This is a genomic window from Paraburkholderia lebeckiae, from assembly GCF_050436325.1.
Classification (GTDB): Bacteria; Pseudomonadota; Gammaproteobacteria; order Burkholderiales; family Burkholderiaceae; genus Paraburkholderia; species Paraburkholderia tuberum.
Genome location: NZ_JBNDLZ010000003.1, coordinates 3,508,902 through 3,970,274 on the forward strand (window position 1 = coordinate 3,508,902; position 461,373 = coordinate 3,970,274).

Below are 461,373 nucleotides of genomic sequence, written 5' to 3' on the forward strand. Positions count from 1 at the left end.
TGTTAATTGTGTGAATAATCGAACTCGCATACGACCGCTATACTGTGATTTCTGCTTTCCGAAGCAGACTTTTTCACTGACGAAATAGATCTCCAAACCTTTTGTCAGCGCGACCTTCGAGTCGCGCTTTTTTTATCGCGGACGAGCTTCGCGAATGTCTTTAATGAGCGGGCGCGGTACCTTCCGCGTCGTCCCAGTCCGCCTGCGCGGACACGCTCCAGTCTTCCATCACATAACGGCGCGCATCCATTGGCGAGGAGAGCAGGTTCTGCCAGTGGTCTCCGTGCCACATTGGATCGAAGTCGAAAACGGTGAATGAATCCCCGGTCCGTGCGGGCTGGTCGGATACGACCTTTGCATGCGAATGAGTGAGCCAGGCGAAGAGACGGCGAATTTCCTTGGGCAGCATGGCAACCTCCTGAAGCGCATCGCTACAACTGATTTACATCATGCGAGTGAGGCGGCGCCGCAACAAGTCGGACAAACACTTACGCAAAGATGGACTTTGTTACATTCGCATTGCATATTTTCGCAAATTTTCCCGTTTTTTTCTCGGATTATTTTCGTTCAGGTAAATCTGACGCGCCGATCTGTATCCGTGGCATTTGAACTCTTATCTTTTTATACGCTAAACGCATTGAAAAGTTTACTTGACGGTCATTCTCTGTTCCCCGTATAACGGCAAAGCCAGAATTTGATTGGCTGTTTCTGTATTAATCAGATATAGGCAACTGAATCGGGGTTGGATCGATTCAAGGGCAATGCCCGCTTTGGATAAATCACAGAGGGAAACAGGAAAATGGAAACTGGTGTCGTCAAATGGTTCAACGATGCTAAGGGTTTTGGCTTCATCACGTCGGACGTGGGTGGCGAGGATCTGTTCGCACACTTTTCGGAGATCCGCAGCGAGGGCTTCAAGTCGTTGAAGGAAAATCAGCGCGTTTCTTTTGAAGTCAAGACCAGCCCGAAGGGCAAACAGGCGGCCAACATTCAGCCGCTGTAAATGCGCTGTGCGGGGCGCGTCGCCCGCGCGGTCGGGAGCGAAAAAACCCTCGCCGTCGCGCGAGGGTTTTTCATTTTTATCTAGATGCGCCCAAGTTGGATCTTCGGTAACTGCGTGGTTCAACGATACGCATTATTGTCGGAAGAAAATCCGTCGAAACCAATTGACTACGTCTGGATTAATGGTCTGGTTTAAGCGTCTGCTGGATTTCAGCGTCAAATCGACGGCCCATGCCGACGCAGTTTCCAACTGCGCACGCGCTGCGGTCTGGATGCGCAACATCCAACTGGTGCATACTTGCCGCAAATTCATGCGCCCGAATCCCTTGTCCCATGTCTGAACTGCTTTCGCCGGAACCGGCACTCGATGCACCCATCGTTTTCGTAGATCTCGAAACGACCGGCGGCTCCACTAGCGAGCACCGCATTACTGAGGTTGGCGTCGTCGAAGTCGGGCTGGCCGGCGTCTCGCGCTGGAGCAGCCTGATCGACCCGCAGCAGCCGATTCCGTCGTTCATCCAACAGCTGACCGGCATCACGAACGACATGGTGCGCGGCGCACCGAGGTTCGAGTCGATCGCGCCCGCGTTGTTCGAGCGTTTGAACGGCAAGCTGTTCGTCGCGCACAACGCGAGTTTCGATCGCGGATTTTTACGCAGCGAATTTCGTCGCGCGGGAATCGCGTTCGATCCGGACGTGCTGTGCACGGTGCGACTGTCGCGCGCGCTGTTTCCCGGCGAAAAGCGCCACGGTCTCGATGCGCTGGTCGAACGCCATGCGCTGGTGCCGTCCGACCGCCACCGCGCGCTCGCCGACGCCGATCTGATCTGGCAGTTCTGGCAGCGTCTGCCGACGCTCGTGCCGCTGGAAGCGCTGCGCGCACAGATCGAGCGCACGACGCGTCGCTACCGGCTCGCCGGCGACATAACCGAAGATTTGCTCGACACCGCGCCGGCGGGCTGTGGCGTGTATGCGTTTTACGGCGAAGACGATGCGCCGCTGTATGTCGGTCGCAGCGTGCGCGTGCGTCAGCGGCTGCGCTCGCATCTGACTGGCGAGCGGCGTTCGTCGAAGGATATGCGGCTAGCGCAGCTCGTGCGACGCGTCGAATGGCGCGCGACTGGCGGAGAACTCGGCGCGATGCTCGCGGAGGCGCAGTGGATCGCAACGCTGCGGCCGGGCCACAACCGCTTGCCGCGCGTGACGAAGAGCGATCCCGCGAACGCGCCGTGGCCATTCGAGGGGCCCATCGTGTTCGAAGAGCGTGAGGACGCGCAGCGTATCTTCCACGTGGTCGATCGCTGGCGCTACCTCGGGAACGCGCCGTCGCTCGTCGCGGCGGAGCAACTGCATGCGTCGACGCTGGCTGGGTCGTTCGAACTCTGGACGTACCGTATCCTGCAAAGCCATCTGGCGCGAGGTCTGCGCGTGATGCCGTTGAGCGTGTCGCGTGACAGCCCGGAGTCGAGCATCGTCGCGTGACGCTTATGCGACGTGCGCGCGCCGTCGCGTTACCAGAATCAGCCGGTGGCGCCGACTCCGCCCGTCTCGCACACATGACCTAGTGCGCGCGTCAACGCGCTCGAATGCGCAGAGTCATAGCGCGTCAACGCCTTCCAGTTAGCCAGCGATTGCGCGACCCGCGACGGACAATCGTCCGCCGCGCGCAGCGGCTGCACGCGCGCCAGGCTCGCCATCAACGATTGTGTCAGCTTGTCGAGCTGCGGTCGCGTACTGGTTGCGAGATCGGGTGCGGGACCTTGCGGCGGCTGGGTGCGACGCCAGTTCGCGAAGAGCGCGTTCTGCACGTCTTTGCTCGCATCGATCTGATCCTGGAAGAACGCGCGGGCGAACACCGGGTCGACGTTTGCCGCAGCGGCGCGCTTTTCCACCTCGGCGAGCAGCGCGTTTTCACGCGGCGTATCGGTGATCGGCTGGTGGTTCGCCCACTTCCAGCGCGCGACCGGCTCTGCGAGTGCAAGGCGCTGCGAAACCAGCGCGATCAGGCTCGTGAGCGCGGTGTCGCCGCCCTCGGCGAGGGCGGGGGCGGGCGAGAAGGCGAAGGCGGCGGCGATGACGAGCGCGCATGACGCGCCGAAGCGATGCAAATGATTCATGAGATGGACGTGGCCGGGCGGCCGTTGACGGAAAAAACCAGAAGAATAAATGATGCACCGCAAAGTGCGAGCACCGGGCCGACTCACACGGATTGTCGGGGGAAGTGGGCGCGAGAAGGACGCGCGCATTCGCGCGCTCGAGCCGCGTAGCCCAGCGCAACTGCTGTGATCAGGCGAGGTGATCCAGCGTCATGACGGAGGTGTCGGACGCGTAATGAGCGCGCGAGTATTCGCCGCGCGTGAATTCAACGAGCGCGTATGCTGCGTTGCGCCAGTGGTCCGTTACTTCGGATCGCACGACTTGCGTTGTTCGTCAAAGAAAGCGCGAACATGCTCGGGCAGCTCGGCTCCCAAAAACTCGACGGCCACAGGTTCCGGATCCGGGTAAAGAACTTTGTCCGGGGTCGGAATCTTCGGTGGTTTGGCATCCATGATCTTTCTCCTTTGCGAATCGATTATCGGCCTCGTTCCCTGCATCGCACCAGTGTCCGATGCGAGTCATACACACTCTGTTGCTTTAACGGCACAAGCCGACACGCCAGCCCGAGGGATTGAATAAAATTTATCGTCTGACTATCGCCTACGTTTCGCGATCTGCTGATCCACTTAACTGCCAGCGCGAAATCACCTCTTTGCCGCTCCTTCTGCCAGTCCCTGTCGACCCTTGTCCAGCATAGGTTTCAGCACGACCGATCGATATTGTCGCTGCACTGCACCTAACGTTTTCGCATGACTAAAACGTGACAAACTTGTGCATTCCCGCATCGACAGATTTTCGCTTTCCGAACTGAACGTACGTAATTTGCCGATTGCATAACTCGCGGTCTAATTCTTTGTAAACGACCCATTCCCCGTCGCGTTGACCGTGCAAGCACTATTTAAAGATTTTTGTCGTTAATCAGCTGAGTGACAGTTGGTTGGCAAACTCATTCCCGCATTGCTGTGACAAAAGGACCTCAGTTGGTGACAAGTCATGCGCAGCGCACCGGGCCACCTGTGATTGAAGCGACTACTGATGGCCCGACGTGCGTTGGCAGGCGGACACGCGAGGCGCAGCGCGGTTGATTGAGGCTGCGTGCGTTCGCGGCGTTGCCCGCGGTCGTTCATCACTTTGCCGACAACGAAGGGTGCTGCCACTCGGCATCGTGCAACTCGTCGATAACCAGGGTCTGGGGAGTCGACATCTTTTTCGTGCTGAGCGGCTTCATCCTTGCCTGGACGTATCTGCCTTCATGCGAGACCACGTTCGGCTCGGCCGCCATCGGTTTGCCTATCGTTTCTGTTTCCGTTGTGCGCGAGAGTGCTCTGGCGCGTCGCGCGATCATCGCGAAGGCGCAGGGGTGGCGCGATGGCAAAACAAAAAGCCCAGTCGCGAGGACTGGGCTTTTTGCTTGAAACTTGATGGTGCCGGAAAGAGGAATCGAACCCCCGACCTTCGCATTACGAATGCGCGAAAGTTGGCGTTTCTCTGCGTTGACTTACATTCATGTAGGCAGTGAAAATCCGGAAAATAAAGGGTCTGTGGCCTACTTGTTCGCATTGATTCGTTGACCCGGATTGATTCGTTAGGCTAGGATTTGCCTACATGGTGCCTACATGGAATCAGGGCGATGAAACGAGAGAGCTTCACGGCGGCGCGGGTTGACGGTTACAAGTGTGAGCCGGGGAAGTCGCAAAGCATCTTTTGGGACGCGAAATCGCCGGGGCTAGGCCTGCGCGTGACTGCGACAGGCTCGAAGGCATACATCTTTGAAAGCCGCCTACACGGGAAAACCATCCGGGTAACGATTGGAAGCCCTGACACATGGCCGCTTGAAAGCTATACGGCGCGCGATGAGAGCACGGGGGAGAAGGTAGAGCGCCGTGGTGCACGACAGGACGCGGGCCGCTTAAAAGCGATGACCGACCAAGGTATCGACCCGCGCGAACACAAAGCCGAGCAGCGCGCCGCCCATGAGGCACGGCAAGTCGAAGCACGCCGCCGAACCGCGACCGTTGGCGATGCATGGGCCGATTACCTGGAGTATCTGCGTACAGCTATCTCCCCTAAAACGAAAAAGCCGCGTTCGCCTCGTTACCTTCTCGACCATGCGGCGTTGGCCGCACCCGGTGGCGAGCCGTTGAAGCGCGGCAAGGGCAAGACGGTGCGCGGGCCGCTCGCGTCGCTGATGACGCTCAAGCTATCGAGCCTGACGGCCAAGGCGGTTGCAGCGTGGCTACAGGATGAGGCCCGCGAACGCCCGACCAATGCGGCACACGCGTATCGCCTCTTGAAGGCTTTTATCCGGTGGTGCGGTGGGCAAGACAAATATTCCGGGACCATCGCGCCGGACGCCTACGACTCACCAAAGGTGACGGCGGTACTGCCTCAAAGCAAAGCCAAGGAGGGCGATTGCCTTCAACGTGAGCAGTTACCGGCGTGGTTTGATGCCGTGCGCAAGATTCCAAACCCGGTTATTTCCGCTTACCTGCAAGGCTTGCTAATCACTGGTGCGCGCCGTGAGGAAATGGCCGCGCTGAAATGGGCCGATGTGGACTTTCAATGGAGAAGCCTGCATATCTCCGACAAGGTGGAGACTGAGACGGGCCGGATTATTCCCTTGACGCCTTACCTTGCGTCACTGCTGGCGGCGCTGCCGCGTCGCAATGAATGGGTATTCAGTAGCCCCGCCGCCGCCGATGGCAAGATTGCGGAGCCGCGCATTGCTCACAACCAAGCGTTGACCGCCGCTGGATTGCCTCACGTCACCTTGCACGGCCTGCGCCGGTCATTCGGTACGCTTTCCGAGTGGTGCGAAGTGCCCGTTGGCGTAGTGGCGCAAATCATGGGACACACGGCGAGCGCAATTGCCGAGAAGCATTACCGCCGCCGTCCGCTCGACCTTCTGCGTAGCTGGCACGACCGGATTGAAACGTGGGTGCTGGAGCAAGCCGGGATTCAGTTTGACGCCGCGCAGGCCACACCGGGATTGAAGGTTATCACCGCCGCCTGACCGCTCCACGCTTCCAACTTGTCCATGTGCGCCAACTCCGCCACGTTTCCAATCTTGGATAACATGGCGGAGTTGGCGTAGTTGGTCCGCTTTGCCCCTGCCTAGCTCGACGGAGCGAAAAGCCGGACACCTTCACCGGCCTGGCGGGGGCACCATTTTGAGGGTTGCGCATGAAGGGCGCGAATGGATGCTGCTGAGAAATACAAAAACCGCCACCGGGCGGTAATCGAGTACGCGAATGGTGCGATGTTCAATGTGGCCGAGCTGGATGCATGGGCAGTATCGAACAAGGTGCCGATTTCCTTTCAGAAGCTGCTCGAAGACGAAAGTTTGAAAGACAGTCACGACGCTACTCGCCACTACGTTTCGTACGAAATCCTGTCTATCAACATCGCGTGGGGCATTGTGCAGGAAGGCATGGAGCCGGACGATGCTCGGACTCAACTCATGGCAGCGCACGATACTGCCGAGCCAGATAACCCAGTGTCCCGGCTGCGTGACCTCGTGATGGTGCGGTATGACCGCCAGCTACTGAGCGCGGTTTTCGACGGCGACCTGTTACTGTACGACACGCTCACAATGTCGCGGATTGACATTGGCGCGGCCCGGATGCGTTACGACGCCGAGCCCGAAGCCTACTTGCAGGCGGCGCAAGCGCGGCTCATTGATACCGCGCAGGGGATGGTCACGGCTGCCGACATCGAGCAGGCCAAGAATACTCTCAAGCAGAAATTCGCCCGACTCGAACATCTTGCATGGGCAATCGTCATCCTGGCCGCCGATGCGCCTCCCCCTGGTGAGGACCGTTATCGGCAAATCCTAAGCATGACGCGGTGGCTTCAGTCGCTGGGCCTTCCGTTTCGGCATAGCAACGGGCTGCCCGCCAGCCAGCCAAAAGGCGTTCCAGTAGCCGGGATGGACGTGCGCGAATACCAATATCTGGCCGTCGCGGACGTTCGGGAGGCTGCCATTGACGCTCAATGCTGGCCAATCGAGGAACGAGAAACTCCACCCATGCCACCTATTTCCTATCTTGTGTCTCGTCCGGTTAGATTGCCCAATGCGTCGAAGGTAAATGTTGAATGGCTAGTACGAGAAATCGCGTTTGCATTCGTCGAAATTCCCGACGACGAAAGACTGGCGACCTTGAAAAAGGAAACGCCTGACGGTCCGGGTAAGTGGAACATCGAACCACTGACCGGCGACGATTGGCGATTGATTCGTGAGATTTGCGGAAGCAACCCACCCGCTCCGTGTTCGCCGGTTCAGTTTGAGGCATGGAGAGCCGCATTCGACGCCGCACCGAACAGGCCTGATTGGGATTTGCGCCCGGAATTTAAGCCAAGCAACGAAATGCAGGCTGCGCAGTCACGCTGGAGTCTCCTCAATGTTCAGCATCTTCAGAAAATCAGGCAGAAGGCTGAGCGGAAGGAGCTTTCGCTAATAACTCCGGCCGGTATCGAGACAAGCGACATTTATGATAACGCCGGACTTGCTGTTGGTTGTCTTCGCGTCGACGACGCAAAGGCGTATCTCGACCAATGCTGTATCGCTTGGGAAGTTGTATCGGTTGCCGGCCATGAGCCGACCGCGACGAAGTCGGCAAAAGGTATGACACACATTAAGCCGAATTGGAGCGTATGGCACCATATGCTTAAGGCGAGTCTGTCCGATGCGGTATGCCTGTCATGCAACGTCAACCCCGGCGCGGCAACCTTGAACCCAATACAGCACGGCATCGCGCACCTGTTGGGGCTAGATTTTGTCGGATGGGACGTCACCCGCGAAATCGCAGAAAGACTCTCCATTGCACGAAGCCACGCCGGAACCGGCGGCACCCTGCCGACCCTGACCGGGGATACAGATGGTGAGGTGTACCTGGCGACGTTCGCGGAATGGGCGCTAAACACGATGAAGTGGGATATGCCCGATGAACTGCGAGCTGTGGCACATGCTGCGCCGTCTGGTGCTGTCGGACCCGGCAGCTTTATCGCGCGAGCATCTACGGACGACGCGGACGACGTTGCTGCTGAAGCGAACGGCGCTCCAGGCAATAAGTCCGTTATCGGTTGGCGGATTGCCGTAGAGAAACAACTGGACAAACTGATGGCAGCGCACGGAGGAATATATCCGGGCCACAAGGTCGCGCTCAAGTGGTTCAAAACCAACGATGCCGAAGCGGCATTCGTTCCCGATAACAAAGATGATGAGTTCACATGGGTAAAAGCTGACGGCAAGCGAGTTACCTCAACCTTGAAGACGTTTCAGAACGGCGTGGCGGACATCCTGAAATCCAAGGAGATTCCCGATTAGCGCCCGCCATTCCCGGTCGGATTCCCGACCGGTTTCCCATTCCCGATGGGAATCATAAGGCTCAGAGGTAGCCGGCAAATTGCCCTCCAAGCGATTCGCGTTGAGTCGCGCAACCTTGGAGTGCATCACATGACAGCACAACAACTTACGGCGACTCAGGCGCGCCGCCCCATCACGACCGAGGAGCTGGCGGCGCTCCTCTCTATTCGCCCGCAGTCCATCCGCAAACGGTTTTGCCAGACCGGCGCGTACTTCTCGCTGCGTCCGGTGAAGATGCCGAACGGTCGCTTGATGTGGCCGGCGGATGCCCTTGATAAGCTGGCGAAGGGCGCGTAAATGAAAAACGCCCGCCAACCGAAGTCAACGAGCGCCGAGGGACACGGCAATCATACCGCAGGCACGTTGCCCGCGCGCAAGAATACCGTGACCGCGAGCGTACTGGCCGCGCTGCTGGAAGGTCAGGCTATCACGGGAATGGAAGCAGTCTTTGAACAGTCCACGACCCGCGCCGCCGCCTTCATTTACTACCTCGAAGCGAAGTACGGCTGGACCATCGAGCGTCGCGATATTGCCGCCGGCACGAACGACGGCCGCGTTACGTGGGTTTCGGTCTACTGGCTGACTGCCCAAGCACGCGAGGCGGCGTTTGTCGCTGGCGCGCGCGCATGGATTGACGACGTGAAGACTGCCGCCAGCAAGCGCCGCAAGGGTGCTGATAAAGCCAAGGAGACTGCTGCGAAGCTGAACAAAGTGCGCCGCATTGACCCGCGCCAGGGCGACATGTTCGGGGGCGCTCATGGTTAATTTCGACGCTTACGACATCGGCAACCATCGCATGAGCTGCCCTGCGTGCGGGCGTGGTCCGCGTGACAAGACGCTGGGCGTGACCATTGAGGCGGACGGCGCGGGTGTGGCGCATTGTTTCCGCTGCGCCTTCACGGAAAGCTATCGCCCGGAGCGAGGCGCGCATCTCACGACGCCGAGCAAGCCGCGCATCAAGGCCGCGCCGCCGACCGCAAAGCATGACACGCTGTCCAACTATGGCCGCGAGCTTTGGAAGGACTGCAAACCGCTTTCCGGCGTTGCTCTCGACTATCTGGCGGCGCGTCGCTGCCGCATCCCGCCCGCTGATGGCGACCTTCGCTATAACGTTTCGCTGAAGCATCCGACCGGGTATGTTGGCCCTGCGCTCGTGGCGCTGGTCACTGACGCCGTGACCAGCGAGCCGCTTTCGCTTCATCGCACGTGGATTCGCGCCGATGGTCGCAAAGCGGACGTTGACCCGCCGCGCCTGCTGCTGGGCGGCCATCGCAAACAGGGCGGCGTGATTCGCCTGTGGCCTGACGAGGCGGTAACGGTCGGACTTGGCATCGCTGAGGGTATCGAGTCTGCCTTGTCTCTCGCGTGGGCCTATGTGCCGGTGTGGGCCTGCATCGACGCCGGGAACCTCAAGGCGCTGCCCCGCCTGCCGGGTATCGAGTCGCTGACTATCGGTGCGGATAACGACCCCGCTGGAATTGATGCCGCTCACACGTGCGCGCAACGGTGGGCCGCCGATGGATGCGAGGTGTTCATGACGAAGCAGGCAGAAAACGACCTGAACGACGTACTCAAGGAGGCCGCATGAATGCACCTGTTGAAATAATGCGGAGCGTTCTTGCCAATGCTGAGCGTATCGTTAAGTCTGAGCCGGTCCGCGACGGCGTGGTGCTGGTGAATGGTTCTGACCTGAAGCCTGAGCCGGTGCGCTGGCTGTGGAACGGCTGGCTCGCTATGGGCAAGCTGCATATCCTGGCCGGTGCGCCTGGGCAGGGCAAGACGACCATTGCAATCAGCTTCGCTGCGACCGTGACGAGCGGCGACCGTTGGCCGGATGGCTCCCGGTGCGCGCCGGGTAACGTGCTCATATGGTCCGGTGAGGATGACCCCGCCGATACCCTGCTGCCGCGCCTGCTGGCCGCTGGTGCCAACGCTGGCCGGGTGTTTTTCGTGACCGGTGCCCGTGTGAAGGGCGAACTGCACTCATTCGACCCAAGCCGCGACATGCTGGCGCTTCAGGAGCAGTGCGAGCGCATCGGCAACGTCCGTCTAATTATCGTTGACCCGGTGGTATCCGCCGTCACCGGCGACAGTCACAAGAACACGGAGACGCGCCGCGCGTTGCAGCCGCTGGTTGACCTTGCCGCCAGCATGAACGCCGCACTTGTGGGCATCACGCACTTTTCGAAGGGCGGGCAAGGCGGCGACCCTACACAGCGGGTAGTTGGCTCGATTGCATTTACCGCCGTTGCTCGCGTAGTGCTGGTGGCCGCGAAGGTGAAAAGCGAGGAAGGCGAGGACCGCCGCATCCTGGCTCGCTCGAAGTCCAACATCGGGCCGGACGAGGGTGGGTTCGAATATCGTTTGGAGCAATCGGAGCCGGTGCCAGGCATTCACGCTTCATATGTGGCATGGGGCAATTCCGTGGCGGGTTCCGCGCGCGAGCTTCTGAGCGACCCGAACGAGGACGACGACAACAAGGCGAGCGCATTGGACGCCGCCGCCGACTTTATCCAACAGGTGCTTGGCTCGGACGTTGTGCCGAGTAAGTCGGTGTACGCAGAGGCGAAAGAGGCGGGCATCGCCAAACGGACATTGGAGCGCGCATCCGAAAAGGTGGCCGTTAAAAAGCGCCGGGGCGATGGTGGCAAATGGTATTGGAGCATGCCGAAGTCGGCCAACTTCGCCAACCCCGCCAACACCGCCAACACCGCCAACGTTGAAAACATGGCGGACTTGGCGAACTTGACCGAGGCGGGAGGCGCTGATGAGTGACGTTCGGAGAGTTATCGGCGGCGCGGTGGCGTCCCTTCACCTGCTGATGGTGCGCGCGGCGGTAATCGTCCGGGAGGTGATGCCGTGGGCATGAAGTCAAGAGCGAAGGGCAAGACCGGAGGGCATGACATGGCAGCGACGAAGAAGGCCGCAGCTAACGATGCGCCGAAAACCGATAGCGCGCCGCCAGCAAAACGTGACCCGAAGGCTTTGCATCTATCCCAGGTCGTGTTTAAAGACGCCGAGGAACGCGGGGCCGTAATGGCATCAAGCGCGGTGATTCGTGGCGCTGTGACAGGCCGGAAGTACGCGGAGCCGATGTTCGGGGCCGAGCTGGACCTGACCGCCTACGCTCGCGAATTACGAAAGCAGGCGGACGCCGTGAAGGCTGGCGACCTGTCCACGGTGGAAGCCATGCTGATAACGCAGGCGAACACGCTGGACATGATGTTCAACCAATTAGCGCGCAAGGCGGCGCACAGCGAGTACCTGAATCAGATGGAGGCCAATCTACGGCTCGCGCTCAAGGCGCAAGCCCAGTGCCGCTCGACGCTCGAAGCGCTGGCCGAGATAAAGAATCCGCGCCCGGTGGCGTTCGTGAAGCAGCAGAACGTGGGGCACAACGTGCAGGTGAATAACGGGACCGCGCCGCCGACCGTTGCGCGCGCGCACGAGGAAAGTGACGACCAATCGAACAAACTATTGGAGCATCAGCATGGCGAATGGCTGGACACCGGAGCGGCGGGCGAAGCAGGCCGAGGCAATCAGGCGATGGAAGCCGTGGGAGCGGTCAACCGGGCCGAAAACTGAAGAGGGCAAAACAGCCGCCGCAGGCAATGCGACCAAGCACGGCATGCGGTCGGCGGAGTGGCTGGAGGAACAGCGGCGCGTGAATGACCTGCTGCGCGCGTGCGGGGAGCGGCTGAAGCAGGTTTGACGCTTTGCCGCCATGCCGAGAATCGACGAGGTGCGCCTGACGAAGACCGTTCCGCGCGCGAGGCGCTGGCTTCACATAACCATGTCGTCCTTGCATCCGTGGACGGCGGTGGCATCTTGTTCCGTCGTCATGCCGGGAAAAATCTCCATGAAGGTAGTGGCGGCGCGCACCCTCACCATATCAGTCCGGGAAACGCGCCAAGTAATCACGGCGGGCACTCCGCGCGGCCCCGATACCTGATACTGCCGACCTGAGTCGCCATAGCACACCCGCTGTACGGTAACACCGGCCCTTTCGAGTGATTGGAGAATATCGCCGGTGCATACGCTCGAATCGGTGGACGTGCAATCGTTTGTGCTGATGCCTATTTGGGTCAAGCCGTCACTCTTAGGTGCGATATGAATATCGCCAATTGCGCCGTTCTCAAACACCAGGATGCCGTCGCGGCTAGGTATATCGCTCTGCTTGGTCCATTTCACAGGCAGACCACCGCTATTTGTCCACGCTGCCTGCATGCCTGCGGTTGATAGCAAGGCAGCGGCCAGTCTTCCGATGTTCACCACAGGCGTACCGCACTCGTATCTGTCGCGCGATGGATTACATATCATGCTGTCACTGCCATGCGCTGTCACGGCCGCAGCGACTCGCTGTTCGACAGTCAGCGGATTAGCCTGCCGCTCGGTCGCGGACGAGTTGGCAGAAGCTGTTCGACTGGGACCATAACTGCCGCCATCGCCGCCGTCCGGCTTCTCCCATGCGCTGAAGTGATAGTTCTCGTCGACGTGGCCGTCATCCCAAGAAACTGAAATCGTGCAGTCGATTCGATAGAGACCATTGCCGATTTCGCGTGCGTGGGAATTGCCGGACGGGACGATTCCCATGATTTTCGGGCCGTCCGAAGGGAGGTGGAGCAATTGCGGTATAGCTGACAGCTCCATGAAATTTGCCATCGGTGCACGGCAATTCTCTGGAATCCCTTGGGCAAACGACAGCGTTGGCACCGCCAGCAATGCAGCAATCCACAAACGATTCATCATGATCCCCTCTTGGTTTTTGTTCGCTCCCCAGATTCTATCGAAGACGACTTCGACGGGAGAAAACGCCGAATTTTTCCGCGCATTTCTTCACCCGTTTCGGGACGGTTGATTGACCGAAAAGCCCTGTGCCGCAAGGGGGTAGCGTTTCGCGCCCCCCCCCTCGTTTCTGAACGAATAACTTCGCAGATAAATCCGCACAAGTGCCGCACCGAAACCTGTCGATTACGAGCATTATTACGAATCGCCTACTTCGTAATTTGGGCGCTGTAACAGCAAAAGTGGCAGGTGGCAGTAGCAGGTGGCAAGAGCAAAAAAAAGAAGCTGCGCCGGCGAGGTACGCAGCGCGGTACGCACGGAAAACGAGGTTAGTTCGCACCTTGGTTCGCACCGAAAACGGGGTTGTCAGGGGCCAGGTTGCCACGCTGGTTGCCACGGAAAACCATGGTTACCGGCGCATGGTTACCACGGAAAACGCCTATTTCCAGTGCCACTGTTTCCACCGTGTTTCCACGAAAAGGCGGGGTAGCCAGTCGCGCGGTATCCATTGCGGTATCCACGGTTTCGGGGGGCTTCGCGGAAACGACACCGACGCAAGGCGTTGCCGCCAGGCGCATTGAGTTTTCTTGAGTCCCTAAGAGGGGCGCTCGTGCCTGGTGGGGCAGCATCGAGCGTGTACGCCCCGTACCGGATAGCGGCAAGGCCTGGCATTGCGGTACAGTCCCGCTGACCTCTCCGACGTTAGAGAAGAGTCATGTGGCGGGCCAATGCCGTCCGACCTTACGCATTGCATAGCCAGCCAAGATTCAATGACGTTCCCGCCCGCGAAAATCCCGTCACTTTTTGATTGCGCTCGCGATGATGAGCGCACCGATGACGATGGCCGCACTTGTTGGCAACGCCGAGATGCCCGCAATCGCTGCCCATGCGATGCCTCCGAACAAAGCGATGAAAAGTAGCCATATGGACAACTCGCGCGCGAGCATGGCTGCCAGCATGATAGCTGCCGCCGCACCCCAACCGCTGTGTTTGTAGCCGGAAACCGTGCCGAAGTAGTACGCGCCGTAGAGAGAGAGCGCGGCGAGCGGGTAGCGTAAGAACGGCGACTCGAAGAATACATCAGCCGATGCGGACCGCCTGGCCTGCTGGAGCGAGTCGTAGTGCGCCTTTGCCTTTGTTGCTGCCGGGGTCAACACCGCATCGCCTTTGCGCAGATACAGGCCGAGACCGACCACGACGAAAGGCAAGGCGGGCCAAGCGTACCACCAGTAGTCGGTAAACTGGGCTCCTTCGGGCTGTAGCCACCATATCAAAGAAGCCGCGGCGATTGCCCAGTACCACCACCGACGAGCCCTCTTAAAGCGCTGCAATTCCGTGTTGCGAACGTGGACAGTGGAGAATTGGCGGACGGTGCTTTTGCGATAGGCTCGGAAACCGAGGGCAAGCCCGATGGAAATGGGCACAATGCCGAACCAGCCGTGGGGCAAGTCGAGGACGCCATTCGTGTACTGGAGCAACCATAAGGCGAAAGCTACCGCGAACCCGATACCTGCTCGATACGCGAACGCCTTACGCCGGTCTGGCTCAGGTATTACGTGAAGCCATGTTCCGGGTGTACCGTCATCGTTGATGAATGTGGCCGCATTGCCGCCTCGGTTCCCCACCTCGTCTGTCGTTTGGTGTTCGAGTAGCATCGCGCCAGCCCAATATTGTTTTGATACGAGTGGAGTCTAGGTGAAATGCTGGCTCGTGGTTAGTGGTGAACCCACTCATCGTGAATTGCGGTCCCACAGAGTGGCGGCGCGTTGACGGGAAAAACCTACACTGCGCCTACATGGAATCCAGAAAGCAAAAAGCCCAGTCGCAGTGACTGGGCTAAGTGCTTGAATCTGTTGGTGCCGGAAAGAGGAATCGAACCCCCGACCTTCGCATTACGAATGCGCTGCTCTACCGTCTGAGCTATTCCGGCATCAGGAGAAGCGAGATTATAGGGACTACTTTAGTGGCTTGGCAAGCCCCTTTGAGGCATTTTTTCTTGCGAGATCACTTCTTCGCCTCGCTGTGATAGCGGGTCACCCGATCGACCTCGTTCTTCGAGCCGAGGAACACCGCGACGCGCTCGTGCAGGCTCTTCGGCTGGATGTCGAGAATGCGCTTCTCGCCGTTGGTTGCGGCGCCGCCGGCCTGCTCGACGATGAATGCCATCGGATTGGCTTCATACATCAGACGCAGCTTGCCCGGCTTGTCCGGCGTGCGCTTGTCGGCCGGGTACATGAAGATGCCGCCGCGACTCAGGATGCGATGCACGTCGGAGACCATCGACGCGATCCAGCGCATGTTGAAGTCGGCCTGACGCGAACCTTCCTTGCCCGCTTTCAGTTCGCCGATGTATTGCTGAACCGGCGGATACCAGTGGCGTTCGTTCGAGGCGTTGATCGCGTACTCGCGCGTTTCGACGGGAATGCGCATGTCGCTTTGCGTGAGCACCCACGAGCCGAGCTCGCGATCGAGCGTGAAGCAGTTCACGCCGTTACCGGTGGTCAGCACGAGCACCGTTTGCGGGCCGTACACCGCATAGCCCGCGGCGACCTGCTGCGTGCCCGGCTGCAGGAACGATTGCTCGGTGGCCTGATGGCCGTCCGGGCAGCGCAGCACCGAGAAGATCGTACCGATCGACACGTTCACGTCGATGTTCGACGAGCCGTCGAGCGGATCGAACACGAGCAGATATTCGCCCTTCGGATAGTTGGCCGGAATCGGGAAGAATTGTTCCATTTCCTCGGAGGCCATGCCCGCGAGGTTGCCGCCCCATTCGTTCGCCTCGAGCAGAATTTCGTTCGAGAGGATGTCGAGCTTCTTCTGCACTTCGCCCTGGACGTTTTCGCTGCCCGCCGAGCCGAGCGCATCGCCGAGCGCGCCCTTGCTGACGTGGTAGCTGATCGCCTTGCACGCGCGCGCGACGACTTCGATCAGCAGGCGCAGGTCGGCGGGCAGGTTGTTGGTTTCGCGCTGCTGCTCGATCAGGTACTTCGTGAGAGTGGTACGACGTTGCAAAGACATTGCTGTACTCCGGAAGGCTAGAAGAATGATGGGATTCTAACCGCTCGTTTGTGTCGGCTCCGTGCTTTTGGTCGCACGGCCGGCTTCAGGTCTTGCGGCGCGCCTTGGCGGAGACGGTGCCGCTGACGCTGGCCGCGAGGGCCGCGGCCCGGGCGTGTCCGGCCGGCACGCGGGGTAGTTTCGGGCGCTCGGCGCGCGGCATCGGTTCGATTTCCCGTTCGATCTGCTCGCCGGCGGCGGCGGTGGCGACGCGCAGGTCGTAGGCGATTTGCAGATTGAGCCAGAACTGCGCGCTGGCGCCGAAGTAGCGCTCGAGCCGCGGTGCGGTATCGGCGGAGATTGCGCGGCGGCCGCGCACGACGTCGTTGATGCGCGGCGCCGGCACCCGCAGCGCGAGCGCGAGCGCGTTGACGGACATGCCGAGCGGCTCGAGGAACTCGCTGCGCAGAATTTCGCCCGGATGGATCCCGGCAATGGCCGCGCCCGTATCGACGTCGGAGAAATCGATGCTGTTGAGCGCGGAGCGTTTGATGACCATGTTGGTCTCCCAGTAGTCATTGATAGGCGATGATCTCGACATTCAGCGCGTCCTCGTCGACGAAGTGAATACAGACGCGCCACTGCGCATTGATGCGGATGCTCCATTGCCCGCTGCGCTGGCCTTGCAAGGCTTCGAGCCGGGTTCCGGGCGGCGCGTGCAAATTCGAGACGGAGCTCGCGGCGTCGATCATCAGCAACTTGCGATGCGCTAGCGCCTGGATCGAGCGTGGAAAATTGCGGTGGCCTTGTCTGCGAATGTCGCGATCATACGAATCGTATAACGCTTGCGTTAAATGCAAACCATCAAACCTGCACGTATACTTTCTGCCCGGCGAGGTCCGATGAACACTCGGCCAAGCGGCTAACGGCGCGACACGAGCGCGTGAACGCAGCTGAAAACAACGCGAAAAAAAGCCGGCAACGCGTGCCGGCTTTCCGATGTGACTCGAGAACTCAGAGCGGCATCACGCCAACGCCTTCTCGACGATCTCGCGCACGTCGCGCGACTTGACCTGTGCGGCCACTTTCTCGAGCGCCGCGCGCATGCTGTCGCGCAGCGCCGGCGTGAAGCGTCGCCACAGTTCGAGCGAGCGCGCGAGGCGCGCGGCCACCTGTGGATTGAGCGCGTCGAGCGCGATCACCTGGTCGGCCCAGAATGCGTAGCCGGAGCCATCTGCCGCGTGGAACTGCGCGGGGTTCGCCGCGCAGAAGCTGAAAATCAGCGAACGCGCCCGGTTCGGGTTCTTCAGGTTGAAGGCCGGATGCGTCATCAGCTTGCGCACCGTATCGATCACCGGATGTCGTGCGCCGCCGCGCTGGGTGGCCTGCAACGCGAACCATTTGTCGATGACGAGCGGCTCCTTCTCGAAGCGTCGATAGAAGTCGTCGAGCGCGTGCTGCGCCTCAGGGCTGCCGCCTTGCGGTGCGGCCGCGTTGAGCAGCGCCGACAGCGCGGCCGCGCGGTCGGTCATGTTGTTCGCCGCTTCATATTGCGCGGCCGCGAGGCGCACGGCGTCCGCGGAGTCGTCGAGTTCGGTCAGATACGACAGCGCGAGATTCTTCAGCGCGCGATGACCGGCGGCCTCGGGCGTCGTTTCATAGGCGCCCGGCGTGCGATGCTGCTCGTAGACCTTCAGCCAGTCGTCACGCAGCGCATTCGCGAGGCGCTTGCGCACGAACTGCCGTGCCGCGTGCACCGCGGCCGGATTCGATTCGGCCATCTGCTCGGCGAGATACGCTTCGGACGGCAGCATCAGTGCGAGCTCGCGGAACGCCGGCGACAGCGTCTCGTCGGTCAAAACGCGCGCGAACGCGGCGACCACCGAGTCGTCGAACTGCAGCGCCGCGCCCGTGGCCGCGCGCGTGGCCAGCGCGAGCAACTCGCGCGTGGCAAGCCGCTGGCCGGCTTCCCAGCGGTTGAAGGGATCGCTGTCGTGCGCGAGCAGGAACGCGAGCTGTTCGCCCGTGTAGTCGTATTCGACGATCACCGGAGCCGAGAAATTGCGCAACAGCGACGGCAGCGGTTCCTGCCCGACGTTGACGAACGTGAAGGTCTGCTCGGTCTGCGTGAATTCGAGCACGCGCGTGGTCGACTCCGACGCCTTCGCCTCGCCGTCGAGCTGCAGCGGCAGGTCGCGGCCGTCCTTGCCGATCAGACCGATCGCGAACGGAATCAGCAGCGACCCCTTCTGCGTTTCGCGCGCGGCCGGCACGGCATCGCCGTAGCCCTGGCGCAGTGTCACGCTGTAGCGCTGCTGCGCGGCGTCGTAGCGCGTGCGCACCGACACGCGCGGCGTGCCGGCCTGGCTATACCAGCGCTCGAACTGCGCGAGGTCGCGGCCGTTCGCGTCGGCGAGCGCGTGACGGAAGTCGTCGCAGGTCACGGCCTGGCCGTCGTGACGCTTGAAGTACAGGTCCATGCCGTTGCGAAAGCCGTCGCGGCCGAACAGCGTCTGATACATCCGCACGACTTCCGAGCCTTTCTCGTAGACGGTCATCGTGTAGAAGTTGTTGATCTCGACGTAGCTTTCCGGGCGCACCGGATGCGCCATCGGGCCCGCGTCCTCGGCGAACTGCATCTGGCGCAGCACCCGCACGTCCTCGATGCGCTTGGTCGCGCGCGCGGCTTCGTCGGTGGCGCCGCCCGCCATGTCGGCCGAGAACTCCTGGTCGCGGAACACCGTCAGGCCTTCCTTCAGGCTCAGCTGGAACCAGTCGCGGCACGTCACGCGATTGCCGGTCCAGTTGTGGAAGTACTCGTGGCCGACCACCGCCTCGATGTTGGCGAAGTCGTTGTCGGTGGCCGTTTCGGGGTTCGCGAGCACGTACTTCGTGTTGAAGATGTTGAGCCCCTTGTTCTCCATCGCGCCCATGTTGAAGTCGCTGACCGCGACGATCATGAAGCGGTCCAGATCGAGCTCGAGCCCGAAGCGCTGTTCGTCCCAGCGGATCGAGTGGATCAGCGAATCCATCGCGTGACGGGTCTTGTCGAGATCGTGCGGCTCGACCCACACCTGCAGCAGCTTTTCCTTGCCCGAGCCGGTCTTCACGCGTTCTTCGAGCGCGACGAGCTTGCCCGCGACGAGGGCGAACAGATAGCTCGGCTTCCTGAACGGGTCTTCCCAGCGCGCGAAATGGCGGCCGTCGGGCAACTCGCCTTGTTCCAGAAGATTGCCGTTCGACAGCAGCACCGGATAGTCGGCCTTGCTCGCGCGCAGCGTGACCGTGAAGCTCGCCATCACGTCGGGGCGGTCGAGGAAATAGGTGATGCGACGAAAGCCCTCGGCCTCGCACTGCGTGAAGAAGTTGCCGCTCGACACGTATAGCCCCGACAGCGTGGTGTTTTCCGCGGGATTGCAGATGCTCGTGAGCGTCAGCTCGAAGCTGTCCGGCACGTCGTCGAGTAACAGGCCGTGCTCGTGCGGGTGCGCGTTCGGGAACGGCTTGCCGTCGATCGCGGCGCTGACGAACTCCAGTTGCTCGCCCATCAGTTCGAGATGCGCGGCGCGCGACGCATCCGGGTTGCGGCGAACACGCATCGTGTTCCTGACGACCGTGCGTTCGGGGACCAGATCGAACTCCAGCGCGACGGTGTCGATCAGGAAGGCGGGCGGCGCGTAATCGGCGCGGCGGATCACATTGGGCGTTGCGGTATCGGCCATGGCGTTCTTTGGTGGTGTACTCGAGCGGTCGGGCGCGCAAACGGCGCGCGAGCCGGGCTTGGTCGACTCATTGTACAAAGCCTCGGGCAATCGTGCGGAAGGGAAGGTGGCGGAGTCTCGGCGCCGGGTAGCGCTGCCGCTTTCGACGGACAGGGGAAGAACCTTTTACCGGCTGGCGAGGTCAGCGTATTATCGGGCGCCGCGCGTGGCGGAGCGCCGGGATCGTCCGCCGGGCAGCGGATCGCGCGACGGAATAATCTCGACTGAAGCAGAGTTTTAACTGAAGCAGAATAGATGCAATCAGAGGCATCACGAGGCAAACCATGAACATCGATCGATGGACCCGCCGCGTCGCGCCGCTGTTCGTCGCGCTGACGGTGCTGCTATCCGGCTGCACGACCTACGTGACCACGCAGGTCACGGCGTTCTCGGACTGGAGCGGAAGCGACGCGACGCGCACCTATGCCTTCACGCGGCACGAGGATCAGAAGAACAATCTCGAACTGAGCGCGTACGAGCGGATCGTCGCGAACGAACTCGCCTTGCACGCGTTCCGCGAAGTCGCGCACGACGACGCGCGTTATCTGGTCGAGCTCGCCTATGGCATCCGCTCGGACATCGTGACCGTCGCGCAGCCGGTCTACTACAACCCGTGGCCCGGTCCTTACTGGGGCCGGCCGTTCGATCCGTGGGGACCGTGGGGGCCTTTCCCGGCGACGTACGTGGACCAGAGCTATCCAGTGTTCACGCATCTGCTCGGCATCCGGATCACCGAGCGCGCGAGCGGCCGGGAGGTCTACAACGTCACGGCGCGCAATTTCGGCGAGGAGTCGTCGCTGGTGCGGGCAATGCCATATCTTGCGCGTAGCGCGCTGGCTGATTTCCCGCTGGCCAACGGCGCGGTGCACACCGTGAAGATTCCGCTCGGCGGCGGTGGCGGCGCGAACGCGAACGAAGTGTCGCTGCCGGCGGCGGCGCCCCCCGCGGGCGCGGCGTCGGCGCCGAAGGCCGCGCAGTAGCTCAGACCCCGACCCCGAACAAAGCCATCGCGCCCAGCACGACGAACATGACCGCGGCGATGCCGTGCACGAGCGTGGTCGGCAGACGATGCGCGAAGCGGTCGCCGAGCAGGATCGCCGGCACGTTCGCGATCATCATGCCGAGCGTCGTGCCGGCCACCACGCCGAAGAAATCGTGAAAGCGCGCGGCGAGGGCGACCGTCGCAATCTGCGTCTTGTCGCCCATCTCCGCGAGGAAGAAGGTGACGACCGTCGCGCCGAACACGCCGAAGTGCGTGCGGTTCGTGTTGGCTTCTTCGTCGTCGAGCTTGTCGGGCACGAGAATCCACAGCCCCATGCCGATAAACGACGCCGCCAGCGCCCAGCGCATGATGGTCGGCGTCAGCATCGAGCCGAGCCAGGCGCCGAGCGCGCCGGCGCCCGCGTGATTGATCAGCGTCGCCGCGAACACGCCGAGAATGATCGGCACGGGCTTGCGATAGCGCGCGGCCAGCACGAGCGACAGCAGTTGCGTCTTGTCGCCGATCTCGGCGAGCGCGACCGCTCCGGTCGAAATCAGAAAAGCTTGATTCACGTTGAATGGATTCCCCGGGCCGAAGATGAACGAGCGACGACCCACGACACGCCGGGCCCTGTTGCGGCGCGTGTGGATCATCGGTCTCGCCAGGCCAGAGGCTGCGACTGCCATGGCCGTGCAGGCCAAGTCTGTTGACAGGCGCCCCCGCGAACCACACGTGCGACGCACCGGCGAAGCGGTGCGGACGTGCCGCGGGGCGGCTACTCCCCAATGAGGGCCGGAGTATAGCAGGCGCGGACGTACCGTTGCGGCGAAGATTGCTTGCGCAGGCGCACCGGTATCGCGCCGTACCGCTCCGTAACAGATGCGCTGAAAGTCGAATGAAGGGTTTCGCCGATTGTCGGCGGCGGCGTCAAATCGCCTGACATTCCGTTGTTTCGCGGACGCGGATACAGATGGATACGTCTTTTCTGGCTGATTTAATCCAGAATATTCAGTATTATTTCGGCCACAAAAGGAGCCCGAGCCACAATCCGTGTGCAGGATTGTCAGCGGAGCCTAAATGATTGGGGCCGATTGCCGATAATCCTGTATTTCCCGCAAAGAAGACTGCTCGATCCCGGCTGAAAGTTTCCGGTCCGCGCGGCGCCGCTTGCTGTGACGGCTGCGTATTCCGTCAGGCGCCTGAGTCCTTTCCTCGTTTCTACGCGCGAACACCGATATGCCCGATCTGCACTGGACCATTCCGGTCGGTCGCTGGTCTAGCTGGCCGGCGGTCGCATCTGCCGCACCCGACATCGGCTTTATCGAGCCGATCGTGCGGCGGCGTCTCAGCACGCTGTCCAAGGTGGCGCTCAAGGTCGCGCACGACTGTGTGGCGCAGGAGCCAGCGCGCGTGGTGTTCGCCTCGCGGCATGGCGAACTGCGGCGCACCACCGACATCCTGCGCAGCATCAGCGCGGGCGAGCCGGTGTCGCCGACCGCGTTCAGCCTGTCGGTGTTGAACGCGATGACCGGCGTGTTCGGCATCGCGCGCGGCGACCGTTCGGCTGCGAGCGCGGTGTCGGCCGGTGCGCAAACGCTCGGCTATGCGCTGCTGGAAGCGTATGCGCAATATGCGACGCATGCCGATGCGCCGGTGTTGCTCGTGTATGCCGACGAACCGGCCGATCTCGCGTACGGCACGATCGAAGACGAAGTGCAGGGCGGCGCGATCGCGCTGTTGCTGGAGAAAGATGCGTCGGCCGGGCACATCGTCTGCTCGCTGAGCCGCGCTGACGAGGATGCGGGCGACCCCCGGGATGCGTCCCGGACCGCCTCGAGCGATGCCGCCAGCTTTCCGACCCAGAGCCAGGCGCTGCTGCACTGCCTCGAAACCGGCGAGCCCGCGCGCTGGCACGGCGCCGGCGCGGTATGGCATTGGAGGTGGGATGACCGGGCGGCTTGATTACGCATGGCGTCTATGCGCAACCGGCCTTGCCTTCGTCGGGTTCGGCGTGTGCGGCGTGCTGTTTTCGGTACTGGTGTTTCCGTTCGCGTGGCTCTGGCCGCATCGCGCGTCGCGGCAGCACGCGGTGAGCGCGGTGATCCACTGGTTTTTCCGCGCGCTCGTCGCGGTGCTGCGCGGTCTCGGCGTGATGGAACTCGAGGTGTCCGGTGCACAGGCGTTGCGCGCCGGGGAGCCGGCGATCGTCGTCGCGAATCACCCGACTTACCTCGACGTCATGGTCCTGCTGTCGCTGACGCCGCGCGCGTGCTGTGTCGTGAAGCACGCGCACTGGCGCAACCCGTGTTTTTGGGGCATCGTGCGAGCGGCCGAATACGTGAGCAACGCGGATGCGACCGCGCTGGTCGACGCGGGCGCGAAGCAGCTCGCGGCCGGCTATACGATGATCATTTTTCCCGAGGGCACGCGCAGCCCCGCGCCGAACCGGCTGCACGCGTTTTCGCGCGGCTTCGCGCATATGGCGCTGAAGGCCGGCGCGCCGATCGTGCCGGTGTTGATGGATTGCGATCCGCCCGCGTTCACGCGGCAGATGCGCTGGTACGACGTGCCGGCGCGCGCTTTCCGGATGCGCGTGAACGTGCTCGCGCCGCTCGGCATCGCCGAATTGGCCGCGCACGACACGAGCGCGGCCATCGCGGCGCGCAGCGTGACGAATGCCGTCGAAGCCCACATTACCCAGCACCTGTTCGATTATGGATTCTTTAAAACTGGAAATTAAAAAGCTTCTGATCGAAGCTCTCGATCTCGAAGACCTGAGCCCGGCCGATATCGACGACGATGCACCGTTGTTCGGTTCCGACGGCATCGGTCTCGACTCGATCGACGCGCTCGAGATCGGCATCGTGCTGCGCAAACAATACCAACTGACCATCGCGGCGAACGACGAACGCACGCGCGAGCACTTTCGCTCGATCAACACGCTCGCCGCGTTGGTCGAGAGTCAGCGCGAAGCGGCGCACGCTGCGAACGAAACCACAAGGAAGGGGGATTAACCGTGTCTGAGACTGAGATTCTTGAGCGCATCCGCGCGATCTTCAAGGAAAACTTCGCGATCGAGCCGGAGCGCGTGACACCCGACGCTCACCTGTTCGACGAGCTCGATCTCGACAGCATCGACGCGGTCGATCTCGCGATCAAGCTGCAGGAAATGACCGGCCGCCGCATCAAGCCGGAGGACTTCAAGTCCGTGCGCACGGTCGGCGACGTGATCGACGCGGTCGAATCGCTGCTCGCGGCGCAAGGCTGATGCCGCCCGCGCGCCCGCGCCCGCAGATGTCAAAGCCACGCCCCGCCGCAAGCGAATCCGGCACGCGCCTTCACTGGAGCAGGACCGCCGTGCAGGTGCTGCTGAGACTCGCTTACCCCGCGCTGATTTTGTGCGCATGGCACTGGGACGCGCCGCGTCTCGTCGGCTGCTTGCTGCTCGCGACTGTATGGCTGCAGCGCTGGGCCGGCGGCGGTCCGGTCGCGATGCCGCTGCGCCAGCTGTCCGCGCTCGACTGGGGCGTGGTGATGCTGCTGAGCTGCGCGTCGGTGGCGATCGTCGTCACCGATAGCGAGCTGCTGCTGCGCTTCTATCCGTCGTTCGTCAATCTCGGTTTGCTGATCGCGTTCGGCGCGACGCTCGTGCGCGGGCCGTCGATGATCGAAAAATTCGCGCGCCTCGGCAGCCCTGAACTGCCGCCGGGCGCGGTGCGCTATACGCGGCGCGTGACCCAGGTCTGGTGCGGCTTTTTCATGCTGAACGGGGTGTTTTCCGCCTATACGGCGCTCGATTGGAGCCGCGCGAGCTGGTCGCTGTACAACGGCGCCGTCGCGTACGGGCTGATCGGCGCGCTGCTTGCCGGCGAGTACGTGTGGCGGCGCCTCTTCATGCTGCCGCGCGCCGCGCGGGCGGGTTCGGAGGCGGCCTGGTGATCGCGTTGCACGATCTGTTGTCGGCCGACGCCGCGCTCGTCGCGGGTGATGCGCTTGCCGCACCGGTGTGCCGCGACGGCGCGGTGCTGCTCGATCGCGCGGCGTTTCGCGCGCGCGTCGCGGGCTTGGTCGAGCTCGTGCGCATGCACGACGCGCCACGCTGCGCGGTCTGTATCGACGATCCGTTCGAGTTCGCCTGCGCATTGTTCGCGCTGCTCGCGTGCGGCAAGGAGCCGGTGATCCCGGCCAATGCGACGCCGGGCTATCTCGCCGAGCTCGCGGGCGCGTACGACTTCATGCTGACGGATGCGGATCTGCCGCCGTTCGTCGCATCGGCGCATGCACATGCCGCCGCTAGCACCGCCTATTCGATCGACCCGCACGCGCCGCTCACGCTCTACACGTCCGGCAGCAGCGGCACGCCGAAGCCGATTCGCAAGACGCTCGCGCAATTCAACGCTGAAGTGCACACGCTGGAACTGCAGTGGGGTGGATTGCTCGGCAACGCGACGATGCTCGCGAGCGTGCCGCATCACCACATCTACGGCCTGCTGTTTCGCGTGTTGTGGCCGCTCGCGGCCGGCCGCGCGTTCGATCGCGCGATCGGCATGGAGCCGCAGCAGCTGCAGGCGCGCATCGCGCAATGCGGCGCGACGGCGATCGTGTCGACACCCGCGCAACTATCGCGCTGGCCCGCGTTGCCGGGCTTCGCCGCGCTGACGCCCGCGCCGCGCGCGTTCTTTTCGTCGGGTGGTCCGCTCGCGGCCGACGCCGCGCAGCCCTATGCGGCGAGCTTCGGCGCGGCGCCGCTCGAAATCTACGGCAGCACGGAAACCGGCGGGATCGCGTGGCGGCGCCAGGATCAGGGCGACGCGTGGCAGCCGGTCGCCGGCGCCGAGCTGCGCCGCGACGACGACGGCGCGCTGTGCGTGCGTTCACCGCATCTCGATCACGACGGCTGGCATCGCACGGGCGACCGCATCGCGTTCGATGCCGACGGGCGCTTCCGTTTGCAAGGGCGCCTCGACCGCGTGCTGAAGCTCGGCGGCAAGCGCGTATCGCTGCCGGAGCTCGAGGCGCGTCTCGCGCTGCATCCGTATGTCGCGCAAGCGGCGCTGGTGCCGCTCGAAGGCGCATCGCGCGAACGGGTCGGCGCAGTGGTCGCGCTGAGCGAAGCGGGCAGCGCGGCGTTGCGCGACGAAGGCCGCGTCGCGCTCGCGAAAACGCTGCGCCGGCATCTGGCCGACTACTTCGATGCGGTCGTGCTGCCGCGTCACTGGCGTTTTCGCATCAGTCTGCCGTTCGACGCGCGCGGCAAGCTGCCCGCCAGCGCGGTGGCCGCCGCGTTCGCGCCGCGCGCAGAGGGCATGGAAGTGCTCGCCGAAACGCGCGCCGGCGACACGCTGCACTACGTGCTGCGCGTGCCGCCGTCGCTCGTGCATTTCGCCGGCCACTTTCCGGGCCTGCCGATTCTGCCGGGCGTCGTGCAGGTCGACTGGGCGGCGCGAATCGCGGCCGGGCCTTGGCCGCGGGTGCGCGAGGTGACGTCGGTCGACCGCTTGAAGTTCATGGCGCCGGTGTCACCCGGTGCGGTGCTCGAGCTCACGCTCGCGTACGACCTCGAGCGCCGGCGCGTGCAGTTCGCGTACCGGCTCGACGGACGCGAATGCGCGTCGGGCGTGCTCGTGCATCGGGAGGACGCATGATGAAGTTCGCGCCCTGCATCGTCATTCCGATCTACAACCACAAGGACGCGATCGGCGCGACCGTCGCGCATCTCGCGGTGCACGGCCTGCCGATGTTCGTCGTCGACGACGGCAGCGACGAGCCGACCCAGCAGGTGCTTGCCCGGCTCGCGCGGCAGTACGCCGGGCAGATGACGCTGCTGCGTCTGCTCGAAAACGGCGGCAAGGGTGCGGCGGTGATGGCGGGCCTGCGCGCGGCGCGCGCCGCGGGCTACACGCACGCGCTGCAGATCGACGCCGACGGCCAGCACGACGCGGCCGACGTGCCGCGCTTCATCGACGCGGCGCGCACTGAACCCGCTGCGGTGATTCTCGGCCGTCCGATCTACGACGACAGCGTGCCGAAGGCACGTCTGTACGGCCGCTACTTGACCCACGTGTGGGTGTGGATCGAGACGCTGTCGCTGACGATCCGCGATTCCATGTGCGGCTTTCGTCTGTATCCGCTCGCGCTCGCGTGCGAGCTGATCGACAGCGTGCAGCTGCCGACGCGCATGGACTTCGACATCGAGATCCTCGTGCGTCTGTACTGGCGGCGCGCCGCGTTCCGCTCGATCGCGACGCGCGTCACCTATGCGTCCGACGGCGTGTCGCATTTCGACGTGCTGTGGGACAACGTGCGCATCAGCCGCAGCCATACGCGGCTCGTGTTCGGCATGCTGTCGCGCCTGCCGATGCTGCTCGCGCACAAGGTGATGCCGCGCCGCGGCGTGGTGGCCGACGACATCGATGAAGCCCAGCCCGAAGCATGGTGGCGTCTCGCCGAACGCGGCAGCCACCTCGGCATGAGCCTGCTCGCGCTCAGCTGCAAGCTGTTCGGGCGCCGCTTCACCGCGCTGTGGCTGCATCCGATCGTCGCGTATTTTCTGCTGACGGGCCGCGCCGCGCGCGCCGCGTCGGGCAACTACTTCACGCGTCTGAACGCGGTGGCGCCGTCGGTGGATACGCCGCGTCCGGGCTGGCTGTCCGCGTATCGCCATATGCTCGCGTTCGCGCAGTCGGGCTTCGACAAGCTCGCCGCGTGGAGCGGCCGCGTCAACGAAACCGATGTGACGTTCGACGATCCTTCGGCGTTCGAAGCACTGATCGCGAGCGGCAACGGTGCGCTCGTGATCGGCGCGCACCTCGGCAATCTGGAGATGATGCGCGCGCTCGCCGTGCGCGGTGAGCACGCGAAGGTCACGGCGGTCGTCTACACCGAGCACGCGCGCCGCTTCAATCGCGTGCTGGCGTCATCGAATCGCGACTTCGCGCGGCATCTGCTCGAGGTCGGCGACTTTGGTCCCGAGACGGCGGTGCTGATGCAACAACGTATCGATGCGGGCGAGCTGCTGGTGATCGTCGGCGATCGGGTGCCGGCGCGCGAAGCGGGACGCACCACCGACGCGCAATTTCTCGGCGCGAGCGCGCCGTTCGCGCAAGGGCCGTACGTGCTCGCGCATGCGCTCGGCTGTCCGGTCTACCTGTTTTTCTGCCTGAAGGAACGCGACGGCTATCGCATGTACTTCGAGCCGTTCGCCGAGCGCATCGAGCTGCCGCGCCGCGAACGCACGCAGCATCTGGCCGCGTGGGCGCAACGCTACGCGCTGCGCCTCGAACACTATTGTCGCAAGGCGCCTTATCAATGGTTCAACTTCTTCGATTTCTGGGCCAGCCCCAAGCGAGGCGCGAATGGCCGAACATGATCTGAACGATGTGCGGCCCGCATGCGGTGTGGCGAATGCCGACGTCGCTGCTCATGCCGATTGCACGCCGATCGTCGTCGGTGCACGCCGGCTGACGATCGAAGAGGTCGTCGCGATTGCGCGACGGCGGGCGTCTGTCGCGCTGAGTGACGATCCCGCATGGCGCGCGCGCATCGAGCGCGGCGCCGCGTTCCTGCGCCGCCAGTTGGCCGCCGGCGCGACCGTGTACGGCGTCAACACTGGGTACGGCGACGCCTGCGTGGTCGATGTGCCGATGGCGCTCGTCGAGGCGTTGCCGCTGCAACTGACGCGGTATCACGGCTGCGGCATGGGCGCCTATCTCGACGACGCGCAAACGCTCGCGGTGATCGCCGCGCGTCTCAATTCCCTCGCCTATGGCTTTTCGGGCGTGCGTACGGTGCTTCTCGAACGCCTCGCGGCCTTGATCAATCATCGTGTGTTGCCGCTGATTCCGTCCGAGGGTTCGGTCGGCGCGAGCGGCGATCTGACGCCGCTGTCGTATGTGGCGGCTGCGCTCGCGGGCGAGCGCGACGTGCAGTACGCCGGCGGGTTGTGCGCGGCGCGTGACGTGTGGACCGAGCTGGGTGTCGAGCCGCTGACGCTCGCGCCGAAGGAAGGCCTCGCGCTGATGAACGGCACGGCCGTGATGACCGGCCTCGCCTGTCTGGCGGTGGCGCGCGCTGAGCACCTGACGCGGCTTGCCGCGCGTTTGACCGCGCTGTCGACCGTCGCGCTCGACGGCCGCGCCGCGCACTTCGACGCGACGCTGTTCGAGGTGAAGCCGCACGCGGGCCAGGCCGAAGCGGCCGCATGGATCCGCGCCGATCTGGCCGGCCGCGCCGACACGCCCGGGCATCGCCTGCAGGACCGCTATTCGATTCGCTGCGCGCCGCACGTGATCGGCGTCGCGCGCGATGCGCTTGGCTGGGTGCGCCGCGACGTCGAAAACGAGCTGAACAGCGCGAACGATAATCCGCTCATCGATCCCGACAACGAACGCATTTTGCACGGCGGCAACTTCTATGGCGGCCATATCGCGTTCGCGATGGATGCGCTGAAAGTCGCCGTCGCGAATCTGGCGGATCTGATGGACCGGCAGCTCGCGTTGCTCGTCGATGTCAACTTCAACAACGGCTTGCCGCGCAATCTGTCGGGCGCAGCGCCCGAACGCGCCGCGATAAATCACGGCTTCAAGGCCGTGCAGATTTCGTCGTCCGCATGGACCGCCGAGGCGCTGAAGAACACGATGCCCGCGAGCGTGTTTTCGCGCTCGACCGAGTCGCACAATCAGGACAAGGTCAGCATGGGCACGATCGCCGCGCGCGATTGCCTGCGCGTGCTCGAATTGACGGAGCAGGTCGCCGCCGCGCACACGCTCGCGACGGTGCAGGCCGTGCATTTGCGCTTGCGCATCGACAGCGCGACACCGGTGCCCGCGCCGCTGCGCGCGTTTGTCGACGACGTCGGCGCGCGCTCGCCGTTCGTTGCCGAGGACCGCGCGCTCGAAGGCGAGTTGCGCGCGTTGACCGCGCGCATTGCCGGGTGCGAACTGCTGGACAGGGACGACTATCGCGAGGGAGCCAACGCATGAGCGACGCCGCGAAACTGAACCAGGTGCTGACTGCCAGCGCGACGCTCGAAGTGCCGTTTCACGACGTCGACGCGATGAACGTGTGCTGGCACGGCAATTATCTGAAGTACTTCGAGATGGGCCGCGCGGCGCTGCTGCGCGCGTTCGACTACGACTATCGCGAGATGCGGGCGTCCGGCTATCTGTGGCCGATCGTCGAGGCGCATCTGAAATACGTGCGGCCGGCCGTGTACGGACAGACGCTCGAAGTGCGCGCCCAACTGCTCGAATACGAAAACCGCCTGAAAATAGGCTATGAAATCGTCGATTGCGCGTCGGGCACGCGGCTCACGAAGGGCTATACGATCCAGGTCGCCGTCGATGCCGCCACCGAGGAATTGCAGTTCGTGTCGCCGCCGGTCGTATTCGACAAGCTGGAGCGTGTATGGGGACGATGAATCGCCGTGCGCTGACAGTCGTCGTGTCACGGCTCGCGGGGGTGATCGGCGTGATGGGGGCGCTCGCATTGCCAGCGGTGTCGGCCGCTGCGGCTACCGCAAGCAACCCAGCCCCGACCAACGAGTCCGCTAACCGTGCCGCCAGCAACGCCAACGCCGCGCTGGTCTCGCAGATCGCCGCGCATCTCGCGCAACCCAAGGGCGTGCGCGCGCGATTCACGCAGACGCAGACGCTCGCCGCGATGAAGCAACCGCTCGTCAGCAACGGCACGTTGCTGTTCTTCCGCGAGCGCGGCGTGATCTGGCAGATCGACACGCCCTACAAGGCCACTTACGTGATCACCGACGCTAACGTCGCGCAGCTCGACGCCAGCGGCCATCGCGTCAGCACCCATAGCGCGCAGGCCACGCGCGGCGTCGCGCAGGTGTCGAAGATGATGCGCGCGATGCTCGGCGGCGATCTGTCGGCGCTGTACTCGCAGTTCGACGTGAGTGCCGAAGGCAACGCCGCGCAATGGCGCATGCGACTCACGCCGAATCAACCGCAGCTCGCGCAGTCGATCAAGGGCCTCGACATGAGCGGCGGCGATTATCTGCAAAGCCTGCGCATCACGCTCGCGACCGGCGACGTGACGAAGCTCGAGTTCGCCAACAGCACGGCCGTCGCCGAGCCGACGCCGGACGAGCGCAGCCTGTTCGGAGCACCGTGATGGCGGTGCCGCAGCAGCGAGCCGCGAAACAAGCCGCGAAACAAGCCGCAAAGCGCGCATGGGGCGTGCGTGCCGCATGGCTCGCGCTCGCGCTGCTGGCGGCGCTCTATTGCGGTTGGCGCTTCGCGGGAGCGTCGCCGCTCGAAACCAATCTGCTCGCACTGCTGCCCGCAACCGAAGCGGACCCCGTCGCCGAAAAAGCGGTCGACACGCTCGCCGGCGCGCTCGGCGACCGCACCGTGCTGCTGGTCACGAGCCGCGACGATGCACACGCAAAAGCGGCCGCGAAGCAACTGGGCGCGTCGTTGCGAAAGAGCGGCGCATTCGCATCGGTGACGGCCGAGCTGCCGCCGTTCGACCTGTCACAGATCGCGGCACTGTATCTGCCGTACCGCTTCGGCCTGCTCGCGCCGGCCGATCGCAGCGCGCTCGCGAGCGCAAGCGCAACGACGCTGCACGACCTGCTCGCGCAACGCATCTATAGCCCGCTGCAAGGCGGCCTCAGCACCCAGCTCGCCGACGATCCGTTCGGCTGGCTCGAACGCTGGCTCGGCAATCTGCCGCTCGCGACGTCGAATCTCGAAGTCGAGGACGGCCTGCTCGTGGCGCACCGTCACGACGCGCAGGGCGACACGACCAGCGTGCTGATCGTCGCGACGCTGCCCGGCTCCGCCTACGAAACGAAGACGCAGCAGGCGGTGCGCGCGGTGCTCGCCGATGCGCAAAGCAGCTTGCGTCAGACGTTCCCCGACGTATCGCTGGCGCGCACCGGCGCCGTGTTCTATGCCGAGGCCGCGCGCAGCGCATCCGAACGCGAAGTGCACGTCATCGGTATCGCGTCGCTGTGCGGCATCGCGCTGCTGATGACGTGGGTGTTCCGCTCGCCGCGTCTATTGCTGCTTGGCTTCGTATCGACGGCGCTCGGCATCGTCTGCGCGCTCGCGGCGACGCTGCTGGTGTTCGGCAAGCTGCATCTGTTGACGCTCGTGTTCGGTGCGAGCCTGATCGGCGAGGCGGTCGACTATTCGATCCAGTATTTCGTCGTCTACCTCGGCGCGGGCCGCGACTGGGAGGCGCGGCGCGGCGCGCGCACGGTGCGGCCCGCGCTCAGCGTTGCGCTCGCGACGAGTCTGCTCGGCTACGCGATCCTGATCTGGGTGCCGTTCCCCGCGTTGAAGCAGATCGCGTGTTTCGCGATGGTGGGCATCACGACCGCGTTCCTGTCGGTGCTGTCGCTGCTGCCCGCGCTGCTCACGCGCGCACCGAAGCGCAGCCCGCAACGCGTGTTCGCGGGCGCGGCGCGGCTGCTCGCGCGCTGGCAGCAGGCGCTCGGCGGCAAACGCGCGTGGCTGGTCGCGGCGCTGCTGCTGATCGCGGCGGTGCCCGGCTGGCTGCGTCTGACGAGCGACGACGACGTTCATCTGCTGATCCAGCGCGACGCGTCGCTGGTCGCGCAGGAAGACACAGTGCGCGCAGCGGTCGGCGTCGATAACAGCGCGCAGTTTTTCGTCGTGCGCGGCGCGACGCAGGAAGCGGTGCTGCAACGCGCCGAAGCGCTCGGCGCGCAGCTCGATGCGCTGAATGGCACCGCGGATAGCGTCGGCGGCTATCAGTCGGTCGCGCAGTTCGTACCGTCCGCGCAGCGTCAGAACGACGATCGCGCGCTGCTCGCGCAGCACGCGTTCCACGACCCCGCCGCCTTGCGCGCGACGCTGCTGCAAGCCGGCTTCAAGGACGAAGTCGCCGATGCGTGGCTCGCCGCGTTCGCGAAGCCGGCAGCGCCGCTCACCGTCGAGCGCTGGCTCGCGGCGCCCTGGTCGCAGCCGTATCGGCATCTGTGGCTCGGCGCGGTGGGATCGAACCGGGCGAACCGAGCGCATGCGCCGGCAGGCTACGCCGCCGTCGTGATCCCGCAAGGCGTGACGCCGCGCAACGAGCCTGCGCTGATCGCGCTCGCGCACGGCTTACCCGGCATCGTGTTCGTCGACAAGGCCGCGAGCGTGTCGAAGCTGTTCGGCGCCTATCGCGTGGACACCGGCTGGTGGTTGGGCGGCGCGCTCGCGCTCGTGTGCGTGCTGCTGATGCTGCGCTACGGAGCCCGCGGCGGTATCGCGACGACTTTGCCCGTGCTGCTCGCGCTCGGCGTCGCGTTGGCGGTGTTCGGCTATGCGGGCGTGCCGCTCAATCTGTTCAACTGGCTCGCGCTGATGCTGGTGCTCGGCGTCGGCGCAAACTATGCGGTGTTTCTGCGCGAAGGCTGTTCGCGCGCGGATGCGAATCCCGGCGCGGTGTGGACTGGCGTGTTGCTGTCGGCGGCCACTGCGCTGTTGTCGTTCGGCATGCTCGGCATCAGCGCGATGCCCGCGCTCAGAAGCTTCGGCATGACGCTCGCGCTCGGCATCGCGGTCGCGGTGCTGCTTGCGCCTATCGGCATGCCATCGGAATCACGGAGGGCGGCATGAACGCGCCATCAGTTTATTTGCACGCGCTCGGCATGATCAACGCGCTCGGCGGCGATGTCGACGAGATCGTGCCGGCGCTCGCCGCCGCGCGCTCGCGCGGCATGGGCAACGTGCATACCGGCATCGGCGATGCGTTCGTCGGCAGTGTGCTTGCGCCGCTCGATCTCGCGCCGCGCGCCGATCTCGCGCGCTACGACTGCCGCAACAACCGGCTGCTGCTCGCGGCGCTCGCGCAGATCGCGCCCGCGATCGAAGCCGCGCGCGAGCGCTACGGCCCTGAGCGCATCGGCGTCGTGCTCGGCACCAGCACGTCAGGCATCGAGGCGGCCGAGAGCGCGTTCGTCTATCACGCGCAAGCCGGCGAATTGCCGGGCAGCTTCAACTACCGGCAGATGGAAATCGGCACCGCCGCGCCATTCGCGGCCGCCGCGCTCGACCTGCAGGGGCCGGCGTTCACGATTTCGACCGCCTGCACGTCGAGTGCCAAGGCGTTCGCGTCGGCGCGTCGGCTGCTGCAATTGCGGTTGTGCGATGCGGTTGTCGTCGGTGGCGTCGATTCGCTATGCGAGTTGACCGTGCAGGGCTTCGCGTCGCTCGAATCGACCAGCCGCGTGCGTACCAATCCGATGAGCCGCAACCGTTGCGGCATCAACGTCGGTGAGGGCGCGGCCGTGTTCCTGATGAGTCGCGATGAAGCGGCGGTGCGGCTCGCGGGTCTCGGCGAATCGAGCGACGCGCATCATATTTCGGCGCCGGACCCGCACGGCGTCGGCGGCGAAATCGCGTTGCGCGAGGCGCTGGCGGACGCGGGCATCGCGGCGTCGGCGGTGGGCTATGTGAATCTGCACGCGACCGCCACGCAGAAGAACGACGACATGGAAGCGCATCTGATGGCGCGCGTATTCCCCGACGGCGTCGCCGCGAGCGGCACCAAGCCGCTCACCGGCCACCAGCTCGGCGCGGCCGGGGCGACCGAAGTGGGCTTCGCGTGGCTCACGCTCGCGCGCGAGAACGCGACGTTGCCGCCGCATCTGTGGGACGGCGAGGCCGATCCCGCGCTGCCCGCGCTCGACCTCGTCGACGGCACGCGCTATTTGCCGCGCGGCACGGCCACGCAGTACGCAATGAGCAACTCGTTCGCATTCGGCGGCAGCAATGTCAGCCTGATTCTGGCCCGGTAACACGCATGACGACTTCTCTGCTGACCGACGCGGAACTCGCGCGGCAACCGATCGAGGCGATGATCCCGCATCGCGGCAGCATGCTGCTGCTCGATGCGATCGACAGCTTCGCCGACACCACGTTGAGCGCCTTCGCCAACGTCGACCCGCATGCATGGTATGCGGACGCCGCCGGCGCGATGCCCGCATGGATCGGCATCGAGGTGATGGCGCAAGCGATTGCCGCCCACGTCGCGCTCATCGCGATGCGCGCCGGCGGCCAGGCCCGTGCCGGCGTGCTGCTCGGCTCGCGCAGCTATCGGGCGCTGCAACCGGCGTTCCGAAGCGGCGCGCGTTTGCGCGTTCAGGTGAGCGAACTGCTTCGCAGCGAAGCAGGCCACGGCGCCTACGAATGCACGCTCGACGACGACGGCGGCGTGCGCTGCGCAGAAGCCGTGATCAAGGTGTTTCAACCGCCCGATTTTCAGTCATTCATCGAAGGGAGTGTCAGTTCATGAACCGGCGAGTTCTCGTTACCGGCGCAAGCCGCGGCATCGGCCGCGCGATTGCGTACAAGTTGGCCGCCGACGGCTTCGCCGTGACCGTGCATTGCCGCACGGGACGCAGCGAAGCCGACGCGGTCGCGACGGGCATCGCCGCGCACGGCGGCATGGCGCGGGTGCTGCAATTCGACGTGCGCGAGCGCGCCGCGTGCCGCGAGGCGCTCGAAGCGGACGTGGCCGCGCACGGTCCCTACTACGGCATCGTGTGCAGCGCGGGCGTCACGCGCGACGCCGCGTTCCCGGCACTCACCGAAGAAGACTGGGACGTCGTGATCGAAACCGGCCTCGACGCGTTCTACAACGTCGTACATCCGCTGACCATGCCGATGGTGCGCGCGCGCCAGGGCGGACGCATCGTGACGATCGCGTCGGTGTCGGGGGTGATGGGCAATCGCGGCCAGGTCAACTACAGCGCGGCGAAGGCCGGACTCATCGGCGCGAGCAAGGCACTCGCGGTCGAGCTCGCGTCGCGCAATATCACCGTCAATTGCGTCGCGCCGGGGCTGATCGAGACGGGCCTGCTCGAACAGATGACGCTCGATCACGCGCTGAAGACCGTGCCGATGAACCGCGTCGGCCAGCCGGCCGAGGTCGCGTCGGTCGTGAGCTTTCTGATGTCGGATGGCGCGTCGTACCTGACGCGCCAGGTGATCGGCGTGAACGGCGGGATGATCTGATGAAGCGCGTCGTCATTACCGGCATGGGCGGCGTGACCGCGTTCGGCGATAGCTGGGACCGCGGTCGAAACCGGCCTGAAACGCGGCGAGAACGCGGTGCGGCGCATGCCCGAATGGGACTACTTCGCGTCACTGCATACGCGGCTCGCGTGTCCGCTGCCCGAGTTCACGACCCCCGCCCATTACCCGCGCAAGAAGGTGCGCTCGATGGGCCCGGTATCGCTGTACTCGGTGCGCGCGAGCGAACTCGCGCTCGCCGACGCGGGCCTTGCCGACGACACCCGCATCGCCGACGGCCGCATGGGCGTCGCGTACGGGTCGTCGTCGGGTTCCGTGCAGCCGATCCGCGCGTTCGGCACGATGCTCGAAACCGGCTCGATGAGCAACGTCACGTCGAACAGCTACGTGCAGATGATGCCGCACACGACGGCCGTCAACGTGAGCCTGTTCTGGGATCTGAAAGGCCGCATCATCCCGACCTCGTGCGCATGCGCGTCGGGCAGCCAGGCGATCGGCTACGCGTACGAGGCGATCCAGTCCGGCAAGCAGACGCTGATGCTGGCAGGCGGCGCGGAAGAGTTATCCGGCCCGGCGGTGGCCGTGTTCGACACGCTGTACGCGACCAGCACGCGCAACGGCGAGCCGCATCTGACGCCGCGTCCGTTCGATGCCGCGCGCGACGGCCTGGTGGTCGGCGAGGGCGCGGCGACGCTGGTGCTCGAAGAATACGAGCACGCGCTGGCGCGCGGCGCACGGATTCACGCGGAGGTCGTCGGCTTCGGCTGCAACTCGGACGGCGCGCACATGACGCAACCGACCGCCGACACGATGGCGCTCGCGATGCAACTCGCGCTGCGCGACGCGCAATTGCCGCCCGAGGCGATTGCCTATGTGAACGCGCACGGCACCTCGACCGATCGCGGCGACATGGCCGAAAGCCACGCGACCGCGCAGACCTTCGGTGCGCGCATGCCGATCAGCTCGCTGAAAAGCTATATCGGTCACACGCTCGGCGCGTGCGGCGCGATCGAGGCGTGGTGGACGATCGAGATGATGAAGCGCAACTGGTACGCGCCGACGCTGAATCTCGAGAACGTCGATCCGGCCTGCGCGCCGCTCGACTACATCGTCGGCGGTGCGCGCGAGATCGACGCCGAGTACGTGATCAGCAACAACTTCGCGTTCGGCGGCATCAACACGTCGCTGATTTTCCGGCGCGTTCGATGAGCGTCAGCCTGCAACGCGTAGTCGTGACCGGTATGGGCATCGTGTCGTGCCTCGGCAATACGCTCGACGATGTCTCGACTGCCTTGCGTGCTGGGCGCTCGCGCGTCGAGCGGATCGATGCGTGGCGCGAGCGCGGGTTTGCGTCGCAGGTGGCCGGCGTCGCGTCGGTCGCGCGCGAGGCGCCATTCGAGCGCAAGCTCGAACGCTTCATGGGCGACACCGCGCGCTTCGCGTGCCACGCGGCGCAACGTGCGATCGACGATGCCGGGCTCGCCGTCGCGGCCTTGCAGTCGCCGCGCGCGGGCGTCGTGATCGGCTCGGGCGTCGGCGCGATGGCGAGCTACGACGCGGCGCTCGCGATCGCGCAAACGCGCGGCGTCGACAAGGTGCCGCCGTACACGGTGCCGCATGCGATGAGCAGCACCGCGTCGGCGAACGTCGCGCAGACATTCGGGCTCGAAGGCGTCAGCTATTCGCCATCGTCGGCATGCACGACATCGGCGCTCGCGATCGGTCAGGCGATGCAACTGATCCAGACCGGGCGGCAGCAGATCGTGCTCGCGGGCGGCAGCGAAGCGCTGCACGACAACATGACGCTGATGTTCGACGCGATGGGCGCGCTGTCGCGCCGCTTCAATGACACGCCTGACCGCGCATCGCGGCCGTACGACACGCAGCGCGACGGTTTCGTGATTGCGTCGGGCGGTGGCGTGCTGGTGCTCGAAGCGCTCGATCATGCGCTCGCGCGCGGCGCGCGCATCTACGCGGAGCTGACGGGCTTCGGCGATTGCACGGATCGCGCGGGCATGGTCGCGCCTCGCGCGGCCGGCATCGCGCGCGCGATGCGCGGTGCGCTCGGACCGGCGGGCCGCCGTCCCGACTACGTGAACACGCATGCGCCGTCGACACCGCTCGGCGATCTCGAAGAACTGCACGCGTTGCGCGACGTGTTCGGCGCATCGGGCCAAGGGGTGCCGGCGTTTTCGTCGACCAAGGGCATGACCGGGCATTCGCTTGGCGCGTGCGGCGCGCACGAAGCGATCTATACGCTGTTGATGATGCGCGACGGTTTTATCGCGGGGACGGCCGAGGTCGACGCGCCGGAGCCGCAAGTGCGCGACATGCCGCTCGCGCGCACCGCGCGCGACGCAAGCATCGACACGGCGATGTCGATTTCATTCGGGTTCGGCGGCAGTTGCGCGAGCCTGATGTTCGAAGCGTGGCGAGCGTTCGAGTCAGCTGCACCGACTCGCCACGATCACTGGCCGCGCAACGCGTGAGCGGCCGCAAGTGCGTAGACAGGGAAGAGGATAAGAATGAAAAAGTTTTCTTTGGTGGGTGCGATGTTGGTGGTGGCATTGACGCAGGCCGGCTGCGGCACGGAAGTGAAATCGTTGCCGTTCACGGCGTCGGGTGGCGAATCGCGCGGCGAGGTGCCGGTGTACTTCGGCGATCAACCTCACCAGCCGGTGAAGACGCGGCTCGGCGAAGTGTCGTACTCGGTGCGCATTGCGCGCAAGATGTCCGAGCCGAACGAAGCGTGCCACCTGGCGCTCGCCGAAGCGGTCGGCAAGCTGCGCGCCGCGGCGCGCGAGCGTCACGCGAATGCGGTGATCGACGTGTCGACGCGCTTTCATAGCACCGAAACCGACTCGTCGAGCGACTTCACCTGCGGCGTGAGCCCGAGCGCGGCCGCGATCGCGGTGCGCGGCCAACTGGTGGTGCTGGACGCGGGCTGACTTTGAGTCAGGCTTCGCCAGTTTTCACGGCCGCGACATTGACCAGCGTCTCGCGACGCTTGCCGGGTTGCGGCCGGTACAAACCGAGTCGTTCGAGCAGACCGAAGTCTGTCGCGCGGCTCCACCACAGGTACGGCAGCGAAACATGGCGAGAGCCGAAGCTGAAGCCGCCGCGGCGGATCATGTCGAGATAGCCGTCGGCGCTCTTTTGCACCTGCATTGGATGACGAAACAACAGCCGGATCACCCACGACTTGATGTACGCATCGGTCGATTCCGCGAACAGCAGCACGCCCCCGGGTTTGAGCACGCGGTGGAACTCGGCGAGCGCGCGCTCCTGCTCGACGAGGTGATGGAAGGTCTGATGGCAGAACACGATGTCGGCGCTCGCATCGGGCAGCGGCAGTTGCGCGCAGTCGCCATGCAGCAGTTCGATGTCGGCGAGCGTCTCGCGGCAGGCGTGCGCGGCCCGCGCGGCGAGCGTCAGCGACGGTGCATGAAAATCGATGCCGACGATGCGGCGCGGTCGGAACGCCTCAGCGAGCAGGCGAAACGAAATGCCTTGCCCGCAGCCCGCATCGACGATGACCGGCGCGTCGGGCAATGGCGCATCGATCAGGCGCTTCAGATCGTTGATCGCGACCCGCAACACGTGGTGCTCCCACGTGTGCGTGCGCAGGAACCAGATGCCAAAGGCCGTCTCCGGCACAAAGGGCACACTGGACAGTTCGGATGACGGCACGATGCACTCCCCGGCGAAACGTCGTTGTTGCTGTGGAGGGAGGATTGTATCGACAAGACGCTGCATTGCGCGACGTTGCGCGGTGCGCGAACCCCCCGCATGCGTTGCAGCAACGCGTGCAAACCGTTGGAGCAGTGAATTGAATAGCGATACTTCAATGCGGACCGTGGTCGATGTCGCGATCATCGGTGCCGGTCCGGCCGGCTCGGTGGCTGCCGCGCTGTTGCGTCAAGCAGGCCGCTCGGTGCTGGTGCTGGAGCGTCAGCACTTTCCGCGCTTCTCGATCGGCGAGAGCCTGTTGCCGCAAAGCATGGCGTACCTCGAAGAGGCCGGCATGTTGCAGGCCGTCGTCGAGGCGGGCTTCCAGTACAAGAACGGCGCGCATTTCGTGTATCGCGACCAGAGCTCGTCGTTCGACTTTCGCGATAAGTATTCGCCGGGCTGGGGCACCACGTATCAGGTCGAGCGCGCGCTGTTCGACGACGTGCTGATTCGCTGCGCGGCCGCGCAGGGCGCCGACGTGCGTTTCGGCCACACGGTGAGCGCGGTGTGCACCGATACGGCGCCGCTGCTCGACGTCTCCGATGAAGCGGGGCACGCGTATCAGGTCGAAGCGCGTTTCGTGCTCGATGCGAGCGGTTTCGGGCGCGTGCTGCCGCGCCTGCTGCAGCTGGAGACGCCGACGCGGATGCCGACGCGCGCCGCGCTCTTCACGCATGTGCGCGATGGTCTGGCTCCCGACGACATCGATCGCAACAAGATTTGCATCGCCACGCATCCCGAGCGTCGCGACGTATGGTTCTGGATGATTCCGCTCGCGGGTGGCCGTGCTTCGGTGGGGTGTGTCGCCGAGGCGAGCTTTCTCGATGTGCCGCGAGCGCAGCGCGAGGCGACGCTGCGCGCGCTGATCCAGCAGGAGCCGACGCTGAACCTGCTGATCGGCCAGGCGCCGTTCCTGATGCCGGTGCGGCAGATCGGCGGTTATGCGGCGAACGTCGCGAGCCTGCATGGGCCGGGCTATGCGTTGCTCGGCAACGCGGGCGAGTTTCTCGACCCGGTGTTTTCGTCGGGCGTGACGATCGCGCTGCGCTCCGCGCATCTGGCGGCGCGCACGCTGAACCGGCAGCTCGACGGCAGCACGGTCGACTGGTCAGCCGATTACGACGTGCCGTTGCGCAAGGGCATCGATACGTTCCGCGCGTTCGTCGAGCGTTGGTACACGGGCGAGCTGCAGGACATCATCTACTACCCGGAGCAGACACCGACGATTCGTCGCATGATCTGCGCGGTGCTCGCCGGTTATGCGTGGGACGAGTCGAATCCGTATGTCGCGGACCCGGTGCGGCGGCTCAACGCGTTGCACGAGGTGTGCAAGCCGGGCTGAGGCGCCGCCGGGTTCGCATCGGCGTGAAGCCAGCCTCCAGCCAACCTCAGGCCGCGACGACGCGCCCCGGCACGCGCTGGCGCGCGTCGTCGCGGCGATGCACGCACTTGCCGGCCGCATACGTTTCATACACGGCGCGATCGTCACCGAGCAGCGCGAATGCGAATAGCAGCTCCTCGAGCGATTCGCGCCGTGCGGTGCGGCGCGCGAGCAGCGGCGTCGCCCGCGGATCGAGCACGACGAAGTCCGCTTCCGAGCCGTCCCTCAGCGTGCCGATCTTGTCGCCGAGATCGAGCGCTTCGGCCGCGCCGGCGGTCGCGAGATAGAACATGCGCGTCGCCGTCAGATGATGGCCGCCGAGGCGCGCAACCTTGTGCGCTTCGTTCATCGTCTGCAGCATCGAGAACGACGTGCCGCCGCCGACGTCGGTCGCGAGCGCGATCGGCATGCCGGCCGAGTCGGCCTTGTCGAAGTCGAACAGGCCGCTGCCGAGGAACAGGTTCGACGTCGGACAGTGCGACGCGAGCGCGCCGGTTTGCGCCATGCGCTTGCGGTCCTCGTCGTCGAGGTAGATGCAATGGCCGTATACCGCGCGACGGCGCAAGAGCCCGTAGCGATCGTAGATGTCGAGATAGCTGCGGTGGCCGGGGAATAGCTCGGCGACCCATTTCACCTCGTCGGTGTTCTCCGCGACGTGGCTCTGAATGAACACGTCCGGATGCAGTTGCGCGAGCGCGCCGCACGCTTCGAGCTGCGCCTCGGTCGAGGTCGGCGCGAAGCGCGGCGTCAGCGCGTACATCTGGCGGCCGCGACCGTGCCAGCGGCCGATCAGCTCGGCGCTGTCGTCGTAGCCCGATTGCGCGGTGTCGCGCAGGAACGCGGGGCAGTGGCGGTCCATCAGCACCTTGCCCGCGACCATGCGCAGATTGCGCGCTTCGCTCTCGGCGAAGAGGGCGTCGGCGGATTCCTTGTGCACCGTGCAGTACACGAGCGCGGTCGTCGTGCCGCAGGCGAGCAGTTCGTCGAGGAAAAAGCTCGCCGTGTCGCGGGCGTGCGCGATGTCGGCGAAGCGGCGCTCGGTTGGGAACGTGTACGTGTCGAGCCACGGCAGCAGACCCGGCGCCGGCGACGCGATCATGTCGGTCTGCGGATAGTGGATGTGGGTATCGATGAAGCCCGGCACGATCAGCTTGTCGCGCCGCTCCACGACCTGCGTGCCGGGCGCGAGCCGCGACGCGAGCGCCGCATACGCGTCCGCCGCGACGACGCGGCCGTCTTCCACAATCAGGAGACCGTCCTCGTGGAACACCGCGGCGTTCGGCGCGTGCGCCGGATCGCCGTTGAAGGTCAGCAGAGGGGCGCGGAATGCCGCTTGCGCCGCTTGCGCGGTATGAGCCGATTCAGTCATGGAAAAGCTGTCTCCGAATGTTGAAAGCTGGGCGGCGCAGGCAGCGGCAGCGGCTTCCCGGTTCGGGTCGTCGCCGTTTGCCCGAACGAAGCGAAGCCGCCGGCCGCCGACCTCGGTCGAGGCCCGTCAGTTGAAATCCGTCGGCGCGCGGCTCAGTGCCGCCACTCAGTGCCGCCAATGCGCGTCGAGCTTGCCGATCAGCATGGCGCGTTCCTCGGGCGTCACGAACGACGCCTCGAAGCCGTTGCGGATGATCGTGTAGACCTCGGCGTCGTCGAGCTTCAGCGCGTCGATCGTCGCCAGATAGTTCGCGTTCACGTAGCCGCCGAAATAGGCCGGATCGTCGGAATTGACGGTCACCGCGACGCCGCGATCGAGCAGGTCTTTCAGCGTGTGTTTGGTCAGGTCGTCGAACACGCACAGCTTCAGGTTCGACAGCGGGCACACGGTCAGCGCGACGCGCGTATCGGCGAGACGCGTGACGAGCGCCGGGTCCTCGATGCTGCGCACGCCGTGATCGACGCGGTCGACCTTCAGCACGTCGAGCGCTTCGTAGATGTAGGACGGCGGGCCTTCCTCGCCCGCGTGCGCGACGAGCTTCAGACCGAGCGCGCGCGCCTTCGCGAACACGCGCTCGAACTTCGACGGCGGATGGCCGCGTTCCGACGAATCGAGCCCCACGCCGATCAGCCGATGCTCGTACTGCTCGAACAGCGGGAGCGCTTCGTCGAAGGTGGCGAGCGCATCATCCTCGGACAGATGGCGCAGGAAACACAGGATCAGCTTGCTCGACATGCCGCGCTTCTCCGCGTCGGCGAGCGCGCGTTCGATGCCGGCCACGACGGTCGCGATCCGCACGCCGCGCTCGGTATGCGTCTGCGGGTCGAAGAAGATTTCGCTATGCACGACGTTGTCGGCGAGACAGCGCTCGACGTAGGCCATCGTCATGTCGTAGAAGTCCTGCTCGTGCAGCAGCACGCTCGCGCCCGCGTAGTAGATGTCGAGGAACGATTGCAGGTCGGTGAACGCATAGGCGGCGCGCAAGGCTTCCACCGAGTCGTAGGCGAGCTTCACGCCGTTGCGTTGCGCGAGCGCGAAAATCAGCTCCGGTTCGAGCGAGCCTTCGATGTGGATATGCAGCTCGGCCTTCGGTGCGCGCGCGGTTTTGTCGGCGAGCGTAACGGGGGAAACGGGGGTAGCGGTTGTCGGGTTCATCGTGGTTTGGAATTGTGTGGTGGGTAACGAGCGGCGCCGGCCGCGTATCAAACCGCCTGCGTCGGGTGGCGCGCACCCGCGTTCGCCTCGACGGCTTGCAGCACCTGCGCGGCCGCCGAGATCGCGATGACCTCGGGCGACTTGTCGACGATGCCGTCGACGCCGAGCGGACACTTCATCCGCGTGATCCGCGCCGGATCGATGCCGCGAGCCGCGAGCCGATGCTCGAACTGCTTGCGCTTGGTATGCGAGCCGATCATGCCGAAGAACGCGAAGTCGCCGCGCCGCAGGATGCGTTCGGCCAGTTCGAGATCGCGTGCGTGGTTGTGCGTCATCACGACGAAGTACGTGTTCGGCGCGGCCTGATCGATCGCCTCGTCGGGTGCGTCGTTCGCGTCGATCGTCACGTTCACCGCGTGCAGCGCATCGAGCGACGGAAACTGCGCGTCGCGCTCGTCGACCCAGCGCACCGTGCAAGGCAGTGTCGCCAGCACGCGCACGAGCGCCGCGCCGACGTGACCGGCGCCGAACAGCACGACGGCGAATTCGCCCGGCGCGATGGTTTCGGTCAGGAGCGCGCTGCTGTCGTCGAAACCGGCGCCGTCCCACAGTAGACAGTCGGCGCCGTCGATGCCGGGCTCGGGTTCGGACAGCATCACCGCATCCGGCGCGGGGCCGAATGATACGCTACGCACCGTCGATTGCCCCGCCGCGAGGCGCTTGGCGAGCGACGTGAGCCAGCCGAGATCGCCGACGTCGAGCCGCTCGAACGCGAGGATCACGGCGCCGCCGCAGCACTGGCCGAGGCTCGGCCCCAGCGCGAAGCGTTCGAGCCGCCGCATATGCGGCGCGCGCATGCCGTCGCGCAGCACCTGGCGCGCGGTCTCGATCGCCTTCCATTCGAGGTGGCCGCCGCCAATCGTATGCTTGGCCGCCTCGCGCGTGACGATCATCTTCGTGCCGGCTTCGCGCGGCGCCGAACCTTCGACGCGCGCGACCGTCACCAGCACGGCGGCGTCGCCATGCGCGAGCAGATGTTGCAGGTCAGTGAGCCAGGCTTGCATCCGGCGATTCTCCGTAGGGGGCCGCGTCAGGCGTCGGCGCGGCGGGTGGCGTGTGGGGAACGGCGCTGTCGGGGTGCGCGGCGGGTTCGACCGGGTTTGCGTTCTGCGACGCGTCCGACGCATTCAAAGTGTCCAGCGCATCGAGTATCGCCTCGGGCGTCGCCGGCGCGCGCAACGGCGGAGCATGTCGCGCGCCCGGCACTGCGGCCGCGATCGCGTCGCGAATCGCGAGAAACACCGAAAACGGCAGCAGCAACGGCGGCTCGCCGACCGCCTTCGAGCGGAACACGGTCGGCTCGGCGTTGCTGTTGTCGTAGAGCCGAACGTGGAACGCGGCGGGCGTATCGCTGACCGCGGGAATCTTGTACGTCGACGGCGCGTGCGTCATCAGGCGGCCGTCGCGGTTCCACCATAGCTCTTCAGTGGTGAGCCAGCCCATGCCCTGAATGAAGCCGCCTTCGATCTGGCCGAGATCGATCGCCGGATTGATCGACTGGCCCGCGTCGTGCAGCACGTCCGCGCGCACGAGCTTCCACTCGCCGGTCAGCGTATCGACGACGACCTCCGACACCGCCGCACCATACGCGAAGTAATAGAACGGATGACCGGTCAGCGACTTCGCATCCCAATGCACTTTCGGCGTCGCGTAGAAGCCGTCCGACCACAACTGCACGCGCGCGAGATACGCGGCGTTGACGATCTGTTCGAACGGCAGCGCGCCGCCGTTCACCGAGACGCTGCCGCGCGCGAATTGCACGTCGTTGGCGTCGCCGCCGAGCTGGGCGCGCCGCGACTTCCGCGAGCCGCGCGCGGATCGTCCGCGCGGCGGCTTCGGCGGCCATGCCGTTCAGGTCGCTGCCGGTCGAGGCCGCGGTTGCCGACGTGTTGGCGATCTTCGAGGTATCGGTCGCGGTCACCCGGACGCGCGATAACGGCAAGCCGAACTGATTCGCGACCACCTGCGCGACTTTCGTGTTGAGCCCCTGGCCCATCTCGGTGCCGCCGTGATTGACGAGCACGGAGCCGTCCTTGTACACGTGCACAAGCGCGCCGGCCTGATTCAGGAACGGCACGTTGAACGAGATGCCGAACTTGACCGGCGAAAACGCGAGGCCGCGTTTGAGCACGGGACTCTTCGCATTGAATTCGGCGAGTGCCGCGCGACGCGCGCGGTAGTCACTCGAATCTAGCAGCGCGTCGGTCAGCGGCGCGATGATGTTGTCTTCGACGCGTTGTCCGTACGGCGTCGTATCGCGTTCGCCGACGCCGTAGTAATTCGCGAGCCGCACGTCGAGCGGATCGAGCCGCAGCTCGCGCGCGATGCCGTCGAGCAGCACCTCCATCACGAGCGCGCCCTGCGGTCCGCCGAAGCCGCGAAACGCGGTGTTCGACTGCGTATTGGTCTTGCAGCACAGCGCGACGATATCGACGTCGGACAGGTAGTACGCGTTGTCGAAGTGGCACACCGCGCGCGTCGCGACCGCGCCGGACAGATCCGCGGAATAGCCGGCGCGCAATGCGATTTCGACGCGCACGCCAAGCAGGCGGCCTTGCTCGTCAAAGCCCGCTTCGTACTCGTAGACCGCATCGTGGCGCTTGCCGGTGATCAGAAAGTCGTCGTCGCGATCGGCGCGCAGCTTGACCGGGCGACGCAGGCGTTGCGCCGCAAGCGCGGCCACGCACGCGAACAGCGCCGATTGCGATTCTTTGCCGCCGAAGCCGCCGCCCATGCGCCGGCATTCGCAGACGACGTTATGCGCGGGCCAGTCGAGCATGTGCGCGACGACCTGCTGCATTTCGCTCGGATGCTGCGTCGAGCTGTAGACGAGCATGCCGTCCATTTCCTTCGGCACCGCATAGGCGATCTGGCCTTCGAGATAGAACTGCTCCTGGCCGCCGACCTCGAACGTGCCGGCGAGCCGATGCGGCGCGGCGGCGATCTTCGCCTCGGGGTCGCCGCGCCGCAGATGCAGTGGCGGCAGCACGAACTGCTTCGCGGCTTTCGCATCGGCGGCGGTGAGGATCGCGTCGAGCGGCTCGTAGCGGATCACGTCGTCGCTTTTCGCGAGCGCGGCGGCGCGACGTGCGAGTTCGTGGCTCTCGGCGATCACCGCGAAGACCGGCTGGCCCAGATAGAGCACTTCGCCGTCGGCGAGGATCGGATCGTCGTGGAGCACCGGGCCGCAATTGTTTTCGCCGGGGATATCGTCGGCGCTCAGCACTGCGATCACGCCGGGCGCGTTTCTCACTGCGTCGAGATCCATCGACACGATGCGCGCATGTGCATGGCGCGACAGGCCGAGCGCCGCGTGCAGCGTGCCGTGCAGCTCGGAGATGTCGTCCGTGTAGGTCGCTTCGCCGCTCACGTGCAGCGCGGCGGATTCGTGCGGCAGTGGTACGCCGATCGACGCGTCCTCGCGTTGATCGGCACGCGCGTCCGCGCGTTCGATAAAGGCATCGGTCCGGTTCATCACGGCGACTCCTTCACGACGGCTGCGTCCGCCTCGAACGCGAACGCGTTCACGTCGCAGAGCGCGAGCGGCGCGTCGTCGCGCGTTTCGAGGTAGAAGCGCCACAGCAGATTGCGCGCGACCTTCAGCCGATACGCGCTCGACGCGCGCATGTCGGTGAGCGGCTGGTAGTCGGCGGCGAGCGCGTCCATCGCGCGCCGGGCCGTCGGTTCGTTCCACGCCGCGCCGTTGAGCGCGGCTTCGGCATGCGCGGCTCGCTTCGGCGTCGCCGCCATCCCGCCGAACGCGACCCGCGCCGCGCGGATCGTGCCATCTTCCGCGACGTGCAGCGCAAACGCCGCGCACACCGCCGAGATGTCCTGGTCGTAACGCTTCGCCACCTTGTAGGTGCGAAACCGCAACGCGCCGGCCGGGCGGGGCACGCGCAGCGCGCTGACGAATTCGCCTTCGGCGAGCGCGGTCTTCTGGTAGCCGAGGTAGAACGCGTCGAGCGGCAGGGTGCGGGTCGTGCGATCGCGGCGCAGCACGACCTCGGCGCCGAGCGCGAGCAGTGCCGGCATCGAATCGCCGATCGGCGAGCCGTTCGCGACGTTGCCGCCGAGCGTGCCCGCATTGCGGATCGGTAGCGATGCGAAGCGCGTCCACAGTTCGGCGAGCTCGGGGTAATCGGCGGTGAGCGCCGCGTACGCGTCTTCGAGTGTGACCGCTGCACCGATTGTCAGCGTTTGCGCATCGTGCGCGATCGCCTTCAACTCCGCGACGTTGCCGGTGTACAGCAGCTCGTCGAGATCGCGGAACTGCTTGGTGACCCAAAGCCCGACGTCGGTGCTGCCCGCAACGATGCGCGCGTCCGGATGCTGCGCGCGCAGCGTCGCGAACGCGTCGAGCGTGAGCGGGGCATGGAAGGTGGGCGAGCCGAACGCGGCGCCGCGGGTGCCGGGCGCGCTGTATTCGAACGTGTCTTCGCGTTGCAGCGTGCGCAGCGTGGCCGCGATGGCCTCGCGGTCGAGCGCGACGCGCGGATGCTGCGCGTAGTCGAACATCTTCTGCGCGGCGTCGATGATCGGCCGGTAGCCCGTGCAGCGGCACAGATTGCCGGACAGCGCGGCGTCGATTTCATGGCGGGTCGGCAGGCCGGCGGCGACGGGCTGGTTCTCGTAGAGCGCCCACATAGACATGACGAAGCCAGGCGTGCAGAAGCCGCATTGCGAACCGTGACAGTCGACCAGCGCCTGTTGCACCGGATGCAGCGCGCCGTTCGCGGCGCGCAGGTCTTCGACGGTGAAGAGGGCGCGGCCGTCGAGTGTCGGCAGGAACTGGATGCAGGCGTTGACCGCCTTCAACGTGAGATCGCCGCGCGCATCGAGTTCGCCGATCACGACCGTGCATGCGCCGCAGTCGCCTTCCGCGCAGCCTTCCTTGGTGCCGGTGCAGCGTAAGTCCTCGCGCAGGTGCTGCAGCACGGTGCGCGTCGCCGGAACGCCCGCGACCTCGCGGACGGACCCCTGGTGGTAGAAGCGGATGGTTTGCGTTGTCATGGCGAATCGGAAGACAGTGCGGACCGGGCGCGCGTTACGCATGGGGTCGCAAAAGCCGGCCTCGCGCACGTAGATCGCCATCCTTACCCAAAGATAGCACTACCCCGGCCCGAAAATATTTCCTGTGTCGCATGAAGCTCATGCGGCGGCGGTCATGATGCCGGTACGATTCGCGCCGAGGCGAGAAGTTGCGTGCGCCGGAGCGGGGACCGACAGGAACGGCGCGCGATCGCGGAACGTTGCGTAGAAAAAACGCCGGACTTCGGTGCCCAGCATGGGCAACACGAAGTCCGGCGCCATTGGCGATGCGAATCGGTAAGCGCCCTGGCGGCGAGTTCGGCGCTTCAGGCGGTGTTCGAAGCTCGCTCGACCAGGCTGCCCGCCGTCAGGACACCCGATGGCGATTGCGCACCAGGCTCAGCACCAGCGCGACGAACGCGACGATAAACGCGACGCCCGACCACATCGGCAGCGTCAGCCCGAGAATCGGCGGATATGCGGTTTCGCACAGGCCCGCGACCTTGAACACGCTCGGCAGCCAGTGCGCGGGGGGCAGGCTGTCGACCACCGGCTGCAGTGCGTCGAAGCCGCAGCTGAAGCCAGGATTCGCCTGGATGTACACGTGGCGCGCCGCGGTCGCGATGCCGGCGAGCGCCGACAGCGCCGCCATCACTTCGAGCAGGCGCACGCCGCGCCAGTGCCTGAAGAGCGCGCCGAGGAACGCGAAGATCGCGATCAGCAGGAAGAAATAGCGCTGGATGATGCACAGCGGGCACGGGTCTTCGCGCAGGCCGAACTGCAGATACAGCGCACCGCCCACGAGGGCGAGGCAGATCAGGCCGAGCAGAACCAGCAGGGTTCGCTCGCGGCGCAGCATTGCGGAGTCGTTAGTCATGGATCTTCGATTGCTCTGGAGACGAAAGGGCGGGTGCCCGCGATTCTAGCGCGAACCCCGGCCGCGCCACTTATTGCCTGAACATTGCGCGGCGGCGACCGCGCCGGGCGGCCAACCCCGGCGAGCTTTACCGGATCGCTTTCAGCACTGCCTCGGCCGCGCGGCCGATCGCGAGCAGCGCGTCGTCGGCGTGCGGTGCGCCCGCCAGCATCAGGCCGACCGGCGCGTCGCCGCGCAGATGGCACGGCATCGACAGCGCGCAGCTATCGAGGAAGTTGAACGCGCTCGGATTGCGCAGGATCAGCGCATTGGTGCGGCCGAACGCGTCGTCGTCGTTGAGCAGGTCGGCGAGGCGTGGCGGCACGACCGGCACGGTCGGCGCGACGACCGCATCGAAACGCTGCCACAGCGTGCGCGCGGCTTCGTCGAGCATCGCGTCGCGCTCGGCGACCAGGTCCAGATAGTCGACCGCGCTGGCCGGTTGCCCCTTCATGATGCGCACGAGCACGCGCGGATCGTACTGCTCGCGATGCTTGTCGAGCAGCGGACGATGCCACGCATACGCCTCGATCGACGAAAAGCCGAAGCGGTTGATCTCCGGCAGCCGGTCGAGCGGCGCGAAGCGCACCTCGCTGACGATCGCGCCGGCCGCCTCCAGATGCTTGAGCGCGGTATCGATCGCGCGCGCGACTTCGGGCTCGACGCCGTCGGTCACGAAATTGGTCAGCACACCGAGGCGCACGCCTTCCAGCGGCCGCGCGGCCGGGATGCGCGGCTCGAGCCCGGCGAGCATCCGGTCGACCAGCGCGCAGCATGCGACCGACACGCCGATCGGCCCGAACGAATCGAGCGTCGACGACAGCGGCACGCCGCCCTGCTTCGGGATGCGCGCGGCGGTCGGCTTAAAGCCGGTCAGCCCGCACAAGGCGGCCGGGATGCGGATCGAGCCGCCGGTGTCGGTGCCGAGTGCGACCGCGGCCATGCCGTCGGCGACCGATGCGGCCGCGCCCGACGACGAGCCGCCCGAAATCCGCTCGTCGCCCTTCACGCCGCGCCGGTACGGCGACAGCGGATGGCCGTAGTGCGGATTCAGGCCAAGTCCGGAAAACGCGAACTCGCTCATGTTGGTCCGCCCGACGATCACGGCGCCGGCCCGCTTCAGACGCGCGACCGCGACCGCGTCGGCCTTCGCGGCGGGCGCGTCGGCGAGCACGACGGAGCCCGCGCGGGTCGGCTGGCCTTCAATGTCGAACAGGTCCTTGACCGACACCGGAATCCCGGCGAGCGGCGACAGCACGGTGCCGGCCGCGCGCAGGCGGTCGTGCGCGTCGGCGGCGGCGCGCGCGGCGTCGGTGTCGACGTGCATGAAGACGGCGGGCGCCCTGACCGGCCGGATCGGCGATCCGGTCCAGCGCGGTTTCGACGAGCGCGCGGCTCGTCGTGCGGCCGGCGGCGAGATCGGCGGCAAGCTGGGCAAGCGGCGGGAAGGGGGCGAATTCAATGGCCATGATGTCGGTAGAAATCCGGTTGAGCGCAGCGCGGGCGCATGAGCGAGGCAGTGCGGAGCCAAAGGGAAAGCTCCGTCCGCATTGTAGAGCAAGGTTTTGCGGCCGAGCGGCCTGCTACTGGCGGCGCGGCGCGGCGCGCGAATTCGCCAAAAAGATGGCCGGTTCGTTTGCTACACTGCGCTTTCCGAGATTACTGTTTGTAAGGAAAGCGCTCATGCACCATGGCATCGGCTTCATCCAGGATCTGGCCGTCGTGATGGCGCTGGCCGGCGTCGTCACCGTGCTGTTCCATCGCATGAAGCAGCCGGTGGTGCTCGGCTATATCGCGGCCGGCGTGATCATCGGACCGTACACGCCGCCGTTCCAATTGATCCACGACGAACAGACGATCCAGACGCTCGGCGAGCTGGGCGTGGTGTTCCTGATGTTTTCGCTGGGCCTCGAATTCAGCCTGCGCAAGCTGTTCAAGGTCGGCGCGACGGCGATCGTCGCCGCGCTGTCCGAAATCGTGCTGATGCTGTGGATCGGCTACGAGATCGGCAGCGCGTTCGGCTGGACTCCGATGGACTCGCTGTTCCTCGGCGCGATCCTCGCGATCTCGTCGACGACGATCATCGTGAAGGCGCTGTCCGATCTCGGACTCAAACGCGAAAGCTTCGCGCAGCTCGTGTTCGGCATTCTGATCGTCGAGGATATTCTCGGTATCGCGATGCTCGTGCTGCTGACCGGCATCGCGCATACCGGGCAGCTGTCGGCCGGGCTCGCGGCCGTCACGCTCGGCAAGCTGCTGCTGTTCATGACGGTGTCGCTGCTGGTCGGCGTGCTGCTCGTGCCGCGCGCGCTGAACTACGTAGCGCGCACGGGCAGCGACGAGATGATGCTCGTGTCCGTGCTCGGCTTCTGCTTCGGCTTCTGTCTGCTGGTCGTCAAGCTCGATTACAGCATCGCGCTCGGCGCGTTCCTGATCGGCGCGATCATGGCCGAGTCGCGTCATCTGCATCGGATCGAGCATCTGATCGCGCCGCTGCGCGACGCGTTTTCCGCGATCTTCTTCGTGACGATCGGACTGATGCTGAACCCGGCCGTGATGCTCGACTACGGGTGGCCGATCGCCGTCATCACGCTCGCGGTGATCGTCGGCAAGATCGTGTCGTGCGGGCTCGGCACGTTTCTGTCGGGGCAAGACGCGCGCACCTCGATGCGCGTCGGCATGACCGTGTCGCAGATCGGCGAGTTCTCGTTCATCATCGCGACGCTCGGTCTGACGTTGAAGGTGACGAGCGGGTTTCTGTATCCGATCGCGGTCGCCGTGTCGGCATTGACGACGCTGACGACGCCATATCTGATCCGCGTGGCCGATCCGCTCACGCGCCGCATCGGGCAGGCGATGCCCGCCACGTTGTCCAACGTGTTCGGTATGTACGGGCAATGGCTGCGCAGTTTGATCACGGCGCGCGGCGAGCCGACACTCATGAGCATGACGCGGCGCATCGTATTGCAGATCGCGGTGAATCTCGCGCTCGTCGCGGCCATTTTCCTGGCCGTGTCGTATAGCGCGCCGCATAGCGGCCGGCTGCTCGCGCACTGGCTCGACGACGAGCCGCTGCAACGCGTCGTGCAGTGGAGCGTCGCGCTCGTCGTTTCGCTGCCGTTTCTCGTGGCCGTGTATCGCAAGACCAAGTCGCTCGCGCTGCTACTCGCCGAAGTCAGCGTGCAGCCGACCACCGCGGGGCGCTTCACGAGCGCGCTGCGTCACGCGATCGCCGATCTCGTGCCGATCGTGTCGATGATCGGCGTGTTTCTGCTGGTGGCGGCGCTGTCGAGCAGCATCCTCCCGCCGACTGGCCTGCTCGTCGCGGTGCTCGTGTGCGCCGCGCTGCTGCTCGCGCTCGTGTGGCGCTGGTGCGTGAAGATTCATGCGTCGATGCAGATCGCGTTGCGGGAAACCTTCGACGAGCAGCCAGATCCTTGACTCATCGGGGTCGGTGTAACGCTTCGCGACAATGTGAGCAATTGTGTGCGGATTTGCGGGGGCTGCAGCACTGACGGATAATCAGGGCATATTCATTCGTTCGCGTGTAAGGCGCCTGTCCGACAGTCATGAGCGAAAACAAACCCGAAAACGCCGGCACGACCGGCAGTCCGCAGCCGGCCTCACCCGCGCCGAGCAGTGCACCGGCCGAACCGGCCGCCTCGCTTCCTCCGTCGCATGAAGATGCCACCCAGTCGGCCGCCAAAGACACGAGCCCGGCGGCCGAGGAGGCGACCGCGAGGTCGTCGACCGACGATCCGCTCAGCGCATCGTCGGTCACGCCCGAAAATCCGCGCACGGCGCGGCTGCGCGACGCAGTCGAGGCACGCAGCGCCGCCGCCGAATCGACCGCGCGCCAGGAAGGCGCGGTGCACGAGCGCGAAGCGCGGCGCGCGGGTACGCACAGCGGCGGCGCGACCACGGTGAAACCCGATCCAGTCGTCAAACCGACGGCGGCCGCCGGCGAGCCGCACGCGGGCGGCGTTAGCGCCGCGGACATTGCCACCGACGACGAAATCGCCACCGAGCCCGCCGCACCCGCGGCGCGTGCGCCCGGCTCGCCGCCGCGCGGTTTCGGCGCGGCACCCGATTTCAGCGCCACCAACCCGCCGCCGCCCAACGCGCTGCCACCGTCGCCGCCGCGCTATCTGAGGCAGAGCGATTCGGCGTGGAGCGTGTTCGGCCGCATCATCGCGGCGCGCGCGCGGCAGCTGTTCGATCGTGCGGGGCAGCGGATCACGCAGCGCACGCTGCGCATCGGCGTGTCGGCGCGCATCTTCCACCCGGAACCGGGCGCGAAGGGCTTGCGCGGCAAGACGCTGCAGTATCTGGAGGAATCGATCGCGCACTGGGTGATGTCGCGCGACGTGCTGGTGTTCATGATCCCGACCGTCGGTCATCAGGGCATGCTGCACCCGAGCAACATCCGTCTGCGCGACTATGCGAAGCATCTCGATGGCCTGCTGCTGCAAGGCGGCGCCGACGTGTCGCCGCAGACCTATGCGGAAGCGGCGAACAGCCACGAATGGCCCGGCGACCGCGTGCGCGACATGTATGAACTCGAGCTGTTGCACGAGTTCATCGAGTCGGGCAAGCCGGTGCTCGGCGTGTGCCGTGGCTGCCAGCTGATCAACGTCGCGTTCGGCGGCACGCTGTATCAGGACATCGCAACGGAAGTGCCGACCGCGAACGCTCACGTCAACGAGAACTACGATCAGCACCGGCACGGCGTGCACTTTCCGGATGGCTCGACGCTGGTGAACATGTTCCCCGGGCGACGCGACGCGATCGTCAACTCGATTCACCATCAGGCTGTAAAGACGCTGGGCCGCGATCTGAATATCGAGGCGGTGTCGGCGTCGGACGGCATCATCGAGGCCGTGCGCTACCGGCGCGCGCCGTTCGTGATGGGCGTGCAGTGGCACCCGGAGTTTCATCGCGCGGGCGGGCCGGAGCTGCTCGATTGCACGCCGTTGCTCGATACGTTCCTGCGGGTGGCGCGGGAGACGCGGTTTTAAGCATCGCGGGTTTGCGTTGGCGCGGCGTGCGCGGTCGAAGTTGAGTCCGCGGCGTGGTTGCGCATCGGTCCCGCGCTTTCGCTGTTTTCCGCAGCCCGAGGGAGCCATTCCATCCATCTGACGCACTGTCATGTTATGTGGCAGTGCATTTTCTTCTCTCGAAATAATCAGGAGTGCGAGTAGCTTTGCGTCGCGATAAATCCGCGCGATAGTCCAACATTATTCTGGATCGGCGTGAAGCAGGCATATGAAGTACTCCTTGATTATCCGGCGCGCTATGTTGCTCGCCAGTGCCTACGCGTTGTGGCATACGGGTGTTGCGGTGGCGCAGCAGGACGGCGGGAGCGCGCCGCTGGTGGACACGCGGCCGGCGCCAGGCGAGTTGGCGCCGCGAGAGGCTGGCCCCCAGTCCGTCGCTGAGCCCGAGGTGTCCGCGAATACGCCCGCCGCCGCGCGCGGCGACGTTGCCGATTTGATCCAGTTGATTCACGACGCGAACCTCAGCGAACTGCGCACGACCTACAACGGCAGCTACGGTGCAGGCCTGTTCTTCCATCCGCCGCGGATGACGTACTACGTCGCGTTGTTTCAGAACAAGCATTTCTGGCGCGTGATCAGGAGCGATTCGGCAGAGCGCGCGGAAGCGATCTACGCCGGTTTCGCGCAGCAGACGCAGCAACTCGCGGACGTCGAGATTCGTCGCACGCGCTTGCAGGCGCAGAATGCGTATCTGCAGGGCAGCATCGCGATATCGCAGCAGCAGGCGCAATTGCTGCAGACCGATCTCGACGTCGCCCGCACGCAGCAGGCGAAGGTCGACGACCGGCAGCGCCAGACGCGCGACGAGGCGCTCGCGCTGCGCGCGGAGCGCGACAACGCGCAGGCGCAATTGCGTCAACTTCAGAGCGCGGTCATGCGCTTGCAGCAGCAGACGGAAGCGGGTTTGCCTGCGTCGAAGTAAAGGCGGCGCTCATTGCGCGAATTGTTCCGGGATTTCGGTGACACGACGCTGCGATATGTGGTTGATCCCCTCGGTGCCATTTGCCGGCAGATTGTTCGATACGGTGGAGCGCGGCAGCGGCGCGACGTCGCGCAAAGACATCATGGCGAACGTCGTCATATCAACGTATCCGTCTTCGCCGAACCGGGTACGAACGCGCGCTTCATGCGATGGGTCATTCGCGGCATGGCGATTTACCGGAAGCGGATGCGTTTGCATGCGAAGCGCGCGACGCGGAGGCGATGAGTAAATCGCGTCACGCGGCGTGGGCGCATGTTGCGTGGCGGTGCGCTGAGGCAAAGCCGCGATGCGCGCGGGTGCGGCGGCGGCCACGTCGACAGGTAATGGCGGAAGCACAGGAGCCGGTGTGACGGCCTCCGCAATCACCGGTGCTTCGGGACTCGCAACCAGAGGCTGCGCACGACGCTTTTCTACCGGCGCCGGCGATGGGGTAGCGCGAATGCGCCTTCGATCGGGATGAGCGGCGTGCTGGTCATCGGTTTCTTCCGGTGTCTCGGACAGTCACACCGGTGCGGCAGTGACGGAATCTGTAGGGGGCCGATGAAGCCATCGGCAACAGAAAATCATGCCTCGAAACTACGTCGTCCACCGTTCAGATGACCCCGAAAACAGGAACACCGCCGGCGCGCGCCGTCCCCGCGACGCCACGCGCATCAAGCACCCTCAACCACGGCGTTCAAGCCTTCAACCGGTACACGTAGCGCAACGCGGTGATATCCACGCCGCCCATCTGATCGGGCTCCGCGCCGACCAACTGCCAGCCGTGTCGCTCGTAAAAGCCGATCGCCGCCGTATTGCCCTCGAGCACGTACAGATACAGCTGTGCCTCGCCTTGCGCGCGCGTCCAGTCTACGGCTGCGTGCATCAGTGTTTTGCCGACGCCGATGCCCTGATAACCGGGCAGCGCATGCAGGTTGTCGAGCAGCACGCCCCACGCGGACTCGGGTTGGCGCTCGACACATACGAAGCCGGCCGGCTCGCCGGCCAGCTCGGCGATCAGCACGATGCGGCGCTCGCCGCCCGGCGCGCCGAGACGTGCTTCCCAATACGCGGCGCGTTCGCGCGTGACTTCGCCGTCGAGGAACGCGTCGGGCAACAGACCGCGATAGGTCGCCTGCCAACTGGCACTGTGGATCGACGCAATCAGCGCGGCGTCCTCGAGCGTGGCGGGGCGCAGGGAAAGAGCAGGGGTGGTTCGCATCGGCGTAATCGACTGAATGGCCTCGCGCGGACAGTCTGCGGTCGCCCGCGGGTGTCGCGCGTAAGCAAACTGTATGCGTTTCGCGTCGACCCTATCAGCAGTAACATTACGTGGCATCGGCCCGGCATCGAGATCAGCGTTTACCCTGATATCGAATGAACGCCGTGAGCAGCAGAATGCGACGCCCCCGGGCGCGCTTGCTTATATCTGTGTGTGCGCCTGCGGCATCCGCTTGCCACACGCAGCGGATCGTTCCAACTGCCCGCTCGTCACCGTCCGCGTCGATCCGTCCGACAGGGCGACGGGCCTATCCGAGAGTGTCATGTCTACAGCGACCCACGCCGCTTCCACCACCGAAGAATCCAAGGTCAAGACAGTGTTCCGCGTCGTCAGCGGCAACTTTCTTGAAATGTACGACTTCATGGTTTATGGCTACTACGCTTCCGCGATCGCCAAGACCTACTTTCCCAGCGGCAGCGATTTCGCGTCGCTGATGCTGTCGCTGTCCGTGTTCGGCGCGGGCTTCCTGATGCGTCCGCTCGGCGCGATCGTGCTCGGCGCCTACATCGACCATCACGGCCGTCGCAAAGGTCTGATCCTCACACTGAGCCTGATGGCGCTCGGCACGCTGACGGTCGCGACGATACCGGGCTACGCGACCATCGGGCTCATGGCGCCCGTGCTCGTGCTGCTCGGCCGGCTGCTTCAAGGCTTCTCCGCCGGCGCTGAGCTCGGCGGCGTGTCGGTGTATCTGTCGGAGATCGCGACGAAGGGCAACAAGGGCTTCTATTGCTCGTGGCAGTCGGGCAGCCAGCAGGTCGCGGTGGTATTCGCCGCGCTGATCGGCGTGGGGCTCAACAAGATTCTGCCCGCCGAGCAGATGTTCGCGTGGGGCTGGCGCGTGCCGTTCCTGATCGGCTGTCTGATCGTGCCGTTCCTGTTCATCATCCGCCGCTCGCTGCAGGAAACCGAGGAGTTCACGGCGCGCAAGCATCGTCCGAGCGTGGGCGAGATCCTGAAGTCGATGCTCGCGAACTACCCGATCGTGCTGGGCGGCATGGGCATGGTCGTCATGACGACCGTGTCGTTCTACATGATCACCGCTTACACGCCGACCTTCGGCAGGGAAGTGCTGAAGCTGTCGGCGATCGACGCGCTCGTCGTCACCGTCTGCGTCGGTATCTCGAATCTGATCTGGCTGCCGTTGTCCGGCGCGTTGTCGGACCGCATCGGCCGCCGTCCGGTGCTGCTCGCGTTCACGATCCTGACGATCCTCACCGCGTATCCGGCGCTGCAATGGCTCGTCGCCGAACCGTCGTTCGCGCGTCTGCTCGCCGTGCAGCTGTGGTTGTCGTTCCTGTACGGCTGCTACAACGGCGCGATGGTCGTCGCGCTGACCGAAGTGATGCCGGTCGAAGTGCGTACCGCAGGCTTCTCGCTCGCGTACAGTCTCGCGACGACGATCGGTGGCTTCACGCCGGCCATTGCCACGCTGCTGATCCACGTGACCAGCAACAAGGCGGCGCCGGGTCTGGTCCTCGGCGTGGCGGCGATCTGCGGTCTGCTCGCGACGCTGTTCCTGTATCGCACGCCGGAGGCGCGCAATCAATATCGGGCGGCCTGACGGTTCACTTCGTGTTCTGAAAACAAAAGACCCCGCGAAAGCGGGGTTTTTTGTTTGCGGCGGGCGCGTGGTCTGTGGCTACCCGTGCTGCAATTCGTTAGCGACCACCTCGACGACTTCATCCCACGCGCCCGGCCGAGGCTGACGCACGAGCGTCGCGCCGGGATACCACGGACTGCGCGAGTCGCCGTCGAACCAGCGCCAGTCGGCGGCGAACGGCAGCATCAGCCACAGCGGCTTGCGCAGCGCGCCCGCGAGGTGCGCGATCGACGTGTCGATCGACACCACCGCGTCGAGCCGCTCGACGATCGCGGCGGTATCCGCGAAGTCGCCGATGCGGTGGTCGAAACGATGGATCGCGGCCGCGCGCGGATGCGCGTCGAGCGCCGCGCGGTCGTCCTCGGACAGATCGGGCTGCAACACGATCCAGTCGATGCCATTTAGTGCGAACAGCGGCTCCAGCGCGGCGAGCGGCATCGTGCGGGTTTCGTTGCGCTGGATGCGCCCCGACCATGCGATCCCGATCTTGCGCTTCGCCTGACCGCCGAGCGAGCCGCGCCATCTGCGGCTATAGGCCGGCGGCACGCTCAGATAGGGCGTGCGCGCGTCAATCGTGTCGTAGCGCGTGCCGAGCGCTAGCGGCAGGCTCAAGAGCGGAATCTGCAGATCGGCGGCGGGGCGCGGCTGGCCCTGCGCGATCAGCGAGACGCGCCACGTCTTCGCGACGGGCGCGAAGAGCGGCATCAACTGCGGCTGCACTTCGAGCACGACGCGAGCCGCGCGTTGCGCGGCAAGCGGTACGAAGCGCGCGAACTGCAACGTGTCGCCGAAACCCTGTTCAGCATGGATCAGCAGCGTGTATTTTTCGATCGACTCGCCGTGCCAGCGCGGCAACGTCTGGATCACCGGTTGCGCGACAGTTTGCAAGCGCCATTCGTATTCGGGCAGCCCGCGCTCGAAGTCGCGCATCGCGAGCCAAGCGAGCGCACGGTTCATATGCGCAGACGCCAGATCCGGGCGCAGCCGCAGCGCCTGATCGAGCGCGCGCACCGCGGCCGCGTGCGCGCCGAGCGCCTGGTGCGCGGTGCCGAGCGCAAGCCACGCGAGCGCGAATTGCGGATCGAGCCCGACCGCGCGCTCCAGATACGGCACCGCCTGTTCGGCACGGCCGAGCGACGCGAGCGCGTTGCCCATGCCATAGATCGCGGGCGGCAGGTTCGGCTGCAGACGCAGTGCCGCTTCAAATGACGCGACTGCCTGCGCATGGCGGCCGGTCGCATCGAACGTATTCGCGAGATTGAAGTGCGCGGCGACGAAGCGCGGCTCGGCGGCGAGCGCGGCCTCGAAGCAGGGCACCGCCTCGTTCGGTCGATCGAGCGCGTTCAGCGACATGCCCATGTTGTTCAGCGCGCCCGCGTGACCGGGGCGCAGCTCGAGCGCGCGCCGGAACGACGCGATCGCGTCCGCGTGACGGCCGAGCGCGTGCAGCGCGTTGCCGAGATTGTTGTGCGACGACGCGTCGTTCGGCTGCAGGCGCAGCGAACGTTCGAACGCATCGGCGGCGTCTTCGTGACGGCCTAGCGACGCGTACGCGTTACCGAGGTTGTAGTGCGCCATCGGGAAGGTCGGCGCGAGCGTCAGCGCGTTGCGGAACTGCTCGATCGCGTCGTCGATCTGGCCGAGCGCCTTCAGCGCATTGCCGAGGTTCAGCTGCAGCGCCGCGTCTTCGGGGCGCAGATCGACCGCGCGCCGCACCAGCGCCGCGGCTTCGGCGTGCTGGCCCTGCTGGTGGCGCAGCACGCCGAGCAGATGCAGCGCGTCGACGTGGCTGGGGTCGTGGTCGAGCGTGGTGCGGTAGCCGCGTTCGGCGTCGTCGAGGCGGCCGTCACGATGCGCCGCGAACGCGCGGTCAAATACAGGTTGCATGACGGGGAGGGCATTCGGATCAATCAGACTGAGGGCGCATTTTCCCATACTTGCGCAAGTGGCCCGGATTTGCGCAGAGCGTGAGTTCATGGCAACGACGGATGGAACCCCGCGCGACCCTCTTGCCGACGCGCGATTGATGCAGCGCACCCGTGTGCGCAAGAGCGGCGGCGTACACTAGATCGCATTGTTGCCTCCGGAGTTCCGCATGGACGCTGCCGCTTACGACGCGTCGCCGGTGCTGATCGTCGGGGCCGGTCCGACCGGACTTGCCGCAGCGATGAGTCTCGCGCGCGCCCACATCCCCGTGCGCCTGATCGACAAGGCGCCGCAGCCGAACCCTTACTCGCGCGCGATCGGCATTCAGGCACGTACGCTCGAACTGCTCGAGCAGCATCGGCTGGTCGAACCGTTTATCGAGCTCGGCCATCGCGCGCGCGTGGCGAATCTGTTTTCGAACGGCATGCGGCTTGCGCAGCTCGATTTCGACCCGTTGCACACGCGCTATCCCTATCTGCTGTTTCTCGACCAGTCGGTGACTGAGCGGCTCCTGACCGAGCATCTGGCGACGCTCGGCGTGAAGGTCGAGCGCGGCGTCGAGCTCATGGCATTCATGCAAGGCTCCGCGAGCGTTCAGGCGACCTTGCGCCGCGCAGACGGCCGCACGGAAGCCATGCGCCCGTCGTATCTGATCGCGGCCGATGGCGCGCACAGTTCGATTCGCCACCGCCTCGGCCTGAACTTCGAGGGCAAGACCTTCGACCAGATCTTTCTGCTCGCCGACCTGCACGCCGAAACCGACTGGCCCGACGACGAGTTCCATATCTTCGCGTCGGGCGACGGTCTCGTCGCGCTGTTTCCGATGGGCCACGGCCGCCATCGTCTGATCGCCGATCATGCGGTCGAGCCGTCCGGCAGTGCCGCGCCGCCGACCCCCGCGGTGCTCGGCGAGCCGCCGCCGGACCGGGCGCCGGCGCCGTCGCTCGAACAATGCAAGGCGCTGATCGCGCGACGCGTGCGCGAGCGCGTCGACGTGTCGGATCTGGCGTGGTCGGCGTACTTCCACGTGAACAGCCGGATGGTCGATCGGCTGCGCGTGGGCCGCATCTTCCTCGCCGGCGATGCCGCGCACGTACACAGTCCCGCGGCCGCGCAAGGCATGAACACCGGCATCCAGGAAGCGCTCAATCTCGGCTGGAAGCTCGCGCGCGTGATCGGCGGCGCGGCGCCGGATCGCCTGCTCGACACGTATCACGCCGAGCGACATCCGATCGAGCGCGAGGTGCTGCGGCAGACCGGTTTCATCACGCAAATGGCCGAGGCCGATCACGGACCGATGAAGCTGCTGCGCGAGCGCGTGATGCCGCTGCTGGCCGCGCTCGGTCCGCTGCGCGATGCCGCACGCGCGACGATCAGCGAGCTGTCGATCCAGTACCGGCGCAGTCCGCTGACGCTCGAACGCGTGCTCGACGGCGGCCCGCGCGCGGGCGAGCGCGCACCCGATGCGCTCGTGCACGTCGTCGACGGTCCGCTCGGGCGCGCGCCGGGTGTCGGCTGCATTTTCGATCTGCACGATCCGGCGTTTTTCTCACTGTTTCTGCTGTTGCCGCCGCTGCCCGTCGATGGCACGCCGCTCGATCCCGCCGCGAAACATGCACCGCCGCCGGACCCCGAAGTAGAAAAGCTCGCCGCCGAGGTCGAGCGGCTGCTGCCGAACGCGGTGCGGATCTGGCGCGTCACCGATACGAGCGGCGACGGCGGCCCGGCGTTGTCCGAATCGTATGGGCGCACGCGGCCGTCGTTTTATCTGGTGCGGCCCGACGGCTACATCAGCGCGCGCGGACGCACCGGCTCGGACCTGCACGGTCTCGTACGGCACTGCGAAGCGTGGTTTACGGTGGGGGGAGAGATATCGGAGCAGGCGACGTTGTGATTGGCGCCGCCTGTTGCATGGCATGGGCACGCACGCGGCAGCGGATCGCGCCGCCGCGCCTGGTTGATTGGGGGAAACGGCCCGAGCCTAAGCGGCCGGCGCCTGGGCCTGCGCCGGCGTCAACTTCTCGCGATACCTGACGATCGCCTCGCGCGTGAAGTCTGATAGCGCGATGTCATACGTGTCTGGCGCTTCGTCGAGCGTCGCGAGCAGCGCGCGCCGCATGCGCGGCTCCCAGAAGCGGCGGATGTGTTCGGCGACGCCGGTCAGCGCTTCCTCGTGATCGGGCATCGACTCGAAGAAGTCGCCGATCCGGTTCGCCATGTCGATCAGATTCCGATTGTCCATGGTTCGCCTCACTTGCCCGCGGTGACGGCCGCGGCCGCATTGGCCAGCTCGCGCTGCTTCAGCAGTTCGAGCTGTTCGCTATTGAAGCGCGAATAGTCCTTCTGCCATTGCGACGGCTGCTCGACCGGCATCACCTGCACCGCGGTCACCTTGTATTCGGGGCAGTTGGTCGCCCAGTCGGAGCTGTCCGTCGTGATCACGTTCGCGCCCGATTCGGGGAAGTGGAACGTCGTATAGACGACGCCCGGCTGCATCCGCTCCGTCACCTTCGCGCGCAACACGGTCTGCCCCGCGCGCGATTCGATGCCGACCCAGTCGCCGGTTTGGATGCCGCGTTCCTCGGCATCGTGCGGATGCAGTTCGAGGCGGTCTTCGTCGTGCCAGAGCGAGTTCTCGGTGCGGCGCGTCTGCGCGCCGACGTTGTATTGCGTCAGAATGCGCCCGGTCGTCAGCAGCAACGGATACTTGCGCGTGACCTTCTCCGGCGATGCGATGAACTTCGTGATCACGAACCTGCCCTTGCCGCGCACGAAGGTGTCGACGTGCATCGTCGGCGTGCCGTCGGGCGCGTCCTCGTTGCATGGCCACTGGATGCTGCCCATTTCGTCGATCTTCTGGTACGACACGCCGTGGAAGGTCGGCGTGAGCCGCGCGATTTCGTCCATGATCTCGGACGGATGCGTGTAATCCATCTCGTAGCCGAGCGCGCGCGACAGCAACTGCGTGACCTCCCAGTCCGCGTAGCCGCCGAGCGGCGGCATCACCTTGCGCACGCGCGAGATGCGGCGCTCGGCATTGGTGAACGTGCCGTCCTTTTCGAGGAACGACGAGCCGGGCAGCAGCACGTGTGCATACTTGGCGGTCTCGTTCAGGAAGATGTCCTGCACGACGATGCATTCCATCGACGACAGCGCCGCCGCCACATGATGCGTGTTCGGGTCCGACTGCACGATGTCCTCGCCCTGGCAGTAGAGGCCCATGAAGCTACCGTGCAGCGCGGCGTCGAACATGTTCGGAATGCGCAGGCCAGGTTCCGGTTGCAGTGTGACGGCCCAGGCGTTTTCGAACTGCGTGCGCACGAGCGGATCGCCGATGTGACGATAGCCGGGCAGCTCGTGCGGGAACGAGCCCATGTCGCACGAACCCTGCACGTTGTTCTGGCCCCGCAGCGGATTCACGCCGACACCTTCGCGGCCGATGTTGCCGGTCGCCATCGCCAGGTTCGCGATGCCGATCACCATCGTCGAGCCCTGCGCGTGTTCGGTGACGCCAAGGCCGTAGTAGATCGCGGCGTTGCCGGCGCTCGCGTAGATGCGCGCGGCTTCGCGAACCTGTTGCGCGGGCACGCCGGTCGCCGCTTCGGTCGCTTCCGGCGAGTTCTCCGGCAGCGCGACGAAATCGCGCCACTGCTCGAACGCGCGGGTTTCGCAGCGCTCGGCGACGAACGCTTCGTCGAGCAGGCCTTCGGTGACGATCACATGCGCGAGCGCGTTGACGATCGCGACGTTGGTGCCGGGCCGCAATTGCAGATGGTGTGACGCTTTCACGTGCGGCGTATCGACGATATCGATCCGGCGCGGATCGACGACGATCAGCTTCGCACCCTCGCGCACGCGCCGCTTCAGACGCGAGGCGAACACCGGGTGGCCGTCGGTCGGATTCGCGCCGATCACCATGATCACGTCGGCTTTGTCGACCGATGCGAACGTCTGGGTGCCCGCCGATTCGCCGATCGTGGTCTTCAGACCGTAGCCGGTCGGCGAATGGCAGACACGCGCGCAGGTGTCCACGTTGTTGTTGCCGAACGCGGCGCGCACGAGCTTCTGCACGAGGTAAGTCTCTTCGTTCGTGCAGCGCGACGACGTGATGCCGCCGATCGAATCGCGCCCATGCTTCGCCTGGATGCGACGGAATTCCGAGGCCGCGTACGAGATCGCTTCGTCCCAGCTGACTTCGCGCCACGGGTCGGTGATCTTCGCGCGGATCATCGGTTTCGTGATGCGGTCCTTGTGCGTCGCGTAGCCCCACGCGAAGCGACCCTTCACGCACGCATGGCCTTCGTTGGCCTGGCCGTTCTTGTGCGGCACCATCCGCACGACCTGGTTGCCCTTCATCTCTGCCTTCAACGAGCAACCGACGCCGCAATAGGCACAGGTGGTGACGACCGAGTGCTCGGGCTGGCCGAGCATCACGATGGACTTTTCCTGCAAGGTCGCGGTCGGGCACGCGGCCACGCAGGCGCCGCACGACACGCATTCCGATTCCATGAACGGCTGGTTCTCGCTGGCCGCGACGCGCGATTCGAAGCCGCGTCCGGTGATCGTCAGGGCGAACGTGCCTTGGGTTTCCTCGCACGCGCGCACGCAGCGATTGCAGACGATGCACTTCGCCGGGTCGTACGTGAAGTACGGATTCGATTCGTCCTTTTTCTCCTTCAGATGATTCGCGCCGTCGAAGCCGTAGCGCACTTCGCGCAGGCCGGTGACGCCCGCCATGTCCTGCAGTTCGCAGTCGCCGTTGGCGGGGCAGGTCAGGCAATCGAGCGGATGGTCGGAGATGTACAGCTCCATCACGTTGCGACGCAGCGACTGCAGACGGTCGGTCTGCGTGCGCACCTTCATGCCGGCTTCGACCGGCGTCGTGCACGAGGCCGGATAGCCGCGCCGTCCTTCGATCTCGACTAGACAGAGGCGGCATGAGCCGAACGGTTCGAGCGAATCGGTCGCGCACAGCTTCGGCACGTTGACGCCGGCTTCAGCGGCCGCGCGCATCACCGACGTGCCCGCCGGTACGGTCACCGCCTGGCCGTCGATTTCGAGCGTCACGTCGACGTCCGAGTGGCGGGCGGGGGTGCCGTAGTCGATGTCGGCGGCGAATGGGTTGGCGGCGCGTGCCTGGGCTTGCGACTTGCACGCGCAGTTGCCTGAGCCGCAGCCGCCCCCCAGGGGGACTTCCTTCGGGGCGCCGGCAGGGGAGTTGAACTGGTCGGACATGGTGAACTCCTGGAGTCAGGCCGCGGCCGCTTTGGTGGCGTGGTCGGCAGTGGGATCGGCGGCGAGACCGAAGTCTTCAGGGAAATGATCGAGCGCGGACAGCACCGGATACGGCGTCATGCCGCCCATCGCGCACAACGAGCCGGCTACCATCGTGTCGCACAGATCGCGCAGCAATTGCACCTGACGCGTCGACGTGTCGCCGTTGCGAATCCGCGCGATCACCTCGACGCCGCGCGTCGAGCCGATCCGGCACGGTGTGCATTTGCCGCACGATTCGAGCGCGCAGAAGTGCATCGCGTATTGCGCGAGCTCGGCAAGGTTCGAGGTGTCGTCATGCACGACGAGACCGCCGTGGCCGATTACCGCGCCGACTGCCGCATACGCCTCGTAGTCCATCGGAATGTCCCACTGGCTTGGCGGCAGATAGGTGCCGAGCGGACCGCCGACCTGCACCGCGCGCGCCGGCCGGCCGCTCGCGGTGCCGCCGCCGAAGTCGTCGAGCAGTTCGCGCAAGGTCACGCCGAACGCGAGTTCCACGAGGCCGCCTCGCTTGATGTTGCCGGCCAGTTGGAACGGCAGCGTGCCACGCGAACGGCCCATGCCGAAGTCTTTATAGAACGCCGCGCCGCGAGCGAAGATAATCGGCACGGTGGCGAGCGTGATCGCGTTGTTGATCACGGTGGGTTGGCCATAGAGACCCACGAGCGCGGGCACCGGCGGCTTTGCGCGGACGATGCCGCGCTTGCCTTCGAGCGATTCCAGCATCGCGGTTTCCTCGCCGCACACATACGAGCCCGCGCCTTTCGCGACGAACAGCTCGAAACGCTGCCCGCTCGAGAGCACGCTGTCGCCGAGCCAGCCGGCTGTGCGCGCACGGGCGATGGCAGCTTCGAGCGTCGCGATCGAGTGCGGGTATTCGCTGCGCACATAGATGTAGCCGACGGTCGCGCCGGTGACGACGCCGGCGATGATCATGCCTTCGAGGAGCACGTAAGGATCGCTTTCCATCACGAGACGATCGGAGAAGGTGCCGGAATCGCCTTCGTCCGCATTGCAGACGACGTACTTCTGCGCGGCCTTCGCGCCGCGCACCGTGCGCCATTTGATGCCGGCCGGGAAGGCCGCGCCGCCGCGGCCGCGCAGACCGGATTCGATCAGCGCTTCGCAGGCGGCATCGCCGTCGGTTTGCAGGGCGTTGCGTAGGCCTTCGAGGCCGCCGTGCGCGACGTAATCGTCGATGGACAGCGGGTCGGTGATGCCGATCCGCGCGAAGGTCAGGCGCTGCTGCTTCTTCAGATACGGAATCTCGTCGACCACGCCGACGCACCGCGCATGCTCGCCGCCGTCGACGAAGCCCGCGTCGAACAACGCGGCGACGTCTTCCACGTCGACATTCGCATAGCCGATGCGGCCTTCGGGCGTCGCAACTTCGACGAGCGGTTCGAGCCACAGCAACCCGCGCGAACCGTTGCGGATCAGTTCGATCGCAATGCCGCGGCGCGCGGCTTCGCTGGTGATGGCTTCGGCCAGCGCATCGGCGCCGAGTGCGAGCGCCGACGAATCTCGCGGAACATAGATGCGCGTCATGCCGGCACCTCCACGCATTTGCGGGCAGCGGCGAACAGCGCGTCGAATTTATGCGGCGACACGCGCGCGTGCAGCGTGCCGTTGAGCATCATCGCCGGCGACAGCGCGCATTGGCCGAGGCAGTACACCGATTCGAGTTCCACCATTGCGCCGTCATGGTGACCGGCGTCGAAGCGACAACCCGTGTGCGCCTCGATGTGCTGGGCAAGCGCCTCGGTGCCCATGCTGCGGCACGCCTCGGCGCGGCAAAGCTGCACCGTGACGGGCGCGGCCGGCGAGGTGCGAAAGTGATGGTAGTAAGTGATGACGCCGTGCACTTCCGCTCGCGACAGGTTCAGCGCGCGGGCGAGCGGTCCGACCGCCGCGGGTGGCACAAAGCCGAGTTCGTCCTGGATCGCGTGCAGGATCGTGATGAGTGTGCGGCCCGGCTGCGCGTGACGTTGCACGAGCTGATCCGGCGCCGTGGCGAGAGAATCGTCCAAAGGGGGCTCCTCCAAAAGCGATATATGCACTTGTTATTCATAATGCATGCACGTATGCTTCGCTTATTCGATATGGTATAGCCGAAAGATAGGCGCGCCGACCGGCGCGCGCAATAGGAAACAGTCAAACATATATGGTCAGGATCGAATGTCAGGTCGATCTGGTGGTGAAGGGCGCGGACGGCCGCGGGGCCAGCCTGTCTGATGTGGTGCCGCTGCTCGCACTCGTCGATGAATCTGGCAGCATTGCGCAGGCCGCGGCGCTTAAGGGTTTGTCCTATCGGCACGCATGGGGTTTGCTGCGCAGCATCGAGGAGCGGCTTGGTGGTCCTCTGATCGCGAAAGAGCGTGGGCGCGGCTCGGTGTTGTCCGAGCTCGGTCACGCGGTGCTGCGCGGGCAGCGGCTCTGCGGCGAACGGCTCGACGGCAATTTGCAGGCGCTCGCGAGCGAAGTGGCGAGCGATCTGAACCGCTGGCTTGCGCCCCCCGCCGATGACGTGCGCATCCACGCGTCGCACGGTTACGCGGTGGCCGCGCTTGTTACGGCGCTGGTCGCCAACGATCTGCCGGTCGAGATCAAGTACCGCGACAGCGCCGAGGCGGTCAGTGCGCTCGCGCGCGGCGAGTGCGATCTGGCGGGCTTTCATCTGCCGCTCGGCGAGTTCCGCGCGGTGTGCGCCGATACCTACCGGCGCTGGCTCGATCCGCAACGCCATGTGCTCGTGCATCTGACCCGACGCAAGCAGGGTCTGTTCATCGGCAAGGGCAATCCAAAGCGGATCGGCGGGCTCAGCGATCTGGCGCGCGACGACATCCGTTTCGTCAACCGCCAGCCGGGTTCGGGTACGCGGATGCTGCTCGATCTCGCGCTGCGACAAGTCGGTGTGGACCCGGACCGCGTCAACGGCTATGCGTCGACCGAGCTGACGCACTCGGCGATCGCGGCGTTCGTCGCGAGCGGCATGGTGGACATAGGCTTCGGCGTCGAACCGGCCGCGCATCATTTCGGGCTCGACTTCATTCCTATCGTCGACGAGGACTACTACTTCGCGTGCGATCGCGCGCACCTCTCTCGCGCGCCGCTCGCGACGGTGATCAACCTGTTGCGCGGCAGCGCGTTTCACCAACGCGTCGAGCAGCTCGCCGGCTACGATCCGTGCGACTGCGGCAGGCTCGTCGATCTGGACGATGGGCTCGGCGGCGCGCTCGCGTAACGGCGAAGTAAGAGCCTGTAACCAGAAAAGCGGTGGCGCTCGGCATGCGCGGCTGCGCAGCGCGCCGGTTTCGGCTACTCTCTTGGCTTCGTATCCGCCTTGACCGCGCGCCAAGCCGCGCTGAACCGACATGAAAGCTCTTCTCCATGCATGTGCCGCCGCTGCCGCGGCTGGTGTACTCTGTGCCACCGTCTCCGTCGCTTACGCGCAAAATTCGCCTGGCGTGCCGGGTGGCATCCTGACCGACGAATTCCGCATTAACGAGCATCCGCAGATGCCGTTCGCCGCGTCCGCCCCGTCGGACAAGTATCAGCACGGCCGACGTTCGCAGGCGCGCAAGCGCGGCGACATGGGCGATCCGAATGGCTGCAATCTGCAGTGCCCGAAAGACGAGTAAGAATTGGCTCGGGCTTCGCTCGAGCTTCGAGGTTTGACGCAACGCCGGCCCGTGGGTCGGCGTTGTGCTTTGTGGCGAGGGCGATGGCGGCCCAGTTGCCGGCCGGAGTGGCTTCTTATGGCCTGGCGATGTGCCAGATCTCCTTGAGGCCGTCCCCCTTTGCATCGCCCGCCTGCTTGTCGGCCGCGTAGCGATACATTGGATGGCCGTTGTACGTCCATTGTTGCTTACAGTCTGCGCTTGGGATCAGCGTCCAGTCGCCCGACGGCTTGTCGGTCGGCGCCGCCGTGGCCGCCGGCCAGTTGCTCATGCAGCCGCCGGTGTAGGCGCTGACGCCGGGCGTGGTGTCCTTGTCGAGCGTGTAGAGCGTCATGCCGTCGACGGTGACGAAGCGGCCGTCGAACAGTTTGGGCGGATCGGCGAAGGCGCCGGCGTGTAGAACGGCGAGCGCAAGCGGAGAATTGTGGCCGGCCCGCAAAGCGTCGCGGACGGTGCTGAAAATGAAAAACCCCGGCAGCGTTATGCTACCGGGGTTTTTCGGGGCCGTTCATTGCGAACGTCCCAGGTGTTTGGTGGAGGCTGCGACTGCCAAATAACAAACCACGCCATTCCGCACTAATCCGCTCACCACTATATAAATCAAGGGGTCCAGCCCAATTTCATGCTGCAGCAGTTTACAATATTCCGGCGCTATCCGGCTTTCACCGATGGGCTGAATGATGGGCTGAAATGGCACTCACTGACAGGCAGGCAAGAGCACTGCAAGCCGGCGACAAACCGGTTTTTGAAGGCAAGGTAACGGGGTTGATGCTCACGCCCGGCAAGACGGGCAGCAAGTGGACGCTACGCTTTACGAGTCCGACAACGGGCAAGCGCCGCGACGCGGGCCTCGGCGTCTATCCCGAAGTCACGATTGCCGACGCGAGAGAGAAGGCGCTCGCCATGCGCCGCCAGATCGACGCAGGCAAAGACCCCATTGACGAACGCGACCGCGACCAGCACGCCGCCAGCATGGCCGCCGCCGCGCTCACGTTCGAAAAGGCGGCGCGGGAACTTCATAGCGAACTCAAACCAAGCTGGCGAAACGAGAAGCACGCCGCTGATTGGATTCGATCACTTGAGGCTTACGTGTTTCCCAAGCTCGGTGCAAAGCCGCTCGATGCGGTCACGCCGGCCGACTGCGCGGACGTGTTGCGGCCTATATGGTTAGAGAAGGCCGAAACCGCAAGCCGTACCCGCCAGCGCATGCACGCCGTCATGCAATGGGCATGGGCGCACGGCCATATCACGTCGAACCCGGTTGCAGTGGTCGATCACATTCTCCCGAAGCAGAACGCAAAAAAGGAACACCAGCCCGCAATGCCGTGGCGCGACGTGCCCGCCTTCGTGAAAACGCATGTTGCCAGATTCAAGCAGGGCGAAGCGACCCGCGCCGCCCTGCTTTTCCTGATATTGACGGCGGCGCGCAGCGGCGAAGTGCGCGGCGCGGTGTGGGATGAATTCGACCTCGAAGCAGGCATCTGGACCGTTCCCGGCGAGCGCATGAAAGCGAAAGAGCCGCACCGCGTCCCGCTATCATCGCCCGCGCTTGCGCTTGTAAAAGCGCTCAAGGAACAGAAACTACACGACACGCTGGTCTTTCCGTCGCCGCGCGGGAAGGTTGTGAGTGACATGGTGCTCACGTCGTTTCTGCGCCGCGTTGAAGCCAAGAGCGACACGCCGGGACGCGTGGCGACCGCCCACGGCTTCCGCAGCAGCTTCCGTGACTGGGCCAGCGAGCAGAGTTATGCACGCGATCTTGCCGAACGTGCGCTCGCGCATACTGTGTCGAACAAGGTTGAAGCGTCATATCACCGCACCGATTTGATGGAACAGCGCCGCCCGATGATGGAGGCATGGGCGGCGCATATCTGTTCCGTCGCGTGAAGGGCACCGAGCGCTGGCCGTCCCCCGGAGAGTGAATTACTGAGTCGGTCTCCAAGCCTCGAACGTAATCGGATGCTTTCTGTCTGCTTTCGTAACATGGGGCGGATCTGCCAGCATGGCATCGCCGCTTGAGGCGGGGTTAAGACGCCAGCTTTGCGCAATCTCGTTGTGGAACAACCAGTTATGCTGCTTCACGTCGTAATGGAACGTAATGTAATCCGTCCAGTGATTTCCACAGGCCACACTATTCTGGACCGTAAAGTAACGATCTTTAATCGCTAACCCGTTGTCACCGCTATCTGTGAAGGGATCGCACTGTCCACCTTCGTCGGCCTGCATGACAACGGCGTCATTCCGTGCCGCGAGTCTGAACGTCCCATCGATATTTTGAGTAAAGATAAGTAGAGGGCGCACAGATGCCTGTTGCATAGTGTCAACAGGATGATGTATGACTACTAGATAGTCTTGACGATTATCATCAGTTAGCTGGCCCGCTGCGTAGCTCAATACCTCAAACCCTTTCGGTAAGAGTTTGACAACGTTCGCCGGCAATTCCGCTGCGTGAACCACACCCGCCGCAAAGAGGACAAGTAAGAATGAATACTTTGCACAACCGAATCTGCGGAAAAATTCCAATTTCACATCCTTAAATAATTTGCAAATAAGTATTATTAACAAAGGCTAAACAGTCGAGGTGCCGGCTTTAATTTTTTCATATGCCTCTTTCAATTTATTGTCATAATTATATTGCTTATAACCAGATCCGTTATACAGATATGCGGCATTCACCCAGTTTTTCTGAATCAACGCGTCCCGGAGCGTTCCTAGCTTCTTGGATTGCTTGGTGCGCACGAAAGGAACAAACAAATCCAGCAAATGCTGTCGCTCCGACGTGCAAGCTGCCCTCAGAAAATCCTCGGGAGAGTGGAAGCGATCTATATAATTTTCCCCTAGTACTTGAAATTTTCCCCACGAACACGCTGCAATTGCTCCCTTTGCATCAAGCATTTACGCCTTCTCGAACCGCTCATACTGGTGATCGCCTTGAATCCCGTAACGGTCATTATCCGCAATCGCTTGTTTGTGTTTATCCAGTGTGGCGGTTGTGTACGCTTTTGTTGACGAAATATCTGCGTTCTTACTATCAAATTTGTGGTCGGTATGCCTGCTAAATACGTGTCGTTCATACAGAATGACGGGACGATGTAACTTGTCGAAACCCGCCCCATGTGATTCGACGTGTGCAAACGCTTTGATAACTTCGACCTCGCAGCCGAGTGCCTTAGCAGCCTCTTGCCAATCCGCATCTGTAATTTTTTCGCCCGTGTACAACGCGAAATATTTTTGCAGGTCGGGCCGGTCCTTGCTGTAGTGCGTATCGGTCGCGCCCTGCGGGGTCTTGCTCTGCTGACCCTTCATGCCCTTGTCCGCGCCGTGCGCTGCTGGATGATGCATGTCACCGCTGGCCTGGCGCGGCGTACCAATCGGAACAGGCTTGGGCTTGGGGGCCGATGGTGGATCACTGACCGGCAAGCCGTCCGGCGTCTGCGGATGCGGCTCCATCCTGAGGGGCAGGCGAATCTTGCCGCTCTTCAGCGTGACAAGCTTCTCGCCAATCGATGCCTTGGTTTCGTGTATGAGCTTCCACGTGCCATCGAGTTTGCGCACCAGAATACGAACAACATCGCCTTCGACCTTTGTAATGAACCGCTCACCAAGCCCATTGAGCTGGCTCACCCCTTCAAACGCCGATGCACGCCTGCTTTCGATACGGTAGCGCAGTCCCTTGATTGGATTGCGGTCCCGATCGATGAACAGTGGCACGACCGCACACACCTTCTTTTCGCTGACCACCAGCCGCTGACCAACGGTTAGCCGGTCGGGATTCTGAAGCCTGTTCATCTTTGCAAGCACGTAAGTTGTCGTGCCATAGGTCCGTGCAATCCCGCCCAGCGTATCGCCAGGCTGCACGACATAGATTTCCGGCGCATCCGTCATCGGATTGGAACTCATACGGTTTCCTCCTCATCCCCGTTGTCTCTTAGCGTTTCCTCTTCTGCATGCCATCCCGTCGTGCCAACCCATACCTGTGCATCCGTGGCTTTCCGGCTGAAGAAGCGCGGACCGGTGCCCGCTTCGTCCAGCAGGCCGGAATCCAGTTGGGTGCCTGTCTTGTTCGTCACGACGTAGGGAAGGTTCGCCCAGGGATGATCGAGACTTTCTGCAGCAGAAACTGCCCCGGAAAGGTCAACCCGGTTGCTGAAAAGGCGCTCGTCCGGAGAAAGCGGAAGCTCAGACACCGGAATGTGCAGCGACGCCTTGCCCTGCTTCTGCACGGTGATGGTCTTGAGGAACAGGTCGCCGGGACCGCCGAGCGTGATGCTGCCGTCCTTCATGTGGATGAACGCGCCGCCGCATTCGAGGATGATTTCCTTCGCGGCAGACAGATTGACCTTGCCGTTGACACTGGCGACGTTCACGTCCTTGGCCGCAATGAACGACATCGGGCCGCTCTGGGCCTGGAATTCAACCGGGCCTTTCGCCGCAAAGATCTTGATGCCCAGTTTCTGCGCAAAGAGCGACAGCTTTTCACCCGCCGCGACGGTGAAGCGTTTCAGCACGCTCCAGTCGGCGTTTTTCCGGGCGACCGTTGAAATGCTGTCCTTGGCGGCGAACTGCACGCCCTGGGCCGCCACGAGCGCCGCCGAAGCGGGCGTGCTCATCAGCAGCCCCGGCTTCTTCAGCCCGTCCAGATCGCTGTTCATCTGCTGCTGGGTGTCAGTGTCGGCGGGTTCAGCCTTGGCGCTGCTGGCCGTTGCGGCGAGCGCCTTTGCGGTCGCCAGCGCGCTTTCAAGCTGCGCGATGGTTTCCTGCATGTCGAGCTGCTTGCCGGTCGCGGCGGGGCGGTCCCAGGCCGTCAGCATCATGCCCTTGCCCGCGCGATTCACCCCGTAACCCGATGTTCTCGCCTCGTAGCCTTCACCCCGGTATTCGAGTTTGCTGTCAACCAGGTAGCCGAGATTCAGTTGCGACTTGCCCGAGTGTTCGGTGCTGAGCTTGACGCCTTCCTGGCCCGCCCAGTCTTCCATGCGCAGCTTGTTGTTCTTCTGCGTGCGGATCACGTTGCGCGACAGCCAGCGGCGGTCATTCGTCACCAGGTCGCGCGCCTGGCTGTGGTGATGAAACGCTGAAATTTCGGGCTTGTCCGGGTCGCCATCCCTGAAGGAGATGACTGCTTCGTCATTATCCAGCGCGACGAAGTGCATGCCGGTCTGCAGCTTGCCCGCGAACGGTTTCGCCAGGCGCAGCGGCACGCTCTCGCCGCCATTGGGCCAGGTGCCGAAATCGGCATCGAGCCGAACCACGTAGTAGCCTGCCGCGTTCAGGTAACCATAGGTGTATTTGTCCGGGCTGCAAATCCGCCCGCTGAGTGTGCCGCTTATCCTGGCCCATTTTTCTGGCTCCAGTTCCAGACGGAAACGGCGGTCGGCGGGAATCGCCCTGAAGGTGTTCGACCAGGCCTGGTCGCGCGCGCCGCTGTGCGTGATCTCGATAATCACCATGCCTTTGGGTGCATCGGGCAGCACGATATCCGTTTCGAGTACGCTCGCGCACTGCAATGCGAGCACGTTGCTCTCGCCTTCATAGACCACCTGGCGGGCGATGGCCGCCTCATGCCTAAGCTGCGCTTCCCACTGCGCGCCCGCCTGGTCCAGGTGGTTCGTGCCATAGAGGTACGGCTGGCCGTAGGTGGTCGGGTCTCCTGGCGCGACATTCGCCGTGTCGCGCAAACGCTCCCAGGCGGCGTCCGGGTTGTAGTCTGCCACGATGAACGATTGCGGCACCGTCACGGTATGGGTCCTGATGGCCGTGACGGCTTCCACCCCGTCCGCTTCGAGTCCCGCCGCCTCGCGGTACGCCACGATCCGTTGCGGCTCGTCGTAGCGGTAGTGGTCGATGTCATCGGCAAATACAATCTGGTCGCCGTATTCCGTTTCCACGATATAGCTGTAGATGCCGGCCTTCTGCATCAGCATCTGGACATAGGCCAGATCATTCACCTGGTACTGGAAGCGCCACGCATGAACCGGATACTGGCGGCGCAGGCGGAACGCCATCAGGTGAGCCGGGATACCGTGCCGGCCCAGGACGGCCTGGATGATCTGCGGTGTCGTGAGGTGCTGGTAAGGCTGGGTGGTCGTGACGGCCTCGAGCCGTCCGAAGTGTGACTTCAGGACCACTTCGTACTTCGTGAAATCCTTCGTTGTCTGAATGGTCGAGAAGCGCTCGATATATCCCGAGAACTTCCGCACGGTCCCATCGTCGGCCACGATGCTGAAAGCCGCATCACGGTTCAGGTAGTCGGCGCGCACAAGCTGCTGCGGATGGGTCAATTCGATGCGCACCTCGGTCGGTGCGCCCATCTTCTCGGTGGCCTCGAACGATACGACTGAGAGCGCTGCTGCGCTGTCCGAGCCGGGTACGTCGAGGTGAGACGTCTGCCGCCCTGGAATGGCTTGCAGTGCGGCTTGCAGGTCCGCCATCGGCTGGCCTCCTTGCTGGTTGTCGAGGGAGACGCGGCCCGGTACATCGGGACTGCAATAGTGGTGAAGGGCCGCGATGCGGGACTAATTTAGCCCCTGAACGCTTTTACCCTGTGAGTCGCCCCGATTCAATCCGGCAAAGTCTGAAAATGTGTCATCAATTGTCAGAAAACAATGATGGTGTTGCTGGCGGACCATCCATCCAACGCGTCGGTCGGGTCATCCCGAGCCTGCTATCAAAAGCTATCACTGTCGGGAGTCACGTCGCTTTCGAGCCGTGCAGCGCCGAGACGTGGACTTACGGCATCCACGCCGCGACACTATTTGCAGCTTCTTTGGGGGCGGTGGATTCACGTCTGACGGCCCCCGGTTGCAGAGGCCGCGCAGCAGGTCATTCACCTGAAGCGGCTGTTCTCGTCATCACGGCGCGTACGTCCGCGAGCGCATCCTCGAAAAGACCAAAAATCGAAACCTGCGCAACCGTTGAAAGAGCGGAGAACTGCTCTGCGACTTCCTCCAGACTCAGCAGCGCCGCCAGTGCGTGCAGTTGATCGACGCGGATAACGACGGTGTCAGGCATCGCGATATCCGGTTGTGCAGAGGCGTTCAGAAAGTCAGGCATGACCTAACCCCGTCGCATTGCTGTTCGCGTGGTTCAAGTCGGGCGCGGCACCGCGTAGCGTGCCGATGATACGGAATGAGATAGACGATTGTGTTTGCTCTGGAAGAGCAGGGACGTGGTGCATTGGACATGCCTCCTGTATCGGGTTGATGAACCCGACGCCCCAACGCCAATTGAGGTGGCCGGGCACAGGGCAAGGTTGGCGTACCGGCGATACAGGAAACCGGCGAGCGCAAGCGCTCCCTCACCAAGGCCCGACCATTGGGCGCTTGATGCGGGCGTAAAAAAACCGCCGGTCGGCGGTTGCCCGCCTGTATCGTTCCTGGACGCCAATCCTAGGTTCACGGTGTCTCCGTGACATTTGCAGTATAGCGCACGCGCCGCGTGGCCTCGTTGATGATCGAAGCATATGGCGTTGCTGGGTTCGTGTAGCCGGGAACCGGCTCACAGTGCCGCCTTGAATTCTTGATATCAAGTTGGCCCGCGATGCTCCGCATCAGAAGGCTCCACGGCGTCGTTTCGCGGTGGCAGGTCGGCGCTTTGAATCTTTGATAAATAATCACACCGCCCGGCTCTCATACCTCTGCGATCTCCTTCGACGCTGCGAGTTACCGTAACATCGAGGGAGACCGGCGCGGTTGCTTGCAATCGATCCACGCAGAATCTCGAAGAAAACCGCCCGTATATCAACAGCAATTAACGGACGCATCCTATCGTGCAAAAATTCATCAAGGCTTTGGCATTCGCCGCCGACCGGCACCGCAACCAGCGACGCAAGGACGCGCAGGCGTCGCCCTACATCAATCGCCCCGTTGCGTTGGCAAACGTTCTCGCGAACGAGGGGCATGTCGATGACGAAGCCGTACTAATCGCCGCCCTGCTACACGACACTATCGAAGATACCGACACGACCGGCGAGGAACTGGCGCGAGAGTTCGGGCAGGAGGTGGCCGCCATCGTGCTCGAAGTCACGGACGACCGGTCGCTCACGAAGAGTGAACGCAAACGCCAGCAGGTTAATCATGCCCGTCACATGAGCGACCGCGCGAAACTCGTCAAGCTTGCGGACAAGATATGCAACCTGCGCGATATCACCGAACGACCGCCCAGGGAATGGTCGACCGAACGCAAGCAGGCATATTTCGATTGGGCTGGCGAAGTTGTAGCAGGACTACGAGGTGTCCACCCAGGGCTTGAGCGTATCTTTGACGAAACGAGCAGACTCAAACCGGCCCTCAATTCGGGGCATGGGCAACACCCGTAACGCCCGACCTGCAAGGGCATCATGCGCCCGAAACCGGACATGCCTGTTTGTGCATTCGCCATCAAAAGTTATCAATGGCTATTAGTGCCGCGAACGATTCACCGGTCCTTTAATCGGGCACGGCACTCGCGCAGCAACGCATTCACGCGCCGCGCTTCGCCACGCCAGTACGCCGAACGCATGCCATGTTTCAGCGCGTTCGAAGCCCCGACGGTCTTGCCCGCGTCAGTCACCGGTCCCGTTGCGCTTTCCCACGGTTTCCAGCGCCGGATTGCTTCGGCCTGCTTTGCCCGCTGTTCTGCCGTCCAGTGTCGTTTCGCCATTCTCGTGAGCTAATAGTTCGTTCGTCGTCTCGCCATTTTTCCCGCGCGCGGGAGGCTCGGGCGGCGCGCTGCCGTTGTTCACCTGTTGCGGCCCGTTCGCAATGTTCGCCTGCTTCACGAATGCAAGCGGGCGCGGGTTCTTTATCTCCGCCAGCGCTTCGAGCGTCGCACGGCATTGCGCCTGGGCCTTCAACGCTAGCGACAAATGCGCCTGCATCTGGTTCAGATACTCGCTGAACGCCGCCTTGCGCGCGAACTGGTTAAAGATCATGTCGAGCGTGTTGGCCTGCGTAACGAGCATGGCTTCGACGCCGGACAGGTCGCCCGCCCGGACCGCAGCGGCCTGTCTGTTCAGTTCAGCCAGGTAAGCTGTCAGGTCAAGCTCGGCCCCGAACACCGGCTCCGCGTACTTGCGCCCGGTCACGGCTCCGCGTACGACCGGACTTGACGCGATCAGCGCGCCGCGCTTGACCGGGTCCTCATACTGCTCGCCCGACGGCCCCAAAGCCTCCGGGTTGCGCTTTGGTGGCGGCGCACTGGCCGCCTCCTTTGTCGCCTTCCTTTTCGCCGCCACGTCACACCCTCCGGCTATCGAATCCTGCTGTCATATTTCCACGACCGCGCCGCCATCACTTCGCGCGCCGTCGCCTCGGCGCGCAGTTCGCGGACCTTCGCGCTGAAGTATTCGATGTTCGGCAACAGGTCCGCCAGTGGCCCGCGCACGGCGCGCGTCATCGTGTCGGCGTGGCGCTCGCGCGTCCAGCCCTCGGCCTGCGCAAGGTCGGCAATCATCGCGAACAGTTCCGCCCGCAGACGCCGCACATTGTCCTGCGCGAGATACGGCCCCCAAGGCAGATACGCGCCGCCGTCCGGGCCGATTAGCGCGCCCGTACAATCAACCGCATCGTTAGCGGCGGCGCGCAGATGCGCGAGGACTTCCGACTTGTGCGCGGCAATCTCGGGCTTGATCGTCGCGACGGCGCTCGCCGGTCCTTCCATACTGATGCGGCCGCCCTCGATCCACAGGCGCACACGCATCGCGGCGGCACGTTCCACGATATCGGCGGCGCTCATACCGAATCCTTCACGTTGCTATCGTCGTCGCCCGGTCCGGCTTGCGTCGAAGATTTCTCCGAAGATTCCAACTCCCTGCCGCTGAAATCTTCGGCAAAACCGCCCAAAGGGGCAGACCGCAAACCCGCGCCGCTACCGAAGATTTCACGCCCCTCCGAAGATTTCACGCTAGCATGTTCGGGAATCTTCGTGAAATCTTCGCCGTCTGAAATCTTCGGCAATGCCCAGCGCCAGCCGTCCTTCATGCCCTGTTTCACTCTTTCGACGTTAAGTTCGTGCGCGGCGCGGTGCATCGTCGACCAGCTATAACCCGCTCCGTCGGCATCCCTTCTGATGCGGCTGGCGTTCATCGGACCATCCGCCAGCAGTCCCGCCAGAAACTCGCGGGCTTCGTCGCGAAGGGTTCTGCGTTCATCGCCGTCCTGCTCGACCTCGCCCAGAATATCGCGCGCATTGCCCTCGATAGCCTCACCCCACGTCACGGCGTTCGCGACGATCCCGGCTTGAACCTCCACCCGGTTCAGCACGTAGCCGAACCCGCCATCGTCCGGCGCAATGTTGGATTTCGCGCGGGCCAGAATCCGCCGCTCGGCGGTCTCGTCCTTTGCCGTAACCAGCACCATGCGGGCAAGTGCGCCAAACGCCTGGGAGCCGATCACGCGCTCGACCGGCGCATTGCCTTTCGATCCCTTGGAAAAGTGCGAAATGCCGATTACCGCGCAGCCGTGACGCGCGGCCAGGTCAACCAGCGGTTGCAGGTCGCGGCGCACGTCATTGGCGCGGTGGGCATCGCCACCAATCGCGCTGAGCACAGGATCGACAATCAGCAGGCGCGCGCCGCCCATGCTGGAAATACGTTCGCTCAAGATCGGCATGTCGCGGGCCGGATCGAATGGCACGAGTTCGCCGCCTGTCTTCGCCACGTTGCGCACGAAATGAACCTTGGGCAGATCGGCCCCTGCGGCCATCAGACGGGGCACCAGCGTATCGGCGGGATCGTCCTCGCTGCTCCACATCAGCACCTCACCGGGGTGCGCGCACGCGGTCCCATCCGGCCATGTTCCTCCGCGCGTGACGACGGCGGCCAGCGCGTGCGCCAGCGTCGTCTTGCCGGTTCCGCTCGCCCCGGCGAGTATCGTCAGCTTGCCCGCCGGTAGCCAGTCCGGCCACAGCCACGTAACGGGCTGCGGCTTCACGTCTGCCGCGCATTGCAGCAGCACCGCTTCGGACGGCGGCGCGGCACCAGTCCTGTCATTCAATGGCGCGGTATGGGCGGCCGCTTTCGCCGCCTCTGCGTTCGCCTTCGCGAGTCGTTGCCTGCCGCGCTCGATCTGTTCACGGCGGATATCGTTCAACTCGATCAGGGCGGCGGCGCGCATCACCTCCGCTTCGCTCCAGCGCTCGTTGCTCACAGCGCCCCCCTGTGTGAACGCTGCGTCATCGCATCCCAGAGCGAGCCCCGCGCATTTTCCTCGACCCATGCGCGATGCTCGCGCCATTCGTCCGCTGTCATGCATGACTCGCAGCGAATCAACTCCTTGCCGATCAGACGTTCGAAACGGGCGAGTAGCACCTCGGTCTTACGGCGGCGCGGACCTCGCACGACGGCGCAGCGTTCCTGTTCGCGGAGCTTCGGCGCTGGGGCGGCTTCGCTCCGCGCCGCCAGCGTCGCCGGACGGCTTGCTTCGACGTAGGGCAGTTCGCCGCGCCACCGCACCCAGAATTCGGCGCGCGCGGCGGCGAGCGCTTCGGCGTCACCGGGCGGCGCGTTGATGTCCGGTTCAGGCTCGGCCACGGCGGACACCCTTGGCCGTTTGCGGCGCGCGGCTCGCGTCGATCTGCTGCTGCACCCAGGCGACCACTTCGGCCTCGATCCAGCGCACCGCCGCGGTGCCGATGGTGACGGGCTTCGGGAAGTCGCCGCGTGCGATGCGTTCGTAAATTGCGCTGCGTTCCATGCCGCAAATCTGCGACACGCGGCGGCGCGAAATCAAGATGGGGGTGCTGTCAGTCATGTTGTCACCTCGGTTAAGGAAGGTGCGCGCCGGGGTGTGGCGCGGCATGGCTGCATTAAAGATGGACGGCGCGGGAAAAGCACCGCAGTTGCGGCGTGTCTTACCGCAATTGCGGCGGTCCGCGCGGCCGACGCGTCAGGAAGCGTCGATACTGCGGTTCGCTGCCGCGAATCGTTCTTGTAACGTGCGTTGCGAAATGCCGGGTTTAGCTGGGAACGCTGCCAGCAAAGCCTGTATAACGGCGGCCTGGCTGTCATAGCGCGCGCCCGCGAGGTCTTGTACCTGCGATGGCGTCAGCAGGCGTACCAGGCCCGCAATGATGTTGAGGTAGGTGGTTTCCGAACGTTCGCCTGGCGGAGCGCTCTGTAACTGCGCGCTCATACGGTCCACGATGCCTTTCAGGGAATTGCGTTCGGCTTCGACATTGGCCCTGGCATCTTCCAGTTCGCGGATACGCCCGTTAGCGCGGATCAAGGTTTGTTCCTTCGCATCGTGTGCGGCCTTGAGCGACTGATAGGCTTCCTGCGTGATGCCCGGATGGATACCGCGTTCGACTTCATCGAACAGGAATGCAGGCCGTTCGCTCGGGGCAATTGCTTTCGCCCACTCTTTCAGATCTAGCCCGTACACGTGCCGACGTTCATAAGCGACGTGCTCGCCCTTCGGGAGCCGCCGTCCGTTCTCCCTGCACGCGTCCAGTTCGCCTGCGTCAATCGCAAGGTGCATTGCGCGGATGCGCGGCTCAAGACACGGCAGATACGGATGACGCAACACTGCGCGCGACATCGCATCCGACTCACCAACCGGCACCGCCATTCGCAGTTCCTGTCTTACCTCTTCACGCGCGACGCGGCACCATAGCGCCGCTGCCTCGGGAACGGGATACACCGAATAGCACGCCTGGACGGTTTCGCAAGAATCGTCTTTTCCACCGCTTGCTCATTACGGCCTCCCTCGTCGCGCACCGCACATAGCCGGATTCTAGCGGAGTGTGGCGAACGCGCGACGGCCCTCAAACGGCAGGAAAAATCGCCGGGTAGCCGTGAAACGTTGCCCGATGATGGGCTAATTGATGGGCCAGAAAAAGCAAAACCCCGCAAGCCTTTGAATTTGCGGGGTTTTGCTTTAAAAAATGGTGGAGGCGGCGGGAATCGAACCCGCGTCCAGAAGTCCTCTACGACCAGTTCTACATGTTTAGTTCTGTCTTTTGATTTAACCGTAGCGACGCGGACGAACACGCTGCGCTACGGCGATTCACTAAATTTTCGACCCTGACGTCGTGCCGCCGCCAAGGCTTAACTGACGTATATGACCTCTGTCGGTATTGCTACCGGTCTTGCGACACTAGCCCGTCAGTGAACTAGGCAGAGGACGGCGGCCCTTAGGCTGCCAGTGCGAACGTATCGTCGTTTGCAGTTACGTTTTTCCCATTGATTAACGAGGTGACGGGTCCTCGACATGCCCTAGCCGCTTCGCAACCCCTGTCGAAACCAGGTCGCCCCCGCGGTTCGTTGCTCACATATGTGAGCCAAACGAGATTTTACAATAGATCGAGAGCCGCGTCGTGCATCCTGGGTGGCCGCTGAATGGTGCAACATGGTTAACAAGAGTGCCGGACGCGCCCTTCAGCCGATCTGTCTGACTTTGTCAGCCGATGTCGCGCAGCAGGGTTTGCAACTCGGCCGTCGATTCTACGACGTGTTGCGCGTGCCACCGTGTCGGCGGAATGTCGTTGCCGCAATAGCCGTACGCCGCGGCGACGGTCTTCATGCCGGCGGCAAAACCGGCCTGCACGTCGCGCAGATCGTCACCGATATAGACGACGCGCTCCGGCGCGATGTCCAGCTCGCGCGCCGCGTGCAGCAACGGCGCGGGGTGCGGCTTCGAATGCGGGGTCGTATCGCCGCTCACCACGCAGCCGGCGCGCTCCTCGAGCCCGAGTTGCGCGACGAGCGGCTCGGTGAGCCGCGCGACCTTGTTCGTGACGATGCCCCAGCGCACGCCGCGCGCGTCGAGTTCGTCGAGCACTTCCGCGATACCCGGAAAGAGCGTTGTCTCGATGCACAGATCTGCTTCGTAGTTCGCGAAAAACTCCTCGCGCATTGATGCGAATTCGTGATGATCGGGCCCGATGCCGAACGCGCCGCAGATCAGTCCGCGCGCTCCGGCTGAAGCCAGCGGGCGCAGCTTCTCGAGGGGCACCATCTCGAGTCCCCGGTCGTGGCGCATCTTGTTGGCGGCGGCCGCGAGGTCGGGCGCCGTGTCGGCAAGTGTGCCGTCGAGGTCGAATAGCACGGCGAGGCAAAAGCCGAGCGTGTCGTCGTTGTCTTCGCGTTGCGGCAGGGGAGTCGGGTCGCTCATTGTTCGTTTCGGATAAGGCGGATCGGGGCGGTTCGGGCAATTTAGGCGTCGCGGCGACAGGCGAGCATATAGTTGACGCTCGTGTCGGACGACAGCGCGAAACGCTTGCTGAGCGGGTTGTACACGATGCCCTTGATGTCGGCCGTGCGCAACTCGGCGGCGCGCACGAAGCCGGCGAGCTCCGACGGGCGGATGAAGCGCGCGTAGTCGTGCGTGCCCTTCGGCAGCATTCGCGCGATGTATTCGGCGCCGATCACCGCGAACAGATACGACTTGACATTGCGGTTCAGCGTGGAGAAAAACACCCAGCCGCCCGGTTTCACGAGATTCTTGCAGGCCTCGACGATCTCGGCCGGCCTGGGCACGTGCTCGAGCATTTCCATGCAGGTGACCACGTCATAGGTGCCCGGTTCGCGTGCGGCCAGCGCCTCAGCCGCGATTTCTTCGTAATCGACGGTTACACCGCTTTCAAGACTGTGAAGGTCGGCGACACCGAGCGCCTGCGTCGACAGATCGATACCCTTCACATGAGCGCCCAAACCTGCCATCGATTCCGACAGGATGCCGCCGCCGCAGCCGATATCGAGCACCTTTTTGCCGGCGAGATGGGCGTGGGCGTCGATCCAGCTTAGACGAATCGGATTCAGTTCGTGCAGCGGCTTGAATTCGGCGTTCGGGTCCCACCAACGATGCGCGAGGTCGCTGAATTTCTGTAGTTCGTGGGGATCGGCGTTGGTCATGGTGAAGGCTGCCTCGATGAAAGCGGTGAGCGGACGCTCGAGGATAAACCCTAAGTATATAGGGCGAGAGAAAGAGCGGCAAAAGCGCGTCGTTAGCGGGTGCCGATGCGAGCTGCGAGCCGCTAATAGCGGAGCGGGACGCTCCTGCGTCGCGCATCACGCCCCGTCGCGGCATCCGCGCATAAAAAAAGCCCCGCCGAAGCGGGGCTTTCGATACTGCGGTAATTTTCCAGCTTACTGCTTCGGCGTACCGACGACTTCGACTTCCACGCGGCGGTCCGGTGCGAGGCAGGCGATGAGTTGCTTGCGGTTCTTCTGATTGCAACCGGTGGTAACCGGGTTGCGCGGACCCTTGCCTTCCGTGTAGATACGGTTGGCTTCGACGCCCTTGCTGACCAGGAAGGCCTTCACAGCTTGAGCACGACGCAGCGACAGACGGTCGTTGTAGGCGACGGAACCGATACGGTCGGTGTGGCCCGTAGCAACGACGACTTCGAGGTTGATGCCCTGGATCTTCGATGCCAGTTCGCTCAGACGTTCCTTGCCGGCCGGCTTCAGGATTGCCTTGTCGAAGTCGAACAGCGCATCAGCTTGATACGTAATCTTTTCACTGGAGATAGCCGGAGCCGGAGCGACCGGTGCCGGCGGGGTCGGTGCCTGAGCAACCAGAGCGCCGTCGCACTTGGCGTTAGCCGTTGCGGGCGTCCAGAATGCATCGCGCCAGCAAAGCTCGTTCGTGCCATTCATCCACACGTATTCGCCAGTACCATTCACCCAGTTGTCGTTGGTAGCTTGTCGCGATGCCGGCACCGACTGCGCCATGGCGGATGCAGCCATAACTGCGGTAGCTGCAATGAACGCGAGCTTTGAAAGTTTATTCATATTTCTCCTCTCGAAATTGAGATTACCGCAGGTTTACTGCGAGCCTGTTGACGAAGACCAGTCATACATTGCTCGAAGTATAACATTGGTGAGGAACAAAAACCGTCTGTGTAGACTTCGAGCAGCGTCTCGACTCTTTGTGCGTTGGCATTTTGCCATATCGTTCCCTTCCGACGAAAAAAAAATCCGTCCCCGATCAAATCCCCCTCCAATTGTGGTGCATGCGCAACAAACGTTTTCGTCTGAGTGGTCCGCCGGCTCGGGCTGAGCGGCGAATCGGTCGCCTGCAGGAATCGAGCCTGACGAGGCCGAAATTGTGCGATCGGCGAAGTGTTGGCGGGTGCCCCTCTACCATGTATACGTACCTTCGTCGGGCGTGGATTCGTGGCATGTTAGAATCGCGTGATGCGTTGCGCCTGCAATGCTTACGCGAAGAAGCGGCGAAACCGCGCCTTCGCACGTAAAAGATACGGATAATGGATCAATTCGCCAAAGAGACTCTGCCAATCTCCCTTGAGGAGGAAATGCGCCGTTCGTATCTCGATTACGCGATGAGCGTGATCGTAGGGCGAGCGCTTCCCGATGTCCGCGATGGCCTGAAGCCGGTGCACCGGCGCGTGCTGTACGCGATGCACGAGCTGAACAACGACTGGAACCGCGCCTACAAGAAGTCGGCGCGTATCGTCGGCGACGTTATCGGTAAATACCATCCGCACGGCGACACCGCTGTCTACGACACGATCGTACGGATGGCGCAGGACTTCTCGCTGCGCTACATGCTCGTCGACGGCCAGGGGAACTTCGGTTCCGTCGACGGCGACAACGCCGCGGCGATGCGTTACACCGAAATCCGCATGGCGAAGATCGGCCACGAGCTGCTGGCCGACATCGACAAGGAAACGGTCGACTTCGCGCCGAACTACGACGGCAGCGAGAACGAGCCGGCTATCCTGCCCGCGCGCATCCCTAATCTGCTGATCAATGGTTCGTCCGGCATCGCGGTCGGCATGGCGACCAATATCCCGCCGCACAACCTCAATGAAGTCGTCGACGCGTGTCAGCATCTGCTGAAGAACCCGGAAGCGACGATCGACGAGCTGATCGAGATCATCCCCGCGCCCGACTTCCCGACCGCCGGCATCATCTACGGCGTGGCCGGCGTGCGCGACGGCTATCGCACCGGTCGCGGCCGCGTCGTGATGCGCGCGCTGACACACTTCGAGGAAATCGACCGTGGCCAGCGCATGGCGATCATTGTCGACGAACTGCCATATCAGGTGAACAAGCGCTCGCTGCTCGAGCGCATCGCCGAGCTCGTCAATGAGAAGAAGCTCGAAGGCATTTCCGACATCCGCGACGAATCCGACAAGAGCGGCATGCGTGTCGTGATCGAACTGAAGCGCGGCGAAGTGCCCGAGGTCGTGCTGAACAATCTGTACAAGGCGACCCAGCTTCAGGACACGTTCGGTATGAACATGGTCGCGCTCGTCGACGGCCAGCCGAAGCTCCTGAATCTGAAGGAAATGCTGACGTGCTTCCTGTCGCATCGCCGGGAAGTGCTGACGCGGCGCACCGTCTATGAACTGCGCAAGGCGCGCGAACGTGGTCACGTGCTCGAAGGTCTCGCGGTTGCGCTCGCGAACATCGACGAATTCATCGCGCTCATCAAGGCCGCGCCGACACCGCCTATCGCCAAGCAGGAGCTGATGTCGCGCGCGTGGGATTCGTCGCTCGTGCGCGAAATGCTGTCGCGCGCCGAGTCGGAAAACGCGTCGGCGGGCGGTCGCGAAGCTTATCGTCCGGAGGGACTTAACCCGTCGTTCGGCATGCAGACCGACGGCCTCTACCGTCTGTCCGATACGCAGGCGCAGGAAATCCTGCAGATGCGCCTGCAGCGACTGACCGGTCTCGAGCAGGACAAGATCATCGGCGAATACCGCGACGTGATGGCACAAATCGCTGACCTGCTGGACATTCTGGCTCGCCCGGAACGCATTTCGGCGATCATCGTCGACGAACTCACGTCCATCAAGGCCGAATTCGGCGATGCGCGTCGCTCGAAGATCGAGTTGAACGCGACCGAGCTGAACACCGAAGACCTGATCACGCCGCAGGAAATGGTCGTGACCATGTCGCACGCGGGCTACGTGAAATCGCAACCGTTGTCCGAATATCGAGCCCAGAAACGCGGTGGTCGTGGCAAGCAGGCCACTTCCATGAAGGAAGACGACTGGATCGACACGCTGTTCATTGCCAATACGCACGACCACATCCTGTGCTTCTCAAACCGCGGCCGCGTGTACTGGGTCAAGGTCTACGAAGTGCCGCAGGGTTCGCGCAATTCGCGCGGCCGGCCGATCGTCAATATGTTCCCGCTGCTAGAAGGCGAAAAGATCACGGTCGTGCTGCCGGTCAAGGAGTTCTCGGCCGACAAGTTCGTGTTCATGGCGACCGCGTTGGGAACGGTAAAAAAGACGCCGCTGGAAGCATTTAGCCGGCCGCTGCGCAAGGGTATTATTGCGGTCGGTCTCGATGAGGGCGATTACCTGATCGGCGCCGCGATCACCGACGGCCAGCACGACGTGATGCTGTTCTCGGATTCGGGCAAGGCAGTGCGCTTCGACGAAAACGACGTGCGTCCGATGGGCCGCGAGGCGCGCGGCGTGCGCGGCATGCAGCTCGAGGACGGCCAGAACGTGATCGCGTTGCTGGTGGCCGGCGACGAGCAGCAGTCGGTGCTCACCGCAACCGAGAACGGCTACGGCAAGCGCACCCCAATCACCGAGTACACGCGTCACGGCCGCGGCACGAAGGGCATGATCGCAATCCAGACGTCGGAGCGTAACGGCAAGGTCGTTGCCGCGACGCTCGTGGACCCGGAAGCGCAGATCATGCTGATTACCACGACGGGCGTGCTGATTCGCACGCGCGTGTCGGAAATTCGCGAAATGGGACGCGCAACGCAAGGTGTTACACTCATCAGCCTTGACGAAGGGACCAAGCTGTCCGGTCTGCAACAGGTAGCTGAGGCCGAGGTCGAGTCGGAAAGCGATTCCGACGGCTCCGCTGAAGGCGATAACGGCGGTGAGGGCGGCGGCGCGGCTTGATCCGTGCCAGCGGCTTTCAGTCTGCGTTAATACGTTGAAGCTGCGCTGCGGTCACCGCGTACCGGGCCGGTACGCCTTCCCGTGTGGCGTGCAGTTCAAGTTAATTTCTCTGAGGGAGTAATGATGCAAAAACGATTCAAACAACTGATGTTGCTGGCTGCCATCGTGCCGACCTTCGCCATGGCTCAAGCGCTGCAGAACCAGGCGCCTGCAGCGCCGGCTGCCGCAGCAGCACCGGTTGATCCGGCCAAGCAAGCTGCCATCAAGGAGCTGCTCGACGCCATCGATGCGCAGAAGCTGGTTGGCGCAATCGGCAACAGCGCGCAGATGCAGGCCAAGCAGCTCGTTCCGGCAATCCTGTCGGACGCGCTGACCGAGAACAAGACGATGACGGACAAGCAGAAGCAAGCCGCCGTGCCGACGCTGCAAAAGAACGCGGTGCCGAAGCTGGTGGACAGCGCGGGCCAGGTGTTCGCGACCGACTCTTTCCGTCAGGACGCGATGCAAGCTCAGTACGACGCGTACGCGAAGTACTACAGCACGTCGGAAATCAAGGATCTGACCACGTTCTACAAGAGCCCGACCGGTCGCAAGTTCATCCAGGTGCAAGACCAGGTTGGCCGCGATGTCGTGAACGGTCTGATGCAGAAGTACATGCCGGAATCGATCAAGGCAACGCGTGACCAGGCCGACAAGGAAGTCGCATCGGTCAAGCCGGCTGCCAAGTAATTCCGCTCGCAGGCTGCGCTGATCAGCGGGCCTGTCGTCGCACCCGTTGGGCCACCCGGCGTGGCGGGTTGGCGGCGACAATGCGATAATGGCCGTTTGCGCACTGGCGCAGACGGCCATTTTCTTTTTCGGCGAGCCATTTCGCGGTTCTTTTCGCCGATTCCCGCGCGACTTCGTTATTTCGCGCCCGCTTCCAGGACCTCACATGCGCGTCTTTAATTTCTCCGCCGGCCCGGCGGCCATGCCCGAAGAAGTGCTGCGCCAGGCAGCCGACGAGATGCTGAATTGGCAAGGCAGTGGTATGAGCGTGATGGAAATGAGCCATCGCGGCAAGGAATTCATGTTGATCCACGAGGAAGCGCTGACCGATCTGCGCGAGTTGCTGCAGGTGCCGGCAAGCCACCGCATCCTGTTTCTGCAGGGCGGCGGACTCGGCGAAAACGCGATCGTGCCGATGAACCTGCTCGGCTCGAAACCGCGCGCCGATTTTGTCATCACCGGCTCGTGGTCGGAGAAATCGTTCAAGGAAGCGCAGAAATACGGCAGCGTGCATCTCGCCGCGACCGGCAAGACAGCCGAGGGCTTCACTCGCGCGCCGGTGCGCTCGGAATGGCAGCTGTCGGACGATCCGGCTTACGTGCACTTGTGCACCAACGAGACCATTCACGGCGTCGAAACCTTCGAGATTCCCGACCTCGGCGATATTCCGCTCGTCGCCGACGCGTCGTCGCATATTCTGTCGCGCCCGATGGACATCGCCAAATACGGCGTGCTATTCGGCGGTGCGCAGAAGAACATCGGCATGGCCGGCGTGACGGTCGTGATCGTGCGTGAGGACATGCTCGATCGCGCGATGCCGATCTGCCCGTCGGCGTTCGAATGGAAGACCGTCGCCGAGAACAATTCGATGTACAACACGCCGCCCACCTACGCGATCTATATCGCCGGGCTCGTGTTCAAGTGGTTGAAGAAGCAGGGCGGCCTCATAGGGATGGAGGCACGCAACCTCGAAAAATCGAAGCTGCTGTACGACACGATCGACTCGAGCAGCTTCTATCTGAACAAGGTCGAACGTGGGTCGCGCTCCCGGATGAACGTACCGTTCTTCCTCGCCGACGAGTCGCGCAACGAAGATTTCCTGTCCGGCGCGAAAGCGCGGAGATTGGTGCAGCTAAAGGGCCACAAGTCCGTCGGCGGCATGCGGGCGTCGATTTATAACGCCGTCCCGCTCGAAGGCGTCAAAGCGCTTGTCGAATACATGAAGGAATTCGAACAGCGCAGTGCCTGAGTCACACTGACCGGCAGGCGTGCGCATCTTTTCCAGCAGTTACCCGGCAGAGCCGTTTTACGCATGGACGACGAACTCAATACACGACTCAAACCTCTGCGCGATCGCATCGACGCGCTCGACGCGCAGCTGATCGCGCTCCTGAACCAGCGTGCGTCGGTCGCGCTCGAAGTGGGCGAGGTCAAGAAGCATTTCAACGCGCCGGTGTTCCGGCCCGAGCGCGAGATGCAGGTGATCGCGCGCCTGCAGGAGATGAGCGCGGGGCCGCTTGCGGACGAACACATCAGCGCGATCTGGCGCGAGATCATGGCTGCGAGCCGCGCGCTGGAAAAAACCATCAAGGCCGCGTACCTCGGGCCGGTCGGCACCTATAGCGAACAGGCGATGCACGAGTACTTCGGTCAGTCGATCGAAGGGCTGCCGTGCCCGTCGATCGACGAAGTGTTCCGCTCGGTCGAGGCGGGCGCCGCCGACTACGGCGTCGTGCCGGTCGAGAATTCGACCGAAGGTGCAGTGTCGCGCACGCTGGATCTGCTGCTGCAAACGCAACTGACCATCGGCGGCGAACTCGCATTGCCGATTCATCACAACCTGCTCACGCAAAACGGGCTCGCCGGCGTCACGCGCGTGTGCGCGCACGCCCAGGCGCTCGCGCAGTGCCAGCGCTGGCTGTCGACCAACGCGCCGCATCTCGAGCGCCAGGCGGTATCGAGCAACGCGGAAGCCGCACGGATGGCAGCCGAAGATCCGACCGTCGCGGCCATCGCCGGCGATCGCGCCGCGATCCACTACGGTCTGCAGGTCACCAACGCGCTGATCCAGGACGATCCGCACAACCGCACGCGCTTCGTGATGATCGGCAAGCAGCCGACCGGTCCGAGCGGCTACGACCAGACCTCGCTGATTGTGTCCGTCGTGAACGAACCGGGCGCGATGGTCAAGCTGCTCGAGCCGCTGGCGCGCCACGGCGTGTCGATGACGCGTTTCGAATCGCGCCCGGCGCGCGTCGGCACGTGGGAGTACTACTTCTATATCGACGTCGAAGGCCATCGCGACGACCCGGCCGTGGCCGCCGCGCTCGCCGGGCTCGGCGAGAAGGCCGCGTTCCTGAAAATACTCGGCTCGTATCCGCGCGCCCGGTAAGGGCTGGCAGCGCAGTCCGGGCGGCACCAAGTGCGCTGCCCGAACGCATATTTCACTATCCATCGCCGTTCGGAGATTTTCATGACAGCGTCTTTCGGCCCTTCCTATGTACGTGCGATCGCGCCGTACATCGCCGGCAAGCCGATTTCGGAAGTGGCCCGCGAGTTTGGTCTCGACGAGGCGAGCATCGTGAAGCTGGCATCGAACGAGAATCCGCTCGGTATGCCGGAATCCGCGCAACGCGCGATGGCGCAGGCGATCGCCGACCTCGGCCGCTATCCGGACTCGAACGGTTTCGAACTGAAGGCGGCACTCGCCGCGCGCTACGGCGTGCCGGCCGAGTGGATCACGCTCGGCAATGGCAGCAATGACATCCTCGAACTCGCCGCGCACGCGTTCGTCGAGAAGGGCCACGCGGTAGTGTTCTCGCAGTATTCGTTCGCGGTCTATGCGCTCGCAACGCAAGGCGTCGGCGCGCGCGCGATCGTCGTGCCGGCCGTGCACTATGGTCACGACCTCGACGCGATGCTTGCCGCGATCGACGACGACACGCGTCTCGTGTTCGTCGCCAATCCGAACAATCCGACCGGTACGTTCGTCGACGGTCCGACGCTCGATGCGTTTCTCGGCAAAGTGCCGCGCCATGTGGTCGTCGTGCTCGACGAGGCGTACACAGAGTATCTGTCGGCGGACAAGCGCTATGACTCGATCGACTGGGTGCGCCGCTATCCGAACCTGCTGGTGTCGCGCACTTTCTCGAAGGCGTTCGGCCTGGCGGGCCTGCGTATCGGCTTCGCGATCGCGCAGCCCGGGTTGACCGATCTGCTGAATCGACTGCGTCAGCCGTTTAACGTCAATACACTCGCGCAGGCCGCGGCGATTGCGGCACTGAACGACAGCGCATTTCTGGAAAAGAGCGCGGCGCTGAACGCGCAGGGCTATAAGCTTTTGACTGGGGCGTTCGACAAGCTCGGTCTCGAATACGTGCCGTCCGAAGGTAACTTCGTGCTCGTGCGCGTCGGCGGTGACGACGAAGCCGGCGCCCGGGTGAATCTCGCGCTGCTGAAACAGGCTGTGATCGTGCGACCGGTGGGCAACTACGGTTTGCCGCAGTGGCTACGCATCACGATCGGCCTGCCGGAGGAAAACGAAGCGTTCCTCGCGGCGCTCGAAAAGACGCTTGCCGAGCCTGCCGCTGCGTAAGCATTGCTCCTTGATCCCGCGCGTCGGCCGGCAGGAGCGGCGCGCTTATTGTCCGTATTGTGTGAGCGACGTGGCCGCGTTTTCTTTTAACAAGCTGGTGATTTTCGGTGTCGGCCTGATTGGCGGATCGCTCGCGCGCGCGTTGCGTGAACGCGGCGAGGCCGGCGGGGCACGCACGGTGGTTGGGGTGGGACGGACGTCCGCGTCGAGCGAGCGCGCGTTGGCGCTCGGGGTGATCGACGGCGCTGCGGCGCTCACCGACGACGCCTCGCTGCGCGACGCGCTCGCGGGCGCGGACTTCGTGCTGCTCGCGGCGCCGGTCGCGCAGACGCAGCCGCTGCTCGAACGCATCGCGCTGCATCTCGACGCCAACACGATCGTCACCGATGCGGGCAGCACCAAGTCCGACGTGGTCGCCGCCGCGCGAGCGGCGCTCGGTGCACGGATCGGCCAGTTCGTGCCGGGCCATCCGATCGCCGGCCGCGAGTCGAGCGGCGTCGACGCCGCGTTGCCCGATCTCTACGTGAACCGCAACGTCGTGCTGTGCCCGCTGCCGGAGAACGCGCCGGAAGCGGTCGAGCGCGTCGCGGCGATGTGGCGCGCCACCGGCGCCTTGGTGCGGGACATGACGCCGCAGCAGCACGATCGCGTGTTCGCGTCGGTCAGTCATCTACCGCACGTGCTGTCGTTCGCGCTCGTCGAACAGATCCTCAATTCGCCCGACGCCGCTTTGAAGTTGTCGTTCGCGGCGGGCGGATTCCGCGACTTCACGCGCATCGCCGCGTCGAGTCCGGAGATGTGGCGCGACGTCTGCGTCGCCAATCGAGCGGCGCTGCTCGACGAGCTCGACGCGTATACCGCGGTGCTCGCGCGCCTGCGCACGGCGATCGAGGCCGGCGACGGCGCCGCGCTCGAAGCGGTGTTCGCGCGCTCGCGCGTCGCGCGCAGTCAGTGGCAGGAGCAGCGCGCGGCTGCTGGCGTGGCCGCCAGCGACGCGTCCAAATAACCGGAAACTGGACACATCATGGAATTCCTCGATCTCGGACCTTTTTCCCGTGCGTCCGGCACGGTTCGTCTGCCCGGCTCGAAGAGCATCTCGAACCGCGTGCTGCTGCTCGCCGCGCTCGCCGAAGGCGAGACGACGATCACGAACCTGCTCGATTCCGATGACACCCGCGTGATGCTCGCCGCGCTCGAAAAGCTTGGCGTACGTCTGAAGCGCGACGGGGACACCTGCGTCGTGACCGGCACGCGCGGCGCGTTCACCGCGCGCACGGCCGACCTGTTCCTCGGCAACGCGGGTACGGCGGTGCGTCCGCTGACCGCGGCCCTCTCCGTGAACGGTGGCGACTACCGGATCCACGGCGTGCCGCGCATGCACGAGCGGCCGATCGGCGATCTCGTCGACGGCCTGCGCCAGATCGGCGCGAAGATCGACTACGAACAGAACGAAGGCTATCCGCCGCTACGCATCCGTCCCGCCCAGATCACGGCCGACGCGCCGATCCGCGTGCGCGGCGACGTGTCGAGCCAGTTCTTGACCTCGCTGCTGCTGACGCTGCCGCTCTTGCGCACCGCGAGCGGCGTCACCACCGTGCAGGTCGACGGCGAGCTGATCTCGAAGCCGTACATCGAGATCACGATCAAGCTGATGGCGCGCTTCGGCATCGACGTCGAGCGTCATGGCTGGCACCGGTTCGTGGTGCCAGCGGGGCAACGTTATCAGTCGCCAGGCACGATCATGGTGGAAGGGGATGCGTCGTCGGCGTCGTATTTCCTCGCCGCGGGAGCGCTCGGCGGCGGCCCGCTGAGAGTGGAAGGGGTGGGCCGCGCGAGCATCCAGGGCGACGTCGGCTTTGCCGATGCTCTGATCAAGATGGGCGCGAACCTGCAGATGGGCGAAGACTGGATCGAAGTGCGCGGCGTCGGCAACGATCATGGCAAGCTCGATCCAATCGACATGGACTTCAACCTGATCCCCGACGCGGCGATGACGATCGCGGTCGCCGCGCTGTTCGCGGACGGCACGACCACGCTGCGCAACATCGCGAGCTGGCGCGTCAAGGAAACCGACCGCATTGCCGCGATGGCGACCGAGCTGCGCAAGGTCGGCGCGAAGGTGCAGGAGGGCGAGGATTTCCTCGTAGTCACGCCACCCGAAAAGCTGATTCCGAACGCCGCGATCGACACCTACGACGACCACCGTATGGCGATGTGCTTCTCGCTCGTGAGCTTGGGCGGTGTGCCGATCCGCATCAACGACCCGAGGTGCGTCGGCAAGACGTTCCCCGATTATTTCGAGCGCTTCACGGCGCTCGCGCAACCCTGATGCAACCCAGATTCGCGTGCGAATTGCCCGATGTGCGACATTTTTAGATGAAATCGATCCGTCCCTTTCACCAGACGCCCGTCATTACGATCGACGGCCCCAGCGCCTCCGGCAAAGGCACTGTGGCCGCGATGGTGGCCGCCAATCTCGGCTTTCACCTGCTCGACAGCGGCGCGCTCTACCGGCTCGCGGCACTCGCGAGCCTGCGCTACGAGATTGCGGCAGACGACGTCGACGCACTTGTCAAACTGATCGACGACCTTCATATCACGTTTCGCGAGGCGCTCGCGCAGCTCGACGGCGTCGATGTATCGACCGAAATTCGTGCCGAGGAAGTGGGTAGCCGCGCCTCGGCGATCGCCGTGCACGCGCCCGTGCGAACCGCGTTGGTGGCGCGTCAGCGGGCGTTTCGCAAGGAGCCGGGGCTCGTCGCCGACGGGCGTGACATGGGCACCGTGATCTTTCAGGATGCCGTGCTGAAGGTGTTCATGACGGCGAGCGTCGAGGCCCGCGCGACGCGCCGGCATAAGCAATTGATCCAAAAAGGATTTTCTGCTAATATAGATGACTTGCTCCGGGATTTGCGTGAGCGCGACGAGCGTGACAGTCAGCGCGCGGCCGCGCCGCTCAAGCCGGCGGCGGATGCAAAGCTGCTTGATACCTCCGCATTGTCGGTCGACCAGGCGGTCGAGCAGGTGGTGCAATGGTACGAAGCGCTGGTCCCGCATGCGTAACTGAAACGGTCACGCGGTAGTGGCCACACAGCGGCAGTCCTGTTGTTGGTAGGTGCTTCGCGATGGTCGCGAAGCGTTGTTTTTTTAACCCTTTAACCCCGCGTGGCGTTCGCGTATTTGCCGCAGTTGCTGACCAGTCCGGTGAGCCAGGCGTTCCGAAGACCATGCAAACTCTGATTTTTATGTCCGACCTGCAAACCTCTACCCCGAATACCGAATCTTTTGCGGCTCTGTTCGAAGAGTCGCTGACCAAGCAGGACATGCGCGCTGGCGAAGTGATCTCCGCGGAAGTCGTGCGTGTCGACCACAACTTCGTGGTCGTGAACGCTGGTCTGAAGTCCGAAGCCTACATCCCGCTCGAAGAGTTCCTGAACGACGCGGGCGAGGTAGAAGTGCAGGCGGGCGACTTCGTTTCCGTCGCGATCGACGCGCTGGAAAACGGCTATGGCGACACCATCCTGTCGCGTGACAAGGCGAAGCGTCTGGCTTCGTGGCTGTCGCTGGAAAAGGCGCTGGACAACAACGAACTCGTAACCGGCACGATCACGGGCAAAGTCAAGGGCGGTATGACCGTGATGGTCAACGGCATCCGCGCGTTCCTGCCGGGTTCGCTGGTTGATACGCGTCCGGTCAAGGACACGACCCCGTACGAAGGCAAGACGCTCGAATTCCGCGTCATCAAGCTCGACCGCAAGCGTAACAACGTCGTGCTGTCGCGCCGCGCTGTCATCGAGGCAACGCAGGGCGAAGAGCGCGCGAAGCTGCTCGAAACGCTGAAGGAAGGCGCGATCGTCGAAGGCGTGGTCAAGAACATCACCGACTACGGCGCGTTCGTGGACCTCGGCGGTATCGACGGCCTGCTGCACATCACCGACATTGCATGGCGTCGTGTGCGTCACCCGAGCGAAGTTCTGTCGGTTGGCCAGGAAGTCACCGCGAAGATCCTCAAGTTCGACCAGGAAAAGAACCGCGTTTCGCTCGGTATCAAGCAACTGGGCGACGATCCGTGGGAAGGCATCTCGCGCCGTTACCCGTCGGGCACGCGTCTGTTCGGTAAGGTCACCAACATCACCGACTACGGCGCATTCGTCGAAGTGGAATCGGGCATCGAAGGCCTCGTCCACGTGTCGGAAATGGACTGGACCAACAAGAACGTTGCTCCGTCGAAGGTTGTCCAATTGGGCGACGAAGTCGAAGTCATGGTTCTCGAAATCGACGAAGACCGCCGTCGTATCAGCCTCGGCATGAAGCAGTGCAAGCCGAACCCGTGGGACGACTTCAGCCGCAACTTCAAGAAGGGCGACAAGATCAGCGGCGCCATCAAGTCGATCACCGACTTCGGCGTGTTCATCGGTCTGCCGGGCGGCATCGACGGTCTGGTTCACCTGTCGGATCTGTCGTGGAGTGAAACCGGCGAGGAAGCCGTTCGCAAGTACAAGAAGGGCGACGAAGTGGAAGCGATCGTTCTCGGCATCGACGTCGAGAAGGAACGTATTTCGCTGGGTATCAAGCAGCTCGAAGGCGACCCGTTCAGCAACTACGTTGCAATGAACGACAAGGGTTCGGTCGTCGACGGTACGGTCAAGTCGGTGGACGCGAAGGGTGCTGTGGTCCAGCTGTCGGGTGAAGTCGAAGGCTACCTGCGTGCTTCGGAAATCGCCCAGGACCGCGTGGAAGACGCTCGCAACGTGCTGAAGGAAGGCGACAAGGTCAACGCGATGATCATCAACATCGATCGCAAGTCGCGTGGCATCAACCTGTCGATCAAGGCGAAGGATTCGGCTGAGCAGCAGGAAGCCATCCGCGGTCTCGCTGCTTCGGATTCGAGCGCAGCCGCTACCGGCACGACGAACCTGGGCGCGCTGCTGAAGGCCAAGCTCGACGGCCAGAACCAGTAAGCCTGAGAGGTCTGCTGCAGTATGACCAAATCGGAATTGGTCGCCCAGCTGGCTACGCGATTTCCGCAACTTGTTCTCAAAGATGCGGATTTCGCGGTGAAGACGATGCTCGATGCGATGTCGGAGGCGCTTGCCAAAGGTCATCGCATCGAAATTCGTGGCTTCGGCAGCTTCGGCCTCAACCGCCGTCCCTCCCGCGTCGGACGCAATCCGAAGTCGGGCGAGAAGGTGCTGGTACCCGAGAAGTACGTACCGCACTTCAAGCCGGGCAAGGAATTGCGTGAGCGGGTGGATCGTCGCGCGGGCGAGCCGCTGAAGGCCGAGGAGCCGGATGACGACCTTTAATGGCTCCGCTGTGCGTCTTGCAGCGTGGCATAGCTAGCGTCAGCGGCCAAAGCCAGTCGGCAAAAGACCAGGAAAAGCGCCTTCGGGCGCTTTTTTTTCGTCCATCGTTTGAGAAGAGGGCGCCTTCCGGTGCTGTCTTTGCATTTCGCGAATCACCCGTAAGTGCGCCATCCCGCCACTTGCTGCCCAGCCCCGAGGTCATCCATTACAATACGGGTCACTTCGGCGCGGGCAACACCGTGGCGCGACGCGTCATCGAGCCGGCGTCACCCCGCAACTGCCGTCAAGAGATCTATTCATGAAATTTATCGTCTGGCTGATCCGTGTGCTGGTGTTCGTGCTGCTGCTGGTGCTGGCGCTCTCCAACACGCAACCCGCTACGCTGAATTTCCTCGCCGGCTACGTCTGGTCGGCGCCTCTGATTCTGATCGGCCTCGCGTTTTTCGTGATCGGCTTGCTCGCGGGGCTCGTGTCGGCGATGCCGGCCGTCGTACGTCTGCGCATGGAGAATGGCCGGCTCAGGCGCGAGTTGCGCGTGGCGCGCGAAACTCCGGCCGTCGTCGAGCAGCCGCCGATGCCACCGCTGATCTGAACTCCGTTGCGCCGCGCGCTCTGAGTGCGGCTTTTCGTTTTCGCTTTCCCGCATATTTGCATTAATCGCATGGATCTAGACTTCTGGTGGCTGCTGGTCATACCCGTCGCATTCGCGTTCGGCTGGATGGCGGCGCGCTACGACCTCAAGACGCTGCTGTCCGAAAGCGCGAACCTGCCGCGGTCCTATTTTCGCGGCCTGAACTTCCTGCTGAACGAGCAGCCCGACCAGGCGATCGACGCATTCATCGAGGTCGTCAAGCTCGACCCTGAAACGGTCGAATTGCATTTCGCGCTCGGCAATCTGTTCCGCCGGCGCGGCGAAACGGATCGAGCGATCCGCGTGCATCAAAATCTGCTTAGCCGCGCGGACCTGCCGGTCAGCGAGCGCGATCACGCGCTGTACGAACTCGGCCAGGACTTCCTGAAAGCGGGTCTGCTCGACCGTGCCGAGGAAACCTTCCGCTCGCTGCAGGCGGGCGATTACGCACTGGGCGCGCAACGCGCGCTGTTGACGATCTACGAGATCGAGAAGGACTGGGTCAAGTCGATCGATACCGCGCGTCACCTCGAAACGATGGGCGCGCCGTCGCTCGACAAGGAAATCGCGCAGTTCCATTGCGAACTTGCTCAGGAAGCGCTGCAGCAGAAGAAACCGGACGAAGCGCGCCATCAGCTCCGTCTCGCGCTGAAGGCGAACCCGACCAACGTGCGCGCGACGATCCTGTTCGGCGACGTCGACGCTGTCGGCGGCGCGTCCGAAGCGGCGATCGGTCAATGGCGCCGCGTCGAGGAGCAGAACCCCGCGTATCTGCCGCTCGTCGCCGAGAAAATCATGAAGGAGTATGAAGCGCTCGGCCGCGCGCAGGAGGGCGCCGATCTGTTGACCACGTGGGTCGACCGTCATCCGAACAACGATCTGCTCGATGTCGCGTATCAGCACGTCGCGTCGCTGCGCGGCGCCGATGCCGCGCATGCGCTCGCGCGCACGCAGATGCAGAAGTCGCCGAATCTGGCCGGCATGACGCGTCTGCTCGAAGCGCAGCAGGCCGTCGCCGAAGAGCCGCGGCGCAGCGAGCTCGAACTGATGCGCACTCTGATCCGCCAGCGCACCAAGAATCTGCCACGCTATACGTGCCAGAATTGTGGTTTCCGGGCGCGGCTTTTCTACTGGCAGTGCCCGGGATGCAGCGGTTGGGAAACCTATGCGCCGCGCCGCATCGAGCCGATTACCGCTTCGAGTTGACGCCGCACGGGCGGCTTTGGCCGCGTCGGCGTTCATTGCCCCGCAACCGCTCCGCGAATTTCGCAACGAGTTTATCGCCGGCCTCATGAGCGGCATTCATTACCGGAACCTTCCACCGGAAAGCGTATGAAAATCACCATTATCGGCACCGGCTATGTGGGCCTTGTCACCGGCGCATGTCTCGCCGAAATCGGCAATGACGTCTTCTGTCTCGACGTCGATCAGCGCAAGATCGACATCCTCAACAAGGGCGGCGTGCCGATTCACGAACCGGGCTTGCAGGAGATGATCGCCCGCACGCGCGCGGCTGGCCGCATCACGTTCTCGACCGATGTCGCCGCGAGCGTCGCGCACGGCGACGTGCAGTTCATCGCGGTCGGCACGCCGCCCGACGAAGACGGCTCCGCCGATCTGCAATATGTGCTCGAGGCCGCGCGCAACATCGGCCGCACGATGAATGGTTTCAAGGTGATCGTCGACAAATCGACGGTGCCGGTCGGCACCGCGCAGCGCGTGCGCGCGGTGATCAATGAAGAGCTCGCGAAGCGCGGGCTCGCCGGCAGTGCGCAGCATCGCTTCTCGGTCGTGTCGAATCCCGAGTTCCTGAAGGAAGGTGCAGCCGTCGACGACTTCATGCGCCCCGACCGTATCGTGATCGGTATCGACGAAGACGAACCGGGCGTGCGGGCGCGCGAAATGATGAAGCGTCTGTACGCGCCGTTCAACCGCAATCACGAACGCACGTTGTACATGGACGTTCGCTCGGCCGAGTTCACCAAGTACGCGGCCAACGCGATGCTCGCGACGCGCATCTCGTTCATGAACGAGATGTCGAACCTCGCGGACAAGGTCGGCGCCGACATCGAAGCGGTGCGCCGCGGCATCGGTTCCGATCCGCGCATCGGCTATCACTTCCTGTATGCGGGCTGTGGCTATGGCGGCTCGTGCTTCCCGAAGGATGTGCAGGCGCTGATCCGCACCGCGAGCGAGAGCGGCCATAACCTGCGGATTCTCGAGGCGGTCGAGGAAGTGAACTACCAGCAGAAGGACGTGCTCGTGAACAAGATCACCGCGAAGCTCGGCGAGGATTTGAGCGGCCGCGCGTTCGCGGTGTGGGGTCTCGCGTTCAAGCCGAATACCGACGACATGCGCGAGGCGCCGAGCCGTCGCGTGATCGGCGAGTTGCTTGCGCGCGGCGCGAACGTGCGTGCGTACGATCCGGTCGCCGTGACCGAGGCGCGTCGCGTATTCGCGATGGATCTGCACGCTGCGCCAGAGCATCTGGCGCGTCTCACCTTCATGAGCACCCAGGACGAAACGCTGATCGGCGCCGACGCGCTCGTGATCGTGACCGAGTGGAAGGAGTTCAAGAGTCCTGATTTCGTGCATCTGAAATCGGTGCTGAAGACACCGCTGATTTTCGACGGCCGCAATCTGTACGAACCGGACGCGATGACCGAGCTCGGTATCGACTACCACGCCATTGGACGCCCCTATGCCCAACCCTCTGAACTTCCGGCCGATGCCTGAGGCCATGCCCGCGGCGCCCGCGTCCATGACGGCGCAGAAGCTCACGGTCGTGCCGCGCGCGCAGCTCAACGCGGCGCGCGTGCTGGTGGTCGGCGACGTGATGCTCGACCGATACTGGTTCGGCGACGTCAATCGCATTTCTCCGGAGGCGCCCGTGCCGGTCGTGCACGTGCAGCGCCAGGAAGATCGGCTGGGCGGCGCGGCGAACGTCGCGCGCAACGCGGTCGCGCTCAGCGCGCAGGCGGGTCTTCTGTGCGTGGTCGGTCATGACGAGCCCGGCGAGCGCATCGTGCAGCTGCTCGGCGAAAGCGGTGTGACGCCGCATCTGGAGCGAGATCCGGCCTTGCTGACGACGATCAAGCTGCGCGTGCTGTCGCGTCAGCAGCAATTGCTGCGCGTCGATTTCGAAAACTCGCCGGCACACGAGGTGCTGCTAGCGGGCCTCGCGCGTTTCGACGAGCTGCTGCCGTCATACGACGTGATCCTGATGTCCGACTACGCGAAGGGCGGCCTCACGCACGTCACGCAAATGATCGCGAAGGCGCACGCGGCTGGCAAACCCGTGTTGGTCGATCCGAAGGGTGACGACTGGGAGCGCTATCGCGGCGCGACGCTGATCACGCCGAATCGCGCGGAATTGCGCGAGGTCGTCGGACAGTGGAAGTCCGAGGAAGATCTGATCGCGCGCGTCACGAAGCTGCGCGCCGAGCTCCAGTTCAAGGCGCTGCTGCTGACGCGCTCGGAGGAGGGCATGACGCTGTTCTCCGACGATGGCATCCTGCACGCGTCGGCCGTTGCGCGCGAAGTGTATGATGTGTCGGGCGCGGGCGACACGGTGATTGCGACACTCGCCGCGATGCTCGGCGCAGGTCTTTCGCTCGTCGACGCGGTCGGACTCGCGAATCGCGCGGCCGGCATCGTAGTCGGCAAACTGGGCACCGCCACCGTCGACTACGACGAACTCTTTTCCTGATGCAGCCCGCGGGGCGCCGTCGTCCGACGGACCAGCGGGCCCCGCGCGGCGTTGACTGAACGAAGCTCACTACCGCAGGATCACCATGACCGTCATCGTCACCGGCGCGGCCGGTTTTATCGGCAGCAATCTCGTGAAGGCGCTCAACGAGCGCGGCGAACAGCGCATCATCGCCGTCGATAACCTCACGCGCGCGGACAAGTTCAGGAATCTGGTCGACTGCGAAATCGACGACTATCTCGACAAAACCGAATTCGTCGAGCGCTTCAGGCGCGGCGACTTCGGCAAGGTGCGCGCTATCTTCCACGAAGGCGCCTGCTCGGACACGATGGAAACCGACGGCCGCTACATGATGGACAACAACTACCGCTATAGCCGCGACGTGCTGGACATCTGCCTCGCGCAGAACGTCCAGTTCCTGTACGCGTCGTCGGCGGCGACGTATGGCGGCTCGAGCCGCTTCGTCGAGGAGCGCGAGGTCGAGCAGCCGCTGAACGTGTACGGCTATTCGAAGTTCCTGTTCGATCAGGTGATTCGCCGCGTGCTGCAGACGGCGAAGAGCCAGATTGTGGGCTTCCGTTATTTCAACGTCTACGGTCCCCGCGAAACGCACAAGGCGCGCATGGCGTCGGTCGCGTTTCATAACTTCAACCAGTTCCGCGCCGAGGGCAAGGTCAAGCTGTTCGGCGAGTACAACGGCTATGCGGCCGGCGAGCAGACGCGCGATTTCATCTCGGTCGAAGACGTCGTCAAGGTCAACCTGTTCTTCTTCGATCATCCGGAGAAGTCAGGCATTTTCAATCTCGGCACCGGCCGCGCGCAGCCGTTCAACGATATCGCGAGCACTGTGGTCAACACGCTGCGCGCGCTGAACAACGAGCCGGCGCTGTCGCTTGCGGATCAGGTGCAACGCGGCCTGATCGAATACATTCCGTTCCCCGACGCGCTGCGCGGCAAGTATCAGTGCTTCACGCAGGCCGATCAGTCGAAACTGCGCACGGCCGGCTACGACGCGCCATTTCTGAGCGTGCAGGAAGGCGTCGATCGTTACGTGCGTTGGCTGTTCGGCCAGGTGTGATTCGTACGTCATCCTCTTTAAACTGGAATCTCCTGGCCGGTGATGGTCGCCGGCCAGTGGCAACAGGGAGATTCCAATATGTTTCGAAAAGTACTGGTTACCGCGGCGATGCTCGCCGCTTTCGGCCACGCGTATGCGGCGGTCGACGTCAACACGGCTAACGAAGACGCGCTGCGCGGCATTAAGGGCATCGGTCCGGCAAAAGCCAAAGCGATTGTCGAGGAACGTAATGCGCACGGCCCGTTCAAGGACGCGGCGGATCTCGGCAAGCGCGTCAAGGGCATGGGCGCGCACACCATCGAGCGCCTGCAGGCGGAGGGTCTCGCTGTCGGACCGGCTGGCGCGGCTGCTAGCACGCAGGTTGCGGCAGCTGCGGCGGGCAAGGAGCCGGCCGCTACGGCCGCGTCCGCCGCCACGCAGAAGGGCGCCGCCGCAGTGGCGGTGAAGAAGTAAGCGGCCGCGAGCCTTGCGCGTGCCATGCCGACGAGCGGCTTGCGGCGCGCAGGGTTCGCGAACGTTCCATTGCATCGATTGGTACGCACGTTTTCCCGCGGCTCGCAGCCGCGGGGTTTTTGCGTAGCATCCGCCTGCATCCATGCGGACAGAAGGGCTGCAGGGCAGCGCCGGAGATCGTGGTTTAGAATCGATGGATTGAAGACACTCTTTCGCGCATCGATTGCTAGACCCCATATGGCATACAAAACGATTGAAGACACGGTCGGCAACACGCCGCTCGTACAACTCGTCCGGCTTCCCGACGACGAGATCCGTAGCCGCAACAATGTGATCCTCGCGAAGCTCGAGGGCAACAATCCTGCGGGGTCGGTGAAAGACCGGCCGGCGTTGTCGATGATCAAGAAGGCCGAAGCGCGCGGACGCATCAAGCCGGGCGACACGCTGATCGAATCGACGAGCGGCAACACCGGCATCGCGCTCGCGATGGCCGCCGCGGTTCGCGGCTACAAGATGGTGCTGATCATGCCGGAAGATCTGTCGGTCGAGCGCCGTCAGAGCATGGCCGCCTACGGCGCGGAAATCATTCTGACGCCGGTCAAAGGCGGCATGGAATACGCCCGCGATCTCGCCGAGCAGATGCAGCGCGAGGGGAAGGGCATCATCCTCGATCAGTTCGCGAACCCGGACAATCCGGCCTCGCACATCGAAGGCACGGGCCCGGAAATCTGGCGCGACACGGAAGGGCGCATCACGCACTTCGTGTCGTCGATGGGCACGACCGGCACGATCATGGGCGTCTCGACGTATCTGAAAACGCAGAAGCAGCAGATCGAAATCATCGGCGCGCAGCCGGAAGAGGGCTCGCGTATTCCGGGTATTCGCAAGTGGCCGGAAGCGTATCTGCCGAAAATCTTCGACCGCAGCCGCGTCGACCGCGTGGAGAACGTCAGTCAATCCGCGGCCGAGGCGATGGCGCGCCGCCTTGCGTCGGTCGAAGGCATCTTCGCGGGCATTTCGTCGGGTGGCGCGTGCGAAGTCGCGCTGCGCATCGCGCGTCAGGTCGAGAACGCGACGATCGTGTTCATCGTCTGCGATCGCGGCGACCGTTATCTGTCCACGGGGGTATTTCCCGCGTAAGCGGGTCGCCGGCGCCTTCGTGGGTGCGCGAACCAATAAAAATGCGCCGGTCGAGCCGGCGCTTTTTTACGTCCTTCAACGCGAGGCGCGCACGGCGACTCGCGGCGCGACTCACTGCGAATCTGAGTTCGACTGATCCGCCTGGCCTTGCGACGCGCCGCCGTTGTTGGCCGCTTTCGCGGCATTCGCCGCGTCGATCGCCTCCATCTGCCCCTTGATCTTCTGACCGAGCTGGTACACCGCGAGCGCATAGAAGAAGCTGCGGTTGTAGCGCGTGAGCACGTAGAAATTCTTCAGGCCGAGCACGAACTCGGTGCCGCGTCCCGGCGTCGGCAGATCGACCACCGTGACCGGCGTGCCCGCTTCGGAAGCAATGTCGAGGTTCGGCTCGTTCAGCACGAGGCCGGCACGCAGCAACTGGTCGAGCGGCCAGTGCGGCTCCGGCTGCCCATTGGCCGCGGCCTGCGCGACACCGAGGCTGCCCGCGTCCGAGCCGATTCGCCATACCACCGGCCGGCCGCTTTCCCAGCCGTTCTGGCGCAGATAATTCGCGACGCTGCCGATCGCATCCGCATCGCTCGTGCGCAGATCGATGCGCTTGTTGCCTTCGTAGTCGACCGCGTATTGGACGATGCTGCTCGGCAGGAACTGCGGAATGCCGATCGCGCCGGTGTACGAGCCGAGCACCGTGTTCGGGTCGATCTGCGCGTCGCGCGTCCACACCAGGTAGTCTTCGAGATTCTTGCGGAAGGTCGCCTGGCGGTCCGCGCGATTCGCGGTGTTCGGATAATCGAAGCTCAGCGTGGTCAGCGCATCGAGCACGCGGAAATTACCCATGTAGCGACCGTAGATGGTCTCGACGCCGATGATGCCGACGATCATCTCCGGCGGCACGCCGAACTCCTGATACGCGCGCTGCAGCGTGGCCCGGTTCTCGCGCCAGAACTGCACGCCGGCATTGACGCGAACCGGGTCGAGGAAGCGCGCCTGATACGAACGCCAGTTCTTGACCGACGGCGTCGGCGACGGCGTGACCAGCTTCACCGCGGTCGCCGAGTAGCTGACGCCGGTGAACAGCGCGTGCAGCGACGCTTCGTCGAAATCGTAGCGCGCGACCATCTCGTTGATGAACGCATCGACGTTCGCGTTGTTCGCATAGCGCTGCGGAATGATCTCTTCCTCGAACGTCTGTCCTTGCGGTACCGGCTGCTGCGGCTGGCTCTGCGCGAGTTGCACCGGCGCTTTCCTCGTGGCGCTTTGCGCGCTCGCGGGACTTGCTGCGATGAACATGCACGATGCGACGATCAGTGAGGCGGCGTGGGTGCCGAGGCGAAGCCGGTTGCGTGGGGATCCTGCGGACAGAGCAAGCTTGACGGTCATGGTGAGCAGTGAGCGCGATGCGTGAAAGGCTGGAAGCAGTCGGAAAGCGGCAGGAACGAAACGGCGAAGAACGGGTCGGGGAAGTATACCCGACGGCTCCCGCAAAACCGTGCTGAATCGGCGACAGCGGCGTCGTGTGGTAACTTGACGAATGGAGGCGCGCGGGGGCGCGCGCCGCTCGACGGAGACACGCCGCGCGCGCAGTTCATGCGCCGCGCAGAAGAGACGCACAACACGAACTATGGCAACAGGCTTCTATTCCCACCCCGACTGTCTGCTGCACGACATGGGGCAGTGGCACCCCGAGTGTCCCGCGCGCCTGCAGGCGATCGAGGATCAACTGATCGCAAGCCGCATCGACGCGCTGATCGAGCGCGAATCGCCGCCGCTCGTCGACGAGGCCGCGCTGCTGCGAGTGCACACGCAGGCGCACGTCGACTACATCCGCGGTCGCTCGCCCGTCGAGGGCATGGCCGAGATCGATCCCGACACGGCGATGAATCCGCACACGTGGCAGGCCGCGTTGCGCGCGGCGGGCGCGGCGGTCGCCGCCACCGACGCGGTGATCGAAGGCCGCTACGACAACGCGTTCTGCAGCGTGCGGCCGCCGGGCCATCACGCGGAGCCGGCGCGTGCGATGGGCTTCTGCTTTTTCAACAACATCGCGATCGCCGCGCGCCACGCGCTCGACGTGCATGGTCTCGCGCGCGTCGCCATCATCGACTTCGACGTGCATCACGGCAACGGCACCGAGGCCGCGTTCTCGGGCGACCCGCGCGTGCTGATGTGCAGCATCTTCCAGCACCCGTTCTATCCGTTCACCGGCGCCGACAACCAGGCGTCCAACATGTGCAACGTGCCGATGCCGGCGCGTTCGAACGGCATGGCTGTGCGCGAAGCGGTCGATATGCTGTGGTTGCCGCGGCTGCATGAATTCAGGCCGGAGATGCTGTTCATCTCGGCCGGCTTCGACGCGCATCGCGAGGACGACCTCGGCAACATGGGCCTCGTCGAAGACGATTACGCATGGATCACCGACCAGATGCGCGAGATCGCGCGGCGTTATGCGCGTGGGCGCATCGTCAGTTGTCTCGAGGGCGGCTACAACCTGTCGGCGCTCGGACGCAGCGTGGTCGCGCACGTGCGATCGCTGGCGGAGATCTGAGGTTTGCCCGCCTGCACGCGGCGACAGCGGCTCGAAAGCCAGCGAGCGAAAATCGACATTCACGCACCGAGGAGCGAGCCATGAACAGCAGTCCCGCCAGCACCGGCGATGCGTCGCTGGTTACGATCGAACACGATGCGTATCGCGTAGCGGGCGTCGTGCGCGTGACGATGAACCGGCCCGATGCGTTCAACGCGCTGTCCGAAGCGTTGCTCGACGGACTGCAGCAGACGCTGATCGAGATCGCGAAGACCGATGCCCGCGTGGTCGTGATCGCCGGCGCTGGCCGCGCGTTCTGCGCGGGGCACGACCTGAAGGAAATGCGCGCGGCGCCATCGCTTGCTTACTACCAGCAACTGTTCGCGCGCTGCACGAAGCTGATGCTGACGATCCAGCGCATGCCGCAGCCGGTGATCGCGCGCGTGCATGGCATTGCGACCGCCGCCGGCTGCCAGCTGGTCGCAATGTGCGATCTCGCGGTCGCCGCCGATACCGCGCGCTTCGCCGTATCGGGCGTGAACCTCGGATTATTCTGCGCGACACCGTCGGTGCCGCTGTCGCGCAACCTTTCGCGCAAGGCCGCGCTCGAAATGTTGCTGACCGGCGATTTCATCGACGCCGCCGAAGCGCGCAAGCAGGGGCTCGTGAACCGCGTCGCCCCTGCCGATGCGCTCGACGACGAAGTCGCGCGGCTCGCCGCGAGCATCTGCGCGAAGCCGGTCGAAGCTGTCAGCGCGGGCAAGGGCCTGTTCTACCGGCAGCTCGAAATGGGAATCGAAGCCGCGTACCAGCTCGCGGGGCAGACGATGGCCTGCAACATGATGGACGACTCAGCGCTCGAAGGCGTGCAGGCTTTCATCGACAAACGCGCGCCGGCGTGGAAGCGGTAATCGACGGCCGGCAAGCGCCGCGTCTTGTCAACTCGGTCCCACCGCCCGCCTTTCGATCCATTCGACCAACGCCTCGATCACCCGATCGCGATCGAGGTCGTTCATCGTCTCGTGGTAGCTACCCTCGTGCAGCGTGAGCGTCTTGTCCGGCGAGCCCGCGTGCTCGCCGAACGCGCGGCTGCCGTCGGGCTCGGTCAGTTTGTCGTCGGTGCCATGAAACACGAGCAGCGGCATGCGCAGCCTCGCGCGTCCGCGTTCGATGCGCGCCATCGCGAGCAACAGCTCGGCGCCCGTGCGCGCCGGAATCGCGTCGTGATGCACGAGCGGATCGTTGAGGTTGGCTTTGACCACCGGCTGAAGGCGCGAGAGCAGCGCAGGGTCGATCTTCATCGCCGGGAAGGTTGGGTAGACGTGGCTGATCACCTGGCTTAGCACGAGCATCCACTTCGGCACGTCGCGGCCCGGTGCGAGCGCGGGGCTCGACAGGATCAGGCCGGCGAGGCGCCGCCCGCTCGCGTCGAGGCGCTCTATCGCATACAGCGCCGCCACCGTGCCACCCATGCTGTGACCCATCAGGAATAACGGCGCACAGCTTTGCGCGGCGGCGTCGAGCAGCGCCTGCGCATCGAGCAGGTAGTCGTCGAAGCGTCTCACATAGGCGCGCTTGCCGGGCGCGTGGCCGTGGCCGCGCAGATCGATCGCGACGAGCTCGATGCCCGCCGCGTTGAGCCGGCCCGCTACGGCGGCGTAACGGCCGGCGTGCTCGGCGAGGCCGTGCAGCAGCGCGACCGTCGCGCGTATCGGCCCGTTCGGCCGCCAGCGATACAGCGGCAACTGGGTGCCATCGCCGGTAGTCACTGACGCGCGCTGCGGCGCATCTTTATTGAGACTGCCGGCGCTCGCGCGCACGGTGTGGCTCGGGGGAGTCTGCATGGCGGCGGCCTGTGCTGAAGGAGTGTGGCCCGATCATAGTCGTAGCGGCGCGAAGCGCGTGAGCTTCGTGCATAAGGCGCGGCTCTAATGCCCTTAGGTTATGAAAAGATCGAAATTGATTATTAAAGGGTATGACGCCGCTGCGGTAGAATGACGACCTCAAATCCCAATAAAAGAAACGGCGGCCGCTTGTCGGGAGCACGATGTTCGCCGGCAGCCTCCGCCGTTTTCGTTTGTCCATGATCGAAATACACAATGTTTCCCAGCGGTTTGCCGGGCCCCGGGGGTGGGTCGAGGCGCTGCACAATGTCAATCTGACGATTCCGGCGGGCGAGGTATTCGGCATCATCGGCCGCAGCGGCGCGGGCAAGAGCACGCTCGTGCGCACGATCAACCTGCTGACGCGCCCATCCGAGGGCAACATCCTCGTCAACGGCCGCGATCTGACGACGCTGCCCGCCGCGCAACTGCGCGACGCGCGTCGCGACATCGGCATGATCTTCCAGCACTTCAATCTGTTGTCGTCGCGCACCGTGTACGAGAACGTCGCGCTGCCGCTCGAACTGGCAAGCATGAAGCGCGACGAGATCGAGGCGAACGTGCTGCCGCTGCTTGAGCTCGTCGGTCTGTCGGCGCAGAAGGACCGCTATCCGGCGCAGATCAGCGGCGGGCAGAAGCAGCGCGTGGGGATCGCGCGTGCGCTCGCGAGCAAGCCGAAGGTGCTGCTGTCGGACGAGGCGACCTCCGCGCTCGACCCCGAAACCACCCGCGCGATCCTCGATCTGCTCAAGCGCATCAACCGCGAACTGAATCTGACGATCGTGATGATCACTCACCAGATGGACGTGATCAAGCAGGTCTGCGATCGCGTCGCGGTGCTCGACGCGGGCCGCGTCGTCGAAGAGGGCAAGGTCATCGACGTGTTCCTGCAGCCGCACCACGAAGTCACGCGCGCGCTGATCGGAGACGTGATCGCGCAGGAGCTGCCGCCCGCCATGAAGGCGCGCGTCGCGCAGCGGCTGAAGACCGGCAGCGGCCATCTGCTGCGCCTCGCGTTCACCGGTTCCGGCGTCGATCAGCCGATCCTGTCGGAGACGATTCGCCGCTACGAGCTCGACTTCAACATCCTGCACGGTCAGATCGACGAGATCCAGGGGCAGGCGTTCGGCTCGCTCGCGGTGCTCGCGGGCGGCGATCCGGCCAAGGTCGCGCAGGCGATCACGTTTCTGCGCGAGCAGGGTGTCGTAGTCGAGGAGCTCTCGCATGTTGAGTGAAATGTTCGATATGTTCGTCCAGTCGTTCTGGGAGACGCTCATCATGGTGGGCATCTCCGGACTGATTGGCGCCGTGGTCGGCGTGCCGCTCGGCGTGCTGCTGTATCTGACCGACCGCCAGGGCGTGCTCGAAAACGTCGCGTTGAATCGCGTGATGGGCGTGATCGTCAACGCGGTCCGCTCGACGCCGTTCATCATCCTGCTGGTCGCCGTCATCCCGTTTACGCGGCTGGTCGTCGGTTCATCGATCGGCACCGCGGCCGCGATCGTGCCGCTGACGATCGCCGCGGCGCCGTTCATCGCGCGCCTGGTCGAAACGGCGCTGCGCGAGGTCGATCGCGGGCTCATCGAGGCGGCCCAGGCGATGGGCGCGACCACCAGCCAGATCGTCCTCAAGGTGCTGTTGCCGGAATCGCTGCCGGGGGTGGTCGCCGGGTTGACGATCACGTTCGTGTCGCTGGTCGGCTATTCGGCGATGGCCGGCGCGATCGGCGGCGGCGGCCTTGGCGACCTCGGCATCCGCTACGGCTATCAGCGCTTCCTGCCGGAAGTGATGCTTGCGGTCGTGCTGATACTGATCGTGTTCGTGCAACTGGTGCAGTCGTTTGGGGATTGGCTCGTGCGTCGTCTGAGCCACAAATAAACAAGGGCGTTCGGAAGCCCGCTAAGAAAGATTCGGAAAAGGTCCATCATGCAACGTCGCTTCATTCTCAAGCTGGTCGCCGTATTCGGCGCGGCAACGCTCTTCGCCACCACCGCGGCGCATGCCGAAGACACGATCAAGGTTGGCGTCACCGGCGGCCCGCACGCGCAGATCATGGACGTCGTGAAGACGATCGCCGCGAAGAACGGCCTGAACATCAAGATCGTCGAATTCTCCGACTACGTGCAGCCGAACGCAGCGCTCGCGGGCGGCGATCTGGATGCGAACAGCTACCAGCACGACCCGTACTTGCAGGCGCAGGTGAAGGATCGCGGCTACAAGCTGATCCGTATCGCCGATACGGTCACATATCCGATGGGTATCTACTCGAAGAAGGTGAAGTCGCTCGCCGAACTGCAGCCGGGCGCGAAGATCGCCGTGCCGAACGACCCGACCAACGGCGGCCGCGCGCTGCTGTTGCTGCAGAGGCAGGGCTTGCTGAAGCTGCGCGCCGAGGCGGGTCTGAAGGCGACGCCGCTCGACATCGTCGACAATCCGAAGAAACTAAAGATCGTCGAGCTTGACGCGGCGCAGATTCCGCGTTCGCTGGGCGATGTCGATGCCGCCGCGATCAACACCAACTTCGCGATGGAAGCGGGCCTCAAGCCAACGCAGGACGCTATCGCGATCGAGGACCGGAAAGGTCCCTACGTGAACGTGATCGCGATTCGCGAAGCGGACAAGAACAAGCCGTGGGTCGCGAAGCTCGTCGCGGCGTACCACTCGCCGGAAGTGAAGCAGTTCGTCGACAGCAAATTCGGCGGCTCGGTGATCACCTCCTGGTGATGCAACGCCCGCGGACCTCGCAGAACACGACGGCAATGCGAAATTAGAGGTCTGAGTCGGAACCCGGGGTTGTCTCCGGGTTTTTTGGAGATTAAAATAGAACGATCGTTCGATATTGCCGTCACGCCGCTGAGGAGCGATATCCTCCTGCAAAGCGCCCGCGACACGGCTGTCATGAGGGCAGTCGCTATAATGTTCGTCGGGTTGACGTATTCGTAACTTTGGAGCGAGTGCATGAAAATTCTGGTGCCAGTTAAGAGAGTGGTCGACTACAACGTGAAGGTCCGCGTGAAATCGGACGGTACGGGCGTCGATATCGCGAACGTGAAAATGTCGATGAACCCGTTCGACGAAATCGCGGTTGAAGAAGCCGTGCGTCTGAAGGAAGCGGGCGTCGCGACCGAAGTGATCGCCGTGTCGGCCGGTGTGGCGCAGGCGCAGGAAACGCTGCGCACCGCGCTCGCCATCGGCGCGGATCGCGCGATCCTGATCGAATCGAACGAAGACCTGCAGCCGCTCGCAGTCGCGAAGCTGCTCAAGGCGCTCGTCGACAGGGAGCAGCCGCAACTGGTGATCCTCGGCAAGCAGGCGATCGACGACGACTCCAATCAGACCGGCCAGATGCTCGCCGCGCTCGCGAATCTGCCGCAGGCGACGTTCGCGTCGAAGGTCGTCGTGGCGGACGGCAAGGCGACGGTGTCACGTGAAGTGGACGGCGGCGCGGAAACGCTGTCGCTGACGCTGCCGGCCGTGGTCACGACCGATCTGCGCCTGAACGAGCCGCGTTACGTAACGCTGCCGAACATCATGAAGGCGAAGAAAAAGCCGCTGGAAACGGTCAAGCCCGAAGACCTCGGCGTCGATGTCACGCCGCGTCTGAAGACGCTGAAAGTCGCCGAGCCGCCGAAGCGCTCGGCCGGTGTGAAGGTGCCGGACGTGAAGACGCTGGTCGAGAAGCTGAAGACCGAAGCGAAGGTGCTTTAAGTAGAACGCGGAGACAGAGCAAATGACGAACCTGGTAATAGCAGAACACGATAACGCGTCGATCAAGGCCGCGACGCTGAACACGATCGCAGCGGCACAGAAGATCGGCGGTGATATTCACGTGCTGGTCGCGGGGCATAACGCGCGGGGCGCAGCCGATGCCGCCGCGAAGATTGCGGGTGTCAGCAAGGTGCTGCTCGCCGATGCGCCGCAACTCGCCGCAGGCCTCGCGGAAAACGTCGAAGCGACGGTGCTGACGCTTGTGCAAGATGCGGCGAAGCACTACACGCACATCCTCGCCCCGGCTACCGCCTACGGCAAGAACATCGCGCCGCGTATCGCCGCGAAGCTCGACGTCGCGCAGATCAGCGACATCACCGCAGTGGATAGCGCCGACACCTTCGAGCGGCCGATCTACGCCGGCAACGCCATTGCGATCGTGCAATCGGCTGATCCGATCAAGGTCATCACCGTGCGCTCGACCGGTTTTGATGCCGTCGCGGCCGAAGGCGGCAGCGCAGCGGTCGAGAAGATCGAAGCGGCAGCCGACGCCGGCCTCTCGCAGTTCGTGAGCCGCGAAGTGACGAAGCTCGATCGTCCGGAACTGACGAGCGCGAAGATCATCGTGTCGGGTGGCCGGGGTCTCGGCAACGGCGAGAACTACACGAAGGTTCTGGAGCCGCTGGCCGACAAGCTCGGCGCGGCACTGGGCGCCTCGCGTGCGGCGGTCGACGCGGGCTTCGTACCGAACGACTATCAGGTCGGCCAGACCGGCAAGATCGTCGCGCCGCAACTGTACGTCGCGGTCGGCATCTCGGGTGCAATTCAGCATCTGGCAGGCATGAAGGACTCGAAGGTCATCGTCGCGATCAACAAGGACGCGGAAGCGCCAATTTTCAGCGTGGCCGATTACGGCCTGGTTGGCGATCTGTTCACCCTCGTGCCGGAACTCGTGAGCGAACTCGGCTAAGCGCCGCGGCGCCTGAAAGAGGCCGCTGACAGCAAGCGAAGGGCGCCGGACCGACCAAGTCCCGCGCCCTTTTTTCATATCAAGGGAGGAGAACCGAAATGAGCTATACGGCGCCCATCAAGGACATGCTGTTCGTGATGAAAGAACTGGCCGGACTCGAAGACATCGCGAAGCTGCCCGGCTTCGAAGACGCGAACCTCGACACCGCGCAGGCCGTGCTCGACGAGTCGGCGAAACTGTGCGGCGAAGTCCTCGCGCCGCTGAACGTCGACGGCGATCGCAATCCGAGCAGCTGGAAGGATGGCGTCGTCACTGCGACGCCGGGTTTCAGGGAAGCCTTCCGCCAGTTTGCCGAAGGCGGTTGGCAGGGCGTGCAACATCCGCTCGACTACGAAGGCCAGGGCCTGCCGAAGCTGATCGCGACGCCTTGCATCGAAATGCTCAACGCGTCGAACCTCTCTTTTGCGCTGTGTCCGTTGCTGACCGACGGCGCCATCGAAGCGCTGCTAACCGCTGGCAGCGAAGCGCAAAAACAGACCTATGTGCCCAAGCTGATTTGCGGCGAATGGACCGGTACGATGAACCTGACCGAGCCGCAGGCCGGCTCCGATCTCGCGCTCGTACGCACGCGAGCCGAGCCGCAGGCCGACGGTTCGTTCAAGCTGTTCGGCACCAAGATTTTCATCACGTGGGGCGAGCACGACATGGCGACGAACATCGTGCATCTGGTGCTCGCACGCACGCCGAATGCGCCCGATGGGGTGAAAGGCATTTCGCTGTTCCTGGTGCCGAAGTTTCTCGTCAACGAAGACGGCTCGCTCGGTGAGCGCAACGACGTGCATTGCGTGTCGATCGAACACAAGCTCGGCATCAAGGCGAGCCCGACCGCGGTGCTGCAGTTCGGCGATCACGGCGGCGCGCTCGGTCAGCTGATCGGCGAAGAGAATCGCGGCCTCGAATACATGTTCATCATGATGAACGCCGCCCGTTTCGCGGTCGGGATGCAAGGCGTCGCGATCTCGGATCGCGCGTATCAGAAGGCGGTCGCGTATGCGAAGGAGCGCGTGCAGAGCCGTCCCGTGGACGGCTCCGCGAAGCAGTCAGTCGCGATCATCCAGCACCCGGACGTGCGCCGCATGCTGTCGACGATGCGCAGCCTCACCGAGGCGTCGCGCGCGCTCGCCTACGTCGCGGCCTCGCACTGCGACGTCGCGCATCGTCATCCGGACGATGCGACGCGCGCGAAGCATCAGGCGATCTACGAATATCTGGTGCCGATCGTGAAGGGCTGGAGCACGGAGCTGTCGATCGACGTGACGAGCCTCGGCGTGCAGGTGCATGGTGGCATGGGCTTCATCGAGGAAACCGGCGCTGCCCAGTACTACCGCGACTCGCGCATTCTGCCGATTTACGAAGGCACGACCGCGATCCAGGCCAACGACCTGGTCGGTCGCAAGACGCTGCGCGACGGCGGCAAGATCGCGAAGGAACTGCTCGCTGGCATTGCCGAAACGGTTGAAGCGCTTGGCGCGCAGCAGGGCGCGGCATTCGCGTCGATGCGCACCCAGCTCGCGCAGGGCCAGCGCGCGCTGGGCACGGTCGTCGATTTCGTCGTCGCGAACGCGAAGGGCGATCCGAATGCGGTGTTCGCGGGCAGCGTGCCCTATCTCAAGCTCGCGGGCATCGTGCTGGGCGGCTGGCAGATGGCGCGTGCGCAGCTTGCCGCGGCGACGAAGCGCGACGAGGACCCGGCGTTTCATGACGCGAAGATCGCGACCGCGCGGTTCTACGCCGAGCACGTGCTGCCCCAGGCGGCGGCGCTCGAAGTGGCGATCGTCAGCGCGAAGGGGGGCGAGGGCGTGCTGGCTCTGTCGGAAGACCAGTTCTGAGCATGCCTCGATGCCGGCCGCGATCGCGGCAGCACATTGAAATGCAAACGGCGCCCCGCGAGGCGCCGTTTGTATGTATGGCTGCTGTTTGTTGCGGCCTGCGCCGCGGCCAGGGCCGCGTCAGCGCACGCACTCAAACTCACGCATACGCCGGCCGATGCTCGCCCGCGGTCTCGCCGAGATAGCGGTGCACCGACAGATCGTCCGCGCGAATCGCGGGCTGCTTGCCCGACATCAAGTCGGCGAGCAGTTGGCCCGAGCCGCACGACATCGTCCAGCCAAGCGTGCCGTGGCCGGTGTTCAGGAACAGGTTCGGCACCGGCGTGCGGCCGACGATCGGCGTGCCGTCCGGCGTCATCGGCCGCAGACCGGTCCAGAACGTCGCCTTCGACGTGTCGCCGCCGCCCGGGAACAGGTCATTCACAGAAAGCTCGAGCGTCTCGCGGCGCGCCTGGCGCAGCGATTTGTCGAAGCCGACGATCTCGGCCATCCCGCCGACACGAATCCGGTCATCGAAGCGCGTGATCGCGATCTTGTAGGTCTCATCGAGCACGGTCGACACCGGCGCGGCAGCCGCGTCGACGATCGGCGCAGTGATCGAATAGCCCTTCAGCGGATAGACCGGAATCTTCACTATGCCATCGAGGAAGCGCGTCGAATACGAGCCGAGCGCGACCACGAACGAATCCGCGCGCACGAGCTCGCCGCCGCACTGCACGCCGGCGATGCGGCCGCCCGCCATCGCGAGCGCGTCGATCGACGTCTCGTAGCGGAACTTGACGCCCAGTTCTTCTGCGAGCGCCGCGAGGCGCGTCGTGAACATCTGGCAGTCGCCGGTTTCGTCGCCGGGCAGGCGCAGGCCGCCGGTGAGCTTGTGCGATACCGCGGCGAGCGCGGGTTCGGCCTTGGCGAGTTCGTCGGCCGTCAGCAGCTCGTATGGCACGTTGGCTTCCTGCAGCACAGCGATGTCTTTCGCGGCGCCGTCGAACTGCTGTTGCGTGCGAAATACCTGCAGCGTGCCGCCGGTGCGGCCTTCGTACTGGATGCCGGTGTCGGCGCGCAACGCCTGCAGGCAGTCGCGGCTGTATTCGGCCAGTCGCACCATACGGCCTTTGTTCACCGCATAGCGCGGCGCCGTGCAGTTCTGCAGCATCTGCCACATCCATTGCAGTTGGAACGCGGTGCCGTCGAGGCGAATCGCTAGCGGCGCGTGCTTCTGGAACATCCACTTGACGGCCTTCAGCGGCACGCCCGGGGCGGCCCACGGCGAAGCGTAGCCCGGCGAGATCTGGCCCGCGTTGGCGAAACTGGTTTCGAGCGCCGGGCCGGCCTCGCGATCGATGACGGTCACTTCGTGACCGGCGCGCGCGAGGTAATACGCACTCGTCACGCCGACGACGCCACTGCCCAAAACGACGACTCGCATAGCTGCTCCCGATATCCAAAAATTGAGTGAGGGCAAGGCGCTCGTCGGAGGTTCGATCTGATTCGATTCGGCGAGCTGCAATGTGAGGTGAAATGCTGTTTGCCCAGTGTTAACCGCTATACTATTAACAGTGAGGCAGGTTTTGTTATTGTATTTTCATCATTTTTAGAAAAAACACCATGCGTACCCAGCGCCAGCCCGTGCGGGCTCTCGACAAGCTCGATCACAAGATCCTGCGGCTCCTGCAGCAGGACGGCCGCATGGCGATGAAGGACCTGGCGGAGCAGGTCGGTCTGTCGGTGACGCCGTGTATCGAGCGCGTCAAGCGGATGGAGCGCGACGGCGTGATCACCGGCTACTACGCCCGCGTGAACCCGGCCGAGCTGGGCGCGGCGCTGCTCGTGTTCGTCGAGATCACGCTCGATCACAAGAGTGGCAACATGTTCGACCTGTTCCGGCGCGAGGTGCAGAAGATCCCCGAGGTGCTCGAGTGCCACCTCGTGTCGGGCGATTTCGACTATCTGATCAAGGCGCGCATTGGCGAAATGGCCGATTACCGCAAGTTGCTCGGCGATATCCTGCTGCAGCTGCCGGGCGCGGTCCAGTCGAAGAGCTATGTGGTGATGGAGGAAATCAAGGAGACGCTGACGATCGCGGTGGGCGGGTAGGTGCCGGTTCACTGACGGGGTTGGACGCGCATCAAGCGACCAACGAAGTGCTCGACAAACGGTGTAAACACTGTATATTTATACAGGTGTTTTGCGCCGTTTTCCTTTGGCGCTTCCTGTTTCCTGTTTGCGTTTGCTTTGCGTGGCCCGCCGTGGATGACCCCGACACCTCTGACATTCCCGAATTTCCGATCGCGCCGCCGGCGCCTCGCAAGGGGCGCGGCGCGGTCACGAACCTGCAAGGCCGCTACGAAGTCGACCAGCGCGAAGCCGTCCACGACGGCTGGCAGACGGCCGAGGAAGACGAGGAGCCGAAGGTCCTGCGCACGCAGGTGTTCGAGGAGCGCGCAAAAACCATCCTCACACGCAATGCGTCGCCGGATATTCCGTTCAATGTGTCGCTGAATCCTTACCGGGGCTGCGAACACGGCTGCATCTATTGCTTCGCGCGGCCCACGCACAGCTACCTGGGCTTGTCGCCCGGGCTCGATTTCGAAAGCCGCATCTACGCGAAGATCAACGCGCCCGAACTGCTCGAGCGGGAACTGTCGAAGAAGTCCTATGTACCCGAGCCGATCGCGCTCGGCGTCGCTACCGATGCATGGCAGCCGGCCGAACGTGACTTGCGTCTTACGCGTCGTGTGATCGAGGTGCTCAGCGAGCGCAACCACCCGTTCGCGGCGATCACCAAATCATCGCTGATCGAGCGCGACATCGACCTGCTTGCGGCGATGGCCGAGCGCGGGCAATTCATGGCGGCGATCACCATCACCACGCTGGACGCCGACATCGCGCGCACGCTCGAACCACGCGCGGCCGCGCCGTCGCGCCGGCTGCGCACGATCCGTACGCTAAGCGAGGCGGGCATTCCGGTCGGCGTCAGCATCGCGCCGGTGATCCCGTTCGTCACCGAACCGGATATGGAGCGCGTGCTCGAAGCATGCGCCGAAGCGGGCGCCAGCAATGCGAGCTATATCGTGCTGCGGCTGCCGTGGGAGGTCGCGCCGCTGTTCAAGGATTGGCTGAGCGCACATTTCCCGGATCGGGCCGAGCGCGTGATGAGCCGTGTGCGCGACATGCGAGGCGGCAAGGACTACGATTCTTCGTTCTCGACCCGCATGAAGGGAGAGGGCTTATGGGCGGATCTGCTCAGGCAGCGCTTTCACAAGGCCGTGCGCCGGTTAGGGTTGAACGGGCGCGACCGCGGCATTCTCGACATGTCGCACTTCCGCCGGATCGAGCCGCCGCGCGCCGAGCAGGCGACCGCACCGGCGCGCGACAATCCGCAACTGAGGCTTTTCTAGCGCGCAGGAACGTCTGCGAGTCCCGCGACGGGGGGCATTACTGCGAAATCGCTTTGGCCGCTTCGACCTGACTTTCGAAGTAGGTCTGGAACGCGAGCGCGAGACCGGTCATCAGCAGAAACGCACCGATCAGCAGCGAAAAGATCACGACGAAAATGACGGCCCAGCCGGAGCGGCTTTTGCGTTGCGTGTGGGTGTTGAATTGCGCATCCCATTTCTGATCCGGGCGCAGCCCGTAGACGAGCGCGGCCAGAAACGCGGCAAACAGCGAAACCGCGCCGATCGACGCGAGCACCCAGCCCAGGATCGACGCGCGCTCGGTCGCGACCAGCAGCATCACGCCGGGAATGCCGATCAGCGTGCCGAGTAGATGCGCCCAGCCGTAGATGTCCCGGGTGCCGTACAGATAGAAGCGGTGAGCGCCGAGGCTGCCGAACAGGAACGCCAACGCGGCGGTGAGCGTCTTGGATCTGAAGCGCGGGGAAGTCGAGGCAGCGGTGGGCATGAACGCGTGGGCAGAGTGACAGGCGGTCGAAAGGAGCGGCGCGCCGCGGGGGCGAGGACCGACGCGCATTCTACGCCTGCGGCGCGCGGGTGGTCACGTGGAGGACAATCGCCTAGGCTGAAAGCGGCGCGGCGGGATGCGCCGGACCTGGCTCAAGGTCAGTGCAGCCGTTCAGCCGGACATGCGTGCATCCGCGCGTTACGGCGCTGAATACGTGACGCGATAGATTGCGCCGGCGGTATCGTCGCTGATCAGTAGCGAACCGTCTGGCAGCGGTAACACGTCGGCGGGGCGGCCCCAGACCGATTCGCCGGGTTGCAGCCAGCCTTCGGCAAAGACCTGCTGGCGTGCGTGGCTGCCGTCAGGGTCGGTGATCACGCGCACGACGCGGTAGCCGACCTTCTTGCTGCGGTTCCACGAGCCGTGCTCGGCGATGAAGATGTTGTTGCGGTAGTCGGCTGGAAACATCGGGCCGTCGTAGAAGCGCATGCCAAGCGCCGCCACGTGCGCGCCGAGCTTGACCACTGGCGGCGTGAATTCGCTGCACGGATGATCCTTGCCGAACTCGGGGTCGGGCGTGTCACCGCCGTGACAGTACGGAAAGCCGAAGTTCATGCCGACTAGCGGCGCGCGGTTGAGCTTGTCGCTCGGAATATCGTCGCCGAGCAGGTCGCGACCGTTGTCGGTGAACCACAGTTCGTGGGTGACCGGATGCCACGCGAAGCCGACCGAATTGCGGATGCCGCGCGCGACGACCTCGTAGTGGCTGCCGTCCGGGTTCATGCGGCCAATCATCGCAAAGCGGTCCGGATCTCTCTGGCAAATGTTGCACGGCGCGCCTTGTGGCACGTACAGCTTGCCATCCGGGCCGAACGCGATGAATTTCCAGCCGTGATGCGTGTCCGTTGGCAGCTTGTCTGTGACAACGACCGGTTTCGGCGGATCGTTCAGGTGCGAGTCGATCGCATCGAAGCGCACGATTTTCGACACGGCCGACACATACAGCGCGCCGTCGCGCCACGCGACGCCGGCGGGAATCTGCAGCCCGGACGCGATCACGTGGTGACCCGTCACGCGGCCGTTCCGCAGCTCGAGCGCATACACGTGGCCATCCTCGCTGCCCACGTAGAGAATGCCCTTGGGCGACAACGTCATCGCGCGCGCGCTCGGCACCTCGTCCGACAACACTTCGATGTGAAAGCCCGGCGGCAGCTTGATTTTCTCGATGGGCAGCGCGGCGATTGCCGTCAACGCCTGCGCGGCGATAACCGCGGCCGCTACCGCACGTAGAATCCGGCTGCACGAGGTGCGCGAAAGTCCAGCAAAGCGTACGAAAAAGGCACAAAAGGCGAACGGAAACGGGAGTTTCGGCTGGCGTTGCACAGGCGCTCCTTCACGTAATTCGGGCGTTTGAACGGGTTCTCGCACCTCTTGTAGAAGGTGGGTGCAGCCCGGTTCCGCAGTTTATCCCGGTAAGTGTTTGTTATGGCGTCGGTTTCCCGCTATAATCGCGTGTTTCAGTCGTTCCGAACCCCGGTTTTCAAGGATTCTAGTATGGTCATCATCCGCTTGGCTCGTGGCGGCTCCAAGAAGCGCCCGTTCTACAACATCGTCGCCACCGACTCGCGTAGCCGTCGTGACGGCCGCTTCATCGAGCGCGTCGGTTTCTACAATCCGGTCGCTACGAAGGGCGAGTCCCTGCGTATCGCTCAGGATCGCCTGACGTACTGGCAAGGTGTTGGCGCGCAACTGTCGCCTACCGTCGAACGTCTCGTGAAGGAAGCACAAAAGGCACAGCCGGCTGCTTGATATGGCGGCCCGCAGGCGTATCGTCGTCGGTTCGGCCGGCGGCTCGCGCAACTCTCGTGAGCAGTCCGATGCGCAATTTGTTTTACTGAAGCAGACGCCAAAGCTGGCTGCGAAGTTGTTGTCGAGGTTATTCGATGTCTGAGCGTGATTCCGGCAGTTCTGGTAGCGTCAAGGCAGCTTCGCGGACAAAGGCGTCTGGTCAGGCGTCGTTCGGTGCATTCGTCCGCAAGCCGGTCGAACGAACCGACGGCAAGGCGAAAGAGGCGCAAGCCAATGCCGCGAACGCCGGTTTCGAAGCTGCAGAAATGTGCATCGAAACGGCGGCAAGTTGGCCGGCCGATGCGGTCGAAGTCGGCGCAATCGTCGACGCCTATGGTCTCAAAGGCTGGGTCAAGGTAGCCGCGCATGCGGATGCCGGGCAAGGCGGCGACGTCTTGCTGAGCGCGAAGCGCTGGTGGCTGCTGAAAGGCCAGGAGCGCAAATCGGCGCCGTCCTTGCAGGCCAAAACACATAGCGACAGCGTGGTCGCCCGTCTGGGTGGCGTCGCTGACCGCGATACGGCGTTGGCTTTGCGCGGTTCTCGCGTATACATCGGCCGTAGCGAATTTCCGGCGCTCGAAGCCGACGAATTCTACTGGGTCGATCTGATCGGCCTGGACGTGGTGAATCTCGCCGGGCTCAACCTCGGCAAAGTCGCCAGCATGATCGACAACGGCGCGCAGTCGGTGCTGCGCATCGAATATCCGGCTACCGACAAAAACGGCAAGCCGGTCGCAGGCGAGCGTTTGATCCCGTTTGTCGGCGTCTTTGTCAAAACGGTGGACCAGGCGGCAAAGCAAATCGTCGTCGACTGGGAAGCTAACTATTGAAATCTATCGTTGAGTGGGGAGAGCGATGCAGTTCGATGTCGTGACGCTCTTTCCAGAAATGTTCCGCGCCCTGACTGACTGGGGTATCACCAGCCGGGCCGCGAAGCAGCAGCGCTACGGGTTGCGTACGTGGAATCCGCGCGATTTCACGACCGACAACTACCGCACGATCGACGATCGCCCATACGGCGGCGGCCCTGGCATGGTTATGCTGGCCCGGCCGCTCGAAGACGCGATCAGTGCCGCGAAAGCGGCGCAGTCGGAGCAGGGCATCGGTGCGTCGCGCGTCGTGATGATGTCGCCGCAAGGCGACACACTGAATCACGAGCGCGTGATGAAGTTCGCGGCCGAACCCGGTCTGATCCTGTTGTGCGGGCGCTACGAAGCGATCGACCAGCGTCTGCTGGACCGTGTCGTCGACGAAGAAGTAAGCCTTGGCGACTTCGTGCTGTCGGGCGGCGAGTTGCCCGCGATGGCGTTGATGGATGCGGTCGTGCGTCAGTTGCCTGGCGTGCTGAACGACTCACAGTCGGTGGTGCAGGATAGCTTCGTCGATGTGCTGCTCGATTGTCCACACTACACGCGTCCCGAGGAATACCAGGGCGTGCGGGTACCTGATGTGCTGCTCGGCGGCCATCATGCGGAAATCGAAGTGTGGCGGCGGCGCGAAGCATTGCGCAACACGTTGAACAAGCGGCCCGATCTGATCGTGAAGGCCAGAAAGAATAGAATGCTGAGCCGTGCCGACGAGGCGTGGCTCGCGAGTCTCGCGAAGGAAGAGCCGAAGGCCTGAGGCCCCGGTCTTTCGAGCGGACACAAGGCGGTGCCGCACATGCGTGTGCGGTGCCAGATGTGAACCCATCCTCTATCGGGGCCGTAGCCCAACGCAGTAAGCGCGTGAGGCAGGTACGAACGCCGACAAGATGGATCTAGGAGTCAGTGATGAATCTGATTGCAAAACTCGAGCAGGAAGAAATCGCGCGCGTTCTCGGCGAAAAGACCATTCCGGATTTTGGTCCCGGCGATACGGTCATCGTCAGCGTGAACGTGGTTGAAGGCACGCGTAAGCGTGTGCAGGCTTACGAAGGCGTCGTGATCGCCAAGCGTAACCGTGGTCTGAATTCGTCGTTCATCGTACGTAAGATTTCGTCGGGTGAAGGCGTCGAGCGTACGTTCCAGACGTATTCGCCGCTGCTGGCTAGCATCGTCGTCAAGCGTCGCGGCGATGTGCGTCGTGCGAAGCTGTACTATCTGCGCGAGCGTTCGGGCAAGTCGGCTCGAATCAAGGAAAAGCTGGTCTCGAAAGACCGCGCTGCTTCCCAAGCGTAAATGCTGTAAGAAAAAGCACCCCTCGCGGGTGCTTTTTTGTTGGCCAGGTCAAAATAGCGGCATGTCCCCGCTCATCAGAGAGACCCGTTGATCCGCCCCGTCTTTGAACCCGAAACTCTGCCTGTCATCGCGACAGGCGCCGGTCTGCCACCGGTCGCGCGCGAGCGTCTGACGTCCGATGCACTGCGGGCGCGCTTTGATCGGCAGCTTGCCTGGACACCCGAGAAAATTGCCGATGCGCCGTGGCGCAATACCGACCTCGATCCGCGCGTGGCCGCGGTGCTGGTGCCGCTCGTCGTGCGCGCGCGTGGTCTTACCGTGTTGCTCACGCAGCGCGCGGACCATCTGAACGATCACGCCGGTCAGGTGAGTTTTCCCGGCGGCCGCCAGGAACCGTTCGACGCTGATGCGACTGCAACGGCTCTGCGCGAAGCGCGCGAAGAGGTGGGCCTCGACGCGTCGCACGTCGAAGTTCTCGGCGCGTTGCCCGACTATCTGACTGGCACCGGCTTTCGCGTGTCGCCGGTCATCGCTCTTGTGCACCCGCCGTTCTCGCTGGAGATCGATACGCTCGAAGTGGCCGAGGTCTTCGAAGTGCCGCTCGCGTTCCTGATGGACCCGTCCAACCACGAAGAGCGCCTGTTCCGCTACGAGGGCGGAGAGCGCCGCTTCTTCGCGATGCCGTATCCGCGCGGCGAATTGACGGTGGCTCCGGAGGCCGCCGAGCAGCGCGGCGCGCACCATGCGCAGACGGTCACGCCAGCAGCCGTGCAAGGCGGCCATCATTTCATCTGGGGCGCGACGGCGGCGATGCTGCGCAACCTGTATCGGTTCCTCGCCGCATAAATTACGTGACTCGCGTGGCCGCGTCGACGATGCATAGTTGCGCGAACGACGCACTTGTCGGCGCTTTGTCAGCATCCGCGTTCAGACTCATCCGACCCTGTGCTATCGTTATAAAACAATCGTAAAAACTTAAAAAGCACGGCGCATCGCATGACTTTTTTCTCCGTATTGCTGGCTCTGATCATTGAACAGGTACGCGCGCTGTCGCCGAACAATCCGGTGTCCGCGTTGCTTCAATACCATGCGGAGTCGGCGGCGCACGGATTCGATGCTGGCAAGCAACGTCACGGTCTGCTCGCGTGGCTCGTCGTGGTGGTGCCCTGGACGCTCGTGGTCGCGCTCGTCTACTACGTGCTGTATCACATTCACTTCATGCTCGCGTTCCTGTGGAACGTCGTGGTGCTGTACTTCACGCTCGGCTTCCGGCAGTTCAGCCATTACTTCACCGACATCCATCTCGCATTGAACAATGACGACGTGCCACGCGCGCGCGAAATTCTCAACGAATGGACCGGGCTCGAGACCGTCGACATGCCGGTCAGCGAGATCGTGCGTCACACGCTGATCCACGCGGTGGTCGCGTCGCATCGCCATGTGTTCGGCGTGTTCTTCTGGTTCCTGATTCCGGTCGGTCCGGCTGGCGCGGTGCTGTACCGTTGCGCGGAATATCTCGCGCGCGCATGGGCGCGGCCGGCCGACGACCGCACCGTCGCGTTTTCGAGCTTCGCGCAGCGCGCGTTCTTCGTGATCGACTGGGTTCCGGCGCGGCTGACATCGCTGGGCTTTGCGATCGTCGGCAATTTCGAGGATGCGATTTACGCGTGGCGCAATCATGCGCGGCAGTGGCCCGATACGAACGACGGCGTGTTGCTCGCCGCGGGCAGCGGGGCGCTCGGCGCGCGCCTGGCCGGGCCACTCGCGGAGCCGTCGAGCCTCGACGCGCTCGCCACCGGCGACGGCGGTCCGATGCAGGTCGGCGACGACTGCACGCCGCGCACGCTGCAATCGGCAGTGGGGCTGGTATGGCGTGCAGTCGTACTGTGGATGATTCTGCTGTTGATGCTGACGATCGCGGTGTGGCTCGCCTGAAGCGGCCAAGCCACGCGCGCAGCATAAGAAAAAGCCGGGCAATGCCCGGCTTCTTCAATTCCCGACTCCGCTTCACCCCTTCAACGAATCGCGCACAGTCCCGCATTGCCAGCACACGGTGAACTGCGCCTCGAGCACCTCGCCGCACTGCTGACATTGCCATGGAGGCGCGCCCGGCGCCGGTCCTCGCGAGGCCGCTTCGATCAGCCGCCGCGCGATCGCCTCATCGCGCTCATCGACGAGCCACAGCTCCGGCGCGCACTGGTCGGCCGGAATCTCGCCGAGCGCACCGTTCAGATAGCGGTTGTGCAGCTCGCAAGCGATGCCCGCGGTCTCCAGCACGTTGACCCAATGCTGTCCGATGATCAGGTTCGGCGCGCGCATCAGTTTCATGTCAGCGGACAATCTGGCTCGCCTCGTGCACGAGCTGCGCATAAAGCGCATGCCGTTCGCGGCGGATGCGCCCGTCGGCGACCGCTTCGAGGATCGCGCAGCCAGGCTCGTGCAAGTGATGGCAGTTGTAGAAACGGCAGTTTGGAAGCAGCGGCCGGAACTCGGGGAACGCGCGTTCGAGCCGGCCTTCGGACAGGTGATGCAGGCCGAATTCCTGAAAGCCCGGCGAGTCGATCAGTGCGCCGGCCGCGCCGTTGACGCCATTCACGCCGGTCGTGCTCTCCGACTGCGGCAGCGGATAAAGACGCGTGAACGTCGTGGTATGGCGCCCGCTGTTCAATGCGGTCGAGATCTCGCGCGTCGCAACTTCGGCATCGGGAATCAGCAGGTTCACGAGCGTCGATTTGCCCATGCCGGACTGGCCGAGCAGCAGCGTCGCGTGACCATGCAGATGTTCGGTCAGCGTGGCGCGTGCCGCCTCGGGCTGCATCCGGATCGACGCTTCGAGCACCGGATAGCCGAGCGCGCGATACGGCTCGAGCCGCTTGCGCGCGCCGTCCAGAGCATCGGTGACGTCGATCTTGTTCAGCACGATCAGCGGCTTCAATTCGTTCGCCTCGGCGGCGACGAGCGCGCGGCCGAGCAGATCCTCGCTGAAATGCGGCTCGGTGGCGAGCACGATCAGCAACTGGTCGAGGTTCGCGGCGAACAGCTTCGACTTGTACTGATCCGAGCGATACAGCAGATTGCGCCGCTCGCCGATCTCGACGATCACGCCTTGATCCGCCGAGGTCGGCTCATAGATCACGCGATCGCCGACCGCGACCTCGCTGCGCTTGCCGCGTGGGAAACATTGCAGCAACGCGCCGCCGTCTTCAGGAGCGACCAGATAGTGGCGGCCGTGCGCGGCCACCACGAGGCCACCCGTGCGCACGCCGTACATGCCGGATGCGGTGGCCGACGCGCCGCGCGACGCCTTCTTCGGAGCGCGGCCGCTCATGCGTGCTGCAGCAGTCGGTCGATCCGCTGCGAGGCCGGCGGATGCGAATAGTAGAACGCGGTGTAGATCGGATCGGGCGTCAGCGTCGACGCGTTGTCCTCGTACAGCTTGACGAGCGCGTTGACGAGATCGTGCGCGTCGGTTTGCGTCGCCGCGAACGCGTCGGCTTCGAACTCGTGCTTGCGCGAGCTGAGACTGCCAAGCGGCGTGACGAAGAACATGAACACCGGCAGCGCGAGGAAGAACAGCACGAGCGCGAGTCCGCTATTGCCGCCGACGAGCGACGGCCGCACGCCGAGCCCTTCGTAGAACCACACGCATTGCGTCAGCCAGCCGAGCAGCGCGAGCATCGCGAGGCTGATCGCGAACGTGACCAGCATGCGCTTCATCACGTGACGACGCTTGAAGTGGCCGAGCTCGTGCGCGAGCACCGCTTCGATCTCGCGGCCCGACAGGCGCGCGAGCAGCGTGTCGAAAAACACGATGCGCTTGCTCGCGCCGAAGCCGGTGAAGTACGCGTTGCCGTGCGCCGAACGGCGGCTGCCGTCCATCACGAACAGGCCCTTCGCGGCGAAGCCGCAGCGCTTCATCAGCGCCTCGATGCGGGTCACGAGCGCTTCATCCTTCAGCGGCTCGAACTTGTTGAAGAGCGGCGCGATGAAGGTCGGGAAAATCAGCAGGCCGAACATCTGGAACGCGACCCACACGACCCATGCCCACAGCCACCACAGGTTGCCCGCGCGGTTCATCAGCCACAGCACGACGAACAACAACGGCAGGCCGAACGCGATGCCGAGCAGCACGCCCTTCAGGCGGTCGAAAAAGAACAGGCTTTTGCTCATGCGATTGAAGCCGAAGCGTTGCTCGACGACGAACTGCCGGTAGTAATCGAACGGCAGGTCGATCGCGCTCGTGATCGCGATCACAGCGGCAACCAGCGCGATCTGACCGACGTAGCCGCGGCCGAGCCAGTCGGAGATCGCGAGATCGAGCATTTGCACGCCGCCGAGCAGCGTGAGCCAGATCAGCACGGCCGCGCCGACGACGATCTCGACCATCGCGAGCCGCGTGCGCTCGACCGTGTAGTCGGCCGCGCGCTGATGCGCGGTGAGCGCGATGGTGTTCGCGAACTGGCTCGGCACCTGTTCGCGATGCGCGACGACGAAGCGGATCTGCCGCGAGGCGAGCCAGAGTTTGGTGCCGACCATCGCGACGACGGCGACGACGAACAGGGCGGTGAAGTACAGGGTAGGCATCCGGGGATTCCGTGGTATCTATGCGAGAATTATATGTTTCTTCCCGCCTTGCGGCGGAATACGGTTTAACGCGACGGTTCAACGCAACAGCACCGGGTAGCAGTTCAGGGCGGCGCTTTGGCGCGGCCGGCCCGGCTCGAACCGCGCGAATCGATTTCAAACGAACACATGCCGCGCCGCGCGGGTTGCCAGCTAAGCCCGCCGCGCGGCCCTCAGGGTTGCCTTCATGACTGACATCCTCGCATCCACCGAACAGCCGCCGCTCGTGCGCAGCGACATGAATCTCGTCTGGCTGGACATGGAAATGACCGGGCTCGCGCCCGACACCGACCGCATCATCGAGATCGCGGTGGTGGTGACGAATTCGACGCTCGACAGGATGGTCGAAGGTCCGGTGCTCGCGATTCATCAGAGCGATGAAACGCTCGCGAAGATGGACGAGTGGAACCGGAACACGCATGGCCGCTCGGGGCTGATCGATCGCGTGAAGGCGTCGACTGTCAGCGAGGTCGACGCGACCGCGCAAATCCGCGAGTTCCTCGGCCAGTACGTGCCGCCCGGCAAGTCGCCGATGTGCGGCAACTCGATCTGCCAGGACCGCCGCTTCATGGCGCGCTGGATGCCGGATCTGGAGAGCTTCTTCCACTACCGCAACCTCGACGTGAGCACGCTGAAGGAGCTGTGCCGGCGCTGGCAGCCGGTCATGTACAAGGGCTTCCAGAAGCGCGCGATGCATACGGCGCTGGCCGATATCCACGAGTCGATCGACGAGCTGAAGTACTACCGCGAGCATTTCCTCGTGCCGTCGGCGCCGGACGCCGCCGCCAGCGCTCAGTAAAGCGCGGGCCTGCACGGGCAGGCCACGAACCTCGAACCTCAGTCTTGCCGCGGCGCGCGTTGCGCGCTTTTCGGCCGGAACGCCTTGACCACGTCGACGTTCGTTTCTACGTAAGGGCCGCCGATCAGGTCGATGCAGTACGGCACCGCCGCGAAAATCCCTGTCACCTTGACCATGCCGTCATCGCGCAGGCCTTCCAGCGTTTCCCTGATCGATTTCGGCTGGCCGGGCAGGTTGATGATCAGCGCGGCGTGTCGTTCGGTTTCGCGGATCACCGCGACCTGGCGCGACAGGATCGCGGTCGGCACGAAATTCAGGCTGATCTGCCGCATCTGCTCGCCGAAGCCGGGCATCTCCCTGGTTCCGACAGCGAGTGTCGCCTCGGGCGTCACGTCGCGGCGCGACGGTCCGGTGCCCCCGGTCGTCAGCACCAGATCGCAGCCCACTTCGTCGACCAGCTCGATCAGCGTCGCCGAGATGGTCGGCGCATCGTCGGCGATCAGCCGCGTGACCACCTGCCATGGCGAGCTCAAGGCCGCGCCGAGCCACTCCTGCAGCGCCGGAATGCCCTTGTCCTCGTACACGCCCGTCGACGCGCGGTCGCTGATCGACACGAGGCCGATCACGATTTCGTCGGGGTGCTGACGTTGCTTACGTTGATCAGGCGTCGCGGTCGTCATCGTCGTCTTCCGCGGCGAGGTTGGGGTCGTGCGCGTCTTCCGCTTCGTCGTCGGTGCCTGCCGCGCTCTTCACCCACTGGAACAACTCGCGGAAGTAGCGCGGCGGCTTGCTCTGCTCCGCTTCCTTGCGCGCGTTGCGGATCAGCGTGCGGCCCTGCTGCGGGTCGGCGCTCGGGTGCTGGCGGATGAATTCGGTCAGCGCGGCGTCGTCGGCAAGCAGCTTCTCGCGGGTGCGCTCGATCCAGTGGAGCTTCGCCGTTTCCGACTTGTTGATGCCCTTGTAGGTGTCGAGCGCGGTGCGCAGCGCGGCGGTTTCGGTGTCGAGCAGCGAGCGCATCACGCGGCCGACGTACTGGATCTGGCGGCGCTTGCCTTCGTGGTCGGTGATGCGGCGCGCTTCGCGCACGGCTTCGTCGAGCTTTTCGGGCATCGGCATGCGCTTGAGCGCGTCTTTCGGCAGCGCGACGAGTTCCAAGCCCAGATCCTGCAGCGCTTGCATTTCGCGCTTGACCTGAGACTTGCTCGGACGATCGTAGCCGTTTTCGTCGACTTCCGTGACGACGGATTCGATCGGTTGAATGCGGGTTTTGCGTGTCATGCCGGTATTGTAACTTGCCGCGCCGGCCCGACCCGCGGCGGCGCGTACCTTGCTATGATCGCGGGATGCATTTATCCCGAACCCGCGCGCCTGCGCCGAATACGGTGCGCATACCCACGGCCGCGCGGCCCCAACAGGACGGCAACCACAATGGCAGCAGACATGGACGTCAAGCAGCGCTTTTTTCCGCATACCCAGGATGAGCTGAAGGAAATCGCCTCGGACATCCTCCGTCACGCGAAGGCGCTCGGCGGCACCGATGCCGCGACCGAAATCTCCGAAGGCGACGGCCTGTCCGTCTCGGTACGGCGCGGCGAAGTCGAGACCATCGAGCACAACCGCGACAAGATGGTCGGCGTGACGGTGTTCATCGGCAACAAACGCGGTAACGCCAGCACCTCGGACTTCTCCCCGCAGGCATTGAAGGACACGGTCGCGGCCGCCTACAACATCGCGCGCTTCACCGCCGAAGACAATTGCGCGGGCCTCGCCGAAGCCGAGCTGCTCGAAACCGCGCCGCGCGATCTCGATCTGTACCACCCGTGGAATCTGTCCGCCGACGAAGCGGTCGAAATCGCGCGCCGCGCGGAGGACGCCGCGTTCGCGACCGATCCGCAGATCAAGAACTCGGAAGGCGCGAGCGTGTCGGCACAGCACTCGCAGTTCGTGCTGGCGACCTCGCGCGGCTTCCTCGCCGGCTATCCGTATTCGCGCCACTACGTCGCGTGCGCGCCGATCGCCGGCAGCGGCCGCAACATGCAGCGCGACGACTGGTACACGTCGACGCGCAGCGCCGACGAGCTCGCCGATCCCGAAGCGGTCGGTCGTTACGCGGCGCAGCGCGCGCTCGCGCGCATCGGCGCGCGCGGCCTCGACACGCGCAAGGTGCCGGTGCTGTTCGAGGCACCGCTCGCGGCGGGCCTCCTCGGCGCGTTCGTGCAGGCGACGAGCGGCGGCGCGCTGTATCGCAAGACCTCGTTTCTGGTCGACAGCCTCGGCAAGCCGGTGTTCGCGCCGCACGTGCAGGTGGTTGAAGACCCGCACGTCGCGCGCGCGATGGGCAGCGCGCCGTTCGACGAGGAAGGCGTGCGCACGCGCCAGCGCTCGGTCGTGAAGGACGGCGTCGTCGAGGGCTACTTCCTGTCCACCTACTCGGCGCGCAAGCTCGGCATGAAGACCACCGGCAACGCGGGCGGCTCGCACAACCTGTCGCTGCTCAGTTCGAACACGCGTCCCGAAGACGACTTCGAGGCGATGCTGAAGAAGCTCGGCACGGGCCTGCTGCTGACCGAACTGATGGGGCAGGGCGTCAACTACGTGACCGGCGACTACTCGCGCGGCGCGTCGGGTTTCTGGGTCGAGAACGGCAAGATCCAGTATCCGGTCGAGGAAATCACGGTCGCGAGCACGCTGCAGGAGATGTTCCGCCATATCGTCGCGATCGGCGCGGATACGATCACGCGCGGCACCAAGCAGACCGGCTCGGTGCTGATCGAGCGGATGACGATCGCGGGGCAGTAAGCCACACGGCTCGTTCCAGCGCAGCCCCGTATCAAACGAAAACGCCACGCAACTGAACGTTGCGTGGCGTTTTTTATCGCTTGCGTGGCGCGCGCCGTCAGACGTCTTTGCGCTGATACGTGACGAATGCGTAATCGAAGTCGTTGGGCGCATTCGAATGATGCGCTTCGCGCGCGATTTCTTCCCACACCTGCGGGTCGATCGCGGGGAAGGTCGCGTCGCCGTCGAAGTCGGCGGCGATTTCGGTGACGATCAGCTTGTCCGCATGGCGCAGCCCTTCGTCGTAGAGCTCTGCGCCGCCGATCAGAAACGCCTGCGGCGCCTGGTCCTGCGCGGCGAGCGCGAGCGCTTCGTCGAGATTGGTCGCGGTGTCGCAGCCCTGAAAGCGTCGCGAGGCATCGCGCGTGACGACTATATTGCGGCGTCCCGGCAGTGGCCGGCCGATCGATTCATGCGTTTTGCGGCCCATGATGATGGGCGCGCCCATCGTCGTGCGCTTGAAGAATTTGAGGTCTTCGGGCAGTCGCCAGGGCAACTGGTTGTCGCGGCCGATCACGCCGTTGCTGGCGCGAGCGACGATCAGGGTGAGCGTCGTCATCGAATGGAAAGAGGAGGGTAACCGGGCGATTCTACCCGAGCCGTCGATGCACACCGACGCGTACCCGCCGCTCACTTTCGCGCCGGCCCGTCCGCGGCGAACGCTCCCTTGTCGTCGGCGCTGCCCGGTTCGCGCAAGCCGTGCACGCCCATCAGCCGATACAGCGTCACGCGGGAAATGTTCAGATCCACCGCCGCCTCGTTCAACCGGTGCCGATGGCGCAGCAGCGCGGCCTCGATCGCGCGCTTCTCGGCAGCCTCGCGCGCCTGCGTGAGCGTCATGCTTTCCTGCTCGGTGTAGCCCGCGAGGTCGAGGTCGTCGGCCGAGATCAGCTTGTTCTCGGCCATCACGATCGCGCGGCGCACGCGGTTGATCAGCTCGCGCACGTTGCCGGGCCAGTTGTAGTTGTAGAGCGCCTCGATCGCCGACGGCGTGAAGCCGCGAATCTTGCGCGCGTTGTCGGTCTTGAACTTGTGCAGGATGTGGTACGCGAGAATCTCGATGTCGCGCCCCGCGCGCGCAGCGGCGGCTCATCGACGCGCAGCACGCACAGGCGATGAAACAGATCCGCACGGAACTGGCCCTCGCGCATCGCGCCGTCGAGATCGACGTGGGTCGCCGAGATGATGCGCACGTCGACCGGAATCGATTCGCGTCCGCCGAGCCGCTCGATCTTGCCTTCCTCAGAAAGCGCAGCAGGCTCGCCTGGCTTTCGAGCGGCAGATCGCCGATCTCGTCGAGAAACAGCGTGCCGCCGTCTGCAGCCTCGTCGCGCCAGCGTATTTGCCGGTCTGGGTCGCGAGCACGTCGTCGCCGACGAGTTGCACCCGCAGGGGCGCGGCGCCTGGCTCGGGCGCTATCGAAAGTTCGGGAGCCGGTGGCGAGGCGGCGCCCTCCGAAGCGTGGGCAAGGCTGCTTGCGCCGCAGGCGACGGCGCAGAGCACGAACCCAAGCTGTGTGAAGTGTGACTTCATGGCGGGATCAGAACATGTCTGCCTTGTTCAAGCCGTACTCGAAAAAGGGAGTCGCGGCGGTGCCGGCTGCCAGCGCAGCGGCGCGCAGCTTCAGCGCGAGCGACTCGTTGTCCTGCAACAGTGGTGAATCCTCCCTGAAGGGTTTGCCGAGGACCGCGAACACGAGACCGTTCCAGGTCTTCGCGAAGTCCTCTTCGAGCACGATGCGATTGCCGAGCGCCGGGTCCGCGATGAACACGCGGCCGTCCTGCGCATGTTTGACGATCACGAAATGCTCGTAGCCGTCGATGTTCATCAGGACCATCACGGGGATCTGAAGATGGTGGAGCGCTTCGACGTTGACGCGAAAGCCGCGGCCGCGCAGTCCGATGGTCTCGACGAAGTGCTTCATGTCGAGCATCGAGAAGCCGTTCTTGACGACGACTTCGGGCGTTGAAAAGACCGTCATCTGGCGAATCAGTTCGGTTTCCGGAATATCGATGCCGAAGCCGTACTTGAGGAGGGTGGCGAGCGCCGCCCCGCCGCAGCTGTAATCGAATTGCTGATTGACGATGTGGCTGTAGCGCAGGTCCTTCATCGAACGGACCGTCTTCGTCAACGGCACGCCGACGAACGTGGACGTGTCGATGCTCGACTGTGCGGCGGCGTAATCCGCGCACAGCACGCACCCTGCCAGCGCTACGGCGAACGGTAGCGCCGGGAACCCCTTGAACCCGGTCATGCTGGTCTCCTGCCCGATCCGCGCCGGCAGCTTCTATGGCTGCCGGCGCGCCCCTCCGACTGCTTTGTGCTTCTTCTGCTTGCCCGCGCTCGCCGCGTCGCGTGCTTACTTGCCGCTGTTCAGCGCCGCGATGGCGAGGCCGTTGTGCTGCAAGTTGCCCGCGCCGCCGGCGATGTTCACGCCGATGTTTCCGGAGGCGCCTTTCAGCGTATCGGCACCCAGACTCGCGGTGCCCTGGAATTGCCCGTGGACGGTCATCGTCGCGGATTGCGAGTTGTCGTCCGTCGCATCCATCGCGGTGATCAGCGCCTTGCCCGGCGAGGTCGTCGTCACGGCGCCGGCAAGCGCGTTGTCCTGCGCGTTGCCGATACCGGAAGCGATGTTCACACCGACGTTGCCCGTCACACCCGACAGCGACCCGTTGCCGACCGACGCGTTCAGATTGAAGTTGTGAATCGTTGCGCTGCCGCCCGAGGACTGCACGTTGAAGGCCTGCGCGTTGCCGAACACGTTGCCGACGTCGACCGAGGCGAGCGACACGTCGTTGCTCTGCGCGTTGTCGATGCCTTCCGCGATGTTGATGCCGAGGTTGCCCGACACGTTGCTGGCTGCGTTGGTGCCGGTGGTTGCATTCAGCGTGGCGGCAGCTTCGTTGTTGATGTGCTGCGTGATCGAGCCGCCCGTCGTCACGTCGGTCGTCGACATGCCTGCGTCGATGCCCCATGCGGCGCCATACGAGTCGCTCGACGACGAGCGGCTGCGGGAGTAGCCCGACGATTGCTCGCCGACCATCGCATAGCCGGAGCCTTCGCTCGCTTTGAAGCCCCACGAATGGCCTTGCCCGGACGCTTCGCTTGCTTCGAAGCCGCCGGCGACGCCCGACGAGTTCGCGTAGCTCGATTCGCGATAACCGGCCTGCAGGCCGCCGCGGGCGCTGAACGAGCCGCTGCCGTGCGAGAACGTGTTGTGGTCCTGATAGCTGTAGCCGCCGCCGATCGAGCCGCCGGCAGACAGATGGCCGCCAGAGTTCTGACTTGTGTGCGAGAAGCTGCCCGCGATACCGGCTGCCTGCTGGCTGGTTTCATAGCCGCCGCTCGTCACGCTCGCGCTCTGGTTGCCGTACGCATAGCCGCCGGACGCTTCGAAGCCCTGCGAGCCCGAGCTCGACGACGTATGGTTTTGTGTCGTGAACGCGAATGCCGAGCCGCCGCCTCTGACCGACGTTCTGCTGTTGTTCAGCGTCGTGGTCACGTTGCCGCTGGTGTAGGTCTGCGCCTGCGGATCGAGCGTCGCATTCACGTTGACGGTCTGATTGTTGTTGATCACCGCGTTAGCCGTGCTGGACACATGCACGCAGCCAAACAGTCCGACCAGACCTTCGACGCCGACCATCTCGCCGACGACCGTCGTATTGAACAGGTAGGCCTTCTGCGGCGCGGCAAGCACGCTGCCGGATGCGGCAACGAGAACGGCCGTGGCAATAAGAGTGCGCTTCATGATTCGCTCCGATACTTAAGTGTGGTCAGTTAAAAAAAGTGCCCGCCGGGGGACGGAGCACAAAACTGTTTGCCGTGGCATTACCGGCGCCGGCTGCCTGGTTGATTTGCACGATTCCGTTCGCGTTGCGAAAGGCATCGCTGAAAATGCTTGCCTCGCGCTGCACGCCGTGAATCGCGTTCGACCGCCCCGGACTGCCGTTTTTCGGGGCCGTCGCGGAGAGCTCCCCATCCGGGACGGTCTCGACTCCGAGCGCCGCAGTCCCGATCTGGGTACTGTTGCGCTGCAGATTCCCTACTCCGGCCGACTGGTTCATCAGCACCGCGCCGGATGTGTTCGAAAACGCACTGGCTTCGATCGACGCCTGCGCGCGCGGCACGTTCGCGGCCACCGACGCGCTTTGCACGCTCGCGTTCGCGTTGCCGACCGCGGCGCCTTTCGTCACCGTGATCTGGTTGGCCTGCGCGTTGTCGGGGCCAGCCGTTTCGTTGACCGTGAGCGCGCCCGTCGCGCCCATGCCCGCGCCGCTGCCGATCGTCGCGATGGCGCCGACGATGGGTATCGCTTGCGCCTGCGCGTGAGCCGTGCCGGCGACGAACGCAGCGACGCCCATGCACAGGCACGCGCACACGCGCAGGGCCGGGCGTGCCGCAGCGATTTGCAGCGAGCGAAGCGAGGGGCGCAGGCGTGCGCTCATTTCAGGCCTCCGAGCGCGCCGCCGAGCACGTTCGATAGCGGCGCGAGCGCGCCCGTCACCGACGAGCTGATCGCGCCGCCGACGCCCGTCGCCGGTCCGCCGATGCCGCCCGAGTTCAGCGCGGGATCGTGTTGCCGGTCGCCTTGCCAGAGAGGATCTGCGTGACGGCCCGCATGCCGGTGCCTCCGGGTACGCCGCCGGCGGCGACGCCGTTCGAGCCGTGCGCGTTCGTCAGATCGGTGTCGCCGACGAGTGTCGCGATCGTCGGATCGAACGAGTTGGCCGGGAACGTGGTGGCGCGCACGGCGACCGGGTCCTGGTCGCGCGGCACGGGGACGAACGCGTCACGCGGCGTGACGCTGCGCTCGACGACGATGTCGCCCGGATTGGCGACCTGCTCGGCATAGGCATGGCTTGCGAAGCAGGCGGTGACGAGGACGCTGGCGAGAAGGGCGGTGCCGGCCGAAGCGGGGCGCGGCAAGACGGGAGCGTTGCTGAACGACGCCGCCGGCAGCACGAGGGCGTGCGGCGTCTGCTGGTTCGTGCTCATGTCCCGGTCCCTTCTCTCTTGTTACTTGTGTCCCGCCGTCGTGGGGCGCGTCACCTCTCGCGCGGCCACCGGTCCTGCATTGCCTGGTTATTTGCCGTCTGTTCGTTGCTTCGTCCTGCTTACTTGCGCTGGTATGTCGCGACGTTGCCCTGGGCGGCGCGCGCGGCATCGATGGGCACCGGCAGCGGCGAGGGTGGCGCGATCTCGTCCCACAACGTCACCTGGTTGCCGCCGCTTTGCATCAAGCGAGGCGTCGCGGCGACCATCAACATGCCGACCGCGCCGCCGCGTTGCCGCGACAGCATCTGGTCATCGAGCGAAATATCGTTCATGGATGCAGCATCGGCAGCCGGGGTCGACGGGTTGGCGGCAATCTGGCTATCGTCCTCCGCGGCAACCGGCGTGGTGGCTTGCAGGCTGGCGCAGGCGGGGTCGGCGGCATCGCTGGAATCCGTCAGCGTGGCGAATCGCGCCGGGGCGGCTTGCGCTGTCGGGGTGCCGGCACTCGCCGGCAGGGCGCTGAACGCGAGAACTGCGCAGATCGCGAAGGATGGTGCGCGGCGGCTTATCAGATCGATGCGTAATGCGAGTCGCATGATGTGTCTCCCTGGTGCACGCCAATTAGCGAAACATGTGCCATCACTCGCAATCCATTGATACGCCCGGCGCCAACCAGCACAAACGAGACTAATGCGTTCCAAATCGGCAAAAAACGTTGCAGTGCTGAAACGGATCAGCAGAAAATACCTATAATTCGTTAATCCACGAGGTAACGAAATACTGTCGCGAGAACGCCACGAAAAGCGCTTCCACTAATGTTTTATTTGTCGGCTGAATAAATCGCGATCAGCCGCTAAGCCTTGATGGGCAACGGGTCCATCGATTAAATTCGCATAATTGTTTTCGAAGCGGCGCGCGTATAGTAAGCTCTCGAAAACAGCTTCAAATTTAAAAAAGGCCCATATCGGGCCGTCTCGAACACACACGCCGCTTTCTTGGGGATCAGCTGTCCGCACGGAATGGAATGGCCGTTCGGGTTTTGCGATTCGCGAATCCTGGACGAGTCAGCGTGTCTGAACCGCAATTTCAGGTGCATGCGTCGTCCTTAACGTTCGTTGACGAGAGGATCTGAATAATGGAACCCGCAACGCGGCAACTGATTTACGTTTCGCGTGACCCGAGCGCGGAACTGAATACGCGTTTTATGCAGCGTGGCTGGCATGTCGAAGTCGTGGGATCGGCGCGCGATGCGCGCCGGGCAGTGCGCACCGGCTCGGCTGCTGGCGGCCTGCTCGATCTGTCCAGTGATTTCCAGCCGCACGAAATCGCCGCTTTTGAATCCTGTTTGACCATGCCGAACGTCGGCTGGGTCGCTGCCACTACGCCTGGCCAACTCCAGGACGCCGCGTTGCGCCGGCTCGTGCGCGACTACTGCTTCGATTACGTGACGGTGCCGTCTTCGGGCGACCGTATCGTCGACTCGGTCGGTCATGCGTACGGCATGATCTCGCTTAGCGAAACGGCGTCGCACGACGGCTCGCAAGGCGCCGAGGGCGAGATGGTCGGCTCGTGCGACGCGATGCTCGCGCTGTTCCGCTCGATCCGCAAGGTCGCGATGACCGACGCGCCGGTGTTCATCTCCGGCGAATCGGGTACCGGCAAGGAGCTGACGGCAGTCGCCATTCATGAACGCTCGGCGCGGCGCAACGCGCCGTTCGTGCCGATCAATTGCGGTGCGATCCCGCCGCATCTTCTGCAATCGGAGCTGTTCGGCTACGAGCGCGGTGCGTTCACCGGCGCGAACCAGCGCAAGATCGGCCGGGTCGAGGCGGCCAACGGCGGCACGCTGTTTCTCGACGAAATCGGTGATCTGCCGCTCGAAAGCCAGGCGAGCCTGTTGCGCTTCCTGCAGGAGCGCAAGGTCGAGCGGCTCGGCGGCCATAGCGCGATCGACGTCGACGTGCGCATCATTTCGGCCACGCACGTGGACATGACCGCGGCGATGATCGAAGGGCGCTTCCGTTCCGACCTCTATCACCGCCTCTGCGTGCTGCAGATCGACGAGCCGCCGCTGCGCGCGCGCGGCAAGGACATCGAACTGCTCGCGCGGCACATGCTCGAACGTTTCAAGAAGGATGCGAGCCGCCGCCTGCGTGGCTTCGCGCCCGACGCGATCGCCGCGCTGCATAACTACGGCTGGCCCGGCAACGTGCGCGAGCTGATCAATCGGGTGCGGCGCGCGATCGTGATGTCGGAGGGACGCGCGATCACCGCGCGCGACCTCGAACTTGCCGAATACGTCGAGATCGTGCCGGTGTCGCTCGCGCAGGCGCGCGAAGCGGCCGAGCGTCAGGCGATCGAGCTTGCGTTGCTGCGGCATCGCGGGCGGCTCGGAGACGCGGCGCAGGAACTTGGCATCTCGCGAGTGACGCTGTACCGGCTGCTGTGCTCGCACGGCATGCGCCATATGGAAGGTGAGCCGATGTCGGCGCCGCACGGCGATTTGCCGGCGTCGGTGCAGCATCTGTAGGCGGCGCGGGCGAGCGGCGAGACTGGCGACGTGGCATGTGAAGGTCTGGCGCGTCGCCGTGGGTCTCGGGCTGTGCCGGTTCGGACGGATTGTCTGTGCCTTCCGGGCGCAGCGACGCCAGCCGGCAAGCGTCGCGTCGAAGCACTTTTGCATGCACGTGTTTGCCGCTCGTATATCGCGTACCGCGGTGTTTTCCTTTCCGTCTGATATTTCCCTCGATATTCCCCATGCGGCGCGCCATGCTCCGGCGGCGCGCGGTCGCGCTTGTTAGAATCGGGTTTTGCTCAATTCCGTGAGCGCGCCTGATCGGGTTCGCGCCGCGCCGAAGGAAACTGCATGAAACAATACCTCGACCTCGTCCGTACGATTCTCGACACCGGCACGTGGCAGGAAAACCGCACCGGCATCCGCACCATCAGCATGCCCGGCGCGATGCTACGCTTCGATCTGCAACAAGGCTTTCCAGCGGTCACGACGAAGAAGCTCGCGTTCAAGTCGGCGATCGGCGAGCTGGTCGGGTTTCTGCGTGCTTCGCGCAGCGCCGCGGATTTCCGCGAGCTCGGCTGCAAGGTGTGGGACGGGAACGCGAATCAGAACGCGCAGTGGCTCGCCAATCCGTACCGCGAGGGCCCGGATGATCTCGGTGATGTCTACGGCGTGCAATGGCGCAAGTGGCCGGCCTACAAGGTGCTCGACGCCAGCGCGAGTGCGCAACTCGCTGACGCGCAGGCGCGCGGTTTTCGCATGATCACGCAGTTCGACGAAGAAGGCCGCTCGAAGGTGCTGCTTTACAAGGCGATCGACCAGCTGCGCCAGTGTCTCGACACGATCATGCAGAACCCCGCAGATCGACGCATTCTGTTCCATGCCTGGAACCCAGCCGTGCTCGACCAGATCGCTCTACCGGCTTGCCATCTGCTGTACCAGTTTCTGCCGAACGTTACGCGTCGCGAAATTTCGTTGTGCCTGTATATCCGCAGCAACGACGTCGGGCTCGGCACGCCCTTCAATCTGACCGAGGGCGCGGCGCTGCTGCATCTGGTCGGACGGCTGACGGGCTATACGCCGCGCTGGTTCAGCTATTTCATCGGCGATGCGCATATCTACGAGAATCAGCTCGATATGCTGCACCAGCAGCTCGAGCGCGAGCCGTACGAGAGTCCGCGGCTCGCGATTTCCGATCGTGTGCCCGACTACGCGAAGACCGGCGTGTACGAGCCGGAATGGCTCGAGACGATCGAGCCTGCGGATTTCTCTTTGGTCGGCTATCGGCATCACGAGCCGCTGACGGCGCCGATGGCGATCTGATGCCGGTGGGAGCGGGGCGGTAGCGCTCGCCCTCTTCGTCGTCGAATCACAAAAGCCCCGCGATGGTTTGCATCGCGGGGGCTTTTTTATTGCCGGGACGGCAGGCGTCCTGCTCAGCTCTTGTGACGCTCGTCGCGACTGCCGCCGCCCTGGCGCTGCTCGGCATGTTGCGGTTGCGGCTGGGGTTGCGGACGTGGCTGCTGCACCTGCTGGGGCCGCGATTCGGGGCGTGGCTGCTGCATCTGCGGACGCGGCTCGGGCCGGGCTTGCGGCATCGGCTGCGGACGCGGTTCGAAATGCGGCTGCTGCGCCTGCTGGAACTGCGGTTGGGGCCGAGGCGCCTGCGGCATCGGCTGTGGACGCGGTTCGACTCGCGGCTGCTGCGCCTGCTGGAACTGTGGTTCGGGCCGAGGGGCTTGCGGCATCGGCTGCGGACGCGGCGCGAAGTGCGGCTGCTGTGCCTGCTGGAATTGCGGTTCGGGTCGAGGAGCTTGCGGCATCGGCTGCGGACGCGGTTCGACTCGCGGCTGTTGCGCCTGCTGCATTTGTGGTTCGGGATGCGGTTGCTGCGGCGGGAGGGCGCGCGGCGCCTGTTGCGTCACAGGCGGATGCCAGTTTGGCACACGCGCCTGTTGCTGCGCGGCCGGGTTGTCCGGCGGATGGGGCACACCAGAGTGTTGCGCGAAGCTCGGCTGTTGCGGGCCGCCCGGCTGCGCCATGCGCGGTGCCTGCTGCGCCATCGGGGTATGCGGCTGCGTCCATGCCGGCTGAGACCTGCCGACCGCGCCCCATTCCTGCGGCGCGCCGCGCTGCCGTGCGTACGCCGCCGCGTTGGCTGAATTCCCACCGGCTGCTTGCGGCGGCCGCGGCACACCATTCGACGGATGGCCCATATTGCCCGCGAGCCCGCTCTCGCCAGGCTGCGGCGCACGCGGATTGCCGACCATCTGCGGCGGCATGCCCGGACGCGCTTGCGGCGCTTCGCCATGCGGCCCCACGACGCCGGCTTCGCCGGACCGCTGGCCAGCCTGCTCGACGCCATGCGGCCCGTTACCGACCATTGCGCTGGGGGCGCCAGGGCGCGCCAGGCGCACCCGCCGCCATCCCCGGCGGACGTCCCGGCACGTGTGATTGCACGACCCGCACGTTCGCCATCGGCAGCGCGCTCGGTGCGCCGGTCATATGCGCCGGCACTGCGGTGCGCACGACCGGCTGGCCGCCGCCGGGTACCCGACCGCCGCTTTGCGCGAAGCGCTGCGCGAGCTCGTCGTGATAAGCGGCCGGCATGACGGGATTGCGAGTCGCGACGACCGGCCGGCCGACGACGCTCGCCGGTGGCCGGTAGTTCGCGCGCCGCAGATCCGACCCGAAGCTTTCGCGCACCGGCGCGATCCCCGGTGCGCCCGGGTTGATCCGCGCGTTGCGCCACTGCGCCGGATCGACCTTCTGCGAAAAGCGTCGGACTGGCTGACCGTGGACGAACGCTGTCGCCGGCACGGCCGTCACTCCCCCCGGCACGCGATAGTTCACGTACGCGTTGTGGATGTTCACGTTGCGGCGGTAGTCGTTGACGATCGTCGTGCGGTTCACGCGGTTGTAGTACCCAGCGCTCCAGCGGTCGTGACCGCCCCAATGCGGATGCCACCGCTCGCCCGGCCCGAGCGGAAACCACGCGACGCCCGCCGCGATGACCCCGCCGACCGCCAGGTTCACACCCCAGTCGACACCGCCGTCGTCGTCGCCGACGAATGCGACCAGCGCCGGCGCATAGACGGGCGCCGCGTCCGCTTCGAGCGGACCTGGCACCCAGGCCCACGTGCCGTCGACCTCGGCCCAGCGGCCGTAGTGGTAGGGCGCGAAGCCCCAAGGTTGGTCGTCGACCCAGGTCCAGCCCCACGGCGCCTGCCAGACCCAGTGGCCGTCGTGATACGGCGCCCAGCCGGCCGGCGTCGCGTTCGGCATCCACACTTCGCCGTACTGCGGCGTCTCGCGCCATGTGCCGTTGGCATCGAGGTCCTCGTAGCCGGGGATGTCGCGCGACACGTAGCGCGCCGACAGCGAGCGGTCTTCGGTGGCGTCGCGGCTGGCGGCCCACTGGTCGAGCTCGTCGACAGCGGGCGCGCGGTTGTCGGCGAGCTGCTGCAGGCTGGTGCCGGCAAAGCGGATCTGCTGACCCGCCGCGACCGGCACCTGGCCGCCGTCGCCGTACGCGATCGCGCTACCGCTGCGCACGGTGACGGTCGTGCTGCTGCCGTCCGGCGCGACGTCGACGCGGTAGTCGCCTGGACCATTCACGCCGAGCGCAAGATTCGGCGTGTCGATTTCATACGACGACCCCGGCGCGAGCTCGCGCACGCGCGTCGATAGCGTGCCTTGCGCGACTTTCAGTTGCGCGGTCGTGTCGTCGAGATTGAGCACGTCGAGGCTCGTGTTCTGGCCGAGGCGCACCGCGGTCGAGCCGATGTGCAACTCGGAGCGTGCGTTCTGGTCGTTCCATAGCTGGTCGCCGGTTGTCAGCGGCCGGTTGATCTGCGCGTACGACCAGTCGGTCGCGCCGGCGGGCTCGGTGGTCACGGCTCCGGCCGTGTAGTTTAGCCGCGCGATGCGCCCCGGCGGGTCGCCGCCCGACGGAGCGCCGCCCGACGGATCGCCGCCCGGCCCGACGGCCGCCGCGGCTTGTGGTGTGGGTGTCGCTTGCTGCGCCAGGACGCTCTGCGCCGCGAGTGCAACGACGGCGGTCGCAATCAGCGTATATCCGCTCATCCGGCGTCGGATCCCGGCTTGCTGCACGGGCTGCTTGGCGTGTGTCATGACTGATCTCCGACGGACGTGGCAATGGGCCGGGTCCGTTAAGTCACTGTAGCCGCCGCCTATGTTTCAAGACTCGCTCATTTGTAAGGTGGATTCGCTGGCGTGTAACAAAAGGTCTCGCGACGTCGGGCCGCCGGCAGGTGAACGGTCTACCCGGCCAGAAAGGCATCGAATTGTTGATGGCCAGCCGGCGTGACGCGCAGCACGCGCGGCCGCTCGGTCCGCTCGACCCAGCCGTGCGCCGACCACGCATCGAGCAACGCCGCGCCCGAGAGCGCCGCCCAGATGCGGTCGGCGCATGCTCCAGTCGAGGCAGGTGCACGCGAAGCGCCGCCGGCGGGTCTTCTGCGCGGCCAGGTCGATGCCCCAGTCGGCGAAGCGGGCGACGCCCTGCGCGGTCGCTTCTAGCGATGCGCCGTCTTGCGTCAGCAGTCCGCGCTCGAGCATGCGCTCGAACATGCGCACCGACAGCTCGCCTGCCATGTGGTCGTAACAGGTGCGCGCATAGCGCATTTCTAGTGGCACGGTGCGTGCCGGACGCGGCACGGAGCGCTGTGGCGCGCTGACCTGCGCGACGTTGGCGAGTGCTTCGATCGATGCGGCGATGTCCGCCGACGCGATACGGAAATAGCGATGCCGGCCGCGCACTTCGAGCGCGAGTAGCCCGCCGTCGGTGAGCCGTCCGAGATGGGCGCTCGCCGCCGATGGCGACAGCCCCGCGATCATCGTCAGTTCGCCGGCCGGGCGGGCGCTGCCGTCCATTAGCGCCCACAGCATCGCGGCGCGGCCGGGATCGGCGAGTAGCGCGCCGATGCGGCTCAGGCCGGGGAAGTGGTTCTGGTCGTCTAAGAAGGGGGCGGTCATGGCGCGTCTCCTGAATGGGCGGCAAAGGGCAGCGCGGTCCAATCGCAAAGACCGCCGCCACGATTCCTACTCTACGCGCATCGGGTATTCGATGTTTCAGCTTGGCGTGAACAATCAATGCGACGGACGTGTCCGGCTCGCCCGCGTTTGCGCGGCGTCGCGTGCCACAGGCTAGAATCGAAGCCTGTCCTTGCAGGAAATCGATGTGATGAAAACTCTTCTCGCCGTCGCCGCGGCGGTTCTGCTGTTCAGCGCCTGCGCGGGGGGCGGAGCCGGCTCGGGGTCGGCCGGCAGCGGCAGCATCAACATGTACGGCACCATCGACACAGGGATCAGCGTCCACAACTAGGCCCACCGTCGGCCCATCGGCGCGCTTCGCGCCGCGTCCCCCAATCGACGCCGCGCCGCGCGCAATATTGCGCTCGTATAATCGCCTCCTTTCAATGCATCCGATTGACCGGAGTCAAGATGAGCACTGTTCCCACCGCACCGCTGGACCGTTCGGAAACCACCTTCCGCTTTCTCGCCGAGCCGACCTCGGTCAACTTCGGCGGCAAGGTGCATGGCGGCGCGCTGATGAAGTGGATCGACGAAACCGCCTACGCATGCGCGGCGGTATGGTCTGGGCGCTATTGCGTGACGGTCAGCGTCGGCAATATCCGTTTCCGTCGGCCGATCCTCGTCGGCAATCTGGTCGAGCTGCGCGCGCGCGTCGTCGCGACGGGCCGCACCAGCATGCACATCCACGTGTCGGTGCACGCGGGCGACCCGAAGGGCGGCGAACTGCTGCAGACCACCGACTGTCTCGTCGTAATGGTCGCCGTCAACGAGAACGGCCATCCGGTGCCGGTGCCCGCCTTCCTGCCAGAGACCGAGGAGCAGAAACGCCTCGCCAGGTACGCGATGGACGTGAAGGAAGCGCTCGACGCTATCATCGAGCTGAAGCCGGAAGAAGTCGCGCAGGGAAAGATCTAGGCGCAGCGCATCATCATGCGGTGCGTCCGACCATATCCTCGGGTCGCACCCACTCGTCGAACTGCTGCTCGGTGACATAACCGAGCGCCAGCGCCGACGCCTTCAGCGTCGTGCCTTCCTTGTGCGCCTTCTTCGCGATCTGCGCGGCCTTGTCGTAGCCGATGTGCGGATTGAGCGCCGTCACCAGCATCAGCGATTCGTTGAGCAAGGTATCGATGCGCTCGTGATTCGGCTCGATGCCGGCCGCGCAGTTGTCGTTGAAACTATGCGCGCCGTCAGCGAGCAGGCGCACCGACTGCAGCACGTTGTGCGCGATCATCGGACGGAACACGTTGAGCTCGAAGTTGCCGCTCGCGCCGCCGATGTTCACGGCGACGTCGTTGCCGAACACCTGCGCGCACAGCATCGTCAACGCTTCGGACTGGGTCGGATTGACCTTGCCCGGCATGATCGAGCTGCCCGGCTCGTTTTCGGGGATCGACAGCTCGCCGAGACCGCAGCGTGGGCCGCTCGCGAGCCAGCGAATGTCGTTGGCGATCTTGTTCAGGCTCGCGGCCACCGTTTTGAGCGCGCCGTGCGCGAATACCAGCGCGTCGGCGGCCGCCATCACCTCGAACTTGTTCGGCGCCGACACGAACGGCAGACCGGTCAGCTTGCCGATCGCGGCGGCGACGCCGTCGGCGAACTTCGGGTGCGCGTTCAGTCCCGTGCCGACCGCGGTGCCGCCCTGCGCAAGCTCGTACAGATGCGGCAACGCCGACTCGACGTGCCGGATGCCGTGCTCGAGCTGCGCGACATAGCCCGAGAATTCCTGGCCGAGCGTGAGCGGCGTCGCGTCCTGCAGGTGCGTGCGGCCGATCTTGACGACGTCGGCGAACGCTTTCGCCTTGCCGTCCAGCGTGTCGCGCAACGTCTTCAGCGCGGGCAGCAGATGCTTGACGATGGCATCCGCGGCAGCCACATGCATCGCAGTCGGAAACACATCGTTCGACGACTGCCCGCGATTCACGTCATCGTTCGGATGCACCTTGCGCGCTTCGCCGCGCTCGCCGCCGAGTAGCTCGCTTGCGCGGTTGGCAATCACCTCGTTCAGGTTCATGTTGGTCTGCGTGCCCGAGCCGGTCTGCCAGACCGCCAGCGGAAATTCGTCCGGATGTTTGCCGTCGATGATCTCGTCGGCCGCCTGCATGATCGCGCGGGCCTTCTGCTCGTCGAGCACACCGAGGCCGAGGTTGACCTCGGCGGCCGCGCGCTTGATCACCGCGAGCGCGGTGATCAGCTCGGGCGACTGCTTTTCCGTCGAAATCTTGAAGTTCTGCAGCGAGCGCTGCGTCTGCGCGCCCCACAGGCGGGCATTCGGCACCGCGATTTCGCCGAACGTGTCGCGCTCCATCCGTACGTCTTCAGTCATGGTTGACTCCGCTTCTCAAAGTTCCGAGTTGACAGGCAATAACGAGAATAGACCCGTTAGCGCATTCCGGTAAAAACCGGCCTGCGGATCGAAAATGTAGGTGCGTGTCTGGCCGTTCTCGACGTCGGTCCAGACGAGCGGCGACAGTGGCGCGCCGATCGAGCGCAGATAGGCGAGCTGGGCCGCGTCGGCGAGCGTCACGTGGTAGCTGTGATCGGGCTGGATGGCACGCTCGAAGATGCTGGCGACCTGATTCGCGAGTTTGGGGCTGTGGATCACGAGTGCGAGCTCGGTGTTCAGATTGGCCGAGCGGGGGTCGAGGTTCATCGAGCCGATGACGAGAATCTGGTGGTCGATCACATAAGTCTTCGCATGCAAACTCGCGCGCGAACGCGAGCCGACCAGCCCCACGTCCGGCGTGTCCTGGTATGGCCTTAATTCGTACAGTTCGACGCCTGCCTTTAGCAGCGGCACCCGGAACGGGCTGTAGCCGGCCTGCACGGCGACCGCGTCGGTAGCCGCGAGCGAGTTGGTCAGCACTGCGATGCGGATGCCGCGGCGCGTGAGCTCGCCGGCCGCCTGCACGCCCGACGCGTGCGGCACGAAGTAGGGCGAGACGATCAGGAAGTCGTGCTGCGCGTCGCGCATCAGTTCGCGCAGCCGCGCGAGCGGCGGGCTCACGTAGTCCGGCGACGGATGCGCGATTTTCTCCGGTAGGTCCGCCCTGAATTCCGCACCCGCCCACGTGAGGCCGAGCTGCTCGCTCGTAATCTGCGCGGCGAGCGGCGTCGCGTTCAGTGGTTTCGCGTTGTACGGATCGGCATTGGTGCGCCAGTGGTGGCGCAGGTCGTCGCGCGTCTGGTCGAGTTCTTTCTGGTTGAATTTCTGCTTGTTCAGCGCGCGCAGCGGATAGGCGAGGTCGCTGTTCCAGTAGTCGTCGAAACTTGCTGAGACGTCGGCGACGATCGGGCCCGCCGCGAGCACGTCCATGTCGCGGAACTGCAGCGTTTCGCTGGCGCTGAAGTACTCGTCGCCAAGATTGCGCCCGCCGACGATCGCGAGCTGGTTGTCCGCGATCATCGCCTTGTTATGCATGCGGCGCGCGAAGTGGCCGATCTGCGTGAACACGTTCGTGGTGCGCTCGAACATGCCTTGCTGGGCGCTGCCGAACGGATTGAAGACGCGAATCTCGATGTTGTCGTGCGAGTTCAGCCCCGCCATGATGCGGTCGATGTCCTTGAAGTTCAGATCGTCGATCAGCATGCGCACGCGCACGCCGTGATCGGCCGCATACAGCGCGGCGCCGAGCAGCAGCTTGCCGGTGGTGTCCTCGTTGGCAATGTAGTACTGCATGTCGAGGGTTTTGGTCGCCGCGCGCGCGAGCGCGATGCGCATCTGCAGCGCGTCGGTGCCCTTCGCCAGCACGCGAAAGCCCGACTGCTCCGGATGCTTCGCCTCGAACGGCGCGAGCGCTTCGCGCAGCGGCGAATCCGCGGTGGCGGGAAGTGCGTGTGTGAGCTGGCGGTCGAACGCGGTGGCGGGCGGTTTCGTCGCGCAGGCGGTCAAAAATGCCGCCGCACAGCAGAGCAGGAAAAATTGCCTCGTCGTGCTGACTATCGAGTGGCGGCGCGCGGCCCGCCGATGTTGTTCGAATTGGCCCTGCACGCTGTTTTTCCCCTTGTTTTGCAAGCTTTTCGCGTGGCGACAGCGAAGGCCTGCGCACGCTGTCGAGAAAACCATTCTAAGGGAATTGGGGCGCGTGTTCGTCGTTCGTCTGCAAACGCAGCAGAGTGCCGCGCGTCGGTCGGGAGGGCGCCGCGGTTGGGTGATCCATCAACTGATGCCAACCGCGGCGCGCGGACGCTCTATCAGACGCGCTCGGCGTGCAGCGCGCGCTCGCCATCGGGATGGGTCGAGCCTTTCGCCGGGCGACCCGCCCACACTCCCGCGAGCAGCGAGCCCGACAGGTTGTGCCAGACCGAGAACAGCGCACCCGGCAGCGCGGCGAGGGGCGTGAAGTAGAGCTTGCCGAGCGTCGCGGCGAGACCGGAGTTCTGCATGCCCACTTCGATCGCGAGCGTACGGCAGACGGCTTCGTCGAAACCGAGCAGACGGCCGCCCCAGTAGCCGCCGAGCAGGCCGATGCCGTTGTGCAGGATGACGCCGACCATCACGACGAGGCCCACCGACGCGATGCTCTTCTGCGTGCCGCCCACCACCGCGCCGATGATCAGCACGATCGCGACCATCGACACGAGCGGCAGGATCGGCTCGATCTTGCGCACGAGCTTGCCGAACAGATGATTGACGACGAGACCGACGACGACCGGCAGCGCGACTATCTGCAGGATGCTCATCAGCATGCCGTGCACGTCGACGACGATCGACGCGTCGACGTAAAGGCGCGTGAGCAGCGGGGTCGCGAACACGCCGACGAGCGTCGACAGCGCGCTGATCGTCACCGACAGCGCGACGTCGCCGCGCGCGAGATAAATCATCACGTTCGACGCGGTGCCGCTCGCGACGCTGCCGACCAGCACCATGCCGGCGGTCAGGTCGGGCGGCATGCGCAGCGCCTTGGCGATGACCCATGCGGCGAGCGGCATCACGAGGTAGTGCAGCACGATGCCGGCGATCACCGGCGCGGGACGCGTGAACACGCGCAGGAAATCGCCGGCCGACAGCGTGACGCCCATCGCCAGCATGATGATTGTGAGGAGCGTGGTGACGTGCGGCGCGACGCCGGAAAACGAGGCCGGCGAGAAGTACGCGGCGACCGAGACGAGCACGGCCCAGAGCGGGAACAGGCGGGTGACGCGGGCAAGCATGGCGGGTGGTCCTTGGTTATGTTGTATCGCGGGAAAGCGGGGCTGCGGCCCGGCCGGGTGTCGGCTGGCGTTGCGGCGTTCGCCGCGCCAAAGCGGGTGAAGCGGCTACGGCAAGTGCCGTGGCGAAAGCGCGGCAAAGACGGCCGGCCAATTGAAGCCGCACGCGACGCGGGCAATGGTGAGTGCGCGCGCGATGCCAGTCCGGCGCCTGCCTTCGTGAGGCGCGCCGTGGTGCGGTTCGTGGCGCGTGAGCGCGGGATAGCGCTCACGAGCCGTGACGGCCATTTTACCTTTTGCAGGGAGTGCTTCAGGAGTGGGGCTTGCCACTACTTCGCTCAAACCGAGCGCGCGGGCGGCGTGGCCGTTGCGGCCGTCGGCGCCTGCCGCCGGCTCAGCCTGTGAAAACGCAGCGTCATCAGCAGCGCGACGCTCGCGAGGCCTGCGGCGAGCCCCCACCACAAGCCGCGCGCGCCGAGGCCGGCGTGAAACGCGAGCAGATAGCCGGTCGGAAAACCGATCACCCAGTAACCGAACGCGGCGGCGATCATCGGTACGCGCGTGTCCTTCAGCCCGCGCAGACAGCCGGAGCCCACCGCCTGCATCCCGTCGACGATCTGGAAAATCGCCGCCACGCCGAGCAGCGAACTGGCGAGCGCGATGGTCGGCGCATTCGCCGGGTCGTCGAGATGCAGATACAGGCCGACGATCCAATGCGGCGCGGTGATCAGCACGAGGCCCGACATCGACATGAAGCCGACGCCGAGCGCGAGCGCGACGAAGCCCGCGTGGCGCGCGGCGAGCGGCTGACCGGCGCCGGCCCAGTAGCCGACCCGCACGTTGGCCGCCTGGCCGATCGACAGCGGCACCATAAACGCGACCGATGCGACGTTCAGCGCGATCTGATGCGCGGCCAGTTGCGATTCGCCGAGCAGGCCCACCATCAGGCCAGTGGCGAGGAACAGCGTCGACTCGACGCCGTAGGTGATCGCGACCGGCCAGCCGATGCCGAACAATTCGCCCATCAACGGCAGCTTCGGCCGCGTCGCGACGACGAAATGGCGGAAGCGCGGCCGCAGATGCAGCAGCGCCATCAGCACGAGCGCGGTCAGCCACACCGTGATCGTGGTCGCGGCCGCCGAGCCGAGAAAACCCAGCCGCGGCAGCCCGTACGCGCCGTGGATGAGCCCGTAGTTCAGGAAGCCGTTCACGCCGACGCTCGCGATCGACACCCACAACAGGCGCCGTGCCGCGCCGATCGCCGGCAGAAACGAGCGCATCAGGCCGACGCCGATCAGGCTCGCGGGTGCGCCCCAGCGCAACACCGCCGCGTATCGGCCGATGTTGTGCGCGAGCAGGCCCGGCTCGCCGACCGCGAGCAGGATCCTCGACGCGAACGACAGCAGGATGAACGCCGGCACCGACAGCAGCACCGACAGCACGAAACCGGTCCAGTAAATATGCGGCACCCGGCCGTCGTCCTGCGCGCCGCGCGCGTGCGCGACGCTGACGCTGACCGAGGTCAGCACGCCCTGCAGCAGCGTGACGACGACGAAAAAGAGGTTCGCGCCGAGGCCGCCGGCGGCGAGCGCATCGGGGCCGAGCGAGCCGAGCAGGATCGTGTCGGTGACGCTCATCGCCATTTGCGACAGTTGCGCGATCGCGAGCGGCGCGGCGAGCCGCGCGGTGTCGGCCGCGTGGCGGGATAGGGTCGGCGGCCGGCTGGCGGCGCGGGCGAAGCTGGGTTGAGTCATCAAATGCCTGACGGCGAAAAGTGGCAACAGCGGTGGTAACAGCGAAAGGCGGGCTCAAACGGCGCCGCATTGCATCTCGGCGCGTTCCGACGGGCGTTGCAGCGGTCAGGCAGCGGGCGGGAACAACCGCGACGCGGCGGCGAGCCGGTCCGTCGTTTACCTGTCGAAACAGACAGCTTATTGCCTCCTCCGGCCGCTGTCGATGGACGACGCACAATTCTGGTGCGTGCCGTTCTGCGAATTTCCGGACTGCCGTCAGCCTTCGTGGACCGCGATTCGCGTATCGCCGAGCAGCACGACCTGGCCCGCGCGGATCTTGCAGGTCTTACGTGTCTCGACCCGGCCATCGACCATCACGGCGCCGTCGGCAACCATCATTTTCGCGGAGCCGCCGCTATCCGCGAGACCCGTGATCTTCAGCAGATTGTGGAGTTCGACGTACTCGCCGGTCAGCGTGAAATTGAGGTTTGGCATGGCGTTTGCACCTTTGGCGCGGGGTCGCGTTGGGGTTCGCATCATAAAGCAAGCGCACGCGGAGCGGCGGCGCGGCCATCCAGCGAGCCCTTCGCGCAAGCAAATGAAAGTAGATGTTATTCAGTTGTCGGAAAGTGAAACGTTCCGTAACGCTGGTCGCACCGGACGGATTTCACTCCTAGAGTGCAATTCAGCAGCAAAGCCCGCTGGCTTCCGGGATCGCTCCCCGGCCACCCATCCAGCGACGCACAGTTCGAACGAGGCGCGCGCGACGTTCCGTCATCACGACGCGAGCGAGTCCGCCCGTGTCACAACAACTCCAGAGAGGATAGCCATGACCCAGATTCGTTCGCTCCTGATCGGTACCGCCCTCACTGCTTTTGCCGCGACGGCCGCCGTCGCGCAGACCGCGCAGCCGGCAGCAGGCATCGGCGCTCAGGCGCAGATCCAGAGCCAGGGCACCGCCGACATGGCGCCGCCGTCCGCGGCTGGCGCCCAGCGCATGCAGGCGCCGCCTTCGACGCAAGGCATGCAGCAAGTCCCGGGCGCACCTGCCGCGCAAGGCGTCGAGGCGCCGCCGCCGGCCCGTTTGACGGCTTCGGGCTCCACCGACCCGCTCGTGCAGAAGCGCGACGCCGACGCGAAGGCCAACGCCGAGTATCGCGCGGCCAGGAAGTCCTCGAAAGCGGAATTGAAGGCGGAGCAGAAGGCCGCGAAGGACCAGTACAAGAAGCAGATGCGCGGCGCGAAGCTGAACCAGAAGGCGGACAAACAGACCGCCAATAACGAAATGAAGATGAACATGGAAGGGCAGGCTGCGGCGCAGGGCGACGGCGCGGACGTCAAGCACTAAGCCCTGCTGGATGCCGCGCCGCGCGGGTCTGTGAGGCTCGCGCGCCGCGGGCGTCTGTCGCTTGGCAAGAGGTACTTCAGGGAGATTTGAGATGAACATCAACCGTTCCACCCGAAACTGCATTTACGCCGCGCTGATGGCGGGTTGTCTGTCGTCGGCGGTATTCGCGCAGACGACAGACCCGGCCGCGGCGCCCCCCACGCATGCGGACAAAAAGGCCGCGAAAGAACAGGCGAAGGCCGACAAGAAAGCCGCGGTCGCCCAGGCGAAAGCGGACAAGACCAAAGCCGACGCGCAGGCCGACGCCGACAAGGCCAGCGCTACTGCCAACCTGAAGGACGCGAAGAAACAGTAGTGCGCGTCGTAGACCGGTGGATAGGCGCCCGAAAAAAGGGGCGCTTGTCGCATGAGGTTGTATGGATATACAGTATGCGTCGCATCCTGAAAATCCATCCAACCCGCGAAACCGATCAGTGTCCACCGTCGCCGAATCCACTCCGTCGTTCGATACCGCCGCCTGGCTAGCGAAGCTCAACGACGCCCAACGCGAAGCCGTCGAATACGGGACCGACACGCCGGACGCGCTGCCCGGCGCGCTGCTCGTGATCGCGGGCGCCGGCTCCGGCAAGACCAACACGCTCGCTCACCGCGTCGCCAATCTGGTGGTGAAGGGCGCCGATCCGCAGCGCATCCTGCTGTTGACCTTCTCGCGCCGCGCGGCGCTCGAAATGACCCGCCGCGTGACCCGCATCGCGGGCGCCGCGGCCGCTACCGTCGGCGCACGCGCCGCGCTCTCGCAAGGGCTCACGTGGGCGGGTACCTTCCATAGTGTCGGCGCGCGGCTGTTGCGCGAATACGCGGATCTGATCGGCCTCGCGCCCGCGTTCACGATCAACGACCGCGAAGACTCCGCCGACCTGATGAATCTCGTGCGCCACGAGCTTGGACTGTCCGCGAAGGAGCGGCGGTTTCCGGCGAAGGGCACCTGCTTCGCGATCTACTCGCGTGTCGTCAACACCGGCGCGTCGCTCGGCCAGGTATTGGACCGCGCGTTTCCGTGGTGTCGCGAGTGGGAGGACGATCTGCGCCGGCTGTTCGCCGCATACGTCGACGCCAAACAGAAGCAGAGCGTGCTCGACTACGACGATCTGCTGCTCTACTGGTCGCACATGGCCGCCGAGCCCCGCATCGCGGCCGATCTGTCGGCGCGTTTCGATCATGTTCTGGTCGACGAATACCAGGACACCAACCGCCTGCAGGCGTCGATCCTGCTCGCCATGAAGCCGGACGGTCGTGGCCTGACCGTGGTCGGCGACGACGCGCAGTCCATCTATTCGTTTCGCGGCGCGACGGTGCGCAATATCCTCGACTTCCCCACGCAGTTCGAGCCGCCCGCCAGGCAGGTCACGCTCGAGCGCAACTATCGCTCGACCGAGCCGATTCTCGCCGCGTCGAACGCGGTGATCGAACTCGCGAGCGAGCGCTACACCAAGAATCTGTGGACCGACAAGGCGTCGGCGCAGCGCCCGCGCCTCGTCACGGTCGCCGACGATGCCGCGCAAGCTCGCTACGTCGTCGAGCAGGTGCTCGAGGCGCGCGAGCAGGGCGTGAAGCTGAAGTCGCAGGCGGTATTGTTTCGCGCTGCGCATCACAGTGCCGCGCTCGAGATCGAGCTCACCCACCGCAACATTCCATTCGTCAAGTTCGGCGGGCTCAAATTTCTCGACTCGGTCCATGTGAAGGACGTGCTCGCGGTGCTGCGCTGGGCCGAGAATCCGCGCGATCGCGTCGCCGGCTTTCGCGTCGTGCAACTGCTGCCGGGCGTCGGCCCGGCCACCGCGGCGAAGGTGCTCGACGACATCGTCGCGCGCGCGGACGGCGGCGATCCGGTCTCGACCGCGGGCGGTGTGCTGGCCGCGTTTGCGGCGCCCGCGCGCACGCAGCAAGACTGGCACCCGTTCGTCAAGCTGATGTCGAGCGTGTACGACCGGCAAACGCCGTGGCCCGCCGAGTTCGAGATGGTGCGGCGCTGGTACGAGCCGCATCTGGAGCGCAACCACGAGGACGCCGCGATCCGTCACGCGGACCTATTGCAGATGGAAAGCATCGCGGGTACGTATCCGTCGCGAGAACGCTTCCTGACCGAGTTGACGCTCGATCCGCCCGACGCGACCAGCGACGAATCCGGCGTGCCACTGATCGACGAGGACTACCTGATCCTGTCGACGATCCATTCGGCGAAGGGTCAGGAGTGGCGCAACGTGTTCGTGCTGAACGGCGTCGACGGCTGCATTCCGTCCGATCTCGGCACCGGCAGCGAGGAGGAAATCGACGAGGAGCGGCGCCTGCTGTACGTGGCGATGACGCGCTCGAAGGAAGACCTGCACATCGTCGTGCCGCAGCGCTTTTACGTGCACAACCAGACGCATCTGGGCGACCGCCATGTGTGGGCGTCGCGCACGCGCTTCATCGCCACGCCGATGCTGCCGCTGTTCGACGCCTATGCATGGCCGCGCATTCCAGTGGCGAGCGCGCCGAGCGCGGCAGGGCTCGCCGCGGCCGCGCAGGCGAAGATCGAGATCGCGGCGAAGCTCAGGAAGATGTGGGATTGAGCGGCTAGCACCGCGCGTTGGGATCGACGCGCGGACAGGGGGCGCGTTGATCCGACTAAGGGACGTGCGCCGCGCGGGTCAGTGGAAGCTCAGCGCGACTGCCGCTGCTGTTGCTGCGCGACTGGAGGCGCCGGCACGAAGAAATTGCGCAGCCATGCCGCGAGCCGCGAGAACACGTCGTACGGCTCCTCGACGAAAATCTCCGGCTTCAAGAGCCGCAGATACTCCATGATCTGCTGCGCTTCCTGCTTCTGGAACGTGCCGTGCGAAATGCCTAGCCGCAGCAGCCCACGCAGTTCGCCGAGCTTCTCGCGCGCGGTGCTGCCCACGCTCGTCTCGCACGCGACCTTCGCCTCGTAGACGCGCTGGCGCAGCGACTCGACGAGCCGCCATGCCGGCGTCTGCATCACTTCCTCGAGCGCCTGAATGTCCTGCACGGTGCTCTTGATCTGCGAGGCGAGGGGGTCCACCAGCGTCGCGTCGCCTTCCGCTTCCTTGACGATTGCGGCGGCCCAGTCGCGGCATTGCTTGGTGAGTTCCTCGGGCGTCCATTCCGAGCGCGCCGCGAAACCGAAGCCGAACTCGCCCGCCTGCCGCATCAGGATCGACACGACGTCCGGGAATTCCTTGTCGAGCGTGCGTTTGGCCCACGCGTACTGGCCGCCTTGCAGCATCCGCTGTACCGCGTGCTCGGTGAGCGGCACCATATTGTCGAGCAGCTTCGCGCGCAAGAAATCCTCGAACGACGGCGTCGCGAACTGCGGATCGAGCTTCAGCGAGACCCGTAAAAAGGCCTCGAAGTCCTTGCGCAGCGACGCGACGGTCTCGTCCTTGAGCTTCAGGGTGATTTGACCCATGTGTTATCCCGTTTAATGCGGCCGCGCGCGGCGCGCCGTCGCAAGATCGCCCGGCCGCTCGCGGACCGAGGCGACGCGACGCCGGTTGCCGACGCGCTTGATTCCAGCCTGTTGCCGCGTAACCAGCGGGACGACTCCCGATGAGCGGACCTCGACTGCATATCGGCGGGGTGGCGGGAAACTTGAGGGCTGCCCGGCGACGCGCGGGCGCTTTGGAGGGAAGCTTCGGGCCCTGGCCCGCCTGGGAGTCGCTCGCAGGGGAGTGGTGCGGCCCGCGACGCGGCGAGGTGTCGACGGACCGCTGATGAGTCGATGAGCGTAGAGACAGGGCGCGCTTACTTCAGCACCACGCACTGCCAGATAAAGAACACGCTTAGACCGACTGCGATCGTCAGCAGCGGCCGGCGCGTCAGCGCGCTAACGACGATCGCGGCGAGCGCGCCGACCAGCTGCGGATTGCGCCAGGTCAGCTCGGCGTTGTTGCCGTGCGGCGACACGGCCATCGGGACGATGATCGCGGTCAGCACGGTGACCGGCACGAAGCTAAGCGCGGTGCGCAGAAGCGGCGGGAACACGAGCCGGTCGCCGAGCACGAACACGGCCGCGCGGATCAACCACGTAATCGCGGCCATGCCGACGATCAGAACGACGTAGTTCATCGCGTGGCCTCCACGGGACGGCGCGCGCCACGCAGGTTCAGACGCGACATCGACAGCAGCACGCCGACCGCGACTCCCGCGAACACCGCGCCGAGCAGGCCGAGCTTGTACGGCCACGCCTGCCAGAAAAACGCCAGCGTGCCGGCGGTGACAGCCGCCGCGATATAGCGCAGCGCGACCAGTTGCGGCACGACGATCGCAATGAACGTCGCAACCATCGCAAAGTCGAGACCGAGCGACTGCAGGCCGGGGAAGGCCGCGCCGAACAGCAGGCCGGCGACGGTCCATAGCTGCCAGTTCAGATACATCGCGACGCCGGCGCCGAAGAAGTAGTACGGGCCGACCGTTCCCGGCTCGCGATGCCGGTAGTGCTCCCACGCCACCGCGAAGACTTCGTCGGTGAGCAGCGCGCCGAGCGCCAAACGCCAGCGCCTCGGCAGATGCGCGACGTGCGGCGCGAGCGTCGCGCTATACAGCACGTGACGCAGATTGACGACGAGCGTGGTCGCCCAGATCACGGCGAAGCTCGCATGCCCGGCGATCAGCCCGAGCGCGATGAACTGCGCGGAGCCCGCGAAAACGACGAGCGACATCAACTGGCCGTGCCACAGATGCAGCGGGCTGGAGGTCACGAGCGTGCCGAAAATGACGCCGAACGGCGCGGCGCCGACCATCATCGGGATGATGTCGCGCGCGCCGGCGGCGAATTCTTTGAGATGGCCGCCCCGGGTGGGCTGGCCTTGGGTGGAATCGGTCAATCTAAGCCTCCTTGATTTCGGAAGCATAGCGACTGACCGGCGTTCGGACTTGTACGATCTTGCGGCGGATTGCTGATGGGGTGCTACGGTGTAGCGGGGGATGGCTGACGACGAGCTGACGGATTGCGGCGGCACGCTCACGGCGCGCGGTGCAGGCGCCGGCGGTGCCGCATCGCGTTACGAACCGCGCTGCGTTCCTTGCCATTGGCCCGGCGGCACGCCGAACATGCGCCGGAAATGCCGCGTGAAATGGCTCTGATCGGTGAAGCCGCTCGCGGCGGCGACGTCGGTCACTGGGACGCCGGCGCGCAACGGCGCGAGCGCGCGCTGCAGGCGCACCTGATTGCGCCATGCGTGGGGCGGCAGGCCGGTCGATCGGGTGAATAGCCGCGCCGCGTGGAACGGCGACAGACCCGCTGTCTTCGCGACCTCGGCGAGCGTCACCGGTTCGACGAGGTCGCCGGTCAGACGCTCCTGCATCAGTGCGACGCGGGTGTCGTCGGTGGCGACGCGCGCGGTGGCGGGGCGCGTCCGCGCATAGCGGACCAGCAACGTGGACAGCGCGTCGAGCATCGCGGCTTCGGCGGCGAGCGCGTCGTCGCCGGCTTCGAGCAGGCGGTGGGCGTGCGCGAGCCGCGTCGCGAGATCGGAATCGCGGATCACGCCGGGCGCGAACCACGGTAGGGCCTGCGGCTTGCCGGCGACTTCGTCGGCCAGCGCGCAGAGGAACTCGACCGGCGCATACATCACGCGATACCGCCAGCCCGCCTCGACCGCCTTCGACCCCGTATGCAACTCGCCCGGATTGATGACCGGCACGCTGCCCGCTTCGGCGACATGGTGCTCGCCGCTATATCGATAGCATTCCGCACCTGCGACGATCACCGGGATCGTGTAGGCGTCGTGCCAATGCGGCGCGAACTCGTGATCGTGATATTCGGCGGTGAGCAGATCCGCGCCGGGCAGTAGGGGCGTGCGCCAGTAGCGGGCGGAATCGCGGAAACGAGGGGTGGCGGTCATGACGAAAGTCTAGCTGGACCGGTCAGTTTAACGCGTCGTTGTCGAGGACGGCGGCGGGTGCGCAGCGCCGCGCCGCGTGCCGCTGGTGCCGCCAATTGCCGGTACTTGTCCTGACTTGCCCTTACTTGATCGGAATCGTCGTGCCAGTAGGCATTGGCACGGCGCTCACGCTGTTTTTCGCGCTGCCGCTGACGACGCGGTCGCTGTAGGTCAGATAGACCAGGGTGTTGCGCTTCGTGTCGACCACGCGCACCACGTGCAGCGACTTGAAGATCAGCGACATGCTGACCGAGAACACGTCGTCCTTCTGCTTGACGGGGCCGGTGAAATGCAACTCCCCGATCTGACGGCACGCGATCGAAGCCTCGGTCGGATCTTCGGCAATGCCGAGCGTGCCTTTGACACCGCCCGTCCGCGCCCGCGAGACGTAGCAGGTGACGCCTTGCACGATGGGATCGTCATAGGCTTCCACGACCACGCGGTCGGAGCCGGTAACGTGAAAATTCGTATTGACGCTGGCGATTTCTTCGCCGCGCGCCGAAGAAAGCAGCAGGGCGCCGATGGCCGCGAGCGCGATGCGTAGCGAGGTGGATTTCATGAGCGTGCCGGTTGAGTGTCTGGAGTGGGCCGGCGCCAGAGCGGGATGAAACTTGCGCGCCGTGAAGCCGCCATCGTATAACGGCCCGCTGCGCGCGTGAGACTGTCGATCAGGGCGCAAAAAACAAAAAGGCCCGCACGGATGCGGGCCTTTCAAATTTTGGCTCCTCGACCTGGGCTCGAACCAGGGACCTACGGATTAACAGTCCGGCGCTCTACCGACTGAGCTATCGAGGAACAGCAGTACAACTTGATCTACATAAAAAAACCCGTCTGATTAACGGGCTTTTGCAATTCTTGGCTCCTCGACCTGGGCTCGAACCAGGGACCTACGGATTAACAGTCCGGCGCTCTACCGACTGAGCTATCGAGGAACAGAACAACAACAGCAGAGAAGCGAAATTGTAGAGGCAGCTGAAACGTCTGTCAATACGTCGGCGTTCATCCTGATACTGAATCTGAACGGCCAAGGCAGGTGACAGGCGGCCGCGCTCAGCGCGCGAGCAGCGCGAGCTTTTCCTTCACATCCTTGAATTCCTCGGCTTCCGGCAGCGGTGCCTTGGTCTTCGTGATGCTCGGCCACGCTTTCGCCAGGTCGGCGTTCAGCGCAACGAAGTCCTGCTGGTCGCCCGGCACGTCTTCTTCGGCATAGATGGCGTTCACCGGGCACTCGGCCACGCACACGGCGCAGTCGATGCATTCATCGGGATCGATCGCGAGGAAGTTGGGACCTTCGCGAAAGCAGTCCACCGGGCACACATCGACGCAGTCGGTATAGCGGCACTTGATGCAGCTTTCGGTCACAACGTGAGTCATTCAGGCAGCTCCTGCATGCGGAATCGGGGAGGGCGCGGACGCCAAAAGAGTTATTGTAACGTAACGTCAACAGACGCATAAAGCATCGGGCCGTGAGTCTTATATGTTTTTGTGATTAGTTTATGGGGTGCCGCGAGCGGCCGCGCAATGGCGGCGAAGGCCCGGTGGCACGCTGGATGCGGACGCATTCGGGTAACATGCATCGGGTTGGCGCGCCGCTCGGCTCAGCGCGTCCGTGGCAAGGGTGCAATGAGCCCTTTTCGTTTTTTCAGCGGTCCAGTTCGTACCATCATGATTATTACTTCGCTGCTCGATACCGATCTGTACAAGTTCACGATGATGCAGGTGGTGTTGCATCACTTCCCCGCCGCCAACGTGGAGTACCGCTTCCGCTGCCGCACGCCGAATGTCGATCTGGTGCCGTACATCGACGAGATTCGCGACGAAGTGCGCAAGCTCTGCGAACTGCGTTTCACCGACGACGAACTCGACTACCTGCGCCGCATGCGCTTTATCAAGGGCGACTTCATCGAGTTCCTCGCGTTGTTCCATCTGAACGAGAAGTACATTTCGATCACGCCGTCGCCGAAGGGCAATGGCGAAATCGACATCGACATCAAGGGGCCGTGGCTGCATACGATCCTCTTCGAAATTCCGGTGCTCGCGATCGTCAACGAAGTCTATTTCCGCAACACCCAGCAAACGCCCGACTATCACGTAGGCCGTGGCCGTCTGCTCGACAAGATTCAACTGCTCGGCGCTCGTCCGGAGTTCGCCGACTGCAAGATCGCCGATTACGGCACGCGCCGCCGCTTCTCGAAGCAGTGGCACGAGGAAGTGACCCTCACGCTGAAGGACGGTCTCGGCGAGCAGTTCGCCGGCACGAGCAACGTCTTCTACGCGATGAAGCACAGCCTGACACCGCTCGGCACGATGGCGCACGAGTACCTGCAGGCTTGCCAGGCGCTCGGTCCGCGGCTGCGCGACTCGCAGATCTTCGGCTTCGAGATGTGGGCGAAGGAATATCGCGGCGACCTCGGGATCGCGCTCTCCGACGTGTACGGCATGCAGGCGTTCCTGCGCGATTTCGACATGTACTTTTGCAAGCTGTTCGACGGCGCTCGCCACGATTCCGGCGACCCATTCGACTGGGGCGAGCGCCTGCTCAAACACTACGAGGCGAATCGTTGCGACCCACGCACCAAGATCCTCGTGTTCTCCGACGCGCTCGACATCCCGAAGGTGCTGCAGCTATACGAGCGCTTCCGCGGCCGCTGCAAGCTCGCGTTCGGCGTGGGCACCAATCTGACCAACGACCTCGGCTACAACCCGCTGCAGATCGTGATCAAGATGGTTCGTTGCAACGGTCAGCCGGTCGCGAAATTGTCGGACTCGCCGGGCAAGAACATGTGCGAGGACAAGGCGTATCTCGCGTATCTGCGCCAGGTGTTCGGCATCGCGCAGCCGGAAGAAGATGCGGCCAGGTAGCGCGCTTCGCGGACTGCTTTTCGGTTCATCGCCTGATCATGATCTGCTCGCGTTCGGGAGGCACGGCGAACAGTGTCGCCGCGCTACCGACTGGCGGCAATATGCCGTTCGGCCAGGGTGTTCGCGCGGAGGGCGGCCGGTATAATCCTCGCCATATCGCACGGCCGTCGACACGAGGATTTCGCCCATGGACACATCGATTGCCCGCCGCAACATCCTGGCGCGCATCCGCGCCGCGCAAGGGCGCGAGCCCGAACCGAGCGCCGCCGAGCGCGAAGCCGCGGCGGACTATCTCGCGCGTCATCCGGCCGGTCCGCGTCCGGACATGCCCACCGATTTGCGCGCGCGCTTCATCGAAGAAGCGCAGAAAATGGCGAGTACTGTCGACACCGTTCAAACCTTCGCCGATGTACCCGCCGCCGCGCATCGCTATCTGACGCAACACGGTTTGCCGTTGCAGGCCATCGCGTGGCAAACGCTGCGCGATCTGCCGTGGGCCGCAGCCGGCCTCGCCGTCGAATTTCGCAAACCGCAAGACAATGACGTGGTCGGTCTCACCGGCTGTTTCTGCGCGACCGCGGAGACCGGCACGCTCGTGTTGCTGTCCGGTCCCGAGACGTATGCGTCGGCCGGGCTGCTGCCGGAGACGCACATTGCGATCGTGCCGGGCTCGCGCATCGTCGCGGGTCATGAAGAGGCGTTCGACCTGATCCGCAAGGAACGCGGCGAACTGCCGCGCGCGGTCAATTTCGTGTCGGGACCATCGCGCACCGGCGACATCGAGCAGACCATCGTGCTGGGCGCGCACGGCCCCTACCGGGTGCATGCGATCGTCGTGCAGGATGCTTGAACGCGTGGCGCGGCGGCGTGCCAGCGCATACGCGATACACGCGGTATCTGTCGTGCGTGCGGTTGCAAGCCGTCGCGCGGCCTGTATCGGCATGAATTCGCAGGCCGGCCGCGCGGGCCGGTGGCTCGCCGTTGCGTCGGTGCTTGCGCTGTGCTCGCCGTTCGCGCAGGCTGAGACGCTCGACGGCGCGCGCTTGTCGGCGTTGTGGGGCTTGCCCTTCGCGGGCGTGCTGCTGTCGATCGCGATCGTTCCGCTGATCGCGCCAGCCCTCTGGCACCACCACTTCGGCAAGATCGCCGCGGCGTGGGCGCTCGCGTTCATCGTGCCGTTTGCCGTGAGCTTTGGCGCGAGCGCGGCGTTCGGCGCGCTCGCGCATGCCATGCTCGACGAGTACATCCCGTTCATCATTCTGCTGACCGCGCTCTATACCGTCGCGGGCGGCATCTGCGTGCGCGGCAATCTGCATGGCACACCGCGTCTGAACACCGCGATTCTCGCGCTCGGCACCTTGCTCGCGAGCGTGATGGGTACGACCGGCGCGGCGATGCTGCTGATCCGCCCGTTGCTGCGCGCAAACGACAATCGCCGCCACGTGACCCACGTGGTCGTGTTCTTCATCTTCCTCGTCGCGAACGTCGGTGGCGCGCTGTCGCCGCTCGGCGACCCGCCGCTGTTCCTCGGTTTTCTCGAAGGCGTGAGCTTCTTCTGGACCACTACGCATCTCGCGCCGCCGATGCTGTTGGTGAGCGGCCTGCTGCTTGCCGTTTTCTATGCACTCGACTCGTACTACTTTCACCAGCGCGAGGAAGCGCGTTCGGCTTTCCTCGATCCGACGCCCGACGGCGCGCCGCTCGGCATCGACGGCAAGATCAATTTCGTGCTGCTCGCCGCGGTGATTGCGCTCGTGTTGATGAGCGGACTGTGGCGCCCGCAAATCACATTCGACGTGCTCGGCACGCACGTCGCGTTGCAAAACATCGTGCGCGACGCCGCGCTGATCGTCGTCACGCTGCTATCGCTCGCGTGGACACCGCGCGCGGCCCGCGCGGGCAATGACTTCAACTGGGCGCCGATCGAGGAAGTCGCCAAACTGTTCGCCGGCATCTTCGTGACTATCGTGCCGGTCATCATGATCCTGCGCGCGGGAGAAGCCGGCGCGTTCGCGGGCATCGTCCATCTGGTCAATGATCCCTCAGGCGAGCCGCGCGACATCATGTACTTCTGGGCGACCGGCCTGCTATCTTCGTTTCTCGACAACGCGCCGACCTACCTTGTGTTCTTCAACCTGGCCGGCGGCGATGCGCAGACCTTGATGACCACCGGCGCGACCACGCTCGCGGCGATTTCGGCCGGTGCCGTGTTCATGGGCGCGAACACCTACATCGGCAACGCGCCGAACTTCATGGTGAAGGCAATCGCGCAATCGCGCGGCGTGCGCATGCCGAGCTTTTTTGGGTATCTGGGCTGGTCCGGCGCGGTGCTGCTGCCGTTGTTGGCGCTGACCGGCTGGCTCTTTTTTGGACGCTGACTCTGCAACGCAGAGACAATCCCTCGACGTGCGATACGGAGACTTGCAATGCAGAAAATCCTCGTTGCCCGTTCGATCTTTCCCGACGTGATCGACCGGCTCAAGCAGTACTTCGACGTCGACTGGAATGAGGGCGACGTATTGCCCGCCGACGATCTGAAGCGCCGTCTCGCGGACAAGGACGGCGCGCTGACGGCCGGCGAGGTGATCGACGCGGGCGTGCTCGCCGCGGCGCCGCGTCTGCGCGTCGTGTCGAACATGGCGGTCGGCTACAACAACTTCGACATGGCCGCGTTCAACGCGGCGAACGTGCTCGGCACCAACACGCCGGACGTGCTGAACGAATCGACTGCCGATTTCGGCTGGGCGCTGATGATGGCCGCCGCGCGCCGCATCGCCGAATCGGAGCACTGGCTGCGCGCCGGACATTGGCAGAAGTGGAGCTACGACGGCTTCCTCGGCAGCGACCTATACGGTTCGACGCTCGGCGTGATCGGCATGGGCCGGATCGGTCAGGCGCTCGCGCGGCGCGCGCAGGGCTTCAACATGCGGGTCATCTATCACAATCGCTCGCGCGTCGCGCCGCAAATCGAGGCCGAACTGAACGCGGAGTACGTGTCGAAAGAGGATCTGCTGCGGCGCGCCGACCACGTCGTGCTGGTGTTGCCGTACAACAAAAGCAACCACCACACGATCGGCGCGGCCGAACTGGCGCTGATGAAGCCGAGCGCAACGCTCACGAACATCGCGCGCGGCGGCATCGTCGACGATGCGGCGTTGGCCGACGCGCTGCGTGACAGGCGCATCGCGGCGGCCGGTCTGGACGTGTTCGAAGGCGAGCCGCAGCTGCACCCGGCGCTGCTGAACGTGCCGAACGTCGTGCTGACACCGCACATCGCGAGCGCGACCGAAACCACCCGCCGCGCCATGGCGAATCTCGCCGCGGACAACCTGATCGCCGGCCTCGGTGCGGGACCGCGCGCCGGTCAGCCGCCGAATCCGATCAACCCCGACGTGATCGGCAAGGCGCGTTCATGACAATGATTCTGGTGGCGGCCGTCGCGGTGCTGGCGGTTGCCCTTGTGATCGCACTCGCCTTGCTGCTACGCGGTCACGACCGCACGGAGCAGCGCGAACAGTTCGAGATGCTGAACGAACGCGTCGATGCCCTCGTCGACGCGCAGGCGCATACCGCCGAGCGGCTCGAGCGGCAACTGCGCAACGACATCGCCGAGACCGCGCGCGTGTCGCGCACCGAGCAAAGCAGCGGCTTCGCGCATTTTCAGCAGACGCTCGCCGCGCAGTTCAGCAGCATGACGACGGTGCAGGGCGGCAAGATCGACGGCTTCGCGCAACAGCTCGACGCCGTGCGTCACAGCCTGCAGGCGCAGGCGCAGCAGGCGCGCGACGAGCAGGGCCGCTCGCTGAAGCAGTTCGGCGACACGCTGAGCCTGCAACTCGGGCAACTAACCGAGGCGAACGACCGGCGCTTCGCCGAAGTGCGCGCGACGATCGAGCAGCGTCTGAAGGACATCGAGGCGAACAACGCGACGCGGCTCGAGGAAATGCGCCGCACCGTGGACGAAAAACTGCACGCAACGCTTGAGCAACGTCTCGGCGAATCGTTCAAGCTCGTGTCCGACCGGCTCGAACAGGTGCATCGCGGCCTCGGTGAAATGCAGACGCTGGCGGCCGGCGTCGGCGATCTGAAGCGCGTGCTGACCAACGTGAAGACGCGCGGCACGTGGGGCGAAGTGCAGCTCGAAGCCTTGCTCGAACAACTGCTGACCGTCGATCAATACGCGAAGAACGTCGCGACGGTGCCGAAGAGCGCCGATCGCGTGGAGTTCGCGGTTCGTCTGCCGGGGCGGCCGGAGCCCGGCGGCGCGAATACGCCGGTATGGCTGCCGATCGACGCCAAATTCCCGCGCGAGGACTACGAGCGGCTGATCGAAGCGCAGGAGCGCGCCGATCCGGTCGCGGTCGAGGAAGCATCGCGCGCGCTCGAAGTGCGAATTCGCGCGGAGGCGCGCACGATCGCGGAGAAGTACGTGGCGCCGCCGCATACGACCGACTTCGCGCTGCTGTTCCTGCCGACCGAAGGCCTGTATGCGGAAGTGCTGCGCCGACCGGGACTCACGGATCTGCTGCAGCGGGACTATCGCGTGACGATTGCGGGGCCGACCACGCTGACCGCGTTGCTCAATAGTCTGCAGATGGGTTTCCGCACGCTCGCGATCGAAAAGCGTTCGAGCGAGGTGTGGCAGGTACTCGGCGCGGTGAAGACGGAGTTCGGCAAATTCGGCGACGTGCTCGCGAAGACCAAGGCGCAGCTCGAAACCGTCACGCGTTCGATCGAGGCCGCGGAAACGCGCACGCGTATGATGAACCGCAAGCTGCGCGACGTCGAGGCGTTACCGGGAGACGAGGCGAGCGGGTTGCTCGGCGATGCGCTGTCGAATGTGGAGCCTGATGAGCAATGAGGGGCGAGGCGCTGGAATTCACGCCCTTGCAGCCAGCCGCGCCAGCGCATCGCCCGTCACGCGCACGACGCGCCAGTCCGGCAACACCGTTGCCCCCATCTTCTGATAGAAGCTGATCGCCGGCTGATTCCAGTCGAGCACGGTCCACTCGAAGCGCGCGCATTGCCGCTCCACCGCCAGTGCCGCGACGTGTCGCAGAAGCGCGGTGCCGAGCCCGCTGCCCCGCTGCGCGGGCTGCACGTAGACGTCTTCGAGATAGAGCCCGCGGCGGCCTGCGAAGCTCGAAAAATTGTGGAAGAACAGTGCATAGCCCACGATGCTCCCCGCGTCTTCGGCAACCAGCGCTTCGATCGACGGCCGCGCGCCGAACAGCGCGTCGCGCAGGCTATCTTCCGTCGCGACGAAGATGTGCGTGAGGTTCTCGAACTGCGCGAGTTCGTAGGTGAGCGCGAAGATCGCGCCGGTATCCGCGGGCTTGGCGGCGCGGATCGTCGCCGGCATTACGCTTCTTCCGGTGCGTCGGCCAGATGGATTTCGATACCACCGAAGCGCGACGCGACCCAGTTGTAGGCGTGGCACGCGATCCACAACAGTACGAAGCCGAGGATCGCGTTCAGCAGCAGCGCGCTGAACACGGTGCTCAGCTCGACCGAGCCATAGCGCACGAACGCGACCACCACGCCGAGCAGCACGATCGGCACCGAGAACGTCAGATACACGAGGATCAGCGCTTTGGCCGTCTGTCCCGGTGCGATGAACGAGATCTGTTTTTTCATGTAAGTCAAACCCGTGTGTCGTAGTAGTGATCGTGGGTGAAGTGTCGATGAAGTGTCGATGAAGTGCTGCTGAGGTGCCGATGTCGTGCGATCGATGCGCCGCCTGGAACGTCAGATGAGACCGTCGAACAGCATGATCGACACGCGATCGCCGACGTCGATGTCGCCCTCGTCGTGGCCGAGCACGATGAAGCAGTTCGCTTCGCTCATCGAGCTCAGCACGCCTGAGCTTTGCGATCCGGTCGGGCTCGCGTGCCAGTGTCCGTGCGCGTCCTGTTCGGCGATGCCGCGCTGGAATTCGGTGCGGCCCGCGCGCTTGCCCACCGCCACGCGGCTCGTCGCGTGAATCACCGGCAGCGGCCGCGGCGTCGCGCCGGCCATCAGAAGCAGCGCTTCGCGCACTATCTGATAGAACGTCACCATCACGGCGACCGGGTTGCCGGGCAGGCCGAAGAATAGCGCAGGTTTGCCGAGCCCGGGCTTTTCGCCGGACCACAGGCGGCCGAACGCGAGCGGCCGGCCGGGACGCATCGCGAGACTCCAGAAGGCGACGTCGCCAAAAGTCTGTAGCAGTCGCTTCGTGAAGTCCGCTTCGCCCACCGACACGCCGCCCGAAGTCAGCACCACGTCGGCGTTGGCCGCGGCACTGCGCAGCGCGGCTTCGAGCGCGGCCGGCTCGTCGCGCACGACGCCGAGATCGAGCGCGTCGATGTTCAGGTGCCGCAGCATCGCAAACAGCGTGTAGCGGTTGCTGTCGTAGACCGAGCCCGCGTCGAGCGGCTCGCCGAGCGAGCGCAGTTCGTCGCCGGTCGAAAAGAACGCGACGCGCAGACGCCGCCGCACGCTGACTTCGCCAATGCCGAGCGACGCGAGCAGGCCGAGGTCCGAGGCGCGCACGATGCGGCCGGCATGCAGCGCGACGTGGCCGCGCGCGAGGTCTTCGCCGGCACGGCGGCGGTTCGCGCCCGCCGCCACCGCGCTGGCGGCGAAGCGGATCGACGTGGAATCCGCACCGTCGCGCTCCACCTGTTCCTGCGGCACGACGGTGTCGCAACCGGCGGGCATGCAGGCGCCCGTCATCACGCGCACGCACTGGTTCGCCGCGACGCGGCCCGTGAACGGATGACCGGCGAGCGCCTTGCCGGCGAGCGTCAGCTCGACGCTGTCCGCGCCGCCTCGCATACCGGCGGCGAGCGCTGCGTGATTGAACGCGTAGCCGTCCATCGCGGAGTTGTCGTGCGCGGGCACGTCGATCGGCGACACGATGTCGGCGGCTAGCACGCGGTCGAGTGCATCGCGCAACGCCAAGCGCTCGACGGCCGCGACCGGCGTCGCCCATTGCCGGACGATCGCCTGAGCGGCCGGGACGGGTAGCGCATGAGGATCGTACTGCGCGACGCAGCGGGAAAAGTCGTTGAGCGTGGTCATGAATGGCTGGGCGTCGCGACCGGTGACGGGCGCGGCTGTTGCCGTGCGGCCGGAGCGGATGTCAGCCGGGGCCTCGATTGCGTTCGAGGTCGGCGAGTTCTTGTAACGAGTTGGCATTGTAAAACGCGCGCTCGTCGGCAAAGACGACTTCGACCGTCTTGTGGCGCGCGTACCACGCGCGGACCTTGCGCTCGCCGGAGGCCAGAAACGCGGCCAGGTCGTCCGCGACGGCGGTGCGCATCAGTGCGAATACCGGGTGCAGGGAGGTTTCTCCACCGGTGTCGACGGTGGTGACCGCTGCGATGTCGGCGTGGTTCGCGTCGAGCGCATCCGCGAGGCGCGCGGCGAGGTCGGCCGGTAGCCACGGCGAATCGCAGGGCGCGCTCAGCAGGTACGCCGTGCCGGCGGCGCGCAGTCCGGCGAGCATGCCGGCGAGCGGGCCGGGAAAGTCGGGGAGGGTGTCGGCGACGAGCGTTGCGCGATATGGCGCGCCGAGCGCCGCATAGGTGTCGGGATGGCGGTTCGCGCTGATCATCAGCGGGCCGGTCTGCGGCGCGAGGCGCCGCAGCACGTGAGCGGCGAGCGGTTCGCCGTGCAGCGGCTGCAACCCCTTGTCGACGCCGCCCATGCGCGTGCCGCGCCCGCCCGCGAGCACGAGGCCAGTGATCTGTTCGCGGGGGATGGACATGCGTCGGCCGCTCAGCCGCCGATGTAGGACATTTCGACGCGACGCTTGGCCGGCTCGCCCTGATCGGCCGGCTGGCTGCCGCGCAGCTGCGAGTAGCGGTCGCCGCGGCCCTGCCAGATTTCGGCGATGGCGGTGGCGATCCCGGCATCGCTCGCACCGCCGCGCAACAGCGCGCGCAGGTCATGTCCGGTCGATGCGAACAGGCACAGGTATAGCTTGCCCTCGGTCGACAAACGCGCGCGCGTGCAATTGCCGCAGAACGCGCGGGTGACGCTCGAAATGACGCCGATCTCGCCGCCGCCGTCGACATAACCCCAGCGTTGCGCAGTTTCGGCGGCGCTGTGCGCTTCGAGCGGCACCAGCGGGAAATGCTCGGCGATGCGCGTGACGACGTCGGCGGAAGGCAGCACTTCGGTCATGTTCCAGCCGTTCGAGGTGCCGACGTCCATGTATTCGATGAAGCGCAGCACCGCGCCCGTGCCTTTGAAATGACGCGCCATGGGGACAATTTCGCCGTCGTTGGTACCGCGTTTGACGACCATGTTTATTTTGACCGGCGCGAGCCCGACCGCGTGCGCGGCGGCGATGCCATCGAGCACGTCGGCGACCGCGAAGTCGGCGTCGTTCATGCGGCGGAACAGCGCGTCGTCGAGCGCGTCGAGGCTGACGGTCACGCGCGTGAGGCCGGCATCCTTCAGGCTGCGCGCCTTGCGCGCGAGCAGCGAGCCGTTGGTGGTCAGCGTGAGATCGAGCGGACGGCCCGCAGGCGTCGTCAACCGGGCGAGCCGGTCGACCATGAATTCGAGGTTTTTGCGCAATAGCGGCTCGCCGCCAGTCAGGCGAATTTTCTCGACGCCATGCGCGACGAACAACTGCGCGAGCCGCTCTATCTCCTCGAAACTCAACAACGCGCTGTGCGGCAGGAAAGCATAGTCCTTGTCGAACACTGCGCGCGGCATGCAATACACGCAGCGGAAGTTGCAGCGGTCCGTCACCGAGATGCGCAGATCGTGCAGCGGACGCGCGAGCGCATCGTGCAGCACGCCGCTAGGTGTCTGCACTGGGCCGGTGATGACCGGCGCTGCGCTGAGATCGGCAACAGGGATGATGCGTCGTGACATGAAATGCTTCGTCAGGTGCTTTAACGGACTGGGATGATTGATTCTATCGGAAATGTCGGTGGCGGCAGGTGCGCGACGGACGTTGTCGGGGTATACGGGGAGCGGCGCGGCTCGCGGCGACAAATGACCGCCTAAAGAAAAAGCCCGCCGGAAAGGGCGGGCTTTTTCACGAACAACGACGCGGCTTACTGCGGATGCTTGATCGTTTCGACCTGTTGCATCGGCGTGTGGTCGTCTGGCGGCAGCGCCTTGCGCTCACGGATCACGCGCGGCGGCTTGACCGTCTGCGCCGCCGCTTCCTGCGCGGCACGCAGCTTGTCGGCGTCGGTGTTCACCCAGATCAGGCCAGCCTGCTCGAGGATCGGCTGCAAGGCGTCGGCCGATGCGGCGGCGGGGGCTGCGCTGCGGACGGTGGCCGGCTGCGGTGCCGCGGCGACGGGCGCCGGTTCGACCACGGCCGGTTCTGTTGCGACGACCGGTCGCGGTTCGACGATTTCGGCCTGCGGTGCCGGCACGGCTGCCGGCGCCTCGACGATCGTGGCCGGAGCCGCGGTGTCGAGCGCAGCCGGGACGGCTCGCGGTTCGGTCGGGACGGTCGGCTGCGCTTCCACGGCCGGCTCGACTGCCGGGGATTCGGCATGCGCGGCGGGTTCGACCGAAGCGGCCGGCGTAACCGGTTCGCTCGCGGCCGACGCGGCTTGCTCTGCCTGCGCTGGCGCTTCGATAGCCGGCTCCTCCGCCACGGGTTCGATCGACGCCGTCGGGGCCTCTTCCACCGGCACGACCTTTTCGGTCTTCGCGGCATTTTCCGCGGCGAGAGCCGGCGTTTCGGCTGCCGCATGCAGTTCGGCCACGACGGCGCTTTCCGTTGCGACGGCGGCGACCACCACTTCGACCGGGGTCACTTCCTTCGCTTCGCTGGCTGCAGGCGTGTGCTCGACCGGCTGCTGGGTGCGCACCGGCGCTTCGTCGCTGGCGGCAACGTTGTCGCCTTCTGCTTCGGCGACATCCGCCGCGAGATTGCCATTCACGTCCTCTTCACGCTCGCGACGACCACCACGACGGCCGCGGCGGCGGCGACGACGCTCTTCGCCGTCACGTGCGACTGTTTCCTGATCGACCGGCACGCCGTTTTCACCCGCTGCGGCGCGGTTGCGCGCCAGTTCGTCGGCAGCTTGCGTGTCGGTTTGCGTCAGCGCCGAGGCGGCTTCCGCCTGCGGCTTGCGACGCTCGCCACGCTCGACGCGTTCAGCGCGCTCGCCACGCTCGCGACGCTCACCGCGTGCCGTGCCTTCGACGGCTTCCGCGCGCTCGGCGCCGCGGGTGTCGCGTTCGCGAGCCTCGCGCGGTTCACGCGCTTCACGCGGCTCGCGAACCTCACGCAGTTCACGGCCTTCACGGGCCTCACGCGGTTCGCGTTGCTCACGCGGCGCGCGCGGTTCGCGGCCCTCGCGTGCCTCGCGGCCTTCGCGTTCCTCGCGACGCGGCGACGGCTGCTGACCTTGCACCTGACGGCCGCCGGTCACGCCTTCGCCACGCGCTGCCGCGTCGCGACCGCCTGCGCCGCCACGGCGATTGCGGTTGCGATCGCCGCCGCGCTCGCCCGTGCGCTCACCGCGCTCGGTGCGCTCGCCGCGTTGCGGACGAGCCTGCTTGTCGGTGGTGGCCGGCGCGGCGGGCGCCGGAGCAGCCGGCTGCATGCCGAACAGATTCTTCAGCCAGCCGATGAAGCCGCCACTGGCCGGCGTCACCGCGACCGGAGCGGGGATAGCCGCCGGGCGGGCCGGCGCGCTCGGAGCCGGCTTCTCGGGCGTGATGCCCTTGACGGCCGCTTCCTGCTTCGGCTTCACTTCCTCAGCGCGCTTGCTGTAGCCGGTTTCCGATTCGAGTTCGCGGGCCGCTTCTTCGGCCATCTTCCACGATGCGCGCGGCTCGTCGAGGCGCGTGTCGTCGTGACGCAGACGCTCGAGCTTGTAGTGCGGCGTGTCGAGATGCTTGTTCGGGATCAGCACGACGTTGACTTTGAAACGCGACTCGATCTTGTTGATTTCGGCGCGCTTCTCGTTCAACAGGAAGGCGGTCACTTCGACCGGCACCTGGCAGTGGATCGCCGCGGTGTTTTCCTTCATCGCTTCTTCCTGAATGATCCGCAGCACTTGCAGCGCGGACGATTCGGTATCGCGGATGTGGCCCGTGCCGTTACAGCGCGGACACGTCACATGGCTGCCTTCCGACAGCGCCGGACGCAGACGCTGACGCGACAGCTCCATCAGGCCGAAGCGCGAGATCTTGCCCATTTGGACGCGGGCGCGGTCGTGCTTCAGCGCGTCTTTCAGGCGCTGTTCGACTTCGCGCTGGCTCTTGGCCGATTCCATGTCGATGAAGTCGATCACGATCAGGCCGCCCAGGTCGCGCAGACGCAGCTGGCGAGCGACTTCGTCGGCGGCTTCGAGGTTCGTGCGCGCGGCCGTTTCCTCGATGTCCGCGCCTTTGGTGGCGCGCGCCGAGTTCACGTCGATCGCGACGAGCGCTTCGGTGTGATCGATGACGATCGCGCCGCCCGACGGCAGCGGCACGGTGCGTGAGTACGCGGTTTCGATCTGGTGCTCGATCTGGAAGCGCGAGAAGAGCGGCACGTCGTCGTGGTAGCGCTTTACCTTGCCGACGTTGTCCGGCATCACGATGTCCATGAAGGCGCGCGCCTGGTCATGGATTTCGGTCGTGTCGATCAGAATTTCGCCGATATCGGGCTGGAAGTAGTCGCGAATCGCGCGGATCACGAGGCTCGATTCGAGATAGATCAGCATCGGCTGGCCGGCCGTGCCGCTTTGCGACGCGGCTTCGATTGCGCGCCACAGCTGCATCAGGTAGTTCAGGTCCCACTGCAGCTCTTCGGCGCTGCGGCCGATGCCGGCCGTGCGCGCGATGATGCTCATGCCTTCCGGCAGTTGCAGCTGCGCCATGGTTTCGCGCAGTTCCTGACGGTCGTCGCCTTCGATCCGGCGCGACACGCCGCCGCCGCGCGGGTTGTTCGGCATCAGCACCAGATAGCGGCCGGCGAGCGAGATGAAGGTGGTCAGGGCTGCGCCCTTGTTGCCGCGTTCTTCCTTTTCGACCTGGACGATCAGTTCCTGACCTTCCTTCAGTGCGTCCTGGATGCGTGCGGAACGCATGTCGACGCCATCGCGGAAGTACTGGCGGGCGACTTCCTTGAACGGCAGAAAGCCGTGACGGTCTTCGCCGTAGTTGACGAAGCAGGCCTCGAGCGACGGCTCGATGCGCGTGATGATGCCCTTGTAAATATTGCCTTTGCGCTGTTCGCGGCCGGCGGTTTCGATATCGATGTCGATGAGTTTTTGCCCATCGACGATGGCGACGCGCAGCTCTTCCTGCTGCGTCGCGTTGAACAACATTCGTTTCATTGAACGGCTCCAGAGCGGCCTCGCCGGCCCAGCTGCTCGGTTGTCAGTCGCGAGAGCGGGGAGAGTAGGCGTGCCGCGCCTTATTGTGTTTTCACAAACACGCTGGAGCGGGAAAGATGGCGGGAGAATTGCCTGAGAGGGCCCAGCCCGATAAAAAACGGGCACGGTGCCGCAGGGCACATGCGAACACGGCTTCAAATCATGGCCTGACACGCCGCGTTTAGCCAGCAGACCTTCATAAGTCTTCGCCCTCTGAAGCCGGCGCGCCAAATGGGCGCGCGAGCGAAGGGCCGAAGTCCGCGGTCATGCCGCAACGGGAAGTTCGCGCAGGCGGCGCGTCTTTTCCTGCTGGGGGTGTCTCGCCTTCTTTTGACGTCGCCATGTCTTGTACTTTCTACAAGACGCCTTGGGCGCACGCCGTATTTTCGCGACTTGCAGCTTCGTCCAGCTGGGCGTCATACCACCCGGATCACGAAGCTGAAAGCTAAATTCTTTTTTACCAAAATTCCGTTACCGTCGAAGCCGACCTTGACCGAACGCGCCTGCGGGCGCCGTCCCTGCCGGGTGCTGACTTCGTGCGTGCAACTTGTTGCATCTCAATTTCAGGGCGAGCAACCAGACCCCGGCGCAAGTAAAATAACGGTTTATCGCTTGCGCTCGCGCAATCCGCCCGCATGCCGGACACTGCGCCGGCCGTCGCGGACTGCTGGGCAAATTATATTCAGAATGAAAGAGTTAGGCAAAACATCCCAGAGATCGGTTGCAGGCGCGGTCGAAGACTCGATTTCAAGCGACCAGGTTTCGCTGCTCGAAATCGACGACCGGTCGGCTGGTCAGCGCATCGATAATTTCCTGTTGCGCGTCTGCAAGGGCGTGCCGAAAAGCCATATTTATCGCATCCTGCGTAGTGGTGAAGTGCGGGTGAACAAGGGCCGGATCGACGCGCAGTACCGGCTCGAACTGGGCGATCTGGTGCGTGTGCCGCCGATCCGCGTCGCGCAGCCGAATCAGACCGCAGCCCGCGTGCCCGTGCCCGCGCCGGGCTTTCACATCCTGTTCGAAGACGAGCATCTGCTCGTGATCGACAAGCCGGCCGGCGTTGCGGTCCACGGAGGCAGCGGTGTCGCGTTCGGCGTGATCGAGCAGATGCGCGAGGCGCAGCCGCAGGCGAAATTCCTGGAACTCGTGCATCGGCTGGATCGAGAGACTTCGGGCATCCTGATGCTCGCGAAGAAGCGCGCGGCGCTCGTCCATCTGCACGAGCAGATTCGCGATAACCGGATGGACAAGCGCTACTACGCTTGCGTGCACGGCGAATGGGCGAGCGACTGGGGGCGCCGCCGCGCGGTGAAGGAGCCACTTCACAAGTACCTGACCGCCGACGGCGAGCGCCGCGTGCGCGTGCAGGCCGATGGCCTCGCTTCGCACACGATCTTCAATCTGGTCGAGCGCTGGCCGGAATATGCGCTGCTGGAGGCGGAACTGAAGACGGGGCGTACGCACCAGATTCGCGTGCATCTGCAGCATCTGGCACTACCGATCGTCGGCGACGCCAAATATGGTGATTTCGCGCTGAACAAGGCGCTTGCGCGCGCCAACGCGAAGCCCGGCATCAAACGGATGTTTCTGCACGCTTACCGGCTCAGGCTCACGCATCCTGCGACGGGCGCGCCGCTGCAGCTGGAGGCACCGCTGCCTGCCGACTGCCGCGGCTTTATAGAACAACTCAACGAACTACGCACTGGGTCCAACCCGGAGACGACCTTGCATGGCTAGAGAGCAATTCGATCTGATCGTGTTTGACTGGGATGGCACGCTGATGGATTCCACTGCGCATATCACGCGCAGTATCCAGGCGGCGTGCCGCGATCTCGGCATGCCTGTTCCCGCGGACGAAGCCGCGAGCTACGTCATCGGCCTCGGCCTGCGCGACGCGCTGCAGATTGCCGCACCGACGCTCGATCCGGCCGACTATCCGCGGCTTTCTGAGCGTTACCGCTTCCATTTTCTTGTAAAAGACCAGGCTACCGAGCTGTTCCCCGGCGTGCGCGAGATGCTCCAGGAGTTGCGCGACGTCGGCTATCTGCTCGCGGTCGCGACCGGCAAGAGCCGCGTCGGGCTCAATCGCGCGCTTGACCAGGCGCGCCTGACGAGCCTGTTCGACGGCACGCGCTGCGCTGACGAAACCTTCTCGAAACCGCATCCGGCAATGCTGCACGAGCTCACCCGCGAATTGGGGCAGGATACGGCGCGCACGGTCATGATCGGCGATACGACACACGATCTGCAGATGGCGCTCAACGCTGGCGTGGCGGGCATTGGCGTGACTTATGGCGCGCATCCGGCGAATTCGCTGAATGCGATGTCACCGAAGTTCGTTGCTTCGAGCGTCAGCGATCTGTCCGGTTGGCTGCGGGAGAACGCATGAGCGCCGACCGCGTGGATACTGCTAATCCCGCGGCTGCGCAGGCAATGCGCATTTGCGCGGCCGACGAGTTGGTCGACGGTGGCGACGGCATCCGGCGCGACGCGCGGCTCGGCGGGCAGGATGCCGTGGTGTTTTTCGTCCGCTATGATGGCTGCGCCTACGGCTATTTGAATCGTTGCGCTCATGTGCCGATGGAGCTCGACTGGCAGGAGGGGCAGTTCTTCGAATCGTCCGGCTTATACTTGATGTGCGCGACACATGGCGCGATTTACGCGCCGGATACTGGCAAATGCGTCGGTGGTCCGTGTCGCGGGGGCAGATTGCGTCCCGTGCAGGTCGAGGAACGCGATACGCTCGAGGGCCGTGCGGTATTCTGGCTGCCTGACGGCGATTTGCTGCCGGTCACGCGCTGATTTCCCCTTCCATTTTTCCACTGTCCGCATGTCCGACAACTTGACCCCCGAAAAGGACCCTGCCTCGGGAGGCGGCTCCCGTGCACTCGCCGACCAGCCCGGCTGGGAAAGGGCCGCGCTCGAGCGCATCGCGCTCGCCGCGATCAACGAGCAACGCGCCGCGCGACGGTGGCGGATTTTCTTCCGCTTCCTGTTCCTCGCATTGCTCGCACTGGCGGTATGGGGTGCGCTGAACGTCTCGGGCGAGCGGGTCGCCACGACTGGCCGTCATACGGCAATGGTTTCACTTGATGGCGAGATCGCGACGGACGCAAGTGCGAACGCCGAAGATATCAACACTGCACTCGATTCCGCGTTTGAAGATTCCGATACAGCCGGCGTGATTCTTTATTGCAACAGCCCCGGCGGCAGTCCAGTGCAAGCGGGTATTATCAACAGCGAAATTCGGCGATTGCGCGGCAAATATCCGGCTGTTCCGCTCTACGTCGTGGTCGGCGACATGTGCGCGTCGGGCGGCTACTACGCGGCCGCGGCGGCGGAGAAGATCTACGTCGACAAGGCGAGCATCGTCGGTTCGATCGGCGTGCTGATGGACAGCTTTGGTTTCACCGGCCTGATGGACAAGTTGGGGATTCAGCGCCGACTGCGCACATCGGGCGAGAACAAAGGCTTTTTTGATCCGTTTTCGCCTGAAACGCCGAAGATGGACGAACATGCGCAGACTATGCTCGATCAGATCCACGCGCAGTTCATCGACGCGGTGCGTCAGGGGCGCGGCAAGCGTTTGCATGAGACACCGGACATGTTCTCGGGTCTTTTCTGGACGGGGCAGAAGAGCGTCGAACTTGGACTCGCGGACGGTTTTGGCGATGCGGATTACGTCGCACGTGAGATCTTCAAGGCGCCGGATATCATCGATTACACGGTGAAGGAGAGCATTACGGATCGCGTCGCCCGCAAATTCGGCGCGGCCATCGGCGCCGGCGCGGTTCGGACGATGGCGCTCGGCGCGAAAATGAATCTGCGTTGAACCCGCAGTTTTAAAAAGACGCCCGCGCGGTCGGTTTTGGCCGATCGCGCGGACTTTGCGTTGTGAGTTTCGGGCCCTGGTCGCCCTCAGTTGCCTGGCCGGTGTCTACGTTCAGGCCGCCAGAATCAGAAAAATCGCCGGCCGCTTATGCAGGTCGATCTCCGCCTTCTTTTTCCAGTCGGCGACGCTCCGGCTTGCGATCACTTCGCTCGGCAGCGTCAGATCGACCGCCACGCAGACCAGCGTCGACGGCGCGCAGGTCGCGAGCAAGGTATCGAGCAGCGCGCGATTCCGGTACGGCGTTTCGATGAAGATCTGCGTTTGTCTGCTCTTGCGCGACTGTTGCTCGAGATCGCGCAGACGTTTGGCGCGCTCGGTGATGTCGACGGGCAGGTAGCCGTGAAACGCGAAGCTTTGGCCGTTCAGCCCCGATGCCATCAGCGCGAGCAGAATCGAACTCGGCCCGACCAGCGGCACGACCTTTACGCCGCGCTCGTGCGCGCGTCGCACCAGCAGCGCGCCCGGGTCCGCGACTGCCGGGCAGCCAGCCTCGGAGACGAGGCCCGCATCGGTGCCCGACAGCAGCGGCGCGAGCAGTTTGTCGATTTCGCCGGCCGGCGTATTGACGTTCAGTTCGCGAATCTCGATTTCTTGAATCGGCCGATCGGGGCCGACTTTCTTCAGGAACGCGCGCGTGCTTTTGGCGTTTTCGCCAATGTAATAGTGCAGCAACGCCGCGCGGGCGCGTACGGGCGCTGGCAGCACCAGATCGAGCGCGCTTGCGTCGCCTTCGCCGAGCGTGTTGGGAATGAGATAGAGCGTACCGGTCATGGGGCCCCCAAAAGCGGGTAGTTGGCCGCGAGCAGCATGTGCGACAGCGCGATAAGCGGCAGGCCGACGAGCGCGGTCGGGTCGTCGGAATGGATGGCCTCCAGCAGCGCGATGCCAAGCCCTTCGGATTTGGCGCTGCCGGCCACGTCGTACGGTGTTTCAGCGTGCAGGTAGGCGTCGAGCGCCGCGTCCGGCAGATCGCGAAAGCGCACGCGGGTGATCACGTCGATCGTTTGCGCGCTGTCCGTCGCGCTGTCGAACAGACACAGCGCGCTGTGGAACAACACGTCGCGGCCGCGCATCGCCTGCAATTGCGCGAGCGCCCTGTCGTGCGTGCCGGGTTTGCCGATCTGCAGGCCGTCGTAGGTTGCGACCTGATCGGAGCCGATCACGAGCGCGTGTTCGTCGGCGGCGAAGCCTTGGGCGACCGCACGCGCTTTGGCTTCGGCGAGGCGCAGCGCAGTGGCTTCGGGCGTTTCGGCGGCGAGCGGGGTTTCGTCGATCGCGGGCACGACGACGTCGAACGGCACGCGCAGGCGTTCGAGCAACTCGCGGCGATACCGCGAACTCGACGCTAGAATCAGGCGTGGCGGGCGTTTGTAGGATTCAGGCATGGTTTGCGGGCAACGGGAGAGGCGGGTCGTACGGGATCGCGCGAGGCTCCCGTACGTACGGGCTTAAGTGTTTGACTCGAAAAGACAAAACGGATATGATTTCGGGCTTTTCACGGTATGCTTGCACTTGAGAAGGGGCTCGGCGCAGATTGAAGAAAGCACGGCAGGGTTGAACGCAACGGCCGCGGACTCCACTGGCTACCTGCATACCGGATTATCTTCGCGGCGGATCTGATCATCCTTCGCGAATCACCCCCGCAAGATGCTTGCCAACGCAGGAGCGCACATGACTCAACATCCTGGCAAACCTGCAGGTCTGTCCGACCCGCATGAATTCGATCTGTTTGAATTTGCGCGGAGCGGGCGTCAGGCCGCGGGTGTCGTGCGCGTCTCGCAACTGCCGCGCATGTTAAACGAAGTCCCGGCGGAAGCGCCAGATCGCGACACCGCGTTCACATGGCAGGCCGAAGGGACGACGCAGCCGGAATTGCAGGACGATGGCACCGAAGGTTCCCAGCCTTATCTGCGGCTGGCGATTCACGGTGCCGCGTGGCTCGAATGCCAGCGGTGCTTGACGCCGTATTCGCAGGCGTTCAACGTCGATGCAACTTACCGGATCGTCAATACGGAGGCGGAAGCCGAAGAGTTTCCGCTCGACGAGGATGAAGTCGAGGTGATCGTCGGCTCGCGCCAGTTCGATCTCATCGACTTGATCGAAGAAGAGTTGCTGCTTTCCTTGCCGCTCGTGCCCAAACACGAGGTCTGTCCCGAAGTGCACGAGAGCCTTGTCTCGGGCGCGGACGGTAGCGAAGGCGAGGGCGACGAAGCCGCGCAGGAAGGAGCTGGCGATCCCAGCAAGCCGGACCAGTCCAGCGAGCGGCGCAATCCGTTCGCGGCGCTCGAAAGTCTGAAACGCGACGAACCGGGCGGCAAGAAGCACTGAACAGTTGCAGGGGGCGCGATGCGGGCGCATTGGCCATTCGGCCAGTGGTTAAGTCCGTGTCGGGCTGTGTTAGAATTCGGAAAATTTTTTGGAGTTTTAGTCATGGCAGTTCAACAAAACAAGAAGTCGCCGTCGAAGCGCGGCATGCACCGTTCGCACGATTTCCTGACGACAGCGCCGCTGGCCGTCGAGCCGAGCACGGGCGAAGTGCATCTGCGTCACCACATTAGCCCGAACGGCTACTATCGCGGCAAGAAAGTCGTCAAGACGAAGAACGACTAATCGTTGACTGCGATGCGCCCTGTGGCGTTTCGCGCAGCGATCGGCTCGCTTGACATTTTCCCGGTTCGGCAAAAAGGCGGCATTCAACTGCCGCTTTTTTGTGTCTGAAATTCGTCGCACTCCATGACAGTAAAGCTCACGATAGATTGCATGGGAGGCGACCACGGCCCGTCCGTGACCGTTCCCGCTGCCGTCAATTTCGTTCGTTCGCATCCCGATGCGCAGTTGCTGCTCGTCGGCATTGAAAGTGCGATTCGTGCGCAGCTGAAGAAGCTCAAGGCTCAGGATCTGCCGGCGCTGACCGTCGTACCTGCTACCGAGGTCGTCGCGATGGACGACCCGGTCGAGGTTGCGCTGCGCAAGAAAAAAGATTCGTCGATGCGCGTGGCGCTGAACCGCGTCAAGGAAGGCGAGGCGCAAGCCTGCATTTCCGCCGGCAATACCGGCGCGTTGATGGCGGTCTCGCGCTATGTGCTGAAAACGCTGTCGGGCATCGAACGCCCGGCCATCGCGTTTGCCCTTCCTAATCCCACCGGCTATACGATGATGCTCGACCTGGGCGCCAACGTTGACTGCGAGCCGCAGCATCTGCTGCAGTTCGCTGAGATGGGGCACGCGCTCGTGTCCGCGCTCGAAGGAACAGAGCGACCCACCATCGGTCTGCTCAACATCGGTGAAGAAGTCATCAAGGGCAACGACATCATCAAACGCGCCGGCGAACTGTTGCGTGCGAGTACACTGAACTTTCACGGCAATGTCGAAGGCGACGACATCTACAAGGGCACCGTCGACGTGATCGTCTGCGATGGCTTTGTCGGCAATGTCGCGCTGAAGACGTCGGAAGGTCTCGCGCAGATGCTGTCCAACATCATCAAGGAAGAGTTCGGCCGTTCGTGGCTGACCAAGGTGATGGCGGTGCTCGCGCTGCCGGTATTGATGCGCTTCAAGAAACGTGTCGATCATCGGCAATACAATGGCGCCGCGCTGCTCGGCTTGCGCGGTCTCGTGATCAAAAGCCACGGTTCAGCCGATGCGTACGCGTTTGAGTGGGCTATCAAACGCGGGTATGATGCCGTCAAAAACGGCGTGCTGGAGCGCCTTGCGCGAGCGATGGAAGAGAACGCGGGTTCTCTCGAACAGGCGGCGCGCGACGCAAGCGGTGCGGGTCACGCAAGCCCGATCGCAGGCCAGCCGGCCGAGCCCTACGCTGCGCAATCCTCGAAGGCATAATGGCTCAATCCACAATCTACTCCCGCGTGCTGGGCACCGGCAGCTGTCTGCCGCCCAACCGCGTCACCAATCAGGATCTGGCTGAGCGTCTCGCCAGGCAAGGCGTCGAAACGAGCGACGAATGGATTGTTGCGCGCACGGGCATCCATGCGCGTCACTTCGCCGAGCCGGACGTCATGACCAGCGACCTCGCGTTGATCGCCTCGCAGCGAGCGATCGAAGCGGCGGACATCGATCCGCAGTCCATCGACCTGATCGTCGTCGCCACCTCCACGCCGGACTTCGTGTTCCCGAGCACCGCCTGCCTGCTGCAGAACAAGCTCGGGATCAAGAATCACGGTGCCGCGTTCGACGTACAGGCGGTCTGCTCCGGCTTCGCCTATGCGGTGGCGACGGTGGACGCCCTGATTCGCAGCGGCCAGCATCGCACGGCGCTCGTGGTCGGCGCGGAAACTTTCTCGCGCATTCTCGATTTCAACGACCGCACCACCTGCGTGCTGTTCGGCGACGGGGCCGGCGCAGTGATCCTGCAAGCGTCCGACGAACCGGGCGTGCTTTCGAGCGCGCTGCACGCGGACGGCAGCCATTCGAACATTCTGTGCACGCCGGGCAACGTGAATGGCGGCGTGGTCGCCGGCAGCGCGTTCCTGCACATGGACGGTCAGGCGGTGTTCAAGCTTGCCGTCAACGTGCTCGAGAAGGTCGCGATCGAAGCATTGGAAAAAGCTGATCTGAAGCCCGAGCAGATCGACTGGCTGATTCCGCATCAGGCCAACATCCGCATCATGCAAAGCACCTGCCGCAAGCTTGGCCTGCTGCAGGAGCGCATGGTCGTCACGGTGGGCGAGCACGGCAATACGTCGGCGGCGTCCATTCCGCTTGCACTCGACGTCGCGGTGCGCGACGGCCGCATCAAGCGCGGCCATAACGTGCTGATCGAAGGCGTCGGCGGCGGCTTCACGTGGGGCGCGTCGGTCATCCGCTACTGAGCGGGACGACGCATCCGTGGTGTCGCTGGCGGCGCCCGTGCGGCCGGAATAACACCGCGCGCCATCTGGCAGCCGCGGCCGGCTGCCACATCCGATTAAACAGATTTTTGGGGACGATATGAAATTCGCGTTCGTTTTTCCTGGGCAGGGTTCGCAGGCGGTCGGCATGCTCAACGCATTCGCCGATTACGCAATCGTGCGCGAGACGGTTCAGGAAGCCTCCGACGCACTCAACCAGGACCTCGGCAAGCTGATCGCCGAAGGCCCCGCCGAAGATCTCAATCTCACCACCAATACCCAGCCGGTCATGCTGACTGCGGGCTACGCTATCTATCGTGCGTGGCAGCAGGCGGGCGGCCCGGCGCCGGCGCTCGTCGCCGGCCATAGCCTTGGCGAATACACGGCGCTCGTCGCGGCCGGCGCGCTTGCGTTCCGCGACGCGGTGCCGCTCGTGCGTTTTCGTGCGCAGGCGATGCAAACTGCGGTACCGGTAGGCGAAGGCGGCATGGCCGCAATTCTCGGCCTCGACGACGACACAGTGCGGGCGGTCTGCGCGGAAGCGTCGGCGGCGGGCGTCGTCGAAGCGGTCAATTTCAACGCGCCGGCGCAAGTCGTGATCGCGGGCCACAAAGCCGCGGTCGAGAAAGCCTGCGAAGTCGCGAAGGCGAACGGCGCGAAGCGCGCGCTGCCGCTGCCGGTGTCGGCGCCGTTCCACTCGTCGCTGCTCAAGCCGGCGTCGGATCAATTGCGCGAATACCTCGCGAGCATCGACGTGCAGGTGCCGTCGATTCCCGTCATCAACAACGTCGACGTCGCCGTGGTCAACGAGCCGACCAAAATCAAGGACGCGCTCGTGCGCCAGGCGGCTGGTGCGGTGCGCTGGGTCGAATGCGTACAGGCAATGGCAGCGCAGGGCGTCACGCACGTGATCGAATGCGGTCCGGGCAAGGTCCTTGCGGGTTTGACCAGGCGCATCGACGGCAATCTCGTCGGCGCGTCGGTGTTCGATCCGGCGTCGCTCGAAGAAACGCTGAAGCTTGTGATGGCAGACTGAGCGCGCATTCGCGAACGGGTATCGACAGAGCAATGCCGCGCTGGAGCGGCATCCCTCGACAGACGAATCAACAAGAATCAATCGGCCCTATTTGAAGGGCATCCGGACTGACCCATGGAAAAGACTCTCGACAAGCAGATCGCAATCGTGACGGGTGCGTCGCGCGGCATCGGCCGTGCGATCGCGATGGAACTCGCGCGTCAGGGCGCGACGGTCATCGGCACCGCGACGAGCGAAAGCGGCGCGACGGCGATCACCGAAGCGTTCAAGGTGGCGGGCGTGAACGGCCGCGGCGCGGTGCTCGACGTCAACGACGCGGCCGCGGCCGAAGCGCTGATCGACGGCACGCTCAAGGAATTCGGCGCGCTGAACGTGCTGGTGAACAACGCAGGCATCACGCAGGATCAACTGGCGATGCGCATGAAGGACGACGACTGGGACGCCGTGGTCGACACCAACTTGAAGTCGGTGTTCCGTCTGTCGCGTGCGGTGCTGCGTCCGATGATGAAAGCGAAGGGCGGTCGGATCATCAACATCACGTCGGTGGTCGGCTCGGCCGGCAACCCGGGGCAGATCAACTACGCGGCCGCGAAGGCCGGCGTCGCGGGCATGACGCGCGCGCTTGCGCGCGAGATCGGCAGCCGCGGCATCACGGTCAATTGCGTGGCACCTGGTTTCATCGATACCGACATGACGAAGGCGCTGCCCGAAGAGCAGCAGACCGCGCTGAAAACGCAGATTCCGCTCGGCCGTCTCGGCAGCCCGGAAGACATCGCGCACGCGGTCGCGTTCCTCGCGTCGCCGCAAGCGGGCTACATCACCGGCACGACGCTGCACGTGAACGGCGGCATGTATATGCAGTAACCAATTTCGGTTACTATCCGCGCCTTGATGCGTTTGCGGAAAGCACGAGGCGCATGCGTTGACAGGAACCCGATGCGCCGCTTTTTTGCCGGGTCAAACCTGATAAAATGCGCGCACCTGTATTTTTGAACTTCTTTTCCCTTGGAGGGGTAATGGACAATATCGAACAGCGCGTCAAGAAGATCGTCGCGGAACAACTGGGCGTTGCGGAAGCGGAAATCAAGAACGAAGCGTCGTTCGTGAACGATCTCGGCGCCGACTCGCTCGACACCGTTGAGCTCGTGATGGCCCTCGAAGACGAATTCGGCATGGAAATTCCAGATGAAGAAGCCGAGAAGATCACCACCGTTCAGCAAGCGATCGACTACGCTCGCGCGAACGTCAAGGCCTAAGGTCATTCGCGCCTGCGTTTCTGCACGGGCCGCGCATGACGCCCTGCCGTGCCGCTTGCCGGCGCCAGCACGGTCGACGCTATCGGGCGTGTCCATGGCACACCATACGTCGCGCCGCTTGCCACGCAGGAGCCAGCGATGTTGACAGCGCAACTTTCCGCGCGATTGCCGACTTAAACAGCCACAGGGCATACAGGGCGATTCCTGTGGCCGCTGTGGCTTTTGCTTTTTGTCATTTATGAAAAAGGGGTTACCGTGAGCCGCCGTCGTGTTGTTGTTACAGGCCTGGGGCTGATTTCGCCTGTTGGCAATAATGTTGCCGATGGCTGGGCCAATCTGGTCGCCGGCAAGTCTGGGATTGCCAATATCACGAAGTTCGATGCGTCGAACTTCTCGACTCGTTTCGCCGGCGAGGTGAAGGGCTTCAATATCGAGGACTACGTCCCCGGTAAGGAAGCGCGCCACATGGATACGTTCATCCATTACGGCGTGGCTGCGGGCATCCAGGCGATGCGGGACAGCGGCCTCGAAGTCACCGACGAGAATTCGGAGCGCATTGGCGTGGTGGTCGGTTCGGGCATTGGCGGTCTGCCGATGATCGAAATCACCCAAACCGAATTGCTCAATCGCGGCCCGCGTCGCATTTCGCCATTCTTCGTGCCGGCTTCGATCATCAACATGATCTCCGGCCACCTGTCGATCAAGTTCGGCATCAAGGGTCCGAATCTGTCGATCGTTACCGCGTGTACGACCGGTCTGCACTGCATCGGCGAGGCTTCGCGCCTGATCGAATATGGCGACGCCGACGTGATGATCGCGGGCGGCGCGGAATCTACCGTGTCGCCGCTCGGTGTCGGCGGCTTTGCGGCGGCGCGCGCGCTGTCGCAACGCAATGACGATCCGGCTACCGCGAGCCGTCCGTGGGACATGGACCGCGACGGCTTCGTGCTGGGCGAAGGCGCCGGCGTAATGGTGCTCGAAGAATACGAGCACGCAAAGGCGCGCGGCGCGAAGATCTACGCGGAAATCGGCGGCTACGGCATGAGCGGCGATGCGTATCACATGACCGCGCCGCTCGAAGACGGTGACGGCGCACGTCGCTGCATGCTCGCAGCGCTGAAGAACGCGGGCATCAACGGCGATCAGGTGAGCTACCTGAACGCGCACGGCACGTCCACACCCCTCGGCGATCTGGCGGAAACGACCGGCATCAAGCGGGCGTTCGGCGACCACGCGAAGAACATGGTCGTCAACTCGACCAAGTCGATGACGGGTCACCTGCTGGGCGGCGCTGGCGGTCTGGAGTCGGTGTTCACGGTGCTCGCCGTGCATCACCAGGTGTCGCCTCCGACCATCAATATTTTCAACCAGGACCCGGCCTGTGATCTCGATTACTGCGCGAACACCGCGCGGGAAATGAAGATCGACGTCGCGCTGAAGAACTCGTTCGGGTTCGGCGGCACGAACGGCACGCTGGTGTTCAAGCGCGCCTGATCGCCTGATCTCGGGTGACGCGTCAGTTCACGACGCCGGCTTCGCCGGCGCTTTCCCCCGCACCGGCAACGTTGGGTAGGGTAGCGCAGCGGATCACGCTGCGTCGCTCTATCGCAATGCGTGCCGCGGTGGGAGCGTTCGTGCTGATTGCGACGTTAGCCGTTTATACCTGTCTCGCGCCGCGAGTGGGCGCTTGGCAGGCCGCTCCGTTAACGCTCGCCGTCGCAGCACTGCTCATGCTCTGCGCGGTGAGGCATGACGCGGCACAGGCCATCGCGCTGCATGTCGCGATGAGCGAGATTTCCGCCTGGAACCACGCGGGTGAGTTGCTCGCGCGGGGCCGCGTGGTCGGTTGCGCGCAGTGGAGCGGCCGTTTGCTGGTGCTTGAGCTCGAGCCCGAGGGTGGTCGAAGGCGCGGCCTCATGCGTGCAACGACGGGTCGCAGGCGCTCCCTGCTGCTCGCCGCGGACGCGCTGCCGTCCGCTGTTTTCCGCGAACTTTCCGTGCTGGGCCGGCGTGCGGCGGGCGCTTGACTGTAACGACTGTAACCGCTGTTACCGTAGTAACGTGCCCTCACGAGGGGAACGCTACAATGGTCCCCCGCCATGCGCCCTATAGTTAACGGATTTATCAGGTGAGCGAAAAAGAAATTGATCAGGTGCTGGTCGAGCGCGTCCAGAAGGGCGACAAGGCCGCGTTCGAGCTTCTGGTCTCCAAATACCACCGCAAGATTCTCCGGCTGATCTCGCGTCTCGTGCGGGACCCCGCCGAAGTCGAAGACGTCGCGCAAGACGCTTTTATCAAGGCGTATCGCGCGTTGCCGCAGTTTCGCGGTGAATCGGCGTTTTATACGTGGTTGTACCGGATTGCGGTCAATACCGCGAAGAACTACCTTGCCACCCAAGGCCGGCGCGCGCCGACCTCGACCGAAGCGGATGCTGAAGAAGCTGAAACTTTCTCCGATGCCGACCAACTAAGGGATATCAACACGCCTGAGTCGATGTTGATGAGCAAGCAGATCGCCGAGACGGTCAATGCTGCAATGGCGGTTTTGCCGGAAGAATTGCGCACCGCCATTACTCTCCGAGAAATTGAGGGTTTGAGTTACGAGGAAATCGCCGAGATGATGGGTTGCCCGATCGGCACAGTCAGATCACGAATTTTCCGCGCTCGCGAAGCCATTGCGGCAAAATTGCGACCGTTGCTTGACACACCCGAAGGCAAGCGCTGGTAGACGTTTCCGAACGTACAGCCGGCTTGGCGGGGCAGCGGTGCAATATCTGGATTAGTGGTGTCACTACGGGGTATTTGGAAGATGGGGAGCATCATGGGGTCGGTCTCGATGCAATCGCAAGCGGGCTCGCACGGCGAGCGTCTGTCAGCTTTCGTCGACGGTGAGTTGTTCGGCGAAGAGCATCTGAATCTGGACAAGTTTCTTGCGGAGCTGGACGGCGATAATCGCGCTGCCTGGTCGAGCTACCACCTGATCGGCGACGCGCTACGTTCCGACGATCTGGCAGTCAGCCCCGCACGGAGCAGTGCCTTTCTGAGCGGCTTTGCCGCGCGTCTTGAAAGCGAGCCGCATGTGCTGGCGCCCGCCGCCGCATCCGCATCGGTCGCGCGCCGCCTGCTCGGGCTGCGCCGGCGAGTCGTGCCGGCTTTTGCCGTCGCTGCCGCGGCCGCTACGTTGACCTGGATCGTCGTGCCGCAACTGCAGGGCGTGCCGGGTGGTTCGGGTGCCCAGCTCGCTTCGGTCCAATCGCACGGCGACGCGGTGCAGCGTGTCGCCATGGCCTCGGTGCCCGGGCAGGACTCCAACATCATTCGCGACGCGAGCCTCGATCAATACCTCGAAGCTCATCAGCAATTCGCGCAACAACCGGCGATGGCAGGCTCGATGCCGGTGATTCGCGCTGCCTCAGTCTCCACGCAGGGCCAATAGTTTGATGCAGACTCCGCGGTTCAATAAAACGACTATCTGGGGGCGGTTGCCAGCATTTCTGTTCTGTGCAGCCGTGTTGTTGTCCGCAACACCGCGGGTCTTCGCACAAGACGATCCTGCCGTCGCCCGTCGCACGGCCGCGGAGCTGCTCGATCGCATCCACCAGGCCGCCCAGCAGCAGAACTACGAGGGCGCGTTCGTCTATCAGCGCGGCAGTTTCGTGCAGACGTCGCGCATCGCACATTACTCCACGCGTACGGACGGCGAGTTCGAGCAGCTCGAAAGCCTCGACGGCAAGCCGCGCAAAATGCTGCGCCACGACGACGATATGTACACGTTCTTGCCGGAGCGGCGTATCGTGGTCTTCGAAAAACGGCAGAACAAGGACTCATTCCCTGCGCTGCTGTCGGTGAACGGCGAGCAGGTGTTGTCCGTATACGAGCCGAAGATGCTTGGCGACGACCGCGTCGCGGGCGTCGACAGCCTCGTGATGGAACTCGAACCGAAAGACGCGTACCGCTTCGCGTACAAGCTGTGGGCCGACAAAAAGACCGGTCTGCTGTTGCGCGCGCAGACGCTCGACCCGAGCGGTCAGGTGCTCGAGCAGTTGTCGTTTTCGCAGGTCCGCATCGGCGTGCCGGTCGACAAGACGGGCATCGTCAACGGCATCCGCAATCTCACGGGCTGGACGCTAGTGCGTCCGCCACTCGAGCCGGTCGACATGGCCGCGCAGGGTTGGCAAATCACGCCGTCGGTACCGGGCTTCCATATGATCCGCCAGTTGCGTCGTCCGATGGCGTCGCGCGAGGCGGGGCAGCCTCCGATCCCGGTCGACCAGGCCGTGTTTTCCGACGGCCTCGCGGCGATTTCGGTGTTCGTCGAGCCCGTCGAGAAAAATACGCGTAAGGAAGGCACGGGCGATAGCGGCGCGACGCACGTACTGGTCAAGCGTCAGGGCGACTTCTGGATTACCCTGCTCGGTGAGGTGCCCCAAACCACATTGCAGCAGTTCGCGTCTGCCATAGAATACAAAGCTCCGAAGTAACCCTTCCGAATCCTGAAATCCCTCGGCTTGCTACGATATGACGACTTTCTCGGTGCGCAAATTCCTCGCGGCCGTAGTGGTGGCGGCGTGCTTGCCGCTCGTGCCGCATGTGGCATCGGCGGCTCCCGCTGCCAACTTGCCCGACTTCACCGACCTCGTCGACAAGGTCGGCCCGGCGGTCGTCAACATTCGCACGACAACGCGCGTGTCGAACGGTAGTTCCCGCGGCGGCCTGCCGCCGGGTATGGACGACGGCGACATGTCGGAGTTCTTCCGGCGCTTCTTCGGGATTCCGTTGCCGCAGTCACCGCAATCGCCGCACGGGGGTGATAACGGTGGCGCCGGTGGCGGCGGTAGTGGCGGCAGCCCGGATTCACCGGACAACTCGGACGCCGAACAGAACAGCGGGGTAGGCTCGGGCTTCATCCTGTCGGCGGACGGCTACGTGATGACCAACGCGCACGTCATCGACGACGCGGACACGATCTACGTGACGCTGACCGACAAGCGCGAATTCAAGGCGAAGCTGATCGGCGTCGACGACCGTACCGACGTCGCGGTCGTGAAGATCAACGCATCGAATCTGCCGACCATCACGATCGGCGACTCGAACAAGGTGCGCGTCGGCGAATGGGTCGTCGCGATCGGTTCGCCGTTCGGTCTCGAAAACACGGTGACTGCCGGTATCGTCAGCGCGAAGGGACGCGACACCGGCGACTACCTGCCGTTCATCCAGACTGACGTGGCCGTCAATCCGGGCAATTCGGGCGGTCCGCTGATCAACATGCAGGGCGAGGTGATCGGCATCAATTCGCAGATCTATAGCCGCACCGGCGGGTTCATGGGCATTTCGTTCGCGATTCCGATCGACGAGGCGATGCGCGTGGCCGATCAGCTGAAGAGTTCGGGCAAGGTGGTGCGCGGCCGCATCGCGGTGGCGATTGGTGAAGTGACGAAGGACGTCGCCGATTCGCTTGGTTTGCCGAAAGCGCAGGGCGCGCTTGTGAGCAGCGTGGAGCCGGGCGGACCCGCCGATAAGGCCGGCGTGCAGCCGGGCGACATCATCCTGAAGTTCAACGGTCATTCGGTCGACACGGCGACGGACCTGCCACGCATGGTCGGCGATACGAAGCCGGGCACGAAGACGTCGATCACGATCTGGCGCAAGGGTCAAACGCGCGAACTGCCGGTCACGATCGCAGAGATGCAGCCGGACAAGGTCGCGAAGGCGGATCAGAAGAAGCCGCAAGCGCCGAAGCAGCGCGCGACCAACGCGCTCGGCATCGCGGTCAGCGACATTCCCGCCGATCAGCAGAAAGCGCTGAAGATTCAGAACGGCGTGCAGATCGACGCGGTCGACGGTCCGGCAGCGCGTGTCGGGCTCCAAAAGGGCGACATCATCCTGCGGGTTGGCGATACGGATGTGACGAGCACGAAACAGTTCGACGAGCTGACCTCACACCTCGATTCGCAGAAGATGGTCGCGTTGCTGGTTCGTCGCGGCGACAACACGCAGTTCGTGCCGATTCGTCCGCGCAGCGCACAGAAATGACGAAGACGGCATCGCTCACGCTCTATGGGCGCGCGTGGTGCCATCTGTGCGAGGACATGCGCGCTGCGCTCGAGCCATTGCTGGCCGAGTTCGGAGCGCAACTGGCGGTGATCGACGTCGACAGCGATCCGTTGCTCGAAGCGCGTTACAACGAGTTGGTGCCGGTGCTGGTTTGCGATGGCGTCGAACTGTGCCACTATCATCTCGACGAAGCGCCCGTGCGGGCAGCATTGGCTGCACATGCGTCGCGTGTCGCGGCGGCATCCTGATACGCACCCGCGCGGCATCTGGTTTCGCGCGATCCATGCGCATTTGCCGCGGCTCACTGCGATGCGCGCGGTAAGTTTCTCGCATCCTCTACGCCGTCTTGAGGCCGCGCTTCGCAAGATGCGCCGGCCGATGGGCTTTTCGGCTAAAATAGATAAGATTTTCACCTACTTACAAGGCGTGCTCCGCTATTGTCCGGGGCGCGCCTTTTCGCTTGATCGGCACTGAATGGATCATATTCGTAACTTCTCGATCATCGCGCACATCGATCATGGCAAGTCGACGCTCGCCGATCGCATCATCCAGATTTGTGGCGGTTTGTCCGACCGCGAGATGGAAGCTCAGGTGCTCGACTCTATGGATCTCGAGCGCGAGCGCGGCATTACCATCAAGGCGCAAACCGCCGCGTTGTCGTATCGCGCGCGCGATGGGCAGCTCTACAACCTGAACATGATCGACACCCCAGGGCACGTCGACTTCTCGTACGAAGTCAGCCGCTCGCTGTCCGCGTGCGAAGGCGCGCTGCTCGTCGTCGACGCGAGCCAGGGTGTGGAGGCGCAAACCGTCGCCAATTGCTACACGGCCATCGAACTCGGCGTCGAAGTGGTGCCGGTGTTGAACAAGATCGATCTGCCGGCGGCGAACCCCGAAAACGCGATCGCCGAGATCGAAGACGTGATCGGCATCGACGCGACCGACGCGACGCGTTGCAGCGCGAAAACGGGCCTCGGCGTCGAAGACGTGCTCGAAGCGCTGATCGCGAAAGTGCCGCCGCCGAAGGGCGATCCGCAAGCGCCGCTGCAGGCTCTCATCATCGACTCGTGGTTCGACAACTACGTCGGCGTCGTGATGCTGGTGCGCATCGTCAACGGCACGCTGCGTCCGAAGGACAAGATCCGGCTGATGGCAACCGGCGCGCAGTATCCGGTTGAACATATCGGCGTCTTCACGCCGAAGTCGAAGGATCTCGAATCACTGTCGGCGGGGCAGGTGGGCTTCATCATCGCCGGCATCAAGGAACTCGCGGCGGCGAAGGTCGGCGACACGGTTACGCTCTTGAACCAGCCGGCGGCCGAGCCGCTGCCGGGTTTCAAGGAAGTGAAGCCGCAGGTGTTCGCGGGTCTCTATCCGGTCGAAGCGAATCAGTACGACGCGCTGCGCGATTCGCTCGAAAAGCTGAAGCTGAACGACGCGTCGCTGCAGTACGAACCGGAAGTGTCGCAGGCGCTCGGTTTCGGTTTCCGCTGCGGCTTCCTCGGATTGTTGCACATGGAAATCGTGCAGGAACGTCTCGAACGTGAGTTCGACATGGACCTGATCACGACGGCGCCGACCGTGGTCTACGAAGTCCTGCGGCGCGACGGCACGATCCTGATGGTCGAGAATCCGGCCAAGATGCCGGAGCCGTCGAAGATCGAGGAAGTGCGCGAGCCGATCGTCACCGTGAACCTGTACATGCCGCAAGACTACGTCGGCGCGGTGATCACGTTGTGTACGCAGAAGCGCGGCAACCAGATCAACATGCAGTATCACGGTCGTCAGGTTCAGCTTACGTACGAAATTCCGATGGGCGAAGTCGTGCTCGATTTCTTCGACCGTCTGAAGTCGATTTCGCGCGGTTATGCGTCGATGGATTACGAGTTCAAGGAATACCGCGCGTCGGACGTCGTGAAGGTCGACATGCTGATCAACGGCGACAAGGTCGATGCGCTGTCGGTTATCGTGCACCGTTCGCAAAGCCAGTACCGCGGCCGCGAAGTGGCGGCGAAAATGCGCGAGCTGATTCCGCGTCAGATGTACGACGTAGCGGTTCAAGCCACGATCGGTTCGAACATAATTGCGCGCGAAAACATTAAAGCGTTGCGTAAGAACGTGCTGGCAAAATGCTACGGCGGTGATATCACGCGTAAGAAGAAGCTGCTTGAAAAGCAGAAGGCGGGCAAGAAGCGAATGAAGCAGGTGGGCTCGGTTGAAATCCCGCAAGAGGCTTTCCTCGCTATTCTGCGTGTCGAAGACAAATAAGTTGAATAACGGAACCCTATGAATTTTGCGTTGATTCTTTTTGTGCTCGTCGTTTTGACGGGTGTCGCATGGGTCGCGGACAAACTGGTTTTCCTGCCGAAACGGCGCCGCGAGGCGGAAGCCGCAGTCGCCGAATTCGATCGTCAGCAGGCACGCATCGGCGAGAGTTTCGCCGATGAAAACGCCGCGCAAACGCGCGCGCGTCTGCGCGACGACAAGCTGCGTCAGCCGTGGTGGCTCGAATATACGGCGAGCTTTTTTCCGGTGATTCTGGTGGTGTTCGTCGTGCGCTCGTTCGTGGTCGAGCCGTTCAAGATCCCATCGGGCTCCATGGTGCCGACGCTGCTGGTGGGCGACTTCATCCTCGTCAATAAATTCGAATATGGTCTACGTTTGCCGATTACCAACACGAGGATCACGCAGGGCAGTCCGGTCCATCGCGGCGACGTGGTGGTGTTCCGTTATCCGAAAGACGAATCGGTCGACTACATCAAGCGCGTCATTGGCCTGCCCGGCGACGTGATCGAGTATCAGGACAAGAAACTCACGATCAACGGCAAGCCGGTGCCTGAAACGCCGCTGCCCGATTATCTCGACGAAGAGCGTCTCGGTTATGCGAAGCAGTTCCAGGAAGATATCGACGGCCGCAAGAACGCGATTCTGAATAATCCGGCGGTGCCGCCGTTCATCGTCGGTGCGGAAGATTATCCGTATCGCGACAACTGCCAGTACAACGCGCGTGGCGTGATCTGCAAAGTGCCGCCGGGCAATTTGTTCATGATGGGCGATAACCGCGACAACAGCGCGGATAGCAGGTACTGGGGTTTTGCGCCTGAACGCAATATCGTCGGCCGCGCATTTTTCATCTGGATGAACTTCAGCGATCTGCGGCGCATCGGCTCTTTCCAGTGAGTCGCGTGCATCGATCGCTTCATGAGCGCTTCTCACACGCCGCGCGAATAACCGGCACCCGGTTATCTCGGTCGCGGCGTGTTGTCATGCTACTTTAAGAACTCGCGGTAACGTCGTTTCACCACGCTTTTTCCGCTGGCGCCCCGTGTTTCCGCCGGGTCAGGCGCCCGCGTTATACTCTGCCCATGCCCCTATCTCCGTTGGAAAGCCGTTTGCGCTACGAATTTCGCAATGCGGAATTGCTGCGTCAGGCTTTAACACACCGCAGTCATAGCTCCACGCATAACGAACGGCTCGAATTTCTCGGCGACTCCGTTCTGAATTGCGCGGTGGCTGCGCTTTTGTTCCAACGTTTCGGCAAACTCGACGAAGGCGACCTGTCTCGCGTGCGCGCCAATCTGGTCAAACAGCAGTCCCTCTACGAGATTGCTCAGGCACTGAATATTTCGGAGGGCCTGCGCCTCGGCGAGGGCGAGTTGCGCAGCGGCGGTTTCCGCCGCCCGTCGATCCTTGCGGATACGCTCGAGGCCGTGCTCGGTGCGATATTTCTGGACAGCGGATTCGACGCTGCGCAGACGGTCATCAAGCGCCTTTACGTACCGATTCTCGACCATATCGACCCGCGTACGCTTGGCAAGGACGCGAAGACGCTGCTGCAGGAGTATCTGCAAGGCCACAAGATTGCATTGCCTACCTATACGGTGGTCGCCACCCATGGTGCGGCACACAATCAGCAGTTCGAAGTGGAATGTACGGTGCCGAAGCTCGACGTCAAGGTGTCTGGCTCCGGCGCGAGTCGTCGCGCTGCGGAACAGGCGGCCGCAAAGAAGGCGCTCGACGAAGTGATGGCCGCGGCGCCTGCCGTGGTCGCGAAGCCGAAGCGCTCGAAGGGCGCGCGTGCCGCGAAAAATGCCGAGCAGGAAATCGTGCCGGGCGTGACCGGCGTGCAGGCCGCACTGGATCTGCGCACACCGGATCGCAAGAGCGCGCGCGGTGAAGGGCGCGTCGCTGCCGCGCTGGAAGCCGATGCCGACCAGCCTGTCGTGGAAAAATCAGCCGCTGAAAGACCGGCGGCCGAACGTGCCGCGCCGGGTGCCGCCGGTGCGCCGTTGGCTGTAATTCGTGCCGCGCATGTGGAGTACAGCGGACAGGACAAGCCGGAGCGCGCCGAGAAGTCCGAAAAGACGGAGAGGGTTGACAAGGTTTCGATCCACGCGGGCGAGAAACCTGTCGACAAGCCGGCCGAAAAACCCGCAGCGGACAAAACCCCCGACCTCAAAGCCGACACGCCGTCACACGCTCGCAGCGCGGACCGTCAGCGCAGCCGCGAAGCCGCGCCGGGGACTGCTGCATCGAGCGTGACCGCCGCGCCCGCGTCGGTTGTCTCGGTGCCCCCGGCACCTGCCGAACACGAACCCGGCGTCGCCGACGCGGTGCAAACGCGCGTCGCCGATGCGGGCCATTGATTGTCATCGGCGTGCGCGTCGCGCGCGCCGAACTGAACCTGCCGTAGTCCGAATATGAACGCTCCCACTCCCACTGGTTTTCGCTGCGGCATGGTCGCGATCGTCGGCCGCCCGAATGTCGGCAAGTCCACGCTGATGAACGCGCTGGTCGGCCAGAAAGTCAGCATCACGTCGCGCAAGGCGCAGACCACGCGCCATCGCATTACCGGCATCAATACGCTCGAAGACGCCCAGTACATCTTCGTCGACACGCCCGGTTTTCAGACCAAACACAGCGGCGCCCTGAACCGCTCGCTGAATCGCGCCGTTACGTCGACGCTGACCTCGGTCGACGCGATCCTGTTCGTCATCGAAGCAGGCCGCTTCGGCCCTGACGACCAGAAGGTACTCGACCTGATTCCGGCGAAGGTCCCGACGCTGCTGATCGCGAACAAGCTCGATCGCGTGTCGGATAAAGACTCGTTGTTCCCGTTCATGCAGCAGATGAGTACGCTGCGCGAGTTCAACGAGATCGTGCCGCTGTCGGCGAAAAATTCCGACGACATCAAACGTCTGATGGCCACCGTCAAGCCGTTCCTGCCGGAAGGCGAGCCGATCTACGGCGAGGATGACCTGACCGATCGCAGCGAGCGCTTCCTTGCCGCCGAAATCCTGCGCGAGAAAGTCTTCCGCTGGACCGGCGACGAGCTGCCGTACACGAGCACCGTGCTGATCGAGAAGTTCGAAACCGAAGGGCGGCTGCGCCGTATTTTTGCGACGATCCTCGTCGATCGCGACATGCACAAGGCGATGATCATCGGCCAGAAGGGCGCGAAGCTGAAGCAGATCAGCACGGAGGCTCGCCTCGACATGGCAAAGCTGTTCGACGGGCCCGTGTACCTCGAAACCTTCGTCAAGGTGAAGAGCGGCTGGGCCGACAACGAAGCCGGGCTTCGTGCGTATGGGTACGAATGACGCGTGGATGACGCTCAATTCAGACGAGGCTTCGGATCAGCCGGAGCACGAACCGTCTCGGCCCGCGCGTAGCGCGAGGAAATCGTCGGCCGACGCAAAAAGCCCAAAAAGCGCGAAAAGCGCACCCGCCGACGATGGCGAGCCGCGCAAGACGCCGGCGCGTCGCGCGCCGCGCACCCCCGCATCCGAATACCGGATCACCGAACAGCCCGCGTTCGTGCTGCATAGCTACCCGTATCGCGAGACCAGCCTGATCATCGATGTGCTGTCGCGCGATCACGGCCGTCTCGCGCTCGTCGCGAAGGGCGCAAAGCGCCCGCACTCCGCGCTGCGCGGCGTGCTGCAAACGTTCCAGCCGCTGTCGCTCGCGTGGTCGGGCAAGTCCGAAATGCGCACGCTGACCGGCGCCGAATGGGTCGGCGGCATGCTGCCGCTGACCGGCGACGCGCTGCTGTGCGGTTTCTACGTCAACGAACTGCTGGTGCGCTTCTGCGCGCGCGAAGACCCGCATCCTCAGTTGTTCCATCACTACGTCGTCACGCTGACGCGGCTCGCGCACGATGAGCCGCCGGTGCAGGTGCTGCGCTCGTTCGAACGCGTGCTGCTACGCGAGACGGGTTACGCGATGGCGCTCGACCGCACGGTCGCACGCAAAGCGGTGCTCGCCGACGGCCGCTACGTGTTCGATCCCGAGCGCGGAGTACGCGAGGCATCGGACGAATGGCCCGCGCAGTGGCCGGTAGTGACGGGACAAACCTTGCTCGATATGGAAAAGGACGATTACCATCGAGCGCAGACCGTCGCGCAAAGCAAAACGCTGATGCGCTTCCTGCTCAACACCTATCTCGGCGGCGCGCCGCTTGCTACCCGCCAGATCCTGATCGACCTGCAGAACTTATGAGCTTCTTCCTGACTTCGCCGACCGCGATCGACCTCGGCGTGAATATCGACCACGTCGCCACGCTGCGCAACGCGCGTGGCACGTCCTATCCGGATCCGATCCGCGCCGCGCTGATGGCCGAAGAAGCCGGCGCCGACGCGATCACGCTGCATCTACGCGAAGACCGCCGGCATATTGTCGACGCCGACGTACACAAGCTGCGTCCGCTGCTGAAAACGCGCATGAATCTCGAATGCGCGGTCACACCGGAAATGCTCGACATCGCGTGCGAAGTGCAACCGCACGACGTGTGCCTCGTGCCGGAAAAGCGCGAGGAGCTGACGACCGAAGGCGGTCTCGACGCCGCCGGACAGTTCGAGGCGGTGCGCGCCGCATGCAAGCAACTGGCGGACGCGAACTCGCGCGTGTCGCTCTTCATCGACCCCGAGGAGACGCAGATTCGCGCCGCGCACGAAGCCGGCGCGCCGGTGATCGAGCTGCACACAGGCCGTTACGCGGAAGCTCATGATCCCGCGGAACAGCAGCGCGAATACGAGCGCATCGTGCGAGCAGTCGAATTCGGCGCGACGCTCGGCCTCAAAGTGAACGCGGGCCACGGCCTGCACTACACGAACGTGCAGCAGATCGCGGCGATCGACGGCATCGTCGAACTCAACATCGGCCATGCGATCGTCGCGCACGCGATCTTCGCCGGCTGGGACAACGCGGTACGCGAGATGAAGGCGATCATGGTCGCCGCGCGTCTCGGCGCGCGCGCGTAACGCAATCTCGCGACGGACGCACGCATGGCAATCTACGGGATCGGCACCGATATCGTTCAGGTCAGCCGCGTAGCAGCGGTGATGACTCGCACCAATGGCCGTTTCGCCGAGAAGGTGCTCGGTCCCGACGAATTACGCGTCTACCACGCGCGCCACGCCCGTTCGGCGGCGCGCGGTCTCGCGTTTCTCGCGACGCGCTTCTCGGCGAAAGAGGCGTTCTCGAAGGCAATCGGCCTCGGCATGCACTGGCCGATGAGCTGGCGCGCGCTGCAAACGCTGAACCGGCCGAGCGGCGAGCCGATGGTGGTCGCCTCCGGCGAGTTGGCCGACTGGCTCGACGCGCGCGGCATCACGGCGCGCGTGACGATCAGCGACGAGCGCGACTACGCAGTGTCGTTCGTGATCGCGGAGACGCCGCGCCCGGGCGATACGGAAGGTTCGTTGGCGGCGTCGGCGTCGCTGGCTTCGTCCGCGCGTTCCGCCACAGAATGAAAAGGTTGAGCGCGGCCGCTGGCGGTCGCGTTTGTGTTGTCTCACAGTGCTTTCCAGCGGAATTCGATGAAAACCAGACCCGGACCGGTGATGCTCGACGTGGTCGGCAAAACGCTGAACCGCGATGACAAAAGGCGTCTCGCTCACCCGATGACCGGCGGCGTGATCCTGTTCGCGCGCCACTACGAGAGCCGCGCGCAACTGGTCGGGCTGACCGATGCCATCCGCGCGATTCGCCCGGATCTGCTGATCGCCGTCGATCACGAAGGCGGCCGCGTGCAGCGTTTCCGCACCGACGGCTTCACGGTGCTGCCGTCGATGGGTAAGCTCGGCGCGCTGTGGGACCAGGACGTGCTGCACGCGACCAAAGTGACGACCGCGGTCGGCTATATCCTCGCCGCGGAACTGCGCGCGTGCGGTATCGACATGAGCTTCACGCCGGTGCTCGACCTCGACTATGGGCACTCGCAGGTGATCGGCGATCGCGCGTTCCATCGCGATGCGCGCGTGGTCGCGCTGCTCGCGAAGAGTTTGAACCACGGCCTCGCGCTCGCCGGCATGAGCAATTGCGGCAAGCATTTTCCAGGGCACGGTTTCGCGCAGGCAGATTCGCACGTCGCGATGCCCGTCGACGAACGCCCGATCGACGAAATCCTCGGCAACGACGTCGCGCCGTACGACTGGCTCGGTCTGTCGCTTGGCGCGGTGCTGCCCGCGCACGTCGTCTATCCGCGGGTCGATACGAAGCCGGCTGGCTTCTCGCGCATCTGGTTGCAAGACATCCTGCGCGGCAAGCTTGGCTTCGAAGGCGCGATCTTCAGCGACGATCTGTCGATGGAAGCCGCGCGCCAGGGCGGCACGCTGACCGAAGGTGCGCAAGCGGCCCTCGAGGCCGGCTGCGACATGGTGCTGATCTGCAACCAGCCGGACGAAGCGGAGAAGGTGCTCGACGCGCTGCGCGTCACGCCGTCGAGGGAATCGCAGCGGCGGCTGAAGCGCATGAGGCCGCGCGGTAATGCGCTCACGTGGAGCAAGCTGATGGCCGAGCCACGGTACACCGAAGCGCAGAGGCTGCTGCGCAGTACCTTTGCATAAACGGAAATGGCGCCTTGAAGCAATTCGAGGCGCCATTTTTATCAGCTTCGAACGGTGCGAGCCGCCGTCAAGCTTTGGTAGACAACCGCAGCACGCGCGATCCGATCGCTCAGTTCAAGCGCATGCGCTGCAACTTGTTGTACAGCGTCTTCGGGCTGATTCCCAGCAACGACGCCGCGCGATGCCGCGTGCCGCCGACCGCGTCGAGCGTCGCGCGAATCAGCATTTCTTCGACGTCCGCGAGCGGTGTACCGACGGTCACCTGCACGCGGCTGCCGTTCAGATCGCGGCCGTTCGCCAAGCCGGCTTCGTCGGCGCGCAACGACTCGATCACGTCGCCCGATGCCTGATAAGCGCGCCGCACGCGCTCCTGCAGTTCGCGCACGTTGCCCGGCCAGTCGTATGCGAGGCATTCGCGCAGGAAATTCGGCCCCCCCTGCTTCGCGACCTCGGCCGTACCGCGCGCGGTCGCTTCCACATTCAGTTCGTCGACGGCTGCCTGCGCAATCAGCACCGGATCTTCACCACGCTCGCGCAGCGGCGGCAGCGTGACCGCGGCGGCTTCGAGGCGCAGCGCGAGGTCCTGATGCAGCGAGCCGTCCGCGACCGCCGCGCGCGGCGGCTTGCGCGTCGACGCGATGAGCCGGAAGTCGGTCACGATCTGATTGGTACCGCCCACGCGCATGAAGGTCTGCGAATCGAGCGCGCGCAACAGCGCTTCCTGCTGCGCGCGCGGCAACTCGGTGATTTCGTCGATGAACAACGTCCCGCCGCTCGCCTGTTCGAAGAGGCCCGGCTCGCGCTGCTCGGCGCCGCCGAACGCTCCGCGTTCGTGACCGAACAGCATGCTGTCGAGCGAGCGATTGAGACCGCCCGCGGTCGCGCCGCGGCAATCGAACGTGACGAACGGGCCTTTGCGGCGGCGGCTCATGTCGTGCAGCGTGCGCGCGGCGATCTGCTTGCCGGTGCCGGCCTCGCCGGAGATCAGCACCGCGGCTTCTGTCGGCGCGAGACGCTCGATCGTGTCGTACACGTGCTGAATTGCGCCGCTGCGACCGAGCATCGAGCCGAAGCGCCCAAGCTGACGCAGCGCCGCGCGCAGCGCCTGGACCTCCTCGGTCAGTTCATAAGGCCGCGGAATGCGCGCGAGCAGGCTGCGCAGGCGCGGAATGTTGACCGGCTTCAGCAGATAGTCCCAGATACCGTGCCGCAAGCCCTCGATCGCACTCTCGACGGTCGCATTGCCGGTCATCACGATCACCGGAAGCGCGCCGCCCGGCGGATGCGCGGGCAGATGCTGCAACAGATCGAGGCCGCTGCCGTCCGGCAGATTCAGGTCGACGAGCACGACGTCGGGAATGAAGCGCGTCAATGCGCCGCGGGCCTCGGCGAGCGTGGTCGCGGTGTCGACTGAAAAGCCGTCGGCGGCGAGGATTGCCGACAGACCGGACAGGCTATTGGGATCGTCTTCAACAATCAGGGCGTGTGGCATGGCGAGCGCAATTTTATGAATGGGTCGAATGCCCGGCGCGCCGCCAACGCTGATGGCGCGCACTCCGGGCTCTGGGGGCTCGATGACAGGGCTAAACCAACGGTCCTTGGGCGGTGAAAAAACGACAGCCGCCGGCACTGCGCCTTGAGTCGCGCGGGCCGGCGCCTGTAGTTCCTTCATTGGTCCTGTCAGAAATCCCGGTTGCTATCGAAAAACCGGCGTACTTCGAGTTCCGCCTCTTCACGGGTTTTGCCATAGCGTTCCTGAATCAGACCAGCGAGCTTGTCGGCCCGACCTTCGGCCTTGGTCAACTCGTCGTCCGTCAGTTCGCCCCATGCGGTCTTCGCCTTGCCGATCATCTGTCTCCATTTACCTTCAGCGATGTCGTTGTTCATGGTGCCTCTCCCAAGAGTGGAAAATGAGCGTACTCGCGTGACTCTCTCCACCTAGCAGAGATCGTGCCAAAGGGTGCGAATGAAATCGATCAAGGGCTTGCCGCGCGCCCAACGCGAAATCCGGATGTCGCGATGGTAATTTTGAGAAATTTGCCGGTAAAGTTTTCCTAAACAATACACGGCGCGACAGAAAAGAAAAAGCGCCCAAAACTGAGCGCTTTTGTGCAGGCCGGCAGAGCGCCGGCGCTGTCGGGGTGACGCAGGCGGGCGCTTAGGCGCGGCTGCGGTACTCGTGCGTACGCGTGTCGATTTCGATCTTGTCGCCGATGTTGCAGAAGAGCGGCACTTGCAGTTCAAAGCCGGTGTTCAGCTTGGCGTTCTTGAGCACCTTGCCCGAAGACGTATCGCCCTTGACGGCCGGTTCCGTGTAGATGATTTCGCGAACGAGCGTGGTCGGCAGTTCGACCGAGATCGCCTTCTCGTTGTAGAACACGACTTCGCAAGCCATGCCGTCTTCGAGGTAGTGCATCGCGTCGCCCATCATTTCGGCTTCGACTTCGTACTGGTTGTAGTCGGCGTCCATGAACACGTACATCGGGTCGGCGAAGTACGAGTACGTCACTTCCTTGCGCTCGAGCACGACGACGTCGAACTTGTCGTCCGCCTTGTAGACGGTTTCCATGCCTGCGCCGGTCAGCAGGTTCTTGAACTTCATCTTGACGACGGCGGAGTTACGGCCCGATTTGTTGTATTCGGCCTTTTGCACGACCATTGCGTCTGCGCCGATCATCACGACGTTGCCGGTGCGGAGTTCCTGTGCGGTCTTCATAAAACTGTCCTGTACGAGATAAATAGCTTAACTGTTGCTCAACGGCATACGGCGCAAGCGGCTTCGGCGTTTCGCCCACCGCCTGCCGCGCGCCGCGTGAAGCGGCCGCGCAGCCCGGATGCGTGAAACGGGATCGGCTCGCGGCGAAAACCCGTGGGCGTGATGCCTCGGCGTTCCACCTGTCCGTTACCTGATTTTTACCCTGTTCGGGCGTGTACACGAGTGGCGCCGATCAGCAACACGCCCAAACATACGTCCCTTTTTTGACATTCGCGTGCCCGAGCGGAAGATTGGAACGCGTGCTGTGTTTTTCGAGGGGACGGTCAGACGGGCTGACCATGGGGTTGTTGGTCTAATCGGGCCGCGCTTGCGTCGTCGGCCGTTGGATAACCGCTTATTTTAACTGAGTTTTTGCGAACGAGGTCAGATTTCCGGCGAGATCGCCGACTTGCGCGAGTTCGACCGCCCAGCTGGCGGCGCGCCGTTTCAGGGGCGGATAGTGGCGCTGGAATTCCGCCCAGTCCGGCTGACCAGCGCCGTTCCACGCGTGCCAGAAGCGCTCGAGCGCGGCGCGCGCGTCAGCTGGGAGCGTGCGGGTGTAGTGCGCAAGTGCGGCGTCGAGCTTTGGCAGATGGGCGTCGTCGGCCTGCGGGTAGATGTGCCAGACGAACGGCTTGGCGGCCCACTGCGCGCGCACGAACGAGTCCTCGCCGCGTACGAAATTGACGTCGCTCGCCCAGAGCAGTGCGTCGTAGCCAGGCTGTTCGGTGAACGCGAGCGCGTGCGCGCTGAGGTTGCCGCGTGTCGCATGGGTGCCCGCTGCAAACGACGGTAGGCCGAAAAAGCGCGCCAGCGCGCCGGAAATGCGTCCTTCGGGCACCAGCAGCACGATCGGGCTTGCGTTGTCGCGCCATTGTTCGAGCAGGCTGTCGATGGCCGGGTTTTCGTAGGCGAACAGCGACACGACCGTCGCGTCGGCGGGCGGCGGCGCGTGGCCCGTGACGTTGCGCCACCAGTCGGTGCGCGCGGCGGGCGATGCTTCGAACGCGGCGCGCGCCGCGTCGAGATCGCGCTCCTTCAGGACGCCACCGGTGCCGGGGCCGAGTCCGGGGAAAAAGAAGGTCTTGCTGAGCGCGTAGCGCGGATGCGGCGACGGCCGCAGATGAAAATCTGCGATCCAGTCCTCGGCGCTCAGATATTCGAGGTTGAACCAGAGCGGCGCGCGCGCTCGCTCTGTCATCGCCGCGATATAGACGGGCGGCAGTTCGCAGGCGAACGCCTCGATCACGACGTCGGCGACTTCGAGCCTATCGCCAGCATGGGACGGCTCGTGCCAATGCTCGACGACGATGCCGTCGAGCGTCTGCCGCGCACGCTCCAGCTCGAGCGACGGGCACAGCCTCCTGAATGCATGCAGATCGTCGACGAACACGCGCACCTGCCAGCCGTGCTCGCGCGCGAGTTGGCGCGCAAGGCGCCAGCACACGCCGATGTCGCCGAAGTTGTCGATCACCGCGCAGAAGATATCGCAGGCGATCGGGTTGGTAGGGGCGGCGGGTGATCCGGAATCGGGCGCGATGGAGGACATGGCGGCTCGGCTGGCTCGATGACTCCGGCGAACGGAGCGGGTTCGAACGAACGCGGAATGTTCTAAACTGGCGATTCTAAAGCCTCGCTCGCGATCGCGCGCGCCCTTTGTCCGCCATGCGGGCCGCATCGGCGACACGCGACACGACCCCCGGCGCACGATGCCGGGCACCCGGCGGCGCAATCGGTGCAATCGGTGCAATCGGTGCAATCGGTGCAATCGGTGCAAGCGGCGAGGCAGCGCGAGACAGTCCCACCCCAATCGATCCCGCATGACCGAACCCGAAGCCAGCGACGCCCCCGACACCTTCGAGCCGAAAACAGTGCTCGCCCAACTGCCGCATCTGCCCGGCGTCTACCGCTATTACGACACGAGCGGCGCGGTGCTCTATGTCGGCAAGGCGCGCGATCTGAAGAAGCGCGTATCGAGCTACTTCACGAAGACGCAGCTGTCGCCGCGTATCGCGATGATGGTCATGCGCATCGCGCGCATCGAGACCACGGTCACGCGTTCCGAGGCCGAGGCGCTGCTGCTCGAAAACAACCTGATCAAGGCGCTCACGCCGCGTTACAACATCCTGTTTCGCGACGACAAGTCGTATCCCTATCTGAAGCTGACCGGCCACAAGTTTCCGCGCATGGCCTATTACCGCGGCTCGGTCGATCGCAAGAACCAGTACTTCGGCCCGTTCCCGAGCGCGTGGGCGGTGCGCGAGAGCATCCAGATCCTGCAGCGCGTGTTCCAGCTGCGCACCTGCGAAGACTCGGTGTTCAACAACCGCACGCGGCCGTGTCTGCTGCATCAGATCGGCCGTTGCACGGCGCCGTGCGTCGCGAACATCAGCGAGGAGGATTACGCGCGCGACGTCGCCAACGCGTCGCGCTTTCTGCTGGGCCGCCAGGGCGAGGTGATGAAGGAGCTCGAGCAGAAGATGCATGCGTTCGCGAGCGAGCTGAAGTTCGAGCAGGCCGCGGCGGTGCGCAACCAGATGAGTTCGCTGTCGACGGTGCTGCATCAGCAGGCAATCGAAGTCGGCAGCGACAGCGACGTCGACATTCTCGCGGTAGTCGCGCTGGGCGGCCGCGTGTGCGTGAATCTCGCGATGGTGCGCGGCGGACGACATCTCGGCGACAAGGCGTACTTTCCCACCCACGTGGAGAGCGCGTTGACGGCGGAGGAAGGCGGGCTCGAAGAAGACGGCGATCAGCGCGATGCATTGGCGGATGCGCGAGCGGTCGCGCCATTGGCCGCGGCGGCGAGCGCCTCGGCCGATGCGCTCGCGATCGCTCAGGACATGCCGTCGGAAGACGAGGACGCCGATGGTAGTGAGGAAGACGCGATCGACGAGGCTGCCGAAGCGACCCCGGACGTCGTCAGCGACGAAGGCGCGGACGAAGGCGCCGACGGGAACGCCGAATCCGGCCCCGCGGCGAAGCGCCGCCAAGGCCGCGCAACAGACGGCATCGAATCCGAAGTGCTCGAAGCGTTCATCGCGCAGCATTACCTCGGCAATCGCGTGCCGCCGGTGCTGGTGGTCAGCCACGCGCCGGCGCGCGAACTCGTCGACGTGCTGATCGAGCAGGCGGGCCACAAGGTGACCGTACTGCGTCAACCGCAAGGACAGCGGCGCGCGTGGCTCGCGATGGCCGAGCAGAACGCGCGGCTCGCGCTCGCGCGCCTGCTCTCCGAGCAGGGCTCGCAGCAGGCGCGCACGCGCGCGTTGACCGACACGCTCGGCATGGAGTGCGACGACCTCGCGCATCTGCGCATCGAATGCTTCGACATCAGTCACACGATGGGCGAGGCGACGCAGGCGTCATGCGTCGTCTATCACCACCACAAGATGCAGTCGTCCGAGTATCGCCGCTACAACATCGCCGGCATCACGCCCGGTGACGATTACGCGGCGATGCGCCAGGTGCTCACGCGCCGCTACGAAAAGATGGTCGCGCAGGCCGCCGCGAATGCGAGCGACGAAGCCGCCGAATCGCAAAGTGACGCGGCCGCCGATCCCGCGCTCGCCGCCGATGCCGCCGAGCCGGCCGCGACCGGCGGCGTGCTGCCGACCATCGTGCTGATCGACGGCGGCAAGGGGCAGGTGGAGATCGCGCGGCAGGTGTTCACGGAGTTGGGGCTCGATACTGGCATGCTCGTCGGCGTCGCGAAGGGCGAGGGGCGCAAGGTCGGTCTCGAGACGCTGATTTTCGCGGACGGCCGCACGCCGCTCGAACTCGGCAAGGAAAGCGCCGCGCTGATGCTGGTCGCGCAGATCCGCGACGAAGCGCACCGTTTCGCCATCACCGGCATGCGCGCCAAACGCGGCAAGACGCGCCAGACCTCGCGGCTCGAAGAACTCGAAGGCGTAGGGGCGAAGCGGCGTCAGCGCCTGCTGGCGCGCTTTGGCGGCTTGCGCGGCGTGGTGGCCGCGAGCGTCGAGGATCTCGCGAGCGTCGAAGGCATTTCGCAGGCGCTCGCCGAGCAGATCTACCGGCAACTGCATTGAATTGGCGGGCCGCGCCGCGCTGTGATCGGAACGACGGTTCGTCGGACCCGAGGCGTCGCGCTGCGGATGCGCTGGCTGCGAACCACGCGCCGACGGCGGCTCGCTTGCCGCCCCCGCGCGGCCATGCCTGGGCGCGCTTGCTTGTGGCAGGCCCTGTGACACGGCACAATTGCAACTCACTCGTCAGACGCTGCGCCTGCCCCATGCCGTTTAATTTTCCGATATTCCTGACCTGGCTGCGGATCGTGCTGATTCCGCTCGTCGTCGGTGTGTTCTATTTGCCCGACATGATGATGAGCCCCGCGCACCGCAATCTCGCGGCCGCGACGATCTTCATCCTGGCGGCGCTCACCGACTGGTTCGACGGCTTTCTGGCCCGCAAATGGAATCAGACCTCGGCATTCGGCGCGTTTCTCGATCCGGTCGCCGACAAGCTGATGGTGACCGCGGCGCTGCTCGTGCTCTTGCAACTCACGCGGATCGATTCCGCGATCGCGCTCGTGATCGTCGGACGTGAAATCGCTATATCGGCGCTGCGCGAATGGATGGCGCAGATCGGTGCGTCGAAGAGCGTCGCGGTGAACTCGCTCGGCAAGTTCAAGACCGCTTGCCAGATGGTGGCGATTCCGATGCTGCTGTTCTATGGCCCGCTGCCGCTCGGTGGCGGCGTGACGGTCGACACGCGCGTGTGGGGTCTGTGGCTGATCTATCTGGCCGCGTTCCTGACGATCTGGTCGATGTTGTACTACATGAAGCTCGCGTGGCCGCAGATTCGCGAGCGCGGCGGTATCGCGTGACGGTGTGAATAGAAGAGCGCGGTGGGCGCAAAAGTGTGTTCGAACCCCGCGCTACTACGAGCGAAATATTTTCTTTAAACAGATGGGCAAGGGGGTTGACACGTTTCAGTCGATTCTCCATAATTTCGCTTCTCCGATGCACGCAACGCGAAACACCGGAAACACCGGAAACGCCGTAAAGCAGTAAATGCAGCACAATGCGGGAATAGCTCAGTTGGTAGAGCGCAACCTTGCCAAGGTTGAGGTCGCGAGTTCGAGCCTCGTTTCCCGCTCCAGAATTCGAAGCACCGCGTTGTTTGGCGAAGTAAAAAACGCAGCGCGATGTGAAGTAGTTCAATGCGGGAGTAGCTCAGTTGGTAGAGCGCAACCTTGCCAAGGTTGAGGTCGCGAGTTCGAGCCTCGTCTCCCGCTCCATACATCAGGGGAAGCAACGCTTCCCTTTTTGTTTGGAAGGCCGCTCGTTCTGAATTTTTCAGAGCTTCGGTTCTTCTGGTAATCACCAGATAAATCTGCGAACCCGTGTCCAGGTTCCAGTCTGCTTGCGGCGCGATAGCAAAGCGGTTATGCAGCGGCCTGCAAAGCCGTTTAGGCCGGTTCGACTCCGGCTCGCGCCTCCAGTCTTTGATGTAAAGCGAAAGCCCCGACTTGTCGGGGCTTTTCTTTTTCTGTTCCTCTCTTCGCCAGCCTTGTCGACCGTCGTCATCAATGTGAGGGGACGGGTCAATCCGACCGCGTGCCGCAGACGTTCCTCCGAAGCGATCAGAAATTGAGCGCGGATTTGATTGACTGCACGGCAGCGTTGTTCAGGAAGTAGTAGTTCTCTTGCGGCGTACCGCCTCCGAGCGGTGCTATCTGCATCGTTGTGCCGCTCCTGATCATGTGACCTGCGTAGATGCCGGCGTTGTACTGGTAATACACGCGATAGTCGATCGAGCTGGCCATCGGAAAGCTGATAGGTCTTATCGTCCGTCGAGCTGGCTTTTTTGCTTTTTAAAGTCCGTCGTCGAGTATTCGCCCGGATATTCGCGGCTGCTTATTCGTTGCACATAAAACCTACATTCGACCTATGAAAAAAATAAGAACCGCCGCCCTTATGCTGAGCCTCGTTTTGCCGCTGTCGGCGATTGCGCAATCGGCGCCGGCCCCCGACGTCAAACCCGGGGACACCTGGACATATACGTCGACGAGCGAGAGAGGGCCGTCGGGCTGGAACCAGACGCACGAGCAGGTAACGGTGCTGCGGGCGACGTCATCGCACATCTATTTCGAATCGAAGATCTCGGGTTCGACGCAGGCGCCACGCGAAGTCATCGCCGGAGCGGACTGGAGCCGCGAGCGCAGCGTGAACGGCACCGATACAGTCGTGAACCGGCCGTTCGTGTTTCCGTTGTCGCCGGGCAAGAGCTGGACGGTCGAATACGCCGAGCAACATCCCAGCCGGGTATTCGCTTCGCGGAAGTGGAACTCGCAGTATCGGGTGGTCGGAACGGAAAGCGTCGAAGTGCCCGCCGTCAAATTTCAGGCGATCAAGATCGAAGCCGAAGGCGACTGGGTCGCGCAACTCGAGCCGCGGCAGACGGTCACGCAAGCCACCCAGGTCGAGCAGGGCGACACCGCGATGATCACGCATGCGCAGAAAATCGGTCCTGTTCAGGCGACGGGACGTACGTATAAAGCGTCTGGTATGTGCCGGAAGTCGGCCGTTGGGTGAAATCGGTTGAAGAGTATTACGGCAGCAATGGCGTGAGAAACGAGCGCTATACGACCGAACTCGAGTCGTTTAAAAAAGGCGGGCAATAATCGGGTTCAGGCGTTTGACGCGTTCTCGCATTCATTGGGGGATCGCAAATATCGCGTCTGATTTTTTGGCTCACGCGCGAGCGCCGCATTCCGATTAACGGCGTGTCCGCCACGCGCACGGGAAGGGCAACGCACGCCGGCGCGCCTCACCCAGGCCGGGCGATAGAATCGCACCATCGTCATCGCCCGTTTTCATTGAGGCCGCATGTATTTCCAACTCACCGGCACTCAGGTCCGCCTGCTCGGCTCGATGCATCTGTTTCCCGCGACGAGCCGTCGAACGCCGCCATGGGTCGCCGAAGCGTATGACTGGGCCGACGCGCTCGTATTCGAGTCCGACCCAGCAACGATCCTGCCGTTTCTCAAAGCCGACGCGCACCCCGACGCCGCGCAACTGCGGCCCCTGATGCGCGACGAAACCTGGACGCAACTGCGGGCGCTGTGGCCGACCGATGGCCTGCTCGCGCCGCTTGAAACACTGCGTCCGTGGGCCGCGATGATCGTCGCGCCGACACTGCTGCAGCAGGTCGTGGAGGGTGTCGAGCCGCGCATGTTGCGCTCGGCGCTCGCGCAGGCGAAGCCGTATCGCTATCTCGAGTCCGCGCGGGACGTCGCAGTCGCGCTCGAATCGAATTCCGCTCGAAGCCATTGCCGCCGCGCTCGACATGCTGATGGCCGACCGCGGCGAACCGCAGCGCACGCTCGAACGGATGCACGCGGCGTGGCTGGAGGGCGATCTGCACGCGATACAGCAAATCGCCGTCGAATCGCCGATGTTCAATCTGGCCGGCATCCGTCAGGCGATTTTCGACGTGCGCAATCGCGCGTGGTCCGCGCGGCTGAGCGAATTGCTGGACGTGCGCGAGCGTACGCTGGTGGTCGTCGGCGCGCTGCATCTGTGCGGCCCCGGTAATCTCCCCGACCGTCTCGCGCGACCCGTGCAAGCGGTGTTCTGAACGCGTGCGCGGCTTTCGCGACTGAATACAGCCGTGTCGACCGCCCGGATGCTGGGCCTGCACATGCTCGATGACGAGGCGCGCGGCATAATTGCGGATCGTTGCCCGCGCTGTCGCGCATTGACCCTGAAAGCTACCGATGACTGAACCGCAGCACACCGCCGCCGCGCGGCTCGCCCAGTTCGAATGGCGCTGGAAGCCGTTCGGGAACCTCACGCGCGTCGAAGTCTATGAGATGCTGGCCGCCCGCAGCGCGGTGTTCGTCGTCGAACAGAACTGCGTGTATGGCGACATCGATGGGCTCGACGTCGAAGCCTGGCATCTGCTCGCCTATGGCACCGGCGACGGTGCGGCGCTGCCGCCGTTGGCCGGCTATCTGCGCGTGTTGTTGCCCGATGCGGCGGATGCCGACGTGCGCATCGGCCGGGTGTTGACGACCGCGTTGTTTCGCGGCATCGGCCTCGGCAATGCGATGCTCGAACGCTCGCTCGCGCAGATCCGTGCGCAGTGGCCCGATACGCCGATCCGTCTGCACGCGCAGGCGCATCTGCAAGGCTTTTACGGTGCGTTCGGCTTCGAGCCGGTCTCGGAGGTTCACGACGAAGACGGCATCCCGCATGTGTGGATGCGCTCGCTCTGAGCGCGAGCGGGTCAGCGATGCCCGTTTGCCGTCGTCGACGCCGCATGCGTGAGCCCGCGCGCCACTTTTGCACGCCGCTCGGCGCGCAGGCGTCCGCGCGACGACAGCCGCATCCAGTGACGCAGCGCGATCAGCGCGCCGACCACGCTCATCATCGAACCCGGAATCCATAGCAGGAGCCCGCCGATCTGCTGATCGCGCATCGGGCTCAGCCACGTGAACGCGCGGCCGCAGATCGAATAGATCGGATACAGCTCGTGCGGCGTAAAGAAGATGAACGCGCCGAGGATGATCTGCGGCGGAATCGCCGCGATCACGACGAGCACGCGCTTGCCCGGAGACAGACGCGCGGGCGGCGCCGGACGCGGATCGAGTACGAGCCACCAGAACAGCAGGCCGTCGATCGCCATGCTCCAGTTCATCACGCGATAGAGCCGCCAGTCGAGCATCGCGACGAAATGGATCGGCGACAGCAGCCAGAAATAGATCAGCCCGACGAATAGCGTGACCGCGACGACCGGGTGCATGACGACATCGAGCGCCCTGCGCACGAGCGGTGTTTGCAGCGCGGGCCGCACGAAGCGCTGTCGCCAGCGCAACGGAATTCCCGCGCGCAACGCCGTGCCCGGATACGACAGCGCAATGAAGAACGGCCCGAGATGATGCAGCACCAGATGCTGCAAGCGATGCATGAAGAATTCATGCTCGAAGAAATAATCGAGCCGCGTATGCAGCACGACATACAGCGCGACCAGCCCGAACCAGAATGACAGACGCCGCGCGAACGACAGCCGCGCCTTGCGCGCGCCGCGCACGAACAGGATCGCGGGGATCAGCAACGCGATCACGACGGTCGGCGAAAACTCCCAGGGATCGAGCCAGTAGAGCAGGTTCATGGCGATGGCGCGTGCTGTGGCGGCGGCCCGTGGTGCCGCTTACTTGGTCTGGCCCGGCGACTTGACCGCGAACGGCGCACTCACTGTTTCGCCGTCCGAGAACTTCAGCGTCAGATGCACGGTGTCGCCCGGCGCGACCTTGTGCTTCGCGTCCTCGAGCATCACGTGATAGCCGCCCGGCGCGATCGCGACCTGGCCATGCGCGGGCACCGTCAGCTTATCGACCATCACCATCTTCTGCGTCGAACCGTTCGATACGGTTTGATGCAGCATCGCGTCGCCGTAGTCGTCGCTCGACACATCGACGAGATCGATCGGCTTGTCGCTCGCGTTGACGAGCGTCGCATAGCCGGCCGCGGGCAGGTTGTTCGGCAGCCAGCGCACCCACGCGTCCTTGATGCTGATCGCGTGAGCATCGGCCGCTTGCGCGGCCGATGCGGCGCCGAATGACAGCGCGAGCGCGCAGGCGAGGGAAGCGAATGGTTTGAGCTTGATCGTCATGATGGAATGGAGTGGGATCAAAGAAGAATCAGGATTGGTCATCGATGATGCGGCGCAGGTCCTGCGCGATCGCATCGGGCGTGTCGTGATCGGTGGCGAGCAGGCGCGCGCGGCCCCGGCTGTCGAACACATAGACGGCGGAGCTGTGCGTGACCTCGTAGTTGCCGTTCGGGTCGCGCTTTTCCATCTGATAAGCGACACGATAGCGCTTGGCCAGCGACTCGATCTGCCAGTCGGTGCCGGTCAGCCCTTCGGCGTGCTGTGCGTCGAACGCGCCGACATAGTCGTGCAAGGCCCGCGGCGTGTCACGCGCGGGATCGACGGTGATGAACAGGATGCGCACTTTCTGCGCATCGGGGCCGAGTTTGCCGAGCACCTGCATCAGGCGTCCCATCGTTTCGGGACAGACGTCCGGGCAATGCGTGTAGCCGAAGTAGACGAGCGACGTGTGGCCCTTGAACGAAGCAGCGTTGACGGGACGGCCGGTGTCGTCGGTCAAGGTGAAGTCCAGATCCGGCAGGTGGCCGGTCACGTTGGTCAACTGCCACGGCTCGGTGTGCTGCGTGCAACCGGTCAGTGCGGCAAGCGCGACCAGCGTGCCCAGCGCCGCTGCCGCCGCAAACCGGCGTGCCAACCCGTGCGTCAACCGGTGCGTGAGTCGCCTCGGTCGTGCGCGGGACAGGTTCGGCTGCGGGCGCTGGGGTGGAAGGATCGGGAACAAAGCAGGGTTCAATGACTCGATTGAAGAGCAGGCAACACGAATCGATGGAGCAGGCAGGCCGCACCGTCTCCCAATCATGCCGCGCAAGATTCGCGCGCCACACGCGAGATGGAGCAGGCAGGCCGCACCGTCTCCCGATCATGCCGCGCAAGATTCGCGCGCCACACGCGATTGATTGAGAGCGTGCAACGATGTCCATCACGCCGACGGTCCGCGTGGCAGCGACTGTAGCGCAAAATTGGCGCCAGCGTCGCGCGACGCGCCGGGAGCACGAATTGCGGGTCAATTTGCCGCAGCTGGCTGAAAGCTCGGCGAAACCGAATCGTTGCGCTTTTGAATCCAATCGACAGAAGCGGATGGATAGACCGCCCATCGGGCTTGAGTCCCAGCTTACTTTCTCGAAAAATTGACGGATGCGCGGTAAGATGCGCACACTTTTCCGGCCATAGATGGCTGAAAGGCGAACCCAGGCGATGCAAGCACTTCCGGCTGTTCTGTCTCCGAGCGAGACGGCATTTTTCTTCGACTTCGATGGCACGCTCGTCGAACTCGCCCCCACGCCGGACGGCGTGCTGGTGCAGCCGCGCGTGATCGACCTGCTGCGCGAACTGAGCAGTCTGACGAATGGCGCGGTCGCGGTGGTGTCGGGGCGCGGCATCGACAGCATCGACAGTTTTCTCGGCATGCCCGATCTGCCGGTCGCGGGTCTGCACGGCGCCGAGCGGCGCGATGCGAATGGCGACACGCAGCGCATCGGCTTTCACGACGAGCGCCTGTTGCGCATGGAGCAGGTGCTCGCGCAGGTCGTCAACGAACATCCAGGCATGCTGCTCGAGATCAAGGGCGCGGCGCTCGCGCTGCACTACCGCAACGCGCCGGACCGCGAGCCGGTCGCGCGCGAGGCGACCGAGCGCCTCGTCGCCGACTACCCTGCTTCTTACGTGCTGCAGCCCGGCAAGATGGTCTACGAGATCAAGCCGAAGGACGTCGATAAGGGCCGCGCGACACGCGCGTTCCTCGACGAGCTGCCGTTCACCGGCCGCACGCCGATCTTCGCCGGCGACGATCTGACCGACGAGAAGGGCTTCGCGGTCGTCAACGAGCGTGGTGGTCTGTCGATCAAGGTTGGCGCGGGCGAAACGATGGCGCGCACGCGCGTCGAGTCGGTGTCGTCACTGCTCGACTGGCTCGAAACGATTGTCGCGGCGGCGCGCGGCGCATGACGCCGACGCTCCGTTCAACGAAAACAACATACTGCATCGGGAATCGCGCTTCATGAGCCGATTGATCATTGTTTCGAACCGGGTGGCGCCTATTTCGGAGGGCGGCCCGGCGGCGGGCGGTCTTGCGGTCGGCGTGTACGACGCGCTGAAGGAGACCGGCGGCATGTGGTTCGGCTGGAGCGGCGACGTGCTTACCTCCGGCCAGCCGCAGATCAAGCTCGAGGAGCGCGGTCCGGTGACCTTCGCGACCGTTCCGCTGATGCGCCGCGATTACGACCAGTACTACCGCGGTTTCTCGAACGCGACGCTGTGGCCCGCGTTCCACTATCGAACCGACCTGCTGCATTACGACCGGCACGACTTCGAAGGCTACTGCCGCGTCAACGCGTGGCTTGCGCAGCAACTCCTGCCGCTCCTGCGCGAAGACGACGTGGTCTGGGTGCACGACTATCACCTGATTCCGTTCGCTCAGGCGCTGCGCTCGGCTGGCGTGAAGAACCGCATCGGTTTTTTTCTGCACATTCCGTTTCCGGCCGCGCAGGTGCTGCTGACGGTGCCGCCGCATCGCGAACTCGTCGAGGCGCTGTGTTCGTTCGACCTGCTCGGCTTCCAGACCGGTCCCGATCTGCGCGCGTTCTGCGACTACGTGATCAACGAGGCGGGCGGCTCGATCGACGCGTCGGCGAAAGGACCGCTGAGTGTGCATGCGTTCGGCCGCACGTTGCGCGCCTCTGCGTATCCGATCGGCGTCTATCCGGATGAGATCGCCGAGCTCGCGAAGGCAGGCGAACGCGGCAAGCCGGTGCGCACGATGAAGGCGACGCTGCATTCGCGCAAGTTGATCATGAGTGTCGACCGGCTCGATTATTCGAAGGGGCTGGTCGAGCGATTCCGCGCGTTCGAGCGCCTGCTCGAGCATACGGCCGCGCAGCGCAACAAGGTGTCGTTCCTGCAGATCGCCCCGCCGACGCGCGCCGACCTGCACGCGTATCAAGACATCCGGCTACAGCTCGAAGGCGAGTCGGGACGGATCAACGGACGTTTCGCCGAGCTGGACTGGACGCCGATCCTATACATCCACAAGCAGTACGAGCGCTCGGTGCTGGCGGCGCTGTTCCGTACCGCGCACGTCGGCTATGTGACGCCGTTGCGCGACGGCATGAACCTCGTCGCGAAGGAATACGTGTCGGCGCAGGATCCGGAGAATCCCGGCGTGCTGGTGCTGTCGCGCTTCGCGGGCGCGGCGCAGGAGCTCGACGGCGCGCTGATCGTCAATCCGGTCGATATCGACGGCATGGCCGAAGCGCTCGCGCGGGCGCTCGACATGCCGCTCGCCGAGCGGCAGGCGCGCTATCGCGACATGATGGCGCAGCTGCGCGAGAACAACGTGTCGGTGTGGCGCGATAACTTCATGCGCAATCTGCAGAGCGTCGAGGGCGCGAAGCGCGCCAGAAGCGGGAAAGCGCGCGCGGCCACGGGTGCGGCGGGCGCCGCGCGGAAGAGGGCGGCGCGCGAGAGCGTGACCGGCTAAGCCAAGCCGGGCCGCGAGCCAGACAGCAAAAAGCCGCTCCAGGGAGCGGCATTTTTTCAAGCGATGCGCAGCGCGTGGACCAGCCGTGCGTCAGGCTACGTGCTGTTCGTCGACCTTCTTGCCGCCGATGTGCAGCGTCTGTCCCTTGCCATACTGCTTCGCGAGCAGGTCGCGATAGAGGCCCGGACGCTGGCGCAGTTCTTCCGGCGTACCATCGTCGATGACCTTGCCGGCGCTCATCACGATGATCCGGTCGAAGTTGTTCAGCGTCGACAGACGGTGCGCGATCGCGATCACGGTACGGCCGACCATCAGCCGGTCGAGCGCCTTCTGGATCGCTTCCTCGGACGCGCTGTCGAGCGCGGACGTGGCTTCGTCGAGCAGCAGGATCGGCGCGTTTTTCAGAATCGCGCGCGCGATCGCGATGCGCTGGCGCTGGCCGCCCGACAGCTTCACGCCGCGGTCGCCGACGATCGTGTCGTAGCCTTCCGGCATCGCTTCGATAAACTCAGAGCAACGCGCCTCGCGCGCGGCGGCGAGCACTTCTTCACGGCTCGCGTCCGGGCGGCCATACGCGATGTTCTCGTACACCGAGCGATGGAACAGCGAGATGTCCTGGGGCACCAGCGCCATCGCGTGGCGCAGGCTGTCCTGGGTGATCGACGCGATGTCCTGACCGTCGATCTTGATCGCGCCGCCCTGGGTTTCGTAGAAACGCTGCAACAGCGCGAGTACCGTCGATTTGCCCGCGCCCGACTTGCCGATCAGTCCGACGCGCTGACCCGGTTCGATATTGAGGTCGAAGTGATCGAGAATCGCCCGGCGCCGCGGATAGGCGAACGTGACGTTGTCGAACGTGACGCGGCCGCCTTGCGGCACGAGTTCGCTCGCGTCGTCGCGATCGGGCATGCCGTGCGGCTCGAGCAGCGTGCGCACGGCTTCCGCGAGTCGCGCGACGTGCTGCGTGACGTCGACGAGCGCGACGGCCAGATCGCGCGTGCCGTGCAGGATCGTGAAGCCGAGCGAGCTGACGAGCACGATGTCGCCCGAGGTCGCGCGGCCTTGGTCCCACAGCCACAGCGCCCAGCCGAGCAGGCCGGCCGACAGCAGCGCGGTGACCACGGCGTGCAGCAGACGCAGCTTTTCCAGATACAGCAGGCTCTGCTGGCGCGCGTCCATCTCCGACTTGACCGTCGAGGCAAAGCGGCGCTGCTCGCTAAACGTCATGCCGAACGCGCGCACGAGGCCCATGTTGCTGATCACGTCGACGAGTTCGCCGTCGACCGATGCCGCCTTGGTCGCGAAGTTATGGTGGCGCGCGGAGCCGCGGCCCGCGAGCTTGTACAGCACCACCGACAGGATCGCCGAGCACAGCAACAGGCCGGCGGCCATCAACGGGTTCACCGCGATGATCATGACGATCGCGCCGAGCACCGCGATGCACGGCGGCAGCACGTTCCACGCGGTGGTGTTTTCGGCGGTGTAGACGGCGTTCGACGTCGCGGTGATCCGGCTTGCCAGCATGCCGGGCTGCTTCTCCGCATAGTAGGTCGGCGAGTGGCCGCTCAGGTACTGGAACAGGTCGCGCCGCAGATCGCCCGTCACGGCGACGAACGTGTGCGCTGCGAACCAGCCGCCGATCCGCCACAACAGGTTGTCGGCGGCGATCAGCCCGACGAGGATCGCGAACGCGCCCCACAGCGGCCCCGGATGATGCCGGCCGCCGCCGAGCACGTCGATCAGATGTTTGATCGCGTATTGCGAAGCGAGTGCACAGCCCACGGCCGCAAACACGCTGCACAACACGATCGCATGCGCGAGCGGATGACGGCGGATAAAGCGGAAGAGAAACGCCAGCGGCCGGTGCGCATAGCTCGCGAGCTTTGCGTTCTGGGCATTACGCTGGGCAATGGTCAAGTGTTCCAATTGAGCTTAGATCGATATGTTGCGGGTTGTGCATGCAATGCGCGCGGACCACACGGACAAGCATGGCTCTCCGTGAAGCCGATGCTACGCATTGTAAACATGCAAAGGCGATTGCGCCCTGTGTATCCGGGCTTTGACGCGATTGAGTTCGCGATGGACCTCCGCGATCTGCGCCGTCTCGACACCACGAGCCGACAGGCCAATCAGGCAGATTGCGGAAAATTTCGAGATATAATTACGGATTGCATTCAACCATTACAGGTGCATTCAACCGCGCTGCGGCAATTTTGCAATTCCTACCGGCAACGTTGATGGGCGAGAACACACAGACACCCGTACCGTCGTGCCTCCTGAAACCTCTGATACTGTAGAACTGTCTTTGAAAACAAGGGTTTGCAAAGTGTTTCGCGTTTGTAACAACGTAAAGACTTTGAAATGTCGTGGTGCTGCAACAATCCGGGCATTGATAATGCGTGCTCGTTAGCCCGCCAATTTTTCTGACAGTTTGTCAACGTAGGTGCAACGTGCGCGTTTACTCGCACATGCCCAGTCGCTGATCCACTTTTCTGGGCTCCTTACCAAGCGATCCATCGCAGGATTTCTCAAAAGAATCAGGCCCGCGCCGGCATTTCCGGCCAGACCGCCCTGGCGAGCAAGCGAGTCGCTTTTTCCAAATGCAGTACTTTTGCCTGATTTTTTACTAGGAGTTCGTCAATATGCGAATCGCTCAAATCGCTCCGCTGCACGAGGCGGTGCCTCCCAAGCTGTACGGTGGTACCGAACGCGTGGTGTCCTATCTGACCGAGGCGCTGGTCGAGCAGGGCCACGACGTCACGCTGTTTGCAAGCGGCGATTCGCAAACCTCGGCGAAGCTCGAAGCTTTCTGGCCGCAGGCGCTGCGCCTCGACCCGACGATCCGCGACGTGATGGCGCCGCACATGCTGCTGCTCGAAGAAGTGCGCCGCCGCGCGGACGAATTCGACGTGCTGCATTTCCACATCGACTACTACCCGTTCTCACTGTTCGCGCGTCAGCCTGTGCCGTTCGTCACGACGCTGCATGGCCGTCTCGATCTGCCTGAACTGCAGCCGATCTTCAACACGTTCAATGACGTGCCGGTCGTGTCGATCTCGGACAACCAGCGCATTCCGCTGCCGCAGGCGCACTGGCTGCAAACCGTCTATCACGGTCTGCCGGAAGACGTGCTCAAGCCGATCCCCAACGTCGAGCCCGGCTACCTCGCATTCCTCGGCCGCGTCTCGCCGGAGAAGGGGCTTGACAGGGCGATTCGCATCGCCGGGCAGGCAGGCATGAAGCTCAAGGTCGCCGCCAAGATCGACAAGGCCGACCGTGCCTACTACGAAGAAGTCATCAAGCCGCTGATGTCGTTGTCGCACGTCGAGTACATCGGCGAAATCGGCGAAGCTGAAAAGCGCGAGTTTCTCGGCAATGCGCACGCACTGGTGTTCCCGATCGACTGGCCGGAGCCCTTCGGTCTCGTGATGATCGAGGCGATGGCTTGCGGCACGCCGGTGATCGCGTTCAATCGCGGTTCGGTGCCGGAAGTGATCGAAAACGGCGTGTCGGGTTTCGTCGTCGAGGACGAAATCAGCGCGGTCGCCGCCGTCAAACGTCTGCACACGCTGCCCCGCGTTGGCGTGCGCAAGGCGTTCGAGGCACGCTTCTCGTCGAAGGTGATGGCGCAGAACTACGTCGCCACCTATGAAGAGCTGCTGCGCCGCAAGCATCGCACGGTGCTGCGCGAAGTCAACGCGAGCTGATTGCGGTCGATTCGCCGCGGTTGTTTCGCGGTAGAAAAACGCTGGCGGCAGGAACCCGTTGCACGCTTCCCTCGCTGCTCTGAACGCCCCGCCGGCACGTCGCCGGCGGGGCGTTGTTGCATGTGCGCCGCGTTTTTCATAGGCGCACAACTGAAAATACGGGATTCCGCGCGGCGCGAACGAGCCAGTCTCGGTAATATCCCTATAATTGCCGTGCCGCAAATTGGGCTGCGGTGCCGCCGACGACAGGAGGATGCCTTGGCGAGAACGAAAGAGACGCGTGCGAACGCCGCGCCCGGCGCCGGCACGATTTTTACGTTGCGCGCCATCGGACTCGTGCTCGCCGTCCGCTGGCTTTTCTCGATGTCCGAGATGAATCTGAGCACCGCGCTGACCGCGATGGCGTCTTCGCCGTGGGCATGTATCAACCTTGTCTTTCTATTCCTGCTGATCTTCCTGCCGGGAGCGCGCGCCCTCGCGGAGCGTCCGTTCCATCCGTTGCCGCAATGGCTGCGTCAGGCGCTGCGCCTGTTCGCGTTCCTCGGGTTTCTGTTTGCGCTGTGGTCGGTCGGCGCGTTCGTCGCGAGCGCAGGCTGGCGTCGCGCGATGCAGGCGGTCGCGGCCACCAACGGTTGGCTCGTCGCGGCGCCGGTGCTGTACGCGATCGTCTTGTGGATCTGCCGGCCGCTGCCGTTGTGGCGCACCAATGTGGCGGCGCGGCGCTTTGCGATCGGCCGCTATGCGGTGTCGCTCGATCCGCTGACCCGCACCGTCGTCGTGTGGGCCGAGCGGCGCAAGGTGGGGCAATACGATGCGCGCGAATTGTCGGTGCGCTGGGCGAGCGGTTCCAATGCGCGCGCGACGCCGGCGCCCGCGGTCGCGTTCGGCGCGGCGGGCGGGGCCGGCGCGTCAGCGGCGCCGATAGGGTCGGTCGCGGCGGCCTCGCTTGCGCGCAGCGCGTTCGGCGTACGTCCGAAGGTCGAGTTGCTGTGGGATTCGCCGGCCGCCGCGGGTCATAACCGGCAGACCGTTTTCCGCGCCGCGCTGACGACCGAAGGCGATCGCGTCGCCGCCCGCGCGCTCGACACGACGCTGCGCCAGGTCTGACGGTGCATGTTTTGTGCTATCGGTCACATCGCGTGGCCGATGCACGCATCCCGAAGCGAAGCTTCGTCGATAATGCAATCAAGGCGCCCGGCCTGCAGGCGGGCGAGTGGGACACTCATCGATCGTATTGCGTCTTTCGCAGGAGTCGCCATGCTGGTTCGCTGGTTGCTTGCCGCCCTTCATCTGCTCGCTTATGGTTTTGCGCTCGCGTCGATTCTCAGACGCACGTGGTCGCTGCGTCGCGCGTCGGTGCCCGCCGCGTTGCGTTCGGTGTTCCGCGCCGATTCACGCTGGGGCATCGCCGCGCTGGTGCTGATCGTGACCGGTCTGATGCGCGTGTTCGGTAGCTATGAGAAGGGCGCCGACTACTACCTGCACCAGCCGCTCTTTCACGTGAAGATGACGCTGCTGGTGCTGATCCTGATCCTCGAAGTGCCCACGATGCTCGGCCTGATGCGCTGGCGCGCGTCGATCCGCAGCGGCGCGGCGCCGAATCTGAAGAAGGCGCGATCCTACGCGCATTTCAGCGTGATCCAGACCGTGCTGCTGGTTCTGATGGTGTTTGCCGCGACCGGAATGGCGCGCGGCATCGGGTTGCCCGCCGGCGCGGTATAGCGCGGCGGGCCTTCTATTGCCAGGGGCTGGTGGCGCCAGGCGTGACATCGTTTGCCGTGAAGCCTGGTGCATGCCTGCGTCGCGCTAGCCGACCAGCAAGCCAGAATCGTCGACCCGGTCGGCTTTGACCTTTGCCGACTCGCGCACGAGCTCCGGCTCGCCGAGACCCTTGATCAGCTCCAGCGCCTGACGCTCGAACAAGCGACGGTACAAGCCGCTGTCGCGTTTGATCAGCGCGTCGTGGCTGCCTTCCTCGATCACCTTGCCCTTGTCGAGCACGAGGAGCCGGTCGAGCGCGCGCACCGTCGACAGCCGATGCGCGACCACCAGCGTCGTGCGCCCCTGCATCAGCCGGTCCATCGCGCGCTGGATCAGCACTTCGCTTTCGCTGTCGAGGCTCGACGTGGCTTCGTCGAGGATCAGGATCGGCGCGTCGGCGATAAATGCCCGCGCGATCGCGACGCGTTGACGCTCGCCGCCCGATAGCTTGATGCCGCGTTCGCCGACCAGCGTGTCGTAGCCGTTCGGCAGCGCGGCGATGAAGTCGTGCGCGCTCGCGAGCCGCGCGGCCCGCTCGATGTCGGCGCGGCTCGCGCCGGGCCGTCCATACGCGATGTTCTCGGCAAGCGAGCGGTGAAACAGTACCGGCTCCTGCTGGACGATCGCGATCTGGCTGCGCAGCGACGCTTGCTGGACCTGCGCGATGTCCTGGCTGTCGATCGTGATCCGCCCGCCCGAAATGTCGTGAAGGCGCTGGATCAGCTTGATGAAGGTCGTCTTGCCCGAGCCGGAATGACCGACCAGCCCGACGCGCTCGCCCGGCGCGATGCGGATGGAAAAGTCATCGTAGAGCGGCCGGCTGTGCGCGCCATAGTGAAACGACACGTGCTCGAAGCGGATCTCGCCGTCGCGGATCGCGATGGGGCCGGCGCCAGCACGATCCTCGACGCCGAGCGGCTGACTCTCGAGCGACACCAGCTCCTCCATGTCGTTGACCGAGCGCTGCAGGTTACGGATGTGCATGCCGATGTCACGCAGATAGCCTTGCAGCATGAAGAACATCGTCAGCGCGAACGTGATGTCGCCGACGCTCGCTTCGCCGCGTGCCCACAGCAGTACCGCCACGCCGAGAATCGCCGCCTGGATCGCGGCCAGCATGCCGCCCTGGAGGCCGCCGTTGAGCGTGCCGCGCACCCACGTGCGGCGTGTGCGTTGTCGCCATTTGCCGATCACGTGCGCGAGGCGCGCTTCCTCGCGCGCTTCCGCGCCGAATGCCTTGACGACGCCGTTGCAACTGACCGCATCGGCGAGCGCGCCGCCCATGCGTGTGTCCCACGCGTTCGCGAGACGCGCGGACGGCGCGACGAAGCCCAGCGACACCGTCACGGTCACGCCGATGTACAGCAGCGAGCCGATGCCGACGACGATGCCCATCATGGGCCAGCGCGAGCCGAGCAGCAGGGTCGCGCCGATCAGCATCGCCAGCGATGGCAGCAGCGCGATCAGCAGTGTGTCATTCAGCAGGTCGAGCGCCCACATGCCGCGCGTGATCTTGCGCACGGTGGAGCCGGCGAAGCTGTTCGCGTGCCAGTCGGTCGAAAAGCGCTGCACGCGATGAAACGCGCGCGCGGCGATCTCGCTCATCATCTTCAGCGTGAAGCGGATGATGTTGAAGTACACGCCCTGGCGCAGCAGCGTCGCGGCGAGGCCGAGCGCGGCGAGCGCGCCGAAGGCCGCGAGCGCGTGATGCCAGACGGGCGCCGACGATGCCGGACCGGCCGCGATCGCGTCGACGAGACGTCCGGCGAAGACCGGCGTCAGGATGTCCGCGCCCGCCGTGAACAGCGCGAGCGCCGCGATCACGACGATGCGCCACGGCTGTTGCGCCCAGTGACGGAAGGTGAAGCCGAGGACATCCTTGAAGGCTTGTCCGCGAAAGTCGAGTTTTCTGTTGGCCATTTGCTTTGGACCCGGCGAAGCACGAGCGCGCCGAGATTCCAGTCAGAAGCGAAAAAAGGGGTAGACAGCTAGCGGATGCCGGAACGCGCGCGGGAACGCGCGAAAAAATACGACGGCAAACAACGGCAACGGAACAACGGACTGTCTGGAATGAACGCGGCGCGCCTGTCGAGGCGGCGGCGCATCAGCGACGACGCTGCGGCTTCAAGGTCGCATCGGTCGTGGCGGACGGGCCGACGGTCGTGGAACCATGCTGGGGAGCGCGCGATGCACTGCAAACATGTGGCGCCTCCTTGAGATGGTTCAAGATGGAGAAACCGGACGGAGCCGGACTGGGCGAATGCCCATTTGCCGAATATAGCAACAGTGCGGGGCGCTCGCCAACCTACGGAACGACGTGGTTCTATAGCCAACGGTATCTCGTATGGCGCACGCGACGTATTTGCCGACAATAGAAAAAGGGCTTACGCATTGCTGCGTAAGCCCTTTTGTCTTCGGTGATCGACACACCAAGAATCTGGTGGGTAGTACTGGGATCGAACCAGTGACCCCTGCCGTGTGAAGGCAGTGCTCTACCGCTGAGCTAACCACCCGAAGAGATTGAAATTATGTCAGGGAATTTAGGGTTCGTCTAGCTTTTTTAAGCAGTTTGCTCATCAGTTGCTGGCGCGGGTTCAAGACGCCATACGCTCGCGCCTTTGAGAGCCTTGTCGAGATCGTCGAGTACGGCTTCGTGCGCGGCGCTTTCGTCGTCGCTCGCAGCGATCACGACCAGCTCCAGCGAGTCGAGCGCGACACGCGGCGCATGCGTATCGCCGCCGACCTGCGCTTCGCCGAGCATGTCAATGACGAGGCTTTCCTGACCGCGCGTCATCGCCAGATAGACCTCGGCGAGCAGTTCCGAGTCGAGCAGCGCGCCGTGCAGCGTACGGTGTGCATTGCTGATGCCGAAGCGGTCGCACAGCGCATCGAGCGAATTGCGCTTGCCGGGAAACATCTGCTTGGCTTGCGCGAGCGTGTCGATGATCTCGCCGCAGTGCGTGCTCACTGGCGGCAGACCGAGCAGCGCGAACTCGGCGTCGAGAAAACCGATGTCGAATGGCGCGTTGTGGATGATCAGGTCTGCGTCCTGGATGAAATCGCGGACCTGGTCGATGATCTCCGCGAACTTCGGCTTGTCGCTCAAAAATTCCGTGGTGAGGCCGTGCACCGCGAGCGCGCCCGGATCGCTGTCGCGCTCGGGGTTGATATAGAAGTGCAGGTTGTTGCCGGTCAGCCGGCGGTTCACGAGCTCGACGCAACCGAGTTCGAGAATCCGGTCGCCGCCGCGGGCGTTCAGGCCGGTAGTTTCGGTATCGAGGATCAGTTGGCGCATGTCGGATTAGCCTGCTTCGAAAAAATTGCGGAAAAAAAAGCGGGGAGGGCGGCGCGCGTCGTTGCCGATGCGCGCACGCACGCTCTTTACATCTCGGCGAGCGATGCCACGCCGCGATTGGCCAACTGATCGGCGCGCTCGTTTTCCGGATGGCCATTGTGGCCGCGCACCCAGCGCCATTCAATCTCGTGTTGCGCGACGAGCGTATCGAGCCGCTTCCACAGATCGGCGTTCTTGACCGGCTGCTTCGCCGCGGTGATCCAGCCTTTTTTCTTCCAGCCGTGAATCCACTCGCTGATGCCTTTCTGTACGTATTGCGAATCGGTATGCACGATCGCCTTGCAAGGGCGCTTCAACGCCTCGAGCGCGGAAATTACGCCCATCAGCTCCATGCGATTGTTGGTCGTGTTGGCCTCGCCGCCGAACAGTTCTTTTTCCTGGCTGCCGAAGCGCAGCAACGCGCCCCAGCCGCCAGGGCCGGGATTGCCCTTGCAGGCGCCGTCGGTATAGATGTCGATGTGATCTGGAGTCATTCGGTGTGGTTTCGTGTATTCGGGGTGGCGGCGGGCGCGAGGCCTGCCGCGAGCACGGGCTTTTTCACTTTGAGCGGCCCGACGAGACGCATGCCGCGCACGCGCTTGATCGCCTTGATCATGTAGGTGGCGCCGAAAATCGGCCACCAGCGGTCGCCGGCGGCTTCCATGAAGCCGTAACGCGCGAGCCATTGATCGCTCGCGAGCGGCGGACGATAGCAGCCGAAGCGCCCGCGTTCAAGGTCGAAGCCGAGGAGCTTGATCCAGTCCTTCAGGCGCGTGAACGCGATCAGATCGACGGCGGAGGGCACGAACGGGCGGCCTGTCATCTTGCCGATCGACTGCCGTACGCCCCACAGTGACAACGAGTTGAAGCCGAGGATGATCAGTTGGCCTTCAGGCACCAGCACGCGTTCGGCTTCGCGCAGCAGCCGATGCGGGTCGCTGGTGAATTCGAGCGTATGCGGCATCACGAGCAGGTCGACGCTTTGCGCTTCGAACGGCAGATCGAGCAGGTCGCACCAGACCGCGCTGCGCCCGGCCGGCGCGTGCAGACCAGGGGCGCCTGGCGCGGCGTTCGCGGGATTGTCGTCGCCAGCGTTGCCCGCGCTGGTGATGCCGCTCACGCTGCCACGACGTGCCGAGCGCGGATACGTGTACGGCGCGCTCGCGCCGCTCGCCGCGTCGAGCACGAGGCCGCGGCACGGCATGCGGTTCTCGCGCAGCGCGTCGAGCTGCGGCAGGCCGAGTTGCAGCGCATGATAGCCGAACACGTCCGACACCACGCGATCGAGCTGCGTTTGCTCCCAGTCGAGCACGTAGCGGCCTGGCGGCGAATCGGTCCAGGCGGGCCAGTCTATAATCGCTCGGTCAGTCATATTAAAAATGCGTCGCCTATGAATGCGCTCGAGTACGTACCGGTCCCGGCGTTTGAAGACAATTACATCTGGGTCGTTGCCGACGGACACCACGCGGTCGTCGTCGATCCGGGCGAAGCCGCCCCTGTGCGCGCCTGTCTGGCGCAACGAGGCTGGCGGCTGAGCGCTATTTTACTCACGCACCATCATCAAGACCACGTCGGCGGGGTGGCCGATCTGCTGAACGGCCAGGACGTCCCGGTCTACGGCCCCGCCGGCGAAGCGATCGCGCACCTGACACATCGTCTCAAAAGTGGCGATCACGTGACGATCGCCGCACCCGCACTTGAATTCAGCGTGCTGGACGTGCCCGGTCACACGAGCGGACACATCGCCTATTTCCAGGCGGCCGATACGCGCGGCACGCCGCACGTGTTTTGCGGCGACACACTGTTCGCGTGCGGTTGCGGGCGCCTCTTCGAAGGCACGCCGCAGCAGATGCTGAACTCGCTCGATTCGCTCGCCGCACTGCCCGGCGCAACCGAAGTGCACTGCGCACACGAATACACGCTGTCGAACATTCGCTTCGCGCTCGCTTGCGAGCCGCACAATGCCGAACTACAGGCGTGGCGCGACAAGGCGAACGAGTTGCGCGCCCGCCACCAGCCGACGCTGCCGACCACGATCGCGCACGAGCGCGCGGTCAATCCGTTCCTGCGCGCAGGCGAGCCGGCGATCCAGTCGAACCTCGAAGCACGATTGCACGAAACGGTGTCCGACCGGCTGAAAGCCTTCACATTGATGCGCGAATGGAAGAACCGCTTCCGTTGATCCGGAGCGCATTCGGAGGTTCTTCACGCGATGAATCGGAAAAATTCGCCAAGCCCCAGATTTGGTTGATTTTTTCTTGATTTTCCAATTGACGGAAACGTTGACGTTTCGTACTATCGGCTGCAAATTCCAGCCCTTGTGGAAACCGAGACGTTCATGCGATTTATCTTAAGTGCGTTATTGGTCCTGACACTCGCCGCGTGCGCGAGTCAGGGACCGACGACGAATACCGCCAATAACCCCGCCAGCCAGCAGGCCGTAGCCGACGCCCTTCGCAAGAACGCCACCGCTAAAGAAACCATCAATGTCGACCAGAGCTCCGTCAATCAGTTGACGAGCCAGGACGCCGATCTGTGGGGCCGCATTCGCCGTGGCTTCCAGATGCCGGACCTGCAGAGCGACCTCGTCGACATGCAGCTGAACTGGTATCTGCAGCGTCCCGATTATGTGCAGCGCATGACCGAGCGTTCGCAGAAATACCTGTATCACATCGTCGAGGAACTTGAGTCGCGCCATATGCCGACCGAGCTCGCGCTCTTGCCGTTCATCGAGTCTGCATATAGCCCGCAGGCTTTGTCGGTCGCCAAGGCTGCAGGTATGTGGCAGTTCATGCCGGGCACGGGCCGGACCTACAACCTGAAGCAGAACATGTGGCAGGACGAGCGTCGCGACGTGCTTGCGTCGACCAGTGCCGCGCTCGACTACCTGTCGAACCTGCACGACATGTTCGGCGACTGGCAACTCGCGCTCGCTGCGTATAACTGGGGCGAGGGCAACGTGCAGCGCGCGATCGCGCGCAACGAGGCGGCGGGTCTGCCGACCGACTACATGAGCCTGCGTCTGCCGAACGAAACGCGCAACTACGTGCCGAAGCTGCAAGCGGTCAAGAACCTCGTGATGAACCCGCAGATGTACGGGCTCACTCTGCCGTCTATTCCGAACCACCCGTACTTCGTGACGGTCACGACCTCGCACGACATCGACGTCGACGTCGCCGCGCGGCTCGCCAACATGTCGACGGACGAGTTCCGTTCGCTGAACCCGTCGTTCAGGAAGCCGGTGATTCTCGGCGCGACGCAGCCGCAGATTCTGTTGCCTTTCGACAACGCGTCCGCATTCGAGCGCAATCTGAAAACGTACTCGGGCTCGCTGTCGTCCTGGACCACCTACACGGTCGATGCACGCGCGACGCCCGCGGCGATCGCACAGAAGATCGGCGTCGACCCCGACACGCTGATGGAAGTGAACAAGATTCCGGTCGGTATGCGCCTGAAGCCGGGCTCGACGATCGTCGTGCCGCGCGGCTCGGACGACGATGAAGACATCAGCGCCGACGTCGCCGAAAGCGCGGTGCTCGCGATGGAACCCGACGTACCCGACACGCGCAAGATGCTGATCCGCGTGCGTCGCAATCAGTCGATGGCGGCCATCGCATTGCGCTACGGCGTTTCGGTCGGTCAGCTGAAGGCGTGGAACAGGACGCATCGTGATCAGGTTTCGCGCGGCCAGGTGATCGTGCTGCACGTGCCGGTCGGCAAGCGGGTACCCAGCGAGCCGGGTCCGGAAAAGATCGCCGCCGACGTGCAAGGCGGCAGTGTGCAGAAGATTGGCGTCCACGTTGCAGACGCACACGGCGATTCACACTACGATAAGAAGAAAGGGCGCGGCCACTCCGCCGTCGTCAAGGTCTCCGAGCCGGGCGCCAGGGGTAACAAGCCGGCGGCGCCCGTTGTCAGCAAAGGCAAGGTCGAGAAGGTCTCGGCCTCGGAGCCCGGCAAGGCGTCAAAGGCCGCAGCTGAGAGCCGCCCGAAGACCGTGGCCAACGCGAAGAAGAAGGGGTAAATAGACCAATAGCGGCTCTCACGGTAGTGACCACATGCATTGCGGGGGCAGCGCATGGATTGCGCTCCGATTACGTATCGTGTTCATCCAACGCCGTCACCTCAGGGTGACGGCGTTTTTCATTGCGCGGACGATTCCTGCGCGTTTGCGGTATTTACTTTATTGTTCGTGCTTCGGCCCGCGGGGTGCCGGTCCGTCCTGATCCGTCCGAACCTCGGGAGAGGTTCTTGAGGTCATTTCCAGGTTTACTTCCTGATTTATGTCGTCGACCCAACTGCGCGTCTTTCTGCTTTTTTCCGCCGGCTACTTCGTCTCTTACGTGTTTCGCGGCGTCAATCTTGGTTTCGCGCCGTTCATCACGCGCGATCTCGGTCTGTCAGCCGCCGATCTGGGTGTGCTGACGAGTCTGTATTTCCTCGGTTTCGCGGGCGCGCAGATCCCCGCTGGCGTGCTGCTCGATCACTTCGGCGCGCGTCGCGTGACGTCCGTCACGCTGCTTTTTGCCGCGCTCGGCATCTGGGTATTCGGCGCCGCGCACAGTCTCGCCATGATGATGGTCGGGCGGCTGCTGATCGGCGTTGGCGTGTCGGTGTGCCTCGGCGCCGCGTTCAAGGCGCTCGCGCAGCATTTTCCGGTGGCGCGTTTGCCATTGATGAACGGGCTTGTGATGGCGATCGGCGGTTTCGGCGGCGTGATGGTCGGTTCGCCGCTCACGTGGGTGCTCGGTTTTTCCAACTGGCGCCCGGTTTGCGTCGGACTCGGTGTGCTGACGGTAGCGGTTGCGCTCGCGCAATGGACGCTCGCTCCGGACGCGCGCGAAACGCATCGCCAGGCGAGCATCGTCGCGCAGTTCAAGGGTACGTGGCACATCCTGCGCAGCGCGGCGTTCTGGAAAATCGCGTCGTTCTCGGTCGTTACGCAAGGCGTCTTCTACGCGATGCAGTCGTTGTGGGTCGGAGCATGGCTGCGCGACGTACAAGGCTTCGAGCCGCACCAGGCGGCGGCGCTCGTGTCGATTCTCGGCTTCGCGATGATGGCCGGCTGCGTCGGTTTCGGCGCGGCGGCGCGTAGTCTCGAGCGGCGCGGCCTCTCGCTGTACGCGTTCTGCGGCATCGGCATGGCGCTGTATGTGCTGACGCAGATGCTCATCATGTTTAACGCGCCGTTGCCGGCGAGCCTGTTGTGGGCTGCCTACGGCATCTTCGGCGGTACCGGGATTCTGAGCTACGCGGTGATGGCGCGGCATTTCCCGCCGCAGATGATCGGCCGGGTCAACACGACGCTGACGCTAATTATTTTTCTGCTGATCTTCGGTTTCCAGATCGGCGTTGGCGCGGTGCTGTCGCACTGGCCGGCGAGCGGCGGGCATTACCCGGCGCTCGCGCATCTGAGCGCGTGGAAAATCCTCGTCGCGCTGCAGGTGCTGAGTGCGATCTGGTACGTGTTGCCGGGTCGGCAGCTTGCCCGTTCTGGCGAGATGCGCTCGGAACAGGAGGCCTGAACGGCCGCGCCAGGCCTTGCGTCGGACCCGGAGGGGCCGCGACGGCGGTTCAGTCCCGTCGGCCCGGCAAGGCTTTGAAGGTCCGCCCCGGCACGCCGCCTCAACGCCTCGTCCTATCTCAGATTTGGAGGGAACAGTGGATTCAGGCTATAATTTCAAGGTTTGAGCTTATCCACCCGCACCCTAGCGCCTACCTCCCTCATACCGTTCATCCGCCGCGCGCCATTGGCGTAGCAAGAAGGGCTCCGCCGAGTCTTCCGCACAATGGACCCATCGCGCCCCTTGCAGCGTCACCGGCAGCTCGCGAGCGAGTCTGCGCGCGCATCCACGATGTGCTTCGCTGCGGCTTGCAATCGGATAGACAGGTGGCAACAGGGTGTTCCCCCAAGGAGTCTCCCGTGTTGCCGTCATTTTCTCCCGCTCTACTCGCGCTCGCCGACGGCACGGTCTTTCGTGGTTATTCGATCGGCGCCCCAGGGCATACCATCGGTGAAGTCGTGTTCAACACCGCCATCACCGGCTATCAGGAAATCCTGACTGACCCGAGCTACGCGCGCCAGATCGTGACCCTCACGTACCCGCATATCGGCAACGTCGGCGTGAACGCCGAAGACGTCGAAGCGACGAAAGTCCATGCCGCCGGCCTGATCATCCGTGACCTGCCGGTTCTCGCGTCGAACTTCCGCATGGAGCGCACGCTCCCGCAATATCTGCAGGATGAAGGCGTGGTCGCCATCGCCGGCATCGACACCCGCAAGCTGACCCGCCTCCTGCGCGACAAGGGCGCGCAAAGCGGCGCGATCCTCGCTGGTTCCGACGACGAAGCGAAGGCAATCGAACTCGCGCGCTCGTTCCCGGGCCTCGCCGGCATGGACCTCGCGAAGGTCGTGTCGACCCAGGAAACCTACGAGTGGACCAAAACCGAATGGCGTCTGGGCACGGGCTACGGCGAGCAGAAAGCGCCGACATACCGCGTGGTCGCGTTCGACTACGGCGTCAAGCAGAACATCCTGCGCATGCTGGCCGAGCGCGGCTGCCATGTCACCGTGCTGCCGGCGCAAGCGAGCGCCGCTGACGCGCTCGCGCTCAACCCCGACGGCGTGTTCCTGTCGAACGGCCCGGGCGACCCTGAGCCGTGCGACTACGCGATCGCGGCGACCAAGGAGTTCATCGAGCGCGGCATTCCGACCTTCGGCATCTGCCTGGGCCACCAGATCATGGGCCTCGCGGTCGGCGCGAAGACGATGAAGATGAAGACCGGCCACCACGGCGCGAACCATCCGGTCAAGGATCTCGAAGACGGCCGCGTGGTGATCACGTCGCAAAACCATGGTTTCGCGGTCGATACCGATACGCTGCCCGCCAACGCTCGCGTCACCCACGTGTCGCTGTTCGACGGCACGCTGCAGGGCTTCGCGCTGACCGACAAGCCGGCGTTCTGCTTCCAGGGCCACCCGGAAGCGTCGCCCGGTCCGAACGACGTCGCATACCTGTTCGACCGCTTCACCGCGTTGATGGACGCGCACAAGAACGGCAAGAGCGCCGCGGCTTGAAGTAGTACAGGCCAGCCGCAGAGGCCAGCCGGAAACCGCTCGCGGCGGCCGCCGCAGCCCGCGGCGCTACGCGGCGGACATGCCGCGAAACAGCGCGCGCAACGTGAAAATGGCGCGCGCCGACGGAAAGAATTCAGCAATACATTAGCGAGAGCGTTATGCCCAAGCGGACAGACATCAAGAGCATCCTCATCATCGGCGCGGGTCCGATCATCATCGGTCAGGCGTGCGAGTTCGATTATTCGGGCGCGCAGGCATGCAAGGCGCTGCGTGAGGAAGGCTACAAGGTCATTCTCGTCAACAGCAATCCGGCGACGATCATGACCGACCCGAACACGGCCGACGTGACCTATATCGAGCCGATCACGTGGGAAGTGGTCGAGCGCATCATCGCGAAGGAGCGCCCGGACGCGATTCTGCCGACGATGGGCGGCCAGACCGCGCTGAACTGCGCGCTCGACCTGCACGCGCACGGCGTGCTGGCGAAGTACGAGGTCGAGCTGATCGGCGCATCGCCGGAAGCGATCGACAAGGCGGAAGACCGTCAGAAGTTCAAGGACGCGATGACGAAGATCGGCCTCGGTTCGGCCAAGTCGGGCACCGCGCATTCGATGGAAGAAGCGCTGCAGGTGCAGGCGAAGATCGGCGCGGAAACCGGCAGCGGCGGCTATCCGGTCGTGATCCGTCCGTCGTTCACGCTGGGCGGCTCGGGCGGCGGCATCGCGTACAACCGCGACGAGTTCGAAGAGATCTGCAAGCGCGGTCTCGACCTGTCGCCGACGCGCGAGCTGCTGATCGAAGAGTCGCTGCTCGGCTGGAAAGAGTACGAGATGGAAGTGGTCCGCGACAAGGCGGACAACTGCATCATCGTCTGCTCGATCGAAAACCTCGACCCGATGGGCATCCACACCGGCGACTCGATCACGGTCGCGCCGGCGCAGACGCTGACCGACAAGGAATACCAGATCCTGCGTAACGCGTCGCTCGCGGTGCTGCGCGAGATCGGCGTCGACACCGGCGGCTCGAACGTGCAGTTCTCGATCAATCCGAAAGACGGCCGCATGATCGTGATCGAAATGAACCCGCGCGTGTCGCGCTCGTCGGCGCTGGCGTCGAAGGCAACCGGCTTCCCGATCGCGAAGGTCGCGGCGAAGCTGGCGGTCGGCTACACGCTGGATGAACTCAAGAACGAAATCACCGGCGGCCAGACCCCGGCGTCGTTCGAACCGACGATCGACTACGTCGTCACGAAGATCCCGCGTTTCGCGTTCGAGAAGTTTCGCGAAGCCGATTCGCGCCTGACCACGCAGATGAAATCGGTCGGCGAAGTGATGGCGATCGGCCGCACGTTCCAGGAGTCGTTCCAGAAAGCGCTGCGCGGCCTCGAAGTCGGCGTCGATGGTCTCGACGAAAAGACCGCCAATCGCGACGAGATCATCCGCGAGATCGGCGAAGCCGGTCCGGATCGCATCTGGTATGTTGGCGACGCGTTCCGCGTGGGCATGAGCGCGCAAGAGATCTTCGAGGAGACCGCGATCGACCCGTGGTTCCTCGCGCAGATCGAACAGATCGTGCTGAAGGAAAAGGCGCTGGCAGGCCGCGCGCTGGCGAGCCTGACGAAGGAGGAGCTGAAGTATCTGAAACAGAGCGGCTTCTCGGATCGTCGTCTGGCCAGGCTGCTCGGCGCGAAGCCGGCGGACGTGCGCGCGCGTCGTATCGAGTTGAACGTGCGTCCGGTGTATAAGCGCGTCGACACCTGCGCGGCCGAGTTCGCAACCAGGACCGCGTACATGTACTCGACCTACGAGGAAGAGTGCGAAGCGAATCCGACCAGCAACAAGAAGATCATGGTGCTGGGCGGCGGCCCGAACCGGATCGGCCAGGGCATCGAGTTCGACTACTGCTGCGTGCATGCTGCGCTCGCGATGCGCGAGGACGGCTATGAAACGATCATGGTCAACTGCAACCCGGAAACCGTGTCGACCGACTACGACACCTCCGACCGTCTGTACTTCGAATCGCTGACGCTCGAAGACGTGCTCGAAATCGTCGACAAGGAAAAGCCGGTCGGCGTGATCGTGCAGTACGGCGGCCAGACGCCGCTGAAGCTCGCGCTCGACCTCGAGGCGAACGGTGTGCCGATCATCGGTACGTCGCCGGACATGATCGACGCGGCCGAAGACCGCGAGCGCTTCCAGAAGCTGCTGCAGGACCTCGGTCTGCGCCAGCCGCCGAACCGCACCGCGCGCGCCGAAGACGAAGCACTGAAGCTCGCCGATGAAATCGGCTATCCGCTCGTCGTGCGTCCGTCGTACGTGCTGGGCGGCCGCGCGATGGAAATCGTCCACGAGCCGCGAGATCTCGAGCGCTATATGCGCGAGGCGGTGAAGGTGTCGAACGACTCGCCGGTGCTGCTCGACCGCTTCCTGAACGACGCGATCGAATGCGACGTGGATTGCATTTCCGATGGTGATGCCGTGTTCATCGGCGGCGTGATGGAGCACATCGAACAGGCGGGCGTGCACTCGGGCGACTCGGCCTGCTCGCTGCCGCCGTATTCGCTATCGAAGGTCACCGTCGCCGAACTGAAGCGCCAGACCGCCGCGATGGCGAAGGCGCTGAACGTGGTCGGCCTGATGAACGTGCAGTTCGCGATCCAGCAGGTACCGCAGGCTGACGGCTCGAAGGACGACATCATCTACGTGCTCGAAGTGAACCCGCGTGCGTCGCGCACGGTGCCGTACGTGTCGAAGGCGACCAGCCTGCCGCTCGCGAAGATCGCAGCGCGCGCGATGGTCGGCCAGAAGCTCGCCGCGCAAGGCGTGACGAAGGAAGTCGAGCCGCCGTACTTCAGCGTGAAGGAAGCGGTGTTCCCGTTCGTCAAGTTCCCGGCTGTCGACCCGGTGCTCGGACCTGAAATGCGTTCGACCGGCGAAGTAATGGGCGTCGGCCAGACGTTCGGCGAGGCTCTGTTCAAGTCGCAGCTCGCGGCGGGTTCGCGTCTGCCTGAATCGGGCACGGTGCTGCTGACAGTGATGGACGCCGACAAACCGAAGGCAGTCGAAGTCGCGCGCATGCTGCACGATCTCGGCTACCCGATCGTCGCGACCAAGGGCACGGCTGCCGCGATCGAAGCGGCCGGCGTGCCAGTCAAGGTCGTCAACAAGGTGAAGGACGGCCGTCCGCACATCGTCGACATGATCAAGAACGGCGAGATCGCGCTCGTCTTCACGACCGTCGACGAAACGCGCGCGGCGATCGCCGATTCGCGTTCGATCCGCATGAGCGCGCAGGCGAACAAGGTCACCTACTACACGACGATGTCGGGCGCACGCGCGGCGGTGGAGGGTCTTCGTTATCTGAAGGACCTGGAAGTCTATGATTTACAAGGACTCCATGCTCGCCTAAACTAAGGCTTCGACTACCTGTCCAAGATGTAAGTGCCGCGGTTAAGCGGCGTTCCGCAGGTGCTGCGGCCCGGGTTTGTCCACGGGCGGCGGCTTTCGCGGAATGCACTTAACCGCGGTGATTTTTTTATGGCCGTTTTTTGCCTCCAGAGTTGTTTATGAGCACTATTCCATTGACGAAGCGCGGCGCAGACATGCTGCGCGATGAATTGCAGCGCCTGAAATCGGTTGAACGTCCGGCCGTGATCAACTCGATCGCGGAAGCGCGCGCCCAGGGCGATCTGTCGGAAAACGCGGAATACGACGCTGCGAAGGAAAAGCAGGGCTTCATCGAAGGCCGTATCGCTGAGATCGAGTCGAAGCTCGCGGGCGCGCAGGTGATCGATCCGTCGCAAGTGGAAGCGGACGGCCGCGTGGTGTTCGGCGCGACGCTCGAGCTCGAAGATCTCGAGTCGGGCGCGTCGGTTAAATACCAGATCGTCGGCGACGACGAAGCGGACATCGACCACGGCCTGATCTCGATCAGCTCGCCGATCGCGCGTGCGCTGATCGGCAAGTCGGAAGGCGATGTCGCGTCGGTGCAAGCGCCGGGCGGCGTGCGCGAATACGAAATCATCGCGGTCAGCTACATCTGAGGGTGGCGCCGGTGTCTTTGATGCCTCATCGTTTTTTCCGCCTGTTGACGGTCGTGTGGGTCGGTAGTCTGTTGACTATCGGCTATGCGGTTGCGCCCGTGCTGTTCACGACGCTCGACCGGATGACGGCGGGCGCCGTCGCTGCGCAGCTGTTTCGTATTCAGGGTGTGATTGGCGTCGTGTGCGGCATTTTGCTGCTCGGTCTCGCCAATTTGCTCGTGCGGCGCGGGAGTGGCGCATATCGCCGCTTGCGCTGGCTGCTCGCCGGTATGCTCGTATGCGTGCTGGTTGGCTATTTCGCGTTGCAGCCGTTCATGAACGCGATGCGCGTGGCGGCGCTCGAGGCGGGCAGCGACATCGGCCATTCCGTCTATGCGACGCGCTTCGGCATCCTGCATGGCGTGTCGAGTCTGTTCTACCTGATCGAGAGCCTGCTAGGGGTTGCGCTCGTTTGGCTGCTGCCGGCGCCTGTTGGTGCCGCGGCCGAGGAAGAGGGCGCGCGCGGCGTCACGGGCAAGGTGGCGGGCTGAAGCTGGCGGGTGGCTGATGGTGCGACGGTGCGCGTGCCATGGCCGCCGGGTCGATGCCGATGCCCGCGATGATTCTCACATTGCGACGAATCGTCGCGATTCCGGTGGCCAACTACGGTTCATTCGCGCTGCTTCGGGCCTCGCGCTCAAGGCCGCCAATGCGCAGTGCGGAGTCGGTCCGCACCTTGGGCGCGTATTCTCTACTTCGACTGATGCGAACGCTTCGCGCTGGTTTGACGCTTCTTTGCGCGCTTGATGTTGCCGCCCTGCGTCACGCGTTCATTGCCGCGCACCAGCACCGCTTTCGCTCGCGGCTTGCGCATCGGCACGTCGGTCGGCTTGGCGACCTTGACGATGCGGGGTGCGCGTCCCTTGGCCGGCCGGGTTTCTTCGGCTGCCGCTTCGCGGGCGCTCGGCAACGCGCCGCGCTTCGCTTTTGCCGCCGGCTGTGCCGATTCTGGCTTCCAGATCACGAGCAGCTTGCCGATATGCTGGATCGGTGCCGCGTTCAGCGCGTCGCAGATTTCTTCGTAGATAGCGATGCGCTCCTCGCGCTCATCGCCGAACACGCGAATTTTGATCAGTTGATGCGCGGCGAGGTGCACCTTGATTTCGGCGAGCACAGCGTCGGTCAAGCCTTCGGCCCCGACGAGCACGACCGGTTTGAGCGCATGTGCCTGGGAGCGCAACTCGGCGCGTTGGTCGGAAGAGACTTTAAGGGCTGGCATGGAAAGTGGGAGACTCGACTAAAATGGCGGCTCCTGCGGTTTCGTCCGATCGCCGAGCGATTCGGGCGACTCGATTCAGCAGGGCGCGCGTCAGAACAACAGAATCGCGGATCGCCGCCAGTCTGGCGGGGGGCCGCGCGAAATAACCGCGTATTATCCCCTAAAGCGCGACCCGACGCAGCAATAGTTCAATCTTTAATGGCAAAAAACAAATTCAATACCGCGTGGCTGCACGACCACATCAACGATCCGTACGTCAAAATGGCGCAGCGGGAAGGTTATCGCGCCCGCGCGGCCTACAAGCTCAAGGAAATCGACGAGCAGGACAAGCTGATCCGTCCCGGACAAGTGATCGTCGATCTCGGTTCCTCGCCGGGCAGCTGGAGCCAGTACGTGCGCAACAAACTCGCGGGCGGCTCGCAGCGCAACGCGGAGCGCGAAGGTGGCATCGACGGCACGATCATCGCTTTGGACCTTCTGCCGATGGAGCCGGTGGCCGACGTGCACTTCATCCAGGGCGATTTCCGCGAAGACTCGGTGCTGATCCAGCTCGAAGAATTGGTCGGTGCGCGCCAGGTAGACCTTGTAATTTCGGATATGGCGCCCAACCTGTCGGGCGTGGCGATCGCGGATGCGGCGCGGATCGAGCATTTATGCGATCTCGCGCTCGAATTCGCGCAAAATCACCTGAAGCCGGATGGTGCCCTTTTAGTCAAATGCTTTCACGGCAGCGGATATAGTCAGATTGTCGAAAAGTTCAAACGCCAATTCAAGGTGGTGGCGGCCCGCAAGCCGAAGGCGTCGCGGGACAAATCGTCAGAAACATTTATTTTGGGTAAGCATCTGAAGCGTCCCGCATAGGGACGCGGCGAGCCGGTTCCATCCCTGCCAATAATGAGCCCGATGCGTCCGGAGACGGGCGCCAAGTCGGCCCGCTACCCTATTTCCGTGGTAGTGAAACGTTATGGCAGGGGTCTGCGGACTGGATTAGAATGCTTTCGTGGTGCCGCAAGGCAAGTGTAGGCGCCCGTCTAAGTGAAGGAGTGGTGCTTTGAACAACAATATGTTTTCGAAAGCAGCAGTGTGGCTGGTAATCGCACTGGTGCTGTTTACGGTGTTCAAGCAGTTCGACAAGCCCCGTGTCCAGGAAGGCGTTTCCTATTCGCAGTTCATGGACGACGCGAAGAACGGCAAAGTCAAGAACGTCATCGTCCAGGGGCGGAACCTCACGGTCACTCCAGCAGACGGCCAGAAGTACCAGATCGTGTCGCCCGGCGACATCTGGATGGTCGGCGATCTGATGAAGTATGGCGTACAGGTGAGCGGCAAGGCTGACGACGAACCCAATGCACTGATGTCCGTGCTGTATTACCTCGGACCGACGATCCTGATCATCGGTTTCTGGTTTTACATGATGCGACAGATGCAGGGGGGCGGCAAAGGCGGGGCGTTCTCGTTTGGCAAGTCGCGCGCGCGGCTGATCGACGAGAACAACAACGCAATCAATTTCACCGACGTCGCCGGTTGCGACGAAGCCAAGGAAGAGGTGTCGGAACTCGTCGACTTCCTGCGCGATCCGCAGAAATTCCAGAAGCTCGGTGGTCGTATTCCGCGCGGCGTGCTGCTCGTTGGCCCGCCGGGAACCGGTAAGACCCTGCTCGCGCGCGCCATCGCCGGCGAGGCGAAGGTGCCGTTCTTCAGCATTTCAGGTTCAGATTTCGTGGAAATGTTCGTCGGCGTCGGCGCGGCTCGCGTGCGCGACATGTTCGAGCAGGCCAAGAAGCACGCCCCGTGTATCGTGTTCATCGACGAAATCGACGCGGTCGGCCGTCATCGAGGCGCCGGCATGGGCGGCGGCAACGACGAGCGCGAACAGACGCTGAACCAGATGCTCGTCGAAATGGACGGCTTCGAGGCGAACTCGGGCGTCATCGTGATCGCCGCGACGAACCGTTCAGATGTGCTCGACAAGGCGCTGTTGCGTCCGGGCCGTTTCGACCGTCAGGTGTACGTGGGTCTGCCCGATATTCGCGGCCGCGAGCACATCATGAAGGTGCACCTGCGCAAGGTGCCGATCTCGAACGACGTCGATGCGGCAGTGATCGCGCGCGGCACGCCGGGTTTCTCGGGCGCAGATCTCGCAAACCTCGTCAACGAAGCAGCACTGTTTGCGGCGCGCCGCGGCAAGCGCATCGTAGAAATGACGGACTTCGAGGACGCGAAGGACAAGATCTTCATGGGTCCAGAGCGCAAGTCGGCTGTGATCCGCGAAGAATCGAAGCGTGCTACCGCGTATCACGAATCGGGTCACGCGGTGATCGCGAAGCTGTTGCCGAAGGCCGATCCGGTGCACAAGGTCACGATCATTCCGCGCGGCCGTGCGCTGGGCGTCACATGGCAGTTGCCGGAGCACGACAACGAAACGTACTCGAAGGAATATCTGCTCGACCGTCTTGCCATCCTGTTCGGTGGCCGCGTCGCGGAAGAGCTGTTCCTGAACCTGATCAGCACCGGTGCGTCGGACGACTTCAACAAGGCGACGCAGACGGCTCGCGCAATGGTTGCCCGCTTCGGCATGACGGATGCGCTCGGACCGATGGTCTATGTCGATGACGAGAACGACGCTTCGCCGTTCGGCCGTGGCTTCACGCGGACCATTTCGGAAGCGACGCAGCAGAAGGTCGACGCGGAAATCCGTCATGTGCTGGACGAGCAGTACAATCTCGCACGGCGCCTGCTCGAAGAGAACCGCGACAAGGTCGAAGCGATGACCGCCGCACTGATGGAGTGGGAAACGATCGACGCCGATCAGATCAACGACATCATGGCAGGCCGTCCGCCGCGTTCGCCGAAGAGCTCGCCTCCGTCGGCAAGCGACGCCTCGTCGGGCGGCAGCCCGGGCACCGAAGTCAAGCCGGGCAGCGCAACCGCGCCGGCCTGATCGGCAGCCAGTAGAAATTGCGGGCCGGTGTGCTACACACCGGCCCGTTTTGCATTTATCCGTTCCAAGTGAAGCATTGCTACGTGTCGAAAGCCGATTCTTCTTCCGCACCCCTTCCAGAGCCGCTGCAGTGTGGCCGCTTCAAGCTGACGTTCGAACGCCCGTTGGTCATGGGCATCCTGAACGTCACTCCCGATTCCTTTTCCGATGGCGGCAAGTTCGCGACGCGCGGCGATGCGCTGCGCCAAGCCGAGCGCATGATGCTCGAGGGCGCGGACATCATCGATATCGGCGGGGAATCGACGCGTCCTGGCGCGCCGCCGGTGCCGCTCGACGAAGAGCTGGAGCGCGTGTTGCCGCTCGTCGAGCAACTGCGTGGCGCGAACGTGCCATTGTCGGTTGATACGTACAAGCCGGAAGTCATGCGTCATGCGTTGAACGCGGGCGCCGACCTGATCAACGACATCTGGGGCTTCCGCTTGCCTGGCGCGATCGACGCGGTGCGCGACAGCGACTGCGGCCTTTGTGTCATGCATATGCTGGGTGAGCCGCAGACCATGCAGCTGGGCGAGCCTCACTATGACGACGTCGTCGGCGAAGTGCGCCACTTCCTCGAGGAGCGTGTCGCGACGTTGCAGCAGGCGGGGATTGCGCGCGAGCGCATCAGCGTCGATCCGGGTTTCGGCTTCGGCAAGGTCGTCGTCGAGCATAACTACGCGCTGCTCGCGCATCTGCGCGACACGGCCCCGCGCGCCGCTTCGCCGTATCCGATTCTTGCGGGCATGTCGCGCAAGTCGATGGTTGGCGCGATAACGGGGCGGCCGGCGCCGGAGCGCGTGGCCGGCAGCATCGCCGCGGCGGTGTGCGCGGCCGAACGGGGCGCCGCGATTCTGCGCGTACACGACGTCGCGCAAACAGTCGATGCATTGAAAGTATGGGCAACCCTGCGCGACGCGGACAAGCACAGCCGCACGCACGATTGAACCCGCAGCCACGGACAGGGAGAACAAAGATGGCACGTCGTTACTTCGGAACGGACGGCATTCGAGGCAAGGTCGGCGAAGGCCCGATCACGCCGGAATTCGTGTTGCGGCTCGGCTATGCGGCCGGCAAGGTGCTCGCGGGCGCCGATCAATGGGCGAAAACAGGCACCCGTCCGACCGTGCTGATCGGCAAAGACACGCGAGTGTCGGGCTACATGCTCGAAGCCGCGCTCGAATCGGGCTTCTCGGCGGCCGGCGTCGACGTGATGCTGGCCGGCCCGATGCCGACGCCCGGCATCGCCTATCTCACGCGCGCACTGCGGCTTGCCGCCGGTGTCGTGATCAGCGCATCGCACAACCCGTACTACGACAACGGCATCAAGTTCTTCTCGGCCGACGGCAACAAGCTGCCGGACGACGTCGAGGCGCAGATCGAGGAGCAGCTCGAGCTGCCGCTCGCGTGCGCGGCCTCCGAGCAACTGGGCAAAGCGCGCCGTCTCGATGACGCAGCTGGCCGCTACATCGAGTTCTGCAAGAGCACGTTCCCGGCCGCGTACGACCTGCGCGGCATGAAGCTCGTCGTCGATTGCGCGCATGGTGCCGCGTACGACGTCGCGCCGCACGTGTTCCATGAGCTCGGCGCGGAAGTGATCCCGATCGGCGTCTCGCCGAACGGCTTCAATATCAACGACGGCGTCGGCGCGACCGCGCCGGATGCGCTGGTTCGCGCGGTGCGCGCGAACCACGCGGACCTCGGTATCGCGCTCGATGGCGATGCCGATCGTCTGCAGGTCGTCGACGAGTCCGGCCGCCTTTTCAACGGCGACGAGCTGTTGTACGTGCTGGTCAAGGACCGTATCGCGACCGCCGGCCACGTGGAAGGAGCGGTCGGCACGCTGATGACCAACATGGCCGTGGAGGTCGCACTGCAGAATGCCGGCGTCAAGTTCGTGCGCGCCGCGGTCGGCGACCGCTATGTGCTCGAACAGCTTCGCGAGCACGGCTGGCAGCTCGGCGCCGAAGGTTCGGGCCACATTCTGTCACTCGATCGCCATTCGACCGGCGACGGCATCGTGTCCGCTCTGCTCGTGCTGGCGGCGATGCAGCGCAGCGGCAAATCGCTCGCGGATCTGCTCGACGGTGTCACCCTGTTCCCGCAGAAGCTGATCAACGTGCGCATGAAGCCCGGTGCAGACTGGAAGGGCAGCGAGACGATCCGCAGCGCGATCAAGGTGGCCGAAGGCGCGCTCGACGGCCGCGGTCGCGTACTGATCCGCGCGTCGGGCACCGAGCCGGTACTGCGCGTGATGGTGGAGGCGCAGAACTTCGCGGACGCGCTCGAGCATTCTGAAGCGATTGCCGAAGCCGTGCGGGTAGCGACGGCCTGATCGATTCCCGAGGGCGGCGGGCGGTGGCGGCCGCTTGCCGCCTGTCTGAGCGTCGCAAGCAGAAGATTCAGCGGACTCCATAAACTGGGTGGGCGGGCTTTCACACCCGACGAAGGCTCATTCCTCACCCCATCGAATCCCAACTCCGCAGTCGCCAAAAGGACGGCACACCCCGCACAAAACCGACCTCCGCCCGAAGCGCAAACGTTCGCGCCCCATCTTTTTCGTCTACCTTGAAAAATTCGATGCAACGGGCATCGGCACAGCGGCAATTCGGCGGCTTTGGCACCTTTCACCGGGTAATATTACTGTCACATCTGATTCATTATCAGTCACGTTTTTGTCATAAAGAGACCCTAAGCTTCGCGGTGTTCGAGTTTCACGCTCACACCACACGCTCACACCCACCTGGAGGTCTCATGAAATTGATGCAAACCGTGTTCGCTGGCGTCGCTGGCGCGCTCTTCGCAATCGCAGCGCAAGCCGCAGACATCACCGGCGCGGGCAGCACGTTCGCGGCACCGATTTACACGAAGTGGGCCGACGCTTATCAGAAGACCGGCGGCGGCAAGGTTAACTACCAAGGCATCGGTTCGTCAGGCGGCATCAAGCAGATCGAGGCGAAGACCGTCGATTTCGCAGGGTCGGACGCTCCGCTGAAGGACGACGAACTCGCGAAGGCAGGCCTGTTCCAGTTCCCGACGGTGGTCGGCGGCGTGGTGCCGGCAGTCAACGTGCCGGGCGTGAAGCCGGGCGAACTGGTGCTGTCGGGTGAAGTGCTCGGCGACATCTACCTGGGCAAGATCAAGAAGTGGAACGACCCGGCAATCGTCGCGCTGAACCCGAAGGTCAAGCTGCCGGATCTGGACATCGCCGTGGTGCGCCGCGCCGACGGTTCGGGCACCAGCTTCATCTGGACGAACTACCTGTCGAAGGTCAACCCGGAATGGAAGACGAAGGTCGGTGAAGGTGCGACGGTCAGCTGGCCGACCGGCACGGGTGGCAAGGGCAACGACGGCGTCGCGGCTTTCGTGCAGCGTCTGCCGGGCGCGATCGGTTACGTCGAATGGGCGTACGCCAAGCAGAACCACATGAACTATGTCGCGATGAAGAACGAATCCGGCGCGGTGGTTCAGCCGGAGACCGACACGTTCAAGGCAGCGGCTGCTGGCGCCGACTGGTCGAAGTCGTTCTACCAGATCCTGACGAACGAGCCGGGCAAGAACGCATGGCCGATCGTCGGCGCGACGTTCGTGCTGCTGCACACGACGCAGGACAAGGCACCGCAAGGCGCGGAAACGCTGAAGTTCTTCGACTGGGCGTTCAAGAACGGCGGCCAGGCTGCGAACGATCTGGACTACATCTCGCTGCCGCAGTCGGTCGTCTCGGAAATCCGCACGCAGTGGAAGCAGAAGGTCAAGGATTCGGCAGGCAAGACGCTCGCCGAGTAACAGGGTAAGCTGGCGCGGTCGATCTGGGCCGCGCCCTGTAGCACCCCGGCCGTCCTCGTGCGAGGACGGCCGGCGACTTTCACGCGGCATGCGCCGCATGTATCACCGACCGCCCGACATGTGTCGTCCGGCAACTGGAAACAGGTCCCTCAGGCTCTCATGTCCGATATTGATTATGCGTCCGGCACGAGCCGGGCCACTCCGCCTGGCAGCGCGTCGCAGCAGAAAGCGCCTGGCCGCTCGGGCGATGTGATCTTCGGCGGCCTCGCACGCCTTTCCGCCATCGTCACGCTGCTGCTGCTCGGCGGCATCATCGTGTCGCTGATCATCGCCTCGATGCCGTCGATTCGCGAGTTCGGTCTCGCGTTCCTGTGGACGGCGGTGTGGGATCCACCCAGCAAACAATTTGGCGCGCTCGTGCCGATCTACGGCACCCTCGCGACGTCGATCATCGCTCTCCTTATCGCGGTGCCCGTCAGCTTCGGTATCGCGCTGTTTCTGACCGAATTGTCGCCCGCGTGGCTGCGCCGGCCGCTCGGCATCGCGATCGAGCTGCTCGCCGCGATTCCGTCGATCGTGTACGGCATGTGGGGTCTGCTCGTGTTCGCCCCGATCTTCGCGGTGTGGTTCCAGAAGCCGCTAGGCGCGGTGCTCGGCAGTATTCCTATCGTCGGCGCGCTGTTCGCCGGTCCGCCGATCGGGATCGGCATTCTGTGCGCGGGCGTGATCCTTGCGATCATGATCATCCCGTACATCGCAGCGGTGATGCGCGACGTGTTCGAAGTCACGCCGGTGCTGCTGAAGGAATCGGCGTACGGTATCGGCTGCACGACGTGGGAAGTGATGTGGAAGATCGTGCTGCCGTTCACGAAGAGCGGTGTGATCGGCGGCGTCATGCTCGGTCTCGGCCGCGCGCTGGGTGAGACGATGGCGGTCACGTTCGTGATCGGCAACACCAATCTGCTCGACAATATTTCGCTGTTTTCGCCGGGCAACAGCATCACGTCGGCGCTCGCCAACGAGTTCGCGGAAGCGGACCCGGGCCTGCATACGTCGGCGCTGATGGAACTCGGCCTGATCCTGTTCGTGATTACATTCATCGTGCTGGCGATTTCGAAAATCATGCTGCTGCGTCTCGAGAAAGGGGAGGGCGCGAAATGAGCGGGCCGTCCCTGAACATGCCAGGTCTGAAGGACGCCGCGACGCTCGAAAGGATGCGCGTGCGTCTGCAAGGACGCCGTCGCATGACCAACGCGCTTGCGCTGACGCTGTCGCTCGCGGCGATGGCGTTCGGCCTGCTGTGGCTCGTGTGGATTCTCTATACGACGCTGCGTCTTGGTATCGGCGGTCTGTCGGTCGACCTGTTCACGCAGTCGACGCCGCCGCCGAACACCGATGGCGGCGGTCTCGCCAACGCGATCGTCGGCAGCGTGATGCTGGTAGGGCTCGCAACGTTCGTCGGCACGCCGATCGGCATCATGGCGGGCGTCTATCTCGCCGAATACGGCCAGAAGGGCTGGCTCGCGAACCTCACGCGCTTCATCAACGACATCCTGCTGTCGGCGCCGTCGATCGTGATCGGTCTGTTCGTCTACGCGCTCGTCGTCGCGAAGATGGGCCACTTCAGCGGCTGGGCCGGCGTGCTCTCCCTCGCGTTGCTGCAGATTCCGATCGTGATCCGCACGACCGAAAACATGCTGAAACTCGTGCCGAGCGCGATGCGTGAAGCCGCGTTCGCGCTCGGCACGCCGAAGTGGAAGATGGTGCTGTCGATCACGCTGAAGGCGTCGATCGCGGGCATCGTCACCGGTGTGCTGCTCGGTGTCGCGCGGATTGCCGGCGAAACCGCGCCGCTCCTCTTCACCGCGTTGTCGAACCAGTTCTTCTCGGTCGATATGGGCCAGCCGGTCGCGAACCTGCCGGTCACGATCTACAAGTTTGCGATGAGCCCGTTCGCGCAGTGGCAATCGCTCGCGTGGGCCGGCGTCTTTCTGATCACGCTCGCGGTGCTGGGACTGAACATTCTCGCGCGCACGATCTTCTCGAACAAGTAAGGGCGGAGTGAATCCGATGAACATGGCAGAAACCCAACTCAATCCGATCGGGCACGCAGCCGCGCCCGCGGGCTCCGACCCCGAAAGCAGCGCTCACGCACAAACGCCGTCGCGTCCGAAGATCGAGGTCAAGGACCTCAACTTCTTCTACGGCAAGTATCACGCGCTGAAGAACATCAATCTGGAGATTCCCGAAGGCAAGGTGACCGCGTTCATCGGCCCGTCCGGCTGCGGCAAGTCCACGCTGCTGCGTACCTTCAACAAGATGTACGCGCTTTATCCGGAGCAGCGCGCGGAAGGCGAGATCGTGATGGACGGCGAAAACCTGCTGACCACGCGCCAGGACATTTCGCTGCTGCGCGCGCGCATCGGCATGGTGTTCCAGAAGCCGACGCCGTTCCCGATGTCGATCTACGACAACATCGCTTTCGGCGTGAAGATGTTCGAGAAGTTGTCGCGCTCGGAAATGGACGACCGCGTCGAATGGGCGCTGACCAAGGCGGCGCTGTGGAACGAGGTGAAGGACAAGCTCGGCCAGAGTGGCTACGGTTTGTCGGGCGGCCAGCAGCAGCGTCTGTGCATCGCGCGCGGCATTGCGATTCGCCCGGAAGTGCTGCTGCTCGACGAGCCGTGCTCGGCGCTCGACCCGATCTCGACGGGCCGCATCGAAGAGCTGATCGCTGAACTCAAGAGCGACTACACGGTGGTGATCGTCACGCACAACATGCAGCAGGCGGCCCGCTGTTCGGACTACACTGCCTATATGTACCTCGGTGAACTGATCGAATTCGGCGACACCGAAAAGATCTTCATCAAGCCGGTCCGCAAGGAAACCGAGGACTACATCACTGGCCGCTTCGGCTGATCCGCCGGGCAATACAACGGAGTACGACATGTCCGATAAACATCTGTCCAGCCAGTTCGACGCCGACCTCAACCTCGTTTCGTCGAAGGTGCTAGAAATGGGCGGCCTCGTCGAATCGCAGATCGTCAACGCGATGCAGGCGCTCAACGAATTCGACCTCAACATCGCGGAGCAGGTGATCGCCGCCGAAGACCGTCTGAACAAGATGGAAGTCGATATCGACGAGGAGTGCAGCAACATCATCGCGCGCCGTCAGCCGGCCGCGCGCGATCTGCGCCTGCTGATCGCGATCTCGAAGACGATCACGAACCTCGAGCGCGCCGGCGACGAAGCCGAAAAGATCGCGAAGCGTACCAAGCGTCTGATGGAAGACGGCGCGTCGCGCACCATCAACATCGCCGAGATCAAGCTGTCCGGCGAAATGGCCGTGTCGATCCTGCGCCGTGCGCTGGATGCGTTCGCGCGTCTGGACACGGTCGCCGCCGCGCAGATCGTACGCGACGACAAGGCGATCGACGAGGAATTCCGCGCGTTCGTGCGCAAGCTGATTTCGTATATGACCGAAGATCCGCGTTCGATTTCGGTGGGCCTCGACTTCCTGTTCATCGCCAAGGCGATCGAGCGGATCGGCGACCACGCGAAGAACATCGCGGAATTCATCATCTACATCGTCAAGGGTACCGACGTGCGGCACCAATCGCGCGACGCGCTCGAACGCGAAGCGCTCAGCTAATCCAGAGATAAGGAACAGAGGTGCCGATGCCCAGCAGCATTCTCGTCATTGAAGATGAGCCCGCCATTTCCGAACTGATTTCGGTCAATCTTCAACACGCCGGGCACTGCCCGATTCGCGCGTACAACGCGGAGCAGGCGCACAACCTGATCAGCGACGTGCTGCCCGATCTCGTGCTGCTCGACTGGATGTTGCCGGGCAAATCGGGTATTTCGTTCGCGCGCGATCTGCGCAACAACGAGCGCACGAAGCATATCCCGATCATCATGCTGACCGCGCGAGGCGACGAGCAGGACAAGGTGCTCGGCCTCGAGATCGGCGCCGACGACTACGTGACGAAGCCGTTCTCGCCGAAGGAGCTGATGGCGCGCATCAAGGCGGTGCTGCGCCGCCGCGCGCCGCAGCTGACCGAGGACGTGGTCGCGATCAACGGCCTGAAGCTCGATCCGGCCACGCACCGCGTCGCCGCGCATGCGGAAGGCAGCGAGATCAAGCTCGATCTCGGCCCGACCGAATTCCGTCTGCTGCACTTCTTCATGACTCACCCGGAGCGGGTGCACAGCCGCACGCAACTGCTCGATCAGGTGTGGGGCGATCACGTGTTCGTCGAAGAGCGGACCGTCGACGTGCATATCAAGCGTCTGCGCGCGGCGCTCAAGCCGGCAGGGTGCGATGCTATGATTGAAACGGTACGCGGCAGCGGTTACCGGCTGGCGAAGAGCGCCTGATAGCCATCGGCGGCGCGCTGCATTGCATGGCGCTGTGCCGCCGTACCTCCCTCCTGCGCTGTATTTTCTCTTCGATCGCTAGACCATGAACATCATCTGGGCGCGCTCCATCGTGTCGGTCGTGCTGCTTGCTGTTCTGTGCGCGGTGGTCGGCGCACTGGTGAACGTCAAGGCAGGGCTCGCTCTCGCCATCGTCCTGCTGCTCGGACAGAGCGTCTTCAGTACTTTCCACAAGCAGCGTCTGTGGCGTCTGCTCGACGCGCCGGTGTATGGCGAAGTGCCGAGCGCCCCCGGCATCTGGGGCGAAATCTACTATCGTCTGCACAAGCTCGCGAAGCGCTGGCACGCCCAGGTGCGCCAGGTCGAGCAGCAGCATTCGCGTTTCATCCAGGCGATCCAGGCGTCGCCTAACGGTGTCGCGATGCTCGACGATCATGATCAGATCGAGTGGTGCAACGCGATTTCCGAAAGCCACTTTGGGCTCGATGCGAAGCGCGATCTGCGTCAGCACATTACGCATCTGGTGCGTCATCCGGATTTCGTCCGCTATCTGAATTCGCATCGGTACGAGGAAATGCTGATCATGCGCGGCATGGGCGACAAGCGCCAGAACGTGCTGTCGGTGCAGGTGTTTCCTTACGGCGACAATCGCAAGCTCGTGCTGTCGCAGGACATCACCGAACTCGAGCGCACCGATGCGATGCGGCGTGACTTCGTCGCCAACGTGTCGCACGAATTGAAAACACCGCTCACCGTGTTGTCCGGCTTTCTCGAGACGATGCGCGAGCTGCCGTTGGGCGAAGCCGAGCGCGCGCGTTATCTCGAGCTGATGGAGCAGCAGGCGTCGCGCATGCGTCATATCGTCAGCGATCTGCTCGTGCTAGCGAGGCTCGAAGGCGACAACAAGCCGCCGAGCGATCAGATGATCGACATGCGCGCGGTGTTGCGGCATCTGCGCGACGACGCGCAGAGCCTGTCCAGCGATCATCACAAGATCGTCTTCGATGCCGACGAAGCGCTGACCGTCACCGGCGTCGAAACCGAGATTTTCAGCGCATTCGGCAATCTGGTGACGAACGCGATCCGCTACACGCCGGACGGCGGCTCGATCAAGGTTAACTGGCGTGCGCAGGGTGGCCATGCGGTGTTCTCGGTCACCGATAGCGGCCTCGGCATTCCGGCCGCCGATATCCCGCGGCTCACCGAGCGCTTCTATCGCGTCGATCGCAGCCGTTCGCGCGATACGGGCGGCACCGGGCTCGGTCTCGCGATCGTCAAGCACGTACTGCAACGGCACGATGCGCAACTCGACGTAAAGAGCGAAGAAGGGCGCGGCAGCACGTTCACGGTGCGCTTTCCGGTGTATCGGACGGCGCACGTTCAAACCGCACAGGTTTGAACGCGGCAGTCGACTGAAACGCGGGCGACTACGAACAGAACTTGCCGAGCAGGCTCATCTGCGCATTGCGCGACGCCTTGCCCGGCCGGCGCCGGCGATAGTGACCGTCGCTCTGCATCAACCAGGCCGACTGGTTGTCGCCGAGAAACGCCGACAGCCCTTCCGCGATCACGCGCCGCTTCAGCCGCCGGTTGTTGACCGGGAATGCGACTTCGACGCGCCGGAACAGATTGCGATCCATCCAGTCGGCGCTCGACAGATAAACCTGCTCCTTGCCGCCGTCGTAGAAGTAGTAGATGCGATGGTGTTCGAGAAAGCGCCCGACGATCGAGCGCACCGTGATGTTCTCGGAGAGCCCTTGCACGCCCGGCTGCAGCGAGCACACGCCGCGCACGATCAGATCGATCTTCACGCCGGCCTGCGATGCTTCGTACAGCTCGGCGATCACCGTCGGCTCGAGCAGCGCGTTCATCTTCGCGACGATGCGCGCCTTTTTGCCCGCGCGCGCATGCTCGGCTTCCTGGCGGATCGCGTCGACGAGCTTAGGATGCAGCGTGAACGGCGACTGCCACAGCTCGTGCAGCTTCAGCTCGCCGCCGATGCCGGTGAGCTGCTGGAACACATGGTGCACGTCCTCGCAGATCTTCTGATCGGCGGTCATCAGACCGAAATCGGTATAGAGGCGCGCGGTGCGCGGGTGATAGTTGCCCGTGCCGAGGTGCACATAGCGCTTCAGGATCGCCTTGCCGCCCGCCGACACGCGTCGCACGATCAGCATCATCTTCGCGTGGCACTTGTGGCCGACTACGCCGTAGACCACGTGCGCGCCGACCGCCTCGAGCTGCGAGGCCCAGTTGATGTTGGTTTCCTCGTCGAAGCGCGCGAGCAGCTCGACGACCACCGTGACTTCCTTGCCGTTGCGCGCGGCCTGCATCAGCGCATCCATCAGCGGCGAGTCGGTGCCGGTCCGATAGATGGTCTGCTTGATCGCGACCACGTTCGGGTCCTTGGCCGCCTGCAACAGCAGCTCGAGCACCGGCTGGAAGCTCTCGTACGGATGATGCAGCAGCACGTCGCCCTGATCGATCACGTCGAACATGCTCGCGCTGTTGGCGATCTGCCTCGGCGTCGACGGAATGTGCGGCACGAACTTCAGATCCGGCCGGTCGACCATCTCGGGCAGCTGCATCAGCCGCACCAGATTGACGGGGCCGTTCACGTAGTAGCAGTCCTTGTTCGACAGACCGCTTTCGTCGAGCAGGCGCCGCACCACATGCGTGGGCGTTTCCGCCGACACTTCGAGCCGCACCGCATTGCCCAGATGCCGCGCCGGCAGTTCGCCCTGCAACGCGACGCGCAGATTGGTGATTTCGTCTTCGTCGACGAACAGCTCGCTATTGCGCGTGATGCGAAACTGATTGCAGCTGCGCACGACGAGATTCGGAAACAGCTCGCCGACAAAGTGTTGGAGCAGCGAGCTCAGCAGCACGAAGCCATGCGGATAACCCGACAGCTCCTGCGGCATGCGCACGAGTCGCGGCAGCGCGCGCGGCGCCTGCACGATGCCCATCATCGCCTGACGACCGAACGCGTCCTTGCCCTCGAGCTCGACGACGAAGTTCAGGCTCTTGTTCAGCACGCGCGGAAACGGATGCGCGGGGTCGAGACCGATCGGCGTGAGCACCGGCAGCAGTTCGTTGAAGAAGTAGTTGCGCGCCCATTCGGTCTGCGCGTCGCTCCAGGCTTCGTTGCCGTGAAAATAGATGCCTTCCTGTTCGAGCGCGGTGAGCACCGTGTCGTGCAGCATCGTGTACTGGCGATGCACGAGCTTCTGCGCACGTTCGACCACGAGGTCGTACATGTGAAGCAGCGACATGCCGTCGGGCGACAATGCGCCGGGGTTGTCGCCCATCTGTTCCTGAAGCCCGGCCATGCGGACTTCGAAGAATTCGTCGAGGTTGCTGCTGGTGATGCAGATAAAGCGGAGACGTTCGAGCAGGGGGACGGCGGGATCGGCGGCTTGCGCCAGCACACGCTCGTTGAAACCCAGAATGCCCAGCTCGCGATTCAATAAGGGATAGCGGACGGACATCGGCGGCGAGATTGAAATGTCTGAAATGGAGACAGAAAGACGCTCGGAAATTCTCACGGTTTGGTGACGTCCTGATGACATCGGTGATGTTCTTAAGATTTTATGCCGCAATCGTCGTCTGTCGTCAATATGACGCGCTACCTATGCGACGATACCGAACTCCCTGCGCCGCGAGGTGACACCGTGAAGGCTGCTACGCTTAGAATGGCGTCTTTGAACAGTGCGGCCGGCCGCGACTCGCATCATGCGCCGAAGGCGCCGGGCAGGCGCGTGGCGCTGCCGGAGTCCGCCGCCACGCCCTCGGCCGCATCCGCCGCGCTCGCGCGCATGGAGTACGCTTACCCGATGGTCAATATTCCTCATCTCCTCGCCGCCGTCGATCTCGGTTCGAACAGCTTCCGGCTAATCGTGGGCCGGGTCGAGGAAACCGACGCGGGCAGCCAGATCTATCAGGTGGACGCCTTGCGCGAGCCGGTGCGGCTCGCGGCCGGGCTATCGAGCGACAAGATGCTCGATCGCGCGTCGCAGGTGCGTGGCTGGGATGCGCTGAAGCGCTTCGGCGAGCGGTTGCGCGATTTTCATCCGGACCACGTGCGCGCGGTCGCGACCAATACGCTGCGCATCGCGAAGAATGCGGGCGAATTTCTCGGCGAAGCGCAGGCCGCGCTCGGTTTTCCGATCGAAGTGATCGCCGGTCGCGAGGAAGCGCGCCTGATTTATGCGGGCGCCGCGCACTCGGTGCCGGCGAGCGCGGGCAAGCGGCTCGTCGTCGATATCGGCGGTGGCTCGACGGAATTCATCATCGGCTCGCACTACACGCCGATCATGATGGAGAGCTTGTATATCGGCTGCGTGAGCCATAGCCGCGCGTTTTTCCCGGCCGGCAACGTCGACGAGTACACGATGCGCCAGGCCGAGCTCGCCGCGCGCCGCGAAATCCAGATCATTTCCGCCGAATACAAGAAGACCGGCTGGGAGCAGGCGATCGGCTCGTCGGGCACCGCGCGCGCGCTCGCCGAACTGGTCGAGGCGAACAATTTCAACGATGCGGGCGTCACGCACGGCATTTCGCGCGGCGGCCTCGAGCGGCTCAAGCGCGCGCTGATCAAGGCCGAAAACGTCAACCGGCTGAAACTGATTGCGCTGAAGAGCGACCGCGTGCCGGTGCTCGCGGGCGGGCTGTCGATCATGATCGCGGTGTTCGACGAACTGGGCGTCGACTATGTCGACACCACCGACGGCGCGCTGCGCCTCGGCGTCATGTACGACCTGCTCGGCCGTTCGCAGCACGAGGACATGCGTACGGTGACGGTCGAGGGCTTCATGCGCCGCTATGGCGTCGATCGCCCGCAGGCGGGGCGCATCGGCGATCTGTCGACGAGCTTCTACGACCAGTTCGTCGAACCGGACGAGGAACGCCGCGCGGAAAACCGCATGTTCATCGGCTGGGCGGCGTCGCTGCACGAAATCGGGCTGTCGATCTCGCATAGCGCGTATCACAAACACTCGGCTTATATCGCAAGCAATGCCGACATGCCGGGCTTTTCGCGTACCGACCAGGCGCGCCTCGCCGCGCTCGTGCTCGGCCACGCGGGCAAGCTCGGCAAGCTGTCGCAGACGCGCGACGTCGAATGGCCGCTGCTGTTCTGTCTGCGGCTCGCGGCGTTGCTGTGCCGTCGACGCGCGGACGTCGGCCTGCCGGGCATCACGGTTGCTCAGGCGAACGGCGGCTATGAGGTGCGTTTGCCGAACGTGTGGGTCGCCAACAATCCGTTGACGGATTACAGCCTGATCCAGGAGGCTGCGGAGTGGGAGAAAGTCGGGATTCCGTACCGTGTCGTTTATACGGACGATTGACGCGATGCGATTCGACGCACGCGTCGATTCGCGGCGTGTGCATGAACAAAAAAAGCCCTGCAAATGCAGGGCTTTTTCGTATCTCGGTGCAGCTTATCGCGGCAACGCGTCGCCGAGGAAGTGCCGCGCATAGCGCGCGTTGATATCGGACAGACGGAACAGCGTCAGGAAATCCGCGGTATTGAAGTCGGGATCCCACGCAGGTGCGCCGCAAATCTTCGCGCCGAGACGCAAGTAGCCCTTCACGAGCGGCGGCGGCGCGACGGCGGCACCCGTCTGCAGTTCGTCGACCGGCAGCGGCGTATGCGGGAACGCGCGATATTCGGGCGCGGTCAGCGCGTTGTCGCGCAGCGAGCAGTACAGGTTCGCCGCATAGTGGCCGCCGTCGGCCATCGCGACGCTCGCGCAGCCGAGCATCGTCTCGTAGCCGTTGTGCTTCATGTATGCGGCGAGCCCAGCCCACAGCGACATGATCACCGAGCCGCTGCGATAGTCGGAATGCACGCACGAGCGGCCGACCTCGACCATCTTCGCGCGCAGATGAGTGAGACGCGACACGTCGAACTCGCTTTCCGCATATAGACGGCCGATGCGCGCGGCCTGATGCGGCGGCAGAGCGCGATACGTGCCGACTACTTTCAAGGTGTCGAGATCGCGTACCAGCAAATGGTCGCAGTACGAATCGAAGGCATCGACGTCGAGCCCCGCGGGGCCGCTGAGGCGTGCGCCCATTTCGTCGGCGAAGACGCGATAGCGTAGACGCTGCGCTTCACGCAGCTCTTCGTCGGTACGCGCCCACGACACTTGCAGGCGATGCTGCGCGGTGACCGTTTCCTCGGCACGCGGCAGACGGCGCGGTTCGAAAAGCGAGGCGAAGGGCAGGGTGGGCGTCGGCAGTTCTCGCATTGGCTGTCCTGGTCGAAAAGAGTGAGGATTTCTTTTTTCGCCAATGTAGTAACGCGCGGTGACGCTCGCATGGCAAAGCCGTGACGATTGGATGACTGCCCGTAAGCCCTCGCGTGGGTGCCTGTAATGTCGGAGGCGTCGCGCGACACGCGCGCTCAGATCAGATCGGGGCTGATGGCGGCGCGCAACACCGCCTCATCTTCGCCGTTGCGCTCGCGGCTCTCGATCCACCAGATGCCGGCTTTTTTCAGTGGCCAGCTCGCGCGGCTGTCGCCGAGCAGTTGCGCGGCGACGTGGCCGAGCGTCGGTTGATGGCCGACGATCACCACGGTTTGCGCGATGCCGCCGGGCCAGCCGGCCGCTTCCAGGACGTCGTTCGCGCTCGCGTTCGGCGCGAGTTCGCGCACGACGCGGTACTGGTCGCTCAACGTCTCGGCGGTCTGGATGGTGCGCACGGCGGGGCTCGCGAGTATGACCGCGTCGTCGGGCAAACGGGCGCGCAGCCATTTCGCGGCGTTCTGCGCCTGCTTGCGGCCGCGCGTGGTGAGTGCGCGGGAGAGATCGCTCGCGGCGACATCTTCTGCTTCGGCGTGACGCCAGAGGATCAGGTCCATGGGAGTCTCCTTTTTGAGCGGCTTGGGATGGCGTTGCGGCGGGCTTTCGCGTCTTCGCAGCGAGGTACCTGCGCAAGCACTGTCGCATGCGCGGGTGATGATTTGCAAGGCGAGTGCCTGACGGGTCGGCTGTTTGCGTCCACTTGAACGCGAGCCCAAAAAGCAAAAACCCGCGAAGCCGGAGGCTTCGCGGGTTTCGACCTGCTTTTCGTGGTCGGAGCGATAGGATTCGAACCTACGACCCTCTGATCCCAAATCAGATGCGCTACCAGGCTGCGCTACGCTCCGACGAATCCGAGAGTATAGGGGGTGCGTGCAGGAGCGTCAATCCCTTGGCGGCAACAACCGTACGGGCAACGACGTTCGCCGTAGCGGGCTCGCGCCGGCCTCGCGGTGGGCTATATACGCCCCATCAACAGCAGAATGATCACGATGATCAGCACGACGCCGACGAGTCCAGTCGGCCGATAGCCCCAGCCGCTGCTATACGGCCAGCTTGGCAACGCGCCGATCAGCAGCAGGATGAGCACGATTAGCAGGATGGTTCCGACGGTCATGGCGTTCTCCTTTTTGCGGGGGCCGCGAAATCGCTGGCCGCATCGTCACGCTGGTGTGGCGCACGCGCCGCGACAATCGACGCGCGTGTCGCGCGTCTGTTGCTGGATCGGAATCAGCAAGGCATGTGCCCAGCACCCGTTAAGCTCGATGCAGTGAGGCCTTGGACGAAGGCGCAGAAGGAGAGAGCGACGCAGGAAGCGTCGTCGTTCGATGTATGTATGCCCAAAGAACCGGAAAGGCGTCGCGCACGTCCAGCGGACCTCGATGCGCGCAGGCGCCGCAACGCCGGTCATCGCGTCATCGAGCGGCCGCGCGACTGAGGCACCGTGACATGCCGGTGCCGCGGCCAGAGGCCATTCGGTCCGAGTCGAAGATCACCTGCATCAATGCCTTGGACGCCTCCAATGCGGCATATGTAGATGCTGATGCGTCCAGTGATGCAGCATGCCCTCGCCATCGTGTTCACGCCGGTATGCCCGCGATTCGAAAATCGACAACGCCACCAGCACGATCAGACCTATTGCGAGCCCGATCAGGCCCGCGATCGATTCACCGTCCATGGCAGTCTCCCGGTAGGTTCAGCCATGAACCCATAGTAGCGCAGCTCTGGCGAAATCTCACGAAATGGAACGGGCGGAACGCGCTTTGCGGTTAGACTCTCGGCGCGCCGGCGGACGTCCGCCATCGCTTTGTCCCGGAGACGATTGCAAAATGACCCGCGTTCTGACTCTTGCCTTGCTGTTTTGCGCCGGCGTCGCCGGCTGTGCGGACAACCCGTCCGCGCATCGCGGCAGCCCGCCACATGATCCCGCCGACTACCACGGCGTGCCCACCGATGATCGGCCGCCCGCGATGGTGCCCGCCCCCGTCGCACAGTGAGCGCTCGTTCAGCGAAGAGAAAAGAGTGCAGCCCGTGATGAAGCTGTGCAACGAGAAAGCGCCTGCAGCGCGAAACCGTCGTTGAAGTGAAAACGACCGGGAAAGGGTGGGGAAAGCGAAGCACCGGCGCGGGCACGCCGGCACTTCTGACCCGTGCCGACTGTTCGCGCGGAGAGCACGGGCTGAGAGCATTCTAGGACGCGCTCGTTATGCGATATGTATGCGCTTGTTTCAAGCCGTAACGGTCTGTCGTCCGCCGGATAGCCAATGACGCCCAACGCACCGCGCTACGCGGCCGCAATCCCCCGCGACACGCCCGGCAGGTAACGCGCGAGCGTTGCGCCACGCGTGGCCATGAAGATCAGCAGCGCGATCCACAGCCCGTGATTGCCGTGCCACGCTAGCAATGCCGACGCCGCCGCCACGAACACCGCAAGCGACACCACCATCGACATCATCAGCTCGCGCGTTCGCGTCGCGCCGATGAACACGCCGTCGAGCAGGAAGCCCCACACCGAAATTACCGGCGACAGCGCCGCCCACGGCAGATAGGTTTCGGCCGCGGCACGCACAGCGGCCTGATTGGTCAGCCGCTCGATGATCCACGCACCCGCGCCCCAGTACACACACGAGAAGCCGATCGCGCCGAGCGCCGACCACAGCGCGGTGACCTTGACCGCCTGCGCGAACGCGTGACGATCGCGCGCACCGATCGCCGCGCCGACCAGCGCCTCGGCCGCGTGCGCGAAGCCGTCGAGGCCGTACGCCATGAAGGTCTGGAAATTGAGTAGCAATGCGTTCGCGGCGAGCGTCGCGTCGCCTTGCCGCGCGCCGAGATGCGCGAACCAGCCGAACGACGACAGCAGGCACAGCGTGCGCACGAAAATGTCGCGATTGAGCACGACGAGCCGCTTCAGCGCGGCGGCGTCGAACAAGGCGGCGCGATTCAGCGCGGGTAGGCCGCGCGGCCTGCCGTGCCATAGCAGGGCGAGCCCGAGCACGAAGCCGAGCGCGTCGGCGGTCGCGGTAGCCGCGCCGATGCCGGCCACACCCCAATGAAACGCGTACACGTACAGCAGCACCGCGACGATGTTCACGCTGTTGATGAAGACCTGCGACAGCAACGCGAGCCGCACCCGCTGCGTGCCGAGCAGCCAGCCGAGCACCACGTAGTTGCCGAGCGCGAGCGGTGCGGCCCAGATGCGCGCGTGGCAATAAATCTGCGCGTGCCGCTGCACGGCGTCGCTGCCGCCGATCGCCCGCAGCGCATAGTCGATCAGCGGTTGCTGCACGAGCAGCACCAGCGCGCCGATCGCGGCCGCCATCAGCAGTGCGCGCACGACGGTATTGCGCAACTCGTCGCTGCGGCCCGCGCCGTGCGCCTGCGCGACGAGGCCGGTCGTGCCCATGCGCAGGAAGCCGAAGCCCCAGAACACGAAGTTGAAGAAGAGCCCGCCGAGCGCGACACCGCCGAGGTACGAGGCACTGTCCAGATGACCAGCGACGGCGGTGTCGACCGCGCCGAGGATCGGTTGCGTCAGATTCGCGAGGACGATTGGGAATGCGAGCGCGAGCACCCGGCGATGCCAGCGCACCGGCAGCGCGGGCGCGCTGGCTGGGTGTGCGGCGGTTTCGGATGGCGCGGCGGGGGGCGTACCGGCATCGGGCGTGCTCGCGTCGTTCAAGAGCGCTCCTGCACGCACACCCAAGGCGAGACGACGACCGCCCACAGCTCGGGGTCGCGCGCGGCGAGATCGGCGGCCGTCTCCGACTGCACGCGCTCGACGAGGCCGGAGGACAACCATTGGGCGACCTGGGTGGTATCGTCGTTGGCGATTGCTTCGGCGACGCTCACGAGATCGAGGTCGCGCGCGACGTGCAGTAGTATTCCGCCCGCAAAGAAACGTTGGAGTTCGCTCCAGCCGATCTTGGCGGTTTCGCCGAGCAGCTTCGCGTAAAGGGGGCTTTGGGAGGCGTCGCTGGAAGTCATCGTGGGCAGGGTCGGACGGGGCCGTCACTATAAACTATTGGCAAGGACCGGCGGGCTGCGTGGCGGCCTTGCGCAACGCGCCGGGCGGTCTTTTATGCAGCGCGGACTGAATCGGATTCTGAACCTGGATGGCGGCGGATTCAACGACGGCGGCGCACGAGGCGTGCCGCCCATCAGCGCCGGCCATTAATCGTCCGAATGTTCAAAGCGGAAACGAGTTTGAATGCGGTTTCAATATTGTCGGCGGAATTGTCAATGTTAAAGATTTCACTATTCGCGAATTATTGTGAAGAAGTATTGACGCTTATTCGGAAGAGTTGCCGCGACCAATCGATGCGTTACGTGCGTTTCCGCACCAAGTTAATATTCGCAACCCGGAGCTGCGTTATTGCCGAATGAGTTAGTGTTATTCGGCCAGACGTCTTTCCTCTGCTGTTTTGGCGGGACTTTCCGCTGATAGCCTAGGAACATTGGCCGATGCGATGCTCCGACATTCCTGTTCGAATGATCTGGCGTGTGGAGTATCCCAGCTGCGGCGCATTAAGCCGGTCTGATTCCGACATTTCCGATTCACGGATTGCGGAATCCGTACGCCGTGTAACACTGTCCGCAAAATTAATGCATTGCGCTTGTAAATGCAGATTGTTAGATTTCGTTCTGGCGCATGGTGAACCGGTCCTTTGCCGATATGCGCCGAACCCCCGTTAGCCCGGCCTCGTGCCGGGCTTTTTTTTGAATGGATTTACGCAGATGTTTAACCGTGCCTCAGCGATCTTCACCGCGAATTCACAATATGCGGCCGATGATAGCGGATTATTTATCGGCGCGAGACTCATGACCGGGGTGATCATTTTTGTCGGCGTGTGGCTAATCGTGCTCGCGTTGCTGGTGCGCTTCGCCGCGCGCATCGATCCGCGCTCCGGGCGCCGGCGAGGCCGCTAAGCGGTGGCGCTCGGCGGCCGCGCGTGCCGCACGGCGCGCTGCCTTTACTGCTTGCAGCGGACGACCATCGAACGGTTTTTCACATTCGCGCCGAAAATCCCACCGATCGTGCCGCCCGACGTCGCGCCGTTGTCGACGTCTTTCGAAACCACGTCGTACCCGTAGTTGCCGCAGGTTTCGCCCGCGCGCTTATAGCACTCGGCCCAGCTCGTGCTGGCGTCGCTGCCGCTGCAGTTGATCGCGAAGCCGGTGTCGCCGCTTGGCAGATAGGTCATCGTGGTCGTGGTCGAGCAGCCGCCGAGGCCGCCAAGCGTCAGGAGGCCAAGACTGATCGTTGCCGCCGTCGCGACGCGCGCCAATGGGCTTTTCATTTCAGATTCCTTGCAAATAGCGGAAGGGCGTGGCGCGCAGCCACGCCGCTTCGAATTGAGCGTTTATAGCACGGCGGGTTCCCGCGCCCGCCGCCTAGCGCGGCGGCAGTTCTTTCGACGGATCGATCGAGCGGCCCTGGTAGCGCAGTTCGAAATGCAGCATCACGCGATCGGTATCGGTGTCGCCCATTTCGGCGATTTTCTGGCCGCGCTTGACCGATTCGCCTTCCTTCACCAACAGCGCGCGGTTATGCGCGTAAGCGGTCAGATAGTCGGCGTTGTGCTTGAGGATCAGCAGATTGCCGTAGCCGCGCAGACCGTTGCCCGCATAGACGACGGTGCCAGGCGCCGCCGCGACGATGGGCGTGCCGGCCGGCGCGGAAATATCGATACCCTTCGAGTTGCCGCCGTCGAAACGGCGGAACACCGTGCCGTCGGCCGGCCATACCAGCGAGATCGGCGCGGGTGCGGTCGCCGGCGCAGTGTCCGCGGGCGCAGGACGCGGCGTGGCCGCCGCGCTCGCGCTGCCACTGCTGCTACCGCCACCGCCGCTGCGGATCGCGCCGCTCGTCGACGCCGCGCCGGCTGGCGGCGCGACGCGCAGCACCTGGCCGACTTCGATGCTGTCGGGATTGGTCAGGTTGTTCCAGCGTGCGATGTTCTGCACCGATTGCCGGTTGCCGCGCGCGATTTTCGACAGCGTGTCGCCCCGTTCGACCCGGTAGTAGCCCGGCCCCACCGGCGCCGACCCGCACGCGGCGAGCAGCGCGAGCAATGCCGCGCAGCCGAGTCGTTTGATTCTTGTCGTTTCCAGCATTGGACCTCGCAAAGCACTGCCGCGCTGATCCCGATGACGCGGCACAGACAGACAAAGCGTTCGATTCTAACGGTTTTGTGTTGCGCCCCCCGGCGAGGGGGGCGAGGTGGCAGGCGGGCGCTTCGAGCGGCTCGCCGCCGGCGCCGGCGTATCAGCTGGTCTTCTCGACCGTAATGCGCAGTGCCGCCGTTTCGGTTTGTCCCGGCTCGAGCCAGCGCAAACCTCGGCCGTTGTGGATCGCATCGGGTAAGCCGAGCCACGGCTCCACGCAGTAAAAGTCCGACTGCGGCGTTTCAGTCCACGTCGTCACCGAGTACCAGGGCACCGAGCCGGGCCGCTGCAGATCGATCGTGATGACGCGATCGATGCCCGGCGCCTCGACCCTCACCGGTCGATCGGGCGTGCCGGTCAGGCAATGGAAGCGGTCGTAGATGCGGTCTTCGTCGAGCGTGTAGCTCGCTTCGCCCGGCTCGGCGGGGCTGATCGAGCCGTCCTCGAGCTGACGGCACCGCTCGGTGCGCGGCAGTTCGATCGTCGTCTGCGCGCGCTGCGTGTGCGGCAGCGTGAAGTAGAAGTGATGGCCGGCGTAGTAGGGCAGGGGCGCGTCGCCGGTATTGGTGGTGGTCAGCGTCACGTCGAGCGTGCGCGGATCGATGAGCTCGTAGGCGGCCTCGAAGCGGAAGCCGAACGGATAGGAGCCGCGGGTCGCTTCACTGTCGGTCAGAACCATCCGCAGGCCGGCGCCATGCACGTCGGCGTGAGGCTCGAACGGCAGGTCGCGCGCGAAGCCGTGCATCGGCAGCTCGCGCACGGTGCCCTGCGCGTCACGCCAATAGCCGATCTTGCCGTCGACGCGATGACGGCCGAGAAATGGAAACAGCAGCGGATTGCCGCCGCGAATCCGCGCGGGCACGCTCCAGTCGGCGTGCTCGGGCCAGTGAATCACCTCTTCGCCGTCGATCGTCCACGACAGCAGACGGCCGCCGGCTTGCGGCGAAAAACGGAGCACCGAGGCGTCCTGGGCGATCTCGAGAATGTCCTGTTCCGGGGAGAGGGGCATGGTCAATAGGTAGCCAGATAGAGGTTGAGGGTCGCACAAGGCGGCCGCGTGCGTCGGCCGTTGCAACCGCATCGAAGCGGCGTTTTGCGCCATTCGCTGCGACTGCGTCTCGCGCGGCGAAACCGCGATTTTGCGCTGCTTTGCGCTACGGGGAAACCCTTCCCGGGAAATTGCGGGTGTCGGAAAAGGGCGAATCCTATTGATAATCTGCCTGAGCGTCCGGTCCATCCGACTCCCGGGCGAATCGGCTCAGGAGGCGTCATGGATCTCGCAACGGCAATGGCGGTGGCCTTATTCGGTATATTCACCGCCAGCACGTACTACTTCTTCCATTCGCTCGAACGCTGATCCCGCTGGTTTCATTCTCTGTTTCACAGCACGCGCGCGACGAATCCGCCGCCCGCTTCCTTGCACTCGCGTAATAACGGTGTCGAGTTGTGACGCGGCGCGTCAATATCTCTCCGAATGTCGCCTAACCGCTTGGCGCTGGGTGTGTAGCCAGGCATAATCGGTGCGCCTTTGACGCGCCGGCTCCCCCTTTTGTGCGGCGCGCAGTTCCCCGACACTTTCCTTACAAGGACCGCCGCGTGAACCTGTCGTTTCTCATTTTTCTGAGCGTGCTGCAAGGCGTTACCGAACTGTTTCCGGTGAGCAGCCTTGGCCACACGCTGCTCGTGCCAGCCCTGTTCGACATGCATATCGACAAGCATGCGCCGCAACTGCTGCCGTTCCTCGTCGCCCTGCATCTCGGCACCGCGTTCGCGCTGCTGTGGTACTTCCGCGCGCGCTGGTACGCGCTGGTGCGCGGTTTCTTCGCGTCGCTCGGCGGCCGCCGCAACGACGACGGTCACATGATGTGGGCGCTGATCATCGGTACGATTCCGGCGGGCCTCGTCGGTCTCGTGCTGGAAAAGCGCCTCGAGGCGCTTTTTCATGATCTGCGGATCGTCGCGATTGCGTTGATCGTGAACGGCGTGCTGCTGTGGTTCGGCGATCGCCTGCAACGCGCGCGCGCGCATCAGGCGCCGGAAAAGCTGACGTTCCGCCAGGCCTTCTTCGTCGGCCTCGCGCAGATCGGCGCGCTGATTCCGGGCTTCTCGCGCAGTGGCCTGACGATGATCGCCGGCAATGCGGCCGGCCTCACCACCGAGAAAGCCGCCGAGTTTTCGTTCTTGCTCGGCACGCCGATCATTTTCGCCGCTGGCGTACTCGAAGTGCCGAAGCTGCTTCACGCGCCGAGCCAGCTTGCCGACGCGGTGCTCGGCGGCGTGCTGACCGCGATCGCTGCGTACCTGAGCGTGCGTTTCCTGATGCGCTATTTCGAAGGCCGCGGACGTCTCGCGTCGTTCGGCGCGTACTGCGCGATCGCGGGGATCCTGTTCCTCGGCTGGTTCATGCTGCATCCGCAGCCGGTCTGAGCGCGCCGGGCGATCGGTTATAATCCGGGCCCGTTTGGTTGCAGGTCAGTTAGAATTTCAGTTTGTGGGAAATCGGGCGGCTTGCCGCGAGTGCCGGTTTCATGCAGATATCGATCCATACGGCAGTAGCTCAGCTGGATAGAGCATCGGCCTTCTAAGCCGAGGGTGGGGGGTTCGAGTCCCTCCTGCCGTACCAGAATCATCGAAGGGTTACAGGTTTCGCGCCTGTAACCCTTTTTGTTTTTGTGCAAATGTTGCGCGCCCGGTGGCTGTCGGGCTGTCGCGTGTTCGTACGGCTCGCTTCGGGTGTTTCCCGACTCAGGAAATCGCGCGCGGCGCCGTTAATTCAACAGAACCGTATGACGCGCCGCGATGGAGGAATCAGCGTGAACCGACTTAGCCTCAACACCAAACTCTGGCTCGCGCTGCTGATTACGTGGCTCGGCCTGCTCGGCCTCGGCGGCTGGGCCGCATGGCAGTCGCGCGCGACGATGCTGGCCGAGCGCAAGTCGGCCGTGCAGAACGTCGTGGAAAGCGCGTACGGCATCGTCGCCGACTACGCGCAGCGCGCCGACCAGCATGAACTGACGCCCGAACAGGCGCGGCAGCAGGCGCTGGCGCGGCTGTCCGCGATGCGCTACCACGGCAGCGGCTACATGATCGTATCGACTGCCACGCCGGTCGTGATCATGCATCCAATGCTCGCCGATCTGCGCAACAAGGACGTGTCGCACTACGCGGACAGCGACGGCAAGCTGCTGTTCGTCGAAATGGTCAAGGTCGCGCAGGCGCACGGGCAGGGCTTCGTCGATTACATGGGCCGCCTCGCCGGCAACAACGAGCGCGTGCCGAAGATCAGCTTCGTCAAGCGCTTTGCCGCGTGGGACTGGTATCTGATTTCGGGTGTCTACGTCAACGACATCGACGCGGCGTTCCGCGCCGACCTGCTGCGCTATCTGCTGACGATCCTCGTGATCGGCAGCTTCAGCACCCTCGCGCTCGTGCTGATCATCCGCAACGTGAAGCGCAGTCTCGGCGGCGAGCCCGCCTATGCGGCGAGCGTCGCGGAGACGATCGCCGACGGCGATCTTTCGTGCCCGGTCACGCTGGCCGGCGACGATCGGGAAAGCATGCTGTTCGCGATGCAGCGCATGCAAAGCCGCCTCGCCGACGCGATCCGGCGCATTCGCGGCGGCACCGAAACGATCACGGTCGCGGCCGAAGAGATCGCCGCGGGCAATCTCGATCTGTCGGCGCGGACGGAACAGCAGGCGTCGTCGCTCGGCGAAACGGCCGCGAGCATGGAGCAGCTGACGGCGACCGTCAAGCAGAACGCCGACAACGCGCTGCAGGCCAACCGCATGGCGCGCTCGGCGTCGCAGCTCGCGGGCGAGGGCGGCGAGGCCGTGCAGCACGTCGTTGCGAACATGCAGAGCATCGCGGCGAGCTCGGCGCGGGTGGTCGATATCATCGGCGTGATCGAAAGCATCGCGTTTCAGACCAACATCCTCGCGCTGAACGCGGCCGTCGAAGCCGCGCGCGCCGGCGAGGAGGGCCGCGGCTTCGCGGTCGTCGCGGGCGAGGTGCGCAACCTCGCGCGCCGCAGCGCCGACGCGGCCAAGGAGATCAAGACGTTGATCGAGGATTCGGTCGCGCGCGTCGGCAGCGGCAAGACGCTCGTCGAGAAGGCGGGCGGCACGATGGAGTCGCTCGTCGATGCGGTGAAGCGCGTGACCGACATCATCAGCGAGATTTCCGCTGCGTCCGACGAGCAGAGCCGCGGCATCGAGCAGGTCAATCTCGCGATCGCGCAGATGGACGAGACCACGCAGCAGAACGCGGCGATGGTCGAACAGGCGGCGGCCGCCGCGCAGTCGATGCAGGAGCAGGCGCAGATGCTGCGCGACGTCGTCAACACGTTCCGCCTGCAGGGGACGGCCGCCGCGCGTTGATGGCCGCGTCGATGACGCGCTGCCTGCCGAAGTGTGCATGCTATGCTTTTGAGGTCAGGATCAAAGCCGCCGTGCGCCGTGCGCGCCGTGCACACTTCGAGGAGAGTCCTACATGTCGACGCGAACCCGTGTGCTGTTCCACCTCAGTGCCGCGAGCCTCTTGCTCGGCGCGGCGATCGGCGCGCAAGCGGCGAACCTCGGCTTTCTGAGCGACACGCCGATCACCTATATGAGACAGCGCGACAACGCCTCGATCAAGCATGCGGTCATGAGCGCGCTCAATGACAGAAAGGACGGCGAGAGCTTCACGTGGGTCAACGACGGCACCGGCAATAGCGTGAAGATCGACGCGACCATCTCGATGGACAGCACCTCGACCGAAGGCGGACGCACCTGCCGCACCCTCGGGGTCGTACTCAATGCGAAAGGGCAATCGATGAACCTGCGTCCGAACTTCTGCAAGGAAGGCGGCGCCTGGCAACTGCAGAAGCGTTGAGCATGCGTGAGCGCGGCGCGAGAGGTGCATGCAGTGAGGCTGCGCGATGAGCCCGCGAATCGTCTCGTGCGGGATCGTGCTGCTTGATCCCGACGGACGCGTGCTGCTCGCGCACGCCACCGAAACGACGCACTGGGACATCCCGAAAGGCCAGGGCGAGGACGGCGAGGCGCCGCACGTGACGGCGCTGCGCGAGATGGTCGAGGAAACCGGCATCGCGCTCGAGGCCGATCGGCTGAAGGATCTCGGCCTGTTCGTCTACCGGCGCGACAAGGACCTGCATCTGTTCGCGGCGCGCGCGGGTGCCGGCGAGCTCGATCTGAGCACGTGCATCTGCACGTCGCTGTTTCCGCGCCGCTCGGACGGCACGCTGATCCCCGAAATGGATGACTACCGCTGGGCGTCGATCGAAGAGGTGCCGCGCTATGCGAGCCGTAGTCTGACGCGGCTCTTCGAGACGACGCTGTCGCTCGCGGAGTTGCACCGGTCGCTATAGACGGCGCACGCCGCCTTCAATCGAGCGCGTGGTCGTTCGGATGCGCGAACAACGCGCGGTTCTGCTCCGACAGCGGGAAATTGACGTTGATGCCATGCGGCGGAATCGGCTGCGTGAACCACTGCCGATACAGACGCTCGGCGTCGCCGGACGTCTGCGAGCGCGCGATCACGCGATTCACGAGCGCGCGGAACGGCTCGTCGCCCTTGCGGAACATGCACGCATAAACTTCGTAGCCAAGCGGCGTGCCCGTCACGATGAAATCGTCGGGATGCGGGTCGGTCGCCTTGAAACCGTAGACGATCGGCTCGTCCATCACGAACGCCACCGCGTGGCCTTCCTTCATCGCGTTGAAGGCTTCTTGGTGGTCGCGCGCGCTCGTGATGCGCATGTTCAGCTGCTTGTCGGTGTTGAGGCTGCGCAGCAGGCGCTCGTCGGACGTGCCGGCGGTCGTCACGACCGGCTTGCCGGCCAGATCGGGGAAATCGGTGATGCCGCTGTTCCTGCGCGTGATCATGCGCACCGCGTACTGGAAAAAGCTGTCTGAAAACGCGGCGACGTTTTCGCGCTCGACCGTGTGCGTGGTCGAACCGCATTCGAGATCGATCTGGTTGTTCAGCAGCATCGGCATGCGGTTCGACGACGTGACCGTGACTTCGTGAACCCGCAGCTGCGCCATGCCGAGCGTTTTCCTGATTTCATCGACGATCTGCATCGCGATCGCCTGCGAGTAGCCCACCGTGCGCCTGCCGTCGAAGTACGAGAACGGGATCGACGCCTCTCGCACGCCGAGCACGACGACGCCGTCGTCGTGGATCTTTCTCAGCGTGCCGGTCAGTTCATCCGCGCGGGCGGGGCCGGTGAACGCGAGCGCGCCGCAGGCGGCCAGCGTAAGCAGCACGCTGTGCATGCCGCGCAGCAGATGCGGGAAGCGTGAGCCGCACGCGCTCCGTGCGACGCGAACCCTACCTTCAGACCCTTCCCCGTGGCGGTCTGCAACCTTCATCGGACCTCCCGGACCGGCGCGCTCAGGCGAGCGCGCAGTGAGTGTCGATCGAAACATCCGGCAACCCGGACGGGCCCGTAACGCCGGGCCCTCGCTGGCGGCGGCTCAGGCCGGCTTGCCCCAACTGTCGCGCAGACTGACGATGCGGTTGAACACGGGCTTACCCGGCTTCGAATCGACGCGGTCGGCGACGAAGTAGCCGTGGCGCTCGAACTGGTAGCGCTGCTCCGGCATTGCATGGTGCGCGCCGGTTTCGAGGTAGGCCTGGACCACACGCTTCGAGTCCGGATTCAGCGCTTCGAGGAAATCGCGGCCGCCGGCGTCCGGTTGCGGTTCCTTGAACAGCCGGTCGTAGATGCGCACTTCGGCCGGGCACGCGGCCGCCGCGCTGACCCAGTGGATATTGCCCTTGACCTTGTAATTGTTTGCGCCTTCGGTGCCCGATTTGCTGTCCGGGAAGTAGTTGCAGTGCACCGCGACGATATTGCCGTTCTCGTCCTTGTCCGCGTGCGTGCATTCGATCACGTAGCCGTAGCGCAGGCGCACCTTGTTGCCCGGGAACAGGCGGAAGTAGCCCTTCGGCGGCGTCTCCGTGAAGTCCTCGCGCTCGATCCACAGCTCGCGCGAAATCGGAAACTCGCGCAGGCCCTGTTCAGGATGATGCGGATGCACCGGTGCGTGGCACGGCTCGGTGAGACGTTCGGGGAAGTTGTCGATGATCAGCTTGACCGGATCGAGCACGGCGGCGATGCGCGGCGCCTTCTCGTCGAGATCGTCGCGCAGCGCGCCTTCGAACACGCTCATGTCGATCCACGAGTCGACCTTGGTCACGCCGATGCGCTCGCAGAACAGCTGGATCGACTCGGGCGTGAAGCCACGCCGGCGCAGGCCGACGATGGTCGGCATGCGTGGGTCGTCCCAGCCTTCCACATGGCCTTCGTTGACGAGTTGCAGCAGCTTGCGTTTGCTGGTGATCGCATAGGTCAGGTTCAGGCGCGAAAACTCGATTTGCTGCGGCAGCGGACGCCTGAAGACACCGGCCTCGGCGAGTTCGTTCAGGATCCAGTCGTACAGTGGGCGGTGATCTTCGAACTCGAGCGTGCACAGCGAATGCGTGATGTTTTCGAGCGCGTCCGAGATGCAGTGCGTGTAGTCGTACATCGGGTACACGCACCAGGCGTCGCCGGTACGGTAGTGATGCGCGAAGCGGATGCGGTAGATGACCGGGTCGCGCATGTTGAAGTTCGGCGACGACATGTCGATCTTCGCGCGCAGCACGTGCTCGCCTTCCTTGAACTCGCCCGCCTTCATGCGGCGGAACAGGTCGAGGTTTTCCGCGACCGGACGCTCGCGGAAGCGCGACGGCGTGCCGACCTCGGTGGCCGAGCCGCGGTTCGCGCGGATTTCCTCGGCCGACTGGCTATCCACGTATGCCTTGCCGCGCTGGATCAGCAGCTCCGCGAACTCGTACAGCTTGTCGTAGTAGTCGCTCGCGAAGTAAAGATGCTCGGTGCGGTCCTTTTCCCATTCGAAGCCGAGCCAGCGCACCGAGTCGATGATCGACTCGACGTACTCGACGCTTTCCTTCTCCGGATTGGTGTCGTCGAAACGCAGATGGCACACGCCGCCGTAGCTGCGCGCGACGCCGAAGTTCAGGCAGATGCTCTTTGCGTGACCGATGTGCAGATAGCCGTTCGGCTCCGGCGGGAAGCGCGTTTCGACGCGCTGACTCCATTTGCCGGTGCGATTGTCGTCGTCGATGATGTTGCGGATGAAATTGGATGCCGCGGGCGCGTCGTTGCGTTCGGTATTCATGCGAGAAGATGAGAGTCCATGGGGGCGCGCAATGCGCCCGTTTAGCCGTCAATTCTACCTGACGAGCCCGTTCGCGGCAGGTGGTTGCGGCGCGCAGCCAACGGCGGGGCGGGTTTGGCGCGGCTGCCGGAGTCAGGGACGCCGACGCGCGGGGCTGTAACAGGAGGTAAAACGGGTTGGCGACGCGCGACGCGCCGACTTAGGATGCGCTGCTGCGCGCGGCCCGCTCGCCTGTGCTGGGCCTTCGCGCGGGCGGGCTTGCCGCGCTGTCCTTCATCTTCGTGCACGAGGCTCCGCTGCTCGTGCGCCATGCTCGCCTCGTTGCCGGAGTTTTATCGGATGTCTGTCCCGACGCACGGCGCGTTTCGCGCGCCTTTTGCCCGCGCTTTGGCTAGCGCCCGATTTTCTTGCCGTAACCGTCGTGTGCTCGCTTCGGCCTGGTTTGCCGCGCTTGCCGTGAACGTGGCCGCGCCGCTGTCCGCCGCCGCGAAAACACCGGCGCCGAAGCCGCCGCTCGATGCGTCGGCAGTCGCCGCGCCGGATAGCTACAGCGCTGACACGGCGCAGCAGATCTTCGCCGAAGGCGGCAACGCGGTCGATGCCGCGGTCGCGATGGCCTTCACGCTCGCCGTCACGCGGCCCGATGCGGGCAACCTCGGCGGCGGCGGTTTCATGACGCTGCTGGTCGACGGCAAGCCGTATTTTCTCGACTATCGCGAGCGCGCGCCGCAGCAAGCGACCCGCGACATGTACCTCGACGACAAGGGTAACGTGGCGCCGGGCGTGAGCACGGTCGGGCATCGTGCGGCGGCCGTGCCGGGCACTGTCGATGGCATGTGGGAAGCGCAGCGGCGCTTCGGCAAGCTCAAATGGAAGCAGGTGCTCGCGCCCGCGATCCATTACGCGACCGACGGCTTCCAGGTCGACCCGCGGCTGCAGCAGCGACACGACGCGGCCGCGAAGAGTTTCGCCGGCAAGACCAATTTCGACGCCTACTTCGCGAACCTGAAGGCGGGCGCGATGCTGCGCCAACCGGAACTCGCGCAGACGCTGGGGCGGATCGCGAGCGACGGCGGCCGCGAGTTTTACGAGGGCCGCACCGCTCAAATGATCGCCGCGCAGATGTACGGCCACGGCCTGATCACGAGCCAGGATCTGAGTCAGTACAAGGCTCTGTGGCGCGAGCCGCTCGCGGCCGACTGGCACGGCTACCGCGTGATCACCGCGCCGCCGCCGAGCTCGGGCGGCCTCGGGCTGATCCAGATGCTGAAGATGCGGGCCGATCTGCAGCCGGCGTTCGACGGCCTTGCGTTGAATTCAGCGCCGTACATCCATCTGATCGCGCAGATCGAGGATCGCGTGTTCGCGGACCGGCAACGCCATATCGGCGACCCGGACGCATCGCCCGTGCCGGTCGCGAAGCTGATCGACGACGCCTACCTCGCGCAGCGCGCGGCCGAAGTCAAAACCGACGAAGCGCCGGGCGCCGCGACGTCGAAACCCGGTGTCGACGGCGGCGCGGCGACGGAGAAGGCGCAAACCACGCATTTCTCGGTGGTCGACAAATGGGGCAACGCGGTGTCGAACACCTACACGCTGAACGGCGATTTCGGCTCGGGCGTCGTGGTGGACGGCGGCGGATTCCTGCTGAACGATGCGATGGACGATTTCGTGATCAAGCCAGCCGGCGCTGGCGCGACGGGCGCGGCGTCGACACCCGGCGCCGCCGATGCCGAGCCGGATACGATCGCGCCGGGCCGCCGCCCGATTTCGTCGATGACGCCCACGCTGCTGCTGAAGGACGGCAAGATCGCGCTAGCGATCGGCACGCCCGGCGGCTCTCGCATCCTGACGACGATCTTCCAGGTGATGACGAATCTGTACGACTTCGACATGTCACCGACGGACGCGCTCGCCGCGATGCGTTTCCATCATCAGCTGCTGCCGCAAAAGACAATCTACTTCGAGCCGTACCGTCCCGCGCCGGATGAGCTCGCCACGCAATTGAAGGCGTTCGGCTATGCGGTCGAGCAGCAGTCGTTCAACGGCGACGTGCAGATGATCCTCGTGGACGGCACGACACCCGAGCCCGCAAGCGATCCCCGTGGTGGCGGCGTGGCACGCGTGATACGGTAGACGGCCCGCCGCGCTATCCCGCGAGCGGGCCATAAGCCGAATACGGGTAAGCACGATGAGCGAACAACAACCAACCACACTCGTTCTGCCGGGCTATCTGGACTCCGGCCCAGGCCACTGGCAAACGCGCTGGGAAGCGCTCGATCCCGCGTTCGTCCGCGTGCAGATGCCGGACTGGGATCACCCTTCGCGCGACGCCTGGTGCCGTACGCTGGCCGCCGCGCTTGACGCCGTGGATGCGCCGGTCGTGTTCGCCGCTCACAGCCTCGGCTGTCTGACCACGGCGTTCTGGGCCTCGCAGTACGCAAGCGCGGCGCAGCTCGCGAAGGTGGCCGGTGCGCTGCTGGTCGCCGTGCCCGATCCGGACGCAGCGCACTTCCCGAGGGACGCGGGCGGCTTTGCGCCGGTGCCGCTCACCCGCCTGCCGTTTGCGACGATCGTGGTGGCGAGCAGCGACGATCCTTATGGCGGCGTGCCGTTTTCACAAACCTGCGCGAACGCGTGGGGCAGCCGCTGGATCGGGATCGGCGCGCGCGGCCACATCAACGCCGACAGCGGTCTCGACGATTGGGACGAGGGGCGGGGCTGGCTGGCTTCCCTAACGGCGATGCGCTGAGTCTCGCCGTCTCCTCGATCAGATCACCGCTTTGCGCTTCAACTCGGCAATCGTCTGCGCGTCGTATCCGAGCACGTCGCTCAGCACCCGCTCGGTATGCTCGCCGAGCAGCGGCGGATGGCTCAGCGCCTGCGGCGGCGTGCCGGTCATGGTGATCGGATTGCGCACGAGCTTGACGGTGCCGCCCGACGGATGCGGCAGATCGACCTGCAGACCGCGCGCGACCACCTGCTCGTTGTCGAACACTTCGTCGAGGTTGTTGATCGGCCCGCACGGCACGCCGGCCGCTTCGAGCGCCGCGATCCATTGCTGCTTGCCCTGCAGGCGGACCATGTCCGCGAGCATCGGCACGAGCAGTTCGCGGTTGCGCACGCGCGCGGGGTTGGTTGCGAAACGCTCGTCGTCGGCGAGTTCCGGGCGGCCGCCCACTTCGACGAACTTGCGGAACTGTCCGTCATTGCCGACCGCGACGATGATCCAGCCATCGCTGGTCTGGAAGGTCTGGTAGGGCACGATGTTCGGATGCGCGTTGCCCCAGCGCACCGGCGGCTGGCCGCTCGCGAGGTAGTTCGAGTTCATGTTGGCGAGCATCGCGACCTGCACGTCGAGCAGCGCCATGTCGATGTATTGGCCAACGCCGGTGCGGTCGCGGTGCGTGAGCGCGGTCAGCACCGCGATCGTCGAGTACATGCCGGTCATCAGGTCGGCGATCGCGACGCCGGCCTTCTGCGGGCCGCCGCCCGGCTGAGCGTCGCGCTCGCCGGTGATGCTCATGAAGCCGCCGATGCCCTGCACGATGAAGTCGTAACCGGCGCGCTGCGCATACGGGCCGGTCTGCCCGAAGCCCGTCACCGAGCAGTAGATCAGGTCGGGCTTGACCTCTTTGAGCGATTCATAGTCGAGGCCGTACTTCTTCAACTGGCCGACCTTGTAGTTCTCGAGCACGACGTCGCTTTGCGCGGCCAGTTCGCGCACGATCCGCTGACCCTCGGGCGACGCGATGTCGAGCGTGACCGAGCGCTTGTTGCGGTTCGCCGCGAGATAGTAGGCGGCCTCGCGCGTGTCCGCGCCGTCCGGCGTTTTCAGATAGGGAGGCCCCCAGTGGCGCGTGTCGTCGCCGATCTCGGGGCGTTCGATCTTGATGACGTCGGCGCCGAAATCGGCGAGCGTCTGCGCGCACCACGGACCGGCGAGCACGCGGGTGAGATCCAGCACGCGGATGTGACTGAGAGCGCCCATGTTCTTGAATGTCTCCTGATGGTTGCAGGCCGCGCGGCGAGTTGCCATGCGTTATTTCGCGCGTAGTTTCGCGGAAGTCATCTTAAGCGATTCGCGCTCGCGGGCGCAGTCAGCCGAACGTCATGGCGCGGATCGGACGATCGGACGCGCGAGCGCCCACCAGGCGGCGCGCAGTGCCGCGCGCGCTTGCCGATCCCGTATAATCAGTCGTTTAAAGAAACAGACAGTTGGCGCATCCCACCGACCGCCAGTCTCCGTCAGGAACCGTCAGGACCGTCCCCCGCCCGCTATGAAAGCCGCTGAAATCCGCGAGAAATTCCTCAAGTTCTTCGAATCGAAGGGCCATACGATCGTCCGTTCGTCGAGCCTCGTGCCCGGCAACGACCCGACACTGCTCTTCACCAATTCGGGGATGGTGCAGTTCAAAGATGTGTTCCTCGGCGCGGAATCGCGTCCGTATTCGCGCGCCACGACCGCGCAGCGCAGCGTGCGTGCCGGCGGCAAGCACAACGACCTCGAGAACGTCGGCTACACCGCGCGTCACCACACGTTTTTCGAGATGCTCGGCAACTTCTCGTTCGGCGACTACTTCAAGCGCGACGCGATCCACTACGCGTGGGAACTGCTGACCGGCGTCTACCAGCTGCCCAAAGACAAGCTGTGGGTCACCGTCTACCAGGAAGACGACGAAGCGCACGACATCTGGGCGAAGGAAGTGGGCGTGCCGGTCGAGCGCATCATCCGCATCGGCGACAACAAGGGCGCGCGCTACGCATCGGACAACTTCTGGCAGATGGCCGACACCGGCCCGTGCGGCCCGTGCTCGGAAATCTTCTACGACCACGGCCCGGACGTGTGGGGCGGCCCGCCGGGATCGCCCGAGGAAGACGGCGACCGCTACATCGAAATCTGGAACCTCGTGTTCATGCAGTTCAACCGCGACGCGCAGGGCAACATGACGCCGCTGCCGAAGCAATGCGTGGACACCGGCATGGGCCTCGAGCGCATCGCCGCGGTGCTGCAGCACGTGCACAGCAACTACGAGATCGACCTGTTCCAGGCGCTCATTCAAGCCGCTGGCCGCGAAACCGGCGTGACCGATCTGGGCAACAACTCGCTGAAGGTGATCGCCGATCACATCCGCGCGTGCTCGTTCCTGATCGTCGACGGCGTGATTCCGGGCAACGAAGGCCGCGGCTACGTGCTGCGCCGTATCGTGCGCCGCGCGATCCGCCACGGCTACAAGCTCGGCAAGAAGGGTTCGTTCTTCCATCGCCTCGTGGCCGACCTGGTCGCGCAGATGGGCGACGCTTACCCTGAACTGAAGCAGGCCGAGCAGCGCGTGACCGACGTGCTGCGTCAGGAAGAAGAGCGCTTCTTCGAGACGATCGAACACGGCATGTCGATTCTCGAAACCGCTCTGGCCGATCTCGACACGAAGGGCGGCAAGACGCTCGACGGCGAACTCGCGTTCAAGCTGCACGACACCTACGGCTTCCCGCTCGACCTGACCGCGGACGTCTGCCGTGAGCGCGAAGTGACGGTCGACGAATCCGCGTTCGACGACGCGATGGCGCGTCAGCGCGAGCAGGCTCGCGCGGCGGGCAAGTTCAAGATGGCGCAGGGTCTCGAATACTCGGGCGCGAAGACCACCTTCCACGGCTACGAAGAAATCGTCTTCGACGACGCGAAGGTCGTCGCGCTGTACGTGGACGGCGCGTCGGTGCAGCAGGCGCAGGCCGGCCAGCAGGCGGTCGTCGTGCTCGATCACACGCCGTTCTACGCGGAGTCGGGCGGCCAGGTCGGCGACCAGGGCGTGCTCGCGAACGCCAGCACGCGCTTTGCGGTCGTCGATACGCTGAAGGTTCAGGCCGACGTAGTCGGCCACCACGGCACGCTCGAGCAGGGCACGCTGAAGCTCGGCGACATCGTCAAGGCCGAAATCGACGCGGTGCGGCGCGCCCGCACGGCGCGCAACCACTCGGCAACGCACCTGATGCACAAGGCCTTGCGCGAAGTGCTCGGTTCGCACGTGCAGCAGAAGGGCTCGCTAGTCGACGCCGACAAGACCCGCTTCGACTTTGCGCACAACGCGCCGATGACGGACACGCAGATCCGCCGCGTCGAGGAAATCGTCAACGCCGAAGTGCTGGCGAACGCGCCCGGCATCGTGCGTGTGATGTCGTACGACGAGGCGGTGGAGGGCGGCGCAATGGCGCTGTTCGGCGAAAAGTACGGCGACGAAGTGCGCGTGCTCGACCTCGGCTTCTCGCGTGAGCTGTGCGGCGGTACGCACGTGAATCGCTCGGGCGACATCGGTTTCTTCAAGATCGTGATGGAAGGCGGCGTCGCGGCCGGTATCCGTCGCGTCGAAGCGATCACCGGCGATAACGCGGTGCGCTACGTGCAGGAACTCGAAGCACGCGTCAATGCAGCCGCGGCCGTGCTGAAGGCACAACCGGCGGAAATCACGCAGCGCATCGGCCAGGTGCAAGACCAGGTGAAGGCGCTCGAGAAGGAACTGGGCGCGCTGAAGTCGAAGATGGCGTCGAGCCAGGGCGACGAACTCGCGGGCCAGGCGATCGAAGTCGGCGGCGTGCATGTGCTCGCGGCGACGCTCGAAGGCGCGGACGTAAAGACGCTGCGCGAAACGGTCGACAAGCTCAAAGACAAGCTGAAGAGCGCGGCGATCGTGCTCGCGTCGGTGGAGGGCGGCAAGGTCAGCCTCATCGCGGGTGTGACCGCGGACGCCAGCAAGAAGGTCAAGGCGGGCGAACTGGTCAACTTCGTGGCCCAGCAGGTGGGCGGCAAGGGCGGCGGCCGTCCGGACATGGCGCAGGCCGGCGGTACCGAGCCGGCCAACCTGCCGGCGGCGCTCGCGGGCGTCAAGGGCTGGGTCGAAGGGCAGCTTTGATTCTGATGGTCGGTTGAGTCCGGCTCGACCCGAAGTCGAGCCGGGTTCGACGAAGGGGCCACGCGGTGCGCCAGCAGGATCGGCGCGTTGCGTGGCCCCTTCGCTTTTGCTGAAGCCGACCGGGTTGCGCCGAACCTTGTTGCCGGGGCGGATTCAACGATCAGACCACATTCGCATCCGCGGCCGCCACCGGATCCACCTCGGCCGCCCCTTCCTGCGACGCCACCAGCGTGCGTCGCAACGCATTGAGCGCCGACGAAAAATGCCCGCGTCGCCACACCAGGAGCGTGTCGATCATGCCGATATCGGGCAATTCGTGCACCGCGATATTGCTCGTGTCGGTCTGCAGATCGAGCACCGAGCGCGGAGCGACCGCGACGCCCGCGCCGGCCGCCACGCACGCGACGATCGCGTGATACGAGCCGAGTTCCAGTACTCGTTGCGGCCGCGTGCCGTGCTCCAGATACCACTTCTCGATATACGCGCGATACGCGCAGCCCCGCTCGAACGCGATCAGCGTCGATAGCGCGATGTCGCGCACTTCGCGGATCGGCCGATGACCGCGCGGCGTCAGCATCACGAGTTCCTCGCGGAAGATCGGCACGGTCTCGAACAGATCGCCGAGCGTGGCCGGATCGAGGGGCGTCGCGACCAGCGCCGCATCGACCTCGAACTCGCGCACCCGCTCGATCAGCCTGGCGGTCGTGCCGGTCTCCAGTTCCAGTTCGACGGCCGGCCATTGCTGGTGATATTGCGCGAGCAGGCCCGGCAGACGCGTCGCCGCGACGCTTTCCATCGTGCCGAGACGCAGACGCCCGCTCGGACGATCCTCGCGCACCGCGTGCCGCGCCTCGTCGGCGAGCGCGAGCAGCCGTTCCGCGTAGGGCAGCAGCGTCTCGCCGGCCGGCGTCAGCACGAGCCGGCGGCCGTCGCGGATGAACAGCTCGGTGCCGAGCTGCTCCTCGAGCTGCTTGATGCGCGTGGTCACGTTCGATTGCACGCGATTGAGCTTTGCCGCGGCGCGCGTCACGCCGTTTTCGCGCACGACCGCGCGAAAAATGGTCAGAGCGGCCAGATCCATGATTCTCTCCTGGCGATGAATAACATCCTAATTATTCATTTTTTGTGATTCAAAGGTCAAGCTAGTATGGATTCATACCATCGCCGTTTGCCCGTCCGATCATGAACGATCTCGCTTCCCACGCGTACCCGCGCTTCCACGAGCCGCACGCCGCCCGGCGCGCGGCGCTCGCCTGCATGGTCACGCTGGCCGTCGCGCTCGGTATCGGGCGCTTCGCATTCACGCCGCTGCTGCCGCTGATGCTGCACGGCGCCGCGCTCGGCCAGCCGCAGATCGATATCCAGCATGGCAGCTGGCTCGCGTCGTTCAATTACGCGGGCTATTTCGCCGGCGCGATGACGTGCGCGGCGCTGCGGATCGAGCCCGCGCGGATGGTGCGCGTCGGACTTGCTGCGACCGTGCTGCTGACGCTCGCGATGGGCGTCACCGGCCAGTTCTGGGCGTGGGCGCTGGTGCGCTTCGTCGCCGGCGCGGTCAGCGCGTGGACCTTCGTGTTCGCGTCGCAGTGGGGCTTGCGGCGGCTCGCCGAACTCGGCGCGCATGCGTGGAGCGGCGTCATCTATACGGGACCGGGCGTGGGCATCGTCGGCACTGGCTTGCTGGTCAGCGTCGCGGGTGGCTATGGCGCGGTGGTCGGATGGATCGGCTTCGCGGTGATCGGCGCGGTGCTGTCGGTGCTGGTGTGGCCGGTGTTTGGCGAAGCGCGGCGTGCGGGAACAGCGAAGCCTGGCGCTGCAAGCTCCGCAACCGCAAAGCCCGCCACCGGATCGCGCGCCAGCGCAAACCAGCCGCCTCGTACTGCCGGCATTGAGACGAGCCATGCCGTCCACCGCGCCGACGCGTTCTGGCTGGTCCTGCTCTACGGTATCCCGGGCTTCGGCTACATCATCACCGCGACCTTTCTGCCGGTCATCGCGCGCCACGCGTTGCCGGGCTCGGCGTGGCCGGACCTGTTCTGGCCGATGCTCGGTGCGGCGCTGATCGTCGGCGCGTTGCTCGCCGCGCGTTTGCCCGTGCATTGGGACAACCGCGCGCTGCTCGCGGGCTCGTATGTGCTGCAGGCGCTCGGCATTGCGCTGGGCATCGTATGGCCGACGGCGGGCGGGTTCTCGCTCGGCAGCATCCTGATCGGCCTGCCGTTCACCGCGATCACGCTATTCGCGATGCGCGAGGCGCGGCGTCTGCGCGGCGACGACGCGGCCGGGCTGATGGGTTATGCGACGGCCGCCTATGGCATCGGTCAGATCGCAGGTCCCCTGGTGGCCGGGCCGATTGCCGCGCACACGGGGTCGTTTTCGCTGGCGCTGTGGCTAGCCGCAGGCGCGCTGCTGGCGGGGGCGGCGGGACTGATCGCAGTGACGCGCATGCCGCGTGGCCCACGCCGTGGCCGCGCGCCGGATTGCGGTTGCAGCTAGGACTCGAAAACAAATCTCGCACGAGCACACTAAAATGACCGCTTTCCGTCATTCCCTCGCGCCTGTCGCCGGGCGCGTCGCTCGACCATGCAACATTTCGCGTCCGACAACTACGCCGGCATCTGTCCCGAAGCGCTCGACGCGCTGATCGCCGCCAACGACAGCGGCCACGAGCCGGCCTACGGCGACGACTCCTGGACCAACCAGGTCTGCGACCGTCTGCGCGGCCTGTTTCAGACCGATTGCGAAGTGTTCTTCGTGTTCAACGGCACGGCGGCCAATTCGCTCGCGCTCGCGTCGTTGTGCCAGTCGTACCACTCGGTGATCTGCCACGAACTCGCGCACATCGAGACCGACGAATGCGGCGGTCCCGAGTTCTTTTCAGGCGGCTCTAAACTGCTCACGGCGCCGGGCATCGCCGGCAAGCTCACACCCGATGCGATCGAGTCCATCGTCACGCGGCGCGCCGATATCCACTATCCGAAGCCCAAGGTCGTCACGCTGACGCAGTCGACCGAGGTCGGCACCGTCTACAGCGTCGAGGAAGTGCGCGCCATCGCGGCGATCGCGAAGCGTCGTCATATGAAGGTGCACATGGACGGCGCGCGCTTCGCGAACGCGGTCGCCGCACTCGACGTGCATCCATCGGAAATCACGTGGCGCGCGGGCGTCGACGTGCTGTGTTTCGGCGGCACCAAGAACGGCTTGCCGGTCGGCGAGGCGGTGGTGTTCTTCGACCGCGCGCTCGCCGACGATTTCGCCTATCGGCTGAAGCAGGCGGGACAGCTCGCATCGAAGATGCGCTTCATCTCCGCGCCGTGGCTCGGCCTGCTCGACAACGACGTATGGCTGCGCAATGCGCGTCACGCGAACGCGATGGCGCGTCTGCTGGAGACGCGGTTGCAGGAAATCCCCGGCGTGAGCATCATGTTTGCGAGCGAATCGAACGCGGTGTTCGCGCAGTTGCCGCCGCATGCCGCGAAGGCGATGCGCGCGCGCGGCTGGAAGTTCTACGAGTTCATCGGCGCGGGCGGTTGCCGGCTGATGTGCGCGTGGGACACGCAGCCCGACACGGTCGAGCGTTTCGCCGCCGAGGTGCGTGAGCTGTGCGTCGCGTGATGGAAGACGCGTGAGGTCGCTGGAACCTGAATTGCCCCGGCGCCTCGACGTACCCATCGGCACACAAGCAAGGCCGCCTGACTGCGACCTGCCAGAAAACACGAAACAAAGAGACGTCCCCCGCCATGACCGAGTACCGATTCTGTCCCCGCTGCGCGAAACCCCTGACCGAACGCGCCGACCCCGACCACGAGGGCGGCCGCGTCCGTCAGAGCTGTCCCGATACCGGGTGCGGCTACGTCCATTGGAATAACCCGCTGCCGGTCGTCGCGGCGATCGTCGAGTACGAGGGCAAGATCCTGCTTGCGCGCAATGCGGCGTGGCCCGAGGGCATGTTCGCGCTGATCACCGGCTTCCTCGAAAACGGCGAGACGCCGGAGCAGGGCATCGCGCGCGAAGTGATGGAGGAGACGTCGCTGCACGCCGAGTCGGTCGAACTGATCGGCGTGTACGAATTCATCCGCAAGAACGAGCTGATCATCGCGTATCACGTGAAGGCGCATGGGACGATCGCGCTGTCGCCCGAGCTGCTCGAATACCGGCTCGTCGAGCCCGCGAAGCTGCGGCCGTGGCGCGCGGGCACCGGCCAGGCGCTCGGCGAATGGATGCGGCGACGCGGGTTGCCGTTCGAATTCGTCGAGCGGCCGGGGCAGTGAGGCGTTCGGCCCACCGAGCCGCAACATCAGCCAGCACACAGACGACGCAGAAATCACAGCCAACATGGAGACAGCCCACAACCCACGCGACACCACACGACCCGGCAGATCCATCGACGCATCACCGAACCGATCATCCACGTCAATCGGCGGTCAATGAGCGCACGCTCAGGGAGAAACGGCATGGCCTACATCTACTACCTGACCCACATTCATCTGGGCTACGACGCACTGTCGCAACTGTCGTCCGAGTGCGCGCGCATCGGCATCGAGCGGCCTCTGGTGATCAGCGACAAGGGCGTCGTCGCGGCCGGCATCGCGCGGCAGGCACTCGACGCGCTGAAGCTCGGCGACGTGCCGCTGTTCGACGACACGCCGTCGAACCCGACCGAGGAAATGGTGCTCGCGGCCGCCCAGGTGTATCGCGACGAGCGCTGCGACGGGCTGATCGCGGTGGGCGGCGGTTCGTCGATCGATCTCGCGAAGGGCGTCGCGATCGCGGCCACGCATCCGGGGCCGCTCACGCAGTACGCGACGATCGAAGGCGGCAGCGCGAAGATCACCGACGCCGTCGCGCCGCTGATCGCGATTCCGACCACGGCCGGCACTGGCAGCGAAGTCGCGCGCGGCGCGATCGTGATTCTGAACGACGGCCGCAAGCTCGGCTTTCACTCGTGGAATCTGCTGCCGAAATCGGCGCTGTGCGATCCCGGTCTCACGCTCGGCCTGCCGCCGGGGCTGACCGCCGCGACCGGCATGGACGCGATCGCGCATTGCATCGAGACCTTCCTCGCGCCGGCCTTCAATCCGCCCGCCGACGGTATCGCGCTCGACGGCCTCGAACGCGCGTGGCACAGCATCGAGCGCGCGTGCGCGGACGGCCGCGATCGCGAGGCGCGCCTGAACATGATGAGCGCGTCGATGCAGGGCGGGATGGCGTTCCAGAAGGGCCTCGGCTGTGTGCACTCGCTGTCGCATCCGCTAGGCGGCCTGAAGGTGAACGGCCGCACGTCGCTGCATCACGGCACGCTGAACGCGGTCGTGCTGCCCGCGGTGCTGCGCTTCAACGAGCGCGCGCCGAGCGTGGTGGCCGAGCGTCGCTATGCGCGCATGCGTCGCGTGATGGGGGTGCCCGAGCATGCGGATCTCGCGCATGCGCTGTTCGACATGACGGCGCGGCTTGGACTGCCGACCGGCCTCAGGCAAATGGGCGTCGACGAAAGCATGTTCGACAAGGTCGTGCAGGGCGCGCTGGTCGACCATTGTCATCGCACGAATCCGCGCGAGGCGAGCGCCGACGACTATCGCCGCATGCTGACCGAGTCGCTGTGATTCTCGCATCCACCAACCGCCACGTTCGATGAACAAACCCGCCCCCGCCGGCCGCGCCGCATATCCGCACTTCCTGCCGATCACCACGCGCTGGATGGACAACGACGTCTACGGCCACGTGAACAACGTCGTCTACTACAGCTATTTCGACACCGTCGTGAACGAGTATCTGGTCCGCGCGCGCGTACTCGATTTCGAGCACGGCACGACGATCGGGCTGGTCGTCGAGACGCAGTGCAACTACTTCGCGCCGCTCGTGTTTCCCGATCGCGTCGACGCGGGCTTGCGCGTCGCGCGGCTCGGCACGTCGAGCGTGCGCTACGAGGTGGGGCTATTTCGCGACGGCGACGCCGAGCCCGCCGCGCAAGGGCACTTCGTGCACGTCTACGTGGATCGCGCGACGCGTCGTCCCGTGAACCTGCCCGCCGAGCTGCGCGCGGCGCTCGAACCGTTGTGCGTCGTCGGGCCGGCGGACTAGACGCGTGCAGTCGTTCATCATCACTCTGCTCAACGGCCTGAGCTACGGGCTGTTGCTGTTCATGCTGTCGGCCGGGCTGACGCTGATCTTCAGCATGCTCGGCGTGCTCAACTTCGCGCATGCGAGCTTCTATATGCTCGGCGCGTACGTCGGCTTTTCGGTGGCGGCGCGCGCCGGCTTCTGGAGCGCGCTGGTGGTCGCGCCGCTCCTCGTCGGTCTGCTCGGCGCGGCGCTCGAACGCTGGCTGCTGCGGCGCGTGCGCGGGCACGGGCATCTGCCCGAACTGCTGCTGACGTTCGGCGCCGCCTATCTGCTCGGCGAACTCGTCAAGCTCGGCTGGGGGCTCGGTTCGCTGTCGGCGAAGATTCCGGCGGTGCTCGACGGTCCGCTGTTCTCGCTGTACGGCGCGGTCTTCACGCGCTACCGCGCGTTCATGATGGCGGTGTCGCTCGCGATGCTCGCGGCGCTCGTCGCGATGCTGCGCGTGTCGAAGACTGGCTTGATCGTGCGCGCCGCGCTCACGCATGCGCAGGCCGTCGAAGCGCTCGGGCACGACGTGCCGCGCGTGTTCACCGGCGTGTTCGCGGCCGGCACCGCGCTCGCCGCGCTGGCCGGCGTGATCGGCGCGCCGCTATTCGTCATCGAGCCGGCGATGGCGGAGTCGCTCGGCTCGATCGTGTTCGTCGTGGTCGTGATCGGCGGGCTCGGGTCGCTGAGCGGCGCGCTCGTCGCGTCGCTGCTGGTGGGGTGCCTGCAAACGCTGGCGGTCGCGAGCGATCTGTCGTTGGGCGACGTGGTGTCGCTCGCCGGCGCGGTGCTGCCGCCCGAATGGGACGCGCTGACGCTCGCGCAACTCGCGCCGCTGCTGCCGTACCTGCTGCTCGTCGCAGTGCTGGCGACGAGGCCGCGCGGGCTGTTCGGACGGCGTGACGATCATGCGTAAGCGGGGCGGGTCGTCAGACGCGATGGAAAGCGAGGTGCCGCCTCGCGGGGGCGGCCGTGCGCTCGCGCCGTGGCTCGCGCTCGTCGCCTTTCTGGCCGTACCGCCTTTCATCTGGCCGCACAGCTGGCTGCTCGCGTATCTCGCGCAAAGCGCGACGATGATCGTGTTCGCGCTGTCGTACAACCTGCTGCTCGGCGGGACCGGGCTGCTGTCGTTCGGGCACGCCGCTTATGCGGGGCTCGGCGCGTTGATCGCCGCGCGGGTGTTCAACGCGGGCGGCATGCCGCTCGTGCTGCTGCCGTTGGTCGGCGGCATCGGCGGCGCGCTGTGCGGCGTGCTGTTCGGCTTCATCGCGACGCGCCGAGCCGGCACCGCATTCGCGATGATCACGCTCGGTCTCGGCGAGCTCGTCGTCGCGGCCGCGTGGACGCTGCCGGACTGGTTCGGCGGCGAGGCGGGCGTTGCGATCGATCGCGCGAGCGGGCCAGTCCTCGGCGGCTGGAGCTTCGGTCCGGCGCGCGAGGCCTATGCGCTGATCGCGCTGTGGTGCGTCGTCGCCAGTGTCGCGATGTTCGCGCTGTCGCGCACACCGTTCATGCGGCTCGCGAACGCCGTGCGCGACAACCCGGCGCGCGCGGCGGCGATCGGCTGCTATCCGCGGCGGGTTCGCTATGGCGTGGTCGTGCTGTCGGCGTTTTTCGCGGGCGTCGCGGGCACGCTCGGGCTGATCAATATCGAACTCGTATCGACCGAGAGCGTCGGCATGATGCGCTCGGGCGCGGTGCTGATCGCGACCGTGATCGGCGGCACGGCGGTGTTCTTCGGGCCGGTCGCGGGGGCGATCGTGCTGACGTTTTTCAGCGTGGTGGTCGCCAGTGTCACGCGGGCGTGGCTGTTCTACCTCGGGCTGTTCTTCGTCGTCGTCGTGCTGGCCGCGCCGGATGGGCTCGCCGGCTTTGCCTCGCGGCAGACGGTGCGGATTGCCGCCAACGGCTGGCGACGTTGCCGCGCCGCGTATTGGTGGAGCGCGGCGGCGGGGTTGCTGTGGCTCGCGGCCATCGTGTTCGCGGTGCAGTGGGCTTATGCGGCGCAGTTCGGCGCGGACGAGGGTGCGGCTTCAGGTGTGTTGTTCGGCGCATTGTTCGGCGCCGGTGCAGGTGCGGGCGCTGGCGCGGGTACCGATGCCACCATCGCGCCGCTGCTGTCGCCGCTTGCCGCCTCGCCGCTTCCTCTTGTGCTGGCGCTCGTTGCGCTCGCCGCTCTGGCTGCGCTGACCACGCGCCACGCGCTGCGCGCGCATGCGCGCGTCACGGCCCACGCACGCGCGGCACGATTCCCCGGAGCCGCACGATGATCCCCGCACTCGCGCTCTACGGCATCGAAAAGCGTTTCGGCTCGACGCAAATCCTGCGCGGCGTCGATCTCGCGATCGAGCCAGGCGAGCGGCACGCGCTGATCGGCCCGAACGGCGCGGGCAAGTCAACGCTCTTCAACCTGATCGGGGGCGGCGCGCGGCCGAGCGCGGGGCGTATCCACCTGTTCGGCGCGGACATCACGCGGCTCGCGCCGGCCGCGATCGCGCGCCGTGGCGTCGCGCGCAGCTTTCAGAGCACCAGCGTGTTCGCGCGGCTGTCCGTGTTCGACAACCTGCGCTGCGCGGCGCAGCTTGCCGAGCGCGATCGCACGCGCTGGTGGCAGCGTCTGACCGGCACGGCCGCGGTCGATGCGCGCGCCGCCGACGTGCTCGACGCGGTCGGCCTCGGCGCGCGCCGCGACGTCGCGGCCGGCACGCTCAGCTACGCGGAGCAGCGCGCGCTCGACCTCGGCATCGCGCTCGCGGGCGGCGCGCACACGCTGCTGCTCGACGAACCGACGGCGGGCATGAACCGCGCGGAAGCGGCGCGCGCGATCGAGCTGATCCGCGACACCACCGCCGGCCGCACGCTGCTGATGGTCGAGCACGACATGGATGCGGTGTTCGCGATCGCCGATCGCATTTCGGTGCTGGTGCAGGGGCGCATCATCGCAAGTGGATCGCCGGCCGCGATTCGCGCGGACGCGGCGGTACGGGCCGCGTATCTGGGCGAACGCTTCGACGTCGGCTCAGGCGCGCGAGCGGGTGACGAACCGGACCACGGAGCAGGCCGATGAGCGCGCTGCTCGACATTTGCGACCTGAATGCGTGGTATGGCGCGAGCCAGGCGCTGCACGGCGTCACGCTGAGCATCGAGCCCGGCGAAGTGGTCGCGCTGGTCGGCCGCAACGGCTCGGGCCGCTCGACGCTCGCACGCGCGATCATGGGCCTCGTGCGCTGCGAGGGCGAACTGCGTTTCGCGGGGCGTTCGCTCGCCGGTCGGCGCACGTTCGAGATCGCGCGGCTCGGGCTCGGCTATGTGGCCGAGCATCGCGATGTGTTCGCCGCGCTGAGCGTGCATGAAAACCTGCTGCTCGGCATTGCGCCGGCCGCCGCATCGCGTGCGCGCGGCCGAGCGCCGCGCTTCACGCTCGACGACGCGTACGCGCTGTTCCCGGTGCTCGCCGAGCGCAAGCGCACGCGCGCCGGCGCGCTGTCGGGCGGCGAGCAACAGATGCTCGCGCTCGCGCGGGCGCTGCTCGGAGATCCCGATCTGCTGTTGATCGACGAGCCCGGCGAAGGGCTCGCGAGTCTCGTGATGCAGCAGGTCGCCGCCTGTCTGCACGCGCTGCGCGAGCGTGGCGTCGCGATGTTGCTGATCGAGCAGAGGCTCGTGATCGCGCGGGACATGGCGTGCCGCGTCGCGGTGATGGGGCACGGCGAGATCGTGTTCGACGGCGCGCTGGCGTCGTTTATGTCGCGCGACGACGTGATGCGCGAATGGCTCGGAGTTGGCTGACGCGCGACTACGAACAAATTAGTCAAGCATCCTTGTTGATGATCCATTCGTGCGCCGGATCGTTATGGAAATGCCAGACTCGCTGGCTGCCCGCCATCACGTTCAGATAATACGAGTCGTAGCCGTACGGCACGACGACCGGGTGATAGCCGCGCGGCACCATCACGACGTCGTGATCCTCGACGGCCATCGATTCGTCGATATCGCGCGAGTCGGTGTACACGCGTTGGAATGCGAAGCCTTGCGGCGGATCGAGCCGGTGGTAATAGGTTTCTTCGAGCGAGCTTTCGAGTGGGACATTGTCGGTGTCGTGCTTGTGCGGCGGGTAGCTCGACGCGTGGCCGCCCGGCGTTCTCACTTCGACCACCAGCAGCGATTCCGCCGGCTCGGTGTGCGGAAGAATGTCGCACACGTAACGCGTATTCAGCGACTTACCGCGCGTCGAGCGCTTCATCGACGCCGGCTCGATCAGCCGCGCCGGATACTCGCCCTTGGCCGGCGCGCTAGCGACACCGATCTCCGCGTCGCGGCACGCGCGCACCGTCGCGCGCACATTCGGCGGCACATACACCGCGTACGGCGCCGCGTCTTCGAACACGCTGTCGCGTGAACCGAGCGAGCTCCACGTCGTGCCCGGCGTTTCGATATCGACCGCGCCGCTCAGCACGACGATGCACGCTTCGCGCGCCGGCTCGAACACGTAGACCAGTTCGTTCGCGCCGAGCCGGTACGCGGCGAATCCCACATAGCGCCAGCAGGCCGACTGCGGCGTCACGCGCGCGATCGTCTGGCCTTCGCGCTCTGCCTTCACCAATAAGCTCATGCTGCCTCCTTGCCGAGGGGCGCATCGACGAGCGCCCGCAAAGTTCCGTACCCCTTCTGCGCATAGTCGAACGGCGGCGCGACCACCGGGTCCTGCTCCGCCTCGACGACGAGCCAGCCGCAGTAACCATGCCGCTTCAACCGGTCGATCAGCGCGGGAAAATCGACCGCGCCGTCGCCGGGCACCGTGAACGCACCGGCGATCACCGCATCGAGAAAACTCCAGTTGCGATTGCGTGCGAGCTTCATCACGGCGGGGCGCACGTCCTTGCAGTGGACGTGGCAAACGCGCGCGATGTGTTGGTCGAGCACGGCCAACGGATCGCCGCCCGCGAACGTGATGTGCCCGGCGTCGAACAGCAGGCCGACCGCGTCGCCTGTGCGCGCCATCAACCGGTCGACGTCGGCCGGCGTTTCGACGTACGCGCCCATATGATGATGATAGGCGAGCCGCACGCCGCGACTCAGCGTATAACGCGCGAATTCATCGACGCGTGCCGCGTAGCCGGCCCATTGCGCGTCGCTGAAAAAGCGCGGCCGTTGATACAGCGGGCGCGGCGCGCCCTGGATCGAATCGGCGACTTCGCCATACACCATCACGGTCGCGCCGTTCTGCGCGAGCAACTCCAGATGCGGGCCGACCGCGTCGATTTCTTCGGCGACGCTGCGCCTGGCCAGTTGTCCCGAGTACCAGCCGGACACGAGCGCGAGGTCGTATTGCGCGAGCAGCGTTTTCAGCGCCTGCGGCTCGCGAGGAAACTTGTTGCCGAGTTCGAAGCCCTGATAGCCGATCTGGCGACCCTCGGTCAGCGCGACTTCGAGCGGCGTCTCGCCGCCGAGCGACGGCAGGTCGTCGTTCATCCACGACAGCGGGTTGATGCCGATGCGTACGTCGAAAGCAGTCATGCCGGAGTCCTCATGGTTCTCAGTCGTGATCGGCGCCCTGTGACGGCGCAGGCGTCGCGGACGGCGCCGCGCGCGCGGCGAGCTGCGCGTCGTACTTCGCGCGGGCGTCGCGCACCTCGGTGCGCGTCGATACTTCGGGCACCGCGACTTCCCACCACCAGCCACCGTCTTCGGTGGTGCGAGCCGGGTCGGTGTCGATGCTGATCACGTACGTGCCTCGCGCCGCGCGCGCGCGTTGCAGTGCCGCTTCGAGCTCGGCGAGATTGCGCGCATGCTCGGCTTGTGCGCCGAGCGCGCGCGCATGCGCGGCGAAGTCGATGCGCGGCGCGCCTTCCGGTGCGTGCACGCAATCGTCGAGCAGATTGTTGAACGGTGCGCCACCGCAAGCCTGTTGCAGTCGATTGATGCAGCCGAAGCCGCGATTGTCGAGCACGACGACGATCAGCTTCGCGCCGAGCATCACCGAGCTCGCGATCTCGCTGTTCATCATCAGATAGCTGCCGTCGCCGAGAATCACGATCACCTCGCGCTCGGGCCGCGCGAGCTTGACGCCGAGGCCGCCCGCGATCTCGTAGCCCATGCACGAATAGCCGTATTCGACGTGATACGCGCCGGGCCGGCCCGCGCGCCATAGCTTGTGCAGATCGGCGGGCAGCGTGCCGGCCGCGCAGACGACGATGTCGTCGGTCGGCGAGTGCGCGCTCGAACGCTGCACCGCGCCGATCACGTCGCCCTCGTAGGGCAGTACCGCGTCGCGTTGCGGCGCATGGGTGAGCGTTTGCACGGTGTCGCGCCAGCTCGCAGCGAGCTTGTGTGCGCGCGCGGTCCAGCTGCGCTCGGCGTGCCAGCCTTGCAGCGGCCCCGTTAGCGCATCGAGCGCGAGTTTCACATCGGCTTCGACGACGAAGCCGCGATGCTTGAGCGCGTCGAATCCGTTCGCGTTGATCGCGATCACGTCGGCTTGCGTGAACAGCGTGTTCGAGCCGGTCGTGAAGTCTTGCAGCCGCGTGCCGAGCGCGAGCACGCAGTCGGCGTCATGCGCAAGCGCGTTGGCAGCCGCTGAGCCGGTCACCCCGAGCGCGCCTGCATTCAGCGGATCGTTCCACGCGAGCGAGCTTTTGCCGGCCTGCGTTTCCGCGACCGGCACGCCATGCGCGCTCGCGAGGCGGTGCAGCGCATCTGCCGCGCGGCTGTACAGCACGCCGCCGCCCGCGACGATCAACGGACGCTTTGCGTGCCGCAAGCGCGCGCACGCGGCGTCGATATCGTCGCTACGCGGCGCGGGTGCGTGAAAGCGCACGACACGCGGCGTGAAAAAGTCCTCCGGGAAGTCCCACGCCTGCGCCTGCACGTCCTGCGGCAGCGCCAGCGTGACGGGGCCGCACAACGCGGCATCGGTGAGCACGCGGATCGCGCGCGGCAGCGCGCTCAGCAATTGCGCAGGATGCACGATGCGGTCGAAGTAGCGCGACAGCGGCTTGAACGCGTCATTCGCGGATACGCCGCCATCGTTGAAATCCTCGACCTGCTGCAAGACCGGATCGGGCGCGCGCGACACGAAGATGTCGCCGGGCAACAGCAGCACCGGCAAACGGTTCACGTGCGCGAGCGCGGCCGCGGTCAGCAGATTGGTGGCACCTGGGCCGATCGACGTCGTCACGGCCATCATGCGGCGGCGAAAGTGCGCCTTCGCGTAGGCGATCGCACTGTGTGCCATCGCCTGCTCGTTGTGCGCGCGCAACGTCGGCAGCGCGTCGCGATGCTGATACAGCGCCTCGCCGATGCCCGCGACGTTGCCGTGACCGAAAATCGCGAACACGCCGCCGAACAGCGGTTCGACGTTGGTGCCGTCTTCGCTGGCGACGCGCTGCGCGGCCAGATAGCGCACGAGCGCCTGCGCCATCGTCAGGCGAATCGTGCCGCCGGTGCGCGCAGGCGCGTGCGCTTGCGTCGCGCCGCTGGCGGATGGGGTGTCGTCATGCATGATGCGCTCGTTCATGCGGCCTGCTCCTGATGAGCGTGATGAGGTGTGCCGTGCGCCGCCGGTTCGCCGCGCGCACCGCGCCACGCGGCGATCAGCGTTTCGAACGTGAGGCGCACACGCGCGATCAGTTCGTCGTCGCCAATTTCACCGGCGAGCCACGCATGGCTCGGTTCGTGAAAGATCGTGCGGCCGACCGTGAAGCCGCGGCACGTCGCCGCTTGCGCGGCCGCGCGAAAGCCCTCGCTCAATTGCTCGACCGCCGCCGATAAACCGAGCAGCACGACGCCACGGCAATACGGATCGCGCTCGGCGATCAGCGCGTCGATGGCCTGCCATTGCGCCGCGTCCATCGGTTCGAGCTTCCACCACTCGGGGTAGATGCCGAGGTTGTACAGGCGCTTCAACGCGCGATACACGATGTCCGGTCCCTGCGGCAGCGCCGCATGCTTCGGAGGAATCACTTCGAGCAGCAGTTCGTGGCCGCTTGCCTGGGTCGCGTTATACAGCGCGCGCAGTTGCGCCTCCTGTTCGAGCCGCTGCTCGATCGGCTCGTCGGGATGAAACTGCACGAGGCATTTCACGACGTGTTCCTGCGGCCACGCGATCAACGTGGTGCCGATCGAACGACCATGATCGAACACGAGCGGCACGGAGCCGGGCAGTTCGACCGGGCGGCCGATCCACCAGCCGCGACCGGTCGCGGCATTCAGCGCGTCCTGACCATAGCGGTCGTCGATCAGTACGCCGATGCGTCCCTGCAAGTTCAATGCACGTTCGGTTTGCGCGACCGCTTCGACGAACAGGCCCTTCAACCGGGCAATGCGCGCTTCGTCGGCACCGGTCTGCTGAGCGAGTTCGAAGAACGAGTTGCGATGATCGAAAGCGAAGCCGAGCACCTCGTGCCACGCTTTGCGCGCCGGCGACACGCGATGCAGTCTTGCGAGCTTCGCATCGCGATCCGGGCGCCGCATCCGCTGCGGATCGGCCTGTGCTTCGCTGAGGAAGTAGTCGAGCTCCGCCGGGGTCGGCATCGCCGGGGCGCAGCCGTGCCGGGACACGACCAGCGCGCCGCTCGCATTCGCGGCGTGCGCGCAGGCGTCGAGCGGCTGATCGCGCAGCCAGCCGGACAGGAAGCCGGAAGCGAACGCGTCGCCCGCGCCGAGCACGTTCAGCACTTCGACTTCGACGCCGCCATGAACCGGCGCATCGTCGAGCGATGCAGGCACCTCGCCGTCGATGATCTGACAGCCGAGCGGCCCGCGTTTCAGCACGAGCGTGGCCGGCGTCACCGCGCGCACCATCGCGAGCGCGTCGGCGAGGTCGGTCTTGCCGCCGGCGATGCGAAACTCTTCCTCGGTGCCGATCACCAGATCGAACAGCGGCAGAATCCGCTGCAAATGCGCGCTGACGCCTTCGCTCGCCACGAAACGCGTCTCGCCGTCGGCCTTGCCCGTGAGTCCCCACAGCACCGGGCGGTAGTCGATGTCGAGCACGGTGCGCACGTCGTTGCGACGCGCGTAGTCGAGCGCGCGACGGCTCGTGCGATTGACCTGCTCGGTCGAGAAATGCGTGCCGGTGATCAGCAGCGCTTTCGACGACGCGATGAACGCCTCGTCGAAGTCGGCCTCGTCGACCGCCATGTCCGCGCAGTTCTCGCGGTAGAAGATCAGCGGAAAGGTGTCACGGTCCTTCAGGCCGAGCAGCACGAGCGCGGTCAGCCGATCGTGATCGATGCGCACGCGACTCACGTCGCAGCCTTCCTTCGTGAGCGTCTCCGTCAGGAAGCGCCCCATGTGATCGTTGCCGACGCGCGCCAGCATGGCTGCGGCAAGCCCGAGCCGCGCGCAGCCGAACGCGATGTTCGCCGACGAGCCGCCGAGATACTTCGCGAAGCTCGACACGTCTTCGAGCCGTGCGCCGACCTGCTGTGCGTACAGATCGACGGCCAGCCGGCCGAGGCACACGATGTCGCGGGCGCGCCCCGGCGCGAACCGGCTGCCCGCTGCGTTACCGCTGGAGGTGCTGGAGTGAGCCATGAATAGTCCTGAGTAACAGTGCGCGGTGGGTGCGCGTTGGCCAGCCGGGCGAAACGCGCCGAGGCCGGCCGTGCCGCGCGAATCGGTCAGATCGTCGCGCCTTCGAGTTCGCCGATCATCTTCTGCATCTCGGCGCCGCCGGCCATCATGTCGAGCACTTCGTCCTTGCTGATCGTCTGTTTGGTGAACGTGCCGAGCGAGCGGCCGCGATTGAGCAGCGTGAACGAATCGCCGATCGGATACGCGTGGTGCACGTTGTGCGTGATGAAGATCACCGAGATGCCTTTGGCGCGCGCCTTGTGGATCAGCTTCAGCACGTTGAAGCTCTGCTTGACGCCGAGCGCGGCGGTCGGTTCGTCGAGAATCAGCACGCGCGCGCCGAAGTGGATCGCACGCGCAATCGCCAGACATTGACGCTCGCCGCCCGACATCGTGCCGATCGGCTGATGCGGGTCGCGCACGTTGATGCCCATTTCGGCGAGCTTGTCGCGCGCGGTGGTTGCGCAGGTTTCGAGGTCCATCACGTTCAGAAGGCCGAACAGCTTTTTCTGCGGCTCGCGGCCCATGAAAAAATTGCGCGCGACCGATAGCAGCGGCACCAGCGCGAGATCCTGGTAGACGGTTGCGATACCGAGATCGAGCGCGTCTTTCGGCGACGTGAAGTGCACCGGTTTGCCGTCCACCCGGTAGGTGCCTTTGCTCGGCTGATACACGCCTGCGAGCGTCTTGATCAGCGTCGACTTGCCGGCGCCGTTGTCGCCGAGCAGGCAATGTACTTCGCCGCGTATGAGGCGCAGCGTGATGTCGTTCAGCGCGATGATGTTGCCGAAATAACGGCTGACGTTTTCCAGCGACAAAATGATGTCGTCGGTGTTCTGTTCGGGGGTGTTCATCAGGAACCTCCGTCTAGCGCGATGCCGCGACGCGGCCGCGCACATAGTGGTTGAACAGCACGGCGAACAGCAGCATCACGCCGAGGAACACGCGGAACCAGTCGGAATCGACGTTGGTGTATGTGATGCCGATCTGCACGACGCCGAAGATCAGCGCACCGAAGCATGCGCCGATCACCGAGCCGTAGCCGCCTGTCAGCAGCGTGCCGCCGATCACCGCGGCGATGATCGCCTCGAACTCCGCCTGCAAACCGCGGTCGGCCGCGGCCGAACCGATGTCGCACACCTGAAGTACTGCATACAGGGCCGAGCAGAACGCGGTCAGCACGAACAGCGAAATCTTCACGCGACGCACCGGCACGCCGACGTTCTTGGCGGCGTTGGCATCGCCGCCGACCGCGAAAATCCAGTTGCCGAAGCGCGTCTTGGCGAGCGTGAACGCGCAGACCACGGCGAGCACGAGCCACCACAGCAGCACCTTGGGAATGCCCGGCACGAGCGGCGTGCCGTTGTCGAGCATCTTCACGAGGCCGAGGTGGCCGAGCCATACGAACAGACCTCTGAACGCGACGCCCTGGAAGAACGTGTGCGCGAACCAGTCCTGACGCGCGACGTCGCCGACGCCGGAGATGATGGTGCGATCGGCGAACATCACCGATAGCGCGAGCGTGAGACCGCGCAGTATGAACAGGAACGCGAGCGTGACGATGAACGACGGCAGGCGCGTGCGCATCACCAGATAGCCGTTGAGCGCGCCGAGCAGCATCGAGCCGACGAACGCGAACACGATCGCCAGCCAGATCGGCCAGTGGAAGTACATGGTCGGCAGCGCGACCATCATGCCGGCAAAGCCGATCATCGAACCGATCGACAGATCGAACTCGCCGGCGATCATCAGCAGGCACGCGCCGACCGAGATCAGACCGAGATAGGCGGCGACCTGCGACCAGTTCATCACGCCGTCGAGGTTGAACATCCCCGAGTTGCCGGCCGCCACGCCGAACACGATGAACACCATCACGGTGCCGGCGAGCGCCGCGAATTCCGGTCGGCCGAGCAGATGGCGGAACCAGGATTCCTCGCGCACGCGTTCGTCGACGGCAGCGGATTGCGAGGCGGTCGTCGCAGCAGACTTCGCCGGGTCCTGCGGATCAGGCGGCGGTTGCTTGCGGTGATGGGGATGAAACAGGTCGGCGACACCCATTGAAGCTCTCCTTGATACGCCCGCGACCGGCGGGTCGGCGCAATGCCGTGGGCGTTTGCGAATCCGCTGCGGAGGCGAGCGCCGGCAAGACGCCATGCGTCCCGCCGGTCACTGCCTTTTAACCTTGCCGCCGGCGCGGCGGCTTAGGCGCGCGATGCGATGCGTTGCCGTGCGTTCAGCGGTACTGGCCGGCGTACTTCAGCACCTTGTCGACGTTGGCCTTCGTGATGAAGCCCGGACCCGAGCCGATATTGCGCGGCCCATACGACGGCGTGAGTCCGTAGGTCGCAAGACGTTCCTTGAACTTCGGATTCGCCTGCAGAATCTCGCGGATCTTGGCGGGATCGGTGGTGTGGTCCTTCTTCACGATCGCGAGCACGGCAACCGGGATATAGCCCTGCAAGTACGGTTGCTGGTCGATCGCGAACTGGATCGTGCCGTCCTGGATGCCCTTCGCGATGTCGCTGTCGAAGTCGAACGTCGCGAACCAGATCTTGCCGGCGAGGCCCATCTGCTGCAGCGCCTTCAGCGTCGGATCGGCCGACAGCGGACCGAGCGTCAGCACCGCCTGGGTATCCGGGTGATTGCGCAGGAACGCGCTGACCTTCGACTGCACGCCGGTCGGGTCCTGACCCGTGTCGAGCGTCGAGGTTTTGAAGTTGGCGCCGATCGCTTCGGCGAAACCGCGGCAGCGTTCGAACGAAGCCGGGTTCGTCGCGTAGTGGTTCACGCACAGGAACGACTTGATGCCGGCGGCCTTGGCCTTTTCTCCGGCGGCTTTGCCGGCCGCGAACTCGGGCTGGCCGACGTGCATGATCGCGCCGAGCTTCGCGCTTTGCTCCTCGGTGCCCGAATTGATCGTGACGAGCGGAATGTGCTTCTCGGTGACCTTCGCGATCGAGCTCTTCAGCACGTCGAAGTCGGCGATCGACACGATCACGCCGTCGTAGTTGCGCGCGGCCGCCTGCTCGACGAGACGCGCCATGTCGGCGATGTCGCCGTTCGGCGGGTTGCGGTAGTCGGTCTGAACGTTGAAGTCCTCGTCGGCCTGCTTGATCGCGTTCTTGATCGTGTTCCACCACGAGTCCGAATCCGGCGCGTGGCTGATCAGCACGAAGTGGGCGTCCGCCGCGCGGGCGGCCGAGGCCGCGCCGAATCCCGTCGCCAACGTCAACGCCGTCACCAGAATCCTGAGCGTTGCCTTGCCTCTGCAAAGTCTCATTGTCTCCACCTTTCTCGGTCTGTCGTTCGTTATTGAGGGAGCGACTGGCGGGCGGCTTTCCATTCCGATGACCCAGACAACGAGGCCGAAGCGCCATCGCTCACGACCAAGAGTAGGTCATCTTCCGAAGCCTTGCAAAGAAAATTTCATGAGAAATAAAAATGGAAAATACGTTCCATTTAACGGGGCGGCCGCCTATACTCGGCAACGTCGGATGCACGTTGCGGCGGGCCGCGGGCGCGTCTGCCGCATTGCAGGAAACCCCGAGAGGCAGTCATGGCGGAACAGATCACCGAAGAAGCGTTGCCGAGCGTCGACGAATTGATGCAGCGCATCGCGGATACCTACGAGTCGCTCCCGCGGCAATTGAAAAGCGTCGCGACGTACATCGAGCAGCATCGCTCGAGCGTGATGATGGATCGCACCAGCGATATCGCCGCGAGCTGCGCCGTGCATCCGTCGGCGGTCGTGCGCTTTGCGCAGCGCTTCGGCTTTTCCGGGTTTTCGGATCTGCAGGCGGTGTTTCGTCAGGCGTATACGGAGCAGGGCGTGTCGTCGTCGAGCTATCAGCAGCGCATTCGCAAGCTGATCGACGAGAAGCCCGGCACCTTGTCGGGCGGCGCCGTCGCGCGCGAGTTCATCGCCGCGTCGCGCGGCGGCCTCGAAGAACTCGAAGCGGGCCTCGACGACAAGCAGTTCGACGCCGCCGTGAAGATGCTGCAGCAGGCCGACAATATCTACGTAATCGGCGTGCGGCGCTCGTTTCCGGTCGCGAGCTACATCGTCTATGCGTTGCAGCACACGCACAAGCGCGTGCATCTGGTGTCTGGCTTCGGCGGCATGTATCGCGAGCAGATCCGCAGTGTGAGGAAGGGCGACGTGGTGATTGCGATCAGCTTCGCGCCGTACGGCAAGGAGACACAGTACTGTCTGCGCGTCGCGCATCATCTTCAGGCGAAGACGCTCGTCATTACGGATAGCCAACTATCGCCGCTCGCACGCTACGCCAGCACGCAGCTGTACGTGAAAGAGGGCAGCGCGTTCGCGTTCCGCTCGCTGACCAGCACGATCTGCCTGTGCCAGGCGCTCTTCATCGCGCTCGCGTACAAGCTCGAACTGAACGTTGAAGAATCCAACGACACTGGAGGCTACGATGACTGACGCGGTAAACACGATCGACGTCGCCGTATTCGGCGCGGGGCGCATCGGCAAGATCCATGCGGCGAATCTCGCGCGGCAGCCCGGCGTGCGGCTCAAATACGTGGTCGACGTGAATCGCGAGGCGGCCGCCGCGCTCGCCGCGCAGCATGGCGCGCGGGTTGCGGATAGCGACGGCGCGATCGGCGATGCATCGATCGGTGCGACCGTGATCTGTTCGAGCACCGACACGCATGCGGACCTGATCGTCAAATCGGCCGCGCAGAACAAGCACGTGTTCTGCGAGAAGCCGGTCGATCTCACGTTGGAGCGCGCGCGGATGTGCGCAGAAGCGGTGGAGCGCGCCGGTGTCGTGTGCATGATCGGCTTTCAGCGGCGCTTCGATCCGACGTTTTCGGCGTTGAAAACGCGTCTCGACGCGGGCGAGATCGGCACGCCGGAAATGCTCGTCGTCACGAGCCGCGATCCGGGCGCGCCGCCGGTCGAGTACATCCGGCACTCGGGCGGCATCTTCAAGGACATGCTGATTCACGACTTCGACATCTGTCGCTGGATTCTCGACGACGAAGCCGACACGCTGCACGCCACCGGCAGTTGCCTCACCGACCCCGCGATCGCCGACGCGGGCGACATCGATTCGACCGCGGTGACGATCCGCACGAAGCGCGGCCGGCTGTGCCAGATCAACACCGCGCGGCGCGCTGCCTACGGCTACGACCAGCGCTTCGAAGTGCTCGGCAGCACCGGCATGCTGCAGGCGGGCAACATGCGGCCGACCGAGGTCACCGCTTACTCGAAGACGGAAGTGTCGACCGACGTGCCCGAGGCGTTCTTTCTCGAACGCTATCGCGCGGCGTACGCGCTCGAAATCGCGCATTTCTTCGACGCGGTCACGCACGGCAAGCCGGTGCGCACGACCATCGCGGATGGCCTGAAAGCGCTCGAACTCGCGGAAGCCGCGACGCGTTCGTGGCGCGAGGGCCGCGCGGTCAAACTCGGCGAGGCAGCGTGATGAAGCCCGCCACGGAACGCTTGCGGCTCGGCGTGGTCGGCCTTGGGCGGCTCGGCAAGCGGCATGCGGAGAATCTCGCGTATCGCGTGCCGGGCGCGACGCTCGCGGCCGCATGCAGCCCGCTCGAAGACGAGCTCGCATGGGCGCGCGATGCACTACCCGAACCGCGTCTCTACGCCGATTACACGGACCTGCTCGCCGATCCGCACGTCGACGCGGTATGGCTCGTCACGCCGTCGTCGCTGCACGCGCAGCAGATCGTCGACGCGTTGCGCGCCGGCAAGCATGTGTTCTGCGAAAAGCCGCTGTCGCTCGATGTCGCCGAATGCGAGCGCGTGCTGGCCGAAGCGGCGCGCTATCCGCACCTGCAGGCGACGATCGGCTTCATGCGCCGCTTCGATCCGAGCTACCGCGACGCATTCGATAAAATCGCCGCCGGCCAGATCGGCCGGCCGTTCCTCGTGCGCTCGCAAACCAGCGATAAAAACGACGACGACGGTTTCTTCGTGCGCTTCGCGGCGACCTCGGGCGGCATCTTTCTCGACTGCACGGTGCACGACATCGACGTCGCCCGCTGGCTGCTCGGCAAGCCGCGCGCGACGCGCGTGTTCGCGGCGGGCACGATCGCGCTGCACGACGGTCTGCGCGAATTCGGCGACGTCGACAACGGTGTCGCGATCTGCGAATTCGAGGGCGGCAAGCTCGCGATGTTCTACGCGTCGCGCACCCAGGCGCACGGCAACGATACGCATAGCGAAGTGATCGGCACGGCGGGCGCGCTGACGATCGGCCGCAATCCGCGCGCGAACCGCGTCGAGATCTACGACGCGACCGGCATTCGCAACGAGTGCACGCCGAACTTTTTCGACCGGTTCGAGGACGCGTTTCTGCACGAGGCACGCGCGTTCGTCGCATCGGTGCAAAAAGGGCCGGGGAGGGGCGACGCGGCACAGAGTGGCGCGACGCTCGCCGATGCGCTCGAAGCGACGCGCATCGGCGTGGCGCTGCGCGAGTCGCTGCAAAGCGGTGAGGCGGTGACGCTGTAACGGCGCGCGGCACGGCTCGCGCGTGGAAATGGGCGTCGTGGCGATGCCCGGCGCCGCTGCTCCGCCTGCTGTAGAATTTGACCCTCTGTCCGGCGTTGTCAGCGACGCCCCGTCCCGAAGGTCATCGTCGATGCAAATTCAGATTCACAAGGAAGTCGATGCGCGCGGGCTCATGTGCCCGCTGCCCATCCTGCGCGCCAAAAAGGCGCTCGCCGACATGGAAAGCGGCCAGATTCTCAAGGTGCTCGCCACCGATCCCGGCTCGCAGCGCGATTTCGCCGCGTTCGCGAAGCAGACCGGCAACGAGATCGTCGAAAGCTCGGCGCATGACAAGGTGTTTACGTTTCTGATGCGGCGTCGTTGAGCCGCGTTCGGTAAGACTGTCCGTTCGATGTAAAAAAGAAGGCGCTGTCCCCCATTATTAGGGGCACAGCGCCTTCTTCGTTTCAGCCGGACTTTCGACGTCAGCCTTCGAGAACAGGCGAGCGGGTACGCAGATATTCTTCGAAATCGGCGGCTACTTCCGGGTGACGCAGGGCGAACTCGACGGTCGCCTTCAGGTAGCCCAGCTTGCTGCCGCAGTCGAAACGTGTGCCGTGATACTTGTACGCGAGCACCTGTTCGTCGGCGAGCAGCGACTGGATCGCGTCCGTCAGTTGCAATTCACCGCCCGCGCCCGGCTTGATGGAGCGCAGGTGATCGAAGATACGCGGCTTCAGCACATAACGGCCCACCACGCCGAGGTTCGACGGCGCCACGCTGGGCTCCGGCTTTTCGACGATGCCCGACATCTTGATGATCGAGTCTTCCCATTCCTTGCCGTCGACGATGCCGTACGATTTTGTATCTTGCGGCGGGATCTCTTCGACGCCGATCACCGAGCTGTGATAGTGATCGAACACCTCGATCATCTGCGTCATCACGGGCGGCGTGCCGTACAACAGGTCGTCCGCGAGAATCACGGCGAAAGGGTTGTCGCCGACCAGCTTCTCGGCGCACAGCACGGCGTGGCCGAGGCCCAGCGCCTCGGCCTGGCGCACGTAAAAGCAGTCGACGTGGCTCGGCTTGATGCTGCGCACGAGTTCGACGCAGCTTGTCCTTGCCGCGCGCCTCGAGTTCGGCCTCGATCTCATAGGACTTGTCGAAATGGTCTTCGATCGCGCGTTTGCTGCGGCCCGTGACGAAGATCATTTCGGTGATGCCGGCCGCCATCGCCTCTTCGACCGCGTACTGAATCAGCGGCTTGTCGACGATCGGCAGCATCTCCTTCGGGCTAGCCTTCGTGGCGGGGAGGAAGCGGGTGCCAAGACCGGCTACCGGAAAGACCGCCTTCGTAACTTTTAGCATGTGAATACCCTGAGTCCTCTGGTTAAATCCTTGCCCGCCGTTGAGGGGGGCGGGCGCGTCGGTCAGGCCGGCAAGCGGGCCAGTTGGGCTTTCAGCTTGCCGACGGTGGCTTCGAAATCGGCCAGCCGCTTCTGCTCCTGTTCCACGACCGCCGCCGGTGCCTTCGCAACGAAGGCCTGGTTCTGCAGCTTACCGTTGCACTTGACGATTTCGGCGCTCAACCGCGTGATCTCTTTCGACAGGCGTTCGCGTTCGACCGCTGCATCGATTTCGACCTTCAACACGAGCTTGTCCGTTCCTACGATAGCAATTGGCGCGCCATCCGCCTGGGCATCGAGCGCGCCCTCGTCGGCGATGATCTGCACCTCCGACAGACGCGCAAGTGCCTGAGCGTAAGGCGCGAAAGTACGAAGACGCTCGGCGTTACCGGTGGCGAGCAACGGCACCTTCACCGCCGGCGACAGGTTCATTTCACCGCGCAGATTCCGGCATGCATCGATCACCGCTTTGAGGTCGATCGCCCACCGCTCGGCGTCTTCATCGAGCTTCGACGGCTCCGCGACCGGGTACTGCTGCACCATGATGGACGCCTCGCCCTCGGCCTTGCCTTCCGGGTAGCGTCCCGCGAGCGGCGCCACTTTCTGCCACAGCGCTTCGGTGATGAACGGGATCACCGGATGCGCGAGGCGCAGCACCGTTTCGAGCACACGCAAAAGCGTGCGCCGCGTGGCACGCTGCTGGTTCGGCTGCCCCGTCTGGATCTGCACCTTGGCGAGTTCGACGTACCAGTCACAATATTCGTCCCATACGAACTTGTATATGGCGTTGGCCACATTGTCAAAACGATAGTCGGAAAAACCCTTGACGACTTCCGCTTCCACGCGCTGCAGTTGCGACACGATCCAGCGGTCGGCCTGCGAGAAATGCAGATTGCCTTCTGGCCCGCATTCGCCACATTGCGCCGGCTGGCCGAAACCGCAGTCGTGGCCTTCGCAGTTCATCAGCACGAAGCGCGTGGCGTTCCACAGCTTGTTGCAGAAGTTGCGATAGCCTTCGCAGCGCGCGAGGTCGAAATTGACGTTGCGGCCGAGCGTGGCCATCGACGCCATCGTGAAGCGCAGCGCGTCGGTGCCGAACGCCGCAATGCCGTCCGGAAACTCCTTGCGGGTCTTCTTCTCGATCGACGCGGCCAGCTTCGGATTCATCAGGCCGGTGGTGCGCTTCGCGACGAGCGCGTCGAGGTCGATGCCATCGACGATGTCGATCGGGTCGAGCGTGTTGCCCTTGCTCTTCGACATTTTCTGGCCTTCGGCGTCGCGCACCAGACCGTGCATATAGACCGTTTCGAACGGCACCTTGCCCGTGAAGTGCGTGGTCATCATGACCATGCGCGCGACCCAGAAGAAGATGATGTCGAAGCCGGTGACGAGCACCGACGACGGCAGGAAGTGCGTCAGCTCTTCCGTCTGGTTCGGCCAGCCGAGCGACGAAAACGGCACGAGAGCCGACGAGAACCACGTGTCGAGCACGTCTTCGTCACGCTTCAATGCGCCGGTGTAGCCGGCCGCGACGGCCTTCGCGCGCGCGCCTTCCTCGGTACTGGCGACGAACACTTCGCCGTTCTCGCCGTACCACGCCGGAATCTGATGACCCCACCACAGCTGACGCGAGATGCACCAGTCCTGGATGTTTTCGAGCCACTGGTAGTACGTGGTGGTCCAGTTTTCCGGCACGAACCTGATCTGGCCGTTGCGCACGACGTCGAGCGCGGTCTCGGTGATCGACTTGCCCGGATTGAACGTGCCTTCGGGCGCCGGCTTGCTCATCGCGACGAACCACTGGTCGGTCAGCATCGGCTCGATCACGACGCCGGTGCGGTCGCCGCGCGGCACCATCAGCTTGTGCGGCTTGACCGATTCGAGCGCGCCGAGCGCCTCGAGATCGGCGACCACCAGCTTGCGGGCTTCGAAACGGTCGAGGCCGCGGTATTTTTCGGGCGCGTTGTCGTTGATCTTCGCGTCGAGCGTGAGGATTTCGATTTGAGGCAGCTTGTGGCGCAGGCCGACCTGATAATCGTTGAAATCATGCGCGGGCGTGACCTTGACGACGCCTGTGCCGAATTCGCGGTCGACGTAATCGTCGGCGATGATCGGCACTTCGCGGTTCGACAGCGGCAGCGTGATGGTCTTGCCGATCAGGTGGGCGTAGCGCTCGTCTTCCGGGTGCACCATCACGGCGGTGTCGCCGAGCATGGTTTCCGGACGGGTCGTGGCGACGGTCAGATGGCCCGAGCCGTCGGTCAACGGATAGTGGATGTGCCACAGGTGGCCGTTTTCTTCTTCGCTGACCACTTCGAGGTCGGACACGGCGGTGAGCAGCACCGGATCCCAGTTCACGAGGCGCTTGCCGCGATAGATCAGGCCCTGTTCATACAGACGCACGAACACGTCGCGCACGGTGGCCGATGTCTTGTCGTCCATCGTGAAGTATTCGCGCGACCAGTCGATCGATGCACCGAGACGACGCACCTGATTCGTGATCGTCGAGCCGGATTGCTGCTTCCACTCCCACACGCGCTCGACGAACTTCTCGCGGCCGAGGTCGTGGCGCGACACGCCCTGCGCGTCGAGCTGGCGTTCGACGACGATCTGCGTGGCGATGCCCGCGTGGTCGGTGCCCGGCACCCACAGCGTGTTCTCGCCGAGCATGCGGTGATAGCGGGTCAGGCCGTCCATGATGGTCTGGTTGAACGCGTGGCCCATGTGCAGCGTGCCCGTGACGTTCGGCGGCGGCAACTGGATCGAGAAATCCTTGCGGTTCGCGTCGAAGGAGGGTGCGGCGTAGGCGCGCTTTTCCCATTCAGGGCCCCAGTGGGCTTCGATGGTGTGGGGTTCGAAGCTTTTTGCAAGCGTCGAGGTCGGGTCGCTCGGGGTGTCGCTCATGTTTCTGTTAAAGGCAGGATTTTGGAGGCGGGGAAGGGTTGATTATAGCTGGACGAGGTTTTTTGCCGGCTGGCGGCCGGTGTGGACAGGGGTTTGCGCTTTTTTCGTTGTTCTGGCTTTGTTGGCCTTTCCTTGTTGTCTTGTCGGTCTATTAGCGTTGCCCCTGTGCGGGGCGGCACCTACTTTCTTTGCTGCTGCAAAGAAAGTAGGCAAAGAAGACAGCTAAAACCGCCAACTCTTAAGCGGGTCCCCTGGCTTGGAAGGGGTAGTGGTGCATCTGGAATCCGGGCCCCCGCACATTCCGCGTTCGTGACAAAGCCGTCATCCCTCCCACTCCGCACTATGTGCGTCGCGGACGGGTCTGCCTGGGAAACCAATGGTTTGGCCCGCGCAGCGGGGGCCATCAGCTGCGCCTCGGCGATGCGCCGAAACAACCGGTGGTTTTTGAACGGGGATTCGGCGCGCGTAGCGCCGCCGGAAGAATGACTGCCTTGTCACTGGCGCCGAATGTGCGGGAGCACGGATTCCAGATGCACCACTACCTCATACAGACCGAGGGACCCGCTTAAGAGTTTGCGGTTTGAGCTGTCTTCTTTGCCTACTTTCTTTGCAGCAGCAAAGAAAGTAGGTGCCGCCCCGCACAGGGGCAACGCTAATAGACCGACAAGACAACAAGGAAAGGCCAACACCGCCAGAACAACGAAAAACCCCCAACCCATATCCAGAAGAACAAAAAAACCAAAAAAAGCGCAGCCCCCGCCGGGGCATATAATGTCCCCCGAACTGCGCCTCAGCAAAAAAATGCCCGACCTCCTCTCGAATCTAAACCCCGAACAACACGCCGCCGTAACGCTCCCGAATGAGCCCGCCCTGATCCTGGCGGGCGCCGGGAGCGGCAAAACCCGCGTCCTGATCACCCGCATCGCGTGGCTGATTCAGCAAGGCCTCGCGTCCCCCGCGACCGTCCTCGCGGTGACCTTCACGAACAAAGCCGCCCGCGAAATGATGGCGCGCCTCTCGGCACTATTGCCGATCGACACGCGCGGCATGTGGATCGGCACGTTCCACGGCCTGTGCAACCGTATGCTGCGCGCGCATCACCGCGACGCCGGGCTGCCCGCCACGTTCCAGATTCTCGATACCGCGGACCAGCTGTCGGCGATCAAGCGCCTGATGAAGGGCCTCAACATCGACGACGAAAAGTACCCCGCGAAAAATCTCCAGTACTTCATCAACAACGCGAAAGAGCAGGGCCTGCGCCCCAAAGACGTCGACGCCACCGACAACTTCAACCGCAAGTTCGTCGAACTCTACGAAGCCTACGATCAGCAATGCCAGCGCGAAGGCGTCGTCGACTTCCCCGAACTGCTGCTGCGCTGCTACGAACTGCTCGCGCACAATCCGCCGCTGCGCGCGCATTATCAGGCGCGCTTCAGGCACATCCTCGTCGACGAGTTTCAGGACACCAACAAGCTGCAATACGCGTGGCTCAAGCTGCTCGCGGGCCAGCACAACGCCATCTTCGCGGTCGGCGACGACGACCAGTCGATCTACGCGTTCCGCGGCGCGAACGTCGGCAACATGCGCGACTTCGAGCACGAGTTCAACGTGCGCAATCTGATCAAGCTCGAGCAGAACTATCGTTCGCACGGCCATATTCTCGATGCCGCCAACCAGCTGATCGCGAACAACTCGCGACGCCTCGGCAAGAATCTGCGTACCGACGCGGGTCACGGCGAACCGGTGCGCGTCTACGAATCGGCGACCGATTCGCAGGAGGCCGGCTGGATCGTCGAAGAGATTCGCGCGCTGATCAACACCGGCCTGTCGCGCAGCGAAATCGCGGTGCTCTACCGCAGCAACGCGCAGTCGCGCACGATCGAGCACACGCTCGTCAACGCGGGCATCGCGTATCGCGTGTATGGCGGCCTGCGCTTTTTCGAACGTCAGGAAGTCAAGCACGCGCTCGCATACCTGCGCCTGATCGACAACCCGAACGACGACACCGCGTTCGGCCGCGTCGTCAATTTCCCGACTCGCGGCATCGGCGCGCGTTCGATCGAACAGCTGGCCGACGCGGCGCGTCTGTACAACTGCTCGATGGCCGCGGCGATTCCCTACGTCGCCGGCAAGGCCGGCTCGAGCCTCGCCGCGTTCGCGAACCTCGTCGGCAAGATGCGCGCCGACACGCAGCAGATGAGCTTGCCGGAGACCGTCGAGTACGTGGTCCGCGCGAGCGGTCTCGCCGACTTCTATCAGAACGAGCGCGAAGGCCAGGAGCGGCTCGAGAACTTGCAGGAACTCGTTAACGCGGCCGCCGCGTTCGTCAGCGAAGAAGGCTACGGGCTCGATACGCCCGCGCGCTCGATTCCGCTGCGCCCAGGAGCCAGCGCCGCGCCCGAACTCGCGGTCGCGACCGACGATCCGACTACGGTGGTCCTCGACGCACCGGGCATCGCCGATCCGGCGCAAAACCCCGACACGATGACGCCGCTCGCGGGCTTTCTGTCGCACGCATCGCTCGAAGCGGGCGACAACCAGGCGCAGGCCGGCCAGGAAGCGGTGCAACTGATGACGGTGCACGCGGCAAAGGGGCTCGAATTCACCGCGGTGTTCATCACCGGCCTCGAAGAGGGGCTGTTCCCGCACGAGAACAGCGCGATGGAGGCCGACGGCCTCGAAGAAGAGCGGCGTCTGATGTACGTCGCGATCACGCGCGCGAAGGAGCGGCTGTACCTGTCTTTCGCGCAGAGCCGGATGCTGCACGGCCAGACCCGCTACAACATCCGCTCGCGTTTCTTCGACGAATTGCCGCACGAAACGCTGAAGTGGCTGACGCCGAAGGTCGAGGCGGGCTCGCGCTGGGGCGGCCGCTCGGACAACGCCGGCTACGGGCGCGACTGGTTCGCGCGGCCGGGGTACGGCGGCGGTTCGGCGTCGACGGCGGCGGTGACCTCCGCGCCGGCGCCCGCGTTCGCGAACGAGCAGCGCGCGGCCGACACGGGCTTCCGCGTCGGCCAGCAGGTGTTCCATACGAAGTTCGGCGAAGGCACGATCACCGCACTCGAAGGCAACGGTACCGACGCGAAAGCGCAGGTCCGCTTCAAGCGGCACGGCGAAAAGTGGCTGGCGCTGGCGGTGGCTAAATTGCAGGCGGTCGAATGAGCACGCCCTTGAATCTCAGCCACGATGCGCGGCGGCCGCTCGGCGTTCTGGCCGCGTTACCGCAGGAACTCGGCGACCTGATCGAAGCGATGCGCGCTGAGTCCGGCGTGCGCACGGTCACGCACGGCCAGCGTGACTACCACGTCGGCACCGTGCACGGCACGCCGTGCGTCGTCACGCTCGCGCGCGTCGGCAAGGTCGCGGCGGCCGCGACGGTCAGCGCGCTGATCCACGCGTTCGATGTCGAGGCGATCGTGTTCACCGGTGTCGCGGGCGGTGTCGGCGGCGACGTGCATGTCGGCGACATCGTCGTTGCGAGCGCGCTGATGCAGCACGATGTCGACGCGTCGCCGCTTTTTCCGCGCTTCGAGGTGCCGCTGCTCGGCATGTCGCGCTTCACCACCGATGCGGCGCTCGCCGACCGTCTAACCGCCGCATGCGAGCAGTTCGTCGCCGAGGAAGGCGCGGCCTGCGCGGCGCGCTTCGGCACGCGCGCGCCGCGCGTGCATCGCGGCTTGATCGTCAGCGGCGATCAGTTCGTCGCGAGCGCGGCGGCCGTCGCGGCGTTGCGCGACGCGCTGCCCGACGCGCTCGCGGTCGAGATGGAAGGCGCGGCGATCGCGCAGGTCTGCTACGAGTACGGCGTGCCGTGCGCGGTCGTGCGCACGATCTCCGATACCGCCGACGACCACGCGCCGGGATCGTTCATGTCGTTCCTGACCGGGATCGCGGGCACGTATTCGAACGCGATTCTCGCGCGCTTTCTCGGCACGCGGGACACCGCGGGCTGAGCGCCCGCTTGGTCGTCCGCTGATCGGCCCGCTTATTTCTTGCTGCCGTCGCCGAGCGCGTCGCGCACCTGCTGCAGCGCGGCCGGATCTTCGATCGTCGGCAAATCGCCCGGCTCGCGCCCTTCGGCGAGCGCCGCGATAGCGCGGCGCAATAGCTTGCCGGAGCGCGTTTTCGGCAGCATCGATACCATCACCACGCGCGCGGGCCGCGCAATCGAGCCGAGATGGCGGTCGACCGTCATCGCCAGCTCGGTTTCGAGCCGTGCGCGCTCGCTCGGGTCGCCTTCTCCATGCGCGCCGCGCAGCACGACGAAGGCCATAGCCGCCTGACCCTTGACCGGATCGGTCACACCGACCACCGCGACTTCCGCGACAGCCGCATGGCTCGACAGCGCCTCCTCGATCTCGCGCGTGCCGAGGCGATGGCCCGCGACGTTGATGACGTCGTCAGTGCGGCCGAGGATCGTCACGTAGCCGTCCTTGTCCTGCACGCCCCAGTCGAACGTCGAATAGACCTGCTGGTTCGGCACGCTCGACCAGTAGGTGCCGACGAAGCGCCTGTCGTCGCCCCATACCGTCGACATGCAGCCCGGCGGCAGCGGATAGTCGAGCGTCAGCACGCCTTTCTCGCCGGGCGCGCAGGGCTCGCCGGTCAGCTCGTCGCGCACGGTCAGGCTATAACCGATCGAGGGCACGCCCGGCGAACCGAGCTTGGTCGGCAGTGCCTCGATGCCGCGCGGAATCGCGAGCATCGGCCAGCCGGTTTCCGTCTGCCAGTAGTTGTCGATCACCGGCTTGTTCAACGCGTTGGAGATCCATTCGGCGGTCGGTTCGTCGAGCGGTTCGCCGGCGAGAAACAGCGTGCGCAGGCTCGACAGATCGGCCGCCTTCATCAGCGCCGGGTCCTGCTTCTTCAGCACGCGTATCGCGGTCGGCGCGGTGAACATCAGGTTGATCTTGTGCTGTTCGACGAGCCGCCACCAGATGCCGCCGTCCGGGCGAACCGGCGTGCCTTCGTACATCACGGTGGTCAGCCCCGCGATCAGCGGCGCGTAAACGATGTAGCTGTGGCCGACCACCCAGCCGACGTCGGACGCGGTGAACATGGTGTCGCCGGGCTTGCCCTCGAAGATGTACTCCATCGATGCCGCGAGCGCGACCGCATAGCCGCCGACATCGCGCTGCACGCCCTTCGGTTTGCCGGTCGTGCCCGACGTGTACAGCACGTACGACGGCTCGTTCGATTCGAGCCATTCGCACGGGACGTGGGCGTCGAAGAACTGTTCGCGCAGCGGCTCATAGGCGACGAGGTAGGGTGCGTTCAGTCGGGCGGGCGCGAGCTGCCGGTCGATCAGCAGCACATGCGGTGTCTTGTGCATGGCGCGCGCGAGCGCTTCGTCGACGAGCGGCGTGTAGTCGACCACCTTGCCGCCGCGCGCGCCGGCGTCGGCAGTGACGATTAGCACGGGCTTCGCGTCGTCGATACGCGCGGCGAGGTTCGGCGCCGCGAAGCCGCCGAACACGACCGAGTGGATCGCGCCGAGCCGCGCGCACGCGAGCATCGCGAACAGCGCCTCGGGGATCATCGGCAGATAGATCAGCACGACGTCGCCGCGCTTCACGCCGAGCGAGCGCATGACGGCGGCCATCCGGTTGATTTCGGCGTGCAGATCGGCATACGTGTAGTGCCGCTCGATGCCGGTTTCGGTCGATACGTAGACGAGCGCGTTCTGCTGCGCGCGTTCGGCCAGATGCCGATCGACCGCGTTATGGCAGAGGTTCGTGCGACCGCCGACGAACCAGCGCGCGAACGGCGGCTTCGAGCGGTCGAGCACGGTGCCGAATGGCGTGTGCCAGTGAATGCGCCGGGCTTCTTCGCGCCAGAAGGCTTCGGGGTGGTCGATCGAGCGGCGGTGGAAATCGCGGTAGCGGGTCATCGGCGGCGATCCTCGTGCGGCGGGAGTGGACGGGGTTGGATGAAACGGAATTGCAAATTGCGCGCCCGGTGCGGCGCTGGTTATGCGCACAAGCATAGCCACGGGCGGGGGGAGGGGCAAGCAAGGGCAACAGAAGAAAGTCGTTGTTCTGGCGGTGTTGGCCTTTCCTTGCTTTGTTGTCGGTCTATTAGCGTTGCCCCTGTGCGGGGCGGCACCTACTTTCTTTGCTGCTGCAAAGAAAGTAGGCAAAGAAGACAGCTCAAACCGCAAACTCTTAAGCGGGTCCCTCGGTCTGCATGAGGTAGTGGTGCATCTGGAATCCGTGCTCCCGCACATTCCCCGTTCGTGACAAAGCCGTCATCCCTCCCACTCCGCACTACGTGCGTCGCGGACGGGTCTGCCTGGGAAATCAACGGTTTTGCCCGCGCAGCGGGGCCATCGGCTGCGCCTCGGCGATGCGCCGAAACAACCGGTGGTTTTTGAGCGGGGTTTCGGCGCGCGTAGCGCCGCCGGAAGAATGACTGCCTTGTCACTGGCGCCGAATGTGCGGGAGCACGGATTCCAGATGCACCACTACCTCATGCAGACCGAGGGACCCGCTTAAGGGTTGGCGGTTTTAGCTGTCTTCTTTGCCTACTTTCTTTGCAGCAGCAAAGAAAGTAGGTGCCGCCCCGCACAGGGGCAACGCCAATAGACCGACAAGCCAGCAAGAAAGGCCAACACCGCACGATAAGGAAAAAAGCCCCCAACCCCGCGGCACGCGCTCACCCTCACCCTTTAACCCGCTTCCCCTCAACATCCGGCAACAACACAGTCAGCACCCCAATCAACGGCAAAAACGAACAAACCTTATAGACAAACGCAATACTGGTAGCGTCGGCGAGTTCCCCAAGCACCGCGGCGCCCACGCCGCCGAGCCCAAAGGCAAAACCAAAGAACAACCCAGCCACCATCCCAACCTTCCCAGGAATCAACTCCTGCGCATAAACAAGAATCGCCGAGAACGCCGAGGCGAGCACCACCCCAATAACAACCGTCAGCACACCAGTCCAAAACAGATTCGCATACGGCAACAGCAGCGTAAAAGGCGCGACGCCGAGAATCGACACCCAGATCACGTACTTGCGCCCGATCTTGTCGCCGATCGGCCCGCCGATCACCGTGCCCGCCGCGACCGCCGCGAGGAACACGAATAGATGGATCTGCGCGGCCTGCACCGACAGATGGAACCTCTCGATCAGATAGAACGTGAAATAGCTATTGATGCTGGCGAGATAGAAGTACTTGGAGAACACCAGCAACACCAGCACGCTCATCGCCAGGATGATCTTGTTACGCGGCAGCGTCACATGCGCGCCCTGGCCGCGCGCCTTTTTGACCGACGGATGACGCTTGTACCAGCGGCCGATCTGCGTGAGCACGACGATCGCGACGAGCGCCGCCGCCGAGAACCACGCAATGCTGCGTTGCCCGTGCGGAATCACGATCAGCGCGGCAAGCAGCGGCCCGAGCGACGAACCCGCATTGCCGCCGACCTGGAACAACGACTGCGCGAGACCGTGACGGCCACCCGAGGCCATCCGCGCGACCCGCGACGATTCCGGATGGAACACCGACGACCCGCAGCCGACCAGCGCCGCGGCGACCAGCAGCACGCCGAAGTTCGGCGCGACCGACATCAGCAGCAGCCCGGTCAGCGTGAAGCCCATGCCGACCGGCAGCGAGTACGGCTTCGGATTTTTGTCGGTATAGCTGCCGACGAGCGGCTGCAGCAGCGACGCGGTGATCTGGTAGGTCAGCGTGATCAGACCGATCTGCCCGAACGACAACGAGAAGTTGTCCTTGAACATCGGGTAGATGGCGAGGATCAGCGACTGGATCATGTCGTTGAGCAAGTGCGAAAAGCTGATCGCACCGAGCACGGAATACACCGTGCGCTGGACCTTGGCGGCCGCCGGCGCGGCGGCGGCCGGGGACGCGCTCGCCCCCGTGGCGGATGCGCCGGCAAGGGCGTTTTTATCGAGGCTCGTTTCCATACGCTAGAAAAAGATCGGGGAAAACGGTGGAATGAAAAATCGGCGCCGAAAACCGGTGCGGGCAGCACACGCCTGCGAGGCGCGTTCCGCGAAGCGCTGCGGCATTTCGTCGCGGCAACCGGCGTTTTGAATATTTAGCCGAAGTTTAATGTGGCCGGAGCGAATTGTAAGGACAAGTTTTGTCGCGAATCGGACAAGGGGACGGATGACTTTTCATTCGGCGGTGAAAGGACGAATGGTCAGCCTTGGCCCGAAGAAACTTCTTTTAGCGAGTTTTTGGCCACGGTATAAAGCGCTCGCGATTGCGCGGCTCAAGAAGCGGCGCGTCGAACATGGAACCGGGAACGGCAAGCGGCGCACGACCCGCCGCGGCTTGCGCAAGCGAAATTCAAGATCGCGGGACGGTCTGCCGTAGACCCGGAGAGATAAGTGGTGATGCCGGAACCGACCTTCCGGCGCGTCGACACGTGGGGACGGAGACTATGGAAGCAGTGGCACACAGCGCAGCGGCAACGAAGTTCAATGGCCTGTCGGTCAAGGCGACGCTGCGGATCGCGTTTGCGATTCTGCTCGCCGGCACGCTGCTGATCGGCGTGTTTTCGCTGCTGCAGATCGGCCGGCTGAACGCGTCCGCGCAATCGATCTACGACCAGGGCCACGTCGCGAGCCGCGCCGCCGAGGAAGCGCGCGGCCACATGCTGCGCGCGAGCCGCGCGCAAAAGATGCTGCTCACCGCGACCACCGCGAAGGAGCGCGACGAACTCGGGGCCGATATCGAGCGCGGCCTTGCGGGTCTCGACGAGCAACTGCGCACGCTCCAGCAGTACGTCAATAAGTCGGACGCGAAGGCGGTCGGCGCGCAGAAGGCGTTCGCCGCGGCGGTCGCGGTATGGAGCGGTCATCTGCGCGACTTCGTCACGCTCGTGAAAGCGCAGCCGCTCGATCTGTCGCAGATGAACTGGCAGGTCGGCACGCAGGACGTGTCGCTGCTCGTCGAAACCGGCAAGCTCGAAAAGCTCGTCGACGAACTCGTCGCGCAGCGCGGCACCGCCGCGAAGGCGACGATCGACGCGTCCGGCTTCATCTATCACTCGTCGTTCGTGATGATCGCGGCGATGACGCTCGCACTGATCGTGCTCGCGGTCGGCATCGCCGCGTGGGTCGTGCGGCGGCTCACCGCGCAGCTCGGCGGCGAGCCCGCGTACGCGAAGGAGATCGCGCGCCGCATCGCCGCGGGCGATCTGTCGAACCGCATCGTGCTCGGCGGCAAGGACCGTGCGAGCATGCTGTTCGCGCTGTCCGACATGCAAAGCGGACTCGCGACGACGGTTGCCGACATCGCGTCGAGCGCCGATGCGATCGCGACCGCGTCCGGGCAGATTTCGATGGGCAATCTCGATCTGTCGCAGCGTACCGAGCAGCAGGCGCTCGCGCTCGAGCGCACCGCGAGCAGCATGGAGCAGCTGACCTCGACGGTGCGTCAGAACGCCGACAATGCAAAGCAGGCGAGCACGCTCGCGAACAACGCGTCGGCGATCGCCGAGCAGGGCGGCGCGGTCGTGAGCCGCGTGGTCGCGACGATGAACGACATCAACGACAGCGCGCGCAGCATCGGCGACATCATCGGCGTGATCGAAGGGATCGCGTTCCAGACCAACATCCTCGCGTTGAACGCGGCCGTCGAGGCGGCGCGCGCGGGCGAGGAGGGGCGCGGCTTTTCGGTCGTCGCGGCGGAAGTGCGCAACCTCGCGCAACGCAGCGCGGCGGCCGCCAAGGAGATCAAGGGCTTGATCCAGACTTCGGTCGAGCGCGTCGGCAACGGCTCGACGCTAGCTGCGGACGCCGGTCAGACGATGGACGAAGTCGTCAAGGCCGTGAAGCGCGTGACCGACATCATGGGCGAGATTTCGGCGGCGTCGTCCGAGCAGAGTGCCGGTATCGAGGCGATCAATCTCGCGGTCACGCAGATGGACTCGGGCACGCAGCAGAACGCCGCGCTGGTGGAGGAGGCCACCGCCGCGGCCCGCTCGCTCGACGATCAGGCACGCGGGCTGAAGGCGATGGTGGGGCAGTTCAGGCTATAAAAGGCGGCGGGCGTCAGCTCGCGTTGGCCAACGAGGAGCCCGAGCCCGTCCCCGGCCGCACGACCACCGTGCAGGTCGTGCCTGCCGCCAGCATCACGTCGGGCGGCACCGAGTCGATCCGCACGCGCACCGGCACGCGCTGCGCGAGGCGCACCCAGTTGAAGGTCGGATTCACGTCCGCGAGCAGCTCGTGGCTTTGCGGATTGTCGCGGTCGTAGATGCCGCGCGAGATGCTCTCCACGTGGCCTTGCAGCGTGCCGCCGCTCATCAGCCGCACTTCGGCCCGATCGCCGACGCGCACGTGCGGCAGCTTGGTTTCCTCGAAGTAGCCATACACCCAGAACGAGTGACTGTCGACGATCGCGAGCTTCGCGGCGCCGGCAGTCGCGTAGTCGCCGCGGAACACGGACAGGTTCGTCACGTAACCGTCGACCGGCGACACCACGCGCGTTCGCTCGAGGTTCAGCTTCGCGGCGTCGAGCGCGGCGAGTGCCTGCTGATAGGCGGCATCGGCGGCGGACGCGGTATGCGTCGCGTTTTCGCGGCTTTCCTTCGACACCACCTGCGAATCCATGTCGGCACGCCGTTGCGCGTCGTCGCGCTTCATCTGCAATTCGGCCTTGCGCGCGGCAACGGCGGCCTGCGCCTGCTCGACCGCGATCTGGTAATGCGACGGATCGATCTGCATCAGCAGGTCGCCCTTCTTCACGAACTGGTTGTCCTTGACCGGCAGATCGACGATCGCGCCCGACACGTCCGGCGCGACGTTGACGATCTCGGCGCGCACGCGGCCGTCGCGGGTCCACGGTTCGTCCATGTAATGGACCCACAGCACGCGGCCAATCACGATTGCGACGATGAAAATGACGGCTGTCGCGATGAAGCCCACAAGATTTCGGATGGTCATGTTTCGACTCTGATCAACGATAAACGGCGAGGCCGAGAAGGCCGCACACGGACACGAGCAAGCTGGCCCGGAACAGGGAGGGGTGCCACACCACGCGATAGAGGCCCGTATAGGCGATCACGCGGTCGACGAGCCAGGTCAGTGCGGCGCCCGCGATGAACAGCAGCACAATGGCCGGCACATAGGCATCGAGCACGGCGATATCACGCGGCATGAGGAACTCCTTCTTCTTCTGATGCGTCCGCGCGCGCGCCGATCGCCGAGGCAAGCGGCGACTGCGGATCGAGCAGCGCGGTACGGATGAAATGCAGTTGACTGAGGATGCGCAACAGCTGATGGCGTTCTTCGCGCGATGGCGTGAAGCCTGCCATCAGCTGCTGCACTTGCGCGATCGCATCGGCGGTCGCCGCGAGCGCGCGCGCGAAGTGCTGCTGCCGCGGCCGCTCGAACAGCGCCGCGAGCGCATCGCGCAGCGCGCGCAGCGCGACGCGCCACGGTGCCGCTTTGTGGTAGCGCGGCTCGTTGGGCAGCGTCGCGATTTCGCGGCGCAGGTCGATCACCGCGTTGCCGACCTCCAACACCGAAAACAGCCAGCGCAGCGTGTCGCGCTTCGTTTCGGGCTCGTTCTGCGACAGCGCGTCGATCTGGAACATCAGATCGCGCGCGCCGCTTTCGAAGCGCGAGCGCACGCGTGCCAGACCCGCGCGGCCGGCCAGCAGCACCTGGCGGCGCAGGTCGACGAGCAGGCGGTTGCGCAGCCACGGCGTCGACGGCGGCAGCAGCACCGCGAACGCGATCGACGACACCAGCATCGACAGCACCAGCGCGAGCGCGTCGTTCATGAACGCGCTCGGGTCGTAGTGAATCACGTTGTCGGGGGCCGGCGAGGAAGCAGAAGAAGATGCAGTAGCCGACGCCGTAGCCCGCGAGCGTCGGACGCGTGGTCATCAACACGCCGAGCAGCAGGAACGGCGTGAGCGCGACGCACAGCATCACGAAGCCGTCGATGTGCGGATACACGCCGTACACCGCGATCATGCCCATCAGCGTCGCGAGCACCGTGCCGCCGGCCATCTTGAACGCGGTGCGCTTCGGATCCGGCGACGCCGACGCGAGCGCGCACACGGTCGCTGCGACCAGCGTCAACGTCGAGCCGCTCGGCCAAGCGGTGGCGATCCAGAACGCCCCGAGCACCATCATCACGATGGCCGCGCGCAGGCCCGCGACGCTGGCCGCGATCGCGTTGGTTTTCGGCTCGTAGCGCTCGATCCAGCGTTCGCGCGCGTGCTTGTCGACGGCGAGCGACGCGTAGGTCGCCGCGTACGCGTGCAGGTCGTCGATGAAGCGGTACAGCAGCTCGGCGCCTGTGTCGAAATCGAGCAACGGCGCGTCGGGGTGTGTTTCGAGCTCATCGCGCGTCGCGCGCACGCGTTTGGGCAACTCGCTCCTGTAGATGTCGAGCTGGGCCGCGGCGTGCGCGGCGTCGGCCGCGCTCAGCACCGGCTCGCCCGACTTCGCGAGCAACGGCGCGATCTCCTTGAAGTACGGTTCGAGCGCGGCGATCGCGATCGCCGCGCCGTGCGTGCCGCCGTCGCGCAGACGGTTCATCAGTTGATGCAGCGCGTGAAAGCGCGTCGACGCGGTCATGAACTCGCTGTTCAGACGCGCGAGGCGGCCGCCGCGCATCCTCGAATCGGGGCCTTCGAACACGGCGATGCTGCGCGCGGCCTCGAAGCCGACGATGTCGGCGACGAAGCGCGCATTGGTCGCCTCGATCTGGGCGCGGTCGTTGCGCCCGGCAAGCGACGCCGACACGTAGTCGACGAACGCCGAGAAGCGCGCACGCACGGTGCCGCGCATCTGCAGGCCGGCGAACTGCGGAAACACGAGGCCGCTGACCGCGCCCGCGCAGATGATGCCGATCACGACTTCCGCGACCCGCGTGAGCGCGCTCAGGAACGCGCCGTCCGGATGCTGCGAAGCGGGGATGCCGATCAGCGCGGCCGTATAGCCCGCCAGCACGAAGCCGTACGAACGAAAGTTGCGATTGCGCGCGGCGCCGGCGGTGCAGATGCCGACCCAGATCGCGGTCGTGACGAGGAACAGCTCCGGCTGCTGCGCGAACAGTCCGATCAGCACGAGCATCACGACGAGACCGACCAGCGTGCCGCAGATCCGATAGAAGCTCTTCGCGAACACTGCGCCGCTTTGCGGCTGCATTACGATGAACACGGTGGTCATCGCGGTGCGCGGCTGCGGCAGATCGAGCTTCATCGCGATGCCGAGCGCGAGGAAGCACGCGGCGAGCGACTTGAACAGATAGATCCATACGAGGCCGTCGGTGCGCGCCCAGTGGGCGGCGGCTTCGTAGAGCGCGGCGAACGAGGCGGGGCGCGCGCTCGACGGGGAGGGCGAGGAGGACATGGCCTTCCTTACTCGGACGCGCGCGCGTTCGGGGTGTGCGATGCGGTGGTGATGGCCGCGTTGGTCTTTGCGTTGGCGTTGGCGTTCGCATCCGCTGTTGCCGTGTCGCTACTCGCCGCGCCGCTCTTGCTCTCGCCGCTGCCCTTGCCATGCGCCGGCAACGTTTCGTTATCCCGCGGACCGTTGGCCGGATCGTCGAGACCGCCGCCGAGCGCCGTCATCAACGACGCATGCGCGCCGAGCCGCTCGGCCTGCACTTTGGCGACGCCTTCCTGGGCGCGCAGCAACTGGTTTTGTGCGACCAGCACGTTCAGATAGTCGGTCAAGCCGCGCCGGTAGCCTTCGCGCGACAGCTCGTAGTTCCTGCGCGCGGCGGCGACCGAGCGGTCGGCGTCGTCGGCCTGGGTGGTCAGCGAACGGATGCGGATCACCTGGTCGGAGATGTCCTTCAGCGCGCCCACGATCGACTGGTTGTAGCGCTCGACGGCCTCGTCGTAGCCCGCCGACGCCGCGCCGAGCTGCGAGCGCAGCCGGCCGCCGTCGAAGATCGGCAGCGTCAGCGCGGGACCCACGCTCCAGCTATGCGACGGATTCTTCAGGAACTGGAACAGCGGCCCCATCGCCGCATAGCCGCCGATCGACGCGAGCAGGTTGATGTCCGGATAGAACCCGGCCTTGGCGACGTCGATGCCGCGCGCCTGCGCGGCGACCGTCCAGCGTGCCGCGACCACGTCCGGCCGGTGGCCGATCAGATCCGCGGGCAGCGCGGCCGGCAGGCCGGCGGGCGCGGCGAGCGACAGCGTCGGGCGCTGGATCGCGTCGCCGGCGCCCGGACCCTTGCCCGCGAGCGCGGCCAACTGATTGCGGCCGAGCGCGATCTTCTCGTCGATCGCGTCGATCTGGCGCTCGTACTCGGGCATCGGCGTCTCGGCCTGGCTCACTTCGAGCTGCGTGCCGATGCCGCCCTTCAGGCGCCGGTTCGCGAGGTCGACGATGTGCTGCTGTTGCTGCAGCGTGGCCTTCGCGATGTCGAGCAACGCGTAGTTCAGCGACATCTCGATATAGGTGCGCACGACGTTCGCCTGCAGTTCGAGCTGCGCGGCGCGCGCGTCGGCGGCGCTGGCGTGCGCGAGGTCGAGCGCGCGCTCGGCGGCGTTCTTGTCCTTGCCCCAGAAGTCGAGGTGATACGCGAGGCCGAGCGTGCCGGTGTTGTTCCACGACTGCTCGCCGGCGAGCGGCCCCGGACCGTAGAACACGTTGTCGGCCCACTGCTGGCGCTGGATCGACAGGCTGCCGTTGACTTGCGGCGCGAGCGCCGCGCGCGCGACGCCGGCCATCGACGCCGCCTCACGCACGCGCGCCTGGGCGACCGCGAGACTGGGATTGCCGGCTTGCGCGTCCGCGATCCACCGGTCCAGCTGCGGGTCGTCATAGGCGCGCCACCAGTCGGCGGCGGGCCACTGTGCATCGGCGTTGGCGGCGCGGATTGCGTTGCCCGCATCGAGCGACGCAGGATTGATCGTGTGCGTTTGCGGCGCGACGCCTCCGGTACTTGCGCATCCGGCGATTGTTAATAGGATCGTAAGAACCGCGGCTGCGGCGATCCCTTTGAATACCGGAGACTGCACGATTTCCTCCAAATTTGACTATAGAAGCTTGTGCGCAATTATATTTTTCGATCGATTGCGGAATAACCGGTAAAGATGCAAGGCATTTTTACCAGACATGAGATAATCGCCATTGCTGATCGTGTAACAATCGCTGCCGATTTCTGAGGATAGGTATGGACACGCTTCAAAACATGCGCGTTTTCGTCCGCGTCGTCGAAGCGGGCAGCTTCACGGGCGCCGCGCAGCATCTGAATACGACGACGGCCTACGCGTCGCGCGCGGTTTCGGATCTGGAAGCGCATCTGCGCACACGGCTTTTGAACCGGACCACGCGCCGCATCGCGCTGACCGAAGCTGGCGAGCGCTATCTGCAGCGCTGTGAGCAGATTCTCGCCTACGTGGATCAGGCGGAGGCCGAGGCGAGCGACGCGCACGCGCGTCCGTCCGGCAAGCTCAAGGTTCACGCGATGACGAGCTTCGGCCAGCACTATGTGGTGCCGGCCGTGGGGCGTTATCAGCAGCGCTACCCGGACGTGCATATCGAACTGACGCTCGCGCAGCGCATGCCCGATCTGCTCGACGAAGGCTTCGACGTGTCGCTGACCCTCGCAACCGGCCTGCCGGATTCGGGGCTCGTGTCGCAGCGCCTTGGCAGCGCGTTCAGCATTGCGTGCGCGTCGCCGGCGTACCTCGAACGGCGCGGCGTGCCGCAAACGCCTGCGGATCTCGCGCAGCACGCCTGCCTGCAGATGGTGACGCCGGTGAATCCGCCGGACAAATGGACCTTCGACGGCCCGAACGGCGAGGAAGTCGTCTCACTCGGCGCGGCGACGTTTCAGGTGAACGTGGCCGAGGCGATGGTCGTGGCCGTCGCCCAGGGCATGGGCGTAGCGCTGATTCCGATCTACTCGGCGATCAGCCGTTTGCGCAGCGGTGAACTGGTGTGGCTGATGCCCGAGTACACGTCGCAGCAGATGAATCTGTATGCGCTGTATCCGTCGCGGCAGTATCTCGATGCGAAGATCCGCACGTGGGTCGAATTCCTGCGCGACGAGTTGCCTTCGACGCTGGCGGCGGATCAGGAGGAGTTGCGGCAGTTCGTGCGGACCTGAACGGTCTGCTCGTCATGCATTGACGTTCGAGCGACACGCGGAGTGCGGCACGCGGAGTGGGCACGCGGCGTGACAGCTGTTACACACGCGCCGCGTCGCAACATTTCTTTACTTCTCCCGCGCAGCCGATTTGTTAACGTGTCGTTCACGCGTCGCCGCTCTTGCCGGACGCGCTGGATTCGCCGCTGTTCGGCGCCTCGCAACCACTGAAGGACGACACATCCATGGATACGCACCTGATGATCGGCTTGGCCGTCATGTTTGGACTGATCGGCGTCGCCGCGTCGCGCGATCTGCTGCGCCGCATGCGCGAACAGCAGCCGCAACTCGTGCCGGTCGAGGTCGAGTCACAGGATGCGCAGCGGCGCGAGCGGTGAGCGGCGGCGGGTTGATCCGATGCAAGAGGCCCGCTAGTACCCGCTAGATCTCGACGACCTTGTCCCACGCAAACAGCGGATTTTCCCATTGGCGCGTGCGCCGGTCGAAATAGCCGCGCGGATTGCACACGACGCGCGTGCCGTCCACCACGTAGTCGAACGACGTATGCGTGTGGCCATGAATCCACAACGCGACAGGCGCGCGCACGAGCTCGGGCAGATGGTTGACGAAGCCCGCCGACACGCGGTCTTCGGCAAAACGCCCGGCCAGACTCAGCCGATGCGGCGCGTGATGCGTGACCACGATCGTTTGGCCGGCGAACGGTTTGGCAAGCTCGCTTTCGAGCCACGCGCGCGCATGCTGGTGCAGCGCTAGCGAATCGGCGGGCGTGAAGTCGCGCGCGGCGTCGCGCGGGTCGTGCGGCCAGTTCATCTGGATCAGCCCGCGATAGTCGAGCATGACCCGGCGCGCGGCGACGATCGATTCCTCGATTGCATCCGGCGTCGCGCCGTACAGCGCGAAGTCGGTCCACAACGTCGTGCCGAGCACGCGCCAGCGGCCCTGGCTGTCGACCAGCGCGGCGTTGTTCAGCATATGCACGTTATCGACCTGCGCGGCCGCGTCGAGCATCGCGCTCTCCAGCGCGCCGAATTCACCGTCGTAGTACTCATGATTGCCCGGCACGTAGACGACCGGCACCGCGTCGTCGAACGCCTGCGCTGCCCAGCGCGGGCCGGCCGCATGATTGTGGATGTCGCCCGCCAGCACCACGAGATCTGCCTGCGCATGCGGGATCAGTTCAGGCTCGTCGTTTTCCAGATGCAGATCGGACAGCACGCGAATCTTCACGGACGCGACTCCTGCAAAACGCCTGCGCGCCGGATCGTGCAGGCTTCAGACATTAGCGTAGCACCTTGCCCGGATTCATCAGGTTCAGCGGATCGAGCGCCTGCTTGATCGCGCGCATCATCCGCACCTCGACGTCCTGCTTGTAGCGGGCGGCTTCGTCGATCTTCAACTGGCCGAGTCCGTGTTCCGCGCTGATGCTGCCGCGATGCGCATCGACGCTGTCGTAGACGATCCGGTTGATCGGGCTCTGGTACTGCCGCAGAAACGCCTTCGCATCGACGCCCTCGGGCGCCTGCACGTTGTAGTGCAGATTGCCGTCGCCGAGATGGCCGAACGTGACCATGCGCGCGCCCGGCGCGGCTTGCGCGATTGCCGCATCGGTGGTTTCGATGAAGTGGCCGATGCGTGAAATCGGCACCGCGATGTCGTGCTTGATGTTCAGGCCCTCCTCGGCCTGGGCGAGCGGAATGTGCTCGCGCAGATTCCAGAACGCCCGAGACTGCGCGAGGTTTTCCGCCACCACGGCGTCTTCCACCAGACCTTGTTCGAGCGCGGTTTCCATCAGCCCCTCGAACAGCATGCGCGCGTGCACTTCGCTTTCGCTGTCCGACAGTTCGAGCAGCACGACCTGCGCATGCGGTTCGGCGAACGGATAACGCATCTGCTCGAAATGCCGGCCGACGAGGCGCAGGCAGAAATCCGACATCAGTTCGAAGCCGGTCAGGAGCGGCCCGGCGACGCGTTGCGTGAGCGCGAGAAAATCGAGCGCCGCATGCGGCGACGCGAGCGCGGCGAGCGCGGTGACGCGCGCGGCCGGCTGCGGATGCAGCTTGAGCACCGCCGCGGTGATCAGGCCGAGCGTGCCTTCCGCGCCGATGAACAGGTCGCGCAGATCGTAGCCGGTGTTGTCCTTGCGCAGCCCGCGCAGGCCGTCCCACAGTTCGCCTTGCGGCGTCACCACTTCGAGGCCGAGGCATAGCTCGCGCGTATTGCCATAGCGCAGCACGCCGGTGCCGCCCGCGTTGGTCGACAGATTGCCGCCGATCGTGCAGCTGCCTTCGGCGGCGAGGCTCAGCGGAAACAGACGCCCGGCCGCTTCGGCGTGCTTCTGCACGTCGGCGAGGATCACGCCGGCTTCGACCGTGATCGTGTTGTTGTGCGGATCGATGTCGCGCACGCGATTCAGGCGGCGCAGGCTGATGACCGCCTGCGCGCCGCTCGCGTCGGGTGTCGCGCCGCCCGCGAGGCCGGTATTGCCGCCCTGCGGCACCAGCGCGACGCAATGTTCGACCGCGAGCCTGACGAGCGCGGCGGCTTCCGCGGACGTGGCCGGGCACAGCACCGCGCAGGCCGCGCCGGTGTAGCGGCGGCGCCAGTCGGTCAGAAATGGAGCGGTGTCGTGCGCATCGGTCAGTACGTGAGTCGCGCCGATGGCGTCGCGGCAGGCGGCGAGAAAAGCGGTGTGGGTCATGTGGATCGGTTGACGGTGTTGGGGCTTGGGCGTCAGGCGGGCGGGGTCGGTTCGCTGGCGGCTTGCTTTGCAGCCTGCTTTGCAGCCTGCTTCGCAGCCTGCTTCGCGGCTCGTTTCGCCGCGCGCTTGAACGGTCCGACATACGCGAGCGCGCAGGTGAAGAAGATCATGGCGAGCGCAGCTTGAAGCCAGCCGAGCCGCGCGCTCAAGCCATGATCGCTCCAGCCACGCACGACGCCTTCGGCGAAATACAGCAGGATCAGCATCGACGCCCATTGCATCGTGTAAAGCCGACGTCGCCACACGCCCGGCAACGCGGAGAGTAGTGGCAACGCTTTCAGCACGAGCAGCGAGCCGCCAGAGCGCAACGGCGCGAGCCACCATTCCCATGCGACGGCAAGCACGATCATCGAGACCAGTGTGAAAGCGGCGACGAGCGCGGCGGCAGCTTTGGGTTGCACGGGCACGACGGTTGCAAATGCCGACGCGTTCGCCGCGAGGCTTGCGGGCGCCGCGTTCGCGTGGCCCCCGGAGTTCGTGGCCGCGAGTTCAGCGCCACCCGCGTCACGACGGGCATCGTCGCGTTCGGAGGGTTGCGGATCCGGTTCGTTCACGGCTTTACGCTCACGGCCTTTCGGACATCGACGCCGCCGTGCGCGCAACGCGCGCGCCAAGCGCAATCGCCAGCGTCCGTTCGTCGGCGGAGATGCCATGGCCAGTCGTGCCCGCGCGCGCGTAATGCGACGCGCCGTACGGCGTGCCGCCGGTCTGCGTAGTGGACAGCGCGCTCTCCGTGTACGGAATGCCGACGATCAGCATGCCGTGATGGAGCAGCGGCAGCATCATCGACAGCAGCGTGGATTCTTGGCCGCCGTGCAGGCTGCCGGTCGACGTGAACACGCAGGCCGGCTTGCCCGACAGTGCACCGGATAGCCACTGCGGCGTGGTGCCGTCGAGAAAGTATTTGAGCGCGGCCGCCATGTTGCCGAAGCGGGTCGGCGAGCCGAGCGCGAGGCCCGCGCATTCTTCGAGGTCGCGCAGCTCGACGTACGGTGGTCCTTCGGTGGGAATGTCCGGCTCGCTCGCCTCGCAAACCGTGGAAACCGCCGGCACGGTGCGCACGCGCGCCTGCGTGCCGGGGACGCTGTCGACGCCGTGTGCGATCGCCAGCGCGAGTTCGCGCGTGGCGCCGTGACGGCTGTAATAAAGCACGAGAATGTCTTTCATAGGCCTCATCATTGAACGGGTATTATAGGGGCTCGGTCCGTTGCACAGGCCGCTCATAGCCGTTCGGCCAGGTGCTTCTGGCCAAACGCCGCGCGGAGTTCCCGCAGTCCCGGTCTGACGGTTCAGCAAGCAAGGAGGCAGGTTTGTTGGTTAAGGTGCGTTTCGATCTCGACACGCTCAAACGGCTCGCGCAATTCGCGGCGCAACGCATCGGCGAGGACCGGATTCCGCAGGTCGCGGGCAGCCTGACGTTCACGACGATGCTCGCGCTCGTGCCGCTCGCCACCGTCGCGTTTGCGTTGTTCACCGCGTTTCCGATCTTCAGCTCGTTCCAGGCGTCGCTGCAGTTTTTTCTTGCCGACCATCTGATGCCCGCGCAACTGAACGATCAGATCTTCAAGTATCTGAACCAGTTCGCATCGAAGGCCAAAGGGCTGACCACGATCGGCATGATCATCCTGTTCGTCACCGCGGTGATGACAATGATGACCGTCGAGTCCGCGTTCAATGTGATCTGGCGCGTGCGCAAGGCGCGGCCCGTCGCGCAGCGCATTCTCGTGTACTGGGCGATCATCACGCTCGGTCCGATCCTGATCGGCGTGAGCCTGTCCATCTCGTCGTATCTGTTCACGCAATCGATGTCGTTTAGCGCCGCGCAGCGCATCACACCGCTGATCGAATGGGCGCTCGCGAGCGCTTCGCTGCCGTTCACGATGCTCGCGTTCACGATCCTTTACGTTTATCTGCCGAACTGCCGTGTCGAATGGCGCGACGCGGTGGTCGGCGGCGTGATCGCCGCGGTCGCTTTCGAGCTCGCCAAGCGCGGCTTCGGCTACTACGTGCGCCGTATTCCGACCTATACGGCGGTGTACGGCGCGTTCGCCGCGGTGCCGCTGTTCCTGGTGTGGATGTACCTGTGCTGGTTCATCACGCTGACCGGCGCGATGATCGCGTCGGCGTTGCCGGCGATTCGCATCGGTCAGTTTCACCGCCCTGTGTTCTATGGCAGCAATCTGTTCGATTCGCTCGAATTGCTCGCGCGGCTGTGCGAGGCGCGTGAGGGCGGCAGACGCGGCTACACGATGCCCGAGCTTGCCCGGATGCTTCGCCGCGACAAGGATACGACGCTGATGCTGTTGCAGCGTCTCGAGGAGATCGAGTGGATCGCGCGGCTGGAGGAGGACCATACCGGCCCGCACTTCGTGCTGCTCGCGAACCCGGCTCAGGTGACCGTGCAGCGGCTGTACGACCTGTTCGTGATCGACCGCGCGGAGCTTGCGTATCAGCTCGAACTCGACTCCACGCGCGTGGACGGCGGCATGCTGCTCGCCGCGCTCGACAACGACCAGCTGAAGGTGACGCTCGCCGCGTTGCTCGCCTCGCGCGCGGCGGCACGGGCGGCGCAAGCCGGCGATGGCGAGCGCGCGGCGGCTTCGATGCCGCACCAGGCAGCATGATAGGGCGGCCAGACTTCGAGCCGCCCGATAAAGCTACAACGAAATCTTCCCCACGCAGATGTCCTTGAACATTACCCAGTCGCCCATCAGGCTGTAAAACGGATGACGGAAGGTGGCCGGCCTGTTCTTTTCGAAGAAGAAATGGCCGACCCACGCGAAGCCGTAGCCGCACACCACGGCCGCCGGCAACCATAGCCAGTAGCCGGTGGCGAGCGCCATCGCGAGGCAGCCAATGACGCCGAGCGAGCCGACGAAATGCAGCCGCCGCGACACGAGGTTGCGATGCTCGCTCAGGTAGTACGGATAAAACTCCGCGAAGTTCGCGAAGTGATCGGTATGCGCTGTATGAGCCATGACGGCCTCCGGAGGCTGAAAAAGACAGCTTCAATCATTCTCCGGCGATCGCCTGCCTGGCGCAACCTGGCCATTCGGCAGATGGCGCGGCGGGTTCGGCGTGGGTATCGTGGTCGTTCGTAGCGATTCGGTGGCGCTTCGCAACGGCATTCCCGACGGCCGCCCGCGGAGCACCGAGGCGCGCGGCGAGCGGCCAACGCGGGCCCCTTCAGCGCGCTTCGTGCGGCGGCCGCGAAGCGAAGCCGTAGAGCGCATCGAGCGTCGCGTCGGGTTGCTCGGTCATCAACGCGTGGCCCGCATCGAGCGTGACGGTGTCGACCGGCGTGCCCGCCTGCGCGAGCGCATCGGCAAGCGCTTTCGCCGCGCGCGGCGACGTCATCGCATCGCGCCGGCCAACGATCAGGCGCGCGGCGCAACGCACCTGCGCCGCACGAGCGTGGCCGTCCGCATAGGTATGGCAGGCGGTGAAATCGGTGTGGAACAGATGCGGCTCGCCGCTGGCGGACACGTGCTCCATCAGCCGCTGGTTCATGCCGTGCAGCCAGAAACCGGGGCCGGGGCACGAGGGCTTCGCGGCGAGCGTCGAATGCGACCACTGGTTGACCATGCCGATTGCCTCGGGCTCGCGATTGAGCGCGGCGTCGAGCAGCGCGTCGGAGACCGTCATCGGCAGCGCGGTGGCGAGCAGCGCAAGATGCGTCGCGCGCTGCGGATAGCGGCCGGCGAAGTCGAGCGCGATCAGCGAGCCCATGCTGTGGCCGGCGACGAACGCACGCGTGACGCCCACGGCATCGAGCAGCGCGGCGAGCCAGTCGGCCAGCGCGGCGATGCTGGCGAGCGCGGGGCCGGCGCTGCGTCGGTGGCCCGGCAGATCGACCGCGAGCACGCCGAAGCCGTGATGCGCGAAGTAGCGGCTTTGCAGCGCCCACACGCTGTGATCGTGCTCGGCACCGTGGACGAACACGGCGGTTGGCAGGCTCGCGTCGAAGGGTTTGCCGCCGGTGTAGGCGTAGGCCGATTTGCCTTGAACGGTGACGATCATTCGGACTCCGGGCGGGCGGGGGTGCTCGTGGCGGCGGGCGCGGCAGTGGCGGTCTGTTGTGAGGCGCTGCCGTTCGGCGTTGCGGTACGACCGCCGCTCGCCGGTTGCGCGGTTCTTTGCGCGGCCTTCAGCGCGCGCTTGAGATCGTCGATCAGGTCATCCGGATCTTCGAGCCCGATCGACAGACGGATCGTGCCTTCGGTGATACCGGCCGCGGCGAGCGCGGCGGCATCCATGCGGAAGTGCGTCGTCGATGCCGGGTGAATCACCAGCGAGCGCGCGTCGCCGACGTTCGCGAGGTGCGAGAAGAGCGTGAGCGCTTCGATGAAGGCGCGCCCGGCCGCGCGGTCGCCGCGCAGGTTGAAGCTGAACACGGCGCCCGCGCCGCGCGGTAGCAGCCGCCTGGCGAGCGCGTGGTCGGGATGCGTCGGCAACTCGGGATAGGCGACCGATTCGACCGCCGCATGACCGGCGAGAAACTCGACCACGCGCCGTGTGTTGACGACGTGACGCTCCATGCGCAACGGCAGTGTCTCGATGCCTTGCAGCAGCTGCCACGCGGCCTGCGGATGCAGGCACGCGCCGAAGTCGCGCAAGCCTTCCCGACGCGCGCGCAGCAGGAACGGCGCGACGGTGCTTTCCTCCGCGAATACCATGCCATGGAAACCGTCGTACGGCTCGGTGAATTCGGGAAAGCGGCCGGAAGCTTCGAAGTCGAACGTGCCGCCGTCGACCAGCACCCCGCCGATCGTCGTGCCGTGGCCGCCGAGAAACTTGGTCGCCGAGTGGTAGACGAGGTCGGCGCCGTGCTCGAAGGGGCGCAGCAGGTAGGGCGTCGTGAAGGTCGAGTCGACCAGCAACGGCACGCGGTGCGCGTGCGCGATCTGTGCGAGCGCGGCGATGTCGAGCACGTCGAGGCCCGGATTGCCGAGCGTTTCGCCGAATAGCAGCCGCGTGTTGGGGCGCAGCGCGGCGCGCCACGCGTCGAAGTCGCCGGGCTTGACGAAGGTCGTCTCGATACCGAAGCGTCGCAGCGTGTAATGCAGCAGATTGTGCGAGCCGCCGTACAGCGCGCTCGACGCGACGATGTGCGAACCCGCGCCCATCAGCGTCGCGATCGCCAGATGCAGCGCGGCCTGGCCGCTCGCAGTGCCGATCGCGCCGGCGCCGTTTTCGAGCGCGGCGACGCGCTCCTCGAACACGGCGACGGTCGGATTCGAGATGCGCGAGTAGACGTGGCCGGCGCGCTCCATGTTGAACAGCGCGGCGGCGTGATCCGAGTCGCGGAACGAAAACGACGTGGTCTGGTAGATCGGCGTCGCGCGCGCGCCGGTGGCAGGGTCGGGGGCTGCGCCGGCGTGCAGCGCAAGCGTATCGAAACGGTTGGCGGACATCGTGGGCGGCGGGCCGCGGGCGGCCTCGCGAAAGATCGGGGTGGGCGGCCATCCTATCATTGGCGCGCGCCGCTTCAAGCGCGGTTTTCCCGCGGGTTCGTGCGGCTCGTGCCGGGCGCGGGGCATGCTCGCAATCTGGAAGTCAGATGAATTCGAGTCTCCGAAGCCCGCCGCGCCTTGGCTGGCGGGCCGCTTTCCTTTTATGGGCCTTTCCGATAGGATCGAAAAAACATTTCATGCACTGCAAGATTGGCGGTATCAGGAGATAGATCATGCGAGTCAGCGACATTCTTAAAGTCAAGGGCAATACTCTTTTTACAGTCACGCCGGATACCACGCTGCATGACGCCGTCAATACCATGGCCGAGCACGACATCGGCTCGCTCGTCGTGATGGAGTACGGCGACCTCGTCGGCATGCTGACGTTTCGCGAAATCATTCTGACCTTGAGCGAGAACGGCGGCAGCGTCGGCACCTCGACGATCCGCAAGGTGATGGACGACCATCCGCTCACCTGCACACCCGAAACCGACGTCAACGAAGTGCGCCGCATGATGCTCGAGCATCACGTGCGCTATCTGCCCGTCATGGAAAGCCGCACGCTGATGGGCGTCATCTCGTTTTACGACGTCGCGAAGGCGGTGGTCGAGGAGCAGGGGTTCGAGAACCGCATGCTGAAGGCCTATATCCGCGACTGGCCGGAAGAGCAGGAAGGACAGGACCAGCAGCCGGCGCGCTAATGCGCGTGGCTCGAAGGTTGCGCTCCGGCCGTCGCCGCGAGCGCGAATCCGCCGACAGGGCGCGCGCGCAAGCGGGCGCTTTTTTTGTGCCTGGAGCTGGTGCGGGCGGATTGCGGGAGCCGCGTGCGCGAGTCGCGGCGATCCGCTTGCCGGCCGTGCCGCCCGCATCATCGCCATTTTTCTGCGCCGTTCTCCTGACTTCATGAACGATCGTCCGTTGCCCGCCGCCCGCCGCGCCGCTCGCGCGCACGAAGCGCACGAATCCCAGTTCCGCCTGCTCGGCCAGCGCCGCTTCGCGCCGTTCTTCTGGACACAGTTTCTCGGCGCGATGAACGACAACGTGTTCAAGATCGGCTTCACGTCGCTCGTCACGTATCAGGCGGCGCGGTTTTCGGGCGTCGACCCGAAAACCGCGGCGTTCCTGATCTCCGCGATTTTCATTCTGCCTTTCGTGCTGTTTTCGGCCACTTCCGGCCAGATCGCGGACAAGTACGACAAGGCGTTGCTCACGCGCCTCGTCAAGACTTTCGAGATCGCGGTGATGCTGGTCGGCGGCGCGGGGTTCTGGCTGCATGGCGCGCCGTTGCTGTACCTGTGCACGTTCCTGATGGGCGTGCATTCGACGGTATTCGGGCCGGTCAAGTACTCGTATCTGCCGCAGCATCTGTCGCAGGCGGAGCTGGTCGGCGGCAATGGCATGGTCGAGATGGGCACCTTCGTCGCGATCCTGATTGGCACGATTGTCGGCGGCGCGGGCGCGGGGTTCGCCGAGCATGGCGCGGTGGTGCTCGCTTGCGCGTGTATCGCGATCGCGCTGATCGGGCGCGCCGTGTCGGGCTTCGTGCCGGCTACGCCCGCGCCGCAGCCCGGGTTGCGCATCAACTGGAACCCGGTGAGCGAAACGTGGCGCAATCTGAAGCTCGCGCACGAAAACCGCACGGTATTTCTTGGTCTGCTCGGCATTTCGTGGCTGTGGTTTGTCGGCGCGACGTTCCTCGCGTCGTTCTTCAACTTCGCGAAGGACGTGCTGTCCGCCGATCCCGACGTCGTGACCGTGCTGCTCGCCACGTTTTCGATCGGCATCGGCATCGGCTCGCTGTTGTGCGAACGGCTCTCGAAGCGGCGGATCGAAGTCGGCCTCGTGCCGCTCGGCTCGATCGGCATGAGCGTGTTCGCGATCGATCTTTTTTTCGCGAGCCACGCGCTGCCGCCGGCGGGGCATCTGCTCAGCGTTGGCGAATTTCTCGCGCGGCTAGCGCATTGGCGCGTGCTCGCCGATCTGTTCCTGCTCGCGATGTTCGGCGGCTTTTACAGCGTGCCGCTGTATGCGCTGATCCAGAGTCGTAGTCAGCCGAGCCATCGCGCGCGCATCATCGCCGCGAACAACATCCTCAACTCGCTGTTCATGATCGTGTCGGCGCTGATGGCAGTGGGCCTGACCGCCGCGGGCTTCAGTATTCCGGCGATCTTCCTCGTCACCGCGCTTCTGAATGTGGTCGTCGCGGGCTACATCTATTCGCTCGTGCCCGAGTTCCTGCTGCGCTTCATCGCGTGGCTGCTCGTGCATACGTTCTACCGGATCCGGCTCGTGCACGCGGAGCGGATTCCGGAGCAGGGCGCGGCGGTGCTCGTGTGCAACCACGTCAGTTTCGTCGATGCGATCGTCATCATGGCCGAAAGCCCGCGGCCGATCCGCTTCGTGATGGACCACCAGATCTTCCGCTCGCCGTTCGTCGGCTGGCTGTTCCGGCACGCGAAGGCGATTCCGATCGCGTCCGCGCATCAGGACGCGGCGCTGCTCGCGCGTGCGTACGACCTGTGCGCGCAGGCGCTCGCGGACGGCGAACTCGTCTGCATCTTTCCCGAAGGGAAGCTGACGCGTACCGGCGAGATGAATCCGTTTCGCCACGGCGTCGCCGAGATCGTCGGGCGGACGCCGGCGCCCGTCATTCCGATGGCGCTTCGCGGACTGTGGGGCAGCGTGTTTTCGCGCGCGGTGGACGCAACCTGGCCGCGGCCGACCAGCAAAGGTGTGATGAGCCGGCTGAGCCTCGCCGTCGGCGAGCCGATCGACCCGGCGCTCGCGACGCCGGAGACACTGCAGCGGATCGTGACCGAGCTGCGCGGCGCCCGCAAATAGCCGTGGGCCGGTGCGCGGACGCCGAGATGGCGAGCTCGCCCACCATCACTCGCGTTCGGCCGAGTGCGCCCTGGCCGATCGGCCATCGCCGTCGCCAGGTCCGGCTTCGAGGCGAGCGGGCTGGCATAATAACGTTCTCCCCGTATTTCTTTGGACGACGCTCATGTCCGGCAACACGCTCGGTACGCTTTTCACTGTCACGACCTTCGGCGAATCGCACGGCCCCGCTATCGGCTGCGTGATCGACGGCTGCCCGCCGGGCATGGCGCTCAACGAAGCCGACATCCAGTTCGAACTCGATCGCCGCAAGCCGGGCACGTCGCGCCACGTGACGCAGCGCCAGGAAGAAGACAAGGTCGAGATCCTCTCGGGCGTGTTCGAAAGTCAAACCACCGGCGCGCCAATTGCGCTGCTGATCCGCAATACCGACCAGCGCAGCAAGGACTACGGCAACATCGCGGAAACGTTCCGCCCAGGCCACGCCGACTACACGTACTGGCAAAAGTACGGCATTCGCGATTACCGCGGTGGCGGCCGCTCGTCGGCACGACTGACGGCGCCGACGGTCGCGGCGGGCGCGGTCGCGAAGAAGTGGCTGCGCGAGAAGTTCGGCACCGAAATTCGCGGCTATATGGCCGCGCTCGGCGAGATCGACGTGCCGTTCGTCGATTGGGCGCAGGTGCGCGAAAACCCGTTTTTCGTGCCGAATGCGGAGATCGTTCCGCAGCTCGAGGCGTATATGGACGCGCTGCGCAAGGACGGTGATTCGATCGGCGCGCGCATCAACGTGGTTGCCTCCGGTGTGCCGGTTGGCCTCGGCGAGCCGCTGTTCGACCGCCTCGACGCCGACATCGCGCACGCGATGATGGGCATCAACGCGGTGAAGGGCGTCGAGATCGGCGCGGGCTTCGCGAGCGTCGCGCAACGCGGCTCGGTGCATGGCGACGAGCTGACGCCGGAAGGTTTCGTCGGCAATCACGCGGGCGGCGTGCTCGGCGGTATTTCGACAGGGCAGGACATCACGGTGTCGATCGCGATCAAGCCGACGTCGAGCATTCGCACGCCGCGCCGTTCGATCGACAAAGAGGGGAGCCCCGCGATCGTCGAGACCTTCGGGCGGCACGACCCCTGCGTCGGCATTCGTGCGACGCCGATTGCCGAGTCGATGCTTGCGCTCGTGCTGATCGATCACGCGTTGCGCCATCGCGCGCAATGCGGTGATGTGGCCGTGAGCACGCCGAAGATCGCGGCGAGCGCGCCGTAACCCTGACGCGGTCCCGCGATTGGCGGCGAACGAGCCGCCATAGAAAAGAATAGGGAAGGGGACCAACGAAACGCGCAAGAATGCGCGCAGACGAAAGCGCGAGCGCGCTATCGGAATTTGCCTGCGCGACGCTGCCGGTTATCGCGCAGCGCCGCAAAGGCAAACGGCATCTCAATCACATATTCGGATAGTTCGGACCGCCACCGCCTTCCGGCGTGACCCACACGATATTCTGCGTCGGGTCCTTGATATCGCAGGTCTTGCAGTGCACGCAGTTCTGCGCATTGATGACGAGCCGCTCGCTGCCGTCGTCGTTCTTCACGAACTCGTACACTGCAGCGGGGCAATAACGTGCCTCCGGTCCCGCGTAGGTCTGCCAGTTCACGTTGACCGGCACGGTCGGATCCTTCAGCGTCAGGTGCGCCGGCTGATTTTCCTCGTGATTCGTGTTCGAGATGAACACCGAGGACAGCCGATCGAACGTCAGCTTGCCGTCCGGCTTCGGATACGTGATCGGCTTGCACTGCGAAGCCGGCTTCAGCATTTCATGATCGGAATGCTGATGGTGCAGCGTCCACGGCACGTTGCCGCCGAGCAGCTTCTGCTCGAGACCGACCATCAGCGTGCCGAGGTAGAGACCCTTGCTCATCCACTGCTTGAAGTTACGCGCGCGATAGAGCTCGGTGTAGAGCCACGACGTCTTGAACGCTTCCGGGTAGGCGCTCAATTCGTCTGATTGACGGCCTGCCTGGACGGCGTCGAACGCGGCATCGGCGGCGAGCATGCCGGTCTTGATCGCAGCGTGCGAACCCTTGATGCGCGACGCATTCAGGAAGCCCGCGTCGTCGCCGACCAGCGCACCGCCCGGGAACACCAGCTTCGGCAACGACATCAGGCCGCCCGCGGTGATCGCGCGCGCACCGTAGGACACGCGCTTGCCGCCTTCGAGAATCGCGCGGATCGCCGGATGCGTCTTGTAGCGCTGGAATTCCTCGAACGGCGACAGATACGGATTCGAATAGCCGAGGCCGACCACGAAGCCGACCACGACCTGGTTGTTGTCCATGTGGTAGAGGAACGAGCCGCCGTACGTGTCGTTTTCGAGCGGCCAGCCGGCCGTGTGCATCACCAGACCCGGCTTGTGCCTGGCGGGATCGATCTCCCACAGCTCCTTGATACCGATGCCGTACACCTGCGGATCGACGCCGTCGCGCAGCTTGAACTTCTCGTTCAGCTGGCGGCCGAGGTGGCCGCGCGCGCCTTCGCAGAACAGCGTGTACTTCGCGTGCAGTTCCATGCCGAGCTGGAAGTTCTCGGTCGGCTCGCCGTCCTTGCCGATGCCGAGGTTGCCCGTCGCGACGCCCTTGACCGAGCCGTCGTCGTTGTACAGCACTTCAGCCGCCGAAAAGCCCGGGAAAATCTCGACGCCGAGCGCCTCGGCCTGCTGACCCAGCCAGCGCGTCACGTTCGCGAGGCTGATCACGTAGTTGCCGTGATTCTTGAAATTGTCCGGTAACGCCCAGTTCGGTACGCTCTTCGCGCCCGTCTCCGACAGGAACAGGAAGCGGTCTTCGGTCACGTCGACCGTCAGCGGCGCGCCTTTCTCCTTCCAGTCCGGGATCAATTCGGTCAGCGCGCGCGGATCCATCACCGCGCCCGACAGAATATGCGCCCCGATCTCAGAGCCTTTTTCGAGTACGCATACGCCAATGTCAGCGCCTTGTTCGGCGGCGCGCTGCTTCAGGCGAATGGCCGCCGACAGGCCCGCAGGGCCGCCGCCGACGATGACGACGTCATACTCCATCGACTCGCGCGGGCCGTACTGCTCAATGAGACTTGCGGGGGTCATTGATGCTCCTCTTACCGTTAGAATGCTTTTTTCGGGTTCGTATTGTGGGCGATCGATCCCCGCGCCGCAACCTGAAAAGCCACAGATTAGCACGAGCGTACTATTTCATGATACGGTAAAGACCCTTAGTCGGATCCTACCGAACCCGTCAACCGCAGTTGTCACCACAACCGAACAAGGAAAGACAATGGGCCGTTCGATCAATCTGGAAGGCAAGGTCGCGCTGATTACGGGCGCCTCGAGCGGGCTGGGCAAGCGCTTCGCGCAGGTGCTGTCGCAGGCGGGCGCGAAGGTCGTGCTGGCGAGCCGACGTACCGAGCGGCTCAAGGAGCTGCGCGCAGAAATCGAGGCGTCCGGCGGCGCCGCGCACGTCGTGTCGCTCGACGTGACCGACTATCAGAGCATCAAGTCGGCGGTCGCGCACGCGGAGACCGAGGCCGGCACCATCGATATCCTCGTCAACAACTCGGGCGTGTCGACCACGCAGAAGCTGTCCGAGGTCACGCCGGCGGACTTCGAATACGTGTTCGACACGAATACGCGCGGCGCGTTTTTCGTGGCGCAGGAAGTCGCCAAGCGCATGATCATGCGCGGCAACAACGCGCAGAAGCCGTCGTACCGGATCATCAACATCGCGTCGATGGCGGGCTTGCGCGTGCTGCCGCAAATCGGCCTGTATTCGATGAGCAAGGCCGCGGTGGTCCACATGACGAAGGCGATGGCGCTCGAGTGGGGCAAGCACGGCATCAATGTGAACGCGATCTGCCCCGGGTATATCGACACCGAGATCAACCATCACCACTGGTCGACCGATCAGGGGCAGAAACTCGTGGCGATGCTGCCGCGTCATCGGGTCGGCAAGCCGGAGGATCTCGACGGGCTGCTCCTGCTGCTCGCGGCGGATGAATCGCAGTTCATCAACGGCTCGGTGATCGTCGCCGACGACGGCTTCGGACTCGCGTGAGCGGGTCGTCCAAAGTTTCAAAAGTCAGGCAGAAAAAGGAAGAACGGAAGTACAGAATGAGCGATTTTCACGCAGTTTTCGAAATGACGATGCCGATCCGCTGGGGCGACATGGACGCCTTCGGTCACGTCAACAACACGGTTTATTTCCGCTACATGGAGCAGGTGCGGATTTCCTGGTTCGAGCACATGGACTTTGTCGGCCAGCGCGCGGACGGGCAGGGGCCGGTGATCGTCAATGCGTCGATGGAGTTTCTGAAGCAGCTGCACTATCCGGGCGACGTGATCGGCCGGATGTCGGTGGCGACACCGGGGCGCAGCAGCTTCGATACGGCTTTCGAGCTCCTGCGCGCCGATGAGCCGGATACGCTCTATGCGCGAGGCGCCGCGCGATGCGTGTGGATCGACTACGCGGCGGGCAAGTCGGTGCCGGTGCCTGACGTACTGCGCGCGGCCATCGAGAGCGCGGCGCTCGTCAAGGTGGCCTGAGCGCGCGGCTTGACAGCGCTGTCGCGCGCTTCAAACGCCCTCTCTCAATCCCCGAGCAGCCGCTGCAACAGCTCGGTCGCATTGCCCGTATCGTATTTGCGCATGAGCCGCGCGCGGTAGACGTCGACCGTGCGCGGGCTGATGTCGAGCACGCGGCCGATCTGCTTGCTGGTCTTGCCCGTCACCAGTTGCGCGGCGATTTCGCGCTCGCGTGGCGTCAGTTCCACCGCGACCCGCCGGGTTGCGCTCAAATCCTCGAAGGTCCAGACACCCGCCGCGTGCGGGTCGGTGCGCTGCTGCGCGCGGCCCGTCACGTGACACCAGAACAGCTCGCCGTTCGCGCGCTTCATGATCCGGTCGTCCGCGTAGCTGCCTTGCGCGGTCATGATCGGCGGAATGCGCGCCCCGATCCGCTCGAACTCATCCGCCGATGGATACAACACCTGGAACGACTGACCGATCAGCGCGTCGCGCGCGTAGCCGAATATCGACGCTAGCTCGTCGTTGCAGTCTTCGATGGTCCGCTCGCGGGACAGCACGAGTCCGATCGGCGCGAGGTGAAACGCAGTGCGGTAATCCAGGGCGGGCATGGGCGGGAGGCAAGTACTTATGTATTTTTGCGTATTGTGCCGCATGGCGGGCGCAGCGTACTCTTTCGGGCAGATTGACAACGCGGCTCAAGCCGCGGATGACTAGAATGACGTAGCGGTATCGTGAGGCGACGTGAAGTTCGCCCGTTGCGATATCAGCCGCAATGATCCGGCGGACTAAGTACACGTTTCGGGTTTCCATAGAGGAAGGGACATACAGATGAACAAGGTCTATCCAGGCGCCGCCGAGGCGCTGAAGGACATCGTCAAGAACGGGCAGACGTTCGCCGTCGGCGGCTTCGGGCTGTGCGGCATTCCTGAGGCGCTGATCGCTGCGCTGCGCGATTCGAAGGTGCAGGGCATCACCTGCATCAGCAACAACGCGGGCGTCGACGGTTTCGGCCTCGGCCTGCTGCTCGAGACGCGTCAGATCAAGAAGATGATCTCGTCGTACGTCGGCGAAAACAAGGAGTTCGAGCGCCAGTACCTGGCCGGCGAACTCGAGCTCGAATTCACGCCGCAAGGCACGCTCGCCGAGAAGCTGCGCGCGGGCGGCTCGGGCATCCCGGCGTTTTTCACGAACACCGGCTTCGGCACGCAGATCGCCGAGGGCAAGGAAACCCGCCAGTTCGGGGAGAACCACTACGTGCTCGAACATTCGCTGACCGCCGATGTCGCGCTCGTCAAGGCATGGAAGGCCGACAAGGCCGGCAACCTGATCTATCGCCGCACCGCGCGCAACTTCAATCCGATGTGCGCGATGGCGGGCCGCATCACCGTCGCGGAAGTCGAAGAGATCGTCGAAGTGGGCGAGCTCGATCCGGACGCGATCCATACGCCTGGCATCTTCGTGCAGCGCATCGTGCTGAATGCGCATCCGGAAAAACGCATCGAACAACGCGTCGTCCGCGCGAAAGGAGACTGATCATGGCATGGACTCGTGACGAAATGGCCGCGCGCGCGGCGAAGGAACTGCAGGACGGCTTTTACGTGAACCTCGGCATCGGCTTGCCGACGCTGGTCGCGAACCACGTGCCGGCGGGCGCCGAAGTGTGGCTGCAGTCGGAGAACGGTCTGCTCGGTATCGGCCCGTCGCCGACCGAAGACGAAGTCGACGCCGACTTGATCAACGCCGGCAAGCAAACGGTGACGACGCTGCCCGGTTCGTCGATTTTCTCTTCGGCGGATTCGTTCGCGATGATTCGCGGCGGCCACATCAATCTCGCGATTCTCGGTGCGATGCAGATCAGCAGGAAGGGCGATCTCGCGAACTGGATGATCCCGGGCAAGATGATCAAAGGCATGGGCGGCGCGATGGACCTGGTCGCGGGCGTCAAGCGAGTGGTCGTGCTGATGGAGCATGTCGCGAAGGGCGACCAGCACAAGATCCTCGAAGAATGCACGCTCCCGCTGACCGGTGTGGGTGTGGTCGACGAGATCATCACCGATCTCGGCGTGATCGAAGTGACCGAAAACGGCTTGAAAGTGACCGAACTCGCGCCGGGTGTGAGCGTCGACGAAATCAAGGCGAAAACCGGCGCGCCGCTCGATGTGAGCGCGGTGAGCTGACGCGGGTTGAAGCGCCGCTGCGCGCGTCGACGCGACCGCGCGGCGGCAAGGGTGTTTTCCGAACGGGCGAGACGTGAGTCTTGCCCGTTCTGTTTTTGGCGCGCGGCGGCTGATGCGCCGGACGGTTGGACCGACCTTCCTAAGCCTTCTGGCCGATGCTTGCCGCGCGACGAAGCGGTTTACAATCGTTCGCAGCGCAATCCGCAGCGTCTTTGCAAGGACACCAGATGACCGCAACGACTTCCGCTTTCACCACCGGGCGGCCCGCGCCGCGTCAACGTTACGTGCGGTGCGCGAGCGCTGCCGGCCTGCATCGCGTCGCCTATACCGAGTGGGGCGATCCGGACAATCCGCGCGTGTTGCTGTGCGTGCACGGACTCACGCGATCGGGACGCGATTTCGACCGCCTCGCCGCCAACTTCGCGGACACCTATCGCGTCGTGTGCCCGGACGTGATTGGCCGGGGCTTGTCGTCGTGGCTCGCGAACCCCAACTTATACGCGGTGCCGCAGTACGTCGCCGACATGGTCACGCTGATCGCGCGGCTCGACGTCGACACCGTCGACTGGTTCGGCACCTCGATGGGCGGCCTGATCGGCATGGGGCTCGCCGGCCTGCCGGACACGCCGATTCGCAAGCTGCTGCTGAACGACGTCGGGCCGCATCTGGAGCCGGTCGCGGTCAAGCGCATCGGCGATTACCTTGGCAAGCCCGCGCGCTTCGAAACGCTGCAGCAGGGCGTTGACTATGCCGCGCAGCTCGCGCACAGCTTCGGACCGCTGACTCCGGACGAATGGCGCGAAATCAATACGCCGTTGCTGCGCGAACAGGACGGCGCATGGGTGCTGCGCTATGACCCGCGCATCGCGCAGCCGTTCGCGGCGGTCACCGAGGAAGCGGCGAAGCTCGGCGAGGCGGCGCTGTGGCATTCGCTCGCGTCGTTCCAGGGGCCGGTGCTGGTGGTGCGCGGCGAGCAGTCGGATTTGCTGTCGCGGGAAACGGTCGCGAAGATGGTGTCGACCGCGCGTGCCGCATCGAGCGTCGAGATCGCCGGCGTCGGGCATGCGCCGGCGTTCCTGGCGGCGGACCAGATCGCGCTCGCGAGGGAGTTCTTCATCGGTTAGGCCGCGAACGCGTCATAATATTAAGTTCCGCATGACGTTTTCGTTTTCATCGGCAGTGTCGTGCGGGACGTAGTTCGATTAACCCCTCAGCTCAGGACTTTTCATGGCAGTCATTCGTTATCACGTCGGCAAGCGTCTCTCGGAAATGGCCGTGCACAACGGCACCGTGTACCTCGCGGGTCAGATCGCCGAAGACGACGGTCAGGACATCGCCGGCCAGACGCGCGAAGTGCTCGGTCACATCGACCGTCTGCTCGCCGAAGCGAACAGCGACAAGTCGCTGTTGCTGTCGGTGCAGATCTATATTTCGGACATGGCGCATTTCGCCGGCATGAACGCCGTGTGGGACGAGTGGGTCGCGCAGGGCGACACGCCGCCGCGCGCGACCGTCGAGGCAAAGCTCGCGAATCCGAAGTGCCTCGTCGAAATCGTCGTGATCGCGGCGCAGCGCAACTGAGTCGCGGCCGTCCGGCAGCACCGTGGTTGATTTTCCGTTGAATCGTCTGGCCCGGCGGGCCGTCGCACCATGAACACCGATACCGTTCCGAGCGCGCCTCATCATCCCCATCGTTCCTTCGACGAAGCGATGGCGTTCGTGCGCGAACATGCGGGCGAGGTGCGGCTGTCGTCGGGCGAATCGCTCGCGGATCACGCGGCGGGCACCGCGTCGATCATGCGCAAGCTCAACGTCGATCCGCCGGCGGTGCTGGCCGCTGCGCTGTTTGCGCTGACACCGCATCTGCGCGATCCGGAGCGCGTGATCGCCGACGACTTCGGCGAAGAAGTCGCCCAACTGGTCGGCGACGTACGCAAGCTCCTGCGGCTCGGCACGGTCAGTTTGCGCGCGGCGCAAAACGCGATGCCCGAGGCCGGGCGTGACGCGCAGGCTGCGCGCCGCGTGCAGGTCGAGGCGCTGCGCAAAATGCTGCTCGCGTTCGCGCAGGACATTCGCGTCGTGCTGATCCGCCTCGCGTCGCGGCTGCAAACGCTGCGTTACTACGCGGCCGTGAAGCTCACGCCGTCGCCCGACGTCGCACGCGAAACGCTCGATATCTACGCGCCGCTCGCGAACCGCCTCGGTATCTGGCAATTGAAGTGGGAGCTCGAGGACCTCGCGTTCCGTTTCGAGGAGCCGGACACCTACAAGCGCATCGCGAAACTGCTCGACGAGAAGCGTGTCGAGCGCGAGACCTATGTCGCGCAGGCGATCGAACGCCTGCAGCAGGAGCTGGCCGCCGCGCATATCCGCGCGGAAGTGAGCGGTCGGCCGAAGCATATCTACAGCATCTGGCGCAAGATGCGCGGTAAGGAGCTGGACTTCGCCGAGCTGTACGACGTGCGCGCGTTTCGCGTGATCGTGCCGGACATCAAGGACTGCTACACCGTGCTCGGCATCGTGCACAACCTGTGGCAGCCGGTGCCGAAGGAGTTCGACGATTACATCTCCCGGCCGAAGCCGAACGGCTACAAGTCGCTGCACACGGTCGTGATCGGTGACGACGGCCGCGCGTTCGAAGTGCAGATCCGGACGCGGGAAATGCATCGCTTCGCCGAATACGGGGTGGCCGCGCACTGGCGCTACAAGGAAGCGGGCGCGCGCGGCTATGGCGGCACGTTCACCGCGAGCGAGAAATACGACGAGAAGATCGCCTGGCTGCGGCAATTGCTTGCGTGGAAGGACGAGGTCTCCGAGGGCGAGCATGCCGAAGCGGGCTCGGCGCAGCCGTGGGAGCAGTTGCGCCGGGCCACGCTCGACGACGATCACATCTACGTGCTGACGCCGCAGGCGCGCGTGATTCCGTTGCCGCACGGCGCGACGCCGATCGACTTCGCGTATCACCTGCACAGCGAGCTGGGGCATCGCTGCCGCGGCGCGCGCGTCGACGGCGCGATGGTGCCGCTCAACACGCCGCTGCAGAACGGCCAGACGGTCGAGATCGTGGCGGTAAAGGAGGGCGGTCCGTCGCGCGACTGGCTTAATTCGCAGCTTGGCTATCTGCAAAGCCCGCGCGCGCGGCAGAAGGTGCGCGCGTGGTTCAACGCAGTGGAGTTACAAGAGCACATCGCGAACGGTCGCGCGATGGTTGAAAAAACCCTGCAGCGCGAAGGCAAGACCTCGGTCAATCTCGATCAGCTGGCCGCACGGCTCGGTTTCAAGACCACCGACGACCTGTTTTCCGTAGTCGGTAAGGAGGAGTTCAGCCTGCGGCTCGTCGAGCAGGCGCTGCAGGATGCGCCGCCGCCCGAGCCCGAGGTCGATGCACCGGAGAAATTCGAGAAACGCAGCAGCGGCGCGAGTGTCGCGCGCGGCGCGTCCACGGGCGTGCTGGTGGTTGGCGTCGATGCATTGCTTACCCAACTCGCGCGCTGCTGCCGGCCCGCGCCGCCCGACGACATCTGCGGCTTTGTCACGCGCGGCAAGGGCATGTCAGTTCACCGCAGCGACTGCGCGATGTTCCGCCGCATGGCAGAGCGCACGCCGGAGCGCGTGTTGCAGACCGCATGGTCGGCGGACGTGATGAGCGGCCGCGGCCAGTCCGTCTACCCGGTTGACCTCAGCATCGAGGCGACGGACCGGCAAGGTCTGCTGCGCGATATCTCCGAAGTATTCGCGCGGGAAAAGATGAACGTGATCGGCGTAAAGACGCAATCGCGCGGCAATGCCGCGTTCATGCAATTTACCGTCGAGGTGTCGAGCTCCGCGCAGATTCAGCGCGCGTGCACGCTGCTGGGCGAGATCACGGGTGTCGTGCGGGCGACGCGCAAGAACTGAGGCGCGGGCGGTTGGAAAAAGGATCCGCTAGTGGCGCGACGAATTAAAGTCGCTGCATAAAAGCACTTGCCAAGCTGCACTATACTCCATATACTCTCGTTTCTTCAGGCTCGTAGCTCAGCTGGTTAGAGCACCACCTTGACATGGTGGGGGTCGTTGGTTCGAGTCCAATCGAGCCTACCAACGAAAATGAAATTCCGGCCTCGCCGGGGTTTCGCAAGCTGCAGTAAGCGCTTTGAGCGCAAAAAGGCGAATACGGTTATGACACCGCGAACGTTGACCGAAACCACTTCGGAGCGACGCTAGTCGAGGACCACTTTCGCCAGTGAAGTTTGCATAAAATGTGAATGCGGCCCCTCGAAAGCGGGGCCGCATTTTTTTTATCTTTTTGACCCTGGTTGTATGTGCCGCCGCCGGTCGGCACCACGGAGAACGCAATGGTTTCGATACGTTTGCCTGACGGTTCTGTTCGACAGTACGAGCATCCGGTGACCGTCGCCGAAGTGGCCGCCTCGATCGGGCCGGGTCTCTCGAAAGCCGCGCTCGGCGGCAAGATCGACGGGGGAGTTGGTCGATACGTCCGCGCTGATCGATCACGACGTCGCGCTCGCCATCGTCACGGAAAAGGACGCAGACGGTCTCGATATCATCCGCCACTCGACGGCGCACCTGCTCGCGTACGCGGTGAAGGATCTGTACCCGGAAGCGCAGGTCACGATCGGCCCAGTCATCGACAACGGCTTCTATTACGACTTCTCCTATAACCGTCCTTTCACGCCGGAAGATCTCGAAAAGATCGAAAAGCGCATGCAAGAACTCTCGAAGAGGGACGAGCCGGTGTCGCGTCGCGTGGTGTCCCGCGACGAAGCGGTCGAGTACTTCAAGAGCATCGGTGAAAAGTACAAGGCCGAGATCATCGAATCGATCCCCGCTAGCGACGAAATCAAACTGTACTCGCATGGCGGCTTCACGGACCTGTGCCGCGGCCCCCACGTGCCGTCCACCGGCAAGCTGAAGGTCTTCAAGCTGATGAAAGTCGCGGGCGCGTACTGGCGTGGCGACTCGAAGAACGAGCAACTGCAGCGCATTTACGGCACGGCCTGGACGAAGAAGGAAGACCAGGAAGCGTATCTCCACATGCTCGAAGAAGCCGAGAAGCGCGACCATCGCAAGCTTGGTAAGCAACTCGACCTGTTCCACATGCAGGACGAGTCGCCGGGCATGGTGTTCTGGCATCCGCGCGGCTGGACGCTGTGGCAGCAAGTCGAGCAGTACATGCGCCGTCGCGTGAACGACGCCGGCTACCTGGAAATCAAGACGCCGTTGATCATGGACCGCTCGCTGTGGGAAGCATCGGGCCACTGGCAGAACTATCGTGAAAACATGTTCACGACGGAATCGGAAAAGCGCGACTACGCGATCAAGCCGATGAACTGCCCCGGTCACGTGCAAGTGTTCAACCACGGTCTGCGCTCGTATCGCGATCTGCCGCTGCGTTACGCGGAGTTCGGTTCGTGCCATCGCAACGAATCCTCGGGCGCGCTGCATGGACTGATGCGCGTGCGCGGCTTCGTGCAGGACGACGCGCATATTTTTTGTACAGAAGATCAGTTCATCAGTGAATCGATCGCGTTCAACACGCTGGCCATGAGCGTCTACCGCGACTTCGGCTTCGACAACGTCGAGATCAAGCTGTCGCTGCGCCCGGATGCGCGCGCCGGCACCGACGAAACTTGGGAACGCGCGGAGCAGGGACTGCGCGAGGCGCTGACGGCCTGCGGCGTCACGTGGGAAGAGTTGCCCGGCGAGGGTGCATTCTACGGCCCGAAGGTCGAGTATCACATCAAGGACGCGCTCGGCCGCTCGTGGCAGTGCGGTACGCTGCAGCTCGACATGGTGTTGCCGGAACGGCTGGGTGCCGAATACGTCGCCGAAGACAACAGTCGCCGTCGCCCGATCATGCTGCACCGGGCGATCGTCGGATCGATGGAGCGTTTCCTCGGGATTCTGATCGAGCACCATGCTGGTGCAATGCCCGCTTGGCTCGCGCCGATGCAGGTCGTTGTGATGAATATTGCGGAAAGTCAGGCCGAATACGCACACGCGCTAGCCCAATCGTTGCAAAAACAAGGGGTTAGAGTCGAGGCCGATTTGCGCAACGAGAAGATTAGCTATAAAATACGCGAGCACACGCTGGAAAAGGTCCCCTACCTGTTGGTGGTCGGCGACAAGGAGCGTGAAGCGCAAACGGTAGCCGTGCGTGCCCGTGGTGGTGTCGATATGGGTGTAATGCCTGTTGACGCCTTCATTGAGCGTCTGCGCCAGGACGTGCAGTCGTTCAACTGAGCCACTTGGTACCCGGCTCGTTTTTTTTAATTTTTAGAGGAAACGTAACATCGCTACTGATAAGTCTGCGCACCGCATCAACGGTGAAATTACAGCACCCGAGGTGCGACTGGTCGGCGTCGAGAACGAACCGCTCGGCATCGTGAAACTCGCTGATGCGTTCCGCATGTCGGAACAGCAGGACGTAGATCTGGTCGAAATCGCTCCGCAAGCGGTTCCGCCAGTTTGCCGCTTGATGGACTACGGCAAGTTCAAGTACCAGGAAGCGAAGAAGCAACACGAGGCTAAGCTCAAGCAGAAGGTCATCCAGGTCAAGGAAGTCAAATTCCGCCCGGGTACCGACGACGGTGATTACAACGTCAAGCTGCGCAACCTCGTTCGCTTCCTCGAAGACGGCGACAAGACGAAAATCACGCTGCGTTTCCGTGGCCGTGAAATGGCTCACCAGGAAATCGGCATGCGCATGCTCGAACGCCTGCGCACCGACCTCGACGAAGTGGGTCAGGTCGAGCAGATGCCGAAAATGGAAGGGCGCCAGATGATCATGGTGCTCGCTCCGAAGAAAAAGAAATAAGCGCGAAGCAGTTGGCCGGAGCGGCGGCGTGCCATGTGGCGCGCGCTCTGGTGGCGCAAGGTTGTTTGATGCTGTGCTGGGTGTCCGGCTTGGTGTCGGAAGGTTTCGGAACGTCGCGCATGCAGGTGCGCAGTGGTTCCCGAAAAGCGGCCGCTGGCGGTTTCGGCGGTCTGCATACCAAGTGGAATGGGTTTCGAAGGGCGGGAAATGGCCATCTGGCCGATCGCACACCCATGTCCATCTAATAATGGAGTTGTCATGCCGAAGATGAAGACCAAGAAGAGCGCTGCAAAGCGCTTCGTGGTGCGTCCGGGCGGGACCGTCAAGCGCGGTCAGGCCTTCAAGCGTCACATTCTTACCAAGAAGACCACCAAGAACAAACGCCATCTGCGCGGCTCTACGGCAGTTCATGATTCCGATCTGAACTCCGTTCGCGCAATGCTGCCGTTCGCTTAACCCTTAACCGACACTCATAGGAGCGAAACATGCCTCGAGTAAAACGTGGGGTTACCGCACGGGCCCGTCACAAGAAGATCATCAAGCTGGCCAAGGGTTACCGCGGCCGTCGCAATAACGTCTATCGCATCGCCAAGCAGGCGGTCATGCGCGCAGGCCAGTATGCCTACCGCGATCGCCGCAATAAGAAGCGTGTGTTCCGCGCATTGTGGATCACGCGTATCAACGCGGCGGTGCGTCAGCACGACATGACGTACAGCGTGTTCATCAACGGCCTGAAGAAGGCGTCGATCGAACTGGACCGCAAGGTGCTGGCCGACATGGCTGTGTTCGACAAGGCTGCTTTTGCTGCGATCGTTCAGCAGGTGAAAGCCGCCGTTGCAGCCTGATTGCGCTTCTGGCAATTAAAACTGCGTGGTTCGTTGCAGCGAACATCCGGTAGTCTCGGTGACGCTGCAACAAAAACGGGGCTCCTCACCGAGCCCCGTTTTTGTTGGTAGAACCAGTTTTGTTTCGATAGAACACTGACGTTGAAATGATGGGATCAATGGATCTGGACCAGATTGTCGCCGACGCGCAAAAAGCCTTCGCAGAAGCCCCCGACGTCACCACCCTCGAGAACGAGAAAGCACGCTTTCTCGGTAAGGCGGGTGCGCTGACCGAGCTGTTGAAGGGCCTTGGCAAACTCGATCCCGAAGCGCGCAAGACCGAAGGCGCACGGATCAACCTCGTCAAGCAACAGGTTGAAGCCGCGCTGACGGCACGTCGTCAGGCGCTCGCCGACGCACTTCTGAACCAGCGTCTCGCTGCTGAAGCGATTGACGTCACGCTGCCGGGCCGCGGCGCCAATGCAGGTAGCCTGCACCCGGTGATGCGCACCTGGGAGCGCGTCGAACAGATTTTTCGTACGATCGGATTCGACGTGGCCGACGGCCCCGAGATCGAAACCGACTGGTACAACTTCACCTCGCTGAACAGCCCGGAAAACCATCCGGCGCGTTCGATGCAGGACACCTTCTACGTCGACGGCAAGGATGCCGACGGCCGCCCGCTGCTGCTGCGCACGCATACGAGCCCGATGCAGGTGCGCTACGCGCGCACCAACACGCCGCCGGTCAAGGTGATCGTGCCGGGCCGCACGTATCGCGTGGATAGCGACGCGACGCATTCGCCGATGTTCAACCAGTGTCGAAGGCCTGTGGATTGACGAGAACATCAGCTTCGCGGACCTGAAGGGCGTCTATACCGACTTCCTGAAGAAATTCTTCGAGCGCGACGACATTCTCGTGCGCTTCCGTCCGTCGTATTTCCCGTTCACCGAACCGTCGGCCGAGATCGACATGCAGTTCGAAACGGGCAAGAACGCGGGCAAGTGGCTCGAAATCTCGGGCTCCGGCCAGGTGCATCCGACTGTGATCCGCAACATGGGTCTCGACCCGGAGCGCTACATCGGCTTCGCTTTCGGCAGTGGCCTCGAGCGTCTCACGATGCTGCGTTACGGCGTGCAGGACCTGCGCCTGTTTTTCGAAAACGACCTGCGATTCCTGCGTCAATTCGCGTGACCCGGCGCGCGCGAGCGCGACGAAGCATAAATCGCGGCAGCGCACCTGGTGCGCGCCGCGAGCGTCCCCGGCAGAGTTCGCTGAACCGGCGCAAGACCACCGGGCTTTACGAAGCATCTGCCGGACGTGGACCTAACCTGATCACAACGTACACAGAACCATGCAATTTCCGGAATCCTGGCTCAGAACTTTTGTCGATCCGCAACTGACCACCGACGAGCTGTCGCACGCGTTGACGATGGCGGGTCTCGAAGTCGAAGACCTGCGGACGGCCGCGCCGCCGACCTCGAAGATCGTCGTCGGCCAGGTGCTGGAAGTCGTCAAGCACCCGGATGCGGACAAGCTCAACGTGTGTCAGGTCGACGCTGGCACCGGCGCGACGCTCAACATCGTGTGCGGCGCGCCGAATGTTGCGCCCGGCATCAAGGTGCCGGTCGCGCTGGTCGGCGCGCAACTGCCGCCGGCCGAAGAGGGCGGCGCACCGTTCGCGATCAAGCTGTCGAAGCTGCGCGGCGTGGAAAGCCAGGGCATGCTGTGCTCGGCGCGCGAGCTGAAGCTCTCCGAAGATCACAGCGGTCTGATGATCCTGGCGGAAGACACGCCGATCGGCCAGGACATCCGCGACACGCTCAATCTCGACGACACCGTTTTTGAAATCAAGCTGACGCCGAACAAGGCCGACTGTCTGTCGGTATTCGGCGTCGCGCGAGAAACGTCGGCGATTACCGGAGCGCCGCTGCGTCCGCTCGAAATCAAGCCGGCTCCGGTCGCGCTCAACGAAACGCTGCCCGTGAAAATCTCCGCGCCCGATCTGTGCGGCCGTTTCTCGGGCCGCGTGATCCGCGGCGTCAATGCACGCGCGAAGTCGCCGCAATGGATGATCGAGCGTCTCGAGCGCTCCGGCCAGCGCAGCATTTCCGCGCTCGTCGACATCTCGAACTATGTGATGCTCGAGCTGGGGCGTCCGTCGCACGTATTCGATCTCGACAAGATCCACGGCGGCATGGACGTACGCTGGGGCCACAAGGGCGAAACGCTGAAGCTGCTGAATGGGAACACGGTCGAGCTCGACGAAACGGTCGGCGTGATCGCCGACGAGCAGCATATCGAAAGCCTCGCGGGCATCATGGGCGGCGACAGCACCGCGGTCACGCTCGACACCACCAACATCTATCTCGAGGCCGCGTTCTGGTGGCCCGACAGCATTCGTGGTCGCTCGCGCAAGTACAACTTCTCGACCGATGCAGGCCATCGCTTCGAGCGCGGCGTCGACTACGCGACGACCGTCGATCATATCGAGCGCATCACGCAGATGATCCTCGACATCTGCGGCGGCGAAGCGGGTCCGGTCGACGATCAGATCGTCAACGTGCCGAAGCGCGCGCCCGTGAAGATGCGCGTTTCGCGCGCGAACCGCATCATCGGCGTCGCGATCGGTGTCGATGAAATCGCGCAGATTTTCACGCGCCTTGGCCTCTCGTTCGAGCGTGACGGCGATACGTTCTCGGTGATGCCGCCGTCATACCGCTTCGATATCGAAATCGAAGAGGACCTGATCGAAGAAATCGCGCGTATCCACGGCTTCGAAAAGATTCCGGCGCGCCCGCCGGTCGCGACCAGCGAAATGCGCGCGACCAACGAGACGCAACGCTCCATCCACGCGATCCGTCATGCGCTCGCCGCGCGCGACTACGCGGAAACGGTGAACTTCAGCTTCGTCGACGCGGAGTGGGAGCAGGACTTCGCAGGTAACAGCAACCCCGTGCGTCTGATCAACCCGATCGCGAGCCAGCTGTCGGTGATGCGCACGACGCTGTTCGGCAGCCTGATTCATGTGTTGCGCACGAATCTGAACCGTCGCGCGGCGGACCGCGTGCGCGTGTTTGAAGCAGGTCGTGTATTCCTGCACGATCCGTCGATCAAGGCCGGCGAGTTGACCGTCGAGGGTTTCGCGCAGCCGAAGATGATCGGCGCGCTCGCCTATGGGCCCGCGCTCGACGAGCAGTGGGGCGCACCGACGCGTGCCGTCGACTTCTTCGACGTGAAGGGTGACCTCGAAGCGCTGGTCGCACCGGCGCTCGCGCGGTTCGTACAGGCCGAGCATCCGGCGCTGCATCCGGGACGCAGCGCGACTATCGAATTGAATGGTCGCGCAGTGGGCTGGATTGGCGAATTGCATCCGCGCTGGATGCAAAAATATGATTTGCCGCATGCGCCGATTCTGTTTGAAATCGAAGCGGAAGCATTAATGCAGCGGGTATTGCCGATTCCGTCGGAAGTTTCAAAATTCCCGCCGGTACGACGTGATATTGCGGTGGTCGTCGATCAGAAAATCGAGGTTCAGGCGCTGCTCGACGAGCTTCAGAAGGCCCAGTCCGAACCGGCCTGCAAGGCTGTCCAGAAGGTTGCACTTTTCGACGAATTTCGTCCAAAATCAAACACTTCCGGTGGTCTGGCCGCGCACGAGAAAAGCCTTGCGTTCCGGGTGACCTTGCAAGATACTGGCGGAACCCTTCAGGATGAAACGGTCGATCTGGCTATTCAAACTCTGGTGGAACGTCTAGCTCGAGTATATGGCGCACGGTTGCGCGGATAACCCGCATTCAACAATTGCACGGCTGTTTCCGCATCCATTGTTTTACGCTTGGCGCGCCATTTGATAGATATGAATGAAATGAACTCGAGTGATTTCGAAGCCCTTCTTACGGCGCAACGCAGCGCCATGATTCGAGATATTCCGACATCATCCGCCGTCGTTTCCAATGAAACGCCGACACTCACCAAGGCGGAACTTGCCGAGTTGCTGTTCGACAATGTCGGGCTCAACAAGCGGGAAGCGAAGGACATGGTCGAGGCGTTCTTCGAGGTGATCCGCGATGCGCTCGAGAGCGGCGACAGCGTGAAGCTGTCGGGCTTCGGCAACTTCCAGTTGCGCGACAAGCCGCAGCGTCCCGGCAGAAATCCGAAGACGGGCGAGGCGATTCCGATTGCGGCACGTCGAGTGGTGACGTTTCATGCAAGTCAAAAGCTGAAGGCGCTCGTCGAAAACGGCGCCGAAGCGAGCTTCGCGCGCTGATTGACTGGCGCGCTTTCGGGCAACCAATCACGGCTAACTGACGATGACAGCGACGATCGAAAAAGTCGTCTTGCCTCCGATTCCGGCGAAGCGGTACTTCACGATTGGTGAGGTCAGCGAACTTTGTGGGGTAAAGCCTCACGTGCTGCGTTACTGGGAGCAGGAGTTCACCCAGTTGAGACCGGTCAAGCGGCGCGGCAATCGTCGGTATTATCAGCATCACGAGGTGCTGCTGATCCGGCGGATTCGAGAGTTGCTGTACGAGCAGGGTTTTACGATCAACGGGGCGCGCAACCGGCTCGATTCGCATGGCGGCGGTGGCCCGGATGCGGTGGTCGAAGAGGGTGAGGCTGCCGCCGGAGTCGCGGGTCAGGTGCAGGCATCGGCGGCAACGGTTGCGCTCGATGTCGAGAAGTTGCGCAAGGAACTGCAAAACGTAATCGATCTGCTGGGCCACTAATTCATGGACTTGTTCGCTTTGTTCGGGTCGGGCGGTTCTAATCGAATGAAGTGTCTGTTATAATTTTTTTCTGTTCGGGGCGTAGCGCAGCCTGGTAGCGTACCTGCATGGGGTGCAGGTGGTCGGAGGTTCAAATCCTCTCGCCCCGACCAAAGAAATCAAGGACTTACGGTGAAAGCCGTAAGTCCTTTTTTCTTGCCCGTCGCGCGGGACAGCGTTTCCCACTGTCAACGCGTCGCCCACGCTCATCTGCATCCCGAAGCCTCGATTGCTTTGCTCATGCGCTCGGTTTCGGCTGTCTTGCACGTCGCGACCGCCGTGGGCAGCATCGACCCGCCGCCCCATTCTCGCGAAGCCGATTTTTTGCAGTTGGCGTCACGGCGCGTTTTCCACGCGGTGAGCCTCTTCCCGATCGCCGCTTTGCAACTCGCCGACACCGCGGCCTTGGCCTTGACCACCTGCTCCAGTTTGTGCTCCGCGACGATCTGATCGCGCCACGCGCACAGATTCATGCTCATCTGATTCGCGTCGCAATGCGACAGGGCCGCGTCGACCTCATTGGCGGGCAGTCCACTGCGGGTTGCGATGACGTCGGCTGGATTGGATGCGGCTGCCAGTGCCGAACTGCTAACAAGCGCAAGTGCGACACACAGCCGTCTCATTGCCGGCCCTGCATCAGGAACGGCGCCGCTTCTTCGCGGAGGCGATTTAGCAAGCCTGGCACTCGCACAGGCGGTAGCCGTCGCCCGTGGGCATCGCGAGGATGTGCATGGACGTTGCGTGCCATTTCGATTGCGACTTCATCGTTCTGCGCACGACTTGCTACCGCTAAAGCGTCGAACCGCTGCTGCGTTAGCTCATGATCCGTAACTCTGCTTTTGACTGCACCATCCGCGGCACGAACCCTTGTTGCGAGTTAAGCGTTGACCTCTGCCAAGTCACCGGTCGCCGCATTTCGTCATTCGTGCATCGGCCAAAGTGCACAAGCGCGCATATCCCGAAGGTGCAATTGTTCGCTACGTCGTTGTCGTAGCGAAGGACAGCGCCCTCGCGCATCCGCAATGCAGTCCATCCGGCATCGCTCAACTTTTTTGATTCGCTTGGCACGTTCAGCTCCTCAAGAACAGGCGAGTGCAATCTAGCGGATTTGTCACCGGCACGCGTTCGCATTCGCAAGCGCGCACGAATCACCGCCCTTGAGCCCCAACGCCACAAACCGCTGCAGATGATGATCCTCATCCCCAAGCTGATGATCGATCATCACGAGCCGCTTCGCGTAATGCGCGAGCGGCAGTTCCCACGTCATACCGATCCCGCCGTGCAACTGGATGCATTCTTCCGCGACCCGCGTGCCGATCCGGCCGATGCTGTACTTCGCGGCCGACACCGCGCGCTCGCGCGCGTTGCGTTCGCCTTCGAGCACCGCAGCTGCATTGATCACCGCCGAGCGCGCCTGCTCGATTTCGAGCAGCAGATCGGCCATGCGATGCTGCAACGCCTGGAAACTGCCGATCGGCACGCCGAACTGCTTGCGCGTGCGCAGATAGTCGAGCGTGTAGTCTTTCGCGACGTCCATTGCGCCGACCGCTTCCGCGCACAGCGCGAGCACGCCGCAACTCACCGCATATTCGAGCGTCGCAAAGCCGTGATCCACTGAGCCGAGCACGGTGTCGTCGCCGAGCGTGACGTCGTCGAACGTCACTTCGGCCGCGCGTCCTCCGTCGATCTTGCGGTAGCCGCGCACGCTCACACCCGTCGCGTCCCTCGGCACCAGAAACAGCGTGATGCCGGCTTCGGCATCGTCCTCGCCGCTCGTGCGTGCCGAGACGAGGAACACCTGAGCATGCTCGCCATGCTGAACGACGGCCTTTGCGCCGTGCAACGTCCACACGCCGCTGTTGCCATTTACGCTGCGGCGCGCGCGCGTCGTCGCGACCCGGGCAAGCTCGTAATGACTGTCCGGCTCGCCATGCGCGAGCGCAACGATCCGCGAGCCGTCGATCAACGAACCCAGCGCCGCTTTCTGCGCGCCGCTGCCGCTGCGAGCGATCGCCCGGCCGACGATCAGCGTATCGAGAAACGGCTCGACGACGAGCCCGCGGCCGATGCTCTCGAACACCACGGAAATATCGAACCCGGCGCCGCCAAAACCGCCGCTCGCTTCGTCGAACAGTGCGCCGATCACGCCGAGCTCCGCGAAGCGTGCCCACAATTCGGTGCTGAAGCCTTGCGTCGAGCGTGCGATTTCATCGCGCGTCGCGAAGCCGTACTGCTCGCTGATAAACCGATTCAGCGTATCCGCCAGCATGCGGCGGTCTTCGGTGTGCTGGAAATTCATGACGTGCGCCTCTTACAGTCCGAGGATCATTTTGGAAATGATGTTCTTCTGGATTTCGTTCGAGCCGCCGAAGATCGACAGCTTGCGATTATTGAAGTACTGCGACGCGGCACTCGCGGCTTCGTCGGGGCCGACCGGCACGCCGTCGAAGTCTTCGTGCAGCGCTTCCTCGACGAATGGCTGCGCATAAGCGCCCATCGCACGCCGCGTCAGCGACGAGATCTCCTGACGGATCTCCGTGCCGCGAATCTTCAGCATCGAACTCTCGGCACCGGGCACGCCGCCGCCCGCCACGGCGGCGAGCACCCGAAGATTGGTCGTTTTCATGTTTTCGAGATCGATCTCGACGCGCGCCATGCGTGCCGCGAACGCCGGATCCTCGGCGAGCGGCCGGCCATTGCGCAGTTGTGTCGCGGCGATCTTGCGCAGACGGTTGAAGGCGGCGACTGAAAAGCCGACGCCGGCGATATTGGTGCGCTCGTACGTAAGCAGATATTTCGCGTAGGTCCAGCCCTTGTTTTCTTCGCCGACGAGATTTCCGGCCGGCACGCGCACGTCGGTGAAGAACACTTCATTGACCTCGTGCTCGCCGTCGAGCGTGATGATCGGCCGGACTTCGACGCCCGGCGTGTTCATGTCGATCAGCAGAAAGCTGATGCCTTCCTGTTTGCGCACGTCGGTCGCGGTGCGCACGAGGCAGAAAATCATGTTCGCGTAATGACCGAGTGTGGTCCACGTCTTCTGGCCATTGACGAGGTAGTGCTCGCCCTGCGCGTCCTTGCCGCGCACTGCCGTCGTCTTGACCGATGCGAGATCGGAGCCCGCGCCGGGCTCCGAATAGCCCTGGCACCACCAGTCGGAACCATCGAGAATGCGCGGCAGCCAGTGACGCTTCTGCGCCTCGCTGCCGTACTTGATCAGCACCGGCCCGAGCATGTTGACGCCGAACGGCACGACGCGTGGCGCGCCGGCGAGTGCGCATTCGTTTTCGAAAATGAATTTCTGCACTGCGCTCCAGCCCGGGCCGCCGTACTCTTTCGGCCAGTGATTCGCGAGCCAGCCTTGCGCGTTCAGAATCGCGTGCCATCCGGCCATGTCGTCGCGCGTCAGACGCCGCCCGCCGTGCACCTTGCCGGCGAGACGTCGCGGGAACTTGTCGCGCAGAAACGCCAGCACGCTGGCGCGAAACGCTTCTTCCTCGGAGGTGAAGTTCAGATCCATCGCAGTCGTTCCGTCAGTGTTCGTGGTGGTTCAGGCCGTCGTGTTCAGGCTCGCGAAATCCGCGCCGCGCTCGACCAGATCGACGAGCAGCGGCGACGGCCGCCAGAACAGCGGGTCTTCCTTCGCGAACTCGCGGATGTCGGCGAGAATCGTCGGCAGGCCGACGCTATCCGCGTATTTCATCGGACCGCCGCGGTAGCGCGGAAAGCCGTAGCCGTACAGCAGGGTCACGTCGACGTCGAGCGGGCGCAGCGCGATACCTTCGTGGACGACGTTCGCGCCTTCGTTGATCATCGCGGCCAGATAGCGGCGCATGATCTGCTCGTCGGTGAAGCTGCGCGGCGTGATGCCCGCGCGCGCACGCTCGGCGTCGATGATCGCCTCGACTTCAGGATCGGGCGTGCCGCCGCGCGATCCTTCGGGGTACAGATAGAATCCGCGGCCGGTCTTCTGGCCGAACCAGCCGCGCTCGCACAGGCGGTCGGCGATCTGCACGTAGCGCGCGTTCGGGTCGCGCGTGGCCGCGCGGCGTTTGCGCGCCGCCCAGCCGATGTCGCCGCCCGCGAGGTCGACCACCTGAAACGGGCCCATCGGCAAGCCGAACGCGCGCACCGCCGCGTCGATCTGATACGGCGACGCACCGTCTTCCATCAGCGCGTCCGCGGCGGCGCGGTACACGGCAAGCAGGCGATTGCCGATGAAGCCGTCGCACACGCCGGCGCGCACCGGCGTCTTGCGCAGCTTTTTTGCGAGCTCGAACGCGGTTGCGACGACGTCGGCGCTGACCTGCTTCGGCACCACGACTTCGAGCAGCTTCATGATGTTGGCGGGCGAGAAGAAGTGCAGGCCGATTACGTCGGCGGGGCGCGAGATGCTGGTTGCGATCGCGTCGATGTCCAGATACGACGTATTGGTCGCGAGCACCGCACCGGATTTGCAGACGCGATCGAGCTCGGCGAATACGGCCTTTTTGACGTCGAGATCCTCGAACACGGCTTCGATTACGAGGTCGGCGTGAGCAAGCGCATCGTACGACGTGCTGCCGCTGCAGCGCGCCATGGTCGCGGCTTTCTTCTCAGCGGTGAGGCGGCCCCTGGCGATCAGCCCGTCGTAGACCTTGTCGATGTGCGCGCGGCCACGCGCGAGCGCCGCTTCGTCGCGTTCGATCAGCGTGACGGGCAGCCCCGCGTCGAGCACTGCGACCGCGATGCCCGCGCCCATCGTCCCGCCGCCGATCACGCCGATCGCCTCCAGCGCGCGCGGTTTCGCGTGGCGCGTTTCGGGCGCCTTCAGCACTTCGCGCTCGGCGAAGAACGCGTGAACCAGGCCGGCGCGCTGCGGGCTGTCGAGGCATTGCAGGAACAGCTTGCGTTCGAGCATCAAGCCCTCCTCGAAGGGCTGTTCGATCGCGGCTTCGACGGCATCGACGATTTTCAGCGGCGAGAACAGGCCGCGCGCTTTCTTCGCGGTTTCGTCACGCGCTTTCGCGACGGCGGCGCGACTCGCGGCGCGATCGTTCAATGCGGCGGCGTCGCGCGTGCGGCGTACCGGCGCGTGCGCGGCGAGCAGCTCGTGCGCGTAGGCGAGTCCTTCGGCGAGGATGTCGCCGCTGTCGCCGAGACGGTCGACGAGGCCGAGCGCGAGCGCCTCCTTCGCGCTCGCGTGACGGCCGCTCAGCATCAGGTCGAGCGCCGCCGGCGCGCCGATCAGACGCGGCGTGCGTTGCGTGCCGCTTGCGCCAGGCAGCAGACCCAGCTGCACTTCGGGCAGGCCGAGCTTCGCGCCGTCGACGGCGATCCGGTAATGCGCGGCGAGCGCCACTTCGAGCCCGCCGCCGAGCGCGGCGCCATGCAGCGCGGCAATCACGGGTTTCGTACATGCCTCGATGCGGTTGCACACGTCCGGCAGCGAAGGCGGCACCGGCGGCTTGCCGAACTCGCGAATATCGGCACCGGCGATGAAGTTGCGCCCCGCGCCGACGATCAGCACGGCTTCGACCGCGCCGTCGGCGTCGGCGGCTTCGATCGCGGCCAGCAGGCCGCGCCGCACGTCGGCGGATAGCGCGTTGACCGGTGCGCGGTCGATTGTGAGGAGCAGGACCTTGCCCCGCAATTCGCGCGTGACGACGTCGGCTGAGGAGGAAAGGGTCATCGTAGGTGTCTCCGATTGAGGATGGCGAGGCGCGCCGGATCGTCCCATTCTGGAGTGGTCAACGTTCATTGACAATTACATCGTGGATTGACAGACTGTCAAAATTATTTTGACAAAGACTGGGCGATGGACGTCAACTCGCTGACCCTGCTCGTCGACATCCTCGACGCCGGCAATCTGAGCGAAGCCGCACGCCGGCTCAAGATGAGCCGCGCGAACGTTAGCTATCACCTGAATCAGCTCGAGCGTTCGGTCGGCCTGCAATTGGTGCGACGCACCACGCGTCGCGTCGAGCCGACTGAGATCGGTCTGCGGCTCTACGAGCACGGCCGCACGATCCGCAACGCGCTGCTGGCCGCACGCGAGTCGGTGACGACACTGGGCCAGAGCCTGCAGGGGCGCGTGCGGCTCAGCGTGCCGAGCGGCTATGGCCAGCTCGTGATGTCCGACTGGCTGATCGCGTTCAAGCGGCTGTATCCGGCGATCGTGCTCGATGTGATGTTCGAGAACCGCGTCGAGGATCTGATGCGCGACGAGATCGACATCGCGGTGCGCGTGATGTCGGAGCCGCCGCAAAACCTCGTCGCGCGGGACATGGGGCCAGTCCGGTACGTGGCCTGCGCATCCCCCGAATTCGCGCGGACACACGGCATGCCCGCGACGCTCGACGACCTGCGCACCGCGCCGCTGATTACCGCGGCCGTGATCGGCAAGCAGTTGCGGCTCGCCGCGTATCTGCGCGACGAGCGTCACGAAGTCCTACTCGAACCGACGATTATTTCGGAAAACTTTCTATTTTTGCGCCAGGCGGTGCTGGCCGGTCTCGGTGTCGGACTCGTGCCCGACTACGTGGTGCAGGACGATCTGAAGCTCGGCGCCGTGCTGACCGCGCTCGATGCCTGGCGGCTCAGCATCTTCGGCACGCACATGTACATGCTGTACATGCCGAATCGGCATCACACGCGCGCGGCGGCGACGTTCATCGACTTCGTGCTGGAGCAGGCGCAGGGCTCGGACAGGGGCGGCGCGAACTGAAGCTGCGAACTCAGGCGCCGAGTCTGCGCGCGATGGCCATCGTGACCATCGGCACGCCGACGCGCAGCAGCTTGCGCACGCCTTCGTCGCTGCCGACTTTCTCCACCGCGTTGTCGATCATCGCCTGCATCACGCTCGCCGGATAAAACTCGCGAAACAGCGTGTTGGCGCCGGTTTGCTCGAACACGTGGTGCAGGAACGACCCAACGGGGGGGCCGATGCGCTTGAACAGGCCCATCTTGACCACCCGGTTGTTCCACAGATGCAGCGTGTACGCATTGGAACAGAGCGCCGCGCACTCGTCGAAATAGCGCGGCAGGAACACCTTGTAGTAATCGTTGAAGTGCACCGGATAGAACAGGCTTTCGGGAAGACCGGCCTTCACGCCGTAGATGGCGGTCAGCAGACGCGGGCCAGTGTCGCCCCACTTCAGTGCCGTGCCCTTCATTGCTTCGACACGTTCGATCAGTTCGTGCAAGCGCGGCTGATCCGGGTCGAGCCGCAGCATCGCCGTGCAGATGCTCGATGAAGTCTCTCGCCCGATCAGGTCGCCCTTGGCGTTGAGATCGAAATCCCGCAACAGCAGCAGATCGGTATCGACCCAGATCTCGTCGGTCCTCGTGAACATCACGAAGCGGAAATAGTCGGTGAAATGCGCCATCGACGGTACGCCGTGAATCGGGAAATCGTGCAGCGAATCGCGCGGCAGTATCGCGGTCGCGTCCTTCGCGATCACGCCGGGCGGCAGACCGGCGATCGGTTCGTAGCTATAAAGCGCGACCTCGCTGCCATACAGCGTGAACGAATTCAGACAGGCGATCTCGTAGTGGGAAAGTTCCGGGCCATGCCAGAACGATGCAAATCTTGCTTTGCGCATATGTCATCCGGGTAGCGATCGTGCGGCGCAACATGCGCGCCGAACCTGTGTAACGATCCTAGACGGGCACGGCAGAGGTCAGATGTAAAGGGCTTGAATCGCACAGGAGTTGTCGCAAAACGTTGAGTGCAGCGCGACGAGTCGGCGATTATGAGCGGAACTATGTCGTATCTGGCGAATTCAGTTGCACACGGCAATGCATCAACTGACTGCGCAAGGTCGTGGGCTAAACTGCAGGACACCGGCCATACGCGCAGGGTCAGCAAGCGACGGACCATGCATCACGCCATGCAGCGACAACGACGATATCCAGGAGACCCGATGAACCTCGACGGCGAGACTTACGATTCGCTCACGGCCAGATTCGCGTGGCGCATTCCACCGCGCTACAACATCGGCGTGGACACATGCGACAAGTGGGCCGATGGCTCGGGGCGTCTTGCACTGATCTATGAAGACGCCGACGGCCGCGCGACCCGCTATACGTTCGACGAACTGAAAGCCCTGTCCGACCGCTTCGCCAATGCGCTGCTCGCGGCGGGCGCGCGGCGCGGCGAGCGCATCGGCATCTTCCTGTCGCAGTCGATCGAAACGGCCATCGCGCATCTCGCGGCCTACAAGGCCGGCATGGTCGCGGTGCCGCTGTTCGCGCTGTTCGGCGTGGACGCGATCGAGCATCGGCTCGGCGACAGCGCTGCGGTCGCGCTGATCACCGATCGCGCCGGCGTGCAAAAGATCGACGAAATTCGCGGCGCGCTGCCCGAGTTGCGACACGTGTTCAGTGTCGACATCGAGCAGGACGACGAAGCATCGGATGCGCCCGTGCGGTCGTTCTGGCAGGCGTTGAATAGCGCTTGCGCCGAGTTCACGCCGGTCGATACCGCCGCGGACGATCCGGCGATCATCATCTATACGTCGGGCACGACCGGAAAACCGAAGGGCGCGTTGCACGGGCATCGCGTTTTGCTCGGGCATCTGCCCGGCGTGGAGATGTCGCAGCAGGGCTTTCCCGCGCGCGCGACGCTGATGTGGACGCCCGCTGACTGGGCGTGGATCGGCGGGCTGTTCGACGTGCTGCTGCCATCGTGGCATCACGGCGTCGCGGTGCTGGCGCGCCGTTTTGCGAAATTCGACGGCCACGCCGCGTTCGATCTGCTCGCGCGTCACGCGGTCTCCCATGCGTTTCTACCGCCGACCGCGCTGAAGATGATGCGCGGCGTCGAGCGGCCCGCTCATCTGCGTCTCGCGTTGCAATCGGTCGCGAGCGGCGGCGAATCGCTGGGCGAGGAACTGATCGGCTGGGGGCGCGACGCGCTCGGCGTGACGATCAACGAGTTCTACGGGCAGACCGAGTGCAACGTCGTGGTGTCGTCGTGCGCGGCGCTGTTCGAGCCGCGCTTCGGCGCGATCGGGCGCGCGGTGCCGGGGCACCATGTCGCGATCGTCGATGCCGCCGGCCACGAACTGCCGTCCGGCGCGATCGGCGAAATCGCGGTGGCGGCGCCCGATCCGGTGATGTTTCTCGGCTACTGGCGCAACGTTGCGGCCACCAACGACAAATTCCGCGGCAGGTTTCTGCTGACCGGCGATCTCGGCACCCGCGACGCGGACGGCTTCATTCGCTTCGTCGGCCGTGGCGACGACGTGATCACGAGCGCGGGTTACCGGATTGGGCCGGCGTCGATCGAGGATTCGCTGCTGCGTCATCCGGCCGTCGCGATGGCGGCCGTGGTCGGCGCCCCCGATCGCGAGCGCACCGAAATCGTGATGGCGTTCGTCGTGCTGAAAGCGGGTTTCGTCGGCGACGATGCGCTCGTGCGCGAGATCCAGCAGCACGTGAAGACGCGTCTGGCCGCGCACGAATACCCGCGCGAGATTCGCTTCGTCGAAAGCCTGCCGATGACGGCCACCGGCAAGGTGATCCGCAAGACGCTGCGCGAGGCGGTGACGCACGGCCCGGACGCGATCCCACCGGCGAAAAACTGAGTCTGCTACGATGACCAACCCACGATGGGAATCACAGCGGAGAGATTGGATGCGCCCTGAGAGTGCAATGCGTTTCGACCAGGAGTTCGCGCCGCGCATTGCCGAGGCGATCGCCGCGTGTATCGCAAAGACCGTGTACACCGACGTGTTGCCGCATGGCGAACAGGGTCAGCCCACCCGCGTGCGGATTCACGCCACGCCGCTCGATGAGCTCGGTCATTACCCGCATCCGTTGAATCTGTATCTGACCTGGGACAGCGACGAAATAGAAAGGCTGATGGGCGAGCAGGGCGCGACGCGTTTCGCCAGATATCTGGCCGCGCTGCCGCGCAAGCTCAATGCGTGGACCCAGGCGCGCGAACTCGATTTCTCCACGCACACGCAGGGTGAGCCGGTTACGTTGATCGGCGGGCTCGATTTCGAATCGTAGACGCTCGTGCGTTTGCGGGTTCGCGTTCGAGAGCCGGATAAAAAACGGCCGCTGTGCTCGAAGAGCCAGCGGCCGTTGCTTTTGCAACGTTGGGTTACAGCGACGCTCAGCCGCCCAGCGCCGGATCGCTCATGCTGTTGTTTCCCGTCTCGACATGACCGGCGATGCGGCGCGCGAACGTCGGGTCCGTGTCGACGGTAATCGCGAGATCGTACCAGCCGTATGCTTTGCGCAGATCGAGGTACAGATTGTCGGTGTCGCCGCCGCGTACCGAATGCTTGATCACATGGCTCGCGTCGTACGCGTTGACGATCGTGAACTGGCAACGCGCGCTGCCGACGTTCTCGAGCCGCAGTTGCAGATTGCCGTTCGCGACATCGTAGCCTTCGGCGACGGCCGGCCGTGCGGTGTCCGAACCCTTCCACCAGTTCCGTGCGACCACCTTGCCCGCGAAGCGGCGCAGGAAGCCGTTCGGCCCGTGCACGCTGAAGTCGTAGCTGCCGTCGGCGTTGAGCAGCAGCGTGTCCTGCAGATGCTTGCCCGCTTCGACGGTATAGCTGCGCGGCGCGTCGGCGCTGTTGGCCGCGTACACGAGGAACACCGCGCCCGCGCGGCCCGTGTTGACGAAGCGCATCGTCAGCTTGCCGTTCGAGCCTTCGTCGACGCGCACGAACAGTTCGTACGGCAACGCGCGCGCCGGGCGCACGCCCGCTTCCTGCTTCGGCACCGTCTGCACCGTCGGCGGTTGCGGCACGTAGTCCGGATGACGGTTCTGGTCGGGCGGCACGTAGCCGCTCGTGCCCGGCAGCGACGGCACCGACGCGTTCGGATTCGCGAAGTTGAACGCGGAGGTCAGATCGCCGCACACCGCGCGACGCCACGGCGTGATGTTCGATTCGCCGAGATTGTGCTGCTGGCCGAAGCGTTTTTCGATGAAGCGGATCACCGAGGTATGGTCGAACACTTCCGAGCACACGTAGCCGCCTTTGGACCACGGCGAGACCACCAGCATCGGCACGCGCGGTCCGAGTCCGTAGGGCCCGGCGACGTTCTTCGTATCGCCGGCATAGATTTCGTGCGTGATGTCGACGGTCGACAAACCGTTCGCGCTCGACGCGGCCGCGAACGGTGCGGCGATGTGATCGAAGAAGCCGTCGTTTTCGTCGTAGTTGATCAGCAGCACGGTCTTGCTCCACACGTCCGGGTTCGACGTGAGGATCTGCAGCACCTGATCGATGTACCACGCGCCGTAGTTGGTCGGCCAGTTCGGATGCTCGCTGTACGCTTCGGGCGCGACGATCCACGACACCTGCGGCAGCGTGCCGTTCTGCACGTCGCGCTTCAGAATGTCGAAGTAGCCGTCGCCGTTGGCCGCGTTGGTGCCGGTCCGCGCATTGTCATACAGCGGGTTGCCCGGCTGCGCGTTGCGGTACTGATTGAAATAGAGCAGCGAGTTGTCACCGTAGTTGCCGATGTACGCGTTCTGCGTCCAGCCCCACGAGCCGTTCGCGTCGAGCCCGGTGCCGATGTCCTGATAGATCTTCCACGAGATGCCGGCGTTCTGCAGCACTTCGGGGTAGGTCGACCAGCCGTAGCCGAGTTCCGAATTGTCGATTACCGGGCCGCCGCCGCTGCTGTCGTTGCCGACCCAGCCACTCCACATGTAGTAGCGATTCGGATCGGTCGGGCCCATCAGCGAGCAGTGGTAGGCGTCGCAGATCGTGAATGCGTCGGCGAGCTGATAGTGGAACGGGATGTCGTCGCGCGTCAGGTAGGCCATCGTGGTCGCGCCCTTCGTCGGCACCCACTGATCGTTGCGGCCGCCGTTCCATGCGGCATGCGTGGAGCCCCAGTCGTGCGCAAGATCCTGCAGGAATTGCAGGCCGAGGTTCGGCGCGCCCGGACGGAACGGCAGCACGTAGCTGGCACCGCTGGCATCGGCGGTTTGCGGCTGATACCACACCGGCTGGCCGTTCGCGAGGTTGATCGCGCGCGTGTCGCCGAAGCCGCGCACGCCTTTGAGCGTGCCGAAGTAGTGGTCGAACGAACGGTTCTCCTGCATCAGCACGACGATGTGCTCGACGTCGCGGATCGTGCCGGTCCGGTTGTTGGCCGGAATCGCGAGCGCATTGCGGATGCCCGGCGGCAGCATGCTCAACGCGGTGAAGGAACCGGCGGCTTGCGCGGCCGAGCGCAGAAAATCACGACGATTGTTTGAAGTCATGGTTGGGGCGGTGGTGGCTTTGATCTTCGGTGGAGGAAAAGGCACGGGGACGACAAATTGCGGTACTGAAACGGCGATGCTGCGTCGGACGCGCGAAGGCGGGCTAGCCGCCGCGCGCGGCGCGATTCTCAATCGACGGTATGAATGACGGGGCTGGCCAGCGGCGGCGAGGTGGCGGACAGCGCCGTGCCGGCTTCGGATGCGGGTGCCGCCGGTGTCTGGATCGTCAGCGTCGGCGGCGCGGAGTCGGCCGGCGGCGGGGCGATCGATGGGTCGCCGGGGTTAGCGGCGGGATGTTCCGTTGAACTGATCGTATTCGTCTTGGCGGCCGGGGCGTCGTCGCTGCACGCTCCCGCTAGCGCGCACAGCGTGATCACCGCGATGGCGCCCGTCAAACGTTTGCGACGGGGCGCACGAATCGGCTTCGACACGAAGGGCATGGCACTGTCTCCGGACGGGGAAGGGATGCCTCGCCATCGAGGTGCCGAGGTCAGCGATGCAGCAGCATAATCGCCGATCCGTGTAATTTTTATGAAGTATCGGTAACAGACGGGCGCCGCTTATCGTTGTGCGCGCACGAATGCCGCGATGGCGTCGTTGAGCGCGGCGGGCGCGTCGCGATGCGGCGAGTGTCCGCATGCGTCGAGCTTCACGAGTTGAGCGTGCGGCACGCGCACGGCGATCGTGTCGATCTGCGCCATCGTGCCGTAGTTGTCGTCGTGGCCCTGGATCGCGAGCAGCGGTCGACGGATCGGCGCGAGCGCCTCCACGATCGACCACCGCCTGAACGCAGGGTCGAGCCAGATATCGTTCCAGCCGTAGAACGCGGAATCGACGTCCGCGTGATAGCGGGTGAGCTTCGCGCGAAGATCGGTGGTTTCGTAAAGCTGCTTCGTTTGGGCGATGCTTTGCACCGAGATGTCTTCGACGAATACGTGCGGCGCGATCACGACCGCGCCCGCGAGCGCATCGGGGTACAGCGCCGCATACAGCAGCGCGATCGAGCCGCCGTCGCTATGACCGATCACCCACATGCGTTGGCGTTGGCGCAGGTCGATATCGAGCGCGTCCAGCAGGGTGGGGAGGATGTCGCGCGCCTGTGCGGTCATGAAATCGACCGGCCATTTGTCGTCAGGCGCACGCGCTGTCGAGAGTCCGTAGCCTGGCCGCGAATAGACGAGCCCGCGCATGCCGAGTCGCGCGCACAACGTCTGCGGCCAGTCGCGCCACATCGCGATCGAGCCGAGACCTTCGTGCAGGAATACCGCGATCGGCGAATCGTCCTGCTGAGCATTCGCCTGCTCGTTGACCCAGCGGTACTCGATGCGCAGCGATCCATGCGACGCGCTCGCCGGCAGTTCGGCAAAGCAACTGGCGGCACTCGCGGAGGAAGTGGCTGGGGCAGTACCTCGATTCTGCATCAATGACTCACCTATGACTGTTCGCGTAGCTTGAAGCGTTGAATCTTGCCGGTGGCGGTCTTCGGCAGATCGTCGGTGAACACGATATCGCGCGGGTACTTGTGCGGCGCGAGCCGTTCCTTGACGAAGGTCTTCAGTTCCTCGGCGAGCAGGTCGGACGGCATGAAGGAGCGCTTGAGCACGACGAACGCGCGAGTTTTCACGAGCCCGCCATGATCGACGCCGACCACCGCCGCTTCGAGCACCGCCGGATGCGCGACGAGCACCATCTCGACCTCGACTGGCGACACATATTGGCCGCTCACTTTCAGCATGTCGTCGCTGCGGCCCGCGTAAACATAGCAGCCGTTCGTGAGACGCCGATATTTGTCGCCGCTTCTGATCCATTCGCCGAGAAACGTCGCGCGCGTTTTCTCGCGATTGCTCCAGTACATCAGCGCCGCGCTCGGCCCCTTGATGAACAGATCGCCGACTTCGCCATCGGGCACCGGCCGCCCGGCCTCGTCGCGCAACTCGACTTCGTAGCCCGGCACGGGGCGCCCGGTCGTGCCGTATTCGACTTCGCCCGCGCGATTCGACAGGAAGATATGCAGCATTTCCGTCGAGCCGATGCCATCGAGAATCTCGGCGCCGAAATGCGCGGTGAAGCGTTCGCCGACGTCGCGTGGCAACGCCTCGCCGGCCGACGCACACACGCGGATCGCGACGTCGGCGCGCGCGGGCAGGTTGAGCGACACCAGCATGTTCGCGTACAAGGTCGGCACGCCGTAGAACACGGTCGGGCGATGCTGGACGAGGCGCGCGAAAATCGCGTCGGCGGTCGGGCGCTCGGCCATCAGGATCGCGGTCGCGCCGACCGACAGCGGAAACGTCAGCGCGTTGCCGAGCCCATATGCAAAGAACAGTTTCGCCGCCGAAAACACCACGTCGCTCTCGACGATGCCGAGCACTGGCTTCGCATACAGCTCGGCGGTCCAGTACAGATTCGCGTGCGTATGGACGGTGCCTTTCGGCTTGCCGGTCGAGCCCGACGAATAGAGCCAGAACGCGATGTCGTCCGCGTTGCTTGCACAGCCTTTGACGGCAGGTAGCGCTGTGTCGACCAGCATTTCGAAGCGGGGCGCCGCGAGCGGCGCTTCGGTGGAGGCGTGAGTCTGGGAGACGATCGGTTGGCAGCCGTCGTCGTCGATGCTGCGCAGCGCCTCCGTCACGTTAGGTAGCAACGGTTCCGATACGATCACCGCTCGCGCGTGGCTGTGCGTCAGCATGTACGTATAGTCGGCGGCGGTCAGCAAGGTGTTCGCGACGACCGGCACGATGCCGGCGTAAAGCGCGCCGAGAAATGCGACCGGCAGCGATACGGTGTCGAGCATCACGAGCAGCACGCGTTCCTCGGGATGCACGCCGAGCGCACGCAGTGCGCTGGCGCAACGCCGCGCGCGCTGTTCGAGTTCGCCGTAGGTCATCGTGCCGTAGTCGTCGATATAGGCGACTTTGCTCGCGCGCGCTTCGTTCAACTGGAACAGATGCCTCGCGAAGTTGAACAGCGGGGGCGGCGGCGCAACCGGCTCGCGCGGGCTCGTTTCCAGCAGGGCTTCCATATGTCTCCTCCATCCGTGGACACGGTCCGGCTCTTGTGTGATCGTGATCCGCTCGCGGCTCACGCGCGCGTGAATTCGATCGCCCCTTGCGGCAGCAGATACAGCACCAGCGCCCGGCCGTTCGCGACGGTCGGACGATGCGCCGAGCTGGGGCCGTACACGCACCAGCCGGCCGGATGTCCGTCGAACGTCGCGCCGTCGGTGAGGGGCATGATCAGATCGATCTCGCCGTGCGGATGGGCGTGGTGCGGACCGGCAATGTCCTGCATGTCGACGGCGTCGACGGAAAAGCCGTGCGTGTCGGGGAGCGCCTTGAAGACGCGGCCGTAGCGGATGCCGCCGGCCTCGCGGTTGCACAGCCAGCCTTCGGCGACGCCGTTGCGGCATGCGTTCGCGAGTTCGTGAAAGGTGGGGCTGCCGGCGGGCCAGGTGTCGTTCAGCCAGTCCGCGAGCGCGGCGTCGAGCGGCCGCCCGGCGAGTTGCGCAGTGACGCCTGCGATCAGACGCTGGAATTCCTGTGGGGACATGCGAGCCTCCAGAAGCGCGCTCACGCAGGCCGGATGTCCGGATCGCCGGCCGCCGGATCGCCGGCCGCCGGAACTTTGGTGCATGCGTATTGCGGCGCCGTCTCCGTGACGCGGCCGGAATGCCAAGGCGGCGCGCGACTGTGTTTGTGATTGAATCAGCTTTTGGCGAAAATTAAACCGTTCACCTGATGCATGTCAAGCACTATAGTACATGTAACGTAGTCACGAGGTCGCAAAACATGAATCAAAAGTACCCTCCCGCACCGTTGGACGAAACCGACGACGCGGCCCGCGCCGAACGCACCGAGCCCGCGGGTGAACGCACGGCCGAATGTGGCGGCGAGCGCGAAGAACGCGATCCGTTCCTGACCGCGATGGGCGAGCGTGTGCGTTTGCTGCGCGCGCGCCGCGGCATGACACGCAAGACGCTAGCGGCCGAAACCGGTTTGTCGGAGCGGCATCTGGCGAACCTCGAATCGGGCGTCGGCAATGCGTCGGTGCTGGTGCTGCGGCAGCTCGCGGCCACGCTGAACTGCCCGCTCGCCGAAGTGATCGGCGACGAAACCACCGCGTCGGCCGAATGGCTGCTGATCCGCGAGCTGCTGCAGGGGCGCGACCAGGCGGCACTGCAGCGCGCGCGCATCGCGCTCGCCGAGATGTTCGCGCAGGCGCCGCGCGACCCGCACCGCAGGGACCGCATCGCGCTGATCGGCCTGCGCGGCGCGGGTAAATCGACGCTAGGGCGCATGCTCGCGCAGGAGCGCAAAGTGCCGTTCATCGAGCTCACGCGGGTGATCGAACAGCTCGCGGGCTGTCCGCCGTCGGAGATCCATTCGCTGTACGGCGCGAGCGCGTATCGACGCTACGAGCAACGCGCGCTCGAAGCGGTGATCCACGAGCATCCGCGCGCGGTGATCGCGTCGCCGGGCGGGCTCGTGTCGGAATCGGGCACGTTCAACACGCTGCTGTCGCACTGCTTCACGGTGTGGTTGCAGGCGACGCCCGAGGAACATATGCGTCGCGTCGTCGCGCAAGGCGATCTGCGGCCGATGTCCGGCAACCGCGAGGCGATGGACGACCTGAAGCGCATCCTCGCCGGGCGCGCCGAGCTGTACGGGCGCGCCGACATGACGTTCGACACCAGCGAAAAGACGCTCGCCGATGCGTACCTGCAGTTGCGCGACCGTCTCGCCGCGCGTCTCGCGGCGGAAGCCCCCGACGAGGCCCGCGTGAACTGACCGATCGTGGGCGCCAGGGTTTCCCCGTAAAAATGCACTAAAGTGCTTTACGCTGGTATGACGATGCACTATTGTTCAAAAACAGATTGCATCGTCCAGTCAGGAGACGCCCCATGTCCACAGCAGCCACCGCCGTCGCTCAGGCCGCGCCGGTCGACTATCGCACCGACCCGTCGCAGTACAGGCATTGGAAGCTCAGTTTCAACGGTCCGGTCGCGACGCTCGGCATCGACATCGCCGAGGACGGCGGCATTCGCGACGGCTACAAGCTGAAGCTCAATTCGTATGATCTCGGCGTCGATATCGAACTGCACGACGCGATTCAGCGCATTCGCTTCGAGCATCCGGAAGTCCGCACGGTGGTGGTGACGAGCCTGAAGGACCGGGTGTTCTGCTCCGGCGCGAATATCTTCATGCTGGGGCTGTCATCCCACGCGTGGAAGGTCAACTTCTGCAAGTTCACGAACGAAACGCGCAACGGGCTCGAAGATTCGTCGCGCCATTCGGGTCTCAAGTTTCTCGCCGCGGTGAACGGCGCGTGCGCGGGCGGCGGCTATGAGCTCGCGCTCGCCTGCGATGAAATCTATCTGATCGACGATCGTTCCTCTTCGGTGTCGCTGCCGGAAGTGCCGCTGCTCGGCGTGCTGCCCGGCACCGGCGGACTCACGCGCGTGACCGATAAGCGCAAGGTGCGCCACGATCGCGCGGATATCTTCTGCACGGTGGTGGAGGGCGTGCGCGGCGAACGCGCGAAGGCATGGCGCCTCGTCGACGAAGTCGTGAAGCCGAATCAGTTCGAGCAGGCCATTCAGGCGCGCGCGCTCGAACTCGGCGCGCACAGCGATCGTCCGGCCGGAGCGCCGGGCGTCGCGCTCACGCGCATCGAACGCACGGATCGCGAAGCTGGTCTCAGCTATCAGACGGTCGACGTCACGATCGATCGCGCGAAACGTATGGCGACCTTCACCGCGCGCGCGCCGCGCACCGATCAACCGACCGACCTCGCCGCGATCGTCGCGGCGGGCGCCAACTGGTGGCCGCTGCAATTCGCCCGCGAACTCGACGACGCGATCCTCTCGATGCGCACCAACGCGCTCGACATCGGCACCTGGGTGTTCAAGACCGAAGGCGACGCGCGACACCTGCTCGCAGTCGACGCGACGCTGCTGCAGCACAAGGATCACTGGTTCGTGCGCGAAACGATCGGCATGCTGCGCCGCACGCTCGCGCGCCTCGACGTGTCGTCGCGCTCCATCTTCACGCTGATCGAGCCGGGTTCATGCTTCGCCGGCACGTTCGCGGAACTCGCGTTCGCCGCCGATCGCACCTACATGGCCGCGCTGCCCGACAACGAGGACGAGGAGCCGGCGATCACGCTGTCGGAAGTCAACTTCGGCCTGTATCCGATGGTCACGCATCAGTCGCGGCTCGCGCGGCGCTTCTACGAGGAAGCCGAGCCGCTCGACGCGGCGCGCGCGCTGATCGGCCAGCCGGTCAAGGCGCTCGACGCGGAGCGCCTCGGTCTGGTCACCGCGTCGCCGGACGACATCGATTGGGCCGACGAAATCCGCATCGCGCTCGAAGAACGCGCGGCAATGTCGCCCGATGCCTTGACCGGCCTCGAAGCGAATCTGCGCTTCAATGGGCCGGAGACGATGGAGACGCGCATTTTCGGCCGTCTCACCGCCTGGCAGAACTGGATCTTCAACCGGCCGAACGCAGTGGGCGAGAAGGGTGCGCTCAAGGTGTACGGCAAGGGCAGCAAGGCGCAATTCGATGTGTCGCGCGTGTGAGATGCGCCGCGCTCACTCCGACTAAACGACGCCGCCTGCCGATACGCGCCTCTCGCCACTGCAGCTTCCGAACAGGGAATTGACCCAGGGAACCGACCATGTCCTCGATCAACTACAGCGAAAAGATTCCGAACAACGTCAACCTCGCCGACGACCGCGCGCTGCAACGCGCGCTCGAACAATGGCAGCCGAACTTTCTGTCATGGTGGGGCGACATGGGCCCGGAAGGCTCGCACGGGTACGACGTGTATCTGCGCACCGCGGTCAGCGTCGATGCGGGCGGCTGGGCGCACTTCGACTACGTGAAGATGCCCGAGTACCGCTGGGGCATTTTCCTCACGCCGGGCGAGCAGGATCGCAAGATCCACTTCGGCGAACACAAGGGCGAAGCCGCGTGGCAGGACGTGCCCGGCGAGCATCGCGCGAACCTGCGCCGCATCATCGTCACGCAGGGCGATACGGAGCCGGCCTCGGTCGAGCAGCAGCGTCACCTCGGTCTGACCGCGCCGTCGCTGTACGATCTTCGCAACCTGTTCCAGGTCAACGTCGAGGAAGGCCGTCATCTGTGGGCGATGGTGTATCTGCTGCATCGCTATTTCGGCCGCGACGGTCGTGAGGAAGCCGAAGCCTTGCTCGGCCGTCGCTCGGGCGACGAGGACAACCCGCGCATTCTCGGCGCGTTCAACGAGAAAACGCCGGACTGGCTCGCGTTCTATATGTTCACGTACTTCACCGACCGCGACGGCAAGTTCCAGTTGTCGGCGCTCGCGGAGTCGGGCTTCGATCCGCTCGCGCGCACGACGAAGTTCATGCTGACCGAGGAAGCGCATCATATGTTCGTCGGCGAATCGGGCGTGTCGCGCGTGATCCAGCGTACCGCGCAGGTGATGAACGAACTCGGTACCGACGACGTCGCGAAGATCCGCGCGGCCGGCGTGATCGATCTGCCGACCATCCAGCGCTATCTGAACTTCCATTACTCGGTCACGATCGACCTGTTCGGCGCCGATCATTCGTCGAACGCGGCGACGTTCTATAGCTCGGGCCTGAAGGGCCGCTACGAGGAAGGCAAGCGCGACGACGATCATCGCCTGAACGAGCATGCTTACAAGCTGCTCGACGTGCAGGACGGCAAGCTCGTCGAGCGCGAAGTGCCGATGCTCAACGCGATGAACGAAGTGCTGCGCGACGATTACATCAAGGACTCGGTTGCGGGCGTTGGGCGCTGGAACAAGGTGCTCGAGAAGGCCGGCGTCGACTGTCGCATGACGGTGCCACACAAGGCGTTCAACCGGCAGATCGGCACGTTCGCGGGCACGCGGGTGTCGCCCGATGGCCGCGTGCTCAGCGAAGCCGAATGGGCCGCCAACGAAGCGAACTGGCTCGCCACGCCGGAAGATCGCGCGTTCGTCGCTTCGCTGATGGGCCGCGTCGCCGAGCCGGGCAAGTTCGCGAACTGGATCGCGCCGCCCGCGATGGGCGTGAACCGTCAGCCGGTCGACTTCGAATACGTGCGCTTCAACTGAAGCAGGCGAAGCACGAAAGGCGCGTTACGCGCTCGCCGTATCCAGGTGGAGGAAGTCATGAACGGCTCAGTATCGGTCGAAGTTCTGCGGCAGCATCTGATCGATCCGGAGATCTGCATTCGCTGCAATACCTGCGAAGAGACCTGTCCGGTCGATGCGATCACGCACGACGCCAACAACTACGTCGTGAGGGCCGACGTCTGCAACGGCTGCATGGCCTGCGTGCCGCCGTGCCCGACTGGCGCGATCGACAACTGGCGCACGGTGCTGAAGGCCGACGCGTATTCGATTGACGAGCAGTTTACGTGGGACGTGTTGCCCGAGCAGAACACGATGGCGGTGCCGGCTGAAGAACCGGTGGCCGCGTCCACCGCGGGCGACAGCGCCGCCGAAGCAGACGGCATCGAAGTGGATACCGTGCGCGGCGCTGTCGTGCCACCGTGGTCTGCCGCGAAGCCGTACGTGAATCTCTACACGCACAAGGCGCCGACCACCGCGACCGTGGTCGGCAACTACCGGCTCACCGACAGCGCGACGTCGAGCGACATCCATCACATCGTGCTCGATTTCGGCTCGATGCCGTTTCCGGTGCTCGAAGGCCAGTCGATCGGCATTCTGCCGCCGGGAGCTGCTGCCGACGGTCGCGTGCATCACGCGCGCCAGTACTCGATCGCGAGTCCGCGCGATGGCGAGCGGCCCGGCTATAACAACGTGTCGCTGACGGTGAAGCGGGTGTCGCAGCAGCACGGCGACGCGATCGACGGCGTGTGCTCGAACTATCTGTGCGATCTGAAGAAGGGCGACGTGGTCAATGTGATCGGTCCGTTCGGCAGCACCTTCCTGATGCCGAATCATCCAAACTCGCACCTGCTGATGATCTGCACCGGCACCGGTTCCGCGCCGATGCGCGCGATGACCGAGTACCGCCGCCGCAAGCGCCTCAAAGGCGCGACCGGCAAGCTGATGCTGTTCTTCGGCGCGCGCACGAAGGAGGAGCTGCCGTACTTTGGACCGCTGACGAATCTGCCGAAGGATTTCATCGACACCACGCTCGCGTTTTCGCGCACGCCGGGACAGGCGAAACGCTATGTGCAGGACGCAATGCGCGAACGTTCGGCCGACGTCGCGAACCTGCTGAAGGACGACAACACCTATATCTACGTGTGCGGCCTCAAGGGCATGGAGGACGGTGTGCTGCAGGCGCTCAAGGATATCGGCGAACAGCATCAGCTCGATTGGGAAGCGTTGTGGGCGAAGCTGAAGCGGGAAGGGCGGCTGCATCTGGAGACGTACTGAGCGGCGCGCCGACACGCCGACCCACACCGAAAGCTCCGCGAAAAGGCTCCGCAAAGGCTCGTGAAAGCATGAGCGCTTGCGGGGCCTTTTTGTCTGCGCCATATGCTTGACGGAACAGCGCCGCGGCTGACCTGTGCGGATCGACGCACCGCGCGCGAAGCGCTTTTAAAATCGCGGACGGTTTGCTACAGTCGGCCGCACGCCGGCACTCCCCGCCAAACGCGGCAGTCCGCCACTTGCGCAGCCACTCAGACGGAGCCGTCCGATGAAGCCGATTCGTTCACTTGCGATGATTGCGCTGTTGCAGGCAGCACTGGCGCATCCGGCTAGCGCCGACGATCTCGCGCGGATCAAGGCATCGGGCGTGTTCCGGATCGGCACCGAAGGTACGTACGCCCCGTTCACCTACCACGACGACGCGGGCAAGCTGACCGGCTTCGACGTCGAGCTTGGGAGCGCGATCGCGCGGCGTCTGGGCGTCAAGCCGCAATTCATCGAAGGCAAATGGGAAGGACTGATCGCCGGTCTCGACGTCAATCGCTACGACGCGGTGATCAATGAGGTCGCGATCACCGACGAGCGCAAGCTCAAATACGATTACTCGGACCCGTACATCACGTCGCACGCTGTGCTGATCGTCGCATCGGACAACACGACGATCAGATCTTTCGACGACCTGAAGGGCCGCAAATCGGCCAATACGCTGGCCAGCAACGTCGGCAGGATCGCGGCCGCGCACGGCGCGCAGGTGATTCCGGCGCAGGGCTTCGACGAATCGATCGATCTGCTCGTCGCGGGCCGCGTCGACGCGACCGTCAACGATTCATTGTCCTTTCTCGACTACAGGAAGCGCGAGCCCGACGCGAGGATCAAGGTCGTCGCGGTCGATACGTCGCCCGATAGCAGCGACAAGTCGGCCGTACTGATCCGCAAGGGCAATCCGAAGCTGCGCCTGGCGATCGACGACGCGCTCGCCGGCATGAGAAAAGACGGTACGTATCAGCGGATTTCACTGAAGTACTTCGGTCGGGACGTGTTTCATTGACCGTCGGCCGAGATTGACGCGGATAAATCCACATTAAAAAAGAAGGGGCGTCGAAACGCCCCTTCTTCGTTGTCGTCAGCCCGTCGAACAGGCGGCGTGCCGCACGTTCAACGCGGCAGACGCTGGCCTCACACCGTCGCGTCGCTCAGCGCGGCGTCGAAGAAGCGCTCCTGGGCATCCGTGTTCACGCGTGCATACGAGCGGTTCACGCCGCTGATCACCGCGCGGATCGACGCGGTAATCAGGTTCGCATCGACACCGACGCCGAACGCGCTGCCGGCCACATCGGCGCCGGCCATTTCGGCGATCGCGATCGCGCGTGCATCGGCGCCCTGCGTGAGCGCGCGTTCCTCGTAGTGCTGGATGCGCACGGGCACGTCGAAGGCGTGCATCAGCGCGTCGAGCGGGCCGTTGCCGGCGCCGCTCAGCACGCGCGGCGTGCCGTTGATTTCGACATTGAGCTTGATGTGCTCGCGGCCGTCGTGCTCGGACAGGCTGTGGCTGATATAGCGGACCGGCTCCGCCGTGCGCACGTATTCCTGCTGGAACAGTTCCCAGATCTGCGCGGGCGTGACTTCCTGGCCGCTCTGGTCGGTGAAGCGCTGCACGGCCGAGCTGAAGTCGACCTGCAGGCGGCGCGGCAACACGACGCCGTAGCTCTGCTCGAGCAGATAAGCGATGCCGCCTTTGCCCGACTGGCTGTTCACGCGAATTACGGAGTCGTAGGTGCGGCCGAGGTCGCTCGGATCGATCGGCATGTACGGCACTTCCCAGATCGCGTCCGGCTTCTGCGCGGCGAAGCCTTTCTTGATCGCGTCCTGGTGCGAGCCCGAGAACGCAGTGAAGACGAGATCGCCGACATACGGATGACGCGGATGCACCGGCAACTGCGTGCATTCCTCGGCCGTGCGCGCGACTTCGTTGATGTTCGAGAAATCGAGCTCGGGGTCGACGCCCTGCGTGTACAGGTTCAACGCGAGCGTGACGAGGTCGACGTTGCCGGTGCGCTCGCCGTTGCCGAACAGGCAACCTTCGACGCGATCCGCGCCCGCCATCACCGCAAGCTCCGCGGCCGCGACGGCCGTGCCGCGGTCGTTATGCGGGTGGACGGAGACGATCAGCGAGTCGCGACGCGCGAGATTGCGGTGCATCCATTCGATCTGGTCGGCGTAGACGTTCGGCGTGGCCATTTCGACGGTGGCAGGCAGATTGACGATCGCCTTGTGCTCGGGCGTCGGTTGCCAGATGTCGAACACCGCGTCGCAGACTTCCTTCGCGAATTCGAGCTCGGTGCCGCTGAATACTTCCGGGCTGTATTGCAGCGTGAAGTGCGTGTCCGATTGCGCGTCGGCGAGGCGCTTCATCGTGCGCGCGGCCTTCTGCGCGAGTTCGATCACGCCGCTCTTTTCGAGGCCGAACACGATCTTGCGGAATTCCGGCGCGGTCGCGTTGTACAGATGGACGATCGCGCGCGGGGCGCCGCGCAACGATTCGAAGGTGCGCTCGATCAGATCGTCGCGCGCCTGCGTGAGCACTTCGATCGTCACGTCGTCGGGAATATGGCCGCCCTCGATCAGCTCGCGCACGAAGTTGAAGTCGGTCTGCGACGCCGACGGAAACGCGACTTCGATTTCCTTGAAGCCGATCTGCACCAGCGTCTTGAACATGCGCATTTTGCGCTCGGCGTTCATCGGCTCGAACAGCGCCTGGTTGCCGTCGCGCAGATCGGTGCTCATCCAGATCGGCGCGCGCGTGATGGTGCGCGACGGCCACTGGCGATCCGTCAAATTGATCGGCTTGAATGAACGGTACTTGGTAGCAGGGTTTTTCAACATTTTCATCATCCGGGGGAGAGACCGTGGAATGGGTGTCGACCGGACGACGAAAACGCGATACTGGGCCGCCGGTCGAAAACCGGGGCTGGGTCAGTTACTGGGGATTCAAGCGATGCTTCGGTGTATCAGAGAGAAGCGGACGCGCGCAGCAGCAGACCTAGCCCGGTAGAGCGGGCTAGTAGTAGCGATAGGGTGGTCTGGGCGCGGTACATAGTGCGCAATGGGAACATATTATTGAGAAAGCGTCAAGGGCCGAGGTCAGGTGGGCCGCGGCCTGCTCGGCTGCAGAAAGGGGGCGACCGGCCCCCTCGCAGGGAAGGTGCCGCGGGACGCTCGCGCGGCACTCGATTCAAGGGTGAGCTCACGAGGCGTCGTCAATTCACAGAGCAGGAGGTGAACATGAAAAGGGTAGCGAAGATATCCGGCCTCGCGAGGATCTGCGCGTGGGCGGCGTTGGCATGTGGATTTGTCGGACAGGCCGGCGCGCAGGGCCTCGGCGCGCAGAACGACATGAACGCGCCGCAGAACAGTACGCGTCTGATGCCGGAGGCGGCGCGCGGCAGCGAGTATCCGACGCATGGCAACCAGCAGGCGGGCGAGCTGAATCTGAATCCGACCGATCCGCGTGCGCAACTGGTCAACGGCTTGCCGAACAACGCGAGCGCGGGCGGCTATGGCGCGCCGCTGGCGGGCGTGCGTACGTACGTGCAACCGCCCCAGCCGGCGAATTGAGACTGGCGAAGCAGGATCGGCAGACGAAGACTACGACGCTGAAGGCGGCAAGCTGAAGCCGTTGCGTGCCGCGCAGTCTTCGTCGACGCCCCCGGTGATCACGCGCCGGACAAAAGTCGCCACGTATCGCCGTTCACGATCACCGATACGCCTATCACGAGCAGGATCGGCGGCAGCAGCGCCGAGCCGTATCGTCGGATCGGCGCGCCGAGCAACGGGTGGTCGACTAGCCATGCCGCGCCCGCGCACCAGAGCCCGATCATCACGACGAACACGAGCGAAACCAGCGCGTTCTCGGCGTGCGTACGACTCGCGTACAGCGGCACGTAGACGGCGAGGTTGTCCGAGCCGTTGGCGATGGCGACGCTCGCGACGGTCCAGCTCGATGAGCCGCGAACGGATGGCGGAGCGCTTGCGCGGCTGTCCTCGCTGTCTTCGCTGGCGTTGCGCCGCGCGTGGCCGGGACCGAAGCGCCGCCATGCCTTGTGCAGGCCAACGACGATCGGCAGTAAGCCGAGCAGGCCCACATAACCGGCCGGCAGGCGCGTGAGAAAGGCCCCGAGCACGAGCGCCGCGGCGACGAGGATCAAAGAGCCCGCGTACTGTCCCGCGACCACACGGCGCCGCTCCACGCCCGCTTCGGTCAGAAAGCCGAGCAGCACGAACAGGTTGTCGATATTGGTCGCGGCGTAGGCGACGATCGCGAGCAGGACGAGGCTGAGCATGAAGAAGCCGGGATCGTTACCGGGGGTAGAGTCGTTTTGAATTCGCCGCGCAATTTGGGCAAGCGGGCGGCAGGCTGCGCCACCGAGGGCGCGGCCGGTCAACACGATGCCGATGCGCCGCGTCAAGGTCAAGCGGCAGGCGGCCGCGAAGCCGGGCGACGGGGTCGTAAGCTACAATGATCGAGGCCTGGAACAACGGAACATCGATGAATATTCGCCTTCTCTCTATCGCCTGTGTCGCGAGCGCCGTGGCGCTGCTGGCGGCCTGCACGAGCGTTACCCGCAACTCGAGCGCATGCGAACAATTGATGCGCAGCAAGCTGGCCGAGGCGTCGTCGGGGATGTCGTCGGATACGCTGCGGATCACGCATCGCGGGGCCGCGATTCGCGGCTCGCGCGTCGTGGTGGAGGGGACGATCGAGCATCGGGTAAGCGCGTCCGAGGTGGCGGTCTCCGCGCCGCTCGCGGCATCGGCATCGCAAGCGGCGACGGACGTCAACGTCGCCGCGAAGCCGACCGAGCCGAAGAGGGTCAGGACGCCGGCCGCCGCCGAGTGCACCTTCCACGGCGAAGAGCTGGACGTATTCCGCTGGCTCGCGCCGGCAAAGCTGGCCGCGCCGGCCGCGCCGGCCGCGCAACCGGCCAGCGCGGCGGGCTGAGTTCCCGTCCGCGTTCCGCGCCCTCGCTGCGCATCCAACCCAATCGATCTCAGAACGCGTAATACGGCCCCTGGCCGGCCGACGTATTGCGCGTCGCAATCGCCGTGTAAATGCGTTTGCCGTAAAAGAACGGCAAGCCCCAGCCGAAGCCCTGACTCGAATTGCCGGCGAGATTGTCGAACGCGTTGTTCGACGACGAGAATAGCGTGCTCGAATTGGCTATGTCGAACGACACCGTGCTCGACACCCCATCGATGCCGGTGATCGACGCGCTCGCCGACTGCGTCGAAGTCGGGCAGTACCAGAAGCCGCACAACGGGAACTGCGTCGAGTGGAAGAACAGACCGTTCGAGCCGCTGTCGAGATAGCTCACCGCATAGGTCTGACCGCCCGAGTTCGTCGTCACGTAGCCGGTCGCCGCGTTCGCCTTCAGGACGTTCGGGCTCGTCAGCGTGTTGTTCGACTGGGTGCCGATGCCGAAGATCAACGAGCCCGACACGCTGGCCGCGCCCGCATCGGCGACGGCCGGCAGGTCGATCACGACGCCGTTGTTGTCGAGCGGGAAGCCGCTGACCGGGTTGGTCACCTGCTGTGCGAGCGGCTGCGCGGTTGCGGTGCAGCCGCTCGTCGTGCAGCTGTAGTACCAGCGCGGCAATGCGGAGTTCGAGCAGCCGTTGCCGCAGTCGACCGGGAACAGGCCCACGCCGAGGATCCCGTTCGAGTGCAGGCTCGACACCGTCAGCAGCGACGCGCCGGAGTTCGCGCAGTCGGTGGGTGCGGCGGGCAGCGCACTGTCGGCGATGACCTGGATCGGAATCGATGACGCCTGTTGGCCAGCCATGCGTACGTCCGCGTTGCGGATCGAGCCCCACGCATAACCGCTGCCGAACACCGCGCATTCGGCGCTCACGCCGCCGCCCGCGGCGATGGTCGGCAGCGACAGGGTCGTCGGCAGCGCCGATGCGAGGATGCGCAGGCCGTTCGAGCCGGTGTCGACCTGGATGTCGTCGATCGTCGCGCAGTTGCTGGTGCCGGCCAGGCAGACGGTGACGCTCGTCGTCAGCATGTTGCGTGTATTGCCGGGCGATACGCCGACCGTGACGGGCTGCACGTTGGGCGTGGTCGATTGCGGCACGTTCGCGCTCTGCGTCGTGTTCGACGCGCTCGTGGAACCGGTCGACGAGGTCGGCGCGGTCGCGGACGGCGTCGAGCCCGAGCCGGACGAGCTGGACGAGGAACTGCCGCCTCCGCCCCCGCAGCCGACGAGGGCCGCGCAGACGATCAGAAGCAGGGCATGGAAACGCAAGGCGGATTTCATGGCGTGGCGATCCGTCGGGTGGAACTCAGGCGTGAAGGGGGCGCGAGCGACGCGTGCGGGGCGCACGCGTTACTGGATGTCGTCGGAGGTGACGCCGGCGGGCAAAGCCGCCGGCAGCCACGCTCGGCCGACGTAGCCGCGCATCGGTCCGCCGGACTCGACGATCACGTCGGCGCGCGTGACGCGCGACGAATGCAGATTGCCGCTGCCGGCCGCCGCCGCGGCGCCTGTCTTGTAAGAGTCGCCATATTTGCCGAGTAGCGCGTGCAGATCCGGCATCGTCGGGCCTTGCCACGCGTAGGCGACGATCAGGCCGGTGCTGGTCGCGTATTCGTTGATGGTCGTATTGCCGGCGTCGGTCCACGTGCGCTCGCGCAGTGCGCCATTGAGCAGCGTGCGCGGCGCGCTCGCGCCCGACACCGCCTGGCTCGGCATCGTGCCGCCCAATTCGGCATGCGCGCCGAAGCTCGCGCAGCACGCGACGACGGCGATCGCCGAGGCGATCGCGGATGGATTGAGACAGGACTGGGACATGAGGCCTTCCTCGTTTGGCGCCGGATTTTTTATTGAGATAACTCGATTAACGTAGCACCGGTTTTTTCTGGTCTTTGCACATCGCGGCGGACAGGACTGCACGCCATGTTGAAAAGCAAGCCGCATGCAGACCGGAAGCCCTTATTCGGCGGGCCTCCGGCGTAGACTTGGGAATACTCCTAATGTCAACTCGAAAGTGTTATTGAGTGTTAAATTTACCTCATAAGAAGGCAAATATCATGACGGGCGCGGACTTTTTTCCCGTGGTCGTTTCGTAGCCGGGGCATGCGGCGATTCGCGGGCAAACCCCAGTTTTTGCACACGCCTCGCCGGGACCGGTAAAATGTTGGGTTGATCCACGGAAACTTGCCGTGGCGTAGCGGAAGGATTCCCCGAACATGACTGATTTTCGTCTCACCAAGCGGTTTGCAGTAATGCTCATGGCAGGCGGGCTGGTCGCCGGCTGCGGCACCTCGTCGCCGACCAAAATCGACTATAGGAGCGACTCCCGTTCGAAGCAGGTATCGCTTGCCGTACCGCCGAACATGATCGACGAGACGGCCGATCAGCGTTCGCTGCCGCCGCAGGGCGGCGAAACCTCGCTGTCCACGCTGAAACAGGTCCAGGCACAGTCGCCGGCCGGCGACGCGGTCGCGGTCGTGCCGCCCGTCCAGGGCATCCACATCCAGCGCGACGGCACCGAGAGCTGGCTCGTGATCGACAATAAAACGCCCGATCAGGCCTGGCCGCAAATCCGCCGCTTCTGGCAGGAGCAGGGCTTCCTGCTCGTCGTCGACCAGCGCGACAAGGGCGTGATGGAAACCGACTGGAACGAAACCCACGCGCAGATCAACGACGGCTTTATCCGCAACACGCTGTCGAAGGCGATGGGCAACAGCTACGTGAGTTCGGAGCGCAACAAGTTCCGCACGCGTCTCGAAGCGGCGCCGAAGGGCGGCACCTATGTGTTCGTCAGCCAGAAAGGCATGCGTGAGGCGATCACCGGTACGAACAACGAGTCGACCCAGTGGCAACCCAAGCCGAACGACCCGGCGCTCGAGCAGGAATATCTGAAGCGCCTGATGGTCTCGCTGGCGCGGGCCGATTCGGGTAGCAACGCGGGTGGCACGCAGAACGCCGAGCTGTCGCCCGCGGGCACGCAGATCGCGCCGAACGCGGCGACGGCGGGTGCGAAGTCGGCGACGGCCTCCGTCGCCGCGCAGAACGTCGTGCTCGCGGCGCAACCGCCTATGCCGGACGCGGATTCGGCCAACAACACGTCGGCGCAGCTCTCATCGACCGAACTCACGCTCGCCGAGCCGTATGACCGCGCGTGGCTGCGCGTGGGCCTCGCGCTCGATCGCAGCAATTTCACGGTCGACGATCGCGACCTGAGCCGCGGCCTCTATTTCGTGCGCTACGTCGATCCGAAGGATATGTCGTCGGCCGAGCAGGGCTTCTGGAGCCAGGTCTTCCACGGCAAGAAGGAGAAGGTCGCCAGGCAGTATCGCGTGAACGTGCGCGCGGTGACGCCGAACGAGACCCGCGTGGCCGTAGTCGACGACAAGGGTCAGCTCGACGAAAGCTCGCAGGCCAAGCAGATCATGAGCCTGATGGCCGACCAGTTGCACTGATACGAGAGCCTCGCGGCCGACGCCGCCGGTTCGACGAGACCGCCCGGAGAAATCCGGGCGGTTTTTTTTGACTATGCATTTGACGCGCGAAGGGCGCGCGCGTGAGCCGATGTAACGTGACCGGATCGGCAAGCCGCGACGCGGCGCGGTTGCCGACTGACACCGTGCGCTCAGGTATCCGCGCGCCGCGTCCCCATCCACGGCAAGCGCTTGACCACGCCGGTCGCCAACGCGGTGCCGACCAGGATCACCGCGCACCCTTCGAGCATGCCGGACGACACCGTCTCGCCGAGAAACAACGTGCCCCACAGAATGCCGAAGATCGGAATCACGAAGGTCACGGTGATCGCGCGCGTCGGCCCGGCGACCGCGATCAGATGGAAGAAGAGCATGTACGCGATGCCGGTACAGGCGACGCCGAGCGCGATCACCGCGCCCCACGCGCGCAGCGAGATTGGCGCGGCGGGCCAGTAGATGACCGCGAGCGGCAGCAGCACGATCGTCGCGCCGATCATCGTGCCGGTCGCGACGGTCAGCGCGTCGACGCCAGTCAGATGACGCTTCGTGTAGTTGGCGGCGATGCCGTAGAGCAGCGTAGCGCCGAGCGCGGCGCCGGCCGCGAGCGCGACGCTCAGCGGCGAGGCGGCCGAGCCGGCCGGCGCCGCGATCTGATCCCACACGAGCATCAGCACGCCGAGAAACCCGACCACGAGACCGAGAGTGCGCAACGCGCTGAGCCGGTCGCGCAGCCACAGGAAGCCGACCAGCGCGCCCCACAGCGGCGCGCACGCATTGATCACCGACGTGACGCCCGCCGACAGCGTCAGCTCGGCATACGCGAACAGGCAGAATGGTGCCGCCGAATTGAGGATACCGACCACGAGCAGCGGCACTGCGCGCGTGCGCAACACGGTGGCGGACTGTTGCAGCGGCCGTCGCGCGATCAGGACGATCGCGAGAAAGAGTGCGCCGATGCCGACGCGCAGCGCCATCAGCGGTGCGACGCCGAAGTCGGTCACGCCGACGCGGATGAACAGGAACGATGCGCCCCACAGGGCAGCGAGGATCAGCAGTTGCAGCAGGTTTCTGGTTTTCATTGGAATGGCGCCGCGCGCAGTTGAGTCGGGACGCCAGCTCATCGTAACAGTGCGATCGCGCGAATCGTTTCAGTACAGGATGAAACGGCAAGATCCGGGAGACAGCCGCGTCCGATGAGGCCGATGGTAAGCGCTGCGAGGGCGCGCGCCAAACGAGCAATTCTCGCCGATATGTGAGAAAAATTGCGATGGGCGGAACGGAAGTGGGGATCGGATCGGAAACGGCGCCCGCGATGCGCGGGCGGCCGTCCGAAAAGATGTGAATTGCATTGCGCCGTTACTGGCGCGACCTCAATGCGGAATCATCCATTGCAGGACGTTCTGCTGCGCCCAGACGAGCACGCCGAGCAGCACCGTCAGCAGAATCGAATGTTTGAAGGTCTTGGCGAACACGACGCCTTCCTTGCCCTTCAACTCGGTGGTCGCGACGCCGGTCGCGATGTTCTGCGGCGAGATCATCTTGCCCATCACGCCGCCCGACGAGTTGGTCGCCGCCATCAGCACCGGATTCAGATTGAGCTGGTTGGCCGCGACCACCTGCAGATTGCCGAACAGCGCATTGCCCGACGTATCGCTGCCCGACAGGAACACCGCAACCCAGCCGAGGAACGCCGACACGAGCGGAAACAGCGGCCCGACCGACGCAACGCCGAGACCGAGCGTGTAGGTGAGTCCCGAGTAGTTCATCAGGAAAGCGAGGCCGACGATGGTTGCCACGGTCAGGATCGCGATGCGCGTTTGCACCCACGTATCGGAGATCGCCTTGCCGAACTCGGCGGGCGAGAGCCGTACGACGAACGCGGTGATGAACGCGGCGACGAGGATCGCGGTACCGGTCGCGAGCGGCTGGAAGTCCCAGATCGCGCCGTACGGCGTGTTGTAGAGCGTGATGAACACGGCCTTGTCGAGACCGGGCCACGACACCTTGATGTCGCCGATCGTGAAGATCCTCGCGATCGTCCAGATGATCACGACGACCGACACGATGATCCACGGATACCAGCCCTGTGCGCCGCCGATCTTGCCGCGCACCTCGCTGATGCGATCGACGTTGACCGCGAATTTCGGATCGACGGCGGGTTTCCAGACGCGCAGGAACGCAACGGTGAGGATCAGCGAAACCAGCGAAGACAGCACGTCGGTCAGGCTGTAGTTGACGAAGTTCGAGACGACGAACTGGGTCAGCGCGAAGCTGACGCCCGAGACCAGCAGCACCGGCCAGATCCGCAGCATGTTGCGAAAACCCGCGTACACGCCGATCACATAGAAGGGCAGCAGGACCGCGAAGAAAGGCAATTGCCGCCCGACCATTTTCGCGAGCACGTCGGACGGCAGATGCGTGACCGCGCCGAGCACCGTGATCGGCACGCCGAGCGCGCCGAATGCGACTGGCGCGGTGTTGAAGATCAGCGTGAAGGTCAGCGCTTCGAGCGTCGGAAAGCCGAGCATGATCAGCAGCGAACTCGTGATCGCGACCGGCGTGCCGAAACCCGAAATGCCCTCGAGCAGCGCGCCGAACGAAAAGCCGACCACGACGAGCACGATGCGCCGGTCGTTCGGCAGGTTGTCGATCATCCACAGGCGGAAGGCCTCGAAGCGTCCCGAGCGCTGCGCGATGTTGTACAGCAGGATCGCGGTGAACACGATCCACATCACTGGCCAGATCGCGAACACGACGCCAGCCGCGACCGCGTTGAACGCGAGCCCGACCGGAAACTGCCAGACGAAAATCGCCACGATCAAACCGATGATCAGTCCCGCGAGCGATGCTTGCCACGCGGGTCTACGCGCCCAGCCGAGCAGCGCGAGCACGGCGATGATCGGCAGCGCGGCGACGATGAACGACGGAAAAAGCGAATTGCCAACCGGAGTGAGTAGTTGATGAAACATCACGTCTCCTTCGTTGTTGTGTAATTCGACGCGGGGGATTGCGCATGACGGCGCGTCGCTCTGATTCGGCGGACGCTCACAAGTGGCCTCGACAAAGCGGCGTCGCCCGATTTAAGCGGGTGCTGCATGAAACCTTCTAAGGATAGAGCGCCATATCGGCGCGTCAAGCCGGGAAAGTACGGGCGGGGTATGCGCGGCGGAGGGCGATACGCGCGGAAAAACGACTCTTGAAAAAGCGCGCGCGCCGGCAGTTGAAGTGCCGGCGCGTGCACGCTCCGCGACGAAAGAGGACGGGTCAATGCCAGTGGCCGCCCCCATGGCCGCCCCAATGGCCGCCCCAATAACCGCCAATGCCGATCGCAATCGACGGTCCGTAGTAGGCGGGGTAGCCGTAATAAGCGGGATAAGGATAAGTCGGCGGCGGATAGTAGGCGGGATAAACCGGCGGCGCCGCATACACGGGCGCGGGAACCGCATAACCGGGCGGCATGTCTTGCGGTGCGACCTGCATCTGCGCCTGGGCTTGAGGCGGCTGCTGTTGATCGGTCGTCGGCGCGGTTTGGTCGGCTGTGGTCGCGGGCGCGGTCGAATAGTACGACGGGTAATAGCCGGCGGGATAGTAGCCGGCGGGGTAATAGCAGCCTGCAAAAAAGAGACTCGAGGCGAGCACGCAAATCGCGGTGGCGGGCCGCGCGAACCTCGCGGAAAAACTGGACGAACCGCGTGGCGTCGAGAGGCGCACCACGCAAGGATGGGTGACGACGCGGGACTTCATGGCGTGCTCCTCGATGAACCGATGCCGCCTTGCGCGACGTCGTTATGAGGAGCTTACGCTCTTGCCGCGGCAGCGCTGTGGCAAAACCGCAACCGCATATTTCAGCCTATTTCCACGCGCGTTGTCGGGACGAGGGCGCGCCGCATCCGGCGCCCTCGGCAGTCCGGATCGTGGTCCGAAAAAATCGTTTGCTGTCCTGTATGAACCGTTAGACGCTCATCGGCCGCAACGCTCACTTGCCGCTCACTTGCCGACCTGGTTACCGATGACACCGCCTACCGCGGCGCCGCCCAGCGTCGACCAGCCATTGCCGCCGATCGCCGCGCCAGCAGCGCCGCCGACACCCGCGCCGATCGCGGTGTCGCGGGTACGTGGAGACATGTCGCCGCATGCCGCGAGGCCCGCGACGAGTGAAAGGGCGGCTGCGACCGTACCAAGACGAGTCCCGAGATGACGGATCGATTCCATGATGCTGACTCCGCTCGTTGTTGGAAACAGATGTTTCCTTTTCTCAGCACGCAACGTGCCTGCTCGATGCGGTGGAAAAGAAAAGCCCGCCATGCCGGCGGGCTTCGATACTGCAGTGCTGTTCGCGCGAATCGCGCAACCCGCTTATTGCCGCTGATAAATCTCCGCGCCTTGCTTCATGAACTCGATCGACTTTACTTCCATGCCTTTCTTCAGCGCTTCGTCGTCGGTGACGCCTTGTTGCGCGGCGAACTCGCGTACGTCCTGGGTGATCTTCATCGAGCAGAAGTGCGGGCCGCACATCGAGCAGAAATGCGCGACCTTGGCCGAATCCTTCGGCAGTGTTTCGTCGTGGAATTCGCGCGCCTTGTCCGGGTCGAGACCGAGATTGAACTGGTCTTCCCAGCGGAATTCGAAGCGCGCCTTCGACAGGGCGTTGTCGCGCACCTGCGCACCCGGATGACCCTTCGCGAGATCGGCGGCATGCGCGGCGAGCTTGTATGTGATGATGCCGGTCTTCACGTCGTCCTTGTTCGGCAGACCGAGGTGTTCCTTCGGCGTCACGTAGCACAGCATCGCGGTGCCGAACCAGCCGATCATCGCGGCGCCAATGCCCGACGTGATGTGGTCGTAGCCCGGCGCGATATCGGTGGTCAGCGGCCCGAGCGTGTAGAACGGCGCTTCGTCGCACCAGTCGAGCTGCAGGTCCATGTTTTCCTTGATCAGCTGCATCGGCACATGGCCCGGACCTTCGATCATCACCTGCACGTCGTGCTTCCACGCGATCTGCGTGAGTTCGCCGAGCGTCTTCAGCTCGCCCAGTTGCGCTTCGTCGTTCGCGTCGTAGATCGAGCCGGGACGCAAGCCGTCGCCGAGCGAGAAGGCCACGTCGTAGGCCTTCATGATTTCGCAGATCTCTTCGAAATGCTCGTACAGGAAGCTTTCCTTGTGATGCGCGAGACACCACTTCGCCATGATCGAGCCGCCGCGCGACACGATGCCGGTCATCCGGTTCGCCGTGAGCGGCACATATTGCAGACGCACGCCCGCGTGGATCGTGAAGTAGTCGACGCCTTGCTCGGCCTGCTCGATCAGCGTGTCGCGGAAGATTTCCCAGGTGAGGTCTTCAGCCTTGCCGTTGACCTTTTCGAGCGCCTGATAGATCGGCACCGTGCCGATCGGCACCGGGCTGTTGCGGATGATCCATTCGCGCGTTTCATGAATGTGCTTGCCGGTCGACAGATCCATCACCGTGTCGCCGCCCCAGCGGATCGCCCACGTCATCTTGTCGACTTCCTCGCCGATCGACGATGTCACCGCCGAGTTGCCGATGTTCGCATTGACCTTCACGAGGAAGTTGCGGCCGATGATCATCGGCTCGCTTTCCGGGTGATTGATGTTGTTCGGGATGATCGCGCGGCCGCGCGCGATTTCCTCGCGCACGAATTCCGCGGTGATTTCGGTGAGGCCGTTCGGACCGAACGCGCTCGCGCCGAATGCCTGGCCGGGGTGCTGACGGCCCATCATCGCGGCGAGCTTCGCGCCGTTCGGGCCGCTCGTCTTCAGGGTCTCCAGGTACTCGGCACGGCGCTGGTTTTCGCGAATCGCGATGTATTCCATTTCCGGCGTGATGATGCCTTGCTTCGCGTAGTGCATCTGCGTCACGTTCCTGCCGGCGATCGCGCGGCGCGGCGTGCGATGCAGTCCCGGAAAACGCAGCTGCGCGGTGGCCGGATCGGCGGCGCGCTCGCGGCTGAAGCTGCTCGACAGACCGGTCAGCGGCTCGGTGTCGCCGCGCTCCTCGATCCACGCCTGGCGCAGCGCGGGCAGACCCGCGCGGATGTCGATCTCCGCGTCCGGGTCGGAGTAGGGGCCCGACGTGTCGTACACGTAGATCGGCGGATTCTTTTCGCCGCCGAAGCTGTCGGGCGTGTCGGCCTGCGAGATTTCGCGCATCGGCACGCGGATGTCCGGGCGCGAGCCGCTCACGTAGACCTTGCGCGAATTCGGCAACGGCGCGACGGCCGCCTCGTCCACGTGGGCTTCGGCGGAAATAAACTTCGGATTGGCGTTCATGTAAGTCTCCGTACAAAGTGGGGCGGCTAAGCAGGAGACCGAGATGGAAGTAGTCGGAAATCGCGGAGAGGTGAGGCCCTTGAGGCTGGAGCGAAATCCGTACGCTTCCCTGCGCTGGCATTATCCAGATCAGGTTCAAAGGGTATTTCTCACCCACGCAACACGGACCTCCAGCTCCGCGCTACGCAGGACCCCCGCGTTAGCAGCGCACACGATACACCGCCCGCCCGCGGTTTGGCAACCTGTCTGAATGACTCAAAAAAAACTGGTCCGGATGAAACCAGACATCTCCTATGCTTGATTCGACACCGCATCAGACAAGGCAACTTACAGCGAGGGAACGGCCGGCTTACAGTGAAAAATCGTCGGCGGCTTCAGGCTGATACAGGATTTTGTCGAGCTTGAGCACTTTCTGGTCGCCGCTTGGTGGCGTGAAGCGGACGCTCTCGCCGCGGCGCGCGCCGAGCAGCGCGAGGCCAGCCGGCGAGAACACGTTCAGACGCCCTTGCCCGAAATCGGCGTTGGGCGGATAGACGACGGTCCACGTCATCTGTTCGCCGCTCGCCGTGTCGATCAGCGTCGCTTGCGAGTTCATCGTGACGACGTCGGCGGGGATGTCGTGCGAGTCGACGATCACCGCGCGTTCGAGCACATCGTCGAGCATGTGCTGCAACTTGGCGTCGGCGGCCGCGTATTTCTCGAGGCGGGTCACGTCGAGTTCGGTCAGGTAGCAGGTTTTGATCTTCTTCATCATCAGGACTCCGGATAAGGCGGTCATGGATGGCCGCGTGCAACGACCCATGGGGTGGTCGGCGGATGAGTGGACGAATGGGAGAGCCCGGTGCCCGGCGACGCGGCCCTGGGTAGTGGCGGGCTGCGTCAGCGAGGGCGCCGGGCGGCGTGAAGCGGGACCGTTCGGGACGTCTCGCCGGGGCCGTGCGACGCGACGTCCGCGCGCGCGCACTCGCCTGCGCGGCATGGGCGCAAGCGGGCGAGAGCACGGAAAGTCGGACGACGCAGAGAAGTCACGGGCAAAACGACCAGGTGTTGGGGACGAGCGATCGAGAGGTGCCGGGCGACAAAGCGTGAGGCCGCGCGGCAGCAGCGAGACGAAAGCTTAATGTTAGCACGCTGTCTCACGCAGCTCCGTTTGCGACGTCGCGCCCGTCGATTGACCGTTTTTGTGCGGTGCGAGAGGAAAGCGGTGTGGTCCGCATTGCGTTCAAGCCAGTCAGAGGATTGCCGTTTGACGGTGGTGGTCAGTTACGACTGAGTCGCGGGCGAGCTTTGGCTGGCTTATCCCACGCCGGAAAAAAATTAAAAGAGGCTTGTCATAACCGGCCGCGCGGTTCGACAAACGTGCAGATTACGATCGGAGCACGTCATGTCGACCGCGCACAATCGCTCGATACTTCAGCGCTTTACGACTTTTTCGACGCCCGCCGTCGGCCTCGCGCTTTTTCTGCTGAGCGGTTCTGGCGTAAGTGCGGCCGACGCGGCCGGGCCCCTGTGCGCCACGCACAGCCCCGCGCACCGCGTCGCGCTCGTCGAGCTGTACAGCAGCGAAGGCTGCGATAGCTGCCCGCCCGCCGACCGCTGGCTCAGTCAATGGAAAAGCGACGGTGCCGCGCACGGCATCGTGCCGCTCGCGCTGCACGTCGACTACTGGAACAGCCTCGGCTGGACCGACCGCTTTTCCCAGCATCGCTTCACCGAACGTCAGCAAACGCTGACGCGTCTCGCGGGCGCGCACACGCTCTATACGCCGGAAGTGTTCGTCGCGGGCCGCGAGCTGCGCGACTGGTCGCAACGCGACAGTTTCGAGCGCCGCATCGCCGAGCTCGTCGCCGAACCCGCCCAGGCGAGCGTCGCACTTGCGCTGAGCCCGCGTGCGCCCGGCGCGTTCGATGTCGATGCGCAGTTCAGCACGACGCCAACTGCCACCACGGGTGCGTCGAGCGCCTATCTCGCGGTCTATGAAAACGCGCTGACGACGCAGGTCGGCGCGGGCGAAAACCGCGGCGCGACGCTGCATCACGAGCGCGTCGTGCGCGCCTGGTTCGGGCCCGTGCCGCTCGTCTCCGGTCACGCGCGGATTCATCAGGACATCGATGTACACGCTGCGAGCGTCGATGCGCAAGCCGATCCGAGCGCCAACGCCGCCGACCGCTTCGGCGTGGTAGCGTTTGTCGAAAGCGACACGAGCGGCGACGTGCTGCAAGCGACCGACCTTCCCGCGTGCCGTTGATCGACATCGCGCGCCGCATTCTCCACCGCTACCTGAGGAGAGCCCCATGGCCACACCCCACGCCTTGCGCCCCGGCGCACCCGCCGCGCCCGCCGCACCGAAGCGCGGCGTCATTCACCCGCTGTGGCTGCGCATCACGCATTGGCTGAATGCGCTCGCGGCGATCGTGATGATGCTGTCGGGCTGGCGCATCTACGACGCGTCGCCGATCTTTCCAGCGTTCAGCTTCCCGACCGCGATCACGCTGGGCGGCTGGCTCGGCGGCGCGCTGCAATGGCACTTCGCGGCGATGTGGCTGCTGGTGTTCAACGGTCTCATGTATATCGCGCTGAATCTCGCGAGCGGGCGTTTCGTGCGCAAGTTCCTGCCGCTGACGCCGCGCGCGGTACTGCGCGATTTCATCGCCGCCTTGCGCGGGAAGCTGTCGCACGACGATCTGCGCGTCTACAACGCGGTGCAGAAATTTGCCTACCTGTTCGCGATCGTCGATCTGATCGTGCTCGTGCTATCGGGGCTCGCGATCTGGAAGTCAGTTCAGTTTCCGCTGCTGCGCGAACTGATGGGCGGCTACGACAACGCGCGCATCGTGCACTTCAGCGCGATGTCGCTGCTGGCCGCGTTTCTTGCGGTGCATCTGGCGATGGTGGCGCTCGTGCCGCGCTCGCTGCTCGCGATGCTGCGCGGACGTTGAGCCGCGGCTACCCACGCTCATGCTCACGCTCATGCTCACGCTCACGCTCATGAAAACGCAACGCGAATTCCAAACGGATACCGAATCATGAACAAGCCGATAGAGAAACCAGCGGACCCATCCACACATCGTGTTAGTCACAAGCTCGACCGCGCATCGATCCTGCTCGATGCGAAGCGCGAACTGGCGATGCCGTCGCGACGCCTGTTCGGCAAGCAACTCGTGACGCTCGGCGGCCTGTCGATGCTGACCGGCTGCTCGCTGACCGACGACGCTTCCGTGAACCGTTTCCTGACCGCCGTGTCGCGGCTGAACGATCGCGCGCAGGCCGCGCTGTTCGATCCGAAGCAGCTCGCGCCGACCTACACCGAAGCGCAGATCACGCGGCCGTTTCCATTTAACGCGTACTACGGCATCGACGACGTGCCGCACGTCGACGGCTCAGATTATCAATTGAAGCTGAGCGGTCTCGTAACCGGCCAGCGCGTGTGGACGCTGCCCGAGCTGTACGCGCTGCCTCACGCGGAGCAGATCACGCGACATATCTGCGTCGAAGGCTGGAGCGCGATCGGCCGGTGGGGCGGCACGCCATTCCGCGATTTTCTGCGGCGCGTCGGCGCGGACACGACGGCGAAGTACGTCGGCTTCAAATGCGCGGACGACTACTTCGAAAGCATCGACATGCCGACCGCTTTGCATCCGCAAACGCTGCTGACGTTTTCCTACGACGGCGAACGGCTGCCCGCGAAATACGGCTACCCGATGAAGCTGCGCATGCCGACCAAGCTCGGCTACAAGAATCCGAAGCACATCGTCGAAATATTCGTCACCAACACGTATCCCGGCGGCTATTGGGTCGACCAGGGCTACAACTGGTTCGGAGGCTCCTGACGCATGCGGGCGCACGCGCGCTTGCGGCAGCGGCTTCGGAAGCACGCCGGCTCTCGCCGGCTTCGATTCATCCACCACCAAGGAGTCATCCCATGAAGAAGATTGCAGTTACCACGATCGCGTTGTTGATGCTGGCAAGCGGCGGCACGGCCTTCGCGCAGGCGAGCGGCGCGATGTCCAACGATGAGATGTCGAAGAATGCGATGTCGAAAGATTCGATGTCCAAAGACAGCATGTCGAAGGACGGCACGAAAAAGGACACGATGAAGCACGACTCGATGAAAAAGGGCGGCGACGCGATGAAGCACGAGGCGTCGGGCACGATGGGCAACTGAGTCGGCGCCGAGGGCGCTTAGCGATCCTTTCGATGCATGGCCGCGCATCGAAAGGATCCGACACTGACCGCAAGCCGGGGATGCGTCCCCGGCTTTTCTGTTGCGGGAAACCAAAAAGTTACGATTCTGTCGCGTGGCGTTCTCGGCGCTTACTGCATAATGCGGTGCGCGCCGCGGCTTTGCCAACCTTGCCGCCGCGCAGCGCGGCCGCGTTGCATCGTGTCGTTCTGACCGGCGCGGCCGCCACCGCCGTTTCTGGCGCTTCCGGCGCCGCCCATCGTCTTACCGTTCCACCGACATGTCCGCCAGCCTCGCCCGTCCGACCGCATCGCCGATGCGGTGCCCGCCATCCCGCCCGAAAGGTATCGACGCAGGCTCGGCGCCTCGCGGGCATCGAGCGCATCGCGCGGGTCGAGTGGCGACGGCGGGCTGAAGCATGTCGCTGCAACGTTCGGCTTTTTCTCCGCGCGGCTGGCCGCTGCGTCTGCCGCAGTCGCGCAACGGGCGGATCGCGCTCGCGCTTGCCGTCGTCTATCTGGTGTGGGGCTCGACGTACCTGGGCGTGCACGTCGCGCTCGGCTCGTTCCCGCCGCTGCTGATGTCGGGCTTGCGCAACCTGTTCGCCGGCATCGGTCTGTTCGTGTTCGCCGCGCGCCGCAAGCCGATCTGGCCGAGCTTCGCCGAAATCCGCAACGCGGGCCTCGTCGGCACGATGCTGGTGGGTCTGTCGAGCGGCATGCTCGCCTACGGCATGCGCACGGTCGGCACCGGCACCGCGGCCGTGATGGTCGCGACCGTGCCGCTGTTCGCGACCGTGATCGCGGCCGTCGCCGGACGCAAGATCGGCCGCGGCGAATGGTTTGCGGTCGGGCTAGGGCTCGCCGGCATCGTGATTCTGAGTCACGGCGACAGCACGCCGGGCTCGACGGGCGGCAGTCTCGCGATTCTGTGCGGCGCGCTGTTCTGGGCCGGCGGCGCGCATCTGGCCGGACAGCTGAAGCTGCCGTCGGACCTGTTTCTGTCGACCTCGCTGCAGATCGGCCTCGGCGGCGCGATGTCGACGCTGGTCGCGTGGGTGTCGGGCGAGCGGATGCTCGAGCTGCATTTTCTGCCTCTCGTCGCGTTCCTGTATCTGATGTTGATTGGGACGATGGCGGCGTACGTCGCGTACGGTTATCTGATTCGCCACACGAGCCCGATCATCGCGAGCAGCTGCATGTACGTGAATCCGGTCGTCGCGGTCGCGCTGGGCGCGCTGCTGCTCGGCGAGCCGGTCACCCGCTCGACGGTAATCGCGACGATCGTGATTCTGATCAGCGTCGGGATGTCTTTCTGGTTCGATTACCGGAAGAAGCGCAGCGCCTGATAGCGGCGCGGTTCTCATCGAACCGATGCCGGCAATCGCCGGCCGCCGCGGCACGATGCCGGTCGCGACGTTGGTAAGACATGCAGGGACCGTGTAAGTGGGGGCCGCACGAACGATACACCGCGCGCCGGGCGGGACGGCACGGCGATCCGCGAGGGTGGGTCGCCGTGCCGTTTCGTCGCGTTCTGAAAACGTGTCGCGTCGAGTGCCAGCCAGCACGCAAAAAAAGCCCGCCGCAGCATTCCGCGACGGGCTTTGCAAATCCTGCTGCCATGTGCCGGCTTATTTCGCCTTATCCGCCTCGTTCGTGATGGCGTGGCCGCCCTTCGAAATATCTTCGCCGGCGCCCGCCATCGTGTTGCAGCCGGTGACAAGCATGGCGGTTCCTGCAAGCACAAGCAAAGCGATCAGTCGAGTCATGAAACTTCTCCTTGTCGAGAATGCATCGGTTGATGTCGTCCGACCGGGGCCATGCCAGTCGATCAGGTCTGGACCCGGTTTCGAACCGGCCTGATTGCATGGTAAAAAAAGGGCGGGGGCGGCGCTGTCGGCCGTGCCGCGATTTTGTTGTAGGCGTGCTCCGGTGTTTGCGTCGGCGCACTCCTACAACGGCTTGGGGGCGCTGCGGCGAGCGTCTGTCAGACGGGGCTTTGCGACGAAGTGGGCGGCGTGGCCGGCGACGTCAGCGGCTGATCGACCGAAGGCGTCGCGGCGCTCGCGCTCGGCATCACGACGTCGATGTCGGTGCCGTTTTGCGCGCCACGGCGGATGTCGAAGCGCCCGCCATGCGCGGCCACGCGCTGACGCATGCCGAGCAGGCCGTGCGTATGTGTGCGCTTCAGGTCGGCCGGCATGATGCCGACGCCGTTGTCCGCGATATGCAGCGCGACCTCGCCGTCGCCGACCCGCAATGCGATTCCGACCTTCGAGGCCCGCGCGTACTTGGCGGCGTTCGTCAGCGATTCCTGCGCGACCCGAAACAGCGCGATTTCGGTCTGCTCGTCGAGCTGGATATCGTCGGCGGGAAGGTGCAGATCGAGCGTCCAGTTGTTGCGCTGCGCGGCTTCGTCGGCGAGCGTGCGCAGCGCGGTAACGAGCCCGAAATTGGCCAACACGGTCGGCCGCATGTCCTCGATGATGCGCCGCTTCAACGCGATGCCCTGGTCGAGATTGGCGAGCGCGCGCTGCAGCTTGTCGGCGATGTCCGGCTCGCTGTCCTTCAGCTTGCGGCGCGCCCATGCGACGTCCATCCGGCATGCGGTCAGAATCGCGCCGAGCTCGTCGTGCAACTCGCGCGCGAGCTGGGTCTTTTCGTTTTCGCTGACCGCCTGCAGATGCCAGCCGAGCGCTTCGAGCTGCCGCGTGCGCTCGTTGACGAGCTGGTCGAGTTCCTCCTGCTGCGTGATCAACTGACGCTGCGCGCGCGCCTGCCGGTCGATCTGGATGCCGAGATTGCGAAACAGCAGGATGAACAGCACGATGTTCAGCGCCGACAGACCCGCCGCGCACAGCGTCGACAGCCGCTGATCGGCGCGGCTCGCGGCCAGCGCGTGCTGAGCGCGGCGCTCCTCGTTGTCGCGCAGCAGCGTGAGCGTACTGTCGATCAGTGACGCGTCCGCCGGATTGACGTCGCTCGCGGGCCCGCATGCGCCGAGATCGAGCGGATGCGGCGCGGCGTGCTGCATCGCGGCGGCGCCCGCACCGATGCGCGCGTCGATTAGCGCGAGAATCTGCGTGAAGCTCGCGAGTTCCGCGCTGTCCGCGCGGCCGCCGCGATAGAAGTGGTCCAACTGCTGCGTGGTGTCGCGGATGCGCGCGGCGCTCGCGCAGAACGCGTGGGCAGATGCGTCGTCCTTCGTCAGAAGAAACTGGTTTTGTTGCGCGGTGAGGCGCGACAGATCGCTCGCGAGTGTGCTCAGTCGCACGGTGACGTCGCGCGCTTCAAGCGCGGTCTCATACTCGGCGGTGATGCGCTGACGCGCGGTCTCCAGAATCACGAGGCCTCCCACCGTGATCACGATCGCCACGGTCATCGCGATCGCCCAGCTGCGATTGCGCATCCAGTCGGCAAGCCGCGCCGTGGCGCGCGCGCCAGGTTGTTCCGGCGGGTTCTGCAGATTCGACACTTCCGGCTCCAGAAAGAGGGCATCGACTCCGGCATCGACTCCAGCATCGTGCGAAGCCGCGCGCGTAATATCGTCGTAATCCAATGTAAGCGGATTCTCACACGAAAAACGGCGAGCGTCGGAATGCGCGCGGCGCCGCGCATCGATAGCATGGACCCGATCGTTCATGCAATGTTTCGGGAGGAAGCCATCATGTTGAAGTGGGCACTGTTCTTCGCGATCGTCGCGGTGATCGCCGGTCTTCTCGGCTTCACCGGCATCGCGGCCGGCGCGGCGGCGATCGCGAAGTTCCTGTTCTTCGTCTTTGTCGTGCTGTGCGTGGTGTTCCTCGTACTGGGCTTCGTCGTGACGAAGAAAACGATCGATTAGCGCGGCCATCGCAGTGGCGGCAAGCCGCGCCCCCACAGCAGGCGAGCGATTTGCTGGTAGTCGATTGGAAGGCCAACAAAAGGGAGAAATGCCATGCTTCACTATGCTCTCGTCTTCTTCGTGATTGCGATCATCGCAGCCGTGTTCGGCTTTACCGGCATCGCGGCCGGCGCGGCCGAAATCGCGAAGATCCTGTTCTACATCTTCCTCGTCGTGTTCGTGGTCACGTTGCTGCTCGGCGTGTTTCGAACCTAGCCGCGCGAGCCGGATGAACGCAACATGAGGTAGGCAGCGAAGTACGCAATACGTAGGAACAGGTAGTCAACAAGGCGCGTGAACGCGCGGCGCTTGAATCCCCGATTGAGGCGACCGAGTTCGAAACGCGCCGTGATTCCACCCTCGGCGCATCGGGCGCGATTCGTGCTGATGCGCGATTCACCCAATACCGGATAAAGGAGAAGTTCGATGGCGAAGCAATCTGGCGACACGTTCGTGATGGACATCAGGAAGATCCGCGAGGACGCGCGCAAGCATATGTCGGATGGTCCGGTCACGCAGAGCTATGGCGCGAATCGCGAGACGGTGCTCAAGCTGCTCAACGACGCGCTCGCCACCGAGATCGTCTGCACGCTGCGCTACAAGCGCCATTACTTCATGGCGAAGGGCATCAATTCGGAAGCGGTCGCGAGGGAATTCGCCGAGCACGCAACCGAGGAGCAGGAGCACGCCGATCGCATCGCCGAGCGCATCGTGCAGCTTGGCGGCGAACCGGATTTCGCGCCGGACGGCATCAAGGCACGCGCGCATTCGGAATACAAGGAAGGCACCGATCTGACCGACATGATTCGCGAGAACCTGATCGCGGAGCGCATCGCGATCGACACGTACCGCGAGATCGTACGGTATCTCGGCGAGAAGGACGTGACCACGCGCCGGCTGTTCGAGGAGATTCTCGCGGTCGAAGAAGAGCATGCCGACGATATGGCGGATCTGCTCGCGGGGCGAGAGTAGCGCACCAGGCGACAGGGAAGCGTCGACGGACCGGGTCGCGGGCGAACTCGGGAATGCCGGTGGCTGCGGTGCGAAGCCGCCCTCGCGTTCCGCGTCCAGCCGTGGCCCCGGATCATTACAATGTCCGCATCGGAGCGACTCCCTTTGCACGGAACCCAACCGATGATTCGAGTGCTGATAGCTGACGATCATGCGATCGTTCGAGGTGGTTTCAGACAGTTCGTCGCCGACGAGCCGGACATGTGCGTCGCCGCCGAGGCCGCCACCGGCGAGGAAGCGATCTGCCTCGTGCGCGAGCAGGCATTCGACGTCGTGCTGCTCGACATCGCGATGCCGGACAAGAACGGCATCGACACCTTGCGTGTGATCAGGCAGGTGCGTCCCGAGCAGGGCGTGCTGATCCTGTCGGGCTACCCCGAGAGCCAGTACGCGATCAATCTGCTGCGCGCGGGCGCGAACGGCTATCTGAACAAGGACTGCGAGCCGGAGGAAATCGTGCGCGCGATCCGCTCGGTCGCGCGCGGGCATCGCTATCTGTCGGAGGCGGTCGCCGACGCGCTTGCCGACAATCTCGACAAGCCTGCCGCGGGGCGTCCGCATGAAGCGCTGTCGGAGCGCGAATTCCAGATCTTCTGCAAGCTCGCGGCCGGCCAGTTGCCGACCGAGATTGCCGAAGAGCTGCATCTGTCGGTCAAAACGGTGAGCACGTATCGCGCGCGGGTGCTCGAGAAGATGCGTCTCGCGAACAACTCGGACCTCACGTATTACGCGATCAAGAATGGCCTGATCGAATGACGGACGATCGAGATATCCCGATGAACAGCGAACCGAACCCCGCTACCGAGTCAGCCAGCCGCGCGCCGTTGCGCGTGCTGCTGATCGAGGATTCGCCGCTGATCCGCCGCAGCCTCGTGGAGGCGATCGATGCGTCGGGCCTGCTGCGCGTGGCCGCCTATGCCGATTCCGCCGATCAGGCGATCGCGCTGCTCGGCGACGAAGCGTTCGACGCGGTGATCGTCGATTTGCAGCTGAAGCAGGGCTCGGGCGTGCCGGTGCTCGCGTATCTGCAGCGCGAGGGGCTGATCGATTCGATGTTCGCGGCGGTGCTGACCAATCACGCGTTGCCCGCGTACCGCGAGCGCTGCGAGCAGTATGGCGTGCGGCACTTTTACGACAAATCGTTCGAGTTCGATCGCGTGCTCGATGCGCTGCATGAGTATGCGTTGGGGCGGGGTGGCGGGGTGTAACGACTCGACCGGCGGGAGTGCGCATTTCGCGGATGAACCGAGCGAGATCGAGCCACGTGTCGTTCATTACAGACGATCCTCCGGTTTCACCGGGCGGTTATATGCATTGATCGTCTCGCAGCTGATTATTGCCACGTCAGATGCGGTGACTATCCACCCCACTGCGGGAATTGCTCGACCGACGAATACGCCGAGATGGCGCTGGTCAGCCTGATATCAATGCCCAGCCCGCGCCGGCAACCGCAAATGATTCCACGCGCCGAGCCCGGCAAACGCGATCCCCGCGATAGTCACGCCGACCCACCCGAACACCGGCCACACGATCGCGCCGACACCCGAGCCCAGCGCCCCGCCGATGAAATACGCGACCATGTACACGGTATTCACGCGGCTGCGCGCATCGGGCTTCAAGGCGTAGATGCGCGACTGATTCGAAATCTGCGCGGCCTGCACGCCGATGTCGAGAACGATCACGCCGACCACGAGGCCAGCGATGCTCTTCGCCGAAGCGCCGAAAATCACGAACGCGATCACGACCAGCACGAGCGACACGGTGATGATGGCGCGCGGTCCACGCCGATCGGCGAACTTGCCGGCGAGCGGCGCGGCCAGCGCGCCGGCCGCGCCGACGATACCGAACAGCCCCGCCGCCTGCGGCCCGAGATGAAACGGCGCGCCCGCGAGCAGCAGCGCGAGCACCGACCAGAAAATGCTGAACGCGCCGAACAACGCCGCACCGGTCAGCGACGCCTCGCGCAGCGCGCGATGCTCGGTGACCAGGTGCCACATCGACACGAGCAGCTTGCCGTACGGCAACGTCGAGGTGGGCTGACTCTTCGGCAAACGCAAAACGATGACGACCGCGAGCGCGAGCAGCGCGACGACGGATGCGCCAAACACCGCGCGCCAGCCGAAGTATTCGGCGACGATGCCCGCCGCGGTCCGCGCGAGCAGGATGCCGAGCAGCAGGCCGCTCATCACGGTGCCGACCGCATGGCCGCGCTCGGATGGCGGCGCGAGTTCGGCCGCGAAGGGCACCGCCTGTTGCGCGATCGTCGCGAGCACGCCGATCGCGAGACTCGTGACGATCAGCACCGCGAGCGTCGGCGCCGACGCTGCGACGATAAGCGCGACGCACATGCCGGCGATCTGCAGCAGGATCAGCAGACGCCGGTCGAAGCGATCGCCGAGCGGCGCGAGCAGCAGCATGCCGGCGGCGTAGCCGAGCTGCGTGACGGCCGGCACCGCGCCGACCCATGACGCGCTGTCCGGAAACGACTGGCGGAAGTTGTCGAGCAACGGCTGGTTGAAATAGATGTTCGCGACCGAGATACCGGCGATCGTCGCTAGCAGCAGCAAGACGCCGCGCAACGACCGGGCGGAGGAAGCGGAAGTGGAAGCGTCGGAAGTGGACATGACAGGGGCGGATCGACGGACCGGCCCATGCGCGGTCCTCAAGCGTGCCGATCATACCGGAGCGGCGGGGTTCGTGCTGACGGCCGCGCGAGGCTCGCCCGCGCATCCGGTGTCAGGCGGTTGCGAAGTGTGTCCGGCGGTTCAGTCGATCAACGCGCCAGCGTCGTAGAACGGATGCGGGCCGTCGGCCGCGTCGACATACGCATGATGCGTGACGATGCCCGTCGCCGAATCGTAGTAATGGAGCGCATACGCGGGTGGCTCCATCACGAACGCCGACGGTCCGTCCTCGCGAAAATCGAGCGCCACCTGGTGCGCGGGCGCTGGAATCGCGCTCGCGATCGTGCCGCCGAAGCGCACGAACATCGACCGATGCACGTGCCCGCAGAGCACGCGCTCGACGTTGGGATGCTGAGCGATCAACGCCGCGAGCTTGTGCGACGCCGCCCGGTCGAGCCGGATCTCGTCCATATGCCCGATGCCGCACGCGAACGGCGGGTGATGCAGCGCGACCACGACCGGCTTGCCGCGCGCCGCATCGAGCTGCCGCTCGAGCCACGCGAGCCGCGTGTCGCACAGCATGCCGGCGCTCGAACCGGTCACCAGCGAATCGAGCGCGATCACGCGCAGCGGGCCGACGTCGAGCGCGTACTGCACGAACTCGCCGCCGCTCAGCAATTCCTCGCGCTCGGGAAACGCCGCGCGCAGCGCGTTGCGTTCGTCGTGATTGCCGACCATCAGGAAGTAGGGAATCGCGAGCGGCGCGAGCAGTGTTTTCAGGTGTGCGTACTGCTGGGGGTCACCCTGATCGACGAGGTCGCCGGTGATCAACACCGCGTCGGGGCGCGGTGTGAGCGCGTTGAGCGCGTCGACGCAGCGCGCGAGGTAGGGGGCGGTATCGACGCGGCGATACGCGAGTGCGCCGGGTTGCTTGATATGCAGGTCGCTAATTTGAGCCAGCAGCATGACAGAGGTCCTTCGGGTTGCTTCGTGTTGGGAGCCAGGATGCGGCGCTGTTTTTACCTACGATAGCGCAATCAGTGCGTCCGGCTCGATCGAGATGCCGACCGGCGTGCCGCGCGCAAGCTCGATGCGGCCCGCGACGTCGACGAAAAGCGGCTCGGGCGCGGCACCGCCAATCGTCAGACGCGTGCGTTCGCCGAGGAACGCGGTGCTTTCGATCTGGCCGCGCAGCTGCGCGAGCGCGGGGTCGGTGAGCCGGGCATCCTCGGGGCGAAAGAAGATTTCGTGCGCGCCGCGTGCGTTCGACGCATGCGCGGGCAACGGCACGGCGCCGCCGCGCGTCGCCAGCATGCCGTCGCGCGGCTCGCCCGCGACACGGTTGATCGTGCCGACGAACTGCGCGACCGTGCGATTGGCCGGACGATAGTAGATGTCGCGCGGCGAACCGATCTGCTCGATGCGTCCGGCGCTCATCACGACGATGCGATCGCCGAGCTCCATCGCTTCGGCCTGATCGTGCGTCACGTAGACGGTCGTGATGCCGAGTTCGCGCAACAGCGCGTTCATCTCGCTGCGCAATGCGTCGCGCAGACGCGCGTCGAGCGCGGTCAGCGGTTCGTCGAGCAGCAGCACGCGCGGCTGCACCGCGAGTGCGCGCGCGAGCGCCACACGTTGACGCTGGCCGCCCGACAGTTGATCGATCGGTTTGTCGGCGTGCGCGATGAGCCGCATCATGCCGAGCAGTTCGTCGACGCGTTGTCGCGCGACTGCGGCCGGCACGCGTTTGATCTTCAGACCGTAGCCGATGTTGCCGCGCACGGTCAGATTCGGAAACAGCGCGTAGCTCTGGAACACCATGCCGACCGCGCGTTTTTCGATCGGCAGCGCGGTCACGTCGTCGTCGCCGAATGCGATGCGGCCGCCCGCGTCAGGTGTTTCGAGGCCCGCGATCAGGCGCAGCGTCGTCGTCTTGCCGCAGCCCGACGGTCCGAGCAGCACGAGGGTTTCGCCCGCGCCGATCGTCAGGTCGAGCGGTTCGAGCACGCGCGTGCCGCGAAACGTTTTGGCGCACTGCGTGAGCGTGATGGGAATCGAGGTCAGTTTCATGGCGTGTCGATGGGCTTCGCGGAAGAGGCGACGCCGCGCTTTTTCGATGCGCTGCGCTGGCCGGTCGCATCGACGCCGAGCCATTGCATCGCGACGAGCAGCGGCATCGTCATGATGAAGAACAGGATCGTGTACGCGCTGCCGATCTCGATGCGCATCGACGCGTAGGTGTCGGCGAGGCCCACCGGCAGCGTCTTCGTGTCGGGCGTGTGCAGCATCCACGTGAGGTTGAATTCGCCGATCGACAGCGTGAGCACCGCGAGCGCGCCCGCGACGATGCCTGGCCGCGCGTTCGGCAGCACGATGGTGACGAAGCGCGTGAAGAAGCTCGCGCCGAGGCTCGCCGCGCCTTCTTCGAGCGTACGCAGATTGCTGCTCGCGCAGACCGCCGCGACCGCGCGCACCATGAACGGCAGCGTGAACACCACATGCCCGACGACGATGAATGCCGCGCTCATCCGAAACGCCGTGAAGCCACCGTAGATCACCAGCAGCGCGAGTGCCGATGCGAGGCCGGGCAGCGCGATCGGCAGCACCAGAAACTCCTCGACGATGCGTGCGAAGCGCGTCTTGCTGCGCGCGAGCACATAGCCCGCGGGCACGCCGGTCAGTAGCGTGACGACGAGTGTCGCCGCGGCCACTTCGAGCGATAGCCACACCGAGTCGTGATACTGGATCCACACTTCGACGAGCCAACGCAGCGTCAGTCCGCTCGACACGCCCTTGAAGTAGTTGACCGTGAGCCCCGCGACAATCGACATGACGACCGGCACGATCAGGAACGCGCACAGCAGCAGTATGACGAACCATTGACCCGCGGCGAGCCATGTTCGCGTGGAAGGCCACGCGCGACGCGCGCGCGGTCCCGCTGCCGGTTGCGACGGAGATGAGGGCGAAGGGGCCGTGACTGAGTTCATGGATAGGTTGTCGTCGTGTGCGCTCATGCTGGCTTCAAGCGACGCGCCGTTCATGCGCTCGCCGCCACGCCCGAACCGCTCGCGCTGCGCGCGATCGCCAGCACCGCCCACGTGACGATGCCCAGCACGATCGACAGGCCCGCGGCCGTCACCATGTTGGCGTTCAGCGTGAACTCGGTATAGATGGTCATCGGCAGCACGTCGATGTCGGTGGCGAGCGTGAACGCCGTGCCGAACGCGCCCATCGCGGTCGCGAAGCACACGGCGCCCGCCGCGATCAGTCCGGGCGACAGCGCCGGCAACACGATGTCGCGCATGATGCGCCACGGCGATGCGCCGAGCGAGCGCGCGGCCTCTTCGAGCGATGCATCGAGCTTGGTCGCCGATGCCATCACGGTGACTATCACGCGCGGAATCGAGAAGTACAGATAGCCCAGAAACAGGCCGCTCATCGAATACGCGAACACCCAGCGATCGCCTGCGAGTTTCAGCGACAGCGCGCCGATCAACCCCTGACGTCCGGCGAGCATGATGACCATGAAGCCCACGACGACGCCCGGAAACGCGAGCGGAAACGTCAGCAGCGCGAGCAGCGTGCGCTTGCCGGCGAACTCTCGACGCGCGAGCAGCAGCCCCGCGATCACCGACAGCACCAGCGTGGCCGCCGTGACCGCCGCCGACAGCACGACGGTCGCGCCAAGGCTCGACATATAGCGCGGATTCGTCAGCATCGCGCGATAGGTCGCGAACGCGTGGCCGCCGCCGGAGAGCTGCGCGAGCGCGCCCATCGGCAGCAGCCAGAACGCGATGAACACCGCGAGCGCGGGCGCGAGCAACGCGATGCGCCAGCGCAGCGGGAACGTGACGTCGTTCAATGCATCACCTGCAGATAGCGCTCGCCGAAGCTCGACTGCTTGCCGGCCATCTTCGCAAAGTCGACAGGCTTCGCGCGCGCGTATTCGCTGGCGGGCAGGAACTGCGCGGCGGTCTGGGCGCTCATCGCACTCGCGCGCACCGGCCGCAGATACGCCTGCGCCCACAGCTTCTGGCCTTCGTCGGACAGCACGAAGTCGAGCACCTTCTTGCCGTTCGTTTCGTGCGGGGCGCCCTTCACGAGGCTCATCACGTACGGCACCGAAATCGTGCCTTCCTGCGGAATCACGAACTCGACGTTCGCGTGATCCTTGTACTTCGCGCGGTACGCGTCGAAGTCGTAGTCGAGCAGGATCGGAATTTCGCCGGACAGCACACGCGCGTACGCGGTTTGCTTCGGCACGATCGGCGCGTTCGCCTTGAGCTTTCTGAACCAGTCGAGACCCGGCTCGAAGTTGTCGAGCGTGCCGCCGAGCGCCTGGTTCACCGCGACCGCGCCCGCATAGCCGACGAACGCGCTCGACGGATCGAGATAACCGATCATGCCTTTGTATTCCGGCTTCAGCAGGTCGGCCCACGAGCGCGGCACCGGCTTGCCTTCGAGCGCGTCCTTGTTGACGAAGAAGCCGAGCGTGCCCGAGTGGATGGTGAACCAGTAGCCTTGCGGGTCTTTCAGGCCGGCGGGAATGTCGTCCCAGTGCGCGGGCTTGTACGGCTGGACCACGCCCTTGTCCTTGGCCTGGAACGCCGACGATACGCCGAGATACACGACGTCGGCGACCGGGCTTTTCTGCTCGGCCATCAGCTGTGCGATCGATTGTCCCGAGTTCTTGTTGTCGAACGGCACGCGAATGCCGGTCTTTTGCTGGATCGCCTTGATCTGGCTCGCCCAGTCGGCCCATTCGGGGGGGCAGTTGTAGCAGATCGCGGTTTCGTCGGCGTGCGCGGCTTGCGGCGCCAGCGCGACGAGCGCCGCGCCGGCGACGAGCAGGCTCGCCGGCAGTGCGGTCGCGGCGGCGCGCGAGAGTTTTTGCCACAGCGGTATGAGCGAGGATGCGAAGCGTGAGGTTGAGCGGGGCACTGCGGGTCTCCCTGTGTCGGATGGGTTGCGCGGGTTGGGGATAACAGCCAGGGCGCGCGTATGCGCGTGCCTTCATTGGGCTTCTTATGCGGGCGGCTTCTCGATGGCGGCCGCAGCGCTCGGGACGTGGGTCGGCGACGCTCCGTCGAGATTCGCGTGCGACCCGAGCGCCGCGATCGTCGCGCCTTCGCGCAAGCTATGCGGCAGCGTCAACGCGCGCGAGGTTGCGCAGAACGCGCGCGCGTCGCGCGCGACGCCGATGCGTGCGAGCAAGCGCTGCCACGCCGCACAGCCGATTTCGCGATTCGGCGCGCAGATGCTCGCGAGCGCCGGCGACAGCAGTTCGCCCATTGCGAGGCCGTCGAAGCCGAGAATCGACATGTCCTGCGGAATCCTCAGACGCGCGCGACGCAGGCCGCGCATCACGACCATCGCGAGCAGATCGTTGCTGCAGAAGAGGGCGGTCGGACGGTTTGCGCCGTGCGTCAGGTGCGCGAGCACGGACGGCGCGAGTTCGTCGGCGTTGAAATCGACTTCGAGCGCGGGCGCGGCCGTGAGGCCGGCCTGCTGCATCGCCTGCGTATAGCCGAGATGCCGCTGACGCGCGCGATCCGACGCCGCGAACGACCCGGCCAGCATCAGAATGCGGCGATGGCCGTGCGCGATGAGCCGGCGCACGCCGTCGTAGGCGGCGAGGCGATTGTCGACCGACACCGACGGGCGGCGCACCGTGTCGTTGTGCATCAGCACGTATAGCAGGCCGTCGCGGTCGAGTTCGTCGAGCAGCGGATGGGTGTCGGCATCGGCGACGGTCAGGATCAGTCCTTCGACGCGATGCTCGCGCAGCGTTTCGATTGCGTGACGTTCACGGTCCACGTCGTACTGCGTGGTCATCAGCATCAGCCGATAGCCTTGCGCTGACGCGAGATCGTCGATGCCTTGCAGGCATTCGGCGAACACCGGGTTCGCGAGCGTCGGCAGGACGACGCCGACGAGGCGCGTGCGCTCGCCGCGCAATTGCCGGCCGAGCGGGCTGGGGCGGAAGTTCAGCGCATCGATCGACTGACGTACCTTGTCGAGCGTGACGGGGTTCACGGTGTGCGGCGCGTTGATCGCGCGCGATACCGTGGCGATGGAAAAGCCCGCGTGGGCGGCGACATCCTTGATCGTCGGCGTCATCGGTTTGCGGCCCGCTGTAATCGTTTTCGTGAGCGGATTATCGGCAACGTTTGTGACTTGTGGATGAATGCGGGTGTCGGGCGCTTTTTTGGGGCTGCCGCGAGGCGATGGTAGAATTCGCGACCACGCGCGATTGCCACCTCTGCCGGGGTGATGAAATTGGTAAACATAGCGGACTTAAAATCCGCCGCCTTCGGGCCTGCCGGTTCAAGTCCGGTCCCCGGCACCACAAGACCAGTATGGGTTTCGCGGACTTCGCCATCTAGAGACGTCCGCTAGCCGTGCGGGTTTTTCTGCCCTAAACCGGATTCGTCGATTCCTTCCGTTTCTGACCGATCTTCGCCACTGCATCGGCTAGAAGGGTCATTCGACACCGGGCTAGGAATCTTAGCTATTCGACTAGCCTGAGCGCTGATGACTGTGCTTGCGTGCGCAGTGGCTTAATAAAAATCCAAGGGACGCGCGCATGGGCTATCCCCTTAAGACACGAAACGACGCTATGGATGAAATACTTGAAGCGCGCTACTCCGAGATCCTGGAGCGAATAGACCCGTCCTTTCTGGATCCCGCTATAGCGAAAGATCGAGGGCTTTCGACGCCATTTCTAGTGAGCGGGCCAAAAGATCCTGATGCGCGGCGCATCATGGTTATTGGCAGGGAATTCGGTGGAAAGGGTTGGATAGTACGGCCCGAGGGTGCTGGGGCAAGTGCGTACGTAGCAAAGGCGGTCGCCAAGCATCGCAAATTCCTCGAAGAATGGCTAAAGAAGGGTCCGGACAAGGGTTCCACATTCTTCAACTTCATGCGCGATTTGGGGAACCTTCGGTACTGAAGGACTTATCTACGCCAACCTGCTGTGCATCGATTTGGGGTGCGCCGGCCTTCTTGAGTACGCTAAGCACAGCGATCGGGTCGGTCGGCGAAATCAATGTCCCAAACGCCAGGCACCACAGCAGACTGATCGGGTGTCCAAGCAATTGAGCCACGTAATAGAACCCCGCTCCAGCCGCGCCAATGGAGATGAGTACACCGACAGTAGCCAACATCAGCACTACGCGCCGCTGCTCGCGCATGCGTGACAGGTCGACGTGAAGCGCTCCTGCGAAAAGTAGCAGGCTCAAAAAGCCATGAAATACGATATCGGAGAAGTCGATCCGGGTGACGATCTTGCGGGCCTGCGTAACCATCTCAGGATAGTGGAAAGCCAGCGCCGATACGATCAGGCAGGTGATCAATCCAACAGCTGTGATGCCGAGTGTATCGGGCAGCTTGATGTAGCGGTGGTTGATAACGCCAAAAATCGCGACTAGGGTGAACAACACTCCCGCCACCTGAAATACTGTCATAGGATAATTCCGTGCATTGCAATTAGAAGATCTGAAAAGAATTCAGCCGGACCGAACCGATAAGTACAACGATCAGGCCCGGAAGTCTATTCAGAAAACACATGGCGGTTCAAGCTGCGTGATTTTCCAGGACGGTCACGACGATTCGTGACACTAACGGATTTCAGCTCACGATCAACACGTTGTTTCCAATGGCCGCCAGCGGTGACAGGTCTGCACATTGGTGGTCGGCCATGTGTAGCGAGCTATGAGCGTAGTCGGTTTTCGGCCGGCGCCTCCGCCCGAAGGACAACATGAACATGATTATGGCAAGAGCCGATGCGGCAATGAGTGTTATCGCCGCGATCACCCTCAGACCCTCGCGGATTGCGTGATCGCACCGGCGGCAGCATGCGCATCGATCCTGATCGCGCTGTCTTCGAACACCGTTATCTATGTCAGATGATGGTTAGCACAAGCAGCGCGCCGACGACGAATTGACAGATCATATGACCCCGCGAAGTCCGCGCGATAAAAATGCCGGCTAAAGGCGGCCACGTAATCCGCCACTTTCAGTAGAGAATCGTCCGGTCATTGAGCCCGTCATCGGCGCGCAGAGATTCATATGCATAGCTACGCATCGACAAAGTGGCGAGATTCGACAGATAGTTGCCAGCGTTCTCGCCTAACCCTCGTACAAGGAGTGTGGTGGGTTCCGTCAAAATCACAATCAAAAGCAGATCGAAACCAAAGATCGATTTGCGGTGGTGAAGATTTTCCGTAGCGAGACTACTTGCCCTCAGACCTGCAGGTGACAGACAAAGTGGCTAACGACGCAGCAGTCGGCACTTTGGCATTACCCTTCTCCTTCACAGTTTCTCGCCCCGACAGGCGGAAATGCGTGAACCTGGAAGATATGTTGCACATCTTAGCGACGCGCGCCAAACAGATTTCGCAGCACCGACAGCATGCCCACGGGAACGAGACGGAAGTGGGGATGGTTCGCGATGCTTGCATGGCTGTGCGAGTTCGAAAATTCAATCAGAGAGAAGCGCTTCATGGCTATCTCCGTGCAGAACTCAAGAACATAAATGAGATGGTATGAGAATAACATTTTGCAGTATATCGAACTAGTCAGAAACGATGCCGCTCCCAGGACTTTCGAACGCGGCAGGAAATCGTGTGACAACTTCACTGTTCGGCACAGCCATGAACGTGCCCTATCCGCACCTCGCCGCACGCCTGTTCAACACGCCGCTCTCGCGCCAACGGTTCGATGAAAATAGGCGAGCAATGGGTCGGCCACTGTCGATACGGGCAGCCCTATCTGGTCAGACAATCGCGCGCGGAAGTGCTTGTGAAAGACTGCGAACTAAAAATTCGTACCAGTCTCACTATGTTGTCGCGGCTGTCTGATTTCGCGGGGTCACCGATATCCGGACAATTGGAGCCAGTACGAAATCTCGTGTTTCGTTCATCAGGTCACCAGAATTAGCCGAATCGATCCTTTAAACGACGAGCATTGCTTCATTGTTTTCTGAGTCTGGATTGCGGTTCAGGTGTCGCACCACATACTTCAATCTAACCGGTTACGATCATGACTCGAAACGATTTTCCTGACGTACAGGCTGCCGCGCCCCTCACCAACGGGGACGGTTTCTCCGCTTTGCGGCTCCGCCCCCTGTCATTGCTGGTTTCGTGGCTGCTGGTCGTGCTCGCCTTGCCGGCGAGTGCCATTGCGGGCGCTCAAACGAAGTCTGATCTGGCGCTGGCGAGCGATGCAGCAACTGCAAGCAGATCGACTCCGGTCGAGATTAAACAGCCGTCGATCCCGGGAAGCCATGCTCCTCCGGTGACGTTCTCACAGTGGCTCGAAACGCAACCGTCCAGTAGCGAGGGAGGACCTCCGGTGGATTCCGCCACGCTGCGCCGTATCTTCCTGAGCGCCGTCGAGGAAGCGGAGAAGCGCAGTCCCGAAGTCGGGCAGGCGTATGCCGCCTACGAAGCCGCGAAATCAGACGTCGACGAAGCGAAAGGCTTGCGGTGGCCGCAAGTCGACATCGGTTCGCAGACACAGGGTGTGCAATTTGGTCCCGGTAATCGAAATGGCTCCAACAACGGGAACGTAGTGACGGCGAACGTCACGACAACGGTGTACGACTGGGGGCGCACAAAGAACACAATCGGAAGTCGTGAACAACTCTCGGATGCCGCGCTCAGTAGTTATGTAGCGGCCCGCAATCAGAATGCGTTCGAGGTGACGAGCACGCTCGTTGAACTGGGCAAACAGCGCACGATCGTTGACGTGAGCCAGCAATTTGTTGAGCGTATGGCCACGCTCGTGAAGATGCTCAGCGAAATTGTGGCTGTCGACCGTGGTCGCGGCAGCGAACTCACGCAGGCCAAGGCGCGTCTGCTGCAGGCTGAAGCTGCGCGCGATTCAGCGCAAGCGAAGGCACGTGATGCGGAACTGACGTTGCAAAAGCTGCTGGGCGAAAGCGTACCGCCGATTCCGCATGCGCGCGACTGGCCGCTCCAACCGGGCAATCTGCCGCAACTCCTGGAGCGGGTGAATGCTCATCCGAGCTTGCATCAGATTCAGTCCGAGGCAAATGCGGCCGACCTGAATGCCAAAGTGGTGAAAGCGTCGGGCCTGCCGTCGGTGAATTGGGTTGTCAATGCGAATGCCGGAATCGGAGGCACGGGCGCGGGACAACGTGCGCCATGGCAAACCATGTTGACGCTCAACTGGGCGGCATTCCGCGGCGGTTCGACGCAGGCGGCGACGGCTGCGGCAGGGTACCGGGCACAGGCTTCGTGGCAGCGCCTCGACCAGCAGCGGCGTGACCTCGAGTATGGCATTCGCACCGCGGATCAGGATGCGCACACCATGCTCAGCCGTGCGGAGCAGTATAAACGCCTCTCTGCTGAAACCGATCAGGTGCGCAAGGCCTTCTTCGAACAGTGGTACCACCTGGGCAAACGAACCCTGCTCGATGTGCTCCTTGCGGAGAACGATCACTACGGCAACAGCGTGAGCGAAGTGATGAACCGGTTCGATGGCTACGCGGCGGTACTGCGGGAGCACGCATCCGCGGGTTCGCTGGTTGACTGGCTGGAGACCGGGCGCTCCGGCGGTTAGGTGTTGCGGATCAGAGCCGCACCGGATACAGGGCTTCGCGATGGGCTGCCTTCCTTTCTGGATGGCGGCCCTTTTTGCGTCTGGCGCACAGAGGCGAGAAACATCGGACAACTGCCTGTTTAACCCTTACGCAGTCGTGCATAGGCACCGCTGCTCGCGATTCCCGTGCCGAGAAATGTCTCGTTTCTGTCTCGTCCAAATTCGAACTCGTCATATTTCGTTTTATTGCTCACCCATCAAGAATAGAGGTAGAGCAGCATTCTTACGACTGCCATGTCGCCATTTTCTATCTATACGCTGGCCAGGTGGACCAGCATACGCACTTAAAGAGGCACTACTATGAGTACCAGTTCAGTGAAGCTGGCCGTTGTCGACGGCAGCACCATCAAGCAGACTGTTGAATTGCGCGGGTCCGCGCAAGGCGCTCCCGTTCGTGTAAGCGCCATCAAAGGTGGCAAATTCATTCTGGCCGAGAGCAAGACCGGCCACGGCCCCGAAAACATTACCGTGCGACGCTCCGGCAAGCATCTTCTGGTCAGCCTGGAAGGGGCGGAGCTCGACCAGCCGCAACTGATCATTGAGGACTTCTACGGCAATGAAGGCGAGCTGGTCGGCCTGGGTGAAGACGGGTCGTATCACGAATATATCGCTGCGGACGGCGAGGATGATCATGAGGCCGCTTTTCTTGTGGATGGCGCGGACTCGCCTCTGGTTCTGGGTGCGGCGCAACTGAACGGTTTCGGCGCGAATCTCGTCGCCGCGCCGGGTGTCGGTCTGGTGGGCTTCGGCCTCCTGGGCCTGGGCGCGCTTGCCGCGCTGGGTGCGGGGATTGCTGCCGCGAGCGGTGGTGGTAATGGCGGCAGCGCTCCTGCTGTAGTGGATGAACAGACGCCGCCGGGTGCAGTTGACGACGATACGGATGCGGATGCAGATGCCGATGCGGATGCCGATGCCGATGCCGATGCGGACGCGGACGCCGACGCGGACGCGGATGCGGATGCGGATGCGGATGCGGACGCGGACGCGGACGCGGATGCTGATGCCGACGCGGATGCAGATGCGGATGCAGATGCAGATGCAGATGCGGACGCGGATGCTGATGCTGATGCTGATGCAGATGCCGATGCCGATGCCGATGCGGATGCCGATGCGGACGCCGATGCGGACGCCGATGCGGACGCGGATGCTGACGCGGACGCCGATGCGGATGCGGATGCGGACGCGGACGCGGACGCGGATGCTGATGCCGACGCGGATGCTGATGCGGATGCTGACGCTGATGCGGATGCAGATGCAGATGCAGATGCAGATGCAGATGCGGATGCAGATGCGGACGCGGACGCGGACGCGGATGCCGATGCGGATGCGGACGCCGATGCGGATGCAGATGCCGATGCGGATGCCGATGCGGACGCGGACGCCGACGCGGACGCGGACGCGGACGCCGATGCGGACGCCGATGCGGACGCGGATGCGGATGCTGACGCGGACGCCGATGCGGACGCCGATGCGGATGCGGATGCGGATGCGGATGCGGACGCGGACGCGGATGCTGATGCCGACGCGGATGCTGATGCGGATGCTGACGCTGATGCGGATGCGGATGCAGATGCAGATGCAGATGCAGATGCAGATGCGGATGCGGATGCGGATGCAGATGCAGATGCAGATGCGGACGCGGATGCTGATGCTGATGCTGATGCTGATGCTGATGCTGATGCTGATGCAGATGCCGATGCCGATGCCGATGCCGATGCCGATGCGGATGCCGATGCTGACGCGGATGCGGATGCGGATGCTGATGCAGATGCCGATGCAGATGCAGATGCCGACGCGGATGCTGATGCCGATGCCGATGCCGATGCCGATGCCGATGCCGATGCCGATGCCGATGCCGATGCCGATGCCGATGCTGACGCCGACGCGGATGCGGATGCCGACGCGGATGCTGATGCGGATGCGGATGCCGATGCCGATGCCGACGCGGATGCTGACGCCGATGCGGATGCCGATGCGGATGCGGACGCGGATGCGGATGCCGATGCGGACGCCGATGCTGACGCAGATGCGGATGCCGATGCGGACGCCGATGCGGATGCGGATGCCGATGCCGATGCCGATGCCGATGCGGATGCGGATGCCGACGCGGATGCGGATGCCGACGCGGATGCTGATGCCGACGCGGATGCCGATGCGGACGCGGACGCGGATGCTGACGCGGATGCCGATGCGGACGCCGATGCTGACGCAGATGCGGATGCCGATGCGGATGCAGATGCCGATGCGGACGCGGATGCGGATGCGGATGCGGATGCGGATGCGGACGCGGACGCGGACGCGGACGCCGATGCGGACGCCGATGCGGATGCGGATGCGGATGCGGATGCGGATGCGGATGCCGACGCGGATGCGGATGCCGACGCGGATGCTGATGCCGACGCGGATGCCGATGCGGACGCGGACGCGGATGCTGACGCGGATGCCGATGCGGACGCCGATGCTGACGCAGATGCGGATGCCGATGCGGATGCAGATGCCGATGCGGACGCGGATGCGGATGCGGATGCGGACGCCGATGCGGATGCGGATGCGGATGCGGACGCGGACGCCGATGCGGACGCCGATGCGGATGCGGATGCGGATGCGGACGCGGATGCTGATGCCGACGCGGATGCGGATGCTGACGCTGACGCTGATGCCGACGCGGATGCGGATGCGGATGCTGACGCGGATGCCGATGCTGACGCCGACGCGGATGCGGATGCCGACGCGGATGCGGATGCCGATGCGGATGCCGACGCCGATGCGGATGCTGACGCCGACGCCGACGCGGATGCTGATGCTGATGCGGATGCTGACGCCGACGCGGATGCTGATGCTGACGCCGATGCGGATGCTGACGCCGATGCGGATGCTGACGCCGATGCGGATGCTGACGCCGATGCGGATGCGGACGCTGATGCTGATGCAGATGCTGATGCTGATGCAGATGCTGATGCGGATGCAGATGCGGACGCGGACGCGGATGCCGACGCGGATGCGGATGCGGATGCGGATGCGGATGCTGACGCGGATGCTGATGCCGACGCGGATGCCGATGCGGATGCTGATGCGGATGCGGATGCTGACGCGGATGCGGATGCGGATGCTGACGCGGATGCTGACGCCGACGCCGACACTGATGCTGATGCGGATGCTGATGCGGATGCTGATGCGGATGCTGACGCCGATGCGGATGCGGATGCGGATGCTGATGCTGATGCTGATGCGGATGCGGATGCGGATGCGGATGCAGATGCAGATGCTGATGCCGACGCGGATGCGGATGCTGACGCTGACGCTGATGCCGACGCGGATGCGGATGCGGATGCGGATGCTGACGCGGATGCGGATGCGGACGCCGACGCGGATGCGGATGCCGACGCGGATGCGGATGCCGATGCGGATGCCGACGCCGACGCCGATGCGGATGCTGACGCCGACGCCGACGCCGACGCGGATGCTGATGCTGATGCGGATGCTGACGCGGATGCGGATGCGGATGCGGATGCTGACGCGGATGCTGACGCCGACACTGATGCTGATGCGGACGCGGACGCGGATGCTGACGCGGATGCCGATGCTGACGCAGATGCGGATGCCGATGCGGACGCCGATGCGGATGCAGATGCCGATGCGGATGCCGATGCCGATGCCGATGCCGATGCGGATGCGGATGCGGATGCGGATGCGGATGCGGATGCGGATGCGGATGCGGACGCGGACGCGGACGCCGATGCGGACGCCGACGCCGATGCGGATGCGGATGCTGATGCGGATGCGGACGCGGATGCGGACGCGGACGCGGATGCTGATGCCGACGCGGATGCTGATGCTGACGCTGATGCGGATGCAGATGCAGATGCAGATGCAGATGCAGATGCAGATGCCGACGCGGATGCTGATGCAGATGCCGATGCGGATGCTGACGCTGATGCGGATGCTGACGCCGACGCCGACGCCGACGCCGACGCCGACGCCGACGCCGACGCTGATGCTGATGCTGATGCGGACGCGGACGCCGACGCCGACGCCGACGCGGATGCTGACGCGGATGCGGATGCGGATGCGGATGCGGATGCGGACGCGGACGCGGACGCCGATGCCGATGCCGATGCCGATGCCGATGTTGATGCGCCGGACCAGCCAGTCATTGGCGAAGTGATTGACGACGTGGGTCTGGTTCAGGGACCGGTGGGCAATGGCGAGAGCACGGACGACACGACGCCGACGCTGGTGGGCAAGGGCGAACCGGGTGACACGATCGTCGTGATCGACAACGGCACGCCGGTTGGCGAGACGAAGGTCGACGAGGATGGCAACTGGAGCTTCACGCCGGATACGCCGCTGGACGAAGGCGAGCACGAGTTCACGGTGGTGGAGCGTGATCCCGCGGGCAACGAAAGCAGGCCGTCGGAGCCGCACGTGGTGATCGTGGACACGACGCCGCCGGACCAGCCGGTCATTGGCGAAGTGATTGACGACGAAGGTCCGATCCAGGGTGCTGTGGACAATGGCGGCAGCACGGACGACACGACGCCGACGCTGGTGGGCAAGGGCGAACCGGGTGACACGATCGTCGTGATCGACAACGGCACGCCGGTTGGCGAGACGGAGGTCGACGAGGATGGCAACTGGAGCTTCACGCCTGATACGCCGCTGGACGAAGGCGAGCACGAGTTCACGGTGGTGGAGCGTGATCCCGCGGGCAACGAAAGCAGGCCGTCGGAGCCGCACGTGGTAGTCGTGGACACGACTGCGCCGGACCAGCCAGTCATTGGCGAAGTGATTGACGACGTGGGTCTGGTTCAGGGACCGGTGGGCAATGGCGAGAGCACGGACGACACGACGCCGACGCTGGTGGGCAAGGGCGAACCGGGTGACACGATCGTCGTGATCGACAACGGCACGCCGGTTGGCGAGACGAAGGTCGACGAGGACGGCAACTGGAGCTTCACGCCGGACACGCCGCTGGACGAAGGCGAGCACGAGTTCACGGTGGTGGAGCGTGATCCCGCGGGCAACGAAAGCAGGCCGTCGGAGCCGCACGTGGTGCTCGTGGACACGACGCCGCCGGACCAGCCGGTCATTGGCGAAGTGATTGACGACGTGGGTCTGGTTCAGGGACCGGTGGGCAATGGGGAGAGCACGGACGACACGACGCCGACGCTGGTGGGCAAGGGCGAACCGGGTGACACGATCGTCGTGATCGACAACGGCACGCCGGTTGGCGAGACGGAGGTCGACGAGGACGGCAACTGGAGTTTCACGCCTGATACGCCGCTGGACGAAGGCGAGCACGAGTTCACGGTGGTGGAGCGCGATCCCGCGGGCAACGAAAGCAGGCCGTCGGAGCCGCACGTGGTGATCGTGGACACGACTGCGCCGGACCAGCCAGTCATTGGCGAAGTGATTGACGACGTGGGTCTGGTTCAGGGACCGGTGGGCAATGGCGAGAGCACGGACGACACGACGCCGACGCTGGTGGGCAAGGGCGAACCGGGTGACACGATCGTCGTGATCGACAACGGCACGCCGGTTGGCGAGACGGAGGTCGACGAGGACGGCAACTGGAGCTTCACGCCGGACACGCCGCTGGACGAAGGCGAGCACGAGTTCACGGTGGTGGAGCGTGATCCCGCGGGCAACGAAAGCAGGCCGTCGGAGCCGCACGTGGTGATCGTGGACACGACTGCGCCGGACCAGCCAGTCATTGGCGAAGTGATTGACGACGTGGGTCTGGTTCAGGGACCGGTGGGCAATGGCGAGAGCACGGACGACACGACGCCGACGCTGGTGGGCAAGGGCGAACCGGGTGACACGATCGTCGTGATCGACAACGGCACGCCGGTTGGCGAGACGAAGGTCGACGAGGACGGCAACTGGAGCTTCACGCCGGACACGCCGCTGGACGAAGGCGAGCACGAGTTCACGGTGGTGGAGCGTGATCCCGCGGGCAACGAAAGCAGGCCGTCGGAGCCGCACGTGGTGATCGTGGACACGACTGCGCCGGACCAGCCAGTCATTGGCGAAGTGATTGACGACGTGGGTCTGGTTCAGGGACCGGTGGGCAATGGGGAGAGCACGGACGACACGACGCCGACGCTGGTGGGCAAGGGCGAACCGGGTGACACGATCGTCGTGATCGACAACGGCACGCCGGTTGGCGAGACGGAGGTCGACGAGGATGGCAACTGGAGCTTCACGCCTGATACGCCGCTGGACGAAGGCGAGCACGAGTTCACGGTGGTGGAGCGTGATCCCGCGGGCAACGAAAGCAGGCCGTCGGAGCCGCACGTGGTGATCGTGGACACGACGCCGCCGGACCAGCCAGTCATTGGCGAAGTGATTGACGACGTGGGTCTGGTTCAGGGACCGGTGGGCAATGGGGAGAGCACGGACGACACGACGCCGACGCTGGTGGGCAAGGGCGAACCGGGTGACACGATCGTCGTGATCGACAACGGCACGCCGGTTGGCGAGACGGAGGTCGACGAGGACGGCAACTGGAGCTTCACGCCGGATACGCCGCTGGACGAAGGCGAGCACGAGTTCACGGTGGTGGAGCGTGATCCCGCGGGCAACGAAAGCAGGCCGTCGGAGCCGCACGTGGTAGTCGTGGACACGACTGCGCCGGACCAGCCAGTCATTGGCGAAGTGATTGACGACGTGGGTCTGGTTCAGGGACCGGTGGGCAATGGCGAGAGCACGGACGACACGACGCCGACGCTGGTGGGCAAGGGCGAACCGGGTGACACGATCGTCGTGATCGACAACGGCACGCCGGTTGGCGAGACGGAGGTCGACGAGGACGGCAACTGGAGTTTCACGCCTGATACGCCGCTGGACGAAGGCGAGCACGAGTTCACGGTGGTGGAGCGTGATCCCGCGGGCAACGAAAGCAGGCCGTCGGAGCCGCACGTGGTGATCGTGGACACGACTGCGCCGGACCAGCCAGTCATTGGCGAAGTGATTGACGACGTGGGTCTGGTTCAGGGACCGGTGGGCAATGGGGAGAGCACGGACGACACGACGCCGACGCTGGTGGGCAAGGGCGAACCGGGTGACACGATCGTCGTGATCGACAACGGCACGCCGGTTGGCGAGACGGAGGTCGACGAGGATGGCAACTGGAGCTTCACGCCTGATACGCCGCTGGACGAAGGCGAGCACGAGTTCACGGTGGTGGAGCGTGATCCCGCGGGCAACGAAAGCAGGCCGTCGGAGCCGCACGTGGTAGTCGTGGACACGACGCCGCCGGACCAGCCGGTCATTGGCGAAGTGATTGACGACGAAGGTCCGATCCAGGGTGCTGTGGACAATGGCGGCAGCACGGACGACACGACGCCGACGCTGGTGGGCAAGGGCGAACCGGGTGACACGATCGTCGTGATCGACAACGGCACGCCGGTTGGCGAGACGGAGGTCGACGAGGATGGCAACTGGAGCTTCACGCCTGATACGCCGCTGGACGAAGGCGAGCATGAGTTCACGGTGGTGGAACGCGATCCGGCGGGCAATGAAAGCAGGCCGTCGGAGCCGTGGACCGTGATCGTGGAGCCTAGGGAGCCTGTGCTCGCGCATGTCACCTATATGGGCAAGGATAGCGGCACCGTCGACTTCCTGACCCATGACGGTTCAGCGGGGCGCCTGATCATGGGTTCGCTGACGGCGGAACTGGCGGCTGGCGAGATGGTTCAGGTCTCAACGGACGATGGCAAGACGTGGCACGACGCGTTGATCGACGATAAGGGAAACTGGTTGTTCCAGGACGATACGGCGCACGTCGCCGACTGGACGATACAGACACGCGTGGCCGATGCGTACGGCAACAGCGGCGAGGTGGTATCGCAAGATGTAGCGCTCGAGACGACGGGCCCGGGTGCGCCGATCTCGTGGGAGGTACGTGGTAATAAGCTGGTGATCGTATTGCCTGAAGGTGCGGCAGCGGGTGATAGAGTCATCTATAACAACGCGACCGTCAATTCGATTGAATCAGGTTACGAGCTGACGCCTTCCGACATCGCCTCGGGGATTGCAGTCGTGGATTGTTTTGTCTTGGAAGTGGGTTCGTGGATTAGCGCGGTTGGGCTTGTTGATGGTGCTGGCAATCTCTATTTGAACACCCATCACCATGAGGACTTTGAAACTGTGACGTGGAGTATAGGAGCGGATCAGAAACTTATCGGCTTCAACGGCTTTACTCTGGACTCAACTAAGGTGAACGGCTATTCGTCGTCTGGGGGGGACAGAGGTCTTGTGCTCGGGCCGAAGGGGGCATTGGTGTCGGAATCCATCAACATCGAGCTCGAAGACCCCGCAAGTTCGGTGTCGCTCCGTTTGAGCAAGGTTGGTATCGGTTCGGGCAACTACATAGCGTATCTGGATGCAGCAGGACACGAGATTGGAAGAACCGCTATCACTGCAAGTACTGGCAGCGTGGACTATCACTTTGACGCGCCGTTAAACGGCGAGCCGATCGCCACGGTCAAATTGGTGTTCGGCTTCTCGCAGGACAGCGTTAGTCTTCTGGACTTCTCTTTCGATACTGTTGTCAATGGGCTACATGCCTGCTATGGACCTTTCGTCGGCGACGATGAGAGCAACGTGTTCCAGTTCGGTCAACCTGAGCTTGGACCGGCGTTTACGGAGGCGATAGGTTTGGCGAGTTTCCAGGGTGGCAGTGTCTCTTTTGATGGCGAAGGCGGTATCGATACGCTGAAGCTGTCAGGAGCAGGCTTGACCTTGGACCTGCTTAACGAGCATCACGGCAAGCTGTCGTCGATTGAAGTGTTCGACATCACTGGCACGGGCAACAACACGCTCAGGCTTTCGCTGGGCGATGTGCTCGATCTGGGCGGCAAGGACCTGTTCGTTGCCGACGGCCGCACGCAGGTGATGGTCAAGGGCAATGCGGGGGACAAGGTCGACCTGTCCGATCTGCTGCCGGACGGAGGCGACGTCGGCAACTGGATGCAGCAGTCTGGCACCACGACCGTGGGCGGCGTCGCGTATGACGTCTTCTACCACTCGGGTCTGAACGCCGAACTGCTGGTACAGCACGGTGTCGATACGACGCTGCTTAACCACTGAACTCCGGATGATCCGCGACGCATGACCTGCGTCGCGGACCCGGAATCACCAACCATTTAATCAGGCTCCCTGAGCAGCATCGCTGCTGCCCGGGGGACCGTTTTTGACGAACTGATCATGACTTTCAATAAAACCCTGAAGCATGCGCTCGCAGGCGCATTGCTCGTGACAGCCGGCATCTTGCCCGCCGTCGCACAGCACACTTTCTCCAACCAGCAGTCGCTGGCTACCCGGGCAGGCGCATCCGGTGCCGGACCGATGGCCGGCGCCGGCACACAGCCGGGCAAGGTATTCGGCCAGACCTACGCGCCGGTTGGCCAGGTCGGCCCGCAGCAGGCGCAGATCGTCTACTACCGTGATGCATCCGCGGGTGCGGGCCGGTCGGCCGCTGCCGACGTCTACGTTGATGGCGAACTGCAGACCGCATTGCTGCCCCATGGCTACAGCATCTTCTGCGTCAAGCCGGGCCAACACACGCTGGGCGCGTACATCCACGATGCACCGCTGTACACAGGCAAGACCACCGGTGGATCCCGCGCTGAACTGAAGGGCGGCACGACCTACTTCGTAAAGGTCGCGCCGGCTGGCAGCAATGACGCACCGATCATGGTGCCGCGCAACGAAGCCGAAGCCCAGTTGCAAGGCATGCGCGCCCAGATGCACGTGCTTTCCCGCGCATCGGCAGTGGAGGCGTGTGACCCTGCGTCGATCCCGGTGACGTCAGCCCCGGTGGCGCAGCCTGTCGCGGCGAAAGAATACACGCTCAAGGGCGACACGCTGTTCGCCTTCGGCAAGTCTGGCAATCGCGACATGACCGGCAAAGGCCGGGCGGAGATTTCGCGACTTGCTGAGCGGATTCTCGCCGAGAACGCATCGCTGGAGGCCGTCACGGTGATTGGCCACGCAGACCTGATCGGGTCGGACGCAGCGGCGCAGAAGCTTGGCGAGCAGCGTGCGATGACGGTTCGCCGGATGCTGATCGATCAGGGTATTCCGGCGCAGAAGATCACCGCGGAAAGCGCGGGCAATTCCGATCCGGTGGTCGCCGACTGCAGCGGCACGATGCAGCAGAAGATTGCCTGCAATGAGCCCAACCGCCGGGTGGTGGTGCAACTGAGTCTGTCGGGCCCGGCCCGATAAAGGCATGGGGGGATGCTGAGCCCTGATGTTGAGCCCTGAGGCGCGATCTTCCTGAATCGGGAAGGTCGCGTACCTACCGGCCTTTACCGCATGTCCAGGCAAACGGTGAGGGCCTTCCGAGAACGGGGAGTATCGCGATGACCAGACAAACAGAGATTCCTGCAATCAATGTGCTGCTCGCCTATGCAGAGTTGCGCGACAGGGATCAGGTATGTTTTAACGGGAAGCTCAATGAGTTCGTGTTTGCGTCCCGATCGAGCAAACGTGAGTTCATCGAGCAGTGGCAGCGAGCGCTCACGGCTACCGGAACAACGCCGATAGACACGAATCTTCAAAAAGAAGGGCACTGTCACGTGCAGTCAGATCTTCGGGCTGTAACGGATTAGTTGCGGTTGATTCAGGGCTAAATTCTTCCATGCACTGCGTGCGCGAGCACAGCGCTTGTTAAATGACATTTCTGGCCGGAACTCGCCATGTACTTTGCCAATCCGGGCAGGATCATTGGCAGCTTCTTCATCCGCCACCATGCCTTCCGGGTCCGCATTGACGACGTCGAGCACTATTTATCGGGTTTCGTCGCCTATCTGAACCATCTGGAATCGCAGCGGCATTCAATATTCTCCACGCTGGCGCGGGGGTGGAACGCCTCCCTGATCGGGGCGGCTACGCAGGGGACGTGGCTCACGCCGCCATCGGGGTGGACAGCAAGCGGCCTTTGCATTTACGCGCCTGCCATGCAGGCCGGGGGATCTCTGTTCCTGTCATTCGGCAAATGCAGCCGGGCCCGGCGGGCGTCATCACGAGCCGCGCACTGCGGATCAGGGCTCGCCCGCGCGGAGTAGTACAAACGACTCTCCGCTGAAACCGATCAGGTGCGCAAGGCCTTCTTCGAACAGTGGTACCACCTGGGCAAACGAACCCTGCTCGATGTGCTCCTTGCGGAGAACGATCACTACGGCAACAGCGTGAGCGAAGTGACGAACCGGTTCGATGGCTACGCGGCGGTACTGCGGGAGCACGCGTCCGCAGGTTCGCTCGTTGACTGGCTGGAGACCGGGCGCTCCGGCGGTTAGGTGTTGCGGATCAGAGCCGCACCGGATACAGGGCGTCGCGGTGGGCTGCCTTCCTTTCTGGATGGCGGCCCTTTTTGCGTCTGGCGCACAGAGGCGAGAAACATCGGACAACTGTCTGTTTAGCCCTTACGCAATCGTGCACAGGCACCGCTGCTCGCGATTCCCGTGCCGAGAAATGTCTCGTTTCTGTCTCGTCAAATTCGAACTCGTCATATTTCGTTTTATTGCTCACCCATCAAGAATAGAGGGAGGTAGAGCAGCAATCTTGCGACTGCCATGTCGCCGTTTTCTATCTATACGCTGGCCAGGTGGACCAGCATACGCACTCAAAGAGGCACTACTAACTACTATGATGAGTACCAGTTCAGTGAAGCTGGCCGTTGTCGACGGCAGCACCATCAAGCAGACTGTTGAATTGCGCGGGTCCGCGCAAGGCGCTCCCGTTCGTGTAAGCGCCATCAAAGGTGGCAAATTCATTCTGGCCGAGAGCAAGACCGGCCACGGCCCCGAAAACATTACCGTGCGACGCTCCGGCAAGAATCTTCTGGTCAGCCTGGAAGGGGCGGAGCTCGACCAGCCGCAACTGATCATTGAGGACTTCTACGGCAATGAAGGCGAGCTGGTCGGCCTGGGTGAAGACGGGTCGTATCACGAATATATCGCTGCGGACGGCGAGGATGATCATGAGGCCGCTTTTCTTGTGGATGGCGCGGACTCGCCTCTGGTTCTGGGTGCGGCGCAACTGAACGGTTTCGGCGCGAATCTCGTCGCCGCGCCGGGTGTCGGTCTGGTGGGCTTCGGCCTCCTGGGCCTAGGCGCGCTTGCCGCGCTGGGTGCGGGGATTGCTGCCGCGAGCGGTGGTGGTAATGGCGGCAGCGCTCCTGCTGTAGTGGATGAACAGACGCCGCCGGGTGCAGTTGACGACGATACGGATACGGATGCGGATGCAGATGCCGATGCGGATGCCGATGCCGATGCGGACGCGGACGCGGACGCGGATGCTGATGCGGACGCGGACGCCGATGCGGACGCCGATGCGGACGCGGATGCGGATGCTGACGCGGACGCCGATGCGGACGCCGATGCGGATGCGGACGCCGATGCGGACGCGGATGCGGATGCTGACGCGGACGCCGATGCGGACGCCGATGCGGATGCGGATGCGGATGCGGATGCGGACGCGGATGCTGATGCCGACGCGGATGCTGATGCGGATGCTGACGCTGACGCTGATGCGGATGCGGATGCGGATGCAGATGCAGATGCGGATGCAGATGCAGATGCGGATGCAGATGCGGATGCTGATGCTGATGCTGATGCCGATGCCGATGCGGATGCCGATGCGGACGCGGATGCGGACGCGGATGCTGACGCGGATGCGGATGCGGATGCGGATGCGGATGCGGATGCGGATGCGGATGCGGATGCGGATGCGGATGCGGATGCGGATGCAGATGCAGATGCAGATGCAGATGCAGATGCCGACGCGGATGCCGATGCCGATGCCGATGCCGATGCTGACGCCGACGCGGATGCGGATGCCGACGCGGATGCTGATGCGGATGCGGATGCCGATGCGGATGCAGATGCCGATGCGGATGCAGATGCCGATGCGGATGCCGATGCCGATGCCGATGCCGATGCGGACGCGGACGCGGACGCCGACGCGGATGCGGATGCGGATGCGGATGCGGATGCGGATGCGGATGCGGATGCGGATGCCGATGCCGATGCTGATGCCGATGCGGACGCTGACGCTGATTCTGATGCCGACGCGGATGCCGATGCCGATGCCGATGCGGATGCGGATGCGGATGCCGATGCGGATGCCGATGCGGACGCGGATGCGGATGCGGATGCGGATGCGGATGCGGATGCGGATGCGGACGCGGACGCGGACGCCGATGCGGACGCCGATGCGGATGCTGACGCTGATGCGGATGCGGATGCGGATGCGGACGCCGATGCGGACGCTGATGCTGATGCTGATGCTGATGCCGACGCGGATGCGGATGCCGACGCGGATGCGGATGCCGACGCCGACGCGGATGCCGATGCGGATGCTGATGCCGATGCTGACGCCGATGCGGATGCCGATGCGGATGCGGATGCGGATGCGGATGCGGATGCGGATGCGGATGCCGACGCCGACGCCGACGCGGATGCCGATGCGGATGCTGATGCTGATGCTGATGCTGATGCTGATGCTGATGCTGATGCTGATGCTGATGCTGATGCTGACGCCGATGCGGATGCGGACGCTGATGCGGATGCGGATGCTGATGCGGATGCTGACGCTGATGCGGATGCGGATGCGGATGCTGACGCTGATGCTGATGCTGATGCGGATGCGGATGCGGATGCGGATGCGGATGCGGACGCGGATGCTGACGCCGATGCCGATGCTGATGCCGATGCGGACGCTGACGCTGATTCTGATGCCGACGCCGATGCCGATGCGGACGCGGATGCGGACACGGATGCGGATGCTGACGCCGATGCCGACGCGGATGCGGATGCGGATGCGGATGCGGATGCGGATGCTGACGCCGATGCGGATGCTGACGCCGACGCCGACGCCGACGCCGACGCGGATGCTGACGCCGATGCGGACGCTGATGCGGATGCTGACGCTGATGCGGATGCGGACGCGGATGCGGATGCGGATGCTGACGCCGATGCGGATGCGGATGCGGATGCGGATGCGGATGCGGATGCGGATGCTGACGCTGATGCGGATGCTGACGCTGATGCGGATGCGGACGCGGATGCGGATGCGGATGCTGACGCCGATGCGGATGCGGATGCGGATGCGGATGCGGATGCTGACGCCGATGCGGATGCGGATGCTGATGCTGATGCTGATGCTGATGCTGATGCGGATGCTGACGCCGATGCCGATGCCGACGCGGATGCGGATGCGGATGCGGATGCTGACGCCGATGCGGACGCCGACGCTGATGCTGATGCTGATGCTGATGCCGACGCGGATGCGGATGCGGATGCCGACGCCGATGCGGATGCTGATGCCGATGCTGACGCCGATGCGGATGCGGATGCGGATGCGGATGCGGATGCGGATGCGGATGCGGATGCGGATGCGGATGCCGACGCCGATGCGGATGCCGATGCCGATGCTGACGCGGATGCCGATGCCGATGCTGATGCCGATGCGGACGCTGACGCTGATTCTGATGCCGACGCGGATGCGGATGCCGATGCCGATGCCGATGCGGATGCGGATGCGGATGCGGATGCCGACGCCGACGCGGATGCCGATGCTGATGCTGATGCTGATGCTGACGCCGATGCGGATGCCGACGCCGACGCGGATGCCGATGCGGATGCTGACGCCGATGCGGATGCCGATGCGGACGCTGATGCTGATGCTGATGCTGATGCTGATGCTGATGCTGATGCTGATGCTGATGCTGACGCCGATGCGGATGCCGATGCGGACGCTGATGCGGATGCGGATGCGGATGCTGATGCGGATGCTGACGCTGATGCTGATGCGGATGCGGATGCGGATGCGGATGCGGATGCTGATGCGGATGCGGATGCGGATGCGGATGCGGATGCCGATGCCGATGCCGATGCCGATGCCGATGCCGATGCGGACGCGGATGCGGATGCGGATGCGGATGCCGATGCGGATGCCGATGCTGATGCTGATCAGGATGCGCCGGGCAAGCCGTCGGTTGACGAGGTCATTGACGACAAGGGTGCGATCCAGGGTCCGGTGGGCAATGGCGAGAGCACGGACGACACGACGCCGACGCTGGTGGGCAAGGGTGAGCCGGGCGACGCGATCATCGTGATCGACAACGGCACGCCGATTGGCGAGACGCAGGTCGACGAGGACGGCAACTGGAGCTTCACGCCTGAGACGCCGCTGGACGAAGGCGAGCATGAGTTCACGCTGGTGGAACGCGATCCGGCGGGCAACGAAAGCGAGCCGTCGGATCCGTGGACGGTGATCGTGGACACGACGCCGCCGGGCAAGCCGTCGGTTGACGAGGTCATTGACGACGAGGGTGCGATCCAGGGTCCGGTGGGCAATGGCGAGAGCACGGACGACACGACGCCGACGCTGGTGGGCAAGGGTGAGCCGGGCGACACGATCATCGTGATCGACAACGGCACGCCGATTGGCGAGACGCAGGTCGACGAGGAGGGCAACTGGAGCTTCACGCCGGACACGCCGCTGGACGAAGGCGAGCATGAGTTCACGCTGGTGGAGCGCGATCCGGCGGGCAACGAAAGCGAGCCGTCGGATCCGTGGACGGTGATCGTGGACACGACGCCGCCGGGCAAGCCGTCGATTGACGAGGTCGTTGACGACGAGGGTGCGATCCAGGGTCCGGTGGGCAATGGCGAGAGCACGGACGACACGACGCCGACGCTGGTGGGCAAGGGTGAGCCGGGCGACACGATCATCGTGATCGACAACGGCACGCCGATTGGCGAGACGCAGGTCGACGAGGACGGCAACTGGAGCTTCACGCCTGAGACGCCGCTGGACGAAGGCGAGCATGAGTTCACGCTGGTGGAACGCGATCCGGCGGGCAACGAAAGCGAGCCGTCGGATCCGTGGACGGTGATCGTGGACACGACGCCGCCGGGCAAGCCGTCGATTGACGAGGTCATTGACGACGAGGGTGCGATCCAGGGTCCGGTGGGCAATGGCGAGAGCACGGACGACACGACGCCGACGCTGGTGGGCAAGGGTGAGCCGGGCGACACGATCATCGTGATCGACAACGGCACGCCGATTGGCGAGACGCAGGTCGACGAGGAGGGCAACTGGAGCTTCACGCCGGACACGCCGCTGGACGAAGGCGAGCATGAGTTCACGCTGGTGGAGCGCGATCCGGCGGGCAACGAAAGCGAGCCGTCGGATCCGTGGACGGTGATCGTGGACACGACGCCGCCGGGCAAGCCGTCGGTTGACGAGGTCATTGACGACAAGGGTGCGATCCAGGGTCCGGTGGGCAATGGCGAGAGCACGGACGACACGACGCCGACGCTGGTGGGCAAGGGCGAGCCGGGCGACACGATCATCGTGATCGACAACGGCACGCCGATTGGCGAGACGCAGGTCGACGAGGAGGGCAACTGGAGCTTCACGCCGGACACGCCGCTGGACGAAGGCGAGCATGAGTTCACGCTGGTGGAGCGCGATCCGGCGGGCAACGAAAGCAGGCCGTCGGATCCGTGGACGGTGATCGTGGACACGACGCCGCCGGGCAAGCCGTCGGTTGACGAGGTCATTGACGACGAGGGTGCGATCCAGGGTCCGGTGGGCAATGGCGAGAGCACGGACGACACGACGCCGACGCTGGTGGGCAAGGGTGAGCCGGGCGACACGATCATCGTGATCGACAACGGCACGCCGATTGGCGAGACGCAGGTCGACGAGGAGGGCAACTGGAGCTTCACGCCTGAGACGCCGCTGGACGAAGGCGAGCATGAGTTCACGCTGGTGGAACGCGATCCGGCGGGCAACGAAAGCGAGCCGTCGGATCCGTGGACGGTGATCGTGGACACGACGCCGCCGGGCAAGCCGTCGATTGACGAGGTCATTGACGACGAGGGTGCGATCCAGGGTCCGGTGGGCAATGGCGAGAGCACGGACGACACGACGCCGACGCTGGTGGGCAAGGGTGAGCCGGGCGACACGATCATCGTGATCGACAACGGCACGCCGATTGGCGAGACGCAGGTCGACGAGGAGGGCAACTGGAGCTTCACGCCGGACACGCCGCTGGACGAAGGCGAGCATGAGTTCACGCTGGTGGAGCGCGATCCGGCGGGCAACGAAAGCGAGCCGTCGGATCCGTGGACGGTGATCGTGGACACGACGCCGCCGGGCAAGCCGTCGGTTGACGAGGTCATTGACGACAAGGGTGCGATCCAGGGTCCGGTGGGCAATGGCGAGAGCACGGACGACACGACGCCGACGCTGGTGGGCAAGGGCGAGCCGGGCGACACGATCATCGTGATCGACAACGGCACGCCGATTGGCGAGACGCAGGTCGACGAGGAGGGCAACTGGAGCTTCACGCCGGACACGCCGCTGGACGAAGGCGAGCATGAGTTCACGCTGGTGGAACGCGATCCGGCGGGCAACGAAAGCGAGCCGTCGGATCCGTGGACGGTGATCGTGGACACGACGCCGCCGGGCAAGCCGTCGGTTGACGAGGTCATTGACGACAAGGGTGCGATCCAGGGTCCGGTGGGCAATGGCGAGAGCACGGACGACACGACGCCGACGCTGGTGGGCAAGGGTGAGCCGGGCGACACGATCATCGTGATCGACAACGGCACGCCGATTGGCGAGACGCAGGTCGACGAGGAGGGCAACTGGAGCTTCACGCCGGACACGCCGCTGGACGAAGGCGAGCATGAGTTCACGCTGGTGGAGCGCGATCCGGCGGGCAACGAAAGCGAGCCGTCGGATCCGTGGACGGTGATCGTGGACACGACGCCGCCGGGCAAGCCGTCGATTGACGAGGTCGTTGACGACGAGGGTGCGATCCAGGGTCCGGTGGGCAATGGCGAGAGCACGGACGACACGACGCCGACGCTGGTGGGCAAGGGTGAGCCGGGCGACACGATCATCGTGATCGACAACGGCACGCCGATTGGCGAGACGCAGGTCGACGAGGAGGGCAACTGGAGCTTCACGCCGGACACGCCGCTGGACGAAGGCGAGCATGAGTTCACGCTGGTGGAGCGCGATCCGGCGGGCAACGAAAGCGAGCCGTCGGATCCGTGGACGGTGATCGTGGACACGACGCCGCCGGGCAAGCCGTCGATTGTCGAAGTTATTGATGACGTAGGTGCCATTCAGGGGCCGATCAATAACGGCGATACGACCGACGATGCCAGGCCGACGCTGGTGGGCAAGGGTGAGCCGGGCAAGATAGTGATTATCACCATCGACGGTAACGTGGCAGGAGCCGTGTTCGTGGACAACAACGGTGACTGGACGTATACGCCGCACGTGCTAGCCGATGGCTCGCATGAATTCAGGGCGCATTACCCTGATAGCGTGGAGGGCACGGATAATTTGTCGGATCCGTGGACCGTGATCGTGGAAACGGCCGCGCCGGACGCACCGTCGGTTGACAAAGTCATTGACGACGTGGGTCCGATCCAGGGCCCGGTGGCCAAGGGTGGGGTAACCGACGACGCGCGGCCAACCATTGAGGGTACGGCCGAAGCGGGCTCGACCGTCTCGGTGTACGAGAACGGCAAGCTGTTGGGTACGGTGGTGGCGAACGGCAGCGGTCAGTGGAGCTTTACGCCGTCCACAGATCTGGCCGACGGATCGCACAACATCACGGCGACCGTGACGGACACGGTGACCGGTAAGGTCAGTCCGGAGACGGCGGCCTGGCCGGTCACGGTGAATACCAGCGCGTCAGCACCGGTCATCACCACGGTGACTGACGACGTGGGTGCGATCCAGGGTCCGGTGGCCAAGAGTGGGGTAACCGACGACGCGCGGCCAACCATTCAGGGTACGGCCGAAGCGGGCTCGACCGTCTCGGTGTACGAGAACGGCAAGCTGTTGGGTACGGTGGTGGCGAACGGCAGCGGTCAGTGGAGCTTTACGCCGTCAACCAACCTGGCTGACGGATCGCACAACTTCACGGCGACCGCGACGAATCCGGCGACCGGTAAGGTCAGTGCGGAGTCGACGGCCTGGCCGGTCACGGTGAATACCGGCGCGTCAGCACCGGTCATCACCACGGTGACTGACGACGTGGGTCCGATCCAGGGCCCGGTGGCCAAGAGTGGGGTAACCGACGACGCGCGGCCAACCATTCAGGGTACGGCCGAAGCGGGCTCGACCGTCTCGGTGTACGAGAACGGCAAGCTGTTGGGTACGGTGGTGGCGAACGGCAGCGGTCAGTGGAGCTTTACGCCGTCAACCGACCTGGCTGACGGATCGCACAACTTCACGGCGACCGCGACGAACGCGGCGACCGGTAAGGTCAGTGCGGAGTCGACGGCCTGGCCGGTCACGGTGAATACCAGCGCGCCAGCACCGGTCATCACTACGGTGACTGACGACGTGGGTGCGATCCAGGGTCCGGTGGCCAAGAGTGGGGTAACCGACGATGCGCGGCCAACCATTCAGGGTACGGCCGAAGCGGGCTCGACCGTCTCGGTGTACGAGAACGGCAAGCTGTTGGGTACGGTGGTGGCGAACGGCAGCGGTCAGTGGAGCTTTACGCCGTCAACCGACCTGGCTGACGGGTCGCACAACTTCACGGCGACCGCGACGAACGCGGCGACCGGTAAGGTCAGTGCGGAGTCGACGGCCTGGCCGGTCACGGTGGATACCGGCGCGTCAGCACCGGTCATCACTACGGTGACTGACGACGTGGGTGCGATCCAGGGTGCGGTGGCCAAGGGCGGGGTCACCGACGACGCTCGGCCAACCATTCAGGGTACGGCCGAAGCGGGCTCGACCGTCTCGGTGTACGAGAACGGCAGGCTGTTGGGTACGACGGTGGCGAACGGCAGCGGTCAGTGGAGCTTTACGCCGTCAACCAACCTGGCTGACGGATCGCACAGCTTCACGGCGACCGCGACGAATCCGGCGACCGGCAAGGTCAGTGCGGAGGCGGGTTCGTGGAACGTGACCGTAGACACGGTGGCGCCGGGTGCTCAGCCGTCCATCTCGTATATGGGCAAGGACGCTGGCCTCTTGTCGACCGACTTCTTGACCAATGATGGTTCGGCCGGGCGCTACGTAGTTGGCCGTCTGACGGCATCACTCGCGGCTAACGAGAAGGTTCAGGTGTCGTTGGACGGCGGAAAGACCTGGCAGGATGCGCTGGTCAACGGGAACCGCTGGGTGTTCCAGGACAATACGACACATAACGCCTCCTGGACGATCCAAACGCGCGTGATCGATGCGGCCGGTAATATTGGCAAAATCGTATCGCAAGATGTAACGCTTGATCAGATTGCCCCAGCCATACCGGATGGGGTCAGCTATGAGGCCGGGGTCATCAGCTACAAACTGCCTGCGGGAACCAAGGTGGGGGATTCCGTCAGCATTCTCATGGGCGACCATGTCATATTTCAATACGTGAGCGCTGAGAGGCTCGCTGAGGGTAGAGGAGGTTGGCCGCTAGATCAGGTCGATCAGCTCGCAATTCAATCAGGCGCTGTATGGGGAGTTCGGATGGTTGATGAGGCTGGAAATTGCTCCGCTTATGTCGGGAAAGGTCCCATCGATACGACAGAGATGCATATCTTCCACATAGGCCCGGAGGCGGGCTTTTACGTCGGCACGGGCGGAGCCGACACATTCATCCTGGATGACGTGAGGAGTTTCGACAGCCATCCGGGGGGTAGTGACATTCTCCAAGGCAACGGCGGCATCGACACGTTGAAGCTGACAGGTGCAGGCCAGACCTTGGACTTGAGCAACGTTCACGTGAGGATGTCATCGGTCGAAGTGGTGGACATCACCGGCAGCGGCAACAACACGCTGAAGCTGTCGCTGGGCGATGTGCTTGACCAGGGCGGCCAGAACCTGTTCATCGCCGATGGTCGCACGCAGATGATGGTCAAGGGCAATGCGGGCGACAAGGTCAACCTGTCCGACCTGCTGCGGGACGACTGGGACGTCGGCAACTGGATGCAGCAGTCTGGCACCACGACCGTGGACGGCGTCGCGTATGACGTCTTCTACCACTCGGGTCTGAGCGCCGAACTGCTGGTACAGCACGGTGTCGATACGACGCTGCTTAACCACTGAACTCCGGATGGTCCGCGACGCATGACCTGCGTCGCGGACCCTGGACTTGACCAATCATTTGACCAGGTCCCCTGAACCGCTTCAGGCGGTGCGGGGAACCGTTTTTGGTGAACTAACATGACTTTCAATAAAACCCTGAAGCATGCGCTCGCAGGCGCATTGCTCGTGACAGCCGGCATCTTGCCCGCCGTCGCACAGCACACTTTCTCCAACCAGCAGTCGCTGGCTACCCGGGCAGGCGCATCCGGTGCCGGACCGATGGCCGGCGCCGGCACACAGCCGGGCAAGGTATTCGGCCAGACCTACGCGCCGGTTGGCCAGGTCGGCCCGCAGCAGGCGCAGATCGTCTACTACCGTGACGCATCGGCCGGGGCGGGTCGTTCGGCCGCCGCTGACGTCTACGTTGATGGCGAGCTGCAGACCGCGTTGCTGCCTAACGGCTACAGCATCTTCTGCGTGAAGCCGGGCGAACACACGCTGGGTGCGTACATCCACGATGCGCCGCTGTACACAGGCAAGACCACCGGTGGATCCCGCGCTGAACTGAAGGGCGGGATGACCTACTTCGTGAAGGTCAGGCCGGCTGGCAGCAATGACGCACCGATCATGGTGCCGCGCAACGAAGCCGAAGCCCAGTTGCAAGGCATGCGCGCCCAGATGCACGTGCTTTCCCGCGCATCGGCAGTGGAGGCGTGTGACCCTGCGTCGATCCCGGTGACGTCAGCCCCGGTGGCGCAGCCTGTCGCGGCGAAAGAATACACGCTCAAGGGCGACACGCTGTTCGCCTTCGGCAAGTCTGGCAATCGCGACATGACTGTCAAAGGCCATGCGGCAATTGCACATCTGGCTGAGCAGATTCGCGGGGAAAACACCTCGCTGCAAGCCGTGACGGTGATCGGCCACGCGGACCTGATCGGCTCGGCGGCGGCGGCGCAGAAGCTTGGCGAGCAGCGTGCGATGACGGTTCGCCGGATGCTGATCGAGCAGGGTATTCCGGCGCAGAAGATCACCGCGGAAAGCGCGGGCAATTCCGATCCGGTGGTCGCCGACTGCAGCGGCACGATGCAGCAGAAGATTGCCTGCAATGAGCCCAACCGCCGGGTGGTGGTGCAACTGAGTCTGTCGGGCCCGGCCCGATAAAGGCATGGGGGGATGCTGAGCCCTGATGTTGAGCCCTGAGGCGCGATCTTCCTGAATCGGGAAGGTCGCGTACCTACCGGCCTTTACCGCATGTCCAGGCAAACGGTGAGGGCCTTCCGAGAACGGGGAGTATCGCGATGACCAGACAAACAGAGATTCCTGCAATCAATGTGCTGCTCGCCTAAGCAGAGTTGCGCGACAGGGATCAGGTATGTTTTAACGGGAAGCTCAATGAGTTCGTGTTTGCGTCCCGATCGAGCAAACGTGAGTTCATCGAGCAGTGGCAGCGAGCGCTCACGGCTACCGGAACAACGCCGATAGACACGAATCTTCAAAATGAAGGGCACTGTCAGGCGTAGTCAGATCTCCAGGCTGCAACGGATTAGTTGCAGTTGCTGAAATGCAGATCCTGGCGGCTGGAGAATTTGCCGGAGTGCAGAGCATGAGTCTTTCGATCCACGCGGATCGTGCCCCTGCAAAAATCTCGAACAACAAATGTATATACTGAAGAGCGAAATCGTGTTCGGTAAGATTTTAATGTCTGCGGCCAGACGAGACATCGTCGCCAGGTATCTGGCCGCAGGCGTGCTGGCTGCCTCTACCCGAGGGTAAAACCACATGACATCTACCCCGTCTGAGCACGCGCGTCCCCACCCCACAGGCTTCGCCGCATTATTCGCGCGATTGCGCTCCGTCGTTGAACCGCAGGTCAATCCCCTTGCGGCGTCCTGGCCGCCCTTTGTCCTGTTCTTTTCATGGAGCGACGGGCAGCGGCGGGCCGACGTCGTGACCACAACGGCGACGACATTTGCCGAGGCCTGGGACGCAGGCATGGAGCAGGTGACGCAGGCTGCCGGCGCGGCCGGACTGGTCGTCCAGTGGCTTCGGGTGGACTGGGTTACCAGCGTTGAAGGCATGACCTGGGAGGCACTGCGGGGCCGCCTCGAACAGACCCGGCGCAGTTATTTTCGTTGCGGCCTGTCGCTGGACAGTAATTTCAGGCATGCCTTTCTGGAGACCGAACTGAATGGCAATGCCATGCTGTATGGCGGCCCGGCACAGACGCATGCGGTTGTGAACACAAAGAACTTCGAACGGTATGCCGCCATTCGGCACCAGCTTGCCAGCGTGAATTTCGAGGATCAGCAAAACGTTAATGTGTTCTCGACCCGCGGGGCGTTCGCAAGCCTGCAAGCGCCGGAGGTACACCTTCTGCACGGGACTGGTCTGAACGCGGGCCGCCGCATCATCGAACATCTCCGGCCGGCAGACGTCAGGGCGCTCGTCGCATCCGGCAGCCGTTATCTGGCCGGCCAGGTACAGCCTGGCGGGCGCTTCCACTATGGCTGGCATCCCTGTTTCGATCGCGAAATCGGCACTTACAACACCCTGCGTCATGCAAGTTCGATCTATGCGATGCTCGAAGCCTGGGAAGTGACCCAGGACAACGACCTCAAGACAGCAATCGACGCAGCGCTGCATTATCTCGTCAATGAACTCATCATGCCGGCGGAATTGCCGTCCGGTGCCCGCGCGGCGTTTCTGGTTGACCGGCAGGGCGAAGTCAAACTGGGTGGCAACGGCGTGTGCCTTCTGGCGCTGGTCAAATACAGCCAGCTGACCGGCTCAGACGAATATCTGACTCTGCTAGAACAGCTCGCAACAGGCATCCTCTTCATGCAGGATGCGGACACCGGCAAATTCAGCCATGTGCTGAACTATCCGGATCTGTCGGTTAAGCAGGCATTCCGGATCATCTATTACGATGGCGAAGCGGCCTTCGGCCTGATGCGCCTCTATGGTCTGACTGGCGATGCGAGGTGGCTCGCAGCAGTAGAAAAGGCGTTCGGCCATTTCATCGAGGCAAAACACTGGAAGGCGCATGACCACTGGCTCAGTTATTGTGTGAACGAACTGACCCGTCACAGGCCACTGGAAGCGTATTACAAATTTGGAATCCAGAACTTCGCCACCTATCTTGATTTCGTGGCTGAAAGGGTGACGACGTTTCCAACCCTGCTTGAATTGATGACGGCTGCCGAGCAGATGATTAGCCGCATGCAGCAGCAGCCAGGCCTGGAGCACCTGCTTGCCGAGGTCGATCTGGATAAGTTCTTCCATGCACTGCATGCGCGGGCGCAGCGCCTGTTAGATGGCCATTTCTGGCCTGAACTTGCCATGTACTTTGCCAATCCGGGCAGGATCACCGGCAGCTTCTTCATTCGCCACCATGCCTTCCGGGTCCGCATTGACGATGTCGAGCACTATCTATCGGGTTTTGTCGCCTATCTGAACTATCTGGAGTCGCAGCGGCATTCAGTATCCTCAACGCTGGCGCGGGAATGGAACGCCTCCCTGATCGAGGCGGCCACGCAGGGGACGTGGCTCAAGCAGCCGCCATTGGGGTGGACGGCGAGCGGCCTTTGCATTTACGCGCCTGCCATGCAGCCTGGAAACGTCGTGGTTGCCCGAACCGGCGAGGTAAGCCGGGGGATCCCTGTTCCTGTCATTCGACAGATGCAGCCGCGCCCGGCGGGTGTTATCTCGAGCCATTCTGATGTGCAGGCTCAACTTGCCGATTTGCCGGTCCTGCATGTCGCAGATACGGCCGCGGCAATTCTTGCGATGGGAGCCTATGCACGCAGCCAGATGAGCGGCACTGTCCTGGCGGTGACCGGAAGCGCTGGCAAGACCACACTCGTGGCCATGCTGGCTGACGCCCTCAATGCTTACGGTCCGACAGCGGCGAGCGCGTTCAACGCAAACCTTCCCCAAGGTGTGAGCTGGAATCTTGCGTCAATCAAGTGGGACACCCCTCATGTCGTCCTGGAAGTTGCCGTGGGCAAAATGAGACAGAGCGCGGCCATTGCCCGCCCGGACGTCGGCATTTTCACTAACATCCAGCCTGCTCACCTCGGGAAAAACAGCACAATCACTGATATTGCCCGGACCAAAAGCATGCTTTTTCTTGGCATGTCTGCGGGAAGTGTCGTGGTGCTCAATCGTGACATGCTGGAATGGGATACCGTCTACCAGGCGGCCATCGAACGGGATCTGAAAATCTTTACTTATGGCACGACTGCCGAGAGCGAGTTTCAATTGGTGGATCATGACGTGTCGGGGCAGCGGGTCGATGCGCGTATTAGAGGGCGCGATATCACCTATCCGATCGGGGCCGCAGGCTTGCACATGGCGTTGAACAGCCTGGCAGTACTTGCCGCTGTCTCGGCGCTCAACTATCCGTTCGAACCTGCGCTCGAACGGATCGCACGCTTTGCTGCCCTGTCCGGCCGCGGCGAGGAGTTTGAGCTGACGCTCGACGGACGGCACGTGACCATTGTCGACCATGCCTACAATGCCAATCCCGGCTCGATGCAGGCCGCTCTGGAACATTTGCGGGACATGAAGAATGCAGCCAGACGAGTCGCTGTGCTGGGCGAGATGGCGGAGCTCGGTCCCCAGGCGTCGCTGCTTCATACCGACCTGGCTGCAGTGGTCGAGCGTTGCGGGATCGATCGCGTCTATGTCATGGGCAAGCTCTATACCGACTTCTGGGAACGGTTGCCGGCTGCACGCCGTGGGCGCTACACGAATTCGCTTGACGAATTGAAGCTTGCACTTCAAGAAGAGCTTGTCGACAAGGACGTAGTGCTGCTCAAGGGCTCGAACAGTACGCGTCTCCATGAGGTCGTAGCGTGGCTGAGGGCTGGCGCGCAAAAGTAGCATTGACCTCTGGCCCTGCGAGCAATGGGTCTTCAGGCGTGCCTGAACGACCCGAAAGCTTCCAGCGCTCACCCCGATGGCGGTAAGCCGCGCGGGGTAGTCTGCGCGCAGCACGGGACCCGAATGCCAAATCAGCCGTACTACCCAAGGTGCTCGCCTGCGTCTGGTGCAGGCGAGTTCGTTGCCTGCGCGCTGGCCATCGTTGATCATTTCTTTTCTGCATAACCTCACGGAACCTTATTTATGAAATGGTTTGGCCGACATTGTCGGCGTTTATCGCACCTTCTGCGCTGGAGACTCCGGCGCTTCCTGTTCGTTGTCTTTGGCGTTTTGGGCGTTACCGAACCCGGTCTGGCGGACCGACCCACACTGGGGCCGTTTGAGACTCCACGGCCTGGGGAGCTTAATATCCCTGTGGGACGCGAGCCATTCGATGCCGCACAAGCCCTGAACGGTTCATTCAGTTCACCGGAACACTGCGCGCGAGTGCCCGATAGCCTGTGGGTCGAAGTCAACGGCAAGGGAGATTGCATTCGATACTACGCGCATGGATTGTCCGGCAGCGAAAGCCCCACTGTGCTGGTTTATTTCAGCGGGGATGTCATGCTGAGAACGACGAAGGGAGTCAGGTACGTTACACAATCCTACCTGTCTGTTTCGCCCATGGAGATTGGGAAAGATATGGCTAAATGGTCCGCTGATTCCGGCCGTCCCACGCTCTATCTTGCCCGGCCGGGTATCTATGGCTCCTCTGGCGACCATAACATGCGCCGCACGCATCGCGAGATCGAACTGATGGATCGCGCACTGGACATGCTCAAGGAGCGTTACAACATTGCATCATTCATTCTGACCGGACATTCCGCAGGAGGCCAGATCGCCGCTGCGCTCCTGAACAGACGCGGAGACGTCGCGGCATCGGTGGTTTCTTCTGCCCTTGTTTCCGCCAAACAGGTCGCGGCGTACTGGGAATACAAGCGGGAAATCCCCGGTCGACTGCTTTACGATGCCCGGAGCTATTACGATCCTGTGGACGAAATCGGGCGCATTCGCCAGGATCCACGACCGGAAATCTATGTGATTTCTGATCCGGAGGATCGTGTGGTTCCCTTTTACAGCCAGCTGTATTATGTCCGCCGTCTGCGTGCCGCCGGCCTCAAGCCGCATCACATCTACGCCAATGCTCCCGGGCCGCAACATCACCTGCTCGCCGGACACGCGAAACGCGCTGCAACGCTTTTGGCTCAAGGGAAATCAGCGAAGGAAATCCACATGGCGCTTGCAGAACTTGACCTGTCGCAGGTTAAGTAAGCCACGAAAAGGTGCGACCTCCGGGGAGCACTGACTGGCGTTGTCATGGTGAGGAGCATTGGTCAGCAAATCGGGCCGGGCGTGGGGGGCTGACGTTGATGCCGTCAAGCGACCCATGCAGCCGATTCGTAGTGGTCCGAAAGCTCGTTGTGTCGTTGTCGCCGTCAGCCTGCGGCAGCCGATCGGACAGACCGCGCGCTTTCGTTTGGGTAGTTGTTTCCGTCGTTACGTTAGCCCGGAACAGCATCCACTGTCGATGGACACCTGACGGTATTTTTCCTAAACTTGTTCACGGCTGGTTGCTTGTTATTCGCTGCGTCCTTGGCTTCGACAGTGAGATTTGTGGTTGAAAGTTGCCGCCTCAATTTCCGTTCCGATTTGGCTGTATGACGCTTCGAAACCGGGCTCGTGCCGAAGTTGCTTGCGATGGGATGATCGCGAAACGGTGGTCGTGGGTTTGAGCAGGGGGCTATGTTTTTTGTCGCGCGTTAGGGGCACCCCCAGATACCGGCCTCGCTGGTCAAAGTCTCGATTAGCGGACGAGAAGATAAAGGTGCCTTGCGCATAAATAGGGAGCTCGATGGACAGTATCGATCCGAAGCGATTCGGCAAGGTGGCAGTGTTGTTTGGTGGAGTGTCCGCCGAGCGTGACGTGTCGCTCAATTCTGGTTGTCTCGTGTTGCAGAGACTGCGCGATGCAGGCGTCGACGCACACCCCTTCGATCCATCCACGCGGCCGTTGTCAGCGTTAAAGGACGAGGGCTTTGTGCGCGCGTTCAACGTCCTGCACGGCGGCTACGGCGAAAATGGACAGATTCAGGGCGCGCTCGATTTTTATGGGATCCGATATACGGGCAGCGGCGTGCTTGGTTCGGCGCTCGGGCTGGACAAGTTCCGCGCGAAACTTGTGTGGCAGCAACTGGGTGTTCCGACGCCGCCGTTCGAGGCCGTGATGCGCGGCGACGATTACGATGCGCGTGCGCAGGAGATCGTCGCGCAACTCGGGTTGCCGCTATTTGTGAAGGCGGCGAGCGAAGGCTCAAGCGTCGCCGTGATCAAGGTAAAAGCGGCCGAGGCGCTACCCTCAGCGATCGCGGAAGCAGCAAAGTTCGACGCTATCGTGCTGGTCGAGAAGAGTATCGAAGGCGGCGGTGAATACACTGCGTGCATTGCGGGCGACCTCGATCTGCCGGTCATCCAAATTGTGCCAGCGGGCGAGTTCTACGACTATGACGCGAAGTACGTTCACGATTCGACGCAGTACCTGATTCCATGCGGACTGGCATCCCAGGAAGAGATGCGCCTGAAGCAACTCGCGCGCCGCGCGTTTGACGTGCTCGGTTGCTGGGACTGGGGGCGTGTCGACTTCATGATGGATGGCGAGGGCAAGCCGTACTTCCTCGAAGTGAACACATCACCAGGAATGACCGATCACTCGCTGTTGCCGAAGGCTGCTCGCGCGGTTGGTATCAGCTATCAGGAACTGGTCGTGAGGGTATTGTCGCTCACGCTGAAGGATTGACCTCGCCGAGAGGTGTAGCAGAGTTCGTCAATCCGGTCCCGGCGTCGGCGCCCTGCTGGGTAAGGGCTGTGGGGCAATCGCAGTCCCGACCGGGGCAAAGAACGGCGTTGTCACATTAGCGTTCACGCGGCGGAAGATTGGCAGGCGATGCCATCATTCAAAGCTTAACGGACGGAACTAGGGCGACGCCTATGAAAAACGCCACGCATTGCGCGGCGAACTATTGGCGATAAAGCGAACAGCGCAGCAGTTGATGTGCTTCACGCTTGCCAGCGCGGCGAGTTCTGCTTTCGCGGTCAGGTAAATGCGTAACAGGTCGGTAACGATTTTCTTCGGTGCTTCGGGACAGGCCGTCAGCACGCGTGTAAAGAAGCGTTTCGCTGTTGCGCCGCGCGGTGGATAATCAGATTGTTATCTGCCACGTGAACCTTCCTTCGAGGGGGCACCCGGCGAAAGCGTCAACTCCGCTGGCACCTATGACTCCATACGCACAACGTAATGTGTTGGACCGCTTTCGCCGCTATCAGCATTTGTTGATGTTCGGCGGCGGGGCAGTGGTAACGGCGGTGGTGCTGGTTGCGTTCGTCCTGAACACGGTGGCCACTGTACGTACCTATGTTGCGCTCGAGCATCAAGAACTGATGTCCGGCGTGAACCGGCTCACCGACCTTAACTCGCGCAACGTCGTGCTTATGCAAAACGGCGTCCGGCTCATCGAGGTCGCCTGGAGGGCCGGCGAACAGGCCGAGCCACGCCTTATCGAACAGTTCACAGGCAATGGCCAGATGCTTCGTCTTCAGCAGGCCCCAGATCATCTGCCGGTGCTCGTGGTGGGTGCCTCGTCTTCAACGCCTCCCGATTTGTTGGCAACCCGGTACATTCGGCTTGCTAAACAGATAAGTCAGGCGGCGACGGCAGCTTCCGAACGAAACGGAGGCCTGTTGACATTCTGGTTGTACAGACCTGATCGTCCACTGCTCATCCTGGTACCATCGCCTGACGATGCCCGGATGGCGACGTTGCTTGCCGATCGTGCTGCTTTTTTTTCTGCACTCGCGGGACCTGGCGGCAATCTCCTTGTTCCGCGAGACGTGCCCTTGCTCGATCCCCGCACCGGGGGGCGTGCATTTCGGTGGCTCCCTCCCTACGATAGTCCGTTAAGCGGCAGGCGATCAGTTCGAGTTGCAGCGACCCTGTTTGACAAGGAGCGGAAGCCGTTCGCCGTCGCTGTTTACGAGTTACCGGTCACCATTATCACTGCCGCTCTAGGGGAGAGTGGGCTTGACGGCTCTCTTATGCTCTTCGCGCGCAATGGACAGGTTATCTCTTCATTTTCGCGTCAACCGGTCGACCCGAAGGCGTCGGATACCGCGCGTGCTTTAGGTGTCGCAGGAATTGTCGAGCCGACAGGCAGGATCTTTCGTGACGGCCACATGCTGTTTGGCTGGCCAATCGGCGAGACTGGCGCAACGCTCGTGTTTGCGCAGTCGTGGCGCTCGATTGCCCGGGCACTGACTGGTCAGATTGGAACGTCGGCCGCGACGACTGGAGTGATCCTCCTCGTGGTGTGGTCGCTGATTCTACTGTTCAACCGGCGCGTGTTCCTGCCTGTTCTTGAGCGCTCTCGACGCGTGTTCGAGAGCGAGCACCTGAGCCGCGCGCTGATCGAGACGGCACCGGTAGGGCTCGGGCTGATTGCCGTGGAGAGCGGTAAGCCGTTGTTGCGCAGTCCGACGATGATCGAGGCCGCGGCGCGGGTGATCCTGCCGGCGGGACGGACACTTTCGGCAGAACTGGTTCACCGTCACCGGCAACGCGCAGATGTAAGCGGTGTAACCGGTACAAACAGCATGGCGCACGAGGCGTGGTCGCTGCCGACACGCGAGGGTGGGACGATGGATCTCTCGGTGAGTGTCGTGCCGGCGCGCTACCAGGGCGAGGACGTGCTGGTGACGGCGTTCACGGACGTGACGGTGGAAAAGCGCCTCAATCGGCAACTGCGGGAAGCAAAGCAGGCGGCGGACTCGGCCAATGCCGCGAAATCCGCTTTCCTGGCGGCGATGAGCCATGAGATCCGCACACCGCTCAACGCGATCCTGGGGAATCTCGAGCTGCTGTCGCACTCGCAGCTCGATGCGCTGCAGCGTGACCGGCTGAAAACGATTCGGGGTTCATCGGACGGACTGCTTGCAATCGTGAGCGACGTGCTGGATTTCTCGAAGATCGAGGCCGGTGAGATGACGCTCGAGCCGATCGTGTTCGACGCGCAGGAGGTGGCCTCGCGGGCTCTGACGATGTTCGGGCCGGTGGCGCGGGCGAAGGGCGTGAGGTTGTCGGGCGAATTTGGCACATCGACCACTCGACCGATGCAGGGCGATCCGACGAGGCTTGGCCAGGTGATGAACAATTTGCTGTCGAACGCCATCAAGTTTTCCGGGCACGGAGAGGTGACATTGAGACTGTCGGCGGAAGCGGGCAGTGATAATCAGCCAGAGCTTGTGATCGAAGTTGAAGACAGCGGGATCGGGATATCGCCAGAGCAGCAGGCGATGCTGTTCCGCGCGTTCAGCCAGGCGGATACGACGATCAACCGTCGCTTCGGTGGCACCGGTCTGGGACTGGCATTATGCGCGCGGCTGACGGATGCGATGGGAGGGACGATCGCAGTGCACAGCGTGCCCGGCGAGGGCAGCCTCTTTACGGTGCGGGTGCCGCTGGGCGACTGTCACGGCGAGCTTGGGCTGGATATGCCGCACTTTGAGGGCGAGCAGGTGCTGTTCGTCGCGGCGGCGGACACCTGGCACGCGTATGCGGTGCCGGCACTGGAGGCCTGGGGGCTGAAGGTACAGGCGTATCGTCATCCTGCGCAACTCGATCTGGAGACGCTGGAGGAGGCGGATACCCTGATTGTCTGCGGCGAGCACGACACCTGGCATGCGGACGACGTCCGTCGTCTGCTGGAAGCGTCGTCCTGGATGATTGACTGCAGCGCGGAAGGACCGGCGTATCCCGTAGCGACGGGACGGGCGGTGAAGGTCTCAAGCTATGGTCTGAAAGGGCTGGCGGCGGCGCTACGCCATACCTTGCAGGGCATGCCGCTGGAGGCGGGCAAAGAGACACAGCGGGTATTGTCGCGCCGGCTGAAGGTGCTGGTGGCGGAAGACAACGCGGTGAACCGGGAACTGTTCAGCGAGCAGTTGAAGATGCTCGGCTGTGAGCCGCAGGTGGCGGAAGACGGGCTGCAGGCGCTGGAACGTCTCTCGCGGGAGCGCTTCGATGTGCTGGTGACCGATCTGGCGATGCCGGTGCTGGACGGTTATGGGCTCGTGCGAGAGGCACAGGCACGCTGGCCAGAAATGCCGATCGTGGTGGCGACGGCGAGCGTGACGCAGGAGGAGCGAGTGCGTTGCGAGGCAGCCGGGGTAATGCGGGTCGTGGCCAAGCCGCTGCAGCTGGACGAGCTGTCGGCAACGCTGTCGGAGGTGACCGGCATGCCGGGTGTGGCGGTGCAGGCGGAGGAACAGGAACAGGAACAGGAACAGGAACAGGAAAGGAAACGTGATGGGATGCTGGGCGGCCGTGCAATGCCAGCCCACGTGCGGGCTACATTCCTGAAATCGTGCGAAGAGGCGCTGGCGGCGATCCATGCCGCGTACGATGCCGGCGACGCGGCCCGGATACTCGCCGAGTTGCATTCGTTGCGGGGCGCGCTAAATGTGTTTGGATACCGCACGCTTGCAGAGCAGTGCGCTCAAATGGAAGTCGCGATATCGAAGGAGGGTGTCGGGGCGGCGCAGGACATGATTGATGCTTTCGATAACCAGTTGAGTGCCACTATCCTGACTTGATCCACTTGAAGTTTGAAGTTTGTTGGGCTCGAAGAACTGCCAGCTTCGCGATCCCGGCACGCGACTCGCTGATTTGTATTAGTCTGGACTGCACCTGACAGGTAGTCGGGCGAGTAAAGGAAGAAGGCGATTTAGTGAGGGATCAGTTTCTCCCTGGCGAGCCCGAGCGAATCGAGGAAGGTTCGCATGGGTGTCTTGCCATAGCACCATCGTCCCTGATGTTCGCGCTCATTGTTGTACTGGTCAAGCCATAGGTCGAGATCATTCTGCAGGGCGGCGATCGAGTCGTAGATCGTCCTGCGGAAGGCGATGCGATAGAACTCGTTGAGCATGCGCGCGGAAAAACCATGGCAATCAACTCACCAACAAAGATCTGAAGGCCGAGGCTGCGCTTGATGTGAAAGGTAATGCTTCAAAAGCGGGTTGTGCAGACCTTCCTTAACGGCCGTTCGTGCGATGGCCCTGGTCATGCTAGTCGTTGGCACGATTAGTAATACTGGTCATATTGACATTTATCGGGATCATCTTCCATGTAGCGACGCAATCGGGATTCTTGCTTTTTGAGCAAGGTTCTTGCTGGAAAAACGCGGGCAGACATGCTAAGGTTAACTTCGAAAAGGAGTGGTAGTTCAGTTGGTTAGAATACCGGCCTGTCACGCCGGGGGTCGCGGGTTCGAGTCCCGTCCACTCCGCCAACATCTCAAGAAAGTTGTCAACTTTTTCGCGGGCTACTTAAGGCTAAGCTGAACAGGGCACTTTGCCCGCCTTTCGCCCACTATGGGCGTACCGGTGCCATCAGTTTCTTGCGCGACAGGTAGACGTTCGCCAGCGCGAGCGCGACGAACGCCCGGTTGGCGTTCTTTGCCAGCCCGCGATAGCGCACCTTCGTAAATCCCCACAGTCGCTTCACGACCGCGAAGACATGTTCCACCCGGGCGCGGATCTTCGACTTGTTGCGGTTCTTGCCCCGTTGCACTTCGTCGACTTCGCCGCCCGCACGGCGCGTGCGCTGATTGGTAAAGTCGCGCGCCCTGGGCGCCTTGCTGTGGATCAGTTCCTTCTGGCTCGCATAGGCGCTGTCGCCGTAGACGCGCCGCTCCTGCCCGTGCAGCAATTGCGGCAGTGGATGCTTGTCATGCACATTGGCCGGCGTGAGCACCGCGCTGTGCGCCAGGCCACTCCGGCTGTCCACACCGATGTGCAGCTTGGCACCGAAGTACCATTGCTTGCCCTTGCGGGTCTGATGCATCTCGGGGTCGCGCGCCTTCTGCTCATTCTTCGTCGAGCTCGGCGCGCCGATGATCGTCGCGTCCACGATGGTGCCGCTTTTGAGCTTCATGCCGCTGGCCTGCAGCACCCGGCCGACTTCGGCAAACAATTGCTCGCCCAGTTTGTGCGTCTCCAGCAGGCGCCGGAATTTGAGCAGCGTCGTCGCGTCCGGTACGGCTTCACAACCCAGGTCAATTCCGGCAAAGCGACGCAGGCTGGCGCTGTCGTCGAGTGCCTCTTCGCAAGCGAAGTCGGCCAGATTGAACCAGTGCTGCACGAAGTGGATCCGCAGCATGCGCTCCAGACCAATTGGCGGGCGGCCATTGCCGCGCTTCGGATAATGCGGCTCGATCACCGCGCACAACTGCGCCCATGGCACGATCGCATTCATCGTGTCGAGAAACTCGTCGCGCCGCGTGCGTTTGCGGTGCGTCTCGAAACCCGCTCCTTGATCGGCTGCCATCGCCAGCGTCTGCTGCTTCATCCTGTTCTGCCTGCCTCTTTAAACACGACCTATATAACGCATGAAGTACCAACTCGGTGGACTTGATCAGATGGGATGGACGCCTCCCTCCGGCGGCGATCATCTACCGTCCGATGTGACACGGGCGACCGCCGCCTCTTTCTGCCATCATCAGTGAGAGCTTCCGGCGTTTGCCTGCAGCTCGCCACTTGAGGAGGTTCAAATGAAACCCACCGTAATCGGCATGGACATAGCCAAGCACGTATTCCAATTGCATGCCGTTATGGCTCAAACCGGGGAGATTCAGCGCATAAAACTCAAACGCAACCAGGTCATCGAATTCTTCACGAGGCGCGAGCCTTCGCTTGTCGTCATGAAAGCGTGTGGCAGCGCTCACTGCTGGGCCAGACAGCTGATGAGCCTCGGCCACGACGTGAAGCTCATTGCCCCACGCTCAGTGCGTCCCTTCGTTCTGCGTAACAAGACTGACGCCGCCGACGCGCGGGCGATCTGGATAGCTGCTCAGCAGCCCGATGCGCGGTTTGTCGCCGTTAAGACCGAAGCGCAGCAGGCCATTCTCGCGCTGCACCGGCTCCGGGCGCAACTGATGAAGTTTCGCATCATGCAGACCAACGCCCTGCGCGGCCTTCTCTACGAATTCGGCGAAGTGCTGCCCGAGGGATATCGCGCGTTTGCCGACAACATCTCCGCCTGTCTCGCCAGAGTTGCCGACCGTCTTCCGGGTTTGCTCGTCGACAGCCTTCGTGAACAGTGGACCCGTGTACAGGCAATCGACGGCGAGATCGCCGTTCTGGAGCGCCGCCTCGCCCAAGCCTTCAGGAACAACGAGGACTGCCGCAAACTCAGCGACATTCCGGGTGTCGGTCTCCTCACCGCCACAGCCATGGCGGCCGCCATTGGCGATGCACGCAACTTCAAATCAGGACGTGAGTTTGCCGCGTGGCTCGGCCTGGTGCCGCGCCAGATCGGGACCGGTGGCCGAGTGCGTCAACTCGGCCTGAGCAAACGCGGAGATACCTACCTACGCACCCTACTCATGCACGGGGCACGCTCCGTTGTCCTCCGGGGTAAGCATAGCGACTGGGTCGACGCACTGCTCAGCCGCCGACCCTTCAATGTCGCCGTCGCGGCGGTAGCGAACAAGCTAGCCAGAACTATCTGGGCCGTCCTGGCGCACACCGACAGATATCAATCCATTCAAGCGGCCGGACTGACGAACTGATGTCACAACCAGTGAATTAACCTACTTCCTTCATCGAGGTGCGCAAGCGATAGACCCACATTGGCTAACAGGTTGGACCGGGGCAGGGATAACCCGATAAGGCATATGAACCTTTGTGTTCGATGATCAGATGAGGACCCCGCCAGCGCATTCCATAGAGGCCAGCAGGCATCACGACCTGCGCAAACAGGCCGGACATAAGCGTGCGACCTTACCTACCAGCCAACGTGATAAAACCGCTTGCAATCCGGGAGGCGTCCACATAGGCATTGCCTTAAGTGCCCAAACGCGTCGAGACTCCTCACGTTTCGGCGTAGGGCATCGTCGGTTCTGTTGTATCTGCTACGCAGGCAGCGAGGTTGCAACGTGCCGGGCGGGAATAGCTGATCGGATCGTCAAGGTGCCTCCACTATCCCCCTGCTGACCATCATTCCGTACATCTGTTGCTTGCCCCGATCGGGGCTGCGATACCCAACAGCCCACGCCCCGCAACACAACACACTGCCACGGCTGCCATTTCGTATGCCAGCGATTGACGGAGCAGACGGTGAATCCGGTTATGGCGATGGCGGCGTTGCACACAGACTCCCGCCCAACATTCCTACCTGTCGGGCAGATGAGTGGTCCTCGTCGTGGTACAACCTGTCCCTGTGTCTGCTCCACTATTTAATGCTTATCGCGCGGTCTGGTTGCGGAACAGCCAGCGTCCATTGCGTTCTTTCGCGTGATGTGGCTGCTGCCCGATCTCGACCGTGATACCGCGGCCCCGTGCATCGACGACGAACGCGTCGATCAGGTCGCGCACATCGTGATCGATGTAGTCGGCACGGGTCGTGTCGATGATAACGGCCGATTGGTCAGGAATTTTCCGCAGGTAGTGGTCGTCATGCTGCGCAAACATAACGGGACCACGCAAATTCGCACACGCGACCATGAAGACAACGACCGCGAGTCCGAGCGCAATGCCGAACAGAAGATCCATGGCGAGCACGCCGATTATCGTCGCGATGAACGGTGCGAATGCACCTGGTCCCTGTTTCGCAACGGATAGGAACAAACTCGGTTTGGCGAGCTTGATGCCGGTATGGATGAGGATCGCGGCAAGACTTGCCAGGGGGATCTGGTTAATCAGGCCGGCGAGTGCAAACACGCTGACTAGCAGCAGTACACCGTGCACGATGGCGGACACGCGGCTCTGTGCACCTGCATTGACGTTCGCCGAGCTGCGCACGATTACCGACGTGATCGGCAGGCCACCTATTGCTCCTGCAATCAGATTGCCCACGCCTTACGCTTTCAGCTCCCGGTCCGGCAGAGTCGGGCGGCGCTTCGGATCGATCTGTTCGACGGCTTCCAGGCTCAGCAGCGTCTCAAGACTTCCAACGACCGCCAGCGTCAACGCGACGCGCCAGATGTCGGGTTCAGTAGTTGCGCGAAATTCGGCCCGAGATCAGCGCTCTTGATTGCGGCGCTGAGAGCAGCAATCGAGGCGAGCTCGGGCAGGGCGACACGGTGTTCGGCGGGCGGGGCGAGGCTTGGGGACAGCATGTCAAGCAACAGCGTCGCGGCAATGCCGAGCAGCACAACGGCGAGCCGCGCAGGGACTAAGCGCACAAGCCTGAAGCGGCCCAGCGCTCGGGTTTCCCAACTGGCTAGCAGGACGAGTGACACCGTCGCGACAGCGAAGGCGGTTAGTGCGCTGAGGCTGAATGGCATGTTGCCGACGGGCGTATCAAGGTCAGCTGCCATGCCTAACGCGAACGGCGCCTGCTTGACGATCAGCAATATGCCAATGGCGGCAAGCATACCCTTGATACGGGCGAAGTCTCATATGCGGCCACTCGGCCTGCCTTCACCATTCCGAAGCCAAATTGAATGACGCCGGACAGTAGCACGGCGAGCAGAAAGGCCGAGAAGCTGCCGAGGCGCGCAATGCCTTCGACGACGATGACGACGAGGCCCGCCGCCGGTCCACTGACGGAGAGTGGCGAGCCGCTCAGAAGCGCGACGACGAGGCCGCCGATGATGCCGGACACAAGGCCTGCGAAGGGCTCAACACCAGATGCATTGGCAATACCCAGACACAGCGGCAGCGCGACAAGAAAGACAACGACACCCGCAATCAGGTCGCGTGGGAGCGTTGAGAGTGATGCTGCTAGATTCATGATGGACGGAAAGAGGAGTGTGATTTGGAGCGATTCATTGTGGTGGATCAGCCTGCGTTCTTATGTGGTGTGTCCTGGTGGGTGCTACCTGCGGAATAGCCAAAGTCGAGTTCCTCGATGCGGCCGTCGGTGGGGGAAAAGAATCAGCCGTGCACTAGCGGGGCGGGGACGCTGTCACGGATGATCGCCGTGTCACGCGGCAACCTCCCCTGTTCGAGCACGTTGAACTCGGAGAGCCGGTCGGGCCGCCCGGTCGCTCGGTTCGCAGTCGAGCTCTGCGCAGTGCCGGTGGGACGTGCGGTATTCCGGAAGAGGGCGGAAGGAGAGATGCGCGTACACCGCCGCAGCCGCAGTGACCGCAAACGATCACGTGCTCGACCTTCAGCGCGCGCACGGCACTCGAGCACGCTCGCGTAACTATTGTCGTTCGGATGAAAAAGGTTGGTGACGTTGCGATGGTCAAACAGCTCGCCCGGCGCACGGTGGGTGATGGCTTCAGCAGGCACCCGACTGGCGGAGCAGCCTATCCAGAGCACACGGGGATTTTGGCCGAGCGACAGGGTGTTGAAGAAATCTGGCGCGCGTTCAGCGGTTTCTCGTGCCCATACGATATTTGGCGAGAAGCATGCTCTTGGGACGATGCATTGCCACTAGCTCCCTGATCAGGTAAAGCCTGGTCGCAAGGTGGACCCTTTGAACACAGGCTATGTAAAATGAAACGAGTTCATCGCGCGTATCGATCAGGGCATGATCCAATCGATAGTCATGCAGGTGAAAGCAAGATGAGGATTGGTCTGACAAGAACGTCTCACATCAAGTTCAATGAGCGAGAGAAAGATCTGGCATTTTTTTCCGCCTGCAATATTTTTCAGAATCACAGTGCGGGCGTTTGACCCAACTTGTACGGTAACCACGATGTTTTAGAAGACCTGGAATCTTCGAGCGATGTGGAATTGAGGAATTGCCAAATTGCCAGAATGACGTGAATGAGAAAGTGAGTGACGTTAGTTATACTAATCTAGTAGAAAAAGCGATCAAGAATCGGGTTTCCGGATGCAGCTTCTTGCGCCTCGAAGACATCCTTGGGTCTTAACCGACCAGCGTCGCACCGTTTCGTATGTGAATTCCATACCGTCCCAGCAATATCTGACTGACGCTCTCGCCGCCCGAAGCTCGTTGAAAACGAACCACTCTGTCGTCGGATCATACGGGTGGCAATGCGCTATCTCAAGAAATATCCCGTTGGTTTTTCGGATCAGTCAGACAATTTTGTTGGTTGAATGAGGCTAGTAAGATACCCGCCCTCGATGGCCGCCGTTACATTAAGCATTCAAAAATTCGATTCATAAATGCAGTTGACCGATCGAGCGAGCAATGAAAATCAAGCTGATACTTGCAGACGACCACCCGGCATTAATCACTGGCGTCAAATACGAATTATCCAGAGTCCATACTCTCAGCGTCCTTGGGACGGCGCAGGATTCGACGGAAATCGTCAATTTGCTGTCAAATGTCGAATGTGACATTCTCATCACAGACTACTCGATGCCTGGGGGAGAATACGGTGACGGGATGGCCATGCTTTCGTTCTTAAAGCGCCGATATCCCGACCTTAAGATAATCGTCTTCACCACGATCGACAATTTCGCCATTGCTTCCAAGATGCGGAAAATTGGTATCCAATCCGTACTGAACAAATCGAAAGATGTTGACTATCTGATTACCGCTATACATGCAGTTCACGCGGGTGCAACCTACTTTTCGCCGACTTCACGCGAGCAACCCGAAAGAGTCAGCCCAACGCAAGCCAAACCCCCGCGCAATCTTTCGGGGCGGGAAGCCGAGGTTGTACGTCTGTACGTGTCCGGCGTCACGATTAACGAAATAGCCGCTCAGTTGAATCGGACGAAGCAGACAGTGAGCGCACAGAAAAGGGCGGCGATGCGCAAGCTGGGCATAGAACGTGACGCTGATTTATTCAGGTTTGCATATGAAAGCGGATTTTCGGCCTCCGCGATTCATGCAGAGGATATCGACGCGAATGTCAGGTTATACCCAAATACGGGTATATAATCGTCAGCCAATGCCTGGTACTATTTAGTGGAAAGAATTCGAGCGATTTTGTTGAAAGGAGGAGTCGACGAATCTGACGAATATATATGAACTGGAGCGCAGACGTTAGGATGCCATATCGCCATGTCAGGTTTGAGGATTGATGTCGGGCCTGGTACTGCCATTGACACGCAAGAGCGTCGAGCCTTATCCAGTTCACGCGAGCGCGAAGCATCGTTGGCATGATGGACTCGTCGCCGTTGATTGGAGCAATGCCCGCTGATCCTCAGAAGGCTTCGAGTTCCGTTGTGACGATGGCTCGCCGTTACGTGGGACCTTCGCGCTGGACTGCCATGGCCGGTAGGTGACATCCATTGGGCAGCGACTACTGGCGCACATAATGACGACGCGTCGTGCGTGATGTGATGCTCGCTGCGGTCGAGCGACGCTTCGGAGCGACCCAGGCGGGTGCGGCCGTCGAACAACGGCCCTGCCTACATCGACCGTGGCATGCGCAGCTTCAGTCGCGGGTTCCGGCGAACTGCTGCGCCATCAACCTAACGGTGTCCACGTCCTGAGTTACAGGAGCAACTCTAGCCTCTTTCTATGCGCCGCCACGACACCAAAAACAAATTTATGACGAGTCCGACTGGTGTAAAAGAAAAATAACACCAGTCGCATTTCCGTCGATACTCAGAAAAATAGAATGTATGAAAGGCGGTGGTTGATGCTATTTGCATAGAAAGTGCTTTTATTCCAGCATGGATATTCCGAGTGCGATCTGAATTCATAAAACTCACGGCAATGCAGGGTTTTGGATTGCGCACCTGGAGTCGCGACTCAGGCGAGATGGCGCAAAAAACCGTCTTTCCGATAGATCGCGTGGTAGTAAAGTGCAAGGAATAATCAATATTATTGTGGCCGATGCCCACCCTGTCGTATTATCGGGTGTCAGAATGGTACTGAGCGGACATACTGATTTAAGAATGGTAGCGACTGCGTGCGACTCGACTGAGGTTGTTGAACGTCTTGCTCGCGTGCCCTGCGACGTACTCGTCACTGACGACGCGATGCCCGGAGGCGAATACGGCGACGGAGTTCCCTATCTGGCGTTCTTGAGAAAGTGTTTTTCGGATTTGAAGATCATCGTATTCAGTATGAATGGCGACCCTGATCTTCGACGGTCGCTCGCGCGGATTGGAGTGCATTCCCTTATTCCAAAGAGTGCTGACGTCGGCGAGCTTGTATCGGCAATACGCAGTGCGGTCTCGGGCAACCTTGCAACTTCAGTTAGCAACGTTTGGCTGCTATTTTTTTGAGTTCTGGTTGATTTTTTTCAGGGCGATATAAGTCTTTCCCTTCTTCGGCAGTTTTACAACTTGCGATGTAGTTTGAAGATCAAAGGAAATCGAAATGTCGAATAACAAAGGAGCCGCAACTGTTCAGGCGCTACTCGCTTTCGTCAATCTCAAAAAGAATGAAGAGCGCGAATTTATAGTAACAATGAACCTCCTGCTTCGAGCCTCTCCAAAAGGACGGCGGGAAATCATTGCCCAACTTCAGGGCAAAACTTTGGTGAACTCTGATGTTCCCGGAAGGCTATAGGCATTGTCGTCGCTGGCCCGGCGCGGCGAATACAACGGTTTGATAGCCGTTATTGACGGCAAACACCGGCGGATTCAACCGGTCGATGCAACACAATGAACGTCGCATGAGCGGCGGGGGTGTTGCAAATGAAACAGAGGCGCCGGATCTATTACAGCGAAAGCCAGAACGCTACAAGGTCTCCCCGTTGAGCACAAGCTCAATCGAAGTTCGCGTGATGCATGCTGCAATGCCGTGCGGGTATATGTGGGAAGGTGAAGGACTGCGGTTCTACAACCGGTCATGTTGGGCCAATGGCCCGGACCCATGATGAAAGACGCGCGCAGAGGCCTCATTCTCTAGCCGGGAATGGATATCCCCGCCGTGTTAGTCAGGTACGCCCCACGCGGGGTCCAACCCGCTTCACATCACCGCTGGCAGTGCAAAGTAATCGTTTCTATGTGCTCATGACGTCTGCGCTCGTGTCTCGTTGCCGGTTGATCGACAGGCTCGGATCAAAGTCAGTCTGCCACTGGTTCGAGCTTGAAGTCATCGCCATATTTCAGCGAGGCCCACGCCAATCTTGCGTTCTTTGCGGCGATCGCGATGGCGGCCCGCCAGTAGCCCCGGCGCTCGACCAGAGTTCGGACCCACCGGCTGAAGCGATCCTGTTTCTCGCCGAGACTGGCAATAACGGCGCGGGCGCCATTGACCAGCAGGCCGCGCAGATAGGCGTCGCCTGCCTTCGTAATGCTGCCCAGCCGTGCCTTACCGCCACTGCTGTGTTGACCCGGCGTAAGTCCGATCCAGGCTGCCACCTGCCGGCCGTTTCTGAAGTCGTGCCCAGCACCGATACTGGCGAGCAACGCACTGGCCGTGGTTGGGCCGATGCCGCGCAACTGCATCAGCCTCTTGCTACGCGCATCGTCACGCGCGATTTCAGCGATCGCGCGATCGTATTCAACCAGGCGATCCTCAATATTGTTAGCATGCTGGAGCAGATCGCTGATACTGTGCTTCGCCCAGCCAGGCAATGTGTCCAGATGTTCTGTGATGTGCCTGCGCAACTTCTCCGGGCTCTGTGGCAGCACCACGCCGAATTCCGAGAGCAGGCCTCGCAACCGGTTATATGTCGCGATCCGTTCTTCCACGAAACCTTGTCGCGTCCGATGCAGGCAAAGCGTTGCCTGCTGATGTTCGGCACGAAACGCATGCTCGGCGCGTCACTGCTTCGCAGATCGCAGCAGCATCCGCCGCGTCGTTCTTGCCGCGCTTGCCGGACATGCGATAAGGCGCCACAAGGTAGGGCGCCATGAGTTTGACCGTATGGCCGTGTTGCTGGAACACGCGAGCCCAGTGATGTGCGCCGGAGCACGCTTCCATGCCGATGAGGCACGCCGGCAACTGCGCAATCAATGTCACCAGTTGATCGCGCGCCACACGCGGCTTGATCAGCTTCGCTTGACCTGCCTCATCTACACCATGAATGGCGAGTACATTCTTGGCAAGATCGATTCCGATAGTGACAATAGGCATGGACTTCCCCTCTCGCTGGTGTTGATGAACGTTGGAAACTTCATCATGGCACGTCGATGCCGACTCGCGGCTTCCGCCGCAGCCTCGGGACGGGGAAGTCCCTTTCATTCTCTAGTGGGAGGACTACAGCCAGTTATTGCTTAATGCCGAAAAAGCACCGCGGGATGATCGTCAGCGAGCACGATGTGGGATCTTCATTGCGCTCAATACAGTCTGCACAGAGATGAGTGAGGCAGGGGTGAAGAACCACTGTTGGCAAAAAATGTTCGCGAGTACTGACTCGTCCGAACCTACTCGCGAAGCCTTGACTCACACTCAGTGCACACGCCGGCACGTTGACGGGTCGGATTATTATTTGCTTTCGCATCGCATGGGTCTGATTTGTGGGGGGCGGCTGATCGGATCCGCTCTCGCGCCGCGATAATCGTTTTGGTCCGGTGCGCTACGTCAGTGTGATTGTCAAAGGTGCATCGATAGTCTCCGGAACGGACCGGTGCCGCCATGTCCTCCGCTCCACAGAATGATGCCTTGAACCAGTTGTAGCGCTACAAGAAGCTGCTGGTGTTCGGTGGTGGATTGGTGACCACGATCATGATGCTTTTCGCTTTCACGCTCGCGGCGTTGTCGGCGGTACGCGGGCAGGTTGCAGCCGAGCGGCAGAACTTCCTCGTCGATCGCAACCTCGTCATGAGCGAAGTCAACTCGAGCGAAGCATTGTTCCGCTCCGCGCTAGTCAGCGCGGAGCTGGCGTGGCAGGACGCGGATCAGGTCGATCTTGAGCTAATCACGCGATTTCGCAGTCAGGGGTACGCATTCGTGCCATTGCCCACGTCCACGGCACAACCGCCGTTGTTGTTCGACATGCCAGGTAAATCCCTGACCCACGATGAGCGCCGTCGCTATCTTGGTCTCACTGCACAACTCGGTCGTGTCAGCGCAGTAAATTCATTGGTGCGGGGCCAGCAGGCGAGCCGCTATTTCTATGGTGCGCAGCACAATACTGCCGGAATTCTGTCTGCGCCCCTTGCCCCACCAGGCAGCGATGGCCGGGACTCTGCCGGCCGTGCGCATTTGATTGCGGATCTGGGGGATGGGCTGGATGGTCTGGCCGGCATCCATGCGGGCGAGCAACCCGATAATCGTCGGTCCGTATCCTGGATGCTGCCTGCTATCAGTCCCTTGACGGGAAAAATGGCGATTCGCATCGCCGCGCCGGTGTTCTCAGACGGATCACCGTTTGCGATCCTCGTGACGGAATACGCCCCGGAGATCTTGACAGCACCTCTGACCGTTGGCGGGTTCGATGGCACGTATATGGTTGTGTCAGAGAAAGGAGAAATAGTAGCGAGCACAGCCTGGAATGAGCAGGCCCCTGCATTGATTGATCGCATTCGGGCGTTAGGTGTCGCGGGAGCGACCAGCAGCATGCAACGCGAAACCTGGCGGGACGGTGTATTCACGATTGCGGATCGTCTTGGCGATAGGGGCTGGGTGCTTGTCTATGTATTTACGTGGCCCGACGTTGACGTTGTTGCGGGCATCGGCAAACAGATCGGTATCGGTGCTGTGCTTACGCTTGCGACGCTTGCCGTCGTATGGGTGTTTCTGATCTATCTCAAGCAACTCGTTTTCCGGCCGGCAATTGAGCGATCGCGACGGGTGTTCGAGAGTGAGCACCTGAGCCGCACGCTGGTCGAAACGGCGCCAGTGGGGCTGGGGCTGATCGCAGTGGAGAGCGGAAAGGCGCTATTGCGCAGTCCGACGATGATTGACGCTGCGGCGCGGGTAGTCGTGCCGACCGAGACGCTGTCGGCGGAATTGGTTTGACGTCACCGGGAGCGCGGCGGGGCAACGGGGGCGAACGGCATGCTGCACGAGGAACTGACGCTCCCTACGCGCGAGGGCGGGGCGATGGACCTCTCGGTGAGCGTCGTGCCGGCGCGCTACCAGGGACAGGACGTGCTTGTGACGGCGTTCACGGACATCACGGCGGGAAAGCGTCTGGAGCGGCAGCTACGTGACGCGAAGCAGGCGGCCGACTCCGCCAACGCGGGGAAATCGGCGTTCCTTGCGGCGATGAGCCATGAGATCCGCACGCCGCTGAATGCAATCATGGGAAATCTGGAACTGCTGTCGCGCTCGCAACTGGATGCGTTGCAGCGCGACCGTCTGACGACGATCCGGACCTCGGCGGACGGACTGCTTGAGGTCGTCAGTGATGTGCTGGACTTCTCGAGGAGCGAGGCCGGCGAGATGAGACTGGAGCGGATCGCATTCGACGCGCAGGAGGTGGCGTCTCGGGCGCTGTTGATGTTCGGACCGCTGGTGCGCGCAAAGGGCGTGAGGCTGTCGGGCGTGTTCGGAACGTCGCCGGTGCTGCCGATGCAGGGTGATCCGACTCGGCTTGGCCAGGTGATGAACAACCTGCTGGCGAATGCCATCAAGTTTACGGCGTATGGGGAGGTGACGCTGCGGTTGTCGGTGGAGGCGGGCGTGGACGATCAGGACGCGATGTTGACGATCGAGGTGGAAGACAGCGGGATCGGGATGTCGTCGGAACAGCAGGCGCTTCTGTTCCAGGCGTTCAGCCAGACGGATGCAACGATCAACCGTCGCTTTGGCGGCACGGGTCTCGGCCTCGCGTTGTGCGCGCGGCTGATCGATGCGATGGGCGGTACGATCGCCGTGCGCAGCGAGCCAGGTCAGGGCAGCTGCTTTACGGCGCGGGTGCCGCTGGGCGAGAGCGAAGGCGAGTCGGACATGCCGCGTTTCGCGGGAGAGCGGATACTGTTCGTAGCTGCGGCGGACGCCTGGCACACGTATGCAGTGGCAGCGCTGGAGGCGTGGGGACTGCAGGTGCAGGCATACCGGCATCCGGCACAACTTCACCCGGCGATGTTGAACGAGGCGGACGCGCTGATCCTCTGCGGCGAGCGTGACACCTGGCACGCGGATGATGAAAGCGGTTTGTTAGCGGAGTCGTCGTGGGTGATCGACAGTAGTACGGAAGGTCCGGCATATCCGGTAGCGGTAGAGCAGGTAGTCAGGGTCTCGAGCTACAGCCTGAAGGGGCTTGTGGCGGCGTTGCGGTACACCTTGCAAGGCGAGGCGCTCGATGTGTGCGATTAGACGCAGCAGGTGCTGTCGTCGCGCCGGTTGAAAGTGCTGATCGCGGAGGACAACGCGGTGAACCGTCAACTGTTCGAGGAGCAGTTGAGGATGCTGGGCTGCGAGACGCGGGCGGCAGAAGATGGGCAGCACGCACTGAACTGGCTATCGCGGGAACGCTTTGATGTGCTGCTGACGGATCTGTCGATGCCGGAACTGGACGGCTACGCGCTGGCACGCGAAGCACAGGTGCACTGGCCGGAGATGCCGATTGTGGCGGCCACGGCGAGCGTACCGCTGGAGGTGCGAACGTGGTGCGAGGCAACCGGCATGTCACGCGTAGTGACCAAGCCGCTACAACTGGATGAGTTGTCGGCGGTTCTGTCGGAAGTGACTGGCGTGCCACGCGTGGTGATAGCAGCGGATGGAAGCGAGCCCAGGCGCGACGGCATGCTGGGGGGCGAGCCGTCCCGGAACAGACGCGTGAAACGTTCCGGAAGTCGTGTGAGGCATTGCTGAGGGTGATCCGTGCGGCACCCAATGACGGGGATGCAACCCGGTTGCTGGCTGAGTTACATTCGCTGCGAGGCGCGTTAGCGGTGTTTGGGCATGACGCCCTGGCAGATCAATGCGCCCGGCTGGAAATAACGATATCGAAGGATGGTGTTCAGGTGGCGCAGAAAATGATTGAGATTCTTGACGCCCGTTTGCGCACCGATGTTCTGAACCGACACGAAAACACTGCGTGAATTCTTGCGGAGGTATCAGAAACTGAGTGTCCTCAGGTCGGTTGAGAAATCTGATTCTGCTGAAAGGACGTCCGCAGGATGGGTTATCAACGTGACGATCCAGTACCAGCGCATGCTGAGGCGGTTTGTCAAATAAGCCTCGCATGCGGCGCTCACGTTTACGCGTGGGTTGATGACTGTTCGGGGCCCGGCGTCATGTTCGTCAAGCAGGGAAGGCTCGGTGCGCAGCGTCAAAAACATCGCATCGATATGCCGGGTGCTATCTGTCTCGCGTGGGCCGGAGGGTGTAAAAAGTTGTGTGTAAATGGTCATTTGGCAGGAGACTGCCAGCAACAGGAGCATAGATGACCGTAGCGAAACGCAATAAAAGAGAGAGCTGCTCAAGCAGCTGACCAAGATGCTGGTGGAGGGTGCGTTAGAGACGGAGATGTCCGAGCACCTGGGCCATGGCAAGAGCGAAGCGGTGACCAACGCCACGGGCAACACCCGTAATGGTCATAGCGACCAAGACGTTGCAGGGGGAGTTTGGCAAGTTGCCGCTCAACATCCCGCGCGACCGTCAGGGGGCGTTCGAGCCGAAGCTGGTGGAGCGCCATCAGACGCGCTGGACGGGCTTCGACGACAAGATCATTTCGCTGTATGCGCGTGGCCTGAGCGTGCGCGAGATCCAGGAGCACGTGGAAGAAATGTATGGCACGGAGGTCTCGCCGACGCTGATCTCGGCGGTCACTGACGCCGTCAGTGATGAGGTGAAAGTCTGGCAGGCCCGTGCGCTCGACGCGCTCTATCCGATAGTCTATCTCGACTGCATCCACGTCAAAGTGCGCGACAGCGGCGCGGTGCGGACCAAGGCGGTCTACCTGGCCATCGGCGTGAACATGGCCGGCCACAAGGAAGTCCTTGGACTGTGGATCGCCCAGACCGAGGGGGCCAAGTTCTGGCTGCAGGTGGTCACAGAGCTCAAGACGCGCGGCGTGCAGGACATCTTTATCGCCTGCGTCGACGGGCTTAAAGGCTCTCCTGAAGCCATTGAAGCGGTCTACCCAAAAGCGGCCGTGCAACTGTGCATCGTGCACATGGTGCGCAACAGCCTGAACTTCGTACCGTGGAAAATGCAGCGGGAAGTCGCCGCCGACCTGAAGACGATTTACACTTCACCGACCGTCGAACTGGCCGAACAGATGCTGGGCGCCTTCGAGGCCAGGTGGGACCGGGATTATCCGTCCATCGGGCAGAGCTGGCGACGCAACTGGGCACGTGTGATTCCGTTCTTCGATTACCCGCCGGAGATCAGGAAGGTGATTTACACCACGGATGAAATTGACAAGCCTCAAGATCGAAATTTTTGAGCTTCATGACGTCTGCCTCGGCGGCCATTGCGTTGAGGCGGCCTTGTTGCCAGGCCGAGCCTGTTTCCAGCGGGAGAACAGCCGGTGATACGCCCGCTCGGCCTGCTCGGCCATCGCCCGTTCTTGGTCACGCACGCTCTTCAGATTGTAGGCTGCTGCACTGCCTTTCGGGCCGCCGCGGCGCGCAGGCATGCCGGCCTGCAGTTCGAGTGAGCGGGTCTTGCGCGCGGTGAGCGCCGGCCGGTCCCACGCGAAGGCCTCATTGCGTGTGAGGACGTACCACACCATAACGGCGATCTTGCGTGCTGTCGCGACAGCGGCAATCTGCTGGCCGCGCCGATCCCAGATGCGCAGGAAGAAGGCGCGTAGCGGTCCGGCTGACTGAGCCGCCGACCATGCGGCTTCAACGAGCATTGCACGCGCATAGGAGCGTCCCCGCTTGCTGATACGGCCGTGCCTGGCGGGTTGCGCACCAGTCTGATAGACGCAGGGGTTGAGTCCGAAATAGCTGACCAACTTCTCCGCGGTGGGGAATCGGGCGATGTCACCAATTGCGGACAGCAGACCAATTGCCACGATGGCATTTACGCCGGTGATCGTCAGCAATTTGCGCAGTCGCTCGTCGTCCAGCACGGACTGCGCGAGGGCCTGCTCAATCTGCTTAAGGTCACCAAGACGGTCCAACTCACGTAGCCGTTGCTCGACGCCCAATCGCTCATCGGTCGGCAGAGGCTGATCGGCCAGACAGGCGCGCCCCTTCCTGCCAAACAGATCCGTAGCGGGGCAGCGCTCAATCAGATGCGCGGCGAGCACTGCATGCACTTCGTTCTTCAGGCGGGTGCGTTGCGGTACGATCTGCGCTCGTCGTGACACCTGCCGTCGCATCGCCTGCGTAGTCTCATCAGGCATCCACGCCTGAGGCAGAAAGCCGCTAGCGTATAGCTGGGCCAGGATTGCCGCGTCGATCTTGTCGGTCTTGACCCGTGCTTCGGCAATCAGCCTGACCTGCAGAGGGTTAGCAACGATGACCTGACCGACATGTGCCCGAAGCACGTTGACGATCGCCGCAGTATTGCCAGTCGCTTCGAGCACAACGTGATCGTCAGGTCTAGGCCGAGCAGCAAATCTCTCGAGTTCATCCCGGCGTAGTCCGGCACGACCGCCGGCACGCAGTACGCCATCTTCCAGATACGCGATCTCGGCGACCGATCGCGACACGTCCAGACCAACAATGCGCATAGCCGTTCTCCCATGGAAACACACACGGAGCCGGTGGGACAGCACGACAACTATGGATTCGCGCTCACAGCGCAACCGGGCGGGTCGCAGGGGCGGCCAACTACTAACACGAGCTCGCGGCTCATCGTGTACGAACGGCCTGCCCACCCGAAGTGCTCCCCCGGTGCCCCTGTCCCGGATGGTCGTACGATACGCCTGAAACTTCACGGCGGGGACGCGCTGGGGCACCGGTTCATATCATGCCGGTTACGAATGCCATAGAATCGATCAACATGAGCCTGCGCAAGGTGATCAAGACCCGCAGTTCGTTCCCGACCGATGAGGCCGTCACCAAGCTGTTTTACCTGGCCCTGAACAACATCAGCAAGGAGTGGACGATGCCGATCCGCGGCTGGAAGGCTGCACTGAACCGCTTCACGATCCAGTTCGAAGAGCGGCTGGTGCCGGGTTAGACCTCAACCCGTTTACACAAAATTCCGGACACCCCCGTCGGGCCGCTTTCAAGCGGTATCAAAGCCTGTACGGAATCTGTCGCACCAGCCTCGGATCGCCTGGTACGTCACGACCACGCTGCGCTCGAGGAGCAACTCCTCGATGACGTGCAAGCTCAACTGAAGGAGAAAATACCAACGCACGCCGTGCTGATGACGCCAGCGGACAAACGGTGACCGTGAAGCGGCGATTTTGATTTCTTCATCTGGCCCTCTTCGCGACGACCTCAGCTACCTGACAACGTCGACAATGGCCCGGCTCTCGGTTCCAGGTGGCCAGCCCTCGGAAATCCGACACATACGAGGGAAAGCCATAAATTCTCCAGTCAGTCGAATTTGCCCCACTTTTTTTGCTTTCCAGTTTTCCAGAGGATATTCTCGGATAAGTCAGATTCGGGTACATTGAGCTTGCCGTCGCGGCCCGGTTCATCCCATTTCCGCGGAGCTTTGCATGAGCAAAATGAAAATCCGTGTCGTGCTGGCCGACGATCATCCGGCACTCCTTTCCGGTATCAAGCACGAACTTTCCGCTGTACCTACGCTGGAAATTACAGGCACGGCAGGAGACTCCGGCGAACTCATCAAGGTGCTGAACAGCGCCCCTTGCGATGTCCTCATTACCGATTTCGCGATGCCCGGTGGAGAGTACGGGGACGGCTTGACGTTGCTGGCATTCTTGCGACGAACCTACCCGGCGCTCAAGATCGTAGTCTTCACGACTATCGAAAACCCTGCCATTACGCGTGAAATGTCAAAGCGTGGCGTGCATTCGGTGTTAAGTAAAGCTCATGACACGAGCCATTTGATCTCCGCGATTCACGCTGTCTATGCGGGCGCCACCTACTTTCTTTCTACCTCGCGAAGCCTGAAAGACGCTATTCCGGATTCCTCTCCTGGTCGGAACGAACGCACCCAAACGCTGAGCACGCGCGAAACGGAAGTCATCCGGCTGTTCGTGTCAGGTCTGTCTGTGAATGAAATCGCCGACCGACTACATCGCACTAAGCAGACAATCAGTGCCCAAAAGACCAGCGCGATGCGAAAGCTCGGGATTGAACGGGACGCCGACCTGTTTCACTTTGCATACGAAGCTGGGCTTGGTGTCGCGACCGATGGGTCGCAGCCGGATATCTGACCGGATCAGTCTTCGCATCACACGCGTCCAAACTCATCGCTTTTGCGCTTTTAGTGTTTTTTGTTGCGATGCGACCCTCGGTCGCGTATGCACTTAAAGGCCCTCGTCGTCGCTCTCATCTCGTCGTCAGGGTTTGCCGTCGCGTGGCTGCGTCGGATCGGACGCATCATGGGCACCATCTTCCGGTACGAGGGTAGGCGCCGTGTCAATCGAACACTTAATCAGCTCGATGTCGTTTCCCACGCCTAGCTTGCGCATTGCGCTGGCTTTCTGCGAACTGATGGTTTGTTTACTGCGCTTGAGTTGCGCTGCGATTTCGTTGACCGACCGTCCCGACACGAAGAGCCGGACCACTTCGGATTCGCGTGCAGTAAGCGCTCGACTGCCGGAGGCAGGCGTATCCACGTTGAGTTGCCAGACAATCTTTGAAATGGTTGGAGAGAAATAACGTGCGTCCGCATATGCGCCGTGAATCGCGGCGACCAGATGTTCCATCGGGTCGGCCTTGCTCAGAATGCACTGAATGCCGAGCTTGAGCAGCGAGCGGATGATACCTGGGTTGTCGATCATCGTCAGCACGACAATGCGCATGGCCGGGTATCGGCGCCGCAAAAATGAAAACAGCGTAATGCCGTCACCGTAATTGCCGCCCGGCATGGAGTAATCGCACACCAGTACATCGCATGGCTGCGTGCCGAGTTCCGCAATCAGCTCGGTCGAGTTTGTGCAGGTGCCCACTGTCGTGATGGTACGGTGTTCTTCAAGCATGTAAATCAGTCCGGCAACGATCGCAGGGTGATCGTCGGCAAACATGACCTGGATGGCGGCATTCTCCATTTGGGGCGTCCTTTATCTCCAGGCACAAATGCCTTGCATTACAACGAGACAAGATTAACAGGCGAATAGTGGGTTGGCCACCATTGATGCTGGCGGCCCTATCTGGTCAGACAATCGCGCGCGGAAGTGCTTGTGAAAGACTGCGAACTAAAAATTCGTACCAGTCTCACTATGTTGTCGCGGCTGTCTGATTTCGCGGGGTCACCGATATCCGGACAATTGGAGCCAGTACGAAATCTCGTGTTTCGTTCATCAGGTCACCCGAATTAGCCGAATCGATCCTTTAAACGACGAGCATTGCTTCATTGTTTTCTGAGTCTGGATTGCGGTTCAGGTGTCGCACCACATACTTCAATCTAACCGGTTACGATCATGACTCGAAACGATTTTCCTGACGTACAGGCTGCCGCGCCCCTCACTAACGAGGACGGCCTCCTCGGTTCCGTGATGTGGATCTGCGAGCGCTACGGTTGCGGCAAGACGGCGCAGGCGCTCACCGCGGGGCTGCCGAAGAGCGGCATGCTTTCGCCGTCACTGGCGCTCGACTCCCTCTCAAACGCGGGCCTCACGGCGGGCCTGGTGCAGCGTCTTCTGCAACTGCTGCCGGAGCACGTGCTGCCGGTCATTTTGCTGCATCGCCGCACGGGTGGCTGCGTGCTGCTGGGTCGGCGTGCGAATCCGGACAAGGAGGCCAAAAGCCGCGTTCTATATCAGGTGATGGTGCCGGAAATTGGTTCCGAGCCCGTGGAGTACACCCAAGAGGAAATGGACGAAATCTATTCGGGCTACGCCATTCTGGTCAAGCCGACGGCCAAAGTCGAACTGCGCGAAGGGGATAGCGTCGAACCGGCCGGCCACTGGTTGCTGGGCACGCTATGGCGTTACCGACGCTACTACGCGAGTGCTGCGCTCGGTGCATTGCTGATCAATGTGCTCGGCCTTGCCAGCGTCTTTTTTACGATGAACGTGTATGACCGCGTGGTCCCGAACCAGGCCTACGTCACCCTCTGGTCGCTCGCGATCGGGGTTGGAATTGCCATGCTGTTCGAAGCGATTTCGCGCCATGTACGTAGCCATTTACTCGACGTCGCCGGCAAGAAAGCCGACCTGGTCATGGGCACGCTTTTGTTCCGCCAGGCGCTCTCCATCCGCATGGAGCACAAACCGTCGTCGGCAGGGTCATTCGCCAACCAGTTGCGCGAGTTCGAGTCGGTGCGCGACTTCGCAACCTCTGCCACGCTCTCTGCAATTTCCGATCTGCCATTCGTGCTCGTCTTTGTAGGCGTGGTATTCGCGGTCGGCGGTTCGCTCGGCTGGGTGCCGTTGCTGATGATCCCGTTGATCATCGGTGTGAGTCTGTTGGTGCAATGGCCGCTCGCGCGGATCATGAAAGGGAACCTCAAGGAAGCGTCGCTCAAGCAGGGCGTGCTGATCGAATCGGTTGAAGGTCTGGAAACACTCAAGGCGGTGGGTGGCGAAGGGCATATGCAAAAGCGCTGGGAGTCTTTCAGCGCGATGGCGGCATCTTCTTCGATGAAGTCGCGTCAGATTTCCAGCAAGGCGACGAGCTTCATTACCTTGTTGCAGCAGTTGCAGACCGTGGTGCTGATCGTGTTCGGCGTCTACCTGATCGACGCAGGCGAGCTCACGCAAGGCGCGTTGATCGGTACGGTGATGCTGGCCGGCCGGATTACTGCGCCGCTGAGCCAGGTGATGGGACTCGCCTTGCGCTTCCAGCAGGCGAAGGCCGCGCTACATTCGTTGAATAGTTTGATGGCGATGCCTGTCGATCGCGATTCATCGCGCACATATCTGCCGAAGCCTTCGCTCTCGGGGCAAATCACCCTGAAGGACGTCTGCTTCTCGTATCCCACACAGGAGATGCAACCGAATCCGCCGGTTCTGAAGGACGTCAATTTGAGCATCCAGTCCGGCGAGCGGGTTGCTATCCTGGGCCGCATTGGGAGCGGTAAATCGACCCTTCTGCGTGTGATGGCGCGTCTTTACTCGCCGGTCGGAGGGCAGATGTTCACGGACGGTCTGGACGTTGAGCAGATTGACCTCGCCGACTGGCGCAAAGCTGTGGGGTACGTGGGCCAGGACGCGCGTCTTTTTCACGGCAGTCTGCGCGAAAACGTGATGATCGGACGGCCTGAAGCGAGCGCCGACGAGTTTCTACGCGTGATACGTTTGACAGGGCTTGATCATGTCGCTAGCCGCCACCCACAGGGTATCAACCTCCCAATCGGAGAAGGTGGTGCGGGCATCTCCGGTGG

The 461,373-nt window shown here is 64.1% G+C and carries 387 protein-coding genes, 13 tRNA genes, 1 other RNA gene, 22 pseudogenes and 2 riboswitches (1 of these 425 cut by a window edge); of the genes and pseudogenes, 241 read left to right on the forward strand and 182 right to left on the reverse strand.

All coding sequences use genetic code 11. The annotated features are described in order from the left end of the window. Window positions 1–160: 160 nt before the first annotated feature. Window positions 161–409: a hypothetical protein gene (locus OKW44_RS34210; protein WP_018421457.1), complete on the reverse strand. Its 249-nt coding sequence runs from the start codon at window positions 407–409 to the stop codon at window positions 161–163. A 390-nt stretch (window positions 410–799) separates the two neighbouring features. Here OKW44_RS34210 and OKW44_RS34215 point away from each other — a divergent pair, with 390 nt between their 5' ends. Then, window positions 800–1,003 (forward strand): cold-shock protein, encoded by a 204-nt coding sequence (locus OKW44_RS34215; RefSeq protein WP_018421456.1) that lies wholly within the window; start codon window positions 800–802, stop codon window positions 1,001–1,003. A 332-nt stretch (window positions 1,004–1,335) separates the two neighbouring features. Next, window positions 1,336–2,484 (forward strand): exonuclease domain-containing protein, encoded by a 1,149-nt coding sequence (locus OKW44_RS34220; RefSeq protein ID WP_018421455.1) that lies wholly within the window; start codon window positions 1,336–1,338, stop codon window positions 2,482–2,484. Window positions 2,485–2,522: 38 nt separating this feature from the next. Here the strand turns inward: OKW44_RS34220 and OKW44_RS34225 are convergent, their stop codons facing one another. Further along, on the reverse strand, window positions 2,523–3,119 hold the full coding sequence (locus OKW44_RS34225) for a chorismate mutase (protein WP_018421454.1): 597 nt from the start codon (window positions 3,117–3,119) through the stop codon (window positions 2,523–2,525). A gap of 282 nt (window positions 3,120–3,401) precedes the next feature. Next, window positions 3,402–3,551 carry a hypothetical protein gene (locus OKW44_RS34230; RefSeq protein WP_018421453.1) on the reverse strand — a complete coding sequence of 50 codons (150 nt, stop codon included), beginning with the start codon at window positions 3,549–3,551 and terminating at the stop codon, window positions 3,402–3,404. Between the two features lie 633 nt (window positions 3,552–4,184). Between OKW44_RS34230 and OKW44_RS34235 the strand changes: the two genes are divergently transcribed. From OKW44_RS34235 to OKW44_RS34270, 8 genes are all read left to right on the forward strand, one after another. Then, window positions 4,185–4,514, forward strand: a complete 330-nt coding sequence (locus tag OKW44_RS34235) for a hypothetical protein (protein WP_162633984.1) — start codon at window positions 4,185–4,187, stop codon at window positions 4,512–4,514. A 215-nt stretch (window positions 4,515–4,729) separates the two neighbouring features. Then, a complete protein-coding gene (locus OKW44_RS34240; protein ID WP_018421451.1) occupies window positions 4,730–6,112 on the forward strand; it encodes a tyrosine-type recombinase/integrase in 1,383 nt (460 codons plus the stop codon). Window positions 6,113–6,295: 183 nt separating this feature from the next. Further along, complete coding sequence (locus OKW44_RS34245) at window positions 6,296–8,425, forward strand: hypothetical protein (protein ID WP_018421450.1); 2,130 nt, start codon at window positions 6,296–6,298, stop codon at window positions 8,423–8,425. A gap of 129 nt (window positions 8,426–8,554) precedes the next feature. Beyond that, window positions 8,555–8,761: a hypothetical protein gene (locus OKW44_RS34250; RefSeq protein WP_018421449.1), complete on the forward strand. Its 207-nt coding sequence runs from the start codon at window positions 8,555–8,557 to the stop codon at window positions 8,759–8,761. Next, window positions 8,762–9,229 (forward strand): helix-turn-helix domain-containing protein, encoded by a 468-nt coding sequence (locus OKW44_RS34255; protein ID WP_018421448.1) that lies wholly within the window; start codon window positions 8,762–8,764, stop codon window positions 9,227–9,229. It begins immediately after the preceding gene. Window positions 9,230–9,308: 79 nt separating this feature from the next. Continuing rightward, window positions 9,309–10,052: a DUF7146 domain-containing protein gene (locus OKW44_RS34260; protein WP_239499137.1), complete on the forward strand. Its 744-nt coding sequence runs from the start codon at window positions 9,309–9,311 to the stop codon at window positions 10,050–10,052. Then, on the forward strand, window positions 10,049–11,239 hold the full coding sequence (locus tag OKW44_RS34265; RefSeq protein WP_018421446.1) for an AAA family ATPase: 1,191 nt from the start codon (window positions 10,049–10,051) through the stop codon (window positions 11,237–11,239). The genes OKW44_RS34260 and OKW44_RS34265 overlap by 4 nt, the downstream gene beginning before the upstream one ends. A gap of 129 nt (window positions 11,240–11,368) precedes the next feature. Beyond that, entirely contained in the window at window positions 11,369–12,049 is a 681-nt protein-coding gene (locus OKW44_RS34270) for a hypothetical protein (RefSeq protein WP_018421444.1), read from the forward strand. Between the two features lie 198 nt (window positions 12,050–12,247). Here OKW44_RS34270 and OKW44_RS34275 read toward each other — a convergent pair whose 3' ends face one another. The 7 genes from OKW44_RS34275 to pepN all read right to left on the reverse strand — a co-directional run bounded on the left by OKW44_RS34275 (window position 12,248) and on the right by pepN (window position 19,971). Continuing rightward, window positions 12,248–13,213, reverse strand: a complete 966-nt coding sequence (locus OKW44_RS34275) for a hypothetical protein (protein ID WP_162633983.1) — start codon at window positions 13,211–13,213, stop codon at window positions 12,248–12,250. A gap of 833 nt (window positions 13,214–14,046) precedes the next feature. Then, window positions 14,047–14,697 carry a hypothetical protein gene (locus OKW44_RS34280; protein ID WP_162633982.1) on the reverse strand — a complete coding sequence of 217 codons (651 nt, stop codon included), beginning with the start codon at window positions 14,695–14,697 and terminating at the stop codon, window positions 14,047–14,049. Window positions 14,698–15,103: 406 nt separating this feature from the next. After that, window positions 15,104–15,179: transfer RNA gene (locus tag OKW44_RS34285), tRNA-Thr, on the reverse strand. 74 nt (window positions 15,180–15,253) lie between these two features. Continuing rightward, window positions 15,254–16,270, reverse strand: a complete 1,017-nt coding sequence (locus OKW44_RS34290; RefSeq protein ID WP_018421441.1) for a class 1 fructose-bisphosphatase — start codon at window positions 16,268–16,270, stop codon at window positions 15,254–15,256. An 85-nt stretch (window positions 16,271–16,355) separates the two neighbouring features. Beyond that, window positions 16,356–16,808 carry a HigA family addiction module antitoxin gene (locus OKW44_RS34295; protein WP_018421440.1) on the reverse strand — a complete coding sequence of 151 codons (453 nt, stop codon included), beginning with the start codon at window positions 16,806–16,808 and terminating at the stop codon, window positions 16,356–16,358. A gap of 16 nt (window positions 16,809–16,824) precedes the next feature. Further along, window positions 16,825–17,001 (reverse strand): type II toxin-antitoxin system RelE/ParE family toxin, encoded by a 177-nt coding sequence (locus OKW44_RS34300; RefSeq protein ID WP_239499143.1) that lies wholly within the window; start codon window positions 16,999–17,001, stop codon window positions 16,825–16,827. A 273-nt stretch (window positions 17,002–17,274) separates the two neighbouring features. Next, a complete protein-coding gene (gene pepN, locus OKW44_RS34305; RefSeq protein WP_018421439.1) occupies window positions 17,275–19,971 on the reverse strand; it encodes an aminopeptidase N in 2,697 nt (898 codons plus the stop codon). Between the two features lie 323 nt (window positions 19,972–20,294). Here pepN and OKW44_RS34310 point away from each other — a divergent pair, with 323 nt between their 5' ends. Next, window positions 20,295–20,990, forward strand: a complete 696-nt coding sequence (locus OKW44_RS34310) for a DUF4136 domain-containing protein (RefSeq protein ID WP_018421438.1) — start codon at window positions 20,295–20,297, stop codon at window positions 20,988–20,990. 1 nt (window position 20,991) lies between these two features. On the opposite strand, the gene OKW44_RS34315 is transcribed toward OKW44_RS34310, so the two are convergent. Next, window positions 20,992–21,564 (reverse strand): TMEM165/GDT1 family protein, encoded by a 573-nt coding sequence (locus OKW44_RS34315; protein ID WP_026225981.1) that lies wholly within the window; start codon window positions 21,562–21,564, stop codon window positions 20,992–20,994. A gap of 10 nt (window positions 21,565–21,574) precedes the next feature. Then, a riboswitch (yybP-ykoY riboswitch) is annotated at window positions 21,575–21,788 on the reverse strand. A 440-nt stretch (window positions 21,789–22,228) separates the two neighbouring features. Here OKW44_RS34315 and OKW44_RS34320 point away from each other — a divergent pair. The 17 genes and pseudogenes from OKW44_RS34320 to OKW44_RS34400 all read left to right on the forward strand — a co-directional run bounded on the left by OKW44_RS34320 (window position 22,229) and on the right by OKW44_RS34400 (window position 38,948). After that, window positions 22,229–22,954 carry a beta-ketoacyl synthase chain length factor gene (locus OKW44_RS34320; protein WP_018421436.1) on the forward strand — a complete coding sequence of 242 codons (726 nt, stop codon included), beginning with the start codon at window positions 22,229–22,231 and terminating at the stop codon, window positions 22,952–22,954. Beyond that, window positions 22,938–23,732 carry a lysophospholipid acyltransferase family protein gene (locus OKW44_RS34325; protein ID WP_018421435.1) on the forward strand — a complete coding sequence of 265 codons (795 nt, stop codon included), beginning with the start codon at window positions 22,938–22,940 and terminating at the stop codon, window positions 23,730–23,732. Before OKW44_RS34320 ends, OKW44_RS34325 begins: the two co-directional genes overlap by 17 nt. Next, complete coding sequence (locus OKW44_RS34330; RefSeq protein ID WP_018421434.1) at window positions 23,707–24,006, forward strand: phosphopantetheine-binding protein; 300 nt, start codon at window positions 23,707–23,709, stop codon at window positions 24,004–24,006. The genes OKW44_RS34325 and OKW44_RS34330 overlap by 26 nt, the downstream gene beginning before the upstream one ends. 2 nt (window positions 24,007–24,008) lie before the next feature. Then, a complete protein-coding gene (locus OKW44_RS34335) occupies window positions 24,009–24,260 on the forward strand; it encodes an acyl carrier protein (protein WP_018421433.1) in 252 nt (83 codons plus the stop codon). Further along, window positions 24,260–24,931, forward strand: coding sequence for a COG4648 family protein (locus OKW44_RS34340; protein WP_018421432.1), 672 nt, complete (start codon window positions 24,260–24,262; stop codon window positions 24,929–24,931). The genes OKW44_RS34335 and OKW44_RS34340 overlap by 1 nt, the downstream gene beginning before the upstream one ends. Continuing rightward, a complete protein-coding gene (locus OKW44_RS34345) occupies window positions 24,928–26,637 on the forward strand; it encodes an ApeI family dehydratase (RefSeq protein ID WP_026225980.1) in 1,710 nt (569 codons plus the stop codon). The genes OKW44_RS34340 and OKW44_RS34345 overlap by 4 nt, the downstream gene beginning before the upstream one ends. Beyond that, window positions 26,637–28,361 carry a glycosyltransferase family 2 protein gene (locus OKW44_RS34350; protein ID WP_026225979.1) on the forward strand — a complete coding sequence of 575 codons (1,725 nt, stop codon included), beginning with the start codon at window positions 26,637–26,639 and terminating at the stop codon, window positions 28,359–28,361. The genes OKW44_RS34345 and OKW44_RS34350 overlap by 1 nt, the downstream gene beginning before the upstream one ends. Continuing rightward, window positions 28,348–29,973 carry an HAL/PAL/TAL family ammonia-lyase gene (locus OKW44_RS34355; RefSeq protein WP_018421429.1) on the forward strand — a complete coding sequence of 542 codons (1,626 nt, stop codon included), beginning with the start codon at window positions 28,348–28,350 and terminating at the stop codon, window positions 29,971–29,973. The genes OKW44_RS34350 and OKW44_RS34355 overlap by 14 nt, the downstream gene beginning before the upstream one ends. Continuing rightward, window positions 29,970–30,410, forward strand: a complete 441-nt coding sequence (locus tag OKW44_RS34360; protein WP_018421428.1) for an acyl-CoA thioesterase — start codon at window positions 29,970–29,972, stop codon at window positions 30,408–30,410. Before OKW44_RS34355 ends, OKW44_RS34360 begins: the two co-directional genes overlap by 4 nt. After that, window positions 30,398–31,120 carry an outer membrane lipoprotein carrier protein LolA gene (locus tag OKW44_RS34365; protein WP_018421427.1) on the forward strand — a complete coding sequence of 241 codons (723 nt, stop codon included), beginning with the start codon at window positions 30,398–30,400 and terminating at the stop codon, window positions 31,118–31,120. The genes OKW44_RS34360 and OKW44_RS34365 overlap by 13 nt, the downstream gene beginning before the upstream one ends. After that, window positions 31,120–33,582, forward strand: coding sequence for an MMPL family transporter (locus OKW44_RS34370; protein ID WP_018421426.1), 2,463 nt, complete (start codon window positions 31,120–31,122; stop codon window positions 33,580–33,582). Before OKW44_RS34365 ends, OKW44_RS34370 begins: the two co-directional genes overlap by 1 nt. Further along, window positions 33,579–34,763 carry a beta-ketoacyl-[acyl-carrier-protein] synthase family protein gene (locus tag OKW44_RS34375; protein WP_018421425.1) on the forward strand — a complete coding sequence of 395 codons (1,185 nt, stop codon included), beginning with the start codon at window positions 33,579–33,581 and terminating at the stop codon, window positions 34,761–34,763. Before OKW44_RS34370 ends, OKW44_RS34375 begins: the two co-directional genes overlap by 4 nt. Window positions 34,764–34,768: 5 nt before the next feature. Then, entirely contained in the window at window positions 34,769–35,260 is a 492-nt protein-coding gene (locus OKW44_RS34380; RefSeq protein ID WP_018421424.1) for a hotdog family protein, read from the forward strand. After that, entirely contained in the window at window positions 35,257–35,982 is a 726-nt protein-coding gene (locus OKW44_RS34385) for a 3-ketoacyl-ACP reductase FabG2 (protein ID WP_018421423.1), read from the forward strand. Before OKW44_RS34380 ends, OKW44_RS34385 begins: the two co-directional genes overlap by 4 nt. Continuing rightward, window positions 35,982–37,209, forward strand: a pseudogene (locus tag OKW44_RS34390) (beta-ketoacyl-ACP synthase). The gene OKW44_RS34385 and the pseudogene OKW44_RS34390 overlap by 1 nt, the downstream one beginning before the upstream one ends. Further along, a complete protein-coding gene (locus OKW44_RS34395; RefSeq protein WP_018421421.1) occupies window positions 37,206–38,489 on the forward strand; it encodes a beta-ketoacyl-[acyl-carrier-protein] synthase family protein in 1,284 nt (427 codons plus the stop codon). Before OKW44_RS34390 ends, OKW44_RS34395 begins: the two are co-directional and overlap by 4 nt. A 36-nt stretch (window positions 38,490–38,525) precedes the next feature. Beyond that, window positions 38,526–38,948 carry a hypothetical protein gene (locus OKW44_RS34400; RefSeq protein WP_018421420.1) on the forward strand — a complete coding sequence of 141 codons (423 nt, stop codon included), beginning with the start codon at window positions 38,526–38,528 and terminating at the stop codon, window positions 38,946–38,948. Window positions 38,949–38,955: 7 nt separating this feature from the next. Here OKW44_RS34400 and OKW44_RS34405 read toward each other — a convergent pair whose 3' ends face one another. Continuing rightward, entirely contained in the window at window positions 38,956–39,690 is a 735-nt protein-coding gene (locus OKW44_RS34405; RefSeq protein WP_026225978.1) for a class I SAM-dependent methyltransferase, read from the reverse strand. Between the two features lie 157 nt (window positions 39,691–39,847). On the opposite strand from OKW44_RS34405, the gene OKW44_RS34410 reads away from it, so the two are divergent. After that, window positions 39,848–41,074 carry an NAD(P)/FAD-dependent oxidoreductase gene (locus OKW44_RS34410; RefSeq protein ID WP_018421418.1) on the forward strand — a complete coding sequence of 409 codons (1,227 nt, stop codon included), beginning with the start codon at window positions 39,848–39,850 and terminating at the stop codon, window positions 41,072–41,074. Between the two features lie 46 nt (window positions 41,075–41,120). Here the strand turns inward: OKW44_RS34410 and guaD are convergent, their stop codons facing one another. The 8 genes and pseudogenes from guaD to OKW44_RS34450 all read right to left on the reverse strand — a co-directional run bounded on the left by guaD (window position 41,121) and on the right by OKW44_RS34450 (window position 51,173). Then, complete coding sequence (guaD, locus tag OKW44_RS34415) at window positions 41,121–42,482, reverse strand: guanine deaminase (RefSeq protein ID WP_018421417.1); 1,362 nt, start codon at window positions 42,480–42,482, stop codon at window positions 41,121–41,123. A gap of 165 nt (window positions 42,483–42,647) precedes the next feature. Further along, window positions 42,648–43,697, reverse strand: coding sequence for an adenosine deaminase (locus tag OKW44_RS34420; RefSeq protein WP_018421416.1), 1,050 nt, complete (start codon window positions 43,695–43,697; stop codon window positions 42,648–42,650). A 47-nt stretch (window positions 43,698–43,744) separates the two neighbouring features. Then, a complete protein-coding gene (xdhC, locus tag OKW44_RS34425) occupies window positions 43,745–44,761 on the reverse strand; it encodes a xanthine dehydrogenase accessory protein XdhC (protein WP_018421415.1) in 1,017 nt (338 codons plus the stop codon). After that, window positions 44,742–47,232: pseudogene (xdhB, locus tag OKW44_RS34430) on the reverse strand (xanthine dehydrogenase molybdopterin binding subunit). The gene xdhC and the pseudogene xdhB overlap by 20 nt, the downstream one beginning before the upstream one ends. Next, a complete protein-coding gene (gene xdhA / locus OKW44_RS34435) occupies window positions 47,232–48,770 on the reverse strand; it encodes a xanthine dehydrogenase small subunit (protein WP_026225976.1) in 1,539 nt (512 codons plus the stop codon). Before xdhA ends, xdhB begins: the two are co-directional and overlap by 1 nt. Before the next feature lie 138 nt (window positions 48,771–48,908). After that, window positions 48,909–49,046 carry a hypothetical protein gene (locus tag OKW44_RS34440; RefSeq protein ID WP_429412326.1) on the reverse strand — a complete coding sequence of 46 codons (138 nt, stop codon included), beginning with the start codon at window positions 49,044–49,046 and terminating at the stop codon, window positions 48,909–48,911. Between the two features lie 109 nt (window positions 49,047–49,155). Next, the gene (locus OKW44_RS34445; RefSeq protein WP_026225975.1) at window positions 49,156–49,665 is read right to left on the reverse strand and encodes a disulfide bond formation protein B; all 510 of its coding nucleotides are present in this window, start codon (window positions 49,663–49,665) and stop codon (window positions 49,156–49,158) included. Window positions 49,666–49,792: 127 nt separating this feature from the next. After that, a pseudogene (locus OKW44_RS34450) lies at window positions 49,793–51,173 on the reverse strand (amidase). 214 nt (window positions 51,174–51,387) lie between these two features. Here OKW44_RS34450 and OKW44_RS34455 point away from each other — a divergent pair. From OKW44_RS34455 to OKW44_RS34465, 3 genes are all read left to right on the forward strand, one after another. Continuing rightward, a complete protein-coding gene (locus OKW44_RS34455; protein ID WP_018421408.1) occupies window positions 51,388–53,145 on the forward strand; it encodes a cation:proton antiporter in 1,758 nt (585 codons plus the stop codon). A 128-nt stretch (window positions 53,146–53,273) separates the two neighbouring features. Beyond that, entirely contained in the window at window positions 53,274–54,722 is a 1,449-nt protein-coding gene (locus OKW44_RS34460; protein ID WP_018421407.1) for a gamma-glutamyl-gamma-aminobutyrate hydrolase family protein, read from the forward strand. A 277-nt stretch (window positions 54,723–54,999) separates the two neighbouring features. Then, complete coding sequence (locus OKW44_RS34465) at window positions 55,000–55,683, forward strand: DUF2968 domain-containing protein (protein WP_018421406.1); 684 nt, start codon at window positions 55,000–55,002, stop codon at window positions 55,681–55,683. Between the two features lie 9 nt (window positions 55,684–55,692). Here OKW44_RS34465 and OKW44_RS34470 read toward each other — a convergent pair whose 3' ends face one another. Both OKW44_RS34470 and OKW44_RS34475 read right to left on the reverse strand, forming a co-directional pair. Then, window positions 55,693–55,842 carry a hypothetical protein gene (locus OKW44_RS34470; protein ID WP_239499136.1) on the reverse strand — a complete coding sequence of 50 codons (150 nt, stop codon included), beginning with the start codon at window positions 55,840–55,842 and terminating at the stop codon, window positions 55,693–55,695. A 577-nt stretch (window positions 55,843–56,419) separates the two neighbouring features. Further along, complete coding sequence (locus tag OKW44_RS34475) at window positions 56,420–56,944, reverse strand: GNAT family N-acetyltransferase (RefSeq protein ID WP_018421404.1); 525 nt, start codon at window positions 56,942–56,944, stop codon at window positions 56,420–56,422. Between the two features lie 322 nt (window positions 56,945–57,266). Here OKW44_RS34475 and OKW44_RS34480 point away from each other — a divergent pair, with 322 nt between their 5' ends. After that, window positions 57,267–58,568, forward strand: coding sequence for an MFS transporter (locus OKW44_RS34480; RefSeq protein ID WP_018421403.1), 1,302 nt, complete (start codon window positions 57,267–57,269; stop codon window positions 58,566–58,568). A gap of 78 nt (window positions 58,569–58,646) precedes the next feature. On the opposite strand, the gene OKW44_RS34485 is transcribed toward OKW44_RS34480, so the two are convergent. Further along, window positions 58,647–60,494 carry a tetratricopeptide repeat protein gene (locus OKW44_RS34485; RefSeq protein ID WP_018421402.1) on the reverse strand — a complete coding sequence of 616 codons (1,848 nt, stop codon included), beginning with the start codon at window positions 60,492–60,494 and terminating at the stop codon, window positions 58,647–58,649. Window positions 60,495–60,702: 208 nt separating this feature from the next. On the opposite strand from OKW44_RS34485, the gene OKW44_RS34490 reads away from it, so the two are divergent. Further along, complete coding sequence (locus OKW44_RS34490; protein ID WP_018421401.1) at window positions 60,703–62,427, forward strand: FAD-dependent monooxygenase; 1,725 nt, start codon at window positions 60,703–60,705, stop codon at window positions 62,425–62,427. An 87-nt stretch (window positions 62,428–62,514) separates the two neighbouring features. Here OKW44_RS34490 and OKW44_RS34495 read toward each other — a convergent pair whose 3' ends face one another. The 4 genes from OKW44_RS34495 to OKW44_RS34510 are packed head-to-tail and all read right to left on the reverse strand — an operon-like array spanning window position 62,515 to window position 67,840. Next, a complete protein-coding gene (locus tag OKW44_RS34495; RefSeq protein WP_018421400.1) occupies window positions 62,515–62,775 on the reverse strand; it encodes a formate dehydrogenase subunit delta in 261 nt (86 codons plus the stop codon). Window positions 62,776–62,783: 8 nt separating this feature from the next. Beyond that, entirely contained in the window at window positions 62,784–65,768 is a 2,985-nt protein-coding gene (fdhF, locus tag OKW44_RS34500) for a formate dehydrogenase subunit alpha (RefSeq protein ID WP_018421399.1), read from the reverse strand. Between the two features lie 15 nt (window positions 65,769–65,783). Continuing rightward, the gene (locus tag OKW44_RS34505) at window positions 65,784–67,358 is read right to left on the reverse strand and encodes a formate dehydrogenase beta subunit (RefSeq protein WP_018421398.1); all 1,575 of its coding nucleotides are present in this window, start codon (window positions 67,356–67,358) and stop codon (window positions 65,784–65,786) included. After that, window positions 67,355–67,840 carry an NAD(P)H-dependent oxidoreductase subunit E gene (locus OKW44_RS34510; RefSeq protein ID WP_018421397.1) on the reverse strand — a complete coding sequence of 162 codons (486 nt, stop codon included), beginning with the start codon at window positions 67,838–67,840 and terminating at the stop codon, window positions 67,355–67,357. The genes OKW44_RS34505 and OKW44_RS34510 overlap by 4 nt, the downstream gene beginning before the upstream one ends. A gap of 134 nt (window positions 67,841–67,974) precedes the next feature. Between OKW44_RS34510 and OKW44_RS34515 the strand changes: the two genes are divergently transcribed. Continuing rightward, on the forward strand, window positions 67,975–69,054 hold the full coding sequence (locus OKW44_RS34515; protein ID WP_018421396.1) for a substrate-binding domain-containing protein: 1,080 nt from the start codon (window positions 67,975–67,977) through the stop codon (window positions 69,052–69,054). 130 nt (window positions 69,055–69,184) lie between these two features. Beyond that, on the forward strand, window positions 69,185–69,451 hold the full coding sequence (locus tag OKW44_RS34520; RefSeq protein WP_018421395.1) for a hypothetical protein: 267 nt from the start codon (window positions 69,185–69,187) through the stop codon (window positions 69,449–69,451). 115 nt (window positions 69,452–69,566) lie between these two features. Here the strand turns inward: OKW44_RS34520 and OKW44_RS34525 are convergent, their stop codons facing one another. Next, window positions 69,567–69,929 carry a COG4315 family predicted lipoprotein gene (locus OKW44_RS34525; RefSeq protein WP_018421394.1) on the reverse strand — a complete coding sequence of 121 codons (363 nt, stop codon included), beginning with the start codon at window positions 69,927–69,929 and terminating at the stop codon, window positions 69,567–69,569. Window positions 69,930–70,180: 251 nt separating this feature from the next. On the opposite strand from OKW44_RS34525, the gene OKW44_RS34530 reads away from it, so the two are divergent. Further along, window positions 70,181–71,377, forward strand: coding sequence for a tyrosine-type recombinase/integrase (locus OKW44_RS34530; RefSeq protein WP_018421393.1), 1,197 nt, complete (start codon window positions 70,181–70,183; stop codon window positions 71,375–71,377). Between the two features lie 36 nt (window positions 71,378–71,413). Here the strand turns inward: OKW44_RS34530 and OKW44_RS34535 are convergent, their stop codons facing one another. The 4 genes and pseudogenes from OKW44_RS34535 to OKW44_RS34550 all read right to left on the reverse strand — a co-directional run bounded on the left by OKW44_RS34535 (window position 71,414) and on the right by OKW44_RS34550 (window position 76,543). Beyond that, a complete protein-coding gene (locus tag OKW44_RS34535) occupies window positions 71,414–72,013 on the reverse strand; it encodes a hypothetical protein (protein ID WP_018421392.1) in 600 nt (199 codons plus the stop codon). Window positions 72,014–72,058: 45 nt separating this feature from the next. Then, window positions 72,059–73,390, reverse strand: a pseudogene (locus OKW44_RS34540) (LysM peptidoglycan-binding domain-containing protein). Then, window positions 73,387–75,921: a type VI secretion system Vgr family protein gene (locus OKW44_RS34545; RefSeq protein ID WP_018421390.1), complete on the reverse strand. Its 2,535-nt coding sequence runs from the start codon at window positions 75,919–75,921 to the stop codon at window positions 73,387–73,389. Before OKW44_RS34545 ends, OKW44_RS34540 begins: the two are co-directional and overlap by 4 nt. 391 nt (window positions 75,922–76,312) lie before the next feature. Beyond that, window positions 76,313–76,543 carry a hypothetical protein gene (locus OKW44_RS34550; RefSeq protein ID WP_018421389.1) on the reverse strand — a complete coding sequence of 77 codons (231 nt, stop codon included), beginning with the start codon at window positions 76,541–76,543 and terminating at the stop codon, window positions 76,313–76,315. A 715-nt stretch (window positions 76,544–77,258) separates the two neighbouring features. Between OKW44_RS34550 and OKW44_RS34555 the strand changes: the two genes are divergently transcribed. Continuing rightward, entirely contained in the window at window positions 77,259–77,807 is a 549-nt protein-coding gene (locus OKW44_RS34555; protein WP_018421388.1) for an HD domain-containing protein, read from the forward strand. A 225-nt stretch (window positions 77,808–78,032) separates the two neighbouring features. Here the strand turns inward: OKW44_RS34555 and OKW44_RS34560 are convergent, their stop codons facing one another. From OKW44_RS34560 to ompA, 10 genes are all read right to left on the reverse strand, one after another. Then, a complete protein-coding gene (locus tag OKW44_RS34560; RefSeq protein WP_018421386.1) occupies window positions 78,033–78,635 on the reverse strand; it encodes a hypothetical protein in 603 nt (200 codons plus the stop codon). An 83-nt stretch (window positions 78,636–78,718) separates the two neighbouring features. Next, window positions 78,719–79,204: a hypothetical protein gene (locus OKW44_RS34565; protein WP_018421385.1), complete on the reverse strand. Its 486-nt coding sequence runs from the start codon at window positions 79,202–79,204 to the stop codon at window positions 78,719–78,721. Next, window positions 79,201–80,583 (reverse strand): AAA family ATPase, encoded by a 1,383-nt coding sequence (locus OKW44_RS34570; protein ID WP_113061949.1) that lies wholly within the window; start codon window positions 80,581–80,583, stop codon window positions 79,201–79,203. Before OKW44_RS34570 ends, OKW44_RS34565 begins: the two co-directional genes overlap by 4 nt. 29 nt (window positions 80,584–80,612) lie before the next feature. Continuing rightward, on the reverse strand, window positions 80,613–80,999 hold the full coding sequence (locus OKW44_RS34575; protein WP_162633981.1) for a hypothetical protein: 387 nt from the start codon (window positions 80,997–80,999) through the stop codon (window positions 80,613–80,615). Beyond that, the gene (locus tag OKW44_RS34580) at window positions 80,986–81,267 is read right to left on the reverse strand and encodes a helix-turn-helix transcriptional regulator (RefSeq protein ID WP_239499134.1); all 282 of its coding nucleotides are present in this window, start codon (window positions 81,265–81,267) and stop codon (window positions 80,986–80,988) included. Before OKW44_RS34580 ends, OKW44_RS34575 begins: the two co-directional genes overlap by 14 nt. 87 nt (window positions 81,268–81,354) lie before the next feature. Beyond that, window positions 81,355–82,035, reverse strand: a complete 681-nt coding sequence (locus OKW44_RS34585; RefSeq protein ID WP_018421381.1) for an ATP-binding protein — start codon at window positions 82,033–82,035, stop codon at window positions 81,355–81,357. 317 nt (window positions 82,036–82,352) lie between these two features. Beyond that, window positions 82,353–82,722: a transfer-messenger RNA gene (gene ssrA / locus OKW44_RS34590) on the reverse strand. A 144-nt stretch (window positions 82,723–82,866) separates the two neighbouring features. Then, window positions 82,867–83,580 carry a phosphoglycolate phosphatase gene (gph, locus tag OKW44_RS34595; protein ID WP_018421380.1) on the reverse strand — a complete coding sequence of 238 codons (714 nt, stop codon included), beginning with the start codon at window positions 83,578–83,580 and terminating at the stop codon, window positions 82,867–82,869. Between the two features lie 41 nt (window positions 83,581–83,621). Next, on the reverse strand, window positions 83,622–84,320 hold the full coding sequence (ubiG, locus tag OKW44_RS34600; protein ID WP_018421379.1) for a bifunctional 2-polyprenyl-6-hydroxyphenol methylase/3-demethylubiquinol 3-O-methyltransferase UbiG: 699 nt from the start codon (window positions 84,318–84,320) through the stop codon (window positions 83,622–83,624). Window positions 84,321–84,554: 234 nt separating this feature from the next. Then, window positions 84,555–85,202 carry an outer membrane protein OmpA gene (ompA, locus tag OKW44_RS34605; protein ID WP_026225971.1) on the reverse strand — a complete coding sequence of 216 codons (648 nt, stop codon included), beginning with the start codon at window positions 85,200–85,202 and terminating at the stop codon, window positions 84,555–84,557. Window positions 85,203–85,678: 476 nt separating this feature from the next. On the opposite strand from ompA, the gene gyrA reads away from it, so the two are divergent. The 17 genes from gyrA (at window position 85,679) to cysM (ending at window position 104,989) form a co-directional block, all read left to right on the forward strand. Then, entirely contained in the window at window positions 85,679–88,309 is a 2,631-nt protein-coding gene (gene gyrA, locus OKW44_RS34610; protein ID WP_084754157.1) for a DNA gyrase subunit A, read from the forward strand. A gap of 123 nt (window positions 88,310–88,432) precedes the next feature. Beyond that, window positions 88,433–89,038: a DUF2059 domain-containing protein gene (locus tag OKW44_RS34615; protein WP_026225970.1), complete on the forward strand. Its 606-nt coding sequence runs from the start codon at window positions 88,433–88,435 to the stop codon at window positions 89,036–89,038. Window positions 89,039–89,243: 205 nt separating this feature from the next. After that, a complete protein-coding gene (gene serC, locus OKW44_RS34620; RefSeq protein ID WP_018421375.1) occupies window positions 89,244–90,326 on the forward strand; it encodes a 3-phosphoserine/phosphohydroxythreonine transaminase in 1,083 nt (360 codons plus the stop codon). 63 nt (window positions 90,327–90,389) lie between these two features. After that, a complete protein-coding gene (gene pheA / locus OKW44_RS34625) occupies window positions 90,390–91,469 on the forward strand; it encodes a prephenate dehydratase (protein ID WP_018421374.1) in 1,080 nt (359 codons plus the stop codon). A gap of 81 nt (window positions 91,470–91,550) precedes the next feature. Beyond that, the gene (gene hisC, locus OKW44_RS34630; protein ID WP_018421373.1) at window positions 91,551–92,672 is read left to right on the forward strand and encodes a histidinol-phosphate transaminase; all 1,122 of its coding nucleotides are present in this window, start codon (window positions 91,551–91,553) and stop codon (window positions 92,670–92,672) included. A 61-nt stretch (window positions 92,673–92,733) separates the two neighbouring features. Further along, window positions 92,734–93,678, forward strand: coding sequence for a prephenate dehydrogenase (locus OKW44_RS34635; protein ID WP_018421372.1), 945 nt, complete (start codon window positions 92,734–92,736; stop codon window positions 93,676–93,678). 18 nt (window positions 93,679–93,696) lie between these two features. Beyond that, window positions 93,697–95,001, forward strand: a complete 1,305-nt coding sequence (gene aroA / locus OKW44_RS34640) for a 3-phosphoshikimate 1-carboxyvinyltransferase (protein ID WP_018421371.1) — start codon at window positions 93,697–93,699, stop codon at window positions 94,999–95,001. A gap of 47 nt (window positions 95,002–95,048) precedes the next feature. Continuing rightward, the gene (gene cmk, locus OKW44_RS34645) at window positions 95,049–95,735 is read left to right on the forward strand and encodes a (d)CMP kinase (protein ID WP_018421370.1); all 687 of its coding nucleotides are present in this window, start codon (window positions 95,049–95,051) and stop codon (window positions 95,733–95,735) included. Window positions 95,736–95,899: 164 nt separating this feature from the next. After that, entirely contained in the window at window positions 95,900–97,633 is a 1,734-nt protein-coding gene (gene rpsA / locus OKW44_RS34650; RefSeq protein ID WP_008921410.1) for a 30S ribosomal protein S1, read from the forward strand. A 21-nt stretch (window positions 97,634–97,654) separates the two neighbouring features. Beyond that, complete coding sequence (locus OKW44_RS34655; protein WP_006050255.1) at window positions 97,655–97,978, forward strand: integration host factor subunit beta; 324 nt, start codon at window positions 97,655–97,657, stop codon at window positions 97,976–97,978. A gap of 298 nt (window positions 97,979–98,276) precedes the next feature. Continuing rightward, window positions 98,277–98,570 carry a LapA family protein gene (locus OKW44_RS34660; protein ID WP_013090140.1) on the forward strand — a complete coding sequence of 98 codons (294 nt, stop codon included), beginning with the start codon at window positions 98,277–98,279 and terminating at the stop codon, window positions 98,568–98,570. 69 nt (window positions 98,571–98,639) lie between these two features. Continuing rightward, window positions 98,640–99,815 carry a lipopolysaccharide assembly protein LapB gene (lapB, locus tag OKW44_RS34665; RefSeq protein ID WP_018421369.1) on the forward strand — a complete coding sequence of 392 codons (1,176 nt, stop codon included), beginning with the start codon at window positions 98,640–98,642 and terminating at the stop codon, window positions 99,813–99,815. Window positions 99,816–99,941: 126 nt separating this feature from the next. After that, window positions 99,942–101,345: a UDP-glucose dehydrogenase family protein gene (locus OKW44_RS34670; RefSeq protein ID WP_018421367.1), complete on the forward strand. Its 1,404-nt coding sequence runs from the start codon at window positions 99,942–99,944 to the stop codon at window positions 101,343–101,345. Beyond that, a complete protein-coding gene (gene rfaE1, locus OKW44_RS34675; protein ID WP_084754155.1) occupies window positions 101,311–102,318 on the forward strand; it encodes a D-glycero-beta-D-manno-heptose-7-phosphate kinase in 1,008 nt (335 codons plus the stop codon). Before OKW44_RS34670 ends, rfaE1 begins: the two co-directional genes overlap by 35 nt. An 85-nt stretch (window positions 102,319–102,403) precedes the next feature. Next, on the forward strand, window positions 102,404–103,396 hold the full coding sequence (gene rfaD, locus OKW44_RS34680; protein ID WP_018421365.1) for an ADP-glyceromanno-heptose 6-epimerase: 993 nt from the start codon (window positions 102,404–102,406) through the stop codon (window positions 103,394–103,396). Window positions 103,397–103,474: 78 nt separating this feature from the next. Next, on the forward strand, window positions 103,475–103,849 hold the full coding sequence (locus OKW44_RS34685; RefSeq protein WP_026225969.1) for a ComEA family DNA-binding protein: 375 nt from the start codon (window positions 103,475–103,477) through the stop codon (window positions 103,847–103,849). 237 nt (window positions 103,850–104,086) lie between these two features. Continuing rightward, window positions 104,087–104,989, forward strand: a complete 903-nt coding sequence (gene cysM, locus OKW44_RS34690) for a cysteine synthase CysM (RefSeq protein WP_018421363.1) — start codon at window positions 104,087–104,089, stop codon at window positions 104,987–104,989. Between the two features lie 111 nt (window positions 104,990–105,100). Here the strand turns inward: cysM and mltB are convergent, their stop codons facing one another. Continuing rightward, entirely contained in the window at window positions 105,101–106,279 is a 1,179-nt protein-coding gene (gene mltB, locus OKW44_RS34695; RefSeq protein WP_018421362.1) for a lytic murein transglycosylase B, read from the reverse strand. 331 nt (window positions 106,280–106,610) lie between these two features. On the opposite strand from mltB, the gene OKW44_RS34700 reads away from it, so the two are divergent. Both OKW44_RS34700 and OKW44_RS34705 read left to right on the forward strand, forming a co-directional pair. Beyond that, window positions 106,611–107,534 (forward strand): histone deacetylase family protein, encoded by a 924-nt coding sequence (locus OKW44_RS34700; RefSeq protein ID WP_018421361.1) that lies wholly within the window; start codon window positions 106,611–106,613, stop codon window positions 107,532–107,534. A gap of 80 nt (window positions 107,535–107,614) precedes the next feature. Continuing rightward, window positions 107,615–108,424, forward strand: coding sequence for an enoyl-CoA hydratase (locus tag OKW44_RS34705; protein ID WP_018421360.1), 810 nt, complete (start codon window positions 107,615–107,617; stop codon window positions 108,422–108,424). 27 nt (window positions 108,425–108,451) lie between these two features. Here OKW44_RS34705 and OKW44_RS34710 read toward each other — a convergent pair whose 3' ends face one another. Further along, window positions 108,452–109,357, reverse strand: a complete 906-nt coding sequence (locus OKW44_RS34710; RefSeq protein ID WP_026225968.1) for an alpha/beta hydrolase — start codon at window positions 109,355–109,357, stop codon at window positions 108,452–108,454. Window positions 109,358–109,596: 239 nt separating this feature from the next. Here OKW44_RS34710 and OKW44_RS34715 point away from each other — a divergent pair, with 239 nt between their 5' ends. The 6 genes from OKW44_RS34715 to OKW44_RS34740 all read left to right on the forward strand — a co-directional run bounded on the left by OKW44_RS34715 (window position 109,597) and on the right by OKW44_RS34740 (window position 115,963). Next, complete coding sequence (locus tag OKW44_RS34715; RefSeq protein ID WP_026225967.1) at window positions 109,597–110,631, forward strand: methionine ABC transporter ATP-binding protein; 1,035 nt, start codon at window positions 109,597–109,599, stop codon at window positions 110,629–110,631. After that, window positions 110,621–111,274: a methionine ABC transporter permease gene (locus tag OKW44_RS34720; protein ID WP_018421357.1), complete on the forward strand. Its 654-nt coding sequence runs from the start codon at window positions 110,621–110,623 to the stop codon at window positions 111,272–111,274. Before OKW44_RS34715 ends, OKW44_RS34720 begins: the two co-directional genes overlap by 11 nt. Window positions 111,275–111,322: 48 nt before the next feature. Further along, on the forward strand, window positions 111,323–112,120 hold the full coding sequence (locus tag OKW44_RS34725) for a MetQ/NlpA family ABC transporter substrate-binding protein (RefSeq protein ID WP_018421356.1): 798 nt from the start codon (window positions 111,323–111,325) through the stop codon (window positions 112,118–112,120). Window positions 112,121–112,354: 234 nt separating this feature from the next. Then, window positions 112,355–113,104 carry an electron transfer flavoprotein subunit beta/FixA family protein gene (locus OKW44_RS34730; protein WP_026225966.1) on the forward strand — a complete coding sequence of 250 codons (750 nt, stop codon included), beginning with the start codon at window positions 112,355–112,357 and terminating at the stop codon, window positions 113,102–113,104. 22 nt (window positions 113,105–113,126) lie between these two features. Beyond that, complete coding sequence (locus OKW44_RS34735; RefSeq protein ID WP_018421353.1) at window positions 113,127–114,074, forward strand: electron transfer flavoprotein subunit alpha/FixB family protein; 948 nt, start codon at window positions 113,127–113,129, stop codon at window positions 114,072–114,074. A 98-nt stretch (window positions 114,075–114,172) separates the two neighbouring features. Further along, window positions 114,173–115,963: an acyl-CoA dehydrogenase gene (locus OKW44_RS34740; protein WP_018421352.1), complete on the forward strand. Its 1,791-nt coding sequence runs from the start codon at window positions 114,173–114,175 to the stop codon at window positions 115,961–115,963. Window positions 115,964–116,102: 139 nt separating this feature from the next. On the opposite strand, the gene OKW44_RS34745 is transcribed toward OKW44_RS34740, so the two are convergent. Next, complete coding sequence (locus OKW44_RS34745; protein ID WP_018421351.1) at window positions 116,103–117,389, reverse strand: D-amino acid dehydrogenase; 1,287 nt, start codon at window positions 117,387–117,389, stop codon at window positions 116,103–116,105. A gap of 179 nt (window positions 117,390–117,568) precedes the next feature. Between OKW44_RS34745 and OKW44_RS34750 the strand changes: the two genes are divergently transcribed. Both OKW44_RS34750 and OKW44_RS34755 read left to right on the forward strand, forming a co-directional pair. Continuing rightward, entirely contained in the window at window positions 117,569–118,057 is a 489-nt protein-coding gene (locus OKW44_RS34750) for an Lrp/AsnC ligand binding domain-containing protein (protein WP_018421350.1), read from the forward strand. 152 nt (window positions 118,058–118,209) lie between these two features. Continuing rightward, window positions 118,210–119,361, forward strand: coding sequence for a PA0069 family radical SAM protein (locus OKW44_RS34755; protein WP_018421349.1), 1,152 nt, complete (start codon window positions 118,210–118,212; stop codon window positions 119,359–119,361). A 37-nt stretch (window positions 119,362–119,398) separates the two neighbouring features. Here the strand turns inward: OKW44_RS34755 and OKW44_RS34760 are convergent, their stop codons facing one another. Beyond that, entirely contained in the window at window positions 119,399–119,866 is a 468-nt protein-coding gene (locus OKW44_RS34760; RefSeq protein ID WP_018421348.1) for an NINE protein, read from the reverse strand. 198 nt (window positions 119,867–120,064) lie between these two features. After that, entirely contained in the window at window positions 120,065–121,159 is a 1,095-nt protein-coding gene (locus OKW44_RS34765) for a PQQ-dependent sugar dehydrogenase (RefSeq protein ID WP_429412524.1), read from the reverse strand. A gap of 261 nt (window positions 121,160–121,420) precedes the next feature. On the opposite strand from OKW44_RS34765, the gene rpsP reads away from it, so the two are divergent. The 6 genes from rpsP to OKW44_RS34795 all read left to right on the forward strand — a co-directional run bounded on the left by rpsP (window position 121,421) and on the right by OKW44_RS34795 (window position 125,808). Beyond that, window positions 121,421–121,675, forward strand: coding sequence for a 30S ribosomal protein S16 (gene rpsP / locus OKW44_RS34770; protein WP_013090118.1), 255 nt, complete (start codon window positions 121,421–121,423; stop codon window positions 121,673–121,675). Window positions 121,676–121,809: 134 nt separating this feature from the next. Continuing rightward, window positions 121,810–122,544: a ribosome maturation factor RimM gene (gene rimM / locus OKW44_RS34775; protein WP_018421345.1), complete on the forward strand. Its 735-nt coding sequence runs from the start codon at window positions 121,810–121,812 to the stop codon at window positions 122,542–122,544. Between the two features lie 25 nt (window positions 122,545–122,569). Beyond that, window positions 122,570–123,337, forward strand: a complete 768-nt coding sequence (trmD, locus tag OKW44_RS34780; RefSeq protein ID WP_018421344.1) for a tRNA (guanosine(37)-N1)-methyltransferase TrmD — start codon at window positions 122,570–122,572, stop codon at window positions 123,335–123,337. Window positions 123,338–123,486: 149 nt separating this feature from the next. Further along, window positions 123,487–123,873 (forward strand): 50S ribosomal protein L19, encoded by a 387-nt coding sequence (gene rplS / locus OKW44_RS34785; protein WP_013090115.1) that lies wholly within the window; start codon window positions 123,487–123,489, stop codon window positions 123,871–123,873. Between the two features lie 87 nt (window positions 123,874–123,960). Continuing rightward, on the forward strand, window positions 123,961–124,719 hold the full coding sequence (locus OKW44_RS34790) for an NUDIX hydrolase (protein ID WP_018421343.1): 759 nt from the start codon (window positions 123,961–123,963) through the stop codon (window positions 124,717–124,719). A gap of 150 nt (window positions 124,720–124,869) precedes the next feature. After that, entirely contained in the window at window positions 124,870–125,808 is a 939-nt protein-coding gene (locus tag OKW44_RS34795; RefSeq protein WP_018421341.1) for a CobD/CbiB family protein, read from the forward strand. A gap of 72 nt (window positions 125,809–125,880) precedes the next feature. On the opposite strand, the gene OKW44_RS34800 is transcribed toward OKW44_RS34795, so the two are convergent. Genes OKW44_RS34800 through OKW44_RS34810 form a run of 3 tightly spaced genes read right to left on the reverse strand, consistent with a single transcriptional unit; the run spans window position 125,881 to window position 128,457 of the window. Beyond that, window positions 125,881–126,201, reverse strand: a complete 321-nt coding sequence (locus OKW44_RS34800) for a putative signal transducing protein (RefSeq protein WP_018421340.1) — start codon at window positions 126,199–126,201, stop codon at window positions 125,881–125,883. A 1-nt stretch (window position 126,202) separates the two neighbouring features. Then, complete coding sequence (gene rsgA, locus OKW44_RS34805) at window positions 126,203–127,201, reverse strand: ribosome small subunit-dependent GTPase A (protein WP_018421339.1); 999 nt, start codon at window positions 127,199–127,201, stop codon at window positions 126,203–126,205. Further along, window positions 127,198–128,457 (reverse strand): M48 family metallopeptidase, encoded by a 1,260-nt coding sequence (locus OKW44_RS34810; RefSeq protein WP_018421338.1) that lies wholly within the window; start codon window positions 128,455–128,457, stop codon window positions 127,198–127,200. Before OKW44_RS34810 ends, rsgA begins: the two co-directional genes overlap by 4 nt. Window positions 128,458–128,683: 226 nt before the next feature. Here OKW44_RS34810 and orn point away from each other — a divergent pair, with 226 nt between their 5' ends. Beyond that, complete coding sequence (gene orn, locus OKW44_RS34815) at window positions 128,684–129,295, forward strand: oligoribonuclease (protein WP_018421337.1); 612 nt, start codon at window positions 128,684–128,686, stop codon at window positions 129,293–129,295. A gap of 38 nt (window positions 129,296–129,333) precedes the next feature. Here orn and mog read toward each other — a convergent pair whose 3' ends face one another. Both mog and yjgA read right to left on the reverse strand, forming a co-directional pair. After that, entirely contained in the window at window positions 129,334–129,975 is a 642-nt protein-coding gene (gene mog, locus OKW44_RS34820) for a molybdopterin adenylyltransferase (RefSeq protein WP_018421336.1), read from the reverse strand. Continuing rightward, on the reverse strand, window positions 129,956–130,573 hold the full coding sequence (gene yjgA / locus OKW44_RS34825; protein WP_018421335.1) for a ribosome biogenesis factor YjgA: 618 nt from the start codon (window positions 130,571–130,573) through the stop codon (window positions 129,956–129,958). The genes mog and yjgA overlap by 20 nt, the downstream gene beginning before the upstream one ends. A 150-nt stretch (window positions 130,574–130,723) precedes the next feature. On the opposite strand from yjgA, the gene pmbA reads away from it, so the two are divergent. Beyond that, complete coding sequence (gene pmbA / locus OKW44_RS34830; protein ID WP_026225964.1) at window positions 130,724–132,094, forward strand: metalloprotease PmbA; 1,371 nt, start codon at window positions 130,724–130,726, stop codon at window positions 132,092–132,094. 97 nt (window positions 132,095–132,191) lie between these two features. Here the strand turns inward: pmbA and OKW44_RS34835 are convergent, their stop codons facing one another. From OKW44_RS34835 to OKW44_RS34865, 7 genes and pseudogenes are all read right to left on the reverse strand, one after another. Beyond that, the gene (locus tag OKW44_RS34835) at window positions 132,192–132,692 is read right to left on the reverse strand and encodes a dihydrofolate reductase (RefSeq protein WP_018421333.1); all 501 of its coding nucleotides are present in this window, start codon (window positions 132,690–132,692) and stop codon (window positions 132,192–132,194) included. A 71-nt stretch (window positions 132,693–132,763) separates the two neighbouring features. Further along, window positions 132,764–133,466 (reverse strand): annotated as a pseudogene (locus OKW44_RS34840) (sigma 54-interacting transcriptional regulator); the annotation flags it as partial. A gap of 207 nt (window positions 133,467–133,673) precedes the next feature. Continuing rightward, window positions 133,674–134,387, reverse strand: a complete 714-nt coding sequence (locus OKW44_RS34845; protein WP_018421330.1) for a C39 family peptidase — start codon at window positions 134,385–134,387, stop codon at window positions 133,674–133,676. A 105-nt stretch (window positions 134,388–134,492) separates the two neighbouring features. Next, on the reverse strand, window positions 134,493–135,884 hold the full coding sequence (locus OKW44_RS34850; protein WP_018421329.1) for a FapB/FapC family functional amyloid domain-containing protein: 1,392 nt from the start codon (window positions 135,882–135,884) through the stop codon (window positions 134,493–134,495). A 25-nt stretch (window positions 135,885–135,909) separates the two neighbouring features. Then, entirely contained in the window at window positions 135,910–136,581 is a 672-nt protein-coding gene (locus OKW44_RS34855; RefSeq protein WP_429412349.1) for a FapB/FapC family functional amyloid domain-containing protein, read from the reverse strand. Next, window positions 136,578–137,131: pseudogene (locus OKW44_RS34860) on the reverse strand (FapA family amyloid fibril periplasmic chaperone). Before OKW44_RS34860 ends, OKW44_RS34855 begins: the two are co-directional and overlap by 4 nt. A 119-nt stretch (window positions 137,132–137,250) precedes the next feature. Then, the gene (locus tag OKW44_RS34865; protein ID WP_018421326.1) at window positions 137,251–137,727 is read right to left on the reverse strand and encodes a hypothetical protein; all 477 of its coding nucleotides are present in this window, start codon (window positions 137,725–137,727) and stop codon (window positions 137,251–137,253) included. A gap of 539 nt (window positions 137,728–138,266) precedes the next feature. Here OKW44_RS34865 and OKW44_RS34870 point away from each other — a divergent pair. Further along, window positions 138,267–139,661, forward strand: coding sequence for a sigma-54 dependent transcriptional regulator (locus OKW44_RS34870; protein WP_018421325.1), 1,395 nt, complete (start codon window positions 138,267–138,269; stop codon window positions 139,659–139,661). Window positions 139,662–139,997: 336 nt separating this feature from the next. Continuing rightward, window positions 139,998–140,969: a thymidylate synthase gene (locus tag OKW44_RS34875; RefSeq protein WP_018421324.1), complete on the forward strand. Its 972-nt coding sequence runs from the start codon at window positions 139,998–140,000 to the stop codon at window positions 140,967–140,969. A 113-nt stretch (window positions 140,970–141,082) separates the two neighbouring features. Here OKW44_RS34875 and OKW44_RS34880 read toward each other — a convergent pair. Beyond that, window positions 141,083–143,780: pseudogene (locus OKW44_RS34880) on the reverse strand (DUF6600 domain-containing protein). 149 nt (window positions 143,781–143,929) lie between these two features. Further along, a pseudogene (locus OKW44_RS34885) lies at window positions 143,930–144,644 on the reverse strand (ArsR/SmtB family transcription factor). Window positions 144,645–144,852: 208 nt separating this feature from the next. On the opposite strand from OKW44_RS34885, the gene OKW44_RS34890 reads away from it, so the two are divergent. After that, entirely contained in the window at window positions 144,853–144,993 is a 141-nt protein-coding gene (locus OKW44_RS34890) for a hypothetical protein (RefSeq protein WP_204357138.1), read from the forward strand. Between the two features lie 119 nt (window positions 144,994–145,112). After that, window positions 145,113–145,619, forward strand: coding sequence for an acyl-CoA thioesterase (locus OKW44_RS34895; RefSeq protein WP_018421320.1), 507 nt, complete (start codon window positions 145,113–145,115; stop codon window positions 145,617–145,619). A gap of 13 nt (window positions 145,620–145,632) precedes the next feature. Here OKW44_RS34895 and fumC read toward each other — a convergent pair whose 3' ends face one another. The 5 genes from fumC to OKW44_RS34920 all read right to left on the reverse strand — a co-directional run bounded on the left by fumC (window position 145,633) and on the right by OKW44_RS34920 (window position 152,083). After that, window positions 145,633–147,030 carry a class II fumarate hydratase gene (gene fumC / locus OKW44_RS34900; protein ID WP_026225962.1) on the reverse strand — a complete coding sequence of 466 codons (1,398 nt, stop codon included), beginning with the start codon at window positions 147,028–147,030 and terminating at the stop codon, window positions 145,633–145,635. Between the two features lie 15 nt (window positions 147,031–147,045). After that, on the reverse strand, window positions 147,046–148,770 hold the full coding sequence (locus tag OKW44_RS34905; RefSeq protein ID WP_429412353.1) for a phospholipase D family protein: 1,725 nt from the start codon (window positions 148,768–148,770) through the stop codon (window positions 147,046–147,048). A 128-nt stretch (window positions 148,771–148,898) separates the two neighbouring features. After that, entirely contained in the window at window positions 148,899–149,858 is a 960-nt protein-coding gene (gene panS, locus OKW44_RS34910) for a ketopantoate/pantoate/pantothenate transporter PanS (RefSeq protein ID WP_018421317.1), read from the reverse strand. 335 nt (window positions 149,859–150,193) lie between these two features. After that, entirely contained in the window at window positions 150,194–151,609 is a 1,416-nt protein-coding gene (locus OKW44_RS34915) for an MATE family efflux transporter (RefSeq protein ID WP_018421315.1), read from the reverse strand. 255 nt (window positions 151,610–151,864) lie between these two features. Continuing rightward, complete coding sequence (locus OKW44_RS34920) at window positions 151,865–152,083, reverse strand: RNA-binding S4 domain-containing protein (protein ID WP_013090085.1); 219 nt, start codon at window positions 152,081–152,083, stop codon at window positions 151,865–151,867. Between the two features lie 334 nt (window positions 152,084–152,417). On the opposite strand from OKW44_RS34920, the gene OKW44_RS34925 reads away from it, so the two are divergent. From OKW44_RS34925 to OKW44_RS34935, 3 genes are all read left to right on the forward strand, one after another. Next, entirely contained in the window at window positions 152,418–152,936 is a 519-nt protein-coding gene (locus OKW44_RS34925; RefSeq protein ID WP_018421314.1) for a hypothetical protein, read from the forward strand. Between the two features lie 91 nt (window positions 152,937–153,027). After that, a complete protein-coding gene (locus OKW44_RS34930) occupies window positions 153,028–153,291 on the forward strand; it encodes a hypothetical protein (protein WP_018421313.1) in 264 nt (87 codons plus the stop codon). A 61-nt stretch (window positions 153,292–153,352) separates the two neighbouring features. Beyond that, entirely contained in the window at window positions 153,353–155,548 is a 2,196-nt protein-coding gene (locus tag OKW44_RS34935; RefSeq protein ID WP_035471032.1) for an ATP-dependent helicase, read from the forward strand. 89 nt (window positions 155,549–155,637) lie between these two features. On the opposite strand, the gene OKW44_RS34940 is transcribed toward OKW44_RS34935, so the two are convergent. From OKW44_RS34940 to fdxA, 8 genes are all read right to left on the reverse strand, one after another. Then, window positions 155,638–156,405: a DUF4088 family protein gene (locus tag OKW44_RS34940; RefSeq protein ID WP_018421311.1), complete on the reverse strand. Its 768-nt coding sequence runs from the start codon at window positions 156,403–156,405 to the stop codon at window positions 155,638–155,640. Window positions 156,406–156,740: 335 nt separating this feature from the next. Then, window positions 156,741–157,064 (reverse strand): AzlD domain-containing protein, encoded by a 324-nt coding sequence (locus OKW44_RS34945; RefSeq protein WP_018421310.1) that lies wholly within the window; start codon window positions 157,062–157,064, stop codon window positions 156,741–156,743. After that, window positions 157,061–157,822 (reverse strand): AzlC family ABC transporter permease, encoded by a 762-nt coding sequence (locus OKW44_RS34950; protein ID WP_018421309.1) that lies wholly within the window; start codon window positions 157,820–157,822, stop codon window positions 157,061–157,063. The genes OKW44_RS34945 and OKW44_RS34950 overlap by 4 nt, the downstream gene beginning before the upstream one ends. Before the next feature lie 177 nt (window positions 157,823–157,999). Then, the gene (locus tag OKW44_RS34955; protein WP_018421308.1) at window positions 158,000–158,842 is read right to left on the reverse strand and encodes a helix-turn-helix transcriptional regulator; all 843 of its coding nucleotides are present in this window, start codon (window positions 158,840–158,842) and stop codon (window positions 158,000–158,002) included. Window positions 158,843–158,963: 121 nt separating this feature from the next. Beyond that, window positions 158,964–159,440: a CreA family protein gene (locus tag OKW44_RS34960; RefSeq protein WP_018421307.1), complete on the reverse strand. Its 477-nt coding sequence runs from the start codon at window positions 159,438–159,440 to the stop codon at window positions 158,964–158,966. 160 nt (window positions 159,441–159,600) lie between these two features. Next, window positions 159,601–159,676 (reverse strand) — tRNA-Asn (locus OKW44_RS34965). A 61-nt stretch (window positions 159,677–159,737) separates the two neighbouring features. Next, a tRNA-Asn gene (locus OKW44_RS34970) sits at window positions 159,738–159,813 on the reverse strand. A gap of 118 nt (window positions 159,814–159,931) precedes the next feature. Continuing rightward, window positions 159,932–160,255 carry a ferredoxin FdxA gene (gene fdxA / locus OKW44_RS34975; RefSeq protein ID WP_018421306.1) on the reverse strand — a complete coding sequence of 108 codons (324 nt, stop codon included), beginning with the start codon at window positions 160,253–160,255 and terminating at the stop codon, window positions 159,932–159,934. A gap of 291 nt (window positions 160,256–160,546) precedes the next feature. Between fdxA and pncB the strand changes: the two genes are divergently transcribed. The 5 genes from pncB to OKW44_RS35000 all read left to right on the forward strand — a co-directional run bounded on the left by pncB (window position 160,547) and on the right by OKW44_RS35000 (window position 166,604). Then, window positions 160,547–161,743, forward strand: a complete 1,197-nt coding sequence (gene pncB / locus OKW44_RS34980; RefSeq protein WP_026225960.1) for a nicotinate phosphoribosyltransferase — start codon at window positions 160,547–160,549, stop codon at window positions 161,741–161,743. A 187-nt stretch (window positions 161,744–161,930) separates the two neighbouring features. Then, the gene (locus OKW44_RS34985; RefSeq protein ID WP_018421304.1) at window positions 161,931–162,593 is read left to right on the forward strand and encodes a LutC/YkgG family protein; all 663 of its coding nucleotides are present in this window, start codon (window positions 161,931–161,933) and stop codon (window positions 162,591–162,593) included. Window positions 162,594–162,684: 91 nt separating this feature from the next. After that, the gene (locus OKW44_RS34990) at window positions 162,685–164,121 is read left to right on the forward strand and encodes a sodium:proton antiporter (RefSeq protein WP_026225959.1); all 1,437 of its coding nucleotides are present in this window, start codon (window positions 162,685–162,687) and stop codon (window positions 164,119–164,121) included. Window positions 164,122–164,169: 48 nt separating this feature from the next. Continuing rightward, window positions 164,170–165,159, forward strand: a complete 990-nt coding sequence (locus OKW44_RS34995) for a 2-hydroxyacid dehydrogenase (RefSeq protein WP_018421302.1) — start codon at window positions 164,170–164,172, stop codon at window positions 165,157–165,159. Continuing rightward, on the forward strand, window positions 165,156–166,604 hold the full coding sequence (locus OKW44_RS35000) for a DNA recombination protein RmuC (RefSeq protein WP_018421301.1): 1,449 nt from the start codon (window positions 165,156–165,158) through the stop codon (window positions 166,602–166,604). Before OKW44_RS34995 ends, OKW44_RS35000 begins: the two co-directional genes overlap by 4 nt. Window positions 166,605–166,622: 18 nt before the next feature. On the opposite strand, the gene OKW44_RS35005 is transcribed toward OKW44_RS35000, so the two are convergent. The 6 genes from OKW44_RS35005 to OKW44_RS35030 all read right to left on the reverse strand — a co-directional run bounded on the left by OKW44_RS35005 (window position 166,623) and on the right by OKW44_RS35030 (window position 174,039). Beyond that, window positions 166,623–167,105 (reverse strand): GNAT family N-acetyltransferase, encoded by a 483-nt coding sequence (locus OKW44_RS35005; RefSeq protein WP_018421300.1) that lies wholly within the window; start codon window positions 167,103–167,105, stop codon window positions 166,623–166,625. Further along, window positions 167,105–167,380, reverse strand: a complete 276-nt coding sequence (locus tag OKW44_RS35010; RefSeq protein ID WP_008923126.1) for a hypothetical protein — start codon at window positions 167,378–167,380, stop codon at window positions 167,105–167,107. The genes OKW44_RS35005 and OKW44_RS35010 overlap by 1 nt, the downstream gene beginning before the upstream one ends. Window positions 167,381–167,491: 111 nt before the next feature. Further along, on the reverse strand, window positions 167,492–168,808 hold the full coding sequence (gene moeA, locus OKW44_RS35015; RefSeq protein ID WP_018421299.1) for a molybdopterin molybdotransferase MoeA: 1,317 nt from the start codon (window positions 168,806–168,808) through the stop codon (window positions 167,492–167,494). A gap of 61 nt (window positions 168,809–168,869) precedes the next feature. Then, entirely contained in the window at window positions 168,870–169,496 is a 627-nt protein-coding gene (mobA, locus tag OKW44_RS35020) for a molybdenum cofactor guanylyltransferase MobA (protein WP_018421298.1), read from the reverse strand. An 11-nt stretch (window positions 169,497–169,507) separates the two neighbouring features. Further along, the gene (gene moaA, locus OKW44_RS35025; protein ID WP_018421297.1) at window positions 169,508–170,617 is read right to left on the reverse strand and encodes a GTP 3',8-cyclase MoaA; all 1,110 of its coding nucleotides are present in this window, start codon (window positions 170,615–170,617) and stop codon (window positions 169,508–169,510) included. Window positions 170,618–170,802: 185 nt separating this feature from the next. Beyond that, a complete protein-coding gene (locus OKW44_RS35030; protein WP_026225958.1) occupies window positions 170,803–174,039 on the reverse strand; it encodes an Rne/Rng family ribonuclease in 3,237 nt (1,078 codons plus the stop codon). Between the two features lie 726 nt (window positions 174,040–174,765). On the opposite strand from OKW44_RS35030, the gene OKW44_RS35035 reads away from it, so the two are divergent. The 4 genes from OKW44_RS35035 to OKW44_RS35050 are packed head-to-tail and all read left to right on the forward strand — an operon-like array spanning window position 174,766 to window position 177,910. Continuing rightward, window positions 174,766–175,815, forward strand: a complete 1,050-nt coding sequence (locus OKW44_RS35035; protein WP_018421295.1) for an RluA family pseudouridine synthase — start codon at window positions 174,766–174,768, stop codon at window positions 175,813–175,815. After that, window positions 175,808–176,467: an HAD-IA family hydrolase gene (locus OKW44_RS35040; RefSeq protein ID WP_018421294.1), complete on the forward strand. Its 660-nt coding sequence runs from the start codon at window positions 175,808–175,810 to the stop codon at window positions 176,465–176,467. The genes OKW44_RS35035 and OKW44_RS35040 overlap by 8 nt, the downstream gene beginning before the upstream one ends. Beyond that, window positions 176,464–176,880: a Rieske (2Fe-2S) protein gene (locus OKW44_RS35045; protein WP_018421293.1), complete on the forward strand. Its 417-nt coding sequence runs from the start codon at window positions 176,464–176,466 to the stop codon at window positions 176,878–176,880. The genes OKW44_RS35040 and OKW44_RS35045 overlap by 4 nt, the downstream gene beginning before the upstream one ends. 28 nt (window positions 176,881–176,908) lie before the next feature. Beyond that, entirely contained in the window at window positions 176,909–177,910 is a 1,002-nt protein-coding gene (locus OKW44_RS35050; RefSeq protein ID WP_018421292.1) for a S49 family peptidase, read from the forward strand. A gap of 111 nt (window positions 177,911–178,021) precedes the next feature. Here the strand turns inward: OKW44_RS35050 and OKW44_RS35055 are convergent, their stop codons facing one another. Together OKW44_RS35055 and OKW44_RS35060 are read right to left on the reverse strand one after the other, a co-directional pair. Beyond that, a complete protein-coding gene (locus OKW44_RS35055) occupies window positions 178,022–178,741 on the reverse strand; it encodes an SAM-dependent methyltransferase (protein ID WP_018421291.1) in 720 nt (239 codons plus the stop codon). Further along, a complete protein-coding gene (locus tag OKW44_RS35060) occupies window positions 178,738–179,355 on the reverse strand; it encodes a Maf-like protein (protein ID WP_018421290.1) in 618 nt (205 codons plus the stop codon). The genes OKW44_RS35055 and OKW44_RS35060 overlap by 4 nt, the downstream gene beginning before the upstream one ends. Before the next feature lie 286 nt (window positions 179,356–179,641). Here OKW44_RS35060 and OKW44_RS35065 point away from each other — a divergent pair, with 286 nt between their 5' ends. The 22 genes from OKW44_RS35065 to nagZ all read left to right on the forward strand — a co-directional run bounded on the left by OKW44_RS35065 (window position 179,642) and on the right by nagZ (window position 200,012). Further along, window positions 179,642–180,298 (forward strand): DUF177 domain-containing protein, encoded by a 657-nt coding sequence (locus tag OKW44_RS35065; protein ID WP_018421289.1) that lies wholly within the window; start codon window positions 179,642–179,644, stop codon window positions 180,296–180,298. A 102-nt stretch (window positions 180,299–180,400) separates the two neighbouring features. Beyond that, window positions 180,401–180,580 carry a 50S ribosomal protein L32 gene (gene rpmF / locus OKW44_RS35070; RefSeq protein ID WP_018421288.1) on the forward strand — a complete coding sequence of 60 codons (180 nt, stop codon included), beginning with the start codon at window positions 180,401–180,403 and terminating at the stop codon, window positions 180,578–180,580. Between the two features lie 123 nt (window positions 180,581–180,703). After that, window positions 180,704–181,810 (forward strand): phosphate acyltransferase PlsX, encoded by a 1,107-nt coding sequence (plsX, locus tag OKW44_RS35075; RefSeq protein ID WP_026225956.1) that lies wholly within the window; start codon window positions 180,704–180,706, stop codon window positions 181,808–181,810. Further along, on the forward strand, window positions 181,810–182,799 hold the full coding sequence (locus OKW44_RS35080; protein WP_018421286.1) for a beta-ketoacyl-ACP synthase III: 990 nt from the start codon (window positions 181,810–181,812) through the stop codon (window positions 182,797–182,799). The genes plsX and OKW44_RS35080 overlap by 1 nt, the downstream gene beginning before the upstream one ends. A 118-nt stretch (window positions 182,800–182,917) precedes the next feature. Beyond that, window positions 182,918–183,853 carry an ACP S-malonyltransferase gene (gene fabD / locus OKW44_RS35085; protein ID WP_018421285.1) on the forward strand — a complete coding sequence of 312 codons (936 nt, stop codon included), beginning with the start codon at window positions 182,918–182,920 and terminating at the stop codon, window positions 183,851–183,853. 114 nt (window positions 183,854–183,967) lie between these two features. Then, window positions 183,968–184,717, forward strand: coding sequence for a 3-oxoacyl-ACP reductase FabG (gene fabG, locus OKW44_RS35090; protein ID WP_018421284.1), 750 nt, complete (start codon window positions 183,968–183,970; stop codon window positions 184,715–184,717). Window positions 184,718–184,869: 152 nt separating this feature from the next. After that, the gene (acpP, locus tag OKW44_RS35095) at window positions 184,870–185,109 is read left to right on the forward strand and encodes an acyl carrier protein (RefSeq protein WP_004197638.1); all 240 of its coding nucleotides are present in this window, start codon (window positions 184,870–184,872) and stop codon (window positions 185,107–185,109) included. A gap of 255 nt (window positions 185,110–185,364) precedes the next feature. Continuing rightward, window positions 185,365–186,603 carry a beta-ketoacyl-ACP synthase II gene (fabF, locus tag OKW44_RS35100; protein ID WP_018421283.1) on the forward strand — a complete coding sequence of 413 codons (1,239 nt, stop codon included), beginning with the start codon at window positions 185,365–185,367 and terminating at the stop codon, window positions 186,601–186,603. 140 nt (window positions 186,604–186,743) lie between these two features. After that, the gene (locus OKW44_RS35105; RefSeq protein ID WP_343219828.1) at window positions 186,744–187,136 is read left to right on the forward strand and encodes a hypothetical protein; all 393 of its coding nucleotides are present in this window, start codon (window positions 186,744–186,746) and stop codon (window positions 187,134–187,136) included. Between the two features lie 101 nt (window positions 187,137–187,237). Beyond that, window positions 187,238–187,837, forward strand: a complete 600-nt coding sequence (rpoE, locus tag OKW44_RS35110) for an RNA polymerase sigma factor RpoE (protein WP_006051939.1) — start codon at window positions 187,238–187,240, stop codon at window positions 187,835–187,837. Between the two features lie 93 nt (window positions 187,838–187,930). After that, entirely contained in the window at window positions 187,931–188,545 is a 615-nt protein-coding gene (locus OKW44_RS35115) for a sigma-E factor negative regulatory protein (protein WP_018421281.1), read from the forward strand. A 4-nt stretch (window positions 188,546–188,549) separates the two neighbouring features. Next, the gene (locus OKW44_RS35120) at window positions 188,550–189,590 is read left to right on the forward strand and encodes a MucB/RseB C-terminal domain-containing protein (protein ID WP_026225955.1); all 1,041 of its coding nucleotides are present in this window, start codon (window positions 188,550–188,552) and stop codon (window positions 189,588–189,590) included. Window positions 189,591–189,627: 37 nt separating this feature from the next. Then, a complete protein-coding gene (locus OKW44_RS35125) occupies window positions 189,628–191,142 on the forward strand; it encodes a DegQ family serine endoprotease (protein ID WP_018421279.1) in 1,515 nt (504 codons plus the stop codon). After that, entirely contained in the window at window positions 191,139–191,411 is a 273-nt protein-coding gene (locus tag OKW44_RS35130; protein ID WP_018421278.1) for a glutaredoxin family protein, read from the forward strand. The genes OKW44_RS35125 and OKW44_RS35130 overlap by 4 nt, the downstream gene beginning before the upstream one ends. 226 nt (window positions 191,412–191,637) lie before the next feature. After that, window positions 191,638–193,431 carry a translation elongation factor 4 gene (gene lepA, locus OKW44_RS35135; RefSeq protein WP_018421277.1) on the forward strand — a complete coding sequence of 598 codons (1,794 nt, stop codon included), beginning with the start codon at window positions 191,638–191,640 and terminating at the stop codon, window positions 193,429–193,431. Window positions 193,432–193,449: 18 nt separating this feature from the next. Beyond that, the gene (lepB, locus tag OKW44_RS35140) at window positions 193,450–194,343 is read left to right on the forward strand and encodes a signal peptidase I (protein WP_018421276.1); all 894 of its coding nucleotides are present in this window, start codon (window positions 193,450–193,452) and stop codon (window positions 194,341–194,343) included. Window positions 194,344–194,528: 185 nt separating this feature from the next. Then, window positions 194,529–195,809 (forward strand): ribonuclease III, encoded by a 1,281-nt coding sequence (gene rnc, locus OKW44_RS35145; protein ID WP_026225954.1) that lies wholly within the window; start codon window positions 194,529–194,531, stop codon window positions 195,807–195,809. Between the two features lie 54 nt (window positions 195,810–195,863). Continuing rightward, entirely contained in the window at window positions 195,864–196,763 is a 900-nt protein-coding gene (gene era / locus OKW44_RS35150) for a GTPase Era (protein ID WP_026225953.1), read from the forward strand. Next, entirely contained in the window at window positions 196,750–197,664 is a 915-nt protein-coding gene (recO, locus tag OKW44_RS35155; RefSeq protein ID WP_018421273.1) for a DNA repair protein RecO, read from the forward strand. Before era ends, recO begins: the two co-directional genes overlap by 14 nt. Beyond that, on the forward strand, window positions 197,661–198,425 hold the full coding sequence (pdxJ, locus tag OKW44_RS35160) for a pyridoxine 5'-phosphate synthase (protein WP_018421272.1): 765 nt from the start codon (window positions 197,661–197,663) through the stop codon (window positions 198,423–198,425). Before recO ends, pdxJ begins: the two co-directional genes overlap by 4 nt. Before the next feature lie 24 nt (window positions 198,426–198,449). Continuing rightward, window positions 198,450–198,917 carry a holo-ACP synthase gene (gene acpS / locus OKW44_RS35165; RefSeq protein ID WP_018421271.1) on the forward strand — a complete coding sequence of 156 codons (468 nt, stop codon included), beginning with the start codon at window positions 198,450–198,452 and terminating at the stop codon, window positions 198,915–198,917. A gap of 66 nt (window positions 198,918–198,983) precedes the next feature. Next, window positions 198,984–200,012: a beta-N-acetylhexosaminidase gene (gene nagZ / locus OKW44_RS35170; protein ID WP_026225952.1), complete on the forward strand. Its 1,029-nt coding sequence runs from the start codon at window positions 198,984–198,986 to the stop codon at window positions 200,010–200,012. A gap of 109 nt (window positions 200,013–200,121) precedes the next feature. On the opposite strand, the gene OKW44_RS35175 is transcribed toward nagZ, so the two are convergent. The 4 genes from OKW44_RS35175 to earP all read right to left on the reverse strand — a co-directional run bounded on the left by OKW44_RS35175 (window position 200,122) and on the right by earP (window position 204,316). Further along, complete coding sequence (locus tag OKW44_RS35175) at window positions 200,122–201,504, reverse strand: sigma-54-dependent transcriptional regulator (RefSeq protein WP_026225951.1); 1,383 nt, start codon at window positions 201,502–201,504, stop codon at window positions 200,122–200,124. Window positions 201,505–201,692: 188 nt separating this feature from the next. Beyond that, the gene (locus OKW44_RS35180) at window positions 201,693–201,899 is read right to left on the reverse strand and encodes a CsbD family protein (RefSeq protein WP_026225950.1); all 207 of its coding nucleotides are present in this window, start codon (window positions 201,897–201,899) and stop codon (window positions 201,693–201,695) included. Window positions 201,900–202,170: 271 nt separating this feature from the next. Beyond that, a complete protein-coding gene (efp, locus tag OKW44_RS35185; protein WP_008919334.1) occupies window positions 202,171–202,728 on the reverse strand; it encodes an elongation factor P in 558 nt (185 codons plus the stop codon). Between the two features lie 394 nt (window positions 202,729–203,122). Then, window positions 203,123–204,316: an elongation factor P maturation arginine rhamnosyltransferase EarP gene (gene earP, locus OKW44_RS35190; RefSeq protein ID WP_018421267.1), complete on the reverse strand. Its 1,194-nt coding sequence runs from the start codon at window positions 204,314–204,316 to the stop codon at window positions 203,123–203,125. 271 nt (window positions 204,317–204,587) lie between these two features. Between earP and uvrC the strand changes: the two genes are divergently transcribed. The 5 genes from uvrC to OKW44_RS35215 all read left to right on the forward strand — a co-directional run bounded on the left by uvrC (window position 204,588) and on the right by OKW44_RS35215 (window position 208,233). Then, a complete protein-coding gene (gene uvrC, locus OKW44_RS35195; protein WP_018421266.1) occupies window positions 204,588–206,819 on the forward strand; it encodes an excinuclease ABC subunit UvrC in 2,232 nt (743 codons plus the stop codon). Window positions 206,820–207,022: 203 nt separating this feature from the next. Then, window positions 207,023–207,616 (forward strand): CDP-diacylglycerol--glycerol-3-phosphate 3-phosphatidyltransferase, encoded by a 594-nt coding sequence (pgsA, locus tag OKW44_RS35200; protein WP_018421265.1) that lies wholly within the window; start codon window positions 207,023–207,025, stop codon window positions 207,614–207,616. A gap of 199 nt (window positions 207,617–207,815) precedes the next feature. Next, window positions 207,816–207,891 (forward strand) — tRNA-Gly (locus OKW44_RS35205). A 63-nt stretch (window positions 207,892–207,954) separates the two neighbouring features. Next, window positions 207,955–208,030 (forward strand) — tRNA-Gly (locus tag OKW44_RS35210). Between the two features lie 129 nt (window positions 208,031–208,159). Beyond that, window positions 208,160–208,233: transfer RNA gene (locus OKW44_RS35215), tRNA-Cys, on the forward strand. 142 nt (window positions 208,234–208,375) lie between these two features. Here OKW44_RS35215 and OKW44_RS35220 read toward each other — a convergent pair. After that, window positions 208,376–208,558, reverse strand: coding sequence for a hypothetical protein (locus OKW44_RS35220; RefSeq protein ID WP_018421264.1), 183 nt, complete (start codon window positions 208,556–208,558; stop codon window positions 208,376–208,378). A gap of 151 nt (window positions 208,559–208,709) precedes the next feature. Between OKW44_RS35220 and OKW44_RS35225 the strand changes: the two genes are divergently transcribed. The 3 genes and pseudogenes from OKW44_RS35225 (at window position 208,710) to OKW44_RS35235 (ending at window position 211,012) form a co-directional block, all read left to right on the forward strand. Further along, window positions 208,710–209,327, forward strand: coding sequence for a hypothetical protein (locus OKW44_RS35225; protein ID WP_239499133.1), 618 nt, complete (start codon window positions 208,710–208,712; stop codon window positions 209,325–209,327). Window positions 209,328–209,621: 294 nt separating this feature from the next. Next, window positions 209,622–210,372, forward strand: a pseudogene (locus OKW44_RS35230) (TraB/GumN family protein). Between the two features lie 139 nt (window positions 210,373–210,511). Then, the gene (locus OKW44_RS35235) at window positions 210,512–211,012 is read left to right on the forward strand and encodes a GNAT family N-acetyltransferase (RefSeq protein ID WP_018421262.1); all 501 of its coding nucleotides are present in this window, start codon (window positions 210,512–210,514) and stop codon (window positions 211,010–211,012) included. An 11-nt stretch (window positions 211,013–211,023) separates the two neighbouring features. On the opposite strand, the gene OKW44_RS35240 is transcribed toward OKW44_RS35235, so the two are convergent. The 3 genes from OKW44_RS35240 to OKW44_RS35250 are packed head-to-tail and all read right to left on the reverse strand — an operon-like array spanning window position 211,024 to window position 213,172. Further along, window positions 211,024–211,908, reverse strand: coding sequence for a cytochrome c oxidase assembly protein (locus tag OKW44_RS35240; protein WP_018421261.1), 885 nt, complete (start codon window positions 211,906–211,908; stop codon window positions 211,024–211,026). A gap of 39 nt (window positions 211,909–211,947) precedes the next feature. Next, on the reverse strand, window positions 211,948–212,409 hold the full coding sequence (locus OKW44_RS35245) for a copper chaperone PCu(A)C (RefSeq protein ID WP_018421260.1): 462 nt from the start codon (window positions 212,407–212,409) through the stop codon (window positions 211,948–211,950). A gap of 28 nt (window positions 212,410–212,437) precedes the next feature. Then, window positions 212,438–213,172, reverse strand: coding sequence for an SCO family protein (locus OKW44_RS35250; RefSeq protein WP_429412527.1), 735 nt, complete (start codon window positions 213,170–213,172; stop codon window positions 212,438–212,440). A 431-nt stretch (window positions 213,173–213,603) separates the two neighbouring features. Here OKW44_RS35250 and otsB point away from each other — a divergent pair, with 431 nt between their 5' ends. Both otsB and otsA read left to right on the forward strand, forming a co-directional pair. After that, window positions 213,604–214,353, forward strand: coding sequence for a trehalose-phosphatase (otsB, locus tag OKW44_RS35255; protein ID WP_018421258.1), 750 nt, complete (start codon window positions 213,604–213,606; stop codon window positions 214,351–214,353). Between the two features lie 52 nt (window positions 214,354–214,405). Continuing rightward, complete coding sequence (otsA, locus tag OKW44_RS35260; protein WP_026225949.1) at window positions 214,406–215,884, forward strand: alpha,alpha-trehalose-phosphate synthase (UDP-forming); 1,479 nt, start codon at window positions 214,406–214,408, stop codon at window positions 215,882–215,884. 90 nt (window positions 215,885–215,974) lie between these two features. Here otsA and OKW44_RS35265 read toward each other — a convergent pair whose 3' ends face one another. Then, window positions 215,975–217,810: an ABC transporter ATP-binding protein gene (locus OKW44_RS35265; RefSeq protein WP_018421256.1), complete on the reverse strand. Its 1,836-nt coding sequence runs from the start codon at window positions 217,808–217,810 to the stop codon at window positions 215,975–215,977. Between the two features lie 716 nt (window positions 217,811–218,526). Here OKW44_RS35265 and OKW44_RS35270 point away from each other — a divergent pair. From OKW44_RS35270 to OKW44_RS35280, 3 genes are all read left to right on the forward strand, one after another. Further along, the gene (locus OKW44_RS35270) at window positions 218,527–219,591 is read left to right on the forward strand and encodes a glycosyltransferase family 4 protein (RefSeq protein ID WP_018421255.1); all 1,065 of its coding nucleotides are present in this window, start codon (window positions 218,527–218,529) and stop codon (window positions 219,589–219,591) included. A 258-nt stretch (window positions 219,592–219,849) separates the two neighbouring features. After that, a complete protein-coding gene (locus OKW44_RS35275; protein WP_018421254.1) occupies window positions 219,850–220,698 on the forward strand; it encodes a hypothetical protein in 849 nt (282 codons plus the stop codon). Between the two features lie 150 nt (window positions 220,699–220,848). Further along, the gene (locus OKW44_RS35280) at window positions 220,849–221,313 is read left to right on the forward strand and encodes a DUF2214 family protein (RefSeq protein ID WP_018421253.1); all 465 of its coding nucleotides are present in this window, start codon (window positions 220,849–220,851) and stop codon (window positions 221,311–221,313) included. Between the two features lie 84 nt (window positions 221,314–221,397). Here OKW44_RS35280 and OKW44_RS35285 read toward each other — a convergent pair whose 3' ends face one another. The 5 genes from OKW44_RS35285 to OKW44_RS35305 form a co-directional block, all read right to left on the reverse strand. After that, the gene (locus tag OKW44_RS35285; protein ID WP_018421252.1) at window positions 221,398–223,272 is read right to left on the reverse strand and encodes an ABC transporter ATP-binding protein; all 1,875 of its coding nucleotides are present in this window, start codon (window positions 223,270–223,272) and stop codon (window positions 221,398–221,400) included. A gap of 518 nt (window positions 223,273–223,790) precedes the next feature. Further along, window positions 223,791–223,865, reverse strand: a tRNA-Val gene (locus tag OKW44_RS35290). Between the two features lie 47 nt (window positions 223,866–223,912). Next, window positions 223,913–224,647, reverse strand: coding sequence for a DNA polymerase III subunit epsilon (gene dnaQ / locus OKW44_RS35295; RefSeq protein ID WP_018421251.1), 735 nt, complete (start codon window positions 224,645–224,647; stop codon window positions 223,913–223,915). Between the two features lie 86 nt (window positions 224,648–224,733). Continuing rightward, complete coding sequence (rnhA, locus tag OKW44_RS35300) at window positions 224,734–225,180, reverse strand: ribonuclease HI (RefSeq protein WP_018421250.1); 447 nt, start codon at window positions 225,178–225,180, stop codon at window positions 224,734–224,736. After that, complete coding sequence (locus OKW44_RS35305) at window positions 225,177–226,058, reverse strand: class I SAM-dependent methyltransferase (protein WP_018421249.1); 882 nt, start codon at window positions 226,056–226,058, stop codon at window positions 225,177–225,179. Before OKW44_RS35305 ends, rnhA begins: the two co-directional genes overlap by 4 nt. Before the next feature lie 18 nt (window positions 226,059–226,076). Between OKW44_RS35305 and gloB the strand changes: the two genes are divergently transcribed. From gloB to OKW44_RS35340, 7 genes are all read left to right on the forward strand, one after another. Continuing rightward, on the forward strand, window positions 226,077–226,868 hold the full coding sequence (gene gloB / locus OKW44_RS35310) for a hydroxyacylglutathione hydrolase (protein ID WP_018421248.1): 792 nt from the start codon (window positions 226,077–226,079) through the stop codon (window positions 226,866–226,868). A gap of 156 nt (window positions 226,869–227,024) precedes the next feature. After that, complete coding sequence (locus tag OKW44_RS35315; RefSeq protein ID WP_026225948.1) at window positions 227,025–228,710, forward strand: transglycosylase SLT domain-containing protein; 1,686 nt, start codon at window positions 227,025–227,027, stop codon at window positions 228,708–228,710. Window positions 228,711–228,969: 259 nt separating this feature from the next. Further along, window positions 228,970–230,211, forward strand: coding sequence for an MFS transporter (locus OKW44_RS35320; RefSeq protein ID WP_018421246.1), 1,242 nt, complete (start codon window positions 228,970–228,972; stop codon window positions 230,209–230,211). A gap of 398 nt (window positions 230,212–230,609) precedes the next feature. After that, the gene (gene carA / locus OKW44_RS35325; protein ID WP_018421245.1) at window positions 230,610–231,764 is read left to right on the forward strand and encodes a glutamine-hydrolyzing carbamoyl-phosphate synthase small subunit; all 1,155 of its coding nucleotides are present in this window, start codon (window positions 230,610–230,612) and stop codon (window positions 231,762–231,764) included. Window positions 231,765–231,922: 158 nt separating this feature from the next. After that, window positions 231,923–235,177 (forward strand): carbamoyl-phosphate synthase large subunit, encoded by a 3,255-nt coding sequence (carB, locus tag OKW44_RS35330; RefSeq protein ID WP_018421244.1) that lies wholly within the window; start codon window positions 231,923–231,925, stop codon window positions 235,175–235,177. A gap of 152 nt (window positions 235,178–235,329) precedes the next feature. Beyond that, window positions 235,330–235,806 (forward strand): transcription elongation factor GreA, encoded by a 477-nt coding sequence (gene greA / locus OKW44_RS35335; RefSeq protein WP_026225947.1) that lies wholly within the window; start codon window positions 235,330–235,332, stop codon window positions 235,804–235,806. 20 nt (window positions 235,807–235,826) lie between these two features. After that, complete coding sequence (locus OKW44_RS35340; RefSeq protein ID WP_026225946.1) at window positions 235,827–236,336, forward strand: DUF4149 domain-containing protein; 510 nt, start codon at window positions 235,827–235,829, stop codon at window positions 236,334–236,336. Window positions 236,337–236,536: 200 nt separating this feature from the next. On the opposite strand, the gene OKW44_RS35345 is transcribed toward OKW44_RS35340, so the two are convergent. Then, window positions 236,537–237,064, reverse strand: coding sequence for a YhbY family RNA-binding protein (locus OKW44_RS35345; RefSeq protein WP_026225945.1), 528 nt, complete (start codon window positions 237,062–237,064; stop codon window positions 236,537–236,539). A gap of 198 nt (window positions 237,065–237,262) precedes the next feature. Here OKW44_RS35345 and OKW44_RS35350 point away from each other — a divergent pair, with 198 nt between their 5' ends. The 11 genes from OKW44_RS35350 (at window position 237,263) to phoR (ending at window position 249,606) form a co-directional block, all read left to right on the forward strand. Beyond that, window positions 237,263–237,925 (forward strand): RlmE family RNA methyltransferase, encoded by a 663-nt coding sequence (locus tag OKW44_RS35350; protein WP_018421240.1) that lies wholly within the window; start codon window positions 237,263–237,265, stop codon window positions 237,923–237,925. A 190-nt stretch (window positions 237,926–238,115) separates the two neighbouring features. After that, on the forward strand, window positions 238,116–240,005 hold the full coding sequence (gene ftsH, locus OKW44_RS35355; RefSeq protein WP_018421239.1) for an ATP-dependent zinc metalloprotease FtsH: 1,890 nt from the start codon (window positions 238,116–238,118) through the stop codon (window positions 240,003–240,005). Between the two features lie 83 nt (window positions 240,006–240,088). Further along, complete coding sequence (folP, locus tag OKW44_RS35360; RefSeq protein WP_035471085.1) at window positions 240,089–240,988, forward strand: dihydropteroate synthase; 900 nt, start codon at window positions 240,089–240,091, stop codon at window positions 240,986–240,988. A gap of 29 nt (window positions 240,989–241,017) precedes the next feature. Beyond that, the gene (gene glmM, locus OKW44_RS35365; protein WP_018421237.1) at window positions 241,018–242,376 is read left to right on the forward strand and encodes a phosphoglucosamine mutase; all 1,359 of its coding nucleotides are present in this window, start codon (window positions 241,018–241,020) and stop codon (window positions 242,374–242,376) included. Between the two features lie 419 nt (window positions 242,377–242,795). Next, window positions 242,796–243,827, forward strand: coding sequence for a phosphate ABC transporter substrate-binding protein PstS (pstS, locus tag OKW44_RS35370; RefSeq protein WP_018421236.1), 1,032 nt, complete (start codon window positions 242,796–242,798; stop codon window positions 243,825–243,827). Window positions 243,828–243,986: 159 nt separating this feature from the next. Continuing rightward, a complete protein-coding gene (gene pstC, locus OKW44_RS35375) occupies window positions 243,987–244,988 on the forward strand; it encodes a phosphate ABC transporter permease PstC (RefSeq protein WP_018421235.1) in 1,002 nt (333 codons plus the stop codon). After that, window positions 244,985–245,881, forward strand: a complete 897-nt coding sequence (gene pstA / locus OKW44_RS35380) for a phosphate ABC transporter permease PstA (protein WP_026225943.1) — start codon at window positions 244,985–244,987, stop codon at window positions 245,879–245,881. The genes pstC and pstA overlap by 4 nt, the downstream gene beginning before the upstream one ends. Before the next feature lie 22 nt (window positions 245,882–245,903). Then, window positions 245,904–246,746 (forward strand): phosphate ABC transporter ATP-binding protein PstB, encoded by an 843-nt coding sequence (gene pstB / locus OKW44_RS35385; protein WP_409259166.1) that lies wholly within the window; start codon window positions 245,904–245,906, stop codon window positions 246,744–246,746. Window positions 246,747–246,774: 28 nt separating this feature from the next. Beyond that, a complete protein-coding gene (phoU, locus tag OKW44_RS35390) occupies window positions 246,775–247,479 on the forward strand; it encodes a phosphate signaling complex protein PhoU (RefSeq protein ID WP_018421232.1) in 705 nt (234 codons plus the stop codon). A gap of 26 nt (window positions 247,480–247,505) precedes the next feature. Then, a complete protein-coding gene (gene phoB, locus OKW44_RS35395) occupies window positions 247,506–248,207 on the forward strand; it encodes a phosphate regulon transcriptional regulator PhoB (RefSeq protein WP_008922879.1) in 702 nt (233 codons plus the stop codon). Window positions 248,208–248,292: 85 nt separating this feature from the next. Continuing rightward, window positions 248,293–249,606, forward strand: a complete 1,314-nt coding sequence (gene phoR / locus OKW44_RS35400; RefSeq protein ID WP_018421231.1) for a phosphate regulon sensor histidine kinase PhoR — start codon at window positions 248,293–248,295, stop codon at window positions 249,604–249,606. Between the two features lie 28 nt (window positions 249,607–249,634). Here the strand turns inward: phoR and ppk1 are convergent, their stop codons facing one another. Continuing rightward, on the reverse strand, window positions 249,635–251,698 hold the full coding sequence (gene ppk1, locus OKW44_RS35405) for a polyphosphate kinase 1 (RefSeq protein ID WP_018421230.1): 2,064 nt from the start codon (window positions 251,696–251,698) through the stop codon (window positions 249,635–249,637). Between the two features lie 204 nt (window positions 251,699–251,902). Between ppk1 and ppx the strand changes: the two genes are divergently transcribed. Further along, window positions 251,903–253,555, forward strand: a complete 1,653-nt coding sequence (gene ppx, locus OKW44_RS35410; RefSeq protein WP_018421229.1) for an exopolyphosphatase — start codon at window positions 251,903–251,905, stop codon at window positions 253,553–253,555. Between the two features lie 93 nt (window positions 253,556–253,648). Here ppx and OKW44_RS35415 read toward each other — a convergent pair whose 3' ends face one another. The 5 genes from OKW44_RS35415 to OKW44_RS35435 all read right to left on the reverse strand — a co-directional run bounded on the left by OKW44_RS35415 (window position 253,649) and on the right by OKW44_RS35435 (window position 256,193). Then, window positions 253,649–254,461 (reverse strand): GNAT family N-acetyltransferase, encoded by an 813-nt coding sequence (locus tag OKW44_RS35415; RefSeq protein WP_018421228.1) that lies wholly within the window; start codon window positions 254,459–254,461, stop codon window positions 253,649–253,651. A 155-nt stretch (window positions 254,462–254,616) separates the two neighbouring features. After that, window positions 254,617–255,075 (reverse strand): SixA phosphatase family protein, encoded by a 459-nt coding sequence (locus tag OKW44_RS35420; RefSeq protein WP_018421227.1) that lies wholly within the window; start codon window positions 255,073–255,075, stop codon window positions 254,617–254,619. A 211-nt stretch (window positions 255,076–255,286) separates the two neighbouring features. Further along, window positions 255,287–255,363: transfer RNA gene (locus tag OKW44_RS35425), tRNA-Pro, on the reverse strand. Window positions 255,364–255,473: 110 nt separating this feature from the next. Then, window positions 255,474–255,632 carry a DUF3309 family protein gene (locus OKW44_RS35430; RefSeq protein ID WP_018421226.1) on the reverse strand — a complete coding sequence of 53 codons (159 nt, stop codon included), beginning with the start codon at window positions 255,630–255,632 and terminating at the stop codon, window positions 255,474–255,476. A 384-nt stretch (window positions 255,633–256,016) separates the two neighbouring features. Further along, window positions 256,017–256,193, reverse strand: coding sequence for a hypothetical protein (locus OKW44_RS35435; protein ID WP_018421224.1), 177 nt, complete (start codon window positions 256,191–256,193; stop codon window positions 256,017–256,019). 151 nt (window positions 256,194–256,344) lie between these two features. Between OKW44_RS35435 and OKW44_RS35440 the strand changes: the two genes are divergently transcribed. Next, the gene (locus OKW44_RS35440; RefSeq protein ID WP_018421223.1) at window positions 256,345–256,512 is read left to right on the forward strand and encodes a hypothetical protein; all 168 of its coding nucleotides are present in this window, start codon (window positions 256,345–256,347) and stop codon (window positions 256,510–256,512) included. 287 nt (window positions 256,513–256,799) lie between these two features. Here the strand turns inward: OKW44_RS35440 and OKW44_RS35445 are convergent, their stop codons facing one another. Both OKW44_RS35445 and OKW44_RS35450 read right to left on the reverse strand, forming a co-directional pair. Continuing rightward, window positions 256,800–258,197, reverse strand: a complete 1,398-nt coding sequence (locus tag OKW44_RS35445; RefSeq protein WP_018421222.1) for an MATE family efflux transporter — start codon at window positions 258,195–258,197, stop codon at window positions 256,800–256,802. Next, window positions 258,194–258,502 carry a DUF2288 domain-containing protein gene (locus OKW44_RS35450; RefSeq protein ID WP_018421221.1) on the reverse strand — a complete coding sequence of 103 codons (309 nt, stop codon included), beginning with the start codon at window positions 258,500–258,502 and terminating at the stop codon, window positions 258,194–258,196. The genes OKW44_RS35445 and OKW44_RS35450 overlap by 4 nt, the downstream gene beginning before the upstream one ends. A 717-nt stretch (window positions 258,503–259,219) precedes the next feature. On the opposite strand from OKW44_RS35450, the gene OKW44_RS35455 reads away from it, so the two are divergent. Then, window positions 259,220–259,444, forward strand: a complete 225-nt coding sequence (locus tag OKW44_RS35455; protein ID WP_162633978.1) for a hypothetical protein — start codon at window positions 259,220–259,222, stop codon at window positions 259,442–259,444. A gap of 44 nt (window positions 259,445–259,488) precedes the next feature. Here the strand turns inward: OKW44_RS35455 and OKW44_RS35460 are convergent, their stop codons facing one another. From OKW44_RS35460 to OKW44_RS35470, 3 genes are all read right to left on the reverse strand, one after another. Then, window positions 259,489–259,815, reverse strand: coding sequence for a hypothetical protein (locus tag OKW44_RS35460; RefSeq protein ID WP_018421218.1), 327 nt, complete (start codon window positions 259,813–259,815; stop codon window positions 259,489–259,491). Between the two features lie 94 nt (window positions 259,816–259,909). Then, window positions 259,910–260,632 carry a peptidoglycan DD-metalloendopeptidase family protein gene (locus tag OKW44_RS35465; RefSeq protein ID WP_018421217.1) on the reverse strand — a complete coding sequence of 241 codons (723 nt, stop codon included), beginning with the start codon at window positions 260,630–260,632 and terminating at the stop codon, window positions 259,910–259,912. A 151-nt stretch (window positions 260,633–260,783) separates the two neighbouring features. Next, window positions 260,784–261,692 (reverse strand): aldose epimerase family protein, encoded by a 909-nt coding sequence (locus tag OKW44_RS35470; protein WP_018421216.1) that lies wholly within the window; start codon window positions 261,690–261,692, stop codon window positions 260,784–260,786. 587 nt (window positions 261,693–262,279) lie between these two features. Between OKW44_RS35470 and OKW44_RS35475 the strand changes: the two genes are divergently transcribed. From OKW44_RS35475 to OKW44_RS35495, 5 genes are all read left to right on the forward strand, one after another. Then, entirely contained in the window at window positions 262,280–263,110 is an 831-nt protein-coding gene (locus OKW44_RS35475) for an undecaprenyl-diphosphate phosphatase (protein WP_018421215.1), read from the forward strand. A 119-nt stretch (window positions 263,111–263,229) separates the two neighbouring features. After that, window positions 263,230–263,306: transfer RNA gene (locus OKW44_RS35480), tRNA-Arg, on the forward strand. A 190-nt stretch (window positions 263,307–263,496) separates the two neighbouring features. Beyond that, a complete protein-coding gene (locus OKW44_RS35485; protein WP_026225941.1) occupies window positions 263,497–265,062 on the forward strand; it encodes a methyl-accepting chemotaxis protein in 1,566 nt (521 codons plus the stop codon). 112 nt (window positions 265,063–265,174) lie between these two features. Next, entirely contained in the window at window positions 265,175–265,558 is a 384-nt protein-coding gene (locus tag OKW44_RS35490; RefSeq protein WP_018421213.1) for an RT0821/Lpp0805 family surface protein, read from the forward strand. A gap of 46 nt (window positions 265,559–265,604) precedes the next feature. After that, entirely contained in the window at window positions 265,605–266,054 is a 450-nt protein-coding gene (locus OKW44_RS35495) for an NUDIX hydrolase (protein WP_018421212.1), read from the forward strand. A gap of 16 nt (window positions 266,055–266,070) precedes the next feature. On the opposite strand, the gene OKW44_RS35500 is transcribed toward OKW44_RS35495, so the two are convergent. Beyond that, a complete protein-coding gene (locus OKW44_RS35500) occupies window positions 266,071–267,060 on the reverse strand; it encodes a transporter substrate-binding domain-containing protein (RefSeq protein ID WP_084754149.1) in 990 nt (329 codons plus the stop codon). A gap of 105 nt (window positions 267,061–267,165) precedes the next feature. Continuing rightward, the gene (locus OKW44_RS35505) at window positions 267,166–268,875 is read right to left on the reverse strand and encodes a glutamine--tRNA ligase/YqeY domain fusion protein (RefSeq protein ID WP_018421210.1); all 1,710 of its coding nucleotides are present in this window, start codon (window positions 268,873–268,875) and stop codon (window positions 267,166–267,168) included. 339 nt (window positions 268,876–269,214) lie between these two features. Here OKW44_RS35505 and ggt point away from each other — a divergent pair, with 339 nt between their 5' ends. Then, a complete protein-coding gene (ggt, locus tag OKW44_RS35510; RefSeq protein ID WP_026225939.1) occupies window positions 269,215–271,011 on the forward strand; it encodes a gamma-glutamyltransferase in 1,797 nt (598 codons plus the stop codon). A gap of 55 nt (window positions 271,012–271,066) precedes the next feature. Further along, the gene (locus OKW44_RS35515; protein WP_018421208.1) at window positions 271,067–271,627 is read left to right on the forward strand and encodes an RBBP9/YdeN family alpha/beta hydrolase; all 561 of its coding nucleotides are present in this window, start codon (window positions 271,067–271,069) and stop codon (window positions 271,625–271,627) included. A gap of 18 nt (window positions 271,628–271,645) precedes the next feature. Here the strand turns inward: OKW44_RS35515 and OKW44_RS35520 are convergent, their stop codons facing one another. Beyond that, on the reverse strand, window positions 271,646–272,866 hold the full coding sequence (locus tag OKW44_RS35520) for a CaiB/BaiF CoA transferase family protein (RefSeq protein ID WP_018421207.1): 1,221 nt from the start codon (window positions 272,864–272,866) through the stop codon (window positions 271,646–271,648). 289 nt (window positions 272,867–273,155) lie between these two features. Between OKW44_RS35520 and alaS the strand changes: the two genes are divergently transcribed. Continuing rightward, complete coding sequence (alaS, locus tag OKW44_RS35525) at window positions 273,156–275,780, forward strand: alanine--tRNA ligase (RefSeq protein ID WP_018421206.1); 2,625 nt, start codon at window positions 273,156–273,158, stop codon at window positions 275,778–275,780. Between the two features lie 160 nt (window positions 275,781–275,940). On the opposite strand, the gene OKW44_RS35530 is transcribed toward alaS, so the two are convergent. Then, complete coding sequence (locus OKW44_RS35530; protein ID WP_018421205.1) at window positions 275,941–276,861, reverse strand: LysR family transcriptional regulator; 921 nt, start codon at window positions 276,859–276,861, stop codon at window positions 275,941–275,943. A 101-nt stretch (window positions 276,862–276,962) separates the two neighbouring features. On the opposite strand from OKW44_RS35530, the gene OKW44_RS35535 reads away from it, so the two are divergent. The 9 genes from OKW44_RS35535 (at window position 276,963) to OKW44_RS35575 (ending at window position 285,677) form a co-directional block, all read left to right on the forward strand. Continuing rightward, window positions 276,963–278,276 carry a YbfB/YjiJ family MFS transporter gene (locus OKW44_RS35535; RefSeq protein WP_018421204.1) on the forward strand — a complete coding sequence of 438 codons (1,314 nt, stop codon included), beginning with the start codon at window positions 276,963–276,965 and terminating at the stop codon, window positions 278,274–278,276. 87 nt (window positions 278,277–278,363) lie between these two features. Continuing rightward, window positions 278,364–279,395 (forward strand): threonine aldolase family protein, encoded by a 1,032-nt coding sequence (locus OKW44_RS35540; RefSeq protein WP_018421203.1) that lies wholly within the window; start codon window positions 278,364–278,366, stop codon window positions 279,393–279,395. A gap of 125 nt (window positions 279,396–279,520) precedes the next feature. Further along, the gene (locus tag OKW44_RS35545; protein ID WP_018421202.1) at window positions 279,521–280,051 is read left to right on the forward strand and encodes an NUDIX domain-containing protein; all 531 of its coding nucleotides are present in this window, start codon (window positions 279,521–279,523) and stop codon (window positions 280,049–280,051) included. Window positions 280,052–280,234: 183 nt separating this feature from the next. Then, window positions 280,235–281,383, forward strand: a complete 1,149-nt coding sequence (gene gbd, locus OKW44_RS35550) for a 4-hydroxybutyrate dehydrogenase (protein ID WP_018421201.1) — start codon at window positions 280,235–280,237, stop codon at window positions 281,381–281,383. 28 nt (window positions 281,384–281,411) lie between these two features. After that, entirely contained in the window at window positions 281,412–281,861 is a 450-nt protein-coding gene (locus tag OKW44_RS35555; RefSeq protein WP_018421200.1) for an acyl-CoA thioesterase, read from the forward strand. A 4-nt stretch (window positions 281,862–281,865) separates the two neighbouring features. Continuing rightward, window positions 281,866–282,804 (forward strand): branched-chain amino acid ABC transporter permease, encoded by a 939-nt coding sequence (locus OKW44_RS35560; RefSeq protein ID WP_018421199.1) that lies wholly within the window; start codon window positions 281,866–281,868, stop codon window positions 282,802–282,804. Then, window positions 282,797–284,158 carry a branched-chain amino acid ABC transporter permease gene (locus OKW44_RS35565; protein ID WP_035471029.1) on the forward strand — a complete coding sequence of 454 codons (1,362 nt, stop codon included), beginning with the start codon at window positions 282,797–282,799 and terminating at the stop codon, window positions 284,156–284,158. The genes OKW44_RS35560 and OKW44_RS35565 overlap by 8 nt, the downstream gene beginning before the upstream one ends. Next, on the forward strand, window positions 284,155–284,955 hold the full coding sequence (locus tag OKW44_RS35570; RefSeq protein ID WP_018421197.1) for an ABC transporter ATP-binding protein: 801 nt from the start codon (window positions 284,155–284,157) through the stop codon (window positions 284,953–284,955). Before OKW44_RS35565 ends, OKW44_RS35570 begins: the two co-directional genes overlap by 4 nt. Continuing rightward, the gene (locus tag OKW44_RS35575; RefSeq protein WP_018421196.1) at window positions 284,952–285,677 is read left to right on the forward strand and encodes an ABC transporter ATP-binding protein; all 726 of its coding nucleotides are present in this window, start codon (window positions 284,952–284,954) and stop codon (window positions 285,675–285,677) included. Before OKW44_RS35570 ends, OKW44_RS35575 begins: the two co-directional genes overlap by 4 nt. A gap of 22 nt (window positions 285,678–285,699) precedes the next feature. Here the strand turns inward: OKW44_RS35575 and iolB are convergent, their stop codons facing one another. The 7 genes from iolB to OKW44_RS35610 form a co-directional block, all read right to left on the reverse strand. Beyond that, window positions 285,700–286,500 carry a 5-deoxy-glucuronate isomerase gene (iolB, locus tag OKW44_RS35580; RefSeq protein ID WP_018421195.1) on the reverse strand — a complete coding sequence of 267 codons (801 nt, stop codon included), beginning with the start codon at window positions 286,498–286,500 and terminating at the stop codon, window positions 285,700–285,702. Next, window positions 286,497–287,405 carry a myo-inosose-2 dehydratase gene (gene iolE / locus OKW44_RS35585; protein WP_018421194.1) on the reverse strand — a complete coding sequence of 303 codons (909 nt, stop codon included), beginning with the start codon at window positions 287,403–287,405 and terminating at the stop codon, window positions 286,497–286,499. The genes iolB and iolE overlap by 4 nt, the downstream gene beginning before the upstream one ends. A gap of 19 nt (window positions 287,406–287,424) precedes the next feature. Further along, window positions 287,425–289,404, reverse strand: a complete 1,980-nt coding sequence (gene iolD, locus OKW44_RS35590; protein WP_018421193.1) for a 3D-(3,5/4)-trihydroxycyclohexane-1,2-dione acylhydrolase (decyclizing) — start codon at window positions 289,402–289,404, stop codon at window positions 287,425–287,427. Continuing rightward, window positions 289,401–291,425: a bifunctional 5-dehydro-2-deoxygluconokinase/5-dehydro-2-deoxyphosphogluconate aldolase gene (locus OKW44_RS35595; protein WP_018421192.1), complete on the reverse strand. Its 2,025-nt coding sequence runs from the start codon at window positions 291,423–291,425 to the stop codon at window positions 289,401–289,403. Before OKW44_RS35595 ends, iolD begins: the two co-directional genes overlap by 4 nt. Window positions 291,426–291,511: 86 nt before the next feature. Then, window positions 291,512–292,318, reverse strand: coding sequence for an ATP-binding cassette domain-containing protein (locus OKW44_RS35600; protein WP_018421191.1), 807 nt, complete (start codon window positions 292,316–292,318; stop codon window positions 291,512–291,514). Between the two features lie 13 nt (window positions 292,319–292,331). Then, window positions 292,332–293,522 (reverse strand): ABC transporter permease, encoded by a 1,191-nt coding sequence (locus OKW44_RS35605; protein WP_018421190.1) that lies wholly within the window; start codon window positions 293,520–293,522, stop codon window positions 292,332–292,334. Window positions 293,523–293,697: 175 nt separating this feature from the next. After that, window positions 293,698–294,744 (reverse strand): sugar ABC transporter substrate-binding protein, encoded by a 1,047-nt coding sequence (locus OKW44_RS35610; RefSeq protein ID WP_026225938.1) that lies wholly within the window; start codon window positions 294,742–294,744, stop codon window positions 293,698–293,700. Window positions 294,745–295,020: 276 nt separating this feature from the next. Here OKW44_RS35610 and OKW44_RS35615 point away from each other — a divergent pair, with 276 nt between their 5' ends. From OKW44_RS35615 to OKW44_RS35630, 4 genes are all read left to right on the forward strand, one after another. Next, complete coding sequence (locus OKW44_RS35615; RefSeq protein WP_018421188.1) at window positions 295,021–295,905, forward strand: MurR/RpiR family transcriptional regulator; 885 nt, start codon at window positions 295,021–295,023, stop codon at window positions 295,903–295,905. After that, window positions 295,898–296,914, forward strand: a complete 1,017-nt coding sequence (gene iolG, locus OKW44_RS35620) for an inositol 2-dehydrogenase (protein ID WP_018421187.1) — start codon at window positions 295,898–295,900, stop codon at window positions 296,912–296,914. The genes OKW44_RS35615 and iolG overlap by 8 nt, the downstream gene beginning before the upstream one ends. Beyond that, on the forward strand, window positions 296,914–297,960 hold the full coding sequence (locus OKW44_RS35625) for a Gfo/Idh/MocA family oxidoreductase (RefSeq protein WP_018421186.1): 1,047 nt from the start codon (window positions 296,914–296,916) through the stop codon (window positions 297,958–297,960). Before iolG ends, OKW44_RS35625 begins: the two co-directional genes overlap by 1 nt. Before the next feature lie 136 nt (window positions 297,961–298,096). After that, window positions 298,097–298,324, forward strand: a complete 228-nt coding sequence (locus tag OKW44_RS35630) for a sulfurtransferase TusA family protein (RefSeq protein ID WP_026225937.1) — start codon at window positions 298,097–298,099, stop codon at window positions 298,322–298,324. Between the two features lie 100 nt (window positions 298,325–298,424). Here OKW44_RS35630 and galU read toward each other — a convergent pair. Then, window positions 298,425–299,307 (reverse strand): annotated as a pseudogene (galU, locus tag OKW44_RS35635) (UTP--glucose-1-phosphate uridylyltransferase GalU). 62 nt (window positions 299,308–299,369) lie between these two features. After that, entirely contained in the window at window positions 299,370–302,249 is a 2,880-nt protein-coding gene (locus OKW44_RS35640) for a valine--tRNA ligase (protein WP_018421184.1), read from the reverse strand. An 801-nt stretch (window positions 302,250–303,050) separates the two neighbouring features. On the opposite strand from OKW44_RS35640, the gene OKW44_RS35645 reads away from it, so the two are divergent. Continuing rightward, entirely contained in the window at window positions 303,051–305,414 is a 2,364-nt protein-coding gene (locus tag OKW44_RS35645; RefSeq protein WP_018421183.1) for a UvrD-helicase domain-containing protein, read from the forward strand. Next, complete coding sequence (locus tag OKW44_RS35650) at window positions 305,411–306,205, forward strand: 5'-methylthioadenosine/adenosylhomocysteine nucleosidase (RefSeq protein WP_018421182.1); 795 nt, start codon at window positions 305,411–305,413, stop codon at window positions 306,203–306,205. The genes OKW44_RS35645 and OKW44_RS35650 overlap by 4 nt, the downstream gene beginning before the upstream one ends. Window positions 306,206–306,237: 32 nt before the next feature. Here OKW44_RS35650 and OKW44_RS35655 read toward each other — a convergent pair whose 3' ends face one another. Together OKW44_RS35655 and OKW44_RS35660 are read right to left on the reverse strand one after the other, a co-directional pair. Next, complete coding sequence (locus tag OKW44_RS35655) at window positions 306,238–308,142, reverse strand: propionate--CoA ligase (RefSeq protein WP_018421181.1); 1,905 nt, start codon at window positions 308,140–308,142, stop codon at window positions 306,238–306,240. Between the two features lie 770 nt (window positions 308,143–308,912). Beyond that, window positions 308,913–310,178 (reverse strand): MFS transporter, encoded by a 1,266-nt coding sequence (locus tag OKW44_RS35660; RefSeq protein WP_018421180.1) that lies wholly within the window; start codon window positions 310,176–310,178, stop codon window positions 308,913–308,915. A gap of 482 nt (window positions 310,179–310,660) precedes the next feature. On the opposite strand from OKW44_RS35660, the gene OKW44_RS35665 reads away from it, so the two are divergent. Next, entirely contained in the window at window positions 310,661–312,262 is a 1,602-nt protein-coding gene (locus OKW44_RS35665) for a methyl-accepting chemotaxis protein (RefSeq protein ID WP_018421179.1), read from the forward strand. A 13-nt stretch (window positions 312,263–312,275) separates the two neighbouring features. Here the strand turns inward: OKW44_RS35665 and OKW44_RS35670 are convergent, their stop codons facing one another. From OKW44_RS35670 to OKW44_RS35685, 4 genes and pseudogenes are all read right to left on the reverse strand, one after another. Next, on the reverse strand, window positions 312,276–313,169 hold the full coding sequence (locus OKW44_RS35670) for an efflux RND transporter periplasmic adaptor subunit (protein ID WP_026225936.1): 894 nt from the start codon (window positions 313,167–313,169) through the stop codon (window positions 312,276–312,278). A gap of 13 nt (window positions 313,170–313,182) precedes the next feature. Continuing rightward, a complete protein-coding gene (locus tag OKW44_RS35675) occupies window positions 313,183–313,383 on the reverse strand; it encodes a DUF1656 domain-containing protein (protein WP_018421177.1) in 201 nt (66 codons plus the stop codon). Continuing rightward, window positions 313,373–315,593, reverse strand: a pseudogene (locus tag OKW44_RS35680) (FUSC family protein). Before OKW44_RS35680 ends, OKW44_RS35675 begins: the two are co-directional and overlap by 11 nt. Before the next feature lie 8 nt (window positions 315,594–315,601). Then, a complete protein-coding gene (locus tag OKW44_RS35685) occupies window positions 315,602–317,221 on the reverse strand; it encodes an efflux transporter outer membrane subunit (RefSeq protein ID WP_035471076.1) in 1,620 nt (539 codons plus the stop codon). Between the two features lie 155 nt (window positions 317,222–317,376). Between OKW44_RS35685 and OKW44_RS35690 the strand changes: the two genes are divergently transcribed. Continuing rightward, on the forward strand, window positions 317,377–318,315 hold the full coding sequence (locus OKW44_RS35690; protein ID WP_018421174.1) for a LysR family transcriptional regulator: 939 nt from the start codon (window positions 317,377–317,379) through the stop codon (window positions 318,313–318,315). 224 nt (window positions 318,316–318,539) lie between these two features. Continuing rightward, window positions 318,540–318,692 carry a hypothetical protein gene (locus OKW44_RS35695; protein ID WP_184006189.1) on the forward strand — a complete coding sequence of 51 codons (153 nt, stop codon included), beginning with the start codon at window positions 318,540–318,542 and terminating at the stop codon, window positions 318,690–318,692. Window positions 318,693–318,735: 43 nt separating this feature from the next. On the opposite strand, the gene OKW44_RS35700 is transcribed toward OKW44_RS35695, so the two are convergent. Genes OKW44_RS35700 through wrbA form a run of 4 tightly spaced genes read right to left on the reverse strand, consistent with a single transcriptional unit; the run spans window position 318,736 to window position 322,240 of the window. Further along, a complete protein-coding gene (locus tag OKW44_RS35700) occupies window positions 318,736–319,542 on the reverse strand; it encodes a metallophosphoesterase (RefSeq protein ID WP_018421172.1) in 807 nt (268 codons plus the stop codon). 52 nt (window positions 319,543–319,594) lie between these two features. Further along, window positions 319,595–321,013: an FAD-binding oxidoreductase gene (locus OKW44_RS35705; RefSeq protein WP_018421171.1), complete on the reverse strand. Its 1,419-nt coding sequence runs from the start codon at window positions 321,011–321,013 to the stop codon at window positions 319,595–319,597. A gap of 32 nt (window positions 321,014–321,045) precedes the next feature. Further along, window positions 321,046–321,627 (reverse strand): DUF2069 domain-containing protein, encoded by a 582-nt coding sequence (locus OKW44_RS35710; RefSeq protein WP_018421170.1) that lies wholly within the window; start codon window positions 321,625–321,627, stop codon window positions 321,046–321,048. Between the two features lie 10 nt (window positions 321,628–321,637). After that, a complete protein-coding gene (gene wrbA / locus OKW44_RS35715) occupies window positions 321,638–322,240 on the reverse strand; it encodes an NAD(P)H:quinone oxidoreductase (protein ID WP_018421169.1) in 603 nt (200 codons plus the stop codon). 143 nt (window positions 322,241–322,383) lie between these two features. Between wrbA and OKW44_RS35720 the strand changes: the two genes are divergently transcribed. Continuing rightward, on the forward strand, window positions 322,384–323,697 hold the full coding sequence (locus OKW44_RS35720; protein WP_018421168.1) for a YihY family inner membrane protein: 1,314 nt from the start codon (window positions 322,384–322,386) through the stop codon (window positions 323,695–323,697). 33 nt (window positions 323,698–323,730) lie between these two features. On the opposite strand, the gene OKW44_RS35725 is transcribed toward OKW44_RS35720, so the two are convergent. The 3 genes from OKW44_RS35725 to OKW44_RS35735 all read right to left on the reverse strand — a co-directional run bounded on the left by OKW44_RS35725 (window position 323,731) and on the right by OKW44_RS35735 (window position 326,487). Beyond that, the gene (locus tag OKW44_RS35725) at window positions 323,731–324,051 is read right to left on the reverse strand and encodes an Mpo1-like protein (protein WP_018421167.1); all 321 of its coding nucleotides are present in this window, start codon (window positions 324,049–324,051) and stop codon (window positions 323,731–323,733) included. A gap of 208 nt (window positions 324,052–324,259) precedes the next feature. After that, the gene (locus OKW44_RS35730) at window positions 324,260–325,093 is read right to left on the reverse strand and encodes an alpha/beta fold hydrolase (RefSeq protein ID WP_018421166.1); all 834 of its coding nucleotides are present in this window, start codon (window positions 325,091–325,093) and stop codon (window positions 324,260–324,262) included. Further along, window positions 325,090–326,487 carry an O-acetylhomoserine aminocarboxypropyltransferase gene (locus OKW44_RS35735; protein ID WP_018421165.1) on the reverse strand — a complete coding sequence of 466 codons (1,398 nt, stop codon included), beginning with the start codon at window positions 326,485–326,487 and terminating at the stop codon, window positions 325,090–325,092. The genes OKW44_RS35730 and OKW44_RS35735 overlap by 4 nt, the downstream gene beginning before the upstream one ends. Before the next feature lie 272 nt (window positions 326,488–326,759). On the opposite strand from OKW44_RS35735, the gene OKW44_RS35740 reads away from it, so the two are divergent. From OKW44_RS35740 to aroC, 3 genes are all read left to right on the forward strand, one after another. Next, window positions 326,760–327,227 carry a CBS domain-containing protein gene (locus OKW44_RS35740; protein WP_018421164.1) on the forward strand — a complete coding sequence of 156 codons (468 nt, stop codon included), beginning with the start codon at window positions 326,760–326,762 and terminating at the stop codon, window positions 327,225–327,227. Between the two features lie 202 nt (window positions 327,228–327,429). After that, window positions 327,430–329,367 carry an MFS transporter gene (locus OKW44_RS35745; protein ID WP_018421163.1) on the forward strand — a complete coding sequence of 646 codons (1,938 nt, stop codon included), beginning with the start codon at window positions 327,430–327,432 and terminating at the stop codon, window positions 329,365–329,367. A gap of 163 nt (window positions 329,368–329,530) precedes the next feature. Further along, a complete protein-coding gene (gene aroC, locus OKW44_RS35750; RefSeq protein ID WP_018421162.1) occupies window positions 329,531–330,631 on the forward strand; it encodes a chorismate synthase in 1,101 nt (366 codons plus the stop codon). Between the two features lie 175 nt (window positions 330,632–330,806). Here aroC and OKW44_RS35755 read toward each other — a convergent pair whose 3' ends face one another. Next, window positions 330,807–332,480 (reverse strand): electron transfer flavoprotein-ubiquinone oxidoreductase, encoded by a 1,674-nt coding sequence (locus tag OKW44_RS35755; protein ID WP_018421160.1) that lies wholly within the window; start codon window positions 332,478–332,480, stop codon window positions 330,807–330,809. Window positions 332,481–332,667: 187 nt separating this feature from the next. Between OKW44_RS35755 and OKW44_RS35760 the strand changes: the two genes are divergently transcribed. Both OKW44_RS35760 and OKW44_RS35765 read left to right on the forward strand, forming a co-directional pair. Then, the gene (locus OKW44_RS35760; RefSeq protein ID WP_018421159.1) at window positions 332,668–333,444 is read left to right on the forward strand and encodes an SDR family oxidoreductase; all 777 of its coding nucleotides are present in this window, start codon (window positions 332,668–332,670) and stop codon (window positions 333,442–333,444) included. A 56-nt stretch (window positions 333,445–333,500) separates the two neighbouring features. Next, entirely contained in the window at window positions 333,501–333,932 is a 432-nt protein-coding gene (locus tag OKW44_RS35765; protein ID WP_018421158.1) for a thioesterase family protein, read from the forward strand. 44 nt (window positions 333,933–333,976) lie between these two features. Here the strand turns inward: OKW44_RS35765 and OKW44_RS35770 are convergent, their stop codons facing one another. Beyond that, a complete protein-coding gene (locus OKW44_RS35770; RefSeq protein WP_018421157.1) occupies window positions 333,977–334,522 on the reverse strand; it encodes a LuxR C-terminal-related transcriptional regulator in 546 nt (181 codons plus the stop codon). Between the two features lie 220 nt (window positions 334,523–334,742). Between OKW44_RS35770 and OKW44_RS35775 the strand changes: the two genes are divergently transcribed. From OKW44_RS35775 to OKW44_RS35845, 15 genes and pseudogenes are all read left to right on the forward strand, one after another. After that, entirely contained in the window at window positions 334,743–335,447 is a 705-nt protein-coding gene (locus tag OKW44_RS35775) for a CoA transferase subunit A (RefSeq protein ID WP_018421156.1), read from the forward strand. Window positions 335,448–335,449: 2 nt separating this feature from the next. Beyond that, the gene (locus tag OKW44_RS35780; protein ID WP_026225934.1) at window positions 335,450–336,091 is read left to right on the forward strand and encodes a CoA transferase subunit B; all 642 of its coding nucleotides are present in this window, start codon (window positions 335,450–335,452) and stop codon (window positions 336,089–336,091) included. A gap of 227 nt (window positions 336,092–336,318) precedes the next feature. Then, window positions 336,319–337,215 carry an alpha/beta fold hydrolase gene (locus tag OKW44_RS35785; RefSeq protein WP_018421154.1) on the forward strand — a complete coding sequence of 299 codons (897 nt, stop codon included), beginning with the start codon at window positions 336,319–336,321 and terminating at the stop codon, window positions 337,213–337,215. 103 nt (window positions 337,216–337,318) lie between these two features. After that, complete coding sequence (locus tag OKW44_RS35790) at window positions 337,319–337,672, forward strand: RidA family protein (RefSeq protein WP_018421153.1); 354 nt, start codon at window positions 337,319–337,321, stop codon at window positions 337,670–337,672. A gap of 69 nt (window positions 337,673–337,741) precedes the next feature. Then, window positions 337,742–339,988 carry a RelA/SpoT family protein gene (locus tag OKW44_RS35795; RefSeq protein ID WP_018421152.1) on the forward strand — a complete coding sequence of 749 codons (2,247 nt, stop codon included), beginning with the start codon at window positions 337,742–337,744 and terminating at the stop codon, window positions 339,986–339,988. Window positions 339,989–340,094: 106 nt separating this feature from the next. After that, window positions 340,095–340,171: transfer RNA gene (locus OKW44_RS35800), tRNA-Val, on the forward strand. A gap of 254 nt (window positions 340,172–340,425) precedes the next feature. After that, window positions 340,426–342,334: pseudogene (gene thrS / locus OKW44_RS35805) on the forward strand (threonine--tRNA ligase). 49 nt (window positions 342,335–342,383) lie between these two features. Then, window positions 342,384–342,908, forward strand: coding sequence for a translation initiation factor IF-3 (gene infC, locus OKW44_RS35810; RefSeq protein WP_075643713.1), 525 nt, complete (start codon window positions 342,384–342,386; stop codon window positions 342,906–342,908). Window positions 342,909–343,166: 258 nt separating this feature from the next. Next, a complete protein-coding gene (gene rpmI / locus OKW44_RS35815; RefSeq protein ID WP_006052501.1) occupies window positions 343,167–343,364 on the forward strand; it encodes a 50S ribosomal protein L35 in 198 nt (65 codons plus the stop codon). Window positions 343,365–343,393: 29 nt separating this feature from the next. Next, window positions 343,394–343,753, forward strand: a complete 360-nt coding sequence (gene rplT / locus OKW44_RS35820) for a 50S ribosomal protein L20 (RefSeq protein WP_006052502.1) — start codon at window positions 343,394–343,396, stop codon at window positions 343,751–343,753. A gap of 158 nt (window positions 343,754–343,911) precedes the next feature. Then, window positions 343,912–344,926, forward strand: a pseudogene (gene pheS / locus OKW44_RS35825) (phenylalanine--tRNA ligase subunit alpha). Window positions 344,927–345,086: 160 nt separating this feature from the next. After that, complete coding sequence (gene pheT, locus OKW44_RS35830) at window positions 345,087–347,522, forward strand: phenylalanine--tRNA ligase subunit beta (protein ID WP_018421149.1); 2,436 nt, start codon at window positions 345,087–345,089, stop codon at window positions 347,520–347,522. A 69-nt stretch (window positions 347,523–347,591) separates the two neighbouring features. Next, on the forward strand, window positions 347,592–348,002 hold the full coding sequence (locus OKW44_RS35835) for an integration host factor subunit alpha (RefSeq protein WP_026225933.1): 411 nt from the start codon (window positions 347,592–347,594) through the stop codon (window positions 348,000–348,002). 43 nt (window positions 348,003–348,045) lie between these two features. Further along, window positions 348,046–348,462, forward strand: a complete 417-nt coding sequence (locus OKW44_RS35840; RefSeq protein ID WP_018421147.1) for a MerR family transcriptional regulator — start codon at window positions 348,046–348,048, stop codon at window positions 348,460–348,462. Window positions 348,463–348,537: 75 nt separating this feature from the next. Continuing rightward, a tRNA-Pro gene (locus tag OKW44_RS35845) sits at window positions 348,538–348,614 on the forward strand. A gap of 93 nt (window positions 348,615–348,707) precedes the next feature. On the opposite strand, the gene OKW44_RS35850 is transcribed toward OKW44_RS35845, so the two are convergent. The 4 genes from OKW44_RS35850 to OKW44_RS35865 form a co-directional block, all read right to left on the reverse strand. Beyond that, window positions 348,708–349,124, reverse strand: a complete 417-nt coding sequence (locus tag OKW44_RS35850; protein WP_018421146.1) for a lysozyme inhibitor LprI family protein — start codon at window positions 349,122–349,124, stop codon at window positions 348,708–348,710. A 488-nt stretch (window positions 349,125–349,612) separates the two neighbouring features. Next, window positions 349,613–350,800, reverse strand: a complete 1,188-nt coding sequence (locus OKW44_RS35855; protein WP_018421145.1) for an acyl-CoA dehydrogenase family protein — start codon at window positions 350,798–350,800, stop codon at window positions 349,613–349,615. A 12-nt stretch (window positions 350,801–350,812) separates the two neighbouring features. Continuing rightward, entirely contained in the window at window positions 350,813–352,021 is a 1,209-nt protein-coding gene (locus OKW44_RS35860) for an acyl-CoA dehydrogenase family protein (protein WP_018421144.1), read from the reverse strand. Between the two features lie 30 nt (window positions 352,022–352,051). Further along, on the reverse strand, window positions 352,052–354,172 hold the full coding sequence (locus OKW44_RS35865; protein ID WP_018421143.1) for a 3-hydroxyacyl-CoA dehydrogenase NAD-binding domain-containing protein: 2,121 nt from the start codon (window positions 354,170–354,172) through the stop codon (window positions 352,052–352,054). Between the two features lie 126 nt (window positions 354,173–354,298). On the opposite strand from OKW44_RS35865, the gene OKW44_RS35870 reads away from it, so the two are divergent. Continuing rightward, on the forward strand, window positions 354,299–355,207 hold the full coding sequence (locus OKW44_RS35870) for a LysR family transcriptional regulator (protein ID WP_018421142.1): 909 nt from the start codon (window positions 354,299–354,301) through the stop codon (window positions 355,205–355,207). Window positions 355,208–355,217: 10 nt separating this feature from the next. Here OKW44_RS35870 and OKW44_RS35875 read toward each other — a convergent pair whose 3' ends face one another. After that, the gene (locus OKW44_RS35875; protein ID WP_018421141.1) at window positions 355,218–356,084 is read right to left on the reverse strand and encodes a hypothetical protein; all 867 of its coding nucleotides are present in this window, start codon (window positions 356,082–356,084) and stop codon (window positions 355,218–355,220) included. A 321-nt stretch (window positions 356,085–356,405) separates the two neighbouring features. Here OKW44_RS35875 and OKW44_RS35880 point away from each other — a divergent pair, with 321 nt between their 5' ends. Both OKW44_RS35880 and OKW44_RS35885 read left to right on the forward strand, forming a co-directional pair. Then, complete coding sequence (locus OKW44_RS35880) at window positions 356,406–358,070, forward strand: acyl-CoA synthetase (RefSeq protein WP_018421140.1); 1,665 nt, start codon at window positions 356,406–356,408, stop codon at window positions 358,068–358,070. Window positions 358,071–358,119: 49 nt separating this feature from the next. Further along, window positions 358,120–358,500 carry a DUF5594 family protein gene (locus OKW44_RS35885; protein ID WP_026225932.1) on the forward strand — a complete coding sequence of 127 codons (381 nt, stop codon included), beginning with the start codon at window positions 358,120–358,122 and terminating at the stop codon, window positions 358,498–358,500. Between the two features lie 106 nt (window positions 358,501–358,606). On the opposite strand, the gene OKW44_RS35890 is transcribed toward OKW44_RS35885, so the two are convergent. The 5 genes from OKW44_RS35890 to OKW44_RS35910 form a co-directional block, all read right to left on the reverse strand. Beyond that, complete coding sequence (locus tag OKW44_RS35890; protein ID WP_018421138.1) at window positions 358,607–360,724, reverse strand: phosphocholine-specific phospholipase C; 2,118 nt, start codon at window positions 360,722–360,724, stop codon at window positions 358,607–358,609. A 128-nt stretch (window positions 360,725–360,852) separates the two neighbouring features. Further along, window positions 360,853–361,164, reverse strand: a complete 312-nt coding sequence (locus tag OKW44_RS35895; RefSeq protein WP_018421137.1) for a hypothetical protein — start codon at window positions 361,162–361,164, stop codon at window positions 360,853–360,855. 120 nt (window positions 361,165–361,284) lie between these two features. Beyond that, window positions 361,285–362,145 (reverse strand): alpha/beta fold hydrolase, encoded by an 861-nt coding sequence (locus OKW44_RS35900; RefSeq protein ID WP_018421136.1) that lies wholly within the window; start codon window positions 362,143–362,145, stop codon window positions 361,285–361,287. Window positions 362,146–362,156: 11 nt separating this feature from the next. After that, window positions 362,157–363,746, reverse strand: a complete 1,590-nt coding sequence (locus tag OKW44_RS35905; RefSeq protein WP_018421135.1) for a benzoate-CoA ligase family protein — start codon at window positions 363,744–363,746, stop codon at window positions 362,157–362,159. A gap of 59 nt (window positions 363,747–363,805) precedes the next feature. After that, window positions 363,806–364,273, reverse strand: coding sequence for a DUF4863 family protein (locus OKW44_RS35910; RefSeq protein ID WP_018421134.1), 468 nt, complete (start codon window positions 364,271–364,273; stop codon window positions 363,806–363,808). A gap of 239 nt (window positions 364,274–364,512) precedes the next feature. On the opposite strand from OKW44_RS35910, the gene OKW44_RS35915 reads away from it, so the two are divergent. The 5 genes from OKW44_RS35915 (at window position 364,513) to OKW44_RS35935 (ending at window position 371,171) form a co-directional block, all read left to right on the forward strand. Continuing rightward, entirely contained in the window at window positions 364,513–365,511 is a 999-nt protein-coding gene (locus tag OKW44_RS35915; RefSeq protein WP_018421133.1) for a helix-turn-helix transcriptional regulator, read from the forward strand. Window positions 365,512–365,624: 113 nt separating this feature from the next. After that, window positions 365,625–367,304, forward strand: a complete 1,680-nt coding sequence (gene boxC, locus OKW44_RS35920; protein ID WP_018421132.1) for a 2,3-epoxybenzoyl-CoA dihydrolase — start codon at window positions 365,625–365,627, stop codon at window positions 367,302–367,304. A gap of 98 nt (window positions 367,305–367,402) precedes the next feature. Continuing rightward, window positions 367,403–368,830: a benzoyl-CoA 2,3-epoxidase subunit BoxB gene (gene boxB, locus OKW44_RS35925; protein WP_018421131.1), complete on the forward strand. Its 1,428-nt coding sequence runs from the start codon at window positions 367,403–367,405 to the stop codon at window positions 368,828–368,830. Window positions 368,831–368,887: 57 nt separating this feature from the next. Next, entirely contained in the window at window positions 368,888–370,126 is a 1,239-nt protein-coding gene (gene boxA / locus OKW44_RS35930) for a benzoyl-CoA 2,3-epoxidase subunit BoxA (protein WP_018421130.1), read from the forward strand. Between the two features lie 265 nt (window positions 370,127–370,391). Continuing rightward, on the forward strand, window positions 370,392–371,171 hold the full coding sequence (locus tag OKW44_RS35935) for an amino acid ABC transporter substrate-binding protein (protein WP_018421129.1): 780 nt from the start codon (window positions 370,392–370,394) through the stop codon (window positions 371,169–371,171). A gap of 128 nt (window positions 371,172–371,299) precedes the next feature. Here the strand turns inward: OKW44_RS35935 and leuA are convergent, their stop codons facing one another. Continuing rightward, window positions 371,300–373,006 (reverse strand): 2-isopropylmalate synthase, encoded by a 1,707-nt coding sequence (leuA, locus tag OKW44_RS35940; RefSeq protein WP_018421128.1) that lies wholly within the window; start codon window positions 373,004–373,006, stop codon window positions 371,300–371,302. A gap of 399 nt (window positions 373,007–373,405) precedes the next feature. Here leuA and OKW44_RS35945 point away from each other — a divergent pair, with 399 nt between their 5' ends. Continuing rightward, window positions 373,406–373,738, forward strand: coding sequence for a hypothetical protein (locus OKW44_RS35945; protein ID WP_018421127.1), 333 nt, complete (start codon window positions 373,406–373,408; stop codon window positions 373,736–373,738). 98 nt (window positions 373,739–373,836) lie between these two features. Here the strand turns inward: OKW44_RS35945 and OKW44_RS35950 are convergent, their stop codons facing one another. After that, window positions 373,837–374,463 (reverse strand): cadmium resistance transporter, encoded by a 627-nt coding sequence (locus OKW44_RS35950; protein WP_018421126.1) that lies wholly within the window; start codon window positions 374,461–374,463, stop codon window positions 373,837–373,839. A gap of 206 nt (window positions 374,464–374,669) precedes the next feature. Here OKW44_RS35950 and OKW44_RS35955 point away from each other — a divergent pair, with 206 nt between their 5' ends. Next, window positions 374,670–375,122 (forward strand): hypothetical protein, encoded by a 453-nt coding sequence (locus OKW44_RS35955; protein ID WP_026225931.1) that lies wholly within the window; start codon window positions 374,670–374,672, stop codon window positions 375,120–375,122. A gap of 49 nt (window positions 375,123–375,171) precedes the next feature. On the opposite strand, the gene OKW44_RS35960 is transcribed toward OKW44_RS35955, so the two are convergent. Continuing rightward, window positions 375,172–376,440 carry a DUF3443 domain-containing protein gene (locus OKW44_RS35960; protein ID WP_018421124.1) on the reverse strand — a complete coding sequence of 423 codons (1,269 nt, stop codon included), beginning with the start codon at window positions 376,438–376,440 and terminating at the stop codon, window positions 375,172–375,174. Between the two features lie 69 nt (window positions 376,441–376,509). Further along, complete coding sequence (locus tag OKW44_RS35965; protein ID WP_018421123.1) at window positions 376,510–376,974, reverse strand: DUF2844 domain-containing protein; 465 nt, start codon at window positions 376,972–376,974, stop codon at window positions 376,510–376,512. 398 nt (window positions 376,975–377,372) lie between these two features. Here OKW44_RS35965 and bamC point away from each other — a divergent pair, with 398 nt between their 5' ends. Beyond that, window positions 377,373–378,608: an NlpB/DapX family lipoprotein gene (gene bamC / locus OKW44_RS35970; protein WP_018421122.1), complete on the forward strand. Its 1,236-nt coding sequence runs from the start codon at window positions 377,373–377,375 to the stop codon at window positions 378,606–378,608. Between the two features lie 170 nt (window positions 378,609–378,778). Here bamC and OKW44_RS35975 read toward each other — a convergent pair whose 3' ends face one another. The 6 genes from OKW44_RS35975 to OKW44_RS36000 all read right to left on the reverse strand — a co-directional run bounded on the left by OKW44_RS35975 (window position 378,779) and on the right by OKW44_RS36000 (window position 385,668). Then, window positions 378,779–379,705 (reverse strand): DMT family transporter, encoded by a 927-nt coding sequence (locus OKW44_RS35975; RefSeq protein WP_035471069.1) that lies wholly within the window; start codon window positions 379,703–379,705, stop codon window positions 378,779–378,781. Between the two features lie 291 nt (window positions 379,706–379,996). Further along, complete coding sequence (locus OKW44_RS35980; RefSeq protein ID WP_018421120.1) at window positions 379,997–381,595, reverse strand: L-lactate permease; 1,599 nt, start codon at window positions 381,593–381,595, stop codon at window positions 379,997–379,999. Window positions 381,596–381,890: 295 nt separating this feature from the next. Then, window positions 381,891–382,370 (reverse strand): hypothetical protein, encoded by a 480-nt coding sequence (locus OKW44_RS35985; RefSeq protein ID WP_018421119.1) that lies wholly within the window; start codon window positions 382,368–382,370, stop codon window positions 381,891–381,893. 243 nt (window positions 382,371–382,613) lie between these two features. After that, window positions 382,614–382,838, reverse strand: coding sequence for a YMGG-like glycine zipper-containing protein (locus OKW44_RS35990; RefSeq protein ID WP_018421118.1), 225 nt, complete (start codon window positions 382,836–382,838; stop codon window positions 382,614–382,616). 144 nt (window positions 382,839–382,982) lie between these two features. Beyond that, complete coding sequence (thiC, locus tag OKW44_RS35995; protein ID WP_018421117.1) at window positions 382,983–384,914, reverse strand: phosphomethylpyrimidine synthase ThiC; 1,932 nt, start codon at window positions 384,912–384,914, stop codon at window positions 382,983–382,985. An 88-nt stretch (window positions 384,915–385,002) separates the two neighbouring features. Next, window positions 385,003–385,120: riboswitch (TPP riboswitch) on the reverse strand. A gap of 143 nt (window positions 385,121–385,263) precedes the next feature. Further along, a complete protein-coding gene (locus OKW44_RS36000) occupies window positions 385,264–385,668 on the reverse strand; it encodes a GreA/GreB family elongation factor (protein WP_018421116.1) in 405 nt (134 codons plus the stop codon). A gap of 630 nt (window positions 385,669–386,298) precedes the next feature. Between OKW44_RS36000 and OKW44_RS36005 the strand changes: the two genes are divergently transcribed. The 5 genes from OKW44_RS36005 (at window position 386,299) to OKW44_RS36025 (ending at window position 390,445) form a co-directional block, all read left to right on the forward strand. Beyond that, window positions 386,299–387,162, forward strand: a complete 864-nt coding sequence (locus tag OKW44_RS36005; RefSeq protein WP_018421115.1) for a DUF1223 domain-containing protein — start codon at window positions 386,299–386,301, stop codon at window positions 387,160–387,162. 46 nt (window positions 387,163–387,208) lie between these two features. Next, window positions 387,209–387,853, forward strand: a complete 645-nt coding sequence (locus tag OKW44_RS36010; protein WP_018421114.1) for a cytochrome b/b6 domain-containing protein — start codon at window positions 387,209–387,211, stop codon at window positions 387,851–387,853. An 87-nt stretch (window positions 387,854–387,940) separates the two neighbouring features. Then, a complete protein-coding gene (locus OKW44_RS36015; RefSeq protein WP_018421113.1) occupies window positions 387,941–388,744 on the forward strand; it encodes a molybdopterin-dependent oxidoreductase in 804 nt (267 codons plus the stop codon). 92 nt (window positions 388,745–388,836) lie between these two features. Continuing rightward, the gene (locus OKW44_RS36020) at window positions 388,837–389,079 is read left to right on the forward strand and encodes a pentapeptide MXKDX repeat protein (RefSeq protein WP_018421112.1); all 243 of its coding nucleotides are present in this window, start codon (window positions 388,837–388,839) and stop codon (window positions 389,077–389,079) included. A 436-nt stretch (window positions 389,080–389,515) separates the two neighbouring features. Beyond that, the gene (locus OKW44_RS36025; RefSeq protein WP_018421110.1) at window positions 389,516–390,445 is read left to right on the forward strand and encodes an EamA family transporter; all 930 of its coding nucleotides are present in this window, start codon (window positions 389,516–389,518) and stop codon (window positions 390,443–390,445) included. 282 nt (window positions 390,446–390,727) lie between these two features. Here the strand turns inward: OKW44_RS36025 and OKW44_RS36030 are convergent, their stop codons facing one another. Together OKW44_RS36030 and OKW44_RS36035 are read right to left on the reverse strand one after the other, a co-directional pair. Further along, the gene (locus tag OKW44_RS36030; RefSeq protein ID WP_018421109.1) at window positions 390,728–390,865 is read right to left on the reverse strand and encodes an entericidin A/B family lipoprotein; all 138 of its coding nucleotides are present in this window, start codon (window positions 390,863–390,865) and stop codon (window positions 390,728–390,730) included. Window positions 390,866–391,083: 218 nt separating this feature from the next. Beyond that, window positions 391,084–392,571 (reverse strand): sensor histidine kinase, encoded by a 1,488-nt coding sequence (locus tag OKW44_RS36035; RefSeq protein WP_035471066.1) that lies wholly within the window; start codon window positions 392,569–392,571, stop codon window positions 391,084–391,086. Between the two features lie 192 nt (window positions 392,572–392,763). Between OKW44_RS36035 and OKW44_RS36040 the strand changes: the two genes are divergently transcribed. Continuing rightward, complete coding sequence (locus OKW44_RS36040) at window positions 392,764–392,940, forward strand: DUF1328 family protein (protein ID WP_026225929.1); 177 nt, start codon at window positions 392,764–392,766, stop codon at window positions 392,938–392,940. A gap of 93 nt (window positions 392,941–393,033) precedes the next feature. Then, window positions 393,034–393,195, forward strand: coding sequence for a DUF1328 domain-containing protein (locus OKW44_RS36045; protein WP_012400904.1), 162 nt, complete (start codon window positions 393,034–393,036; stop codon window positions 393,193–393,195). Here the strand turns inward: OKW44_RS36045 and OKW44_RS36050 are convergent. Beyond that, on the reverse strand, window positions 393,192–393,443 hold the full coding sequence (locus OKW44_RS36050) for a hypothetical protein (protein ID WP_162633980.1): 252 nt from the start codon (window positions 393,441–393,443) through the stop codon (window positions 393,192–393,194). The two genes, OKW44_RS36045 and OKW44_RS36050, sit on opposite strands and share 4 nt — an antisense overlap. Between OKW44_RS36050 and OKW44_RS36055 the strand changes: the two genes are divergently transcribed. The 3 genes from OKW44_RS36055 (at window position 393,406) to OKW44_RS36065 (ending at window position 395,198) form a co-directional block, all read left to right on the forward strand. Then, complete coding sequence (locus tag OKW44_RS36055; protein WP_018421105.1) at window positions 393,406–393,951, forward strand: ferritin-like domain-containing protein; 546 nt, start codon at window positions 393,406–393,408, stop codon at window positions 393,949–393,951. The two genes, OKW44_RS36050 and OKW44_RS36055, sit on opposite strands and share 38 nt — an antisense overlap. Before the next feature lie 162 nt (window positions 393,952–394,113). Continuing rightward, window positions 394,114–394,746: a response regulator gene (locus OKW44_RS36060; RefSeq protein ID WP_018421104.1), complete on the forward strand. Its 633-nt coding sequence runs from the start codon at window positions 394,114–394,116 to the stop codon at window positions 394,744–394,746. Window positions 394,747–394,766: 20 nt separating this feature from the next. Beyond that, window positions 394,767–395,198 (forward strand): response regulator, encoded by a 432-nt coding sequence (locus OKW44_RS36065; protein ID WP_018421103.1) that lies wholly within the window; start codon window positions 394,767–394,769, stop codon window positions 395,196–395,198. Window positions 395,199–395,264: 66 nt separating this feature from the next. Here OKW44_RS36065 and OKW44_RS37040 read toward each other — a convergent pair. The 8 genes and pseudogenes from OKW44_RS37040 to OKW44_RS36100 all read right to left on the reverse strand — a co-directional run. Then, window positions 395,265–395,387: pseudogene (locus OKW44_RS37040) on the reverse strand (STM2901 family protein); the annotation flags it as partial. 27 nt (window positions 395,388–395,414) lie between these two features. Continuing rightward, window positions 395,415–396,614 carry an MFS transporter gene (locus OKW44_RS36070; RefSeq protein ID WP_026225928.1) on the reverse strand — a complete coding sequence of 400 codons (1,200 nt, stop codon included), beginning with the start codon at window positions 396,612–396,614 and terminating at the stop codon, window positions 395,415–395,417. Between the two features lie 141 nt (window positions 396,615–396,755). After that, window positions 396,756–397,580, reverse strand: coding sequence for a phosphodiesterase (locus OKW44_RS36075; protein ID WP_018421101.1), 825 nt, complete (start codon window positions 397,578–397,580; stop codon window positions 396,756–396,758). Window positions 397,581–397,637: 57 nt separating this feature from the next. Next, window positions 397,638–398,684 carry an ABC transporter ATP-binding protein gene (locus OKW44_RS36080; protein WP_018421100.1) on the reverse strand — a complete coding sequence of 349 codons (1,047 nt, stop codon included), beginning with the start codon at window positions 398,682–398,684 and terminating at the stop codon, window positions 397,638–397,640. Then, a complete protein-coding gene (locus tag OKW44_RS36085; RefSeq protein ID WP_026225927.1) occupies window positions 398,681–399,601 on the reverse strand; it encodes an ABC transporter permease in 921 nt (306 codons plus the stop codon). Before OKW44_RS36085 ends, OKW44_RS36080 begins: the two co-directional genes overlap by 4 nt. A gap of 50 nt (window positions 399,602–399,651) precedes the next feature. Next, complete coding sequence (locus OKW44_RS36090) at window positions 399,652–400,476, reverse strand: ABC transporter permease (RefSeq protein WP_013089865.1); 825 nt, start codon at window positions 400,474–400,476, stop codon at window positions 399,652–399,654. Then, complete coding sequence (locus OKW44_RS36095) at window positions 400,473–401,555, reverse strand: ABC transporter substrate-binding protein (protein WP_018421098.1); 1,083 nt, start codon at window positions 401,553–401,555, stop codon at window positions 400,473–400,475. The genes OKW44_RS36090 and OKW44_RS36095 overlap by 4 nt, the downstream gene beginning before the upstream one ends. An 84-nt stretch (window positions 401,556–401,639) precedes the next feature. Beyond that, window positions 401,640–402,734 (reverse strand): substrate-binding domain-containing protein, encoded by a 1,095-nt coding sequence (locus tag OKW44_RS36100; RefSeq protein ID WP_018421097.1) that lies wholly within the window; start codon window positions 402,732–402,734, stop codon window positions 401,640–401,642. Window positions 402,735–402,878: 144 nt separating this feature from the next. On the opposite strand from OKW44_RS36100, the gene OKW44_RS36105 reads away from it, so the two are divergent. Next, window positions 402,879–402,963, forward strand: a tRNA-Leu gene (locus OKW44_RS36105). A gap of 237 nt (window positions 402,964–403,200) precedes the next feature. Continuing rightward, window positions 403,201–403,566, forward strand: a complete 366-nt coding sequence (locus OKW44_RS36110) for a hypothetical protein (protein WP_162633979.1) — start codon at window positions 403,201–403,203, stop codon at window positions 403,564–403,566. On the opposite strand, the gene OKW44_RS36115 is transcribed toward OKW44_RS36110, so the two are convergent. The 3 genes from OKW44_RS36115 to OKW44_RS36125 form a co-directional block, all read right to left on the reverse strand. Beyond that, the gene (locus tag OKW44_RS36115) at window positions 403,535–404,080 is read right to left on the reverse strand and encodes a cation:proton antiporter domain-containing protein (RefSeq protein WP_018421095.1); all 546 of its coding nucleotides are present in this window, start codon (window positions 404,078–404,080) and stop codon (window positions 403,535–403,537) included. The genes OKW44_RS36110 and OKW44_RS36115 overlap by 32 nt on opposite strands. A 437-nt stretch (window positions 404,081–404,517) precedes the next feature. Beyond that, complete coding sequence (locus OKW44_RS36120; RefSeq protein ID WP_113061947.1) at window positions 404,518–404,622, reverse strand: BCCT family transporter; 105 nt, start codon at window positions 404,620–404,622, stop codon at window positions 404,518–404,520. 365 nt (window positions 404,623–404,987) lie between these two features. Further along, on the reverse strand, window positions 404,988–405,119 hold the full coding sequence (locus OKW44_RS36125) for a hypothetical protein (RefSeq protein ID WP_018421093.1): 132 nt from the start codon (window positions 405,117–405,119) through the stop codon (window positions 404,988–404,990). Window positions 405,120–405,656: 537 nt separating this feature from the next. Between OKW44_RS36125 and OKW44_RS36130 the strand changes: the two genes are divergently transcribed. Beyond that, window positions 405,657–407,201, forward strand: a complete 1,545-nt coding sequence (locus OKW44_RS36130; RefSeq protein ID WP_026225926.1) for a TolC family protein — start codon at window positions 405,657–405,659, stop codon at window positions 407,199–407,201. 351 nt (window positions 407,202–407,552) lie between these two features. On the opposite strand, the gene OKW44_RS36135 is transcribed toward OKW44_RS36130, so the two are convergent. Further along, window positions 407,553–411,605: a hypothetical protein gene (locus tag OKW44_RS36135; RefSeq protein WP_429412423.1), complete on the reverse strand. Its 4,053-nt coding sequence runs from the start codon at window positions 411,603–411,605 to the stop codon at window positions 407,553–407,555. On the opposite strand from OKW44_RS36135, the gene OKW44_RS36140 reads away from it, so the two are divergent. The 5 genes from OKW44_RS36140 (at window position 411,504) to OKW44_RS36160 (ending at window position 418,546) form a co-directional block, all read left to right on the forward strand. After that, window positions 411,504–416,333: an Ig-like domain-containing protein gene (locus OKW44_RS36140; RefSeq protein ID WP_280785262.1), complete on the forward strand. Its 4,830-nt coding sequence runs from the start codon at window positions 411,504–411,506 to the stop codon at window positions 416,331–416,333. The genes OKW44_RS36135 and OKW44_RS36140 overlap by 102 nt on opposite strands. Before the next feature lie 180 nt (window positions 416,334–416,513). Beyond that, complete coding sequence (locus OKW44_RS36145; RefSeq protein ID WP_429412424.1) at window positions 416,514–417,473, forward strand: OmpA family protein; 960 nt, start codon at window positions 416,514–416,516, stop codon at window positions 417,471–417,473. A 137-nt stretch (window positions 417,474–417,610) separates the two neighbouring features. Beyond that, window positions 417,611–417,859 carry a hypothetical protein gene (locus OKW44_RS36150; RefSeq protein WP_280785173.1) on the forward strand — a complete coding sequence of 83 codons (249 nt, stop codon included), beginning with the start codon at window positions 417,611–417,613 and terminating at the stop codon, window positions 417,857–417,859. An 87-nt stretch (window positions 417,860–417,946) separates the two neighbouring features. After that, on the forward strand, window positions 417,947–418,315 hold the full coding sequence (locus OKW44_RS36155; protein ID WP_018417428.1) for a hypothetical protein: 369 nt from the start codon (window positions 417,947–417,949) through the stop codon (window positions 418,313–418,315). Between the two features lie 30 nt (window positions 418,316–418,345). After that, a complete protein-coding gene (locus tag OKW44_RS36160) occupies window positions 418,346–418,546 on the forward strand; it encodes a hypothetical protein (protein ID WP_018417429.1) in 201 nt (66 codons plus the stop codon). A gap of 364 nt (window positions 418,547–418,910) precedes the next feature. Here the strand turns inward: OKW44_RS36160 and OKW44_RS36165 are convergent, their stop codons facing one another. Next, window positions 418,911–419,231 carry a hypothetical protein gene (locus tag OKW44_RS36165; protein ID WP_018417430.1) on the reverse strand — a complete coding sequence of 107 codons (321 nt, stop codon included), beginning with the start codon at window positions 419,229–419,231 and terminating at the stop codon, window positions 418,911–418,913. A gap of 3,057 nt (window positions 419,232–422,288) precedes the next feature. Here OKW44_RS36165 and OKW44_RS36170 point away from each other — a divergent pair. The 5 genes from OKW44_RS36170 (at window position 422,289) to OKW44_RS36190 (ending at window position 436,029) form a co-directional block, all read left to right on the forward strand. Next, window positions 422,289–428,333 (forward strand): Ig-like domain-containing protein, encoded by a 6,045-nt coding sequence (locus OKW44_RS36170; RefSeq protein WP_280785177.1) that lies wholly within the window; start codon window positions 422,289–422,291, stop codon window positions 428,331–428,333. A 117-nt stretch (window positions 428,334–428,450) separates the two neighbouring features. Beyond that, entirely contained in the window at window positions 428,451–429,473 is a 1,023-nt protein-coding gene (locus tag OKW44_RS36175; protein WP_280785178.1) for an OmpA family protein, read from the forward strand. A gap of 618 nt (window positions 429,474–430,091) precedes the next feature. Continuing rightward, window positions 430,092–433,196, forward strand: coding sequence for a UDP-N-acetylmuramoyl-tripeptide--D-alanyl-D-alanine ligase (locus OKW44_RS36180; protein WP_018417434.1), 3,105 nt, complete (start codon window positions 430,092–430,094; stop codon window positions 433,194–433,196). 243 nt (window positions 433,197–433,439) lie between these two features. Next, the gene (locus OKW44_RS36185; RefSeq protein WP_026225281.1) at window positions 433,440–434,507 is read left to right on the forward strand and encodes an alpha/beta hydrolase family protein; all 1,068 of its coding nucleotides are present in this window, start codon (window positions 433,440–433,442) and stop codon (window positions 434,505–434,507) included. A 580-nt stretch (window positions 434,508–435,087) separates the two neighbouring features. Continuing rightward, complete coding sequence (locus OKW44_RS36190; RefSeq protein ID WP_018417436.1) at window positions 435,088–436,029, forward strand: D-alanine--D-alanine ligase; 942 nt, start codon at window positions 435,088–435,090, stop codon at window positions 436,027–436,029. Window positions 436,030–436,218: 189 nt separating this feature from the next. Here the strand turns inward: OKW44_RS36190 and OKW44_RS36195 are convergent, their stop codons facing one another. Continuing rightward, entirely contained in the window at window positions 436,219–436,389 is a 171-nt protein-coding gene (locus tag OKW44_RS36195; protein ID WP_018417437.1) for a hypothetical protein, read from the reverse strand. 143 nt (window positions 436,390–436,532) lie between these two features. On the opposite strand from OKW44_RS36195, the gene OKW44_RS36200 reads away from it, so the two are divergent. Next, window positions 436,533–439,877 carry an ATP-binding protein gene (locus tag OKW44_RS36200; RefSeq protein ID WP_162633867.1) on the forward strand — a complete coding sequence of 1,115 codons (3,345 nt, stop codon included), beginning with the start codon at window positions 436,533–436,535 and terminating at the stop codon, window positions 439,875–439,877. 131 nt (window positions 439,878–440,008) lie between these two features. Here OKW44_RS36200 and OKW44_RS36205 read toward each other — a convergent pair. Further along, window positions 440,009–440,221 (reverse strand): annotated as a pseudogene (locus OKW44_RS36205) (IS481 family transposase); the annotation flags it as partial. Between the two features lie 274 nt (window positions 440,222–440,495). Here OKW44_RS36205 and OKW44_RS36210 point away from each other — a divergent pair. Next, a tRNA-Asp gene (locus OKW44_RS36210) sits at window positions 440,496–440,572 on the forward strand. A gap of 80 nt (window positions 440,573–440,652) precedes the next feature. On the opposite strand, the gene OKW44_RS36215 is transcribed toward OKW44_RS36210, so the two are convergent. Further along, window positions 440,653–441,630: an IS5 family transposase gene (locus OKW44_RS36215; RefSeq protein WP_280785179.1), complete on the reverse strand. Its 978-nt coding sequence runs from the start codon at window positions 441,628–441,630 to the stop codon at window positions 440,653–440,655. Between the two features lie 202 nt (window positions 441,631–441,832). Between OKW44_RS36215 and OKW44_RS36220 the strand changes: the two genes are divergently transcribed. Then, window positions 441,833–442,852 carry an IS110 family RNA-guided transposase gene (locus OKW44_RS36220; protein ID WP_018417442.1) on the forward strand — a complete coding sequence of 340 codons (1,020 nt, stop codon included), beginning with the start codon at window positions 441,833–441,835 and terminating at the stop codon, window positions 442,850–442,852. A gap of 673 nt (window positions 442,853–443,525) precedes the next feature. Here the strand turns inward: OKW44_RS36220 and OKW44_RS36225 are convergent. Together OKW44_RS36225 and OKW44_RS36230 are read right to left on the reverse strand one after the other, a co-directional pair. Then, window positions 443,526–445,017 (reverse strand): annotated as a pseudogene (locus OKW44_RS36225) (SulP family inorganic anion transporter). A gap of 47 nt (window positions 445,018–445,064) precedes the next feature. Beyond that, window positions 445,065–445,662: pseudogene (locus OKW44_RS36230) on the reverse strand (carbonic anhydrase). A gap of 729 nt (window positions 445,663–446,391) precedes the next feature. On the opposite strand from OKW44_RS36230, the gene OKW44_RS36235 reads away from it, so the two are divergent. From OKW44_RS36235 to OKW44_RS36250, 4 genes and pseudogenes are all read left to right on the forward strand, one after another. Further along, window positions 446,392–447,090, forward strand: coding sequence for a response regulator (locus OKW44_RS36235; RefSeq protein WP_018417447.1), 699 nt, complete (start codon window positions 446,392–446,394; stop codon window positions 447,088–447,090). 214 nt (window positions 447,091–447,304) lie between these two features. After that, a pseudogene (locus OKW44_RS36240) lies at window positions 447,305–447,524 on the forward strand (IS3 family transposase); the annotation flags it as partial. Window positions 447,525–447,986: 462 nt separating this feature from the next. Then, on the forward strand, window positions 447,987–448,388 hold the full coding sequence (locus OKW44_RS36245) for a response regulator (protein WP_084753949.1): 402 nt from the start codon (window positions 447,987–447,989) through the stop codon (window positions 448,386–448,388). Between the two features lie 94 nt (window positions 448,389–448,482). Beyond that, complete coding sequence (locus OKW44_RS36250) at window positions 448,483–448,674, forward strand: hypothetical protein (RefSeq protein WP_162633869.1); 192 nt, start codon at window positions 448,483–448,485, stop codon at window positions 448,672–448,674. Window positions 448,675–449,174: 500 nt separating this feature from the next. On the opposite strand, the pseudogene OKW44_RS36255 reads toward OKW44_RS36250, so the two are convergent. Beyond that, window positions 449,175–450,189 (reverse strand): annotated as a pseudogene (locus OKW44_RS36255) (IS110 family RNA-guided transposase). Between the two features lie 579 nt (window positions 450,190–450,768). Between OKW44_RS36255 and OKW44_RS36260 the strand changes: the two are divergent. The 4 genes from OKW44_RS36260 to OKW44_RS36275 are packed head-to-tail and all read left to right on the forward strand — an operon-like array spanning window position 450,769 to window position 454,046. Next, a complete protein-coding gene (locus OKW44_RS36260) occupies window positions 450,769–452,016 on the forward strand; it encodes a hypothetical protein (RefSeq protein ID WP_162633870.1) in 1,248 nt (415 codons plus the stop codon). Between the two features lie 39 nt (window positions 452,017–452,055). Then, window positions 452,056–453,318, forward strand: a complete 1,263-nt coding sequence (locus tag OKW44_RS36265; RefSeq protein WP_018417449.1) for a sensor histidine kinase — start codon at window positions 452,056–452,058, stop codon at window positions 453,316–453,318. 33 nt (window positions 453,319–453,351) lie between these two features. After that, window positions 453,352–453,816 carry a response regulator gene (locus OKW44_RS36270; protein WP_239499003.1) on the forward strand — a complete coding sequence of 155 codons (465 nt, stop codon included), beginning with the start codon at window positions 453,352–453,354 and terminating at the stop codon, window positions 453,814–453,816. A gap of 2 nt (window positions 453,817–453,818) precedes the next feature. After that, a complete protein-coding gene (locus tag OKW44_RS36275; RefSeq protein WP_429412532.1) occupies window positions 453,819–454,046 on the forward strand; it encodes an Hpt domain-containing protein in 228 nt (75 codons plus the stop codon). Between the two features lie 15 nt (window positions 454,047–454,061). On the opposite strand, the gene OKW44_RS36280 is transcribed toward OKW44_RS36275, so the two are convergent. Next, window positions 454,062–454,358: a hypothetical protein gene (locus OKW44_RS36280; RefSeq protein WP_162633872.1), complete on the reverse strand. Its 297-nt coding sequence runs from the start codon at window positions 454,356–454,358 to the stop codon at window positions 454,062–454,064. Window positions 454,359–454,422: 64 nt separating this feature from the next. Between OKW44_RS36280 and OKW44_RS36285 the strand changes: the two are divergent. Further along, a pseudogene (locus OKW44_RS36285) lies at window positions 454,423–455,371 on the forward strand (IS256 family transposase); the annotation flags it as partial. Window positions 455,372–455,398: 27 nt separating this feature from the next. Here OKW44_RS36285 and OKW44_RS36290 read toward each other — a convergent pair. Then, a complete protein-coding gene (locus tag OKW44_RS36290; protein WP_239499004.1) occupies window positions 455,399–456,619 on the reverse strand; it encodes an IS110 family RNA-guided transposase in 1,221 nt (406 codons plus the stop codon). Between the two features lie 251 nt (window positions 456,620–456,870). Between OKW44_RS36290 and OKW44_RS36295 the strand changes: the two are divergent. Next, window positions 456,871–457,086, forward strand: a pseudogene (locus tag OKW44_RS36295) (transposase); the annotation flags it as partial. 60 nt (window positions 457,087–457,146) lie between these two features. On the opposite strand, the pseudogene OKW44_RS36300 reads toward OKW44_RS36295, so the two are convergent. Further along, window positions 457,147–457,331, reverse strand: a pseudogene (locus OKW44_RS36300) (IS6 family transposase); the annotation flags it as partial. Between the two features lie 245 nt (window positions 457,332–457,576). Between OKW44_RS36300 and OKW44_RS36305 the strand changes: the two are divergent. Continuing rightward, window positions 457,577–458,260, forward strand: a complete 684-nt coding sequence (locus OKW44_RS36305; RefSeq protein ID WP_018417457.1) for a response regulator — start codon at window positions 457,577–457,579, stop codon at window positions 458,258–458,260. Between the two features lie 126 nt (window positions 458,261–458,386). Here the strand turns inward: OKW44_RS36305 and OKW44_RS36310 are convergent, their stop codons facing one another. After that, window positions 458,387–459,097 carry a response regulator gene (locus OKW44_RS36310; protein ID WP_018417458.1) on the reverse strand — a complete coding sequence of 237 codons (711 nt, stop codon included), beginning with the start codon at window positions 459,095–459,097 and terminating at the stop codon, window positions 458,387–458,389. Window positions 459,098–459,469: 372 nt separating this feature from the next. On the opposite strand from OKW44_RS36310, the gene OKW44_RS36315 reads away from it, so the two are divergent. Next, window positions 459,470–461,373 carry the 5' portion of a type I secretion system permease/ATPase gene (locus tag OKW44_RS36315; protein ID WP_035470053.1) on the forward strand. The gene runs 472 nt beyond the window's last position, so only the first 1,904 of its 2,376 coding nucleotides appear in the window; its start codon is at window positions 459,470–459,472; its stop codon lies off the right edge, out of view.

Excerpts from the sequence above, each read along its gene's own strand:
- OKW44_RS36060 (WP_018421104.1), top strand. The coding sequence starts at position 394,114 with ATGATTCGAGTGCTGATAGCTGACGATCATGCGATCGTTCGAGGTGGT.
- OKW44_RS34215 (WP_018421456.1), top strand. The coding sequence starts at position 800 with ATGGAAACTGGTGTCGTCAAATGGTTCAACGATGCTAAGGGTTTTGGC.
- OKW44_RS34480 (WP_018421403.1), top strand. The coding sequence starts at position 57,267 with ATGTCTACAGCGACCCACGCCGCTTCCACCACCGAAGAATCCAAGGTC.
- OKW44_RS34945 (WP_018421310.1), bottom strand. The coding sequence starts at position 157,064 with ATGAACTACGTCGTTCTGATCGTCGGCATGGCCGCGATTACGTGGTTG.
- OKW44_RS35705 (WP_018421171.1), bottom strand. The coding sequence starts at position 321,013 with ATGACCCACACCGCTTTTCTCGCCGCCTGCCGCGACGCCATCGGCGCG.
- OKW44_RS34730 (WP_026225966.1), top strand. The coding sequence starts at position 112,355 with ATGAAAATTCTGGTGCCAGTTAAGAGAGTGGTCGACTACAACGTGAAG.
- serC (WP_018421375.1), top strand. The coding sequence starts at position 89,244 with ATGCGCGTCTTTAATTTCTCCGCCGGCCCGGCGGCCATGCCCGAAGAA.
- OKW44_RS34400 (WP_018421420.1), top strand. The coding sequence starts at position 38,526 with ATGAAAAAGTTTTCTTTGGTGGGTGCGATGTTGGTGGTGGCATTGACG.
- OKW44_RS35570 (WP_018421197.1), top strand. The coding sequence starts at position 284,155 with ATGATCCCCGCACTCGCGCTCTACGGCATCGAAAAGCGTTTCGGCTCG.
- OKW44_RS34320 (WP_018421436.1), top strand. The coding sequence starts at position 22,229 with ATGCCCGATCTGCACTGGACCATTCCGGTCGGTCGCTGGTCTAGCTGG.
- earP (WP_018421267.1), bottom strand. The coding sequence starts at position 204,316 with ATGTCCTCCATCGCGCCCGATTCCGGATCACCCGCCGCCCCTACCAAC.
- OKW44_RS35225 (WP_239499133.1), top strand. The coding sequence starts at position 208,710 with ATGCTGAGCCTCGTTTTGCCGCTGTCGGCGATTGCGCAATCGGCGCCG.
- OKW44_RS35790 (WP_018421153.1), top strand. The coding sequence starts at position 337,319 with ATGGCAGTCATTCGTTATCACGTCGGCAAGCGTCTCTCGGAAATGGCC.
- OKW44_RS35990 (WP_018421118.1), bottom strand. The coding sequence starts at position 382,838 with ATGGAATCGATCCGTCATCTCGGGACTCGTCTTGGTACGGTCGCAGCC.
- OKW44_RS34660 (WP_013090140.1), top strand. The coding sequence starts at position 98,277 with ATGAAATTTATCGTCTGGCTGATCCGTGTGCTGGTGTTCGTGCTGCTG.
- lapB (WP_018421369.1), top strand. The coding sequence starts at position 98,640 with ATGGATCTAGACTTCTGGTGGCTGCTGGTCATACCCGTCGCATTCGCG.
- OKW44_RS34545 (WP_018421390.1), bottom strand. The coding sequence starts at position 75,921 with ATGGCGGACCTGCAAGCCGCACTGCAAGCCATTCCAGGGCGGCAGACG.
- OKW44_RS35010 (WP_008923126.1), bottom strand. The coding sequence starts at position 167,380 with ATGAAAAAACAGATCTCGTTCATCGCACCGGGACAGACGGCCAAAGCG.
- OKW44_RS36130 (WP_026225926.1), top strand. The coding sequence starts at position 405,657 with ATGACTCGAAACGATTTTCCTGACGTACAGGCTGCCGCGCCCCTCACC.
- OKW44_RS36250 (WP_162633869.1), top strand. The coding sequence starts at position 448,483 with ATGTCGAATAACAAAGGAGCCGCAACTGTTCAGGCGCTACTCGCTTTC.
- OKW44_RS35235 (WP_018421262.1), top strand. The coding sequence starts at position 210,512 with ATGACTGAACCGCAGCACACCGCCGCCGCGCGGCTCGCCCAGTTCGAA.
- OKW44_RS35860 (WP_018421144.1), bottom strand. The coding sequence starts at position 352,021 with ATGGATCTGAACTTCACCTCCGAGGAAGAAGCGTTTCGCGCCAGCGTG.
- OKW44_RS34295 (WP_018421440.1), bottom strand. The coding sequence starts at position 16,808 with ATGGTCATCAAACGCTCCGCGCTCAACAGCATCGATTTCTCCGACGTC.
- OKW44_RS34930 (WP_018421313.1), top strand. The coding sequence starts at position 153,028 with ATGAACATCAACCGTTCCACCCGAAACTGCATTTACGCCGCGCTGATG.
- gbd (WP_018421201.1), top strand. The coding sequence starts at position 280,235 with ATGGCCTACATCTACTACCTGACCCACATTCATCTGGGCTACGACGCA.
- greA (WP_026225947.1), top strand. The coding sequence starts at position 235,330 with ATGAGCACTATTCCATTGACGAAGCGCGGCGCAGACATGCTGCGCGAT.
- era (WP_026225953.1), top strand. The coding sequence starts at position 195,864 with ATGAACGCTCCCACTCCCACTGGTTTTCGCTGCGGCATGGTCGCGATC.
- lepB (WP_018421276.1), top strand. The coding sequence starts at position 193,450 with ATGAATTTTGCGTTGATTCTTTTTGTGCTCGTCGTTTTGACGGGTGTC.
- fabG (WP_018421284.1), top strand. The coding sequence starts at position 183,968 with ATGGAAAAGACTCTCGACAAGCAGATCGCAATCGTGACGGGTGCGTCG.
- rplT (WP_006052502.1), top strand. The coding sequence starts at position 343,394 with ATGCCTCGAGTAAAACGTGGGGTTACCGCACGGGCCCGTCACAAGAAG.
- OKW44_RS36015 (WP_018421113.1), top strand. The coding sequence starts at position 387,941 with ATGAACAAGCCGATAGAGAAACCAGCGGACCCATCCACACATCGTGTT.
- OKW44_RS36155 (WP_018417428.1), top strand. The coding sequence starts at position 417,947 with ATGTACTTTGCCAATCCGGGCAGGATCATTGGCAGCTTCTTCATCCGC.
- OKW44_RS34455 (WP_018421408.1), top strand. The coding sequence starts at position 51,388 with ATGCACCATGGCATCGGCTTCATCCAGGATCTGGCCGTCGTGATGGCG.
- OKW44_RS34395 (WP_018421421.1), top strand. The coding sequence starts at position 37,206 with ATGAGCGTCAGCCTGCAACGCGTAGTCGTGACCGGTATGGGCATCGTG.
- OKW44_RS34795 (WP_018421341.1), top strand. The coding sequence starts at position 124,870 with ATGACTTTTTTCTCCGTATTGCTGGCTCTGATCATTGAACAGGTACGC.
- rfaD (WP_018421365.1), top strand. The coding sequence starts at position 102,404 with ATGACCGTCATCGTCACCGGCGCGGCCGGTTTTATCGGCAGCAATCTC.
- boxA (WP_018421130.1), top strand. The coding sequence starts at position 368,888 with ATGAACGGCTCAGTATCGGTCGAAGTTCTGCGGCAGCATCTGATCGAT.
- OKW44_RS35005 (WP_018421300.1), bottom strand. The coding sequence starts at position 167,105 with ATGCCGGCGACGATCCGCGCCGCCAAGCCCGCGGATACCGGCGCGATC.
- OKW44_RS36010 (WP_018421114.1), top strand. The coding sequence starts at position 387,209 with ATGGCCACACCCCACGCCTTGCGCCCCGGCGCACCCGCCGCGCCCGCC.
- gloB (WP_018421248.1), top strand. The coding sequence starts at position 226,077 with ATGAATGCGCTCGAGTACGTACCGGTCCCGGCGTTTGAAGACAATTAC.
- ompA (WP_026225971.1), bottom strand. The coding sequence starts at position 85,202 with ATGAATAAACTTTCAAAGCTCGCGTTCATTGCAGCTACCGCAGTTATG.
- OKW44_RS34520 (WP_018421395.1), top strand. The coding sequence starts at position 69,185 with ATGAAAGCTCTTCTCCATGCATGTGCCGCCGCTGCCGCGGCTGGTGTA.
- OKW44_RS36040 (WP_026225929.1), top strand. The coding sequence starts at position 392,764 with ATGTTGAAGTGGGCACTGTTCTTCGCGATCGTCGCGGTGATCGCCGGT.
- OKW44_RS34220 (WP_018421455.1), top strand. The coding sequence starts at position 1,336 with ATGTCTGAACTGCTTTCGCCGGAACCGGCACTCGATGCACCCATCGTT.
- OKW44_RS35345 (WP_026225945.1), bottom strand. The coding sequence starts at position 237,064 with ATGCCAGCCCTTAAAGTCTCTTCCGACCAACGCGCCGAGTTGCGCTCC.
- OKW44_RS35605 (WP_018421190.1), bottom strand. The coding sequence starts at position 293,522 with ATGGGTGTCGCCGACCTGTTTCATCCCCATCACCGCAAGCAACCGCCG.
- OKW44_RS35650 (WP_018421182.1), top strand. The coding sequence starts at position 305,411 with ATGAGCACGCCCTTGAATCTCAGCCACGATGCGCGGCGGCCGCTCGGC.
- OKW44_RS35935 (WP_018421129.1), top strand. The coding sequence starts at position 370,392 with ATGAAGCCGATTCGTTCACTTGCGATGATTGCGCTGTTGCAGGCAGCA.
- panS (WP_018421317.1), bottom strand. The coding sequence starts at position 149,858 with ATGCTTGCCCGCGTCACCCGCCTGTTCCCGCTCTGGGCCGTGCTCGTC.
- OKW44_RS35945 (WP_018421127.1), top strand. The coding sequence starts at position 373,406 with ATGAAAAGGGTAGCGAAGATATCCGGCCTCGCGAGGATCTGCGCGTGG.
- OKW44_RS36115 (WP_018421095.1), bottom strand. The coding sequence starts at position 404,080 with ATGACAGTATTTCAGGTGGCGGGAGTGTTGTTCACCCTAGTCGCGATT.
- OKW44_RS35855 (WP_018421145.1), bottom strand. The coding sequence starts at position 350,800 with ATGAATTTCCAGCACACCGAAGACCGCCGCATGCTGGCGGATACGCTG.
- OKW44_RS35495 (WP_018421212.1), top strand. The coding sequence starts at position 265,605 with ATGAGCCCGCGAATCGTCTCGTGCGGGATCGTGCTGCTTGATCCCGAC.
- OKW44_RS34470 (WP_239499136.1), bottom strand. The coding sequence starts at position 55,842 with ATGACGACGTTCGCCATGATGTCTTTGCGCGACGTCGCGCCGCTGCCG.
- OKW44_RS35440 (WP_018421223.1), top strand. The coding sequence starts at position 256,345 with ATGACCCGCGTTCTGACTCTTGCCTTGCTGTTTTGCGCCGGCGTCGCC.
- OKW44_RS34355 (WP_018421429.1), top strand. The coding sequence starts at position 28,348 with ATGGCCGAACATGATCTGAACGATGTGCGGCCCGCATGCGGTGTGGCG.
- OKW44_RS36030 (WP_018421109.1), bottom strand. The coding sequence starts at position 390,865 with ATGACTCGACTGATCGCTTTGCTTGTGCTTGCAGGAACCGCCATGCTT.
- OKW44_RS36265 (WP_018417449.1), top strand. The coding sequence starts at position 452,056 with ATGCTGCACGAGGAACTGACGCTCCCTACGCGCGAGGGCGGGGCGATG.
- OKW44_RS35890 (WP_018421138.1), bottom strand. The coding sequence starts at position 360,724 with ATGACTTCAAACAATCGTCGTGATTTTCTGCGCTCGGCCGCGCAAGCC.
- OKW44_RS34995 (WP_018421302.1), top strand. The coding sequence starts at position 164,170 with ATGCAGAAAATCCTCGTTGCCCGTTCGATCTTTCCCGACGTGATCGAC.
- pstC (WP_018421235.1), top strand. The coding sequence starts at position 243,987 with ATGTCCGATATTGATTATGCGTCCGGCACGAGCCGGGCCACTCCGCCT.
- OKW44_RS34340 (WP_018421432.1), top strand. The coding sequence starts at position 24,260 with ATGCCGCCCGCGCGCCCGCGCCCGCAGATGTCAAAGCCACGCCCCGCC.
- OKW44_RS34935 (WP_035471032.1), top strand. The coding sequence starts at position 153,353 with ATGGATATACAGTATGCGTCGCATCCTGAAAATCCATCCAACCCGCGA.
- OKW44_RS35985 (WP_018421119.1), bottom strand. The coding sequence starts at position 382,370 with ATGAAGTCCCGCGTCGTCACCCATCCTTGCGTGGTGCGCCTCTCGACG.
- OKW44_RS34705 (WP_018421360.1), top strand. The coding sequence starts at position 107,615 with ATGAACAGCAGTCCCGCCAGCACCGGCGATGCGTCGCTGGTTACGATC.
- OKW44_RS34760 (WP_018421348.1), bottom strand. The coding sequence starts at position 119,866 with ATGCCCACCGCTGCCTCGACTTCCCCGCGCTTCAGATCCAAGACGCTC.
- pepN (WP_018421439.1), bottom strand. The coding sequence starts at position 19,971 with ATGGCCGATACCGCAACGCCCAATGTGATCCGCCGCGCCGATTACGCG.
- OKW44_RS35270 (WP_018421255.1), top strand. The coding sequence starts at position 218,527 with ATGCGAATCGCTCAAATCGCTCCGCTGCACGAGGCGGTGCCTCCCAAG.
- rnhA (WP_018421250.1), bottom strand. The coding sequence starts at position 225,180 with ATGACTCCAGATCACATCGACATCTATACCGACGGCGCCTGCAAGGGC.
- OKW44_RS34230 (WP_018421453.1), bottom strand. The coding sequence starts at position 3,551 with ATGGATGCCAAACCACCGAAGATTCCGACCCCGGACAAAGTTCTTTAC.
- xdhA (WP_026225976.1), bottom strand. The coding sequence starts at position 48,770 with ATGACAACGCAAACCATCCGCTTCTACCACCAGGGGTCCGTCCGCGAG.
- OKW44_RS34960 (WP_018421307.1), bottom strand. The coding sequence starts at position 159,440 with ATGAAATCCACCTCGCTACGCATCGCGCTCGCGGCCATCGGCGCCCTG.
- OKW44_RS35900 (WP_018421136.1), bottom strand. The coding sequence starts at position 362,145 with ATGCAGAATCGAGGTACTGCCCCAGCCACTTCCTCCGCGAGTGCCGCC.
- OKW44_RS34530 (WP_018421393.1), top strand. The coding sequence starts at position 70,181 with ATGGCACTCACTGACAGGCAGGCAAGAGCACTGCAAGCCGGCGACAAA.
- OKW44_RS35755 (WP_018421160.1), bottom strand. The coding sequence starts at position 332,480 with ATGACCCCCGCAAGTCTCATTGAGCAGTACGGCCCGCGCGAGTCGATG.
- OKW44_RS35670 (WP_026225936.1), bottom strand. The coding sequence starts at position 313,169 with ATGACCATCCGAAATCTTGTGGGCTTCATCGCGACAGCCGTCATTTTC.
- thiC (WP_018421117.1), bottom strand. The coding sequence starts at position 384,914 with ATGAACGCCAATCCGAAGTTTATTTCCGCCGAAGCCCACGTGGACGAG.
- OKW44_RS34445 (WP_026225975.1), bottom strand. The coding sequence starts at position 49,665 with ATGACTAACGACTCCGCAATGCTGCGCCGCGAGCGAACCCTGCTGGTT.
- OKW44_RS34725 (WP_018421356.1), top strand. The coding sequence starts at position 111,323 with ATGCAACGTCGCTTCATTCTCAAGCTGGTCGCCGTATTCGGCGCGGCA.
- OKW44_RS34895 (WP_018421320.1), top strand. The coding sequence starts at position 145,113 with ATGAGCACTGTTCCCACCGCACCGCTGGACCGTTCGGAAACCACCTTC.
- OKW44_RS35665 (WP_018421179.1), top strand. The coding sequence starts at position 310,661 with ATGGAAGCAGTGGCACACAGCGCAGCGGCAACGAAGTTCAATGGCCTG.
- OKW44_RS34330 (WP_018421434.1), top strand. The coding sequence starts at position 23,707 with ATGGATTCTTTAAAACTGGAAATTAAAAAGCTTCTGATCGAAGCTCTC.
- moeA (WP_018421299.1), bottom strand. The coding sequence starts at position 168,808 with ATGACCACGCTCAACGACTTTTCCCGCTGCGTCGCGCAGTACGATCCT.
- trmD (WP_018421344.1), top strand. The coding sequence starts at position 122,570 with ATGCAGTTCGATGTCGTGACGCTCTTTCCAGAAATGTTCCGCGCCCTG.
- OKW44_RS35730 (WP_018421166.1), bottom strand. The coding sequence starts at position 325,093 with ATGATCGTCACCGTTCAAGGCAAATCGGCCTACGCCTACACCGGCGGC.
- OKW44_RS35180 (WP_026225950.1), bottom strand. The coding sequence starts at position 201,899 with ATGAACAACGACATCGCTGAAGGTAAATGGAGACAGATGATCGGCAAG.
- OKW44_RS36190 (WP_018417436.1), top strand. The coding sequence starts at position 435,088 with ATGGACAGTATCGATCCGAAGCGATTCGGCAAGGTGGCAGTGTTGTTT.
- phoB (WP_008922879.1), top strand. The coding sequence starts at position 247,506 with ATGCCCAGCAGCATTCTCGTCATTGAAGATGAGCCCGCCATTTCCGAA.
- lepA (WP_018421277.1), top strand. The coding sequence starts at position 191,638 with ATGGATCATATTCGTAACTTCTCGATCATCGCGCACATCGATCATGGC.
- OKW44_RS35555 (WP_018421200.1), top strand. The coding sequence starts at position 281,412 with ATGAACAAACCCGCCCCCGCCGGCCGCGCCGCATATCCGCACTTCCTG.
- OKW44_RS34800 (WP_018421340.1), bottom strand. The coding sequence starts at position 126,201 with ATGAAACTGATGCGCGCGCCGAACCTGATCATCGGACAGCATTGGGTC.
- OKW44_RS34955 (WP_018421308.1), bottom strand. The coding sequence starts at position 158,842 with ATGACCGCCACCCCTCGTTTCCGCGATTCCGCCCGCTACTGGCGCACG.
- OKW44_RS35735 (WP_018421165.1), bottom strand. The coding sequence starts at position 326,487 with ATGTCCGCCAACCGTTTCGATACGCTTGCGCTGCACGCCGGCGCAGCC.
- OKW44_RS34870 (WP_018421325.1), top strand. The coding sequence starts at position 138,267 with ATGGAACCCGCAACGCGGCAACTGATTTACGTTTCGCGTGACCCGAGC.
- OKW44_RS34915 (WP_018421315.1), bottom strand. The coding sequence starts at position 151,609 with ATGACTCAACCCAGCTTCGCCCGCGCCGCCAGCCGGCCGCCGACCCTA.
- leuA (WP_018421128.1), bottom strand. The coding sequence starts at position 373,006 with ATGTTGAAAAACCCTGCTACCAAGTACCGTTCATTCAAGCCGATCAAT.
- OKW44_RS34460 (WP_018421407.1), top strand. The coding sequence starts at position 53,274 with ATGAGCGAAAACAAACCCGAAAACGCCGGCACGACCGGCAGTCCGCAG.
- orn (WP_018421337.1), top strand. The coding sequence starts at position 128,684 with ATGACTGACATCCTCGCATCCACCGAACAGCCGCCGCTCGTGCGCAGC.
- OKW44_RS34570 (WP_113061949.1), bottom strand. The coding sequence starts at position 80,583 with ATGCGCGCCGCCGCCCTGATCGAGTTGAACGATATCCGCCGTGAACAG.
- OKW44_RS36215 (WP_280785179.1), bottom strand. The coding sequence starts at position 441,630 with ATGAAGCAGCAGACGCTGGCGATGGCAGCCGATCAAGGAGCGGGTTTC.
- wrbA (WP_018421169.1), bottom strand. The coding sequence starts at position 322,240 with ATGAAAGACATTCTCGTGCTTTATTACAGCCGTCACGGCGCCACGCGC.
- OKW44_RS35765 (WP_018421158.1), top strand. The coding sequence starts at position 333,501 with ATGAGCGATTTTCACGCAGTTTTCGAAATGACGATGCCGATCCGCTGG.
- iolE (WP_018421194.1), bottom strand. The coding sequence starts at position 287,405 with ATGACTGCTTTCGACGTACGCATCGGCATCAACCCGCTGTCGTGGATG.
- OKW44_RS36050 (WP_162633980.1), bottom strand. The coding sequence starts at position 393,443 with ATGTCCATCACGAACGTGTCGCCAGATTGCTTCGCCATCGAACTTCTC.
- OKW44_RS36100 (WP_018421097.1), bottom strand. The coding sequence starts at position 402,734 with ATGACGCCGACGATCAAGGATGTCGCCGCCCACGCGGGCTTTTCCATC.
- OKW44_RS35505 (WP_018421210.1), bottom strand. The coding sequence starts at position 268,875 with ATGAATACCGAACGCAACGACGCGCCCGCGGCATCCAATTTCATCCGC.
- OKW44_RS36150 (WP_280785173.1), top strand. The coding sequence starts at position 417,611 with ATGACCAGACAAACAGAGATTCCTGCAATCAATGTGCTGCTCGCCTAT.
- OKW44_RS34475 (WP_018421404.1), bottom strand. The coding sequence starts at position 56,944 with ATGCGAACCACCCCTGCTCTTTCCCTGCGCCCCGCCACGCTCGAGGAC.
- OKW44_RS35130 (WP_018421278.1), top strand. The coding sequence starts at position 191,139 with ATGACGAAGACGGCATCGCTCACGCTCTATGGGCGCGCGTGGTGCCAT.
- OKW44_RS34850 (WP_018421329.1), bottom strand. The coding sequence starts at position 135,884 with ATGAAGCGCACTCTTATTGCCACGGCCGTTCTCGTTGCCGCATCCGGC.
- OKW44_RS34855 (WP_429412349.1), bottom strand. The coding sequence starts at position 136,581 with ATGAGCGCACGCCTGCGCCCCTCGCTTCGCTCGCTGCAAATCGCTGCG.
- OKW44_RS36125 (WP_018421093.1), bottom strand. The coding sequence starts at position 405,119 with ATGAAGCGCTTCTCTCTGATTGAATTTTCGAACTCGCACAGCCATGCA.
- OKW44_RS34300 (WP_239499143.1), bottom strand. The coding sequence starts at position 17,001 with ATGATCGACGCCGCGAGCTCCGTCTCGAATTTGCACGCGCCGCCCGGA.
- OKW44_RS34210 (WP_018421457.1), bottom strand. The coding sequence starts at position 409 with ATGCTGCCCAAGGAAATTCGCCGTCTCTTCGCCTGGCTCACTCATTCG.
- OKW44_RS36185 (WP_026225281.1), top strand. The coding sequence starts at position 433,440 with ATGAAATGGTTTGGCCGACATTGTCGGCGTTTATCGCACCTTCTGCGC.
- pgsA (WP_018421265.1), top strand. The coding sequence starts at position 207,023 with ATGCCGTTTAATTTTCCGATATTCCTGACCTGGCTGCGGATCGTGCTG.
- OKW44_RS34375 (WP_018421425.1), top strand. The coding sequence starts at position 33,579 with ATGAACGCGCCATCAGTTTATTTGCACGCGCTCGGCATGATCAACGCG.
- OKW44_RS36025 (WP_018421110.1), top strand. The coding sequence starts at position 389,516 with ATGTCGCTGCAACGTTCGGCTTTTTCTCCGCGCGGCTGGCCGCTGCGT.
- OKW44_RS34565 (WP_018421385.1), bottom strand. The coding sequence starts at position 79,204 with ATGAGCGCCGCCGATATCGTGGAACGTGCCGCCGCGATGCGTGTGCGC.
- OKW44_RS35795 (WP_018421152.1), top strand. The coding sequence starts at position 337,742 with ATGAACACCGATACCGTTCCGAGCGCGCCTCATCATCCCCATCGTTCC.
- OKW44_RS35595 (WP_018421192.1), bottom strand. The coding sequence starts at position 291,425 with ATGGCTCACTCCAGCACCTCCAGCGGTAACGCAGCGGGCAGCCGGTTC.
- OKW44_RS34890 (WP_204357138.1), top strand. The coding sequence starts at position 144,853 with ATGAAAACTCTTCTCGCCGTCGCCGCGGCGGTTCTGCTGTTCAGCGCC.
- dnaQ (WP_018421251.1), bottom strand. The coding sequence starts at position 224,647 with ATGCGCCAACTGATCCTCGATACCGAAACTACCGGCCTGAACGCCCGC.
- OKW44_RS34255 (WP_018421448.1), top strand. The coding sequence starts at position 8,762 with ATGAAAAACGCCCGCCAACCGAAGTCAACGAGCGCCGAGGGACACGGC.
- OKW44_RS35770 (WP_018421157.1), bottom strand. The coding sequence starts at position 334,522 with ATGCCCGCCCTGGATTACCGCACTGCGTTTCACCTCGCGCCGATCGGA.
- OKW44_RS36310 (WP_018417458.1), bottom strand. The coding sequence starts at position 459,097 with ATGGAGAATGCCGCCATCCAGGTCATGTTTGCCGACGATCACCCTGCG.
- OKW44_RS35645 (WP_018421183.1), top strand. The coding sequence starts at position 303,051 with ATGCCCGACCTCCTCTCGAATCTAAACCCCGAACAACACGCCGCCGTA.
- OKW44_RS34245 (WP_018421450.1), top strand. The coding sequence starts at position 6,296 with ATGGATGCTGCTGAGAAATACAAAAACCGCCACCGGGCGGTAATCGAG.
- OKW44_RS35975 (WP_035471069.1), bottom strand. The coding sequence starts at position 379,705 with ATGAAAACCAGAAACCTGCTGCAACTGCTGATCCTCGCTGCCCTGTGG.
- iolG (WP_018421187.1), top strand. The coding sequence starts at position 295,898 with ATGACTGACGCGGTAAACACGATCGACGTCGCCGTATTCGGCGCGGGG.
- OKW44_RS35960 (WP_018421124.1), bottom strand. The coding sequence starts at position 376,440 with ATGAAATCCGCCTTGCGTTTCCATGCCCTGCTTCTGATCGTCTGCGCG.
- OKW44_RS36235 (WP_018417447.1), top strand. The coding sequence starts at position 446,392 with ATGAAAATCAAGCTGATACTTGCAGACGACCACCCGGCATTAATCACT.
- fdxA (WP_018421306.1), bottom strand. The coding sequence starts at position 160,255 with ATGACTCACGTTGTGACCGAAAGCTGCATCAAGTGCCGCTATACCGAC.
- OKW44_RS35745 (WP_018421163.1), top strand. The coding sequence starts at position 327,430 with ATGAACGATCGTCCGTTGCCCGCCGCCCGCCGCGCCGCTCGCGCGCAC.
- OKW44_RS34655 (WP_006050255.1), top strand. The coding sequence starts at position 97,655 with ATGACCAAATCGGAATTGGTCGCCCAGCTGGCTACGCGATTTCCGCAA.
- OKW44_RS34420 (WP_018421416.1), bottom strand. The coding sequence starts at position 43,697 with ATGAACCCGACAACCGCTACCCCCGTTTCCCCCGTTACGCTCGCCGAC.
- OKW44_RS36055 (WP_018421105.1), top strand. The coding sequence starts at position 393,406 with ATGGCGAAGCAATCTGGCGACACGTTCGTGATGGACATCAGGAAGATC.
- OKW44_RS35030 (WP_026225958.1), bottom strand. The coding sequence starts at position 174,039 with ATGAAACGAATGTTGTTCAACGCGACGCAGCAGGAAGAGCTGCGCGTC.
- OKW44_RS35865 (WP_018421143.1), bottom strand. The coding sequence starts at position 354,172 with ATGACCCTTTCCTCCTCAGCCGACGTCGTCACGCGCGAATTGCGGGGC.
- otsA (WP_026225949.1), top strand. The coding sequence starts at position 214,406 with ATGAGCCGATTGATCATTGTTTCGAACCGGGTGGCGCCTATTTCGGAG.
- OKW44_RS35660 (WP_018421180.1), bottom strand. The coding sequence starts at position 310,178 with ATGGAAACGAGCCTCGATAAAAACGCCCTTGCCGGCGCATCCGCCACG.
- mog (WP_018421336.1), bottom strand. The coding sequence starts at position 129,975 with ATGACGACCGCGACGCCTGATCAACGTAAGCAACGTCAGCACCCCGAC.
- gyrA (WP_084754157.1), top strand. The coding sequence starts at position 85,679 with ATGGATCAATTCGCCAAAGAGACTCTGCCAATCTCCCTTGAGGAGGAA.
- OKW44_RS36305 (WP_018417457.1), top strand. The coding sequence starts at position 457,577 with ATGAGCAAAATGAAAATCCGTGTCGTGCTGGCCGACGATCATCCGGCA.
- OKW44_RS34380 (WP_018421424.1), top strand. The coding sequence starts at position 34,769 with ATGACGACTTCTCTGCTGACCGACGCGGAACTCGCGCGGCAACCGATC.
- moaA (WP_018421297.1), bottom strand. The coding sequence starts at position 170,617 with ATGTCACGACGCATCATCCCTGTTGCCGATCTCAGCGCAGCGCCGGTC.
- fabD (WP_018421285.1), top strand. The coding sequence starts at position 182,918 with ATGAAATTCGCGTTCGTTTTTCCTGGGCAGGGTTCGCAGGCGGTCGGC.
- OKW44_RS35435 (WP_018421224.1), bottom strand. The coding sequence starts at position 256,193 with ATGGACGGTGAATCGATCGCGGGCCTGATCGGGCTCGCAATAGGTCTG.
- rsgA (WP_018421339.1), bottom strand. The coding sequence starts at position 127,201 with ATGAGCGGCCGCGCTCCGAAGAAGGCGTCGCGCGGCGCGTCGGCCACC.
- OKW44_RS34265 (WP_018421446.1), top strand. The coding sequence starts at position 10,049 with ATGAATGCACCTGTTGAAATAATGCGGAGCGTTCTTGCCAATGCTGAG.
- OKW44_RS35840 (WP_018421147.1), top strand. The coding sequence starts at position 348,046 with ATGACAGCGACGATCGAAAAAGTCGTCTTGCCTCCGATTCCGGCGAAG.
- OKW44_RS35905 (WP_018421135.1), bottom strand. The coding sequence starts at position 363,746 with ATGGAAGCCCTGCTGGAAACGAGCCCGCGCGAGCCGGTTGCGCCGCCG.
- OKW44_RS34990 (WP_026225959.1), top strand. The coding sequence starts at position 162,685 with ATGAATTCGCAGGCCGGCCGCGCGGGCCGGTGGCTCGCCGTTGCGTCG.
- OKW44_RS35600 (WP_018421191.1), bottom strand. The coding sequence starts at position 292,318 with ATGAACACCCCCGAACAGAACACCGACGACATCATTTTGTCGCTGGAA.
- phoR (WP_018421231.1), top strand. The coding sequence starts at position 248,293 with ATGAACATCATCTGGGCGCGCTCCATCGTGTCGGTCGTGCTGCTTGCT.
- OKW44_RS34745 (WP_018421351.1), bottom strand. The coding sequence starts at position 117,389 with ATGCGAGTCGTCGTTTTGGGCAGTGGCGTCGTCGGCGTGACGAGTGCG.
- rfaE1 (WP_084754155.1), top strand. The coding sequence starts at position 101,311 with ATGCCCAACCCTCTGAACTTCCGGCCGATGCCTGAGGCCATGCCCGCG.
- OKW44_RS36180 (WP_018417434.1), top strand. The coding sequence starts at position 430,092 with ATGACATCTACCCCGTCTGAGCACGCGCGTCCCCACCCCACAGGCTTC.
- OKW44_RS36065 (WP_018421103.1), top strand. The coding sequence starts at position 394,767 with ATGAACAGCGAACCGAACCCCGCTACCGAGTCAGCCAGCCGCGCGCCG.
- OKW44_RS34310 (WP_018421438.1), top strand. The coding sequence starts at position 20,295 with ATGAACATCGATCGATGGACCCGCCGCGTCGCGCCGCTGTTCGTCGCG.
- OKW44_RS35850 (WP_018421146.1), bottom strand. The coding sequence starts at position 349,124 with ATGAGACGGCTGTGTGTCGCACTTGCGCTTGTTAGCAGTTCGGCACTG.
- plsX (WP_026225956.1), top strand. The coding sequence starts at position 180,704 with ATGACAGTAAAGCTCACGATAGATTGCATGGGAGGCGACCACGGCCCG.
- OKW44_RS34290 (WP_018421441.1), bottom strand. The coding sequence starts at position 16,270 with ATGTCTTTGCAACGTCGTACCACTCTCACGAAGTACCTGATCGAGCAG.
- ubiG (WP_018421379.1), bottom strand. The coding sequence starts at position 84,320 with ATGACCAACGCCGATCCCCACGAACTACAGAAATTCAGCGACCTCGCG.
- iolB (WP_018421195.1), bottom strand. The coding sequence starts at position 286,500 with ATGAGCTTATTGGTGAAGGCAGAGCGCGAAGGCCAGACGATCGCGCGC.
- OKW44_RS35835 (WP_026225933.1), top strand. The coding sequence starts at position 347,592 with ATGAATGAAATGAACTCGAGTGATTTCGAAGCCCTTCTTACGGCGCAA.
- acpP (WP_004197638.1), top strand. The coding sequence starts at position 184,870 with ATGGACAATATCGAACAGCGCGTCAAGAAGATCGTCGCGGAACAACTG.
- OKW44_RS34360 (WP_018421428.1), top strand. The coding sequence starts at position 29,970 with ATGAGCGACGCCGCGAAACTGAACCAGGTGCTGACTGCCAGCGCGACG.
- rimM (WP_018421345.1), top strand. The coding sequence starts at position 121,810 with ATGTCTGAGCGTGATTCCGGCAGTTCTGGTAGCGTCAAGGCAGCTTCG.
- OKW44_RS35535 (WP_018421204.1), top strand. The coding sequence starts at position 276,963 with ATGAACGATCTCGCTTCCCACGCGTACCCGCGCTTCCACGAGCCGCAC.
- OKW44_RS35060 (WP_018421290.1), bottom strand. The coding sequence starts at position 179,355 with ATGCCTGAATCCTACAAACGCCCGCCACGCCTGATTCTAGCGTCGAGT.
- OKW44_RS35540 (WP_018421203.1), top strand. The coding sequence starts at position 278,364 with ATGCAACATTTCGCGTCCGACAACTACGCCGGCATCTGTCCCGAAGCG.
- otsB (WP_018421258.1), top strand. The coding sequence starts at position 213,604 with ATGCAAGCACTTCCGGCTGTTCTGTCTCCGAGCGAGACGGCATTTTTC.
- OKW44_RS35320 (WP_018421246.1), top strand. The coding sequence starts at position 228,970 with ATGTCGTCGACCCAACTGCGCGTCTTTCTGCTTTTTTCCGCCGGCTAC.
- OKW44_RS34370 (WP_018421426.1), top strand. The coding sequence starts at position 31,120 with ATGGCGGTGCCGCAGCAGCGAGCCGCGAAACAAGCCGCGAAACAAGCC.
- OKW44_RS35875 (WP_018421141.1), bottom strand. The coding sequence starts at position 356,084 with ATGCGCAAAGCAAGATTTGCATCGTTCTGGCATGGCCCGGAACTTTCC.
- OKW44_RS35655 (WP_018421181.1), bottom strand. The coding sequence starts at position 308,142 with ATGACCCGCTACCGCGATTTCCACCGCCGCTCGATCGACCACCCCGAA.
- OKW44_RS35910 (WP_018421134.1), bottom strand. The coding sequence starts at position 364,273 with ATGTCCCCACAGGAATTCCAGCGTCTGATCGCAGGCGTCACTGCGCAA.
- OKW44_RS35880 (WP_018421140.1), top strand. The coding sequence starts at position 356,406 with ATGAACCTCGACGGCGAGACTTACGATTCGCTCACGGCCAGATTCGCG.
- OKW44_RS36080 (WP_018421100.1), bottom strand. The coding sequence starts at position 398,684 with ATGAAACTGACCTCGATTCCCATCACGCTCACGCAGTGCGCCAAAACG.
- OKW44_RS35460 (WP_018421218.1), bottom strand. The coding sequence starts at position 259,815 with ATGAAAAGCCCATTGGCGCGCGTCGCGACGGCGGCAACGATCAGTCTT.
- OKW44_RS36220 (WP_018417442.1), top strand. The coding sequence starts at position 441,833 with ATGAAACCCACCGTAATCGGCATGGACATAGCCAAGCACGTATTCCAA.
- OKW44_RS35490 (WP_018421213.1), top strand. The coding sequence starts at position 265,175 with ATGTCGACGCGAACCCGTGTGCTGTTCCACCTCAGTGCCGCGAGCCTC.
- OKW44_RS34865 (WP_018421326.1), bottom strand. The coding sequence starts at position 137,727 with ATGCGACTCGCATTACGCATCGATCTGATAAGCCGCCGCGCACCATCC.
- OKW44_RS35125 (WP_018421279.1), top strand. The coding sequence starts at position 189,628 with ATGACGACTTTCTCGGTGCGCAAATTCCTCGCGGCCGTAGTGGTGGCG.
- cmk (WP_018421370.1), top strand. The coding sequence starts at position 95,049 with ATGAAATCGATCCGTCCCTTTCACCAGACGCCCGTCATTACGATCGAC.
- OKW44_RS35470 (WP_018421216.1), bottom strand. The coding sequence starts at position 261,692 with ATGCCCCTCTCCCCGGAACAGGACATTCTCGAGATCGCCCAGGACGCC.
- OKW44_RS35530 (WP_018421205.1), bottom strand. The coding sequence starts at position 276,861 with ATGGATCTGGCCGCTCTGACCATTTTTCGCGCGGTCGTGCGCGAAAAC.
- OKW44_RS35725 (WP_018421167.1), bottom strand. The coding sequence starts at position 324,051 with ATGGCTCATACAGCGCATACCGATCACTTCGCGAACTTCGCGGAGTTT.
- OKW44_RS35000 (WP_018421301.1), top strand. The coding sequence starts at position 165,156 with ATGACAATGATTCTGGTGGCGGCCGTCGCGGTGCTGGCGGTTGCCCTT.
- OKW44_RS34735 (WP_018421353.1), top strand. The coding sequence starts at position 113,127 with ATGACGAACCTGGTAATAGCAGAACACGATAACGCGTCGATCAAGGCC.
- OKW44_RS35870 (WP_018421142.1), top strand. The coding sequence starts at position 354,299 with ATGGACGTCAACTCGCTGACCCTGCTCGTCGACATCCTCGACGCCGGC.
- OKW44_RS35415 (WP_018421228.1), bottom strand. The coding sequence starts at position 254,461 with ATGCGAGAACTGCCGACGCCCACCCTGCCCTTCGCCTCGCTTTTCGAA.
- iolD (WP_018421193.1), bottom strand. The coding sequence starts at position 289,404 with ATGAACGAGCGCATCATGCATGACGACACCCCATCCGCCAGCGGCGCG.
- OKW44_RS34700 (WP_018421361.1), top strand. The coding sequence starts at position 106,611 with ATGGCAACAGGCTTCTATTCCCACCCCGACTGTCTGCTGCACGACATG.
- OKW44_RS35120 (WP_026225955.1), top strand. The coding sequence starts at position 188,550 with ATGCAGACTCCGCGGTTCAATAAAACGACTATCTGGGGGCGGTTGCCA.
- OKW44_RS35675 (WP_018421177.1), bottom strand. The coding sequence starts at position 313,383 with ATGCCGCGTGATATCGCCGTGCTCGATGCCTATGTGCCGGCCATTGTG.
- OKW44_RS35245 (WP_018421260.1), bottom strand. The coding sequence starts at position 212,409 with ATGACGATCAAGCTCAAACCATTCGCTTCCCTCGCCTGCGCGCTCGCG.
- guaD (WP_018421417.1), bottom strand. The coding sequence starts at position 42,482 with ATGACTGAATCGGCTCATACCGCGCAAGCGGCGCAAGCGGCATTCCGC.
- OKW44_RS35080 (WP_018421286.1), top strand. The coding sequence starts at position 181,810 with ATGGCTCAATCCACAATCTACTCCCGCGTGCTGGGCACCGGCAGCTGT.
- pstB (WP_409259166.1), top strand. The coding sequence starts at position 245,904 with ATGGCAGAAACCCAACTCAATCCGATCGGGCACGCAGCCGCGCCCGCG.
- glmM (WP_018421237.1), top strand. The coding sequence starts at position 241,018 with ATGGCACGTCGTTACTTCGGAACGGACGGCATTCGAGGCAAGGTCGGC.
- rpsP (WP_013090118.1), top strand. The coding sequence starts at position 121,421 with ATGGTCATCATCCGCTTGGCTCGTGGCGGCTCCAAGAAGCGCCCGTTC.
- ggt (WP_026225939.1), top strand. The coding sequence starts at position 269,215 with ATGTCTGTCCCGACGCACGGCGCGTTTCGCGCGCCTTTTGCCCGCGCT.
- aroA (WP_018421371.1), top strand. The coding sequence starts at position 93,697 with ATGGAATTCCTCGATCTCGGACCTTTTTCCCGTGCGTCCGGCACGGTT.
- rpmI (WP_006052501.1), top strand. The coding sequence starts at position 343,167 with ATGCCGAAGATGAAGACCAAGAAGAGCGCTGCAAAGCGCTTCGTGGTG.
- OKW44_RS35305 (WP_018421249.1), bottom strand. The coding sequence starts at position 226,058 with ATGACTGACCGAGCGATTATAGACTGGCCCGCCTGGACCGATTCGCCG.
- efp (WP_008919334.1), bottom strand. The coding sequence starts at position 202,728 with ATGAAGACCGCACAGGAACTCCGCACCGGCAACGTCGTGATGATCGGC.
- OKW44_RS34905 (WP_429412353.1), bottom strand. The coding sequence starts at position 148,770 with ATGGTTTTCTCGACAGCGTGCGCAGGCCTTCGCTGTCGCCACGCGAAA.
- recO (WP_018421273.1), top strand. The coding sequence starts at position 196,750 with ATGGGTACGAATGACGCGTGGATGACGCTCAATTCAGACGAGGCTTCG.
- OKW44_RS35610 (WP_026225938.1), bottom strand. The coding sequence starts at position 294,744 with ATGAGACTTTGCAGAGGCAAGGCAACGCTCAGGATTCTGGTGACGGCG.
- OKW44_RS34835 (WP_018421333.1), bottom strand. The coding sequence starts at position 132,692 with ATGACGACGCTCACCCTGATCGTCGCTCGCGCCAGCAACGGCGTGATC.
- OKW44_RS35775 (WP_018421156.1), top strand. The coding sequence starts at position 334,743 with ATGAACAAGGTCTATCCAGGCGCCGCCGAGGCGCTGAAGGACATCGTC.
- OKW44_RS34920 (WP_013090085.1), bottom strand. The coding sequence starts at position 152,083 with ATGCCAAACCTCAATTTCACGCTGACCGGCGAGTACGTCGAACTCCAC.
- OKW44_RS34685 (WP_026225969.1), top strand. The coding sequence starts at position 103,475 with ATGTTTCGAAAAGTACTGGTTACCGCGGCGATGCTCGCCGCTTTCGGC.
- OKW44_RS35240 (WP_018421261.1), bottom strand. The coding sequence starts at position 211,908 with ATGAACCTGCTCTACTGGCTCGATCCCTGGGAGTTTTCGCCGACCGTC.
- OKW44_RS34350 (WP_026225979.1), top strand. The coding sequence starts at position 26,637 with ATGAAGTTCGCGCCCTGCATCGTCATTCCGATCTACAACCACAAGGAC.
- OKW44_RS35895 (WP_018421137.1), bottom strand. The coding sequence starts at position 361,164 with ATGCCCTTCGTGTCGAAGCCGATTCGTGCGCCCCGTCGCAAACGTTTG.
- OKW44_RS34615 (WP_026225970.1), top strand. The coding sequence starts at position 88,433 with ATGCAAAAACGATTCAAACAACTGATGTTGCTGGCTGCCATCGTGCCG.
- OKW44_RS35055 (WP_018421291.1), bottom strand. The coding sequence starts at position 178,741 with ATGACCGGTACGCTCTATCTCATTCCCAACACGCTCGGCGAAGGCGAC.
- boxC (WP_018421132.1), top strand. The coding sequence starts at position 365,625 with ATGTCCACAGCAGCCACCGCCGTCGCTCAGGCCGCGCCGGTCGACTAT.
- pstA (WP_026225943.1), top strand. The coding sequence starts at position 244,985 with ATGAGCGGGCCGTCCCTGAACATGCCAGGTCTGAAGGACGCCGCGACG.
- pmbA (WP_026225964.1), top strand. The coding sequence starts at position 130,724 with ATGGCAGCAGACATGGACGTCAAGCAGCGCTTTTTTCCGCATACCCAG.
- OKW44_RS35350 (WP_018421240.1), top strand. The coding sequence starts at position 237,263 with ATGGCAAAAAACAAATTCAATACCGCGTGGCTGCACGACCACATCAAC.
- OKW44_RS34550 (WP_018421389.1), bottom strand. The coding sequence starts at position 76,543 with ATGCCTGACTTTCTGAACGCCTCTGCACAACCGGATATCGCGATGCCT.
- mobA (WP_018421298.1), bottom strand. The coding sequence starts at position 169,496 with ATGTCCATCCCCCGCGAACAGATCACTGGCCTCGTGCTCGCGGGCGGG.
- OKW44_RS34495 (WP_018421400.1), bottom strand. The coding sequence starts at position 62,775 with ATGGACAATCGGAATCTGATCGACATGGCGAACCGGATCGGCGACTTC.
- acpS (WP_018421271.1), top strand. The coding sequence starts at position 198,450 with ATGGCAATCTACGGGATCGGCACCGATATCGTTCAGGTCAGCCGCGTA.
- nagZ (WP_026225952.1), top strand. The coding sequence starts at position 198,984 with ATGAAAACCAGACCCGGACCGGTGATGCTCGACGTGGTCGGCAAAACG.
- OKW44_RS34925 (WP_018421314.1), top strand. The coding sequence starts at position 152,418 with ATGACCCAGATTCGTTCGCTCCTGATCGGTACCGCCCTCACTGCTTTT.
- OKW44_RS36085 (WP_026225927.1), bottom strand. The coding sequence starts at position 399,601 with ATGAACTCAGTCACGGCCCCTTCGCCCTCATCTCCGTCGCAACCGGCA.
- OKW44_RS35950 (WP_018421126.1), bottom strand. The coding sequence starts at position 374,463 with ATGCTCAGCCTCGTCCTGCTCGCGATCGTCGCCTACGCCGCGACCAAT.
- OKW44_RS35615 (WP_018421188.1), top strand. The coding sequence starts at position 295,021 with ATGGCGGAACAGATCACCGAAGAAGCGTTGCCGAGCGTCGACGAATTG.
- OKW44_RS34240 (WP_018421451.1), top strand. The coding sequence starts at position 4,730 with ATGAAACGAGAGAGCTTCACGGCGGCGCGGGTTGACGGTTACAAGTGT.
- OKW44_RS34740 (WP_018421352.1), top strand. The coding sequence starts at position 114,173 with ATGAGCTATACGGCGCCCATCAAGGACATGCTGTTCGTGATGAAAGAA.
- pheT (WP_018421149.1), top strand. The coding sequence starts at position 345,087 with ATGCAATTTCCGGAATCCTGGCTCAGAACTTTTGTCGATCCGCAACTG.
- fdhF (WP_018421399.1), bottom strand. The coding sequence starts at position 65,768 with ATGTCCGACCAGTTCAACTCCCCTGCCGGCGCCCCGAAGGAAGTCCCC.
- OKW44_RS34750 (WP_018421350.1), top strand. The coding sequence starts at position 117,569 with ATGCGTACCCAGCGCCAGCCCGTGCGGGCTCTCGACAAGCTCGATCAC.
- OKW44_RS35695 (WP_184006189.1), top strand. The coding sequence starts at position 318,540 with ATGGATACGCACCTGATGATCGGCTTGGCCGTCATGTTTGGACTGATC.
- OKW44_RS36005 (WP_018421115.1), top strand. The coding sequence starts at position 386,299 with ATGTCGACCGCGCACAATCGCTCGATACTTCAGCGCTTTACGACTTTT.
- OKW44_RS35575 (WP_018421196.1), top strand. The coding sequence starts at position 284,952 with ATGAGCGCGCTGCTCGACATTTGCGACCTGAATGCGTGGTATGGCGCG.
- OKW44_RS36165 (WP_018417430.1), bottom strand. The coding sequence starts at position 419,231 with ATGATCATCCTCGCCGTCCGCAGCGATATATTCGTGATACGACCCGTC.
- ppx (WP_018421229.1), top strand. The coding sequence starts at position 251,903 with ATGGCGTCTTTGAACAGTGCGGCCGGCCGCGACTCGCATCATGCGCCG.
- OKW44_RS35785 (WP_018421154.1), top strand. The coding sequence starts at position 336,319 with ATGACCGCAACGACTTCCGCTTTCACCACCGGGCGGCCCGCGCCGCGT.
- OKW44_RS36070 (WP_026225928.1), bottom strand. The coding sequence starts at position 396,614 with ATGTCCACTTCCGACGCTTCCACTTCCGCTTCCTCCGCCCGGTCGTTG.
- aroC (WP_018421162.1), top strand. The coding sequence starts at position 329,531 with ATGTCCGGCAACACGCTCGGTACGCTTTTCACTGTCACGACCTTCGGC.
- ppk1 (WP_018421230.1), bottom strand. The coding sequence starts at position 251,698 with ATGTCCGTCCGCTATCCCTTATTGAATCGCGAGCTGGGCATTCTGGGT.
- OKW44_RS35965 (WP_018421123.1), bottom strand. The coding sequence starts at position 376,974 with ATGTCCCAGTCCTGTCTCAATCCATCCGCGATCGCCTCGGCGATCGCC.
- pdxJ (WP_018421272.1), top strand. The coding sequence starts at position 197,661 with ATGAGCTTCTTCCTGACTTCGCCGACCGCGATCGACCTCGGCGTGAAT.
- OKW44_RS35040 (WP_018421294.1), top strand. The coding sequence starts at position 175,808 with ATGGCTAGAGAGCAATTCGATCTGATCGTGTTTGACTGGGATGGCACG.
- pheA (WP_018421374.1), top strand. The coding sequence starts at position 90,390 with ATGGACGACGAACTCAATACACGACTCAAACCTCTGCGCGATCGCATC.
- rpsA (WP_008921410.1), top strand. The coding sequence starts at position 95,900 with ATGCAAACTCTGATTTTTATGTCCGACCTGCAAACCTCTACCCCGAAT.
- OKW44_RS36045 (WP_012400904.1), top strand. The coding sequence starts at position 393,034 with ATGCTTCACTATGCTCTCGTCTTCTTCGTGATTGCGATCATCGCAGCC.
- OKW44_RS36020 (WP_018421112.1), top strand. The coding sequence starts at position 388,837 with ATGAAGAAGATTGCAGTTACCACGATCGCGTTGTTGATGCTGGCAAGC.
- OKW44_RS35285 (WP_018421252.1), bottom strand. The coding sequence starts at position 223,272 with ATGGCCAACAGAAAACTCGACTTTCGCGGACAAGCCTTCAAGGATGTC.
- OKW44_RS34845 (WP_018421330.1), bottom strand. The coding sequence starts at position 134,387 with ATGACCGGGTTCAAGGGGTTCCCGGCGCTACCGTTCGCCGTAGCGCTG.
- OKW44_RS34250 (WP_018421449.1), top strand. The coding sequence starts at position 8,555 with ATGACAGCACAACAACTTACGGCGACTCAGGCGCGCCGCCCCATCACG.
- OKW44_RS35520 (WP_018421207.1), bottom strand. The coding sequence starts at position 272,866 with ATGGGCGCTCTCAGTCACATCCGCGTGCTGGATCTCACCCGCGTGCTC.
- OKW44_RS36075 (WP_018421101.1), bottom strand. The coding sequence starts at position 397,580 with ATGCTGCTGGCTCAAATTAGCGACCTGCATATCAAGCAACCCGGCGCA.
- OKW44_RS34505 (WP_018421398.1), bottom strand. The coding sequence starts at position 67,358 with ATGACGCGCATCTATGTTCCGCGAGATTCGTCGGCGCTCGCACTCGGC.
- OKW44_RS34465 (WP_018421406.1), top strand. The coding sequence starts at position 55,000 with ATGTTGCTCGCCAGTGCCTACGCGTTGTGGCATACGGGTGTTGCGGTG.
- OKW44_RS34985 (WP_018421304.1), top strand. The coding sequence starts at position 161,931 with ATGGACACATCGATTGCCCGCCGCAACATCCTGGCGCGCATCCGCGCC.
- OKW44_RS34485 (WP_018421402.1), bottom strand. The coding sequence starts at position 60,494 with ATGCAACCTGTATTTGACCGCGCGTTCGCGGCGCATCGTGACGGCCGC.
- OKW44_RS35035 (WP_018421295.1), top strand. The coding sequence starts at position 174,766 with ATGAAAGAGTTAGGCAAAACATCCCAGAGATCGGTTGCAGGCGCGGTC.
- OKW44_RS34440 (WP_429412326.1), bottom strand. The coding sequence starts at position 49,046 with ATGCTGGGCACCGAAGTCCGGCGTTTTTTCTACGCAACGTTCCGCGAT.
- OKW44_RS34940 (WP_018421311.1), bottom strand. The coding sequence starts at position 156,405 with ATGGGTCAAATCACCCTGAAGCTCAAGGACGAGACCGTCGCGTCGCTG.
- yjgA (WP_018421335.1), bottom strand. The coding sequence starts at position 130,573 with ATGACACGCAAAACCCGCATTCAACCGATCGAATCCGTCGTCACGGAA.
- uvrC (WP_018421266.1), top strand. The coding sequence starts at position 204,588 with ATGACCGAACCCGAAGCCAGCGACGCCCCCGACACCTTCGAGCCGAAA.
- OKW44_RS35980 (WP_018421120.1), bottom strand. The coding sequence starts at position 381,595 with ATGTTTCATCAACTACTCACTCCGGTTGGCAATTCGCTTTTTCCGTCG.
- OKW44_RS35450 (WP_018421221.1), bottom strand. The coding sequence starts at position 258,502 with ATGACTTCCAGCGACGCCTCCCAAAGCCCCCTTTACGCGAAGCTGCTC.
- OKW44_RS34710 (WP_026225968.1), bottom strand. The coding sequence starts at position 109,357 with ATGCAGACTCCCCCGAGCCACACCGTGCGCGCGAGCGCCGGCAGTCTC.
- OKW44_RS35515 (WP_018421208.1), top strand. The coding sequence starts at position 271,067 with ATGAGCGAACAACAACCAACCACACTCGTTCTGCCGGGCTATCTGGAC.
- OKW44_RS34670 (WP_018421367.1), top strand. The coding sequence starts at position 99,942 with ATGAAAATCACCATTATCGGCACCGGCTATGTGGGCCTTGTCACCGGC.
- OKW44_RS35780 (WP_026225934.1), top strand. The coding sequence starts at position 335,450 with ATGGCATGGACTCGTGACGAAATGGCCGCGCGCGCGGCGAAGGAACTG.
- OKW44_RS34875 (WP_018421324.1), top strand. The coding sequence starts at position 139,998 with ATGAAACAATACCTCGACCTCGTCCGTACGATTCTCGACACCGGCACG.
- OKW44_RS34715 (WP_026225967.1), top strand. The coding sequence starts at position 109,597 with ATGATCGAAATACACAATGTTTCCCAGCGGTTTGCCGGGCCCCGGGGG.
- OKW44_RS35500 (WP_084754149.1), bottom strand. The coding sequence starts at position 267,060 with ATGAAGGTTGCAGACCGCCACGGGGAAGGGTCTGAAGGTAGGGTTCGC.
- OKW44_RS35045 (WP_018421293.1), top strand. The coding sequence starts at position 176,464 with ATGAGCGCCGACCGCGTGGATACTGCTAATCCCGCGGCTGCGCAGGCA.
- OKW44_RS35885 (WP_026225932.1), top strand. The coding sequence starts at position 358,120 with ATGCGCCCTGAGAGTGCAATGCGTTTCGACCAGGAGTTCGCGCCGCGC.
- OKW44_RS34275 (WP_162633983.1), bottom strand. The coding sequence starts at position 13,213 with ATGATGAATCGTTTGTGGATTGCTGCATTGCTGGCGGTGCCAACGCTG.
- fumC (WP_026225962.1), bottom strand. The coding sequence starts at position 147,030 with ATGACTGAAGACGTACGGATGGAGCGCGACACGTTCGGCGAAATCGCG.
- OKW44_RS35280 (WP_018421253.1), top strand. The coding sequence starts at position 220,849 with ATGCTGGTTCGCTGGTTGCTTGCCGCCCTTCATCTGCTCGCTTATGGT.
- OKW44_RS35220 (WP_018421264.1), bottom strand. The coding sequence starts at position 208,558 with ATGGCCAGCTCGATCGACTATCGCGTGTATTACCAGTACAACGCCGGC.
- OKW44_RS36280 (WP_162633872.1), bottom strand. The coding sequence starts at position 454,358 with ATGACCATTTACACACAACTTTTTACACCCTCCGGCCCACGCGAGACA.
- OKW44_RS34720 (WP_018421357.1), top strand. The coding sequence starts at position 110,621 with ATGTTGAGTGAAATGTTCGATATGTTCGTCCAGTCGTTCTGGGAGACG.
- OKW44_RS35065 (WP_018421289.1), top strand. The coding sequence starts at position 179,642 with ATGACTCAACATCCTGGCAAACCTGCAGGTCTGTCCGACCCGCATGAA.
- rpmF (WP_018421288.1), top strand. The coding sequence starts at position 180,401 with ATGGCAGTTCAACAAAACAAGAAGTCGCCGTCGAAGCGCGGCATGCAC.
- OKW44_RS34225 (WP_018421454.1), bottom strand. The coding sequence starts at position 3,119 with ATGAATCATTTGCATCGCTTCGGCGCGTCATGCGCGCTCGTCATCGCC.
- hisC (WP_018421373.1), top strand. The coding sequence starts at position 91,551 with ATGACAGCGTCTTTCGGCCCTTCCTATGTACGTGCGATCGCGCCGTAC.
- mltB (WP_018421362.1), bottom strand. The coding sequence starts at position 106,279 with ATGTTCATCGCAGCAAGTCCCGCGAGCGCGCAAAGCGCCACGAGGAAA.
- OKW44_RS34270 (WP_018421444.1), top strand. The coding sequence starts at position 11,369 with ATGGCAGCGACGAAGAAGGCCGCAGCTAACGATGCGCCGAAAACCGAT.
- OKW44_RS35430 (WP_018421226.1), bottom strand. The coding sequence starts at position 255,632 with ATGACCGTCGGAACCATCCTGCTAATCGTGCTCATCCTGCTGCTGATC.
- OKW44_RS35625 (WP_018421186.1), top strand. The coding sequence starts at position 296,914 with ATGAAGCCCGCCACGGAACGCTTGCGGCTCGGCGTGGTCGGCCTTGGG.
- OKW44_RS35315 (WP_026225948.1), top strand. The coding sequence starts at position 227,025 with ATGCGATTTATCTTAAGTGCGTTATTGGTCCTGACACTCGCCGCGTGC.
- OKW44_RS35565 (WP_035471029.1), top strand. The coding sequence starts at position 282,797 with ATGCGTAAGCGGGGCGGGTCGTCAGACGCGATGGAAAGCGAGGTGCCG.
- rnc (WP_026225954.1), top strand. The coding sequence starts at position 194,529 with ATGCCCCTATCTCCGTTGGAAAGCCGTTTGCGCTACGAATTTCGCAAT.
- OKW44_RS35545 (WP_018421202.1), top strand. The coding sequence starts at position 279,521 with ATGACCGAGTACCGATTCTGTCCCCGCTGCGCGAAACCCCTGACCGAA.
- alaS (WP_018421206.1), top strand. The coding sequence starts at position 273,156 with ATGAAAGCCGCTGAAATCCGCGAGAAATTCCTCAAGTTCTTCGAATCG.
- OKW44_RS35640 (WP_018421184.1), bottom strand. The coding sequence starts at position 302,249 with ATGAGCGACACCCCGAGCGACCCGACCTCGACGCTTGCAAAAAGCTTC.
- cysM (WP_018421363.1), top strand. The coding sequence starts at position 104,087 with ATGGCATACAAAACGATTGAAGACACGGTCGGCAACACGCCGCTCGTA.
- xdhC (WP_018421415.1), bottom strand. The coding sequence starts at position 44,761 with ATGCAAGCCTGGCTCACTGACCTGCAACATCTGCTCGCGCATGGCGAC.
- OKW44_RS36000 (WP_018421116.1), bottom strand. The coding sequence starts at position 385,668 with ATGATGAAGAAGATCAAAACCTGCTACCTGACCGAACTCGACGTGACC.
- OKW44_RS35340 (WP_026225946.1), top strand. The coding sequence starts at position 235,827 with ATGCCTCATCGTTTTTTCCGCCTGTTGACGGTCGTGTGGGTCGGTAGT.
- OKW44_RS34515 (WP_018421396.1), top strand. The coding sequence starts at position 67,975 with ATGGTCAGGATCGAATGTCAGGTCGATCTGGTGGTGAAGGGCGCGGAC.
- OKW44_RS35115 (WP_018421281.1), top strand. The coding sequence starts at position 187,931 with ATGGGGTCGGTCTCGATGCAATCGCAAGCGGGCTCGCACGGCGAGCGT.
- OKW44_RS36110 (WP_162633979.1), top strand. The coding sequence starts at position 403,201 with ATGGGCTATCCCCTTAAGACACGAAACGACGCTATGGATGAAATACTT.
- pncB (WP_026225960.1), top strand. The coding sequence starts at position 160,547 with ATGATTATTACTTCGCTGCTCGATACCGATCTGTACAAGTTCACGATG.
- OKW44_RS35690 (WP_018421174.1), top strand. The coding sequence starts at position 317,377 with ATGGACACGCTTCAAAACATGCGCGTTTTCGTCCGCGTCGTCGAAGCG.
- rplS (WP_013090115.1), top strand. The coding sequence starts at position 123,487 with ATGAATCTGATTGCAAAACTCGAGCAGGAAGAAATCGCGCGCGTTCTC.
- carB (WP_018421244.1), top strand. The coding sequence starts at position 231,923 with ATGCCCAAGCGGACAGACATCAAGAGCATCCTCATCATCGGCGCGGGT.
- OKW44_RS34410 (WP_018421418.1), top strand. The coding sequence starts at position 39,848 with ATGCGGACCGTGGTCGATGTCGCGATCATCGGTGCCGGTCCGGCCGGC.
- OKW44_RS34580 (WP_239499134.1), bottom strand. The coding sequence starts at position 81,267 with ATGCCGCGCCACACCCCGGCGCGCACCTTCCTTAACCGAGGTGACAAC.
- OKW44_RS35955 (WP_026225931.1), top strand. The coding sequence starts at position 374,670 with ATGAATATTCGCCTTCTCTCTATCGCCTGTGTCGCGAGCGCCGTGGCG.
- OKW44_RS35760 (WP_018421159.1), top strand. The coding sequence starts at position 332,668 with ATGGGCCGTTCGATCAATCTGGAAGGCAAGGTCGCGCTGATTACGGGC.
- gph (WP_018421380.1), bottom strand. The coding sequence starts at position 83,580 with ATGAGCGACCCGACTCCCCTGCCGCAACGCGAAGACAACGACGACACG.
- OKW44_RS35050 (WP_018421292.1), top strand. The coding sequence starts at position 176,909 with ATGTCCGACAACTTGACCCCCGAAAAGGACCCTGCCTCGGGAGGCGGC.
- phoU (WP_018421232.1), top strand. The coding sequence starts at position 246,775 with ATGTCCGATAAACATCTGTCCAGCCAGTTCGACGCCGACCTCAACCTC.
- OKW44_RS35740 (WP_018421164.1), top strand. The coding sequence starts at position 326,760 with ATGCGAGTCAGCGACATTCTTAAAGTCAAGGGCAATACTCTTTTTACA.
- pstS (WP_018421236.1), top strand. The coding sequence starts at position 242,796 with ATGAAATTGATGCAAACCGTGTTCGCTGGCGTCGCTGGCGCGCTCTTC.
- OKW44_RS35915 (WP_018421133.1), top strand. The coding sequence starts at position 364,513 with ATGAATCAAAAGTACCCTCCCGCACCGTTGGACGAAACCGACGACGCG.
- OKW44_RS36175 (WP_280785178.1), top strand. The coding sequence starts at position 428,451 with ATGACTTTCAATAAAACCCTGAAGCATGCGCTCGCAGGCGCATTGCTC.
- boxB (WP_018421131.1), top strand. The coding sequence starts at position 367,403 with ATGTCCTCGATCAACTACAGCGAAAAGATTCCGAACAACGTCAACCTC.
- OKW44_RS35420 (WP_018421227.1), bottom strand. The coding sequence starts at position 255,075 with ATGGACCTGATCCTCTGGCGTCACGCCGAAGCAGAAGATGTCGCCGCG.
- OKW44_RS34810 (WP_018421338.1), bottom strand. The coding sequence starts at position 128,457 with ATGCCTACCCTGTACTTCACCGCCCTGTTCGTCGTCGCCGTCGTCGCG.
- bamC (WP_018421122.1), top strand. The coding sequence starts at position 377,373 with ATGACTGATTTTCGTCTCACCAAGCGGTTTGCAGTAATGCTCATGGCA.
- OKW44_RS34490 (WP_018421401.1), top strand. The coding sequence starts at position 60,703 with ATGGACGCTGCCGCTTACGACGCGTCGCCGGTGCTGATCGTCGGGGCC.
- OKW44_RS35175 (WP_026225951.1), bottom strand. The coding sequence starts at position 201,504 with ATGCCACACGCCCTGATTGTTGAAGACGATCCCAATAGCCTGTCCGGT.
- OKW44_RS34325 (WP_018421435.1), top strand. The coding sequence starts at position 22,938 with ATGACCGGGCGGCTTGATTACGCATGGCGTCTATGCGCAACCGGCCTT.
- OKW44_RS34585 (WP_018421381.1), bottom strand. The coding sequence starts at position 82,035 with ATGGCGGTGCCGGTTGGTGAGTCGGATGCGATGTCGCGCGCAGTGTTG.
- OKW44_RS34385 (WP_018421423.1), top strand. The coding sequence starts at position 35,257 with ATGAACCGGCGAGTTCTCGTTACCGGCGCAAGCCGCGGCATCGGCCGC.
- OKW44_RS35465 (WP_018421217.1), bottom strand. The coding sequence starts at position 260,632 with ATGCTGGAAACGACAAGAATCAAACGACTCGGCTGCGCGGCATTGCTC.
- OKW44_RS34365 (WP_018421427.1), top strand. The coding sequence starts at position 30,398 with ATGGGGACGATGAATCGCCGTGCGCTGACAGTCGTCGTGTCACGGCTC.